We start from the raw sequence: 461373 nt of genomic DNA, 5'->3' as shown, positions 1-461373 counted from the left end.
CTGGTTTTGTAGCACCAGATTAGAAATACTCATCATTAACAATGAGGGAATGAAAATTGTACAAAATACAATCACACAGGTTGCAGGATAAAATAATGGGTTAAGCCGTCTAAAACGAGAAAATGCCCAAAATAAAAATAGTGCTGCCGCAACAACAACCAAGCTTAAAATGCTATATACAAAATCTAAAATAAAATGGGTGCTTGTTCGAATGACCAACAAATTCGACGGTAAAATCAAAAGTACAAAAATCGCATATGTAATTACCCCTTGACCAAAGAACTGAATCGCATTGATTCTAGTTCGATCAATATTAAATTGCCAAAACTCATTTTCGAGTTGGGTAGGCAAATTTTTTTGTGTTTTCTTGGTTCTAGAATGTGCAATGACTAACTGTTCTAGATCTTCTTTTTCTTTACATAACTGCTTAATATCATATTGATTTTCCATCCCTCTCACTCTTCTTATAATGCTGTATTCTTGTCCAGCATAAAAATAACACAATTTCTCATATTTTCATGCGCTTTGCGTAACCACTTATCCATAATTGTAGTTACCATTTTCACACTATATGCATTATTATTTATATTATTTTTTAAGCCTGAAGTATACCTTGAATACGATTACACTTTTACAGCCAGATGATTGGCACGCTCACTTGCGTGATGGATTAGCTTTAAAACGTACTGTTCCAGATCTTGCGAAACAATTTGCACGCGCGATCTGTATGCCGAACTTAGTTCCACCAGTCAAAACTGTAGAAGAAGCTTTGGCATATCGAGATCGTATTCTCGCTCATGTTCCAGAAGGACTACATTTTGATCCGCGTATGGTTCTTTATTTTACAGATTTCACTTCCCCTCAAGAAGTTCTTAAAATCAAAGAATCTGAATATGTAAATGCGATCAAACTATACCCCGCTGGCGCAACGACAAATTCGGATAATGGCGTTAGCGATATTCGTAAAGTCTATGCAGTGATTGAACAACTTGAAGAACATCAAGTCCCTTTATTACTTCACGGTGAAGTAACTCATAACCATGTAGATATTTTCGACCGCGAGAAACGTTTCTTGGATGAAATTCTTTCTCCATTATTGAAACAGTTCCCTAAGCTCAAAGTCGTACTTGAACATATCACGACCAGTGATGCAGCAAACTTTGTTCTTGAACAAGATCGTAATGTAGCTGCAACAATTACACCTCAACATTTACTTTTTAATCGAAATGATATGTTGGTTGGTGGTGTGAAGCCTCATTTCTATTGCTTGCCGATTTTAAAACGTCAAACACACCAAACAACTTTATTAGAAGTGGCAACAAGCGGTAGTCCAAAATTCTTCTTAGGTACTGATAGTGCGCCACACGCTCAAAATGCCAAGGAAAATGCTTGTGGTTGTGCAGGCTGCTATAGTGCACCAAATGCGATTGAGCTTTATGCACAAGCATTTGATCAAGTTGGCAAGTTAGAGCGCTTGGAAGGTTTTGCAAGTATGTTCGGTGCTGATTTCTATGGCTTGCCAAGAAATACATCAACCATTACGTTGGTGAAAGAAGAAAATACCGTTGCAGAATCATTTGATTATCTTGATGGTCAAAAAATTATCCCACTTCATGCAGGTAAGACACTGCAATGGAGAAAAGTGTGACACACGAAGAAAACCAAGCTCCTGTCATTGGTCAACGTTTCCGTGGATTCTTACCTGTTGTAGTCGATGTTGAAACAGCAGGTTTTAACTCACAAACGGATGCTTTGCTTGAAATAGCATGTATCCCAATTGTCTATGATCAACAGGGACAATTTATACCTGGTCCTGCTTTTCATGCACACATTAATCCATTTGAAGGTGCTAATCTCGATCGTCGTTCTTTAGACTTTATTGGAATTGATCCTTTCAATCCTATGCGTGTTGCAATGGCTGAAGATGAACGCGGTGCTTTACGCCGTATTTTTAAATCATTGAATGAAGTCCGAAAAGCACAGCATTGCACACATGCTGTACTGGTTGGACACAATGCACACTTTGATTTAGGTTTTTTACAAGCTGCTATCGCACGTTCAGGAACTAAAAACCAAAATCCTTTTCATAGTTTTTCAGTTTTTGACACGGTCACGCTTAGTGCTGTGATGTTTGGACAAACTGTATTGGCAAGAGCATGTATTCAAGCTGGAATTGAGTTTGATGGTAAAGAAGCTCATTCTGCTTTATACGATACGCAAAAGACAGCAGAACTGTTTTGCTATATTTTGAACAAACTGTCTCCTCATCTTCTTGACAGTTTAGTGACAGAGCCCTAATATACACCCACCTCAAGAAGTCCCTATCGTCTAGAGGCCTAGGACATCGCCCTTTCACGGCGGTAACCGGGGTTCGAATCCCCGTAGGGACGCCAAATTCAAAAAAGCCACTGCATCTTTAAGACAGTGGCTTTTTTATTGGTTCTTTATAAATAGAGCTGCTACAAAATAATTATTTTGAAAAATCTATTTTATTATTCTTAGCATATTTTCTACCCTATACTAAAAATAGATCAAAACCATAAATTTAAACCTAATATGCAAATCCGTTTATTCCACTTACAAAATTCACGTTCTCAGCGCATCGTTTGGTTTTTAGAAGAATTAGGACTTCCCTACGAGTTAGTCATCAACCACCATTCAAACACAGATCAAAAGAAAAATTCACCGCATCCATTATCCAAATTTCCTGCTGTTGAAATAATAAATCGAGAGCAAATTTTTATCTTAGCCGAAACTTCAGCGATTATTGATTACTTGTCTTATCTATATCCCCAATTAGGGCAAACTAAATTATTAGGATCACAACTTCAAAGTTTTTATTATTGGAAGAATTATTCTGAGGCGACCTTTATCCCCGATCTGCTACTCAAACAAATTTTTCACCAAATTGTACAACGTACACCATTTCCTGTTCGCTTCGTTTCAAAATTTTTAAAATATGGATTTGATCAAGGCTATTTAAATCCATCGTTACAGCAACAAATAACCATGATTGATAAGTATTTAAAAGATCATTTATGGTTTGCTGGGGATCAATTTACGGTTGCAGATATTTTGATGTGGTTTCCATTATTCGCTTGCGCACAAAACAACCATCAATGTAAACATATACAGCGTTATTTAGCTCAAATAGAAAACAGACCAGCCTTTAAAAAATCTTTAATCAAAGGACAATGGTCTGCTTCTACGTTTCAATCTTATTGGACGATGGCGTGGTAATTCAGTTATGCCGATTTACGCGAATTCACCCGACCTTTAACAACAGCCTTGATATTGCCTTTTGCATAATTCAAAAACACAATTAAAGGTGACAATTTAGGATTTGGTTTTTTACCCTGCCCAATCGCTTTAAATTGTGCCGCATACCAAATAATTTCCATGATTGCCATTTTATCAACAAAAGGAATCCCTGTTTTAATTTTATTCACGGCATAACGTACATCATTGCCTGCAATTAAACGATCAGTAAGATCCGTTTCCACTGCAAGTGGTCGAGCAATACCAATAAAATCACATGCACCACTTTGAAGTGCTGCATTCATTCCTGCTACTGTACGGAAACCACCCGTTACCATCAATTTGCACGCCACATGCTGACGAATTTTTTCAGCAAATTCTAAGAAATACGCTTCTCGTGCAATGGTACTGGCTTTACGTGATTCAGCTTTAGCACCTGCCATTGCAGGTGCTTCATAGGTACCACCTGAGATTTCGATAATATCAATACCAGCTTCATCAATGGTTTTGAATACAGTAATGACATCTTCTTCTGTGATTCCACCACGTTGGAAATCAGCTGAATTAAGTTTCACAGAAATAATAAAGTTTTCTGATGTTGCAGCACGGACAGCCTTATAAATTTCAACCAAGAAACGCATACGATTCTCAATCGAACCACCCCATTGATCGGTACGTTTATTGGTTAATGGAGATAGGAACTGGCTAATCAGATAACCATGAGCCCCATGAAGCTGCACACCTTCAAATCCTGCTTTTTCACACACTGCTGCGGCTGTTGCAAAACGTTGAATAATATCTAAGATTTCTTCATGTTTAAGTTCTCGGGGAGTTCCAAACATTGCTGCAAGCATTGGACTAAAAGGAACTGCCGATGGCGCAACAGTTTCTTTATTCAAACCTTTTGGACATTGGCGACCAGGGTGAGACAATTGAATCAACTGCACCATGCCATATTTTTTACCAACATCAGCCCATTGCTTTAATTTTGCTAAGTCACGTTCAGTTTCAATCGCAACCACGCCAGGCTCATTTTTGGCAGCAATATTGACCATCACATTGCCTGTAATCGCACAACCTAAACCACCTTTTGCCCATGCCTCATACAAGCCTATGTGCAATTCATTTGGCTGCCCTTCGTGATTAGCAAGTGCTTCACTCATGGCACCTTTGATAATGCGGTTTTTAAATGTGGTATTACGAATTTGAATACTGTCTGCAATCTGACTCATGGTCATCCTCTGTCCCAATTAGAGTATTTGCCCTAATTTAATCTGATTATTGTAACTGTCAAGCGTTCTTTCGATAAACTGACAATATCATATGTCAATTTAATTTCAATGCTAATATTCGCTCGCGGCAATCAATTGACGGGTATACGCTGTTTGAGGCTGACTAAATAAAAGTGCTGTTGCTTGATATTCCAATACTTTCGCATGATGCATCACCATGACTTTTTGGCACAAGGCTTTAATGACTTGCAAGTCATGACTGATAAATAAATAACTAATCTGCTCCTGTTGCTGTAAACGACGCAACAACGCAATGATTGAACGTTGTGTTACTCGATCCAAGGCAGAAGTTGGTTCATCTAGAATAATCAGCTTCGGTTTTAAAACTAAAGCGCGTGCCAGTGCGACCCTTTGTCGTTGACCACCTGAAAGTTGATGCGGATATTTGTTTTTATCCTCCAAAGAGAGTTCAACTTTCGTTAAAACGTCATCAATTTCCTCATCAGATCGTTGCTTAGTAATATTTTGAAGGTGAAGCCCTTCCGCAATAATTTGTTCAACAGACATCCGAGGATTTAGGCTACTAAATGGATCTTGAAATACAATTTGAAAATCACGGCGTAGGGGGCGAAGTTGTTTTTGATTGAGTTGATTTAAGTTTTGAAACTGCAAGCAAATTTCGCCTTCACTTGAAATCAAACGTGCAATCGCTAAAGCCAATGATGATTTTCCCGAACCACTCTCACCAACAATACCCAAAGACTCGCCTTTGGACAAATTGAAATGTATTGAGTCCGCTGCGACCTTATACGCTTTAATTTGGTTCAATAAACCACGTTTGATAGGATATTTGACCGTGACATTTTTTAGTTCAAGTAATGTCTCGCTCGGCGTTAGCGATAGAGCTTGTCCAAAATCGTGATTGAGTAAATTTCGTGTATATGCAGTTTTGGGGTGTGTAAAAATTTCAGTCGTACTACCCTGCTCTTCTACCTGACCTTGATTCAGCACGACCACATGATCTGTATATTGCTTAACCAGATTTAAGTCATGGCTAATCAAAATCATCGCCATGTTTCGTTGCTGTTGTAGTTTTTTTAATAAAGCTAAAATTTGCGTCTGTAAAACCACATCCAATGCTGTTGTTGGTTCATCCGCAATCAAAATCTCTGGCTCTAAAGCCAAAGCCATCGCCAACATCACACGCTGTCGTTGCCCACCCGACAACTCATGTGGATAGCACTTAAGAATTTGCGCTGCTTCAGCAATCCCAACATCCTGCAATAAAGAAAGCGTCTGTTGTCGAATATCCGCTGTAGAAATACCACGCAAAATCAAGCTTTCAGCCATCATTTTTTCGACATGATGCAAAGGATTTAATGCAGTCATTGGTTCTTGGAAAATAATGGCAATCCGCTTGCCTCGAACCTGCTGTAAATGAATTGGACTTAAAGACAACAGCGCTTGACTTGCAAACTCAACTTGTCCTTGTACTGTTAGATTATTAGGTAACAATCCCAATAAAGCCAAAGCACTGATTGATTTACCAGACCCACTTTCTCCCACAATCGCAACAGTCTTTGCAGGGTAAACATCAAAACTCAAATCTTTCACAAGACGATGTCCTGTTTCATTGTGAATGCTGAGTTGCTTAACCCTTAATAAAGCTGGATTTGAAACCGTATTATCGTCTTGGGTCGAATGCATCACGCGCCGCCTCCCCAATATAAATCAGTAAAGAAAGTACAATTGCTAAAGTAAAGAATCCTGAAAGTACCAACCAAGGTGAATCTAGGTTATTTTTACCCTGTAATAATAGCTCCCCAAGTGAAGCAGCATCTGGTGGTAAACCATAACCCAAAAAATCTAATGCAGTTAAAGCGATAATATTGGCGGTCAACATAAAAGGGATTTGCGACAAGCTAGAACTCATGGCATTGGGTAAAATATGCTTAAAAATAATTTGATGATCACGAACACCCAAGGCTTGAGCCGCACGAACATAATCAAAATTTCGGGCACGCAAAAACTCTGCTCTGACTAAACCCACTAATTCTGTCCAACCAAACAACAACATGATCAAAAACAACCAATAGACACTAGGGCTAAACATACTGACCAAAATCATGACGATAAAAAGCATAGGTAAACCACCCCATACTTCTAAGACACGTTGCCCAATTAAATCGATCCAACCACCGTAATAGCCCTGAATTGCACCGACAATAACACCAATCACGGCGGAACAAAGTGTCAGAGCAAAGCCAAATAGGAGAGAAACACGTAAACCGTAGAGAATACGAGCGAATACATCTCGTCCCTGATCATCCGTTCCAAGCCAGTTTTGTGAACTCGGTTTGGAGGGAACTGGTACAGTAAGCGAAAGATTTGGTGACTGATAAGAAAATGCAACGGGTGGAGAAATCATCCAGCCTTGATTTTGAATTAGTTGTTTTACCGCAGGGTCTTGATAATCTGTCGCCGTTTCAAAGACACCACCGAACGTGGTTTCTGGATAGTCTTTAAAAATAGGAAAATAAAAAGACTGCTGATAACGAACCAACAAAGGTTTATCGTTAGCAATAATCTCAGCAAATAATGACAAAATAAAAATGATTGAAAATAGAATGAGACAACGAACGCCCAATTTATTTTGTCTAAAACGGTGAAATCGTGCGCGCATCAGAGGTGACATCATTTTCCACCCCTCGCTTCAAAATCAATCCGAGGATCAATCATTTGGTAAAGCAAATCACCAATTAAACGTAAAATCATTCCAAATAAGGTAAATAAGAACAAAGTTCCAAAAATTACAGGATAATCACGTTGGGTGATTGCTTCAAAACCCAACAAGCCAATCCCATCGAGATTAAAAATGATCTCGATAAATAAGTTACCGACGAAGAAAATACCCACCAATGCTTCGGGCAAAGCTGCAACCACCACTAAAATGGCATTACGAAAAACATGCCCATAAAGTACCTGATTGTCATTTAAACCTTTTGATCGTGCCGTCAGAACATACGGTTTCTTTAATTCTTCTACAAAGGAATATTTGGTCAGATAGGTTCGTGCAGCAAAACTCCCTAATACCATACTTAAAATGGGTAAACTCATGTGCCATAGATAGTCTTTTATTTTGGCGAAAAAACTTAACTGATTAAAGTTTTCAGAAACTAGTCCTTGTAATGGAAACCACTGTAGATAACTCCCACCTGCAAAAAAAACGATGAGCAGAATCGCAAAAACAAAAGATGGAATGGCATAACTCACCGCCAGCAACAACGAAGTCGATTGATCAAACAGCAAACCATTATTTTTGGCTTTCTTGATGCCCAATGGAATCGCAATCAGATAAATCAGAAAGGTACTCCACAAGCCTAGAGACAAAGTGACAGGCAGTTTTTCATAAAGCAATTGCGTAACAGGTTTATCTTTAAAAAAGCTTATACCAAAATCAAATGTTAAATAGCCTTTGATCATCAACCAGAAACGCTCATGTGCAGGACGATCAAAACCATATTGTGCTTTAATTTTATCAATCATTTCAGGACTGAGCCCACGTGCGCCCTGATATTGCGCCAAGTTACTTAGGCTAGATGAAGCGCTTGCTCCTGTACCTAAACCCTGTGCATTTTGTATCTGTTGGATGGCTTGTTCGACAGGTCCACCTGGCGCAATTTGGACAATAATAAAGTTAATCAACACAATGAAATATAATGTCGGGATCATCAATAACATTCTTTTCAGAATATAGTGAACCATCTCATAAGATCCTTCATTATTTTAAGTCAGATTTTCGTATTGGTTGATCGAGTTTATTAGCTTTTACACGATCCACCCACCAATATTCCCATCCTACAGAAAGTTTCGGTTTTATTTTCGGTTGCTGATACATATCCCAATAAGCAAACCATCGCTCAGGTTTACCATAGGTCAGAATTTGATAATACCCTGCACGCAATAAACGATCGAGGACATGAGTATACAAGACGACTTCTTCTCGGGTTTTTGCGGCGACAATTTTGTTAATCATCTGATCAATTGCAGGGTTCTTTATCCCTGAATAGTTATAATTTCCTGCTTCATCCGCAGCAGCACTCCCCCACAACTGGGCTTGCTCTTTACCGGGTGTCAAGGTCTGTGGCAATTTCAACATCATCATATCGAAATCCTGATGACGGATTCGCTCCACATATTGCGGAACATCCACCTGTCTGAGGTTAACTTGGATTCCCAAACGATTCAAATTACGCACAAAAGGCATCAACTCACGTTGTGGGTTTTCTTGCTGCATTAATAATTCAATACGAACCGCTTTACCCTGCCGATCATATAATTGATTACGACGAATCACATAGCCAGCATCTTTTAAAATCTTTTGTGCAACCAATAAATTCTGCCGATTGAAACCACTACCATCAGAAACAGGATAATGCCAATCTGCTAACACACCTTGTCGTATGACTGGATTTAGTTGAGCGAAGAAAGGTTTCAAGACTTTTAATTCTGCGGCGCTGGGTCGACCTGTTGCAGCCAGATCAGTATTATCGAAATAGCTTTGTAAACGCTGATTTTGATTAAAGAATAAAGCTTTATTTTGCCATTCAAAATCATAAGCATACGTAAGTGCTTTACGAAGATGAATATCATTCAGTGGTGAACGACGAATATTAAATACCAAGCTTTGAATATCGAGCGGTGTCCCCAAACGTGCTTTGTATTTTTTGATCTGACCTGCTTGCACGGCGGGAAAATGATAAGCTGTCATCCAATTACGAATATTTTTTTCTTCATATAAATTAAATTGGCGAGATTTAAAACCCTCAAAACTAACATCTAAATTTCGATAATACACATATTTGAGTCGATCAAAATTATAACGCCCTTTATTGACTGGCAAATCCTTAGCCCAATAGTTTGGACTGCGTTTATAAGTGATACTCCGCCCTGCATCAATTCGCTCAACAATATAAGGCCCTGAGCCGACAATCGGTTGCAATGTCACACGCGTAAAATCTTTATTTTTCCAATCCAATTTTGAGTAGATCGGTAGACTCGCCAAAATCAGTGGCATTTCCACATTGTTCTTAGACTTAAAAATAAATTTGACCTGATACTTAGAAATCACTTCTGTTTTTGCTAAATCAGACAAATACATTTGAAAGCCTAAATTGGCTTTGGTTTGGTAAGTGTCAAAGGTGAATTTAACATCTTCTGCGGTCAAGGGCTGACCATTGTTAAAACGGGCTTGAGGGTTTAAATGAAAGATCACATCTTTAAGATGATCAGGATCGTAACTCACTTTTTCAGCTAATAATGGGTACATGACCCGAGGCTCATCTAAAGCGCGATCCATCAAACTATCAAAAAGATAATTTACACCTTCCGTAGAACTCCCTTTGCCATTCATGCTATTTAAATTATCGAATGTGCCTAAACTAGATTGACTGAGCATTCCCCCTTTAGGTGCATTCTGGTTGGCATAAGGCATCGCATTTAACTTTGCATATTTGGGCTGAACATGCATTGCTAAATAAGGTGTCGTCTGCATAGTAGCGCATGCGAAATGAGCAAAAAGGCTTAGCCCACAGAATAGACTAAGCCTTTTAACTAAAACAAATTGATTCATTCCTAATTACAGATTTGGAACTTTAATCACATCACCAATACGTAGTTGTGTACTTGGAGTGAAATCATTCATTTCAGCAAGTGCACTGGTGTCCATACCATATTTACTTGCTAGACCAATCAAAGTATCACCACGTTTTACTTTGTATTCAGTCACTGTTTTAGGGACTAAAATACTTTGACCGCGTTGCAAACTTGCATTCGCTTTCAAATCATTTAACTCAGCCAATTCACGACCAGACAGTCCAAAACGGTTTGCAATACTGTTTAGAGACTCACCTGCCTTCACCGTATATTTTTCAGTATTCTTGCTTGGCGTAGACTTAGCACTGTTTTTACTATTTTCAGATTTTGCTGATTCAGCTTTTGGTACATCACCCGTAAGTTTTAGCTTTTGCCCAACACGAACACTACTACCACGAGATAGACCATTTAAAGCAGTTACATAATCTAGTTGTAAATAATAACGACTTGCGATGTTGCTTAAAGTATCGCCTGATTTTACGGTATAAACATCTGGTGCAGTTTCTTCACGCTCTTTCTCTTTTAACTTGCTATTTGCACTGAGACCATTTTTGCTCGGCACATCACCTGTTAACTTGAGCTTTTGACCAACGCGGACACCTGCGGTACGTTCTAAACCATTTAAATCAGCAATATAATTTACTGTCAGCTCATATTTATTTGCGATTGCATTAAGACTATCACCAGATTGCACGACATATTGCTCAGGAATCGTTGAACCTGCTGGCACTTTTAAAACTTGCCCTAAACGAACACTTTTGTTGGCTTTGAAGTTATTCAGTTCAGCCAATTCACTCAATGTAATTTTAGATTTTGTTGCGATACTCGATAAAGTATCACCACGCTGTACAATATAGGACTCTGTCTTATAGTGACTTGATGCTGTTACATTTTCATATTTAACCGCACTTTTAGGTTCGACAGTTTCTTCTGTTTTTGAAACCTCATGCAGCGGTACGTTAATTTTTTGCCCAACAAATAAATTGCTGCTTGCAGTCAAACCAGAAGTTAAATCAGCCAATTCTTGATTAGATAAAGCATAACGATCAGCAATCAGTTTTAAATATTCCCCACGCTTCACAGTATAAGATTTCGTGGCTACCTTTTGCATCGTCGTTGCTTTATTTTCGACAGTGCGAGCTGACTGTTGTGGCGCGTTTAATTGAGTGTTCCGTGGATTGTTTTTTGGTTCTTTGAGCGTTAGTTTTTGGCCAACAAATAAATTATCTGTCACTGATAAGTTATTATAGTCTGCTAACTGTTTTAAAGTTAAATCAAAACGGGTTGCTAAATTGGTAAGATTATCCCCTGATTGTACGACATAACTCTCAGGTTTACGCTCAACGACTTTTGCAGCCTCAACAACCTGTGGTTTTGCGTCGTATAAATACAGGCTTGCACCTACAAATAAAGTTCCAGTCGGATCAATCTGGTTCCACGTTGCGATATCACGCCAATTGACGCCATTTTTTTGTGCAATCAAAGCCAAGGTATCACCCGGTAACACGACATAAGTGCTACGTTTTCCTTTCGGAGCAACCACAACAACATCAGTATCCGTTTTAATATACGGCTTTCCTTGATTGCGTTTAGCATCTTCACTATTTGCTGTCGCTGCATCTTCAACTAAGTTTTTTGGATAAGCAAAGCCCTTGCTGACCTCAACGCCTTTCTGATCAGCAACAGATTGGCTAGTTTGAATTGCTGTTAATTTAATCTTGCCATCAAATGGATCGACAATTTCTGTACCTTGAGGTGCAATTGCTTTAATTTCAGCAACGACTTGGTCTTTTTCTGCTTGTGTCGCTTGTGGTTCTAATACTTGAGTAACTGTTTTCTTCTCGCCGGTTTCTTTTACAGCGGCAATAATTTGTTCACGCTCTTTAACCGAAATCGGTGGCTCAATCTTAACTGGCTTTACATTTTCCGCTGGTGTAATCGCAACGGGAATACGCGGGGCACTAGGTACATCGGCAGCAGCAGCAAATGAAGCTAATGCATCAGAACCTCGTGGTGTATTGGTTTTAGTCAGCGTTGATGTTGTTGGGCGCGTTACTACTGTATGACTTGCCGTTAAAGGCGGTGGTGTCTTAGTTGACGGTGTAATCGTCTGACCTGAGTTGATATTGGTTCGAACTGTGGTAGTAGCGACATTAGATGTATTGTTATTCATTGCAGGTGGTTGGCTATTGCTTGCCCAGAAACCACCTGAACTTACTTTTCCAGAACGTAATTTCGCATCGACTGACGGACTTAAATCTGCAGGAATTAAAATACGCATTGGGCTCATTGGATCAACGGTTTCACCGCGATGAGCAGGGTTCAAAGCATACAATTCCGCACGGCTTAAGCCTGTAATTGAAGCAATTTGATTCATATCCAAAGGTGCAGCTAAACCAACTTCACGGAAGTGTGGACGGTTTGCGATAGGCGGCAAACTTACGCCATAGGCACTTGGATTTTTAATAATTTGAGCAACCGCCAAGAAGCGTGGAACATAGTTCATGGTTTCTTGCGGAAGTTTTAATGACCAGTAATCTGTTGGTAATCCTGCTGCACGGTTACGGTTAATCGCCTGTTGAATACGACCCGGTCCTGCGTTATAAGCAGCCAAAGCCAATTCCCATGAACCGAATTGATTATATAAACTACCTAAAAACTCATAAGCAGCGCGTGTCGACTCAACCACATCACGGCGACCATCATATAGACTGGTTTGCTGCAAACCATAAATACGCCCCGTGCTTGGGATAAATTGCCATAAACCCGCTGCTGCTGCACTACTGGTTGCAGCTGGATCGTAAGAACTTTCAATAACAGGAAGTAAGGCCAATTCGGTTGGCATACCACGGCGTTCAGCTTCTTTAACCGTATGATACAAATAACGACTGGCACGCGCGCTTAAGCGATCTAAATATGGTTGACGAGAAATAAACCAACTACGTTGTGCTTCAATACGAGAATCCCAATGGTTTAAATCCATTTTGAATCCAACCGTCATTCGCTTCCACACATCACCGTGTTTCAGTACCAATAAACGATCACCTTCAACAGCGCGCATATCGGTAGCTGATAATAAATCTTCTAAAGAATCTAAACTACTTGCATCTAAATAACCTGAACCAACTTGCTTAGATGATGATACTTTGTTTGATTGTGGTGTTGAGGAACAACCTGTCGTGATTCCCAACGCAGTTAGAGCAGAAGTGAGTACAGTGATTTTGAATAATGATGTTGCAGATGTTTGCAGCACCAATGTGTTCGATTTATACATAAAAACTTCCAGTCAACTCACGCTAGTTTATTTCTTTGATTTGCCATTGTAGTAAAGCATGTCACTTAGACAAGGCAATAATTTAACGTGATTTGCATGGAAATGTTACAAGAAATTAAAAAATATGAGTTTTGTAACCGCTCAACACCAGAATTAAGCTTTAAAATATAACTTATCTAGCTAGAGTGCTAAACTCTAGCCATATACATTCAAATAAAACATCATTTTTTATGAATGTAATCTCGTAATACAACACAAACTTTTAACTTTAGGTTTAACTATGTCTCAAACAATCACACTTTATGTTGATGGCGCATGTAAAGGCAATCCAGGTTTAGGTGGTTGGGGTGCATATATAATTACCGAACAAGGTGAACATAAACTTTGTGGCGGAGAACCTGAAACAACCAATAATAGAATGGAACTGCAAGCTGCGATTGAAGGTGTAAGTTTTTGCCCTACAGACGCACATCTGATTATTTGGACTGATTCCAATTACGTTAAACAAGGTATTACTGAATGGATTCATGGTTGGAAAAAGAAAAATTGGAAAGATGTTAAAAATCCTGATTTATGGAAAAAGTTGGATGCTGTTTGCGCTAACCGAAAAATTGAATGGAATTGGATCAAAGGGCATGCTGGACATGCTGGTAATGAAATGGCTGATCAATTGGCCAATCTCGGTGCCGAACAAACGGCTCAACAAATGAAATCTCTCGTGCAGGCTAACGCTGATACAAAAAAGCCTGAATCTGACTGGTTATTAGATGACCCATTTGGTCTCGACCTTGATGAAGATATTGATAACTTGGTTGAAGAAGTCGAAGAGATCAGTATCGAGGAAATTAAGCCTGATGTAGCTGTAATGAGTCACTCAATAAGCCCAAATACATCAACAACGACAGTTCACCCTCAGATTGTTATTACTGAGGCAAAAGTACACTTACAAGGCCCTCGCCAACTTATTCTGGATACCGAAACTACAGGTTTCTATTTCCAAGATGGTGACCGTATTATTGAGGTTGGTGCGATTGAAATGATCAATCGTAAACTTACGGGAAGCTCAATTCATATTTATATCAATCCAGAAAAACCTGTAGGTGACTCTGAGGATATTCACGGTATCAGCGACGAGTTTTTGCAAGATAAACCTAAATACGCAGAAATTGCCGACACACTGTTTAATTTTTTACAAGGCGCTGAAATTATTGCGCATAACGCGACATTCGATATGAACTTCCTAAATATGGAGTTCAAACGTGTTGGTCTGCCACTATTATCAGATGTTTGCGAAGTTACAGATACACTGGCTTTAGCTAAAAATAAACATCCTGGGCAAAAGAACTCTTTAGACGCTTTAGTTCGCCGTTATGAAATTCCTGCACGTGATCGTACCTTCCATGGTGCGTTACTCGATGCTGAAATTTTGGCTGATGTTTATCTCGCAATGACGGGTGGACAAGTTTCTTTTGATATGGATGCCCTTTCACAAAATGAACAAAACCAAAATAAAACCACACGTTCTCGTATCGAAGTAGATTTACCAATTATCTATCCATCAGAACATGAACTAAATGAACATGAGACTTGGGTCAAACAATTTGAGCAAAAACATGGAAGCGCTTGCCTTTTTGCAAAATAAATTTGCTGTTGAGCGTAATTTTTTGTATTTCAAGTTTTCAAACTTAAGTTATATTAACTGTTAATGATTTTGCCTCCTATTCTAGGAGGTTCATGGATATAACAACTTAGGAAAGGTGTAGGTCATATGTCTTACCAAACCTCGATTCATTTCGACCCAACTGCATTATTAATAATAAAAAATGAGATCGACAATTCGATTAAATTGGTGGAGACAGCGGTCAATACGCTTGCCGAAGAACAAGCATTGCCTTTTGGTATTGATGATGCACTTAATCAGTTCGAACAGTGCACACAAGTACTTGCATTAATTGATATGCCTCATTTAGCACAAATCACTCAATATTCAGCTGAGCTTATGCGTCAAATCATGGCTCAACCGCAACAAATTAAAACTAGCGATATCGTTGCTCTCAGTGAAGGTACAACGATGTTAAAACGCTATATTGAGTTTATTTGTTTACGTGAAGTCAAAGTACCTCAGTTCTTAATTGATACGCTTAATCGCTTGGAGAAAGCTTTAGGCAAGCCAATTACCAAAGAAGGTCAAACGCTTCAACCGTTACTGGATTTCATGACACCAAACTTTAATTTGCCACAAGCACCAAGTTTGGAACAATCGAAGTATATCCACCAACTTTATAAATTATGCTTAAACAAGCTGATTAAACAAAGTGAATCTCCTCTCGATTTACAAGGAATTAAACTCGTTGGTGTTTACCTTGCAGGTTTAGCCAACAATCTACCGAGCCAACAATATTGGCAATTGGTCAATGTAGGCTTAGGACATATTGATGAGCTTTTGATTACAGAAGCACGTTTACGTACCCTTATTCAAATCGAAACGAATATTGCAAAATTCTTGGCTCAACCAACAACTTATCAAAACAGTATTGCTGATTTGGCAGATATTTTGACGATCTGCATCAGTCAAGAAGATGATTTATCACAACATATTCGTCAACAATTGAACATTGGTGATGAATTACTCAGTGATACTCAACTTCAAGTTTTGAGTCGTCATTTATACGGTCCTGACTATGAAACGGTACATACAATCAGTCAATTAATAACAAATGAAATGGCTCAAATTCGTAATGAAATTGAGTATAACCATCAAAATATGTCGGCTGAAAAAACCCAAGAACTACAGCAAAAGTTAACTCAACTTTCTAATGTATTTAAGGTGCTTAACTTAAATGAAGCAGCTAAAGAATTAACTCAGCAAGCTGAAAAATTGAGTCAACCGAATACGTTAACTGATGCAACTTCTATTCAACAGTTAATGAATAGCATTTTGGCATCGATGAATTCAATCGGTATCTTAGAGCGTAATTACACTTCCAGTCGTTTACAATTACGCGTCAACAATATGCAAATTTCTTTAGATCGCTTAGATGAAGCTCATCGAGCATTGTTGACTGAAACTAAGACTTTGATTGAAACATTGACTCAAACCTTAAGTTCGTATGTACAAGATCCAACATCTAATACATTAGAAGCCCTTCCTGTATATCTGAATGAGTTATCAGGCGCTGCGTTATTCTTAGGTAGCTCTGCTCAACAAACTGCACTGTTAGGTGCAGCACATTTTGCACAGCATCGTTTGAATCAGAACGAAGCGATTGATGCTGAGCAAATCAACTGCATTCTAAATGTTGTTGCTGGTTTAGATTTACTCGTTGATAACCTAAACAATAAGCAACCTGTATTGCAATCTATGTTTGATGTGGCATTATCAAGCAGTCAGCAATTACAAAACATAGCCGCATAATGACTCAACTATCACTTGCTTATATTTTTCAACACCAAAAACTGCTAGTCGACCAAAACCTGCAACTGCCAGAAGTTGAAAAATTAGCAAGTGATTTACCCTTGAATCATAATGATCACGTTATTGCGCGTGATCTACTTGAAAATGAAGCCATTCCCGATGGCTATCAGCTCGTTCCAATCCGTGAACTGATTCAGTCATGGTCAACTACAGAATTTCTTCAAGCCAGTCGAGCAGTGCAACTATTAGAATGGCGACGTAATCATAAATTCTGTAGCCATTGCGGTCATATGACTGAAATTCATGCCAAAGAATACGCAATGGTTTGCCCTGCTTGTGGCTATCATCAATATCCTCGCGTTCAGCCTTGTATTATTACAATCATTACCAAAGGTGATGATGAAATCTTACTTGCGAAATCGGCGCATAATAAAAGTAATATGTACGGGCTAATTGCCGGATTTGTTGAAGTCGGAGAAACATTAGAAGAAGCTGTGCAACGAGAGGCTTTTGAAGAAGTCGGTTTAAAACTAAAAAATATTCGTTATATGTCGAGCCAACCGTGGCCATTTCCAAGTAATTTAATGATTGCTTTTCATGCTGAATATGATTCAGGTGATATTCAATTACAAGTGGAAGAAATTAGCGAGGCTCAATTCTTTAAGTTTGATCAACTACCTGAAATTCCATTTAAAGGTAGTATTGCACATGCAATGATTATGCAAATCGTTGAGAATAAAAAAGCATCTTAATCAAGATGCTTTTTTTATTTAATTTTCTAAAGCTTCATCTAAGAAATGCAAAATCGTTCGCTTGGTTTTGAAGTAATGACTTACAAAACTGGCCAAAGTCGCCACAATGGTAATGTGTCCAGTCTTAGGAATAATCATCACATGGCTATGATTACCCTTTTCTCTCAATGCCTTATCAAGATCGAAACTATTATGATTACCAACCAACTGATCATTCTCAGCCATCAATAGATAATGTTTAATCTTATTCGGATGAATAAAATAATACGGCATCACTTGTTGGTACGATGTTTTTGGATCAAATGCATGTTCAGATAAAGGATCATCTTTATAGTCAAAATGATACGGGCCAGCCAAACCAACAATTGCCTTAATATTATCTGTATATTTAAATTGCTGAGGCTGAGCAGAATACACCACAGACATCACATTAAAGGCACCCGCAGAATGTCCCATCAAAATGATGTTATCGGTTGAAATATTCAATTTAACTTTATTTTGATTCAAATAATGAATCGCTTGCGCTAGATCATCGACAAATGCTGGAAAGATATTCTCTGGAGCGAGTTGATAATTAATAACAGCAACATCAAAACCTTCTCGAGCAAAGGTTTCGCCAATGAATAAATAATCTCTCTTATTACCATGTTGCCATGATCCACCATGTACAAAAACAATCAAAGGTTTTTGTTTCTTTGGATTCTTGGTTCGATAAAGATCCAGTCGATTTCTAGCTTTTAATCCATAAGCAAGATGTTCTTCTTTTTCAAAAGTATCCTTTGGCGTCAGATAATTCATCGAATAGCTTGCTAAATCATACAGGCGAAATTCCTGATAAAAGTTTTTCGCCCGTATAACATTTTCTTGTACTTGTTGAATAAGTTGCTTCATAGATTAGGGTTTAGTCAGAGTAATAGTCGCTGGTTCAGTCTGATCAGGATCAATTGCAACTGGAGTTTCAACTAAAGGTTGTGTTGAAGCACCACCAATCATCGGTGTTGCTGCTGTAGCACTTGCTACCGTTCCAGATGGTTGATCAATATTATCAATCAGTGTCACGATTTTACTCACATTACCAACTTTTTGTAAGACATCATCTAAGTCTCTTATCTCAGCAGTATTTAAACGCCCCATCACATAAAGGATGCCATTTTCAGTATGAACTAATACTTTACTGTCAGATACAACAGGCGCTCTCATTAGCAAACCACGAGTATTTGCAGTCACAGTAGAGTCCTGCATAATCGTGTTGTAATTTACTTTATTACCAACAGTAATGTAATTATGCACAGCTTTTACATCACTCATCGCTCTTAAATTGTCTTCTGCTAATTGTTTCAAATAAGGATCAGGAACTTGCCCTGTTAATAAAACATTACTATGAAAACTTTCAATATTGATGCGTGACTGCTTAAAGCGATGGTCTAATTTGTATAGGTTGATATTTGCAGTACGCTTGATTGAAGAATCAATAAAAACCTGCCCTAGACTACGTTCACCACTACTTGTACCAACAGGCGCCGATCCTGTTCCACCAGAAATAAAACTCGCACATCCCGATAAACTTGCAACGCAAACCAACGTCATCGTTAAACGTTTCAACACTTGGCAAGACTCCCTATCCACTAACTTGTTCAATCTACTGCACTTGTCTTGAAATGACTCAACCGTATCTCAATCCAAAGTAAACGCATGTTTAATCCATTGCTGATCATACTTCAATTTTGAAAAATCTGGTTGTACTGTTTTTGCAAGTTTCTGTGGAAAATCAAAACAGATCACATCAAAACGACAGTCAAAATTGTAATAATTGGGATATCTTTGTAAAAAGAACTGCGCCGTCTTAATAATCTTACGTTGCTGTGAATACGAAATCACTTCACAGGCCCCTGCATAACTGCCTGCGGAACGGGCTTTCACCTCCACAAAAACCAGCTCATTTCCACGTTTGACAATCAGGTCAATTTCTCCAAAACGTGAATGGTAGTTTTTATTGACATATTGATACTGCTGGGACTGTAAAAATAGCAATGCCGTCTGTTCTGCCCATTGTCCCAAAAGATGTTTGTGTTGTTCCATTGTGCCCATATCTTATTTTAAAATTTCAATGCTATTTTTCTGCTGCCTGTAACAATACGGCTGCCTGTAGATTTTACGGTCTTTTAATTCAATTACACCTGTGCGCCCAACAAAAGAGAACTGCACCTGTCCAGTTTGCTCCAAGCACTGTTGACTTATCGTCCAAGCATCTCCTCCAGAAGCTAATAAACGTTGAAATGCCATTGTTTCTGGTTGTTTCTTATAGGCTTCGATTAAATCTGCCCATTGCCCATTATATAGCGCGGGTGTATCACAAAACTTAAACCAATTGGAATAGATTGTCCCTGCTCAATACTCATCGGTGTGACGTAAATATTCTTTTCGGGTAATGTACCTAATTGTTCCAACCAATGGTGACTCCCTAACAATAATACCCCTTCTTTATTTGATCGTTTTTGTGGTACTTCATCAACAAATTCTATTTCTGATGAAAATTGATCCTTTAGTGCAGAAAGCAAAAGTTCTGTTGCTGACTCAGTTCCTGTTTCTCGAACGATAAAAAGCTTTTTGATGCGATCTTTCTGAAAATGATGATTTAATGCTTTGACTCGCTCGCGCCATCGTACCCGATTCAGGTAGAATCACGAGTATGTCCGCATATACAGGACTTACAAGCGCTGCCAAACCTAGCAGCAAACAATATTTTTTGTAATACATGAGGGAGTTACCTTTTATGAGTGCTCAATTATTTGTTGTAGCAACCCCGATTGGGCACTTAGATGACATGACCTTTCGTGCGATTGATATTTTAAAGTCTGTATCGGTGGTTGCGGCAGAAGACACTCGTCAATCTGCTCAATTATTTAAACACTATAATATCTCAACACCGTTAACAGCATGCCATGATCACAATGAAAGTAACAAAATTGATCAACTTATACAAAGAATGTTAAATGGTGAAAGTATTGCTCTGATTAGTGATGCAGGAACACCGTTAATTAGTGACCCTGGATTTAAGTTAGTACGCGCAGCACAAGAACATAAGATCCGCGTCATTCCAGTACCAGGTGCCTGTGCTGCAATTGCAGCATTGAGTGCTGTAGGTTTACCAAGTGATCGCTTTAGTTTTGAAGGTTTCTTACCGTCAAAAGCATCTCAACGAATTAGCCAACTTGAAAAGCTTAAAGATGAAACACAAACATTAATTTTCTATGAAGCGCCACATCGTATTTTAGACAGTGTAAAAAATATGGCTGAGGTATTTGGTGAAGATCGACCCGTAGGTTTTGCTCGTGAAATCACAAAGACCTTTGAAACCATCAAGAAAATGACTTTAAAAGAGTTGGTCACTTTTATTGAAAATGATCACAACCAAGAGAAAGGTGAAATTGTAGTTGTGGTGGGTGGTGCCACTGCTGAAAAAGACATGGCGCAGGATAAACTGGATGAGTTGCTAAAACGCTTATTACAAGATTTATCAGTCAAGGCAGCATCTCAATTGGCTGCTGATTTGACAGGTATCAAAAAGAAAGTGGCTTATCAACGCGCTTTGGAATTGACTCAAAAAGATTAAAAAAAACAAAGGTGTAGATTTCTGTGAAATCTACACCTTTGTTAAGATAAAGTATCAAAACAATCTCTTTTAAGCTTTTGTACCGAAAGTATCTGGGTCTATTTTTCTTTCTGCTCTAGCTTGGTGAATGACACTAAGACCAGATGAAACTCCTAAATATGCAATGATAAAAGCAACAATTAAATCTGGAAACATGGTCCCTGTCCCAAATACCCCCACCGCAGCGATAATCACTGCAATATTACCAATCGCATCATTACGGCTACAAAGCCATACTGACCGCATATTTGCATCACCATCACGGAATGCATAAAGCATTAATGCAACAACCACATTCACAACTAATGCCAGTACACCAATCGTTCCCATCAGCATTGGTTCAGGCGTGATCCCAAGCCACCATGTCCACATCACTTTCATCATAACAAAAATGCCAAACACAGCCATGGTAATACCTTTTAACAAAGCCGCTGTTGCCCGCCAATACAAGGTCATCGACAACACTGCCAATGAGATGGCATAGTTGGCGGCATCACCTGCAAAATCTAATGCATCTGCCCATAACGACACAGAACGTGCATGTGAACCACCAATAATCTCAACAAAAAACATCAGTGCATTTAAAACTAAAGCAATCCAAAGTGCTTTTCTGAATTTTGGACTAATTTTTTTTGCTGGGGCACATGCTGTATTGCATCCACATCCTGCCATGACTTTTCTCACATAATCTTTTATAGTGATTTAAAACCCTAGAGTAACTCCAGAGTCAAGCATGATTAATCTTACGATTGGACAGTTAGCAAAAGAGACTGGTGTGTCAGTCGATACCATTCGTTATTATGAAAAAATTGGATTGCTTGAAAAAGCAAAAAGAAGTGCGGGAAATTATCGCTATTACTCTGAACAGATGCTTTCAGAGCTTTTATTTCTAAAGCATTGCAGAGAGCTTGGAATTACGCTGCACGATATTCAAAAACTCAAAGAACTATCCGCAAAACCAGATCAAACATGTATGGAAGTGGACCATCTAATAGATCAATATCTTAATGAGGTTTCTCAGAAAATAAAAAATCTAGAACATCTCAAGCAAGATCTTTATCACTTAAAACAGCAATGCTCTCAACATCGTACAATTCAGCAATGTGGTATTTTAAAGGAGTTACATCAACCACTTGAATGTGAGCATGAATCTCACCAACATAAAAAAGCACCACAGTCGTGATGCTTTTAAATCTTTTCAGCTTATTCGTGAGACTCACCCGGTGGCACTTCGGTAATACGCCCACCACGTGCCAAAAACGCGGCAACCTCATCTTCCAAAGCCTGACGTTGTTTCTGTTTAGCAGTCACTGTTAAGGTTTCTGCTTCAGCCAAATCTGCGTCATTGGCACTTGACTCTTCGCTATCCGCACCACTTTCTGCTGCTTTCGCTTCTTCATCGTCTACCGCAGAATCTTCAGTGTTTTCGTCGTAATCATTCATTTCCGTCATATTACTCTCCCCACAATGACTAAACTCTCATCATCGTTATTTGGTCATCAGAACTTGATGAAATTTAACAAGCTCTTCTCATTTATCAAAGCAAAATATTCATTAAATTGTGCTTTTTATAACCAAATTCACTCTGATTTATAAATGATTGTTTAAAAAATATCTACTGTTTTTTAGCAAGCATAACGAGTGTGCTGTAAAGCCCCTAATCCATTCGCTTGTCGCATAAAGCGATCTTTAAACCAATCGAATTGTTCAACTTGTTTTAGACCAAAGTTCCGTGCCCAAACAAACGGAAATAATTCTGAACTTTCCAACCAACCAATCGCGGACATACTGTGCATCATGGCATCATTCTGACCTTTACGTTGGTGTTCATAACGCAATAAAGTTTGCTCATTGGCCCACACCCCACGTTTTAAATCGTGTAGTAGAACATCACACAATACAGCAGCATCCAGACAGCCAATATTTACACCTTGACCAGCCAAAGGATGAATCACGTGCGCGGCGTCACCAATCAAGGCTAAACCAGATTTAATATAACGCTGCGCTGCGCGAGCTTTTAGTGGAAACTGTGCTCTAGAACGAACCGCAACTACTTCTCCCAACATTTGCAGACTTTCTTGAGTCAATAGTTGCATAAATGCTTGATCGCTGAGTGCTGAATATTCATCGGCATAATCATCGGGTAAAGTCCAGACAATCGACTGCCAATAGCCGTTCTCTTGTGCATCCAAACTCGCCATTGGTAAATATGCCAGTGGACCTGTCGGTAGGAAAATTTGACGAGCCACATATTGATTCGGTTGTGTGGTTTTAATCGCGCAACTGATGGCAGCCTGTTTGTAATCCATTACATCTAAATCGATATAGGCTTGCTCACGAACAAAAGAGTTCGCACCATCTGCACCAATCAGCAACTTGGTTTTTAGTACCGTGCCATCCGCCAATTGAATCGACCAACCTTTTGCAATTTGCTCAATGCGAATAACTTTTACTTGGGTACGGTAATCTTTGAGCTGCTGTAACATTTTTTGCTGTATCGCAATATTCAAAACACTTGGCTCAACCATTGAACCTAAAGCTTGATCTGCACGAGGTTGCTCTTCGGAAGCATGTCCAAAATTTATTTCACCATAACCATTTTTATTCCAGACTTGCATACCTGAATATGGCATTTGACGTGCTAAACCATTCCAAACATCAACTGTTTTAAGTAAGTGAATCGTCGCCTGACTCAGTGCCAATACTCGAGGATTCATCACAGTCAAAGTTTTGTCCTGATCAAGTACAGGTGCAGCATCTAGCACCGTCGCCTGTACCCCACCTTGGGCTAGCAATAAAGCGGTTAGACCACCGACTAACCCACCCCCAACAATCACAACATCTAACAGCTCACTCATGCTTTTAATCCCATCGCATAGTTAGCAACCAAAGGTTTAACACCCGGAATCACATCAAATGCAATCAGTCCAGTATTACGTAATAACTTGAGAATTGGATTTTGATTACTAAAACCACGTACCACTGAATCACAGAACTTAATCACCCTTTGCTGATCAGTTAAGCGTGCTTGTTCATAAGCCAATAAATTATCAGGATTGCCAATATCATCTGACTTCGCCAATTGCTCCATCAAGAAACGAACCAACACATCTGCATCACGTAGACATAGGTTAAAACCTTGCCCTGCAACTGGATGAATGGTATGTGCGGCATTACCCATCAACACCACACGCCCAACGGCTTGCTTATTTGCCAAAACCTGAGCCAATGGATAGCTAAAACGTTTACCTGTTTTTTCAAACTTACCTGCACGATCACCATAGGTTTCCTGTAAAGCATCCAAGAAATGCTGATCATTTTCCTCACCCAACCATTCTGCTTCAGTACCTTTTTTAACTGGCCAAACGACAGAACGACGATATTCACCAGGTAAAGGTAATAACGCCAATGGTCCTAATGCGCTAAAACGCTCAAAACCAACCTGTTGATGAGGTTTAGAGGTTTGAACCGTTGTGACAATCGCAACTTGGTCATAATCATGTTCATCGACACCTACCCCAATGGCTTGGCGACAAAATGAATCACGACCATCAGCAGCAATCACCAACTTGGATTTTAAGGAATGGATATATTCACCATTGCGCATGGCTTCAATGTGAACCTCTTCTGCATCTTGTGTCAGTGACGTCACTTGCACCCCATCAATTAATTCAATCAGAGGCTGCTGACGAACTTGGGTGAGTAATACTCGACCTAACCACGCATTTTCAATTACTTGCCCAAAGCTTTCTACTTTCTCTTGTTCTGCTACTAGTCGTGCTTTACCAAAGCTACCCTGCTCTGTGATATGCACTTGTAAAATTGGGGTCGCATGTTGTTGTAATGCATCCCACAATCCTAACTTTTGATAAATTTGCACGCTACGGCGTGACAAAGCGGTGTTACGAGCATCAAAACTTGAGTGATATAGAGCTAGATTTTCGTCATCGTAATTTGGATATTTAACAGCTTCTAATAACTTTACTGCGATATTAGCTTTTGCCAACATTAAAGCAAGGCTGAGTCCAACCATACCCCCACCGACAATGATGACTTGTTGCTGCATAATATTATTCCTTATCAGTTTTTCATGACTTGATGTTTGGAGACTATCTTACTCTAACTCAAATTGAGATTGGAATTTGTACTTTGTTTGGTCTGTATTTTATTTTAATTCGACAAATAAAAAAGGCTTATCCTAGAATAAACCTTTAGATCAATATTTCTGACTTAACTGGCCATTAATTGCTCAATTTCTTCAACAGTTTTCACTACATTTTTGGTCAAAACCAATGGACCACTTTCAGTCACAACAATATCATCCTCGATACGAATGCCGATACCCCGCCATTTTGCATCAACTGTTTCATCATCGGGTGCAACATATAAACCAGGTTCAACAGTGACCACCATACCTGCTTCATAAGCACGCCAATCTTCGCCAGTCTTGTACGCACCGACATCATGCACGTCCATACCGAGCCAATGACCTGTACCATGCATAAAGAATTGACGGAATGCTTCACTCTCAACCAACTCATCCACATTGCCACTCAGCAACCCAAGATCAACCAAACCTTGAGTTAAAATCTTGACAGCCACTTCATGTGGATATTTATAGTGATTGCCAATACGAGTTGCATCAATGGCAGCCAATTGAGCATCTAAAACAATATTATAAAGTGCTTTCTGTTCAGGACTAAATTTGCCATTTACAGGGAAAGTCCGCGTAATATCCGATGCATAAAACTCATATTCACATGCAGCATCAATCAAAACTAAATCACCGTCTTTTAAAGGCTTGTTATTTTCAACATAATGCAAGATACAAGCATTTTCACCACCACCGACAATGCTGTTATAAGCAGGTACACAACCATTTTTACCAAAGATATAATTGAGTTCTGCTTCAAGTGCATACTCCATCACATTCGGTTTAACGGTTTGCATGGCACGGGTATGCGCCTCTGCACTGATATTAGATGCGATCTGCATCAACTCAATTTCTTTTGCTGATTTTTTCAAGCGCATTTCATCAACAATACGGTCTAACTGAACCACTTCAGCGGGTGCAGCGCCACCACGACGCTGTTGTGCATCTGCCTTTTGAATCCATTGGCTGACACGTGCATCAAATTCCGCATTTTGGCCAATACGATAGTAAAGACGCTGTTTATTTAATAATTTGTCAATAATTTCTTCATCGAGCAGATCAATTGCATACGCTTCATCTGCATCATAGATTTCAATCGCACCATCAATCCCAGCACGATAGCCATTCCAGATTTCCATTTCACGATTACGTTCACGGCAGAACAAGCTATAGCTATATTCCTCACCTTCTTCAAAAGTTTCAATGATTGCAACCGCTTCTGGTTCTGCGAATCCAGTCAGATAATAAAAACTACTGTCTGCACGATATTTATAATCCGCATCGCGATTACGATACATTTCTGCTCGAGTCGCAATAATTGCAATGCTATTGCTGCCTATTTGTTTAGCAAGAAGATCACGACGTTGTTTAAAATCAGCTTGAGTTAATTTCATATTATCCTACAGCTAGAAAGTCCCTCTTTTATAAAGAGGGATTTAGGGAGATTTAAAACCGCCTTAACTCGGACGATGTGGGGTGAACATTTCGACAACCGTTTGCGGATCAGTCGCCTGATTATCTTGATTTCTGCTTTTGGCATGAAAGTTTTGCAATAATGAACTTTCGGCTACAGCAATCTTTTTACGGCCAATCGATAAGCTCACAGGAATCAAACGTACAAACTCATACAGTTCCTGATAGCTTTCTTCACCCTCTTCATCATTATCGGAGTCTTCAAACTCAACAGCTGCAACATCTTGTAAATGTTCAATCAGCTCTTGTTCTTCACCACGAATATGACCTGAAGCCAAACCAAAACCGAGGACTACGCCTGCGCACCAATCAGCTAAAGCTTGCACACGATCTACAAGCAAATGGCTATCATCTGGAAGCATAGGCAAATAATCTAATTCATCATCTGACAAAGCATGAGCAACATCTTCTGCTTCATCCGTTAAAATTTCGAGTGCTTCTGGCTGTAAAGCTGGCACGTTGAGGGTGTTTAAAATTTGTGACCATTCATCGGTGGTTGGCGCTTGTGTGACACAAACTATACCTGTGAGTAAACCGTGTAACTCACTTGGGCTTGAAATTTCTTCAATCCCATCAAAATGGGCATTCCATTCCGTCCAACCTGAAATATCGTCTTGCATTCGTTTATCCAATCTCTATACTGCTGTATATATTACCTTTGATTGCAACTCTGTGCGACCTTCGTTATGTTAGAACAATTACAGCGTCTACAAGCGCATATTGGTGTTTTAAAAACACGCTTACATCATTTAGAGCGAGAGAATACTTCGCTTACTGAGGCTAAACAACTCGCTGAAACTGACCACCATGCACAAGTTGTGCAGAAAAATAGCATCATCACGCAAAAGCAGGAAGAAGTTGATAACTTAACTGAACAATTGTCTCAGTTACAAGATCAATTTAAGCAACTGAATCAAGATGCAACAACTTTAGCGGAACGTTATGGCCGTTTAGAGAAAAGCACCACTGATTTAAAAAACCGCTTCCAAGAGATTTTAGCTGAGCGTAATGACTTACGTGTAAATAAAGAGAAGTTACAAGCACAGCAACGTCATAGTCAGCAGGAAATTCAGGACTTGCAGCAGGACCGTGATCGTTTGCTACAAAAAAATGAGTTGGCAAAATCTAAAGTTGAGGCGATTATCCAGCGTCTGGCTGTTCTTGGTACAGCACAGGATCAACATGCACAAGAAATTCAGCAACTTGCTCACCCGAATGCTGAACTACAAGAGGAAAACTGATCATGAGTGAACAAGTGACAGTAGAACTTCGTTTAATTGAACAGACTTTTCGCTTAAATACCACTGAAGATAAACGTGAAGAATTAGAGCGTGCAGCTGAACTACTGAATCAAAAGTTTCAGGATATGCGACGTAATGCTCCTCGTGTAGAACACAATAAATTAGTCATTATGGTTGCCTTACAGATGGCACAAGATGTCTTTAGTTTGAATAAATCTTTGCAGGAATATGCTCACTGTGAGCGCCTACTTCAAACCATCTTGGAAGATGTCGAACAAACTGTTGAGTAAAATTGCACAAAGCCTCATCAATTAATAATTATCTTTACAAGTAGCGATTGTCATCGTTTAAAGATCGGTTATACTAAAACTGTCTCTAGGGTGTTCGCCAGTACGTCTAGTCCCCTGCCGATACTTAAATTTATGGATGTGTCCTGTATATTTTGAGTGTATGCCTACCCCGAGTAGGAAACCCAGTAAGTATGCGTCACCTCCACCTTGAACTCATCGGGTTCAGGGTAATGACCATGCAGCGGCATCTCTGGAGCAACTTTTTTAATTATAAAAATAATGATTTCACCTCAAGTATTTTTTAATAAACTATTTATTTTGAATAGAATTTGTACTGTTAAATTAATCCCCATTAAATTTTCTAAATCTTTTTTATAATAGTTCATAAGGATGCAGCGTTGGATGGCTGCATCGGAGTAGGTTTGATTTCGCCCTTGTTTGCCTTTTGATGGAGCATACCATTGCGTAGCAGGATCAAACCAAATGGCAATATTTCCACGATGAATGAGTACTCGGTTATATGTTGATGATGTCAGTTGGGTCAAAATAAAACCCCTACTCTCAATTTATGAGAATAGGGGCTTTATTTTTCTTAAAATGAATTATGATTTATTCAAACGTAAAGCATTCACCACAACAGAGAGCGAGCTTAATGACATTGCTACAGCAGCAAACATTGGCGTAAGCAATAATCCTGTTAGTGGATAAAATAAACCTGCTGCAACAGGAACACCTAATCCATTATAAACAAAAGAGAATGCAAGATTTTGCTTCATATTTTTTACCCCTAATTTTGCCATATGAACTGCTTGTGCAACCCCTTGAATGTCCCCTTTAACTAAAGTCACTTGCGCTGTTTGCTTGGCAATATCTGTTCCTGTTCCCATCGCAATACCAACATTCGCCTGCGCCAGTGCTGGTGCATCGTTGATACCGTCCCCAGCCATTGCCACAATTTTTCCCTGAGCTTGTGCTTGTTTCACAATTTCAAGTTTTTGCTTAGGATCAAGATTGGCATAGACTGTTTTTATACCTAAAACATCTGCAACCATATTTGCATTTTTCTGATGATCACCAGTTGCCATAATTACTTCAATTCCATCAGCATGTAGTTGATCAATCAAAGTTTTGGCATTTTGTTTGATTGCATCATGAATCGAAATATAGGCAATCACTTCTTGTTCTGACATCAAAAAACTAAACACATCGCCTTGTGCACGTTTTTGATCCAACTCATGGATTAAATCAGCATCTAAGGTCAACGCCAACTGTTCAATAAGCTTCTGACTACCAATATACAGGGTCTGGTGATCAATGTTTCCTTTCACACCAAAGCCTGCGACATCTTCAAAATCAGAAACATTGAGCAATTGATTTGGATCAACCAGTTTAGTTAATGTCTGTGCAATTGGATGTGTCGAATATTGTTCAATTGATGCAATCCATAACTCAATTTGTGTCTGGCTATACGCTTCAGATAAAGACCGAATCTCTTTTAAACTTGGCTTACCCTCGGTCAATGTTCCTGTTTTATCAATAATCAGGGTATTGACCTTGCTTAAGGCTTCAATTGCTTCTGCATCTTTAAACAGCACACCTTTTTGAGCTGCTCGACCCGTGGTTGCCATCACTGACATTGGCGTTGCCAAGCCAAGAGCACATGGACAAGCAATAATCAAAACAGCGACTGCACACATTAAAGCCAAATCAAACTGTGCTTTCCCAAATACCATCCACGCAATAAAAGTCAGCACACTGATACTGAGTACGGCGATCACAAAATATTTTGCAACCACATCTGCAATTCGTTGCAATGGTGCTTTGGAGCGTTGCGCATCAGCGACAGTTTGGATCATTTTGGCTAATGTCGTGTTCCTACCTACAGCAGTTGTTTGGATTCGAATAGCGCCTTGTTGATTAATTGTCCCGCCAATCACTCGGTCATCTTTTTCCTTTTTCACAGGAACAGGCTCACCTGTCATCATGGATTCATCAACATAGGTCTTTCCATCAACTACTAGACCATCTAATGGAATTTGCTCACCCGATGATATTTGCAAAATATCACCTTGTTTGACCATCGCTATATCTACTTCAACAACTTGATCATGCTGCACAAGCTTCGCTTTAGCAGGTTGTAAACGGAGTAAAGCTTTCAATGAATTTGCTGTTTGTGAACGTGCTTTTAGTTCTAAAATTTGACCCAACAAGCTCAATGAAACAATCATACAGGCTGCTTCAAAATACACAGCAACACCATGCCCTGTTTTCGCCTCAACTGGAATGAGTGATGGGAAAATGGTTGCAATCACACTATAAATAAATGCTGCAAGTACCCCAACACCAATCAAACTCCACATATTCAGATGTCCTGTTTTATAAGACACCCAGCAACGTTGTAAAATGGGATAACCCGCCCATAACACAACAGGCAAACTTAAAAGAAGTTCGATCCACGGCTGAATATGTGGCGAAATAAAGGCATGAATATGTGAACCCATGGCCAAGATCATCACCAACAAACTCAAAGGTAATGTAGTCCAAAAACGTCGACTAAAATCTACTAGCTCAGGATTTGGTCCATCATCCAAAGTGGGTTGCATTGGTTCCAGTGCCATCCCACAAATTGGGCAAGTTCCTGGCCCTTTTTGTACAATCTCAGGGTCCATCGGACAGGTATAATCCATATCCATTGCTCCCTCAGGTACAGGACGCTGATCGACTGGAATTAGATAAAATTCAGGATCATTTTTAAATTTATCTAAGCAAGATGCGTTACAAAAATAATAGATTTTACCTTGATAATCTGTTTTTAAATCTGTCGTGATTTTGACTGACATACCACAGACAGGATCAATCTCTGTATCAACCAAATTGCTTTCACTTGAATGATCATGCTTTCCACCACAACAAGAAGAAGATTTTTCAGCTTCATCTTGAATAGATGCTACTTCTGGTTTAGGGCCACAACATGCACTTAGTTTTTGCTTCGTTGGCTTAGGCTTACAACAAGAAGATGTTTGAGCTAATTCAATAGCTTGCTCTGATTCACTTTCACAACATGAACCTACTTTTTGTTGAGACTGCTTAGCACAGCAAGATGATGTTAATTTTAGATCTTGATCTGATTTTAAATAATTTTCAGGCTTTGAGCTGAATTTCTGTTGGCAACCTGCTGAACAGAATAAATAGCGGATACCTAGATAATCAAAATAGTGCTGCGAATTTTCAGCGACTGTCATACCACAAACTGGATCAATATATTCGTACACAAGCGGTACTTCATTTTTAGAACAGCATGAAGATGGTTGTTGAGTCATGACGACACCTATCTTTTCTTTCTCGATAGGACTAGGATAAAGTCTGTACCTAGGTACAGAGTCAAGTGCTTTTTCACTATCCCAACAAAGGTATGAGAAAATGAACCTTACAATCGGAAAATTAGCAAAATCCTGTCACATTAATGTCGAAACCATTCGTTATTATCAACGTATAGGCTTAATGCGAATACCTGAAAGTACTCAAAGTTACCGACATTATAGTCAGCAAGACTTAGAGACCTTGAGCTTTATTCAGAAAGCGAAGGATGCTGGATTACAACTGAATGAAATTAAAGAATTGCTCACATTGAATTTAGAAGATCGCATCCAAGTGAGACATGTTATTGAACAACGATTGAGCAAGATCGATGAAAGAATTCAGGAACTTATGGGTCTTAAGCAAAGACTTTCCACATGGTTAGACGAGTGTAAAACGACAGAAAATGAATGTTGCCCAATATTGATGGAACTCAAACAATAAATTCCATCAATCAATCTAGACAGTTGAATCAATACTCATCAAAAAAGTACATAACATTAGATAAATGACCAAATCACATTTTCATCCTTCTGTTTCAATAAGAAACTGGTTTGGTAATCATCGGCGACGATGAGATGCTGATTAGAGATCATCATTACTTTCAACAGCGTATCATTGTGATAAACCAAATCATTTTTACCTTCTTTAGTTAAGATAAGCATTTGATCTAAGACAATTACATTTTTTGAATCAAACATACTTTTTCCCTCTCAACATTACCCTATGGTCTTTTCAATATTTTTATAAAGTGACACAGTGAATATCGTAACGAATGAAATAAAACACCCCATTCATTCATAGCGCTAAAATATTCCTTTTAATTGTTTAAATATGTGAAATAACCAAGTATTTGCAATTTTCACAGCAAGATTATAGAGCACTTTTTACGCAATTTGTGATATTTTTGCCACATAAAACCAAAATTTGTTATTTTATTCTTATTTTTGACAGCACACTGATTAAGTCTAGTGCTACAGCTGTGTGATTACTTTGAATTGTCAGAATCCAGAACTGACCAACAAGATTAGAACTTCAATTTATTTAGATACTTAAGCACACTTAAATCAAGTATGATTCTCGAGGCTTTATTATATTTTGAATACGATGAATAGTGATTTACATGTACTCAGAAAAGATATTCGTTTAAAAAGAAAACGAGTGAATCGCTTTGAACATAAAAAAAGTGAGCAAGACGCTTTAAATCGCCTCAGATCAATACCTCAATTCAAGTGTGCAAAAAGCGTTGGATTATATCTTCATGCTTTTGGCGAAGTGCACACTCACAAACTCATTCAACTTTGTTTTAAACACAAAAAACTCGTTTACCTACCCATGATCTGCACGATGAATCAAGAACTTGTATGGGTAAAAATCAGCTCCAGTCAATACTTAAATAAACGCTTTTCACACCATCCTCTGGGTATGAAAGAACCAATCGCATCGCGTGGTCAGCATGTAGCTACTTTAGATTTACTGATTATGCCTTTATTGGCCTGTGATCACTTAGGAACAAGAATCGGCATGGGAGGTGGTTTCTATGATCGTACTTTGGCAAGTGCGCCGCATCGACCTTTTCGTTTGGGTCTCGCTCATACATTTCAATATATTGATCAAACTTTACCCAGACAAAAATGGGATCAACCGATTCATGGCTTACTAACACCTAAAAAGTTCTATATTTTCAAGCCTTAACCTTATTGTTCTAATATTTTTTAGAAAAAAACCGACCAATTTAGTCTTTTTTTAATATTTTCTAAGTAAAAACCCTTGTAATTTTTGAAATGCACATCACTATAAAAAACATGGCAACACCGTTGTCACTCATTAGGAGTGCCCATGTCTGAATATATTTTAAATAATGAATCAAGCTTAGAGCCACAGGTTCCAAGTGTATTACCACTCTTAGCATTGCGTGATGTTGTGGTCTATCCACACATGCAAATTGCGCTATTTGTGGGTCGTGAAAAATCGATCAATGCAGTGGATGTGGCTCGTAACGGTGACAATTTAGTATTTGTAGTTGCGCAAAAAGATTCGCTTACAGAAGAAATTGATCACGATAACCTCTATCAATATGGAACTGTGGCTAAAATCGTACAAGTCGTAAATCATGAAAATGATGAAAACTGCATTAAAGTACTGATTGAAGGTCTGCATCGTTCTAAATTAGAGCGTATCATTGATGGTGAAGAATACTTGACTGCCGAGCACACTCTCAGTCCAATTACATTACCATTGGATAAGGAAGCTCAAGCAACTCGCTTAAACGAATTGCGTACCCTATTCGCTCAATATGCTGAAGCGAAATTACGTAATGCACGTGAACTTGTTGCAGCAGCAAATAAAATCGAAGACTTATTACAATTAATGTTCTTTGTTGCAACTCGTGTACCTTTAAATATCGAAGTGAAACAAAAGTTTTTAGAGCACGACGAGTTTGAAGCGCATTTGCAAGAGTTGATGAGCTACTTGATGAATCAATCTGCTGAACAGCAAATTGAACAAACGTTGCATGACAGTGTTAAACGTCAGATGGAAAAGAATCAACGAGAATACTTTCTAAATGAAAAAATGAAAGTTATTCAACGTGAACTTTCTGATATGAACGGCGGTGCTGAGGATGATGTTGCTGAGATTGAGAAGCGTCTTGCTGAAGCTGACTTACCTGAACATGTACGTAAAAAAGCTGAAGCTGAGTTTCGTAAACTCAAAGCAATGCAACCTGCTTCAAGTGAAGCGGCAGTTGTTCGCAACTATTTAGAAGTGATTCTAGATACACCTTGGAACAAGGCAAGCAAAGTCAGCATTAACTTAGCAAAAGCACAAGAAATTCTGGATGCAGATCATTATGGCTTAGATGACGTCAAAGATCGTATTGTTGAATATCTTGCAGTTCAGTCGCGTGTGAAAAAACTCCGTGGTCCTATTCTTTGTCTAGTTGGTCCTCCAGGTGTGGGTAAAACATCACTTGGTGAGTCTGTTGCTAAAGCAACAGGTCGTGAGTTTGTTCGCATGGCGCTTGGTGGTGTACGTGATGAAGCTGAGATCCGTGGTCACCGTCGTACTTACATAGGTGCGATGCCGGGTAAAATTGTACAATCTTTAACAAAAGTTGGCGTGAAGAACCCACTGTTCTTACTCGACGAAATTGACAAGATGGCACAAGACTACCGTGGCGATCCTGCATCAGCATTATTGGAAGTACTTGATCCATCACAAAATAGCAAGTTCAACGATCATTATTTAGACCTTGATCTTGATCTTTCAGAAGTCATGTTCATCTGTACAGCTAACAGCATGAATATTCCTGAAGCTTTGCTGGATCGTATGGAAGTCATTCGTTTACCGGGTTATACCGAAGATGAAAAAGTAAATATTGCTGAACGCTACCTTGTTCCGAAAGCAATCAAGAACAATGGTTTACGTGCAAAAGAATTAACAATTCATGAAGAAGCGATTCGTGACATCGTGCAACGTTATACACGTGAAGCTGGTGTACGTAGTTTAGAGCGTGAAGTGTCTAAAATTGCACGTAAAGTTGTTAAAGAAGCAGTCAGCAAAAAATCTAAAAACTTACAGCTTGATGTGACATCGGCAAATCTTCCTGAATATCTGGGTCCACACAAGTTTGACTTTGGTGTTGCGGAGGATGAAGCGCAAGTCGGTCGTGTCAATGGCCTGGCATGGACTTCGGTGGGTGGTGAGTTGCTGACCATTGAAGTTGCGGCTGTAAAAGGTAAAGGTAAATTCATTACCACGGGTTCACTTGGTGATGTAATGAAAGAATCTATTACTACAGCAATGACTTTAGTACGCACGCGTGCCGATGAACTAGGTATTGAAGCTTCTCGTTTTGAAGAAACTGATGTACACGTTCACTTACCAGAAGGTGCAACACCAAAAGATGGCCCATCGGCTGGTTTGGCGCTGACCACTGCCCTTGTATCGGCATTTACTAGTATTGCGATTCGTCCAGACATTGCGATGACAGGTGAAACGAGTCTAGGTGGTCGTGCGATGCGTATTGGTGGTCTAAAAGAAAAACTTCTTGCAGCTCACCGTGGTGGAATTAAATTAGTTTTTATTCCACAAGATAACGTTCGTGACTTGGCTGAGATTCCTGACAATGTAAAAGAAGGCTTAGAAATCAAAGCTGTAAAAAGCATTGATGAGATCTTACCTTTAGCATTAACGGATACGCCGAAGCCTTTACCTAAAACGCCTATTGTTAAACCAGTAGAAGAAGCAAAAGCTGCGCGCCATTAAACAAGTAAGTAGATGAAAATTAAAGAGAGCTTCGGCTCTCTTTTTTTGTTACATAATTTGGTTGAAAAACAACCAATATATTGCATAATAAAATAGAGTCGATAAAAATAAAGATGAAGCTTGACTCAGTGAACTCATTTTTTAGTGTCATCCGAACTCCAGACTGATGACACTTTGATCGCAGCTCAAACGCAATTTTGAGCTGCGTTTTTTATACAACGTAATCAATAAATACACTTTCAGCGACTATTCCCTTTCATGCTGATCACTATCGATAAAGAACACTGTTTATAATAGGCGTAATTTCTCGATCTATTTATTCTATGAAAATTCGTATTCTGACTATCGGGCAAAAAATGCCTGCTTGGGTGTTAACTGGATTTGAAGACTATTTCAAACGCATTCAACCTTTTGTACAAACTCAAGTGATTGAACTCCCGATGGCAAAACGAGGCAAAAATGATTCCGAAGCAGATATTTTAAAATATTGTCAAATTGAAGGTGATAGTATTTTAAATGCACTTAAACCCAATGAAACGTTAATTGCCTTAGAAGTAGGTGGTCGAGAACTCAGTACAGAAAAACTGGCAGATACCATGAAACAATGGATGCTTGAAGGCAATGATATTGCTCTTGCGATTGGTGGTCCTGATGGACATTCAGACGCAGTTCGTAAAGCAGCAGCTTGGCATTGGTCTCTTTCTAAATTGACCATGCCACATCCAATGGTTCGTATTCTACTGATTGAACAACTTTATAGAGCGATGAGTATCAATCATAATCATCCTTATCATCGTGCTTAAAATTGTTCTGATTATAGAACAATCTGTTGATGTTTAAGGGCTGTCATTGTTCTCATGAATTTGTCACGATAATGATGTATTTCCAATCAGGTGCTTATCTATGAATTTCCAGACTTTACCCGGGTTATTTATTTCTCATGGTTCTCCCATGCTTGCACTTGATCCTGAACAAGTGGGTCCCGCATTGCATCGTTTAAGCAATAATTTACCAAAACCCCAAGCAATTATTGTGATGTCTGCTCATTGGGAAAGCCAAGCGCTAGAAGTAAGTACATCAACTCGAGCTCAAACGTGGCATGATTTTCGTGGTTTCCCTCCTGAACTTTATGAGATCCGTTATCCTGCTGCGGGCGCTCCAAAACTTGCTGAGGAAATACTGACTCTATTTGCAGAAGCAGATATTCCTGCACATGCAAATAGCACACGACCACGAGATCACGGTGTATGGATGCCTTTATTGCATATGTATCCAGAAGCCGATATTCCTGTGATTGAAATTTCCTTACCCATCGAAATGAATGCTGACCAGATTTACAAAATCGGGCAAGTTTTAGCACCTTTACGTGAACAACAAATTTTATTAATTGGCTCTGGTAGCATTACCCATAATCTCTCTGAACTTTCATGGCATGCAGATGCTGAAGTTCCAATATGGGCAAGCACATTTCGGAATAGTGTAGTTAGTAAACTGAATCATCAAGATTATGACGCTGTACTTGACTGGCCATCTTTACCCTACGTGCAACGAAATCATCCTACCCTTGAACATTTTGCACCATTATTCTTTGCAATGGGAACAGGTCATCGTTTTAGTATCGTGCATAGTAGTTTTTCAATGGGATCATTAGGTATGGATATTTATCGTTTTGATTAAAAACCAAACATCAGACTTTTCAAATGGCTTACTTATATTTGGGTGAGCCATTTCCCTAATCAATTTTCTTAAAATTTACAAATAGATATATTTAACGAACTTAATCCATAAACTGATTACATTTTATTTTTTTAAGAATACTTTAAGCTAATGACTGTTATTTATTTACTGTTGTTTGACTATGAAAATTAAATATTTAGTTCTTGCCTTATTACAGCTTTCTTTGATGGCGTGCCAAACTGTACAAAATGTAACTGATAATGTTATTTCTCAAATTAATACAACAGCAGCAAAAAATTTAACTGAATATAATTGGACTTATCAAGGTTCAAAAGCATCAAAACCTTTAGTTTTATCTTTCGATGATAATCAACGATTATCTATTCAAACTGGTTGTAATAATCAAGGCGGGACTTGGAAAGTTGAAGGTAATACCATTGTAACCTCACCACTGGCATCAACAATGATGGCGTGTGCGGATGATTTAATGCAACAAGAACGCTTATCTGCTGATATTTTTAGTGAGAAAAAAGCTCCTTTCACACTCAGTACCCAAAATGATCAAGCGATCTTGACGATAACTGATAGTAAAGGTCAAAAATATACGTTCCTTGGTAAAATGACAGCTGAAGCAAAATACCAGTCTGAAGGTAAAATCGTTTTCCTCGAAATTTCACCACAAACTAAATCATGTACGGGTGTAGCACCACAAACTTGTATGCAAGTTCGTGAAATTAAATATGACGATAAAGGCATCAAAACATACGCTGATAAAAATTGGTCACTTTACTATGGTCAAATCGAAGGTTTTGAACATAATCCAAACCAACGTGTGATCGTTCGAGTTAAACGTTTCGACATTAAAAACCCTGCTGCCGATCAATCAAGTATTGCAGATGTGTTAGATATGGTCGTTGAACAAGAAATCGTGAAAAAACCATAATTTTAGCCAGTTAAAAAAATCCGATGTTTTTCAACATCGGATTTTTTATGGAAATCCCCTCTTTATTAAAGCGGGAGTTTAGGAGACCCTTAATAAATACCCTGCGCAAGAATGGCATCTGCTACTTTGACGAAACCAGCAATATTTGCACCATCAACATAATTGACAGTACCATCTTCTTTGGTCCCATATTTTAAGCAATTAGCATGAATATCTTTCATGATGGCATGTAAGCGTTCATCAACTTCACCATGTGTCCAACCAAAACGTAACGCATTTTGAGACATCTCAAGACCAGAAGTTGCAACTCCGCCCGCATTTGATGCTTTACCTGGTGCATACAAAATCTTAGCTGCGATAAATTGTTCAACTGCGTCCAAGGTAGATGGCATGTTGGCTCCTTCTGCAACACACATCACACCATTTTCTAGTAATAATTTTGCATCTTCTGCACCTAGCTCATTTTGAGTGGCACAAGGTAATGCGATATCAACAGGAATATGCCAAGGGGTTTTACCCTCAAAATATTCAAAACCATGCTTCGATGCAAACTCTGAAATACGTCCACGCTTGATATTTTTCAGCTCCATCACTTCGGCAAGTAATGCATCAGTAAAACCATTTTTTACAAAAACAGTGCCATTCGAATCTGACAGAGTCACCACTTTTGCACCCAAAAACATAGCTTTTTCAGCGGCAAATTGCGCTACATTTCCCGAACCCGAAATCGAAACCGTTTTTCCTGCAAAGCTATCACCACGAGTTTTCAGCATTTCTTCAGCAAAATAAACAGTGCCATAACCAGTCGCTTCTGGACGCATTAAACTTCCGCCAAAAGAAATACCTTTGCCCGTAAAAACACAAGCCGTATCATTACTCAGCTTTTTCATCATCCCCGCCATGAAGCCTACTTCACGACCACCAACCCCGATATCACCTGCTGGAATATCGGTATCTGAACCTAAATGACGATATAACTCCAACATTAACGCTTGGCAAAAACGCATAATTTCAGCTTCTGACTTTCCTTTTGGATCAAAGTCTGAACCACCTTTACCACCCCCCATAGGGAGAGTCGTTAATGCATTTTTAAAAGTTTGCTCAAAACCCAAAAATTTTAAAATCGATAAATTTACTGAAGGATGAAAACGCATGCCACCTTTAAATGGCCCAATCGCTGAATTAAATTGAATCCGAAAAGCTCGATTTACATGAGTTTGACCTTGGTCATCCATCCACGATACACGAAACTGAATAACACGTTCAGGCTCAACCAAACGCTCTAACAAACCGTATTGAGCGTATTTAGGATTTTTCTGTATAAAAGGCCATAAACTCGTCATGACCTCTTCTACTGCTTGTAAAAACTCAGGTTGATATGGATCTCTAGCTTTAACATACTCCAAGAAATCATTTAAGCTATCGTATTTCAACTCTCACCCCCAGATAGTGATTTAATTTAGTGCAAAAAATGCACCAAAATAGAATATTAAACACATTTAATACCCTTTATGATCAACTCTCAACCCAATCTTCATAAATAATATTTTTTATTATTTTAAATCAATATCTTAATTTAAAAAATATTCATTATTTTTATAATAAATATTCAAAAAAATAGCTTAAATAAGCATTTAACCTAGTAATAAGGCATTAGAAATCATTCGAAATACAAGATTTAGCACTAAAATAAAACAATATTAGCACTATAAAATTGCAAAAATAAAAATCTATAAAAAGTAGATTTAAGCAACGATTGCCGCCGATTAAACTATTCTTTGCTATAATAACGACATTGTTTTTATCTTATCTTCTTTCATGTCAGTTTCAGCACAACAACTCTCTCTTATCGTTCAAGTAGACCAACTTTTACCACAAACGCAATGTGGTTTATGTGGACATCGTGATGGTTGTTTACCTTATGCAAAGTCGATCGTGGAAGGTGAAGATGCAAACAAATGCGTTCCTGGTGGGCAACCCGTTGCAGATGCACTTGCAGCATTATTAAAAAGACCAACAATGATTGCGGAACCGAGTGTTTGGGATATTCAAGCAGATGGTCGACCGCAACAAATGAAAGCGATAATTCGTGAAGATGAATGTATCGGGTGTACTAAATGTATTAGTGCCTGCCCTGTTGATGCCATTATCGGTAGCGGAAAATTAATGCATAGTATCTTGACTGATCTATGTACAGGTTGTGAGTTATGTATTCCACCCTGTCCTGTAGATTGTATTGATCTTGTCGCAGATTCCAATCCATTACCTACAGTTCAACAACGTACTATTGAACAAGATGATCTAAGACATCGTTACTATGCGCATATTCAAAGAGAAGAAAAACGTCGTTTGAGCCGTAAAGGACCGATTGTTCGTGCTGAAATTGATACCGAATTTTTTGCTCAATTTTCTCAAGCACTTAACAATGTACCCGTGATCACTCTCATGGATAAACCGAAAGAAAATCCTGTATTAGATGCAAAAACGACAATTGAACTTGCGAAAATTAGAACGCAAATCAAAAAGTTAGAAAAGCAGTTAAGTGTACGTGCAGATGAATCCAAGCAAACACAATTGCTTGATTTGCAAAAATGCTTAAATGAATTACAGGGAATCTAAATGCCTGTCAAAAATATGACCAAAAAACAAGTTCAGACTTTTTTTGAACGTTTACGTACGCAAAGACCACATCCCCAAACTGAGCTGAACTACAGCTCTCCTTTTGAGTTACTGATTGCTGTTTTGCTTTCTGCGCAAGCAACCGATGTCAGTGTCAACAAAGCCACTGATAAACTCTATGCCGTTGCCAATACTGCACAAGCTATTTTAAATCTTGGGGTTGATGGCTTAAAAGAATATATTAAGACGATTGGCTTATATAACGCTAAAGCTGAAAATGTGATCAAAACTTGTCAGATTTTAGTTGACCAATATCAAGGACAAATTCCAGAAACGCGAAAAGAACTAGAAGCTTTACCAGGTGTAGGGCGTAAAACGGCAAACGTCGTGCTCAATACCGCCTTTGGCCACCCTACTATGGCAGTCGATACCCATATTTTCCGTGTTGGCAATCGTACTGGTTTGGCAGTAGGTAAAAATGTTTTAGAAGTCGAAGATCGATTAATTAAGGTTATTCCTAAAGAATTTATTATCGATGCTCATCATTGGCTGATCTTGCATGGACGTTATTGTTGTATAGCACGTAAACCTAAATGTGCTGAATGTATCGTATCCGATGTCTGCAACTGGCCTGATCGTTTTGAATTTGGAGTCGTAAAAACAATTCCAACAAAAAACCTCAGTTAATCCTGAGGTTTTTTACGCTGCTGTAATTTGGGGTGTAGCTGACGTTCTCGACCATTTTTCTTATTTTCCAAAGCCTGTTGTTTCTGCACATGGCGCAGCATTTTTTGACTTTGATATAATAAAAACAACAGTAAAGCTAAACTTAAAATTACCACCACAATCAAAATAATTTTCAGCAACGAAGTATCCTCAATCAGCTCACATGTTTCGACTTGCATACCGAAACGTCATCTTCATGTTCTATTATGTCAGATTTTGCTGGGTTGCATACCATGCATGAATATCTCGTTTTTCAATAGCCGTCGCCATCAGCTCTGGGAACTGATCAGGTGTGCAAGCAAACGTTGGAATCCCCATATCCGCAAAGATCTGTGCATGTTGAGTATCGTACCAAGGTGCACCGTCATCAGACAATGCCAGTAGCGTAATGACTTGCACCCCACTATCTAGCATTTCAGCCACTTGCTTGAGCATTTGCTTAGCATCTCCACCTTCACACAAATCACTGATAAGAATAAAAATGGTATCTTCTGGGCGAGTGATTTTACTACGACAGTATTTAATTGCTTTCGCAATATCGGTTCCCCCACCCAACTGTGTGCCGAATAACACATCCACAGGATCTTCGAGCAAAGGGGTTAAATCGGCTAGCTCCGTATCAAACACGATCATTTGTGTACTGACTGCACGAATACTTGCCATCACTGCCGCAAAAACACTGGAATAAATCACGGAAGGTGCCATCGAACCACTCTGATCAACACAGAGTACAATGTCTTTTAAAGCCGTTTGTTGACGTGGATGACCATGTAACTCATGTGGAATAATCGTTTTAAAATCTTCCTGCCAATGTTTCAAATTAGACTGAATGGTGCGCTGCCAATTAATGTCTTGCATGCGTTTAGGACGGCGTGTATGTGCTGAGCGATTAATACTGCCTCGAATCGCTTGCTGTAATGGTTGCTTTAGACGATTTTCAAGTTGCTCTACCAACTGACGCACCACGATACGCGCGGTTTCTTTAGTTTTTTCAGGCATCAAATGATTGAGTGAAATTAAGGTAGAAACCAAATGAATATCGACTTCTACACTTGCCAACAATTCAGGCTCTAACAACATTTGTTGTAAATTTAAACGCTCTAAAGCATCTTTTTGAATAACTTTTACCACAGAAGATGGGAAATACTGGCGAATATCCCCCAACCATTGCGCCACCCTAGGACTAGAATGCCCCAAACCACCACGGCGATTAGGCTGTTGCGCCTGATAAAGCTCATTCAGACATTCTTGCATTTTGGTATCTTGCACCGACCAATTCGGTAAATGCGAAGTCGAATTTGGGACTTGTCCTAAAATTAATCGCCAACGTCGTTCTTGTTCCGCAAGATCAGGTTGCTCTAAAGTGATCAGTTCTTCATTCATATTCATCACTTAAACCTCGACAGCAACAGGCTGTAAATACGCGTAAATTTCATCTAATACCGTTTGAGCACGTGCAATATCTAAAGTACCGACCTCTTGTTTGACTGCGGTCGCTTTCTGCGTCACTTTCTGAATTAATTGCTGTGCTTCAGCAGGGCTAAAACTTGAAGCTGTTCTGGCCAAAATTGGCAATAACTCAATGAATTGCTGTTCTTGTAATTGATTGACCCATTGGCTCACGGTGTCCCAAAGACTTTGCTCATGAATCAATAACAAAGCTTGATGGGTCAAGAAACCTTCAAACCAAGCCGCACTATAATCCGCCGTCTGCCCAATCGACAAAGCTCGAGACAGAAATCCCTGTGTTTGCTCCACATCAATCAAGTGCTGTTCTCGAGCTAAACGTACACAACAACCATGCAAATAACCTTGCATATGTTCCAACTGCAATAACTGATGTAAGGTCTCTTGCCAGAGCTGTAACAATTCATCTTGTTGTAATTGTTCTAAAAGCTCATATAAAGTTTGTAGTTGTTGGGCAAATTGCTGAGCCATTTCGGCATTCAGTTGTACACAATAACTTGGCAAACTCAACATCAAACGAATCGCTAAATGTTCTACCACTTGATGTAAATGTTGCATTGAAAATTGGCGCACACTGCCATAACGAATTGCCGTAATAAGCGGCTTTAAAGTTGCCAAAATAATACTTGGGTCTTGATGCTGAGTAGTAAGCTCATTCAATTTATCCAAAGCCAAATTTAGGCTTTGATCCAAACCAGACAATAAAATGCTCTCGATCAGTTGCGCAATTTGCGCCACATCTTCACATTGTCTAATCTGATGTTCGACATAACTTTGTGTGGCAAGCTGAATGCTATTTCCCCACAACGACATTTCATTCAGATATAAACTAGTTTCAGGCTGCCAAGACAACTGCCAAACTTCTTTAAAGTTACCTTGCTTTGAGCCTGCACCAGCTAACTCTGCCCAAGCGAGACCCAGTAATTTCACGCAATGTAAAAATTGACTTTTTGCCAAGTCGAAGGCTTCACGTAAATCCAGACTAATGTCACGATGGGGTGCTTCGAGTTTCAGGCGAAAATGCTTCACTTGCTGTAAAAAGTCTTTTTGAATGGGCAACTCAATCAACTCATCAGGCACTTGCCCCAATTGCTCGTCTTCAAGCAATTTAGCTAAAATCGGTTGCGGAATATCTAAGCCGTGATTTAAGACCGAACGAATTGCCTCAAATAAATCTTCCAAATCAGGAATACGTCGTCCACGTAATTGCAATAAAGATTGAATCAGTTGTACCGCATCAATAATCTGAGCACTAGAGGCATCATGACCCGCTTGGCGTAAGGCTTGAGCAAATTTACTTAACCAATCAATCGTAATTTTTTCGCCATCAACCTCTGCATCTAAGGCTTGTTGGTAATGCTTCCAAAGATGGGTATACCATCCAACCGCTTGTACACCTGCACCATAGCCATTGTCCCTGCTCAAACGCCCATGTGTCCATGCAATCCATGCAGCATCAACTTTGACTTTAGGTAAGCCTTTGAGCAAGGTGGTATCTGCTTTATTTTGCGCTTTTAAATCCGCCAATACAGGTGCATGCCATGCACCACAAATCACCACAATATTTTGGTAGCCTTGCTTTTGTGCCTGCTTGATCACTTTGCGCATGTAGGCTTCGCGATACTGCTCTAGCAGTTGGTCTTCACTACTATAATTTTCAGGTTGCTGGCTTAGCAAATAATCACGTAAAGCTGACATGGCATCGCTAATTGCGGCAAACATTTGTCCAGCGTGTGGCTGCTGCTCGACCAAATGCTCCCAAAAACGTTCGCTGTCTTGATAGCCTGCCTGCTCTGCCAGCAATTGAATTGGATCTCGGCGAATCGAAAGATAATGCTGTTCCAAATTCTGTTCTGGCTCAACATCACCTTGCTGATTAGACTCAATCTCTTGCTCGTCTGCTGAAGCCTGCTGTAAACGTTGCTCTGCCCATTGTTTTTCCAACGCAAAACGATGTTGCAAAGGCAGATCCATAAACTCTACTGCAATTTGCTGACGCAACGCATATTGCAAAGCTTGCCACTCAGGCGAAAATTCAGCAAAAGGATAGAATACTGCCTGTGATCGCACTTCTTTTTGTACAGGGGTATTCAACAACAACGCCACAGGCGGCTTAAAATCTGCATGTTGCAATTGAGCAATGATTGCATTGGCATCAGGTGGCCCTTCAATCAAAATACAATCAGGTTGAATCGAAGCCAAAGCATTACAGACACTACGCGCCGAACCAGGCCCATGATGACGAATACCGAGAATATGCAGCATTTTTCTATCCTTTATTCCGATCACATCTTCTCCTTGTCAAGGAGAAGATTGGGATGAGGTTTTTATTATTTGGTTTTATTCTAAATCACGACAAGCACGATATAGGTCTTGCCAACCCTCACGTTTTTTAATCACCGTTTCAACATATTCTTTCCAAGGTACGATATCTTGCACAGGATCTTTTAATACTGCACCTTGCAGACCTGCCGCCAACTCATGATCAGTGACATTGCCCGAACCAAAATGCCCTGCCATCACCCAACCATGACTCATCACTGAAATGGCTTCAGCCGTTGATAAAGTTCCCGTGGTGGTTTTGAGTTTTTGCTTGCCATCTAAGGTTTGCCCATGACGCAGCTCTCTAAAAATCGTCACCAGTTTTTGAATTTGAGCATCCAAAGGCTGAATCTCAGGTAGTTGTAAACTCTTGCCCAAAGATTGAACGCGTTTTTGTACGATTTCCACTTCCTCAGCAATGGTAGCAGGCGGCGGTAAAATTACCGTATTAAAACGACGCTTTAATGCAGAGGAGAGTTCATTCACCCCTTTATCACGATTATTGGCGGTGGCAATCACACTAAAACCTTGTACCGCTTGATACTCAATTCCTAACTCAGGAACAGGTAAATTTTTCTCTGAAAGTAAAGTAATCAACGTATCTTGGACATCGGCAGGAATACGAGTCAGTTCCTCCACACGTGCAATCTTGCCTTCTTGCATCGCACGTAACATCGGACTTTTCACCAAAGCATCTTCACTCGGACCTTTGGATAAAAGTTGGGCATAATTCCAACTATAACGTAGAGTATCTTCGCTCGTACCTGCCGTACCTTGAATCAATAAAGCACTATTACCTGAAATCGCCGCTGCTAAATGTTCTGATACCCATGATTTTGCTGTGCCTGGTACGCCTAATAACAACAAGGCACGATCAGTCGCCAATGTCGCAACAGCAATTTCCATCAAACGGCGATTACCAATATATTTTGGTGAAATTTCTGTTCCATCTGGCAGTGTTGTACCCAATAAGTAATCTACGACTGCTTTAGGCGAAAGTTGCCATTGTGGAGGTTTTACTAAACTGTCATGTGCTTTTAATGCATCTAATTCATGAGAAAACTGTTGTTCTGCACGCGCACGTAAAACTTGTTGAGACATGTTGATTATCCTAATTTATGATTTCTTGATCATTAAGCAATAAGTTTTTGTTTGTACTGATTCAATTGAATGAGCTGTTTCCATTCAGAAATAGAAAAAAGAGCTTGTAAACTACTGATGTCGATTGGATAAGCTTGCAAAATCAACCATTGAGCCTGCTCTTTTAATAGTGCAAATTTCTTCTGATCCTGCTGCAAATCTAAGTTCGCATATGCATGTTGTAATAATACGACTGCCATTTCTGAGATATTTTGAACATCATGCAGCGCTTTAGCACGCTGAAACAACAACCAAAAATGTTCTAAATCTTGGTTTTGGTAATGGGATTCAAGTTGCTTTAATAACAATCCAGTTGCTGGTTCTCGGTCTAGCAAAGTAAAGAGTAACTCACGTTCAAACATGTTCCCACTTGATGCCGTTACAGCTTCACACCATTTGACTTGATGTTGGTAAAACCATAAAGCTAAATCATGTCGTTGCTCTCGATAACAACACACAATAAACGCACTCCAAAGTGAATCTTTTTGCTGTGAATGCAATGAAAGTAAATGATCCCAAGTACCAAATAATTCTAACCAATACGCAAGTGGCAATTGGATTAAAATTCTTTTGAGATAAAGTACGCCCTGTGAACTTGCACAAAATGCCTGATAAGCTTGCTCGACTTGAGCACTTTGGTAAGCTGTTTTTAAACTTTTACGACTTTCAACCAAATTAGCTTCTCGATCAAAAAAACCATAATCATTGAGTGCATCATCTTGATCTAAGTTAATGTTGAATTTAACTTTTTCAGCTTGGGCATCGTAGCTCAAACATACACGCATTAACGCCATAACTTCGTTGTACAGTGCATTATCTTGATAATATAAATAGAAAGCTAATGCAGCATTACTACTTACTGTCGCTGCATTCTGTGGTTCTAATGTTTTTACATGCTGGTATAAAGCTTCAAATTGAGTCACTGGCATGTTATACATGACAAGACTTTCAGCATGACTTTGCAAATGATTTCTCTGAATCGATTGTGACCAAAACTCTGCTATATGTTGATGAATAAAGTTCGGCAATTGACCGCATAACTGGCTCATCAACAAAGACCATTCGCTACTTTTTGATTTCTGTAATTGACGAATCAATGGTGCTGCGTCTTGTTGTTTCACATATTTCCACACCCTTTTTGCATCATCCAAACGTGTTGTCACATCGCCCTGAAATGCAAACTCAGGTAAGACTGATGCCAATAACACTGGGTTTCGACACAGTGGTAGAACTTTCAACACCAAATAACGAGGAATCACTCGCTGCTGTAGTTGAGCAAGTTTGAAAATTTGAATAACCCAATCTTGATATAAAAATGGCGACTCTTGTGCAACAACCCATTTCAAAATTTGCACAAGTTGATTATCCAATTGCTTTTCATTTTCTATCTGATCATTCTCAGCAATATTCTTTTGTAAGGTTTCAGGTACATCTTGTGCTTGATAACCTGCTTGTTGCATGAGCACCCAATATTGATTCAAGACCAATAAATCTTGAGCTGAATCAATCTGTTTAGGTGCATAGACTTGCAATTCATTCGGTACTTTTACAGTCTGTTTAAACTGCTGCCCTAGTGTCAGTTTGAGTAATAACTGCTGATTAAATTCACTGTATGATGTGCTTAAAGACATTCAAAGTGCCCTCCTTGCCAAATACTCACCAGTTTAAGTTGCAATCCATTCCATTCAACGCCTGCACTAAATGGCTCATTCCCCACTAAAAACCATAACTCAACAAATTGTTTAATCTCAATTTCACACATTTTTTGATCCTGATCGACCAAATAAATTACTTTATCCTGCTTGACCAAACGCAATTGCTCTAGCCAGAAAAAGCGTACTAGCTGCAAAGGATATTCTTTTAATCCATTTGCATACTGAGTAAATGCTTGATCAAAATTTTCAAAGCCTTTTGGCGCAACCAGCGTTAGGCTCAAATCATTGAATGACATTAAATTATCTTCTAAACGAAGACGTTGTTGGCTTACCACTGGATAAAGTTTGGCATTTAGAGCCAGTTGTTTTTGGAAAGGCAACGTTAAGCCAAAGTTCGAATAAGGTGGAATTTCAAAATCTAATAGCAAATAGTCGCGTAAATTTTGACTATCCCACAGCCATTGACGACGATAACGTCCACGGGTATTGACCAACTCCTGAGTTACTTGTCCTAAGGCATAAATATGAAGTATCTGAGCGGATATGTTATCCCACGCATCAGTTGGTAAATTCACACCAAAAAGCTGTTTTAATTCTTCATATAGTTCTGGTTTGAGCTGTTGACGGTTTTGCCATAAATGAACGGCTGTTTGTAATTTAGCTATCCAAAATGAACTCTGCATTTGCCAATTACTTTGATATAGCGCACTCGAAAACTCATCTAAATAACTAACTAAACCTGCAACTTGAGCATCGACCAAACGACTTTGAATATCGCGGAACTTTTCATGTTGTTGCTGACGTAATCTCCCAAGCCCCATCGTGACAATATCATTCAACCATGTTTGTAATGCCTCAATGCCTGCATCCATTTTTTTCTCACGTGCCAATTGGCGTTTCGCACGTGCTTCTTCATCAATCGGTTTATCAATCTTGTTTTCTTTCTTTTCAAGTGTTTTAGTTTTTTTATCTCGCCATTTTTGTACTCGATCAGGTATGCTTTGTTCATCTGATTGCACAGTAAATTTATCTTGATACTCGGTATAGACAAACAATAATGCTAAAGCATGTTTACAAGGTCGTTTAAAACTTGGACAACTACATTCGCATTTAAGTTCAGGTAAAAAAACTGCGCTTTGATAAATCGCACTGCCCTGAATTTCTCCCCAAATCCACTGATCAGTCGAACCCGAGATATTGTTCCATGCTTCAAATTTTGCGAGTTTCTTGGCTGATTTTGCCGAACTCGCATCTGGAATAATTTGCTCGACTTGATCAGATTGAATCGTCAGCAACATAGTTAACCCTTTAAAATAATTCTAAGTTTCAGTATTTTTAAATTGTACGCTTGAATGGAATATAACGTTTTTTGTTTAGTTTTTATATCATTTAATCTGACATAGCGACATTTTATGTCGTAGATAATTATAGGTATAAAAAAACTGTCTTATGGCTACATAAGACAGTTCTATCAAAACTAAATTATTTATCTAAAATAGCAAATAATTCTTTTTGAACTTCTTCGATTGCACGTAAGCCATTCAATTTATTATAAGTTGGTGCATCTTCACCTGAAGCAGCACGACCTTGATAAAAACCTACTAATTGTTCAGTTTCACTATGATATGAACCTAAACGCTTACGAATCGTTTCTTCTTGATCATCTGGACGTTGTACCAAGTCTTCACCAGTTTCATCATCCTTACCTTCTACTTTAGGTGGATTATAGACAAGGTGATAAACACGACCAGAAGCTGGGTGCTGACGACGACCTGAAAGACGTTGAACAATCTCTTCATCAGGAACATCAATTTCGATCACATGATCAATTGAAATACCCGCCGTTTCCAAAGCTTCGGCTTGTGGAATCGTACGTGGGAAACCGTCAAAAATACAACCGTTCACACAATCTGGTTGAGCAATACGCTCTTGAACCAAACCAATAATGAGTTCGTCTGATACTAAACCACCAGACTCCATAACACTTTTCGCTTTAAGACCTAGTTCAGTTCCTTCACGAATTGCAGCACGGAGCATATCACCGGTTGAAATTTGTGGGATATTGTAGCGCTTACAGATCAACTGAGCTTGAGTACCTTTACCTGCCCCAGGTGGTCCGAGTAAAATAATGCGCATAAAAGAACATCCTCATTTAAAAACAATAAATCTTAAATTGAGCAATATGATACAGATTTATTGCTCAACCAACATCAAATTAATTATAAGAAAGCAACAAATAAGTGGATTAAACCTGCAAAAAAACCAGTCACACCACCCAATACAATTAGGATCCACTCATCTTCTTGGAACGCAGGTCGCAATAAATTCTGGAACTCTTTCGGTGTTAGTTCACGGATGCGGTCTCTAAACATTTGAAAGATCTTCTGCGCACGACTTGCATTCAGAGCTGGGTCACATACTGGACCCATAGTAATTTCAATTGAGCGATCAATCAAGTCGGTCTTGAGTCTAGCATATTCTCTTGGCCCTAATGAAAGCTGCAGTGAAGTTCTGACCAATGGAGTTTCCATAATTTCATTAATATGGCGCTTGACAATCCGACGAGTTTTATCTTTTTTACTACCATACATCATTTCAGTCATGATGGATTTCAGAGTAATTAAATCTTCAGTTACCACGCTTGCAAATACATCTGAAACTTCCTCTTGGCGTTTCATAAATGCACCTTGAACGTTATATGTACCAATCCTTAGCACAGGAACGATCCATGGAAACTTACGGTCTTTGGTCAAACGGAAAATCTGTGGGTAACGGATATAATGCGGTTCAATTGGGTTAAATACCATCCAAATCGCAATCCAGTTGGTTAAAAAGCCCCAGATTGATGCCCAAAAAGGAACGGTCCAATGCCACGGTACCACAAACCAAACGATCATTTGGAAAATCCCAAAGAACATTCCAATTAACGCACTGATATGCCAAATAAAATTAATTTCTTTCTGACCAACTTTAAGGAACATACGTACCATTAAACGGCGATCACCTTCCATTTGGCTGACCATCATTTCCCGCATGTCCACAAGTGACTCGACGTTCATGGTCAGCTCAGTCACAAGTTCTTTTAATGTATTTGGCAACTGTTTATGGGCTTGCGCATAAATTCGACGTTTAATCGAGTATGGTAAGTTCTCCCACAACACAGCATTACGATCAACCATGACTTCATCAATTAAGTGTTCAAGCTCAAAACCAACTTGCTCACCAATGATCATTGCCATATCTTCTGGATCCATTGCCTCTAAAAACTCACGCAATGAACCCAACTTAGATAATGTATTATCGGTGATGATGCCCGAAATACGCCCTGCTTTACGCGGCACAATCCCCTGCCAACCTACAGGTAATGGTCCTAAATGGAATCCCCAAAAATTAATCGGGTAAAACACCATTTTTAAAGCCATCCATACATGAGCCCATGTTACTAGGGCTGTCACTGGAATAATACTTAGGACCGCCAGATGGTCAGGCCGATTTAAAAAAATCTGCCACAATTCATTGACGTAATCAAACATGCATGACTCTCAGAATTATTGATACATTAAGACTTATAAAAGAATGAACAATCAGTCACGCCCCTATAAGCCAAAACTTAACGTGTAAGAAATCTGAAAAACGGGCTCTACTTTTTTAACAGTATTCCCATTTCCATCTTCTATCTTGTCACGCAGTCCCGCTCCCACACTAAACGTACCAATTCGATCACTATTTAACCAAACAAATGCTAAATCAGTACCAACACCTAAATTCCCTTTTTGTTTACCGCCATAGTTTTTACTATCTATATGACCAGCATAAAGACCAAGGTAATAACCATTTTTATCTGTACCTGTTAAATGATATGGATAACGAAAGCCAATTTGCGCACCAGATTCATTATCATCATTTAAAAAAGCGCCTACTTTTGCATAAGCAATACCGTATGGATTTACCCATTCAAGATTGGCATGTAATAATTTTTTAGTAAAACCAGCACCAATGTTCCAAGTTGCTACGTCTTTTGCCCCTTTTAATTTTGCTTCAGGCATATATGGATTTTCTTCAGCATGGACAACGCCGTTGAATGCTAAAACCGCTAGTAAAAGGTAAGATTTTTTCATTATTTTCTCCATTTTCCCTAAGAGTGTATCTTGGACAATCCTATTTCAAACAGCTTCAGACTTTAACAGAATTATTTTGCATCTAATATACAAGTCCCTACAATTTTAATGTCTGCAAAGTCAAAAACTGTCGCATCATCATTCAGATGATGTATTGAAAATACTACAGTATGATCATGCAACTTACGTTAAAATAGCGCGCCTTTTATATTTTCTCCCTTGTAATTTAAGTCGACACCCTATGAAACAGCACTTTCCTTTAAAAAACATGCAACAAGAAAAGCGCATTTATAAGGGTCGAATCTTCTTTGCTATATTTGTCGTCGCTACTTTTCTACTTTTATTAATTTGCCGTTATGCATATTTACAGATTATTCATTACGACGACTTTACAACAGCCTCTGATAAAAACCGAATTCGTTTACAGCCTCTTCCACCCGCACGTGGTTATATTTATGATCGCAATGGCGTACTCTTAGCGGATAATTATCCTGTTTTTACAGCAACACTCAGTCGTACAGATGTCGCAGATATTGATGCAACCATTGCACGTTTAATTCCAGTACTGAGCTTAACCCAAGAAGATGTCGATCGTTTTAAAAGTCGCGTAAAAACTGCACGTAAAACGGAAAGAATTGCCATCAAGTTAAATCTGACTGAAGCAGATATTGCGAAATTCAGCGAAGTTAAATACGACTTCCCGGGTGTGAAAATTGAAACACAAATGACACGTTACTATCCTCATGGCGAATTGTTTGCCCATGTGATCGGTTATGTGGGGCGAATTAATGACAAAGAATTAAGATCTATTGATAAAGATTTATATGCAGGTACCAACCTGATTGGAAAAATTGGTGCAGAAAAAAGCTATGAAGAGTTATTACATGGAACACCAGGTTATGAATCCGTTGAAGCCGATGCACATGGTAATGTACTCCGTCATCTAGGTCGTCAAAACCCAACGCGCGGAAATGATCTTTATTTATCGATAGATTATGGTCTTCAAACCATTGCAGCTCAACAGTTGGCAGATCGTCGTGGTGCAATTGTAGCCATGGATCCTCGAACTGGAGAAATTTTAGCACTGGTCTCTAGCCCAAGTTTTAATCCAAATTTATTTGTTACAGGCATCAGTTCAAAAGATTATAGTGGTTTACGTGACAACTTAGACCAACCACTTTATAACCGTGCCGTACAAGGCGTTTATCCACCGGGTTCGACAATTAAGCCGATGTTCGGACTTGGCGGAATTCATTACGGACTCGTCGATTGGGGCACAGCAATTTCTGATCCTGGTTATTTTAATTTACCAGGAGATAAACACCGCTTCCGTGATCATAAAAAGACAGGTCATGGTGCTGTAAATTTACATAAAGCCGAAGTTGTATCTTGTGATACCTATTTTTATATCTTGTCTTATCGTATGGGTATCGAAAAAATGAATGACTGGATGCGACAATTTGGCTTTGGCGCAAAAACAGGTGTAGATTTACCAAGTGAAAGCACAGGTTTATATCCAAGTCCAGACTGGAAAATGCGTACACGCAAATCGAAATGGTTAAAAGGTGAAACGATTTCGGTCAGTATTGGACAAGGCGCATTTACTGCTACCCCATTACAACTTGCGATGGCTGTAGCAATTACTGCGAACAAAGGCTCTCACGTTACACCTCACGTTTTACGTGATAATAAAGGCGCAAAAAAATATTCTGTGCACAATGCTCCTGACGGTAAAATTCAATTTAATGGTACAGAGCAAGATTGGCTTAACATGCATGCAGCCATGATAGACGTGATTCAATCTGGAACGGGGCGTGGCATTAAGGGCGGATTACAATATTCTATTGCGGGTAAAACAGGTACAGCTCAGGTCAAAAGTATTGCTCAGGGCAAACGTTATAATGAAGCCGCTCTTTCCTCCCGACAATGGGACCACGGTTTATTTGTTGGCTTTGCACCAGCGGATAACCCTGAGATCGCGATTGCTGTGGTGTGGGAAAATGGCAAGCATGGTGGTTCCGCGGCGCAACTAGCACGTCCAGTTTTCGATTACTGGCTGGTGACACGCAACAAGAATCCACTGCGTCCTGCAAACCATCAGGTCAGTGGTGGCCTAATGACCGCAGGTATCAAGCCAGGCGAGTTGCCAAGTGGCAATACCACAGCACCAACAACGGCGCAAACCTCTCTGCCAACACCACCTCCAGTAAGACCTGCCCCAGCAGTTACCCCACCACCACAGCCAGTTGATGGAATTACTGAATAATGAAGAATCAGTTACGCATTATCGGGGGAGAATGGAAACGGCGCTCCCTGCCCTTTGCCAGTATTGAGGGTTTAAGGCCAACGCCTGACCGTGTCCGTGAAACCCTGTTCAACTGGCTGATGTGGGATATCCAGAATGCACAGGTGCTAGACCTGTGTAGTGGTTCGGGCGCCCTCGGTTTTGAGGCACTTTCACGTGGCGCTGCAAAAGTGGTCATGATTGAACCCAACCCAACTCAGGCACGCTTTTTAAAGGATAATATCCAGTTATTGAAAGCAGAAAATTGCCAGTTGGTGGTCTCAACTGCACAGCAGGCATTAAACAAATTAAACGGCGGCTTTGATGTCGTATTTCTTGACCCACCCTACAGCCTTGATTTATGGCAAGAGCTTGCTGAATTGGCAGAGCCACTGATTAGCCCAAACGCCTATATCTATGTTGAGGCAGACCGTGATTTGTCACAGCTAAAACTTCCAGCCAGTTGGCAAAAAATCAAGGAAACCAAAGCGGGTCTGGTACGCGCAGGTTTATATCAAAAGGTGGTCTAAAATATTCGCAACCAAAAAAAGCGGACCAGTTGCCCCCGATCAAATGGAAAACTGGAAAGATATTCATAACCAATCCGATTATTTTTATTCAATTGATACACCATACCGTATCCAAGTGAAATCGAAAAATCACCTAAAGATAGATTGCTCGTATCTCCTGTTAACATCTTTTGATTAAATTGATTGGTTTGGTAAGCGGTATAGTTATAAACACGCCAACGATCATCTTGGAAAAACGGATTATGCAAGATTGAATAATCTGTTTTCTCTTGCTGTGGATAGGCAGAGTCAAACATTTCTTCAGTATCATCATTGACCTCTGTAAAAAAATTATAATCCCCTGCATGACAGGCACAGGAGAAAAATAAGATAAAACAGGATAAATTTTTCATTTTTGTTTTCCCAATTATATTACATGATTAAAATCAAATATATAGAAAAAAATATGCGCTTCATCTCAAAACTGGATTTTATGCCACACTATTTAAGTCATTTAATTGCTTATATTAGACATGATTAATTTATTTACAGAATAAATTCTATATACAATAACAATCTTTAAAAATTTTTATTCTAAATATCATGAAGATCTTATGCGTGCTGATTGTGATTACCCAATTAACAGGATGTGTATTTGGACAATCAAGTGAAGTCAAACGTGCTGAAAAAATTTTACAGCGTTTCCAGTGTAGCAACGTGGAGACCAGCCAGCTTGCCACTTCTTCCATTACCAATTTTTATCAACAGACCCTTGCCGCAAACAAGGACAAAGCCAGCACCTATATTGAACAGTATAAAAATGGTGAGGACCTGTTTGACATTCCACTCGATGAAGTTGTACAACAAAAGTACCAGCTCTATCTACAGGCTTGTCAGGCGCTTGGTGGGGTTGCAGCGTCACCTTTAATACCAGTTTCAACCGAACAATGATAAATCAACCTGCCTGATGACTTTTTCTTCTCGGATGCAGCATGATTGAAAAACAACTTGGTTTAAAACATTATATTGCGCTTGGGGTCATCGCCCTTGCCGTGGCAATTGCCAGCATACAGCCGCTTGAGCTTGAGTCCTATCTCCTGCATCAGGTGGGCACCGTGTTTATGCTGGTTGTGCTGATCATCAGCATGAAAAAAATAGGCATCAATTTTTCCAGTTTTTGCTTGTACCTGCTTTTTCTTTTCATCCATATTGTTGCGGCACATTATTTGTACTCCTATGTGCCTTACAATGAATGGTTAAAGTCCCTATTTCATTTTGACCTGAATCAGGTGATGGGCTGGTCTCGCAACATGTATGATCGACTGGTGCATTTTGCTTATGGATTATTGCTTTACCCATTTTTTCTCCGTTGTTTTCAGGTCTGGTTTCCTACCGCAAAACCATTGACCTTGTTCCTGCTGGTGATCCAGTTTGTGATGGCTTCCAGTATGCTCTATGAGTTGCTCGAATGGGGACTATCCATTGGTTTATCGCCTGAAGATGCAGAAAACTATAATGGACAGCAGGGAGATATGTGGGATGCACACAAGGATATGTTTCTGGCCACAATCGGATCAATCTTTACAGGGCTGCTCTATTTAGGCAAAAGCAAAAGAAAAGCACCTTAAACAGGTGCTTTTCTTTGATCAGGACAAATTGATTAAAACTTAGGGTCACGCATCTGAACCAACGTGTTGTTTGCCTTGGCGAGGCTATCAGCGATTTTACCCATCACCGTTGGAATCAGAGTCTCAGCCATTTGTGCCGCCTGCAAACCTAGCTTTTCACCAAAAGTTGGGCGCTTACGAGTATTAATCACATACACATCATGTTTTGGTAATAGGCTTAACAAATATTCATCCGAGGTTTGCAATTTATCAACCAAGTTCAGCTCACGTGCGTCTTCACCGTACCAGTGCTCACCAGTGGCAACCTTTTCAACGTTGAGTTGTGGGCGGTATTTTTCAATAAAGTGCTTAAACAGCACATGTGTCTGCTGCAATTCCTCTTCAAACTTGGCCTTACCCTCAGCAGTATTTTCACCAAACATGGTTACGGTGCGTTTATATTGACCAGCGGTATACAGCTCAAAGTCCACATTATGCTGTTTCAATAAACGGTTAAAGTTCGGCACCTGTGCAACCACACCAATTGAACCCACCACGGCAAACGGTGCTGAAACAATTTCATTGGCAATACATGCCATCATGTAGCCGCCACTGGCAGCAACCTTATCAACACAAATCGTCACATGAAAACCCGCATCACGTAAACGAACCAACTGAGCCGCAGCCAAACCATAGCCATGCACCATTCCACCTGGGCTTTCCAGACGTACAATCACACGGTCATGCCCTGCTTTTGCAGTTGCTAAAATTAAAGTAATTTCTTCACGAATAGTATCTACCGCAGATGCTTGCACATCACCTTTAAAGTCAAGCACATAAATTTTTTGATCATTCTTTTTTCGAATTTTTGCTTCTTTAGCAAGTTGTTGAACGAGTTGTAGTAATTCCAAACGAGATGCTGTTGTTTGTGCAATTCTTTTTCTTTGTTCATTCACACGCGCATTTAAATGACTAATACGAATTTCAGCAGGAAATTTAGGTAAATGGAATAACATAAAGTAAGTGCTCTATAAGTTCGGCTTTATTCGACTAAGATGTGGCCTGTTGAATAAAAATTCAATAGTGATTTTGCAAAATAGATTCATTTTCATCTATCTGATAAAAAAAAGAGCCCGAAGGCTCTTTAATTTATTCAGCAAGAATCAACCAAAACGACCCGTAATATAAGCTTCAGTCAATTGATGATCTGGTTGTGTAAATACTTTTTCAGTTGAATTGACTTCGATCAAATCACCTAAGTGGAAGTATGCAGTACGATCAGACACACGCGCAGCCTGTTGCATTGAGTGGGTCACGATTGCAATGGTGTATTGTTCAGACAGTTCAGAAATCAGTTCTTCAATTTTCGCCGTCGCAATCGGATCCAGTGCTGAACAAGGCTCATCCATCAGGATCACTTCTGGGCTGACCGCAATGGTACGCGCAATACATAAACGCTGTTGCTGACCGCCAGACAAACCTGTTCCTGGCTGGCTTAATCGATCTTTCACCTCATCCCACAGGCCTGCTTTACGCAAGCTATTTTCCACAATTTCTTCCAGATCATATTTGTCACGTGCCAAGCCATGCAATTTCGGGCCATAGGCAACATTGTCAAAAATTGATTTTGGAAATGGGTTTGGCTTCTGGAACACCATGCCCACTTGCGCGCGTAACAATACCACGTCAAGATTAGGATCATAGATATCCTGATTATCCAGTGTCACCTTACCTGTCACACGACAGCTATCAATGGTGTCGTTCATACGGTTTAAGGTACGCAGGAATGTTGATTTACCACAACCCGATGGACCAATAAACGCAATCACTTCATTCTGGTAAATATCCAGATCAATGCCTTTGATTGCTTCAGTTTCACCATAATAAACATGAACATCTTTGGTACTGATTTTCACTTCACTGGTTTTTGGCTTTTTACCTGAAGAAGCTGTTTCAAACTGAGAAACAAACGCAGTATTCGATTGCTGAACTGGCGCTTCAGATGAAGTAAATTCTGTTTGCTGTGGATTCACTGACTTATCCTTTTCTACGGCGTTCATAATATCAATCGTATTCATTGTACTCTCCTCAACTACCAACGCACTTCAAATTTCTTACGAAGCCAAATTGCAAGGCTATTTAAACCAATCATTAATGCAAGTAACACAATAATCGCTGCCGCAGTACGCCCTTCAAAAAAGTTACGTAACTCATTTCCCTGCCATAAATAAACTTGTACAGGTAAGGCTGTTGCCTGATCCAGTGGTGTAGCTGGAACACTCGCAACGAAAGCACTCATACCAATCAACAATAATGGTGCGGTTTCACCCAAAGCATGTGCAACCCCAATAATTGATCCTGTCATGATACCCGGTAATGCCAATGGTAATACGTGATGGAACACTGTTTGGACTTTTGATGCACCTAAGCCAAGCGCTGCCTGACGAATTGAAGGTGGCACAGCTTTTAATGAAGCACGTGTGGTAATAATCACGGTCGGCAAAGTCATGAGACTGAGTACCAGACCACCAACCAACGGTGCAGACAATGGTAAATGCATCCAACCAATAAAAATCGCCGCGCCGAGTAGACCAAATACAATCGAAGGTACAGCAGCCAAATTGTTGATATTGACTTCAATGATGTCAGTCATGATGTTTTTAGGTGCAAATTCTTCAAGATAAATCGCACTTGCAACCCCGATTGGAATTGAAATCAAGATTACAATCAACATCATGAATAACGAACCCATAAACGCGCCCGCTAAACCACTTGTTGCTGGTGAGCTACGAGAATCTGGACTAATAAATAAATTCGTATTAAAGGTATTTTCAATAATACCATTTGCTTTTAGTTTATCTGCAAGTTGACGAACTTCTGGATCAAGCTGCTGTTGGTCATCTGGTAAAGAACGATCAATATTACCTGCTAGCCACACATCCACATTGGCGTCCGCTAAGAATTTAATCTCTTCTTTAGTACCAATTAATGCTGGATTCTCAAGCACCATGTCACGTAAACGATAGACTTCTGAACTCGTGTACAAACTATTCAAATAATCACGTTGTGACTCAAGTGCTGGATCTTTAGCCACAATACCATTAACAATAAGTGCATCCCAATCCACCATGCCCATTTCAGTTTGCCAAGCCACAAAGCGCTCTTCAAAATGAGCAGGTGTCTCACCAGCAGTCTGCTTTGGCTTTGCTCCTACATTAATAATTGCAGGATCAAAATACACAGGAACGGTCATACTACTTTGCCAAAATGAAGGCAAACCTTTTGCTAAAATGCTAACGAACAGTAAAGCAACAAATGCAAGACCAATCATCACCGCAGAGAAACCTGCAAAGCGAAATGCCTTTTCTTTACGATGACGCTTTGCTAGAGAGCTTTGAATGATTGCTTTACGCTGCTCACGTTGTTCAGCAGCTACTTGTGGATCAAATACGTTCTGATCCAGAGGAGATGTATTTGAACTCATTCGTATTGCTCACGATATTTGCGCACGATATATAGTGCAATAATGTTTAAACCCAAAGTAATCACAAACAAAGTTAAACCAAGTGCAAATGCCACTAATGCTTGTGGACTCGCAAAATCTGTATCACCAGTTAACTGTTTAACAATGGTTACAGTCACTGTTGAAACCGCTTCAAATGGATTTGCATGCAATAATGGACTGTTCCCTGCTGCAAGTACCACAATCATGGTTTCACCTACGGCACGAGACACTGCAAGTAGAAATGCCCCTGTAATACCCGGTAATGCTGCTGGTAATACAACTTGGCGAATCGTTTCTGATTTGGTTGCACCTAAACCCAATGAACCATCACGTAACGCGCGAGGAACTTGAGTAATAATGTCATCTGAAAGCGATGAAACAAATGGGATGATCATAATCCCCATGACAAAACCCGCAGTCAGTGCACTTGTTGCATTAATATCAATACCAACACTTTCACCAATCATTTTGAAGAATGGACCAATGACCATTAAAGCAAATACACCATAAACGATGGTTGGAATACCCGCTAATACTTCAATTGTTGGTTTTGCCCAAGAGCGTAAGTTTGGAGATGCATATTCAGCTAGATAAATCGCAATCATCAATCCCACTGGTACTGCAACTAATAACGCAATACCACTGACCATTAAAGTACCCCAAATTAATGGCAAGATACCGTAACTTCCCTCTGCATTACCTGACGTGCTAAAACCTGGATTCCATTCTGTGCCAAAGAAAAAATCTGCTGGACTAACAAAACGGAAAAAATGTAATGCTTCACTCAACATTGACAGTACAATACCAATCGTTGTGAGAATCGCTACACCAGAACATAGGATCAAACCAACATTAATGGCTTTTTCAACCTGATTACGAGCACGAAATTGCTGACTCACATGACGTTTTGCCCAAACTAAACCTGCTAAACCAGCACTAATTACGATTGCCAATTTTGCAAAAGAACCTATGGTTTCAAATTTAGCAAGTTGTTGTGCAGCTGCTAGCTCATAAGCTGCTGGATGATCTGTAACCCCAAAACCAGACGCAATCGCTTGAACACGATCGATTAAAACCTCACGGCTTGCTTCATCTAAAGTTGCACTGACCGATGCTGGAATATTGTTAAAAATAATATGTTGAAGGACACTTGGTTCGACCAAGTTCCAAATGATCAAAATTAAAAAAGCAGGAACACCACACCACAAAGCGACCAACGCACCATAATAACCTGGACGTGAATGCAAAGTTGCTGAGTTGTTTCCCTTACCTGCTAGGTTACGGCTTTTGCTCAGCCCGATTTGATATGCAATTGCCACAAGGGCTAATAACACACCGATAAGTAGCAGATTCATGTAATCTCCACTGTTTTCTCAATTTTCATCATTTGAAAAAACTTAGTTAGACAAAAAGGCTGATGAACCTAAGTCGCACCAGCCTCCCTTTTAACAATATTACTTAACTGTTTTACCCGCTTTGAAATCAGCTAGAACTTTTGCACGTTCTTTATCGCTCATACTGATCAAGCCAGCTTTTTCTAATTTAGAACCTTTACCAGAAGCTTTCTTATTTAAGAAATATTCTACGTATTGCGGTAAACCTTTAATTGATTTTAAATGCTCGCCTTTCACATAGAAGTAAAGTGCACGAGATACTGGGTATTGACCACTTAAAACTGTTTTCTCAGAAGGTAATACACCATTTACTGTCGCAACACGTAATTTATCGCGGTTTTGGTCATAGAAACCTAAACCAAATACGCCCACTGCATTAGGAGAAGTTTTTAAACGAGCAAGAGTTTCTGTATAGTCACCAGCGATTTCGATTACGCGACCATCTTTACGGAATGTAGAGCACGCTTTTTTCTGAGCTTCTTTATCTAAGTTTTTGAAATAAGCAAATGATTCACAACCCGCTTCAACCATTTTTTCTTGGAACACTTCACGCGTACCATGGTTTGTTGCTGGAATAACTAAAGTAATCGGTTCATTTGGTAAGTCATCATCAATTTGGTTCCATCGTGTATATGGGTTTGGAACCAATTTACCACCTGAAGGAAGCTGTGCAGCTAATGCAGTAAATACATGTACTGGATCTAAGTTATAAGCACCCTTTCTTGAGTTAGACGCAAATACAATACCGTCATAACCAATTTTGATTTCTTGAACTTGATTTACGCCTGCTTTTTTACATGCAGCAAGCTCAGAATCTTTAATTTTACGTGAAGCGTTTGCAATATCGATGGTATTATCGCCAACACCTTGACAGAATTGCTTTAAACCACCTGAAGTACCACCTGAACCAACAACGGGTGCTTTAAATTGCGGGAAGGTATTCCCAAAGTCTTCAGCAACAATACTTGCATATGGTAATACAGTTGAAGAACCAGCGATTTGAATCGTATCACGAGCTGCATTCGCAGTTGTTGCTACGGCTACTCCAGATACAGCTAATGCAATTGCGATATGACGTGGATTTAAGCGCATTCTGTTTTCTCTCATTTATACAATTTGATTTACAACTCTTTTTAATTCAAGTGTTGTACTTTAGTTAACTGCATTTTGAGGAGATAATATGACAATTAAGTGACAACTTTATGACGCTTTTATGATGATCATTTTTTATTTGAAAATTTTCAGTCATAAAGAAATGAATTTTTTGATAAAAATAGCAAAAGAAAATTATCTTAATGATTGTAATTTATAATTTTTTACTTAAAACACGACATATAAGAAATCAAACTAGAAATACAAATTTGACAGCCTTAGTAATGAAAACTATATGACAAATGTCTATGTAATATTAGTTTTAATCCGTCGACTTGGTTCTAAATGAAATAAAATCAGGTTTCCAATAGCCATTTACACGTCTATCTAAAGCTATTCCGAAAATTACTTGAGATTAAATGAAAGGTATATTCATATGAACTAAATCTTTCTAAGCTCAATCTCACAGACTAAAAAATAAAAAAGGCACATGAATGTGCCTTTCTCTTAGAAAGCAAATCGATTAGTCAATCGCTGGAACATAAGTTCTTGCAGCAATTGCATCTTTAATACGATCAGCCTTTGCCAACACAAGTGCAAGCAAGTTTTGAACGTTTTCAAGCGTTGCAACTGGGCTTAAAGTGGTCATCTTCAATGATTGAACATTACCCACTTTGGTTACACCAATATTCGCTTCGCCACGAGCAAACAATTCATCTGCCACGTTTTGGTTTAAGCTATCGATAAATTCAGCAGGATAAGCTTCTGGTACTACACGGAACAGAACTGAAGCGAATTGTGGTTCAACCAACAATTCAAGACCCGCTGTTGCTTTAATATAGTCAGCAACTTCACGTGTAAGTTTCACACCATGATCAATCATTGAACCATAAAGCTCTTCACCTAATGCTTCAACTGTCATCCATAATTTCAATGCATCGAAACGACGTGTCGTTTGTAATGATTTAGATACAAGGTTAGGTACACCATGTTCTTCATCATAAGCAGAGTTTAAATATTCTGCTTCATAATGCATAAAGCGATAGTTTGCTTCGTCTTTCAACAAGAAAGCGCCACAGCTAATGCTTTGGAAATAATGCTTATGGAAATCAAGTGTGATTGAGTCGGATAATTCAATACCATCTAACATTGCACGATGGTCATTGGAAAGAATCAGTGCACCACCCCAAGCCGCATCAATATGCATCCATGAACCATACTTAGTGGTAATTTCACGGATTTTCTTGAGCGGATCAATCGCACCCGCATCGGTTGTACCTGCTGTCGCTACCACACATGCTACGATTTTGCCTTCAGCCTGAAGATGCGCCATAGTTTTTTCTAGCGCATCCACATCCATCTGTGCATTTTCGTTCACAGGAACAGTGACAACAGACTGGAAACCCATCCCCATCATTGCCATGTTCTTTTGCACAGAGAAATGTGCATTTTCAGAACAGATGACTTTGACGTTCTTCATTGCTTCTGCTGGAATACCATCACGCTGAACCGACCACGGCTTGCCGTTTTCGTCTTGCCAGTTTTTCGAGATGCACCAGTCACGCGCCAGTAACACACCCATCAAGTTAGACTGTGTTCCACCTGAAGTGAATACACCTGCTTGACCTGCGCCATAGCCCACTTTTTGGCGTAACCAATCAATAAGCTGAACTTCCATCAATGAACCCGCAGGGCTTTGATCCCATGAATCCATAGATTGGTTCGTTGCATTGATTAACACTTCCGCAATTTGGCTCATCACCATCGTTGGGCAATGCAAATGTGCAAGTGAGTGTGGATGATGTACTTTTAAACTTTTGTTGAGGAAAAGCTCAACCATACGTTGTAATGATTGTTGTACACCTAAACCTTCTTTCGATGGATTAAAAGAAATTGCTGCACGCAAATCTTTAATACTTCCACCTGTGTACATTTTATCATTTTGCAACCATGCTGAAACGGCTTTAACCGCTTCGCCCATTGCTGACTGATAGTCAGCAATGGATTGTGCATCATTGCAGAGTAACGCTTTACGATGTTCTGCAAAATCAACCATGGATTAGCCTCGTACTGCTTTTAATGCTTCAGCAACAGCTTTTTTGAAGCGTGCAACCACTTCAACACATTCGTCTTGATTGATGATAAGTGGGCAAAGTAAACGAATTACAGTACCGTTACGACCACCTTTCTCAAGTAAAAGCTTATTGTTGAAACAAGCGGTTTGAATTGCCGCAGCTAATTGTGCATCAGCAGGAAGTGAACCCATATGATCAGCTGGTTTACGCTCATCAACGATTTCAACGCCGATCATCAAACCACGACCACGGACATTACCAATACATGGGAATTCTTGAGCTAACTTTTTGAATTCAGCTTGTAAGAAGTCACCACGCTCTTGCGCATTTTGAGCAAGGTTTTGTTCAGAAATAGTTTTTAGAACCATTAAACCTGTACCCATTGCCAACTGGTTGCCACGGAAAGTACCCGTGTGACCTGCTGGCTGCCAAGCATCAAACTTACGCTTAATACCAAGCACGGCTAATGGTAAACCACCGCCTACAGCTTTTGACATCACCACAACATCAGGCTCGATACCTGCATGTTCAAAGGCAAACATTTTACCTGAACGTGCAAAACCAGCTTGAACTTCGTCCAAAATTAAAACGATGTTGTGCTTTTCAGTCACTTCACGAATTTTTTGTAACCACTTAACAGGTGCAGTTACGACACCGCCTTCTCCTTGAATTGCTTCAAGAATCACAGCAGCAGGTTTCGTTACACCACTTTCAACATCTTCGATGAAATTTTCAAAGAAGTAAGTCAAAGCATCAACACCCGCTTCACCACCTAAACCAAGTGGGCAACGATATTCATGTGGATATGGCATAAACTGAACGCCAGGCATAAGACCATTCACGGCATTTTTAGCACTCAAGTTACCTGTCATAGACAGTGAACCATGAGTCATACCGTGGTATCCACCTGAAAAACTGATCACAGAACTACGACCAGTATATGTTTTAGCAAGTTTAATCGCCGCTTCTGTAGCATCTGCACCAGATGGTCCACAGAATTGTAGGCAATATTCTTCTTGACCGCCTGGCAAATGAGCCAAAAGCGCTTCAGTAAACGCATCTTTTAAAGGAGTCGTTAAGTCTAAAGTATGCAATGGCAAACCGCTTGCCAATGTGTCTTGAATACTTTGAATCACCGCAGGATGATTATGGCCCAAAGCCAATGTCCCTGCCCCAGCTAAACAATCAAGGTACTCTGTACCTTCAACATCAGTAACCCAACAGCCTTGTGCTTTTGCTATCGCTAACGGTAATTTACGTGGATAACTACGAACATTCGATTCCATCTGACTTTGGCGAGTCAGATAATATTCGTTAGTTGCATTAGCGGCAGGATTTACGGAAGTAACGCTCATATCGAATTACCATCTCTGATATGGGTAAAAGAAATAAGTCTGGTGACTTGCGGTCGTTTGACTCGGTGCTTTTTAGAATCTAGTCAGACACAAATTTTATATCTTTCAACTAGGAGCGAGATGATACCTAATTTTGAAATAAAATAAACTCTTTTTATGCCTGACATTCATCTAATATTATTGAAAAAATGTTTCTTTCAATTAACTATGATGAATTATCATCATACTATGTGACAAGCGAAAGAAAGTAAGCTTTTTTTAACAGCCTTAATTTTTTTAGATAAATGGTCAAATATATAAAGCTAATTATTTAATTTTAAATATTTTTTAATTAATTTTTCTGTTGCAAAACACTGTTAATATATTACAAAGACACCACAAAATATCCAAAAGTTCCCCATCAGTTGTTTCTAATATCAGACTTGTAAAAATAAATGTTTAATACCAAATTTTAAGGAATTTTTTATGCGTACTTTAGCACTTGCAACATTAATGATCGGAGCTGCACTTAGCCCAAGCCTTTTTGCTCATGAGACTGAAAACTTGAACTATAATATTGTGAATATCCAAGCCGATGCAGCACGCCAAGTTGCCAATGATGAAATGCGTGCTGTGCTTTATATTGAAAGAAGCAATAAGCAACCCGCAGAGCTTTCGAATCAAATCAATCAATTAATGAATCAAGCGCAAGCAATTTCTCGTAAATACGCACAAGTAAAAGTCGAAACAGGTGCTCAAAGCACTTACCCTATTTACGACAATGACAGCAGTAAGTTAAAGGAATGGCGCGCACGCGCAGAAATCCAAATTGAAAGTAAAGACTTTAAAGCAGCAAGCCAGTTGATTAGTGAACTTCAACAGAGCTTTCAGACTCAATCGATTAGTTTTAGCGTATCTGACGAACAACGTAAAAAAGTTGAAAATGAACTGATGATTGAAGCTTCTAAAAACTTTCAGCAACGCGCACAAGCGATTACCCAAGCTTGGAATAAAACCCAATATAATCTGGTCATTTTAAATTTGAATACAAGTAATTATTTCCCTCAACCAATGATGCGTGGTGCTATGGCAAAATTTGCGATGGCTGAGGCAGCTCCAGCACAAGACATGGCGGCGGGTGAATCCAAAATCACGGTTAGCGCCAATGGGTCGATTCAGTTTAAATAAAATCGTAGGAGCGTATCGCATACGCTCTCCTAACATTTATTTTTTTAACGGCAAGGCATATTTAAAAATACGTCCGACAACTTCACCAAATTGCTTTACAAAGCTGGCATTGTTGTAATTCAAACCATATTTTTTACAAACCGCTTCAACTTTCGGTGCAATTTGGCGATAACGGCGTGCAGGAATATCTGGGAACAAATGATGTTCAATTTGATGGCTCAAATGTCCTGTCAAAATATGAAATGCTTCCGAGCCAGTCAAATTGGATGAACCACGAATCTGGCGCATATACCAATGCCCACGGCTTTCATCTTGCAGCACTGTTTTAGGAAACACTTCTGCATCTTTAGTAAAGTGACCACAGAAAATAATACTGAATGTCCAGATATTACGAATCCCATTAGCAACTAAATTTCCAGTAAAAACTGGGATCGCTGAAGGTCCTGCAATCAATGGGAAAAATACATAATCCTTAAACAGTTGCTTCGCTATTTTTTTCTGTGCTGGTTGCCATTCTCGTTTAAATTGTGTCATTGATTTACGCTTATAAATCACTTTGCCGAGTTCAAGATTTTGAATCGCAACTCCCCACTGGAATAATAAGCTGAATGGCACAATATAAATCGGTTGAATTAAAGTAAACTTTGTCCAACGTTGTTCTGGAAATAGACGAAATACACCATAACCCACATCATCATCCATACCTTTCACATTGGTATAAGTGTGGTGTTTGTAGTTATGGGTTTGACGCCAGTTATCCGAGGTTCCAACGGTATCCCATTCGTAAGTCTGACCATTAAATTTTGGATCACTCATCCAGTCATATTGTCCATGCATCACATTATGACCTAACTCCATGTTTTCCATAATTTTGGCAAAACCCAATAGCCCCGTTCCTAATAACCATGCTGGTGGAAACCATCCTGCAAACAACAAAGCTCGTCCGAGTAAGCTGCTATAACGGATTGAGGAATAAACACGGCGAATATACTTCGCATCTTTTTCGCCTAAGTCATCTAATACTTCTTGCTTGATCTGATCTAATTCTCGAGCAAAAGCTTCTAATTCTGAAGCAGTTAAATCACGATTTTTAGGATTTTTAAAATATTCAATTTTAACAGGCATATTCATAATTAATTTCTCATTTACAGATCAATCACTAGATCAGACTGAGCGGAATTTACACAAATTTTTAATAGTTGAGCTGGTTCATGATTCGCTGAACCATTCAACAAATTCTTCGTTGAGCCTTGCCCTTTAGTGCAGGCGCATTTATTGCAAATGCCCATACGACAACCATGATTAGGTTTAATCCCTTGATGTTCCAAACTAAAAAGAATGGATTGCCCTTTAGGTATCGCAACCGTTTTGTTGGATTGAGTCAATCTCACATTTATAAAACCAGTTTCCGAAGCATCCACATCAAATTGGCTTAAACTAAAAGCCTCGGTTTGAAGCAAAGCAGCACAAGAAAATAATTTTTCTGCTGTACTCACAAAACCCGATGGACCACAGGCATATACAGAGGTTTCATTTAAAGCTGAAATTTGATCAACATAACTCTGGTTCAAACGTTGATCTTGTTCTTGGGTATAAAAAATTTGATAACTGAAATGAGGAAAGTTTTCCGCTGTTTCTTTGAAATATTCAGCATAGGCTGCATCGGCCTGAGTTTTCACCCAATACATCAACTGTACAGATGTCGTCGAAAACTGTTTGGTTTGACTCAAACTTTCGATCAGGCTCAGCATCGGCGTAATGCCGCTACCTGCTGCAAGTAATAACAGGTTAGGAGTTTGAATATGCTGCTGCATATCGCCATAAGGTTGCCCTAAATAGACAATATCCCCTACTTTAGCTTGCTCAACCAACCATGAACTCACCAAACCTTGATCAACTTTTTTGACGGTTAAACAGAGATGATCTGCATCTAATTGCATCAAGCTATACGTGCGTTCGTAATGACGCCCTGCTATTTCAACGGTGACAGGATGATGTTGTCCTGCTGCGCCGCGTTGTACATGACGATTGCATTGCAAAATAAGACTTACCGTATCTTTAGCTACCGTTTGTTTTTTTACAACTTTAGCGAGTGATTGATTCAAAGACCACAGTGGATTGATTTTTTGTAGCCAAAAATTGGCATCATGGTTCGTAATTACGCTTTGGGCTATTGAATTGAATAGAGAAATTCTCTTTTCGACTGCTTGCATGAGCGGGAACTCTGATCATTTTTTAATTATTATACATGTGTATATATATTTGTATATATATTCGTATAATAATTTACATTTCCCAAGTAGTCAGACAATCGCTATAATCCCGAGTAGCTTACTTATATTTTGAAAATAATGGTTCAGTCTTCTACTTTTTTACCGCTCGGTCATGACTCACTAAATGAACAAGATGTCATTGCTATGAAATCTCCTGTACGTTCGGTTGGTAGAAAAGCAACCATTACCAAAGAAGAACTTTTTCAGGCGACACTGAATTTAATTGGCCCACAAAAAAGTATTGCATCTTTGAGCTTACGTGAAGTAGCGCGTGAAGCAGGCATTGCACCAAATAGTTTTTATCGACATTTTAAAGATATTGATGAACTGGCTATCGCTCTGATCGATCGTGCAGGTTTGGTATTACGTAAAATCATTCGCGAAGCGCGTTTGCAGGCATCTATGCAGCAAAGCATTATTCGAAGTTCAGTTGAAGTTTTTATTCAACAACTTGATGCGGATGAAGGAAATTTAAGTTTATTGCTTCGTGAAGGCTACACAGGTTCGACCTCGTACAAAGCTGCGGTTGATCGTCAGCTTAATTTCTTTCAACAAGAACTCCAAGAAGACCTGATTCGTCTGGAACAGATCAACAATAACAGTCACATGCCCCATGCGGATATTGCCGCTAAAGCCATCACCCAACTGGTGTTTAATATGGGTGCAAAAGTTATTGAGATACCTGCTGAACAGCGCACCGAAGTTGCTGAACAAACCATGATTATGATTCGTATGATCTTGGAAGGTGCACGTCATTTAGATGAATCAAGTATTCGATAATACTTGTTCATCACTGCACGACAAGCCGCTTCGCCTCATCGGGTGAAATCTCAGTATTAAAGCGAATTTGCTCTTCAATAATTTCTACAGGAATAAATCGAACCTGCACGACTGTCGGATTACTTCGATCATCTGCTGGCATCATCTGATTCAGTTGCTTGATTTGACTGAGCGTAGGTACCGTATCCCCTCGCACGACAACTCGGATTAAGGTGTATTGCTTTTGCTGCTCGAACTGAATAGTGTCAATAATATTATTTTTTTGATTTAGTAATTGCTCAATCGCAGTTTTAGATTTAGTTTCATACATTTGTTTTTGCAACATATGTATGAAATTAGCAGATAAATAAATTGCGAGTATCAAAAGGAAAATTAAGCTGATTGCATTTCTTTTGATAAATTCCAAAACATTACTTTGTACTTGTTCATTTGAACCACGTCTGAAACCTGCAATCCACAACACGAGTGAAGAACTAATCTGAATAGCAACCATATTGGTTAAAGCCAATAAAAATGCATTTGCTGAATGACGTAATTCCGCATGGGCTAACAATATGCCACTTGCCACTAATGGTGGAACCAATGCAGTCGCTACAGCAACACCAACCACTGCTACAGATAATCTTGGTGAAATTGAAGCAAACGCTCCTGCTGCACCGCCTGCTAAGGCAATCATCAAATCAATTACTGTCGGCTGAGTTCGAGATAAAATTTCACTAGTTAAAGGCATATTGAAGTTAATCAAACCCAATACGACACCAATACCAAAAATCATCACCACGCCCAGTGCTAGGGTTTTCAGAGCGGTTTGTAATAGAATCCACCGATTATCAATAAATGCTAGTGCAATGCCTGAAATGGGCCCCAGCATCATTGCAACTAGCATTGCTCCTATTACAACTGCGGCTGAGTCTGCCAACAATCCATAACCAGCAATCACTGCAGCTAAAGCATTCATAATAAAATACGTTTTGGTTGGCAAAGCATCTGCCTGAATATTTAGTCGTACATGCTTATGATCAATTTTCCTAGAATTTTCTCTTAAGGCTTGTTTATATCTAAGCTTTTCCTTTAAACGTTCTATATGAGCCTGTTCAGGATGATCATTAATGACGATTGTGGGTTTATCTTTTTCATTTTCCATTGTTTTTATACTCATTTCATAAACAGAAGTTTCATGCAAAGTCCTAATTTACTTTTTGGTTGATTATTTAAATCATGCTTAGTTCAACCTTACTCTAACACCATGTAATTACAATAGAAAAAATATTTAAACTCACCATAATTTACAAAAGGGTTAAGAATTAAAACACTCCTTCTGCATAGCGCGGGTTAAGCTGAAACTTGAAATAGATCATTCGTTTAATTCATCAAATTTCACATACAATAATTGAATGAGGTAACTATGAATTCTTCAGCAGCTCTAAAAGTATATACACGTAATAATTTAGATGATTCGATTAAAGAAGCAACGGTCAAAATTCTAAATCAAATTCTTGCGAATCTGATTGATTTATCACTACTTACTAAACAAGCACATTGGAATATGCGTGGTAGTAATTTTATTGCAGTCCATGAAATGTTAGATATGTTCCGCACCTCAATCATTACCCATCTAGACAATGTCGCTGAGCGTGCTGTGCAAATTGGTGGAACAGCATTGGGTACAACCCAAACAGTCGCTGAAAGTTCACATCTTAAACCGTATCCTGTCGCGATTCATGCTGTACAAGACCACTTGAAAGAATTGGCAGATCGTTATGGTGTAGTCGCAAATCACCTACGTGATACGATCGAAGATATTAAAGACCCAATTTCTGAAGATATTATTCATGCAGCTTTAGAAGACTTAGATCAGTATTTATGGTTCTTAGAAGCCAATATTGACCAAAACTAAGTTTAGTTTATTCAAGACGAAAAAAAGAGGACAATTCAGTCCTCTTTTTTTTCAGCGCTAATTATGGTTTAACCACAACCAGTACCTGAATCGCTTCTGGGGTAACAGAAAGTCCATCAAGTAGTCCTAACCCTTCTTTTTGGAATTTCTGTAAACGCTCAATTTCATCTTGGCGAATACTTGGATTGAATTGCTTCAGATAAGTTAAACGGTCAATTTCATATTGCCATTTACTACTGTAGTGCTCTTTCGCTTGCTGCATCAATTCAGGTAACGAGGTTTTAGCAATATCCAAAGCTTGAGCATAACGTGTCTCAATAACATCACGGCGCGCTTTCACCACCTGACGGCAGCTATTACCATCTAAATGGTGCAAGTATGGACGTAAAATACTTGGATCAATCTTGGCAGATAAATCTTGACCATTTTCGCTCAATAAAACACGGATCAACTGCTTTGGAAGGCTTGATGGTAAGTTCAGGGCTTTTGGTGCAACCACATCCACCTTAAACCAAACTTCCAACAGAACTGAACCTTGTTTTAATGCATTTGATTTCAACAACGCAACATTGGTACTACCAAATGATTGCGTGCGGATCATTTCCATCACACTTTCAATAAATGGATGCTCAAGTGTCAAATACTGCGCATCTTCACGAATCTGTGCCTGATCACGGTAGAAAGTCGCTGTCATACCTTCTTCGTCTAAGGTCAAACCTTGAACCTGCATTTGATCAGTAGGCTTGATGATTACTGTACCGTTGCTTTGCTCATCAAAATCGATATTGGTAGATGACATAAAGCGTTTAACAAACATCGGCAAAGTCGTGTTGTCATCATAGTCTTCAAGTGCTTGTACAATGCCCTGCGCAACGACTGGGCGACAAGAGTTGTACTCAAGCAAACGATCACGACCCGCTTGTAACTCAGCTTCCAAAGCTTGACGTTGTACATTCACTTCTTCAAGTAAATCCTCAAACGTCTGACCTTGATCAGCCAATAAACAGTCTTTCAATTCAACAATAAAGTTCTCTTGCAGCGTTTGCGCCGTCGGAGAAATACTGCTGAAAATATTCAATGCTTCATTATACCAACGGAACATACGCTCTTGCGCTGTACCGATCAAATATGGCACGTGAATTTGAATGCGATTTTCCTGACCAATACGATCTAAACGACCAATACGTTGTTCAAGTACGTCAGGGTTTGCAGGTAAATCAAATAGGATCAAGTCACTGGCAAACTGGAAGTTACGTCCTTCTGAACCAATTTCCGAACATAGAAGAATCTGAGCACCGTAACTGTCTTCGGCAAAGTATGCCGCAGCTTGGTCACGTTCCAATAAACTCATGCCCTCATGGAACATGGCAGTACGAATACCTGCATGTAAACGCAATACATTTTCAAGTGCTTCAACTACTGGTCCACTACGTGCAATCAACAATACTTTTTTATGTTTTAAATCTTTGCGTAGAACTTCCATCAACCATGGCACACGAGGATCATTTTCCATCCAAGCACCATCGAGTTGACCTTCTTCTGGCCACATTTGCTCACGCATTTTGCCGTCAAATGACCAATCTTCTGGTGCTGGTAAAGGCGCTGGCTGGCAATCACGACCCGGGAAACCTTGAATCGCTTCACGTGTGTTACGGAATAAAATACGACCTGTACCGTGACGGTCTAACAACTCGTGAATCGCACGCATACGCTGTTCAGGCTGATCATCAATACGATGACCCAATAAGCCATCCAGAGCAGCAAGATGTTCTTCAGTCAATGCTTCATCTGACATTAAGACTTCGGCAACTTTAGCTGTTTGCTGATATTGTTCTTCTTCGTCAAGGAAACGATCTAAGCGACTAAAACGTTGCGGATCAAGTAAGCGTAAACGCGCAAAATGACTTTCGACACCCAACTGTTCAGGCGTTGCAGTGAGAAGTAAGACACCCGCTGTTTGTTCAGCCAACTCTTCGACAAGATCATAACGATCATTACCGCCGTCTTCTTCACTCCACATTAAATGGTGTGCTTCATCGACAACCAGTAAATCAAAACCTGCTTCAACTGCTTGCTCACGCAAATCATCATGGTCAACCATCAAATCCACACTCGCAATAATGCATTGCTCAGTCAGGAATGGGTTGAGATCAGGATCATGTTCTTTGATCGAAGCAGTACGGGTTAAATCGAATAGAGAAAATTGTAAATTGAAACGACGACGCATTTCAATCATCCACTGATATTGCAGCGAATCAGGCACTAAAATCAGGATACGCTCTGAACGTCCTGTTTTCAGTTGTTGATGGATAATCAAACCCGCTTCAATGGTTTTACCCAAACCAACTTCATCGGCTAACAATACGCGTGGTGCAAAACGTTTACCCACTTCATGTGCGATATACAGTTGATGTGGAATCAAACCCACACGCGCACCTAAAAAACCACGTAAAGGACTGGTATGCATTTTCGCTTGCAATAACATCGCTTCAATACGAAGGTCATACCATTCTTTATAATCAATTTGGCTCGCTAACAAACGCTCTAAAGGTTTTGATAGCTGAATTTGTGCACCGATACGGGTTTCGTTCAATGACTTACGTTCTTGTTCGCCATTTTCTAGGCTACGAACGACATCATAACGCAGCACGCCATGACGATCTTCAACCGATTCAACAATCCACTTAACACCTTCTTGATCTTGCACTTCATCTTTGACATTGAAGATGATACGAGACAAAGGCGCATTGTTTCGTGCATAGACACGAGTTTCATCACTTTTCGGGAATAAAATACTGATAGAACGTTCATCTACATCAATAAGAACACCTAGACCGAGTTCAGTTTCTGTATCTGATAACCAACGTTGACCAATAGCAAACGGCTGCAATTTATTCCACCTTTTTTCATGTTAGCCCACATATTGCATGCCTTAAACTGATGAAAGTTTAAGCTACTTTATGTAGTTTTAAATTTGGTATTATGGTGAAAATGAATCACCAAATAACCTTAATATTTTGACATAAAGCTGACTGAAATAGCGCACTTTACATCTAGTTTGATAAAAAAAATACGATTAAAACGGCACTGGGTAGTCAAAACTGAGTTGAGTACCTGTTTTAGGATGAGTGAAGCTAAGTTGTGTTGCATGAAGACACAAACGTGCATAAAGCTGTTGCTGTTCAGGAGTTGCATATAAGGTATCTCCTAGTATTGGATGACCTAGATATTGCATATGCACACGAAGTTGGTGTGAACGGCCTGTAATCGGAATCAATTTAACTCGGGTTACTGCTTGTCCTTCAATTTCGAAATGCTCAATGGCTTGCCATTCGGTTAATGCAGGTTTGTGATGTGCTGCATCAGCGATATGTAATGGCGGACGACTTGGATCATAAATCACAGGAATATCAACTGTGCCCTGACCCTCTAAATGACCAGCAACCAAAGCTTGATAAATTTTTGAGGTTTGACGGTCTTGGAATTGACGTGAAATATTGCTCTGTCCAAATTTGGATAAACCAAACACCAAAATGCCTGAGGTATCTCGATCTAAACGATGAATGAGTAAAGTTTTCGGTTCTAATTTTAATAAACGATTGATCAGACAGTCTTGTAAATCGGGTGTTTTCCCTGGCACTGTCAGAAGCCCAGCAGGTTTATGGATCACCATAAAATCTTCATCACGATGAATCAAATGTTCACTTAGAAAATCACTCAAGGTAGCCTTCCAACGACTGGATGAAAACAAGCGGGCAATCATAAAAAGCTTGAAGAGAAATTACAATCAAATTTTAGCGAACTCAGTTATTTTTTAGCATGACTCACATTTAAGTCCCAAATAATACTGATCGTTTTCTTTAAATGGTGTATGCCACCACGAACTCAATAGTTTTAAATAAAGTTTTTTAAATTTGATTTGATATCAATATCGAAATTACAAAAAATAAAGTAACTTAACCCAGCCCAAAACTTTGGCAGAACTCTATGTTTTGACTCATGCAACAACTGAGCAATTTAATGAGTTGCAAGAAGAGTTTTGGAAAAAAGAAAGTGAAATCGAAACGGCAGCACGAGAAGCAATTACGCATAATTTTGATGTGATTGCTGGCGCTTATGGGTTTACTGATGCAGATATAGAAGAGCTTATAACAACACGAGATTGGTAATTTTTGTAAAGCAAGCACACTCAGTAGTGTGCTTGCTTTTTATATTTTAGCCTTTCATCTCTGCAAAAGTTTCTTTTGCTGCTTGAATGGTCTCTGCAATATCTTGATCTGAATGCATAGACGAAATAAATCCTGCTTCAAATGCAGATGGTGCAAGATAGACACCACGCTTTAACATGCCGTGGAAGAACTTCTTAAATGCTTCAACATCACAAGCTAACATCGAATCAAAGCTGGTAATGTCCTCTTGATCGGTGAAATACAAACCGAACATACCACCGACTTGCTGAGTTTTAAATGGAATACCTGCTTCATCTGCCGCAGCTTGTAACCCTGCAAGTAATTTTGCGAGCTGTGCAGCGAGCTTGTCATAAAATTCAGGTTCACGGAGATGCTTGAACATCGCGATACCAGCACGCATTGCTAATGGATTCCCTGACAATGTACCTGCTTGATAAACACCACCTAAAGGTGCGATGCATTCCATGATTTCACGTTTGCCGCCAAAAGCACCGACTGGTAAGCCTGCACCAATAATTTTTCCTAAAGTGGTTAAATCTGGTTTTACGTTATAAACCGATTGTGCACCACCTAAAGCAACACGGAAACCTGTCATCACTTCATCAATAATAAATACCGATTTGTACTCATCGCAAACATCACGAATCGCTTGTAAGAAGCCGTCGATTGGCGTCACCAAGTTCATATTGCCTGCCACAGGCTCAATGATGACCCCTGCAATTTCATGACCAAATTTGCTAAAGCATTCTTTTAAAGCTTCAATATTGTTATATGGCAAGGTTAAGGTATGTTTTGCAAAATCAGCAGGTACGCCTTTTGAAGTTGGTTCACCTTCACCTAAAGTGAGTAAACCCGAACCTGCTTTCACTAATAACGAATCTGAATGTCCGTGATAACAGCCTTCAAATTTTACGATTTTGTCACGACCGGTATAACCGCGCGCCAGACGAATCGCAGTCATGGTCGCCTCAGTTCCTGAACTGGTCATTCGTACCAATTCAATTGAAGGCATAATCTCGCAAATGGTGTCTGCCAAAGTGGTTTCATATACTGTTGGTGCACCAAAACTTAGACCATCTTCTGCTGCGGTTTGTACCGCTTTGATAATATCGGGGTGCGCATGACCTAAAATCATTGGTCCCCATGAACCAACATAATCCACATAACGCTTACCATCAACATCCCACAAGTACGCACCTTTTGCCTTTTCAATAAAGACAGGCGTACCACCCACACCGTTAAATGCACGTACAGGTGAATTGACACCACCTGGAATATGTTTATTTGCTTGTTTAAATAACTGTTCTTGCTTTGGAGATAAACTCATAAAAGACTCAACCTAGAATCGAAGAATAAAATGTCGAAACGATGCAAAAAATTATGCAAATAACTTTGCCCATGCATTTACACGAGCAGGAATTTCGGCTGTTGATCGCCCTAATATATCACTAATTACCGCACAAAGGCTTGCTCCTGCCTCGATGACCACTTGGGAATTTTCAAAGGTCAAACCACCAATGGCACATATTGGTACTTCAAACTTCTGCTTTGCTTGTTGGATGACTGCAATTCCAACATTACCTGCTTCAGGTTTAGTTGAAGTGGCATAGACTGCGCCAAAGGCCACATAAGTTGCACCTTCAGCAATTGCCTTTTCAGCCAGTTCTAAGGAGTTTAAGCAAGTGCGCCCAATAATCACACCCTCTGGTAGACGTGCAGTCGCATCGATAATTTCACCATCAGATTGTCCAAGATGTACGCCTAAACCAAATTGTTCTGCCAAAGCTAAATCATCATTAATTACAAATGGAACTTGGTATTTTTCACAAAGTGCTTTGATTTGTTGCACTTCGGATGGTTGAGCTACTCTTGCCACTTTTTTACGGCGATATTGTAAAATGGCAATATGTCCTGTTGCCAATGCAACTTGTAGCTTTTCTAGTAATAATTGGATTGGATCATCATTGGTAATCAGATAAAGACCGCGCATAGTTCAAACTCATCAATTTCATGTATTAAAGTATAAAGCAAAAATATTACGCACTTTTAATAAAGCGCCCACGTGTAATTGCTAATATTACGAATAATAAAATCATGAAAATACCGACACTTCCACCACCTGAGTGATTTGTTTGGCTAGTTTTTTGTTCTGGAATAGTACTTGGATGCAGATAGTTGTTTATCCAATCAGAGTAATTTGTAACTCGCGTATAAACACTAGGATAACCCACCTTGGCACAACCGACACCCCAACTTGCAATCCCAAGCAGATATGGCTTTTCTAAATTGTTTATCGTTAAACCTGCACCGCTATCACCATAACAAGCATCTGTAAGAGTGTCTTGCATCGGTGATTCTGCACAAAGCATATTCTGAGTGATTTGTTGCGCGCTATATAATGATGATGAAGATAGACAATTGGCTAATTTTAGCGTGGTATATCTTAAAGTGGTTGGATACAGCGCAGGATTTCTCATCATTTGCCCTGCGTAATGTTGACAAACTAGAGATTGACTATTGTCACAATCCTCTAATACGCCCCACCCTGCAATTTGCGTCATACTCGCAATCAATGCATTTTGTTTTTCTAAAGTTGGATTAATAATATCGATTGTTTGGCAATTTTTACCACATTTTATAAAATCGACAGCACTTTCCAATTCTAATAGTGCAAGATCGTTATCATAAATACGGTTATTATATTTCTCATGTATATGCCCCTTTTTAACTTTAATAATTTGTCCTAATTGAATACTTTGTAAATTTTGTGCGCCAATCAAAATATAATAATCACTGTTTTGTTTTTCGAGTGGTTCAATACAATGTGCTGCTGTCACCACCCAACGATCTGCAACTAAGCTTCCTGAGCAAATGTAGGATTGATAAGGGTCTAAAGGACTAGTTATGAGTGCAACTTGCCAAGGAATTTGTGCTTCAGATGCTATATTTCCGTTAATAATACGAGGTTGGGGGCTTATCTGTGCAAAGCTTATTTGAGCAATACTCCATAAGATACCCATCAAAGCCATATGATATTTATACAAAGTATTCAGCCTCTTTCATTAGATTACTGTCATTAATAAAAATGGGATTAATGGCGCAAGATCTGCAAAATTACTTTATACTTTGTACAGTAATAAATGATGCACATTGATCAAAATGATAAACTTTATTTCTAAAATCATGCTCCACTTTAAAGATAGAGAGTTTCTAAAAAACTCCCTATCTTTAAGATATCAAATTAACTATTACTAGTTGGACACGTTAGTTCAAAATCCCAAACTGTTCCACTTCTTGGTGCTGTCATACTAATAAAAACAGTCGTATATGGTGCAACCTGAAAAGTTCCTGAACCATTACCCGATACTAAGCCATCGGTAGTAAATACTTGAACTTTTTTATCACTATTTAGTGTAAAGACATCCATGCGGTCTGGAATACTATACATAGAATACGAAACTGAAACATCACCCTTGCCAGCCCCCATATTATAAGCATAAGAGAAAGACCCCTGACCACCAGATTGTTGTTGGGTCGCACATTGACCTAATGTGTCATTCTGACCACTTATAGTCCCTGTATCTCCGCCATTATTCTTGTATGTACCTGTGACTGTATTATTCGTTAAATTTCCCTGTAAAGTTACAAGCTGGCTGCCATTATTTTGCTGTCCTGTTACATTTATTTGCCCCGTAACCCCAACTGTTCCATCCAAAGAATAAGTCTGACCACTATTATTTGCTAAAATCCCTGATACTGGCGTATTCACGATAGGAACAGATTGTGCAGTAGGCAATGTTGCTTTATCTATCTCATTTTGTAATGCAACATCGCTAGTGGAAGATGTACTCAATACATCTGTATAGGTAGGCAATTTATCTAAGCCTTTATCAATAATTATTTGTATTGCCCCCTTAGTTGCCTCAACCAGATTAGTACCCTGTTGCCAAGCATTAATTAATGAATCACGGAAACGATTCAGTTTGGAATTTAAGCCTTCAGCAACAGGCGGCAAACCAACATCTGTATTTACATCATTAATGACTCTTAGACCACCTTGCTGTGCAGTAAAACCACCTATTAACATTGCAGCACTTGTTCCTGCAATAGCCACACCAACAGCCTGACAACCAGGCACAAAACCAGCACAGGCAGAACCTAAAACTAATCCTGTCAATAGACCTCTACGATTTTGTTGAGTCTGTTCAGCAAAACTATTTTTCCACGATTCATTAATCCACGAAAATGCATTGTCAGTATCTAAACTATTTACTGCTTTCGCTTTTGCAGAAGGAACTAAAGCATCAGCCTTGATAATTTCCTGCATCTCATCAGGTAATGCCTGAAAATCACCTGTAATTAATTTTAAGTCATCAATTTGATTTTTAGGTACTAAAGTATACGCACCTGGGTCCGAACTTTGGACTTGTCCAACAATTTGTCCTGTAAAACTTGGCGTTCCAACAATAGGAGCTATCCCTAATTTACCATTTTGATCATAACTCACCACACTGCCGCTTTGATATACACCTTTATTATCATGATTCGTAACAATTAAACGATTTGATTGCCAATAAAATTGAATAAAGTTGCCTGTCTTTTCATCAACAATCCGATCAATATTTCCAGAAGGATCAAATAAAGTTCGGGTTGTCGTTCCATTTTTTTCTGTTGTAACCGCTTGGGTAATCATCTTCCCATTCGCTGTCTGATCTATCAAATAATCTAATTTTGAACCATTTTTACTTTCTAATTGTACAGATGCAGATTGCTTATCTGTACTAATAAAGCTTTTTGCTGTTAACCCAGCAATTGGTTTTGTCGGTTCTTGTATTACTGATGACTTGCTCTCTTCTTCCCCGCCACCGCAACCACTCAATAATAAACTTCCAACTAAAACACTTAATAATGAATATTTCATAGCAATCTCCTTGCTTATATTGCCATTCTTTAGCATTAAAGAAAATTTAAGAGCTGTCTATTCCCCAAATGAGGTATAAATCGGCTTTGTTGGACAAATAGACGAAAGGTAGAGTTGTTCTAATCTTCAGATATTTATGCAACAGCCACCGTTTTAGCTGTACCAAGTTGAGTAAATTTATTCAAAATATCGACTCTTATTTGCAAGTCAACCACCTGACGATTAAAGCATCGACTAGATACACCTTGTCCAAGTCGTTTCAAGGCAAACATTTTAGTCTCTATTCGGGATCGTCGATGATAACCAATATCTCGTTTCCACTGCTTTTGACCCTTGTCCCAACAGCCTTGTACTGCATGATTCCTTGCTTTACCAATTTCATTTTCTGCCCATAAAGCAGCATTGGAACGAGGAGGGATAATTACATTTGCTTGCCGTTTCAAAATCGCATCATAACAATTCACTGTGTCATAAGCACCATCAGCCCTGACAGATGCAATGGGTTCATCAATTTGATCTAAAAGAGGTTGGAGCATTTCAGCATCACCATATTGGCAGGTCGTGACTTCAACCGCTTGTATTTCTCCACTGTTTGCATCTGTCGCAAGATGTAATTTCAGCCATTGACGATGTTGGTTTACGCCATGTTTTTTACGCACCCATTCCCCATCACCTGTAACTTTGATCCCTGTGCTATCAACTAAAATATGCAAGTCTTCCTGTGGATTTTTTGCTGATTTATGTAGAAGTGGCTGGAGCTTATCTGCTCGCCGACTCAATGTTGAGAAGTCTGGAACATTCCAGTCGAGGTGAGCCATTTGAAAAAGGCTTTGAATGAAACCTTGTGTTTGGCGTAAAGCCAGTTGGAACAGGTTTCGTATCGTCAGGGCAAATTGAATTGCTATATCAGTGTAGGTAGGTTGACGTCCTTTTTTTCCAGTAGGTGTTGCAGACCATTGCATTTGGGGATCAAACCAAATGGTGAAAGCACCCCGTTGACGTAAAGCCTGATTGTACTCAGACCAGTTCGTTGTTTTGTATCGGCTTTTTGATTCTGTATTCATCTAACATGTATGGGGATAAAATTTATTTATGCAACAAAGCCCATCTAAAGTAATGTGTGCTGAATTAGCAGGAGACTTCCACTTCGGAGATTCTAGGCAGCTAACCGATAAAAGTCTTCTGCCATTTAATTTGGTGTCTTAAAATCCAAGCCTTTTTGAATTCTTCGCTGGTTATAAAATAACTCTATATATTTTGTAATATCCGCTTTGGCTTCTTTCCTTGTTTTGTAGTTGCGATGATGGACTAGTTCATTTTTGAGTATGCCCTAGAAACTCTCTATCGGTGCATTATCAAAGCAGTCGCCTTTTTTGCTCATTGAACCCTGAAAATCAAATTTCTCAAGTAAGTTTCGATATTCATTACTGCAATATTGGCTGCCTCTGTCTGAATGTACAATGAGATCTTTAGTAGGTTTCTGATTGCGAATAGCCATATTCAATGCATCACAAACAAGCTTGGCTGTCATGCGCTCATTTAAGCTATAGCCAACAACCTGTTTCGTGTAAAGATTTTTGACAGCTGCCAAGTACAACCAGCCCTCAGCCGTCCAAATGTAGGTAATGTCACTCGACCACGCAAGATTAGGCTTCGTCATTGAAAACTGTTGCTTGAGTAAATTGTCATAAATAGAACGGTTGTGATCACTGTTCGTGGTTCTTTTGAAACGCTTATGGCGCTTACAATACAACTGATTTGATTTTTTTATTTGGCGCACAGCATACGTACTTATTTTGATCCCTTGCGCTTGTAAATGCTTGGTTAATCGAACATAGCCATAGCTTTGTTTGGTTTCTTCATGGGCTATTTTGACCAAAATTGTCTGCTGATTTCGCTGAATTGATCTTTTACTCATGCCTCGCTTTAGCCAATCATAAAAGCGAAAAACGGATACACGAAGTAATCGAGCCATTAAAATAATCGGAAATAAGTGGCTTTGCGATTTCATATAGGCGTACCTCACTGACTTTCTTTGGCAAAGTACGCTGCTGCCTTTTTTAAAAACTCATGTTCCATTTCAGCTGTTTTGTACCTGCTAAAGTTCCAGCCTTTGCTTTGTTATTCCAGTTCGAAAGGGTTTGCATTGAAATGCCAAGTTGTCTAGCGGATTCCGATACATTACCTTGGTTCTCTTCAATGGCTTTTATGGCTTCAGCTTTAAATTCTGCGGTGTAAGTCTTCTGTTTCTTGCTCATGGTAAACTCCTAATGAGTATGTATAGTTTACCAAGTTAAACCCTCATGTTTTTTAAGCACACATCAATCATTCTTGAGGTCAACCCGTTATACTCATTTTATATTTATCATTCTTTGCGCTCAGGAGTCATAACATCATGGAAATAGAGCTTAAATTTCAACTTCCTGAATCTAAGAAAAAAAGTGTTTTACAAATATTGAATAAGCAAAAAGCGCAAAAAATTCAGCTCCAAGCCAAATATTATGATACCGCTGACCGCTTACTTGCCAAAAACCATGTCGCTATCCGTTTACGCCAAGAAGGTGAGCATTGGGTACAAACCTTTAAAGCCGCCAGTAAAAATCATCTACAGCGCATTGAAGAAGATATTTATCTGGGTAAATCTGAACAAGAACCAGAACTTGATTTATCACTTTATCAGCACAATCGAACCGTTCAAACGGTGCTACGTGAGATTTTAGGTGATGCTCCTGCTAAGCTAGAATTACAGTTTCAAACAAATGTACAACGAAGTTTCCATGTGTTTGAGTTTCAAGATTCACAGATTGAAGTTTGCTTAGATGATGGTGAAATTCGTACTCCAACCGATCAAGCCAAAATTTGTGAAGTCGAATTTGAACTCAAACAAGGTACAGCACAGGACTTAATTGATTTTACCAAGACATGGGTAGATAAATATCAATTATGGCTTGATGTGCGTAGCAAAGCGGAACGAGGTAATTTACTCGCAGTTGGCAAACGTGTTTCTCCTGCAACCAAAGCCAAAATGCTAAATTTAGCATCTGAACTTAGCGCGGAACAGTCGCTTAAACTGATCGTCGAAAATACCTTAAACCAAATATTGCCGAATGCTGCCGCAATTGCCGATGGTGTCGCTGAAGCCGATCATATTCATCAAGCACGTGTCGGCTTGCGTCGCTTACGTTCTGCTTTAAAACATTTTTCAAATTGGTCAGCACAGATTGATCCAACTTGGGAAAATGAATTAGCAGAACTTTTTAGGGCTTTGGGGCAATCACGTGATCACGATGCAATTCAGGACTCTGTGATTCCGCTTATAAAACAAAGCTGTGATTTTGAATTTCCTCTTGGTGCTGAAATAGATTCCAATATCGCCAAGCTTTTCAGCGGAGCTAAAACAACACAGCTATTCTTATCATTATTTAGTTTTATATATTGTGGTGATAAATCGAAATCAAAATTATCTAAACAAGTGGCTAAAAGTTTGAGCAAGCTTTTTCATAAAATTTTAATTGACGCGACTCAGTTTTCTACACTTACAGTTGAAAAACAACATCGTACTCGTAAGCGTATTAAGCAATTGCGTTATTGCATCGATTTTATTTCTAGGCTTTATCCTGAAAAAGAGGTTCAGCAATTTCTAAATAAACTTGAGCCAATTCAGGAATATTTAGGTTTTTATAATGATCTCTTTGTGGCAGAACAGGTCTTTAAACAACAGGCAGCAGAACAACCACAATTTTTATTTGCACTCGGTTGGGTAAAAGCACAACAACCTCATGTCGCAAAGAAAGCAGATAAAAAGTTACAGGATTTATCGGCTCAAGATATTTTCTGGAAATAGCAATCTCTACACAAACCCACATACTGATCAGTATAAATTTCAACTCACCCCTCTTTGAAAAAGAGGGGGATGAAAAGCTTGACTTGATGAGAAATTATCAAATTCTATCGATATTTCCCAAAAATCTTCCATGTCCCATTATCAGCAATCGGATCACTATAGCTATCATTACGCGGCTTACGCGGCTTATCTCGCGCATCTACCAATTTAAAATGCGGCTCAACACTTAAAATCACGCCATTCATATAAAAACGGGTACGCGTATATTCACTTTGTCCATGTTGAAAGACATAAGTTCGTAAATCAATAAACTCACGATGTGCCACCAAAGCCGCAGTATCATCACTCCCCAGCCACTCCTGCATCGCAAAAATCTGATCGGTCTCAAATTTTCCACATTTTTCGAGCAAAGCCGCTACGCCACGAAAAGTCTTAGATTCTTTAGCCCGTGTTTTATTAATTCGAATACGATCTACATGAAAGAAAAACAGTGGCAAATTTAGATGGCTCGGTAAATGAATTGCATCCACCACTTCATCCTGCATAAAGGGCTGGCAAAGCTGTTGTGCCCTTTCGATCAAAGGCTGCCATTGTTGATAATATTCATCCACTTCATGTTTCAGGCCATAATAAATCGGCAAGCCCTCTACATGCTCTAAATATTGGGGTGGATGAATATGTTGACGTAGTAAAGCGATATCCGTTTTAAGGCTTTGAATTGCAATCGCATCTTGCATAGTGATTATTCTAATTACTTAGGCTATTTTAGATTAAGCCAAAGGTTTAGTTTCCGCAAGGCTTTGTCTATAATATCGTGTCTTATTTGTTGTTGGGAAAAATCATGTCTCAAAAAATTAATGCCACTGATGTGACAGAAGAAGAAGCTTTAAATGCGATATTTTTTGAGCGAGCAGATGAATTTATCAAACAAGCCAATGAGTTTTGTCGCCCACCAAAAGGACAGCAACCCAAACCAGAAGAGTTACGTGGACAAGTCAGCGCTGCCATGTTATTTGCAACAGCTCGCTTTAATACGTGGGTTGCAGCAAATAATTTTAAAGATGGCAATGAAATGCGTGGTGCCAAAGAACAGGTGATGTCTTATTTATTGCAACAGTTTCAAATGATGCTTGAAGACAACTTTGACGAATATTGTGAGCAGTTTGAAAATTACTTACGCTTCCGTAAAAATGAAGATTTTCATACGCATAAACACGATCACGAATAATCTAAACGTAAAAAGAAAGCCACCTAATGGTGGCTTTCTTTTGGTCTGTTATTTTAAGTCTTGGGCTTTACCATATTGGTCAGCCATCACTTCCACAAACTGATCCAATTTGATGTATTTTTTAATTACAGCATCTACATCTGCCTTACTCAACTTTGCAAGTGCTTGATCTCGTTCAGCACGATCCATCAAGGTCTTATTTCGCTCTAATTGACCCGTAAGCATACTATGAATATTTCGTTCATCTTCTAATGAAGTCACACGCTTCTTCATAATATCGGCTTTAGCTGCTTCAACCTCTTGTTCAGTCACACCTTTGCTTAGCAAATCAGTTAATACTTTATGAACAGATTGAGAGACCTGATCAGAACGACCAGCTGTATAATTCGCAGTAATACTAATTGATCCACTATCTGTATCAGAATCTAGATCAAGATTACTTCCAAATCCATAAACAAGCGCATTTTTCTCACGTAATTCCTGCGCCAAGCGAGAAGACAATTGCGAGTTACCCATAATATGACTCAGGATAATGAGTGCGGGAGCATCTTGATGATAAGCACCTACTGGAATCGTCAGGATACTTTGATAGCTGCCAAACTCACGTTGCTCGGAGAGTGCATGGACTTTTTCAGCTTTGAAAGCAACATAAGGAGAAGTAATTTTTTGGTACGGCTGTTTCGTTTTCCACTGTCCAAATGCTTTCTGTAGCATGCTTTGCATTTTTTTCGGATCGAAATCACCTGTCACAGCAATTTGACCATGATCTGTCACAAAGAATTGATCATAGAATTGCTTCACCTGTGCTTGCGTAGCCGCATTTAACTGCTGCTTCGCAAACTCTGGTTCAAAGTGATAACGCAAATCACCTGGTTGATAGGTTTCGAGTAATCTTGCCAAAGTCATAGATGCGACTACAGCAGGTTCAGTATAAGGTCGATCTAATGCAGATAAACTCTGATTTTTTGCTAAATCAAATTCCGATTGTGCAAATTTAGGTTGCTTCATCACATCGACAATAAAGTTTAAAAAATCTTCAAACTTATCTTTTTTTGCCTGAATCCCAATTGTTAAACCATTACCATTTGAAGTGATAGATGCTCCACCACTTGCTGCAATCGCTTTATCTGTAATTTCTTGCAGTGTATGCTTTTCAGAACCACGTAACATCAAATAACTGGTTAAATCTAAGGTCACTCCTTTACCAAACAGTGATTTTTCTGTACCAAAATCTAAGCTAATCGTGGCATAGGTTTTGTCATCACGTGTCGTGGTTGGGAATAAAGCATAGCGAATACCATTCTTTAATTCACCACGTTGAATTTTTTGCTCATTTTTTTGCAATTGCTGCGCAGACTGTGCGACAAATTGAGTGACTTCTTGTTGATAAATAGCAACATCTTTCAAAGGTTCAGGTTTTTCGGCACTTTGATCTAAGGTTTTAGGTTTATCTTGTGTCTTGAGTGTCATCGCTTTCTTTTGATCTTCAGGCGTAGGTAGAATATCTCCCGAAATACGATGCGATGATACTAAAAACTGTTTTAATGTTTGATTGGCATCATTTAATTTTAAATCTTGAATGGCTTGTAAATCTTTGAAGTACTGATCCCATTGTCCGTGTGAAGACACTGCATAATCACTAAGGCGAGAACCCAAAGCAACGGCATCATTTGCAATCGTATCAGCGGTATTTTGAGTAATAGTTTTGATACGTTGTAATTCTGCGTCGGTAAATGATTGACTATTCTCAACACCATCAATCAACGCATCATCAACTTTCTTTGCATCATGATTCGGCGCATACACCGCACCCATAAAGACCATATTAAAATCTTGGTCTAACCATGTCGTTGATTGAACAGCTGTACTCACTCCTGTTTCTACCATGCTCTTATACAAAGTACCACTAGGCTGCATGGTATAAAGTGCTGGTGCAAGTGCTAATGCTGGTTGTAGTTGCGTATTTTTTCCATTCATATAAATGTGGAATTTAGCAAGATCACTACCCTTTTGCACCGTGAATTTTCGCTGCTCAATCTTACTAGAATCTAAGACTGGAACTTGAACAGGTGCAGGCACAGTACGTGCAGGAATCGGACTAAAATATTGATCAATTTTACTTAATACTTCTGATTTATCAAATTTTCCAGAAATGACCATCACAGCATTATTTGGTGCATACCATGTTCTATAAAACTGATTTAGTTCATTCATTTTTATAGACTTTAATTCAGGCAAATCACCAATCGGCAATCGACCTAAATATTGATTGCCATAAGCCGCTTTCCACATCTGATCCATCAATACTGCAAACGGTTGATCCATACGAATTTCACGTTCACGTTTTACGATTTCGATTTCAGATGGAACAAATTTTTCTTGTAGCACTAATTTATCCATACGCTCAGACTCAAGGTATAGAATTTCATTCAGTGCATTTTTTTCAGGACGAACAATATTTAAATATTTAGTTGAATAATAATCGGTACTGGCATTGGTCATTAAAGTGAATTGATCCAAACGACGCTGAAACTCCTCACCTTTGACATTTTGTGTGCCTTTAAATGCCAAATGTTCAAGCAAATGAGCAAGACCACTTTTCCCTTTAGGATCGTTAAGAGAGCCTGTTAAATACACGGTATTTACATAGACTTTATTTTCTTTATCATTTGGTGCAAGGATAACTCTGAAACCATTATCTAATTTGTATTCTTCAATATTTTTTTCACTTTTTACGAGTACTGTCTGAGACCAAGACGTTGCACTCAACCCGATCAAACAAAGTGAGAGAGTAAGCTGCTTAAACCGCATTAACATAGATTATCCGAGTTTTTTTGGTGATTTAAATAAAAACAACAAGCTATACTAGATAATGGTTTAAATTTTTAATAGTTATGTTTTGAAAAAAGCTGTGTATTTAAACAGCTTTTTTCTATGTTTTTATAGCGGTTTAGTTAAAATTTAGATCGTCAGTTCAGCCTGCATATACAGTTTTGCATAACCTGAAATTTCAATACGATCCTCAGACTCAATCACACACTCTAAAATCCCACCTCGAACTGATGCCTGATATGCGATAAGCTGAGTTTGATCAAGTTTTTCAGACCATAAGGGCGCAATTGCAGTATGAATCGAACCCGTAACAGGATCTTCATTAATCCCAATCGCAGGGGCGAAATAGCGAGATACACAATCAAACTGACCTTCGCCTCTCGCTGTAATAGCAACATCAGGTTGAGATGCAGTAATTGCGGTACGTAATGCGCCTAATTGTTTTAATTTTTCAAAATCAGGCTGCTCGTTTAATACATCAGCGACTGTTTCATATTCAACAATATACGCCTGACCATTCAGATAAACCGCTTTAAATGGCTTGGTTAAACCATCTCGAAGTTCCTGAGGATATTCAGATACAAGTTCAGCTTTTCGAATAGGGAAATTCATTTTAATCTTGCCGTCTGCTGCTTGACTAACGATAAAAATTCCCAACTCACGCACATGAAATTGAATGGTTTTTAATCTTGTAAAATCTTTAAATAATACGAATGCACTTGCCAGTGTCGCATGTCCACAAAAAGCGACCTCATCCGTTGGCGAAAACCAACGAATTTCATAATTTGTCTCATCAATCTTTTTAACAAAAGCCGTTTCAGAAAGATTATTCTCTAATGCGATATTTTGCATGAGATACTCATCCAACCATTCATCTAAGACAATGACTGCTGCTGGATTGCCTTTAAATAATACTTGGGTAAAAGCATCAACTTGATACATTTTCATAGCAACAGACTCTAAATATTTTTCAACTATTTTGAACTTTTAGCCAATAAAACATAGATACAGATTTATCTAAATTTACGATACAGTGCATATTTATACGTTTAAAAATCATGTGAAATGCACAATGAAAAGACGATATTAACAAACAATACAATAGAACTAAAAAATGCCGACAAAAAAGGGCGTTAGTTAAACACCCTTCTCTTTAGCTCAGCTTTGTTTAATCTTCCATATGATGAATAATGGCTTGACCAAATTCAGAACAGCGCAATAGGGTTGCATTCGGCATTAATCGTTCAAAGTCATACGTTACTGTTTTCGCTTCAATTGCACCAGAAACACCTTTGATAATCAAATCAGCAGCTTCGCCCCACCCCATATCACGTAACATCATTTCAGCAGAAAGAATAATTGAACCAGGATTAACCTTATCCTGCCCCGCATACTTTGGTGCTGTTCCGTGTGTTGCCTCGTAAACTGCTATCGCACCACCAATATTAGCGCCCGGTGCAATGCCAATTCCCCCTACTTCTGCTGCCAACGCATCAGAAATATAGTCACCATTTAAATTAAGTGTCGCAATAACAGAATAGTCCGCTGGACGCATTAAAATTTGCTGTAAAAAGGCATCAGCAATCACATCTTTAATAATAATGTCTTTACCATTTTTAGGGTTCTTGATTTTAACCCACGGCCCACCATCAAGTAGTTCACCACCAAAGCGCTCTATTGCAAGTTCATAGCCCCACTCTTTGAATGCACCTTCGGTGTATTTCATAATGTTACCTTTGTGGACCAACGTCACGGAAGGTTTATCATTATCTATCGCAAACTGAATGGCTTTACGTACTAAACGTTGTGTCCCTTCTTTAGAAACAGGTTTGATCCCAATTCCACAGCCTTCGTCAAAACGGATTTTTGTTACACCCATTTCTTCTTTTAGAAATTTAATAACTTTTTTAGCTTCCTCTGAATCTGCTTTCCACTCAATCCCTGCATAAATATCTTCTGAGTTTTCGCGGAAAATCACCATATCCGTGAGTTCAGGATGTTGAACAGGTGAAGGAACACCCTCAAACCAACGTACTGGTCGCACACAAACATATAAATCAAGTTCTTGACGCAACGCAACGTTCAGTGAACGAATACCACCACCCACAGGTGTGGTTAAAGGCCCTTTGATTGAAACAATAAATTCTCGTAGAGCTTCGAAGGTTTCTTCAGGCATATAAGTGCCATAAATTTTATCTGCTTTTTCACCGCAATAGACTTCCATCCATTCGATCGAACGTTTGCCACCGTAAGCTTTTAACACCGCAGCATCTACTACTGCTTTCATAGCTGGTGTAATATCCACACCAATACCATCACCTTCAATAAAAGGGATGATTGGATGATTTGGAACATTCAGTGACAGGTCTGCGTTTACTGTGATTTTGTCACCATCAGCAGGAACCACGATCTTCTGATAACCCATTTTGCAGGTTCTCCCTCATGTATTTAGCGATTATCACTATGCCTTCTATGGCATACTTTCGTTTTTATTGCATGAAACAGTTTAGTCCAAAACAGGTTTTTTTGAGATTTATACGGGAAATAACAACATTTTCCCATTAAATAGAAACCTTTATTGTTATGATGCCGCCCATAGCCAAAGCAGTATACTCATATGAAAATAGTTGTATTCAACAAACCTTTCGACGTTTTGTCACAGTTCCGTGAGGATGAAGCTCACCTTACACTTTCTCACTTTATTCATGATCCAGATTTACGTCTGGCAGGCAGACTTGATCTTGATTCAGAAGGACTTATGTTCCTTACCGATCATGGTGGTCTGAATCAATACATTACGAATCCTGCAAATAAAAAATTTAAAACCTACCTTGCTCAAGTCGATGGTGATGTAACTGAGGAGGCTTTAGAACAATTGCGTAAAGGCGTTGAACTCGCTGATGGCATGACGTTACCTGCTAACGCAATTAAAGTACATGCACCAGAATGGTTATGGGATCGAGATCCACCTGTACGTTATCGCGCTAACATCCCAACAAGTTGGATTGAGCTACAAATTTGTGAAGGTCGTAATCGCCAAGTGCGTCGTATGACAGCGGCGGTTGGCTTTCCAACTTTACGCTTAATTCGTACTAAAATTGGTGCAATTGATTTGGTTCGTTTAGGTTTACAACCAGGTGAGCAAACTGAAATCGAGCCTTTGCTTTATCCTGATTTTAAAGATTTACCTGAAGATCAACCGTATCGTTCTCGCTCATATGTGAAAAAACCAGGCGGCACGGGCGGTAAACCCATGCACCAGAAGAAGAAAGAAGGTGATAAAAAAGATCCGAACAAGAAAAAGTCAGGTACAAAGCGTATTTGGCAAATGGATGAAAGTGAGAAACCACGTCGTAAGACCAATGGTACAACTCGTCCAAATACTAAAGCACCTCGTGGGCGCAACCGTAATGGTCGTTGATATCTTTTAAAGTATTAAGGAGCTATAAAATAGCTCCTTAATAACATATTTATTTTTCCAAATCTTATGTTTAAATCTCAAATAGAATGAAACTCATTAAAAAATAAGATAAAAGCCACAACCATACTTAATGGCAATCCAATTTTAACTATCCAATATTCCAATTGATTCACTTCACTAAAATCCTTTTTCCTCGTTAAAAACCATTTCCTTAAAATCCAAATATGTGCAGCCAAACATAATAGAAGAGCAATGATTATAAAAAAAATATTATTTCCCTTTTTAGGATTAGTGTCTACCAAAGAATAATCAATTTTTTTATTTTCCCCATTATTTATTATCTCAAAAGACTGAACATAATAAATAACATCTTGATTAGATCTCCCTATACCTTCCTTATATTTTAAGTTTTGAATCGGTAGGCCTCCACTTTCAAGTATAGATTTACAATAGTTCTCTAAAGATAAGGCACATTCATCTGTATAAAAAAGTTGATCTCCTTTATATATTTTTAGGTAATAAGTCTTAAAAAAGTTTTTCCTTTTTACTTTATAAGAACTATATATTTTAAATGAAGAATCTTCATGAATAAATTTCTCAGTCCATTTGTAATTAAATTTTTCATTATAAGTACCAATTTGCATTGCCAAAATACCATAAGTAATGACAAGCAAAGTACAACTTATTAAAATTTCGTTCCAGCTCTTACTTTTAACCATTATTTTCATCAAAAACAATCTTCTATAATTTTAATTAGTGTTTGAATTTTTCATCTTTACAACATCATATCCTATTAAATTAATTTCCTTGGTATTTGGGTCTACTTTAATTCAACCATTTAATATTATAAATAAAAAAACCGATGCTTTCGCATCGGTATTTTTACATTACCAACAGGTTTGTTAGTTCTGCATTAAAACTTAAATCATTTCAAGCGTAGCATTAAGCGTTGAACTTGGACGCATTACTGCATTTACTTTTACTGGATCCACAGCGTAGTAACCACCAATATCAGCTGCTTTACCCTGTACTTCACTTAATTCAGCAAGAATTTTTTGTTCATTTTCAACCAAGGCTTTTGCAAGAGGAGCAAACTTCGCTTTCAATTCAGCATCTTCGTTTTGAGCAGCAAGCGCTTCAGCCCAATACATTGCTAAATAGAAGTGGCTACCGCGGTTATCTAGCTCACCCGTACGACGAGATGGAGACTTATCGTTATCGAGCAATTTACCCGTTGCTTGATCAAGAGTTTCTGCAAGTAACTTCGCACGTGCATTATCTTCTTTAAGACCAAGCTCTTCTAAAGATACTGCAAGCGCAAGGAACTCACCAAGCGAATCCCAACGTAAGTGGTTTTCTTCAACTAACTGCTGAACATGCTTCGGCGCTGAACCACCTGCACCTGTTTCATACATGCCACCGCCCGCCATTAACGGAACGATAGATAACATTTTCGCTGAAGTACCCAACTCCATGATTGGGAACAAGTCAGTTAAATAGTCACGTAAAATGTTACCAGTTACAGAAATAGTATCTAAACCACGAGCTACACGTTCAAGCGTATAACGCATTGCACGTACTTGTGACATGATCTGAATGTCTAAACCTTCAGTGTCATGCTCTTTTAAGTACTTCTCAACTTTCTTGATCAACTCATTTTCGTGTGGACGATATGGGTCAAGCCAGAAAATTGCAGGCATACCAGAGTTACGCGCACGACTTACTGCAAGTTTTACCCAATCGCGAATCGGTGCATCTTTCACCTGACACATACGCCAGATATCGCCTTCTTCTACATTTTGAGACATCAGTACTTCACCCGTGTCTAAATCTGTAATGTTCGCAATACCAGCTTCAGGAATTTCAAATGTTTTATCGTGTGAACCGTATTCTTCTGCTTTTTGAGCCATCAAACCAACGTTAGGTACAGTACCCATCGTTTTCGGATCAAAATTACCATTCCACTTACAGAAATTGATCATTTCTTGGTAGATACGTGCGAAGGTCGATTCTGGCATTACCGCTTTACAATCGTAAGGTTTACCATCTGCACCCCACATTTTACCGCCACCACGAATCATTGCAGGCATTGAAGCATCTACAATTACATCGTTTGGTGAATGGAAGTTGTCGATGCCTTTTGCTGAGTCAACCATTGCTAATGCAGGGCGATGTTCTTGGCAAGCATGTAAATCTTCAATGATTTCTTCACGAAGTGAGGTTGGTAAAGTAGCGATCTTTTCATAAAGACCAGCCATACCGTTATTGACGTTAATACCTAACTGATCAAATAACTTACCGTGTTTCTCAAATGCTTCTTTGTAGTAAATTTTCACACAGTGACCAAAAACGATCGGGTGTGAAACTTTCATCATTGTGGCTTTTACGTGTAACGAGAATAAAATACCTGCTTCACGGCAATCATCGAGTTGCTTCTCATAGAAGTCACACAATGCTTTTTTGCTCATGAACATTGAATCAATTACTTCGCCATCTTGAAGTGCTACTTTCGGTTTCAGAACAATCGTTTCACCACGCTTAGTAATCAATTCCATCTTCACGTTACGTGCACGATCAAGCGTCATTGATTTTTCACCATGATAGAAGTCACCTTCTTCCATGTGTGATACGTGGGTTTGAGACCACTGTTTCCATTCAGTCATCGAATGTGGATGCTTCTTCGCATAGTTTTTAACAGCAGCAGGCGCACGACGATCTGAGTTACCTTCACGCAATACAGGGTTTACAGCAGAACCAAGACATTTACCGTAACGAGTCTTGATTTCTTTCTCTTCATCCGTAGTAGGGTTTTCTGGATAATCAGGAATTGCATATCCTTTGGACTGTAACTCTTTGATACATGCTGTCAATTGAGCAACAGACGCACTGATATTCGGCAGTTTGATGATATTCGTATCTGGATCTTGAGTAAGGCGACCAAGCTCTGCAAGGTTGTTAGCCACCTTCTGCTCATCACTTAAGTAGTCCGAAAATTCTGCAAGCACACGCGCTGCAACAGAAATGTCACTCTTGACAATTTCTATGCCAGCTGGCTTAGTAAAGGTCTCAATGATCGGCAGTAGCGAGTAGGTCGCCAATAACGGCGCCTCATCAGTCAGTGTATAAATGATTTTTGACTTTCCACCAGCCATATATAGCCCCTTGTGTTAAATTGAGTTTTTAGAAGCGAGCTTTTGGCCCAGCCTCTGCGAACCGGTTTGCTTGATTTAGGCCTGAGAGTATCAGTCTTGATCGCATCTCAGTCAACGCAATATCCTGTGATAACGACATTTCGCTACGAAATAGTAGTTGTGAGCTTAGGCATTTAGCCCTGCGAACCGGTTAGCTTAAATAAAACATGAGATTATCAGGATTCACACTAAGCCAGTCAATGTCATATCCTGTGATAACGACATTTCTTTAAGAAATACTACAAAACATATACTCTTCGTTATTTTAGAATTTGAAATGAATTTACAAATTATTATTTATTTCAATAATTTAATAGAAACAAAAACAAACACCGCTCAAGACTGTCATCTTGAGCGGTGTTTCTTTGAAAGCTTGGATAAGACTAAAGTTTTAGCCATGCATCCAGTTTGTTTTGATCTTCAATATTGAGTTCAACAGTCGCTAAGGTGTTTTCCCCTGCTATGAGTTCAAATTGCAATAACTCATCTCTACGAAATGCGTATGCATTATATGTCCCTGGCTGTTTAGCATACTTAGATAGTAGTTTTTCGGAAGCTTTTAAGCCATCGATTGCAATGATCACATCATTTGCAGATAAGCCTGCTTTTGCTGCAGAACTTTCTCGACGAACATTTTGAATAACAACACCTTCAGCTTTGTCAGTAACTTTTAAGCCGAATGGTAATGCTTTGTCATTTTTAAGCGTATAGCTCAAACCAAACTCAGGTAAAAGTTGATCTAGTGGTAATTCATCAGTGGTATTGATCAAATGATTAATCTGTTCAATCCAATTATCGCCAGTCAATTCATTACATAACTCAAAAATCGTGCGATCATTAACTTGTATGCCATTTTGAGTGTTTTCATACAAACGACGCATAAGTGCATCAAGATTTGAACCACGTAAACGTAAACCCAAATCTAAACACAATGCGACTAGACTACCTTTGTTGTAGTAACTCGTTCCTGCATTATTTGAGTTTTCATCCTGACGATAGAATTTAATCCATGCATCAAAACTTGACTCAGAAACAGATTGAATAAAACGTCCAGGATTCTGTAGATAACGGTCAATTTGAGCTTTTAATAAATCAAGATAAGACTTTTGTGAAATGACGCCACTACGCAACAAAATTAAATCATCGTAATACGAAGTAAATCCTTCAAAGATCCACAACAAACTGGTGTATGACTCTTTGTGTAGATCGTAATTTGCGAAATTCTCTGGACGAATAAATTTAACTAACCATGAATGGAAATACTCATGGCTACACAAACCCAAAAAGCGCTGATAGTCTTTTGATGGTTCTTCTGGTTCATTTGCTTTAGGCAAATCATCACGAGGTGTAATTAAGCTTGTGCTATTACAGTGCTCTAAACCACCATAACTATTGCCCGTTGCCATAGTCATAAAGGTATAGTTTTGAAACGGTGCAGAACCGAACATCTTAATTTCAGTCTGACAGATTTGCTGAATATCAGTTTTTAACCGCTCTAGATTTGTATTGTGTTTACCTGAAATCACAAACTCATGCGGAATACCATTTGCTTCAAAGCTAAAACGGCTTTGCTCTGCCAACTCAAATGGACTATCAATCAACTGATCGTAGTTATCTGCCTTTAAAGTATAGCGTCCTTTCACCAAACTCTTAGCAGTTAAACCTGTTGCAATTTGAAAATGTTTTAATTCATGCGGTAAGAAAATTTCAACTTCACATGGTGATTGTTCTTGATCGATTAAACCTAAACAAACACAAGCAGGGTTTACATATAGGCGAGTTTGATCAACATATGCGCCTCGTACCGACAAATCATAAGCGTAGACATCATATTCAACCGTAATCAATTCATGATCTGTATTGAATAATTGCCAACGGTTCTTTTCCGTTTTCTTAATACTAAGTAACCGCCCTGCTTCATCAGATGCTTTTACTGATTCAATATGTTTTGAAAACTCTCGAATCAAATAACTGCCAGGAATCCATGTCGGTAACCAAAGTTCTTGGTTCGGATTAGCAAGGAAACGAAGTGTGACATGAATAAGATGTTGGCGATAATCGTCAAACTCAATTTGATAGTGCAACATAGTTTTAGATCATAAAAATAGGAACAGTTTCACACAGCTTAGCATTTTTTTACAAAGTCATGCGTAGATGTCTTAATTGTTGGCAAAAGTTGCTGGATTCTGCAACAAAAAAGTCATAGCATGCTTTTTTTCGCTTTCCATGCCATTGGATCGGCTGCACTAGGTGTTCTCTTGAAATTTCTCCTCTCGCTCTTTACGTTGTTTAGTCTGTTATGTGCCAATTTAGTACATGCCAATTTACTCAATATCGCTCCTGAAACGGTTGAAGCGCAAGCTTGGTCGATCGTAGATGCTCAATCAGGTCAAATCATTGCTGAACATAATAGTCATGTTCAACGTTCGCCTGCATCGCTCACCAAAATGATGGTGGCTTATATTGCTTTGAAAGAAATCGAAGCTGGTAAATTACGTAAGGAAGAGGTATTAACCGCAACACCTGTGGTGAGCACTGTCATGTGGGATGAATCCCAAATGTATTTAAAAGCTGGTGAACAAATTTCTGTTGATCAACTTTTAGCAGGACTGATTGTCATGTCTGCCAATGATGCAGCAGTTACGCTTGCTGAAAAAATTTCAGGTGGTGTTCCACAGTTCGTTGCGCGAATGAATAAAGAAGCCCAAGCCTTAGGGATGAAAGATACCCATTTTAGTAATCCTGCGGGTATCACCATGACAGATCATTACTCAACTTCAGCAGATTTAAGTCTATTAGCAAAAGCGATCGTAAAAGAGACACCTGAATATTTACATTATTCAAAAATGCCAAGTTTTAGCTATAACCAACGTTTCCACCGTGCAACAAATCTTGCATTAAAAATGGATCCAACAGCAGATGGTTTAAAAACAGGTTATACCAAGGCGGCAGGTTACAACTTGGCTTTAACCGCTGAGCGCCCTACTCTAAATCCACATGTCGATAAGCGTCGTTTGATTGTAGTGGTACTTGGAACACCAAGTGCGGTAAAACGGGCTGAAGTCGCGCATAAATTAATGAATTTAGCGTATACATACACACGCGATGAAGAAGTGATTCCAAAACAAAAGCTAATTGCTGAACTTCCTGTCATCAAATCAACTTTAAAAATTTTCAAAGTTGAAACTCAACAACCCACTATCGTAACAACATCTTTATACGATCAAGCGACACCAATTGATTTAAATAGTTTTGATTTACTCACACAACGTATACATTTGCTTGATACAAACCAGCAAATCAAAACCATTGAACCACTTGAAACGACAAAAACACACGTCAATATCAAACTCAATGAACAGCATTTAACAGCACCATTGACGCAAGTCATGAATTTGGCCACAGTGACGGTTTATCAAAATAATCAGTTAATTCGTAGCCTACAAATTGAAAATAACGTGGAAATTGAGGAAGCGAATATTTTTCAAAAAATTATGATTTGGTTTGCAAACTTATTCTCGTTTTTTTCAACAAATGATGTCAAAGCTGCCAAAATTTATCCTTTAAATCAAGGATAAAAAACCTACTATTTTTATCAAGATTAACCATACAATGTTGAAAAAAGGATGGCATAATCCAACCATCCTTTCACAAAAATAATTAGGTTAATCATGAGCAAAACCTTACATCATATCGTGATTGTGGGTGGTGGCGCAGGTGGTTTAGAGCTTGCGACACAATTAGGTGAACGTTTTGGCAGGAAAAAGAAAGCCAAAATTACCCTAATCGACCAAAATCTCACGCATATATGGAAGCCTCTCCTACACGAAATTGCCGCTGGCTCGCTAAATCCTCACGAAGAACAAACCAATTATTTTGCTCACGCAGAAAAACATGATTTTGAGTTCACCCTCGGAACCTTAATCAACGCAAATAAAGATCAAAAGCAAATTACGATTTCGCCTCCTCAACTTTCTAAAGAACATACTCCTGTTATTCAGAGTGTCAGCTACGATACATTGATATTAGCTGTTGGTTCAGTTTCAAATGACTTCGGAACTGAAGGTGTACGTGAAAATTGTCATTTCTTAGATAGTCGTAAACAAGCCGATATTTTCCAACAGGACTTATTCCATCTTTATATTGAAGCGCAAAACCAAGCAACTGAACGTGCCTTGAATATTGGTATCGTGGGTGCGGGTGCAACAGGTGTAGAATTAGCAGCTGAACTGATTGAAACCACGAAGAATTTTTATCGTTATGGGTTAAAGAGAATTAATCCGAAACAAGTTAAAATTACTTTGATCGAAGCCTCAGATCGTATCTTGCCTGCGCTCAATGAAAAAACAGCTGCACATAGCGCGAAACAATTACAAAAAATGGGCATCGACATTCTGACGCAACATCAAGTGCAAAAAGTCGATAAATCAAATGTCTATTTTAGCAACGGTCATGTTTTGCATTCAGACATTACCGTATGGGCGGCAGGTGTCAAAGCGCCCAAAGTTTTAGAATCATTTACAGATTTTAAACGTGATAAAATTAATCGTTTAATGGTCTATGCGACATTACAAACGTATTCAGATCCAAATGTATTTGCCTTTGGAGATTGTGCAAATTGTCAGCTTGATGCACGTCAACCTCCATTAGGACCACGTGCACAGGTCGCAAGCCAACAAGCGACATTCTTGGTAGATGCCATGGCCGCTCGTTTATCTGGTTCACCTCAACCTATGTTTAATTTCAGTGATAAAGGCTCTTTGGTTTCATTAAGCCGTAATCAGGCTGTTGGAGAATTACTCGGTGATGTAAGCGTACAAGGTTTTATTGCCAAAACAATGTATGTGTCTTTGTATCGATTACATCAAGCCAATATTCATGGTTATACCCAAGCAGGAATGCTGACCATGAAAGATTTTCTGACACGTCGTGTACGTCCAAAAATTAAACTTTATTGAGTTGAAATTTTCTATTTCGTTCCCATTTATAACGAAATAGTTTCAAAAAGTGGAAAATAGTCAACAAAATCTATTTTTCACTTTATGATGTACACCTAAATTGATTGAATGGATCAAACAACATGACTGCTATTGCAAATAACCACGTGGTTTCATTCCACTACACTTTAACAAACGCTGAGGGTGAAACACTTGATCAATCTCAAGGTGAACCACTTGCATATTTGCACGGCGCGGGCAACATCATTCCTGGTTTAGAAAATGCACTTCTTGGTAAAACAGTAGGCGAAAAATTTACTGTAACTGTTCCAGCTGCTGAAGGTTACGGCGAATATAACCCAGACCTCGTACAAGAAGTTCCAGCTCAAATGTTCCAAGGTGTAGACAATATCCAAGCGGGTATGCAATTCCAAGCTCAAACTGATGATGGCGTTCAAATCGTAACTGTTAAAGCAGTTGAAGGCGAAAACGTTATTGTTGATGCAAACTTCCCTCTTGCTGGTCAAGACTTAACTTTCGAAGTTGAAATCGTAGAAATCCGTGATGCTAGTCAAGAAGAATTAGATCACGGTCATGTTCACGGTGCAGGTGGTCACCACCACTAATTCATTTTTTGAATTAGATAAAAAAGCAAAGCTTCGGCTTTGCTTTTTCTTCACATAGACATAGATAAAATCATAATTATATTTAATTTCTTTCTAATAAATGTAATGGTTGTTAGCTTATGTCTCATGTCTATCAATTGATTTGGTTTCGTCAAGATTTAAGAATCCATGATCATGCTGCTTTATGGCGTGCGACTCAAACAGGTGCATGTATCGCAATCGTTCTATTATCGCCTGAACAATGGCAACGCCATGACGATGCGCCGATTAAAATTGAATTTTATCTGCGTCAATTACAAGAACTAAAAAAACAACTGGATAGCCTGAATATCCCATTAATCGTTCAAACCATTCCTTTATGGAACGATATTCCCCAATTCTTTATTCGCTTATTAAAACATATTAGTTTTCAAACTATTTATGCGAATATTGAAGTCGGTGTTCATGAACTTCAACGTGATGCAAATGTTCAAAAGCTTTTAAATCAGCATCAAAAAGAACTCGTGCTGTTACATGATCGAACTCTGTTTCCTTTTGCATCTATCCGTAATCAATCGAACCTGCCCTACCAAGTTTTTGGCGCATTTAAAAAAGCATGCTACCAACGTTTACAACATGCTTTACCTCAATGCTATCCGATGCCCAATATTCAACAACCGATTGAATTAGATTTATCTGCTTTAGCTCAAACAGATATTCATCAATTACAAGTCGAATATGCAGAGAAAATAAAACCACCAATGACTGCTCTTTGGAATGTCGGTGAGTCACACGCACATAATTTATTGGATCATTTCATCGATCAAAATCTAACGGACTACAAAATATCTCGTGATCTGCCTTCAATATCAGGCACAAGCCAGCTTTCTACCTATTTAAATATTGGCATACTTTCCATTCGCCAATGTATCCAAGCATTGTTTCGACAACAGCACGGGGATTTTGTTATTCAATCTGAAGGTCAACAAACGTGGCTAGATGAACTGTTATGGCGTGAATTTTATCAACATATTTTGTTTGATTTTCCACAAGTCTCCAAACATTTACCCTTCAAAGCAGCAACCCAAAATATCAATTGGCGCGATGATAGCGATGGTTTTGAAAAATGGAAACGAGGACAAACAGGTATTCCAATTGTTGATGCGGGTATGCGTCAACTTCTTTCCACGGGTTGGATGCACAACCGAGTTCGCATGATTTGCGCCATGTTCCTAACTAAAAATCTATTAATTGATTGGCGCAAAGGTGAACAATGGTTCATGCAAAACCTGATTGATGGCGATCTAGCTGCAAATAATGGTGGTTGGCAATGGTGTGCATCCACAGGAACTGATGCAGCTCCCTATTTCCGAATTTTTAATCCAATTAGCCAATCACAAAAGTTCGATGAAAATGGCGTTTATATTCGACGTTGGGTACCAGAACTCGCGCATTTGGATGCACAAATCATACATGAACCTTATGCAAAAGATGTATCAAAAAATCTCAATTATCCGAAACCAATTGTTGATCTTAAAACTAGCCGAGCACGCGCGATCGAAGCTTTCAAATCATATTTATAGCCTTCACCAAGGCTATAAATTTGCTGAGTAATCATTTTTTAATCGCACAAATAAACAGTTCATCAAACCAACAACATAAAACAATCAAAAACCAGATTAATATGGTGTTAAGTTAATCAGAAAAGAATTCGTTAAAATAAAAATGATTCATCTATTTGCCCCTATAATTACGTTTACATATATAAAAAGAGAGCCATTATGTCTTTGTCATACCATCAAGAACTTCATGTCATACAACCCTCAGGATGGCTGCGTGCTGCCGTGCTTGGCGCAAATGATGGCATTATTTCTGTCACAAGTTTAATTATGGGGATGGCAGCCAGTGGTGCGAGTTCGCAAACACTCTTGGTCACCTGTATTGCTGGACTGATCTCAGGTGCAACCTCGATGGCGGCTGGAGAGTATATTTCGGTAAAATCTCAAGAAGATATTGAAAAATCAGACTTAAAATTTGAAGCAACTGAACTTGAAAACAATCCGCATGCAGAATTGAAAGAACTGACTGAAATTTATATTTCGAGAGGTCTAAAACCTGAATTGGCACATGAAGTTGCCACACAACTCACAGAACATGATGCACTTGGGGCACATGCCCGTGATGAAATTGGCATACATGAAAATACTGCTGCGAATCCGATTCAAGCAGCGCTCTCTTCTGCTGCTTCCTTTTCATGTGGTGCTGTACTTCCTATGCTTGCCATTTTACTCAGCCCAAGTTCATGGGTCGCTCGCTCAGTTTTAATTACAGGTATCGTCTCACTCGCATTATTGGGAGCGTTATCCAGTTATTTTGCTCGAACATCAATGCTAAAAGGTAGTCTACGTATTACCTTATGGGGCATTTTAGCCATGGCATTTTCGAGTTGGGTCGGCTCATTGTTCCATGTGACTGGCATTTAATTTCTGTGTGACTCGGTATTTTAAAAGATTAGTATTCAATAATTAAATACTGATTATTATTTGCAGGGCTTTTTGTTTTTACGTTATGGTGATAGAAAAGCTAAAGAGTATATAAATCATGTCAATTTTAGAATTACTAGAAATAAAGCATCCGATTTTTCTTTCCCCAATGGCTGGTGTGTCAACACCAGAGCTTGCTGCTGAAGTTTCTAATCAAGGTGCTTTAGGTTCTTTGGGACTTGGGGCAAATTCAGCAGAGACAGCAAAACAACAAATTATTAAAACTCAAGAACTGACTGACCACCCTTTTCAAGTTAATTTTTTCTGCCATCAATCAGAACAACTCGATCCAGAAGTTGCTCAACAGTGGATTAATTATATTCGTCCTGAATTTGAAAAATTCGGAGCAGAACCTCCGACTGAATTGGATTGTATCTACCCAAGCTTTTTAGATAATGATGATTTCCTGAACGTTGTACTTGAAACTCGCCCCAAAGCTGTGAGTTTTCATTTTGGAATTCCACACCCTCATCAAATTGAAGCCTTAAAACAAGCTGGAATTATCAGCATGGTTTCTGCAACCAATCTCACTGAGGCTCAGGCAATCGAAGCGGCGGGTATTGATATTATTATTGCTCAAGGCATTGAAGCTGGAGGACACCGAGGTATTTTTAATCAAACTTTTGATGCAGCCATTAAAACCAGTGATCTTGTGCAACTGATCTCAACACATTGTAAATTACCTGTCGTAGCTGCTGGCGGTATTATGAATGGTGATCAAGCAAAATCGATGTTGAAATTAGGTGCTGCTGCTGTTCAATTGGGTACGGCATTTGTGCAATGTAAAAGTTCCAATGCGAATGCAGCCTATCGAAAAGCTTTATTCAGTCAATCTATTACACAAATCAGTTCAAGCTTATCAGGTCGTCCAGCACGTGGTTTAGTGGGGACTTGGCACACACTGATTGACTCACCAAATCGACCTCAAACGCCAGCATATCCTTATACTTATGATCTAGCTAAACAACTCATGAGTATTGCAAATACCCACCGAGATTTTAGTTATAGTGCATTTTGGGCAGGGAGCAATGTGACACAAATTAGAGAGTTGGAAGCTGCCGATTTAGTCAATCAGTTGGTCTTAGAAATTAAAACCAACTAATCCATATCTACAAAAAACCGACCCTAAGGTCGGTTTTTTAGATTTATTTAATCGCATCAAGTAATTTGTGTTGCGCGTTGTGCGGTTCCTCACCCTGAGCGGGTTTAGCGCGATCCCAGACACCATTACCTTGTAATAACCAAGCTTGCTGATTGTCTTTTAAATAATTCATTAAACCTAATTGATAAATACGCTTTTTCAATGCAGGATCTTCAATCGGGAAACATGCTTCTACGCGATTAAATAAATTACGATCCATCCAATCTGCACTTGAACAATAAATACGAGGATTACCATTATTACTAAAATAATAAACTCGTGTATGTTCTAAGAATCTTCCCACAATTGAGCGAACACGAATATTCTCTGACAAGTTCGGGAGACCCGGACGTAAGCAACAAATTGAACGAATAATTAAATCAATTTGTACGCCTGCTTGCGATGCTTCATATAACTTATTGATCAGTTGGACTTCGGTTAACGCATTCACTTTTACAATAATCTGCGCCGATTTACCCTCTTTGGCATTCGCAATTTCTTCATCAATATAGTTGATTAGTTGAGCATGTAATGTAAATGGTGCATGCAATAACTTTTTCGGCTTTGCCATTTTCCCCATGCCCGTAAGCTCTTGGAAAATCCGATGTACATCTTCACACAAATCTTTATCTGTAGTCATTAGACCATAATCGGTGTAAATACGTGCATTCGTGGCATGGTAGTTCCCTGTACCCAAATGTACATAACGTACTAATTTATTATTCTCACGGCGTACCACTAAAATCATTTTGGCATGTGTTTTATAACCAACGATCCCATAAACAACTACGGCACCCGCTTCTTGCAATACATTTGCAACTTCAATATTTGATTCTTCATCAAAACGAGCACGTAACTCAATCACAGCAGTGACTTCTTTACCATTGCGCGCCGCTTCGGCAAGAACTTGAACAATTTCTGAGTCTGCACCACTACGATAAAGTGTTTGTTTAATTGCCAAAACTTGCGGATCACGTGCTGCTTCACGCAATAATTGAATTACAGGCGCAAATGATTCAAATGGATGATGCAATAAAATGTCTTGCTTTTGCATCGCGGCAAAAATACTTTCAGTCTTCTTGAATACTTTTGGAACCACTGGCGTATGCGAGTCATAGCGTAAATGTGGACGTTTAAAATTAGAAAGTAATCGAGCCAAATTTACAGGACCGTCTACGCGATAAAGCTGTTCTTCTTCTAAATCAAATTCATCCAATAAATATTCATAAATATGCTTTGGACAATTATGCGTAACTTCTAAACGAACGGCACGTCCAAAACGACGTGAACTTAACTCACCTTTTAAAGCTTTTGCTAAATCTTCAACATCTTCATTTAAGGCTAAATCTGCATTACGCGTCACACGGAATTGATAACAACCTGTTGCCGTCATACCTGGGAATAGATCTGAAACATGTTCATGGATAATCGCAGATAACATGACATGATGTTCTTTACCATCCGTAAGCTCATCGGGTAAACGAACCACACGAGGTAAAGAGCGAGGCGCGGGCACTACAGCAAGATCAATCTGACGACCAAAAGCATCTTTACCTTCCAGCGTGACAATAAAGTTCAAACTTTTATTGACTAAACGTGGAAATGGATGTGCTGGATCAAGACTAATTGGCGTTAACACAGGAGCGACTTGCTCTTGAAAATACTTTTTAATCCATGCTGACTGTGCAGGTGTCAACTCACCACGGCGTAGGAAACAAATGTCTTCTTCACGCAACTTAGGTAAAATTTGTTCATTTAAAATACGATATTGTCGTTCAATCGCAGCATGTGCTGTTTTAGAAATTTGATCGAGCACTTGCTTAGGGGTCAAACCATCTGGTGTACGACTTTCATTGCCTAACGTTAATTGCTCCATCATTCCTGCAACACGAATTTCAAAAAATTCATCTAAATTTCTTGAAAAAATAAGCAGGAAATTCATTCTTTCTAATAATGGGTGGAGAGGATCAACTGCTTGCTCAAGTACGCGTAAATGAAAATCGAGAATAGAAAGTTCACGATTTATATATCGATCATTATAAGTATATTCTGTTGGCGTTGTTGTCGTCACTGCAGTATTCATACTGAACCTTGTCGCTTTATCATTCATCAAAACACGGTTTAAGTATGCTGCAAAATTATGTCAATTTGGTAAAAAAGCCCAAAAATATTGAGCTTTTTTTAATTTATCTGAATTATTGTGGAATTTGTGTACTATTCATATACCTTAAAATCACACGCTTACGAAACTGTAACTTATGATCATTGCGATGATCTTGATAATACTTAGGATTTGGTAGTAAAGCAGCTAAAAAAGCAGCTTGCTCACGCGTTAAACTTTTCGAGCTCTTACCATAATAAAATTGTGCGGCAGCTTCAACACCATAGATGTTTTGACCAAACTCGACCGAATTCATATAAACCTCTAAAATTCGACGTTTTGACCACATACGTTCCATCATCCATGTAGCAACAGCTTCCTGCCCCTTACGAATAAATGAACGCTGATTATAAAGGAATAAGTTTTTTGCTAGCTGTTGAGAAATCGTGGAACCGCCTGCAACGACTTCCCCTTTTTCATTATTACGCTCTAATGCAAACTGAATCCCAGCCCAATCGAAACCATGATGATGAAAAAATTTAGCATCTTCAGCAGCTAGAATTGCATGCTTAAAGTTATCACTAATATCATCATAATCACGCCAGTCTTGTTGAATTGGCTTAAAGTCAGTCAGGTAATCCCAACGCATAAACATCGTTGTTTCAACGGGCTGCGTTCTCCACCATACCAAGCTACTAAAAATCCAAAGCTGAATGAGAAGAATGATACCGATAATCAACATCACTGCACGTGCTAAAAAGGCTTTCATTAAAGCGCATCACTCCTTGGGCAACAAATTCATGCTAAGCTATTTTTATATCGTAATAACTTGCATAAACATATGACTGAAACCACTCCACCACAAATTACTCAAAAGTTGCAAATACAAATATGGTGGTTTACAGCATTATTAATTACCATCAATGTTGGTTTATTTGGCTGGCAAATTCTTTCAGGTGTGAATATTACCGACCCTTCCCCTATGGATGCAATTACTTGGGGAGCAGATTTTACACCACTCACCTTCTTTGGACAGCCCGAACGTCTGTTTAGCAGTATGTTTTTCCATTTCGGTCTGATCCATTTAATGCTGAATATGTGGGCACTGTATATTTTCGGGAGTGTTGCTGAACCGCTTTTTGGTCGTCGTTATTATATTTTGCTGTATTTTCTCGCGGGTTTAATGGGCAGCGTTCTTTCCAGTTATCTCAGTATTCGTGACGGCTATGAATTATTACAACATTTTGATCCCAAATTACTGCCACATATCAGTGCTGGTGCATCTGGCGCAGTGATGGGTTTAGGTGCTGCGCTCACAACTGTTTCTTTATTTCCACCTTTACCCCAACAACGTTTTTGGTTAGATAAAAAGTCATTATTATTAATTATGGGCATCAACCTTGCCTTTGGCTTTACTGTTTCAGGCATTAATAATGCAGCACATATCGGTGGAATGATCATGGGTGCTTTACTTGCAGGCTCATGGTATTTCAGTCATAAAACTCAACATCCAGTTTTCTTACAAATCATTGCACTGGTTTTAGCTAGTTTATTAACGCTCGGATTTTATGTTTACTGTAATGAGTTAAGCACAGGACTTAATTCTCTATGGAATGAAATCCTGCGCCAAAACCAGTTAAGCTTTTAAGATTGATTCATCTCTCTCAGACTTTGTAACGGTGGAATATCACATAAATAACTGAGTCGATATCGACCAATCAACATACATACCAGCATCATACTGAGCGGTAAAATTAACCAAATTTCAGGATGAAATTGGATTGCCATTTGCATCTTGTAACTGGCAATCGCACTAATCACTTCAGCAAAAAGACATGCTACAATTCCTGCCACCAAGCCAATAAAACCAATTTCTAAACTGAGCATCTGTTTTAATTTATTTTTTGCGACACCAAAAGATCGTAATAACGCCACTTCTTTACGGCGCTCATCCATTAAAACATTCAAACATGCAATTAAAACCAAGATACCTGACAAACCAACCAATATTGCCAGTACTTTCACTACCTGAACCAATATATTCATTAAACGTTTCACTTCATCTAAAACACGCCCAACATCAATAAATACAGTATTGGTAAATTGTTCAATCAATCGCACCATTTTTGGCTGATCCGCAGTAGGGACATAAAAACTGCCTAAATAACTTCCTGCATTTTCATCCATGGTTTTGGGCGAAAAAATAAAGAAAAAATTAGGGCTAAAACTCTCCCACTCAACTGAACGTAGGTTAATCACTTTGGCATCCAATGATCCTTCAGGCAAACTAAAACTCAGTTGATCCCCCACTTTAATCCCTAATTCAGTAGCCAATTTTTCTTCTACCGACACTTGCCCAACTTGGGTGAACTTTGGGTTCCCTTGAGTAATCAGATTATCTTTTGGATAAAGCTCCGCTTGAGTCAGATTCAGTTCACGGCGTAAGGAATTATTTTGTTGAATCAGTTCAGTACTGAAAGCCTGACCGTTTTTAGCAATCAAGCGTCCCCGAATATTGGGATATAGAGGTGTTGATTGCCACTTATTCTGCTCAAGCTGTTGTTTGAACTGTGGCATATCAAATGGTGGCAGACCGTAGACAAACTGATTCGGTGTACCTTCAGGCAATTGCTGCTGCCAACGCTCTAATAAATCCGTTCTTAAAACACTTAGAACTGTTATTAAGCTGAGACCTAATGCAAGCGCTGTGATTTGCAAGGCTGTCTGATGTGGGATTCGAACATAAGCAGATAAGGGATGTTTCAACTGCTTAATTACTCTCAGTAATGACCAAATCATAGCAAATAGAGTCACACAAAGTACTAATATGGCAGATAAGACCAATAAACTTAATTTTAAATTATCACTCAGCACCAAACTAAAGATGACCAAACTCACAATACCGACACTAAACATCATCATGTAGGACTTACGTGAACGCTCTTGCTGACGAATGACACGAATCGGTGGCGTATTCAATAATTCCCAAATACTTGGCAAAATGAAACCAATCAGCACCATGACACTAGTAAAAATTGCAATGGGTAATGCCATAAGCAAATCAGCAATGGCAAAGCTGAGTTGCAATTGTGGAATCAGTTGCAACATCAATTGCAACAAACCATATCCCAACGCGATTCCGATTAAGCTTCCAATCACAATTGATAGGGCACTGACAATCGCAAGCAATATCATATAAGCGACTAATATCTGTCGTTTACTCGCACAGAGACAACGCATCAAAGCAATATGATCCTGATTTTGTTGCACATAACGTTGGCTAGTTAAAGCAATTGCAATCCCACACAGTAGAATGGTTAAGAGGTTGGCAAGCTGTAGAAAGGTATCCAGATTTTCAATAGGTTTCATCAAACGGGTATTGGACTGACTCGCATCACGTAGTTTCAGTGTGCTTTGTTCACTATTCTCTGCTTGTTGATTATGTGGATCAGCTTCAAGCTTGGTTTCTTGTTTAAAGATGGTCTTAAATGTTTCAACTTGTTTTGGTTCACCTGCCATTAATAATCGATAATCAATCCGACTCCCAACCTGAATAGCATTTGTTTTCGCAATATCTGCTTGATGAATAATCACGGTTGGTGAAAAACCTGAAAAGCCCAACTCCTGATTAGAGTCATGCTCAATAATGCCTGTTACTTTAAATTTTCCATCAGCAATTGCAACCTGATCCCCCACTTTTACTTTTAACAGATCAATTGCTCTTGGACTTAACCAAACTTCACCTTGTTGAATAGATTTCGCTCTCGGTTGAATCTCTAATTTACCACGCAGTGGAAAATGCTCATCGACAGCTTTGACATTGACCATCACAAATTGGTCTTGGGTATGTGCCATTGATCCAAACAAAGTGACAGGTGTCTGTTTTAGATGAAGTTGTTGGGCATTTTGTACCCACTTTGATTGGATAGGGTCATTATCAGACAAAACTAAATCTGCACCCAGCATTTCGGCAGCTTGCAATGAAACGGCATTTTGAACTTGAGTATTACTAAATTTTAATGCGGTGGTGGCACTTATAGCTAGAGACAGGGCAATAATCAGTAAATATAACCCTCCTGTGCGGAAACTTTGCAAAAGTAGTGGTTTGAGAACTGAACTCATACACCCTCCTGCACTTTTACAATTTCTTGGATTTGACCATCAAGCAATTTGACATGCCGTTGACACAAGGCTGCCAAATTTTGATCATGCGTTACAAGGATTAAAGTTGTTCCGAGTTCTTTGTTTAAATCAAATAACAGTTGCTCAATTTCTGCTGCGGTTTGCCCGTCCAGATTACCTGTCGGTTCATCTGCAAAAATAATCTTAGGCTCAGCAATTAAGGCTCGAGCAATCGCAACACGTTGTTGCTCACCACCCGATAAAACTTTAGGCGTTTGCTGTGCTTGGCGAACTAATCCAACACGCTCTAGCCATTGCAATGCCTTATTTTCAGCTTGCCTAAAATTGAAATCAGGCTGAAGACGTAAGGGTAACATCACATTTTCGAGTGCACTGAGTTGTGGTAAAAGCTGAAAAGATTGAAACACGAAACCAATATTTTCTAAACGGACCTGAGCACGCTGCTCTTCAGTTAAAGTATGCACCGCTTGTCCACAGACCCACAATTCACCCATACTTGGTCGATCAAGTGTTGCTAGAATACCTAATAGAGTGGATTTTCCAGAACCTGAACGACCTGTAATCGCAATCTGTTCCCCCTGATAAATATCTAAATCGATATTTTTTAAGATGGTTAATGTTTGCTGATTAATGTGGATATTTTGTGTAACTTTTTGGGCAGAAATAATCGGCTGTGGCATCATGTCACGTATCCTTTAGGACAAATTTAAAGTGCAATGCAAATATCTAAAGTTTTATTTTCGCTATCCAAAACATTTGGAATCATCACGATTTGCTCATTACCCGCTTTCGCATCAGCAAAGACTATTTTAATTTTGGGTGACAGTCTCAGTGCAGGTTATGGCATAGATGCCAAACAAGGCTGGGTAAACCTATTACAACAGCGTTTAGATCAACAGTATCCGAAACAGCATAAAGTGGTCAATGCAAGCGTCAGTGGTGAAACTACAAGTGGTGCTTTAGCAAGACTGCCTAAATTATTACAAACTTATCAGCCTGAAATTGTTGTAATTGAGTTAGGTGGAAATGATGGCTTACGAGGTCAACCCCCTCAAATGATTCAAAAAAATTTAGCACAATTGGTACAACTCAGCCAAAAGCAGAAAGCTTCTGTTTTACTATTTGGCATGAAAATACCACCCAATTATGGGACGGCGTATAGCAGCGCTTTTGAAAAAAATTATAAAGTTGTAAGCCAGCAATATAAGGTCAAGTTATTGCCTTTCTTTTTAGAAGGGATCGCTGGACATAAAAATTTAATTCAAAACGATCAAATTCACCCAAATGCTAAAGCCCAACCTATTCTATTAAATTTAGCTTATCCATACATAAAAGGTGCCCTATAGGCACCCTTTATGATTCAGATTCTAATTATTAGAAATCAAAAAAAGTGACTTCACCTGTCTCAAGCGAGTATTCTGCGCCAACAACAATCATTTTGCCTTTTTCAATCAAACCCTCTAATACAGCTGAGCCATGACGTAGCTGATTCACTGAAGCAAATACATTTGAACGTACTGCATGCGCAGACAATTTTTTCAAATCATCCTTTAACTCAGTTTGCATTAAGATTTCAACAGATGGGCGTACACGATTTACGATTGACATCAAGTTTGATGACGGCGGTTGATCAGGATGTTTGAGTGTATCAATCGTTGCTTGAATCGCACCGCAATGACTATGTCCTAATACAACTACCACAGCACAATCATAACGTTCAGCAGCAAATTCAACGCTACCAACCTGAGAGGGTGCAACAATATTTCCAGCAACTCGGATAACAAACAAGTCACCTAACCCCTGATCAAATACCATTTCCGCAGGCACTCGAGAATCAGAACATCCTAAGACGATAGCAAAAGGATTTTGTTCACTTGCCATTTCAGCACGCTCTTGGTGAGTGAGCAATTTTTGCTGGGTCGTTTCCCCTTTAACAAAACGAGCATTACCAGATTTTAAACGTTCTAAGGCTTCTTGAGCGGTGAGCATGCTTACATCCATCTATGATTGACATGAAAAACTAGTTTAATGTGGGGATGCTAGATTGTCACTGACAAAAATAAAAACTCTCAGACAATTAAGTGTCCTGATATCAAGAAAAATAATGGAAAATTAATCATTTTATTGGCAAGAATTTCCATACATCTGTAGATTATGCAAATGACTGCATTCCAAACTTCTACAATAATCAATTGGTTTAAAAATAAATCAAGGATAGAACAATCATGACCAAAACACTGTTTTCAACACCATTCCGAAAAACGATCACTGCCACTTTGCTCTCATTCAGCTTAGCAACAATTACTGTAAGTTCTACTCAAGCTGCTGAAATAGAAATGAGTTTCCAAAATGTATTACAACAAGAACGTGCTTGGGCTGGCTTACAGACCAAGACATTAAAAGTAGGAGATATTAGCTGGTCATATAGTGAAGGTGGTCAAGCAGGAAAACCTATTGTTATTTTAATTCATGGTTTAGCAGGTAGTCGTGATAACTGGAATCGTGTCGCGCATGCATTAACCGCAAATTACCATGTTATTATCCCTGACTTACCAGCGAGTGGCGAAACGCAAGTTCCTAAAGACTTTGATTATTCAGTTCCGAATGTGACTGAAAAATTACGTCGTTTTATCGAAGCCGCAAATTTGACAGGGCCAGCACATATTGCAGGTCACTCACTTGGTGGATCAATCGCAATGCTATACGCAGGTCAATATCCATTTGAAACGAAAAGCCTGTTCTTGGTCGATGCTGCTGGTGTCTACAAAGCGGCAACAACACCTTACCTAAAAGATCCGAACCATGTGAAAAATATGATCGTCAGTAAAAAAGGCGACTTCAATTTCTTGATGCAACAGGCGATGTATGCTCCGCCATTTATTCCAAAAGAAATTGCTCAAGCACAGGAAAAAATGATGATTGGTCAAGTTGAGCAAACTCAAAAAATGGTGGATCAAGTGATCGCTCTCAATAAACTGTTTACTCCTGATTCTTTTGCTCTGCTTGCAAAATCAATTGATGCACCCACCCTGATTTTATGGGGCAAGCAAGATAAAATTATTAATGTCGAAGTGGCACCTGAGTTAAAATCATTATTGAAAAATGCGCAAGCACCTGTGATTTTAGATAATGTGGGACATATGCCAATCTTGGAAGCAGATCAATTGGTGGTTCAACAATATCTACCTTTCTTGAGCAAAATCCAGACACAAAAGCCTGCAACTGCACCATCTCCATAAGTTTAGTAAGAATTTGAGGTTTTATGTCTAAACATCCAATGATAGAACAGCTAATTGATGCACAACTTGATTTTTTAGATCAAGAGTTTTCACAATCAGAAACCATTCAATATGAGTTTAAGCAATTCTATCATTGGTTACGGTTGCAACAGCTACAACATATTTGGTCATTTGAACAGATTTTTAAACTGATCGAAAAGCAAATTCTAGCAACGCCCGCAAGTCCATTTCTAATTGAGCAAATTGCTGAGCATATTCGTTTTGCATTGATTCATCCGCTGAACGATAGCACCACAATTGAAGAGGTTATGCCTGTATTAACCATCGACTCAATTGCACAATACGTCGCAGGAAAAGCGGGACATCGGCAACGTTTAATTCAAACTATCGTCAATAATCCAGCCTTTTCAGCGTTGATTACGCAGCTTATACAACACTCCATCCAAGATTACTTAGATAATTCGGTCATGTCTAAACGCGTTCCTGGCGTAGGGCATTTCATGAAAATGGGCAAATCCGTTTTAGAAACCGTTACGGATTCCAACTTGAATGAAACCATTGGTCATTATCTGCAAAAGAATATTTTAAAAATTAGCCAAATGAGTGAAAAAGTTTTGAATCAACATTTTAATGATGACAAGCTCTATCACTTCCAAGCAAATCTTTGGCATAAAATCAAACTGATGCCAGTTTCAGTATTACGAAATTACTTTGAAGTCCAAGACCTACCTAAAACCGTGGGATTAGGTCATGAAATTTGGGATCATATTCGCCAAACGCCTTACTTAAAACAGCAGGTTCATGATGGAGTTTATGCGTGGTACGCAAGAAACCAAGAGAGAACTTTCGATTTGTTACTGCGTGATCTAAATATTGATGAAGATTTAATTCAGAATGAATTGAATAATTTACTTACACCCGTGCTACAGCAAGTGATTCAAACTGGGTATTTAAGAGAACGAGCACGCGCACATCTAGAAAAATTTTATTACTCAGAACAAGTCAATGAAATACTAAAAAAACAAGGCACTTAAAGTACCTTGTTTTATCGTCGTTTGCTTAGAATGAATATTTTAAACTTGCATAATAAGCACGACCCGGTTCGTTATATGTTTGACTGATTGAATTACTATCTCTTAAAATTTGTTTATCAAATAAATTACTTACACCAAGACGAGTGCTGAATTGACTGTTAAATTTATAGCCCATATTTAAACCGACTAAGCTATAACTTTTTACATCACTTGGCTTAATCGCACTACTTGTACCACCTGAACCCACGCCTGCTTCAATCCTATTTTCTGCGAATTGACGTGATTTTTGACGACCATATTGAGTGTAAACAAAATTCACATCCAATTGATCCGTGATGTCATAATCGAAAATTGAGTTAATCGTATAGTTTGGAACAAGTGACAAAGGATTTCCTGTTTTCTTATCCTTAGAGTCCATCATATAAGTGAAATTGTTGGTCCAGCGGATATTGCCATAATCTAGTCCTAAACTCCCTTCAAACCCTTGAATCAATGCCTCTGGTGTATTATCCCAACGAAGAATATTCCAAGTCGTTTGCGCAACCCCTCCGTTTGCATTTGTACTTGAATCATTCACAGTCCCAACAATGTCTGTTCCAGCAACAATCTTATTTTTATAATCATTACGGAACCAAGCTAAGCTGGCATTCACAACATCTTTTTGGAATTGAATCCCAATTTCTTTGTTGATTGAAGTTTCTGGTTTTAAATCGCCATTACCTTGTAATAAACAGCGCGAAGCAATATTTGCAGGACAACCATTACCATTGGTACTTAATAAATAACCTTCAGCATTTTGGTACATATTCGGGGCTTTATAGGCTTTGGCAATCCCCCCTTTCAAAGTAAAATGATCATTTAATTTTTGCGTTATGTTTAAACTTGGACTCCAGTTTGAGCCTGATTTACTATGATCATCAAAACGTAAACCGACCACAACATCGGTCATATCTGTAACTTTGAAGTTATCTTCAATATATGCCGATGCAATTCGTGATTCCATTTTACTACGATCACCTTTAGCAAGCTGATCGCCATAGCCAGCACCACTTTGATCCTTACCTTGTGTTGTAGAGGTCTGATCAGTGAATTTGTCTTCCACCCACTCGACACCCAAGGTCAATGCTTGTGGCAGATAATATTCAAGTGGAATATTTAGCTCGCCGTTTAATCTTAACGTGTCTAGTTTAGATGTAACACGATCATTTAAATTATTAATTTTTCCTTCAACACTTCCTGCTAAACCCTCTGGAAGTCTTTTATTACGCGTTTTATCGTACTGCGCAACCAATTTGCTTTTACCCCAATCCCAATCTCCTTCATGAGTTAGCGCCAAGCTATCTCGATACATGGTATTGGTTTCTTTCCCAATAAGTTGAGAAAGAATTGGGTCGGTTTCTGCATTTGAATTTAATTGAGAGTCTCCAGAATAAATATTGCCTTGGCGACCAGAAGAAATATCAAGCAATACTGTTTGTTCATCAGTTGCTTGCCAAGCTAAGCGCCCAGCAATATCTTTATTTTTAACCCCTTCTCGACCAGCAGCCTGACTGCCAATTGATTTATTAATATCTACTGCATCTGCATCAGTTTTATTGTAATTACCATATAAACGATAAGATAAAATATCTTTAATGATTGGACCACTAAGATTGAAACTTACTCGAGTAGAATCGCCTTCTTTGGAATCTTCAGGTTGATTGGTATATAGCTCAACGGAACCATGTGTCTCATTCGTTACTTTCTTAGTAATAATATTGACTACACCACCCGCCGCTCCAGAACCATAACGAGCTGCTGCTGGACCTCGTAAAACCTCAATAGACTCGATTGCTTCTACTGGCACCCAATTTGAATCTCCTCGCGTATCACGCTCTCCTTTCCAACCATAGCGTACAGAGTTACGTGAGGAAACAGGCTTTCCATCAATCAAAATGAGTGTATTCTCAGGCCCCATACCACGAATATCAATTTGACGATTATTTCCACGCTGACCTGTTGCACTATTCCCTGTTAAGTTAACGCCTGGCATACGACGAACGTATTCAGAAATATCATTACGTACTGGAATTTTTTCTAAATCTTCGACAGTGATCTTAGAAACTCCGAGAGATTGTTTAATTTGTTCCTCTGCTGTTAGAACAATTGTCTCCAGTTTAACAACATCGTTTTCATTTGATTTTTCAACCAATCCACTTTGATTAACTGTAGTTTCTGCTGCATATGCAAACGTCATCATGCCACTCAGAATCGAAGTCGCGAGTAATGTATGGCGTGCTATTTTATTAGACATATTCCCACCTCATTAAGATAAATCATAAGATTTGCTAAAAAACTAGGCTAGATTCTAACAAAGAAACAATAAAACTCAATATAAATGATAATAATTATTATTTATATTTTCATTATTTAATTCAGGACACACATTCATGGAACATAATGATGAAATAAAATTTGATTAAATTAATAATAAAAAAGCCCTATTCAGGGCTTTTATAATGCAATAAATTTCAAGTTTTATTACTTAAAGTACGCACCTTCTGACTGAGAGTGATCAGTTTGGTCAACCACACGCTTTAATTCTGGGACATGCTGTTGTAAAGTCGTTTCAACACCTTGTTTAAGGGTAACATCAATTGCTGAGCAACCTTGGCAACCACCACCAAATTTCAATACAGCAGTAAGACCATGCTCTGGATCATCTTTCACTTCGACTAAACTACAATTACCGCCATGACCCTCTAAACCTGGATTGATCTCAGATTGTAAAATGTAGGTAATTCGTTCTTCAATTGACGCATCTGGGCCAACACGCGGCACTTTCGAATTTGGTGCACGGAAAGTTAATTGACCACCAAAACGGTCTTTGTTGTAGTCAATGACAGCATCTAATAAATATGGAATGGATGGTGCATCAACATAAGCAGGAAAATCAGGATATTCCTGTTTGTAGTCTGTTGGTACTACTTCATCAGGTGCGCTATATGCCATACAACATTCTGCACGCGGTGTACCTGGATGTTCTACAAAAACACGAACGCCAATCCCTGGAGTATTTTGCTTTGATAATAAATCACTTAAATACTCTTGCGCAGATGGAGTAATCAAAAGGTTTGGGATTTCTTCTGCAATTGCAGTGTTGGTGTTCTCAGTCGACATAACAATATTCCTCAAGCTGATGTCGTTATCTTAACCGAAGATGGAGTGTAATAAAAAAAAATCAACCATTTTTGTAGGAATTCTATGCAAGATCATTGTTTATTAAGTTTTTAATGGCATTATTGCTGAGACACTGATCAATTTTAAAACATTTATGTTACATCTACCCTTTAGTCATACTGCGACACTGATCATCATTACAGTTGCCATTTCCTTGTTAGCCTTCTCAAATCAAACGGTGATGAATCGTTTAATTTTTTGGCCACCTGCACTGCAACGTGGGCAGTATGACCGCTTTATTACACATGGTTTTGTTCATGCTGATGGTACTCATTTACTCTTTAACATGATCACGCTGTTCTTCTTCGGCAATATTATTGAAAGCTTTTATCGTCAGTTTTTTTATGACACAGGCTTTGTCTTATTTTATTTAGGTGGATTAATTGCAGCAATTTTACCAAGCTATTTAAAACATCGACATGATATTCGTTGGGCAAGTTTAGGTGCGTCTGGTGCTGTTTCTGCTGTGTTATTTGCTTATATTCTGTTTCAACCATGGAAGCTCATTTTCGTTTTCTTTATTCCCGTTCCAGCCATTATTTTTGCCATTTTATATGTCGCTTACAGTATTTGGTCTGGCAAAAGAGGCAACACAAATATCAACCATAGTGCTCACTTATGGGGAGCAGCGTATGGTGTGGTCATGACAATTTTATTAGAACCTAAAGTGCTGCCGCACTTTTTAAATCAACTCACTCAAATACCATTTTAATTTTTATCATACACGCCCCTTTTTTGGGGCTTTTCTTTTTTTAAGATTAACAATCAAATTTTAATTATTTTTATCATAAAAATCATCGCTCTAAACTCGTCATAATTCTTCTATAAAATTAAGTCGATCCTAATGTCTCATAATAGTCTCTTTAGCACACTTTCTATTGCATTATTTAGCTTGTCAATTTCAGCTTGCAGCAATGATTCTGATCATTCAAATACTGTGGTTGAAACCAAGAAGCAACCCAACATTTTATTCATTATGGCTGATGACTTAGGCTATTCAGACTTAGGCGCTTTTGGTGGGGAAATTCATACACCCAATATTGATGAGCTGACCCGAGCAGGTCGTATTTTAACGGACTATCATACTGCCCCGACCTGCTCACCGACACGCTCACAATTGATTTCGGGAACTGACCATCATCTAGCGGGGATTGGTGCAATGGCTGAACTCACACCTGAGCATCTAAAAGGTCAACCTGGTTATGAGGGCTATTTAAATGAACGTTCACTCTCTATTGCAGAAGTATTGAAAGACAATGGCTATCGAACTTATATCAGCGGTAAATGGCACTTAGGCTTGACCGATGCAAACAACGCACATGCTAAAGGATTCGATCACTCATTTACGTTATTGCAAGGCTTAGACCTACATTTTAAACAAGCACCGAGTGCCTATAAGCGTAATGCGACGTATACGGAAGACGGCAAACAAGTTCCGATTTCATCCTTACCCGATGATTTCTTCTCTACCAATTACTTCACAGACAAATTGATCAGTTATATTGAGTCAGGTAAAAACTCAGGCAAGCCATTCTTTGCCTATGCTGCTTACACCGCGCCGCATTGGCCTTTACAAGCACCCGCTGAATATCGCGATCGTTATCGCGGTGTTTATGACGCAGGCTATGATGTGATTCGCGATGCGCGTATAGCTCGCCAAAAACAACTCGGATTAATTCCAGCCAACTTTAAGGCGGCTGAACCAATCGCCACGCAAAATGCACCGCAAAAATATGGCAAGTGGAATGAACTTTCAACCGAGCAAAAAGTGCTAGAAGCACGCAGAATGGAAATCTATGCAGGCATGGTCGAAAATCTGGATGCCAATATTGGTCGGGTGATTCAATATTTAAAACGCAATAATCTATATGACAATACATTAATCTTCTTTGTCTCAGACAATGGTGCAGAAGGCTTTATCCGTGGCAATTACGGTGCTGAATCAGGTTTTGATAACGGCGTGAATAATGTGGGGACATCAAGCTCTTATCACTATGTTGGACCACGTTGGGCGGAAGTCAGTGCTGCGCCATTCCATCTATGGAAAGATACTGCAGGTGAAGGTGCAACCACCGCACCTGCAATTGTGAAGCTCCCTTATCAAAGCAAAGCCCAAGCCACGCATCATGGTTTTGCCTCAGTCTTGGATGTGTTCCCAACCGTGCTCGACTACGCAAATATTGCCGTCCCACAAGGTCAATACAAAGGCCGTCAAATCAATACGCCAAGCGGCTATTCATGGAAACCTGTACTCGACAATAAAGCGCAAGCGATCCGCCCCGTTAACTTTAGCTTTGCCGATGAATTACATGGCAGTAAATATGCCCGTCAAGGGGACTGGAAAATTGCATTACAAGGTAAATCAGAACTCGGAACAGGTGCATGGGAATTGTATAACCTCAAAAATGATCGAGGCGAAACGCAAAACCTTGCTCAAGATAATCCAGCCAAATTACAAGAGCTGATAAATGTATATAATCAATATACCCAGCAAAATGGGGTTAAGGAATATTTCCTTAAATGAAATGGGTATGCATTTTAGTTTCACTCAGCGGCCTGTCCCTTGTGACAGGCTGTAGCAAAGTTAAACCTGCTACCACTCAATCACATACACAAAACAGCACCTTGGCTCCATTGGGCTCATTACAGCAATGCCAACAATATTCGGGCTTACCTGAGGCATGGCAAAACAGTAAAACTGCAGGTATGGTCTGGATTCCTGAAGGTTCATTTCAACTGGGTTCAAACTTAGCCTACCCTGATGAATTGAATTTTGGCCAAACACAACGCCAAGTAACAGGTTTTTGGATTGACCAAACCGAGGTGACAGTTGCTCAATTCTCCAGTTTTGTCAAAGCCACAGGCTATATCACTGATGCAGAAAATCAGAAACAGGCTGCAGTATTTTCACCGAATGTGGACAACCCAAAACGATGGTGGCAGCTGAAATCAGATTACACATGGAAAACGCCGAATGGTGCTCAGGGTCAGCCTCCTTTACCGTCTGAACCTGTTCGCTATGTCACTAAAAATGATGCTGAACACTATGCCGTTTGGTTAGGTCGGGACTTACCTACAGAGCAAGAATGGGAATATACCGCCAAAGCAGGTTCGAAAAGTGATACTCCTTTACACCAAGCGCCACAAGATACGCATCAACATCCACAAGCCAATTATTGGCAAGGTAAATTTCCTTTCGATAATACGGTTGAAGATCATTTCCAAAGTGTGGCGCCTGTCGGCTGTTATGCTTCCAATGCTTTTAAGTTATTCGATATGATTGGCAATGTCTGGGAATGGACCTCTTCTGCTTATCACGGCGCACATGATCAGCACATGGGCAATTATGCGGAACTTCGTCAACAAAACAGCACCGCAACGCAATATGTACTCAAAGGCGGTTCTTTTCTATGTGCCTCCAACTTTTGCGCACGCTATCGAAACAGTAGTCGTTATCCACAAGAATTTGATTTGGCAGCAACCCATGTGGGATTTAGAACTATTTTACGTACAGTCGAATGATACAAATCTCTATTAAAAACATGCGTCATTACGCTAGTCGAAAAGTGAGGATCAATTTAAAGTAAATGAGAAAGCAATAAAAAGAGGATGCAATGATGAAAATAATACTGCTTTGCTTCAGTACTTTAATCACATTTAGCTTATCGGCCTGTGCAGTGCATACTCCTCATGGCAGTGTGATTGTTGATCCAGACAACCACCATGATGGTCATAGTGATTTTTGTCCTCCAGGACAGGCTAAAAAAGGACGTTGTTAAATTCAATCTCGCCTAGGCTTTGATAGGGCTTAGGCATTTTCATCAAATGATAAAGTTTATTCAATTTTTTCTTTCAAATAATTCATCTCATCAAATTGTATAAATAAAACTAGAATATATTTCAGTTACTGATTTCATTTCATCAAAACCCATATAAACTACATGGAAATGTATTCTATTTATTCTAATGGGATTTTTGAATGGATCTAAGCCAACAAAGCACTGTCATGGAAATCTTGAATAAGGTGCAGCATGCTGATGATTGGATTATTTTATTAGAACAACTGAATCAATATTTTAATCTACAAGCCTCTCAACTACTCGCCGTTGATCTTGAAGTACAAGCGCTATCTTTTAGTGTTCATCATGGCGTTGATTTTGATGAACATCAACTTGAACAAGCCGCACTAAAACAAATTCGTTTAAATATAGATGATGATCCTCGCTTAAACAAAATGTTAGTGGCTCCAATGCAAGGTTGGATGCATTGTTTTCAACATTTCACAGAAGATGAAATTCTTCAAACTCAAGTCTATCAACAAGTATTAAAACCTCTAAATTTACGTTTTTGTTCAGCAATACAAATTCTTTATGATCATAAAGTTTGTATCATACTTTCATTTTTGACTAGCCCCGAACGAGGTGCTTTGAGTTGTTCTGAATTACAACCGATTTATGAATTATTACCGATACTACAGCAGAAAATTCAACAATATCGACATCATTTTGAATACTCGACAATGACCTTACTCGGCTCACAATTAATTCAAAAAATGAATCAGCCCATTGCGATTATTAATTTGAATGGCGATATTCTTGAATTGAATACAGAAGCAAAACAGCTATTGGAAAATAGTAAACTGATCCAAATCAAACAACGTCGTTTTGCATTCAATGAAAGTAGCCAACAACAATTTGAGTTAAACCTGATTGAGCTAGAACGCCTACATAAACGCCATCATGACTTAAGCTACGCTGAACGCAGTAAAATTATGATGATTGATGATCATTTATTCTTAACACTGGATTTATTAAGTCCAGAAAAAACACACAAGATTTTTGGTCTACGTCCAGTTTTACTCGCCACATTTTCTGGTTTAAAACATAAACCTAAATATCAACGAGAAATATGTACTCAGCTTTTTATGTTCACACCTGTAGAACACAAAATATGTGAGCAATTACTTGAGGGTAAAACCACCAAAGAAATTGCTCTCTCACACGATATTCAGGCTGATACTGTCAAAAAACATCTACAAGCGATTTTCAAGAAAACCAAAACACATCGACAAAGTGAGTTAATTCAATTATTGATGCAGTTTTTATAAGCATGTAAAGATGAAAGTTTCTAAGCAATCTCCGCTGGGAAAGTAATCACTTGATCAATTTTCATCTTATTCATCGCAACCATCAGTAAACGATCAATTCCAAGTGCAATCCCTGAGCATTCTGGCATGTGTGGTAAAGCTGCTAACAAGTGTTGATCCGTTGGAATGACGGGTAATCCTTGTTGAGCACGTTCGATATTATCGGCGTCAAAACGTTCAGCTAAAACTTTGGCATCTAAAAGCTCATCATAGGCATTGGCAATCTCTAAACCCTCAATGTATACCTCGAAGCGTGCTGCGACTAATTCACCATCCTCATCTGTTTTCACCTTAGCCAACGATGCCATTTCAGGCGGAAAATCAGTTAAAAATACAGGTGCATCAAAGCCTAAACTTGGTTCAACGAAATGCGAAAACAATAAATCGATATAACCCAAGCGATCATTTCCTAAATCAAGATTGAGTCCTACACGATTCGCAGTTTCTTTAAGTTGTTTTAAACTCGCTTGTAAAGGATTAATCTCTAAACGATCTTGAAAAGCATGCTTATAACTCAAAATATACGGACGGACTTCACCAAAACGATGTGCCAAACACACTTCTAGTAAATCTGCTGTTTCATGCATTAAACCTTTTAAATCTAAACCAGGTCGATACCATTCCAGCATGGTAAATTCACTATTATGCTTACGCCCATGCTCATCATCACGGAATACTTTACAGATTTGATAAATTGCTCCACTACCACTGGCCAATAAACGTTTCATTGGAAATTCAGGTGAAGTCTGTAAGTATTGAGTATTTAATTTGCCGTGAATATGACGTTGTACTTGTACAGATGCCAAATGAACATCGGTTACAGCAGCTTGAGACAAAACAGGTGTTTCAACCTCTAATACCTTACGCTCAGCAAAAAACTGACGAATCTTTTGATACATCTCTGCACGTGCTTTTAATGCCTCAATAGAACAAGTCGGTTGATAGGATTTCATATCTTGGCTCATGCTTTTGGTCCACCGTGTGCCGCCCATTCACGGCGTAAAGGATAGTTTTTACGAAGTAAATCAAATGCTTTTTGTTCAACTTTAGCATTTTGAACACAAGCTCTTAATTGTTTATCATCTTCAGCAATATCGTAAATCCGAGTAAGATATTGTTTAAGCACAGCTTTTAAATCCTGCTGCCCGAAATATTGTTCCACCTGAGGCAATTGACTCTCAAAACGCTTTGAGGCTTTATAAGAAAATTTATCGCAAAATGCCTCATAAATCATCTGTGTTCCTCTCGCTTTACCTTCAAGGCTATACCCTGCAATATGTGGGGTGGCTAAAGCCAATAAATCCAGCAATTGCGCTGGAATCTCTGGTTCAAACTCAAAGACATCCAAGACAACTTTACGATTATTTTTTTTAATATCGTTCATCAATGCAGATTGTTGAATCACTGGACCACGCGCACTATTAATCAAAATTGCGGATGCTTTCATTGCAGCAAACGTAGCATCATTAAACAAGTGTTGCGTTGGATAATCACCAGCTAAGGTTAAAGGGACATGAATTGAAATCGCATCAGCCTGTTTTAACAACTCCTGAAAGGATACATTTTCAATGCCAGCGAGTTGCACATAAGGGTCATAGCCAATCACATTCCAGTCCAACAATTGAGCCATCACTGCGAGTCGACTCCCTACATTGCCTAAGCCAACAATTGCTAATGTAAAAGCTCTCTCTTGTTCTAATAAGTCGATATTCAAATGCAATAAAGCAGTAATCACATATTCAGCAACGGCTTGCGCATTGCAGCCCGCAGCATTACTCCATGCAATATGCTGCTGTTCCAAAGCTTGAATATCAAGATGATCTGTACCAATTGTCGCACTGCCTACAAATTGAAGCTTGGTCTGATCAATTAAGGCATGATTCACTTTAGTCACCGAGCGAACCAAAAGTGCATCGGCATCTTGGACATCATTATGAGTCAGGGTGCGCCCTGCTTTATGCTGTATTTCAGCAAAATCTGCAAAAAAATAATCGGTAAATGCCAAATTTTCATCTGCGATAATTTTCATGCAATTCTTTCCATCGATTTGTATGTGCTTATTATCCTTAGCGAGACCTAAATTGGCAATTTATAAAATGATTTTTGGATTTAATAAACACAAAAAAGGCTATTCTTCATGCTGAAAAGAATAACCTAAAAGGTGAAAACCTAATAGCAAAGAGCTGGGATGCTAGACTTCCCAGCTCTTCACTTTATTATTTTTATTTGACTAATCGTTCAAGATTACTTACCGCCAAAAACGTAAGCAACACCTACACGACCACCAAACTCATTACCACCAGCGAAACCAAAAGCACCACTTGCTGAAAGACGGTCTGTAAACGCAGTTACTACACCAATAGATCCAGCAGTTTCACCTTCATAATGACCTACACCACCAAATATAGCTACTTGACCAGGACCAATGCTTGGTACTGCTTGTTGTGCAGCTAATGAAATTGCAATACCACGGTAAGCAGTACGTTGCACATCATCAATACGGCTGTTTAACTGGTTTGCACGAACGTTCGTGTAATTATTTGCAGCAGTTAAAGTAGCTGCATCACCAGCACTTCGAGCAGTAGCTTCAGTAGTTAGAGCAGTATTCACACGCACTGTTTCTGCTGCAGCCGCTGTGTCAACACGAGTAAATTCACCGTTTACACGGGTTTTTTCAGTAGCAGCTTCACTACGAATTGCGGTATCAGCGGCAGCAAACTCGGTACGAATCGCAGCACGGTCAGTCGTAGCAGCAGCCAACTCACCGTTTACACGGGTTTTTTCAGTAGCAGCTTCACTACGAATTGCGGTATCAGCGGCAGCAAACTCGGTACGAATCGCAGCACGGTCAGTCGTAGCAGCAGCAAACTCACCGTTTACACGGGTTTTTTCAATAGCAGCTTCACTACGAATTGCGGTATCAGCGGCAGCAAACTCGGTACGAATCGCAGCACGGTCAGTCGTAGCAGCAGCCAACTCACCGTTTACACGGGTTTTTTCAGCTGCTGCAGCTGCGTCTACACGAGTAAATTCGTCTGCAACATTTTTACCATCTACAATAACAGCTTTAGCTGTTACTGAGCCCGTGGTGCTAATTCCAGCAGCAGTAAGGGAAGATGTATTAGTTACACCAGCAGCTGTTTTAGTAATAGATAGACCAAGATCATCTTGAATATCTTTACGACCTAAAGCAATTTCTTGAATTGAGCTAGTAGATTTTTCTTTAAATTCTTGAGTAGGTTGTCCTAAGGCAGGACCTTGTAGACTACCAGGAACAATCACGCCATTTGCATCATAAGTTGCAGTTGCAGTTTGTGAGGTAGTGGTTTCTAAAGTCCCTTCTACAATTGCTGAACTGAATTGCAATAAGTCTTTATTATAGACTTGCTTCGTTTCATTGCGAGTTTGCTCTTGAGAATCTACTCGATCACTAGTAATCGTTTGAGTAGTATTAGCCCAATTTTGATTTACTGTAGGTACAACTATATCTTTACCGGCTACAGTAGGCTGAGCATTCACAACACTTGATTGAACATTATTAACAGTTACAGGACCATTAAAGTTACTAGGACCATTCACTTCTAAGCTATTAGTAGTTACTTTTGTAGCGATATCATTACGAATTGCGGTATCTGCAGTTTCGCGAGCTGTTTTTTCTGCTGCAACTTTACCATCAGTATACGTGTTAGCTGCCGCTAATGTATCAGCATCACCCTGAACACGAGCTGCTGCTTCAGCTGCAACCTGATTATCAGTATAAGTATTAGCTGCCACCAATGTATCAGCATCACCCTGAACACGCGCCGCTGCTTCAACTGCAATCTGGTTATCAGTATAAGTATTGGCTGCCGCTAATGTATCAGCATCACCCTGAACACGAGCTGCTGCTTCAGCTGCAACCTGATTATCAGTATAAGTATTTGCTGAAGCTAATGTAGCTGCATCACCATTAGCAATTGTTGTTGCTAAATCTTGACCATTAAGCGTAATTTGATTTGTTGATATACCTGCCGCACTTACTGTAGTTGTGTTTGTAACACCACTATCAGTTTTAGTAATACTTAAGCGATAATCTTCAGATGTATTTTCACGTCCAAGCGTCAATTCTTGTTGATTATTTGTAGAAGTAGCAGTGAACGGGTTTGCAGGTAAAGCTTGAGGTGTTGAAGTAGCTGAAACACTACTAGCATCAAGTACACCATTAGCATCATACTGTCCTGTAATTTCAATATTAGTGATACTAGTAGTCTCATCACCTATAACATCAGAAGAAGTAAACTGTACTTTATTTGGATCATAAACCTGTGTAGTTTCTGTCCGCTGTTGACCTTCAAGCTTTTGCGTAACAGTTCCAGTTTTTGTAACAGGGGTGTTCGGAGTTCCTGTCAAATCTAATTGAATTGAGTTTGAGCTAGTTGGTGTGCCTGGGTTACCTGGATTTATTGTTGAAATTTTATTATCAACAGTTAAACCGGTATCATCCATCGTAGTTTGTACTTGATTACCTGTGCCTAAATTATTAATTGAAACTGTTGTGGTATTAATTGTGCCGAATGAAGGGCTACCATTAACTGAAACACCAGCTATAGCTGAACTTGATGCAGCAATTGCAATCGCTACTGCTGATAATTGAAAAGATTTTTTCATTAAAAAGACATCCTATTTTTGAAGTATAAACTTGTAATAACACTAAAAAGTACCTAACCATTGATCTGGAGTTTAGGCTAAGAAATCTTTTAGTGTTAATTTTGCTTAACTTTTTAAGTTAATGGTCTAAAGACAGAGCCTTTCACGTTGATGAAAAAGTAACTGCTCATACTCTAAACACCCCTTATCTCGGATTCTAATTTCACTTTAAATTTTTATCAATCAATATTTGATTTAAAATTCCATTTTTCTTCATACTTTTTACTAATAATTAAATCAAAGTAATAAAAAATTACGATTAGAACAAAATATCCATATAAAATTTATCATTGGGTTAATTTTATAAATCAAAATTTGACTCATAAAATGATATGATTATTTATCAATACGTTATGGTGAGAAACGCTCTTAAGATGCAGGAAATCAACGAAAAAAAGGCTTTTAGTCAACGACTGAAACAACAGCTTTTAGAGCAGAACTGGCCTGTTAACAGACCAACTTGGTTGGCTCGAGAGTTCAACATACGCTATAACGGTCATTCTATTAGTGTGCAAACTGCGAGTAACTGGTTATCAGGTACGGCAATACCTAACCAAGATAAATTACAAATTTTGGCTGCGTGGCTAGACATTTCCACGCAATGGTTACGTTTCGGAGAAGTAAGTCCTACCCCAAAAAACCGCACAAAAAATGACCATGAAAAAATTCAGTTTTACTTAGACGATCTACCTAAAAAAATTGGATTATTAAGTCCAAAGCAAAAACAAATAATTTATGAAATCGTAAATGAATTTTTATCACAGAACGAGTAAAAATTTATTTACTCGTTCTTAATAGTAATTGTTTCAAATGCCAATTTTCCTTTTGCAATTGCTCCAATTCTTTTAGTAAAGATTCATATCTAATTTTACAAGAATAAAGGTTTTGCACCTCTTTTACTGGATAAAGTGCGTAACCTATATTTTCATTTTTTAATTTAGTTTTTAACAAGATACTCCTCCTCGTTTAATAATTTTACCACTCTATTTATTAAGAGTTTAATTTTTAAGTATATTTACAAATTACACTATTTATATTTAATAAAAACATTCTCCCCACTTGAATACAAATAGAAGTTTTACCTTTATTTCGAAATAGTTAAAATTTCTCGTAAATAAAATAATGTGTAGATTATTATACTTTTTTGTAAAAATTTCTATACCCCAAATGAGGTATGTCAAAAAATGTCATTTTATTATTAAGAAATAAAAATCCCTGCATTAGCAGGGATTTTTTTAATCTAGGAAGATGATGTAATTACATCATTCCGCCCATACCACCCATTCCGCCCATATCTGGAGCAGCTGGTTTATCTTCTGGGATATCAGTGATCATACATTCTGTAGTCAACATTAAACCAGCAACTGAAGCAGCATGTTCTAATGCAGAACGAGTTACTTTAGCTGGGTCAAGAATACCCATTTCCAACATATCGCCATATTCACCAGTTGCAGCGTTATAGCCAAAGTTACCTTCACCCGCTTTAACTGCATTGATGACAACTGATGGCTCATCACCAGCATTCGAAACGATTTGACGAAGTGGCGCTTCAATCGCACGGCGTAAAATGTTGATACCCGCAGTTTGATCTTCGTTTGCACCTTTTAAGCCATCTAGTACGTTTACAGCACGTACCAGTGCAACACCACCACCTGCTACAACACCTTCTTCAACTGCTGCACGAGTTGCATGAAGTGCATCGTCAACACGATCTTTCTTCTCTTTCATTTCAACTTCAGTTGCAGCACCGATTTTAATCACAGCAACACCGCCTGCTAATTTAGCAACACGTTCTTGAAGTTTTTCTTTGTCATATTCAGACGTAGATTCTTCGATCTGCGCACGGATTTGTTGAACACGTTCAGCGATTTGTTCAGCATTACCCGCACCATCAACAATCACTGTATTTTCTTTAGATACAGTAATTTTGTGTGCAGTACCCAAATCTTGAAGAGAAGCTTGCTCTAAAGACATGCCGACTTCTTCAGAAATCACAGTTGCGCCAGTCAAGATCGCGATGTCTTGAAGCATTGCTTTACGACGGTCACCAAAACCAGGTGCTTTAACCGCACATACTTTGATAATACCGCGCATGTTGTTTACAACAAGTGTAGCAAGCGCTTCGCCTTCAACATCTTCAGCGATGATAAGAAGTGGTTTACCTGTTTTAGCAACAGCTTCTAATACCGTGATTAATTCACGGATATTGCTGATTTTTTTATCTACAAGAAGAATGAACGGATTTTCAAGTTCAGCAGTTAAAGTATCTTGCTTGTTCGCGAAGTATGGAGAGATATAACCACGGTCGAACTGCATACCTTCTACAACGTCTAAAGCATCTTCGAAGCCAGAACCTTCTTCTACAGTGATAACACCTTCTTTACCTACTTTTTCCATTGCTTGCGCAATCAACTTACCAACAGTTGTGTCAGAGTTTGCAGAGATTGAACCCACTTGTTCAATTGCTTTGAAATCATCAGCAGGTTTTGCATTGGTACGGATATTTTCAACAACCGTTTTTACTGCGATATCGATACCACGTTTTAAATCCATTGGGTTCATACCTGCAGTTACAGATTTGATCCCTTCATTTAAAATTGCTTGAGCAAGTACAGTTGCCGTTGTTGTACCGTCACCCGCGATGTCGTTGGTTTTAGAAGAAACTTCACGAACAAGTTGAGCACCCATGTTTTCAAACTTGTCTTTTAAAGAAATTTCTTTCGCAACTGTTACACCATCTTTAGTAATGTGTGGTGCACCGAAAGAACGGTCGATGACAACATTACGGCCTTTAGGACCTAAAGTTACTTTTACTGCATCTGCAAGCACGTTAACGCCTGCGATCATTTTTGAGCGAGCTGAATCACCAAATTTTACGTCTTTAGCTGACATGTTAAACTCCGAATCTTTTTAAATACTGAATCTGAAAATAAATTTGAGTTATGTGTCGAGTTAGCCTTCAAGCACAGCTAAGATGTCCGACTCTTTCATAATTAAGAGTTCTTCACCACTTACTTTTACTGTTGTACCTGCATAAGTACCGAACAATACTTTGTCACCAACTTTAACGTCTAAAGCACGAACGCCATTGTCAGTGATCTGACCATTACCCACTGCAATGATTTCACCTTGAGAAGGTTTCTCAGCAGCAGAACCTGGAAGTAAAATACCACCAGCCGTTTTAGTTTCTTCTTCTACGCGACGAATCACAACACGATCATGTAATGGACGAATGTTGCTCATATTTAACTCCATCAGACTTAGTCTTTTTTGATAAATTGTTATGACAAGACAAAAGCGCCATAACAAAATTTGATATGCCACTTTTGTGGGGTTAAAAAAAATGGCTTCAAGGGGGAAATTAAAAAAAAATCTATTTAAAGATGTTTTTTTCAACACAATCACATGATCTTGCCGAATTAAGCAGCATTTCATGATCGAAGAAAGATTTTCTGTTTTTCATCAAACCAATAATGCTCAATTGTTCCGTCATCTAAAATCACGTTAAAACTATTTGAAAACCCAAAACGCAAACGATTTGAAGTTGCTGTTCCAGCATGAATATCTAAAATAGGATGGTTGAATCCCAATTGAAAAATTTGATTTAAATCATGAACAGCAACTTTGTGTAGATGCCCATGTAATAAACCAAACAACCCTGTCTCACCCCAACGTTCTAATGCAATTTTAGCAAGCACAGGACAATCCTTATCTCCATGCTCATTTGGGAAGGTATAAAAAGGCTGATGGAAAGTGACCAATTTTATTTTATTTGTGGGTGCATTTTTCAGCTTGGTATCCGTTTCATGAATTTGCTCAAGAGAAATATGCCCTCGGGTATGGTATCTCCGACGAATACTATTCATGCCAACAATATAAAAATGCTCCGTTTCTAAAGTAGACTCTAAACGGCCAAAAAACGCTTGGTAACGTACAAATGGAGAGAAGAAGCGTTTCCAGACATGATAAAGCGGAATATCATGATTACCCGGCACAACAAGATATGGGATATGTAAAGAATCTAAAAACTGACGGCAATCATAAAATTGCTTAAAACGCGCACGCTGGGTTAAATCACCACTGATTATAATTGCCTCTGGGCGTTTTTGTTGGCAAAACAGTTGTATCGCTTGAATACATTCTTCACGCTCAGTACCAAAATGTAGATCAGATAGGTGCAACAACATTTGGAACCATCACTTTCAAGGCTGATTTTTTTACTGAGAACGTTAAAGGTGGTTGCATATCCACTAATTCCCCATCGACTGCGACAGTAAGTTTGGCCTTTTTACAGTCAACCTGTATTTGTTCGGCACAAAAAGAATAGACGTCTGATGCTTGATCGATTTCCCCTTGAACAAGTTTCCATAACATTTTTAATAAACTGATTCGGTCACTTTTAGCAACAACAACTCCAGCTAACTTGCCTTTTGCAGCACATTCTGCAACTCTTAATTTCATATCCTCTAATTGCAACTGATTATTACCAAAGAATATTAACGGAGTAACTACAGGATATTTTTTCCCATCAACCGTGAGTGCGAGTTTTAATGATTTATGTTCGCGCAGTAACACATCTAACGCCGAAGTATAAGCATGTAATGGAAAGCGCCCTAAATACTGGTTATAAAGTTCACGCTTCTTAATGAATAAAGGATACAAACCTAAACTGGCATTGTTCAAATAAATTTGATCATTAATCGTTGCAACATGAACTTCGCGCGGTTGACCCACTGCGATTACTTCTGCTGCTAGAGCCACATCAATCGGAATATCTAAAGCACGTGCAACATAATTAAACGTACCTAAGGGCATTATTCCCATTGGAATATTGGTATGCATTAACTTTTTTGCTACGGCATTTAATGTACCATCACCACCTGCAGCAACAACTACCCCACGCGCATGTTCCTGTTGATGTCGAGATAAAATATTATTCATCATTTCATCAAAATTCATGTGCGAATTTAATTCAAACACCTGAATTTCAAATCCTTTCTGACTCCAAAAAGCCATAAGAGCTTCATACTGGTCTTCTTGCTGTGCTGCATGAAAGCCAGATTTTTGATTGTAAATTATGGACAAGGGCCGTAAATTCTGAATCATACCTAACAGCCTTAAAGATAAATCACCAGTATTTTTGTTTATAAAATCAACAATTAAAAGTTTGTTTATGTAAATTTTGGATGAGCATTATTCAATTTATCAATAATAATTCTCAAAAAAAATAAACAAATTTATCTAATTGTTTTTAATAATAATTTAAAATAAAAATAATACACATAAAAAAATTACATATAGAACTAAAAAATACTCAATTTACGCAAAAACAATACGTTACCCATAAATATACACTCTTAGATTAAGACTCTATTAAGCACGGTAGTCTTATTTTTTTTACGATTTTATGCTTTAATACAGCCACTTTTTTTACTTCATCTATTTTCATTGTCATCCAATGAATAGAATTGTACGTCGTACACACTTTAAAAAGGCATCACCATGACCCAAGTGAACGCACCAGAATTCGTTCGTCACCCTAAGCTTATTGCATGGGTGGAAGAAATTGCAAAATTAACCAAACCAGCAAAAATCGAATGGTGTGACGGAAGCGCGGAAGAATATCAACGTCTGATCGACTTGATGATCGCTAACGGCACCATGCAACAACTTAACCAAGAAAAACATCCTGGTTCTTATCTTGCAAATTCTGACCCTTCTGATGTTGCTCGTGTTGAAGATCGCACATATATCTGCTCTGAAAATCAAGAAGATGCTGGTGCAACAAACAACTGGGTTGCGCCTGCTGAAATGCGTGCGAAATTAAACGGCTTATTTGATGGCGCAATGGAAGGTCGTACCATGTACGTCGTTCCTTTCTCTATGGGTCCTTTAGGAAGCCATATTGCACACATCGGTATCGAATTAACAGATTCACCTTACGTTGCTGTCAGCATGACAAAAATGGCGCGTATGGGTAAAGCAGTTTATGACGTATTAGGTACAGATGGTGAGTTTATCCCATGTGTTCATACGGTTGCTGCTCCATTGAAAGATGGTCAAAAAGATGTCGCTTGGCCATGTAACAATGAAAAATACATTGTTCATTACCCAGAAACTCGTGAAATCTGGTCTTACGGTTCTGGTTATGGTGGTAATGCTTTACTTGGTAAAAAATGCCTAGCTTTACGTATTGCTTCTGCAATGGGTCGTGAGCAAGGTTGGTTAGCTGAGCACATGCTTATTTTAGGCGTAACCAATCCACAAGGTGAAAAACACTACATCGCTGCGGCATTCCCTTCTGCGTGTGGTAAAACCAATTTTGCTATGTTGATTCCACCAGCAGGTTATGAAGGTTGGAAGATTGAAACTGTAGGTGACGATATTGCTTGGATCAAACCAGGTGAAGATGGTCGTTTATACGCAATCAATCCAGAAGCGGGTTTCTTCGGTGTTGCACCTGGTACAAATACCAAAACCAACCCGAACTGTATGGCGACATTAACTAAAGATGTTATCTATACGAACGTTGCTGTAACAGATAACGGTGAAATTTGGTGGGAAGGTCTTTCTAAAGAAGTTCCAGCAAACTTAACCAACTGGAAAGGTCAGCCTCACGTTGAAGGTGAAAAAGCGGCTCATCCAAATGCTCGCTTTACAGTTTCAGCTGGTCAATGCCCTTCTATTGATGCTGACTGGGAAAATCCAGCAGGTGTACCAATCTCTGCATTCATCTTCGGTGGTCGTCGTGCAGATACAGTACCTTTAGTAACTGAAGCTTTTGACTGGGTTGATGGCGTTTATAAAGCTGCAACAATGGGTTCAGAAACAACTGCTGCTGCTGTTGGTCAACAAGGTATTGTTCGCCGTGACCCATTTGCAATGCTTCCTTTCGCTGGTTATAACATGGCTGATTACTTCGGTCACTGGTTACAACTTGGTCAAGAAGTTGGCGCTAAAGCAGAAGCTGCTGGTAACAAATTACCAAAAATCTTCAATGTAAACTGGTTCCGTCGTGATGCTGAAGGCAACTTCGTATGGCCTGGTTTCGGTCAAAACATGCGTGTTCTTGAGTGGATTATTGATCGTTGTGAAGGTCGTGCTGAAGCGACTGAAACACCAATCGGTTATGTTCCAACTTACGAACAGTTGAACTGGACAGGTATCGACTTCTCTAAAGAACAATTCGAAACTGTTACAGCACAAGACAAAGACCAATGGATCAAAGAGCTTGAAAGCCACACTGAGTTATTTACTAAACTAGGTGATCGTTTACCACAAGCACTTAAAGATCGTCAAAATGAATTATTAGCAGCTGTTAAATCTGCTTAATCACTCTAGTTTCCCTCTTGATTAAAGAGGGGTTCAGGGAGATTTAAAAGGTCACTTCGGTGGCCTTTTTATTTGGCTGATCAAGTAACGATGCGCAACACATTTATAAGTAGTTACTAAAACAATTGTGGTGCAAAATTAAACAACCCAACCAAAGAAATACCATAAACCATCAAAATGGTGACACGTCGAAAATCGAAGATTTTGGTTTCATCACGACTAGAGATATCTTAAATAACAGACCCACCCAACCCTATAACTAATATGCTTATAACGGATATGCTGCCTAACTAAATCAAGTAATTTAGGCTAATGAACTGGTATTTTATTATCCTTGTTATTTTTATTATTTGTTGATAATTTTAAGTTCAAATAAATCAATTATTTTTATTTCATTTTAATCAATCAGGTATCTTATGCATCAGAATTTGGAATCTTACACGTCACTTCTACCATATAAGAGTAGTTAGGGCTTGTGCCACATACCGCGAGGAGTTCCACCATGCAGAAGACCACAAAGCTTCGCCTTATCGGAGGCGCAGTGCTGTTGTTCAATCTTTGGCTTATCGGTCGATACAATCTCCAAGGGATGTCCGTCCTTTTGCTTACCTTTGGGTTTGCATTGGGCTATGAGTTTCTTATTGTGAGGCCGTCAAAGCCAAAAGAAGACAACTCTGAATCAGAAAAACCCAAAGATAAGGAATAGTTGAAGATGAAAAAGAATCTCCTGTTCTGGGCGGCCTGCATCGTTGCATTCATTTTTTGGAAAATCGTATTTTCAACTAATACCGCAAAGGATGTACTAAGCGTTGCCGTGGCATCTGACCAAGAGCCGAGTGCTGCACAAATAAGGCAAATTGAAGAAATTGCGGCGGAGATTGCCAAACAAAGCAATACAAACAAGCATTTGTACTTGGATGACATGACGACATCTTTTAACGCGAGTTCTTCTGGAAGGAACGTGCATTTTGAGAACATATTGCGGGTAAAAAACGGCTTGTCACAAAGCGAAATTGTACAGTGGCTAGCTGCAACGCAACAAGAAATCATCCCCCAAGCCTGTGCACAAAACGCGAATAACCCAGCTTTTGACAGAGGACTTTCCTACACATATGCCTACAGCAGTATATACGGACAAAAAATGGGAGATGTCTTCGTTGATAAAGCAACTTGCAAAAGGCTCGGGTACTAGCTTGCCTATAGCCTATGCAACTGCGCCCTAACAATTCATTCAAGCCGAAGCCGCTTCGCGGCTTAACTCAGGCGTTAGATAAAAAGCTTTTTAAAAACAGTCCGGCTATACGATTTTTTAAGCGGCATGCGGCTCTTGCTGTTTGGATACTAAATAAGTATCCAATTGATTCATTTCAATTTGTGTAAAACTCAAGCCCAATTTGGAACGGCGCCATAAAATATCTTGACTGGTCGTCGCCCATTCAGCAGTACATAAATAATCCACTTCACGTGCATACAAACCTTGTCCAAAATGCTGCCCAAGTTGTTCAACCGAACTTTTCTCGCCTAGAATATTCCAAATACGTGAGCCATAAGCTGATGCCCAACGCTTAACTAAATCTTCTGATGCATCAGTGACTTGTGCACGAATTTCTCGCACCAACTGTTCAACAGACTCCATATTTTCGCCACCAGGTAAAGCTTCTGTTGCAGTCCAACTCCCCTTCATTTCAGGGAAGAATACTTTTAACTGCTGCATAGCCGACTCAGCCAATTTACGATATGTTGTTAATTTTCCACCGAATACGGAAAGTAATGGGGCCTGCCCCACCTCACCTTTGGACAAAGCCAAAGTATAGTCACGGGTAATGGCTGATGGATTATCTGATTCATCATCACAGAGTGGACGTACCCCAGCAAATGTCCAAATAACATCCGATTGAGTAAGCTGTTTTTTGAAATGTGCATTGCTCACTTCAAGCAAATAGTCTGTTTCTGCTTGAGTAATTTGTACTTGCGCAGGATCACCTTGGTATTCACGATCTGTAGTTCCAATCATGGTGTATTGATCTAAATACGGAATTGCGAACACAATACGGCGGTCATCATTTTGCATAATAAAGGCTTTATCACCTTCATATAATTTCGGCACAATGATATGACTACCTTGAATCAAGCGAATACCGTAAGGTGATTTGAACTCTAAATCTTGTTTGATGAATTTTGCGACCCAAGGGCCAGCAGCATTGACCAGTGCCTTTGCTTTAATTTGGAATTGACAATTTTCATTTTCTAAATCAACAATCCAATACTGCCCATCTCTTCGTGCAGACAAACAACGAGTACGAGTTACGATATCAGCACCCTTTTCACGGGCATGCATCGCATTAAGTACAACCAAACGAGCATCATCAACAGCACAGTCAGAATATTCAAAACCACGTGTTATCGCAGAATTTAAAGGGCTATCTTCTTTAAAATAGACATTATTTGAACCCAATAATTTCTCACGCTTACCTAAATGGTCATAGAAGAACAAACCCGTGCGAATCAACCATGCAGGGCGAAGATGTGGGCGATGCGGCATAATAAAACGCATTGGGCGAATAATATGTGGAGCTTTAGCCAATAGCACTTCACGCTCAGCTAACGCTTCACGTACTAAACGAAATTCTTTGTGTTCTAAATAACGTAAACCACCATGAATCAGCTTACTGCTTGCTGAAGAAGTATGACTGGCTAAATCATCTTTTTCACACAAGAATACCGATAAACCGCGTCCTGAAGCATCAGCCGCAATACCAACACCATTGATACCACCACCAATGACCGCAAGGTCATAGATCTTTTCATTTGTCTGAGGAGAAGTTTGCATAGATCACCACAAATTTTTCATTATTTTTCGATAATGAAAATTTAAACATATAAATCGAAAATAAACAATAAAAAATAGATCAAAAAATGCCAATCTATCGACACTTTTAGATAAATGGTAAAATTCGATGGAGAAACTAACAGTTCAGAAACACGGTAACCGTATTTATTTATAAGAAAAATATAGTTTTTATTGAATATATCTTGAGTTAAATTGATTAACTCAAGAAAAGTAACAATTTTTCGAAAATGAATATTTATTTTGCAACAATCAAACCAACATCTAACTCTCGGATGGTTTTTATAAATTGCTCATTTGGCTGTTGATCAGTAAAAATACAATCCACTTGCTTAAGTGAACCTAATCGAATCATCGCATTACGCCCAAATTTACTGCTATCCGCGGCTAAAAAAACTTGGCGTGCACTTGAAAGAATTTCTTGAGAGACACACACTTCCTGAAAATCAAAATCAAGCAATGTGCCATCTTCTTCAATTCCACTAATCCCGATAAGCGCATAGTCTGCTTTAAACTGTTTGAAAAAATCAGCGGTTGCTTGACCAATGACACCACCATCTGGACGAACACGACCACTGGCAATCAGAACTTCAAAATCCTCTTTTGTGCTCAGGGTCTTTGCAACATTCAGGTTATTAGTAATGACTTTTAAGCCCGTGTGATTCAGTAGTGCATGAGCAATCGCTTCGGTTGTGGTGCCAATATTAATAAATAAAGAAGCGTGATTTGGAACGGCAGCAGCAACAGCTTCAGCAATTGTTCTTTTTTGCTCAAGCATATGCCCGACACGCATCGTATATTCTGTATTTTCAACACTTGAATCATGCGCAGCGCCGCCATGATAACGGCGCAAAAGGCCTTCATCCGCTAATTGATTAATATCACGACGAATCGTTTGTGGTGTAACATCGAAATGTTGAGCAAGTTCTTCAATACTAATATAACCACGCTCTCGTACTAATTCGAGGGTTTTTTGTTGGCGTAGTATCAAGCTCATGCTCATCAATCCTGTGTTATTTACGGCATATTAAATCCGGCTATTTTAGCTTAATCTTCTGCCCAATCTCGAGTACGTCCGACAGCTTTTAACCAACCTTTATACAATTTCTCAGTTTGATCCTGACTGCATTCAGGTATAAAGGTTCGTTCGATCGACATTCTACTCTTCAATTCATTTAAATCCGACCAGAAACCGACAGCTAAACCAGCCAAAAATGCGGCTCCCATCCCTGTTGTTTCTTTCATTGCTGGACGTTCAACTGAAGTCGAAAGAATATCCGCTTGGAATTGCATCAAGAAGTTATTCGCTGTTACACCACCATCTACGCGGAGTGTCCGCAACTTTTCGCCAGAGTCTTGTTGCATTGCATCTAATACATCGCGTGTTTGATAAGCAATTGACTCTAAGGTCGCACGAATAATATGCTCAATACTCACACCACGTGTAATACCCAAGATCGCACCACGTGCGGTTGGGTCCCAATACGGCGCACCCAAACCTGTAAATGCAGGAACAACATATACGCCATTACTATCTTTCACTTTGGTGGCGTAATATTCAGAATCATACGAATCATTAATCGCTTTGAGTTCGTCACGCAACCATTGCACACATGATCCACCATTAAACACAGCACCTTCTAGAGCGTAATTCACTTCACCTTTTGCACCACATGCAATGGTAGTCAACAAACCATGTTCAGATTGAACTATACGCTTCCCTGTGTTCATCAATAAGAAACAACCCGTCCCATAGGTATTCTTGGCCTGCCCGACTTCTACACACATTTGTCCAAATAATGCAGCTTGTTGATCCCCCGCAATACCTGCAATTGGAATTCCAACTTCCTGACCACTAATGGTGTGTGTATATCCATAGACCTCAGATGAGCTACGCACAGTTGGTAACATTACTTTTGGAATGTTTAAAGCTTGAAGTAACTTATCATCCCATTCTAAGGTTTCTATATTAAACAGCATGGTACGTGAAGCATTGGTATAATCTGTCACATGAACTTGACCATTGGTCAATTTCCAAATCAACCACGTATCCACCGTACCAAACAAAAGCTCACCGCGCTCTGCACGCTCACGACTTCCTTCAACACGATCAAGAATCCATTTTATTTTTGTTGCTGAAAAATATGGATCGATGACTAGGCCCGTTACTTTTCGAACATAATCATCCCAACCATCTTGATGTAACTGATTACAAATTTCATTGCTTTGACGGCTTTGCCAAACGATAGCATTATAAATCGGCTTACCAGTTTTCTTATCCCAAATGATCGTGGTTTCACGTTGGTTAGTAATCCCGATTGCAGCAATCTGGTCACTTGAAATACCCGCTTGTGCTAGCGCCTCAACCCAAACTGCACTTTGAGTTGCCCATATTTCCATAGGATCATGCTCAACCCAGCCTGGTTGTGGGTAGATTTGCGTGAACTCGCGCTGAGCAATACTAATAACATTTGCATCATGATCCAACACGATTGCTCGTGAACTTGTTGTACCTTGGTCAAACGCAACCACATATTTTTTTTGACTATCTGTAGAGATCATGACACACCTATCCAGACTTGCCTTATAGCAGACCAATAAACTAAATGCCCGTTAAAACGGGCAAAAATACTGCAATAAAGCAACGACTTCTGTATTAAATAAAAAACTTGGCAGATTATATGCAAAATTGTTCGAAAACGAAAATTCTTTCTTTAACTTTGAACCTCAATACGATGAATAGCGCCAATTTCAAAGATTACTCACAATAACAACCTTATTTTATGCCATACTAATTATGGAAATAATAGGATCATAGATATGAAAAAAACCAATTTATTCATTATCGTTACAAGTGCACTTGTGATCACTGCATGTCAAAGTACACCACACAAATTTAACGGCGTGACGGGTTACCAAATAGAAAATAAAACAACAACTTCAGCCACGATTACTTACACCCTTGCAGCACATACCAATCAAGATTTAGATCAAAAGAAATTACAACATGCATGCAACCAAGTTTTAGGCGTAGGAAAAACTTATAAAATTTCAATACTCAGTGTGAATGAAATTATGAATCCTACACAACAAGAACAATACGGCGTAAAACTTGGAAATAGTCGTGCAACTTTTGGACTTTCTAATTCACCTGATTTCAATAACAGTGAAGGATATGCAACACGACAAGCACTTGAGGCACGCCCGACCACACTTAAAGTCATTCGCTATACCTGTTCATAATAGTTAAAAATAAGGTGGTTGATTTAAACCACCTTAGCTTTATCTGCTTACTTATTATAAGGTCTTATAAAAACTCACATTTCTAAACTCTTTGGATTCATCCAAATCAGGCCAAGTCGTTGCACTGCGTTCATCAATCTTCATATATTGAGGATGGCTAAAGTTTTTAACTCGGCTATCGGCAACCCAAACTTCAGGTGCGAACTTAAGAAATTCATCCAAGAAGAAACGATTGCATTGGTCATACAGCACGTCCGCAGCGAGCAATACATCCACTTGTTCGGCTTTATATAAATCATCCAAATATTCAAGTTCAACATCATTCAACAAAGCATTTTCACGACATGACGCGAGACTTACTGGATCAATATCACAACAGATCACACGTTTCGCACCTGCCATTTTTGCAGCAATTGCAACTACGCCCGAACCTGCACCAAAATCCAAGACCACTTTATCTTTAACATGATGTGGCTCAGCGAGTAACCACTGTGCCATTGCTAAACCAGATGCCCAACAGAAAATCCAATACGGCGTTTCATTCCAAATACGACAAATCACTTCGTCATCCAAACGATCCGTTGGAAAAACTGGTGGAATCAACCATAACGATATAGGTGTTTCAGGAAGCTGCTGTGCTAGTAGATCCGTATTAGGGATGACTTCATGTAATGCTTGAAGTAAATGTTCAGGGGCTTTCGCAAATTGAAATGTACAACTCATATATCTTTAATTCTAAAAAACCCCTCTTATCGAGGGGCTATTAATCTTTAAACTAATGCTTTTTCAGCAGCTTCAACAGTTTGACGAATCAAAGTCGTAATCGTCATTGGCCCCACACCACCTGGAACTGGTGTATAAGCAGAAGCAATCTCTTCGATTCCCACTAATTGAATATCACCGACACCACCGCCATCACGCGGGTGGAAACCTGCATCTACAACAACTGCACCTTGCTTGATCCAGTCTTTTTGAATCAACTCCGCTTTACCCACCGCACCGACAATGATATCTGCTTGTTTTACCAATTCAGCTAAGTTTTGAGTACGTGAGTGGCAAATGGTCACTGTCGCATTCGCCTGTAATAACATCATTGCCATTGGTTTGCCTAAAATCGCTGAGCGACCGACCACAACTGCATGTTTACCCGCGATCTCAATCTTGTTTTCTTGCAAAATGGTCATGATGCCAGCTGGAGTTGCTGAACCATATGCAGCCTCGCCCATAGCCATACGACCAAAACCTAAACACGTCACGCCATCCACATCTTTAGCTAATGAAATGGCATCAAAACATGCTCTTTCATCAATTTGTTCAGGCACTGGGTGCTGCAACAAAATACCGTGTACATCAGGATTCGCATTTAATTTTTGAATTTCAGCAAGCAATTGTTCTGTAGTTGTTTCTTTAGAAAGCTCAACTTTCAATGAATCCATACCGACACGGCGGCAAGCGTTGCCTTTCATACGCACATACGTTGCCGATGCACCATCATCACCAACCAAAATTGTTGCCAAAATTGGGGTACGTCCCGTTTTTGCTTTTAATGCTTCTACACGAACCAACAAATCAGCTTCGATTTGTGTTGCCAACGCACGACCGTCTAAAACCAATGCCACAGCGCATCTCCAAAGTGGGTATGAATCAATTGCGTAAATAATACATGATAATTTGACCAATATTCTTTTAGATGTTGTTTTTATGTGCATATTCACGGCAAACACTATTGTTTTTTTTCTAAAGGTTGCTAATATGTGCATCACCAAATGATGGCGGGGTGGCAGAATGGTCATGCAGCGGACTGCAACTCCGTGTACGCCGGTTCGATTCCGACCCCCGCCTCCAAATTTGGTTTTAAAGCCCGAGTGGTGAAATCGGTAGACACAGGGGATTTAAAATCCCCCGCCCACAAAGCGTGCCAGTTCGAGTCTGGCCTCGGGCACCATTTTTCAGCAAATGAAATTTGGTGCTAAAAATTCCAGCTTAATGCTGGTTTTTTTATGTCTGAAATTTAAGAATAAAAAAGCCAAACATTAACGTTTGGCTCGATGTATCAATCGTTTACGCAACTTGCTGCCCTGCTTTCACTGGCAACAAATTCTTATCAAAACTAAGCTGATATTGTCTGGCTGTATCAATGCTATATTCAGATTTTTTGATTGAATCCACATAAACCCACTGTGACTGTACCTGAGTTTCATCAAACTGAACCATGAGATAACCTCGTTGGTTTAAGTTGCAATAGTTCAGCTCATCAATCAAGGTGGTAAATGCAAATTCAAACTGCTGTAGCTGAGCCAATGGAATATTTAAATATTTTTCCAGACCTGGTGAGGAAACTGAACTGGTTGCCAATTCCACACCTACAAATGCACCATCTTTACTATATAAATTAGAAGACCATGCATTATGGGTATCCCCTGCCAACACCACAACTTTTTTATTTAATTGTGCCAAAGTGCCGTATAAAATTTCACGCTCAACAAAATAACCATCCCATGCATCTAAGTTATAAGGTGCAACGGTGAGGATACGAGCTTTTTCCTGACTGGTTAAGCTCGGATCACCTTGCTTTAAACGCATCTTTAAGGTGACTAGCTCAGTAATTTGCGTATTCATTTTATTTAAGGTGTCGGCAGTTGGATTGCCTGAAGTTATTTCAGCCAAAGAAAGTAACAACTCAGCAGGAATCAACATTTTCGCCATTAATATTTGTTGACCTAAAACATTCCATGTTGCATTAGATTGTTGAAGTTTTCCGAGTAGCCAATCCCGTTGGGTATACCCCATTAAAGTACGTGCAGGGTTGGTTAAGTCCGCTTGGAATTTTGCAGCATTCAAACCATTTGCGGTCATATAATCTACATAATCTAATTGCTGATCACGCGCGATAATACGTGTATCCAACATAGTAAGCTGAACGAGATTACCAAAATCAAAATGTCGATAAATCTTGATATGCTGATCATCAATTGGACGAATCGGCATCCATTCAAAATAAGCTTGCAATGCTGCTAATTTTCTTTCAGAGAATTTACCTTCATTCTTTGCATTTGCTGTTTCTTCAGTATGATTTTCCGCCCCTTCTCGCCATGCATCATTTGCTAATTCATGATCATCCCAAATCACAATAAAAGGATGGCGATGATGTAAAGCTTGTAAGTCTTGATCTTTACGATATAAAGCATAGCGTTTGCGATAGTCATCCAGTTTAATAATTTCTTTATCATTATTCGCAGGAAGCGTACGCCCTAATTTCGCTGCATCTTCTGTCGCATAACCATCAGCGCCATATTCATAAATATAATCGCCTAGATGAATCACGACATCTACATTTTGTTTTGCCATTTCACGGTAAACATAAAAATAGCCTGCTGGATAATTAGAACACGAGCACACAGCAAAACTAACCTTTGATGTACTGGTCGGCAAGGTTTTAGTCTGACCTACTGGCGAAATTTTATCCCCGAAAACAAAACGATAAAAATAGCTTTGATTTGGTTTTAATCCAATTGCATCTACCTTTACAGTAAAGTCCTGTGCAGCGGCGGTAGTGACTTTATCGGTTTTAATAATTTGCTTGAATTGCTGATCTAACGCAATTTCCCAAGTGACTTGCAACCGTGCACTGCTATCACTTGGTGTTAAGCGTGTCCACAAAATCACGCGATCCTGTAGTGGATCACCGCTGGCAACGCCATGTTCAAAATTAACTTGTAATGTCGCTGTTTCTTGATCTGAACTATCATTACATCCTGTAAATCCCGCAGATAAAGACAATGCCCCAAATCCGAATAAACTTTTTTGAATGAGTTCCCGTCGTGAAATTTTTGCTGTCATTTGGATAGCTACCTTAATTTTATTACTTTAAGTAATTAAAACTAAGTTGCTTAAATGAAAGTTTGATCTCAGTTTGATGAAATAATCATGAAAATTATATGACAATGCTTAATTTTTATCTGATAAACACATGAATTGATTGAAAAGAAAGCAATTAATACGTTTTACTCTTGCCAAGTTTTAAAGTCTCCTCTATTATTGCGCACATGCCCGAGTGGTGAAATCGGTAGACACAGGGGATTTAAAATCCCCCGCCCACAAAGCGTGCCAGTTCGAGTCTGGCCTCGGGCACCATTTTTCAAATAATGAAATATGGTGCAAATAAAAATCCAGCGTAAGCTGGTTTTTTTATGTCTAAAATTTAAGACAAGCATAAAAAAATGCCTTAATTAAAATTAAGGCATTTATACTTCTCAATCGAATAAATTTTACTCAACTCTAATAATCTTACCATTTTCATCATGATGCAGCGTGGTTACTTTTTGTTGGCGACCCGCTTGAATCTCGTGTTCAGGCAACTGAAAATAACGTGCATAATCAGGTAGTGCTTTTTCAATTGCATGTTTTTTATGTACGCGTTTTGAAGGTAAAAGCCCCCATAGTAATAATGCTACCGCACACATGAAAAGTGCTGTAATTCCGTGCTCAAGACCTTGACTGAATGCAGCCATTAAACGTTGTGCAAGATGCGTTTTTTGCAGTTCAATTAACACCCAAACCAAAATAAATGGTCGCCATAATAGCAGCCAACCTGCCCACATCATTGCTGTTGTGGTCGTAGAAAAATAACGCTTATGCCATGGGAGTTGGCGACGAACATCGATAATCAAACTATTTGCTTTCATTTCTAGTCTCAGCAAAATGAATCTTGCGACTCAGCGAATTCCACGATCTGGGCTAATCCAACGGGCGCGTTTTTCATCACCACGCAACAGTACCTTTGGAAAGGCGACGATTGTAGCAGTAATCGTAATTAACCAAAACACAAATGGGTACCAAATCATCCAATAATAATTTTTCCCTAGGCTTGGCTCATAACGACTATCCATCCATTTGCTTAAAGCAAACTGAATTAAACAGGTCGCACCTAATAAAATTCCACTACCGTATGGTAAAAATGGTGAACTAACGATAGCAAGGGCTGGGATTGTAAATACAAAATGTAACAACCACATGACAGCCATAATCAACATCAAATATGACCATACTAATGTTAAGCAAAGCTCCAACATTAAAGGCCAGAGAAAATTAAGTTTTGGTTTAAAGAACACATCAATATTCTTAATCAGAACTTGCGCCCCACCCATCGCCCAACGCAAACGTTGCTTCCATAAACCATTAAAAGTCTCTGGCATCAAAATCCAAACCAAAGCATTTGGTTCAAAACGAACATCCCAACCTGCGCGTTGTAATTTCCAAGTGATATCAATATCTTCAGTCAACATATTTGGAGACCAATAATCAACTTGATGTACGGCACTTTTACGGAACGCTGTAATCACACCTGAGACTGTGAATAAACGACCAAAAGTACGTTGTGCACGTTTAATCATGCCAACAATTGAAGAAAACTCACCGACCTGTATACGTCCCAATAAAGTTGAACGTGTACGAATACGTGGATTACCTGTGACTGCTGCAACTGTTGAGTCTTCTAGAAAATGACGCATCATCCATTTAGCAGCATGAGGATCTAGTAACGCATCACCATCAATACCAATCAAGAACTCAGCATCAGTCATTAAACTGCCTGCTTGTAGTCCCATCGCTTTACCTTGGTTTTGAGCAAGATGTACCACACGTAATTTTTCATGCTGCATCGCGAGACGATCCAGCACTTCGCCCGTGTTATCAGAACTACCATCATTAATCGCAATCACTTCAAAGTTTGGATAATCTAATTGCAAAGCATGACTAATGGTTTCTTCTGCGTTATCCCCCTCGTTAAAACAAGGAACGAGTACAGCAACTTTAGGATATTCAGGCAAAGTTGCTGGCTGCTGATATGGAGGATCTTGGCGTTCTTTCCAATAAAAAATAATTGCCCCAACCATCCATAAATACGACATAAATAATGGATAATAGAAAACAAATTTAATGGCATAGGCCCATAATAAAGCAATTATACTCATCGACACATTACTCCGTTATGGTACTAATTGTGATGATTTTAAAGCAAAAGCCTTACGCATCGTTTCCACATCTGGGTGTTCTTTAATCGGATCGTCAGGATAATATGCAATGTGCATCGCACCTTGTTGGTAAAGTGACTTAATTGTTGCTGCCATTTCTTCAGAAGGAATCTTCTGATCATTACGCCAGTTAATGGCTTGTAACTCCATCACTGTCTTTTTAATCCCGTTTGGATATTGTTTCACCCGATTCATAATATCCGTATAAAATTTTTCGGGATGATCAGATTGCTCCATATACGGCATTGCCATTATTGCAGTGAAATCATAACGTCTTAATGACTCTTCTAAAGACTGTGCATACCAATTTTCGGCGTACGGGTTAAGGGCAACTTGCGCATACAAATTACGTGCAGTCATCAAATAAGGCTGATATTGACGTACCTCACCTGCGAGCTCCATTGCAAAATCATCTAGGGTACGCGTTTTATAAGCAGTCCATTTCTGTAACTTGTCGTCATTATTTCGTATTTTGGCCAAATCCGTTGGCAAACCTTGTTTCGCATAGGCTGCTAGTGCTTGAGGGCTTGCATCTTCATAATCAGATAATGTCACATCATCATGAAATAACAGGCCATCAAATGGCGTTGATTTTGCAAGATCTTGATAAATCTCTTTAATGGTTTGTCTTGCTTTTGGTGAATATGGGCTTAAGCGGATATACCCCATATTCAAATGCTCGCCTGCTTTTGCTTGTTGCGTGACAACTAAATCCTTTGACACTGGGTCTGATTTAGGTAATTCCCATGCAAGTAAAGGCATCCAAGCATACAAACGCTGTACTGGCGTACGTGTTTGAATTTGCCAAGCTACTCGGTTAAATAAATCCGCACGCATTGGAATATGACGATTTGGGAAATACACCATATCAGCAGAACCATTTGCATCAGGATCAGAAAATGCTTGTAAATAAACAGTCTTGACTCCCATTGCATTGATACGATCTAACAGATTACCTAAATTGCGTTCCTGTTGTTGTGGGTCTGGATCATAGATATAATCTAAATCCACATGCATGATCTTTTGCGGACGATTATTATCATTCAAATTCAGTTCGCGGTTCTTAATTTCTTGTGCCAAGGCATTGGTTGACATATTTCCTTGAATTAAAATACGCCCCATATTTTGGATCGATTGTTTGGCATGATCAGCGCCATCATCCAAAGTAATGGTAATCGGCATACCCAATTGTTTAGAAATTTGAACTAATTGCATATTGTAGCGACCATAAGGCCAGACCATGACACGTGGTGAACGTAAACCATGTGCCTGCAATAATTCATTATTTTTCTTTAAATCTTGATAAACACGTGCTTGATAATTTGCATCACTTTCATAGGTTTTCGTATTTGAATCATAGATCCGAGTAATCGCTGCTGGTTCTGAATTACCTTGAGGGTTTGCGTTTACTCCTCGATGCAAATGATAGCTATGGCTCGCAATTTCAACTAAGCCACTATTTTGCATTTCTTTGAGTTCATTCCAACTCAAAATTTTATTGCGCGTAATCTCTTCCCCACCAAAGTCTACTTTCTGATTAGCTTTTGGCTCTAACCAAGAACCGACAACTGCTAATACCACTGGAATTTTTTTCGCACGTACAATTGGATAGGCATTTTGATAAAAAGACTGATAACCATCATCTACTGTCAATAACACAGGTTTAGTGGGTAAAGTATATTTGCCCTGATGCGCTTTAATCAGTTGATCGACATTGATAAAGTGATAGCCATTATTTTGTAACCAATCGATGTGCTCGCTGAATTGTTGTGCTGTTACTGCATAACTTGGGATGAGTGCATCTTTATGCTCGGTAATTTCATGATAACCAATGACGGTTAACGTTGTCGCATCAATTTTGGAATTTTCTGCAAAAGTTGCTGTATTCGCAACTAAACCAATCATTAGACCTAAAAATGTTTTTAAGGTCGGAGACACTAAACGTGTTGTCATAGAGATATCTTCTCAATATTCGAAAATGGCTGAGGGCGAATCATGCATGAATCATCTTACAATTTGTGGACAAATAAGATTTTTAGCGAGTCAGCTGGGAGCAAGGACTGTATTTATAATTTTAAAAACTGAAAATAATCTTAAAAAAATATTTTATAAATTTTATCGCAATATACATCAATACTTTAACAATATGTAATTAGGTTCCTAACACGATACGTATTAAGAACCTAGTGAGCTAAATATAAAAGCTTAATATTGAATGAGCTGAAAATTTGGATGCTCAGAAAGTTGTTGTAAATAATAACGTTCTTTTTGATAAAAATATTTATATAAGCGATTTACCCATTCACCACGACGGAATGTCTGAATCTTTTTATTCACGCCATCATATTGTAGCAAGAGGACATTCCCTTCTAATGGAGATAATAAGGTAATCTGATAGTCAGGATGTGAATGCTGATGTGAAGGAATCAGCTCTCGTATAATCTCGACCTTGTTCTCTCCATCCATCCAATAATGTTTATCAGTCAATGCTTTTTCATTGACCCAAAAACCATTTTCAGCGCCATTATAAGTATTAATCAAGAAAAAATTATGTAATTCTTTTAATAGCTCAGAAGCGGTAATATCCAAATAATCATTCATAGCTGCCTCACTCACTCAATTTTTTGGTGCTCGTTAACACAAGCATAGATTTTTTATAATTTACCTCGCCATGTTTATGAATCTGCTGATCATGGATGGCAACATTAAAAGCAATTTTTCCAAAAGGTAAATTAACATCACATTTTTTGTAAAAACTTTGATTCAAAATGGATTGCTCTTTGTTTAAAAGATATACAGAACCTTCTATAGAATCAATAATTTTAAGCAGATTGTTAAAAACAGAAGATTTAAATAAAAATTTTTAAAATCAATATATTGAGATTAATTCATTTTTTTGATTTGTATTGTTTTTGTACTTTTTTTTTGCAAAGCGGCTTTGTTGCATAAATAAATTTTATCCCCATACATGTTAGATGAATACAGAATCAAAAAGCCGATACAAAACAACGAACTGGTCTGAGTACAATCAGGCTTTACGTCAACGGGGTGCTTTCACCATTTGGTTTGATCCCCAAATGCAATGGTCTGCAACACCTACTGGAAAAAAAGGACGTCAACCTACCTACACTGATATAGCAATTCAATTTGCCCTGACGATACGAAACCTGTTCCAACTGGCTTTACGCCAAACACAAGGTTTCATTCAAAGCCTTTTTCAAATGGCTCACCTCGACTGGAATGTTCCAGACTTCTCAACATTGAGTCGGCGAGCAGATAAGCTCCAGCCACTTCTACATAAATCAGCAAAAAATCCACAGGAAGACTTGCATATTTTAGTTGATAGCACAGGGATCAAAGTTACAGGTGATGGGGAATGGGTGCGTAAAAAACATGGCGTAAACCAACATCGTCAATGGCTGAAATTACATCTTGCGACAGATGCAAACAGTGGAGAAATACAAGCGGTTGAAGTCACGACCTGCCAATATGGTGATGCTGAAATGCTCCAACCTCTTTTAGATCAAATTGATGAACCCATTGCATCTGTCAGGGCTGATGGTGCTTATGACACAGTGAATTGTTATGATGCGATTTTAAAACGGCAAGCAAATGTAATTATCCCTCCTCGTTCCAATGCTGCTTTATGGGCAGAAAATGAAATTGGTAAAGCAAGGAATCATGCAGTACAAGGCTGTTGGGACAGGGGTCAAAAGCAGTGGAAACGAGATATTGGTTATCATCGACGATCCAGAATAGAGGCTAAAATGTTTGCCTTGAAACGACTTGGACAAGGTGTATCTAGTCGATGCTTTAATCGTCAGGTGGTTGACTTGCAAATAAGAGTCGATATTTTGAATAAATTTACTCAACTTGGTACAGCTAAAACGGTGGCTGTTGCATAAATATCTGAAGATTAGAACAACTCTACCTTTCGTCTATTTGTGCAACAAAGCCTTGCAAAGCATGAATGAAGCAATCAAATCAATGCCATCATGCTTTGCATCATTGAGACTAAATCACTCGTCGCGAGTTTTAACATCAAATAATTCAATTTCAAAAATCAGATTTGAATTTGCTGGAATAATTTTTCCCATTTTGCGTTCGCCATAAGCTAAATGTGCAGGTACGATTAATTTACGCTTCCCACCAACGCGCATTCCCATGATGCCTTGATCCCAACCTTTGATTACTCGCCCTGTACCAATCACCGTCTCAAAATAATTCCCGCGATCAATTGAAGAATCGAACTGAGTACCATCTTCCAACCACCCTGTATAGTGTGTTGTGATTAAAGCACCTTTAACAGCTTCTTTACCTTCACCTACTTTTAAATCAATAATTTGTAATTCAGCGCTCATTTTTTTCTCCAAACCTGATTTATTGCAATTGTAACCATTGAATATCGACTTGACCGTTATCGCTTAACAAAGTCCATTCTCCATCCATAATATTAAGCTGTAATTGCATCGTGCGTTCACATAAGCCTTCAAGTGCCTGTGTAGTCTGAGATGCTAATTGCCAAACTTCCACATTACTCAAAGTCTTAATCTTGGTATTTTTTTGCCACCAATCAGCAGCTTGTGAGCCATAGGTAATCACAGCCACTTTTTTACAACGAGCACTGGCTTTTTTCACTTTATCTTCAGATGGACAACCGACTTCAATCCAGTTTTCTAAAAGCCCTGTTAAATCTTTTTGCCATAACGCAGGCTCATCCGTTTCAAACAAATCTTTGGTGAATTCTAATCGCTCATCGGCATAATGGGCGTAAGCAAGAATACGAACCATCAAACGTTCAATAGTCTCTGACGGATGTAAGGCAAGTGTTAGCTGATAATCTGCATAGATATGCTGATCCATATTGGCAATATTCAGATCTGCCTTATATATTGTTGCTTTTAGCGCCATAAAAAATACTCTTAAATACGGTGTACTCAAATTTGGCGCTAAGCATACTCTATTTTATTACAGAAAATATCGGCTTTCATCATTTTGGGCATCAGTTAGATCAAGGCGACAATTTAATAATTGTGTTTCAAACCCCAACCAATCTTGTTCGGATTGGCAAATAATTTCAATTCGATTATCAATACTCTCTTCAGCAGACTTATAGTTAAATTGTTGAGGATTAAAGTTAAAACTTTTCCAACCTTGATCCGTATTAAATATGCCTTTGATACGGGCCCAATTTTGTTGCGTACACAACAAATCCAACAGTTCAAAAAATTTAAATTGCCAGCGTTTAGGCAATTTCCAACCTGCAACGGTATAACCTTGGGCCGTTTCTACATAATGATATGGAAGTTGTTTTATTTCTAACGGAGGCTCAATAGCCTGTGTTTGTTGTAACTTGAGTAAAGGTTGGATCTTACGTTGTACAGGTTGTTGCATAATATCAATCTGAGACAATTCAATTTTGCCACACTCAACTTCAATCCAATGCTGGACATAAGTGTCATATTCTTGTTTTAAAGCAGCATAGGCTTGATGATCTGCTACTGACATACAATCAATATGCGAGAGGACTACGATTTGGGCAGATTTCAGTTGATCGGTATATAAGTTCTGTTTAACCCAATCTTCATCATGTAGACGACTCCCATCTACAACAATCACCAAAGCACGCATTGCTAAACTACTTTGCCAATGTGGCTCGGTCAGTTGTTCCAATAATTGTGCAGGATGACCTAAACCCGTTGGTTCGATAAATAAACGATCAGGTTTACTTTCACTGAGTAAGCGAGCTAGTGCAATTTGCATAGGAAGTTGACTGCTACAACACAAGCATCCACCAAGTAGTTCTTTGACAGCATAGCCTTGTTGTTGGGTAATCAGTTGTTGATCAACACCTATTTGCCCAAACTCATTCATTAGAACAGCCCAAACTTCGTTTTCAGGCTTTTGAGTTAATAAATGCTGCAATAGCGTTGTTTTACCTGCACCTAAAAAACCAGAAATAATGTGAGTAGCAACAATTTTGGGAGCAATAAACTTCACGATTTACTCGCATTAAAAATTTATTTCATTCTAAAGAGAAAAATATGCGAAATAAAATAAAGAATGAAATTTATGAAACAATTCAATTAAAAACATAAATAGAGAGAATTAAATCACAAAATTAATCCCAAAATACTATTTAAAAATAAGATATAAATGTTTTATCCAATGATTAAACTATTTGCAAAAGAAAGCTCTTGTTTAAAACACGTAAAATCATAGATTATTTTCTAATCAAAAATACATATTTATATACATTTTATTGATAGGTTCAGGCATATAACTTTACAAGCGCATCACAAAACCACGTTTTATGATGCTCTATTGTTAAGTTTTCCGTAAAAGATTGTTAAGAATATTGCTGTAAAAAACTTAGGCACTTAGCATAAAACTCATGCAGAAATTCAAGATTTGTTCTCACTCATCTCTGGAATTGAAGCTGTAATTTTTTAATTAAGTTTAAATATGGATGCCAAACATGAAACTCATTAAGACTTTAATTGCGACAACATTTGCTTTAACAGCGGCAACAACATTTGCAGCTTCGGCTCATGACAAATCACATAGCACCAAAACCACCGAAGAGAAAGTCGTGGTATCAAATCAAGAGCAACCTGAAACTCTAAATCCAGCTACGACAGACACCACAGCAAGTGATGCAGCAACATCGGCTGCTCCGACGGCTAGTAAATAATTTGATCTTCAGGTTCCTCCAGACCCTTTAGAACAACATTTGTAATGATTTGACTCATCTTTACAAATAAAAAAAGATCGAACCATGCTGCGGTTCGATCTTTTTTTTAGATCACTAGAAATGTGATGAATAAATCAACACTGACTAGTTTTTTTGAAAATACTGCAAGAAGGTTGCTGTACTTCTTGTAAACGTAGGTCCTTACGCTGTTCTGCAGCTTCGAAACGACAACGCTTCCAATCCGTATCTAATTTTAATGTCGGAACAACTTTAGGTTTACGCTCCTCATCCACAGCAACCATGGTGAAATAGCAGGTATTGGTATGTCTGATTGTACGCTTTTGAATATTCTGTGCTTCTACACGAATACCGACTTCCATAGAAGTACGTCCTACATGATTAACACTCGCTAAAAATGTGACTAATTCACCAACGTAAATTGGCTCTTTAAAATTAACTTTATCAACAGACAATGTCACAACATAACTGCCTGAATAACGGCTTGCACAAGCATAAGCAACTTGGTCAAGCAGTTTTAAAATTGCTCCACCATGAACATTACCTGAAAAGTTTGCCATATCAGGTGTCATTAAAACTGACATTGTAAGCTCTGACTGATCATCAGGTGCTTGGTTCAATTGATCTAATGGATACATAGGAGAACTCATAGGAGAATACAACATGTGTATTATCGTTCATTCCTCAACGTAAAAACACGTATAAATGTATAAAACATCATCAACTATTTTTATGATAGATCGAAACATTATTTCAATAGGATTACATATAGACCCTTTTTATTAGATTTTATCTAAAATTAACAATGTGTTATTAACCAGATAAATACTCATCATACAAAATTTTATATCTAATAATTTAATTTAAATTTGTAGCTTGAATGAGTCCCATCACGCCATTAACGATCATATCGACAGCAATTGTACCGATCAGTAAAGCAGATAAACGCCCCATAATGTCAAAGTAACGATCAATATACTTCGCATGCTTGTAGCGTAAATGATCGTGTCCGTATTTCATCGCGATAAGAATACTGCAAGTTAACGCCAATGTGAGGGCAATCACAGCAATTGCTCCTCCAAATGGAACACTCACGCCTGTGACAACCGCAGCACTAATTGTTCCTGGTCCGATCATAAAAGGCATAGCAATCGTACCTGCTAAATGCTCAGGAGCACCACGCATTTCACCGATTGTTTCTGCACCCTGAAACACATAACGATAACCAATTACAAGAAAAATTAGTCCACCAAATATTTGGAAAGATTCAAATCTTACATTTAGGTAGCGACTAAAAATATTCTCGCCCCCCCATGCAAATAATGCAAAAATAGCAAAAGCAATTAAGCTCCCTTGAATCAATGCTTTATTAAATACTTTTACATCGGTATTCCGAGTCATCCCGACCATGTAGACACTCATCAGGAACGGATTCAGTAATGAAAAAACAATGCAAATGCATGGATATAGGGTGAAAACATAAAACTCCCGTTATTACGATTAATACCTAAACTTCGTTCTAGTTAAAGTAAATGAGAATAGAATTTCAAAACGATTCCAACTGATTAATCAAACAAAGAATGCATATGCTGCGATTCAACACTTAAAAAACAGTATCATCGCTTGAACCCACGTATCTTAAATTAGTTAATTTAAAAAAAACTCATAAGTGATACAGGCAAAAAGTGCGATCAAATAAACAGCGAAAAACTGATAAATAGTTTTTATGAACCGTAAAATCATAAAAATTAACCAGTTTGAATATGTTCGCATATTCATATTTCTTTAAATTTGTAGCGCTGTATATAACTAGTATTGAAAATGTAAAATAAGGATTTAATCAGTATATGAACTGTCTGATCAGCGTATTCTGGATCAGCAAATACAGGCACACGTACAAGCACTTGCGTCATCCCTACATGCCAATCAGCTTTCACATTTGCGTTATCGTGAAGGCAGTATCAGCTATCTGGATGTGATTGATTCGGACTGGAATCTTGCAGCAAGAGCAACTCGCTGCACAGCTTCATGGCAGTCGAATGATTGCTAGCGTAGATCTTATTCGGGCTTTAGGTGTTGGTTGGCATGAACCTAAGCTGCCGAGTCATATGCTATTGTTTTAATGAAGAGATTTAAATATATATTGCTTCTTTGAAGTTCCAATTTAACTAAACGTTAAAAAGCCAATTCTTAAAGACATGCAATTAATTTATAATTTCAATTAGATCGGTTTTTAACCACAAACCTCAAAGCCTATAAATTTAGATTTAAATTTTCAATATTTATGCTATGATGCTCTTTCATATATGGGGATGTTATTGGCTTCGACGCTGGTGATGAAGCTCATAGATGCATGCCGAGAGCGCATTTTCTCTCGTAAATAAAATTTGCATTTTAATAGTCGCAAACGACGAAACTTACGCTCTAGCTGCCTAAGGGCAGCTTGTCCGCTTCACTGAATACTTGTGGTCAGTGAACCCGACCGAAGCGCACGCACACAAGTCCGTATAAAGTCAAGCCTCGGGGCTTTATACCAAACTTAGAGGATCGCACCTTGTACCCTGTTCGTCGGGTCGCTTGGCGTTAAAACAATAGACGATATCTAAGCATGTAGTATTCTCGAGTGTAGTGCTGGCGGACGCGGGTTCAACTCCCGCCATCTCCACCAAATACTTAGCTTTATATAACTGAATATGACGCAATATAAAGCGGAAAGGCTTGATTCTAAAGGGATCAAGCCTTTTTTTATGCCTAAACATAATTGAGCTTAACCGAGTATATGAGTTTGTATCATGTATCACATCGTGTATCATTGATGAATAATTGAAACCACTGTGATACACAATGAAGCGTTCGGATATTAAAAAGCGCCCTTTATCAGATACCGTATTGGAAAATCTAAAACCTGAAGATAAGGATTATCGGGAGTTAGATGGCAATGGGCTGTATTTCTTTGTACAGAAGAATGGAAACAAGTCTTGGCAATTAAGATATAAAAAGCCTGATGGGAAGTGGTCTTGGGTTGGGTTAGGTGGTTATCCTGCGATTAAAGGCAAGCTTGCTCGAAAGAAAGCTCAAGAATTATTGAATGACATTAGCAACGGCGAAAATCCTATTATCAGCAAGCAAGAGCGAAAGATAAAAGAGCTTGAAACCAATAATGCTACCTTTGAAGCTTTAGCTCGTGAATGGCTTGATACCAAGCAAACGCAATGGGTAGCCGATACCATGACACGTAACAAAGGTGCATTGGAGAAACATATTTTTCCAATGTTCGGAAAACGGTTATTTGTTTCTATCCGACCGATTGAATGGATGGAGTACTTAAAGCGCGTTCAGCTTGAACAAAAGATTTATGAGCAAGTTAAGCGTATGTGTGCAATGTGTCGTGATATTTATGACTATGCAAAAATCACTGGGCGCATTGACTACAATCCATTAGAAGGAATGCAGAAATACCTTATTCAAGGTAAAAAAGAAAATATGGCTCATGTGTCGGAAAATGAATTGCCTGCACTTCTTCGAGCTATCAACAATTATCCTACTTTGGATAGCCGTATTGGTTTGCAACTTTTAGCTATGTTGTTCTGTAGACCAAGTGAATTACGTGAAGCCAAGTGGGAGGAGTTTGATTTAGAAAATGCACTTTGGACTATCCCAGACTTCCGAATGAAAAAGCGCCGTGAGCATACGATACCTTTACCGAAACAAGCGATTCAATTGATTAAGGAGCTTAAGAGTATTCATTCTGAGTCAGATTTTCTTTTCCCTAGTCGATCAGATAAGAATAAGCCAAAGTCGGATACTGTTTTCATTATGGCATTACGCCGTCTTGGATATGAAGGACGTCAGACCCCACATGGATTCCGTCACATTGCTAGTACCCTTTTAAACAATCGTGGCTTTGATGAAAGACACATTGAGTCTGCTTTAGCGCACGTCAAAGATGGTGTGGCAGGTGTATATAACAAAGCCCAATATTTGGAAGATCGTGCACGTTTGATGCAATGGTATGCCGATTATCTTGAAGAGTTGGCAGATATGAAAGTTATTCAGTTTAAAAAGGCAAAGGCTTAACTATGTTCGTAAATAGTGACTCAGCAATTGAAAAAATTGAGGATTTAACAAAGCAGAAATGCAATTTCTATACGTTATTGCACTATGTATCAAATGGTTATATGAATGTATATTTCAATTATTGTGGAGAGCTCTATGAAAAAAGTTATCGAGCTATTCTAGAAGTAAATCATAGTGAAGAAGATTTTACGATTGTTAGAACAGAATCTTTCATAGGGAAACTTAAACTTAGTCTTTATGATGGAGTTAGAGCTTTAAATACTATTTTTTTAAAGGATGAAAAATATTTAGTTGGCAATATATATAAAGAAAATAGCACACGTATTTTTCGCCCATTAAACGATGGTTATCATAAGCCTAATGTCTCAAAGAGTAACGAAGACGTAATAGCACTTTTAGAACTCTTGATTGAGCAAGGAGAAATAGATCCTACTGAACTTGTTTTTAAACATTGTTCTGAAGTAAACATGAGTAAGATTAATAGAAATGTTTACTTAATAGCTTCGGATATATTATTTAAACTAGACGAAATTGACAGTATTCCATTATCCCACCATGCTTTAAATTCTAATGGAAAATTTTATGCTCCTGAGCTTGGTCTTGCTTTAGAGCTATGGGAAGAAATTTATTTAAAAATGAATGGTGTATTTCCAAAAGGTAAAAATTTGGAAAATGTGATTAATGAATTGCTGGAAAATTATGAAATTACTTCTACCAAATTAAAAAGCTTGAAAGCTGATACTGATGAGACAGGACGACTCAAAGCTAGGCTCAAAGTTTTCTTAAATTTAAGTGGTAAAAATAAAATTAAAAAAATAGTTTAAATGTTTAATAATTAATCTTATGTCACTTTCATGACACTAAAAACTATTTAGTTTAATAGCTGCATACAAACAAGTATGGAGCTATTAAATGCTTTCTCAAGAAATCCCCCCACTTCAAGTTCCCTATAAAAAAGTCTGTGAAATGCTTGGTGTATCTAGAGATACATTACGAGTCCTAATGCGAAGAGATCCTGATTTCCCTTCGGCTATCAAGTATGGAGAATCTAGGCAAGCCCCTGTCTTCTTTAGCTATGCCGAATTAGTGGAATGGCATAGCAAAAGAAAGGCGCAATCATGATTAGTCAGACGGCATGGTTTACTCGACCACAAGCCTCGGAGTATTTAGCTGAAAAGTTGCCTTTTAAAACTGAGAAACAGTGGTATTCATTTTTGGCAAATAATCGGACTTCTAAAGAAGTGTACAAGCTTAGATTCGAGCTAAGAAATAGCAAGGTTGCTTATACCCAATTAACGCTTGATGCATTCATTCGAGCATCAACTACTCACACAAAACATTAAGTCCTAAAGGAGATAATCATGGACATGCAAAAACACGTAGCAACAAAGATTGCTTTGACTGTACTTGATAAAGTTAGAGCAACAGATCATTGGCAAGATCTTAATTTGGAAATTAATTGGGAGGAGTTAGAGCACTTAATTTCTGAGCCGAACTTTGATGAATTAATGACGGGATCTCTTAAAGATAGTGAATCATTTAATCGTCTGTTAGATAAGTTAAACGAGGATGTGGATGCGGAAATTAAAAGGCTTGAGAGTTCTTTAATTGATTAATTAAGGGATATTGATGGCGAAACGGTTCAATGGATTGAACCGTTTTTTTATCCCAAAAATAGGTTGTGCATTATGTTGAATTTGAAAGTTGGTGATGAATATCAGGCTTTGATGAATCGGTTGTCTCAAATTGATGAAGAGAAACTTACCGCTACGGATTATTATGCCAAGTTAAATGAAATTCGGTTTGAGCTGAATTTATTAAAAGCAAGGTCTGACCGATGTGAAGAATTGAGTCGTGAGAGTGGATTTAGTTTCCATGTCGGTGAGGCGGTGTCATGCGATACATGGAAAAGCTTAGAGCAACGCTATATGGAAAATGCTAGACATGCAGAAGAGCTAGAAACAAAGATTTATTCCAATATCAACAGCTATGATTTTAAAGCGATGAACATTAAAGTTAGAGCTAGAGTTGATTTTTTAGATCTTTATTTTGAAATTAAAAAGCCTTCTAGCCGACACGATATTAAAAAGTTTTTAACTGAGAAAACAGGGGTTAGACATTACATTAAAGAAAGCTCGAATGGATTTGTAATTCGTTTGCATGATATGAATTCTCTAAGGATTTTAGATGAGCGATGTGGTTATTTAGATCATTTTGGTTTGATTAAAGAGAGCATGAAGATTGTGGAATTGGAAGTAGCTTTAGACTTCTATGGATATAAGCATTTAGGGCTTGCTACGGCTCTTCTAAAGGCACTAAGGCTTCCAAGTGCTGTAAATAACTTTAGGGTCTTTAAAGCGCAAACAGGCGTATTTACAGCTATTCCTGTTAATCCAATTGTACTCCACAGAAAGTTAACAGATGGTTTCAATATCGGCATCAATCATAGGTTAGCTGATGAGTATTGGCATATATACCAAAAGCAGACGGATCAAAATGGTACGCCGTTGAAAGAGAGTGAATGGCGAATTCGTGCGGAGAAGAATATTAAAGAGTCCGTACTGAAACGCTTGAATAACTCATTTTCAAACATCAGACAATTGTTGTTGGAGAGCTTTAAAGGGCTTCGATTTACACATCTAAAAGCAGAAGCATCGAGTCACCAAGTGTGTGTCTATATAAACAAAATTGATGTCTATGGGATGGAGAAAGAACCATATTTGGATTCACATCGGAACTTGAGAAAGTTTATTCCCGATATAGAAATGAATGCCGAATTGAACAGATTGGTAGTGAATGCCGTTTGTAACTTGGCTAAAAACTTTAGGCATTACTCGTAAAATTGCTGTAGTTAATTTATAGCTACAAGAGCGCCGTAGCCTTGTAATAGTAAGGTTCACGGCGTTTTATATGAAATGAGTCTGCCTAATAACTTATATATGCTTTATTAGGTTATTAGACAGAGATTACTTAACAAGTACTTAACTTAAACTTACCCTAAATTGGAATCAAAAAGAGCGAAGTCTTAGAAAAACATTAAAGTATCGTGTATATACCATTTAAAAAAATTGGTGCAAAAATAGTTCTCTTATACTTCATGTTCAGTTTCTTGATCTTTAGTCTCATCTTTATAGATGTCAACTCCTAGTAGTTGAAAATAAAAATGATATGGAATTGGTAGTCGATAATGTCTACAAGCAGTCAAAATAATAGGAAAGTGATCACATTTCACCGCTGATAGTTCAAGGATGTATTTATCTAGTGAGCAATTCTCTTTGATTTGATTAAATGGAGTTTCTCTTGTCTCATTCGATATACCTGTGATTCCTAGACCGTGAGTATCGCTGTTGGAATATAAATGAGTTTCGGTGTCCGCATCAGGATGCCAAATTTGTAGGGTACATTTAGGGATAAATTCAGTCGTGATTTTTTTAATATCCAAATGCATTTCGGAATTTTTAAATACTTCGGCAAAGAAACCTAATAGTGGATAAAGGATGGAACCTTTTGTGACACTTTCTCTATACTCTTGAGAATCATCGATAGGATGCAAAACTAATTCTAAATAGTCATGTATGTTGGAAGGGTATCTTTTGTTATGTGTGAATGCTCCAGGTATGGTTCGTGTAATTCCTGATAGCCATCCTTCTAGATCTCCATCATTTTCGTTGTTCTTTAACCAGTAAAAGGCTGTTAATCCTATATCAATAGCTTGATCATCTTTATACGGATGGAAAAGCAATGGATTATTCATGATCAACTTTTTAAGAGCTTCGCTGATTTCTCCATGAGTTCTAGATGCATCTTCAATAATATTTTGATCGGCTGAGTTGCGATACATTCTATCAAAAGCCCAATCGACCCATATACCAAAGAGAGAAATCCTTCCGATGACATCAAATAATCGTAGATTGATATCAACATCACAGTTTCCATGTACCGCATTGGAAATAGCATGTAGAGATGAAAAATGAGGTAAAAATCTCTGATAATAAGAATCTGAAATAGATAGATAGAGTAGAGTTAAGGATTTAAAAATATTCTTTATTTTTCTAGCATCAGCAGTATTTTTAGATGCGAATGATTTTACAACTTGCCAACTATGTAAAATTAATCTTTCTGCTGACAGGTAAGAACTTTCAATATTATTTTCAGATAAACACCATGAATTGAGTATGCCTAGTGCTAGATAACTTTGACGTAGAGTAGTTAATTGATTTTTAATGGATTGACTTTGTAAGTCTTGGAATAACTTTTGGATTAATCTCGAAAAATGTTGAAAACTTATTTCAGGTTGATCAACCATAGCTAATGATTTTCGCAATAAAGACTTTAAATCATCTTGTAAAAATAATTGCTCATTAATAAGGTATTTTTCTAGATACCCAGAAATACGGTCACCATTCCAAACAGCAAACTTAATCTGATCTGTTTCTTTGGCTTGGGTATATTGACTTAAATTTATTTCAATTTCTTGCTTTAAGTCTCCTCCAAAAGTAAGACAGATGATAATTGGAAGATCTTTATACTCACTTGGTAAATGAGTAGGGATATAAACATCTAAAATTTCATCTAGAGATGGTCTTAAATCTTGGGCATTTCCACTATTCCAATCTTGTCGTCCTAAATTTCCCGCTTTGATAGAAAATAAGTAGATGGCTTCAGGCTCATTATTAATTGAACCTACAGCCGAAATATCAACTCCAAATTGACGGTTGCCAATACTAGGCTCGGATAGAATAGTAAGCCCCATTTGAGATAGAAGAGTTGGTAACAGAGCATCAAGCTCATTTCGTTCTTTAAGGCTAGCTAGATATTCTTTAATAATTAATTTCACTTGCTAGCCCCTTCTAATTTGAATTTGATTAATGCGTAATGTAATGAGGTAGAATCTAAAATTTCCATTGAAGGAAAATCTATACTATGGCTAAAAGAATGTAATGGCATAGTCTGTCGTTGGCTTCCTTCTCCAGTTTGGATAATGAAAGCAGTATTCTTTCCATATAAAAGAGTATTCTCGGTAAACAAAGATCCAAATAAAGAATTTTTTCTAGATTCTGCATATGCTTTATTCATCATTTGTTGTTGGTGTCTTCGGTATGTAAAGTCCTCTGTTTGCCCAACTCTTAACTCTTTAATGTTGTTACTAGCTCTAAGAGCATCATGATAATCTTCTAATTTTTTTAATAAATTTTCGATAATTTCAAGTTTATCTTGCTCTAATCCGTCCTTATGTTTATTCAGGAATTCAGTAACTTTTCGAGGGTAGCTAATCATTAAAGGATTGAAAATAATTTCTTGTATATCTTCGGCTTGCTCTATAGGACAAGATTTGTATACAGAATGAATCAAAGAGATGGCTACAGTTGGATTCATAAAATACCAGCCACATGCTTTTTTGGCTAAAAATAGATGAGCTGTAGAGGATCCTTCAGTAAGTTGTGCCATATCAAAAGCTAATTCAACTTCATTGCTATCTATAAGATCAGATGCATACCTATTTAATGGAATCGATTTAGAAAGGAACCAGCGTGTTATTAAAGAGGATAATTTATCTAAATTGTCATAAAGATAGCTTCTCAATGAAGGGAATTGTGAAATATCTATTTTAAAATCAGATCGAATAAAAAGACTTTCTAGCAATTGGATAATTTTTGTTTCTGATTCTTCGTAGAGATAAGGGGTTGCTAAGTCGAGATAATGAATAGTTCCATTTGCAGAAGAATCAATATATGGAATCATCTCCAAAAGTAGAGTTTTTATCTCAGTTGGCAAAGCTTTATGATCACAAAAGAGTTGAGTCATACAAGTATGGATTGAACTCACTTCATAAGAGTTACCCTTGATTATTGAGGTAATTTTTTGTTCAATTTCTTGATAAGAATTAAGTTGATTTTTTGAGATTTCCAAAAGCGATTTAATTATTAAAGCTTGTGTATGATGATCTTCATCTTGATGTGGGTACGAACAAATAAGTTTAATCACTTTAGTGCATAAGTGATCATTATCTTTATAATTCATTTGTCCTAGAGCTAAAATGGCATAACCAACTTTGGTAGGTAATTTCTCTTGGATGATTTCTTCTGATTGATCAATTGCAAACTCTAAATCTGCAAAGGATATAGATATAAGCGTTTTTGTTAAAAAGTTGGTCGAGTAATCATGTGACTTTAAATGATTTAAAACGTTCTTGGCAAATTCAAAGTTGGTTTTTAGAAGCTTTCCAAATGAAGATACTGGTGTACCTGCCGCCATATCATTTCCAGCTTCTTGTATCAGCTTATCTAATGTAACTAACATTTGACCAATGTTTTGTACTTCTAAATTTGGCAATGCTTCCTCCAAAAGATGACGACTACTAAAAAATCTAAAACCTTTATTATTTTTGAGATTAAAAAACTCTTTAAAAAGATCAATCTTAGAAGAGTTATGTAGATTTACAAAAGCATTAGTTACTTCAACATCCCCATAATTTTTACTAGCAAACTCATCTACGGCTTCTAAAACAGTATGATCTTTAAGGTAAAGTGTAATTTCTTGTTCTAAGCTCATATATTTATAAAATTTTTAAAACCAAAGATTCTTTATTTTTAGCATAAAATTATTTGCTTATCGAAGAGAAATTATTCAGTCTTATAAAATTTGATTTGTATCACAATATGTATCACAGGATTTTCACTAAATTAAATTTTTTATATTAATCAATAATTTAATATATAAGTTCAATTGACGCCATCCCTAGCTTAATATGACTGAATATGATGTTATATAAAGCGGAAAGGCTTAAACTGTAATGGTTTAAGCCTTTTTTATTGCAAACGAATAAGCATTTACTGCATTTGAATTAAGTTCTGTGAATAGCTCATTAGATTAACTAGTTACTACGACAAAAGATGACGTATATTTAAAATTCATATTCTGATGTATAACTCAGTATAATTTATAATCATTTTGTTAAGTTTAGATTAGCTCCCGAAAGTCTCACACCCAATCGGATTGGCTTAACTACTTTATTGGGATGCTGCGGGAGGCATGAATTGAAGCGTATTAGCGATAAGGGGAAAATACCTGAGTTTTTCAATAATAAAAGATATGACGAATATTATAAAATTTGTGTTGTGGTGGAACTAGCTCACGAAATCCAAGAATAACAAAATATATCAATTAAAATCAACGACATATTTAAGGATAATTGCATTACTCCTATTACAGACGATGACATTAAGAATAAAAAATCGTCAGTAGAAAACGCTTAAGGATTGTTAATGGCAAACGCATTGAATATACCCCACCCCCAAGGACTATTGAGCAAATCATTGAAGATGACAAAAAGTTTTATTTGAGATTGATTGAGGGCTTTGCAGAGCAGACTTATGTTGAGCATCCAAAACTAGGGAAAATACTCAACAGCAAAAAACCTATGGAGATATTTCCGCGATTTTTATTTGATTGTAGACCATATATACAGCCACTAAAGGAAGCCACAGACGATATAGAAATTCGTGTTAAATATGGGCAGAGTAAAACTGTGATGCGTATAAAAAACCCAAAGACCAAATAAACATTCATATCAGATTGAAATAAAAAAACTCGGATGAATCAATCCGAGTTTTTTAAAGAAAATTTAATGATCTATCAAAATTAATGTGGCGCAGGTCCACCCGTAATTGCTTTAGGTTTTGGACTCATCCAAATTAATGCACTGGCAAAGATAAATACAATAGCCAAAATCATAAACACATGATTAGCCGAAATCGTAATCGCTTCTTTATCGACTAAATTTGCAATCGTTGCGAGTGTTGCATCAGGTGAAAAACCATTTTGCAGCAAGGTATTTTGGACTTCTTGTGGGTGCAAATTATTCACCATTTCACTACGAGCTACCTTCGTGTGATCATCCCAAATTGTCACTGCAATTGAAGCACCAATCGCCCCTGCCATTGTTCTCAAGAAATTCATTAAACCTGCGGCAGAAGCCATTTCTTGAGGTAAAACAGAACCCATTGCAATATTTGACAGTGGAATAAAGAAAAATGGTACTGCAAAACCTTGCAAAATTTGTGGCCATGCTAATGACATAAAGTCTGCATCTGTAACCCAAAAAGCTCGCATGACCGTAACCACACCCAACAATGCTAGCCCAAAACTAGCCAATGCTCTTGGGTCATATTTAGTTGATAACTTGGCAACAATTGGCGACATCGTCAAACTACCAAAACCCATAGTTGCAGTCAGATACCCTGCCCACGTGGCGGTATAACCCAAGTTAATTTGTAGCCATTGAGGAATCAGGACAATACTGCCAAAGAACGAACCAAAACCAAAAGCGAGCGCAAGCACAGAAACTGCAAAACCACGGTGTCGGAACACATACAGGTTAACCACAGGATGCTTTTCTGTGAGTTCCCAAATCATGAAAACAATAAAACCCACAACTGCCGTTAATGCCAAAATAATAATACTGGTACTGTTAAACCAATCTCGTTCATGCCCAAGGTCTAGCATCAATTGTAAAGCACCAATCCACAGCACTAACAAACCTAAACCAACTGCATCAATTCGTAATTTCTCAGTTTTAGTTTCTGCTACAGACAGCAAGCGGATGGCTGCCAATACACAGAAAATTCCAACAGGGATATTAATAAAGAAAATCCAATGCCAAGACAAATTATCACTAATCAGTCCGCCCAAAATCGGCCCCAGAATTGGTCCAACCACGGTAGTCATGGCCCACATTCCCATGGCTTGTGAGTGTTTTTCAGGTGGGAAAATTCGCATCAACAAGGTTTGGCTCAGTGGCATTAACGGACCACCACAAAGCCCTTGTCCAATACGGAAAAAAACCAGCATTTCCAGTGATGTCGCCAAACCACATAGGAATGAAAAGATGGTGAAACCAATTAACCCAAAGACAAAAACTCTGACTGTGCCAAAACGTCCAGCTAGCCAACCTGTAAGTGGAACACAGATGGCTTCAGCAACGGCGTAAGAGGTAATCACCCACGTCCCTTGTGAACTAGAAACAGCTAAGTTCCCTGTAATATGGGGGACTGAAACGTTGGCAATGGTGGTATCAAGCACCACCATAAAGTTGGAAAGTGCAATGACAAATGCGGCGAGCATTAACCGCCCACCGCTAAGTTCTGCAAAAGGATTCTGCGTTTTCATGGCTGATTACTTCGATGCGAGATCAATGTCCGCTTGCATCGACAACCCTACACGCAATGGATGTTCTGCAAGTTCTTTGGGATCAAGCGTAATACGTACAGGTAAACGCTGTACTACTTTAATCCAGTTTCCTGTCGCATTCTGTGCTGGAATCAAGGCAAATGCGGCACCTGTCCCACCAGAGAAGCCCTGAACTGTCCCGTGATAAACCACATCATCACCATATAGGTCTGAACGAAGCGTTACTTTCTGCCCTGCTTTCACTTTAGCAAGCTGACTTTCTTTATAGTTTGCGTCGACATAGAGCGCAGATACAGGCACCACTGACATCATCACAGTACCTGGTGCAACACGTTGCCCAATTTGAATATTCTTGCGTGTCACCACACCATCAACAGGCGCACGAATAACGGTACGCTCTAGATCAAGCTGGGCCTGCTCAACATGCGCTTTCGCAACCAATACATCAGGCGTGGATGCCTCGTTGAAGCCTTGAATCAATGCTTCATTTGCAGCAAGTGTACTTTCTGCGGCTTTACGGCTTGAGGTTGCTTGCGCTAAACCCGCTTGAGCTAAATCTAAGCTTGCTTGTGCCGTCGATACTGCACTTTGCGCTTTGCTCAATTCCTCTTTAGAAATCGCTCCTGAAGCGGCAAGTTCATTACGACGCTTTAATTCTAAGTTAGCTTTATCAAAATCTGCTTGTGCTTTACTTACTTGTGCTTGTGCACTATTAATTTCATCATTGCGAACCACAACTTGAGAATTCAATGAGCTACTATTCGCTTGGCTTTGCTTGTATTGACGTTGCGCTTTTGCCAATTCGGCTTGTGCTTGTGCCAACTGGATTTTGGCGTCACGCTCATCTACACGAACGAGAACATCACCCTTTTTAACTTGTTGGGTATCTTTCACCAAAACTTCAGCAACTTGTCCACTCACCATTGAGGTGATTTGTGCCGTTTCCGCGCCAACATAAGCATTATCAGTACTGACAGCATGATTAAAGAACAACGCCCAAATAGCATACAAAATTGCTGCAAGGATAAGAATAAGTGCGAAAAATCCTAAAAATTTTTTACGTTTTGCTTTCATTGCATCATCTGATGCCGAATCAGCAGCAATATCTTGTTGATTAGCTTGGGCGTCAGTCATATGTTATTCCTGAAAATTAAAGGGATTTTTAACTTTTGGTTTAATCAGCAGATCAGTCTAGTTTTTTTAACTTAACCAATTGTTAAAAGCTAAGATCAAAATACAAACAAAAATTTAAATCGCATTTTAACGATAAAAAATCATATGACGAGAATAAAAAAAATAACTGATGCGTTCAATTCTTATATTTTGATAATTATTTTTACTTCACTTTCATTTAAACAATAAAAAAGCGTCAAAAGACGCTTTCATATCGAACACTATACTTAGAATGCATAAGAAGCGATTGCAGTTGCGATTGGCTTAGCTTCATCATTGAGCATGGTCATACGCATAGTACAGCCTTTGCGTCCTAAGCGTAATGTTTCCGCACGCGCAGTAAAAAACTGACCACGACCCGGAGCAAGATAATCAACACGCATATCTACAGTTGCTAAACGCGATACTTTCTTAATCGTGTCAGGTAAATCTTCAGGGGTTGCACGGCGATAAAGTTGTTCCATTGCAACCACGCCACCAATACTATCCAGCAATGTCGCAGCAACACCACCATGCAAAATTTGGAAGGCTACATTACCGACCAACTCAGGCTGCATCTCGATATAACCTTCAATTTGATCATCAACAACGCGCATGCTCATGCCACAATGCTTAAAAAATGGTGAAGAATTAAATGCTTTACAAAGCTGCTTTAATACCACGTCATGATCGGCTTTAGCACCTAACTGAATATTGCCTGTCCAGTTTTTCTTTACATCATTCATACTCTGTCTAAATCCAAAGGAACGATAAACATCCCATTATTTTGTACAAATCTAAAATTATGGGGCTACAATAGCGAGGATATTTAATTGAACTTAGCCGCTAAGCTCTCTCTAGCATGACTTAAATATTTCAATTATTCCTATAGTGTAATACTGAACATCGAGATTGTTATGACTTATACGTTCAATCGTCCCGCTTTTCCCGCGACTCGCATGCGCCGTATCCGTAAAAATGACCAACTTCGTGCCATGGTCAGTGAAACACAACTCACAGCTAATCATTTGATTTATCCAGTATTTGTATTACCGGGACAACAACAAACTCAAGATATTCCAAGCATGCCAAATGTGCAGCGTCTATCTGCTGATTTATTACTCAAAAAAGCAGAAACTTTGCTCGAGCTCGGTGTTTCAAAGCTTGCTTTATTTCCAGTAACCCCACAAGAAGACAAAAGTTTAACGGCGGAAGCTGCATGGCATGAAGATGGTTTGGTTCAAACCACTTGCCGCTTACTGAAAAAAGAATTACCAGAAATGGTATTGATTACCGATGGCGCACTTGATCCTTATACCACTCATGGTCAAGACGGTATTATTGATGAAACTGGCTATGTTTTAAATGACGAAACGGTAGAATGCCTAGTCAAACAAGCCCTCAGCCATGCACAAGCGGGTGCTGATGTTGTTGCCCCAAGTGACATGATGGATGGACGCATTGGTGCGATTCGTCAAGCACTTGAACAAAATGGTTTTATCTATACCAATATCATGGCGTATTCAGCAAAATATGCCTCAAGCTTCTATGGCCCTTTCCGTGATGCAGTGGGTTCAGCAAGTAATTTAAAAGGTGCAAATAAATATAATTATCAAATGGATGTCGGCAATCGTGCAGAGGCATTGCATGAAATTGCACTTGATATTCAGGAAGGTGCAGATATGGTGATTGTAAAACCGGGTATGCCTTATCTGGATGTCGTTCGTGAAGTGAAAGATACCTTTGGTGTACCTACTTTTGTCTACCAAGTTAGTGGTGAATACGCCATGCTTGCAGGTGCGATTCAAAATGGCTGGTTATCTGAAAGCGTCATTTTAGAGTCATTGATGTGCTGTCGTCGTGCGGGTGCAGACGGTATTTGGACATATTTTGCCGAAGATGCTGCACGTAAACTCAAAGAGATGAGATAGCAATCTCCCTTACTGAGCTAAAACACTCCTCACCTCTTTAATATCAAAGAGGTGAATTTTGAAATTGGTTTAATTTTTTATGCATATTGCCATTATTGGTGCGGGTATTAGCGGCTTGATGTCAGCGTTAGAACTTGCTGAACAAGGTTGCTCTGTTGATATTTTTGATCAACAACAAGCAGGTCAGGCTGCCTCATGGGCAGGCGGTGGAATTCTTTCCCCGATGTACCCGTGGCGTTATGCACCAGAAGTTAATCATCTTGCTCAATACGGTAAATCGCTGTATCAAATGTGGAATGAAAAACTTCTGCCTATCACGGGGATTGATTTTCAAATCCACAATACAGGCATGCTGATTTTCGATCAGGAAGACTTTGATGTAGGACTGAATTATGCCAGTCAATATCAAGAACCCATGCAACAGTGCAATTTGTTAGAACGCAAACAACTTGAACAAATTAATCCCCATATTTCAGAAAAATTTCAACAAGCCATCCATTTTCCGCAACTGTCGAATGTACGTAATCCTCGTTTATTACAATCTCTCATCAGCTATCTTAAACAGCATCCTTTCGTTCGTTTTTTTGAGCACTGCTCAATTGATCAACTGATTGTTAAAAATAAAACGGTACACGGAATACAAACTTCAAATGGTCAAGTTTTTCATGCTGATCATGTTGTTCTGACCTCGGGCGCATGGAGTCAATATTGGGAAGAACACATACATCGACAAATTCCTGTACAGCCCATACAGGGGCAAATGCTGCTGTTCAAAACACCTGAAAACTGGTTACCTACCATGTGTATGAATCGGGTGATGTACCTGATTCCACGTCAAGATGGTCATATTGTCTGTGGTTCGAGTATGGCTGACTGTGGTTTTAGTACGGCTGTGGATGAGCAAACACAGCAGGATATTTTAACGGCGTGTCTGGAAATGGTGCCTGAGCTGGAACAGTTCCCGATTGTGCAACGCTGGGCTGGGTTACGTCCAAGTTCGCCACACGGTATTCCCTACATCGGTGCCATGCCTGAAATTGAAAACCTGTGGGCCAATTTTGGGCATTTCCGTAATGGGCTGTGTATGGGTGCTGGTTCGGCACGTTTACTACGTCAGTTAATGCTGGGACAAGAAACCCTTGTTGATCCAGTGGCCTATTCTCCAGAACGCTTAAAAAAACACGATTTAATCTCTTCCTAGAATTTCAGTTAAGGCTGATTTCAGGTCGGAATACTGAAACTGGAAACCCTGATCCAGCAATGCTTTGGGTTTGACATACTGACCATTTAGAATCAACTGGGATTGTTCCCCCAAAGCCAGTTCAAAGACACATTTCGGCATTGGAATAAAAGGCTTACGTTTTAAAATCTGCCCTGCGACCTGTACAAATTCTTGCTGACTCAATTGTTCAGGCGCAACCAGATTATAAACCTTTTGCTTACTATTCGATTGCAGCAGAAAAACAATTGCATTAAGTACATCCTGAATATGAATCCAGACAATTGGCTGCCGTCCTGAACCGATCTTTCCTACCGCATTTAAGCGAATGGGGAACAGCATTTGCGGCAAGATTCCGCCATCACCAAACACCACCCCTAAGCGAATAATTTTAGTATTTTGTTGAGTAAATTTAAGTGCTGTTTGTTCCCAAGCCTGACAAAGCTCTGACATAAAGATGACTTGTGGTGGTGTATTTTCGTCACAGATCGCCGTCCACATTTCTTGAGGATCAATCCCGTAATAGCCAATAGCTGAGCCAGAAATAATACATTGGGGGAAGATGCTTTTTTGCTGTAACCACTGATAAAGTTTCTCCGTCATGGCCACTCGGCTTTGTATCAGTTGTTTTTTTCTTTGATCAGTCCAGCGTTTTTGACCAATATTTTCACCAGCCAAATTGATGAGATAGTCAATTTCAATGACTTTAATTTCATCTAAATCATTTACCCATGTTAAATCTGAATCATATGAAGCTTTATTTTTTTGTCGTGTCAGTGCAATCACTTGAAAATTATTTTTCAATAGAAAAGGTAAAAGATGAGAACCAATAAACCCACTTGCACCTGTCACCAATACCGTCATTTTTTTCATGGACTGATCTATCAAAAATGAATCGTATTAAAACTTTTAGCAGAATACAGGTGAATTACAAGTGAACTTTTTTATCCTAGTTAAACATCTTGTTTGCCATTCGTTGTGCTTGTGCGCCATAAAACCAATACGTAATTAAAAATAACGGTGCTGCGATCATCAACCAAATTGCAACAACAGTAATTAAAAACATGGGTTGCTTGAAATATAAAATAAAATTTTGCCAAATTTCTGGATCTTTACGTGCAAAAATAAACAATCCTAAAAGTAATCCACATGCATTGTAACCCCAAAAAATTAGGCTAAATCCAAGGCTTAATCGTTTCTTTTCCGAGAGGGTTGGTGCACGATGTTGTTTTTTTAGAAATTTGAATAAAACAAAAATGATTGCAATTAGATAAGGAATGGCTGTAAGCACTCCTCCAATGCTATTAGGTAAAATTGCAGCGATGACTCCAGCGATTAGGCTAGAAATCAAGCACACAATAAAAAACCAAAGGTAGTACAAACGCAATGAAATCATGTAAATAAACCAAATCTAATCTACTTCAAAAATAATTATAAATTTTTTTCACTTTTTTTTCATTTTTATGTCAACCAATCCACACCTAGCAGCGTTATATAGGGTACAAGGTCGCAGCAACCGAATGTTCATTGCACGGCATCCGCAATATTTTTCGGTGACCTTTCATTATGACTCTCCATCTTTGACAATGGCTTTGTTAGTAGCCAAAGCCGTTGAAAAAGATTTTGACCGACGATTTATCATCACTCGAATCGTCGGTTTTTATTTTTTATAATGCTCAAAAATAAAAAATCAGAATATAAACCATGTCATATCTATTGAAATTCAATTTTCAAGTTCACAATGCGATGTACATCTGTGTTCAGTTAAGACGATTAGCAAAATAGAAAATCTTTCTATTGAATATTATCCTATTAAAACAAAAGTGTTCACGACAGCATATTGCAATGCCCGATGCCATACCATCCATTGGGTGCTGTAACTGTTATTGGCAAAGCTATTTCCTGAATTTAGATCATCACGTCTTTGTTCGATATGAAATTGATGAGAATGCAAAATGACAATGCTATACTAAAATTTCATAAAATTAAGCAATTTAAGCACTATAAAAATGAAATGTCCAAACTGTCAGATTGACGTTGTAAATGAAAATATCAATATCCAAACGGATATGGGGAAATGCCAAGTTTGCAATCATATTTTTCGTATTTCTGAAAATTTTGATACGCCATCATATGCATTTGATATCAATCAACCCCCAAGCGGTACTTGGTATAAAAATAATATGCAAGAAATTAAACTAGGCGCAACACTGAGAAGCCCGATTGCTTTCTTTCTAGTGCCTTTTATGTTGATTTGGTCTGGTGGTTCGCTAGGCGGAATCTATGGAACTCAAATCGCAAAACAGCAATTTAGCCTCTTACAAAGTCTATTTGGTATCCCATTTCTGATTGGAACCATGATTTTTGGTTCGCTTACACTGATGATGCTATTTGGTAAAATTGAGCTCACCATTAATCAACAAGGTGGACGTGTATTTACGGGAATTGGCAGAATAGGAAAATCAAAATATTTTAATTGGAATGACGTTAGTCGAATTAGAGAAAACCGTTCAACTAACTCATCCAATAAACAACAAGCCCAAATTGTCATTGAGGCAAATCAGCCTATCACATTTGGTCTTGGACTCGCTTCAGAAAGACACCACTACTTATTTCATGCATTGAAAAGAATACAATCACAATATAAACCTGAAAGAAGGAAAATCTAAAGGACTCCGTCGATAAGCAAAATAAACTTCAGATGAACTCAAACCAACGCTTACTCACCTTTAAATTGAGGAAGACGTCTCTCAAGCATCGCACGTACACCTTCTTGAGCATCTTGCGATGCAAACAATGGCTTGAGATAACTGTCCATATTCTGAAATGCGAAAACCTCTCCCTGAGTAACCGCATCAGTTGCTGAAGCCAACAATGCTTGTAATGCAAGTGGTGCAGCAATACAGATTTCTTGGGCAATCTCGATAGCCCGATGAAGCTGTGTGCCCTTAGCAACAATCTCAGAAAGCAAATTTAGTTCATTGGCTTTTTGGGCATCAAAAGTTTTCCCTGTCAATAAATACGGCATGGCTTTTTGCCAACCTGCGACCTGCACGAAACGCACTGTTGCTCCACCAAAAGGCATTATTCCACGTAATACTTCAAGCTGACCAAAAATCGTGTCTTCGCTCGCGACGACAACATCTGCATTCAACATCAACTCTACCCCAGCGGTGTAACAAATCCCTTGTACAGCTACAACAACAGGCTTGGTTCGATGCCGCCCTCCAACACCCCAAGGGTTAATTTTCCCTTCTTCAAAACTAAAAATCCCTTGAGGAATTTTGGGTTGTAATTCCACCAAGTCTAGACCTGCCGTGAAATGGTCGCCATGTGCAAAAATCACGGCACAACGTAGTTTAGGATTATTTTCATATTCGGTTAAAGCCAGAGATAAATCCTCAATCATATGGCTATCAAAGGCATTTCGTTTTGCGACCCGATCCAAACCAATCAACATAATATGATCCATGATTTCACGGCTTACTTTTCCTAAACTCATTCTTTTATTTCCTATTTTTTAGTAATAATGTTGGTAACAAACTAGTTGATCATTTCCGAATGATCAAGACATATCTTGTCTATGTTATTCAACGCTACAAGGCTCTACTTTTTGGCTGAATCCGTGCTACCTTATTCTGGTTTATTTTATGTTTAGATTCATTTATGACCGTGCGTTTTTTTCATACATCTGACTGGCATTTGGGGCAGTTTTTTTATAATCATTCCCGCCACTATGAACATGAACAATTTCTGGCATGGTTACTTGAGCAGATCAAAGCCAAACAGCCGCATGCCTTGCTGATTGTGGGCGATATTTTTGATGTGATCAACCCGAGCTCACAGGCACAAAAACAACTCTATCAATTCCTTGCCGATGCACATGAACTTGCCCCACAGATGCAAACTTTGATGATTGCAGGCAATCACGACTCAGGTTATCGCATTGAACAAGTCGAGCCCTTATTAGCAAAATACAATGCTAAAACGGTTGGTGTGATTCGTTGGAATCAAGATAAAAGCCTCGATTTAGAACGTTTAATTTTGCCAATTTATGATGAACAAAAGCAGATTGTGGCGTGGTGTATTGCCCTACCATTCCTACGTTCAGCTGAAATCACAGGCTTTAATGAACACACCACCAACAGTCAAAATGCGATTGCTTATCTACACCGACAATTAATTGAAGAAGCTAAACGCCGTAAAACCGATGATCAGGCCCTGATTCTGATGTCACATGCCCATATGCAAGGTGGTGAAACTTCCGATTCAGAGCGGCCGATTATCATTGGCAATGAAGAAGCACTATCTACAGCCCTGTTCGACGATAGCATTGATTATGTAGCACTAGGGCATTTGCATAAACCACAAAAAGTTCAGCATCCACATATTCGTTATAGCGGCTCACCGATTCCACTGTCATTTAGTGAAATCAACTATAAGCACCAAGTGGTTGAAGTCAGCATTGATCCTACAAAAAGTGAAGATTCGTTTAACTTTGAAGCTTTGCCGATCCCCAGAAGTATTCAACTGCATAAAATTAAAGATGAACTCAGTGTAGTCATGCAACATCTGCGCAATCTGCCAAATGAACCGATCGAAAATCTTGAGCAGCGTGAATATGTCGATATCGAATATCATACCTCGACACCACCACAGCCGAATCTACGACAACAATTTGAAGATGCATTGCCCAAAGATCGTTATCGACTGGTGCGGATTTCCAGACAATATCTCTCCAATGAAAGCAATGCCGAGAACAAGCAAACTATTAGCTTAGAACCACCGACACCCGAAAAACTATTTCAGCAAATTTGGGAGAAAAAGGGCTATCACGCCGATGACGAAGTTACCAAAGACTTTATGAGTTTGGTCGCAGAAGCGCAAAAGCAACTTGAAGATGATCAGACTGTTTAAGGACCTGCCATGAAAATTTTATCAATACGACTAAAAAATTTGGCATCTCTGGCAGATGAGCACTTTATTGATTTTGAAACTGAGCCTTTGGCCAGTGCTGGACTGATCGCCATTGTTGGAAAAACAGGTGCTGGTAAATCTACGATTTTAGATGCCATGTGTCTGGCGTTATTTAATAAAATTCCCCGCCTTAAAGAAAGTGACGGCAAACTATTAGATGTCGATGGTTCGGAACTACTCACAAACTCCCCTTTAACGGTTCTACGTCGCGGCACAGGACATGGTTTTGCCGAACTGTGTTTTGTGGCACAAGACCAGAAACATTACCTCGCACGTTGGGAAATTAAACGTGCTCGTGAAAATGCCAGTGGCAAACTACAAAGCGTGCAACGCTCATTGAAATGCCTGACTGATGGGGTGGTGATTGCGGATAAGACCAAAGCGGTTGAAGCACATATTCAACAGATTACTCAACTGAGTTTTGAGCAATTCACCCGTGCGGTATTGTTGGCTCAGTCCGAAGTGACCGCATTTTTAAAGGCGCGTGATACAGAACGCGGTGAATTACTGGAATATCTGACCAACTCCAGTATTTTTGCCAAAATTGGACAACTGTCGTTTGAAAAGACCCGTGAAATCAGTAACCAACGCAAGCAATTGGAAAATGTGCTCGGTCATATTGAGATCCGTTCAGATGAAGAAGTTGCTGAATTACAGACTCAATTCCAGCAGATACAACAACAGGTTCAACAGTTGGAAGCCGACAAAGTTCAGCTTAATCAACAGCAACAATGGTTTGAACAGCGACAGAAACTCGAAACTGAAATCACACTAAAACAACAACAGCATGACATTCAAATTCAAGCACATCAGGCTTTAGCCGCAGATCGTAATCGACTCAACCAACTTGAAACCTTTTCAGGCATTCGTCCGATTGTATTCCAACAGCAACAACTGGAAAAAGCACTGCAACAGCTTGAACCGCAGATTCAACACAAGCAACAGCAATTTACCGCTGTAAGCAGCCAATTTGAGCAAGAAAAAACGGCTTATACGCAGGCTGAAACAGCCTTACAGCAATTTCAGAGTTTTGAACAAAACCATCAACATGAACTCACTCAAGTGCGTAAATATGTACAGGAACGTGAATACATTGCCGATGAATATAAGAAAACCAAACTCCGCTTAAACCAAAACGAAGCGCAACAACAACCATTACTTGAGCAGCAACAGCAGTTTGAACAAAGTCACCATAGCTTATCGACACAACAACAAAGCTGCTCTGATCAACTGCAACAAAGTGCACAATTCTCCACTTTAGATAAGGGCTTGAATGCACATCTTCAGCAGCTGCAGCAATTTATTCTGCAATACCAAAAAGTCGAACAAAATTTAGGTTCGATTCAACAGGCACAATCCAAACTTGAACAAGATCAGATCGTATTGAATGAGCTCATTCAAAAATTTGGTACACCACAACAGATTGAAAGCCAGCTTGAACAAAAACAAAAACTTAGAGAACAGCAACAAGCCCAACTGAATCAACTGGATCTAATTCAGCAAAAGTTACAGCATTATTTTGAACTTAACAAAGACCGTGATGAACTAAGCCATAAGCTCAGTAGCACACAGCAACAACATCAGCAACTTGACCAACAACTGCAAACTAGCCAAGGCGCATTCCAATCTGCCAAAAATGAACGGGAAAAATTGCAGCAGATATTGCAACAACAACGTTTATTACATGCTGAAAATATTGAACATCTCCGTGCAGAACTCAAACACGGAGAAGCCTGTCTGGTCTGTGGTAGCACCGAACATCCCTATCGTGATGATGCAAGTCAGCTCTCCAAAGCCTTGTATGAGCTGCAAGAACAGCAAGAACAACAGGCCATTCAACAAGAGCAACAATGCTTTCAACTTTGGCAAAACACACAGCAGCAATTTACCCAGATTCGTACCGAACTGACTCAATTGCAATCCGCAGTGCAACAAGCAGATGACAAATTCAAACTGCAACATCAGGAGTTAGTCAAACATGCCGCACAGTTCGACATTCAGTTAGATTTAACCCAACCACATGCTGAAATCACGGTCGCTCAACAACAATGGACGAGTGAAGCAACTCAACTCAAACAGCAGATTGAAATTGAGTTACAGCAACTGCATCAGGCCAATAAAGACCACTATCACCTGACTCAAACGATTCAAAATATCCGCTATCAACTCGAAAGCGTACAGCAGTTACAGCAACAGATTCAGCATGTTGTAGATTGCCTGACTAGCGATGAACAAAACTTATGGCAACAGCAAACGCTAAGCTCTGCTCAACAGCTAGCACAACGTTTACAGCAACGTGTTCAACAGATTGAACAAGCTGAAACACTCAGCAAGCAACAGCAACAGCTTGAACAGCAACTGAATCTATTAAAGACCAATTTAACAAGCTTGAACACTCAACATGCGGAGTTTAGCCAGCAACTCAAAGATGTCGAGCTTAAAGGCAAACAAAATACAGAGTCAGCGCATCAACTCATTGTAGTGATGACAGGTTTAACCGAAGTGAAAGCCAATGAATGGTTAAACCAACACGATCAACAACGTCAGCAACTCCAAAATCAATATCAGCAAATCAAGCAGCGTTTTGAACAGACTCGTCAAATCTATGAACAGCAGAAAAATGAACTGGAACAGCTCAAGGCTCAACAACAACAGCAACACTCTACTCTTACTCAATCTAAAACTGAAATTCGAGCATGGTTAAGCCAGCATCCTGAGTTTGAAGAGCATCAATTAGCTGACTTACTTGCTATTCGTGCTGAGCAAGAACAGCACATTCGAACATCGCTACAACATGCAGAACGCTTACTCAATGAAGCCGCCTCTGCATTGAAAACGCTGCAACAGCAATTACAGATACATCAGCAACAACAGCCACCCATCGAACACACCCAGTTGATTGAGTACATCCATCTCAATCATGAGAAGCTACAACAGCAAGCCGAACAACGTGATCAGTTCAAACTGAAATTAGAAGTACATCAACAAAACCTTGCCAAGCAAAAACAATTTGCAGATCAAATCCAGCAGATTCAGCAGCAGGAACACCGTTGGAATAAGATTTCTAGTTTAATTGGCGATTCCAAAGGTAAAGATTTCCGTGACTTAGCTCAGCAATATAATCTGGATATTTTGCTGGAATATGCCAATCAACAATTAGCAATGCTATCGCAGCGTTATACCTTAAAACGTTTGGATAACTCGCTCAGTCTGGCAATTATCGACCATGATATGGATGGAGAAACCCGTTCAGTGGCTTCACTGTCTGGTGGTGAGTCTTTCCTGACTGCCCTTGCGATTTCCTTGGCAATTGCCAATATGGCTTCAGGTTCCATGAAAATCGAATCACTGTTTATTGATGAAGGTTTTGGCACACTGGATGCTTCATCCTTGCATATGGTGATGAATGCGCTAGATCAACTGCAAAGCCAAGGCCGTAAAGTGGTATTGATCTCGCATATTCAGGAAATGCATGAGCGTATTCCTGTACAGATTCAGGTACAGCCAATAGGTTCGGGTTCAAGTCGGATTGAGCTGGTGGGCTGATACAGGGCTTAACCAGTTACCCGAAACATAGTTTCTCGTCTCGCGCTTCGGGCAAATGAGAAACATAGCTTCGCAAGACATCGTGAAACGAGGTAGCTTTGCTTTTCCTCGCTCATCCTCTTGCACCAAACAATGCTGTGCCTACTCTAACCATGGTTGAACCTGCTGCAATCGCAGCTTCGAGATCGGCAGACATGCCCATACTTAATGTATCCCAGTCTTGCGGCTGTGCATGTTGAGCTTTCACTTGCTCAAATAGCACTTTAGCATCAGCAAATGCGGCATGATTTTCAGGTGCTGGAATCACCATCAATCCACGCAAACGGATATTTGGAAGCTGACTGATTTGGTGAACCAATTCTAAAACCTCATTTGGTTGGCAACCATCTTTAGAATTTTGCCCATCAATATTTACCTGAATACAGATATTTAACGGTTTTTGATTTTCTAAACGTTGCTTGGATAAACGTTCTGCAATAATGAAGCGATCGACTCCATGCACCCAATCAAATGTTTCTGCTAAATGCTTGGTTTTATTGCGTTGTACATGACCAATAAAATGCCATTCAATATCTAAATCTTGTAATTCATCAATTTTAGTCAAGGCTTCTTGCAAATAATTTTCACCAAAACAACGCTGACCAACAGTATACATTTCTCGTAAGGTTTGGCTCGGATGAGTCTTTGAAACAGCCAACAATTGTACAGTCGAAGGATCACGTTTCACCTGCTGGCAAGCTTGCTCTATTTGATTTAAAACAGATTGACGGAATTGCTCAGATTTATTCATTGACACAGTTCTCACTTACAAAATCTTTTTTCTCTCACATTCTATAATATGTTGGTAACACAGAGTGAAAGCCGTATATTATTCTATAAAAGAGTGAGGCATTTTGATTGTTTCGGGGAAATCATGGATATTACAGAATTACTAGCATTTGCAGTTAAAAACGGTGCTTCAGACTTACATCTTTCATCAGGTATGCCACCAATGATTCGTGTAGATGGTGAAGTCCGTCGTATTAATTTACCAGCACTAGAACATAAAGATGTACACCGCTTAGTGTATGACATCATGAATGATAAACAACGTCGTGATTATGAAGAAGATCTAGAAACTGACTTTTCATTTGAAGTGCCTAATATTGCACGTTTCCGTGTGAACGCATTTAACCAAAACCGTGGCGCTGGCGCGGTATTCCGTACCATTCCATCTAAAGTTTTAACCATGGAAGACCTTGGTTTAGGTTCAATTTTTAAAGAAATTTGTGATTATCCACGGGGTATCGTTTTGGTCACAGGACCTACGGGTTCTGGTAAATCAACGACGCTCGCTGCGATGATCGACTATATCAACGAAAACCGCTATGACCACATTTTAACGGTTGAAGACCCAATCGAATTTGTACACCAATCTAAAAAATGCCTGATCAACCAGCGTGAAGTGCACCGTGATACACATGGCTTCAATGAAGCACTGCGTTCAGCACTGCGTGAAGACCCTGACATTATCCTTGTGGGTGAGATGCGTGATTTGGAAACCATTCGTCTGGCATTGACTGCTGCGGAAACGGGTCACTTGGTTTTTGGTACACTGCATACGACCTCTGCAGCGAAAACAATTGACCGTGTCATCGACGTATTCCCTGCCGAAGAAAAAGATATGGTTCGTGCCATGCTTTCTGAATCACTACAAGCCGTTATTTCACAAACATTATTGAAGAAAAATGGTGGTGGTCGTGTTGCAGCACATGAAATCATGATTGGAATTCCAGCTATTCGTAACCTTGTACGTGAAAATAAAGTAGCTCAGATGTATTCTGCCATCCAAACGGGTGCAAACTACGGTATGACTACACTTGACCAAAGTCTTAAGACCCTAGTTTCAAAAGGCGTTATTAGCCCTCAAGTTGCCCGTACTGCAGCAAAACAACCTGAGTCATTCCTATAATAATAAACGGATTAGAGAAATATCATGGACTTTAATGATTTACTCAATTTAATGATTCAACAAAGTGCATCTGATTTATTTGTGACTGCAGATGTTGAACCTTCAATGAAGATCAACGGTCAAATTGTGCCTGTTTCAAAGTCTAAACTCTCAGGTGAAGTCGTTGGTCAGTTACTTCATTCAATTATGTCAGATAAGCAGCGTAAAGAATTTGCTGAAACAAGAGAGTGTAATTTTGCGATCGTCAATCGTGAGAAAACAGCCCGTTTCCGTGTAAGTGCCTTTCAACAACGTGATATGCCTGGAATGGTTTTACGTCGTATTGAAACTGTCATTCCAACCATGGATGAACTCAAGCTCCCTAGCGTGCTGAAAGAACTCGCCATGACAAAACGCGGTATCATTATCTTTGTAGGCGCAACAGGTACAGGTAAATCAACCTCATTAGCTTCGATGATTGGTTATCGTAACCAAAATTCAAAGGGTCATATTATTACCATTGAAGACCCAATTGAATTTGTACATCAACATGCGGGTTGTATTGTCACTCAACGTGAAGTCGGGATTGATACAGATTCATTTGAAGTCGCATTAAAAAATACGCTTCGCCAAGCACCTGATGTGATCTTAATTGGCGAGATTCGTTCTCGTGAAACCATGGACTATGCAATTGCTTTTGCGGAAACAGGTCACTTAGTACTCGCAACACTACACGCAAACAATGCGAACCAAGCACTTGATCGTATTATTCACTTCTTTGAAGCAGATCGCCATCCTCAATTGCATATGGATTTATCACTTAATCTGAAAGCGATGGTTGCTCAACAGTTGATCCCAACGCCAGATGGTAATTCACGTCGCGCAGCAATTGAGATTCTGATTAATACACCACTTTTAGCAGACTATATCCGTAAAGGTGAAGTCCACGAAATCAAAGATCTCATGAAGCGTTCTCGTGAGTTGGGTATGCAGACTTTTGACCAAGCATTATTTGATTTATACAAAGCAGGTGAAATTACGTATAAAGATGCACTGAAGCATGCTGACTCGCCAAATGACTTACGTCTCACAATTAAACTTTCAGAAGAAGGCACAGATCAGTTATTGAGTGCGAGCCGTAATATTACCTTTGATGGTCAATAATTTAAATTAAGCCATTAAAAAAGGAAGGTTTTTTACAACCTTCCTTTTTATTTGTTTAATTTTAGTAAACTACTAAGCTTTAACTAAATCAAACTCATTTTTTACGATAAGCATCTTGGCATTCAGAATCACTACAATAACCGTATAAGTTTAATGAATGGCCAGTTAAGGCAAAATTATGCTGATCTGCAACAGCATGTTGCTCTTTCTCAATAATATCATTCGTAAATTCAACAACTTTGTTGCAATTTAAGCAAACAAGGTGATCATGATGATCTTCTTGCATGATTTCAAAAACTGAATGATTATTTTCAAAATGATGACGTTGGATAATACCAGCCGCTTCAAATTGTGTTAACACTCGGTAAACAGTTGCTAAACCAACATCTTCACCTTGTTCAAGCAAAGTTTTATAAATATCTTCAGCACTTAAATGATGTTGTTTTGAATTTTCTAACAATTCCAAAATCTTAATACGAGGAAGGGTGACTTTAAGTCCAGCTTTGCGTAAGTCTTGATTGGAAATAGGCATTTAAAAAGGTCTCTCAACAAATCTTAAGTTGGAATAGGCAATAGAGTTTAGATGCAGTATGATCTATCCTTGAACCAAATGCATCATCATTTATCAGGATAGTGTAGCAAAATGCAAAAAATCATGCTGGCGTTATTCGTCACTTCAGTACTTAGCGGTTGTTCAGTCTTTGGTGTTTATAAAGTCGATATTCCACAGGGAACACCATTAACTAAAGCACAAGCATCACAAGTACAAGTCGGCATGAGCTTTCAGCAAGTCCGTTTCTTACTGGGTAGTCCAACTGTTACAGATCCATTAAATCCATTACGTTGGGACTATATCTACAACTACACACCAGGTACTTATGCTAAAAAAGCAAAAATACCGGCAGTGCGTGGTCAACACTTAAAAGTTTATTTCGATGCGGATGGCAATGTAGAACGTCTAGAAGGTTTAGATACGATTCCCGAATCACAACCTGGTTTACCAGCATCAAAAGAAGCGATTCTGACTGCGCCACCACTATAAATAGTTTCCCAAAAAAAGAAACCCCTCACCGAATCATTCGTGAGGGGTTTTATTTATGAACTTGATGGTCTGAAACGATTACCCTTAATAAAACGTCCAACGGGGTTCTTTGCGGCACGCTTGCGTCGAATATCTTTAGGATTAATCGTCAATGGACGATAAATCTCTACTCGATCACCCACTTGTAAAACAGTATCTACCTCAATCTTGCTACCAAATACACCAAGATTTAAAAGCTCTGGAAGTTTTACCTGTTCTGCTAAACCACTTGCATCAATCGCTTGTTGTGCAGTCATTCCTTCATTGAATGGAACACCAATCATAAATTGCTGTTCAGGTGTCGCAAATGCAACCCAAACTTGTTTCTGTTCCATTATAAAACTTGCCCAATAACTGCGACAATCGCAATCAAAATTGAAAGCGGTAAAACTAAACGTACCGCAATACGCCATACGTTATAAAATAATTCATTACTAAAACCCATAGCTTTACGAAGATGGCTAATCTTCATAATCCAGCCTGCAAAAACTGCATAAATCAAACAAATCACTAGTCCCCAAATCATCAATAGAGTATTAAAAATTTGTTCAACTTGTGGCACAGCCCAAACTGCAATTGCCGCGAGAATAATGCCCCATTGAATAATGATTGCAAGTTGGCGTTGTGCTAACTGCTCTTTAGCAAATTGGATCAATAATGCAGCAGACATTATCGCAGCAAAAACCCACGCTAATGCTGGAAGTTGCGCTTGGGTAGAGAAGAAACCAAATGCAATGACAGCAATAAGCTGCGCGACCCAGATCGGAAAGACTGAACTTGTGACCGCTTGTTGTTTTTTCACTGTCGCTAAGCTACTTTGCCAATACAATCCTAGACCTAGACCACTTGCGACTAAAGCAAGCACTGTAGCATTGCCCCACTCTTTAAACTCAACACCTGTCCAGTGCCAAGTAGTTAACTGAGTTCCCATCACATTTGCACCAATGAAAGCAGCAATGACTCCAATTGTTGTAAGTCCAATTAAAAATTGGCGCGGTATAAAAAATAAACCAAGCGCTATAACGGCAAAAACAGCGAAAAGGATTTGAACAGGAAGATTTAATGCAAGCTGCTCAGTCACAATGTGAGCAGAGGTATTTATCATACTTCCTGCAAAGAAAGGAACAAAAACAACAGCGAACCAACCTACTAAACGCCATTTCGGGGAAGCATCAGCATCACGCGTTAAAGTAGAAAGTGCTTGTAACGCGGTCATCTGTGAACGTTTCGCTAAGGCAATTTCAAGAAAACCAATCGGTAGTGCTAATAAAAGCATGGTTCCTAGCCACAATAACCAAAAATCAAATTGACGATCAAGTTGAATACCCACAGTTGGTGCTAATGTGCTAATCATGACAAAAGATAAGCAAAACGCCATCACTGGTGTAAGCCAGCGTGACAGAGTTGTGTCCTGCATACTGCATTCCTTAAAAAGCTTTGAACTCATTGTGCTTCTTTATGGAGCTTACAATGAAATATTCAATCTATTTTGCCTTTGTCACGTCTGAAAATCAAAACAAAAGATATCGAAAGAAAAAGGCAAATCACCATAAAGATGACTTGCCGCGCCTAGTTATTATTATATTAAGTTGACCTCTTATTTTTCACTCATACTCACCTTATTATTTTTTATAATAAGAGGTCTTATTATTTTTATTATTTCATTAAGCAAAGAATCTTGAGAACCAATTCTTTCCTTTTTTCTTTTCATTTTCTTTAATAATTCCAATCATATTTTCTCTTACTGCACCAACATAATCTGCATCATCATGGCGAATATGATTAATTAACCATTTAGAGAGAGCTTCATGCAATTCTTTATCAATTTCATGACCAAGTTCAAAGCGCTCACGATAAGCTTCTATTTTTTTAATAAATAAGTCATGCACACGCTTGTGAGGTACACGATACTTATAGTTTGCTTCTTCTTGTAAACTTTCTTCAAAGGTAAAATGTGATTGTGTATAGTCAATAATATTATCTAATACACTTTTCATTTTTACACGATCATGGGAATATTTTAAATCAGCGATTTCATTAATATAATCCAGAATACGTCGATGTTGATCATCGATTACCTCTATTCCTGTATTATATTCGGTAGACCATTTCATGCCCATATCGATTCCTAAAACCAATGTGATTTATTGAATAAGGACATAATATCGACTAAGCAATTAAATAAAAACACAGCATTTTTGTCAGATTTTAAATATTTTCAATAAAATAAATTAACCTATTGTTTTATATTTATTTAAATATTTTACCCAATCAAAACACTCAAGTATTTTTTAACCAATTTTGCAACCAAGTTCATAATGGGGTTTAAATATAAAAGTTAAGGAATTTATATTATAAAAAAGGTATATATCATGTATTAATTTTGATTATACCTAATTAATATTGATCTGCTTTGGTCATTCGTTTTAACAGCGGATTGTCTGCTTCTCGAATTAAACGTTCAACACGTGTTAGTGCATATTTAATTGGTTTTCCATGCTGAAATAAAATCATTTCGCCTGGCTGATATGCAGTCCATGATTCATTATGTGTGAGCGGTTCCGTCGTGATAACAGCAACACGATCTTCAGGTGTCGTTACCTCGCTAAAATCTACTTTGACGTCTAAATCAATTAAATGCGCAGGTTGAAATGGATATTCTCTTACTAACCAATGCAGTTTAGTTGTCGCATAACTAAATAATGCTTGCCCATTGGATAGGCAAAAATTAAACGTGCCATGTTCAGCAATTTCAGGTGAAATCCGTTCTAACAGAGAAAAAACTTTCTCTATACACGGTTCTGTATATCCAAACGCTTCAACCATTTGATCTAATAAATAACAAAAAGCACGTTCGCTGTCTGTATTACCGACAGGTTCAAAGCGACCACTAAGCTGAGGATTAAAATCGTGTAGATCACCGTTATGCGCAAAAATCCAATGCCGCCCCCATAACTCACGTAGAAATGGATGTGAATTTTCTAGCGTAATTTTGCCTTGTGTTGCTTTTCGGATATGTGCAATCACATTACGAGATTTAATAGGATAATTACGAATTAAATCTGCAATTGGTGATTCAACTGCAGATTGATTATCAACAAATAACCGACATGCTTTGTCTTCAAAAAATGCGATACCAAAGCCATCACAATGATCAGACGTAATGCCAGCTCGTTGAGAAAATCCACGAAAGGAAAAAGTAATATCTGTTGGTGTAGCGCAATTCATTCCTAATAGCTGGCACATATCTTCTAACTGTCTAACATCTAAGCCTATTGTGCATGAGGTTTAGATATCTTGTAAATCTCAATATGTGCTCAGTATTAGACTAACAATGATATAACTATCGCTGCACCATTTTATTCATGACAAAAAAAGTGGCAATTTTGTTAATTTCTAAGAAAACAAAATAATCTAAACATTTGAAATCTTCATCATAAAATGCTTGTTTAGAGAGCTTAGATTGCATACCTAGATATGTATCAAATAATTTTGGCATCCGTTCATCTTGTGGGAAGCTATATTCTGGTCTCTCAGGTTCGAATGCACGTTTTGAACGAATATCAATAATTTGGTGATCACCCAATTGCTGAATCTGACGATGAGTGTAATAGGCACGCGCTAAATTATCTTCAAGATGAATACTGACACATCCCATAAGGTACTTAGCACGCATTGACCACAACACCTTTGGCACCAAATTTAACCAGAGCATTGATAAGGCTTTTCCAGAACGGAATTGTGGATGTACGCAGGTACGACCTATTTCTAGAATACTTGGCAAATGCGAAAGGTTAGGAACAACATCAAACTCTTTAGCGCTATAGCTTTGCCCAATCTCATGCCCCTGAAATAATTTAAGGCGTGTATAGGCAACAATTTCACCAGTCCATTTCTCACGTAATACAGCATGCTCACAACCAAAGTCATAGATATCTTGATCGAGACCATCTTCAAAAGAGATACCAAATTGATGAGAGAATTGATTTGCTCTAAAACGTTGTACTTCTTGTAATTCTTTTAGATTGTCCACCCACCCAAACCGAAATTGATTTTGTGATGGTTTTTGGCGTAAAGGTGAAGTTAATGTCTGACGATAATGATTTAATTTTTCTAGCATAATGAAAGCTCCTTATGTCTAGAGTTACCTTAAATCGATTAAATGACATTGAAATGACTATAACATGAACAGATCATGACGAAAAAAAAGACCTCAATGAGGTCTTTTTAATCTTTAGTGCTTCGCACGATTGGTAATCAGCGTTCCGACCCCATGGTCAGTAAAGATCTCTAATAATGTTGCATGAGGTACCCGACCATCTACAATATGTGCACTCACGACACCACCTTTGACCGCATCTAATGCACAACCGACTTTAGGAATCATGCCACCGTAGATCACACCCGTTTCAATTAAACGATCTACTTCTTGTGTACTCAATCCAGTTAATAAGTTTTTATTTTCGTCTAATACACCTGTAATATTAGTCAAAAGAATCAATTTCTCAGCGCCTAATGCTTCTGCAACTTTTCCAGCGACGAGATCAGCATTGATATTATAAGTATTCCCTTCTTCATCCACACCTAATGGTGCGATCACAGGAATAAAATCCCCTTGGGTAAACATTTCCAGTACATCGGTTTTAACACCAGTCACTTCACCGACCATCCCCAAATCAATTTGAGAAATTGAACCATCAGCTTCTTGTTTTTCCATAAGCAGTTTACGGGCACGAAGTAAATTACCATCTTTACCTGTTAAACCAATTGCACGACCACCATGTTGGTTAATCAGATTAACAATCGATTTATTGACACTACCACCCAACACCATTTCTACCACTTCCATCGTGGCTTGATCAGTAACGCGCATCCCATCAATACGATCAGACTCTTGTCCTAAACGTTTTAATAAAGAGTCAACTTGCGGGCCACCACCATGTACAACAATTGGATTTAAGCCCACTGTTTTTAATAACACAATATCACGCGCAAAAGAGCTTTCAAGCTCTGGATCAGTCATTGCATTGCCACCATATTTTACAACCAACGTTTTACCTGCAAAACGTTGAATATACGGCAAAGCTTCAATCAAAATTTTTGCTTTATCAATGCCGATATGCTCATGTGGCATGCGTGTCTCCTTATTAAGCTTGTGCGAGTTCTTGTGCAATTTGCGGATATTGCTCTTGCATCATAGAAACAAATTCTTGGCGGATTTCACTTAATCGGCTTGGATTATCTGCATCAAAACGAACTGTGAAATACTCACCCGTATTAGATGCTCGAATAATGCCAAAACCATCATCAAAATCAAGTCTTACACCATCTATTTTACTTAAACGAGCACCTAAACGATGACTTTGAATTTCAATATCATTTAAAACTTGTTTAGGGTTTATATCATGGGTACTGATATAGGTATCTTCAGTACAATAACGTTCAGGGTAAATTGCTAATAAAGCAGAAAGGTTTGCTTCGTCTGATTGAGTCAGGTATTCCATGACTCTTAGCGCTGCATATAGACCATCGTCATAACCAAAACCACGACCATCATTAAATACATAATGACCCGCATACTCTCCCCCAAATACGGCATTACCTTTTGATTGAGATAAATATGCGCGCAAGAAACTACTTCCTGTACGAATCATTTTGGCTTGACCATGGAGCTTTTGTACCGTCTCGGCCACCATTTGTGAACATTTCACATCAAATACGATTTCTTTTTGAGGATGGTGATTTAAACAAATTTGTGCGAATAAAGACAATAAACGGTCTGGACTAATAATATGGGCAAGCTCATCCAGAATAACGACTCGATCACCATCACCATCCAAGGCAATACCAATATCTGCTTTTTCCAAAAGGATAGCCGCTTGCAACTGTTTTAAATGTTCCGCATGTGATGGATCAGGTGCATGGTCTGGGAAAGTGCCATTTGCCTCACATCGAATCGCAATAACTTCGCAGCCTAATTTCTCTAAGACGAGTTTTGCACAACGACCTGCTGCACCATGTAAACCATCTAATGCAACTTTTAAAGGGCGTTTTAACTGAATATCACTCAATAAGGATTGTTGATATTTTAAACAAAATTCAGGAATAATATGATGCGATAATTCTTGTAGATCACTATTTTTTCCAATTTTTTCTGAGGCAAATTGAGCTGCTAAACCGACCTGTTGAATAATCTCAGGGCTAGGTGGTTCTCCTTGTAAAATCCATTTAATTCCATTATCAGATTTAGGATTATGGCTTGCAGTTACCATAATTCCGTTCCCACCAAAATCACGCGCAATATAGTACATCATGGGCGATGAGCAACATCCAATGTTGGTGACTGTTAAACCCTGTGTTTGAAAAATTTGTTGAATAATATTGGCATAAGTCGGACTGGTTAGACGTGCGTCATACCCAATAACGACTTGATATTGTCCTGCATTTTTATATTGTTGCGCTAAAGCATAGCCAATTGAATGAATTACATGAGGTGTTAAATGATTTAATTTTCCGCGAATATCATAAGCACGAAAAATACTCAGAGGAAATGTATATTTTGTATTCACAGTGAACCCCTATTTTTATAATCATTAGCTGATTCAAAAAAAACAGAACTATTAAGAAATTAGTTAACCCTTGTTCAAAAAAATTAAAATAATTTATCAGCTGCTTTTTAATACAAATCCAAAGAACAATCAATATCAAAAATGCAATGCTTTTAAGCAAAGCATTGCATTTAAATTGATAATGAAAGCAGTATTAGTGTTGACCTGTATGTCCAAAACCACCTGTACCACGTTCAGTCGCAACAAATTCTTGCACTTGTTCAAATTCAGCTTGTACCACAGGAACTAAAACGTATTGAGCCAAACGTTCACCCGGTTCTAATCGGAATGTACTTTGCCCACGATTCCACACAGAAATCATCAATTCACCTTGATAATCGGAATCAATCAAACCGACCAAGTTTCCTAATACAATACCATGTTTATGACCAAGACCTGAGCGCGGTAAAATTAAACCTGCAAAGTTGGGATCTTCGATATAGATTGCTAAACCTGTTTTGACTAAGACCGTTTCACCAGCCGCAATATCAATTGCAGTATCTAAACAGGCACGTAAATCTAAACCTGCTGAACCCGTTGTGGCATAAGAAGGCAACGCCCATTCTTGACCTAAACGAGCATCTAATACTTTAACTTGAACTTTCATTACAACTTCCTACTTACTATTTCTTAACGTTTCAATAATGCTTTTAAATTCGCGAGATATTGCTGAGCTTGCTCTTTCGGATCAACATTCGGTGCGAGTTTCTTTTTACGACCATGCCACTCTAGATCATCTTGTGGCAATTCGTCTAAGAAACGGCTTGGTGTCATTTGACGCATTTGACCACCGTTTTTACGCTGCTCAGCAAGTGTCAAGGTAAGCCCTTGTCGAGCACGGGTAATACCCACATACATTAAACGGCGTTCTTCTTCGATGGTTTCTGAAGCAATCGAGTTTTTATGTGGTAATAGCTCTTCTTCCAAGCCAATCATATACACATAAGGAAATTCCAATCCTTTTGCAGCATGTAACGTCAATAAGTTCACTTTATCCGTGTCCTCTTCTTCTTGCTGCTGCTCTAACATATCGAGCAATACCAGTTTGCGAATCACACTTTCAATATTCTTTTCATCGACATCATCAGTACGATTAATCAGATTTTGGATACTGGTATAGAGGCTCTCAATATTATCGATTTTGGTTTTTTCTTGAGCAGGTGTTGCTGCTTGCTCACGTATATAATCAATGTAACCCGCTTCGTTGATCATTTGACGAACTTTAGGTACAGGCTCATCATCATCTAACAATTCACGGGTAAATGTTGCGATAAAATCAGCAAACTCATGTAATTGAGTCGCAGCTTTCTTAGGCAATACCATCGACAATCGTTGATCTGAAGAAGCTGTTAATAACGATAAGGTATTTTCTTGTGCAAATAGTCCCAGTTTCTCTAAGGTGACAGGCCCAATTGCACGCTTCGGTGTATTAATAATTCGTAAGAAAGCACTATCATCTTCAGGATTAATAATGAGACGTAAATAGCTCATCACATCTTTAATCTCAGCACGAGCAAAGAATGATTGCCCACCTGATAATTTATAAGGGATTTGCATTTGACGGAGCTGCGTTTCTAATACGCGTGCTTGGAAATTACCACGATATAAAATCGCATAGTCTTTCCAATTTTTACCATTCATCAATTTATGCGTGATGAGATCTTTAACAACACGTTCCGCTTCATCATCGTCATTTAAACACGTGATCACACGGATATTTTCACCATGTCCTTTATCACTCCACAATTTTTTATCAAAAATATGTGGATTGTTTTCAATTACGGCATTAGCCGCTTTTAAAATACGACTGGTTGATCGGTAATTTTGCTCAAGTTTAATGACTTTTAAATTATGAAAATCTTCTTTTAATAAAGCCATATTCTCAGGCTTTGCACCACGCCATGCATAAATAGATTGATCATCATCACCTACAGCGGTGAATTGCCCCATCACACCAACGAGAAGTTTTACAAGGGTATATTGTGCAGTATTGGTATCTTGATATTCATCTACCAGTAAATAGCGAACCCGATTTTGCCATTTGTCTCTGACTTCAGCATTCTCTTGCAGCAAACGTGTTGGCATCACAATCAAATCATCAAAATCAACGGCATTATAAGCGCGCAGATTACGTTCATAGAGTTGATATAAATGTGCTAACTGTACATCGTCAACTGTTTCACACGTTGAATGGGCTTGCTCTGGTAAAACTAAGTCATTTTTCCAATCAGAAATTTTCTTCATTGCTTTGGCGATGAGTTCTTTACTTTCTGCGCCCGACATATTATCGCGCTGCATTAAGTCCATCAGAATTCGTTTGCAGTCGTCTGCATCTAAAATCGAAAAATTGGCTTTAAGAGGTAAGTTTTTTAATTCTAAACGCAATAAATTTAAGCCAAAAGTATGGAAAGTCGAAACTGAGAGTCCTTTTGCTTCTTCACGTGACAATAACTTAGCGACACGCTCCTTCATCTCACGTGCGGCTTTATTGGTAAAGGTCATGGCAGTAATACGATGTGCTGGAATACCACATTGCTGTACTAAGAAAGCAACTTTTCGTGTAATAACTGAGGTTTTACCTGAACCCGCACCTGCGAGCACCAACAATGGCCCTTGAACATATTTCATCGCTTCAAGTTGCTTGTCATTGAGTTGACTGGCAGATGACATCTCGTAATACCTCTCAAGTTTTCGAGCATGATTATAGACATCTCTGTTTTAGAATCCCAATAGTAAATCTTGGGATGTGTATAAATTATGATGCCTTATACAAATAACACGCCATAGTTTGTCGCAAGCTGTTCGACATAATAAAAAACCACCCGAAGGTGGTTTTTTTAAATCAGTAATAATTACTGTTTTGCATAAATGCTAATTTCTACACGGCGGTTTTGTTCTTTACCAGCAGCAGTTGCATTTGAAGCGATTGGATTAGAAGAACCTAAACCTTGCGCATCAATACGGCTGCTTGAAACACCTTGGCTTGCTAAATAGTTTTTAACTGATTGAGCACGTGCTTGAGACAATGGGATATTGATTGAATCATTACCAGTATTGTCTGTGTAGCCAGTAACTAAGATTGCGCTCTTGTTATCTTCAGCTAAAGTTTGCGCCACTTTGTTTAAAGTACCGTAGAAGTTTGGTTTGATGTTTGATTTATTGGTATCAAACGTGATGCTACCCGGCATGATCAATTGAACAGAACCATCTGGATTACGACCTACATCAACACCTGTACCTGCCATTTGCTCACGTAATTTTTTCTCTTTGTTATCGAGATATAAACCACTTGCACCACCAAGAATCGCACCGATTGCAATTGCACGGTTGTTTTGGCTGCTGCTACCGTTATTAATACCTTTAGAAACACCGTAACCAGCCGCTGCACCAATTAATGTACCTAAAGCAGCTTTGTCGTATGAAACACCGCCGATATCATTACCTTGTCCGCTCATTGTTTGGCAACCAGAAAGTACCAATCCAGCCCCTACTAATGTTGAAATTGCTAATGCACGCATTGCGTAGCTCCTGTCTATGTATTTTGTTGTCTGAACAAATAATGAATGAGAAAATCAAGCCAGACCATTGATATTTTGTTAATAACAAACAGTTTATTTATATTTTTGTAATATTTTGATGCACTTTTCTTGATCTTATACTCACATTCTCTCCACTGTTTATCATTTTGCATAAAAATATACTTATGAGAAATAAGTCACATTATTAAAAATTAAGTAATCATCTAAGTCTTCTATGGTAAAAATTTTAATTTCCCAGATTTTGTATCTATAAGTACTGGAATATATGAAAATTGTGAACATTTAAAAATATACAGTTGTATTTAAATATCTGTTGTTTATAGTTAAAAGGATTGTTTTATCGAAAATTAGCACCCAAGGTTTGATTTATGTCTACCACAAATAAAAAAGTATCGTTATTAGAAAGGGTAACTAAAGGACTTACTGTTGGTTCTGTAATCACAGGAAGTACTTTTTTACATGGTCCTCCTGTTCTTGCTCTTGGTTTTACAAAATTATTTAAAAAATCAAAAAAGGTAGATGAAACCAATATTCAGTTGGCGAATAGTTGGATTGGCGTAAATAATCAACTGATTGAAAAAATCTTACCAAATCTTAAGTGGGAAATCAGTATTGATGAGAAGCTCGATCTGAATTTACAAGGTCGTTATATGATGATTTGTAATCATCAAAGTTGGGTTGACACCACGGTAAATCAATATTTTGGTCTCACACGTATGCCACTCACCCGCTTCTTTACCAAGTGGGAACTCATCTTTATTCCTTTTGTTGGGCAAGCCTTTAAGATTTTGGGTTTCCCAATGATGAAACGTCACTCAAAGGAACAAGTGGCTAAAAACCCAGAACTGAAACATCGCGATATGTTAGAAGCACGTAAGGCCTGCGAACAACTTTTAAGTCAGCCTTTTACACTACTCAATTATCTTGAAGGCACTCGCTTTACTGCCGAAAAACAAGCAAAACAGCAATCACCCTATCAAAACTTACTTAAGCCAAAAGCAGGTGGCTTGGCATTGGCTTTAAACATCTTAGGCGATAAAATTGATGCTTTGGTTGATATGACAATTGTCTATCCTGATGGTGCACCAGATTATGGTGATTTCTGGCTAGGCGATGTTTCACGTATTGCTGTGGATTTGCGTAAAATAGAAATTCCAGATTGGGTGCTTGGTGGAAATTATGAAGATGATCCAATCTACCGCGAACGCTTCCAGCAATGGGTCGACCAAATTTGGACAGAGAAAGACCAACTGATTTCACAAATGAAATCTAAATATTATCAATAGTCTGATTAGGAATTGACTCACCACATGACTCAGCAGGACTCAAAACAAAACTCTAAATATAACCTTGTAAATCCAAACAGTAAGTTTTTTAAACTGTTTCTGGTTTATGACATTTTCATGGTGTTTATTATTGTTTTTAATTTGTTCTGCTTAGGCATGAACTTTTTTTTAATGAGTAATATTGGCGAATGGTTTTTTAATACGATCCATTTAGCCGGTGTACTTGAATTCTATCGTAGCTATCTGCACCCTTGGGTGATTATCACCGAAGCATGGTTTATTATTTTTTTAATCACTGAACTTGCCGTGCGATGGGCAATTGCGATTGTGAATAAACACCATGCTCGTTGGTGGTTTTTTCCATTTATTCATTGGTATGAAATCTTAGCGATTATTCCCCATTTACGTTTTCTACGTTTATTCCGCGCAGGTATCATTGCCTATCGTTTACATGAACTAGGTTATAAAGTCGTTCCAGATAATATTCGAATTAAGGCACTTTTTTATTACAGTGTCGTTATGGAAGAATTGTCAGATCGTGTGGTGATTACAGTTATAGATGGCGTCCGACAGGAGCTAGAAACCAGTTCAAGTCATAAAGATATTATTCATCAGTTAGTGGATCATCATCGTCAATTATTTACCGTTGCCCTTTCTTCTGTCTTGCAAGAATCTTTAGCAAAAACGTTACAAGCACAACAACCGATCATTACGCAAAAAGTAGGGATTATTGTTAATCAAGCCATTGAAGATACGCCTGAGCTAACTCAATTATTACGTCTAATCCCAATCGTAGGTGGGCGAATTGAACAGCAAATTCAAAGTATAGGGCAACGTTTGGGTGAAAATATCAGTGCAGGTTTAATTGAGCCGTTTACTAACGGATCTGTAAATCAACCCAATCAGAATTATTTATTTATTGCAGAAAAAGTCAGTGAATTGAATATTGATAATAAATACTTAGAAGAATTGGTCGAATCAGTGGTATTTGAAAGTCTTGCAGCCATACGAAAACAAGTCAAAGTCAAACAATGGCAGCAAACTTTACGTGAATATGATCAATTGGATAAAAAAGCAGAATGATTACAAGAAAATTTACCAATCTAGCTAGAGAATTCCTGTAATTTGTTCTAGCATTTGCTTTTATTTACAACATGCTTTAACACAATAGAGTGCTTAAAAAAGCCCTTAAGGATAAATTATGGCTGATATACGGATTACGGGCAGAATGGTGAATTTTAGTCGATTAACATTCGACACAAATGACCATAATGCGATCCGCCAGCAACTTACAAGCACCCTCAATGAAGGTTCTTATCTTGGAACATTAGTCATTATTGACAGTACCGTTGAACAAGAACTGATTGCCTTAATTCAATTGCTGATTGATCTTGGGTTACAGCCAATGGCGGTAATTGATGGAATTTTAGGTGATGAAGCTCGGGCGATTCAATTTCCTGTACTGCCTGCTGATCAACCTTTACAGCGTATCAAAGCATCAAAAGAGCAAGTCGTTGTTCAAGCACCTGAAAAAAATACTGAAACTCAAGAAATACAATCACCACAAAAACAAACACCGACTACGCATATCACCTCGTATCATGATGAGATTTTGCGTACTGGACAATGTTTGGTACAGGAGCAAGGTGATATTATCTTGAATGCGGGTATGAATAGTGGATCTGAAGTCATTGCGTCTGGAAATATTCACATTTATGGCAATGCTCGTGGTAGAGTCATTGCAGGCGCAGGTGGGCACACATCAGCTCGAATTTTTTGTCATTCACTAGAAGCAGAGTTAATCTCGATCGCAGGGACATATTGTGTCGCAGATGATATTCCTAAAGATATGATCAAAAAACCCGTACATATTTATTTAAATAACAAGCAAGAGCTTGAATTTGAAGCCTTACAGTTTTAATTTAACTTGTTAAACACCCAAAAAGCCCTTTTAGGGCCGTATGACCATAAATAGGAGTGGATTCGGTGGCCAAAATTGTTGTCGTAACGTCAGGCAAAGGTGGTGTAGGTAAAACTACAACAAGCGCATCTTTTGCAACAGGTTTAGCCCTACGTGGTCATAAAACTGTTGTGATTGATTTCGATGTAGGTTTACGTAATCTCGATTTGATCATGGGCTGTGAACGCCGTGTCGTTTATGACTTTGTCAATGTCATCAATAATGAAGCTCGCTTACAACAAGCCCTGATTCGTGATAAAGAAATCGAAAACCTATACATTCTTCCAGCATCTCAAACACGTGATAAAGACGCTTTGAGCGATGAAGGTGTTGCACGTGTCATTGATGAGCTATCTCAAGAGTTTGATTACATCATCTGTGACTCACCTGCGGGTATTGAGCGTGGCGCGATCTTGGCAATGTATCATGCTGATGAAGCAATCATTGTGACAAACCCAGAAATTTCATCAGTACGTGACTCTGATCGTATTATTGGTATGCTTGATAGTAAAACTAAAAAAGTTGAACACAACGAAGGCCGTATCCGTAAACATCTCTGTATCACACGTTTCAACCCTGAACGTGCTGACAAACAAGAAATGTTAACGATTGATGATATTTCAAAAGATATTTTACGTGTTCCGACTTTGGGTGTTATTCCTGAGTGTCCAAGCGTACTTCAAGCATCGAACGAAGGTAAGCCCGTAATTCTTTATGATGGAACTAAAGCTGGGCAAGCCTATGATGATTTAGTCGCTCGTTTCCTAGGCGAAGATCGTCCTTATCGACACATTGCAGTACAGCCAAAAGGTTGGTTAGCTAGACTATTTGGAGCGTAATTATGGCTGGATTCTGGAGTAAACTTTTTAGCAGTGATGAAAAACCATCAAGTGCGCAAACTGCCAAAGATCGCTTAAAAGTTATTGTTGCATCTGAACAAGGTTTAGGTCGTCGCTTAAGCCAAGACAAAATTGACCAAATGAAAAAAGAAATCATGCAAGTGGTCAGTCGTTACGTTCGTGGTGTAGATGAACAGCACATTCAAATGCAAGTTCGTTCAGAAGCAAATATCGAAATGTTAGAAATGAATATCAATTTACCTGAAGATCGATAGAAGTTTTTTCATTAGCGATTTTTCGCAAATAAAGGCAAAATACATTGCGACTGAACAAGGCCATGCTTTGTTAATTATTCAGTCCCGTATTTTGCCTTTATTATTTTAAGACTGAGGAGATTGTCATGGCATTATCACAGCCAGCAACTTTCAATGAAGAATGGTCAGATGAGCGTGTTTTTGCCTACCTCAACCAACTTCCACCAGCAGATGTCAATGCTGACTTCCATGTGCTCTATCATGCTTTCAAACATATGCGTCCCTTCGACTATGAGCGCTTGATCACCAAATTTTTAGCTGATGGTCGTGATTTAAATGCGACTAATCCTGAAGGACAGCGTATTCATGACGTGATCGCTCAATTTCCACGTCAAAAAGACGGCTTCTTAGAAGTATTAGCAAAATTTGCTTAAGATAAAAAAGCCTGCTTAAAGCAGGCTTTTTTATCTCTTTATTTTATCGACTACCAATCAAATAAACGCCCAGTAAGGTAAAAATCCCACCAGAAATACCATCAATCCATTTTGCAAAATTTTGATATGCTGTTCTGAATGTAGGCAATGAGAATACAAACGCTACCACTAAGAACCACAGCAAGGTCTCTATCGCAATAATAATAAAAAGCAAAGAGTGATGCTGATCAAATAAAGGATTGGCTAAGAATAATGAAAATACACTGCCAAAATAAATCACTGCTTTAGGATTCGATAAGTTAGTGAGTAAACCTTTCATAAAAAATAAATAAGGCGACTGAGGTAATACTATCTGTTTGATACTTTGCTCACCTTTTGAAAAAGCTGAACGAAGCATTTGGTATCCCAACCAACATAAATATAAACCACCAGCGACTAAAAGGCCTTGTTTTAGCCAAGCCATCTTTTCAAAAATAATATTCAGTCCCATCAATGCTAAAAGTGACCAGACCATTGCCCCCAAGCAAATACCAAATGCAACCAATACCGCATCCTTACGAGAACGGCTGACAGCAGTTTGAGAGACTAGGAAGAAATCAGGCCCTGGAGTGATAAGCGCACAAAAATGAATAAAAATGAGTGTACATAATGCAACAAACATGGCTCACCCTTTAGCTTGTATTTTTAAACAATAAGCTTAAATAAAAAACGTGATTATTACTATATAAAATTGATAAACCTATAACAATAAAGCCCCTAAAGAGGGGCTTTATTAGTGGAATATTCTTATTAAACGAGAATATCACGTTTGCCGTTAGCTCCCATTGAACTTACGATCCCGTTCTCTTCCATTTGATCAATAATTCGTGCAGCTCGGTTATACCCCAAACTAAATTTACGTTGTAACGATGATGTTGAAGCCTTGCGCGTTTCAAGTACAAAAGAAACACACTGATCATAAAGTGCATCACGATTAGGATCACCATCACCATCTTCAAAACCACGTGAGGTTGGTTCTTCATCAAATGGGGTTAAGATTTCATCAACATAATCAGGCTCACCACGTTCACGCCAAGCGTCACAGATGCGGTTCACCTCATCATCACTAATAAACGCACCATGCACACGCTCAGGTTCGATTTTACCTGGCCCTAAGAATAGCATGTCACCGTGCCCTAATAGATCTTCTGCCCCACCTGCATCAAGGATTGTTCGAGAGTCAATTTTACTATTTACACGTAATGCAACACGTGTTGGGATATTCGCTTTAATCAGACCTGTGATGACGTCAACTGAGGGACGTTGTGTTGCAAGTAGTAAATGAATACCTGCTGCACGAGATTTCTGTGCCAGACGGGTAATCATCTCCTCAGCTTTTTTACCAACCTGCATAATCATGTCAGCGAATTCATCTGCAACAATCACAATCGATGGTAAAGGAGCTAATCGTGGTGCACGCTCCCCTACAACTGAATCACTAGCTTTCCAAGTTGGATCAATCAAATCTTCACCATTGGCAATCGCTTCTTCCACTTTGCGGTTATAGTCAGCCAATTTACGAATTTTTAGAAAAGACATTAGCTTATAACGACGTTCCATTTCATTTACACACCAATTCAATGCGCTTACAGCATCTTTCATATCAGTAACAACAGGTGTTAATAAATGTGGAATATCATTATAGTTAGCTAATTCAAGCTGTTTTGGGTCGATTAGAATTAAACGCAATTGATCAGGCGTGTATTTTAACAACATTGATAAAATCATTGAGTTAACAGCTACTGACTTACCTGAACCAGTTGTTCCCGCAACTAACATATGTGGCGCTTTGCCCAAATCAGTAATCACAGGATTACCTGAAATGTCTTTACCCATCGCCATCGAAAGTAAACCCGCTGGGTCTTCAAATGCAGGTGTCTTTAACAACTCAATCAGTCGAACCATTTCGCGGCTGCTATTTGGGACTTCAATGCCGATATAAGGTTTTCCAGCAATCACCTCAACCACACGAACAGATGCCATTGACATTGAACGTGCTAAGTCACGCGAAATATTGGTCACTTTAGATGCTTTTACACCCGGTGCAAGATCTAGTTCAAAACGTGTCACGACAGGCCCAGGTTGAGCCTCCACTACTTGAGCTTTAACATTAAACTCTTGTAATTTAATTTCTAGCAGTTCAGACAAACGAGCTAATTGTTCAGCTGTAAAGTTCACCTTTTTATTCGGATCTACTTCGTCCAATAATTCTAAACCTGGCAAAGTTGGTAAATCACGACGTTTTTGAGCCACTTGCATCGCACGAGACATTGGGCGACCAAATGAGTCTGTTAACGGCGCGTCTAAATCAAAATCATCTTCGATATCAAAATTTTCTTCAACTTTACCCGCAGTTTCTTGCCATGCTTCAATAAATGCTTCTTTTGATAAACTCTCTTTAGGTGTTTCAATCTCAATAGGTGCTTTTACAAAAGCCGAAGACTGCGCATAGCTCGGAGTTTGCAATACAGATTGCTGTTGTTTGTCTTCAATGAACAAATCTTCAAATTCATCAAAGCCTTCATCCAAAATACTTTGCTTATCGTCAGCGATCATATTTTTGATCGTATGATGCGACTGAACTACCGTTGCTTGCGGTACAGATTGAACGTCTATTGAATCTAACTCAATATCAAAGTCAATTTCATCACTTTCATTTTTTGCCGTTGATCGCGTTTCTTGAATAAATGGCTTATGTACATCCGTAGCCGTTTTACTATTAGGAACAGCAGCCAATAATTCATCGAATATTTGGTCATCATTCCAATCGACTGGACTCTGATGAGGACGTTGCTCTACAGAAGAAACTTCCGTTGCTGCGTGTACATATTGAGATGAAGGATTTATAGCATCATCTGCCGCTCGCAAAAGTGCATCAATTTCTTGTTTATGGCTCGCATCATCATGTTGTAATGCACGCCATACTTCACCTGTTTGAATTAAACGCTGACTATCGGCTGCAAGTTGATGTGCTTGTTTTAAAGTTTGCTCAAAGTCTTCTGTTGATAATACTTCTTGTGATTGAACACTTTGCTGCTCTTTGGCAACAACATCAGCAAATAGTTTTTCGGCTAATAATTGATGATGTGCATTGTCTGTCGATGCTGTTTTAGCTGCAATGCTGTGCTGTGTACTTTGGGCTGTATCATTCGCCTCTACAATATTTGAATCCGCCGCTTGGAGTGGAGCTTTTTGCTTTATAGTTGGTGTTTCTGTTGAGGCTAATTGTTCAGTCAAATCATAAGCAGATTCGTGTTGAGGTATATTTTTATAGAACAAATCTTGTAAATATGCTGGCGTATTTTTTAATGTTGCCCAAGTTTTATTCCATTGAATACCAAAAGCTAAAGTGAATAATAAAATACTGAAAGCAAATAAAAAAAATGTTGCACCATAAATGGTTAAAAGCTGAGAAAGGCTCTGACCCAACTCATAACCAATAATACCACCTGCTGCATTTTCTAAAGTATCTGCTGGAACATTCCAATGTAGATACAACAAACTAGAAATGGACAGAATCAAGAAGAACTGTGCTGCATAACGGAATGGGCGATTTAAAAAACTTCTAGGCCACCATACTTGAATTGCTTCGATAAATAGAAATAAAGGAATGAACAAACTTGCCCATCCTAAAAAACCGAATAACAAATCTGCAATCCAAGCACCTGCAACACCACTTGCATTTGAGACCTGTTGCGTATCACTGGAAATATGCATCCAACCTGGATCAAAAGGTGTGTAGGTTACTGTGGCAAGAAATAGATAAATGCCAAAAGAAATCAAAAATAATGTCATTAAAAAGCGTTGTGCATAAACACTTGACACCGCAGCCATATACAGTCCTGTAACCCAATTTGTTATTTGTAGGTATCGATTAAGGTCTAACTGACCTTGATCAATAAGTTTTATATTATGCACTCGTTCTTACAAAAAAGATGCACGATTGTTTACTGTTGTTGTTAACATCCATTGTTGTTGCAAACATTGATGAAATATCAGTAAATGCTCTCCATGATATAGCTCAATTCGATTAAGTATATCAATATTATCCAACCCACTCCCCTGTGGATTCACGTATAATTTTAAAAGTTTCAATATAAAAAGGATGTTCTTTAATGAGCGCTCGTCACTCACGGTTGATTATTCTGGGTTCTGGCCCTGCAGGTTATAGTGCGGCGGTATATGCGGCACGCGCCAACCTCAAACCAACGCTGATTGCTGGTTTGCAGCTTGGCGGTCAGTTAACAACGACCACTGAGGTGGATAACTGGCCAGGGGACCCAGAGGGATTAACTGGTCCTGTATTGATGGAACGCATGCAAGCTCACGCTGAACGTTTCGGTACAGAAATTGTCTATGACCACATCAATGAAGTCGATTTAAAAACCCGTCCATTTGTGCTGAAAGGCGATATGGAAGAATACACCTGTGACGCGCTGATTATTGCAACAGGTGCAACTGCACAATATCTGGGTCTGGAATCTGAGGCTGCGTTTATGGGTCAAGGGGTGAGCGCCTGTGCAACCTGTGATGGTTTCTTCTATAAAAACCAGAATGTCATGGTTGTGGGTGGTGGTAACACTGCGGTTGAGGAAGCACTTTATCTTTCAAACATTGCGGCACATGTAACACTAGTACACCGCCGTGACAGCCTGCGTTCCGAGAAGATTTTACAGGATCATTTATTTGCCAAAGAAAAAGAAGGCAAGATCAGTATCATCTGGAATCATCAAGTAGATGAAGTACTCGGTGACAACACTGGAGTAACGGCTGTACGCATCAAATCCACACAAGACGCCAATACTCAAGATATCGCTGTCCAAGGTTTATTTGTTGCTATTGGTCATAAACCCAATACCAGCATGTTTGATGGTCAGCTTAACCTGCGTGATGGTTATATTCAGGTTCAAAGTGGTACTTCGGGTAATGCAACGGCAGCTTCTATTGAGGGTGTATTTGCCGCAGGTGACGTGGCGGATAGCGTTTATCGCCAAGCCATTACTTCGGCAGGTTCAGGCTGTATGGCTGCACTGGATGCAGAAAAATATCTCGACAACCTGAATTAATTACACCTCCTCATCTAACGTTGACAGTCCAATGGATTGTCAACGCTCTCCAGTTCAGTTAGTTTAAAATTATCCTGACTAAACTCATTTGTTATGCAACCACTACCCCTATCCCAATATATTTTTCCAAATCCTGTGGAAGCCGATCCAGAAGGACATGGCTTTATTTGTATTGGCGCAGACTTATCACCTGCTACATTATTTGAGGCCTATACACATGGTCTCTTCCCTTGGTTTAACGAAGATGAACCGATTTGTTGGTGGAGTCCTGAACCACGCTGCATTATTGAGCCTCATGCATATAAACCCAGTAAATCACTAATTCGAAATATGAAAAAATATGATTATCGGATTACAGTGAATCATGCTTTTGAAGATGTAATACGCTCATGTTCACTCCCCCGCAGCTATGCAAATGAAACATGGATTAGTGAAGATATTATCGAAGGCTATTGTTCTCTATTTAAGGCGGGTTATGCCTATAGCATTGAGGTCTGGCAACAAGAAAAATTAGTTGGTGGACTATATGGCGTAACAATAGGTAAAGGCTGTTTTGGTGAATCGATGTTTAGTACAGAAACAGATGTGTCCAAGATGGCTTTCTATACACTCATGTTGATCGGTCAAGAAAATCAGCTTCCTTGGATTGATTGCCAACTGGTTAACGATCATCTCCTGAGTCTGGGAGCCAGTACAATTTCTCGCCAGACATATCTAAAATCGTTACAAGATGTAATTATTGCCCCCTCTATCAATTGGAAAAGTTATCAAGAACGTGTATTTTCAAGTAAAACAATAGCAGTTTATGCAAAATTAGACGGTTAATGGATTAACACCTTGGAGGGAGATTAATGAAATCATACCAACCCAAGTCCCTTTTAAATGACTTACAGTACTATATAACACCGCCACACGACTGCAGTTATCTCGATAACAAATCAGCTCGAATGGTATTTTTAGATCCAATTCACCGTATTGATGTGGTGACATTGTCTGAACTTTCGCGTGTCGGTTTTCGACGTAGTGGCGATTTTGTCTATCGACCAGAATGCCATTTATGTCGCCAATGTTTATCTTGTCGCGTTCCAATTCAAGAATTTAAAATGAATAGTAGCCAGAAGAAGGCATGGAAACGTAATCAAGATTTAAAAATGAGTATTTTGCCAACTTCGCAAGCCACTCAACAGCATTATGATTTGTATGAGCGTTATATTAACGAGCGTCATGCAGATGGCGATATGTATCCAGCAACATTAGATCAGTTTGAAAAATTCCTCGTTCACAGTTGTACAGAAAGTTTTTTCATCGAACTTTGGGATGATCAGAAACTGATTGCTGTCTCTACCTGCGACTTAATGGATGACGGTCTCTCTGCTGTATATACTTTTTTTGATCCTCAAGAACAACGTCGTTCACTTGGTGTTTTTGCGATTCTTAAACAAATTGAATATGTCAGCACTTTAAATTTAGATTACTTATATTTAGGTTATTGGGTGCCTCACTCAGCTAAAATGAACTATAAATCACAATATACGCCACTGGAATTATTATTAGATGGACAATGGCGTCGCCTTAACCGCCCACTCTCGGAAAAAGAGATTCATCAACTTGGAAATTCATTAATGACAACTCTACCATCGGAGTGGGATAACTTAATTATTAAATAAAGCAGCAAAATCATCAGTGCATGTTTTGACCATAATCACAGCATGCTCTTTTGTACCATCTAAATTTGGATAATAATTTTTTCGTAAGTCTATTTGATGAAAATCCGTTTTTTCATACAAACGGATTGCAGCAAGATTGCTTTCACGTACTTCTAAAAAAATTTGGATTGGATTATTTTTTAAAAGTTGAATGGAATAATCTAACAACTCGTATCCAAGACCTTTGCCCTGTTGGCTTGGATGAATCGCCATCAGTAATAAATTGGCCTCGTCTAGAACAGGCTGCAAAATACAGAACCCAACAACCTGATTCGACTGCTCATAGACCGTGCACTGATAGGAAGCTAAAGACTCTTGAAATTGTTGCTTCGACCAAGGATGTGTTTGTACTAAACGTTCAATTGCAACAACACTGTCTAAATCGCTCTCTTGCATCAATCGGATCACAGACTTTTACCCTATAAAATACTGATGCAGATTATCAGCAATTTAATACAAAATTTGAATAAGAAAATGGGCAATTTTAATTGCCCATTTTAGTTAACTCATATTAAAGCCTAATTCAGCACGCCATTTATTCAATAATGCTGTTGTATCATCATCATTCGGATGAAATTTTGGTCTTAAAAATGCCAGTAACTTTGGAATTTGACGTGTCATAAAACCTTTATAGCCATACATGAACTTGAGCATATATTTGGTATCTCGCCATGTAAGTCTGCCATCAGTTTTTAAAAGAGTCGCAGTGAAATATGACTGGGTAATAAAAATTAAACCCATTGCAATCACTAAAGCTAATGAACGCATAAAATACGCTTTAAATCCTTGCCCATACATCGCTTCATAAACGTCAAATGCCACCGCTTTATGCTCATTTTCTTCAACTGCATGCCACATCCATAAATGGTACATGGTCTCATCCATAAACATGGATTGAATATCTGGGTTAGACAATAGTTCTTCAGCAATCGTTGATGTAAAATGCTCCAAGGCACAAGTACCCGTTAAACCAATCATCTCTTTTGTAAAACCAAATGGTTTTAATAATTTAGTACTTATAGCAACGCCATACTGAATCACTTTACCTGTTTGTGCCTCCAATTTGCGCACATCATAACCATAAGCTTGCGCAGCTGCATTAAAGGCCAAGTGTTCCTTTGAATGCATTGCCTCTTGTCCAATAAAAGCACTAATTTCTTTTTGTAATCGAGGATCAGCAACTTTTGGATCATTTCTAACTGCACGGGTACTATTCACAAAAAATTGTTCACCCTCTGGAAACAGTGCTGAAAGTGCAGTCATAAAATGAGTTAAAGCAGCATCTCCATTTGCCCAATACCGTGGAACTTCGCCAAACTCAAAATCCATTCGGCGTACAGGAAAACTAGCGCCAGCGCGGTTTGAAATATTGACTTTAGCATTCATACTATACTCTCCTATCATGAAGATTTCTTTATTAATCATTTATTATTCTTTAGTTATACGCCCTTTCCCATGCGTTAAATAAGTGCAGATAAGGTCAGAAAAGCATCATCTTGGGACATGTCAGTATGATTTTAAAAAGTCTATTTAATGTAATATTCAAAATAAAAAAAGAGCAATTTTATTGCTCTTTTTACATAGGTTTAGCTAATAGATCTTTTAATTTAAAAACCTAATTTCGCCTTCCAGACTTTAAGCAACTGCACGGTATCTAAGTCATTTGGATGGAAACGTGGTTTGAAGTAAGCCAACATTTCACCCGTCATACCTGCAATAATACCTTTTGATGGACTATAGGCATATTTATAAATCATACCTAATTCTTTTAGATTCAGTTTATTGTCCCGATTTAATAGGCGTAGAACAAAATAAGACTGTAAGGTGAAGATCAACACCATCGCAACCACTAATGCTGTATTGCGTAGTGCATAGGCTTTCACGCCACGGCCAAAAATTTCCTCATAGACATCATAGGCAACAGCTTTATGCTCATTTTCCTCAATTGCATGCCAGAACCACATATAAGACATGGTGTCATCGGTCATGAGTTCCTGAATATGTAGATTACGCAGTAATTCAGACGCAATTGTTGCTGTGAAATGCTCCAGCGCAGTTGTTGCAGTTAAGTCAACCATTTCCTGAGTCATGCCAAATGGTTTAACTGCTTTAGCAAAGTTCTTACGTGCGAACTGGATATAGCGACCTGTGATACGTTCTAAAGAGGATACATCATGTCCATATTTTTGTGCAGAAGCATTAAAACCAACATGTTCCTGAGTATGCATTGCCTCTTGACCAATAAAGGCACTGATTTCTTTTTGTAGTGCTTCATTGTCCTTAATGGCAGGGTGATAACGTACAGCACGAACTGAATCAATAAATAATTTCTCACCATCTGGAAACAATGCTGAAAGTGCTGTCATGAAATGGGTCAAGCCAGCCGAGCCATTCATCCAGTATTCTGGAACCTGATCAAAATCAAAATTCATACGGCGTACTGGGAAACTTGCACCTGCACGATTTGAAATATTTACCTTAGCATTCATGCTGTTGACTCCTTTTAAATGGAAAATTTCCATTTAGTACTTTTGTTCATTTTCTTGTGTTTTATATTACGGTTTTATTGCGATGAATTAAGTGCAGTTTAGGACAGCAAGGTATCAGTTTAGGACACAATTAAGGATAGATTGTCGAACAATAGACATAAAAAAACACCCCAAAGGGGTGTTTTTTTATCACTCTAGGCGATTATGCAGTTACTTTCGCAACAACACCAGCACCTACAGTACGACCACCTTCACGGATCGCAAAACGTAGACCTGGGTCCATTGCGATCGGGTGGATTAACTCTACTGACATCTCAACGTTGTCACCAGGCATAACCATTTCAACGCCATCTTGTAATTTGATCGCGCCAGTTACGTCAGTTGTACGGAAGTAGAACTGTGGACGGTAACCATTAAGGAATGGAGTGTGACGACCACCTTCTTCTTTAGAAAGTACGTATACTTCCGCATCGAATTTAGTGTGTGGCTTGATTGTACCTGGTTTAGCAAGTACCTGACCACGTTGTACATCTTCACGCTTGGTACCACGAAGAAGGATACCACAGTTCTCGCCCGCACGGCCTTCGTCAAGAAGTTTACGGAACATTTCAACGCCAGTTACAGTCGTTGCAACTGTATCACGAATACCAACAATCTCAACAGTTTCACCTACTTTGATGATACCCGCTTCAACACGGCCAGTTACTACTGTACCACGACCAGAAATCGAGAATACGTCTTCGATCGGCATCAAGAATGCTTTATCGATTGCACGCTCTGGCTCTGGGATGTAAGAGTCAAGCGCTTCTACAAGTGCAAGAACAGAAGCTTCGCCGTAAGGACCGTCGTTACCGTTTAATGCTTGAAGAGCTGAACCACGGATGATTGGAGTATCATCACCTGGGAAGTCATAAGTAGAAAGAAGTTCACGAACTTCCATTTCTACTAATTCAAGTAATTCTTCATCATCAACAAGATCACACTTGTTTAAGAATACGATGATGTAAGGTACACCAACCTGACGTGAAAGAAGGATGTGTTCACGAGTTTGTGGCATTGGACCATCAGTCGCAGCACACACAAGGATCGCGCCGTCCATCTGAGCAGCACCAGTAATCATGTTTTTAACATAATCGGCGTGGCCCGGGCAGTCTACGTGAGCGTAGTGACGGATTGGAGAATCGTATTCTACGTGTGAAGTATTAATTGTAATACCACGTGCTTTTTCTTCAGGAGCTGAGTCGATTTGTGAGTAATCTTTCGCTTCACCGCCGTAAGTTTTTGCACAGATAGTTGCAATCGCAGCAGTTAAAGTTGTTTTACCATGGTCAACGTGACCAATTGTACCCACGTTTACGTGTGGTTTATTACGTTCAAACTTGGCTTTAGCCATGATGATCTTCCTTTATAAACTGCTCATGAGGGTCGCCCATGAGCACTTGGTTTTTTAACTAAATTTTAGTTGGGTAATATAGTAATCGAAAGATTACTCGTCGTCACCTTTTTTACCGCCAGCTTGGAACTTAGCGATGATGCCTTCAGCCACGTTACGTGGAGTTTCAGCATATTTAGCAAATTCCATAGAGTATGTCGCACGACCTTGAGACATAGAACGCATTTGAGTCGCGTAACCAAACATCTCAGCCAATGGAACTTCTGCTTTAATTGCTTTAGTTCCACCAGGAAGATCGTCCATACCTTGAACCATACCACGACGACGGTTTAAGTCACCCATGATATCGCCCATGTAGTCTTCTGGAGTTTCTACTTCAACTTTCATGATAGGTTCAAGAAGAATTGGATCTGCTTTCATGAAACCATCACGGAACGCATAAGAACCAGCCATTTTGAACGACAATTCATCAGAGTCGACATCGTGGTAAGAACCGTCAAAAAGAACAGCTTTAACGCCTACAACTGGGTAACCAGCCAAGACACCATTCTTCATACGCTCTTGAATACCTTTATCAACTGCACCGAAGAATTCTTTTGGTACTACACCACCAACAACTTCTTCAGCGAATTCGTATTCTTTACCAGCAGCTTCAACATCAAGTGGCTCTAAACGAACATATACATGACCGAATTTACCTTTACCACCTGTTTGACGTACGAATTTACCTTCTTGCTCAACAGTTTTCTTAATCGTTTCACGATAAGCAACCATTGGTTTACCGATATTCGCTTCAACACCGAACTCACGTTTCATACGGTCAACGATGATGTCAAGGTGAAGCTCACCCATACCAGCAATAATTGTTTGACCAGATTCTTCGTCAGTACGTACACGGAACGATGGATCTTCTTTCGCCAAACGACCTAAAGCAATTGACATTTTTTCTTGGTCAGCTTTAGTTTTTGGTTCAACAGCCAATGAAATTACTGGCTCAGGGAATTCCATACGCTCAAGTGTAATGATGTTTTTCTCATCACATAATGTATCACCAGTTGTAACGTCTTTAAGACCTACACACGCTGCGATATCACCTGCACGGATTTCATCAAGATCTTGACGCTCATTCGCATGCATTTGCACGATACGACCGATACGTTCACGCTTAGACTTAACTGGGTTATATACTGGGTCACCTTGTTTAAGAACACCAGAATAAACACGTACGAAAGTTAAGTTACCAACGAATTTGTCGTTCATGATTTTGAACGCAAGCGCAGAGAACGGAGCTTCGTCAGATGCTTCACGAGATGCTTTAGTTTCAGCTTTATCGTCAAGGATACCTTCGATCGCTTTAACTTCTGTTGGCGATGGTAAGAATTCAATCACAGCATCCAACATACGTTGAACACCTTTGTTTTTGAACGCTGAACCACAAAGCATCACTTGGATTTCAGATGCTAATGTACGAGCACGTAAACCTGCAACGATGTCTTCTTTAGAAAGATCACCCTCTTCAAGGTACTTGTCCATTAACTCTTCAGAAGCTTCAGCAGCCGCTTCAACCATGTTAGTACGCCATTCGTTAGCAGTATCAACTAGGTCAGCAGGAATCTCACCATATTCAAACTTCATACCTTGAGATGGTTCATCCCAGATAATCGCTTTCATTTCGATAAGATCTACAACACCTGCAAATGTATCTTCTGCACCGATTGGTACAACGATAGGTACAGGGTTACCGCCTAAACGAGTTTTAACTTGCTCTACAGCACGGAAGAAGTTTGCACCAGTACGGTCCATCTTGTTCACGAATGCTAAACGAGGCACTTTATATTTGTTAGCTTGACGCCATACAGTTTCAGACTGAGGTTGAACACCACCAACAGCACAGTAAACCATGCACGCACCGTCAAGAACACGCATAGAACGCTCAACTTCAATTGTGAAGTCAACGTGTCCCGGTGTATCAATTACGTTGATACGGTGTTGTTCGAATTGGTTGCCCATACCAGACCAGAAACAAGTCGTAGCAGCAGAAGTAATGGTAATACCACGCTCTTGCTCTTGTTCCATCCAGTCCATTGTTGCTGCACCGTCGTGTACTTCACCAATTTTGTGAGATACACCTGTGTAGAACAAGATACGTTCAGTTGTAGTTGTTTTACCTGCGTCAATGTGCGCAGAAATACCAATGTTACGGTAACGAGTAATCGGGGTTTGGCGAGCCATGATGTCTTACATTCCTAAATGTTATCTTTAAAACAGGACGCATCAATTAAATTGATGCGCACGAATATCCAAGCAGGCAACTTAAATACCCGCAAAGCTCCCACTTTGATAAAGAGCGATGTTGAATCGAGCTGCTGTACGCATGAATATTCTCCTGATTAGGGACTGTTTTATCCGTTTAGAAACGGTAGTGAGAGAAGGCTTTGTTGGCTTCAGCCATACGATGCACGTCTTCACGTTTTTTGATCGCTGCACCTTTACCTTCAGCTGCATCAAGCAACTCACCAGCAAGACGTAAAGCCATCGTTTTTTCAGAACGCTTAGCAGCAGCATCTACTAACCAACGCATTGCTAAGGCAGTACGACGGGATGGGCGTACTTCCATAGGTACTTGATAAGTAGCACCACCAACACGGCGTGCTTTTACTTCGACCATAGGACGAACTTTCTCAAGAGTAGTCTCGAAAAATTCAACTGGGTCTACTTTGTTTTTTTCTTGAACACGTTCTAAAGCACCGTAAACGATACCTTCAGCTACAGATTTTTTACCATCTTGCATTACGTGGTTCATGAATTTAGCGATTGTTTGGCTGCTAAATTTTGGATCTGGAAGGATCTCACGAGCAGCGACTACGCGACGTCTTGGCATTTTAATACACCTAATATTATGACACTTCAGGATGATCCAGCAGTTTGTACAAGTGCCATGTACGCTACGCTGGCCTTACTATACGTCGCTTGAATTACAAATCTATGAAGAATTCAAACAAGCGAAACGCTAAAGGGTTGTTTGGGCTGGTTGCCTAGAATTACTTCTTAGGACGTTTAGCACCGTATTTAGAACGTGACTGGTTACGATCTTTCACGCCAGCACAGTCTAAAGAACCACGAACGGTATGGTAACGTACACCTGGTAAGTCTTTAACACGACCACCACGGATTAGAACAACACTGTGCTCTTGTAAGTTATGACCTTCACCACCGATATAGCTTGATACTTCAAAACCAGAAGTTAAGCGAACACGGCAAACCTTACGCATTGCTGAGTTAGGTTTTTTAGGAGTAGTCGTATATACACGTGTACATACACCACGACGTTGTGGACAAGCCTTCAACGCAGGAACTTTTGATTTTTCAATCAAAGTTGTACGACCCTTACGGATCAACTGATTTGTTGTTGCCATTTGGCAATTCTCCCGTGATTAAACAACCTTAAAAAGAAAAACACCTCTTTTTAAGGGCACACAATTGTAAGCCAAGAAGTAAAAATGGTCAACAATGCAAGATAAAGCAACTGCTGACCATTTCTATAATTTTGTTGTTTTATTGATGTCTAAATCATACCAACAAATAATTAACTATGTTTCGTTGATGTAGGTTCAATATCAATTGTTTTGGGTTCAGTAGATAGTTCAGCTTCATCAGAACTGAGTAATTCATTTGATTGCTCTTTCAAAGCAGGTTGCTGTTCAGTATGTTCGTGCTTGACCACATGCTCCGATGCAAGCTGTTCAATACCCTGCTCAACGTTTTCATTCGTCTGAATTTCTTTAGCAGCATGATCTTTAGATTGCACTGAAACATTGGTAATCACATCATTTTTGCTTTCATCAACACTACTTATTGCATTTGTCGTAGTCTCTGTTGCATTTAACAATCGTGAATTTGACTTTCTCAATAATGCTTCCGCTTTGTAATAGGCTTCTAAGGGTGAAAGATTTTCATTCGGATATTCATTCAAATAAAAACGCGCTGCCCCGAAAACAGATTGTGCCTTGTGTCCAACATCTTCGAGTAAACGCCAACTATAAAAGCCACCTAAAGCAGCACCAGCAACTGGCGTTAATTTACCAATCACAGATGCTTGAGGGATATGATTTAACCACCCCCATTTAAACTGTCCTTCCTCATCAACTAACCATTTCTTTACAAGTTCAACATCGTTGCTCGATCCAAGCAACTGCTGAAACTGTTGTAAGTCATGGGTTTCTAACATCGACTTCAACGCTTTTAATGCAATCAATACTGTTTGTTTTTCAGCAATAATACCCAAATCAATTTCTTTAAAAATAAAGGCAACCACTTCTTGATCTGCCTCATCGGCCAAATCAAAGCCATGAGAGCGACCCGTTTGATAAATTGTTCTTAGTGCTAGAACAATCGAGGCAGGAATATCAACAGCTGCACCCCAAACTCCTGTAGCACCCGTGATAACGCCTTGCGCAGCGGCTAATAATTTATTTTGTTCGATTAATGCCTGACTTAAACGTTGAGAACGCCCCGTATCTTGAGTGAGTTCGGTAATATCTTTTACCCCTGCTTCTTCCAGAATCTTTTCCGTAAGTGAAGTATTCGAGCTAAATTCATTCAACCACTGAAATAAATAATCAGAAACTTTTTCGCCCATGTCAGGTGAAATGAAAGAGGCAACATTATTTACTTTTGTATAATGGCGACCCAAAAGTTGATGGGACAATTTAGGCAGCTGTTGACGTAACATATGTTGCGGGCTTTCGTATTGCTCAATCTCAAATGGGCTTTTAAAATGCGCCTTCCCTTCGATCACATTCGATGAATCTGTAGATCCAGTTGCTAATGTTTTAGGAGCAGTTTGAAGTTTTTGTATTTCTGAACTGAGCTTTTTAGCCACTCCAAAGGCTTGGGTAAATAAACCTGAAGATTGCTTGTTTTTAGATTTTGTCATCAAGTACCTCTGTTCTATAATCTTTGCATCTCTAGGTAGATACTAGGTTGAATGCAAATTTATCTCAACTTTTATCTGTGTTCTTTCATTACCTTTTGTCTCAACTACATTTATATTTACGAATATTTACACAACTAGAAATAGGCATAAAATTTGCCATAAGAAATAAAAAACCTTTCTGCTATGATGGTGTCATTCACTCATAAGCCATTTAAATCGTTATTTTCTCCTGATTTGTACTTATAGCGATATGCACAAGGCTTCGTATTACCATAAAAGGGATCTGTAAATGAAACGTGTTGTAATCACTGGTATGGGCATTAACTCATGTATCGGTAACTCTTTAGAAGATGTCACTCATTCTTTAAAAAATGGAATCTCAGGAACACGTTTTAATCCAACTTATGCCGAATTAAATTTTAAAAGTCATGTCAGCGCTGCTGCTGAACAGGATTTTGATGGTATTGATCGTAAAATCAAGCGTTTTATGGGTGTATGTGCAATGTATGCTTATAACGCAGCGATTGCAGCGGTAGAACATGCGGGTCTAAAACAAGAAGATCTAGCAAATAACCCTCGTTATGGTATTGCAGGTGGTAGCGGCGGTAACTCAACTGCATCAGTTGCAGAGATGGTTAAGCTATTAGAAGAAAAAGGCGCACGTAAAATTGGCCCTTTCTTTGTTCCCCGTAATATGAGTAATACCATTACTGCCAATGTGGGTGTTGCACTAAAACTACAAGGTATTGCACACTCGATTACCAGTGCCTGTGCAACTTCTGCTGATGCAATTGGTTATGCTTACAACTTAATTCAATTGGGTAAGCAAGATCTGATGCTTGCTGGTGGCGGTGAAGAAGATCACTGGTCGCAAAGCTTACTTTTTGATGCTATGGGTGCATTGTGTTCTAAATATAATGATACTCCTGAAACTGCATCTCGTCCTTACTCAGCGGATCGTGATGGTTTTGTCATCGCTGGCGGCGGTGGTTTCGTTATTCTTGAATCACTTGAACATGCACAAGCACGTGGTGCGAACATCTTAGCTGAAGTTGTTGCTTATGCAGCGAACAGCGACGGTGCAGATATGGTTGCACCGAGTGGTGAAGGTGCTACACGTTGTATCACCATGGCATTAGATGAAGCAAAACAGCACGGTGTAGAACAGATCGATTATGTCAACACACATGGTACATCAACACCAGCAGGTGACGTAACTGAGCTTAAAGCAATGGAGCGTGCATTTGGGGAAGGACAAGTTCCACCACTTAGTTCAACTAAATCAATGACGGGTCACAGCTTAGGTGCTGCAGGTGTTCAAGAAGCGATTTATTCTGTATTGATGATGCAAAATGACTTTATTGCTCCAAACATCAACGTGACTGAGCTTGATGAAGGCGCACAAGGTTTCGATATTGTACTTGAAAAACGTGATGCAAAATTGAATACTGTGATGAGTAACAGTTTTGGTTTTGGCGGCGTAAACGCTTGCCTTATTTTCAAGAAGTGGGATGCATAATCCTGCGTAGGATTATCAATGGATGCACCTTCTGATGCTTTCTTGTGGGTAAAAGCATTACATATTATTGCTGTGGTTTGCTGGTTCGCTGCATTGTTCTACTTACCACGTCTTTATGTTTATCATGCCATGAGCGAAGATACCGTTAGTCATCAACGCTTTGAAGTGATGGAACGCAAGTTGTATCGTGGAATTATGTGGCCATCGATGATTGCCACATTAATTACCGCCCACTTTCTCGTTGACTGGGGGGATGCGACCCGACATTATCATGAAGCCTTATGGTTTTATCTCAAAGTCGGTCTGGTTGGATTATTGGTGATTTACCACTTTGTCTGTGGTTATTACCGCAAAAAGCTAATTGGTAATGCGCACTATAAATCGCACAAGTTCTGGCGTTTTTTTAATGAAATGCCAACCTTGATCTTATTTGCCGTGGTCATCTTAGTGGTCGTAAAACCTCAGTTCTAACTGAGGTTTTTTTATTCTAAAATATTCTGATCACCCTCACTTTTCCTATCTATAGTTCAAATGATCAAATCATTTCAAACATATATACAAAGATTAAAGGCAGGCTTCATTGCAAACCTAATCTTTTATCTTAAAATGAATGAGTTCCAATATCGTGGAATGACGTCGGGCGAAATCGCCATGGCACGCCCCGTATTTGGTGACTTGATTAACTATGCAGAAGTTAAGATTTTCAATATCCCCTATCTCCCTTGGCAGCCTGTTAATATTTTTATGGCGCCAAACGGTAATCTATTTGTACATAAACAACATTTTTATAAGGATTATTCAAAATGCTCATTAGATCTTCAGGCAATTTTTATTCATGAACTCGCCCACATCTTGCAATTTCAGCAAAAAACCAATGTCATCTTAAAAGGAATGTTGTTACAAATAGGCTACTATCTTAGTTTTAAAAAGTATAATCCCTATCATTATCAATTTATTCAAACCAAGACTTTCACCAGTTACAACATTGAACAACAAGGTGATATTGCACGAGATATTTTTTTAAAGAAGATTCCAAATATTATTTTGAATCAATAAAAAACCCTGTCGTTTATTTACAGGGCTTTTCAGCTTGAAACATCATTAGCAATTCTATGCTGCTGTGTTTTTAGTGCTCTCTGAGCTAAGTTCATGACTATCATCCATTTCAGTCGTAAAATCTACACGCATCGCATCTTTCACAATTGTACCGATACGTCCCACACCAATTGCCAATCCAAAAGCAATTACTGGATATAAGATTGTTGGAATCATCATAACTTATTACCTCTCATCAAAAGTTTAATTAATCAAACTTACTCTGACTCTTGTACTTGCTCTTGGAACATTAAAGTACCAATACGACCAACTACAACAGCTAAACCAAACGCAATTACTGGAAAAAATACAACTGACATTTCTACTTCCTCTTTTTATATGCGAAATGCATATTTTTACTGTTACATCTAGTGTACAGATGTTCACATTAATTAGGATAATAGCAGTGGACATCTGTACACTCAAGTGTAGCAAAAGGATTCCCGACGAACGGTCAAAAAAGATTCAATTCAATAAAATTATGTTTTTGATAGATTTAAATTTTACGAAAACTCTAATTTTTTGTATTTTTTTATCCCATTACCGAAATAAGCTAAAAGAGTGTTTCTATTCATGTCATTGAACTGTCATTTCGGTATGCGAAAGTGACACGAAAAAAAAGAATAAATGACAATGCTAAGTTTATTCATAGTCATGCACCATCACTACGCAACCATTTAAAAATGTTGCTCTTTAAGACAGAAAAACTTGTTATTTTTACGCAGAAAAATGTGCAATTAGTATATATTAGACATCTTGTCATTTTTCTTTAAGATATAGAATACTTGGCGCTATGATATACAACGTTCTTTAAAATTATATTTACACAAATCAAGAACTTGTATATCAGCACTTGTTAAGACTTAGGATTAGGTTTGAATGAAAAATTTTAAAATTGCCCTTGCTCAATTTTCTCCGCATATTGGCAATATTGACGCAAATACTCAAAAGATGGTTGAGCAAGCAAATTTAGCGAAACAACAACAGGCTGATCTGATCATCTTCCCTGAACTTTCTACGCTAGGTTACCCAGCTGAAGACTTATTACTTCGCCCAAATTTACAAAAACGCACTCAAAAAGCGTTCGCTCAATTAAGTGAAGTAAAAGATATCGTCATGGTATTCGGTTTCGTACATCAAACTGAAGATGGTCACCGTTACAACTCAGCCGCAGTGATTAAAGATGGGCAAGTTTTAGGAATATACAACAAACAGAACTTACCAAATTATGGCGTCTTTGACGAAAAACGTTATTTCCAAGATGGCCATCAACATCTCGTTTTTGAGTATTTAGGTCATAAGTTTGGTGTACTGATTTGTGAAGATGTTTGGTCACTGAATACCGTCAAACAACTTAGCCAACTGAATGTTGAAACTGTGCTTGTCTTAAATGCTTCTCCGTATGAAGTCGGCAAACCACAGCATCGCATCCAAACATTAAATGAACTCGCAAAACAACTGAATCTGAATATTGTTTATGTCAATCAAGTTGGTGGACAGGACGATCTTATTTTTGATGGGTCAAGTTTTGTTAGTAACAAAAATGGTGAACTCGCATTACAAGCACCGAGTTTTCAAGAATCTGTTTATGTGACTGAATATGATGCAGAGCAAAAACAGTATAAAATTGCTAATCCAATTCCAACTTTAGATACTTTTGCTGAAATCTATCAAGCATTGGTCATGGCAACACGTGACTACGTACAACGCTCAGGATTCCCAGGTGTGATCTTGGGCTTATCGGGTGGAATCGATTCAGCCTTGACACTTGCTATTGCTGTTGATGCAATTGGTGCTGATAAAGTACAAGCCGTGATGATGCCTTATACTTACACCTCTCAAATGAGTGTAGAAGATGCAACAGAACAAGCACGTCGTATGGGTGTAACTTTCGGTATTGCAGAGATTCACCCAATAGTAAATAGCTTCATGCAGACCCTATTCCCGTTCTTTGGCAACACACCAGCGGATGCAACGGAAGAAAACTTACAAGCACGTACCCGTGGTACCCTGCTCATGGGTTTATCAAATAAGTTTGGCAACCTTGTACTTTCAACAGGTAACAAGTCTGAAATTTCAGTCGGTTATTGCACACTGTATGGTGATATGGTCGGTGGCTTCTCTGTATTAAAAGATGTCTATAAAACCATCGTCTTCGAATTAGCAAAATACCGTAACACATTAAGTGAAACACCTGTGATCCCTGAGCGTGTCATTACTCGCCCACCTTCAGCAGAGCTGCGTCCTGATCAAACAGACCAAGACTCTTTACCTGCTTATGATGTACTTGATGCAATTCTGTACGCTTATATCGAAGAAGATCTTAGCCAAGCAGACATAATTGCAAAAGGCTACGAAGCTGAAGTGGTTGAAAAAGTAATACGCTTAGTTGATCGTAATGAATACAAGCGTCGTCAGGGTGCAATTGGCCCACGGATTAGTTCACGTGCTTTCAGTCGCGAACGACGCTACCCTATCGTCAATGGATGGACCGCGAATGACTGAAAAAATTGTTTCTGAAAAGTCACAATTACTTGCTCAAGCACTTATGCTTGAGCAAGTGGCATTTTATAAAAATCAGCTTACTACACAGCTTTCTCCTGAGTTCTTTCAGCAGTTTATTCAGTTGTTTCTACAACATGCGCCAAATATCAAACTGAAAGAAGTGATAGAGCTTGAACAAATCCAGGCAGTTGTTAAGCGTTATGCCTTTGAAATGCAGCTTGGTGCTGGACTATTAGAGTTTATTGGTGAAATTGCTCAACGCTTGCATGTTTTTTCTTTACAGTCTTCAGCACATTTAGAAGATGTTTTTTCGGATCACCAATTTGAAATGTGGTTATCTAAATTTCTCGAATTAGAAAATATTCGACATTATTTAAACCACTTCTTGAAAGAAAGCCCTTCAATTCAGCAATTATGCCAATATATCGCAACCACAACTTTACAAAATAAATTACCAAAATTATTTTCACAATCTGATGAAGAACAAATTTCTGAAAGCAAATATCAGTGGCAGCAGAAACTAAAGACTTTTTCACATCGTCAACAACAACGCATTGAACAGAAAATCGAAGAAAGTATTGCCCGCTTTATCCAAGAACAACTTGCCGATTTAAGCTTACTTTCAAACGATGACTTAGAGAGCTTGGCACGTAATATTTGGGAAGATAATAAAGCTAAACCTTTATCTGAATACACCAAACAAGTCACACCTCTGGATGTTGAAGAATTCTTTGTAATGATTTATGAATACTGGAAAGAGCTACGCCAGTCTTCCTATATTCAAGATCTTATTCTATACGGCGTAAAAGTCTTTTACGATTTTTATGAAGACGAAAGCTTAGAGGATGTATTTGCTGCGATTGGTATTGAAGAGTCAGATCTTCAAAATGAAGCTGTACGTTTTTATCCTAAAGTCGTTGTAGCCTTAGATGAACATGGTGTATTAGAACCTATTATCACCATGATCGTAAAACCTTTTTATGAAAGTCATCAAACTCTAGCGACGATTGAAAAGCATTTATAAATATTATTTTTCTGCTGAGATATATTGAGACTAAATCAATATATCTCTTTAATTTTCTAATTCAATCACATTAAAACCAATCAACTGAAGCCATCAGAAAACCTGATGGCTATTCTTTTTTACCTTAAATCCATAAATAATATTCAGTTGATACCTGATAAGTTGGGTAGCTAATAAAAGCGCATAAAAAAACCACGCAAGAGCGTGATCTATAAAATGGTGGCTATGACGAGACTTGAACTTGTGACCCCCGCATTATGAGTGCGGTGCTCTAACCAACTGAGCTACATAGCCGTAAACTGTGTGCGCATTATCTAGTGTTCCGCTTAAACGGTCAAGCCTATGACGTTGAAAATACGGAACATATGAACAGTTTTTATTCTTTTAAATCACATTTGATCATTTTTCAGCAATTTCATAAAAATTTAAACACTTAACTAAACTGTAAAATTAGTTTGTTAAAAAGGTATTTAAAAAATTATAAAAACAATAGACAAAAAGAGACCACGCAGGAGCGTGGTCTATAAAATGGTGGCTATGACGAGACTTGAACTTGTGACCCCCGCATTATGAGTGCGGTGCTCTAACCAACTGAGCTACATAGCCGAAAACTGTGGGCGCATTATCTTAACTTTCGCTACACACGTCAAGCACAATTTTCAAAAAAACTTAGAAGTGGGCCTATAAGCCGGGTTCTGTCGAGGACGATCATTCCTCTAGGCGTACAATCACTCATACGCTCAAGCGACCTACCCGAATCCAGTACGGGCCGTACCTCAGGATTCCTATTTGGTCTTGCTTCTGGTGGGGTTTACCTTGCCGTGAACTGTTACCAGACACGCGGTGCGCTCTTACCGCACCCTTTCACCCTTACCTCACGAATGAGGCGGTCTACTCTCTGCTGCACTTGCCGTCGGCTTTCGCCGCCCAGGCGTTACCTGGCACCCTGCCCTATGAAGCCCGGACTTTCCTCCCCTGCTTCAGTCACGGAGACCTCCACAGCAGCGACCGTCCAGCCCACTTCGAGGCGCATATTATCAAAGTTCAAAGTTAATTGCTTGTATTTTTTTGCGCTGTCAATTTTTTATATTTTTCCATCAGTTGGTCTTGTGACTCAACATGATTGGGATCAAGAGGAATACAATCAACTGGACAAAATAGTTGGCACTGCGGTTTGTCATGATGGCCCACACACTCTGTACAAAGCGCAGGATCAATCTCATAGATTGATTCCCCCATATAAATTGCTTCATTGGGACATACAGGCTCACAGACATCACAATTGATGCATTCATCTGTTATATATAAAGACACGCTACCAACCTTGTTGATGTTTACGCTCAAATGCCTGAACGACGACAGCAGGCACGAACTTGGTTACATCACCCTTTAAACGAGCGATTTCACGAACTAATGTCGATGAAATAAATGAGTATTGCTCTGAAGGCGTTAGAAATACAGACTCAAAATGAGGATCAAGCTGACGATTCATATTGGCTAATTGGAATTCATATTCAAAGTCAGAAATCGCTCTTAGACCACGAAGTACAGCTGTAGCACGTTGTTCACGGAAAAAATTAACCAACAAGCCATCAAATCCTACAAACTCAACATTGGTTAAATGACTTAATGATGCTTTGGCTAACTCAACACGCTCTTCTAAACTAAACACAGGATTTTTATGATGACCAATTGCAATTGCAACAACAACTTCATCAAACATTTTTGATGCTCTTGCAACTAAATCAACATGTCCATTGGTAATTGGATCAAAGGTCCCTGGATAAATCACACGTGTTTTAGACATGCGTTGTACTCTAAGTGAATGAGATAAGGCATGTATTTTAACAAAAGTTCGCAATAAACGCGAAATTCCTAAACAATGGAAAAAGGTTACGTTTTACGGCACAATAGATGCAATTGTGGAAGTTTGAATTATGGCGCAAGCAACAGTTGTAAAAAATAATAATGGTTGATGTTTTTTATAGTTCCTTACAGTTCTCTTAAATAACATAAGCAATTGAAATAAAATAAATACTATTTTCATTAGTTCTTTTTAGTCTCTTTTAATTCCTTATAAAAACGGGTAATAATACGGGTAACATTTCATTCAAAGTACTTGCAATGGCTACTACAAAACTTTCAGATGCCAAAATCAAAAGTTTAAAACCAAAAGATAAATTATATCGATTACTAGACTCTGATCGGCTATATATAGAAATTAGACCGACTGGAGCTAAGGTATGGCGATTCAAGTTTATTTTTCAGGGCAAAGAATCATCAATGAGCTTGGGTGAATACCCTTCTATTAGTTTAGCTGAGGCTCGTTCTTTAAAAGAACAAATGAGAGCAAAGCTAGCAAAAGGGATACACCCTGTTGAAGATCGTAAAAATATTAAAGCCCAAGCATTAGCTGAAACAACCAATACCTTTGATACAATTGCTGCTGAATTTAAGCTGAAACGAATGTGTTCAAAGTCTGAAACCTATCAAGGGAAGTTTGATATTGCTTTAGAAAAAGATATTTCACCTGTGATTGGGAAGAAGAATGTAAACGAGGTAACAGCAGCCGATGTGCTTAAAATACTTGATAACACTGTAGATCGTGTTGTAAAAGAATCAAATGGAAGATTTACTGGTGCTTCTGCGGCACTTGAGAACAGAAGATTTGTTGGTGGTGTTATTCGATATGCTATAGCAACGCTTCGTGCTGAGAATGATCCTACTTATGCAGTACGTGATGTAATTAAACGTCCTCGTGTCAATCATGCAAGAGCATTAACGAAAGAAGAGCGATATAAAGCAAGAACAAGTCTACCTAAATACAATGGCACACAAACTGTGAAGAATGCAGGCTTTATTCTCCTATACACAATGCTGCGCGCTGTAGAAATCAGGAAGATGCAATGGTCATGGGTAGACTTTGAATCAAAATTAATTACATTTCCAATTGAAGTGATGAAGAAAGCTAGAATCCATGTACTACCAATTTCAGATCAAGCATATAAAGTTTTACGACAGCAGCATGAAATATCAGGTGATAGCATTCTGGTGTTCCCTGCTATTTTTAGCAAAAAGAGTAGCGGGATGCTTTCACCATCAACTTTAAATAGCATGCTGGAGTATATCGGTCTTAAAGATGTAACTACTCATGATTTTAGAGCCACAGCATCAACCTTACTATATGAAAAGGATTATGAGGAAGCGTGGATAGAGAAACAATTAGCACATGCTGAATCCAATAAAACTAAAGCATCTTATGATCATTCTAAACATCTAAAACAAAGACGGAAAATGATGCAAGACTGGGCTGACATTGTTGACAGTTGGAAAGACTGAGCCTGTAAATAAAACTGGTACAAGATAGTATTCAAGAAATGAGGGCATTTTCTGATGAAATTCTGTGCATTGCTATTCGACAGGCGTTAGAGAACTGAACAATGCCTGTCACCAACAAACAGGGGGACAGACAATCGTCTATAACTGTCTTTAAATCCGTAAATAGGTGCCCACTTATTGGTGAGTGGACACTATCGGGGAATTGTATCTTGAGCGAAAATGGTGGTTCACTGGAGGCTTACCCTTGATGATAACTAACCAAGTCATCACCGTAGGTATAGATCGCTGTCGGTTACTGATTTTGTAGTTCCACCAACCCATACAACCCATTGTAATAGTTTAAAGACCAAGAAATTTTTTATTAAATCGGTTGAGTTCTTTATAGGAAAAATAAAATCCTGTAGGGAATCCTGAACGAAATAAAAGAACAAAAGCTCCCATTAAACTAATTTTTTGAAATTCTTGTCCTGCTTTCATTTTGGACAGAAAACCTCGTTGAGTTTGATATTCTGCATCTTTAGAAAAATAATCTGATACGATTTCCAGAAATTTATCTATCGAAGTTGGCAAGTTATCTAACACATCATTACCTATTTTATTAAGAATACTTAAATAGACAAGTGTAGGCGTTAAGTTTGCAGGAATTCTATAAAGGTCTCGATGCAAATGTTCAAATGTCATAGGCATATCACAACTTTCAATAAAAATTTCTTTCCCAATCAATGGTTTTAAGTAAAACTCATAACATACTTTCTTATATTTATCATTTAAGTAAATCAAGCAAGAGATATTGTTTTCAGTATGCTTAAGAAACATGACATAAGTGTTATCTAAAAATGAATATCCAATTACAGAAAAGCCAGTATTTACTAATTCTTCTTCCAACTTTTGGGCTTCTTTATTTATTGGAAATGGCGTCTGATCTCTTCCAATAGAGTTCAATGCTATTTTGCTAGGATAATTTCCCTTATAAAACTTAAAAAGTAATATAAGGTTAAAACCAATTATACATATAGTAATAAAATCTAAAAAAAAACCAAGCACAAACCACCCTTAACATTGATTAATTTTAATACACTAGATTTACCAGCTCGGCATGTCTACGAACATTTTTGATAAACTTCCATGATATAAATTTTTCATTCCTTGCTGACTTAAAACTCTATCACAACCACCTAACAAATCAATAACATACATTTCTGCAAATGATTTACAGCGATAAAAGTTTCCATCCTCAAAAAACCAGGCTTCATACTCCCCATCTTGCGTTTTTTCAAATGGTAATAAAATTCGACTTAAATAATCCGTTAAATTAATCACACTCTTCTTAAAATGCTCATGTTCTGGTAAAGTTCCTCGACTAAAATAACCTATATCATCGGTATTTCGTAGATGAAAAGCATCTAAAATACCTGTTTCAGCATCTGTATATTTAAATAAATTAAAATAGTTTGGATATTTGTAATAATTTTCATAAGCCTTTTCCAATTCTTTTGGATTTTCTCTATATTCTTCATTATTTATTTCAATTATATCCTGATAAGAACTATATCCATCTCTATCTTTATACAAAAAATCTATGTTGTTTAAGGAGAAAAAATCACTATAAGTCAAAAACTTATAAATAAATTTTTTGGATATCTCAATACCACCTGCCAATATAAAATCTTTATATGACTTTGGTAGCACTAAACCTAATTTTTTCTCAGTCTTATCTACAAATTTACTAATTTCTGAACTATTAGAACTCTTAATGAAATCTAAATACTCTGACTTCAACTGACTGAAATCACTCTTTTCAAAAAGAATACACTCATCTTTATAATGCTCATAATTTTCAATAAATTCTATAAAAAATTCTTTCCATACGTCAGGTGTACCAGAATACCCTGAGTGAATATCATTTAATGGTGTTCTTGGAAATTCCATTTCTTTTTTCCATATTTTGGGTAGTTTCATCTTTTACTCCATATCTGGGTCAATACCCTTAGTCATTCTAATTTTTCCTTTACGAGTCCAATAAAAACTTAAGGGAACCATTGAGTGCGCCAATACAATATAAGAATCTCTACCAGCAACAGTCCTATCAGCTTTTAACATACCACCTAATAATCGCCCACCACTTCGATTATCAACCTAAACTTACACTCAAAATTGTAATAATTACTTTATATAAAAATTAATATTGAATTATTTTCAGCAATTCTTTAGAAAAATCATTTCTATTATTTTTAAAAAAATAAGTATAAACGATTTCTTGCATTACCATTTCTGCTATATTAGGGTATCTTTTTACTGTACTTTCCGATATGCTCCATAAAGCAACTTCATATTCCTTATTTCTAACATAACTATCAGTATTTATAAAAATTAAGGAACCATTAACTTCAACTTCCCCCTCAGCAATTAAATACATTCTTTTTAGAGAATCTAAGCTTGGTGCTACTAGCCCATATTCGTCATTAGGATATAAATAATATTCTTGTGATGATTTATCTTCAAATATTTCTTCCATATAAGATCTTGCATTAGTAAGCTTTTCATATATACCACAAGACTTTTTATAATCAAACACTTTACATGGAAGATAGAATACCTCTCCATAGTGACTACTATCTTTTGGTTGAAAACCATTTTTATGCCTATATTTTAATCTAATAAAAACTTCAATAAAATCAACCATCCCTGATAACCATAAATCAGAAAATGCTTTAGTTAATTTAAATGGATATTTAGATATTAAACTTTCATACCGCCCTCTATTAGCATTAAAATTATCTATTATTTTTAAAATATCCATTTTTAATTCAGATAATTCATCCTCATCAAAAAAATCTAACAAACTCCTATACCTCTCAACCTGAGATAGTTCCATCATAAGAGAAAGCCAAGTATCAATATTCCCAATATATATAGATTCAGCCATATTTATCTCCCAAATTTACCTTTCCGTGTAATATAAAAACTTATCGGATATAGATTACTTGCTAGAACCAAATAATTATCTCCATGTGATGTTCCATCTTTTCTGTACATTCGACCTAATAATCGACCTCCTGACTCATTAGTAGAGCCATCTATCAATTTTAAAGATACCTCTCCTAATAAGTAATTGCTTTCCCCTCCTTGTTGAGCTGATGCAAAAGGATATTCATCACATTGCTTACTTTCAGGGCGAGGAGATGGGCAAATATCTTTAACTAACTTTGTTGATAACCATCCTCTTTCATGGGGTTTATACTGTCTCTTCAATAAAGCACTAATAGGAGAACTATTACTACCATCTCCAAATTGAGCATCACTAATATGACTAGTTAATGCATAATGCTCCAAACCATAAAATATAATAGGGATTTGTGGTTTGCAGTCTTCATTCTTCTGACAATAATTTATTGCAGTGTTATAAACCAGACCTGCTAATGCGGCACCACTAACATGTGACATTGCCGAACTACCCAATAATGGCTTAGTCAAACCTCCTAACATTGTTCTACCAATGGAGACTGCACCATAACGCATAGTTGCCAAACCTGCTTGCATACTAATACCACTCATTACTCCTGACAGACTAAACATATACCCACTCGGATCGGTATACATCACAGGGTTGGCATTAGCATACAGATACTTATGCAAGGTAATCGGATTGTTGCTTTGCCCCATATAGCTGTCCATTTGGGTAAAGCGTCCAATGTTCGGATTGTAGTATCTCGCTCTTAAGTAGTAGTTGCCTGTACTGTCTTTCTGTTCTCCTGCATACTGGTATTTGTTATTACTACTACCCTGATGTTCGGTGTTTGCACCAAACGCATCGTAGTTATAGCTATCCGTCATCTGTCCATTTTCATTGGTCAGTCCTCTAGTACTGCCCAGCGCATCGTATAGATAGTATTGACTGCCTGTGCCTTGATGGTAACTGATCAAGTCATCACCATAGGTATAAGTCGCTGTCGGTTGCTGGTTTTGCAGTTCCATCAATACTGACGCATACGGCATGTTGTGGTCATTCAGATAATGGGTTTTGAATCCATTATTGTCCTGCTCTGTGCGTATACCGTTAAAGTCATAGTTGTACTGGATCTGCTGTCCTGCCTGCTGGGTTTGCGTTAGTTCATTTTCCGCATTGTACTGGTAAGAGGTCGTTTGTCCCTGTTTGGTTTCACTCAGTAGATTGCCTTGTGGGTCATAACTGTATTCAGTCAGACTGCCTGCCTTGTCTTCGGTTATAAGTCGGTCATTGCCATCGTATTGGTACGTGGTTTTGATGTTGTTCACGGTTTGTTCAATACGGTTGCCTACAGCATCGTACTGGTACTGGGTACTCTGTGGGTTTTGTCCGTTCTGGATGTTTTCCTCAAGTAAACGCCCTGCCGCATCATAGCTCCATATCGTGCTGCGTCCTGTATGTTCAATCATGCTGAGGCGTTGTCCTGCCGCATCCAGAACATAGGCATAGCTGGCAATTACTTGTCCTGCCTTGGCATGGGCAATCGCAGTCAGGCGGTTACGTTCATCATAGGCATAGCCTGTGATGATACCGTTCGGCTTAACTTCGTTCAGGCGGTTACCCACGGCATTGTAGTTGTAACTGGTTGTGCCTAAATGGTCTGTGGTACTGATTAAACGACTCAACACATCATATTGATAAGTCGTGATCTTTTCATGCTGTCCATTTTTAGCTTTCACATAGAGCTTGTTACCTGCCAAGTCATAGCCATAGTAGAAAGAACTAAATAAATTTATTGACTCAGATTGTTTTCTTTTTACGCTCCATATTTGCTAAACGTATTTGCATACGCCACCAATCTTTATAACTTTGACAATTTTCTAATTCTGGATGTTTAATTATTTTTTTACCATAGATAAGCTCAATTTCATTTATTAACTGTTGATAATCTGTAGAAATAACCTTAATTGGAGTCCATGATAAAACCCCAATATCTCCTACATCATTTACATAGCCTTTAGAAAGATAATCATTTAAAGCATTTAAATTGATAAACCATCCATATAATAAAAAGGCTGAGATTGATAAATTAGTGTATTTTATGAAATCTAGTAAATCAATCTCTATGTTTTCTTCACCATCTACGGTTGAAATTTTACACTCAAGCTTCATCTATTTTGGTCTCATCAAATTAGGTCCAATTGTAATAATATCTAAAGGTACAAAGCCAGAAGATGCTCCAGGGACATAACACTCATATGGTGTTAAAGGCACAGGAATACAAGTTGTCCCATCAAAGGCAAGAAACCAACTTACATCTCTATTAGGGGTTGCATAAAAAAGTGTTGATAATTGCTGTTGCGTGAAGTTTTTATCCCATGGTTGAATAGGCGTACCATAAAAGCCTGTTGGTTTTGTGACACCATTACCCAATCGCCCTGAGTATTTCTCAGCAGACTCTCTCCCTCCAAATGCTGCAATTTCAATAATTTGTAAACGACTACTATAATAGTACCTGATAGGTCGCCCCTTTGACCTAGCGAACACTCTCTCACGTTCTCTAATCCTAACTTGTTCAATTTCTTTATCAAATGCTTTTGCATTTTTATGAATATAATCAATAAGAGCATCGCTACCACCAACAACTCCAGCAGTTAATAAGCCTACAGTTAGCGTTTTCATAGCGGTAGAACCAATTGCCGCAGAAGATAGCCCCCAGCTCATACTCGGCATTACAAAACCAAAACCTAATGCCATGTACCCACTCGAATCGGTATACATCACAGGGTTGGCATTAGCATACAGATACTTATGCAAGGTAATCGGATTGTTGCTTTGCCCCATATAGCTATCCATCTGGGTAAAGCGTCCAATGTTAGGATTGTAGTATCTCGCTCTTAAGTAGTAGTTGCCTGTACTGTCTTTCTGTTCACCTGCATATTGGTATTTGTTATTGCTACTACCCTGATGTTCGGTGTTTGCCCCAAACGCATCGTAGTTATAGCTATCTGTGATTTGTCCATTTTCATTGGTCAGTGCTCTGGTACTGCCCAACGCATCGTATAGATAGTATTGGCTGCCTGTGCCTTGATGGTAACTGATCAAGTCATCACCATAGGTATAAGTCGCTGTCGGTTGCTGGTTTTGTAGTTCCATCAATACTGACGCATACGGCACGTTGTGGTCATTCAGATAATGGGTTTTGAGTCCATTATTGTCTTGCTCTGTGCGTATACCATTCAGGTCATAGCTATACTGAATTTGCTGTCCTGCCTGCTGCGTTTGCGTCAGTTCATTTTCTGCATTGTATTGGTAAGTCGTTGCTTGTCCCTGTTTGGTTTCACTGAGCAGATTCCCTTGTGGGTCGTAGCTGTATTCAGTAAGGCTACCTGCCTTGTTTTCGCTGCTTAGTCGGTCATTTGCATCGTATTGGTACGTGGTTTTGATGTTGTTCACGGTTTGTTCAATACGGTTGCCTACCGCATCGTATTGGTACTGGGTACTCTGTGGGTTTTGTCCGTTCTGGATGTTTTCCTCAAGTAAACGCCCTGCCGCATCATAGCTCCATATCGTGCTGCGTCCTGTATGTTCAATCATGCTGAGGCGTTGTCCTGCCGCATCCAGAACATAGGCATAGCTGGCAATTACTTGTCCTGCCTTGGCATGGGCAATCGCAGTCAGGCGGTTACGTTCATCATAGGCATAGCCTGTGATGATACCGTTCGGCTTAACTTCGTTCAGGCGGTTACCCACGGCATTGTAGTTGTAACTGGTTGTGCCTAAATGGTCTGTGGTGCTGATCAGTCGGTTCAACGCATCGTATTGATAGGTCGTGATCTTTTCATGTTGTCCATTTTTGGCTTTCACAAATAGCTTGTTACCTGCCAGATCGTAGCCATAGCTGAGGATATCGCCTGTGCTACGGTTTTCCTGTAATAGATTACCCATTGCATCGTATTGGTAGCTGGTGCTGGTGGTACCATCTGCTTTACGTTGTTGGCTTTGTAGTAATTGTCCTTCGACATCATAGCTATAGCTTTCGGTTTCTCCATCAGCAAAGCTTTTTTGTTTAAGGCGTTGGTTGCTGTCATAGCTGTAACGGGTCACCTGTCCATTAAAGTCGGTACTTTGACTCAGTAAGCCATTGCTGTCATAGCTTTGGCTGCTACTTTGCCCAAGTGGTAGTATGCGTTTAATTTCTCGTCCTAAAGCATCGTATTCCCAACGGGTTACTCGTCCCAGTGCATCGGTCTGACTGAGTTTATGTCCTGCATTGTCATAGCTGTATCGGGTGCTTTGTCCCATTGGATCAGTCACCTGAATTAAGCGCCCACCGAGGTCATATTGGTACTGGGTTCTGCGACTGAGTTCATCAGTGACCGCAATTTTTTGTCCCAAGGTATTGTATTCAGTTTGAATGCTGTTGCCATTGGCATAGGTGGTTTTGGTGCGTTGGTTTAAAGCATTGTATTGATGTTGGGTGATTTGTCCCAAAGCATCAGTTTCCTTGCTGACTCGTCCTAGTTCGTCATAGCTTGTTGTATAGACATTACCCAAACTATCCGTGGTTTTAACTTTACGGTTTAAGCCATCGTATTCATAGCGTGTGCTTTGTCCCAGTGCATTAGTTTCACTCAGGATATTGCCCACTGCATCGTATTGGGTGGTCAAAACTGCACCATTGGCAAACGTTGTTTTGGTTTTTCGTCCCGCAAGGTCGTATTGGTATTGTGTTACTCGTCCTAAACGGTCTGTTTCCTGTAACACCTGTTCTTCGGCATCGTAAACTGTTTTACTGCTTGTGCCATCTGCATAGGTCGTCTGGATTAGCTTTTTATTGACATCATACTGGTAAGTCGTAGTTTGTCCAAAGCGATTGGTTTCACTGAGAAGTTCATCAGCTATCCCGTAGGTTTTGGTGCTAATACCCCCATCAGCATCAATTTGTTTGACCAGTCTGCCTTTGCTGTCATATTCAAATCGAGTTTGCAGTTGGCGTTCCGCCCCTGAACCATCGATATAAATTACGGTCTCACTGAGTTTGCGTTTGTTGGCATCATAGCTGTAACGGGTTTTTCTGCCTGTTGGGTCAGTGGTTTCCGTCAGGTTATCACCTGTATACACATAGCTTGTAGTATGACCTGCCACATCAGTCAGTCCTGTCAAACCACTGCTGCCATAACTCATACTGGTGGTCTGTCCTGCCGCATTTTTCAGTTCAGTCAGTTGTCCTGAACTGTCGTAACGGTTGTCGCTAACAATTCGTCCTGTATGGTCGGTTTCGGTGAGCATTTTGCCATTGCTGTCATAGCTGTAACTGGTCATTTGCCCTAAATGGTTGGTCTCTGTCAGTTTATTGTGTTTGTCATCATAGGTCCATGTGATGGTATGTCCTAACGCATCGGTTTCGCTCAACTGATCATAGCGGTCATTAAAGGTACGTGTTGTGATATGACCAAGTGCATCGACTTCCTTGGTAATATTGCCGTAGTCATCGTAGGTATAAGTGGTCACTCGCCCTAATCGATCTTTGACCTGTTCGGTGCTTTGTTCAAGCTGATGAGTTAATTCAATGCGTTGTCCTTTACTATCTAACATCGCAATCAAGCGTCCATCGGCATCATACTCATAACCAGCAAGTAAGTTACTATCCTTGTCAGTAATCTTGAGTAAACGATGTTGTCCGTTATAGACATAAAGATTCTCTACACCATTTGGTGCAATCGCCTTGACTAAGTCACCTGCTGAATCGTACTCATATTTCCACGTTGTGTTATCTGGCAGGGTTGTAGTTGTAATTCGCCCTGAACTATCTCGTACAAATTGAATTGCAGTACCTGTACTGTGGAAAATGCCATTACGGTTAATGGTCAGGGTATTTCCTGTTGGTTCAACAATTTTAGTAATGCCCTGAGTTTTACTAAAGTAATAGCTCACCTGATCTTGGGTGGTAATACTAAATTCACTCGGGATATACCAGAGGTAGTCAACATTGCCATTGTCATCAATTTCTTGGACTGATGATGATGACCAACGTCCATTAATCACTGAAACTGTGGTTTCTCCTGTGATGTTAAAACGACTTTGGGTATCACCCACTGGCTTAAATGTCACAGGGAATGAATTGCCCTGAATGATCTCGCCTGTGTTGCGGTCTCGAAGTCCTGATGCACAACCCAATTCGACTTGGAATGTTTCAACATCACCGTTAGGTAAAGTCACAGTGACTGTTGGCAATGGTTTGCTATTACGTTGACGTAAGCAAATCGTACCCAACTGTGTACCCGAAGTTTGTAGCAATATACTTTTCATATAGGTTTCCCAACCTGTATGAATCGGACGGCTTTGGCGCATCTGCATTTGCTGGATGCCCAAACTCCATGCGTGACCAAAATCACCCACTCGATGTCCTAAACGGCTGTCATAACTTCGTTGTAAACTAATATCTAGACCTGGCATCGGGATCACAGCATCTTCCAAGGTAAATGCCAGTTCACCTACTTTCATCTTGCCATCGATAATAATGTCACGAACTACTTCTGTGACATTACCCCCAATATCAACCACACGAACCACAACTGTGTATACCCCATTGACCAATAAGGTTGGATCAATTACAGCAAGTTCGCCATTGATATTCCCCTGTCCCTCTTTGGTCCAAACGCTTCGCCCCTCACCATCAACATCATATAAGCTCACTGTCCAATGGCTTAGGTTCTGGTCAGAAATCTGTCCCATAATTGAGGTTGGTTTCGTAATCGTAGCTAGATTATCCAAACCATTTAATGTGACTTGTGGTGCTGTTGTATCAGAGGTATCCGTCACCCAAATATTGATGGTTTTGGTTTGAGTTTCAGTTCCATCTTTAGCAATCACGGTAACAGTATGCTGTCCCGATTGAGACAGGGTTAATGTCGTTTGATAATTATTATCTAAGGCAACCTCCACGCCATCAACCCAGAGTTGAACTGTGGTATTACTACTCGAACCACCGACTTGTGCCTTGATACTAAAGGCTTCATTGAGCTTGATTTGATCAGGTACAACGATTTCAACTGAAAGTGGTTGTGGTGGCGTTACAGTCAATGTATAGCTCTGAGATACAATCCAGCGACCATCACTGACTTTGACCACAATATTGTATTGCCCCTCAACCGCCTGTTCCCATGTCAACAATCCTGTTTCAGCATTGATCTTCATTCCTACAGGTGCGTGGTCAAGGCTATAAGTTAATTTATCCTGATTCGCGTCATCAGCCACCAACTGGTATTTGTACGGCTTAGCGGCAGTAGTGCTATAGCTCGGTTTTGAATGAATCACAGGTGCAACATTTCGTGCTTGTACTGTTAATTTCACAGTTTGAACTGTTGAACCATTTTCAGTATCTGTTGCAACAACTTGGAACTCAACATTGCCCTCTTGCCCTTCCTGTGGTGTCCATGACACTACATTGCCATTAAGGCTCATTCCTTGAGGGGCATTCGCTGCTAAATGATAGGCAATTGGGTCTTGATCTGGGTCTGTCGCCTGTAAGCTATATTGATACAATGTCCCCACTTCTGCCTGCGTAGGCGGTACAGATTGCCATTCAGGCAAGCGGTTTGGTGTATCCACCACCTGAATCTGAACTCGTCCAGTACCCACTGAGGTTCCATCACTCACTGTAAACTGGAACTCATCTGCTCCCACATAACCAGTCGCTGGGGTATAAACGAAATTCGGCGCTGTTCCTGTAATCGTACCATGACTTGGTGCTGAACTTAGCTGATAAGTTAGGTTGGCACTATCAACATCTGTAGCAGTCAGTACAATTGAACCCGTTTTATTTTTACGAACTTCAATCTCTTGATTATTGGCTACAGGTGCATCATTCACTGGACGAACAACAATTGTCACGATGGCTTTATGTACTAATTTGCCATCACTGACCGCATACTCAAAAGTGTCTGTACCACTAAAATTGGCATTCGGTGTGTAAACATAATCCTGTCCCTGACCTGTCACAACACCAGAAGCAGGAGGTCTGATAATACTGTAACTGAGCGTATCACCATCCACATCTGTGCCTTGCAGTTTTATTGCAACGAATTGATCTTCATCTACAGATATATTCAAAGCCTGAGCAACTGGGCTATCATTCACTGCCGCAACATTAAAGCTAATGGTTCCAACACTGGTTTCCTGACCATCACTGACTGTATATTGAATGGAGTCTGTGCCATTAAAATCTGGATTTGGTTTATATGTCCAACGTCTGCCCGATCCCTCTAACGTACCAGATGTTGGTTGTTGCGTGATCTTAAATACAAGTTGGTCAGTACTTGTTTCCTTATCCGTTCCAAGCAAATCGAAACCTACACTCGCATCTTCATTTAAACTATAGCTGCTGTCCTCTACGATTGGAGCATCATTTACAGGTGTTACACGAATAATGATTTTGCCCGAAACATATTGACCTGTTGCATGGTCATAAGCTTTATAGTAAATCGTTTCTGTACCATTGAAATCTAAAGCAGGTTTATAGACAAAATTCGGCAAAGTCCCTTCGATACCACCAATCAACTTAGAGGTATAGCTTTTTAGGAAATAACCTGTCATATCACTATAGTTATAGGGATTTACACCTACAGGGAAACTTTGAATTTGAGTTGAGCCTGCTGCATTAAACTGAATACGTGACACACTATTGCCATAATAATTAGACGCCCAAACTGCACCATTTTTATCAATAGCCACACCTGTCGGACCCGCTCCAACAACATAATTTGCAATAAATTTAAGGTCAAAGCTGCCATCCGCTTTGATTTGTTTTTTATAATGCCCAACAACATTTGAATTCAAACAACCTGCAATATAAATATCTCCACTGGTATTCAATACCATGCCCTGTGCATAACATGAACCAGATCGATTTTGCTGATAAAAAATCTTGGTTTGTGATGGATTTTTAGGATCATACGCAACAATTGCAGGTGAACTTAAAGAATCCGCCCAAACAATTCCTTCTTTATCCAGTGCAATCCCATAAAGATCTTGCCCTAAGTCAACCAGTTCTGATTGTTCAAAAGCAGCATCCACTCGAATAATGACACCACGACCTGAGTAACGTGAAATTGCCCATGTACGACCATACTGATCAACAAACCCACCATAAAAAGAACCAGCCGTATTCAACCCTTTAATGACTTCGCCTGTCTGACCATTGATCTTAAATACAGACCGAATATTTGTACCACCCACAATGACATTATTGTCTTTGTCAACTGCAACCATACGGATATCTGTTGGGGTTGCAATATTTTGTTTTTGTACCTGCACATGCAATAAAATACATTCATCTGAGGCATTGTTCACACCTTGACCATCACCAAAATAGCCGCCCCATGCCTTAATATCTTGAGATCCAGTAGATGTATCAATCACACCATTATGATTGCGATCAATACACTGTCCCTTTTCCTTTAAACCAATTTTAGTAATGGTATTATTGGCACGATTACCTACCCAAGCATGACCATCTAAGTCAACTGCAATTCTAGATGGATTTCCAGCAGTTGTTGGACCAGTACGGTAACGGGCAAGCTCTACACCACTATCTACATTGATTTTTGATATTGTTCCTTCACCTGAATTTGAAATCCAAATAAAATCATCAATTTGATTACGTGGATCGTCAAATTCATATTTAACAGGCTCTCCATCAACATCAAGCTCAGGCAATGGGAGTTTCACTTCTCCATCTTCATTGACGGTCAATTCGATATCTGGTGCAACAGGCATATCATTGACTGGTAATACATTGATTTTGACAATCGCCGTACTAGTGAGCTGCCCATCATTGACTGTATAGGTAAATTCATCTTTACCAAAATAGTTTGGGTGTGGAATATATTGAAGATTTTGTCCAAAACCCACCAAAATACCGTGTTGTGGTCTATTTGTTATTGTATAAGTCAAAATATCATTGTCAGGATCGGTGCCTTTAAGCTGAATTTCAACTGTTGTATCTTCTGCTGTCTCAATATCAAATGCCTGTGCTACAGGCGCATCATTGACAGGTGTCACCGTGATCTGAATCAAACCACTCGCTGATAATTCACCATCAGACACTGAAAATCTAAAACTATCCTCTCCAACATAATCAGGGTCGGGAATATATTGATATTGACCACCTACTTGAACCACCTTTCCATGTAAAGGCTGACTCTCAATGGCATAACTCAAATTAGGGCTATCAATATCTGTACCTGTTAAAACCAGATTAAGTGGATGATCTTCTGCCACTGTTAATTGTTGATTTTGGGCAATAGGCGCATCGTTCACTGGTTTGACTGTAATGGTTACTTTTGCTGTCGTACTTTCAGAACCATCATTTACCGTATAAAAAAATTCATCCTGACCTACAAAATTTGGGTCAGGAATATAGCTTAGGTTTGGCACACTGCCTTCTAATTTTCCATGTTTTGGTGGTGTACTCACGGTATAGGACAATGGATTATTGTCAGCATCACTTCCTTTAAGCTGAACTGCGACAGCTTGATCTTCATTCGTTACAACATCAATATCTGTTGCATCTGGTGGGGTATTAAAACAGTGTTTAAAACCTTTAAAGACGACTTTAATCCAAGGTATTTTTTTATTATTTTGATAAGTAAATCCAACATCTATTATATCAATAACGGCATAACCACCGATTTGATAGACTAATCGGTCTTCACAATGTCCTAAACCAATTTTGCAAGTTACATTACTTACCCATCCTACAATTTTATTCCACCCCCATTCTTCTTGTTCCTGCAAAGTAGATTGAGCTTTCCATAGTGGAACCCAAACTTCTTTCTTTTGATGGAAGAGTTTAAATTTTAGTGCAACGTCAATATTTTCAATATCACTTAATGATGCTGAATACATCCAATCATTTACATTCGGTGTTTTATCTTTTTGGTCAAAGGGATTATGGTAACTTTGAGATGGATTATTTTGCGCTAACTCGCTTAATACAGGTAATAGACCTTTTTCACCTTGCCAGTTGATCCATGAAAAACCTGTCTGGTTAATACTTGGAACATGCTGTGTTAAGGTAAATACTTGATTAATTGAAGCATCATTAAATTGATCAATTGGCAGTGCAATTGATTTAAATATGCACTCTTTTTTATGTTGATTTACGTGACATGAATGATGATTATGATGGTGATCATGTTTAGGAGTTAAAAATAAGCTGGCATTTGCGAGTGATTGTAACGTTAAGCTAATAACCAATAAAAAAAAGGCAACACAAAACTGCAATACACTTTTAGATCGCATTGAAACCACCCCTAAATACCCAAGTAAACTAAAATTTAAAAATAAAAACACATTGTTAACATTTACTTAACTATATGTTTTAAAAGATATATATTGCATTACAAATGTTAACAAAGTCAATAAAATAATTAAAATCATTTCTATTACTTAGAATAAAAATTGGCTTTGTTGCATAAATAAAAATAAAGATGAGTCAGTCTATCTTCCCGATATTTATGCAACAAAGCCATTTTAAATATATTGTAGCTTCTAAGTTAAAACTGACATATAAGAGTAAAATATGTATTTTTCTAAAAAAAATAAGGAGGCATAAGCCTCCTAGCTATTGATTGACTTCCCTAGCTGACCAAGTGACGCGATTAACAAATAATCCCATTAGTTTTGCTGTTACCAAATCAATTCAAAGCCTGCACCGACTGCTGTAAACCTTTCTGAATATCCTGTACATGAGTCAAATCATAGGCTTGCTGATGCTGTTCTGGTCTTGATTCATCCGTATAAAACTCCTCAACAATATCTAGACCCTCGTCACCGCCCACCTCAAAACTGGCATTGCCGTAACCCTGCCGTGCCACATGATCCAACGCCTCCTGATAAAAGCCTGCTGCCTTGCTCTGTCCATCAATTTGCTTGGCCGAGCTAATTGCCTCCTGCAAATTCACACCATCCCTTAAAGTTAAATCCACGTAATAGATCGGGGTACGGTAACTTTGTGTGGTGCTTTTACCTCTTAAAGTCAGTTGTAATGGCAAACACGAAAGCAAGTCACCCGATGCTGCATGATAGTAACGAAGCCGTGCCGCCAAAGTCCGTATGCTGTTAAAACCTGTGGTTCTAAAGATGAATGTGCCAAATTCATCTGATTCATCTAAATTGACGTAGAGTCTGCCATAAGGCTTACACAGCCCGCCCTGTGCCAATGGACATAAATCAGGGGATGGGCATAGATGCTGTTCAATGCCATTTTGCCCAAGTCGCTGACAGGTTTCCCCATTGCCTGAACAGATCAAGCGTCCAGTCTGGCGGTCAAATAGGCTGTACTCTGCCCGCAAGTTTAGTTCAGGATCATTAAAGATCATACGCACAGGAATGCTTCTTAACTTTTGGTGTTGGTTCGGTGCTTTAGCTCTAAGTTGTTCATCTAGTGGATGTTTGACCCAGCCATCCTTATTCTGGATTTGGCTGGTAATGGTAAATTGGTCATCCTTTTCAGGGATACGTTTGCCGTTCCTTTCGACAATCTTGCCGATGCTAATACGACCTAAAACAGGTGGGGTAATGGCTAAACCTTTAATCATAGGTATGTCCTCTGGTATTTTCTTACTGATTCACTGCTTTATGTGAAACGTTGGAAATATTGAATAAATAGATGTGATCGATCAGCAAAAGCCCGTCCATATTGTTCTTCCCTCGGGAAGAACAGGGGCGGCTTTTGTCGTTTTTGAATTTGGAGGAATTTTTAGGTCACTTTATCCACCATTGGGATAAATCTGAAAGCGTCTTGTTCCTGCTTTGGTCTGAGGAAACTGCTGTAGGTATTCAGGGTGTTGTTTAAGCAGAGATTTGCTGTCTAGGCTGATGGAGTCCTGTGATTTCTTCCACGTCACTGATCCTCCTGTAAACACCGCTCGCTCCGCATCTTTCATCATCATTTGTAGTTGATGTTTCAGTTCATCGAAATACTGTTGGTGTTGTTCAACCTTGTGCTTCTCCTCTAGCAATTGATTAAATAGATAGTTAGCTTGTTCATTTTGGGTCAGGTCTTCCACCATTAATGGAATTTGTTCTGGATAAAGTTGTTGCAGGGCTTTGGCTGCTGAATCAGATGCATCTACGCTCGGTGGAATCCCTGTTTCGACACATTGCCAGAAGTGACGTTCGGCATTAATAAGGTGTTGAATCACCGTTTCATTACGCGTCACTTTAAAGATTTTAGTTTCATGCCCACAGATCAAGGCACAGATATGTGCTGCCTGTTTGCCTGTCACGGCTAACTGGTGTTGCACTTGGCACAGCACATACAGTGGTACGCCATCTCGCCACAGTTTTGAGCCATATTCTCCTACGGTTTTACATTCTAAGATTTGAACTTCATCATTGCCCACCACGGCATAGTCCAAATTGGCAAGCATAAAGTGTTTATCTTCATCAGGATGTTGCAGCACTGCATTAACTCGACGGACTTTATTGTTAGTGTGCATGCTGTAGTATTCCGCCACCAAGGGTTCAAGTTGTTTACCCCAGTACAAGGGTGCATAGCCTGCACTTTCATCTTCGATATTTTGTTGCATTCGGCCTGTCTTGATCATCCATAGTTCCAGCATTGACATATACGGATTCAGTCCACAGGCGGTGGCTGCATCACTACTACCGATGCCCTGTTTTCTAACTTCCAGCCACTGTTGGTAATTCATCTGTTTGGTATTGGCAAGACGTTTGGCTACGGGTGTTTTTGCTTTTCGAGGTAGACGTTTGCTTCGTGTCCCAACTTCAATCTGCTGACTCTGTTGGTTTAGGTTCGGTAAATACGGTTGTAGTGGTGGATGGTTTAGGGTGTTTTGAATCTGGGTATTGATATTCATTGGACTGTCCTAGTGGGTAAAATGGAAATTTGCGGCATAAAAAAGCTGCATCCGAAGATGCAGCTTTAGAAAATAAATTTGAGTTAAGTTTGCTTAGGCTAATTTAGGCAATCATTCTTAAGACCTGTTCCAGTCCACGCTGTTTGATAGCTGCTCCTGCTCCAAACCAAGCCGAATCAAGACGGTAGTCCTGACTCATGGCACGACGCTCGTGGTCAACGAATTCCGTGATACTGCACAACAAACCGTAGGCGGTATCCTTGGCTGAGCTAAGTTCAGCCCCTCGCCCATGTCCATTAAACATGGTCATCACCTTGGACATGGCACGCCCATTGGGTTCAGTTTTATTGTCAGCTTTGTTCGTTGTGGATATTACTGGTACTTGATTTGGCATTGCTGCATTACGGTAGAACTGGACAATACTTTCATCCTGCTCGGCAATACTCAGGCTGGTATTGTTAAACACTGCATCAAAATAGGCTGCGGCTTCCTGCTGTGTCACTTTACGCTGGCTGAGTTGTTTCATTTCATACATGTGCTCATCCCATGCACGAACCGAGATGCCGAGTTGCTGTTTCACTTTCTCTGCATCAAATCGGGTACTGTGGGGAACCTTGACCACACCAGCATTGTTCGCTGTGCTGTTGTGTGCTTTGAGTGCAATCGCTAAAGTGTTGTTACACACCACACGAATCGAAGTAAATTGTGCTGTGGTGGCAAGGGTTCCATCACAGGCAGTTGCCAATAAAATGTAGCCATTACTGATATCCTTGCCTTTTAAAGCTGAGCTTTGTCCTGTTTTAGCTAGTGCCCAGAATTTCTTGCCACCTTTCAGTACCCCTGCGGTTTCCAGTTCAAAACCTGATTGTTCAGTCAGGTCTTTGTAGAAATGCAGGATTTCCATGGGCTGTACTTCCTGAAAGCGTTGGCTAACGACGGATAAAGGTGCATGGGTATCAGAGCGGTACAGCACCCGTTGTTCCTCAAACGGCATGATGATGCTCTGCCCTTTTTCATTTTGTGCCATGTAGCTAACATCCGAAGACTCAATGCGCCAGTCCATGCCTGCCTGTTGTGCCCAGACCTCAATGGGTTGGTTTGGTGTGAGTTCATTGCCTAGGCCATGCCAAGGGGTTTGTCCTACAAATGCCATAGTTTCAACTAAATGTGCCATATGGTTTTCCTTTTAAAAGATTGAAATTGCATGATGCAAATTCAGATTTTGTGCATAAAAAAAGGCCTGCTGGGGGAGCAGGCCAAAGTGAGAAGTTGTTAAATGCTTTTGAATACATTGATTCACCTAGATGGTATATATCTGAAATTTGTTTAAATTCATTTTGTTCATCATTTAATTTTTCTGAATCAATAAATTGACGTGTTCTTTTTCAGCGATTATGATTCCCATGCTGGCCTACATTGCCAGTCGGTTTTGACAGACCGCTTATTGGGTTGCATCAGAGTTATTCTTTTCTGAGGGATAATTTTGAGGGTATATCTCGTCTCCTCCCGTTGCGGTAGGACGGGAGTGGGACACTTTCGAGTGTGCTGGTGTCAATCCAATCCAGTCTGTCAACCCTCTCTCGTTCTGCCACCATAATAATGTTTTGGTAGAACTTCTTTTCCCTAAGAGAATTCTATTAACATGGAAAAATATAAGTTATCAATCCTTTGCGGGGCTATGGTATTAACTGCTTGTGGCGGTGGTAATGGCGGCAATAACAACTCTACAGAAGTAAAACCTGAACCAATCCCTACTCCAACCTGTACAAGTACCCAGTATCTTGAGGGAAATATTTGTAAGGACAAAGTCTCTCAAACCATCACAGGTCTAACCTTACCCAACTCAATCAATGTAGACCAAACAGTGTCTTTATCTGCTCAATCCAGTGCAGGCTTAGCACTTACATATACCAGTAAAACGGTTGATCATTGCCGTATTACTGGTGATCTTGGTCAGCAAAAGGTTGAAATGCTTGGTGTTGGTGTATGTACGATTGAAGCCAATCAGGCTGGTAATGGTAAAACACTTGCAGCACTCCCTGTTTCCGCTTCATCTACCATCTTGCCAGTGCTGACGACAACAGGTATTACCTTGTGTGGTACAAATGATAAAAATAACCTTGTTTGTAACGCATCTAATCTGGGTGAACTGCTCGGCTTAGGACAGGATGGTGAAGTTGAGGCTGGGAAAAAAATGACCTATAGCCTGATAAAACATAACAATGATGAGTGTATCAAGGATCAGATCACTGGTTTAGTCTGGGAACAAAAAACCGCAGATGCAAAATTACGTGACAGCAACTGGCGTTACTCTTGGTTCAATGCGAATACTCAAACCAATGGTGGCAATGCAGGTTCGCAGGCTAGCTCGACTACGTGTGGTTCTACGCTAACAAGTTGTAATACAACTGCTTATATCGAAGCCCTGAATAAAGCTAACTATTGTGGTTATAGTGACTGGCGATTACCAACCCGTAGTGAATTGATCAATCTGACAGATTACTCATCAAATCAACCCTCTTTAAATCCTATCTTTACCAATACGACTGTTGTAGATCGTTATTGGTCATCAACCACGAGTGCGAAACAAAGTACTCAGGCATGGATGTCTGACTTTAAGGATGGTGCAGCCAGTCCTGCTTTCAAGGACTATATGGGACATATCCGTGCGGTACGTGCCAGCCAATAACAACACCACTTAAAGATAAAAAAGGATTCTAAAATGAAAGCATCTTATAACGCTTTGTTGATTACTGTTATGAGTACCTTATTGGCTCACACTACTTATGCACAAACCTGTAACAGCCAAATCAAAAAAGTTGTACCTGACACACGTTACCAAATTGTTGAAGGTAGCAATGGCAGCGAAGTGAAAGACATTAAAACAGGTCTGATCTGGCAACGTTGTAGCGTAGGGCAAATGTGGGCAAATAATCAATGTTACGGTACACCACAGAGCTATACATGGTCAGAAGCATTACAAAAAACCAAAGCTTTGGGTAACGGTTATCGCTTGCCCAATGTAAAGGAATTACAAACTTTGGTTGAAGAAGCCTGTGTAAGCCCTGCCATCAATGAAACAATTTTTCCGACAACTGCCATCAATGACTATTGGTCATCATCTCCAAAGGCCAGTGATAACCGTTATGCGTGGTCAGTCAATTTTGAGGAAGGTACAGTCAATAGTGATTCCATTTACTACAAGACTGCCAAAAAATTTAATGTTCGTGCTGTTAGAAATTCCAATTAAAACATTTTTGTCGATTGCCTGAGTGCTGCTTATTCAGGTGATCGTCATGCCTTATGGAGGAAAGGTCTATGAATAAGCCAAATAAGGCATGGATGATCTCAGCATCTTTCCTGCTACTGACCGCTTGCAGTAAACAGGAACCTGATATTAAACAGCCTCAAACAACTGAAGCTAAACCAGCCGAACATTCCAGACTTGACCAATTGAAGTTATATGCGATTAAACAAATGTACGCTGAAACTCAAAAAGTAGAATCTGGCAACGACACACTTCCTCGTTATTCCACAGATAGATTTAAGTCAATCCTAGAGATGACCAAACAGTTTCCTGGGGAAATCTGTGGATACAATAGCGACGTTATCATGATGTCACAGGCTCCTGACTATACCAAAATGAATTTCAGCTATAGCTTAAATCAACAGGGTCAGGTTATTGCCAATCTTGGTCGGGAATCGATTGTTTACGAATTAGTGTGTTCTGCCAATTCTTGTTTGGTAGATGATGTGATTTTTCCTGAATATGGAAACAGGCTAAGTTCAGATATTCAAAAAGAGTGTGGTGAACTGGCTCAATATCATCAAGAGCAACAAGCGGCGCAAGAACAACCCCATTACCAATTTTCTTATCATATTGAAAGCCAAAACATGAGTTTTGGAAATCAATCTACCACTATATACACCCTCGTTATTTCATCAGAGTCAGATAATCCCGTAGAACTCAACAAAATTAGTGTCAATCGAGGTAATTGTCCTGTTCACATCATTGGAGACCAAAACAATATTCTTCAATTTGGGCAGAATTTCAAGTTAAGACTACATTGTGATGGAGTCGATGTTAAAGAGGTACGTCTGCTCGTTGACAAGGACAAAGAATTCGTAATGAAGTCTCGGTACTAAATAACGAACGTATTGCCATGAGTAAACGGCATGGTCAACAGCCAAAAAGGAATTAAATATGAAAAATATAAATGTATTCAAAACCACTTTACTCGGTGCATTGTTAGCAACCTCATGTGGCCTATATGCAAATCCACTACCAAGCTATAAAGGTATCCCCAAATCAGACCCTAAATTCGCACAGTTTATGCAAAAAAATAATAATAAACTGGTTCAACTCGACCTTACCATTAAAGACCCTAGTGAATATGATGACATCAGCTATGGATATAAAGGCGTAAGTCCAACATTCTATATCCCGCCTAAAGGCAAGCTCTATTATGATATCTATATCGATTGTGACAAAATTGATAATCCAAATGCGGAGAATAGCATTCAGAGATGTTCGCCATATGTAAAATGGAATACACAGACGGGGCGATTAACAGGCAAGTTTAAGGTTCTGGACAAAGGTAAAAACGGAATGGGTAATAGGCTCTTCATGCTTGTTGCAGTTAAATAAAGAATTTATGACCCTCAAAAAACAGGGAGGCATAAATTGCTTCCCTGTCTTTCTTCAGTAAAAGGATTGCCCACAATGCTGGCATTGAAAGCAAGACTGCACAGTTTGAGTTGAAGCAGAACCAAACACTGTACCCAATAAACCACCGACTACGGCTCCAGCAATCCCTCCAACCAGAGGGGACACAGGCAAAGTTTTTGATAATGCAGCACCCATCGTGGCAAATGATGCTGACGATGCCAGACTCTGGTTGCCAGCTTGTGAACCACTATTTTGCACAACACGGATCACATGTTCTGAATGGCAATATGGACAATTGATTTGCATAAGATGTACCTCTTAAATAAGAAAGGCTTACCGTTGTGGTAAGCCAATAAAGAGAAGATGTTTCTCATCTAGATGGTACATATCTGTTTAGAGTTTCAATTAACGCTGTGACATGCCAAAGGTACGCATCTTACTGGAGGTTTTCACACGGAGATATTGAAGCTTTTCAGGCTGAGCCAGATACGAGAGCGTTGAGCGCATATTCTTTGCTTGATGATGAAGATTACTAAAAACAACTCCAATGCCAATATTGCCCTGCTTTTCGTATTGCTTTAAGTATCTAGGATCATGACAGTTAAAATAGCTTCCATCACCATCTGTAATACTTTCCCAAAATTTACCTATAGCCTTGGCAATACTCCATGCACCAATGCGCTTACGCTCATCAAAAACTAATGCCACATGGCAATGGTAACCTTTCCGTTCCCCCTGCTCTAATGCCCATACCAAAAGTAATAAGTCATCTCCATAGCTAGAACGACTAATCTTTCTTCGTAATTTTTCTAAATCGGCATCAACCTGTTCAATATCTGGATTCACTACATACGATAAATCCACACGAACAACAAGCAAGGCTGAATAACTGCTCAGCAATTCACGTAGCCGATTATCAAGTTTGTCAGTATTTAAACTTTCATTATAACGATGCTGACTCAATTCATTAAAGTGGTCAGCTCTGACCTGATTGAAATAGTTTTGCCATTCTCTAAATGATCTCTGATTTAAACGATGGTAGAGGGATGTAGATGATTCTCGTTCCAGATCATAGTCATACAGTAAACTACAAAACAGCGTGATTAAACATGAATAGCTAAAATCAGGATTATAGACCTGATGAAAATCTAAAAGGTAATTGCTAAAGTCTTCATAGAAAGACCGTGGCTGTCGTGTTGCATCCAAGCTTGAAAGAACAAAGCGTTCAATTTTGATTAATAATGCTGATTCATTAATTTCATGGTGACTAACATTTAGTCGCATGCTCATTTACCTGTAGTTGTTTAGGACTACATGAAATGGCTACAGGGTAATTAATTACATTTAGACTTTGACATGATTGTTGATTAGATGAAATTTAATTGTGTTCTTAATTTGATGGGTTAATACGTTTGTTTATTAGTTCTGAATTAGATCATAAATATATTTATACAAGTACTAGGTTAGTAGTATAAACAAATATTAGATTAGTATTATGAACTATGTCATTACACCTACACTACAATCTATTTTAACAATGTAAAATATACTCCTCAAGTTGGTTTTAATGTCAACAACTGTGATATACAGGTAGTTTACATCCATGATAAGCTATCTGTTTAATGTCAAGTTATCCGAGGCATAATACCCTTACTGGTTGTATTCGATTCCATTAAAATTGAACAGAGCAACAACTAAGCTAGAGCCTGTCCCATTTGTTGCAGATATTTTGCATAGCATAGCCGCTACAATTTGAGAGCATGCCCCTTATATACGTTATGCCAAGCTTATAAGAAAATCATGGGAAATCAACTGAAATATCCCTAGAAACTCCCCGAAAACTCCCTCTACATTTGGCTAAACTGCACGTAAAGCTTACTGTAAGAAGGAAATTATCATGTACCAAAGTACTGCACATAAAGAACTTAATCAGCTTATTAAAGCATCTACGGATGATGATATGATCTGGTTTCTACATTTAATGAATAAAGATAATGAGGAGCATCGTTGCAATATTAATATTAGTGATACAGATGACCTGTTAATACAATCCACTATTAATATATTAAACACATTAAAAAACACTGATGAGATTAGAAGAAAAATTCTAGATAATTATACAAATATTAATGAGAATAGCATTTTTAATTTTATGGATAGTTTAAAAATATTTAGAGATAATCTTAATATACGAGGAAAAGACATTTCAGACTATAAAACGAATAAGCGTTTATTATATTTTACCTTTCATTCGATGTCATCTGATAGAGAGATTTCGTGGCGTACTATGTTAACCATCCAAAATGATTATTTTAGGTTTCTTTATATGCTGTTTATCTCACCTTCATTTTCACGATCCAACCGATTTCTTAACAATATAGAAGAACGCTTCAGTACAATACTAGCCAAGAATGAATTACATTTTAAGAGTTTCGACAGCAATGACTTTTACTTATGGGCTAAAAATTATATGGATCAAGACTCTGAAAATGCCAGATTCTATAATAGTCGAGACTATACGCCTGTTATTCCTCAAGACTATAAAATTGTCGTTAATGCCATTTTTGATGTTTTGCTAGATACAAATCCTCACATCTATAAAGCTCTAAGAGATAAACTATCAAATGCTTGGTATCAGAAAAGTTACCGAAAGAAACACAAAGGGCGTAAACATTATTACTTTTTTACTGATGTAACCTTTGAGTGCTTGCAGATACTTGCAAAAAAATACAATTTAACTGAAGAAAAAGTGATTGATCGACTTATCAATGAACACTACGTAAAAGAGTGTAGAAGTAATGACACGGGCAATCATTATTATACACTATAGTTTTTACACCTATAGACATTCATGGATAAGGTATCTCATCCATGAATCTTAAAACAGCATCAGTATATCTATCTTTTAACTTTTTCAAGTAGCTCAAGTAAATTTGTAGACATGTCTCCATGATAATAGAAATGACTAGGCAAGTCAGGGACAAGAAAACCATGCTTTGGTTGTTCTACAATATCAAGCATCGTGGATCGAATAAGATCATAGATCTCATAAAGTTTCACATAGTTTAAATATAAGCTTTTTGCTGTAACGCTGAAATCGAATTGCTCAAACAAGATTCTTTGGGCTATATCACTACAGCTACTATTATTACTCTCCTCTGAATAAATCGACCTGTCAAGATCGATCTCCTGTTCATAGATCAAAAGTAAAGCCCCCAACAAACTAATCCAATTGGCATTAGAGTTTGAGAAAATACAATTATGAAATAGATGTTTGGAAATCAATGAAAGGTAGTCTACTACTTGTCCCTTATCAGCCAAATCAATGTCAACATGAAGTACTGTAACATCCTTATGGTCACTAAAGATTAATTCCAGATACTTATGGTAATAGGCTTTCTTCTTCAAATTAATTTCACTTGAGGTAAAGCGCGATGTGTCCACAACCAAATCGCCAGCAACATGTCGGTAGTAAAGCCCTTTTCGGAAAATTTCAAACTCAATCAGTAACAATGCTCTTAAAAAAACATATTCATGATGAACCTCATCATAACGACCCTTTGCCGTATCCTTAGAGCTGTTTAATATCCCTAGAGTAACTATTTTTCGATATACATGACAGGTAATACCATGTTCAGTACCAAACCAAAGTATCTGAGCCACTAACTTATGGCAAACTGAGTGAGAAGCCTTATCTATCTGTGACAATTTGATAAGATCATAAACTTCCTTGATGAAATCTCCCTCAATTCGGCAGCTTTCCTTTAACCGTTCTTTCAAATGCCTCAAAGGAATTATCACATTCTTTTTATACATCTGATCTTGGACTTCACCTTGCTGTCGCTCATTTAAAGTCAGTTCTGGTATTTGCCACTCCCTGTTCTCATCAAAGCTTGAAACAATCTCCATACCGCACAAAAGATAGTGTTTATATATTTCTGCCTTCCGACCAGTGAGGTGCTTCTCTTCGAGCACCCCATCTATCAATTTATCTAATTGATCATAAAAATATTTTTTTTCTTCAGTGAAGGTTTGAAGGGCAACAATATCATAGAAGTACAAGTAGTCTACAATCTCAATAGCTGTGTTCTGAACATCATTAAGCTTAGGCATAATTAGTCTAGTGTCAAAAAAAGGAGTTCCGATTTCGTAATTTTCGCCACGATTTCCATTTTTTACAATGCTCCATAAGCAATCTTGAGAAATATTCACGTAGTGACGAGATATTTCAAAGCCATGCTTTAAGTCATTGTACAAATATAGGAGTCTCACAATGTACGAGCTAAAGACAATTGATTACCTATTTTTAAAGTATCGAACTCCTCACATCAAGTTAGAAGATATTACCAAAGAGTTTTATCCACATCTATGCAAGGAAAGGGTCTTAGAAAAGGCTCGCCAGCAGAAATTCCCATTTGCCTGTTTTCGCCTTGATGATAGCCAAAAAGCTCCTTTTTTTGTCCGCCTCGAAGAGCTTGCAAATGCCTTTGATGAGATTTATCGTCAGAGCCACTCCAGCTTCCAAAACACGATGCAAAAAGCAATCAAAGCTTCATAAGTGGGGATAATTACATGAATACAATTTCTGAGGGCAAAATTACAAGCATCATCGGAGAAGTTACTTCTACTGGTAAAAAAATTCACCAATGGGCAGAAGTATCGGTACTAGTGAGGTAAGGTAGAATGGGAGTTGCACATAACTTTAATATTGATCGTAGAGTTCGAGCAAAAGAGTTTATGACACTGCTTTCTATTGGCAGAACCAAATTTTATCGAATGATTAAAAAAGGTGAAATTCCACAGCCAATCAGAGTTAGCGAGAAAGAAGTCTTTTGGTACGAATCAAGTGTTAAAAAAGTTGTAGAAAAACACAAGTAAAATTCTGATATGATAGCCTGCTAAATGCAGGCTATCTTTTTAAATTAAGAGCCTTTTAAAACGGGTAACCAAACGGGTAACTCAGAAAAACTATAGAATTTAATTATTCTTTTTCAAAAGGTTAAAATGAACAAGATTGTTGTAAAAAAACATAATGGTGGCACGATTGCTCAGAATAAAAGAGCGCGTCACGATTACTTTATCGAAGAAAAATTTGAAGCAGGCATGTCACTTCAGGGTTGGGAAGTAAAATCCTTACGTGCTGGACGTATGACATTGTCTGAAAGTTATGTCATTTTTAAAAATGGTGAAGCCTTTTTATTTGGTTCACAGATTCAGCCTTTATTGTCTGCATCAACCCATGTCGTACCTGAATCGACACGTACACGAAAGTTATTATTATCTCGTCGTGAACTAGAAAAGTTACTAGGCGCAGTGAACCAAAAAGGTTATTCATGTGTTCCTTTAGCCTGCTATTGGAAAGGTCACTTGGTTAAGCTCGAAATTGCGTTGGTCAAAGGTAAGCAATTACATGACAAACGTGCTACGGAAAAAGACCGTGATTGGCAGCGTGATAAAGCACGTATGTTGCATAAATAATAAAAAAACCTCCAAGGATATTGGAGGTTTTTTTATAGGTATCAAATGTTGATCTGTTTTAATCGTAATTCTGCTAAATATTTGCCAAATTTACGTGCGGTTTCTAAATCACCCTCAGGTGGTGTTACTTCGACACTTGCATTATCTGATTGAGTCATTAAACCTAGAAAGCTGGACATACGGTTAATATCTGATGGACTTCGTCCTGTTGGCATAAACGGTAATCCCGCCCATAACATGCCATGCTGCATTGCAAACAGATTGATCTGTTGCAACACCGCCAATTTATCACCGCTTAATCCACCACCATTGGTAAAGCCCGCAGCTATTTTTCCTTGCCAAGTTCGCGCAAGCCATCGCTTAGACGAGTCTTCCATGAATTGCTTGAGCGCAGAAGTCAGACTACCCATATAAGTTGGGCAACCCATTACGATCACATCTGCTTGATCGATTAAATCCCACTGTGGAGCAGCAACAGAAATGAGATGCACTTCTGCCCCTCCCTGTTCCGCACCTTGAGCAATATGTTGCGCAACTTTTGCAGTATGTCCATAAGGACTATGAAAAATTACACAAACTTGAACTTTAGGAGTTTCTTGATCAATGAAAGACATGGAAAATTTAAAAACCAATGAATTGAATCAAGTTTAACATTTTTCATCACAACTAAGCGAATCAACTGCTTATTGAATTAAAATTATTGCATAAACACAAATGTTGCCATACGTCCTGTTTTAGAATCTCGACGATAAGAAAAATAATCTGTAGTTTGTCGGAATGAACATTGATTACCACCCAAAACATTCTGCACACCTAAGCGATTTAAAATAAATCGAGCGATTGCATATAAATCAGCTAAATATTTACCCTCAGTCTGTCCTGAGATAAATGCAAATTCCAGTTCAGTATATTTTTCACAGAATGCAGCTTTCACCTCTGCCCCGACCTCAAAGCAAGGTTGACTAATCGCAGCACCCAGCCATGCCCAAGTTGGCTGAGATTTCATTTCCGTCACGGTATTTTCGACAATTCGATTAGCCAAACCACGCCAACCTGCGTGTAGATTGGCGACTTCTGTACCTTCGTTATTACCCAAAACAATAGGCAAACAATCAGCTGTCATCATCATCAAGGCATGCCCTGCCCGTTGCGTGACCAAACCATCGCCTTCAAGTGCAACAAATGGAATCTGTTCATTGATGGTATAGCAAATGGTGCTGTGAGTTTGCGTCATCCATGTGATTCTATCAACACCATATACAGATAATTCATTTAGCAAGATCATACGGTGCTGCTGAACCCGTTGAGCATCATCATTGACATGCAAAGCCAGATTAAATCCTGATAGATTTTCATTTTGAGTTGCAATGGTTTGAGGATGTTCAATACGCGTTTGCCCTAGATACACACCTTTAGGCAAACCTTGTACAAATTCCATAAAATCCGTCCTCTTACCAGAATATATGCCTTAGCTTTTGAACGGGAGAAGCTAAACACATCCCCCTTTATTTAAAGAGAATTTTTTTTAATACGCTTCATTCTCTTGGCGAAGTACTTCCACCAGTTGAGTGAAATCCTCTGGCCATGGTGCTTCAAACATCATTTCTTCGCCAGTACGTGGATGCACTAAACCTAATTTTGCTGCATGTAACGCTTGACGTTTAAAACTACGTAGCATGTCAATTAAGACTTCTGATGCGCCAGCAGGGAAACGTACACGATTGACATAAACAGGATCACCTACCAAACCATGTCCAAGATAACTAAAATGCACACGAATTTGATGGGTACGTCCTGTTTCAAGTTGCGCCTGAATACGCGTGAAGTCGCGGAAACGCTCTTTCACATTGTAATGTGTTACTGCATCACGCCCACCCGGTAAGATCGCCATTTTGACACGATCGACTGGGTGACGTTTAATTGGCTCATCAATCGTGCCACCCGCAATAATATTTCCATATGCAACTAAATCATAAACACGATAAACGGTTTTTTTCGCAAGTTGTTTACTGAGAGAAAACTGGGCTTCCAATGTTTTTGCAACAACCAATAGACCGCTGGTATCTTTATCAATACGATGTACTAAACCTGCACGTGAAAGCTCAGCCAGTTTCGGTGCATGATAAAGCAAGGCATTAACCAAAGTACCTGTAGGATTGCCAGCACCAGGATGAACCACCATCCCAACTTCTTTATTAATCACAATAATATCGTCGTCTTCATAGACAATATTGAGGGGAATATTTTCAGGTTGACTAGAGGTTTGGGTTTCTAACTCAACATTCAGCGTAAGCAATTCATTGCCTTCGCAACGATATTTAGGTTTTACAATGTTACCATTTACCAACAGATGCCCGTCTTTCATCCATTGCTTGAGCTTTTCACGAGAGAACTCGCTCCAAACCAATGCAGCAACCTGATCAATACGCTGACCTAAATACTCTTCATCGAGTTGAATTTGCAACGATAAACGTGTTGCAGTTGCATCAGAATTATGATTATCTGCATCGACAGAATCTTCAAGTAAGAAATCTGTCTCAGAAAGGTTTGAATTGGAAGATTGTGTTGAAGTCATTTTGATGATCGATACAAAAATGGTTTAATAGCACCATTGTAGCTTATTGTCCCAAAAGCAGAGGAATTTTTATGTCGCTACCCCATTATAAAATTACCATATTGGCTTTATCTTTAGGCGTAGCGTCTGTATTTGTTGGTTGTAGCAGTAATCCAAGCAAAAAAGAAGTGGTTGATAAAGGCCCACAGTCAAGTGAACAAGTCTATTTTGAAAAAGCACAAAAATCACTTGAACGTAATCAATATACTGATGCTGTTAAATCACTTGAAGCGATAGATACGTATTATCCAACTGGACAATACACTCAACAAGCACAACTTGAACTCCTCTACGCCAAATTTAAACAAAAAGATTATGAAGGTACGATTGCACTGGCAGATCGTTTCATTCGTTTAAATCCACAACATCCAAATGTTGATTACGCTTACTATGTTCGGGGTGTAGCCAACATGGAAATGAATTACGACAGTTTGATTCGTTATACGTCATTACAACAATCACATCGTGATGTGAGCTACGTTAAAGTCGCTTATCAAAACTTTGTAGATTTGATTCGTCGTTTCCCAAGTAGCCAATACTCAGTAGATGCTGCACAACGTATGAAATTTATCGGTCAAGAATTGGCTGAAAGTGAAATGAATGCGGCACGTTTCAATGTTCAACGTAAAGCATGGTTGGCTGCTGCTGAACGCGCCCAATGGGTCATTGAACACTACCCTCAAACACCACAAACACCTGAAGCGCTTGCAATATTAGCTTATAGCTACCAAAAATTAGGCGATCAAGCGACGTCTCAACAATATATTGATCTCTTAAAACTAAACTATCCAAATTTAGTTAAGGCAAATGGTGAAGTAAATCTTCGTGCTGCTCGTAAAGAAGGTAGTTGGGTCAATCGTGCCACATTAGGCTTGCTTGGTCGTGAATCTAAAACGGTACAAGTAAAAGAACAAACCAATGGTGAAACTGAGCAACGCAGCTTAACAAATCGTTTGAGCCTTGGTTTATTAGATAAACCGACAACCGAAGAAATCGATTCTGCTCCTATTGAAGAACCAACTGATAAACCAAGTTGGATGAACCGTTTAAGCTTCGGGCTATTAGATAAGCCTGAGACCAAAGAAACTTCGGGGGCTGATGCTGCAAATTAATTTGCACTCATCAAAACCATAAAACAGGCAAGTCTACCCTTGCCTGTTTTTCATTTTATGCAACAATAAATTCTGACACACTGACTTCAACGAAGATGTTATCTCTCAGTCCAAAATGGTTAAATGTACATGGCAATTCCACAACATACGATTGATCAAATCTTAGATCGAACTGATATCGTCGATTTAATCGGTCAACGTGTGAAATTAAAAAAGACTGGGCGTACTTACTCAGGCTGTTGTCCATTCCATCAGGAAAAATCTCCATCATTCCATGTATATAGAGATAAGCAGTATTATCATTGCTTTGGGTGTCAAGCGAATGGAAATGCGATTCGCTTCCTCATGGACATTGATAGTCGGAACTTTGTCGATGTGATGAAAGACTTGTCTAATCAGACAGGCATCGAATTACCGCAAGATAATCACGACAATAAAAAACTTTCTTATAAACGTAGTCCTCAACAAATTGCAGCGGCTCAACCAACAAATACGTCAGTCGCTGAAAATCCAGCACCTATATCTGTAGCAGACGAATTTATCGATGGGCATTTTGTCGATATAGATCGCGTTATGGATGATCCTTTTGCTCAATTTGATCCATCCTTTTATATGGATGAACAGGTTCAAGAAGGTAATCTCTATGACTTATTGGAAAACGTTGCTCAGTTTTATGAACGTCAACTCCCAATGAGTCAAAAAGCACAAAATTATTTCAAACAGCGTGGCTTATCGGCACAAACGATTCAATTTTGGCGTTTGGGTTATGCACCAGAAGATTGGCAGCATTTAGAAAAAACCTTCCCACAAGATATTGAAGGTTTGAAACAGTTGGGTTTGATTCGTTCTAGTGATAGTGGTCGAGATTTTGATTTATTACGTGAGCGGGTAATTTTTCCGATCCGCGATCATAAAGGCCGCGTGGTTGGTTTTGGTGGTCGTGCGCTCAATGATGAAATTAAACCTAAATATATTAACTCACCAGATTCAGAGGTCTTCCACAAGAATCAATTGCTTTATGGTTTATATGAGGGTCGTAAACTCAAAGCCAACGATTGGTTAATGGTCGAAGGCTATATGGACGTGATTGCCTTACAGCAATATGGGATCAATGGTGCTGTCGCAACACTAGGAACAGCCAGTAATGCAGATCATTTAACCACCCTATTTAAACAAAATTCTCGTATTACCATTGCCTTTGATGGGGATGCTGCTGGACAAAAAGCAGCACGACGCACCTTAGAAATTGCGCTCCCCTTACTCAATGATGGGCGTGAATTAAAATTCTTTGTGCTTCCGAATGAACATGATCCAGACTCATTGATTCGTCGTGAAGGCTTAGAAAACTTCCAAAAATTATTACAACAGGCGCCACTTTTATCTGACTTTGTGTTTGCCCATTTAACAGGACAGCATGACGTTAGTACGCCTGAAGGTAAAAGTTTAGTCATGGGAGAACTACGTGAATTAACAGAGTTATTACCTAAACATGGCTCATTCCGTTATCTGTTGAGTCAGTCTTTCCGTGAGAAACTCGGTCTAGGCAAACGTTTTACCCCTCAAATCAGCCACGATGCCTCTTTATCTTTTAATATTCAAACCAAAGATGAAGATTTTGCAATCGCAATTTTAATGCATCACCCATTTCTCTATATTCATTTTGAAGAATTACTTGCAGTGATTGACCAAACTGAGCTGCTGGCTAAAGTTTTAGCAGTGCTCAACATTATCTTTGATGATTTACCCGATGATCAGGAATTAGCAACCTATTACGTACTCGGTGCATGTAGTCGTTATAGTCATGAGATTGCCGATGTTATGCAGAGAACCAATATTGAGTCATTAACTCAAGCACCTGAGATTGCTGATAAATTGGCTAAGGACTTTTCATTAAATCTACAAGAAAAATATTTAAAATTAAAACTGAGATCACCTATCTCACTCATCGAATCACGCAATTTACGTCAACAATTAAATGAGTTAACAAAACAGATTAGCTTGAAGTTATTATCCTAAGCTAATTTACTGCCTCGGTTTACGCTCATGCTCAAACACATCCTTTAGATGTTGCTGTAACCATTCAAAATAATCTGGATTTTCAGCTTTAGCAGCTTCTCTTAATAAAATAGAAGTTGGGTGCATAAGTTTCTGTGATAGGCGATGAGCAAACTCCCGCATCACCTGTTCTGCGGCATGACCATGTTGCAATAACTCTAATGCATGTGCCAACTCTTTTTGGCTGACTTCTTCACTGTGCTGACGATAAGCTTGAATGGTGCTACTCGCTTCTTTCACTTTTTGTTGGGTCATCAATTGAGTAGCCAATTGATTCACCATAATTTCAGCCTCAACAGCTGCCTGACGACGTTGCGCTAAATTTTCATCAATCACACTTTGTAGATCATCCACACCATATAAATATACGTTATCTAATGATTCAACTTTCGGATCAATATCACGTGGAACAGCCAAATCGACCATCAACATTTGCTGATAGCGACGCTTTTTAAGTGCGGCTTTAACATCTGAATATTGAATAACTTGATGTAAACTTCCTGTACAGCTCGAGACAACATCTGCTCTATATAAATTCTGGGCAAGTTCAGCAAAAGGAATAATTTCAACCTCAACTTGGTGAGCAATTTCTTGTGCCAGTAAATCAGCACGCTCACGGCTACGGTTACAAATTAGAATTTTTGCCACACCCATTTCCGCTAAATGCTTAGCAACCAAACTATTCATTTCACCTGCGGCAACTACCATAACCGTTAACTTTTCAGGGCGACTAAAGACTTGCAATGCTAACTGAGCAACTGCATAACCCATTGAAACAGCATGGCTACCTACAGAGGTTTCTGAACGAACACGTTTCGCTGCATAAAAAGCATATTCAAAAACACTATTCAGTTCTGGCGACACAGTTTGTGCATCTTTAGATAAAGCCAAAGCACTTTTAACTTGCCCTAAAATTTGCGGCTCACCCAACATCAAAGAGTCTAAACCACTTGCAACACGCATTAAATGTGTAACAGCTTGGGCATTTTCGTAACGATAAACATGATGAATTAAATGTTTTACATCAATATTATTCACTTGGGCTAACCAAGTCAGAACACTATCAGCATCTTCTGTCATGGCATAAACTTCAGTGCGGTTACAGGTTGATACAACAACTAAATCATTCAAAGGTGAATGTTTATTTTGTTCAAGCAATAGCGCAGCTAATCGCTCTGCATTGAAAGCGATTTGTTCACGAAGTTCAACAGAAGCTGTTTGATGGTTGACACCCAATGCAAAGAAAGACATATCAGATCATCATTTCGCTAAATTTATGTTATTGTGCAACATCGGTGTCATAAAAAGCATTACTTTGGATCAATAAAAATTGCGTCAGCTATATCGCCGTACCCTTTTTAGCGGCAAGACGATTCGACGGTATTCTACCACAATCTTGTTGTTAGGTAGCATGAGCTCGTATGTCTCTGCACAAGCAATACACGACATGTATGCAGATAAAAGCTTTGACAACGCATTACAACAAAGTATGGTTGCTGAATTTTCTCTTGCTTATGATGATATTGCAACTGCATTACACAATTATACAGTGCTGGCAATTCGAAGTAATTCAACCACAATCAAACAGCGTGCTTTAGATGTCGCCTTAGAATATAACGATTTTCAATCTGCATTAGATATTGCAACACATTGGGTAGAACAAGAACCCAAAGATGTTCCTGCTTTATTTTACTTATCACATATTGCCCTGAAAACCCATGAATATGAATTGGCAGCTAAAACATTAGATAAGATCTTAAATATTGACCCAACTGCTGATCTCGAACAAATTTTGGCAGGGATTGCCCCCGAACAAGCACAAGATCGTGAAATTTTATTAAATGCCTTACGTACCAGTAAAGAACGTGAAAACCCATCTATCTTGGCTTTAATCTCTGGATTAGAAGCGCAAGATGGCTTATATGAGCAAGCATTAAATAATATCAATAAAGCCTTACGTAAACGTTCAAAATCGACCAGTTTCATTCTGATGAAAGCCAATCTATTAATGGCTTTACGCGACGATGCTGAAACACAAAAGTGGTTTGCACAAGCCAGTCGAAAAAATAAAACCAATATTGATATACGATTAGCTGAAGCTCGCTATTACATTCAAATCAATCAACAACAGCAAGCATTAGATAAGCTTGAAAGTATTATCAAAGATTATCCAAAAACTGAAGAAGCTTTATTTATTGCCGGCTTAACCAGTATTGATTTAAAACAATACGAAAAAGCTGAACAATATTTAGTTGAATTGCGTTCTTCAGCAAAATATCAGAATGAAGCTTATTACTATCTTGCAATCAATGCACAGCGCAAACAACATTATGAAACCGCAAAAGCATACTATCGACTCGTGGATGGCAGCTTATATATTGTGTCTCGACGCAATATGATCGCGATTTTTGAGAAGCAGGGTCAACTGAATGATGCTTTACGCTTTCTTACACAAGAACGGGTGAATTATCCACAACATGCAAGTTTCCTCTATCAAGCTCAAGCTGATATTTTAAAAAAGATGGATAATAAAAAAGCAGCTTTAGTATTGCTAGATGAAGCGATTAAGAGCTTACCCGATGATCCTGAACTGCTTTATGCAGAAGTATTATTGCTGGATCCTTATACCGATCGGGATAAATTAGATAAAACTTTGAAGCAGCTTTTAATTATTGAACCCAATAGCCCGACCTATTTAAACGCTTATGCCTATACCTTAGCATTGCAAAATCGTCGCCTAAAAGAAGCGCGCAAATATGCAGAACTAGCGCTCAACTTTGCACCTGAACAAGCCTCTATTCTTGATACATTGGGCTATATCGCTTTTCTACAAAATGATTTTGATACCGCAACCAAAGTCTTGGGACAAGCCTATTCAATTAGCCAAAATATCAATATTGGAGTTCGCTATGCTAAAGCGCTGTATATGCAAGGCGCACTCACACAATTTAGTGAGGTGTTACAGCAATTGAAACAAAAACATGCAAATGCCCCACAATTACAACAACTTGATAGCTTAATCTTACCTATCACTGTAAAAAAGAGTTAAATACATGCGCTCATTGTCAAAACTATGCATTGCGATTTGTAGTTCAAGTGTTTTAATACTTAGTGGTTGTCAAAGCTTAACTCAACCCCAAAAACCAATCGTGACACCGCAAGTTCAAGATGAAAATAATTTTAACTTACAAGGCAAAATTGGGGTTCGCACACCGCAGCAATCTGGCAGTGCATTCTTTACATGGGCACAGCAACAAGATGAATTTGATATTGAATTAACTGGAATCCTAGGTGTTGGAAAAACACAAATTCAAGGTAAACCTGGTGAAGTCACACTAAATAGTGCAAAAACTGGACTTATTTCAGCGACCACACCTGAAGAATTACTTGAAAAAGCTACAGGATGGCAAGCACCAATTATGCACTTGACGTATTGGGTACAAGCCAAACCTGCGACTCAAAATGCGCAAATCATAAAAGATGAAAATAATAGATTAAAGCAACTCATTGAAGATGGTTGGACAGTTGATTTTAGTTATAACGACGCACAAATGCTGCCAAATAAATTATTACTTAAACAACCACTTGCGGAAGATAAAGAAAACCGTATTACAATGGTGATTCAAAATCGATAATTGATTAAATTAATCTATGATTAGAGTACCTTCACCTGCAAAATTAAATTTATTTCTGCATATTACTGGTCGTCGAGCGAACGGTTACCATGAATTACAGACGATTTTTCAATTAATTGACCTATATGATTGGATGACTTTTGAAAATTTGTCTGAAGAAATAATCCAGATTGAAGGTATTGCTGAAGTTCAACTTGAACAAAATCTCATCTATCGTGCAGCACAATTATTACGCCCACATGCAAAAGAACCATGTGGGTTAAATATTCAAATCGAGAAAAATATTCCGATGGGTGCTGGTCTTGGCGGCGGTTCATCTAATGCAGCCACTACACTCATTGTACTCAATCAACTGTGGCAATGCGGTTTAAATGAACAGCAATTAGCTGATTATGGTGTGCAACTGGGTGCAGATGTGCCTATCTTTATTTTTGGTCGAAATGCATGGGCAGAAGGCATAGGTGAACATTTATCATTCATAGACTTAGCTCAAAAACAATTCATAATTTTAAAACCTGATTGTTTTATCAGCACTCAAGCACTTTTTTCACAAAAAACATTGACAAGAGATTCCAAGATCACTACATTTTGCGCCTATCAGTTAGAACCTTCTAGCTTTGGAAATAACTTCGAACCTCTGGCTCGACAGTTATACCCTGAAGTTGAAGAAGCGATGCAATATTTAGATCAATTTGGTCTAGCAAAGCTTACAGGTACAGGTGCTTGTGTTTTTACTGAAGTAACCAGTGAAATGGATACGAAGAAGATTTTGCAAAACGCACCTTGTAAAGCTTACTTGGTCAACAGTTTAGCAGAATCACCTTTAAGACATTTCAAAGTTACACGTTAGGGGCGTCGCCAAGTGGTAAGGCAGCGGGTTTTGATCTCGCCATCCGTTGGTTCGAATCCAGCCGCCCCTGCCAATTTTCACCTGTAGATGTATGTAATAGGGGCGTCGCCAAGTGGTAAGGCAGCGGGTTTTGATCTCGCCATCCGTTGGTTCGAATCCAGCCGCCCCTGCCATTACATATCATCAAATTTAGGGGCGTCGCCAAGTGGTAAGGCAGCGGGTTTTGATCTCGCCATCCGTTGGTTCGAATCCAGCCGCCCCTGCCATATCTTTAGACAGACTTGTTTTATATTGATACCTGTTCAATCATATTGACATTATCATGCAAAACGATTAAAGTTCTGCCGCATTAGGGGCGTCGCCAAGTGGTAAGGCAGCGGGTTTTGATCTCGCCATCCGTTGGTTCGAATCCAGCCGCCCCTGCCATCCAAATTCATTATAAGCCAACCGCCAAGGGTGCTTCATGCCCAATCTTGTCGTTTTTAGTGGAAGTGCTCATCCACATTTCGCCCAAAAAGTCGTAAGCCATTTACATATCCCTCTCGGTGCTGCTTCTGTAAGTAAGTTTTCTGATGGTGAAATTTCAGTTGAAATTACTGAAAATGTTCGTGGTAAAGACGTTTTTATCGTTCAATCTACTTGTGCGCCTACCAACGATAACCTGATGGAAATCTTGGTCATGGCTGATGCTTTGCGTCGTGCAAGTGCTGGTCGTATCACTGCAGTCATTCCGTATTTCGGTTATGCACGTCAAGATCGTCGTCCACGTTCTGCTCGTGTTCCAATTACTGCAAAAGTTGTTGCAGACATGCTGACAACTGTAGGTATTGACCGTGTGGTAATGATCGACTTACACGCAGACCAAATTCAAGGTTTCTTTGATATTCCTGTTGACAACATCTACGGAACGCCTGCGTTATTGGCAGACCTACGTCAACAACAACATGACAACCTTATGGTGGTTTCACCTGACGTTGGTGGTGTTGTTCGTGCACGTGCTGTTGCAAAACAGTTAGGTGATATCGATTTAGCTATCATTGATAAACGTCGCCAAAAAGCAAATGAGTCACAAGTGATGCATTTGATTGGTGATGTAAAAGATCGTGACTGTGTCATTGTTGATGACATGGTCGACACAGCAGGTACGCTTTGCAAAGCTGCGGATGCACTGAAACAATTTGGTGCTCGTCGAGTGATTGCTTATGCGACTCACCCTGTTTTATCAGGCAAAGCGATTGATAACCTTCGTAACTCTGTTATTGATGAACTCGTTGTTACTGACACGATTCCTCTTTCAGATGAAGCAGCAAACTTAGGTAAAATTCGCCAAGTTTCTGTTGCAAGCATGGTTGCTGAAACAATTCGTCGTATCAATAACGAAGAATCTATTAGCGCTATGTTCGATAGTTATCTATAATAGCCCAGCTTTTTTTCTTAAACCCTAGCTCGCTAGGGTTTTTCTATCACTAAACTGGTCGCAAGTTTAGTTACTCAAACTCAATGAGGATATGCCCATGGCAAACTTCGTATTAAACGCTCAAGCACGTGAAGTAGCACAACAAGGGAAAGGTTCGAGCCGCCGCCTTCGCCACGCTGCTCAAATCCCAGCAATCATCTATGGTGGTAGCGCTGAGCCTGTAGCTGTTACTTTAGAGCTTCGTGAAATCGTTAAAGCTTTAGAAAACAATGCTTTCTTCGAAGAAGTTATCGAAATCAAAATCGGTGATAAAGTTGAAAACGTTAAAATCCAAGCGTTACAACGTCACCCAGCTAAAAACACACCTATGCACGCTGACTTCAAACGCGCATAAGTGTTAAAGGCGTAAATTAGTGTCAAATATTTCGCTAATTGTTGGTTTGGGTAATCCTGGTAAGGAATATGCCCAAACCCGCCATAATGCAGGTTTCTGGTTTGTAGAACAGCTTGCAGATCGTTATGGTATTTCTTTAAAGGCTGATCCAAAATTTCATGGATACAGCGGTCGTGGTCAAATTGATGGTCATGACGTACGTTTACTCTTACCTACCACTTTCATGAACCGTTCTGGTCAAAGTGTCGTACCATTTGCCAAATTTTATCAAGTTGCACCTGAAGCAATTCTTGTTGCTCATGATGAACTCGATATGGATCCTGGTATTATTCGTTTAAAATCAGGTGGTGGACATGGCGGACATAATGGTCTTCGCGACATCGTTCCACATATTGGTGCTAATTTCCATCGCTTACGTATAGGAATTGGACATCCTGGTTCTAAAGAACGTGTTTCTGGTCATGTGCTTGGCAAAGCTCCTAGCAGTGAACAAGCTTTAATGGATGCTGCGATTGATCATGCTTTATCCAAAGTGAAAATGCTTGTCGATGGACAAGTTTCACAGGCAATGAATCAAATTAATGCATACAAACCCGCTTAAATTTAAACTGAATTGTTGATCAATCACGCTTGCCATATTGCATTTTTAAGCGCAAAATGCGCATCAAACCGCCTATCGCCAGCGGGAAACGTGACAAGTCAACCAATAAGATATTCATCTTAGGTCTTACTCAGGAGACGCTAGCCATGCTATCTCGTTTATTAAAATGTAAAATTCACCGTGCAGTTGTCACTCATGCAGAACTTCATTATGAAGGTTCTTGTGCAATTGATGGTGTATTAATGGACTTAGCAGGGATTCGTGAATACGAAGAAATCCACGTATGGAACGTAACCAACGGCAAACGCTTCACAACTTATGCAATTCGTGGTGAAGATGACTCAGGTATTATTTCAGTGAATGGTGGCGCAGCACACCAAGCTGATGTCGGTGATTTAGTCATTATTGCAACTTTTGGTGATTTCACTGAAGTAGAAGCAAACCTCCACAAACCACGTTTGGTTTATGCAAATCCGGACAATACAGTCAATCACACGGCAAACTGTATTCCTGTACAAATTGCATAAATATTTAAAAAATTTCAAAAAAGCCAGTCAAGATGAACTGGCTTTTTTATAGCTAGGTCGATACTAAGTGCTGAATAGAACTCATCAAAACAATTCAAAAACAATGACTTCTCCACGACAAAACCGAAACTTCATTTGCTTAAATTCATATTTCAATAGAACGATCCATTTCATAAATAGTTCCCTTTCCTCTCAAAAAACTAGCTATAATCAAAGCACATCGCTTCAGGGCGGGGTGTAATTCCCCACCGGTGGTAAGTTGGGCCTTGCAATCAAGTGACCTAATCAGCCCACGAGCCTGTATATATTTATATACTCGCAGATTTGGTGAGAGACCAAAGCCGACGGTATAGTCCGGATGAAAGAAGACGAAACCACTGAAATACGCTTTTCGCGTTGTTTTGGTGTACGCTTATTTTTTACATCAGTCCTGAAATGTTCAACCGTATCCTATTTACGAGAGCGTTTCATTATGTCGAGTTTAATTCAACCCGAACTTTTCTTTTCAGCCCTTTCCCCTGCTGAACAACGTATTCAACAAGCTTTAGAAGACATCCGCCAAGGCAAACCAGTATTGGTAATGGATGATTTCGATCGTGAAAATGAAGCTGATCTTATTATTGCTGCTGAAACACTCACTGTCGAAACCATGGCACGAATGATTCGTGATGGTTCTGGTATTGTGTGCTTATGTCTGACAGAAGAGTTGGCCGATCATCTAGCACTCCCACCAATGGTGGTCGACAATTCTAGCCAATTTAAAACAGCATTCACGGTAACGATCGAAGCGGCACAAGGTGTGACCACCGGTGTTTCTGCTAAAGATCGCGTAACAACAATTTTAGCTGCCACTAAAGATGGTGCTATTGCAAGTGACCTCAGTCGACCAGGTCATGTGTTCCCATTACGTGCACGTAATGGTGGCGTATTAACTCGCAGAGGACATACTGAAGGAACAATAGATTTAGCCCGTTTGGCTGGTTTAAAACCTTCTGGCGTATTATGTGAATTGACTAATCCTGATGGCTCTATGGCATCAGGTATTCAAGTTCTAGCTTATGCTCAGACACATGGCCTTACCGTGATTAGTATCGAAGAATTGGTTCAATATCGCTTAAAACATAATATTTAATGAAACAAAAAAGCCTCGATCATTCGAGGCTTTTTATTGCGTTCCTGGTTATGATACTTTTCGTTCTAAATTCAGTTGATTCACCGTATTAAGCAATTGGCTAAATTGTGAAATTTGAGCAATCGGTTGTACTTGAGCAAGTTCTTCTGCTGTGCCATAACCATAATTTACAGCAATGGTTTCAATACCATGGGCACGTGCACCAATCACATCATATTGTCGGTCTCCCACCATAATGCATTGCTGCGCATCCAATTGCTCTTTTTCAAGAATATAAGCTATTAGATCTACTTTATTGGTACGTTCACCTGTTAATTCACTGCCATACATTTCAGTAAAAAATTGATCCAAACCAAAATGGGCAAGGATACGTTTCGCATAAACTGTTGGCTTCGCCGTCGCTAAAAATAATCGATAACCTTGTAGTTGTAACTGTTGCAACGTTTCTACCACTGTTGCATAAACTTCATTTTCAAATAAACCAGTCACTGAAAAACGCTCACGATAAGCAAGTAACGCTTGTTCAGCAAAATCATCATCCTGAGTATTTAATAACTTCGCCAAAGAAGCTTTCAACGGAGGTCCAATCGTCCAATCTAAATCAACTCCATCCGCTAAAGGGTGGCCCAGTTTTTCTAAAGCATAACGAATTGAGCGATGAATACCCGCTTTAGGGTCAGTTAAAGTCCCATCTAAATCAATCAGAATATTTTTGATCGTCATTCGTTCAATCTCTTAAAGCCTTACATAACATAGTCGAGAGTTTCTCGAAACTCCCATATACTAGCTTAAATGAGAGAATAAAAGGAAATGGCTGTGCGTCCTACCGTACTATGTTTTTCAGGTTTAGATCCATCAGGTGGTGCTGGCTTACAAGCAGATATTGAGGCTATTGGGCAAAGTGGCGCACATGCAGCCATTGCCTGCACAGCATTGACCATTCAAAACTCGCAACAAGTCTTTGGTTTTGAAGCCACGTCAAAAGAGTTACTACTTGCTCAAGCAAATGCAGTAGTGGGTGATTTACCGATTAAATGTGTAAAATCAGGCATGCTGGGTACAACCGATAATATTGCTGCATTGGCTGAGTTTTTACGTCAACACCCAGATTATCAATATGTACTCGATCCAGTATTAGTCGCAAATAGTGGGGGTTCACTCGGTGATCAAGCAACATTAGTTAAAGCATTTGTTGAGTTAATCCCTTTAGCTACAGTCATTACCCCCAATACAGTTGAATTAAGAGCATTAACAGGTATTCATGATATTGAGCAAGCCACTCAAAAATTATTTGAGATGGGCGCAAAAGCTGTACTAGTGAAAGGTGGACATGAAGATACACCTGATCATATTCGCAATGTACTTTATGCTGACGGCAAAATGATTGCTGAAAGCCATTGCCCTCGTTTAGACGGACAATATCATGGTTCTGGCTGTTCTTTGGCAAGCTTTATTGCAGGTCGTTTAGCTTTGGGAGATTCCCTTAAAATTGCAGTGCAACATGCTGAAACATGGTTGTTTGGTGTTTTGAAAAATGCGGAATCGCCTGTGGTGAATGGGCAGAAGATTCCGAAGCGGTTTTAAGTTGTTTTCAAATTGATAAATCTTCCAGAATTTATTAATAAAAAAGGCGCAATACGCGCCTCTTCTGTCACATTACAATTTATTCAGGGATACGCAAAACTTGTCCAGGAAAAATATCATCCGCATTTTTGAGTAATGGTCTATTCGCTTCAAAAATTTTATTGTATTGGTTTGGATCGCCATAATACTCTTTAGAAATCTTAGATAAATTATCACCTGATTTTACAGTATAGAATTTACTTTCTGGTTCAGGCACTTCAACCGTCATCTGATCATCGACCTGAGCAACATGATCAATATTCCCAACGGCAAGAACTATCTTTTCTTTATCTGCTTGGCTTTTGACTCGCCCTTTAATAATGGCTGTATCGGTATTTCCATTATAGGTTACTGATAAACCATCAACACCAAGACCTAAACTTTTAATCAAACCTAATAATTTATTGGCAATTTCTTGAGCTGAAGGCTCAACAGGTGTGGCTGGAGCAGGCTGAGGTTCTGCTGGTGCTGTATTTTTTTTACCAATGCCTTTAACAAAATCAAAAATACCCATTTTTTATTTCCTCTGTAATTATTGATTAAGCATAGTCAAAACAGACTTACAATTAGTTATACCGAAAAAATAAAGCATGCGAGTTTCAATTTAACGAGGTCTTGTAAATATATGTATATGCAGTAAAACTGATTTTAAGCTTTCACATTTATATATTTTAAATATAAAAAGCCACCTTACGGCGGCTTTCAATTCGTTCAAAACTTGAAGCAATTTAAGCATTTTCTCCCACAATATTGGTCATATAATCAATTGCAGATTGAACGGTAATAATTTTCTCAGCCTCTTCATAAGGAATTTGAGTACCAAATTCCCCCTCAAAAGCCATAATAAGCTCAACTACAGCCAATGAATCAGCGCCTAAATCATCTGTAAAGGATGCATTTGGTAAAACATCTTCTTCATTTACACGAAGTTGCTCAATAATGATCTCTTTAATACGGTTTGCTATATTCATAAAATTCCCTTTTGTTGTTATGGTTTAATACATTATTTTAAATAGCATAAAATTTATACACTCAAATAAATTATTTTCATATTTATAGTTTATTTTTTTTGTAAGATATTTTTACATCTATTCATATGAAAAGTTGAACATATAAAAAAGCCACCGAAAAAGGTGGCTTTTAATCATGTGATATGATTAACCAAGTTTTTTGGTTACATAATCAATTGCAGATTGAACAGTCGTGATTTCATTAGAATCTTCGTCTGGAATCGTGATATCAAAATCATTTTCGAAAGACATTACAAGTTCAACCAGATCCAAAGAGTCAGCACCTAAATCATCCATGAAAGATGCTTCATTCTTGATCTCTTCAGCACGCATACCTAATTGTTCAGCTACAGCTTGTTTGATGCGTTGTTCGATATCGCTCACAGGAATTCTCCTCATTGCTTGTGGCGTTTTGATTTGCCACTAGTTTAATTGAATATAAAAACTTTTAAAAGTTTATACATCGCCAGTTAGGCCATGTATAGACCACCATTTACGTGTAAAACTGTACCAGTAATGTAACTAGCCTTATCGCTAGCCAGGAAACTCACTGCATCAGCAATATCTTGAGGTTCACCTAGACGACTTAAAGCTACTTGATCAGTCATTTTTTTACGAATATCTTCGCTTAACTGATCAGTCATTTCAGTGGCAATGAAACCAGGTGCAACACTGTTCACTGTAATCTGACGACTCCCCATCTCTTTGGCTAAGCTACGACTGAATGCTTCAATCCCTGCTTTTGCTGCTGAGTAGTTCGCCTGTCCAGGGTTCGCAAAATGTGCAACCACTGAACTAATGTTAATAATGCGGCCAAAACGTGCTTTGGTCATACCTTTCAATACGCGTTTAGACAAGCGATATACGGCTTTCAGATGAATATTGAGAATGTCGTCCCAATCATCTTCCGACATACGAAGCAACAAGTTATCTTTGGTAATGCCTGCGTTGTTCACCAAGATCAGTACTGAACCATATTTTTGTTCAATATCTGATACAAGTGCATCAATCGCTGCACCATCACGAACATCGAGTACAGCACCTGCCCCATGTTCAGCAAAGCTTTCTGTCAGTTTTTGTGCGCCTGATTCAGAAGTTGCTGTGCCTACCACAAAATAACCGTCTTGAATGAGTTGCTGTGCAATTGCTGCGCCAATACCACGGCTTGCTCCTGTCACTAACGCAACTTTTCGTTGTTGTGTCATGCAATTTTTCCTTCTGCCACTAACACTGCGTTTAGGGCATCTTCCATACGTGCTTTGCTATCAATCGCAAATGCTTTTTCTATGTTGGGTAATCGCTTGGCAAGATTGCTGAGTACTGTACCTGGTCCACATTCAACCACATACTGCACACCTTCATCTTGAAGATATTGCATGGTACGTGTCCATTGAACTGACTGATATAACTGAGCCGTCAATGCCTGACGTAACTGGGCAACATCCGTTGCGATTTCCGCGTTGACATTTTGTATTACAGGAATGCTAGGTAGCTCAATGGCAGTTTGTTCCAAAGCTTCAGCAAACTTTTCTGCTGCTGGTTTCATCAAGGTACAATGTGACGGAACAGAAACAGGCAATGCAATCGCTTTACCAGATTGCTCTTTTGCTTCAGCCATGACTTGCTGAACCAAAGCTGTACTGCCTGCAATCACCACCTGACCTTGCGCATTATAATTCGCCGCTTCAACCGAACCTTGGCCTGCCGCATATGCATTCACTTTTTGGCAAAGCTCGATCACTTTCTCATCGGCTAAACCAAGAATTGCAGCCATTGCGCCTGCACCTTGAGGAACAGCACTCTGCATCAATTTTCCGCGTAAATGGACTAATTTAACAGCGTCAGCTAGACTCATTGCCTCTGCTGCAACAAGCGCACTGTATTCTCCCAAAGAATGTCCAGCCAAGTATTTCGGTGCTATACCCCCTAACTCTAACCATACACGCCATAAGGCAATACTTGCTGTTAGCAAAACTGGTTGAGTATTTTCAGTTTGATCTAAACCCTCACCACTTTGGGCAATCTGCCAAAGATCAAAACCAAGTGCTGCTGATGCTTCTGCAAAGGTATCTCGAACGACACTAAACTGCTCTGCAAGCTCAGCCAGCATCCCTACTTTTTGTGAACCCTGACCAGGAAAAACAAATGCTGTTTTTGTTGCTTGAGCAGCCTGCTCAAGTCGCTTAGTCGACATATAAAAATCCTTAAAATGGTCTATCGCCAGTTTTATCAACACTCATAATTCTACATGAGAATGACAACAGACTCTTTTCCGATGCGGCAATTTACCATTGATTAAATCGTTTTTTAATTGCGAAAAACAACAAAAAAGGGAGCTTTCGCTCCCATTTTTTATACTTTAAGCTAACGCTTAATGCATATAACTCAATTATTCAGCATCAGCTGCTTTAGCGAATAATTGACGACCACGGTAAATACCGTCTTTAGTCACGTGGTGACGACGATGAGTTTCACCAGTAGTTTGGTCTACAGATAATGCATTCTCGGTTAAAGCGTCATGTGAACGGCGCATGTCACGGCGAGAGCGACTTTTACGGTTTTGCTGAACGGCCATGATGGCTCCTTACAAAGATCGAAAAATGGATCAGAACAAATTCAGTTGTCTTAACTCAACATGATAACACAAATTGTGTTATGAGTTAAGTTTGCCTTTCAAACTTGCCAAAACATCAAACGGGTTATCCCGCTTTTCTTCGACAACGTCCTGAACGACAGGTTGATGTTTATGCTCACAAACATCATGTTTGGGAGACAAAGGCATCAACAATAACAATTCATCTTCTAGTAATGCGAGTAAATCAATCGAAGCAGGTGTATCAATACTCCCTTTTTTCGACGATTCACTTTCACCTAAAACGATGAAATCAGCATCCTCATCCAATCGCTCTATCAGTGACTCATCATCAATTAAAGCTAAATGAAATTCTGAGACTAATTCAATTTCAACAGATCCCAAGCAACGTTGGCATTCCATTGGAACTTTAGTATCAATATGTCCATCTAACCATACAATGCGATGATAGGCATCCATTGATAGCTTACAGTCTATGTTGATCAATTGATCATCAATTGAACCAACAGCTTCTCGAGCAATACGAGCAAAGCGAGACAATGGCAGTGTTCCTGACCATGTATAGCCCTGTTCAGCCCATTTAAATGGCTCGATTTGGCTTGGAAAAGTATTTGCTGACATAATTAAGGCGGCAATTCTACAAATTCATCGGTACTCTGTCAAAGATTAAGATACAATTTTGCACTTCTTTAGACAGAACTCGTGGTAACACAGCAATGCATCTGTTGCAGCCGCAACTTGAAGTAACAACTTCATCACTTGTTAGCCCCCATTCAATCACTGCTCCTATGTTAACACCAGATCAAGTGCAACGCTCATCTTGGAAAACGTTAACAACAGAACCAGAACAGGTTGATTGGCTTATTTTACACTTTAATCACTGGTTTTCCCACCATAATGTCACGCTTGTTAAAGGTGATTTTGAACCAGAATATTTCCCAGCCATAAATCAACAGCCTGCAAAAATCCAATTTGCACATGGTTTCTTTAACAGTGCCTTGCATGAAATTAGTCATTGGAGTATTTCAGGTGAAAAACGTCGCCTTTTACCTGATTTAGGTTATTGGTATGCACCCGATGGTCGTACTGCAGAACAGCAAGCTTTATTTGAACAAGTTGAAATTAAGCCTCAAGCCATTGAATGGTTATTTGCAACAGCCTTTGGTCGAAAGTTTCGTGTCTCTTTAGATAATCTAACGGGTGATAGCGGCAATGGGACACAATTTAAAGATAATGTTTTTGCTCAAGTACAACGTTATTTTTCGGGTGAAGCCACTTTACCACGAGATGCTGCACATTTTATTCACTATATCTGTGTTTGTACCCGTAATGGCTTACCATTACAACTAAATGAATTTAAACGTGAATTACTTGATTGAATGACAAAATTAACACATCTAAGACTTGCATCTTTACTAGAACAAGTTTCATACTTAATTCAGCCATAAAGATCAGGGAGTTACAATAATAATGTTACATTTACATATTCATCCTGAAAATCCACAGGCTCGCTTAATCACTCAGGCGGTTGAACGTATTCGTGCGGGTGATGTGGTGGTTTATCCAACTGATGCAGCCTATGCGATTGGTTGTCAGATTGGGAATAAAAGTGCGATGGAGCGAATAGCTCAGATTCGTGGCTTAGGTCCTAAACATCAATATGCAATTATGTGTTGTGATTTATCTGATATTGCAACTTATGCAAAAGTCGATAATGCGATGTACAGACTGTTAAAAGCCAATACCCCTGCTATTACCACATTTATTTTACCTGCTACCAGTGAAGTGCCAAAACGCTTAATGCACCCAAAGAAAAAAACAATTGGTCTGCGTATTCCAAGTAATCCTGTTGCACAAGCTTTATTACAAGAACTTGGCGAACCGTTACTCACCAGTACATTGATCTTGCCTGATCAAAAAGATCCGCTTGATGATCCTTATGATATTGAAAATCAGCTCGGTAAACGCATTGATGTGTTTATTGACAGCGGCTTCGGTACCTTATCCACCACCAGTATCGTGGATTTATCTGGAGAAAATCCTGAAATTATCCGTCGTGGTGTTGGTGATGTCAGTGCTTTTGAATAAGCACTGATCCTTATTCAATCAAAAAAATCAGACAACTTCTGTTTCTGAATACCCTGCCAATCAAAATTGTCTGGGTTTAACCATTACTGATAAGCATTTTTTAATTCCGACCACTCATCATCTACAATCGAAAACCATGCAGTATTTCGATTTCGTCCTTTTATGATCCGATCTTGGCGAAATACGCCTTCATACTGAAAACAGAAGCGTAAAGCGGCAGCTTTAGACGGCGCATTACAATCATCACATTTCCATTCAATACGTCTAAAACCATGTGCAAAACATTGTTCTAGGAGTAAGAAAATTGTTTCAGTTGACGCCTTTGATTTTTTCATTTTATGTGAAAAATAAACATTACCAATCTCAATCACGCCATGCCCAAGCCTCGGATTTAACAATGCAACCCAACCTTGTATCTCTTCAGCAACTTGAATTAGAAAATGAGTGGAATCTTTAAAGCCGAATAAGTTGTCTAATGAATCTTTTAAACTATGTTGGCTCTGTGGAGCTGAATAAGGCAGATAAGTCCAGCATCTTTCATCGGGTTCTGTCGATACCGCTTCCCATAACTGCCCTGCCGCCTGATCTGTTATGCCATCAGCTACATCAACCAACTGAACGTATTGTCCAAATATATTTCCCTGCACGGGTGAAGCTGTCACATTTTCTTCAAGCGAAAAACCTATCGTTTGTCCGAACTGATTCCGTTGTGTTTTTAAATAATTTTTCATGGTGACTTATAGTTTAGAAATGCGAAGTTTAATGGCCGATTTAAGTATAAGATTTTTATATCATCCATATTCGCTTGTATAAGTATAGAAAATACCCTGAGAACTTTAAGGTTTTTGTAAGTGAGTAATTTATTAAATGAAGGATTTCGATTAGAATAGGCTTGCTTGTAGCATGTGTCACTTTCTTGAACACAAAAAAATCATCCTTTCATGCTTTTGAAAATTCGCGTGGCTTATAAACGGTAATGAATCAAATTCTTCCTTCGACCTTGGAATTAATTCCTTCCATTCGTGTGCTTGACGAGTGGCAAGAAGTCATACCTGAAGATTTGTACATTCCACCTGCCGCATTTGAAATTTTACTGGAGCAGTTTGAAGGGCCATTAGACTTTCTGATTTATTTGATTCAGAAAAATGGCTTTGATCTTTTACAGTTAGATATTTCACCAATTGCAACCCAGTATTTATCCTATATGGATAGTATGAAGTCTTTGAATATCGAATTAACTGCTGATTATATGGTGATGGCAGCATTACTCGCTGATTTGAAATCACGATTATTGCTTCCAAAACCAACTCTAGTTGATCAATTTGAAAAAGATCCTAAACAAGAGTTAATTGATCGTTTAGAAACATACCTCCGTATTAAGCAAGCAGCTGAACGATTAGGGCAAATGCCAATCTTTGAAAGAGATACTTTTAGTGCCAATGTAAGTCTTGGACATATTGCTCCAATTTATGAAGGTTATGATGTCGATGCCTTACGTGACGCACTATTTTGTGTGTTTAATCGTCCAGAACCGATCACACATATTGTTGCGCAGGAACCAGTACTGCTCGAAGAACGTATAGCATTTATTGAAAGCCAACTTGCATCAGGTCAAGCATTAAGTTTTATGGAATTATTAAATCCTATGCAAGGTCGTATGGGCATGGTGGTGACTTTTATGGCAGTGCTTGAACTCACGCGCCAGCAAAAAATTCAAATCATCCATACAGGTATTGAAGCTCCTTTAACAGTTCAAGGCATTGCAGCATGAGTTTAGATCCATTTGACACCAATGAAGGAATGTCACTTGAAGATATTCATCACGATGTCTTATTACAGATTGAAGCAATTTTGTTCGCTAGTGACTCACCAGTTTCACTTGCACGACTAAAAGAAGCATTTCAAAACCAATATAATAAACAACAATTACGTCATTTTTTACAGCAACTTGCAATGTTGCAACATGGTCGTTCAATTGAGTTAATTGAGACGGCTCAAGGGTTTCGCTTTCAGGTGCGAGCAAAGTATCGCAATATTATTACGCAGGTTTGGCCTGAACGCCCGACCAAGTTGTCACCCTCGTTGCTCGAAACAGTCGCCGTGATTGCGTATCATCAGCCTGTCACGCGTGCTGATATTGAACAGATTCGTGGTGTATCGAATAATAGTCAGATCTTGAGAAACTTATTTGACTGGAACTGGATTAAAGAAGCTGGTTTCAGGGATTTACCTGGAAGACCTGCGTTGTTGATTACAACGCCCCAATTTTTAAATGCTTTTGGTTTAGTGTCATTGAATCAATTGCCTCCCCTACAGAACGCCAAGGAAGCATTCATGGCTCTCGATGCACATGCACCGAAGTCTTGAGAGGTGAACTGTTGATCATTATGTCTAAGGTTGTGCTGTCATGAGTGAAAAATTACAAAAGGTGTTGGCGAGAGTCGGGTTAGGCTCACGTCGTTATATGGAGGAAGTCATTGCTGCTGGTCGCGTCAGTATCAATGGGAAAATTGCTCAAGTGGGTGAACGTATTGAACCTACAGATGAACTCCGTATCGATGGTCGTAAAGTTCAGTTTCAGGTTGAAGATGAAATTCGCCGCCGTGTTCTCATTTACTATAAACCAGAGGGTGAAATTTGCTCACGCAATGATCCTGAGAAACGTCCAACTGTATTTGATCATTTGCCACAAATCGCCAATGATCGTTGGGTAATGGTAGGGCGTCTGGATATTAACAGTACTGGTTTATTATTATTCACGAATGATGGTGAACTTGCTAACCGTTTAATGCACCCTTCAAACGAAGTTGAGCGTGAATATGCGGTTCGTGTGATGGGTGAAGTCACACCGCAAATTCGCAATAACATGCTGAAAGGTGTTGAACTTGAAGATGGTCCAGCCAAATTCGAATCATTCTCTGAAATTGGCGGTGAAGGTATCAACCGTTGGTATCAAGTTGTGGTTAAAGAAGGCCGTAACCGCGAAGTACGTCGTATCTTTGAATCACAAAGTCTCAAAGTAAGCCGCTTATTACGTACCCGTTATGGCACGGTAATTCTACCACGTGAGTTACGTACAGGCCGTTGGATGGAACTGGATAAGACTGACATTGACAACCTGGCAAAATCAGTTGAATTAAAACCACGTCAAGGTACTGGCTTGTTTGGTATGGCAAAACGTCGTACTGAAAAAATGGCAGAAAAACCATTGGCTGCACGTCGTGGTGGTTATTTACGTCAACAGCGCCGTGATGATGAGCAACAAGAGCAGCGTTCAGGCAATGGCAATAATAACAATGGCCGCAAAACCATTGGTTTTAATAAAGGCTTTAAGAAGTTCTAATTCTTGGCTTTAAAATGAAAAAACGCTCTGATTAGAGCGTTTTTTATGCTTGAATTTTAATGATGATGGTTTACCCCCTGCGGAATCGCATTGAGCAGCTTCTTGGTATATTCATGTTGTGGATGTAAATACAACTCATCCGAATTGGCAATTTCAACCAACTCACCATGATTCATCACCATTACCTGATCAGAAATATATTTCACTACAGATAAATCATGCGAAATAAAGATATAACTCAAACCAAATTCATCCTGTAGATCCTGCAATAAATTCAATACTTGCGCCTGCACTGAAACATCTAAGGCAGAAACGGATTCATCACAGATCAAAATCTCAGGTTTTAAAGTCAGACAGCGTGCGATGGCAATCCGTTGCCGCTGCCCACCTGAAAACTCATGCGGATAACGATCATAGGCTTGCGTAGGCAAACTGACTCGCTCTAACAGTTCCAATGCCATCTTTTTACGTTCGGCATCATTCTGACCTATGCCATGAATCCGCATCGGTTCTAATAAAATCTGCCCGATGGTAAAGCGTGGATTGAGTGAAGCATAAGGGTTCTGGAAAATAATTTGAATCTTACGTTGATACTGTGAAAATTCTTTCTCAGTCATGGCAAGAATATCTTTGCCACCAATCAAAACCTGCCCACCTGTCGCCTCATGCAAACGCATTAGCAATAGACCAATCGTGGTTTTCCCAGAACCAGACTCTCCAACCAAACCTAAAGTCTTGCCTTTAGCCAGTTGGAAGGACACGCCTTTTACGGCCTGAAATTCCTCTCGCCCCCATAAACCTTTACGGCTATAAAACGACTTTTTCAGATCTTTAACATCAAGCACAATCGGCTCATCACCAGACAAACCACGGACACGCTGTTTCAGATTTAATTCGGACAAATTGGTTGCTTCAATCAATTGTCCATTTTCGTCCTGCTTCATAAAATCACTGGTCACAGGTAAACGGTATGGACGTGAGGACAACTGTGGACGGCAATGTAACAAGGCTCGGGTATACACATCTTTGGGTTGCTGCAATACCTGCTCAACCTTGCCTGCCTCCCGAATCTCACCATGCCGCATCACAATCACTTCATCGGCTATTTCACCCACTAAAGCCAAATCATGGGTAATGAACAGCATCGACATTTGGTGACGTTGCCGCAATGATTCCAATAGGTCAATGATTTGTTTTTGAATGGTGACATCCAAAGCTGTGGTCGGTTCATCCGCAATCAATAGCTTTGGTTCACAGGCGATTGCCATCGCAATCATCACCCGTTGCTGCTGACCACCAGAAAGCTGACTTGGATACGCATCTATTTTTGTTTCAGGTGCAGGGATACCGACTTCTCGAAGTAACTCAAGCACTCGTACTCTGGCCTGCTTGCGTCCCATGCCTAAATGAATGCATAGCACTTCGGCAATCTGATCTCCGACCGTGAATACAGGATTCAATGAAGACATCGGCTCTTGGAAAATCATGGCAATTTCCTTACCACAGATTTTCCGAATTTCTTTTGCAGATAAATTCAGTAAATCCTTACCCTCAAAAGTAATACGACTTTGCGCTGCAATTTGACTTTGTCCTTTCGGTAATAAACCCATCACCGCTAGGGAAGTAACCGATTTACCACTGCCCGACTCACCAACCAAAGCCACGGTTTTATTTTTAGGAATTGAAAATGAAATTCCTTTAACCGTTTCGATCCATTGTTTATTTTCACCTTTAAAGCTGATCTGAAGATCGTCTACCTGTAATAGCGGTGTTTCATTTTGAAGTTGCATATTTTTTCTCCGCTATTTCAACTTAGGATCTAAAGCATCACGCAATGCATCAGTAAACATGGAGAATGCCGTGACTAAAACCGCCATCGCAATCGAAGCCGCTGCCAATTGCCACCATTTGCCCAAAATCAATTCACTTTGCGCTTCATTCAACATACTGCCCCATGACACCACCCCCACAGGCACACCAAAACCAAGGAAGCTCAGAATCACTTCAGATTTAATGAATGACACCACCAGAATCGAAATTTGAACCAACGCGATATGACTGACATTCGGGAAAATATGCACAAACATACGGCGTAAATGACTCACTCCAATGGCTTTGGCGGCAAGTACATATTCACGCGATTTGTGTTTCATATATTCAGCACGAACCAAACGAAATACCCCAGTCCAACCCGTTAGACCTAAAATCAAAACAATTGACAAAATTCCTTTTTGTTGGAGTACCGCAGCGATCGCGAGCACTAATAGCAGATAAGGAATCGAAGTGAAAATGTTATAGAACCAGTTCAGTACATCATCAATCCAACCGCCAAAATAACCTGCAATCGCGCCAAGAAAAGTACCAATCACCACCGCCAATAAAGCAGATAACAAACCGACCAGAATTGAGGTTTCAGCACCTTTAATAGTTTTGAGCAGTACATCTTGCCCCCACTTATCTGCCCCAAAAGGCAACGTGGTTTTTAACTCTTGTTTTTGATCGAGTAAATGCCCACCCAATTGCTGATTAATTGCCTGCATATCCGCAGCCAACGGATCAACCACACCATAATTGTCGATTGTAGCTCCAGCTTGTTGTTCAGCCTGAATTTCCGCATTGAGCTGTTGAATCACGTCTTTTAGTGGATCAACTGGATTTTCAGGTAGTGCCTCTATCTTCTGGCTACTGTCTTTCATTTGATCTGACTCAGTATCCGCCCCTAAAAATGTCGGTGCCGCGTAGCTGACGGCGACTTCTTTATTCCAATTGGAAGCAATCACGCCTGTCATGGATAAGCCTAACAAGATGAAATAAAACAGCACCACCAAGAAAGAAACCACGGCGATTCGATCTGATTTCAATCGATTCAATGCCAACTGCCAGAGTCCTGTTAATGCAGGAGATTCACTTGAGGAGGATTTGCCTTTAAAAATTGTACTGAGCATTGTCATCCTCCTATTTCAACTGTACGCGAGGATCGAGGAGCTTATAAATCAGATCGGCGATCAAGTTAAAAATCATGGTCACAACAGCGATATATACGGTAATCGCTTTAATTACAGGGAAATCACTACGCTCAACCGCAATAATAATTTCACGCCCGATACCCGGAATACCAAAGAATCGCTCAATCAGGAAAGCACCAATCAGTAAGGCAGGCAGACTAGCCATCACTTCAGTGACAATTGGAATCGATGCATTACGCAAAACATGCACACTCAGTACCCGAGACTCCCCCACACCTTTGGCACGCGCAGTCCGCACATAATCTTGGTTAATTTCATCTAGGACGAAGCTTCGATATAAACGTAGTGTTGGGGCAATGCTCACCACCAACATGATTAAGATAGGTAGCAAAGAATATTGGAATAAGTTTTGACTAAACTGATCACTCCAGCCTTGTACGGGGAACCAACTGAGTTGGTATGCCAACACATACTGGAACAGGATGATATACACCAAAATACTGATCGACATGCCAATGGTACACAGCATCATCACCATACGATCTGTCAGTGATCCACGAACTGAAGCAACCGCTAAAGCAAGGATAATTGAAATCACGGTTTGTAAAATCGTCAGTGGAATCAATAAAGTCAGTGAAGGCCCTAAACGGGTCAGGATAATCTGTGATACAGGCTCTCCCGTACTCCAACTCGCACCATAATCGAAAGTCAGAATCTGTTTAATAAAAATCCACAGCTGCACATAATAGGGCTGATCAACGCCCAATTGTTTACGGATGTTTTCGATTTGCTCTGGGCTAGACATTTTCCCTGCCAAAATATATGCAGGATCGCCCCCCACCCAGTTAAACAAGAAGAAAATCAGCAGAATGACCCCCAACATGGTCGGGATCATTTGCCATAGTCTACGCACGACATAAGCAAGCATAATGGCAAATCCTTATTTGACACGTTGACCTGTAATTTCACTAAAGAAAGCTTTGTTATCTGGTTCTCTGCCTAAGAAATCTTTGACCAGTTGAGCTGCATTCTTTTGGCTGCCTTGAGATAAAATCGTTTGGCGGTAACGCTGACCCACTTCTGGATTATTCAAGTTATCACCGAAAGCAGACAACATATCCAGAGCCAATACTTCAGACCACATATAACCATAGTAGCCCGCTTGATAGCCCATCAGATGTCCAAACTGCCCAGGAAATTCAGTATTCGGCACATAGCCTAAAGCGGTTGCGGATTCCATTTTTTTCCACACATCCATCGGCTGTACTTTGAGTGCATCAGCGCCATGCAATGCCATATCATATTGTGCATAAAGCGTTTGGCGTGCATACCCTAATCCACGTCCATAATTATGCACAGCTTTTAATCGTGCAATCAGTGCATCATCCACTCTCGGACAAGCAGGATCACAATAGTCAGCGACTTTAGATAAAGTTTCTTTACGGCGTGCCCATTCTTCATACATTTGCGATGGTGCTTCAACAAAATCACGCTCTACTGATGTTCCTGACTGACCTGAATAGTGGGTTTTTGACAAAATTCCATGTAAAGCATGCCCAAACTCATGCACAAAAGTTTCAAGCTCATTGCTGTTTAAACCTTTACGATTAAAATTAGTCACTAATACTGAAATTGGTTTACGTTTACTCAGCGTACTGCCCCCATATACGCCCCATACTGCTGCATGACCATATTTACCTTCACGTGGGAACTTATCCATATATAAGCTACCCAAGATCTCACCTGTTTTTTGGTCTACAACATCGTAATATTCGACTTCTTGTTGCCACGTACCCACTTTGGCAGCTTTAAACTGAATACCATACAAATTTTCGGAAATTGCAAATAACCATTTCTGTGCGGCGAGTGTTGGGAAATAATCACGCAGTTTTTCTTGGTCAATCTGGTATTTGTCCTTGCGTAGTTTTTCGCTCCAATACCCCACATTCCAACGGTTAATTTCAGCTTTTTCCAAAGAAATATTTAGGGTTTTAGCTTTAAATGCACGTAACTCCTGCACCTCTTTTTGCTCTAAAGGTGCCACGACTTTATGAACATCTGCTAAGAAGTTATTCACTGTTTTTGGTGTTTTCGCCATGCGTTTCTTTAATGCCCAGTCTGCATAACTTGGCTGACCAAATAGCTGTGCTAATTCATAACGTAAGTCGACAATCTGTTTAAGCAGGACTAAATTCTTTTCTGTACCACGACGTGTAAATGCCGTTTGATAACGTTTTCTTGCATCATCACTGTCTGAAAGTTCCATAAATGGTTGATATTCAGGATATTCAAAACCCAATAAATAATTGCCTTTATCATTTTTCTTTAAGCCTGAAATATAACTTTCAGGTAGTCCCTTTAATTCGGCTGGCGTGAATTCTAATTTCTCTGGATTATCCCGGACATTACGAGAGAACTCTTGCGAAAGTTTGGTGAGTTCATCCAATATATGTTTTAAACGTGCTCGTTTTTCAGGTGCAAGCTGCACCCCTGTATCTTCAAATTGATCAAGAATATCTTGACGATATTTACGATCAATTGGATCTGTTGTTTTGGTATTTTTAATTCGTTGATACAACTTTGGGTTCTGATAAATTTCAGTCTGCAACTGATTGATTTTTACTTCACAATCATCAGCAGCCTTACGAAATTTCGCATCGGGATGCACATTGCTATATAAGCTAATTGGCCCAGAAAAATCCTCAAAGCTTGCCATCAATTGGTCCCATTCAGCTAGAACAGATACAGCTGTCGATTGCGGTTGAATGGATTGTTGTTCTAATTGAGAAATACGCTGTTGTAACTTGTGTAAATTCGCATCGCACCATTCTGCACTGTCATTCAGTTTAAAAATAGGTAAAACAGCAGATGTGCTTTCTGCCCACACGCCTTGACTCATCCCTGTGATCACCATAGATAACAGACATAGTGTCGATCGTTTCAACATTTTTTTCGCCATTATTCTCTCCAATTTAATTCATCAATCATTTGGGTTTCTTGCGAACCCTTTTATAGGACTAAGGTTGCTTATCTTGCATATCAATGTACATCCATTCTGCGGGCAGAATCGGATGCTTTTTATAGCCAATCACTCGAGGTTGAGCCACGACAGTTCGGTAACGCGTCGACATGAATTGTACAGGCGCATAAAACTCTAAAAGACGTGACATTTTGCGATATAACAAATTCCGTTCAGGACCATCAGCAAGTTTCAATGACTGTTCATATAAACGATCATATTCTGGCAATTTAAAACAAGTATGGTTGGTGGCATGAATATTATTGCCATAAAACAACTGCACAAAGTTGTCTGCATCAGGATAGTCTGCAATCCAAGCGGAAGCTTTAAACATGGTTTTACATTGTTTTTCAGCCTTTAAACCTTCTGCAAAAGGCACAGGTTTAGAGACCATATTGACTTTGATATTGGCTAATTCTTTCTTTAACAGTTCTGCCATCTGCATACTGCGTGCACTGCTACTGGATGGCATAAACTCAATCACCAGTGGCTTGCCATTCGGCAACATCCGCCAACCATCTTTGCCCACTTTGTAGTTATAACGATCTAGTAATAAATTTGCTGCTTTGACGGAATACGGAATGCTGCTTCTATAACTGGGATCATGCCCCGCGATACCATAAGGAATCGGCGATTCTAAATTTTTGGCGTTCCCTTTGGCTAAAATGTTGATAAATTTCTCTTTAGAGGTTGCCATCGCCATTGCACGGCGTAAAGCAATTTTCTCTTTACTCACGCCACCGACCACAGGGTTTTGTATATTCCAATACAAATAATCAATCGAAGGGTCAGCAATACGTGAAAGTTGAATCCCTTTTTTTGCCAACTCTGGCTTTAACTGACCATCTTTTAAAGCTTGTGCAGGTAATTCACCATCTAAAGTAAATATATCTAGCCCATCTTTTTGGAAAGATAACCATCCTGACTGTGATTCTTCAATCACTTGAATATCAACCACACCAATCTGCGGCATTTTTTTGCCTTGCATTTGCTTTACGATTTTCTGATCTTCAGGATGGGTCGCTTTAAAATTCCATGTATAACCGCGATAATCAGGATTTGCTTTCAAAATAATACGCGAGCCTGGTGTCCATTGTGCGAGCACATAAGGACCTGTCCCCACAGGATGTCCCATCGCATAGCCTGCTTTATCACGATAATGTTCAATCACTTCACGGGCGACTGCACCCGTTGGCTGATGTGCAAGTAGCATTGGAAAATTATAATTTGGTTCTTTTAATCGAATCACCAAAGTATAACGATCTGGTGTTTGTAGCCCTGCAATCGGCTGATCGTAATTAAATTTTCCATTTTTCGCTGCTTGCTGGATAGCACTATCTATTCCTGAGATACGTCCATCAAACAACCAACTGTTGGGTGAATGTAGATTTGGATCAAGCAAACGTTTAAAAGAATAGGCATAGTCTGCTGCAGTTAATTCTCTCGCTTTGCCTTTAAATACAGGATCAGGGGTGAAATAAATTCCTTTTTTTATTCGAATGGTATAGGTCAAACCATCGGTACTCACTTCTGGCAAAGCCACCGCCGTATTTGGAACGAGTTTTGCGGGTGAAGCTAAATAATCATAGGTATATAATGTTTCAAACACTGAATACAAAATATGTGCTGAATATAAATCTTGTACAGCAACAGGATCAAATCCAGTCTCAGCCACGGGAAAAGCATAACGTAACACTTTTTTTGGATCGGCAGGGCTTTTCGCTTCTGTAATCGTTACCCCTAGACTTAATGTTGTCCCCAATAACAGCACAAGACTAGTCCGTTGCATCGAAAGTTTAAAATTTTGCTTCATCATAAACACATCACTTATTTTTGATTTGGTGAAACAATATCTAAGTATTGCCAGTTGGTATTCATAATTGGATGAGCTTTAAATCCCTGCACATCAGGTTGAATCAACCAGTTCCGAATCCGTGTATCTTGTAAAATCCACGTTCCATCTGCTTCAATTTGGCGACTCATTTTTTCATAGAATTGCATACGTTTTTCAGGGGCTTGCTGCATCGCCTGTTTATATAAATTGTCATAAGCAGCTGACTGATAACAGGATTGATTACCACGACCAACATTCGGACCATAAAGCAATTGCGTGAAATTTTCACCCTCTGGATAATCCGCATGCCATGCTCCACTCCACATCATGTATTGACACTGGGTTGCGGCTTTTAAGTTATCGGCAAAATTACTGACTTTAAAGTCTGCCCGAATCCCGATTGCATCTAAATTTTTCTTCCACAATTCAGAATACATCACGGAAGCTGTACCACTCTCGGTATTTATTTTTAAGGTTAAAGGCTTGCCATTGGGTAAATTACGATAGCCATCTTGGCCTTTTTTATAGCCAAAATGATCAAGTAATTTATTGGTTAAAACAGGGTTATAACCAATACTACTGCGATAATTCGGGTTATGACCATTAATGCCTGCAGGTACCAGCATTTCAGCCTTAACCGCCTGACCTTTTCTTAAGATACGAATATATTCATTGACATTAAAAGACATGGCGATGGCACGTCTTAACGCAATTTTATCTAGGCTATTCCCTCCAACAACAGGATCACGCATATTCAACATTGAATAGGTGATCTCTGCCTCTTTATTGGCATACAAACGTATACCCTGCTTTTGCATTTCTGCTTTTAACTGATTATTTTGATCAAGCACTTTAGGAATTGCACTTGAAGTGACCTTATCAAAATCCAGTTGTTTGGACTGAAAAGCCAGCCAACGTGATTGTTCTTCTTCGATAATGCTGATATTGACTTTGCCAATTTGTGGCATACGCTTGCCACTCATTTGCTTGACGAGTTGATTATCCCACGCTGTTCCAGTGGACTTAAAATTCCAAACAAAGCCGCGATAATCTGGATTGGCAATCAGTTCAATCTTGCTACGTGGGACATATCGACTCAACATATAAGGTCCTGTTCCCACGGGATGCATGCCTAATTGATCTTTATAATATTCAACCACTTCTCTAGCCGTCGCTCCAAATGTGCTATAGGCAAGAATATAAGGAAAATTATAATCAGGTTGCGTCAAGGTAAATTGAATCGTATATTTATCCAGTGCTTTAACGCCGTCAATCTTGGCATCATAGTTAAATGTGCCCGTTTTTTTGGCTTGGTCCACCAGTGCATTTGCACCAACAATTTTATTATCAATAAAAGAAAAAGAAGGCGCATGATTTTTAGGGTCTAATATCCGCTTAATGGAATAGATATAATCCTCTGCAACCAACTCTCTGCGTTTACTTTTAAATGCAGGATCATCGGTAAAATAAATCCCTGGCTTTATTTTAAATATATAAACCTGACCATTTTTTTCAATCACAGGTAGGCTTTCTGCTGTAGATGGAACCAATTTTACTGGGTTAGCGAGATAATCGTATTGAAGCAATCTTTCAAAAATTACATCGGCGACATTTCCGCTGTAAAAATTAAAAGTTTTAACCATATCAAAACCATCATCTGGGGCTTCAAAAGCAACACGGAGTACTTTATCTGCCTGAGCAGGTGTTTTTGCATACCCCATCGGCATAAATGCAATAACGGTTGATAATACAGTGACCGTAAAAAAAGTTGACTTCAAATCAGTGCTCACATCATCGTTTTTTAATAAATACTAGACTTTTAGATTGTATTCAACTTTATAAACAAACTTACTTTAACTATTTAATAATTCAGTATTTTTATCAAATCATTATTTCTTCTAGAAAATTTAACAAGCAATCAAAACATACTCTTGTTTATCTATTTTATTTCATTAATCACAATTGGAATCAGTTTACTGCTCACCTTATAGCCTTGTGGTTTGTTATTACATGCATCTCCGGTTACTGTCGTTCGAATCACATAAGGCGAATACGGCATCACGTTTAAATAACCCGTATTATCTGATCCAGTACGACAATCCTCTGCATCAAGTTTTTCGTCATAGCGACCAGCATTAGAAGACTCTTGAACTTCAGTAATCAACTTGGCATTCCATTGGCTCAAATAAACTAAACTTTTAGTAGCTTCAACAGTTCCTTGTCCCGAACCAGCACTTTCGATTTCAACCAGTTCGATCGATTTACCTTTATACATCGTTGGATGAACTTTAAATGTATTCGATTGACCACCAAACTCTTTTAAAATTTTTGCTTGTTTGAGCTTTGGTCGAGTCAATACATAACCCGCCCAAAAGTTACGCCCAGCATTTTCAAAACTAACACCAGACAAATAAGCTTCTTCGCCAGAAATTAATTTTACTTTTTCCGTGTGATCAATCTGAATGGCTTGCTGAGGATTCGCATTTGAATCTTGTAAATTAGTGATCCAACTAATGATAGTCTTATCTGACGGTATAGCAGCATGTACTACTGAAAGCGATGAACTCAATAAAAATACTGAACTGACTAGATAGTATTTGTTATCCACGAATAATCCCTCTCTCTTATTCCCAAAATTTTTGACCTAATTTACTTACATACTCTGTAATAAAACTATAGAAATTTATTTCAAGATTATTCCAATTATTTCTGCTATCTAATGGCCTTACAATCATCATAGAACCATAATCATTTTTTGATGGATCAGTTCTTAATAATAAAAGATCACTATCACCCAAAAACTCACCAATAATTAAATCCCCTTTTAAATAACCACTATTTCCTTCTATGAAATCTCGTGTTTTCTGTTGAATTAAAAAAGCATCCAACAATTGCAATCCCCATTGACCATACACAATATCTTCAAATAGATAAGCTCCATTTGCTAATTTGTAAAACTCAGCAAACTCTTTTGGTAAATCAATAAGAAGCTCTTCTATCCCGATAAAACCATGAAAAAATTGGCACCTAAAAAGTAGGTCGCGAGAGACAGCCTCTATATATTTTGGAATTGTCCAATCTTTTTTTATTTCACTAATCAGTTCTTTAAATAATTTTTCCATTTAAAAACTTTTCCAAATCAATCCATTGAGCATCAGGAAAATGCTTTGCCAAATAAGCTTTTAAATAATCCGCTGTATCTTTAGAAATAAGTGGATCTTTCGATTCATCTTTTAAGTTATATACCAAAGCATGCAAACTCAAACCACGATGTTTTAAAGCTTCTAAACTCAACAATGTGTGGTTAATGCTTCCCAAACGTCCAGAAGTCACCAAAATCACAGGAAATTGATGTTGAGCAATATAATCAATGGTCAATAACTCTGTGGTTAAAGGCACCATTAAACCGCCCGCACCCTCTAATAGCACCACATCAAAACGCTGAGCTAGCTCTTTAGTTGAAGCTTCGATCTTGGCAAAATCTAACTCACGCCCATCCAAACGTGTAGCTAAATGTGGCGAGGCAGGATAGCTAAAAATTTCAGGCATGGTCAATTTTTCATGATCTTCCTGAAACCAGCCACTGCCCATAATTTCACGGTGTTTTTCGATATCTTCGGAAATATCTACATTCCCCGTTTGTACTAATTTTTGGGTAATGACACGCTGTCCCTGTTCGGTCCAAAGCTTAGCGAGATAACCAGTGGCATAAGTTTTACCAATTTCTGTATCAATACCGCTGACAAAATAAATTGCTGCACTCATGCTATTCTCCGTGCAATCACATAAATCGGATGATAAGTCAGACGAAAACCTTGCTCATCATGAAACTGTTGATAATCTGAATAAAAATGCTGTAAGGATTGTTTGGTCCAACGATGTGACTTTGCTGTTGCAGTCACCCCCGTCGCTTTTAAATGCTGCAATACAGATTTTGGATGATCAAAATACACCTGCTTATGGTCTTGCTGTATCAATAGAATTTCAAAGTTTTGCTGTTCAAGCTGTCGTTTTAAAAACTCTAGGCTAATATAATTTAAGCCTTGCCCTGTCAACTGCTTAATTTCAGTGAGATTATCTGACCCAAAAGTGGAAAAACCGAAATATGCATTGGGTTTTAAAGCATCATGAATTCGGTGCAATAACTTAGGTAGATCAGTCATCCACTGTAATGCTGAACTAGAAATCACTGCATCTAAGGACTGTGGTAAAGTCAGCTGTTCAATATCTCCGATCAACCAAGCTATATTTTTAATCGTTGAAAAATGCTGATCAACATCCTTATAAAGATCATTTAAAAACAATTGATCAAACTGAAAATGAGTCTGAAATAAATGCGTTAAATTACCCGACCCACAACCGATCTCAAGTACAGAATCAAAAGTCTTTGGACAATACGCTTTCAGATATTCAAATAACTGTGCACTGATCTGTTTCTGTACCACAGCCTGCTCGATATAACTTTGCCCTGCTTTGGCAAAACGCTGTGCAACCAGTACTTTATCGATGCTCACAAACACTCCACTAGTTGTTGCAGTTCATTTTTTTGCACCAAAGCGGTGAGCGAGATACGAAGACGTGAGCTATTTTGTGGCACCGTTGGTGGGCGTACTGGCATAGCATAAAAACCTTGTTGTTGTACATAGCGTGCTTTTTCAATGGCCGCTTGGCTTTCACCTACGATAACTGGAATGATATGACTGCTGGATGGGCTTGAAAAACCTTTTGCAATTACCGCTTGCTGTAAATACTGACTGATCTCGGCCAAATGCTGACGCTGTTGCTGCATGCTCAATACTTTATTAAAAATAAAATTTGACCATGCCATTGAGATCGGTGGCAATGCGGTACTAAAAATCAATGGACGCATTTTATTGATCAGATAATCACGCATGATTGAATCACAAATGATATAGCCGCCCACAGAAGCAATTGCCTTACCAAAGGTTCCAACCAAGAAATCAATCTGATCCAATACGCCATATTGTTCAGCACAGCCCAGACCTTGCCCCCCCCTGACACCGATCGCATGTGCTTCATCAACATACAACATGGTTTTAGCAAATCGCTGTTTTAACTGTGCCAATGCTGCTAGATCAGTCTCATCACCATCCATACTAAAGATACTTTCAGTCACCACAATAATGCTTTCAATTTGCTCATCTTGATGATACTTTTGCAATAATTGTTCCAGATGCTGCAAATCATTATGACGATAACGCACATATTGAGCATTCGATAATCGAATGCCATCAATCATACTGGCATGAACCAGTTTATCCGCCAGAATCACGGTTTTGCTATCACACAAGGCTGGCAAAATACCGATATTCATGTGGTAACCGCTATTGAAAAGTAAAGCTGCACGACCAAAAACTTTGCTTAGGCTATTTTCAAATTGCTCGTACTCTGCAAAATTACCCGTGAGCAAGCGTGACGAAGATGAACTAAAGAGCGCCCGTTCAATTTTCAGCGTATCAAGAAATTCTTCTCTTAAATGCAAATCAGTTGCCAAACCTAAATAATCATTGGATGCCAGATTCAACATGCTTCGATCTTGAATGGTAATCCATTTTCCCTGCTGTTGATTTGCAGTAAATTGACGAAAATTACCTTGCTGTTTAAGCTGGTCAAGCTGCTCGGCATAATGATCAAGCAAGGACATTGCTATGCGCTCCTTGCGTATTTTTTACCACTTCACTCATCTGTGCTAATAAATAATGGAGTTCCTCATCTGTGATCACATACGGCGGCATCACATAGACCAATTTTCCAAATGGTCGCACCCAAATACCCCGTTCAACGAACTGTTGCTGCAAGGTTTTCATATCAACATTAGAGATTAATTCAACTACGCCAATCGCCCCTAAAACCCGTACATCCGCAACATGATCGAGCTGAGCTAAATCCGTTAATTGTTCAGCAAGAATCTTTTCAATCCGTTGAATATTGGCTTGCCAATCCTGTTCCACCAATAATTGGGTGCTTCTTAATGCTACTGCACAAGCCAGCGGATTCGCCATAAAGGTTGGGCCGTGCATAAACACACCCGCTTCACCACGACTAATGCTTTCAGCCACTTGCTTGGTGGTCAAGGTCGCAGACAGCGTCATATAACCGCCCGTTAAACCTTTGCCAATACACATAATATCGGGTTCCACTTGGGCATATTCCCAAGCAAACATTTTGCCTGTGCGCCCAAAACCCGTCGCAATCTCATCGAAAATTAACAATAAATTATATTGCTCACATAAAGCCTTGGCTTGGCGTAAATACTCAGGATGATAAAAACGCATGCCACCTGCACCTTGTACAATCGGCTCAATAATCAGAGCAGCAATACTATGATGATGCTGTTCGATCTGTTGTTTGAGTTGCTGAATATCGTGTGGATTCCATTCACCATCAAAACGACTTTGTGGTGCGGGTACAAAAATTCGATTCGGTAAACTTGTACCAAAAATTTGATGCATCCCCGTGACTGGGTCACAGACAGACATCGCATTCCATGTATCGCCATGATAGCCAGAACGGGTGGTAATAAAATTGGTTTTCGCGGGTTGATTCAACGCAGCCCAATATTGCACGGCCATTTTTAAGGCCACTTCTACAGCAACTGAACCTGAATCTGCATAGAAAATTTTATCTAAACTCGGCGGCGTAATTTTTAATAGTAATTTACCTAATTCAATTGCAGGGTCATGGGTCAGACCGCCAAACATGATATGCGCCATGTTTTGCAATTGGTCAGCAACTGCCTTGTTTAGTTCTGGATGGTTATAGCCATGAATCGCACACCACCATGACGACATGCCATCAACCAAAGTTCGCCCATCTTCTAATTCAATGGTTGCGCCATAGGCACGTTTCACTTTAAAAGTTGGCAATGGATTTAACATCGAAGTATAGGGATGCCATATATGTTCTAAATCAAATAAATCGGTCATCCTCTACCTCATTTGCTGCTATTTCAAAATTTTCCATCAGCCTAATCACACTTTTCGATACTCGGAAATGTCATCTGCAACCTGCGTGATATAAACAAGATACAAGGCTTAGTACACTAGATCAAAAGAAAAAGTGAAAGAAGTGAACAGGTTTTGCAGATGACAAATGGTTTTGCCTACTTTTCCCGAAAGAAAAGTAGGTCGCCGAAGGCATATCCTGAAAATGGATGAGTACTCGGCACGATTCCGTTAGATCTATAAAATAGGTTTTATCTTAAACTTGTCAGAACCTAAAATATATTGCGAGAACTCTCAATTCAAGCAAGATTAAACCGTCTATTGAATAAAATCTTCAATTATTTGCACAGTCTGCTCCACCATAAAGCATGGAAAACCATGTGAAGCTCCTTCAACAGAAACGATAGATGAATTATTTGCAGCTAAATCTTTAGTTTTTTGCATAACTTGGTAAGGAACTAAAGCATCATACTCAGCAAAGACATGCAACTGCTTACCCTGATAATTTTCATACAACTCAACCAAGTTTAATTGCTTTAGCAACTGTAACCCGTCCCTAAGCAATGCAATCGGTTGTGGACGAATCAATTTCTGCATAGCTATGAAATCTTTCTTTGCAGAACTTGCACCCTGACACACCAATAAACCAAACCGTTTTAGCGTGGTAATGGCATCCTGTTCAAATGATTGTTTAAATTGCATAAAGGTTTCAACAGGCATAGCAGTCATCCAATCTGCTTGAGCAACAAAACATGGATTCGATGCTAAAGTGATTAAAACTTTCTGTTCAGCATATTGTTGTTGTATTTGATTGACCAAGATTGTTGCCAGTTGTCCGCCAAGCGACCATCCAATAATTACATCATATTCAACCGCAAGTTCGACATGCTGTTGTAAAATGTCATCATTCAAGACATTAAAAATATTAATCCGCTCAACACTATATCCCTTTTGTTCTAAAGCCTCATGTAATGGCTTTAATAATTCTGCTCCACCGCCCCATCCTGTGATGAGTAGAATCCTATAAGTCACGCGCTTGCTCAATTCCAAAAAGTTGAATGCAGTATACTCTCCGATTTATACGAGTCATTATTTTCCTAATCAATTCCTTTCATAATGCTTTGCTCAAAAGACACCATAAAACGGATCAAAATTCTTTAAAGAATTTTCTAACCCATATGATTTCGAAATTTGCTAAAGTAGAGTCTATTACACTTTGAGATCAACATGATGAATACGATAAAGTCCAAAGTTATTATTTTATGCAGTTTGTTTTTTTTACTTGGTATCTCTAGCCTTAGTACAGCGCAAACTTCTATTTTTTCTAAGCAAAATACAGCTCAAAAAGAATGGGTTGGACAGTCTGCACCAGATTTTAAACTGCAAGATCAAAGTGGTAAATGGCACACTTTAAACCAATATAAAGGCAAGTGGATTGTACTTTATTTCTACCCTAAAGATGACACTGCGGGATGTACTCAAGAAGCGAATCAATTTAAATCACTTTATCCCCAATTCTTAAAGTCGAATGCAGTAGTTTTGGGTGTTAGCTTAGACGATGTTGCATCACATCAAAAGTTTTCACAAAAGCTCGGTTTACCTTTCCCAATTTTGGCAGATGAAAAAGGCGAACTTGCTGGAAAATTTGGTATTGTTAGAAACCTCGGGATTACAAAAATTGCCAAACGTGAGAGTTTCTTGATTAATCCTCAAAGTGCAATTATGTATCACTACACGAGTGTGAATACGCAAACGCATGCTGATCAAGTATTAAAAGATTTAAAAGAAGCCCAAACTAAAAAATAATTCATAAATAAAAAACTCAGCAGGTGCTGAGTTTTTTATTTATTCGAAAATCTTAAATTTGCGATTGAATATAATTTTGCAAACCAATTAATTCAATTAAACGCAATTGTTTTTCTAACCAATACGTATGATCTTCTTCTGTGTCCGAAAGCTGCTGACGCAACATATCACGACTAATGTAATCACCTTTATCTTCACAAAGCTTAATGCCTGTCGCTAGTTTTTCACGCACATGATATTCAAGTGCTAAATCAGCTTTTAAACAACTTACGACATCTGTACCCACATTGATGTCTTCACGATTCATATTTGGTTGAGCACCCAAAAATAAAACACGGCGAATGATTGAATCAGCATGTGAAGCTTCTTCTTGCATTTCATGATCAATACGCTCGTAAATTTTACTTAAGCCCCAATCTTCATACATTCTTGAATGAATCAAATATTGATCACGAGCAGCCAATTCACCGCCAATGAGCATATTTAAATAGTCGATGACTTCTGGATTGCCACGCATAATATTTACTCCTATCGAATGACAACATTATGGTCAATTTACACAATAATTGCAAAACCAAAAGTGTGTAAGTTTATGATTTTTATAAAATTAAAATGAGAAACATAAGCATTTACAGTTTTAATTCGCCCAATTTATCTAATTAAAATAAGCCTTTGCACATTGGGCAGACCTTTACAACTCAATGAATTTAATCAAAATCCTTTATTTAATTTTTTGTAACGATTCGCAATGCTTCTTATTCCACTGCAATTTTGATCAAAAAAGATTAAAAAATGACTGCTCGGCTGTTGTTTGTTTACACAAAATTCGGTAAATAACATCAATCACAAAAACACAATGCGGAAATAAAATGGATAAAAGTAAGCCCATTCTGGTCACGGGTGCAACGGGTTATATTGCGAGCTGGATTATCGAACGCCTGTTGAATCAGGGTTATAGCGTTCATGCCACGGTTCGAGATCCATCTAAGAAAAATAAAATTCAGCACCTGTATGATCTAGCAGATAAATCATCAGGACAAATCCAGTTTTTTAAAGCCGATTTACTTGTACCACGTTCTTTCGATGAAGCAATGCAAGGCTGTGAAGTCGTCATCCATACTGCCTCCCCTTTTGTTGTGACCAACTATAAAGATGCGGTCAAAGACATTATTGAGCCTGCGGTAAAAGGAACAGAAAATGTACTGGACAGTGTCAATCGTACAGAATCAGTCAAACGTGTGGTTCTCACTTCAAGTATTGCCTCAACCTATGGCGATGCGATTGAGATTCAAAATACAGCAAATAATGAGTTTGATGAAAGCCACTGGAATAATACGAGTAGTGAAACGCACCAACCCTATCCATATTCAAAAGTCGCGGCTGAACGTAAAGCTTGGGAAATGGCCGATCAACAAAATCGCTGGAGTCTAGTCTGTATTAACCCTGCACTGGTGATGGGGCCATCACTCACTGATGCTAGTCAATCAGGCAGTATCGAAGTATTACAACAATTCGGGAATGGTACGACCTTATTTGGTGTGCCGCCAATGTGGAATGGCATTGTTGATGTTCGTGACGTTGCCGATGCGCATGTGGCTGCGGCAATCAATCCAGCAGCAAAAGGCCGCTATATCGTGTGTGGTGGCACTTTAAGCTTACTCGAAATGGGTAAGGCATTAACACAAAAATTTGGCTACAGATACCCTTTCCCACATTTTACCGTGCCTAAAGCAGCTTTTTCCTTGATCGCACCAGTATTTGGACATTCCCGTCAATTTGTAAAACTGAATATGGGTTATCCTATCTACTTTAATTCACAACGTAGTGTGACAGATTTAGGGATTCAATATCGCAATATTCGTGAAAGTGTTTGTGAACATTTCCAGCAATTGCTTGATGATGGGATTGTTAAAAAATATATTTAACACATTAAAAGGCGGCATCAACATGCCGCCTTTTTCTTCTCAAGGATCAACTTTAAATTAACTCGAGAAGAAAGAAATTAATTTTCATACTGCGCTAAAAATGCCAAAAATTCTTGTTCATTCATCACGCGAATCTCAAGCTTTTGCGCTTTATCCAATTTGCTTCCCGCTTTTTCACCAGCAACAACACATTTGGTTTTACTAGAAACACTGCCACTGACACGTGCACCCAAAGCTTGTAACTTTTGTGTCGCCTCATCACGTCCCATGGTTTCCAGTGTACCCGTCACCACCCAACTCTCACCATTCAATGGTTGACGTGTTGGTGCAGTTGGTGCATCCCAATGAATACCTGCTGCCAATAAACGATCGAGTACTTCAATGTTATGTGGTGCTTGGAAAAAGTCTGCAATCCACTCTGCTGTAATATCACCGACATCTGGCGTTTTCTTAAGTGCTTCAACATCGGCTACTTTCAAAGCATCCAAAGTTTGGAAAGTATTGGCTAACATGCGTGCTGTAGTTTCACCGACACCACGAATACCTAAGCCATAAATAAAACGTGCCAAGGTAGTTTTCTTACTTGCTTCGATTGCATCAATCAGATTTTGAACGGATTTTTCACCCATTTTCTCGATGGTCAATAAGGTGTCACGATGTTCATGCAAATGATAAATATCAGCGACATCTTTGAGTAAATCGAGATGTAATAACGACTCTACCCAACGATCCCCCAAGCCCTCGATATCCAGCGCTTTACGGGATACAAAGTGACGAATGGCTTCAATCCGTTGTGCTGCACAATACAGGCCACCTGAACAACGTGCCAATGCCTCACCTTCTGGCATCACTACAGGTGAATCACAGACTGGACAATTGGTCGGAAGATGAACCATCTCTGCATCGGCAGGTCGAAACTCAGCCCAAACTTTTTCAACTTTTGGAATCACATCACCAGTACGGTAGACACTCACAGTATCGCCTACACGGACATCTAAACGGTGGATTTCACCAATATTATGTAGAGTCACATTCGATACAGTCACACCACCTACGAAGACAGGTGCTAAACGCGCAACAGGCGTTAAAGTTCCTGTTCTGCCCACTTGCCAGTCAATATTCTCAACTTTGGTTAAAGCGGCTTGTGCTGGGAATTTATAAGCTGTTGCCCAACGCGGTTCACGACTTAAAAAGCCCAATTGTTGTTGCTGTTTAAGGCTGTCCACCTTAATCACCATACCATCAATTTCAACTTTAAGATCTGGGCGCTCTTGTTGGATTTGTTCATAGCGTTGCTGTACCTCATCAATCGAAGCACACAAGAATTGACGTTCAGCAATTTCAAAACCAAATTTGGTCAGCCAATGCAAACTATCGTGCATCGTAGCCAAACCATGATTTGGGACACACTGCGCGATACCATACGCATAGAACGCCAATGGACGCGAAGCAGCAACATTTGGATCAAGCTGTCTTAAGCTCCCTGCCGCAGCATTACGCGGATTGGCAAAGGTTTTCTCTCCTTTCGCCTCTTGGTCAGCATTCAGCTTTTCAAAACCTGATTTAGGCATTAAGACTTCACCACGAACTTCTAAGAACTCTGGAATGGCTTGATGCTGACTTGATAATACTTTAGGTAGATTCCGAATGGTTTTTACATTCTGAGTAATGTCTTCACCTGTTTCACCGTCGCCACGAGTTACACCACGAACCAACACACCATTTTCATACCACAGTGAAATCGCTAAACCATCGAGTTTAAGTTCAACATCGTATTGCACTTTTTGATTCGGTAGACGCTCATCAATACGGCGTGCAAAGGCAAACAGGTCTTCCTGATTAAACACATTACCTAAAGACAGCATCGGCACTGCATGAGTCACACTTTCAAATTTTGATAATGCTTGTCCACCAACTTTATTCGTGGGTGTATCAGCTTGCATAAACTCAGGATACTGTTGTTCTAATGCTTTAAGTTGATGAAATAAATGGTCATACTCACTGTCGGTGATCGTAGGTTGATCCATCACGTAGTAAGCATGATTATGTTTAGCGATCAATTGAATCAATTGACGCATTTGCTCAATAACTGAGTTTTGTTCCATTTAAATTTCACCATATAAAAGGGCGGAAAACCGCCCTATGTCTTTCATTAAATTTATTATAAAAGATTCATTAGACGGTTGCTTGATTTGGACGATAATCAATCACATGATGACGCCAATGTTCCTTCAACTGCGGCGTGAATTCAAGATTGTTTTCATCATAGACCTTACCATCAATCTCACGCGCAATTAAGCCTGCGATACTGGTCATCATGTCATAACCTGTTACAGCTTTACTATTTGGTAAGGCAAGAAAGAACGCTAATCCCTGTACTTGTTCTCCCGACAAACTTTCCAAATCAAAACCAGCAGGTCCATTATCTGTGACACGTAATACAGAGAACATTAATGGGCTTGGCTCATCGGTATTTTCATAACGATGGAAGCAAGACATCTCTCCAAAACGCAGACCGTATTTCAACAATACTTTGAGAGCTTTATCACCAGACAAAGCACGGCGTGGGTTTGGATAAACATTAAGGGCAATGATCTGTTCAGCAGTCGCCAATGCACTTTCATCATCACAGCGTTGCTGCTCATGCAGATGCACATCCAGAATATTGCTTTCACCATCAAATTCTTCAATTTCAACAGTTGCAATATTTGGGTTTAAGCTAAGCTCTGTTTCAGCTTTCTCATCCTCAGCTTTTTCTGGCGTTGCTAAAAGCGCTTCAACTTCGTCTTGAGACTGCGATTCAAGAATTGTCTCTAGTTTATTTGCACTCGTAGTGGACTCAACGACTGGCTCAGGTTCAATCACAACATCAGTTTCACTCGCTTTTACAATATTTTCTGCAGCAGTTGTTTCAACTGACGCTTTTGCTTCAATCGGTGCTGTGTTAAAACTTGGTTCAACGCGTTCAACTGTAGCGGCGACATTGCTTTGTAGAAGTTGATCTCTCACATGACGTGGAATCACAGGCTGATTACTTTCAGGATTAATGTGCAAATCTGCTTCTAGTGAAGGCTCAACTGGTTTTGGTTTTCTTAAAATCATTATCAAACCAACGAGCATAATCACAACGGCAATAACAATGCCTATTATTGTATTCATTTCCATATTAGGACTCCGCAACTAACCCGTATTCTTTTGCCTGTTCTAAATCGACAGTCACTAATTTTGATGTACCTGGCTCTGGCATGGTCACTCCCAATAAATCAGTTGCCATTGTCATCGCCAATTTATTATGTGTAATGTAAATGAATTGTACCTGTTCAGAAAGCTCTTTTACCAAATTACAATACCGCTGTACGTTGGCATCATCAAGTGGTGCATCAACTTCATCTAATACACAGAAAGGTGCTGGATTTAACCTAAAGATCGCAAATACTAAAGCCAGAGCAGTTAAGGTCTTTTCACCACCAGATAATAGTGCCAAAGAACTATTACGTTTGCCAGGTGGACGTGCCATCAACTTCACCCCAGACTGCCAATCATCTTCAAGGCTTAAAGTCGCTTCACCACCACCAAATACCTTTGGAAATAGCAGTTGTAACTCTTGATTGACCTGATCAAAAGTGGTCATAAACAACTTACGCGTTTCCTGATCAATACTTTTCATCGCGTCTTTAAGCTGATCAACCGTATTTTGTAGATCCTGCATCTGATGACTCAGCTCATCAAAACGCTGTGAAACTTCTTCGTATTCTTGTGAAGCAGCCAAATTCACTGCACCAATTTTTTCGAATTGCTGCTGCGCTTTTTCCAGTTTTTGCTGATGATCTTTCATTTCTATCGACAGATCAGATAAAGCTTCCGCATTTAATTCTTTCAGCTGTTCCAGATAATGTTCACGATCTGATTTTGCTGCCTGCCATGCTAAACGCTTTTGTTCCAACTGCTCACGCACCTGCTCGTCTTTCTGTTGAGCTTGATGACGTTGTTCTGTGAGTTGTTGCTGTTTCTCTTGTACTTGATTGAGTTCAAGCTGCCATTCATTCCATGTTTTCTGTAGCTTTTCTGTTTGCTGGAATTGCTCGTGAAATTCAGACTCCAAGTTCGGCAGCTCAAGCTGAATCGGATCAACAAACTTCTTGGCCTGCTCAATTTGTTCGATGATTTGACGGTATTGTGTTTTCAGGAACGAGATATCTTTTTCCAATAACTCAATTTGCTGATTGGCTTGCGAGGTCTGGCGGCGTAAAGCCTCACGTTGCTGTTGTTGTTGAGTCAACTGCTGTTGTTGCTCATCCAACTGCTCATTCAAGTTTTCCACCTGAAACTGCAAGGTTTTATAATTTGGCAATACTGCTTCGAGTTTGAGTGCCAATGCATGTAAATCAATTTCCAGATCATCACGCTGCATGGCATCTTCTTCAAGTTGCACATCCAGTTGTTTCAGTTGCTCTGCCAGTTGCTGCTGTTGCAGCACAAAAGCCTGTCCGGTACTTTGCAGTTTGGCAATTTGTACATCCAGTTGTTGCAGTTCTTTTTGCTTTTGCTTCAGGTTTTGTTGTTGTTGCTGCAAGCGCTGTTGCTGCTGTTGTAAAGCCTGTTGCTGTTGCGAAAACTGATGTTCCAGATCAAGCAGTTGCGGTTGCTTCTGTACCAGTTGCTGTTCAATTTCCTCTAAACGCACCTGATGACTGAGCATACCCTGCGCAGTTTGACTGTCTTCATCGTAATGCAGCGCAATCACCCAGTCTGCGCCGACATGATAACCATCCAGCGTTAAAATCGACTGTGTCTGTTGGAGTTCTGCTTGATGCGCTAAGGCGATTGACAGATTCTCAGCCACAGCAACATTTGCCCATAATGAAGACTGCGGGGCTTCAATCCATTCACTTAAACAAGTCAGCTCTGCAATTTGAACAGGCTGCTGTTGTGATGATTTTAACTGTCGTGCGATACCTTCTTGAAAGGCTTGCTCATTCTCAATCAACTGCGCTTGTAACCATTTGGCTAAGAACTTCTCAATAATGCTTGCATGCGTTTTAGCTTGAGTGCTTAAACGTAGGCTTTGCATCAATCGAACTGCATGTTGATCCTGCTTCGGGCTTTGCTTTGCGACAAGCTGATTCAGGTTTTTTTGTTCAGCCAATAAAACCTGAATTTCAGTTTTCAGGCTTTGCAGATCTATTTTGTTCGACTGTTGTTGATCTTGCTTAGTCTGAACATCCTGCTGTAATTGTTCAATCGCAGTTTCTAACGCAATAATTTCCTGTTGCAGTTGCTGCTGCAATTGTTCTAACTGCGCCTGTTCATCATCCTGAACCTGAGCACGAATCTGAGTGGTTTGTGTTTGCAAGGTCTGCTTTTGCTGCTCAATCCGTAGCACATTCTTACCCAACTGCTCAATTTGCGCTGCCATCTGCAATTTTTTTTGTTGTTGCTGATCGACTTGGATTTTCAGTTGTTCAAATTGCTGTTGTGCTTGCTTATGTTGTGCTTGAACATCGCTAAAATTTTGCTCAGCCGTTTGTGTCTGCTGTTCTAAAGCAAGTAAGCTTTCGTTTTGCTCATCAAATTGAGTTGTTAAAGTTTCGACCTGTAACTCTGATAATTGTAAACGCTCTTTGGTTTGTAATTTTTGCTGTTCAAGTTGAACCAAACTACTGCTGTTTTGCTGGAATAAACTCTGTTTTTGTTCCAAGGTCATTTTTAATTCAGATAGCTTTTTCTCAGCCTGTTGCCATTCATGCTGCAGAGGCGAAGACTGCTGAATTAAACGCTGAAATAAAGCACTGGTGGCTTCAAGATCATGTTCAATGGTTTGAGATTCAGAACGAACCAGTTTAAAATTTTCGCCCAGTGCCGTCATTTCAACAGTATATTCTTGCTGTAATTTCTGACTCTGATTCGCTTGGAACGAAAGGATTTCAATTTTTAAAGTTCGAATCTGCCCTTCTAGGGTCTTATATTGAATTGCGGCTTCAGACTGGCGCTTTAAACTTCTAAGTTGGGATTTTAATTCAGCCGCTATATCTTCTAAACGCGCTAAGTTTTGCTCAGTATGTTCTAAATGCTGCAAAGTCTCACGACGACGTGCTTGATAGCGAGATACGCCAGCAGCTTCTTCAATAAACACTCGCATTTCTTCTGGTTTAGCATCGACAAGACGGTTAATCATGCCCTGCTCAATTACTGCATAAGAACGTGGACCTAAACCTGTTCCCAAGAAAATATCGGTAATATCACGACGACGACAACGCGTACCATTTAAGAAATATTCAGACTTACCTTCACGTGTAACTTGGCGACGGACGGCCAGCTCGCTATAAGCATTATAAGCACCGCCTAATTTGCCATAAGTATTATCAAAACGGAGTTCGACACTGGCAACCCCGACAGGTTTACGTTTGGCTGTCCCGGTAAAAATGACATCCTGCATACTACCGCCGCGCAACTGACGTGCATTGGATTCACCCATCACCCAACGAATAGCATCGATGACATTTGATTTACCGCAACCGTTCGGTCCAACCACCGCAGTACGGTTTGCTTTGAAATGTAATGTAGTACTATCGGCAAAAGATTTAAAGCCTGAAAGTTTTAAACTGCTTAAACGCATACTGCCCTAACTAGCGGCGTGAGCGTCTCGCCCAAGCCAATTCAATCTGTTTCATACGTGTCAGAGATTCCAACACAAGGTTACGTAAGTGTCGACAAAAATCTTCCATAAATAAAGCGGCTTGTTGTGATTTTCGGATCAAAATAGCATCAATCACTAACTTAAACAGGGTAAAAGATTCCTGTAATTCACGACGTGAAGTATTTAAAGTTAAAAAGTAGCTACGACGTAACGAAGGCAACAGTTCTTTATAAAATTGCATTAAATAGGGATTGGCCACCATATCATGCTGATCTGCTAAATATTTAAAAATCGAATCGTAGAATTTTTCAATATCCCCAGCACGTACAAATTCAACCAGTTGATCTAATAAGGTCTGTAGCTGTTCAGCCTCGTTAACTCTCCAAGTCTCACTAATTCGTTGCACAATATGCCCAAGTACCATGACATTGGTATCAAACAAAGCTTTGACTTGTTGAGCTGACATTTCAGAAACAATTGCACCACGTCTTGGGAAAATTTCAATTAAATAAGTACGTTCTAGTAGTAGCAAGGCTTCACGAACAGAACCTCGACTCACATCTAATTCTTTCGCAATACGTAGCTCTTGAATACGCTCTCCCTCAACCAGCTCACCACTAATAATTTGTTCACTAATATATTTTGCAATCTGTTCAGAAAGACTATCAGCCTCTTCGAGATTCATGATCCCCTCGCTATCTTTGTGATACGCATATTCCAATGCTATTTGCGCTTTTTTGTTTTAACTGATCTCACTGCATAAATTCTATATCATTGTCTAACAATTTTATTGCTTTTTAAGTCAATCGAAAGATAAAAACAATATTTTAAGGAAATATTTGATTAAAAATTTAAATTCTTTATGTTTAAGATCAATGAGTTAAGCTTACGAAATTGTGCTAACCGAATATCTGAAAATTAGTTTATTTACCAAAAATTTATTGATATAAATCACATAAAATAATACTTTTACCAATGTAAGCCCATTTTTATTAATTTTACTGAATTGCTCAGTAATTATGAGTAGCATTATGAGTGTTCATCAAGCTGTTAATATCGCAATTTTTGGGCTCAGTCTCAGAACATTGAATGAATTAAAAGAACATATACAAACTGCTATTCCTAGTCATATCCAAGTCAACTGGAGCAATATTGCTGAACCACATCTCGATATTTTGATGATCAATCATATCTTTTTTGACTCACCGAATATCAAAAGTTTAATCAACAATAACCATATTAATGTTCTACAAATTGCCAATAATGCTGATAAAAATAGTTCAATCGAAGATGACATTCTATATCTACCATTGAATCATCTTCACTCACTACATCAATGGCTAAATGAGCGCTTAGCTAAAAATGCTGCGATAGAGAAAGTATCCCCAACTCAAGCAACGAATACTACAATTCATCGGAAACAAATCGGGGAAGTTCTACAAGAAATCCTCAATCCTAAAAATGGCAAAATTCAGTTGTTTGATCACAATGGTTTAATTGCAATTGCAGACCCTCGTAACGAATGGGTTTGGCAAAATCCGATGCTACAAACATTACATACAGATCCAAGCTTAAATTACACCTACGCCACACAAAATGACCAACTTTGGATCACAGAGACTCCACAACAAGATTTAAAACAATGGTTATGGAATCTACTTTGGGCATCAAAAGATTTTAATGAACTTTGCCCCCCCTCTGCATCAAGTTTCTATTTAGAGATTTGGCCACAACCAATAAATAAAATTGAGCGCCAAGATATTTTACGTATGGCTGCTTGTTTTGCTAAAGGGGCTGAAATTTCAGTTGTAGCCAGCCAATTAAAATTACCTGAACAGCGTGTCAAACAATTTGTTGCAGCAAGTTTAGGTGCAAATTACGGCAAAATTATCAAAGATCATCAAGCCAACTATCATCCGCAAAATAATCAAAATATGACTGAACAAAATTTTATGAAAAAATTGTTTGGTCGATTACGTAACCGTTTAGGCTTCTAACCTAGGATAACTCTATGATTATACAACAATATAAAATTGTCTTTGGTGGAACTATGGGGTCAGGTAAATCCAGTGCGATAAAGGCCCTCTCGGAAATTGATGTACTCAGCACCGAGGCTTTAAATACTGATCTTGAATCGCATGAAAAAATGCTCACCACTGTCGGTATCGATTATGGTGAGATTACTTTAGATGATGGCGTCAAAGTCGGGTTATACGGGACGCCTGGACAAGAACGTTTTGAGTTTATTTGGGCTGTAATTTGCAAAGGTGCAATTGGTACGATTGTCATGATTGACCACGCCACAGAAAATCCACTACTCGATCTAGCTCAGTATGTAGAAGCGTTCAAACCATTTGGCAATAATATTGTGATTGCGATTACTCATATTGATCAAAAACCAGAAAGAACGCTTTCGATGTACCGAGATTGGCTTGCAACACAAGGCGTTAATTACCCTCTGTTTTTCATCGATGCACGGCAACAGGATGATGTTTTGCTATTGGTAGAGACGCTGATCGCAAATATTGAAGTACATTATGGGCTGATAACTTAAATTAAACCTTTATAAATAAAGTAGCAGCCAACAACAACTAATAAGCCTGCAAAAGATTTTTTTAACATCGCAGATGATAAGCGATGTGCTACTTTTGCTCCCAGTTTAGCGGTAATAAAGCTCATTGCGCTAATACCAAGAAAAGCATAAATATGAACATAACCAATCGTATTTGGCACATTAATTTGTTCTTTTGCACCAAACCACATAAATCCGATTGCACCAGCAATCGCAATCGGCAATCCACACGCCGCTGAAGTTGCCACCGCCTTTTGCATCACCACACCATGACGGTTCAAATAAGGTACCGTTAGGCTACCACCACCGATCCCAAATATCGCAGATGCCACCCCAATTCCACCACCAGCAATAAACTGTAATGGTGCAGATGGTAAGTGGCGATTTGGATCAATAACAGCATGCGCTCCGCTAAACATTTTATAAGACATCCACACTGCAAATACACCAATAATTAACTGTAAATGCTGCCCAGAGAGTAAATCCGCCACACCTGCACCGAAGAAAGACCCCAAAACCAAACCTGGTGCTAAATTACGAAATACATTCCATAAGACAGCACCTTTTTTATGGTGAGCAGTCACAGAACTAATTGATGTTACAATAATTGTAGCTAGAGATGTCCCCACAGCTATATGCATGATCACATTCGGGTCATAATGCATTTGAGTAAAGACAATATATAAAATTGGTACAATAATTAATCCACCGCCAACACCAAACAAACCTGCAGTAAATCCAGCAATTGCGCCAATCAGCAAATATATGATTAACTCCATCAACACATGACCACTCTACTTATAAAACAATGGAAGATTTAGCAACTCGCCAGCTTCAGCAATTACTTAATGCAAAAAATCAATTTCCTGAAATCGTGTTGCTCAAAACGACGACAACATCGACAAATGATGATATGCGTGAAATTGCACAAAAAGGCATTAGCTCAGGATTAGTTTGCAGTGCACAGCAAACACAAGGTCGAGGTCAGCACCAACGGCAATGGTCTTCTCCTGAAGGTAATATTTATTTAAGCACACTGATTCAAACCAAAACAGCTTTAGGTGGTCGTCTTGCACTGGAAGTTGCTTTAAATATCCTACAAATGCCAAGCTTAAAAGGTCTAAGTTTACAAATTAAATGGCCAAATGATTTATATAGTGCTCAAGGCAAATGGGGTGGAATTTTGGTTGAACCACTCTCCCCTCATCAAGCGATTGTTGGCGTAGGCATTAACTTAAACACGCCCCCTGTAGAAAATGCGGATCAGCCAATTACCTCTCTGACGATGCTCAGTTTAGCTCATACTGATCGTTTAACACTGATTGCTGAGCTTTACACTGCGATTCAACAGGCTTCTCAATGGTTTGAACATGGCAGTTATAATTTAGCTGAACGCTTTAACCATCATGCAATATGGCTCAATCAACAAGTTGAGTTTGAACATGCGCAAGGTAAGCTTCAAGGGCGTTTTCAAGGCATCTCCAATGATGGTGCTGTACTCATTAAAACCGATCATGTTCAAGCCTTCTATCAAGGCCGTTTACGCCTCGCACCCATTTAAGGAGTGATCATTTTATGAAAAGTCTATGGTTGGATATTGGTAATACCCGTTTAAAGTATTGGATTACCGAAAATGATCAAGTGCTTGAACATGCTGCCGAATTACACTTACAGTCACCTGCCGATTTACTCTTAGGTTTAATTCAACATTTTAGACATCAAAATTTAAGTCAGGTTGGAATTTCATCTGTTTTAGATACAGAAAATAATCAACGTATTCAAATGATCCTCGATATTTTGGAAATTCCAATTATCTTCGCTCAGGTACATGCTAATTATGCAGGACTTCGTTGTGGTTATGATGTTCCAAGTCAACTCGGGATTGATCGTTGGTTACAGGTCTTAGCTATTTCAAAACCTGATCAAAACTTTTGTGTGATTGGCTGTGGTACAGCGCTGACCATTGATTTAGTAGAAGGGTTACAACATTTAGGCGGTTATATTCTGCCAAATTTATATTTGCAACGAGATTCACTGATTCAAAATACCAAAGGTATTAAAATTCCTGATTCTGCATTCGATAATCTGAAACCAGGACACAACACCGTTGATGCTGTGCATCACGGTATCTTGCTAGGTCTAATTAGTACCATTGATCAAATTATGCAACAGTCACCTAAACACCTGATTTTAACAGGCGGAGATGCTGAGATATTTGCCAAATTTCTGCAACACCATCGACCTTTGATTGAATCTGATCTCTTACTTAAAGGACTAAAAAATTACGTTCAACTTAAGTCAGCATTAACCAATGTTTGAAGTATCTGGAACAACTGAGGAAACATCGTATATCCATCTTCAGTGCGAAAATGCCCTGCATGAACAGCTTCAATCAGTTGGGCATTCACTAAAAAGGCGCAATTTGCGCCTTTTCTAGAGAGCTTTAGGTTATTTTTTTGGTTCATTACTACCAAATAAAGGTCCCATGTTACCGCCACCAAATTGTTTTTGCATATTACCTAATGACTTCAACATTTTGCTCATTCCTGACGGATTCGCAAATTTCTTCATCATTTTCGCCATTTGAGCTTGTTGCTTAATTAATTTATTCACTTCAGCAACGTCCATACCACAACCCGCAGCAATACGCTTTTTACGGCTTGGATTCATCAAATCTGGGTTACGGCGTTCTTTAATGGTCATCGATTGAATAATCGCTTCCATTTTTTTCACTTGCTTTTCAGGATTTGCTTGTGCAATCGCATCTTGAATACCAGAGTTACTCATTCCAGGCAACTTATCCAAGAAGCCCATCATGCCGCCCATTTTACTCATTTGCTCAAATTGCATCAGCATATCTTCAAAGTTGAAGGTACCGCCTTTTTGCAATTTTTTCGCCATTTTTTCGGCTTTTTCTTTGTCGATCTTACGTTCAACTTCTTCGACTAAAGAAAGGACATCACCCATGCCCAAGATACGTTGTGCAACACGATCTGGATGGAATGGCTCAAGTGCATCTAGTTTTTCACCGATACCCAAGAACTTGATCGGTTTACCTGTAATCGCACGAACAGAAAGCGCAGCACCACCACGTGCATCACCATCAGTTTTAGTGAGAATAACACCAGTCAAAGCCAAAGCATCGTTAAATGCTTTTGCTGTATTAGCAGCATCCTGACCTGTCATCGCATCGACAACAAACAGAGTCTCTGTTGGCTTAACTGCAGCGTGTAATTCTTTAATCTCATCCATCATGTCTTCATCGACATGTAGACGACCTGCCGTATCGACAATCAAAACGTCAGCAAATTGAATTTTTGCTTGCTCAATCGCACGATTGACAATATCAATTGGTTTTTCTGACGCTTGTGATGGAATAAAACCAACACCAACTTCATTTGATACTGTTTCTAACTGCTTAATTGCTGCTGGACGATACACGTCGGCAGAAACAGTCATTACTTTTTTCTTTTGGCGCTCTTTGAGGAAACGCGCTAATTTTGCAGCTGTCGTGGTTTTACCAGCACCTTGCAAACCAGCAAGAAGGACCACAACCGGTGGTTTTGCGCTTAAATCTAGAGTCTCATTTGCCTCACCCATCATTTTGGTGAGTTCATCATAGACAATTTTTACAAATGCCTGACCTGGAGAAAGCTGAGTCATGACTTCTTGACCGAGAGCTTCTTCCTTAACCTTCGCGATGAATTCACGAGTTACAGGTAATGCCACATCGGCTTCAAGAAGTGCCATACGTACTTCACGTAAGGTATCTTTAATATTGTCTTCGGTCAGCTGCCCTGAGCCAGTAACATTTCTTAAACTCTGTGTGAGTCGTTCTGTTAAGGTATCAAACATTGCGAAATCCGCTTAAAATGGCTAGTTGCAAAAAAATCTTTCTTAAAATAGAAAATTTATGCGTAAGATGCTATAGGATACTGTAGTTCGAAGCGAATTTACATCTTATATAGTGAATATTATTCAACCCCCTGAAAAAGGTTTGACATGATCAGTCTCCCCTTGGTTTACACAATTTTGGCACTTGTAGCCTATACCAGTTCTTTTTGGTATTTGTTTATACGTTTGATGTCAAAACGTACTCCAAATCTTTGGTGTTATTCGATTATGATTGGTCTAGGGCTACTACTGCATAGTACGGTGCTCTATCAAGACATGATGACACCAATTGGCGTGAATTATGATGTATTTAACCTAATGTCATTTACTTCGGGGCTGATGTTAGCACTCAGTATAATTTTAAGTTTCATTCGACCAATCTTGCCATTAAATTTAATCGGCACTCCTGTTGCCGTAATTGGTTTAATTTTAGGATATGCTTTTAGTCAACCAAACCAAGTCATTGAACAACATAGCTTAGGTTTAGATCTTCATATCATCCTCTCTTTGTCAGCTTATGCTGTTTTACTAATGGCAACTATTCATTCCGTATTGCTTTGGTTTCAAGATAGAGAACTTAAGAAGAAACAAAAAAGACGAATTTGGGTTAACTTACTTCCACCATTCCAAGTGATGGAATCGGTACTCTTTGATTTAATTATTACAGGTTTTGGCTTACTCACTGCTGCACTTCTCTTTGGCTTTTTTACAATTGATAACTTCTTTGCTCAACATCTTGCTCATAAAACCGCTTTTAGTATTATTTCATGGTTTTTATATGGTGCGCTTTTAATTGGCCATTACAAATTCGGTTGGCGCGGACGCAAAGCAATTCGCTTTACCATTACAGGTTTTATCTTACTTGCAATTGGTTTTATCGGTAGTAAGTTTGTTTTAGAAATGATTTTGGGACGCTGAACAACACCACTTAGCCATTTGAGGAATAACTTTGTATTCATATTACAAATATATAGATACAGATGGGGAGATAACTTTATATGAATTTGATCAGGAATATTATTGTTTAAAGTCGATATTTGTTAACTCATCAGAATGTATAAATACAAATTTAAGCATAGAGCAAACTAATTTCTTCTTACCCGAAGGTAATTTCTCCGAAAGCTTAGATATGTTGACTCCAATAAAAAAAGAAGAATTTTTAAATTTCTGGGATCAGTCGATATCTAAATATTTAAAGCGGTGGAACGAATTAAAAAACAAATTCAAAATCGGGGAAATGATCGAAACCGAAATTGTTTGTTTTTATCCTCAAGGAGTAATCGTTCAATATAATGAAGAATTTTTTGGTTTCGTTGACTACAACGATTGTAAATCTGTTCTAGGTGCATCAAATATGTACCCTCAACAAAAAATTAAACTTTTTGTTGAAAATTTTGATGATGACAACTTATGGGTTAATTTTTCAATTAAATCTGTTTAAACACTTTTCAAACATTAGTAGACAGCCTATCTGAAAATGCGTATAACGCAGTATTCGCTTCATTAGGTAATAATCATCGTGAAACTTGTGCTCGCTCCAATGGAAGGCTTAACTGATCCAATTATGCGTGATGTGCTCACTCATGTTGGCAGTTTTGATTGGTGCGTAACCGAGTTTATTCGTATTACCGATAGTATTCTTCCAGATCATATTTATTATAGTTTTTGTCCCGAACTCAAAAACTCAGGTAAAACTGCGGCTGGTACACCAGTTCATGTTCAATTTCTTGGCAATAATCCAGAAATGTTAGCAGCAAATGCAGCGAAAGTTGTGGAACTCGGCGCACCTGCAATTGATCTTAACTTTGGTTGTCCCGCTAAAACTGTTAATCGTCATCGTGGTGGTTCTGTTCTATTGGATGAACCTGAAACCGTACACCTCTTAGTTAAAGCAGTTCGTGATGCTGTACCTGCACATATACCCGTTTCAGCTAAAATGCGTCTGGGCTATCTAGATGAAAACCACACTTTAGATAATGCACATGCGATAGAAGATGCTGGTGCAAATTGGCTTACCATACATGCGCGTACCAAAGCAGATGGCTATACCCCACCCGCTTACTGGGAAAAAATTCAGCCAATTACTGAGGCACTAAAAATCAATGTCATTGCCAACGGTGAAATCTGGAATAATACAGATGCCAAAGCTTGTATAGCGCAATCAGATTGCAAAGATATTATGATTGGACGTGGTGCGGTTACAACACCAGATTTAACCTTATGTATTCGTGAAAATAATGATAATTCAATCCTTTCTTGGCAAGATTTAGTTGAACTCCAACAACGATTTCTAAGCGGTCAATTTAAAACTGAAATTGGAATGATTGGTCGTTATAAGCAATGGTTAGGTATGATGACCAAAGCCTATCCTGAAGCTCAAGAGCTTTGGACAAAAGTAAAGAAAGAGAAACAACTAGATGAGATTATTAATTACTTGAAGCAGAGCTGACCTTTTTTAATAAGAGTATATTGATAAAAAAAGCGACTGAGGTCGCTTTAATAAAATGACTAACTTATTACATCCCACTAACTTTCATCTTTAAGTTAGTAACTGATGCACCTACAGCACCTATACTTCCAATTGAAGCATTTGGCAATCCATTAAAAGTACTTGATGGATATGTCGTAGACGGACTTCCAGACTGCCCTAAAATTACGTTATTTAAACTCAAGTTAAATTTGTCTGAAACTCCCGAATTCCCAAAAACTAACCCACCAGAATCTGTGCCATTTTTACCCTCAATACCAGCATAAAAACCAGTCAGCCCAAAAGGTGAATTATTATAACCCGTAAATTGAAAATCAAAACCGATACCATATGGATTATTGCTTCCATCATAGTCAGAAACAGCAACTATATTACAACCACTACCTGAACCACAAATTGAATTTATTGCACCACCAAACATAACCATATGCCCTTGTGGTGCTGCACCTAATTGAATATTTACTGTTGGTTTATTAGCGGCAAAAACGATATCTATCCCACTTGCACCACCAACTCTTACTATTTCTTTCACTAAACCTGCTTTAGGTTTTAATGTAGAACTATCATAGATAGTACTTTTACTGTATGAATTACTAATGATATCAGAGAGAGTACCTTCACTAGCAGCATATACAGAAAAAGGAGAAATACGAATTCCTGTAATATTATTATTAAAAGATAAAGCAATATTTGTGAAAGCACCTTTATTGGCGACTGTTCCAGCATCTGAATCAATTACAGCGTTGAATCCAAGAATAGTTTCACTAGAACCATTTAGCCCTACAACTCGAACAGGGCTAGAAGACGTTTGCCCTCCAATCACTAAACCTGCTCGTTTCGTATAGTCTGGAGATGTATATAAAGTAGAGCCACTTCCATAAGATAAACCATCATTATCTATCATAGAAAGTTGTTTGAATTCAACATTTGCCTGCGCTTGAATAGTCAAACCATCCTGCCCAGTCATTGTAGCAAGACTTTGGTCATCCATAGGTTGCATCGCCATAGTACATGGACTTAATAGCAATAAAGATAGACATCCTAGCTTTTTATTTTTTTTCATTGCCCTAATCCGTAGACAAATGTTTAAAATATATTCAGTAGATTAACATAGCTAATCATCTATTCAACTCTTTTTAGACCAAACAGATGAAGCACATATTAATTACGCGGCATAATACCAAATTGACTCGTTAAGCGACCACCAGTGATTGCTAACTCTCCCAAACGAGCACCTGCACCAGTATTCGGTGGGTACAGATTTATATCTCTTGCACGAAATACACCATCGGTTGTTCGATCTGGGTTCAATGTAAAAGACGAATTAAAACTAACCATCCCTTCAGCACCATTCTGGTTCGCTTTTGGGGCAATTACAATTGCATTATTAAATGCCATTTTACCCGTTAAATTATCTAAACCGAGTGTAGAGCCATCAAGAGGATCACTAATTTGAATTGTATTACCTTGTTTTGGGTCTAAAGTAAAATCACCAACAATATTTAAACTACTCCCAGTTCCATCAGACTTATACTCACTATTTGGTATAAGTGAAAAATCCATGCTACCGCCAGCGCGTAACTTAATACCAAATAGCACATCATTTGATGTAGCAAAATTATTTAACGCTACTTTATTATTAGCTGGAACAGAGCTATTACATCCTGCATTTGATGTAGACAATACACAAGTTTGGTAAGTTGTCCCTGGTAGATATCCAGCAGCAACTTGCGCTGCAGCCACAATAAGTAAATCTTTTAAACTAACGTTTAAACTACCCTTTTCTACACCAATATTACCAGTGCCTTTGAGTAATAAATCAATATTACGCAACCCCATATAATAATCAACAGGTTGATTATTAGCACCTATTTTTTTACCATCAATTACTAAAATTGATGTTGTTTTACTTCCATCAGAACTTACACCCTCAGTACTCATGGCCAGTGAAAAACCTAGACGCGGCGTTAACCCTGTACCAACAACAACTTTATTTGTAGATGATTTATTATAGCCTTTATAATCAGACGTATAAGCATAAGCAGTAGATGCATCAACATTGGTACCAAAAATCGCCATGTTGGCATTTAAATTATAAAAAGGTAATGCTAGTCCCCATTGATTAGTACCATTATGCTCTGCAATATTTGGAACTGCTGCACCAGTTGCATCATTTGTTCGAGCACTATTTGTAAAACGACCTAGACGAGATATTGCTTGGAATTCAGCACCTCGAACCGCTACTAGTAAACTATAAGGATTTTGATTTGCAGCGATACCATTTGGAGTGTCTGTATAGATATATTGAATATAATCATTATTACTAGTTAAAAAATTACCATTACCAAATCGACTGGTTTGGAAAAGTTTATTTGCAGGTAATAAAACTGTTCGAGTATCAGCTAGATTCACATATACATTGCCACTATCAAATGAACCACGATCAGTCGCTACTAATCCAGTTAAATTTCCAAATTCAAAACCATAAGTATTTAGACCTGCATTACCAATTTCTAGCGTAGTTGCCTTACCATCACTCCCCAACATTGGATCATTATCTTTAGTAAATTCAGCAGCCATACGGAAAGCAATACCTGTACTCCCCATAATATTATTTCCAGTTGTTGTAGTAATAGGATTATTTGCTGCTAATGATAAATCAGTGCTTAAGTTGTTAGTTTTACCAACAATATTACTTTGATCAGATTTACCATAATTTACTCCAGTATAATCTGGATTATTCTTATTTGTTGTATTCAAGCCTCTCAACTGTAAATAACCATTTACCATTCGACCACTTGCGCCAACACGTATTAATCCCTTGGCATTACTTGGACTATTGGTCCCATCAAGAACATAAGGTGACGTTTTGCTTACATCTTTATTCAGTAAAAATTCTAAATTTAAACCTGAGTTTGTTGTATCACCACCAGCACCGACTACACCATTACCATAACTGCCAGTATTTCTTAAATTACTAGATGCAGAATCTGTAGTTCTTCTAAAATCAACATATCCATGTGTTGCATCTGGTTGAGTACTAGATGCTAAATTTATTGTGCCATTAGAATTATATGCAATTGTTGCTTTACCAACACCGTCGGAATTAGTTTGTAATCTAAAGCCACCAATGGCATCTACAAACATAACGCCTTTACCTAAAAAGTTAAAATTAAAGTTCTTAAGTATGAGTTGATTAAGCTCATTACTAACATCTTTTTGTCCTAAATAGATATTCGCATTTTTCAATCCTAAATCTAAAGTTGCTTGCTTATCTTTACTAAAAAGTCCATCACGAGTCTTAAAATTAAGATCAATAACTGAACTTGTTTGAATTGCCATATTCCCAATTGGGGCGCTGCAACGCTGAGTAGACTCAGTGTCACATACTTTAAATTGATCAATTGTAATTAAAGAAGGATTTGCCGAAATGGCTAAATCTAGTCCAGTTCTACCAGCATCACTACCGCTACCACTCCCTATATTTATTTTATAATCTGTCCCTGGAGTCCGATTTGAAATAGGTAAGTTTGAAACATTAGCATTGGTTGACTGAATCTTAAAATTTTCAGCTGTCGCTTGTAAATTACTATTTATTCTACTCGAAGTTCCTATTCCAGCATTATCTTGCCAATAAAGCTTATCAACATTAATTTCATCATAAGAGGTTGAAATATGAACTCCATCTTGACCATTAACATTACGCAATGCACTATCATCTAAGCTTTGTAATGCATGCGCAGAATTTATGAGTAGCATACTTGTTGCTAAAGTATTTAATGCAAACCATGCTGTATTGTGATTTTGGTTATTTTTTTTCATCACTTCAATCCTTGATAATCTCTAGCTCTAGCAACGTGGATGACTGCTATCACAACCAAACATCATGATCTTACCTTGTATAGCAAGATTACCGTTCATTCTCATACCAACAAACCCAGTTTCCTTACCCTGATCATATAACGATGTTGCAGCATTCGTTGCGTTATAAGTCGTTGCTTTTAAATATCCATACCCACTAGTTGGTGAGGTACTAGCAGAACCTTCAACCACTTTGCCATTTGAATCGATATAACTTGTAAAATCATCTTGTTCAATCGCAAGTGCATTAAAACCAAAATTTCTAATTAAAATAGGCATACTAGCATCAAGGCTAAGTTGCATAGAAGGTTTAATCTGATCAATTCCACCATCATTCTGATATACTAAATCAACACCATCTAAACCTAGTTTTTGAATATCAACAGTTCCTTGGATTCCCTTGAACACTAGCCATAATTTTCTTGCTGGATTTGCTAAAGTTGGATCACTTTCTGGTACATCCCACAAAGTGTTAGCTCCTTGCACACGACTACTAACAAATCGTTTATTTACCGAAAGTCCTAAATGACAATAACCTAAACCAGTATTATTATTCGCTGTCTTATCGCAAACACCACCAACACCATCATCAAATTGATAAGTACTGGTATGATTTAATGAAAATTTCAATGACAAATCTGCTCCAGCTTGCCCCTCAACCTCTCTCAAAGCTTGGCTATCCAAAGTTTTTAATTCAGCATGTACTATACTTGTGCTGAATAGGAGCAAAATCATCATTTTCTTCATTAGAATATCCTTTACTTATAGCATCAAAACCAGCTATTGATTACTAAACCACCACTTTCTTCCCGAAAATAGCTATTAACAAAACTTCAAACCACCCCAACAGTTAGGTGCAAAATTTTGATTTGTTAATTTAAGGTTACTAATATTTAAGTTTAACGCACTATTTCTTAAATCGATATTTCCGATATTCACTGTTAAATCGCCACTTCCTAACAAGCCCCCAAGATCATTTGTATTTGCTTCATTACCACCACCACGGCGTAAATAGTAGGAAACAGCACTTGCAATCTGAGGGAAAAGTGGAGAAATATCAATAGGATCTTGCGGAACTACATATCCAATATTTACTGGATCGGCAAATGACATCCACCAACCTTTTTGTGCAACATCATCCGATTTCGCTCCTGGCCACTGCAATGCTTGTTGCTGTAAAGATAAAGAAAATGGCGAGTTAATCGGTAAATTATGAATTAAACCTAAAGACTGATTTAGATTTAAATTTGCAGTAATGTTTGAAATCTGCCCATTCATATAAACATTTTTGAATACGTCTCCTTCTTGCGCGACAGCGCAAGAAATTCCATAGCATCTTGTTACTGTTGCTTCAACACGACCGCCTTGTGAATAAATAGCTGAAGGCTCTGGGTATGCTGGATCATGTGGACCACTTGAGTTATATTGCACGGACCCATTCACAGGGTAGTTTGCATCACCAGGTCCACCTATATAGATATTAGGGACATTTACAGGAGCTGATAAAATTTTAGACTTTGCTCTAGTTTCATTAACTAAAATTGCTGGAATTTCAAAATAGTTATTATTAATCTGAGGAATATTAAAACCACCAGCAGAAGTCTTAAAATCGGCTCCATTTAAACCTAATGCTGTTAGGGCACCTGTAATCACTAAATCATTTGGATTTAAATAGGTACCATAAAGATTGTCTCTCGTTGCTGCTGTCGTTGCATACCCTTTTATGATACCTGAACTGTCAGACTGTACTTTCATATAGCCAGAAATAGTATTAATACCATTTGCAACTCCAGTATTTTCCGTTCCAGCTGATAATAATCCTAGCGCTTTTTCTGCACTTAAACGAAATCCAACAACTTGACGCATAGAAGCAGACTCAGGATTTTTAACTGCAAATTCAATAAATGGATTGGTTATTTTTGCCGAAGAAGCAGCCCTTTCCTCATTAGTCATTGCAAGAGGTTTACCATTACTATCAACCTTTAAACCACTTAAACTTAAATTATCAATATCAATATCACAGTCACCAATACCATTTACACCACCACAGCCTAACTGTAGTTTTTTAATATTTGCGTTTAATTCAATTTCTGCTTCCATACCTAATTTATAGAAACCAATATCTTTAGTACTTCCTGTGCGAGTTGATTCTAAATTTTTTGTATCAACAGGAGAGATATAAGACAGACTCATCAATGCTTGACCCTGTACTTTTGATAACTCATCATCAGTTAAATCAACCATTGAAGATGCATATAACCCCTGACTAACTAAAACAGTAACAATACTAAAGCCCAAAACATTAAAATTAAACATGATGACTCCTGTCTTATAATCCCTTCGTTGTAATTTTTAGATGCTGTATTAATAAACCGTCAATCACAGCTGAACCAAAGTTATTTAATGCGGATGGATTCACACCACCTGTCACAGCAGTTGGCACAATATCAGAAGTGATTGCAGTAGAAGATCCTAAACCTGAGCCATATGCAACAGCTGCCTGTCCACCAGCAACTCTAAACCAAGGTGCATTTGCACGTGTTCCATACGTCCAGTTTGTATTATTTACATGCGTTGGAGTAGGCGTATTAGAGGTCGCGCCATCATTTACTGCGCTTAAACGTGACAATCCATACAACCCATCTGTTGTGGTACTACCAGAACTACCATTACATGCACCACCAGTTTGACCAGGCCAACAATCATCAGCACCACGCTGACCACTTCCTGGGTTCGCCATACTATCGCCAATGATTTGATTTACATTGGTTACAGTTGGAGGATAACCATTTCCATTCCCACCTACACCCAATCCAGAGCCGTTGTACCAAGTTAAACAGTCTGTCGTTGTATTTGTACAATAGCGAGCATAAGTGCCGTCATCATTTCCAAAAATTTTATTGCCATTTGCATCTACATTTGTAAGATAAACCCAATCAACATGATTACCAGTAGTATTGTACCAACGATCTACAGAGTTAGAGCAGCCACTATACCAAGTATAATTACAGGAAATTGAAGCTTGACCATACGGATCTGCTCTAGTTGCTGTTCCACCACCACTAAATCCGCCCGCACCACTAGAAACTGTGAGTCTATAACGATCTGTCACAATATAAGTGGTATCGACACGTTGCTGACGTTGTTGATATTGAGCTTCTTTAAAAATCTGGGTTCCTGAAATATTCGTTCTATTTTGCGGAGTCCCAAAAAATATCCCTAATGCTTCAACACTACTATCCGCAACTAAAGTTTGCCCACCATCATTACTTTTCACAGTACCAAAACTGATACTACTGTGCGTTGCAAGTTTTTTACCTGCTAATGCTGTAGATGAATAATCATTTAAGGCAGATCCACCTTGGTAGCCAGCGACAGTTGAACTACCACATTGGTAAACATTACAAGTAGAACCATAATAGGTCACACCTGTATCACTTGTATCACCTGCATAACGAGTATAAATTTTTGTATAAACATCTTGTTTATTTGGAATCCGAGCTATTTCCAAACTAAAATTCTTCCCATCGGAACCAAAAACAACAGGTTGATAAAGCGAACCTAAGACCAAGTTTATATTTGGGTTATAAATAAAAATACCATCATCAGCAGCGAAAGTTGGTGCATTTCCACCGTCCAAAGCAGGTGTTGACAATAAACCAGTATTTGTAGTTTCTCTTGTACTCAATCGTAAAACATTACTTCCATTTGGATCTGGCGCAGTCCAAGATGCTCCAGAAACAGTATCTTTTACAGCACGATCTCTATAACGGAATTGACAAGCAACAGAACTAAATTGGACACCACCAGCATTACATCCTCCAGCAGAGCCATTATCCCCACCTAAAATACTGGTATTAGCATAGGTATTCCAAACCTCTGTATTTGACCATCCCGTTGATGCTGCTGTAGCATTTCTGTCTGTGTTATAAGTTCTTGTTGATACGCCAGCATTGTAAGTTGCTTTAACATTTGCAGCATCCCCACTGTTAAAACGCAAAATACCAGAAGCTCCAAGAGTATTATTATAAAATTTACTCATACCATTATTGATACCAGTATCACCAGAAAGACCAACTCCCCCTAAAGTTTGGAACAATTGTAAATTACTTCCATTTACACTGAAATTATTCCAAATCGCCTGCAATCGTAATCGATTTTCACGTGGTATTTGCGCCGTGTTTACAGCATTTGTATTACGAGTACAACCATTTAAGCAAAATTGATTTGCGTCACCTTCTATTTTACTTGGGTCTCTCACGAAGGCATCAGCCCATAAACCCAATTTAAGTTTATAAGCATCTAGCCCTGTATCTGATGTAAGTCCAGCAAGACTTTGATTATAAAGTGGAGCTTCCATAGAAAGATAAGTAACTGAACTTTTAGATGTACCACCATTTGTACCATTGACATAGAAATCAGGTACATTGTAAGCAGTACTTGCCTTTAATAACCAAGGATTACTTGCTGTTCCCCAGCTCTTAATACTTGCATTAGCAGCAGTACTTGCTATACGGGTATTGGTATTGTTATCAGATTTGGAAACTGCTAAACCATATAAAAACAAATCTGCTTTACCAGCACCAGCTGCACTAGCTTCTGGTGTTAAAGGACCAACAGGAATGTAACGGATATAACCACTATCATTTAATCGATCATCCGTATTACCAGCAATCCCATCCGCTCCAGCCAATGGAGTAGCCTCATTAGGACCTGCGCCACGGAAAATCATATAAGTATCTTGGGGTAGTAAAGCGATGCCTTCACCAGTGGTTTCACTTAAACCATCGTCTGATAATTCTTGCAATGCAAAAACTGACTGATTTAGACATAAACCAATCAAAGTCGCCAAAACAGTTTTTTGAAATGATACCGTATGAAGTGTAGTCATCTTGACCTTCCCATTACGCGATGCTCCGCACCATCGTTATTTTTCTAACTTCCTTTTGAGTGATTCCCTAAAAGAGAAATTGTATCCAAACATCACTCAAACACAGGTAATTTTACCCATATATATTCATTCTTCATTATGCCGATAATTTACACAAATGCAAAATATATTAGGTAAACGTTCTATTTTCCGATGAATGAATTATTGTTTTTAAATAATTTCTTTTAAATATATGTCTGAATATTATATTTTTATTCTTTAAATATAAGGTTTATATTGCAACAACCAAAAAACTTTATGATTGTTGCAAAATGTAATTTACAAATCATGTTTTCGGCAAAGTCACACCTGTTTGTCCCTGATACTTGCCGCCACGGTCTTTATAAGATGTTTCACAAACTTCATCACTTTCAAAAAACAGCATTTGTGCAACACCTTCACCCGCATAAATACGTGCTGGGAGATTCGTTGTATTTGAAAACTCAAGCGTAACGTGACCTTCCCACTCAGGCTCTAGTGGCGTTACATTCACGATAATACCGCAACGGGCATAAGTCGATTTACCTAAACATACTGTTAGGACATTTCGTGGAATACGGAAATATTCAATCGTACGTGCGAGAGCAAATGAGTTCGGTGGAATAATACAAACATCTGATTCGATATCGATAAAACTTCTATCATCAAAATTTTTCGGATCAACAATTGCAGAGTGAACATTGGTAAAAACTTTAAATTCACGTGCGCAACGGACGTCATAGCCATAGCTAGACACCCCATAAGAAATCAACTTTTCTCCGTTTTCATCGAAACGGACTTGATTCTCTGCATAAGGTTCAATCATGCCGTGTTTTTCGCTCATTTCACGAATCCAACGATCAGATTTTATTGCCATGACTTTTATCCAAAATCTAAGTTAATGATTGGCGAGTACTTTAACGTAAAACGACATTAATGAAAACAACAGAACCCTGCTACCTAGATTGTTCAAGGCAGCAGAACATTAGAATTAGAGATTGATTAGAGCTGAATAGATGGCAAAGCTGATCAGTACAACTGATGCTGTGCGCTGTAATTTAGCTTGAGACAACCATTTTACTTTATTGGTTGCCAACACAGCGCCAACCGAAATCCAAAATAGTGCAATTGGAAGAATGAGTGCAACAAAGCTACTCATATGCGCAACATAGATTTCTTGCGCTTGCCATGCCGTTGTTGGGAAAATTGCTGAAGCAAATAATAAAGCTTTAGGATTTAATAGTGTTGCAAACAATAATTCTCTTGGTCTTATTGTAGGTTGATTTAAGATCACTTCTTGATTTGCTGTACGCCATAATTTAATCGCAAGGAAAATAATATACCCTGCACTTAATAGTTTTAAAAATGTTGGTAATAAAGGTAATGTCGCTGAGACTTTACCAATCAACATTCCCCACGCACTGATCGCAAGAATATAACCAATTGCTTCTGCAGGAATCAGCAATAGAGATTTACGCAATCCCACCTGAATACCAGAGGATGCAAGTAAAGTATTGGTTGGACCAGGAGTGAGCAAAATGGTTATCACTAAACCAATAAAAAACCATGAAATCATTGAATGACCTCACTACAAGATAAATTCAGATTAATATAATTGCTAAATGATAGCAAAATTTTAACTGTAAGCACTTATGACGAGTGCCTATTTAAATAAATGTTTTATCTATATTTTATTAATTACAAGTACACTCTACTCATGAGTCACAGGAGTAAAAACATACGCTAAAATACAACACATATAACGTATTCTAAGTATTCTTATTTTTTAACAAGATAAACTTTGGTGCTATTTTAAGTTTTCAATAAGTAAATAATGTTATTTTATATACATTCGTTCACTTTTTCCTTTCAATGTGCTTCCTCGTTTATGCCTAAGAAATTTTTTAATAAGTGGCTGCCTTCATCAGAGAAAGTTGCTAGTCTAAAATTTATGAGAATTTTTGGTGAACGTACCTTAAATCCTCTACTTTGGTATGTGAACCGTCGTTCTATCGCGAAAGCCATGTTTATTGGAACATTTTGGGGAATATTACCTGTCCCTTTTCATAGCCTATTCATTATTTTGACTGTGTTATGGTTTGAAGTGAACTTGCCTATTGGCCTATGTATGGCTTGGTTAACTAATCCGCTCACTGTCGTTCCAATTCTGTATTTAGGTTTTTGGTTTGGAACTAAAATTTATCATGTGAACATGATCAATAGCGATATGCTATTAGGGGTTTTACACCAAATTATCAATTGGCTTAAAAATTTTGGTCATGGTCATATTGATTTCAGTCTTGCGAAGATTCTCGTATCAGGACTTGTCATTGAAGCAATTTTATTTGCGATTAGTTTTTATTTAATTACACATTTACTTTGGCGTTGGAGCGTAGTGAATGCTTGGAAAAAAAGAAAACAAGTACTGCAATCAAATAATGACATTAAAAAAAGCCTCTAAATTAGAGGCTTTTCAAATTTAGAAAATACGATTTTCATCACGCTGACGTTTTGGCAATTTATCCATTTGTTTTAATACAGCTTGTGCGATATTGAGGTAGCTCTCTGCGGCTGCATCCTGAGCAATCACACTTGGTTTACCATTATCTGCATGTTCACGAATTTTTGCGTCTAAAGGTAAACGTCCTAATAAAGGAATATCATATTGCTCAGACAATTGATCTCCTCCGCCTATCCCAAAGATCTGTTCTTCATGCCCACAGTTAGAACAAATATGTGTCGACATATTTTCAATAACACCGAGTACAGGAATATTTACTCTGTTAAAGAGTTCGATTCCTTTTACCGCATCCATAAGTGCAACATTTTGCGGCGTCGTGACAATCACCGCGCCTGTTACTGGAATGCGTTGTGCCAAAGTCAGTTGGATATCGCCTGTACCAGGTGGCATATCAATCACTAACACATCTAAATCTGGCCAAAGTGTTTGGTTAAAAAGTTGCATCAATGCACCAGTCGCTTTAGGACCACGCCAAGCCACAGGTGTATTGTGTGCACCAATCAAATGTCCGATTGAAAGCACAGCCATGCCATATGCATCTAAGGGCACAAAATTTTCATTTTCAATTTGTGGAGTACGTCCCGCATTCCCTAACATGGTTGGAATACTTGGACCATAAATATCTGCATCCAAAACACCGACTTTTAGACCGAGTTGTTGCAATGCAAGCGCCAGATTCACTGTGGTGGTCGATTTACCGACCCCACCTTTTCCTGACGATACCAAGATTACATTTTGAATACGTGGATGTGCAGCCACATCGCGTTGTTGCGGTGCAGCTTTTTGAATCGGTGGATTATTGGGATCGACTTCCGCTTTAGGAGAAGCATCCATTACAGGTGGTAAATTGCTATTTTCTGCTTTTGGCTTCGATGAGCAGCTATGACCTGCTTCACCATGCGCTGCATGTTTTTGTTGGATAATATGTAAATTTAACTCTTGGATACCGCATTTTTCCAGAGCTTCAGCGAGTTCGTCGTGAATCTGTTGTAAGTGATCTTTTTCTTGAGGAAAAGTATTAATCGTGAGTTGTAAAATCCGACCTTGTACATTCACTTGGCTGATACGATCTTTTAATGCATTTTCAGAATGTGGCAGCACATAATTTTGTAAAACAGTTTGAATTTCATCTTCCTTCACTTCTTGTGCTGGTGAAAAAACAGATTTTAAGGAAGAAAGCCACGACATTTTGTTTACTCCAAAAACAGATGATCAATATATCACTGAGTTTGGCTAGTTTAGCAGTATTGAAGATTGGACGCTCATATCAGAGAAGATAATTGCTCATTTTTTATGAACGTGTTTTCTTCTCTGAGTATAAGCGTGATGTTAAATAGTCATCAAAAGATTAACCTTTGAATTTATTTAATGTATCTGTTGCAGCTTTCTTTAAATCATCCAGTTTATGACTCGCTTGAGCTTTTAGATCTTCAAGCTTAGCAGCAGCTTCATCTTTTAGTTCAGCAGCTTTTGCTTTGGCATCTTCTAACTTATGGCTTGCTTCTTGTTTTAAATGATCTAATTTCTCTTTAGCTGCATGCTGAGTATCTGCCAATTTTTCTTTCAACTCATCTGCTTTAGCAGATAAAGCAGCTTTGCCCTCACCATACTGATCCGTTGCATTTGTTTTTAAATCATCTAAAGTTTGCTCACCCTTTTGCTTCAACTCATTCGCTTTATCTTTTGCTTGTTGCAGATCAGTTTTCGTTTGGTCAAGATCTTTAGCTGCAAAGTTTTTAACGTCTTCGACAGTTTCCTGACCTTTTTGCTTGATGTCATTTCCAAGTTCGCTGACTTTATCTTTGACTTGCTGTAAATCTGTTTTAGTTTGCTCCAAGTCTTTTGATGCGAACTCTTTTAACTGATCAATTTTGTCATTACTCATGTCTTGTTCCTCTTGTTATATCGTAATAAATTACTGTTGCTTTCAGTTATAGTTATACAAGATTCTGCGGATATTTAGAGGAATTGCTGCAAATTGAAACAAATGAGATACAGGAAGATTCAAATCATTTCTGTTCGGTAACCTTTTGAATTTTTAGATATAAAAATCATATAAAAGAATAACAGCAGTTTTGCCCTTTAAACTCCTATTTAGATATTTCATACAGTACGTGCCAGCTTAATGGATGATCGATATCTAAAACAGGATGTTGAAATTCAGTGATCTTTCTCATTTTTATCTTCTCCATCACCTTTTGAGATTTTTTATTATCTAGGGTGGTAAAAGATACAACTTTTTCTAGTTTCAACTGATCAAAAGCAAAATCTAAGGCAGCATTTGCCGCTTCTGGCGCATAACCCTTCCCCCAAAAAGCTTGACCTAAGCGCCAACCAATTTCAACGCAAGGAGAAAATGAAAATTGTGTGGGTTGATCATGTAAACCCACAAAACCAATAAATTGTTGGGTTTCTTTGAATTCCACTGCCCAAAAACCCCAACCTTGTTTTTGAATGATTGCTTTTAATTTATCAATATAAGCATTGCTTTCAGCGCGAGTTAGAACTTTTAGAAAATACCGCATAAGCTCTGGATTAGCGCTCATCTCTGCAAAAGGTAAATAATCCGTGTCTCGCCATTGACGTAAAATCAGTCTTGGTGTTTCGATCATTTTTACAACCATCAGATTTCAATTAAAAACTATTCACAATACAGGGAATTAGATCAGATATACTTTTGCGCTATCGTGAAATTATCCTGACTTATAAAGCTTTATCTATGAATGAAAATGAACTCTTAGACATCCAAAATGAACTTCAAGCCCAAGAAAAGCGGCTGAACTATATCCTGTCGAGTAAAAAAAGAATTCAAAACATGATTGATTCTTTTGAAGGTGATTTAGCAGAACAATTACTTCCTGTGATTCATAATGAAAGCAACGATTATGCTGGAATTGCAACAAGCTTAGCACTTTCAATTTGTTGGAAATTTTCAAAAGTTGAATTTCCAAAGACCGTTCATTGGTGCAGCGAAATGAGCATTAGCGACTTACAAGTTAAAGATGAATTTACCGCTGTAATTAAAGCTCAAGCTTGGTTGGGAACTTTAGGAAGTGATGAACTTTGGCAAACGCCACTCTTTGCCGAAATTACAGTTGATCCAAAAACCAATAGTTTAAAAAGCTATCATATTCATTTCTTGTCTAAAGGGAAAATCATCTCTTTAAGAAAGAACTCTAAGCAAAGCGTAACGGTTAAACAAATGCAGAATATGTGATCCTATAGGATTAAAAAGATTTCACCGATTCCCTTGTGCAAGTCGCTCTTAAGTCATGTAAAATCATCCACCTTGTAAATACGAATGAGAGAACAATATCCGTGCGTAAAATTTTAGTCACCAATGCCCTTCCTTATGCCAATGGTCCTATCCATATGGGTCACTTACTCGGTTATATCCAAGCAGATATTTGGGTTCGTGCGATGCGTGCAATGGGTCATGACGTGACTTACGTATGTGCGGATGATGCTCATGGCACAGCGATCATGTTACGTGCTGAAGCGAATGGCATTAGCCCTGAAGCGCAAATTGCCAATGTTCAGAAAGAACACATTCGTGATTTTGATGGTTTTGGTGTGCATTTCGATCATTATGATTCAACTCATAGCGATGCAAACAAAGCACGTGCATCTGAGATTTATATTAAAAACCGTGAAGCAGGCAATATCGCTGTTCGCCCTCTCACACAGTTGTTTGATCCTGAAAAAGGCATGTTCTTGTCTGATCGTTTCATTAAAGGCACGTGCCCGAAATGTAAAGCTGAAGATCAATACGGCGACTCATGTGAAGTCTGCGGTACAACCTATAACGCGACCGAGTTATTAAACCCACGCTCAACATTGAGTGGTGCAACGCCAGTTGAGAAATCATCAGATCACTATTTCTTTAAACTACCGAATTTCTCAGAATACTTACAGAAATGGACGCGTGACCAAGGTCGTTTACCCTTGTCTATTGCCAACAAGCTAGATGAATGGTTTGAATCGGGTTTATCAGATTGGGATATTTCGCGTGATGCGCCTTATTTCGGTTTTGAAATTCCAGATGCTCCAAACAAATATTTCTATGTTTGGGTAGACGCTCCGATTGGTTATATGTCGAGTTTTGAAAACTACATCAAAACTAAACGCCCTGATCTAAGCTTTGATGATTTCTGGAAAAAAGACAGCGACAAAGAAGTTTATCACTTCATTGGTAAAGACATTGTTTACTTCCATGCACTGTTCTGGCCTGCAATGCTTGAAGGTGCGAACTACCGCACGCCATCTGGTTTATTTGTAAATGGTTTCTTGACAGTGAATGGTCAGAAGATGTCAAAATCTCGCGGCACATTCATCAAAGCTGAAACTTATTTACAGCACTTGAACCCAGAATATTTACGTTATTACTTTGCTTCTAAGCTTTCTGACAAAGTTGAAGATTCGGATTTGAATTTGGATGACTTCGTACAGAAAGTGAATTCTGACCTTGTAGGTAAAGTGGTAAATATTGCCAGCCGTTGTGCAAAATTCATTAACAGCAATTTCAATAATACGCTTTCAAACACATGCGCTGAACCTGAATTGGTTCAAAGCTTTATTGATGCGGGCGATTCAATTGCTCAAGCCTATGAAGCACGTGAATTCTCTGCTGCTATTCGTGAAATCATGGCTCTTGCTGACAAAGCGAATCAATATATTGATGAGAAAAAACCGTGGGCGCTTGCGAAGCAAGAAGGTCAAGAACAACAAGTTCATGATGTTTGCTCAGTTGGTATCAACTTATTCCGTCAACTTGCAATTTACTTGGCTCCTGTTCTTCCAACACTTGCGGCTCAAGTACAGTCTTTCTTACAACTTGAAAGCTTTGACTTTGCATCACGTCAGCAAATCCTCGTTGCACACGAAATTGCTCAATTCCAACCGCTTATGCGGCGTGTTGATCCTAAAGCAGTTGCAGCCATGGTTGATGCATCTAAAGACTCTTTAGCTGCTGCGGCAGAAGCACCAAAAGTGGAAAAGAAAAAAGAAAAGAAAGCTGAGAAGAAGCCTGAGCCTAAAGTGGGTGAAGCTGAAATTATTGGTATTGAAGACTTTATGAAAGTTGACCTACGTGTAGCTGAAGTTTTAGAAGCTTCAACTGTCGAGGGTTCTGATAAATTACTTCAACTCACTTTAAATGTTGGTGAAGCTGAACCACGCAATGTGTTTAGTGGCATTCGTGAGTTCTACCAACCTGAAGACTTAAAAGGCAAATTGGTGGTGATAGTGGCAAACCTTGCACCACGTAAAATGCGTTTTGGTATTTCAAACGGTATGGTACTCGCTGCGGGTAATGGCGATGGTGTTTGGGTGATTTCACCTGAAACTGGTGCTAAACCGGGTGATAAAGTGTCTTAAGGTTTAAGACGAAAGATAAAAAAGCCTCTACTGATGTAGGGGCTTTTTTATACCATTTATATAATTTATTTTCTTGTTTTAAAAAAATATATCGATAAAATAAAAGCGCTTTTTATTTTTTATAACTATCCGGGGTATGCATGAAAAAATTACTAGTTTCAGTTCTAGCGATGTCAACAATTGCATTTACAGGCTGTTCAGTTCGTATGGCAGACATGACTGTAGCTTCTACGAAGAACTATAACTTGAACTCAAACCAATTTGTGAAGGGTGAGCGTGTCACAGGTGAAGATAAGGTTCCGGTAGTTTTATTCCCATTAGGTATTCCTAACTTCAAAACAGCGGTAGATCGTGCAATTGAAAAAGATCGTTGTGCTGTGGCTTTATCTGATGTTGTTATTACTCAATTGAATCAAGCATTTATTGTGGGGCAGATTGGTTACCGTGTTGAAGGTACTCAAGTAATTGACCGTTCACAGCCAGAATGTAAAAAATAATTTTTAGTTGTAAAAAAGCCTCTACGTTGTAGGGGCTTTTTTGTTTTTGGGATTTCCCTCACCACGACCCTTCCCCATGGGGAGAATCCATTATTAAATCAATATTGGAATGTTACCTTACGAAGTTGAATTTCTTATACGTCAAAAGTAAGGTAAATATAGCTAAATTCTAAAAACACTAGCACATGAAAACATCTGTCAAACCTAATTTCCTATGGTTTTAGGTGTGATAATAAATTAAGTATTCAGCTATAGTATATAACCTTCATCCCAACCTTTTCCCTGAGCCATATGTGGCGCAAGAAAAAGAGCTTTCAAAAAATTTTAAAATTTATATTTAAGTATGATAAAAAATACCCATCCCTTTAAAACTTATAAGAACCCCATGAAAACATTTACCCCCCTATTCCTCGTATTCGCTCTAAGCACCACAGCCCATACCATCCAAGCTGCTGAATCCACCATCTCCCTACAAAAACAAGTTGCTGGTTACTACCAATATCAAGCTGGTGACGTACAGATCACTGCCCTGCTCGATGGCACTAACTTTATGTCACCGAACTTATTTAAAGATATTTCTCAACAACAAGTGCAACAAATTTTGAAGAAATACTATGCAGATCAAGAGAAAGGCGTACAAACCTCAGTGAATGCGTTCCTCGTCAATACAGGAAAATCTCTGGTATTAATCGATAGCGGTGCAGCGAGTTGTTTCGGCTCACATCTAGGTTCAGTATTGACCAACCTAAAAGCATCAGGCTATCAACCAGAGCAAGTTGATACCATTCTACTCACACATTTACACCCCGATCATGTCTGTGGCATCAGTAAAGATGGGAAAGCCAACTTTCCAAATGCAACCGTATATGTTTCTAGTGACGAAGCCAATTATTGGTTAGATTCGAAACAAGCAGCAAAACTACCGAAAGAAAAACAAGCCAGTTACTCAGGTACGGTTGAGAAAATTAAACAAGCGATTGCGCCTTACCAAGCCAAACAACGCTTTAAAACTTATAAACTCGGTGATGACATTCAAGGTTTTAAAGTTGTTAATACGGCAGGACATACACCAGGGCATTTTAGCTATGAGCTAAAAACCAAAGATGAAAACGTGGTGTTTATTGGAGATATCGTACATTCACATACTGTGCAATTTGATAAGCCTGAAACGGCAATTGAATACGATATAGACTCGAAAAAAGCGGTTCAAACACGTTTAAAGCAATTTGCTAATTTCGCTAAAAATGGACAAACGATTGCTGCACCACATTTACCATTTCCGGGGATTGGACACATTTATTCAGCAGATGGTAAAAGCTATCAATGGATTCCGATCCATTTTAAAGATTAAGCTGAACAAGCTGATTCTAGGCAATAAAAAGCGACCTTCTCGGTCGCTTTTTTCTGCTGCATCATTTCATCCCAAAGATCAACTTCAACCCAAGCAAGGTCATTACCCCACCTGCAACACGATCAAAAACAGCCTTAGATTTTAAATAAACTTTGCGAGGACCTTCTGCTGACAATGCAACAGCCACTAGCGAGTACCAACCTGCATCAATAAAAAAGCATAACATCGGCAATACCACATAGAAATACGTTGGGATTTCTTTCGGTAATAACGCGGTAAAAATACTGGCAAGGATAATCGCAATTTTGGGGTTACTTAATTGGGTAATCAGCCCTAAACGAAATGCTTGCGTATAACTCATGGTCTTCACTGCACCATTAACAGCTTCCATGGGTTCTTTGGCATGTTTAATAATTTTAAACGCCAGCCAAAGTAAATAGAGACCACCAAAAACTTTCAAAGCTATATAGGCAGAAGGCACAGCCAGCAAAATTGCTTGTAACCCCATCACTGCAAGCAAACCAAATAATGCTGCACCCGTGCCTGTACCAAGCGCCGTAAATAAGCCATGTTTACGTGAAATCGCCATTGAATTTTTGGCAACATAAATAAATGTAGGACCAGGACTAATTGCCCCCAACATTAATGCCAAAGTAATAGAGCCTAAAATCAATAATGATTCCAAGATAGACCTCAAGATTAGAATAATTTTCAACTATTTATTTTACTTAAAAAACCATAATAGAAGATATAATTTTTTGATTTCTGTTTATAAATTTAAGGATTTTTCAAGCAATTTGATATTTAGTAAAAAACCAAAAATAGAGTAAAAACTCAATTTAATTTCAATATCAAACAGTTAAAATATAGCATATGAACAGTAAAATTTTATTGTGCATCCATTTTTTCTATTAAAGTTTTTTTCTGATAATAATTTATCATCGATTTTTAGCAGAACTTTCATATATTTTTAAAACACATAATCCCATAATAAAATTATGGCTTTGATTTTCTTTAGAACTACAAACGAGGCGCATCAGATGCAAAATAAAAGACTGAAAACATTAGACCGCTCTAAATCACATCTTTGGATTGTAGGTGGAGGCATAGCTGGTATGGCTGCTGCTGCTTTTGCGATTCGTGATGCTAAAGTGCCAGCCGAACATATCCATATTTTAGAAGAATTGAATGTTTCTGGTGGTTCGATGGACGGTGGACATAATCCGCTTAATCCGAACCAAGCATGGGTCACACGTGGTGGACGTATGCTAACTGATGAGACTTATTTGTGTACTTGGGATTTATTTTCAAGCATCCCATCTTTAGAAAATCCAGACATTTCTGTTCGTGAAGAATGTCGTGAATTTAACGAACAAGTTAAAACCAATGCTCAAGCACGTTTGATCGACTCAAATCATATTATTGCAGAAGCTCAAAAATTGGGATTATCAACGCTCAACCGTGCTCAAATGTTACGTCTACTGGCATTAAAAGAAGATCGTATCGGTAGTCGCCGTATTGATGAATTTTTTGATGATGCATTTTTCCAAAGTAATTTTTGGCGGATGTGGCGAACCACGTTTGCCTTTCAAAAATGGCATAGCGCAGCGGAATTACGCCGTTATTTTCTACGTTTCATTCAAGAATTACCACGCATCCATACCTTAGCAGGTGTGAAACGAACTAAATACAATCAATATGATTCAATGATTCATCCTCTACAACGCTGGTTGGTGGAACAAGGCGTTGATGTTCGTTTCGGTAGTTATGTCACAGATGCAGACTTTGTCGAAGATGCCCAAACGAAGGAACGTAAGGCAACCCAACTTTATGTCAACATTCCAGAAGGCACTGAACAAATTCAACTGGGTGAGCATGATCTTGCGCTCTTTACTTTAGGTTCGATTACGGCTGACTCACGTTATGGCGATAAATTCGATGTTCCTGAGCTGATTCGTGACCGACAAGATCATGGCTGGCGTTTGTGGGAAACATTGGCTCAAAAAGCCCCTGATTTTGGTCGCCCAATGACCTTTTATGGCAACATTGATGAGCATAAATGGAAATCCTTTACGCTCACCATGCATGATGATGTGCTACTAAAACGGATTATTGATTACACAGGAAATGAACCCGGTACAGGTGCATTGATGACTTGGTTTGAATCTGGTTGGCATCTATCTGTGGTCGTTCCAGCTCAACCGCATTTTGCTGACTTACCAGAAGGCAAATTTACCTTATGGGGTTATGGTTTTGAAATTGACTATATCGGCGATTACATTAAAAAACCAATGAGTGAAGCCACAGGTCAAGAGATTTTAATTGAGTTGATTCATCAACTTGGTTTCGATGACATCTTGGATCATGTGTTGGCACATACCGACATTACCACGGTGATGATGCCTTATGCCTCTGCCCTATTTGCATGTCGTAAAGCAGGTGATCGCCCATTGGTCATTCCAGAAAATGCGGTCAACTTTGCTTTCTTAGGTCAATTCGTAGAGCTTGAAGATGATGTGGTTTTCACTGTGGAATATTCCGTACGTTGTGCCATGATTGCCATTTATCAACTCTTAGGTGTCGAACGTGAAATTCCAGAGATTTATAATGGTTTACTCGATCCTAAAGTTGGCTTAAATGCTTTGGAAGCAGTTTTTCATTAAACTTTAAAAAGCCATAGGGTAAATTGCTGCCCTATGGTTATTCAACTTATTTTGATAAAATAGAGAAATGCGAATAACTCTAGAAATCAAATGTCCAACCTGCCTCGGTGACAGTATAAAGAAAAATGGCATCAAAGTAGATGGGAAACAAAACTATCAGTGCAAAGACTGTAAACGTCAGTTTATTGGTGACCATGCTCTGAGCTATCTAGGATGTAATTCAGGCATTACTCGAAAAATATTACAGTTGATGGTCAGAGGTAGTGGTATACGAGATATCGCTGAAGTTGAGCGAATCAGTATCGGTAAAGTTTTACGTACTTTAACCGAATCGACCTACCAAATTCAGCCTAAACAAAGTCATTATGAGTCTCTTGAAGTTGATGAGTTTTGGACTTTTGTGGGAAATAAAAATAATAAACAATGGCTTATTTACGCCTTCCATCGAGAAACAGGTGAGATTGTTGCTTATGTTTGGGGTAAAAGAGACTTAGCTACAGTTCAACGATTGAAGACAAAGCTTAAACAATTAGGTATTCACTACACCCGAATTGCAAGTGATCATTGGGACAGTTTCATAACTGCTTTTAAAAACTGCAAGCAAAGTATTGGTAAATTTTTTACTGTAGGTATTGAAGGTAATAATTGCAAAATAAGGCATCGAATTAGGCGTCGTTTTAGAAGGAGTTGTAATTTTTCAAAAAAAATTGAAAACCATTTTAAAGCTTTCGACTTAACCTTTTTTTACATCAATAATGGCTCCCTTTAATGTCAGCATACTTTTTGAAATACCACCCCTAATTTATTTAATGCTTTCTGCATATCGTCAAAGGATGCCATAAGGTCACCCTTATCCATGATTTTTAAAACTTCTTCTTCAGTTACTTTTTGGTTGTAATAACCATTAAGAATGGGTTGCAATCGATGCAACACCGCAAGAAAAATCAAGATCTTGTTTTACGATATTATGATCACGGATTTGTTTCCATGATTTTACTTTAATCTAATTGTGGTAGTGATTGAAGTAAATGGGATTTGCATGAGTGAATTGTGTCATTAATATTAGGCTAATGAAAAGCTTATTCATAAATAATTCTTAGTAAGTATGTTGTATTTCATATATATTCCTATTTTTTATGATCAAAAACATATAGAATTAGTATCATAAATGAAAAAAATATACATATTATTAAAGAAAGAGCCATACTATCTATGAATACAAATGAAATTTTTTTAATAAAAGCATCTAACTCAAGTGGAATCCTATTATTCTTATAGTCTATGAACGTGAGAGCTAAAAAGCTTATAATAGTAAATAATATAAAAGAATATATGGCAGCAAAAGTTTTATTCTTATTTTTAATTTTCTCCAGTATTTTACCAATAATAAAAAATCCAATAATTGTACAGATAACAGCATTCAGTGTTAATGATAGTAAACCATTTACTTCCATAGAATTCCTTAGTTTTCATATCCAGAATTAATTAAAATTTAACTTTGTACACGACAAAAAATATAACTCATTGAAATAATGGCATAATACTTGTTTTCTAACGACGAATATGATGACACATTTCAATGAGTTACATCTCATCTTAAACAAATATCTAAAGTAGAACAAGTCACATGCAAAATGTTTTACACTGATTATGCTTGCATTAATTGTAAAACAGACATGTAATCTTTCTTCTGCATCCAAAGCCTTACCCATCACGTGCTTACCACAATCATTTTATCGACGTATACAACGCTTCTTTGCAGATCAGTATTTCGATTATCGTCAAATTTCTCAGTTAATTTTCAATATATTTTCATTCGATAAAGTCCAATTAACTTTGGATAGCACCAACTGGAAATGGGGAAAACGAGATATCAATATCTTGATGTTAGCCATCGTCTATCGTGGAATAGCGATACCTATTGTTTGGACATTGCTCAATGAACCAGGCCATGTGGAACAGATTTCCCCCCGCTGCGGGTTCAGAGTTCAGTGTACTTAAACCTGACAATCCCACAGGAAATTTTACCAAAGTCGTTCAACGTATAGCGGTACGTATCACCATTGATCCGAATCAAAAAGGGATCGAAAATCTACGCCCTGGTATGTCGGTGATCACGTCGGTGGATACCGACTCATAAACCAACACTGACATTCTCAATCAAATACATTTACAATGTGGTCAAATTCATTTCTCGTTCGCAAAAAATGTTTGATCACATTGCTTTTCCTACCACTTATCAAACATTAGAACTTCCCCAGCATGTTCAACTGACCATCAAACGCCTTGATCAGATTCATCCCCAGATTTCGGGCAACAAGTTTTTTAAACTCAAATACAATTTTTCCGCAGCCCAACAACAAGGTTTACGTCAAGTTCTCACCTTTGGTGGTGCATTCTCCAATCATATTGCAACAACGGCTTATGCAGCTCAACGCTTTGGCTTTCAAAGCATTGGTGTGATTCGTGGTGAAGAACTTGCGACCCAAGACTTAAACCCTACCCTACAGACAGCACAAGATTTTGGCATGCAACTGCATTTTGTCAGCCGAGCCGAATATCGGCTACGCCATGATGTTGAATATTTACAACAATTACAACGGCAATATCCTCAAGCCTTTATTATTCCAGAAGGTGGAACGAATGCATTTGCTCTGCAAGGAACACAGGAAATTCTGAGCGAAGATGACCGAAAGAATTATGATGTCATTTGCTGTGCCGTTGGAACTGGTGGAACAATTGCAGGACTGATTGAAAGTAGTTCAAATCAACAACAAATAGTGGGTTTTTCTGCATTAAAAGGGAATTTTTTACAACGCGATGTTCAACAGTGGACCACTAAAACCAATTGGAGATTAACCGATGCCTATTGTTGTGGGGGTTATGCAAAAACTACTGATGAACTACTACAATTTATGCAGCAATTTGAACAGCAATATGCAATTCCTTTAGAACAAGTCTATACCGCTAAGATGATGATGGGGGTGTTCGATTTAATTCAACATAACCACTTTCCAGCAAATACAAGGATTTTGGCGATTCATACAGGTGGGCTACAAGGCCGTTTAAAAACATAAATCACCAAAATCATTTTTATCATTCAACCTAGATTGATGTTATTGATTTACACAAAACCTCACCGTTCCTGTCGCTGCGGGATTTAATACACCAGTCAAGTTCCACTCCAATGTATCTCCGACATGATTGATATTACAACTATTACCATTCGGTGTTGAATTACAACTCATACTTCCGAAACTGGTGGCTATAGGTAAACTATCCTTAATTTTCACATTATTCAGCAGCTTGGTACTATTATTTTTATAGGTGATTTCATACTCTAAATGGTCGACATTATTTGCTTGATTCGTTACAGCAAATTGGTTTTGATCAGCCGACGTTGAAGGACAACTGGCAACTGCGCGTACCTTTTTAGTTAAGCTAAGACCCGCTTTACCAATTAATGTGACATCTTGTCGTTGAGTTGATTGACCCGTAATTGTCTGTGTTGGATTTGCCAAGATCACACTATAACTTGTCTCTAAGGTCGAAACATGCTGTGCACCTGTCATGACATTTGTAGGTGAATGAACACGTTGAACCAAACAAAGATCTACATTGGGTTGTAATGTATATGGATTCGCTACGGTTGGATTAAATACGGTTTCACCAGTATCCACATTCCCATTACAGTTCGTATCTTTATAAACCAAAGCTTGCCAAACTTGGTCATTGGCACTGTTGGGTTGTTGGGTAGACAACTGATTGAACTGAGTGATTTGTACTGGAGCTTGTGAATTGAGACGATGCGGATAATCTGTGACGTCTCCAGAAGCTATAGTGTGTTGCCCATCTTCAGTCAGTACGATATTCAGATTTGCATCACCAAAATTATTATTTGGATAACTGGTTGCTGTTGTTTTAGGGAGTGAAATCGTATCCGTACTTCGGTTATAGCTTCCGGTTGGACTCGCTCCGCTGACAGAACTATATTCGGACAAATTTGTTTGTACGATACAAAATGGATTGGTTAGAACGCTGTCCTCAACTTTAAAACTATATTCTCCATTACTATTACTGATCGTCACAAAATTAAGCTCAAGACCAGCACAATTGGCAAGTTTGAGACGACTCCCTGCAATGCCGATTTCATTTGCATCTTGTACGGCATTATAAGCATTATTCAAGATATTATTGGTCGTTCCGCCATTATCGTTAAAAATACGCCCTGTAATCAGGACTAGTTTTTTTCGACTATTGGTTAAAGTACAAATAATCGCAGCATCATCATTGTGAATCGTTAGCTTAAAGCCATTCAGTGCGATGTTGTTGCCTGTGCAAAGTAAACTACTATTATAATCTGCAGCATCACCTTTACTAAATGACTCAAGAATCGTTGCAGTTTTACCAATCATATTCGGCATAAGCACAACAGGCGTTCCAGTAGTGCTATTTGCCCCTGTCTGATCAGCAACCGAAACTGCGGTGGTTGCATTGGTATCCAAGCCAATACTATTCACGATTACACTATCACCAGCGACTGCGTTATCCCATTTTTTTATCAATGTTAAAGTCGTGAGCGTATTGGTTAAGGTACATACGATTTCAGCGCCAGAAACAATACCACTTTTATTTAATGTAACTGTTGCATTGGTATAATTCGCAGTAACTGAACTGGCTGGCAATCCTGTGCAAACTGCATTGGTTAGACGGAAACCTGTTGGAATATTTGTTTCAGTAATCACAGCATCTGTTGATGGATTTGGGGTAGTAAAATACTGTGTTTCCCCCACAGTTTCAGTATCTTGAGCTGTAGTCGTAATTGAATGATTTGCGATACCATTATTGCCAGTAAAATCAAACTTACCCAATCCACCACGGCTAATTTTTTTAATAATTAAACTAGGCTTACTATTAATAAAAGTACACGTAATGTCAGCACCACCAGTAATTAAATAGGTGTAAGGAATCGTGATTCTATCGGTAATGAAATTACCAAATGTACCAATATTCCCTGTAATCAAACTATTTGAATCAACACAACTCGCAGATTTTAGTGCATAACCCGTCGCAATTGATGACTCTCTAATAACAACATCTGTTGCATTATTCAATACCGTTAAAACAGGCGATGTCCCCGTTCCAATATTAGGTGATCCTTGTAAACTTGTCGCAACATTACTGGAATTACTGGATAAATTACTATTCGCAAAATCGAATGTTCCCGTTCCTCCCTGAGAAATTTTCTGAATCTTTACCGTTGGGAGTTTGGTATTCACAAAGTTACAGTTTAAATTTGGATTATTGCTAATATCGGCTGCTGTTAGAGTATAAACCGATCCTGATCGGCTACCGACAGAGTTGCCCGCTGTGTTACGACAACTGGCACCTGTTAAACTCCATCCCCCGCCAGTAGGTAGACTACTTTCATTAATCGTTATGCTACCTGTTCCTGTGACGACAAAAGGTTGCACACCAGTCAGCGTCGTATCACCATCAACCTGATATTCTTCACCCTGAGTCAATGTTGTAATCGAACCTGAAGTTTGGCTTGTACCAGTTAGTGTAAAACCGAAAGTACCTAAGCCACCTATTGTTGATTTTGTGAGTGTAATTAAAGCTTTTGCAATAGCAACTTGCACACTACTACTATTATCAGATGGGAAAATTTCAGTGTTGGCAGATGGTACACTCACTGTCGCAGTATTGGTGATGATCCCTGCGCTATTTGCTCTAGCTTGAATAATAAGCGTACAAGTTGCACCTTTGGGACCACTAAACTGCCCACTTAAATTATTGCCTGTAAAGCTTGCACTACAAGTGACCGCACCATTTGCTTTCGTTGTGCTGAGTATAGAAAGTGTATTGAAATTACTTGGTATTGCATCACTGAAGTTTGCCCGACTCGTATCACTGACTGCATTTTCACCTTTATTACTAATGACCAATTGATACTGAATGGTATCTCCTACATTCATCGTCAATGAATCAGCTACAAAGCTTCCAGAAGTACCTATTCTTTGTTTCTTCTCTACTTTCAAATCCATATCTGTCGGCTGATCATCATCTTTAATTACATAGTTTGCGACACCGTTACCAGATGCTCCGCAATCATTTGATGACATAATATGAAAATCGTTACTTTGATTGATGGTTACATTAAATGTATCGTCAACTTCATTCACTAAATCATTAATAATTTCGACGGGAACCTCAAGAACATAAGGGGTCCCCGCACCGTAATTACCTTGTGGTATCGTCTTGGTAAAAGTGTTTGCAACTCCACCATTAATTTTATAATCGACACCTAATTGGGCTGTGCCATCATTCACATTAAAGACTAATGAAATACCCTCACTCGGTACATCACCGACCACAATAACCTTAAGCGGCTGCACTATACCGCCATTTTCAGGTACAACATAATTGGCTGAGCTAAACTCAATAATAGGTTTTACAATAATTTGTATCGCATCTAAAAAATTTCCGCTGGTGCTTGTTCCTGAAGTCGAATGGAATCCCATTGGCACTTGCCCTGTTGCGCCTGTATAGGTGAATGTTCCACTATAGTCTGCCCAACGTGTAATTGTAGAACCCGTTGTCGCTCCTACACCTGATCCAGAACCACTGGATACAGAACACGTGCCTGACATGCAACTCGTGACTAGCCCATCCCCAGTTTTATTTGTCGATACCGTTGTGATCGTTTGAGCTCCAGCACGCAACAACATCGTATCGTTAGCAGTATTACGCCCATTATGACTAAATTTCCAAGATACAGACTCACCATTCACTAAACAGATATTTTGAGAAATAGTAGAAACAGCATCTGCATTTAACTCGACAAATTGATTGCCTTCCCGTGCTTTGATCGTGTTGGTAGGGGTTGTATTGGTACCATCAATATTTCTTGAGCCAGCCCACATTTCCATCAGTTGCCCTGAACCATTGGTTGAGATTGAACATGTGCCACTGAAGCCCTCATTTCCATATGGGTGTGTGGTTAACCAACCAGGTACACGTGTGCTACTAATATAGACACGGCAAACATTACTTCCTGTCGCAATGGTCGGCGTTTCAAAACCTAAATTCAGGTATCCACGCTGATAAGCAGCATTTGCAACAGAAATATTGAATATGCACAATAAAATTGCGATCGTGATTTTTGTAGAATAAGTACACTGTAATTTCAACAAATCAAATATTTGTAAAACCTTCATACCCACCATAACGCACCCCAAATTAAATTTGTAGCTTTGAATGGCTATAGAGTGCTATTAAAAAAAACAAAAAGAATGCCTCTACATATTCATCCCCACAACATCAGACCGCCTCAAGAAACAACAAAATTATCTGAAAAATATCAAAATTTAATATCAAATAGAGACTGAAATCTTAATTTTATTTTACATCAGTACATGCTCATTTTTTATTAGGCTAAAGATTATTTTTAAAAAACTGTACATTTTTTGTATCCAATAATCTAAACCACAGAGATCTTCATATCGATTACAAATAATTTGGGCATTATGAATTGTGCGTACTAAACTTCGCTTAAATCTTTTATAATCGCTCGCTTTTCGTCTACCGAGTAATCCTCATGGTTCATCAAGTTGATGTTGTTGTTTTAGGTGCAGGTGCATCAGGCTTGATGTTGGCTGCAGAGGCTGGTAAACGTGGACGTTCCGTTGTCGTATTAGAAAAAGCCAATAAAGTAGGTAAAAAGATTCTAATGTCTGGTGGTGGCAAATGTAACTTTACCAACCTAGATGTTGAACCTTCAAATTATATTTCTGAAAATCCACACTTTGTTATTTCAGCGCTCACTCGTTACACCAACTGGGATTTTATTGGTTTGGTCTGCGAATATGGTATTGAATATGAAGAACGTAAACACGGTCAGCTATTTACAATCAAAGGCGCAAAAGAAATCCTCGAACTATTACTTGCAGAGTGCAATAAAGCGAAACGAGTTCAGATTCAGACCCATTGCGAAGTACAAAGCATAACAGCACAAACAGATTCAGGTTTTATCATTGAAACCAATCAAGGCACTTATCACTGTGAGTCGTTAGTAGTTGCCACTGGTGGTTTATCGATTCCAACATTAGGCGGTTCAGGTTTTGGCTATGAACTGGCAAAGCAGTTCGGACATCATGTATTTCCAACCCGTGCTGGTCTTGTTCCCTTTACTTTTTCTGATCAGTTTAAAGAGGTAACCACTCGCTTAAGTGGTAATGCATTAGATGCAACCTTGATCAACGATCGCCATCAATTTACTGAAGCTTTGTTGTTTACTCATCGAGGCTTAAGTGGACCAAGTTCATTACAGCTCTCAAATTATTGGCATGTGGGTGAAAGTTTTAAAATTGATTTTTTCCCGAGCCAAGATTTAGTTCAATTCTTCAAGGAAAAGAAAAAGTCGCAACCCAAAGTTCTGCTCAGAACTTTGCTCAGTGAATTCACGGCGAAAAGTATCGTGCTTGAGCTACAACAACTAATTTGGGCGGAACAAAGTGAAAATGCGATTGGCAATTTTAGCGATTTACAACTAGAGCAAATTGCTGATCAATTGCACGCCTTTTCTGTTAAACCATCTGGAACTGAAGGATATCGTACTGCTGAAGTCACATTAGGTGGCGTAGACACCAGCGAAGTTTCTTCAAAAACCATGGAAAGTAAAAAGCAGAAAGGCTTATATTTTATCGGTGAAGTACTCGATGTAACAGGTCATTTGGGAGGATATAACTTCCAATGGGCATGGTCTTCGGCGCAAGCAGCGGCTCAATTTGTTTAGTTCACTTAACACATTAAGCCGATTGCTAAATAACACTAAGCATGATGATCTGAAGAGTTAGCAGCTTCTGTAGAAGATACTTTTTGAGTATTTTTAATTGGTTTTTCTTTAGCCGTATTTGATTTCGCAACAACAAATTTGTACGCACTCGCCAAAAAACCTACAGTAATACCTGCAATAATAATCGGTGCAAATACGCGATTTGGCCTCTTCATTTCACTCTCCTCTATAGAATTTTTATTTAGAGACTATTGATACTTTATCTATAAATGAATTGCTTTTCAGGTCAAATTTTTGATTAATCCTATTAAACTACAGTCATATGTACCCTAAAATTCAGTTTTAGGTCTCGTTTTTCTAAAATATGCCCTAATCACGATATAGATAAAAACTCAATAATGCTTATACAAACAAAACGACCACCCTGCTTAGAGTGGTCGAATTGGTTCAAAAAATCAAAGATTATTTTTACTATTCATCTGAATAAGGTGGGGTCGGTGGTGTTATTGGTGGTACCGAATGACTTGGTGTGATTTCTTTATCTAACGGATTTGGCTGTTTCGCTTCATTCTCTGCCTTATCTAATAAACCTGTCAATAAGCGTTCTGCAGGTTGACGACCACCTAAACCAAATGCCAAGGCAAAAGCAACTGCAACTGAACCAAGCGTCAAACCAAAAGCCAAATTCACAATGGAATCCGCAATACCCATAGCTTTTAGACCCATCGCAATCACTAAGCCCATAATTAAAATACGAACTAGGTTTGCTAACCAACGTGAACTATTGTATTCACCGCGTTGTACCACATTAGCCACGACATTGGCGAGCCAGAATCCAATCACCAAAATGACTGCACCCAATAAAATATTTGCACCAAACTGAATAAACATCGCAATCAGCACACTTACTTGCTCTAAGCCAAGACGGTTCGCAGCTTCAGAGATTGCAAACAACATGGTAAAAAATACAATCAAATAACCGATCAGATCAGAAATACGTGTTTGTCCAAGAAATCTTTGCAAATCAAGCTTCATTGGAATTTCATCAATTCCTGCCCCTGAAATAAGTTCAGCGACTAAACGTCCAACAAAACGAGAAACAATATAGGCAACGATTAGAATTAAACCAGCTGCAATAATTTGTGGAATTGCATACATAATTTCATTCAACATCGCTGTTGCGGGTTGAGAAATCGCTTGGATTCCTAAAGCTTCAAATGCCACAATCAACGCTGTGATGACAATAATTGCAAACACAAATGAGCCTAAAAATTTCGATATATTTGAGTTTTTAAATAATCCTACTTTTTCAGCTTGCGTTTGTAATCCCAAGCTATTACCTAATCCCTCGACAATACCGCGCACAATCTTGGCGAGAATATAACCTACAAAAAGGATCACACCCGCAATAAACAAATTAGGCAGATAAGCAATCGCTTCGTTTACCATGTTTTGTACAGGAATCAGCAGTCCTGTTAAACCTAAAATAGACAGCACAATTGGTAGAAATAGTAATAAAACCAACCAGTAAAAAATTTCTGCGATATTACTACTTAAAGCGTTAACACCAACTTCACTGCTTAGCTTCTCATCTAATTCTGTTCTAGATAATACATTGGTCAATCCAGCACGTACCAAACGCGCCACAATCCAACCAATAAATCCTACTGCAACGGCTGCAAATAAGTTTGGTATATAAGCAAGTACTCGTCCTATCATATTGCTAAACGGGTCACTTACACCACTAATATTTAAAACATTGAGTGAGCCAACCACAGCGAGAATCATAACAAACCAAAACACCAATTTAGAAACCAAGTTTTCAATATTGGGCGTACGACCAGTTACCGAAGATAACTTGTGATTGGTACCAACCTTTTGCAATAGCCGCTTTACACCTGCGGCAATGATTAAGGCAATAATCCAACCCACCAGTAAGATCAAAATTGCTGCAAAAATTGGATGAAATTGATCCCAGTAATACATGGCATCAAATCCCCCTCGATGCGAGGGATCATTAAAAAATTCATTCATGCGAGTTATCCTTATCTTGTATTTTTAAATCTTGATATAAATCACCCATCACTGTTTTATGTTGAAACACACAAACTATGAATGTTTATCACCTTAGTTTTTGTCGATTTTTGAATCAATCGACAGCATCACTAATACAACAAAAAGTCCGCATAATTTTGCAAAAAAGCTCATTGATTCACATCAATGAGCTTTTAGATAAATTGTTTTGGTCAAAGCCACTAAGCATTCAGAAGTACAGACTGCAGATTTGATATCATCACTTGAGCAGTTGGATTCGCTGAATGATCCGCGACCATATAAACAAGAAGTGCAATTAGGAACCCCCCCACAATGATCAACATATAAACGGGTAGTTTCTTTTTCTTTGCAATTTCCTCTCGACTCGCCACATGAGGTTGTGGCTTACTAAAATCATGCATCATAGCAGCCCTCATCCTTTTATTTGTTAGGCTTTTATCTTAGCAATACTCAATGTTGCATTGTGTGAAAAAGCTTCGGACTATCGTTGCAGTGTTTGCAGAACTCTACTTTTTTTATTTATTTTTTTGTTTAAAATATAGTCGGTTTTAGAATACGCTAAAAATAAGCTATACTAGTCGGCTTCGTTTCTCATATGTTTTGCTTTATGTCCTATAGTCAACAAAGTGTTTCTCTTGATTTAGACACGGATGTTACTCATCAATGTTTTTTACATCACACACGTGATGAACATTTAATAGGAATTATTGAGTTTAATAAGCCAAGCTATATCTTAAAGTGGGGAGATTTAGAATACTTCCGTCGTCGTACTGAAGAATTCTCCGTCATGCCTTTACCTGATTGTGTAAATGCAATGATTATCGATATTCGAAATGTACAACCTTTTTTAGACAATGAAGTGCCTATTTTACCTTGGCGCCTACTCGAAGAAGATTGCCCTGTTCGCCTTGTTGTTCCTCAAGACCGTTTAGAACATTATATCGGTATTTTTGAACCGACATGGCTAAACACTGATGTCGATACTGCAATTCAAGAAATCCGTGAATTTATGGATATGTTTGTACATTAAGACATATCCATACCATACGACTACCAATAATTCTCTACTGCAATATTACCTTCACCACGACGATTCATCGTTAAACCTCGTTGTTTAAGTGCCTCTTTTGTATCCTCAACCATCTGAGGATTACCACACAACATCACATGACTACTGGCAGGGTTCAAAGCTAATCCTGCTGCTTTTTCTAATTCGCCATTACCAATTAAAATTGGGAGTCGATCATGTAATGCGGCTTTAGGATCACGGGTAACAATTGGAATGAATTTAAATCCAGAATGCCCTTCACCAAATGATGCTGCGATTTCTTCAATACGTTCCACATAAGCCAACTCAGACTCTGTGCGAACGCTATAAACTAGATGAATATGTTTATATTTATTCCAAGTTTCAAAGTCTTGTAACATGCATAGAAATGGTGCAAGTCCAGTACCAGTCCCCAATAGCCAAAGATCTTGCGGTAAAGGTTGTTGATACCGAGCCAAAGTCAAATAACCATAAGATATTTTATCTAAATAAAGTTCATCACCAACTTTAAGGTGTTGCAAATTTGACGTAAATGTACCATCGGGAACAACAATCGAAAAGAATTCTAAAGTTTCATCAAAGGGCGAAGAAACAACAGAATAAGCTCTTACAACTAGCTCACCGCCAACCATTAAACCAATTCGCGCAAACTGCCCTGCTGTAAATTTAAAATGAGCAGGTCGGGTCATGGTGAAACTAAAAAGATTGTGGGTCCAGCGATGTACAGATAAAACCTTTTCTACGCTAAATTTTTCAATTGACATGATTTGAACGTGGCACGAAACAGTAGGCTCATGTTAGCATGATCGAATAATTGATGGATACTCAAAACATTAAGGCTATTTAACATGCGCATGACCTTACGCCAATTGGCTGTTTTCGTGGCGGTTGCACAAGAAGGAACAGTAACCAAAGCGAGTGATGCTGTCAGACTGACACAAAGTGCAGCAAGTATGGCTTTAGCTGATTTAGAAGATGGCTTAGGTGCGCCTTTATTTGACCGTTTAGGCAAGCGTTTACAACTGAATGATTTGGGGCGTTTTTTATTACCTCAAGCTTTAGAAATTTTGGGTCGCTGCGAATCCTTTGAACAAGCTGCTAAAGGTGAACTGCAAAGCATTGATTTACGTTTAGGCGCAACCTTAACGATCAGTGATTATTTAATGCCTGATCTGATGGCTGAATTTTTACAGCATCATCCTCAAGCCCATCTTCAATTACAAGTCGGCAATACTCGCCAAATGATTGAAGCAGTGAATCAATTTCAGCTTGATTTAGCCTTGATCGAAGGTTCGTGTCATTTGCCTCAATTGCAATGTATCCATTGGCGAGATGATGAGCTTGCAGTTTGCTGTGCGCCTGATCATCCTCTAGCAAAGTTAGATCGCCCAATTACACCAGCAGATTTCCATGAGGTTGAATGGATTTTACGTGAAGAAGGCTCAGGCACACGTGAAGTTTTTGACAATGCGATTTTACAAGATCTACCAGATGCCAATATCCGTTTAACCCTCGGTCACAATGAAGCCATCCTGAAAATTGTTGCCAATGGTCTGGGGATGACTTGTGTATCACGGCTTGCGATTGAACCGCTTCAGGAAAAAGGGCAATTGGTCATTCTGGATACACCTTTCTGGGAACTCACCCGTCCCCTGTTTATGCTGGTACATCGTCAAAAATACCAAGGTCCTGGACTCAAAGCCTTTTTACATTTTTGTGAAGATCAGGTTTAAGCCTGATCTTTTATTTTAATGTCTAAATTGGCGCTCACATGGTTCACCATCATTATTTCCATCCATTTTCACATTTGGACAATTCCTTAAAAAGAAGACGGCCTCTTCATACGAACGCATTTGAGAACAGTGAGTTCGCCCATCACAACTAAATTGGGTTTGCGCGGTGGCAGCTTGCTGTTCTAATCGTTTTTGATCATGGTGTACCGGTGGTGTTGGTATTGCTTTTAAAGCTTGCTCCGTTTTTTCAGATAACTTTACTTCAGGTAAATCACCCAAAGCCTGACGCTGAGCCTCCACAATCCTCTTTTGCTCTTCAATCAACTGCGCTGCTTTTAACCTTTGTGACTGTTGATAAGACTGATATTTTTTAAAGACCAGAACTGCTAAAACCGCAATAATCATTAAACCAATGACCGTAACGATCATTCTCTTTTTAGAACGAGATTGAGGATTATTTGGTAAAATTGCATTAGAAGAGATCTCAGAATTAGAGGAAAAATGACTAGAAGGATGAGAGCTCTTTAAATCTAACCGAACAATATTTGCTGCTTTAAATTTATCTTTATCTTGCACAATAAGAAATTTAAGTAATTCGCCGACTTTTGGCTCACCGCCTGCTGTGGGAAAATCTGTAATATGAAAGAAGATATCTGCCTGCCCTTCAAGCGCTATAAAGCCAAACCCTTTTTCTGAATTATATTTTTTAATTTTACCTTCAACAAACATATTTTCTTTTCTCATTTGCAAAGCCTAATGGATCAATATGGAGATCAAGAAAATTCTCTCCATATTTTATCTAGATGATTAACGTCGAAAGTTTGATAACAATTCTGATGTAATCGATTGATTATGAGCCAATATTTTATTTTTTTTAGTTTTTGCAGGATTCGGATCTACTCGTTCAATTTGTACTGCTTTAAATTTTCCATTATTTTCTAGGGCTACAAATTTTACTTTTTCATTTCGTTTCGGCTCACCTTCCGATGCAGGAAAATCTGAAATATGAAAAAAGATCTCGCCTTCAGCAGTTGCAATAAAACCAAACCCTTTGTCTGGATTATATTGTTTAACTTTTCCCTGATAAAATTCTTTCTTCATGACATTCACCTAATTTTGCAAGTACTGTATTTCAGTATATAAAAAAAGAGACTTTAAATCCTCCCCTGAAAACAGTACGGTTGGATTAAGTCTCTGTTTTAAGCATATTTTCAAAAATTAATCTTTTTGAACACTACCAAAAATCTTATCACCCGCATCACCAAGACCTGGAACGATATAGCCATCCTCATTCAAACCTTGGTCAATTGATGCCGTATAGATACGTACGTCAGGGTGCGCAGCCTCTACTTTTGCAACACCTTCAGGTGCAGCAACCAAAACCATAACACGAATATCTTTACAACCACTTGCCTTGAGCACATCAATTGCCGCAATAAGTGAATTACCCGTTGCGAGCATTGGATCAATAATCATTGCTAAGCGATTCGCAACATCAGGTACTAATTTTTTATAGTAAGTACGAACCTCTAAAGTCGCCTCATCACGCTCTAAACCCAATACACTCACTTTGGCACTTGGGATCAAGCTCAGTACGCCTTCAAGCATACCAATTCCAGCACGCAAGATAGGAACAATGGTAATTTTCTTGCCTGCGATACGTTGAGTCGAAACTTTACCTGCCCAACCATCAATTTCATGATCCACAACAGGTAGATCCTTAGTCGCTTCATAAGTCAGTAGCATCGTGACTTCTTGCGCCAATTCACGGAAGTTCTTTGTGCTAATGTCTGAACGGCGTAATAAACCAAGTTTATGACGAATAAGCGGATGGCGAATTTCTTGAATCGACACGAGTAAGTACCTAACTAATATTAATCTTTGAGTATTATAGAGTGTTTTTTTACTCTTCATTAAAAAAAGCCCCCAAATTTTGGAGGCTTTTTTGTACAAATCAGATTATCGGATGATTACTGTTGCTGAGATAACATGAAATGTAATGGAGAAAGAATCTCTGATTTCAATGCTAAATTGATCATTGGATCTGGGTAGATACCAAGTAATAATACAAGCAATGCTGCACCAAGTACCATGATACCACCAACTTTAGTTCCCCAATGTGCATCAGCATCAATACGAGGTGTTTCTGGTGGAGTCATATACATCACCACCATGACACGTAAGTAGTAATATAAGCCTATACCACTTCCGACAACAACCATTGCAGCCAAGAACCAATGTTGAGTTGTTACAGCCGCCATTATCACAAGGAATTTACCAATAAAACCTGCAGTTAATGGAATCCCTGCTAATGACAACATCATCACGGTTAATGTTGCAGTCAAGATCGGACGACGCCAGAACAAACCACGGTAGTCTGCAAGACTTTGTGCTTCATCAACGTTGTTATATGGACTAGACATTAACGCAACTGCACCAAATGCACCGATTGTGGTGAGTACATAAGTAATCACATAAACCGTTACACTGCCTAAACTTGCATACGTCATACTAATCAAAGCAATCAACAAGTAACCAAAGTGTGCAATTGATGAATAACCAAGGATGCGTTTTAAGTTAACTTGACGTACTGCAAGTAAGTTACCGACCAAAATTGATAACACAGCAATGACTGTCAAAACAGTCACTATTGATTCAACTAAGATTGCACCAGAACTTAATAAGTAACGTACAAATAAACCAATCGTTGCAACTTTGGCAGCTGTAGCTAAGAATGTCGCCATAGGTGCTGGTGCACCTGCATACACATCAGGCGTCCATTTATGGAATGGTGCAAGTGAAAGCTTAAATGCAACAGCAAAGATAATGAGACCTAAACCTAATAGCACCATTGGTTGCTTGATCGCAGTCATCAAAGCTTGAACAGAATCATAGAATGACAATGAACCTGTATACGCATAGATATATGCCATACCCATCAACAACATCGCAGATGCAGTTGCTGAAAGTACAAGATACTTAATTCCCGCTTCTAAAGATTGGCTACGTTGATGCGTGTAAGCCAACATACCGTACACAGGAATTGACATTAATTCTAAGCTGATAAAGAACGAAGCATAATGAGAGCTAGCAACCATCAACATCGCACCTGCTACAGAACAAAGTAACAAGATATAAAGTTCTTCACGATTATCTTTGTACGTTTCAATGTAGGCATGTGAAAGCGTGCTACAAGCCAAAGCAGCAATCAAAATCAGGAATTGGTAGAGCATGGTAAATGGATCAACCATAAACATGCCCATCACGTTCGCAGGAACAAAGTGTCCACTAAACATGGTGTATGCAATAAAAATTGCAGAAAGGTTTAAACCGACCACCGTCGTTGTTGCAATCAGATTATGATTACGTTTAATCGCAATCAATAACATCACAACAACAGAGGTCAATGCCACAATCATCACTGGGACAAGCGGCATAAGCTCAGAAAAAGAAAGAGTGAAGTTCATGGTTTATCGCATCTCCACTTGTTCAAGTTGAGTTGCAGTCTGTTGAACAGTTTCAACAACTTCTTGTACTGGCATATAACTATTGACTAACCACTGCATGCTTGAATGTGACATATCCAAGAATGTCTGTGGGTAAAGTCCTAACCAAAGTAAACCAATCACACAGATCATCAAAATGCTCACTTCACGTACTGATAAATCTTTCAGTGGACTCGGATAGTGTTGCTTTTGTTCAGCATTTGGTTCGCCAAAAAGTGCTTTGTGAATCAGAATCAGACCGTAAAGACCTGCAAATACTAAACTTACTGCAGCAATGATTGTGAATGCAGGATAAGCTTTGAATGAACCCATAAGAATTAAGAATTCACCAATAAAGTTACCTAGACCAGGTACACCGACAAGTGCTGCAACAAAGAACATCAAGAAGAATGGTAAATATTGCAGTTGACCACGAAGACCACCCATTAAGCGTAGATCACGTGTGTGTAAACGCTCATACACTTGACCCGACATAATGAACAATGCAGCAGATGACAAACCATGTGCCAACATCATGATCATCAGACCTTGGAAAGTCAGAATATTACCTGCATAAATCGCAAGTAAAATGAAACCCATGTGTGAAATAGACGTATACGCAAGCAGACGTTTCATGTCTGTTTGTTGGTAGGCCAAGAATGCACCGTAGAAAATACCAATTAAACCCAAAATGATTGCAATATCAGCAAACTGAGCTGACGCTGCTGGGAAGAATGGAATTACGAAACGAAGTAGACCGTACGCTGCTGTCTTAATCAAAATACCAGCCAAGTCCACAGAACCCGCTGTTGGTGCTTGTGCATGCGCATCAGGTAACCAACCGTGTAATGGGAATACAGGTAATTTAACTGCAAAACCAACAAAGAAACACAACATAAATGCATATGCAACTTCTGGTGGTAAGTGGTTTGCAACAGCCAATAAGTAGCTGTAATCAAAACCAATCATACCTGTCATCATATATCCATAGACCACTAAGCCTAAGATACCGATTAACATGATCAAACCAGCAATTTGTGTATATAAGAAGAATTTAGTTGCAGCATAAACACGTGAACGACCATTCGAGCCTTTATGACCCCATAACGCAATCAAGAAATAGATTGGTACAAGCATCATCTCCCAGAAGAAGAAGAACAAGAATAAGTCAATTGCAAGGAATACACCGATAACCCCACCTAAACTCCAAAGGAGGTTTAAGTGGAAGAAACCAACATTCTTTTGAATTTCACCCCATGAACAACCAACAGCAAGTACACCAAGTAATGCTGTAAGTAAAACCATGAGTAGAGATAAACCATCCACAGCCAAGTGAATGCTAATACCCAAAGACTGAATCCACGGGAGATGGAATTCAGCAGCCCAAGTTGGGACTTTACCGCCCAACTCGTAGCTATATGTACCAGTTTGCCATAGTGCAATACCCAAACCAAAGGTAATGAGCATACCAATCAAGGCAATCCAGCGTGGCAAATGTTGGTCAAATTTATCAACCAACCAACAAATAAAACCAGCAATGAAAGGAACTAAAATCAGTGCGGGTAAAATTAAATTGTTTTCCATTTTATTTCCCCACAACCTGAATCACGATCAAGATCATCAATAACACCACTACACCGAGTGACATGCTTGATGCGTATTCACGCAATGAACCTGTTTGACGCGAACTTGTAAAGCTATTACCACCTTTCACAAGTGCAGGTAGCACTAACCATAAACCATCAATTGGATCACGACCTAAGATTTTCGCAATCAATAAATATGGTTTTACAAAAACGATGTCATACAAAGCATCAAAACCAAATGCGGTACGGCAAATGTGCGCTAAACCAGAACCCAAAGACGTTTGAGCAAATGATTTAACCGCACCATACGCAAAGGCAAATAAGAAAATACCAACAACCAAACCAACAAGGGCAACACCACTTGCTAAATGTTCTGCATGTGCAACGGCTTCTTCTAAAGCTTCAGGAACAACAAAGCTTGGAATACTTGCAGCAGTCAATAATTTTGCAACAGGTGCTTGTAAGAAATAACCAATACCTGTTGATAAGGTCGCAAGAATTGCAAGCGGTGCCCAGTAAGTCACGCCATGAATGGCATGTGCATGGGTTTTTTCTTCGCCAAAGAATACCACCCAGATTAAACGGAAGGTATAGATAGACGTTAAGAATGCGCCAGCAACACCGACCCAATACAACGTGTTATAAAGTGGAAGGTTTGCAATCGTAGACTGTGCATATACTGCACCTAAAATCGCATCTTTAGAGAAGAAGCCAACTGTTACGATTGGAAGTGCAGCTAATGCGCCACCACCGATGATAAAACACCAGAATACGAATGGAATCTTTTTACGTAATCCACCCATTTTGAAAATGTTTTGTTCGTGATGACATGCAAGAATTACGGCACCCGAAGAAAGGAACAATAACGCTTTGAAGAATGCGTGAGCAAGCATATGGAATAAACCAGCTTGATACGCCTCAGCACCCACCGCCATAAACATATAACCGAGCTGACTCATAGTTGAGTAAGCCAAGATACGTTTGATATCGGTTTGAACCAATGCAGCAAAACCAGCTACAAGTAAGGTTACTGCACCTGTAATCGAGATGAACTGCATCACTTCTGGTGCCATTTCCATCACAGAGAACATACGGCAGCATAAGTACACACCCGCTGTCACCATTGTTGCAGCATGGATCAATGCAGATACTGGTGTAGGACCAGCCATCGCATCAGCTAACCAAGTTTGTAATGGAATTTGCGCTGATTTACCTGCCGCACCTAAGAACAACATCAATGCTGTCCAAATCGACAATGATGAGCTTTGCGTCATCACAGTCGCTGCATGTTCAACAATGTACTGTGTATTCAACGTACCAAACTGTTGATAGAGCAAGAACAATGCGATGAGTAAGAAAACATCACCCACACGTGTTACGGTGAATGCCTTGATTGCTGCCCAACCATTTGCAGGGTTTGAGTAGTAGAAACCAATCAAGAGGTATGAACACAGACCTACGCCTTCCCAACCTAAGAACAATAACGCCAAGTTATCGCCGAGTACCAACAACAACATGCTGGCAACGAACAGGTTGAAATAAGAGAAGAAACGTGCGTAATCTTCTTCACCACGCATATACCATGATGCAAAGATGTGAATCAGGAAACCAACACCTGTGATCATGCCCGTCATTAATAATGACAAACCATCGAGGTGCAAGCTGATGCCTGGCTCAAAACCGCCAACACTGAACCACGTCCATAAGTGTTGAACAAAAACAGTTTGGCCACTGCTGGTAAATGCAAGGCCAGCGATTAAAGCAAATAAGGCAGATAAACCAACTGAACCGACACCAATAATGGCAGCGACATTTTCAGACAGTTTGTTACGCCCTGCCGCTAACAGGATAAAACCAATGAGCGGGAATAAAACGGTTAAATATAATGTACTCATCCGCGCATCTCACTAGCAGCATCCACATCCAAGTGATGGAAGCGATGATAAAACTGAAGGACGATCGCAAGACCAATACACGCCTCTGCCGCAGCAAGCGTTAGGATCAAAATGAACATCACTTGTCCATCTGGTTGAGCCCAAACACTACCTGCCAAAACAAATGCCAATGCAGCAGCATTCATCATCACTTCAAGGCTCATTAGCATAAATAATAGGTTGCGTCGCACCATTACACCGTAAAAACCGAGTGCAAAAAGGATGGTTGCAACAATCAAACCATGTTCTAAAGGGATGTGTCCCATTATTCTTTATCCTCTTCTGCACTTGGTTCACGTTTGCCAAGGTGATATGCAGCAACTAAGGCTGCAAGCAATAACATCGCGGCAACTTCTACCAATAATAGATAGTGAGTAAATAATGCTTGACCGACTGCTTTAGGACCTACAATTTCTGTCCCCATTGGTGCAGAAATCGTGGTGTATTCTCCACCCAACATCCAAACCAAAACCAAGCCCAATAAGAAACTCATTAATGCAGGATATGCCCATGCATCAGAAGTTAACCATTTACGTTCTTGTTCAACCGTATCTTGTCCAAGGTTCAACATCATGACCACGAAGACGAACAAGACCATGATTGCACCAGCATAAACAATAATCTCAAGCGCACCAGCAAAAGGCGCACCTACGATCATGAAAATACCAGCAACAGCAAGTAAAGAAACGATTAAACTTAAAAGAGCATGTACGGGATTCGCATTTGTCACAACACGAATTGTCGATACGATGGCCACAAGTGCCATCAAATAAAATGGCCACATCATGGTAATAAGCTCCGTACATCAACTGGTGCACTTTCTTTTTGTGCTTGACCTTTTTCCTTACCATTTACTGCCATACCAGTGACACGGTAGAAGTTATAGTCAGGATATTTGCCTGGGCCAGAAATCAATAAGTTTTCTTTTTCATAAACCAAGTCTTGGCGTACATATTCAGCAAGTTCAAAATCTGGAGTCATTTGAATTGCAGTTGTAGGACAAGCTTCTTCACACATACCGCAGAAAATGCAGCGTGAAAAGTTAATACGGAAAAATTCTGGATACCAACGTCCATCTTCTTTTTCCGCTTTTTGTAATGAAATACAGCCAACAGGACATGCAACCGCACAAAGGTTACATGCCACACAACGCTCTTCACCATCTGGATCACGCGTCAAGATGATACGACCACGAAAGCGTGGAGGCACAATTTGTTCAGCTGGTACTTCTGGATATAAAATCGTGTCACGTTTACGTGTTACATGGCTAAACACCATCCACAACGAACGGACAATCGATCCAAATCCAGCTAGAATTTTATACATTTTGTACTCCCTGCTGTCCTAGGCCTGATTCATCAGAATCACAGCACCAGTCACTAACAAGTTGACCAACGCCAATGGCAAACAAACTTTCCAACCAAAATTCATCACTTGGTCATAACGTGGACGCATTAAAGAACCACGCGCCAATACAAACATCATTACAAAGAATGCTGTTTTGATGATGAACCAAAAAACTGGTGGAACAAATGGAATTTCTAAGTTAAATGGTGCAAGCCATCCGCCGAAGAATAACGTTACGATCAGTGCAGAGATTAAAACAACGTTGACGTATTCCGCAACGAAGAACATCCCCCACTTCATCCCACCATATTCAACGTGATAACCTTCCGCCAATTCTTGCTCAGCTTCTGGTTGGTCAAATGGATGACGATGCGTCACTGCAACACCAGCAATAACAAAGATAATGAAACCAATGAATTGTGGAATAACAAACCAAACATCACGTTGAGCTTCAACGATTTCACGTAGGTTGAATGAGCCTGCAATGGCAACCACACCCATCAATGAAATACCCAAGAACACTTCATAAGAAATAGTTTGAGCAGCAGAACGAAGACCACCGAGTAACGAGTATTTGTTGTTAGACGCCCAACCACCAAATAGCACTGCATAAACTGCAATACCCGCCATTGCCATAAAGAACAATAGACCGATACTCATATCCGCAACGCCCAGTGTAGGACTTACTGGGATGACCATAAACGAAAGTACCGCAGTTGCCATCGCAACTGCTGGTGCTAAACGAAAAGTCAGCTTGTCGGCAAACTTTGGTGTCCAGTCTTCTTTGAACATGATCTTGAGCATGTCGGCAACGATCTGGAACATACCACCCGGACCAACACGGTTTGGACCATAACGGTCTTGCCATAACGCCAAGAGACGACGCTCAATAAATGACATTAACGCAGCAACCAAAACCACCACCAACAGGATCACAACTGCTTGAATCACTGAATAAGCGATTGGCCAGTTCTCAGCCCAAAGTGGCGTTTGACGTATAATTTCTTGATTCATGAATTACACTCCTACTGCCACAGACACAGGCTCTGCCAATGAAACGGTTGGTGCTAGACCAATTGGATAACCAATATAGCCTGTTGGTAAATATTCGATGACTTGTACAGGTAAGCTGATGCTCGTTTCGCCTGCTTTCACTGTAATACGTTGACCATCTTGAACATTTAAGCGCGTTGCATCTTGTTCACCCACGGCAAACATCGCTTCAGGAATACGTGATTCCATTGCTGGTGTTTTAATCGTGAATTCACCAGAACCAAAAATATGGTGCATTGGCACAAGACGGAAGCTTTCAGGATTCACAACCACGGCAGTCGGTGCAACATAGCTACGTGCAGGACGTTTTGCTAAGCGATCGAATAAACGTACACCCGAATCACCGCCTTTTAAGTGACCACCCACTTCATCTTGGTATTTATTCCAAGCTTGTGGTGAGTTCCAACCTGCAGACCATGCGAAAGGTACTAGCGAAGAAGCTGTCTGATTACCGACATAACCTTCCATCGAGAACGTTAATGCTGAATCTAGATCAGTTGGCTGTTTAGGTTCATGAACAGATAATGGCGCACGCATTGCTGTACGACCAGAATAACGACGTGGTTCACGCGCAATCTTCAGGCCATGGATACGATATCCAGCATCAGGTGCAACATCTTGAATGGCTTCAAGCACAGGAACATTCTTCACGATGTCATCAATTACATCATCAAGCAATGTCCAATCGACTGCTTTACCTTTAAGACCTGTCTCAACAGCATGTAACCAACGCCATGATTCTTTGATCGCATATTCAGGCTTGTAGTAGCTTGGGTCATACACTTGATAGAAACGTTGTGCACGGCCTTCTTGACTCACTACAGTGCCATCACCTTCAGCAAAACTTGCTGCTGAAAGAACGATGTCTGCAAGCTTCACGGTCTCAGTTTCGCTGTGATCCAATACAATCACAGTCTCAGCCTTGTCAAATGCAGCTTTGATTTGAGCAGCAGGTAAACGACGGAACAAGTCATTTTCAACAATAACCAGTGTGTCGTAGTCTTGCGCAAAGGCTTGCTCTAAACTTAAACCACCGAATAATGCTAAGCCCATTGAGTTCACTTCAGGAACAGTCAACGACAGCCCTGCATTTTCGCCGAGATTTAAAGCGACTTGAGCCGCAGCTTCCATGATCGCAGGATCTTGTAAACTCGTACCAGAAATGATCAAAGGCTTTTTCGCTGCTTTCAAGGTATCTGCAATAGTCTGTGCAAATGCTTTTGCATCATCAGCCAAACCAGAAAGCGCTTCGCCTTTAACAGCAGCCGCAACCGCGAAACCTAAACGTGCAATGTCATTTGGCGATGCAACGACTTCACCCGTTGCCACATCCGCTAAACGTGTTTGCGTTGCAGCAAGAATATAGATTGGAGATTTAGCATCTTGACCAATACGTTGTACAGGCTCTGCCAACCAATCGGGTGTACGTGTTTTAGCTGCCATTTCTTTGGCTTTATTTTTCGCTGCTTGGCGAACTGATAAAGCCATACGTGGCGCAGTTTGAGTTAAGTCTTCACCCAAGATCAACACCGCATCGTAACTTTCAATTTCACGCATGTTCGGGTTGTAAATACCCTGTGTTTGCATGATTGATGCAGCTAATTCAACCAGATTTTGCTCTTTTTGAGACATACCTGTTGAATAATTGGCTTGACCAACAAGTTGGCGAAGTGCGTAGTTTGATTCCAAGCTTGCACGAGGAGAACCGATACCCAAGACTTTTTGGCCTTTCAACTCAACAATTACTTGATCTAATGCAGCATCGACACTCAAAGTTGTAATGTTATCTTTAAGCTGTAGTCGTGGTTGACGTGGACGATCTTCACGATTCACATAACCTGTACCGAAACGACCTTTATCACACAGGAAGTATTGGTTTACTGAACCATTAAAACGGTTTTCAACACGACGGATTTCGCCATAACGCTCACCCGGTGAGATGTTACAGCCCGAAGAACAGCCATGACATACGCTTGGAGCATACTGCATGTCCCATTTACGGTTATAACGTGCAGAATGTGTCTTATCAGTAAACACACCAGTCGGACAGACTTCAGTCAAGTTACCAGAAAATTCAGATTCCAAAGTACCTGATTCTGGACGACCGAAATAAACACGTGATGCATTGGCATAGACACCAAAGTCTGTACCACCCGCATAATCTTTGTAGTAACGTACACAACGATAGCACGCGATACAGCGGTTCATTTCATGTGCAATAAACGAACCCAGCTCTTGGTTATGATGGGTACGCTTCGTGAAGCGATAACGACGACGATCGTGTTGCGTCATCACCGTCATATCTTGTAAATGACAGTGACCACCTTCTTCACAGACTGGACAGTCATGTGGGTGGTTGGTCATTAAGAATTCGACGATTGATGCACGAAAATCAGTTGCTTCTTTGTCTTCAATCGAAATGTAAGTATTGTCAGCGGCTGGTGTCATACAAGACATGACTAAGCGCCCACGTGTATCTTCCGCATTATTATATTGCGTAACAGCACATTGACGACAAGAACCAACAGAACCTAAGGATGGGTGCCAACAAAAATACGGGATGTCGATACCAAGGCTGAGACATGCTTGTAGCAAGTTTTCAGAGCCATTGACTTCATACGATTTTCCATCGACATGAATTGTAGCCATAGTCGAATTCCTTAAGCTTGTTCTACATCAAGAGCAGCAGCATGGGTTTTAACCTTTGCTTCAAACTCATGGCGGAAATATTTTAATGCGCCCATAAGCGGCTCCATCGCACCTGGTGCATGAGCACAGAAAGTTTTACCGATCCATAATTTACGCGTCAGTTCTTGTAAATGATCGATATCTTCTTTCTTACCTGTACCTGTTTCGAGTGCTTTCAGCGCTTTGACTGCCCAAGGTAAACCATCACGGCACGGTGTACAGAAACCACATGATTCACGTGCAAAGAACTCTTCTAAGTTACGCGTTGCAGAGACCATACATTGGGTTTCATCAACCACCATCAACAAACATGTTCCTAAACGTGAACCTGCTTTCATGATGCTTTCAGCGTCCATTGGCAGGTCAATATGTTCAGCCGCCAAGAAATCTGTTGATGCGCCACCCGGTAACCATGCTTTCAGTGTTAGACCGTCACGCATACCGCCCGCATGATCTTCAATCACTTCACGCGCAGTGGTACCAAAAGGAAGTTCCCAAAGTCCTGGGAACTTGACCTTGCCTGATGCACCATAAATCTTAGTACCTGGATCTTTGGATTTATGTGCAGAAAGGTTGATATACCACTCTGGCCCACGCAACATGATTGCTGGCAAGTTATTGTAGGTTTCGACGTTGTTGACAATCGTTGGACGACCCCATGCACCAGCAACTTGTGGGAATGGTGGTTTAGTACGCGGATTGGCACGACGACCTTCAAGCGAGTTAATCAATGCAGTTTCTTCACCACAGATATAACGCCCTGCACCCGTGTGAACATACATCTCAAAGTTCCAACCAGTACCGAGGATGTTTTCACCCAAGTAACCTTTGGCACGAACTTGCTCTAATGCTTCATTTAAGTATTGAGCTGCTTCGATGTATTCACCACGAATGAAGATATAACCATGCGTTGCTTCAAGGGTATAACCTGCAATCAACATACCTTCGATCAATTGATGTGGAAGTTTTTCCATCAACAAACGGTCTTTAAAGGTACCTGGTTCCATTTCATCAGCATTACAGATTAAATAACGTGGACCACCATCATTCGGTGCCATCAACGACCATTTAATTCCTGCTGGGAAACCTGCACCACCACGACCTTTAACTGTCGCAGCTTTAATCACGTCAAGTACATCTTTTGGTGGCATGCTGAGCGCTTTTTTGAAGCCTGCATAACCTTCTAAAGCTTCGTATTCATCAGCATTGCGTACCGCATCTTGCTTACTCAAACGCCAAGTGAGTGGATGAGTTTCTGGATTACCGTCGCCATAAATTGGTTTTGGTTCAGTATTCATACATACTTCTCCAATAACTGTTTAACTGATGACACATCCACTAAACCGTGAGTATCTTCATCAATCATTAACGTTGGACCTTTATCACAGTTGCCTAAACAGCAAATTGGGAGCAAGGTGAAACGACCATCTGCTGTGGTTTGTCCATACTGAATGCCTAACTCTCGCTGAAATGCTTCTGCTAAAGTTTCTGCACCCATCAAGAAGCATGCAATTGAGTCACATAACAAAATCACATGACGACCTACAGGTTGGCGATAAATACGGTTATAGAACGTTGCTACACCCTCTAAATCCGCCACACTGATTGTCAACAATTGCGCAATCGCATTCATTTGAGCGTCATCTACCCAACCATTACGGCGTTGTACACACTTTAAAGCATCCAAAGAAGCTGCGCGTGGATACGGATAGTGATCAATATGGTGTTCAATGTCATGGATTTCTTCAGCAGTCAAAATCCCTTCAACATTCACACGAGGTTTTTTATCAGTCAAAATCATCATAATCGTTTACCCCTAGCGATCCACGTCAGCCATAACCACGTCAATGGTCGCCAAATAAATGATCAAGTCAGAAACCAAACTGCCATTAATCACAGAAGGCATTTGCTGTAAATGCGTGAAAGTCGGTGTACGAATACGAGTACGGTAACTCATGGTTGACTTGTCTGAAGTCAAATAATAAGTGCTCGCACCTTTCACCACTTCAGTCATAAATGATGACTCACCTGCAGGCATGACAGGACCCCAAGATACGCTCAAGAAGTGCGTAATCAAGGTTTCAATATCTTGTAATGTCTTATCTTTTGGTGGTGGAACAGCCAGTGGATGATCCGCTTTATAAGGACCAGATGGCATGTTATCCAAGCACTGTTGAATAATTTTCAACGACTCAGTAATTTCACGGAAGTGAACCAAGACACGTGCATATGCATCGCCTTCATATTCCACTGGAATATCAAAGTCGAAGTTTTCATAACCACTGTATGGACGATATTTACGAACGTCAAAGTCAATACCCGTTGCACGTAAACCAGTACCCGTTACACCCCAAGCCAACGCAGATTTAGCGTCGTATTGCGCAACATTGCGGGTACGACCAATAAATACTGAGTTTTTAAGTGCCGCAGTGTAGTACTCGTTCAAACGTTTTGGCATCCACTCTAGCAATTCTTTAACAAGTTTTTGCCAGTTGTTTGGAAGGTCATGCGCCGTACCACCAATACGGAACCATGCTGGATGCATACGGTAACCCGTGATCGCTTCAACGATGTCATAGACTTTTTGACGGTCTGCGAACATATAGAATACAGGGGTCATACCACCCGCATCCTGAATCGCTGTACCGCAGAATAATAAGTGGTTATTGATACGGAATAATTCGTTTAACATCACACGAATGACTTGCGCACGCTCGGGTACTTTAATACCAGCAAGCTGCTCAACTGCCATCACATAAGGCATGTTTTGCGCACAACCGCCCAAGTAGTCAACACGATCAGTATAAGGAATAAATGAATGCCATGTCTGACGTTCAGCCATCTTTTCCACACCACGGTGGTGATAACCAATATCAGGTACGCAGTCTTTCACTTCTTCACCGTCCAACTGCAATACGACACGGAACGCACCGTGTGCAGATGGATGGTTAGGACCTAAGTTCAAGAACATGAAGTCTTCATCAGCATTGCCGCGTTTTAGACCCCAGTCTTCAGGCACAAAGCGTAGGTGTTCTTGTTCAAAATCCTGTTTCGCTTGGTCTTGCATATACGGCGTATATTCTGTCGCACGCGCAGAATATTCTTTACGTAATGGATGACCTTCCCAATAAGTCGGCAACAAGATACGACGGAGCATTGGATGCCCTTCGAAATTGATCCCGAACATATCGTAAGCTTCACGTTCGTACCAGTTGGCATTTGGCCAAATATTGGTTGCCGTTGGAATGTTTAAATCATTTTCATTCAACGCAACTTTGATACGGATATCACTATTACGCTCAAGCGATAATAGATGATAGAACACTGTGAAGTCAGATGGAGGCAACCCATCACGGTGAACACGTAAACGCTCATCAACCGCAGACAAGTCAAACAGCATCACATAAGGACGTTCCACTTTACGGAGGAACATGAGGACTTCTTGCACGCGTGCGCGCTCAACCCAGACAGTTGGAAACTCTTCACAAGTCGCCTGCACGTAGAAGTTCTCACCAAATTTGGTTTTGAGCTCTTCTACAATTGCAAATGCTGGGCGTGAATCAACCTGAGTCGATTCTGGCATAGCAATGTCAGTTTCAGCCATTGGCTTGGCTTCCTATTTAATACAAATTCTGTCAATTTCCACGATGACCATATCTCTTCAGACATGTCACAATTCATCGTTTAAATTATTTAATTTCATCCATAGAGCGTAAGTTTTTTACCGCAATACGATCAGCATTTTTACGATCGCGTTCTGGCATCATCTTTGGCTTATAAACAGGCTGAAGATCATCACCAATCACCGCTGAAAGTGGACGGCGCTCTAGTTGAATTTGGTCTTGAAGTAACATCAATGCTTGGATTAATGCTTCTGGACGCGGTGGACAGCCTGGGATGTACACATCAACAGGAATAATCTTGTCTACACCTTGCACCACAGAATAGATGTCGTACATACCACCAGAGTTTGCACAAGCACCCATTGAAATCACCCATTTTGGCTCCAACATTTGTTCATACAAACGTTGAATTACAGGTGCCATTTTGACAAAGCAAGTTCCTGCAACAATCATCAAATCCGCTTGACGAGGTGAAGCACGAATAACCTCTGCACCAAAACGTGATAAATCATGAACGCCAGTTAATGTAGTTGCATATTCAACGTAGCAGCATGATGTACCGAAGTTAAAAGGCCATAAAGAGTTTTTACGCCCCCAGTTCACTGCGGTATGCAACACATCTTCAAGACGTGTCATCATCACACTTTTATTCACTTCTTCCTCAAGAGGATCAGTTACGATTTGACGATCTTGTAATGGATATTGATCGGCATCTGGATTCGCACGGGTTAAAGTATATTTCATCCCGACTTACTCCTGTTTAAATGATGATGTAGTCGGTGTTTTAGATTTAACACGACCAGAAGACTGTGCTGGAATATGACCTGTAGGATCGACAACCAATTCTTCAATGTTATTGAATCGAGTGATCTCAGCAATATTCATATTTGGCGAACCAATTTTCATTGCTACACCTGCAGATTTACGACGATCTACTGGCGCCCAGTTCAACGCACCAACAGAAATGGCATAAATCAAGGCAATCAAGAGATCAACCACAAAAATCACAACCGTGGTAAATCCAAACCACCCTACTTCACGCACAGATGTAGACCACGCGTAGAGATAGAGAGCCTCAAGATCAAAAACAACAAAGAAAATGGCAACGAGATAGAATTTGGCTGACAAGCGAATACGAGCACCGCCCGCACCTACTACGCCTGATTCAAACTGCTCTTGCTTGGCACGCCCCCATGCTTTACCCCCAAGGAGTAAAGGGACTGTCAGCATAAAAACGCAAAGAAATGTAACGCCGATCACGAAAGCGATAATCGCCCAATCGTATGGAGTAATGGCACTCATGCGGGGATAACTCCTGGCAGGCCTATTTTTAACAAAGAATGTATGTATTGGCCTTCAAATACACCAAACACAAAATTAATCCCGCCAATTGTACCTGATTTCTAATTTCGCATGCTAGTTGATGCGCTTTAGTCTTTCGGATGATTTTGTCCATAAATTTACGGTTCTCTACCAGATCACTGCCAATTCACCCTTAAAAATCGAATTATCAAATCAAGTATTACATATCAATCATTTTTTTCTTTATCTGTACTCTAAAAACATTTGAATTCCATTCCGTATGCCAAAAAACATGGCGGCATGAACTAAATCATTGCATTGATACGAATTTATGGTGAAAATTTAAACAAATTTTATATAATAGTGCCACACCACACTTAACTTTTCTGGCTTCATTTAAACCTGCCAACTCGGTTTTGCTAGAGTTACTGAAGCGTCCTCCACAAACATGACGCCCCACCAGCTTTATCGGTGCGATTGTTGGCTAAGCGTACTCGCCTTTGCGGCGTTCAGGCAACGACTTAAAGCGTTTAAACCCCAAACCATTCAGGTACAGCTTAGACCGAATAACCTGCTCGGACGTTTGGGTGGCGAGGAGTTCACCATTTTTATGGCAGACACCAGCCTTAAGGCTGCCTACGCCTGTGCTGAACAGATTCGCCAACACAAGAGCCAAACCGCTATTTCAATTGATCAACAACGGCATTTTTCATCCAGCTCAGCATTGGCCTGTGTATTTGCATGCCTAAGAACCATCAAGCGATGAAGCATTTATTCAATCAAGCGGATGATGCACTTTATCAGGCAAAAAGACAGGGCCGAAATTGGGTGGTCATTTCGACATAATATGTTGCAATTCAGCAAAATACTTTAATTATCTTTATACACAGCCGACGCAATAGATGAGTATTCTAAAAGAAGCAAACAAGGAGAAAAATATGCATTTAGAATATACACATGACTCAGATTATTTCTTTTTTTCACAGCTGCTGATGCGGCACATTGAAAGTTATATTCGAAAACACCCTGATGCTGATAATGCAATTTTCGACCTAAGAGATATCTATGAAGTCTTTAGAGAAGACTTTGCGGCAACAACAACCAATCTTGAAAGTATTCTAAACATTGCTGATAGCTATAAAGTTGAAACATTAAATGGCGATCAACCATTGATTAAAAGTTATAAAATAGACGTAAAAAATAATTCATTACTTCTGGATTTTAATATAGATGCACTGAATGGCTTAAGGTCTGGTCATCCATTAATCGAGCCTGATTCATCTATTCATGAATAAGCAATATTTATGCTTCATAAAAAATTAAAGCCAAAGCTTGATGCTTTGGCTTTCTTATATTCTTCATACAAGCTTAAATGAATTAAAACTATTTTTTTATGTTCTGTTTATAACGCTTCGCTGGCCATGTCATGGTAAAACGTGCGCCACCTAAGTTAGGGCTTTGGTCTACCATAATATCTCCACCGAACCAATACGCGATACGACTCACGATTGATAAACCCAAACCATACCCACCTGATGCGCGTGTACGACTATCATCCAAACGAGAAAAGGCTTCAAAAATACGTGCGCGCTCTTGCTCTGGAATGCCTGGTCCATCGTCCTCTACACAGACATATGCCTTACCATCAGCACGAACACCACCACTAATTCGAACTTTATGATCGCAATAACGAACGGCATTTCCAACCAAGTTTTGTACCACACGATGCAAATAGCGACGTTCAGCATCTACAGATAATGACAACGGCGGTGCAATTAACTCAATTTCTTTTTGAGTCTTCAGTGCTTCAGTTTCCATTGCAACCTGATCGAGTACTTCGACCAGCACAAGGTCCTCAAAGTCCAAAGATGGTGTACCCTGCTCCAGTTTCGCATAGGTCATGATCTCATCAATCAGGGTATTGAGTGCCTCAATATCCTTATCAATCATCTCCACCTGCTGAATACGGTAACTATAGTCATCCTCTTCTGCCAGCATCTCCATACCAAAGCGGATACGCGCCACAGGCGTTCTGAGTTCATGCGACACTGCGCGCATTAATTCCCGTTGCGCCTCAATCAGGCGCTGGATATGGTCTGACATATTGTTATAACTTGATGCCAAATTTGCCATTTCATCTGTGCCTTCAATCGGAACACGTAATGACAGGTCACCCGATTTCATTTTATTCAGGGCATGACGAACCTGACGAATTTTCCGCTCAAGCGGTAGAATTAAACCGTAAACACCTAGACTTAATAAGAATAAGCTAAATAAGGTAATACCTGCTGAAAGCTGAAAAGGCATCCAATTAAACATTGGAACTGGACCTAAGATAAGAACTTGTGCAGGATGATTTGGCATTGGAGAAACAATTGAAATCGTTGTACCACGTACAGTTGCACTATCCTTATATAACAGAATACTTTGGTCTTGACGTAAACGACCGATTTGCTCTGAATCTAGATTAATATCTTTAATATTGGCAATCGTAATCGGATAGTAAAAATGTTTTTTAATTCTTTCTAAATATTCACGCTCTTGCCCCGGATAAAAAATCAAATAATCCAGTACAAAAATTGGCAATGCCTTCATTTGGCGCTCGCCGAGCTTATCCACTTTGATATAAAGATAATGTTTCGCATCATCTTTCAGACCAATAATGATATAACCCACACCATTATTGGCATCATAACGAACCACCGATTTCTGCTCAGCAATCCGCTTTTTCTCAGTACGAGAAAGCTCTACACGTGCTGCATCAACATAGTAGATTGGAAGTTCTAATAAATCGGAAGCATCAGAAATCCAATCTAGCTTTTGTTGTTTTTGAGGCTGTCGAGATACCCCCTCACTGATGACATATGAAATACCATCCGTCAGATATTCACGATATTCTTGCGCGCGTTGATAGTTGATGACTTGTACCAGCAAATAACAAAATGCGGCAACAACAACAACTAAAACCACTAATCCAGCATAAATTCGCAAGAAAATGCTGTTTTTTAGTACTCGACTTACCATAAGGGAAATAAATCCAAGCTAATTTAAAGCAAGATGCAAATTATATCCCGTTAGTTTCTTTAACGAATAAATAACCTTTGCTACGCACAGTTTTGATACGTTTTGGATTTTCTGGATCATCACCAATTTTTGGACGAATACGTGAAATACGCACATCGATCGAACGGTCTTGACCATCGTATTCAATACCACGGAGACGCTCAAAAATATCTTCACGAGATAAGATGCGTCCTGCGTTTGAAGCTAGCAACCACAATAAGTCATATTCAGCGCTCGTAAAATCAACCAGCTCACCGTTTAAAGTCACTGAACGGCCACCGTTATCAATCACGAGATCATCGAACTCGATACGTTGAGCAACTTCGTCTTCAACTGTTTTATCAGTACGACGTAATAAAGCACGAATACGAGCTAATAAAACACGTGGTTGAACGGGTTTAGCAACATAGTCATCTGCACCCATTTCTAAACCAAGTACCTGATCCATATCTTCTGTACGTGCGGTTAACATCAAGATCGGTTGATGGTAATGTGGACGAACTTCTCGACAAACGGTTAAACCATCTGCACCTGGTAACATCACATCCAAGACAACTAAATCTGGTTGCTCACTGATAATACGGCGAATCGCACGATTACCATCTGTTTCGACCCCAACTTCTAGACCGTTACGAATCAAATACTCTTGTGTTAAGCGAGCTAAACGTTCGTCATCTTCAACGATCAAAATTTTTGGTAACTTTTCTTCTTGGCTCATTTGTATACCCCTACAATTAGAGTGAATCTATCTATAAAAATCTGACAGATACATTGGTTTATGTTTTGCAATATACACACGTTTACATTGTAAACAAGTAGGCGTTCACCAAACTGATACACGGTTAAGCACTTTTGTTATATTTTTATTAAAATTATGAATTTTAATATATTTTTTAATTCCATCTGCTTTTTCCGACAGAATGAATTTTTAGTATAGATTTTGTGCCAATGTTAAACAATCTGTTTCTTTCTTCACCCAAAATAATTTAAGTGTTTGTTTTTTGACTTATCCACAGAATTATCTATAAGCCTTTTTTAATGGCTTTGTTATGCTATGTGCCTGTGAATTCAGCAGTTAAGACATGAAAAAAAAATTACCAAAATGTCAAGGATTGATCTGCTGTAAAAAATCCCGTATCTTGTGTTGAAAATAAACTTTAACCACTAAGTATTGTGTTTATCCCTCAAACATCGTGGCATACATTTTGCTCGATTCAAACGGTCTATGAACATAAAAATAGATGATAATGGAGCTATGCTGACATGAGCATCATCACTTCTACTCCTGGTCAAATTCAGGTAATTAAGCGCACTGGTGAAATCGCGTCTTTTAATGCCGAGAAGATTTCTGTTGCGATCGGGAAAGCCTTTTTAGCTGTTGAAGGTCAACAAGGTGCTGACTCTAGTCGCATCCATGACCGTATCACTCAATTAACAGAGATGGTACTCAATACGTTTAATCGTCGTTTACCTTCTGGCGGTACGATTCATATCGAAGAAATTCAAGACCAAGTTGAATTAGCACTGATGCGTACAGGCGAGCAAAAAGTTGCACGTGCCTACGTTATTTATCGTGAACAACGTGCCACTGCTCGTCAGCAAGCAGGTGCGAACCATCATCCTACCCTTCAAATCACTGATGCTCATGGACAGCTCCAACCATTAGACCTCGGTGCACTTACAGCGACAATCGAAACAGCAAGTGAAGGTTTGGAAGGGATTGATGTTCAAGCGATCGTCGATGAGACCGTTAAAAACTTATACAACGGTGTAAAAGAAAGCGACATCGCAACGACTATGATGATGGCAACACGTACTCGTATCGAGCAAGAGCCAAACTATACGTATGTAACTGCACGCTTATTACGTAATGAGCTAGTGAGCACAGGTTTAGAGTTCTTAGGTCTATCTACAGACACATTGGAAAATGATGCTTTAGAAACTTTCTTGAAGAAAGGGATCGAGCTTGATCTTCTTTCTGCTGATCTTCTTAACTTCGATCTTGCAAAATTGGCAGCAGCGATCCAACCAGAACGCTCAAATCAATTTACCTATCTAGGCCTACAAACTTTATTTGATCGTTACTTCATTCATTCAAATGGCGTACGTTTTGAATTACCGCAATTATTCTTTATGCGTGTTTCAATGGGTCTCGCACTCAATGAAGAAAATAAAGAAGAGCGTGCAATCGAGTTCTATAACTTATTATCTAGCTTCGATTACATGGCATCTACGCCAACGCTATTTAACTCAGGTACATTACGCCCACAACTATCAAGCTGTTATTTAACAACAATTGGTGATGACCTATATGACATTTATGGTGCAATGCGTGACAACGCAATGCTTTCTAAATGGGCGGGTGGTTTAGGTAATGACTGGACACCTGTGCGTGCTTTGAACTCGTATATCAAAGGCACAAACGGTAAGTCTCAAGGTGTTGTTCCATTCCTGAAAGTTGCCAACGATACGGCTGTTGCGGTAAACCAAGGTGGTAAGCGTAAAGGTGCAGTTTGTGCATACCTCGAAACTTGGCACTTGGATGTTGAAGAATTCCTAGAGCTACGTAAAAACACAGGTGATGATCGTCGCCGTACACATGACATGAACACAGCAAACTGGGTTCCTGATTTATTTATGCAACGTGTATTTGAAGATGCTGAATGGACACTATTCACACCTTCTGAAACACCAGACTTGCATGACTTAACAGGCGCTGAATTTGCTGAGCGTTATGCACACTACGAAGCTGTAGCAAAACAAGAAAACATGCTGCATAAGAAAGTCCGTGCAAAAGACTTATGGCGCAAAATGCTTTCGATGTTATTCGAAACAGGTCATCCGTGGATCACATTCAAAGACGTATGTAACTTACGTTCACCACAACAACACGTTGGCGTAGTGCACTCATCTAACTTATGTACTGAAATTACCCTCAATACTAACCAAGATGAAATTGCGGTGTGTAACTTGGGTTCAATCAACCTTGTGCAACACGTTCAAGGTGGTGTGTTAGACCGTGAGAAACTTGCTCGTACCATTAAAACTGCAGTACGTATGCTCGATAACGTCATCGACATCAACTATTACGCAGTACCACAAGCGAAGAACTCGAACCTGAAACACCGCCCTGTGGGTATGGGTATCATGGGCTTCCAAGATGCACTTTATGAAATGGGCATTGCTTATGGTTCAGATGCAGCAGTCGATTTTGCTGATGAATCAATGGAAGTAATCAGCTATTACGCAATCGAAACGTCGAGTAACTTGGCGGTTGAGCGTGGTACTTACGAAACATTTAAAGGTTCATTGTGGGATCAAGGTATCTTGCCAATCGACTCTTTAGAAATTGTTGCGAAATCTCGTCCAGAGCGTATGTTCGAAGTTGATCGTACACAACGTTTAGATTGGGATAGCTTACGTGCCAAAGTTCAAAAAGACGGTATGCGTAACTCGAATGTGATGGCGATTGCACCGACTGCAACGATCTCTAACATTTGTGGCGTGTCTCAATCAATTGAGCCAACATTCCAGAACTTGTATGTGAAATCTAACCTCTCTGGTGAATTCACTGTAATCAACCCTTACCTTGTTCGTGCATTAAAAGAACGTGGTCTGTGGGACACTGTGATGGTGAATGACCTGAAACACTTCGAAGGTTCAGTACAAAAGATTGCACGTATTCCTGAAGAATTAAAAGCAATCTTCGCAACTGCGTTTGAAGTGGATACACGTTGGATCGTAGATGCTGCATCTCGTCGTCAAAAGTGGATCGATCAAGCACAGTCATTGAACCTTTACATCGCTGGCGCGAATGGTAAGAAACTGGACATCACGTATAAGATGGCATGGTTACGTGGTCTTAAGACGACTTATTACCTCCGTGCTTTGGGTGCGACTTCTGCTGAGAAATCAACAATCAATACGGGTGCATTGAACGCAGTTAAACCAGCATCAGTTGAGGCTCCTGTCGTTGCAGCTCAAGCGGTTGAAGAGAAGAAACCAGAAGCTCAAGTTGAAGAAGATGGTTTCACTACAGCAGCACCTGTACCAATGGCTTGTTCAATCGACAATCCAGATTGTGAAGCTTGTCAGTAATTAGATCTTGGAGAAACCCTTCTTAAATAAAGTAGGGTTTATTTAAGATTTAAAGGAAAGAGGCAAAGATTATGTTCAATATTAGCCATAACTATATGTTAGGACTAGCTGTTTTAATCTTTGCCTTTATTTTCTTTTATGTACCAATGGTCTATGCATTTTTAGCCATTCGGAAACAACAGCGTAAGCAAGATCAATAAAGTGCTTTATTGGGAAGTAGAACTATGCTTCAAACTGATTTAGAACGATATGCTAATGCTCCTGCTGTTTTAGTACAGATTTATGTCGATCGGATAGTACTTCATTATCCATCTTCTACAGAATATCTAACTGAATGTGCACAGTTTTCACATCCACGTTCGTTATTAGCTGATTTTAGTATCGCTGAAACTACATTAACGCAGTTACTCAAACGTGGTGGTGGCGGTTTTAAGTATTTAGCTCCTTATATGTTTATTCAAGCAATGGAGCGAATGGAGTTTGGTTTAACACAGATCGAAATACGGGCATTGCAGGAATTAGGGTTAGCGAGTGGCGCAAGGGCTGTGGCTGTTTATGATGAAACAGGCAAATTATTAACCCCCAACTCACTTCCCTCTCCAGTCAATCTTAAACATTTAAAAAACATGTTGGGATTAGCAGTTGGAGTGATGGTATTGCTGTGCCTGATCTATGTTTTAGTGTTTAAAACTGTCACATAAATAAATTAAGATTAGAGTGAGATTAAATATGTCTATCCTTAGCTGGGACGATTTTGAAGATGATACGCAAAAACCGACTGCACCTGAACACAAGTCTGCGTCCCTCGACTCGCAAAAAACGCTTAATACGCAAGTGGTATCTGATTCAGAGCAACCATCGCCGCGCGTGGCAGTTGCACAACCCACTGGAACCAGTACCATCCGATCAACAAATCCAACCGATTCGTTGGCTCGAGCATCTCAAGCCCTAGAAAACCTTGATGTTGCACCAGGCTTAGAAGAGCTTGAAATGGGTGCACAGCGCGTACAAGTTGATGATAAAGCGATGATCAACTGTCGTGCAGACTTAAACCAACTTGTTCCATTTAAATACGAGTGGGCTTGGCAAAAATATCTTGACGGGTGTGCAAACCACTGGATGCCGCAAGAAGTGAACATGAACCATGACATCGCGCTTTGGAAGTCTGAAAATGGCTTAACAGAAGATGAGCGTACCATTGTCATGCGTTCTTTAGGTTTCTTCTCAACTGCAGATTCGTTGGTTGCAAACAACTTGGTATTAGCAATCTATCGCCATATTACAAACCCTGAATGCCGCCAATACATTTTGCGTCAAGCATTTGAAGAAGCGATTCATACACATGCGTATCAATACTGTATTGAATCTTTAGGTATGGATGAAGGCGAAGTCTTTAACATGTACCGAGAGATTCCAAGTGTTGCACGTAAAGCATCATGGGGCTTGAAATATACACAGTCATTAACTGATCCTAATTTCCATACAGGAACACCGGAAAACGACCAACGCTTACTTCGTAACTTGATCGCATTCTACTGTGTACTTGAAGGAATCTTCTTCTACTGTGGCTTCACTCAAATCTTGAGTATGGGCCGTCGTAATAAGATGAACGGTGTTGCTGAACAGTTCCAATACATCCTACGTGATGAATCTATGCACTTGAACTTTGGTATTGATATGATCAACCAAATCAAGATTGAGAACCCTCACCTTTGGACTGCCGAATTCCAACAAGAAGTCATTCAAATGATTCTTGAAGGTACCATGCTTGAGATCGAATACGCACGTGATACGATGCCACGTGGTGTATTGGGTATGAATGCAAGCATGATGGAAGAATACTTGAAATTCATCTGTAACCGTCGTTTATCGCAACTTGGTTTACCAGAGCAATTCGCTGGTGTAACAAACCCATTTGCATGGATGTCTGAGATGATGGACTTGCGTAAAGAGAAGAATTTCTTTGAAACGCGTGTTACGGATTACCAAACTGGTGGTGCGTTAAGCTGGTAAGGTCATTTACCGAGTGGAAAAAGGCTGTCATTAGACAGCCTTTTTTAATGGTAATAAATATCAAATGTCCCTTTAAGCTACAAAACTTAGATTGACTAGAACAAGAAACAATAAGACCTATAATCTACCATTCAAAATGACTTGAATAATACATATTGCAACATTTGGTATACCAAAATCCTTTCTATTTTAAAGTAGAATTCACAAACTTTTTCTCCAAACATCAGTCAAGACAACCCTTTTACTGATGTGCCTTGATTGCGCCAATTCTTATTGAAATCCTTTCTCTCTATATTACCGATATAGGGAGTCATTTAATTTTTAAGGTAAATTGAATGAAAAAATTCTGGAAGTATTTATTAGTACTATTACTGGTACTAATAGTGATTGCTATTGCCTTTCTTTTTAGACCAATTACGTCTAAGGCAATTAAAACGAAAAATGATGAAACTGTTGTTGATGCTGTATTGGTCGGCGGTGGAATCATGAGTGCCACACTTGGTACTTACCTCAACGAGTTACAACCTGACTGGAACATCCGCATGTATGAACGTCTTGATGCAGTCGCACAAGAAAGTTCAAATGGCTTTAACAATGCGGGTACAGGACACTCTGGCTTTATGGAAATGAACTATACCGAAGAAAAAGACGGTAAAATGGACATTTCTAAAGCGGTTAAAGTGGCAAGCCAATTCGAAATTGCTAAGCAATTCTGGGCTTATCAAGTGAAACAAGGTGTATTAGAAACACCAAGTACATTCATTAACCCAGTACCACACATTGCATTCGTATGGGGCGATAACGTGAACTTCATGGAAAAGCGTTATGCTGCCATGATTCAAAATCCATTATTCGCTGGCATGAAATTGAGTGAGGACAAAGCCGAAATTCAGCAGTGGGCACCATTGGTGATGGACGGTCGTGATCCTCAGCAAAAAGTGGCTGCAACTCGTATGGACGTTGGTTCTGACGTGAACTACGGTGCAATCACCAAGCAATTGATTAACAATCTCGAGAAAAGTCCAAACTTTAAACTCAGAACTTCGACTGAAGTCACTGGGATTAGTAAGAATGACGATAATACTTGGTCTGTTGCATTCAAAGATGTCAAATCTGGTGAAGTCAGTCATGTAAAAACACGTTTTGTGTTTATTGGTGCTGGCGGTGCTGCAATTAAATTATTGCAAATGACTGGTTTACCAGAAGCGCAACAATATGCAGGTTTCCCTGTGGGTGGTGAGTTCCTTGTGACTGACAATCCTGCGGTAACAGCAAAACACACAGCCAAGGTCTATGGTCGTGCTGATCTGGGTGCGCCTCCAATGTCTGTTCCACATATCGATACCCGTTATATCGACGGTAAAAAATATGTGTTGTTTGGCCCATTTGCAACCTATTCAAACAAGTTCCTAAAACATGGTTCACAGCTTGATTTGCTTGCATCGACCAACAAAAACAACGTCTTGCCTATGGCTGCAATTGGTCTACAAAATGCTGATCTTGTTCAGTATCTGGTAAGCCAAGTGTTAATGTCTGATGCAGATCGTTTCAACGAGTTGAAAAAATACTACCCTGAAGCTGATCCTAAAGACTGGCATTTACAACAAGGTGGTCAACGCGTTCAGATCATCAAAAAAGAGCCAGGCAAACCTGCTAAATTGCAATTCGGTACAGAAATCTTTGCATCTAAAGACAAGTCTGTAACTGCATTGTTAGGTGCTTCTCCGGGTGCATCTACATCACCTTACATCATGCTTAACTTGCTTGAAAAAGCATTCCCTGAGCAGACTAAAGGTGTATGGAATGACAAATTGCATGAGATCGTACGTTCTTATGGTAAAGACCTTTCAACAGATCCAGCGTTGTTAGATCAAATCCGTCAATACTCAAGTGCAACTTTGGGCTTGAATTATACGACTCCAGCAAACTTAGTTCCTGCTAAGAAAGTAGAAAAAGCTGAAGCTGTTGCTCAATAAGTAACGCTAAGTACATCAAAAAGGGAGGAGTTTTGGCTCTTCCCTTTTTCTCATTTTGTCTTTTATTTTTATACTATGCCTTCTGCTGTACCCCACTCTGCTTTTGCTGCATTTGCCAGTCGTGACTTTAAGTTATTGACTCTCAATCAATGCTGCCTGACTTTTGCGGTGCTGATTCAAGAGGTGCTAATTGCCTTTCATCTGTATCAAATCACCAAAAATCCACTTTTCCTAGGTTTACTCGGGATCATGGATTTTTTACCTTTTCTGGTGCTGTCTTTATGGGGTGGTTATATTGCTGATCGTTTTAATCGGCAGCGTATTTTACAAATCAGTTTTAGCTTTGCCATCCCCTTATCGATTGCTTTGTGGATCAGTTTTGATCTTTTCCACACCCAAACCATCAGTGTAAATTTATTATTAATCTCATCCTTGAGTATTTTATTTTTATTTGGCTGTATTCGCGGCATATACAGTCCCTGCTTTAATTCTTTACGTCCTTTTGTCGTACCCGAACATTTGTATACTAATGCAGCAACATGGACCAGCATGTGCTGGCAAGCTTGCGGCATACTTGCACCCGTGGTTGGCGGTTTTCTACTGGCGCATCTGGATTTGGATATTACTTTTAGCGTCATCGTGGCACTTTTTTTAAGTGGCAGTATTGACCTCTGGTGTTTGCAAAAACGAGATTTTCCTCAAATCCAAACAGAATCGGTAACTCAAAGTCTAAAAGACGCACTACAATTTATTTTTAAAACCAAAATTATTTTTTGGGCGATGTTTCTCGATCTCGGCTCTGTTTTCTTTGGCGGCATCATCGCGCTACTGCCCATTTTTGCCCAAGATATTTTGCATGTCGGTGCCGATGGTTTTGGTCTATTACGCGCTGCGCCTGCATTTGGTGGCTTGGTCATGATGCTGATCTTGGTGCGTTACCCGCCCAAATCCAGACCGTGGCAGATCATGCTGATTGCCGTCACTGGCTTTGCACTATGCACCTTGTTATTTGCTGTTACCAGACACCTCTATTTTTAGATCGCAGTTCTCATTATTATGGGGGCATGTGACAGCATTAACATAATTATCCGTCAAACGATTCTACAACTGATTCCACCCAAGGACATGCTTGGACGTGTCGCTGCCATTAATGGCATCTTTGTCACCTCGAGTAATGAACTGGGTGCATTGCAGTCCAGTGTGATGACACGCTTTTTTAGCGTGGTGCCCGCTATGTTGATTGGCGGTTCACTGTCTTTGTTCTGTGTACTACTGACCAAGATCAAAACCAAAGATTTATTGAAGTTTCATTTTTAATCCCCCAAACAAACAGCTATTTAAAAAACCAATATCATATGAAACACACTTTGCCCGAATCTTCAGACCCCTCCAAATTTATTATTTTTTCCGTTTTTGTATGGCTAGTGCTGTTGTGGCTACAGTCGACCTATATTGTCATTATCGGGGATCAAGCCTATCTGTTTTGGACTTCTTTGGGTCTGTTGATTCTGAACGTACTCAGCTTGCGCCCCAACATCTTAAAAAATCGAATTGCTCTGGCGATTACAGCACTACTGTTGCTCTATCTGGGCTTTCACTCTTTATTTTGCACCTATTTGATCATCGCTTTTTACTGTATTTTCTATTTATATGAGGGTGAATATAAACATAAACGCGCCATTAAGTTGATCAGCCTGTTTTTGATCATGATCGTTTTCGCAATCTACCAAAGCCAATCACTGCATGAACTGAAAAGCCATTATGCAAACTATGAAACGGATGAAACATGGCAAAAATATGGTGCGCTATAAACCCTAACATTTATGTTTTTTGTGTTCTTGATCAAATCATTTTTTCTATATGTAACCATAAACTGAAGTGTATCCTGCAAAGTCAGTTGAGCAGGTTTAGTGCCCAATAGAAATTGATATTCGTGTCCTGTAAGATTAGTTTTGTGATCAAAATATCTTGATTGCGTTACTACACCGACTTTCTGTAATTGTTTTTCTAATTCAAGTGCTTGTTATTCTGTACTAGCTCAAACCTGATCTGACAGTTACCCATTTTTTATTGTGCCTGTCAGGTTAAATTTGAGCTAAATTCTTCTCAGCCCAAATCCGTTTTCCATCAAGTAAAGTTTCAAGTGGTGTACGACCACAGCACATTTTTCCTTGATGAGTCCGTTCAGTATTATAGAATTTCAGCCAATCGTCTAGATCAACTTGTAATTCTTCCAATGAGCTATAAAGCTTCGTCCTAAACGTAATTTGATAGAACTCCTGCAAAATCGTCTTATGGAAACGCTCACATATACCATTTGTTTGCGGGGAAGCCGCTTTTGTCTTCGTGTGATCAATATCACTGACTGCCAGATACAACTAACTCATAGTCATGCTGTTCTATACTCATCGCCTAATGCTTTATCGACATGTACGGCAACCATGAGTTCACCTATCTTTCCTTTAAAATGGGGCGATTTCAAATAAGTAAGAACAGCTAAAATAATAATGATAAAAATAAAATAGAAAAGCATCTCTTCCCAATCACTTATAGTTTTTGAAGTTTAAAATAATAAATCTAATACGTTATAAATATTATATTAATAACATAATCAATTAATTCAGACGTAAAAAAACCGCTAACTTAGCGGTTTTTATCTCATCTTAAAGATGATGGTCGGAGCAGTAGGATTCGAACCTACGACCCCCTGGTCCCAAACCAGGTGCACTACCAGGCTGTGCTATGCTCCGAAATTGGGGTGAATGACGGGATTCGAACCCGCGACAACCGGAATCACAATCCGGGGCTCTACCAACTGAGCTACATCCACCATCAAAACTTTGATTCTACATACCAAGCTGCCAAATGGCGCGCCTGACAGGATTCGAACCTGTGACCATCCGCTTAGAAGGCGGATGCTCTATCCAACTGAGCTACAGGCGCATAACGATGATAATACTATCACGATACTTCGCCGATATTTAAAACTATGTTTTTCAACATATTTTAAATGGTCGGAGCAGTAGGATTCGAACCTACGACCCCCTGGTCCCAAACCAGGTGCACTACCAGGCTGTGCTATGCTCCGATTTCTTTTCAGCTTTTAGCGTATCGCACATCGTGCGGTACGGTGTGCATTCTAGGCGCGACGCCCTAGAACGTCAACACCTATTTTTCAAAAAAAGAATAAATCCTTATCAAATGTATATTTAACAAGCATTTTTAGACGTTTTAGCGTTTCAAAGAAGCACTAAAGTTCAACATTCGATCTAAGGGTAATTTCGCGCGTTCAGCAAGAGCAGGATCAACGTGTATTTCTTGATCGGCATGTTGTAATACATGCAAGATTCCATCCAGTTCATTCATCGCCATCCACGGACAATGTGCGCATGAACGACAAGTTGCCCCCTCACCTGCGGTTGGTGCTTCAAATAATTCTTTATCAGGCGCTGCTTGTTGCATTTTATAGAAAATACCGCGATCCGTTGCCACGATCATTTGTTTATGTGGCAAGGTCTGAGCTGCTTTAATCAGTTGCGAGGTGCTCCCCACCGCATCAGCAATATCCACTACTGATTCAGGTGATTCAGGATGTACCAAAACCGCCGCATCGGGATAAAGTGCTTTCATTTGCGCGATACCACGGGCACGAAATTCTTCATGCACGATACAGGCACCATCCCAAAGCAGCATATCTGCACCAGTTTTCTTCTGGATATAGCGACCTAAATGTTGGTCAGGTGCCCAAATAATTTTTTCGCCCAAACTATCTAAATGTTCAATGATCTCAACCGCACAACTTGAAGTCACCACCCAATCGGCACGTGCTTTTACAGCCGCCGAGGTATTGGCATACACCACCACGGTATGATCAGGATGCTGATCACAGAACGCTGAAAACTCATCTACAGGACAACCCAAATCCAGTGAACAAGTGGCTTCCAAAGTTGGCATCAACACTGTTTTTTCTGGTGATAAGATTTTAGAGGTTTCACCCATAAACTTTACGCCTGCCACCACAAGGGTTGTTGCAGGATGATCACGACCAAAACGTGCCATTTCCAATGAATCAGAAACACAGCCCCCTGTCAGTTCAGCAAGCTCTTGTACTTCAGGATCACAGTAATAGTGAGCCACAAGCACTGCATTTCGCTTTTTCAACTCAGCTGCAATTTGGGCAAACTTTTCTTGTTTCACTTCTGGGCTAAGACTATTGTCCTTTGGCTCGCCCAAACGATCTAAATGCGCCTGCACAATATTTTTGGCTTCGTTCGCAATTAAATTCGCATCATTCATAAAGCGTCTTCTCTATCCTGCGTGCTTGCATCGCTGCAAACTTATAACGTGGGTATCTTGGTGAGCATTTAGTTAATAGCACACTATCCACATACCAGCTTATAAAAAAAGCCTCCCTGTGGAGGCTTTATTATAACGCAAATTTATGAACGATAATCGGCATTAATTTTGACATAGTCATAAGAAAAGTCACAGGTATACACCGTGTCTTTAGCTGTACCACGACCGAGGTCAATACGAATGCTAATTTCCTTTTCAGCCATGACGGCTGCACCTGCTTCTTCAGTATAATCTGGGTTTGCACCACCATCTAAGCAAATCTGTACATCACCTAACCAAACTTGTACTTTACTACTATCTAGGTTGGGTACACCTGCCTTACCAATCGCCATCACAATTCGCCCCCAGTTTGGATCTGAAGCGAATAAAGCTGTTTTAATTAACGGCGACTCAGCAACGCTATAGGCAACATCACAACATTCTTGAGTATTTTCTCCACCATCAACCTGAACAGTAATGAATTTGGTCGCACCTTCACCATCACGCACAATCAATTGCGCTAAACGGTTCATAATACGCGCCAGCACATCAAGAACCTGTTGATAACGTGCATCCTCTTGGCTCTGAATCTCAACACCACCTGCTAATCCAGTTGCCACAAAAATACAAGAATCATTGGTTGAGGTATCACCATCAATGGTAATACGGTTAAACGAATGCTCAACCGTGGTTTGCAGTAACCGCTGTACCATTTCACGGCTAATCGGCGCATCGGTTGCCACAAAGCTAAGCATGGTCGCCATATTTGGACGAATCATGCCTGCACCTTTACTAATCCCCGTCATCGTATAAGTTACGCCGTCCAGTTCAAACTGCTCAGATGCACCTTTTGGTGTGGTATCTGTGGTCATAATACCTGATGCAGCATCCGCCCAACGATCGGCATTTAAATCATTTAATGCAGGTTGAATACCTTGCACTAAACGTTCAATTGGTAATTGCTCACCAATCACACCCGTTGAAAACGGTAAAATCTGATTGGTTTGCACGCCTGCTAACTCAGCCAACTTGGCACAAGTAGCTTCTGCATTTTTATAACCGACTGTGCCTGTTGCAGCATTGGCATTGCCTGTGTTGATAATCAAGTAACGTGGTGTATTTTCTGCTAAATGCTTTTTACTCAATTGAACAGGCGCAGCAGCAAAAGCGCTTTGGGTAAACACCCCTGCAACGTTTGAGCCTTCAGCAAATTCAAAAATGACCAGATCGCGTCGGTTTGGATAACGGACATACGCCTCAGTTGAGCCAATTTTTACACCCTGCACCACATGCATAAGTGGCATAGTTACGTCACCAACAGCCATTTTTAAACTTCCATTCAATTTGTTATGAAAAAGAAAATGAATACATACCCTATATATGAGACTCGGAAAGGTCATCTACAACCTGAGTGGTATTTGTAATATCCCGTTTCTGCGATAGATAAAACAAATGCAACAAGTGAACAGGTTTTGTAGATGACAATGCCTTTGGTTACTTTGGGCGAAACCAAAGTAACTCGAACCGAAGGGTATTCCTAATATTGAATTACACTAAGCAAGACACCGCCTCGCGAATAACTGAGTTACGGTTCAAGTCCTAAAATATGTCGATTCATATCTGTTAAGTAGCTTATTCCAAAAAGAAATGAAAATCGAGTATTAACACTACAGATTATGGAATTTGGCTTTGCTCTAAACTCAGTAAAATCTGCTTCTTATCCAAACCACCTGCAAAACCAACTAATGCCCCACTCGAACCAATCACCCGATGACATGGCGCAATAATTGAAATTGGGTTTCTACCATTGGCTGCCCCAACAGCACGCACTGCTTTTTCATTACCAATCTGAACGGCTATTTCCTTATAACTACGTGTTTCGCCATATGGAATAGTTAATAAAGTCTGCCAAACCTGTTGTTGAAAATCTGTCCCTTGAAAGTCCAAAGGTAAATCAAATTGCTGACGTTGCCCTGCAAAATACTGTTCTAATTGTTTTTTAACTCGAAGTAACATCGGATGTTGATGATCTTCTATCAGTTCAGCCAGTCGAACTCGTTTATGATCTTCATTGTCCCACATCACGGCGACCAGTGCATGATCATGAGCAACCAGTTTTAATGCACCCACAGGAGAATCCATGTACATATACACCAGTTGCATTACACTCTCCTTAAACCATTAATTTGATGACAATTTCATCAGCATTAAGCCAGATACAATTAATATTGCAGCAATCATTCGCATCGCAGTCATCGGTTCATTTAAAACCATGATGCCAACAATAAATGATCCTATCGCACCAATTCCCGTCCAAACCGTATAAGCTGTACCCAAAGGCAACGATCGCATTGCAATTGACAACAATACGACACTTAAAATCATAAAAATGATCGTAACCACACTTGGAGTGAGGCGTGTGAAGCCCTCAGACATTTTCATTGAGTATGCCCAAATGACTTCAAAAATACCCGCCAAAATTAAAATTGCCCATGCCATTTTTCACACTCAACCTTAACAAGAGTTGGGTCGTCCCAACGTGATGCTTTTGAAGTGAGGTCGTCCTCTTAGGAAAAGCAGTGTACTGTAAAATTTCGAGATTATGTGAAAGGTTATGTATGGATTCCAGTGCAGTATTTTAAAAATTAAAAGCTTATCTAAGGTTAAGATTTACTGCCATGAAATCTGATCGACCTGCATTAGCTCACATGCCCCGTTTCCTGTATCTTCACGGGATAAAGAACTTTTCCAATGCCAGCCATCTTTTGTCTGGATTTCGATTAAAGAACCCTTTAAATAGACTAAATCATCTTTTTTAATTTTTTTCATTTGAGATGCGACATAAGCGTTGGCAGGAACCAGATGCATATTGGCACTATGCGTTGCGATTTCTCGCAAAGAAATAGGCAGTTGATGATCTATACGCCAGTGATACCAACGATTACTTTGTGATACATCAATTTGTTTATAGATCTGCGGATTTGCCATATCTCCCCAACCAACAGCAATATCCATTGGTGAAAATTCAGCTTCACGCCCTAAATTGTAGTCTTCTCTAGAAAGCACACGAAATGCGCCTTCATAATGCTCCAATGCATTAATTTGTACGCCTTGTTGAGTGGTCATTTGACTAATATTTGGCGCTGGTTTTAATACCTGTGTCCAAACCAACCATGCAATAGCCAATCCTAGTACGCCATACATCCATCTTGGCATGCTTAATTATCCTTCTTTCTCTGTAAGCATTTTATCCATTGCTTCAAATGATTGAAGCATGAAATTAAAAAATGACCTAAAACACTTAAATAATTATCCTGCGGCTCAACTTTATGGTCATGTAAAGTTGCAGTATCTGTATTCAAAGTATTCATTTCTAAAGGTTCATAATGTGACAAAGTTTGTTGTAACTCAGCTCCCAAGCTCAAGCGAATTAGAGCAATTGTCACTTCATCAATTCCATAATGATGATATAAGGTTAGATGACGTGTATCTAAATCAATACTATGTTCAACTAAAATTTCAGCAAATGGCAATAATGCTTTTCGAATCCGTTGTACTTCCACCAAACTACTCATGTGTGGAATATAATAAAAACTGACTTTCATACTGCCATCACGTGGAACACCGTCAAATTGAGTTATCAAATTTTGTGTTTTCTCTCTCCGACTTAGAGATTCATTTGCTTTATCAGTTATTAAATTGTCTTGTTGTTCTAAAGCCATTTATGCACCATGAATGACTCAAAAAAGATACTGTCAGTATAAACCAACAGTATCTCAGGGAAGTGACATTTTAGACAAAGGATCAGAACTTTAACGTAAGTCCCAAACCATATAGCCAACCTTTTTTACTGTCTGTAGCCGACTGTAATTCGGTTTGTTTCAAACCTTTGTTGTATGCATAAGCGACATCAATAAATGGCATGATTTTTTTACTGATTTCATAACGCGTTTGCAGACCTATCTGAAGTTTAGATAATCCAGATTTATTTGCATAACTTGACTCATCATTGAATATTACATCTGCATTCAAATAGGGTTGAGCAATCAACTTTTGCGTAAATAATACATCGCGTGTTGTTTCCAAACTCAGTTGCCAGCGTTGGTTTTGACCTGCATAAATATAGGCTTCGGTTTCAAAAAAATACGGCGCTAGACCATGTAATCCCAATACCGCGTCCCATTGATTTTTATTATGCTTTTGCTCAGGCTGATATTGATAACGAACACCTGTTTGTACATCCCAAAAGTCAGCAACATTGCGGCTGTATAACAGCTTTGTTTCGGTTTGAGTTTTTTCCGATTCTGCTTTTTCAACATGTGCTTGAATGAATATTTTATTTTTATCACTTCCCACCCATGTTTTTAGCTCAGTACTGGCACTGCCTCGACCATTGTCATCAACGATCCATGCATTTTTAATCGCTGTGGCTTGATAAATTTGTCCACCATGTTCACGATGATGATCATGTGTATCATGTTGAATATCAGATGGTACTTGCTTTAATTCAGGTTGATGTTCTGAATGATCAACAGGAGATGATGTCTCCATCAATATATTCTGTTGTACCGACTGATCCATTTGCATCATTTGATCATGCCCCTCATGTGCAGATGCAAATACACTCAAACAAGAAACCATGCCACCAATTGCCAATAATTGTGTATAGCGTTTCATCGTAGAAGCTTGCTTAGTGATGTGCATGGCTCGCTCCTTGAGTAGGTTGAACGGACATAGTTTGTGAAACGTTACTGCCATCGACATTTGCGACAATCAATTTACTCATCATGCCCGCACTCATGTGGTATAACAGGTGACAATGAATCGCCCATTCACCGAGCTCATCCGCAGTCAGTAGAGCTGTAACAGTTTTGCCCGGCGGCACGATCACCGTATGTTTATTTGGCATATCCTGCGGTGCCTGACCATTCTCCAACTGCATAAACATGCCATGTAAATGCATTGGATGCGCCATCATACTTTCATTCACAAATTTGAGACGGATACGTTCGCCATAACGCACGGTTAAAGGTTTGAAGTCAGGATCACTAAACTTTTTACCATCAATCGTCCAGATGTAACGCTCCATCGTGCCCCCAAGACGAATCACCAATTCTCGCTCTGCTGGACGACTATAACGCTCAGGTTGTGATTGCAACGACTTCAAATCTGCATAAGTTAAGGCTTTCTGACCGATTGGTGTTGCTGCATTCGCCCAGCCCTGAACGGTATCTGAAGTTGTTTTTTCAGAAGATACCACCATCTGGTGTTGGCTATGATCTGAGGGCGTTGCTGAAGCTGACATATCCATCTGACCGTGTGCACTATGATCCATACCCGACATGTTCATCTGACCATGTGAACTATGATCCATTTTCGACATGTCCATTTTTTCATGTGAGCGATGATCCATCGCTATTTTTTGCATCGGTGTAACTGGTGCTTTACCTTGAGGCATCTGATGCTGACTATGATTCATATTGGCCATATTCACTGGCTGATCTGAACCATGGTCCATTTTGCTCATATCCATCTGACCATGCGAACCATGATCCATGCCCATATCTTCCATCGTCAATAATGCACGTGGGCGCGCTTTAGGAATCTGAACCTTTTGCGTATTCGGTGTCATGCTATTGTGCAATGAAGCAATTGCAAAACCAGAACGGTCGATTGATTCAGCTTCAATTTGATAATGTGCCTGCTTAGGTTCCACTAACACATCATAAGTTTCTGCTGTGCCAATACGAAACTCATCCACAGGAACGGGTTTCACTGGCTGACCATCGGCACTAACGACTGTCATTTTTAGGTTGGGAATACGCACATCAAAAAAAGACATGGCTGACGCATTGATAAAGCGCAAACGAATCTTTTCACCCATTTTAAAAGCGCCTGTCCAATTTTGTTGAGGTGTTTTCCCATTCACCAAGAAAGTATAACCAGTGACATCAGATAAATCTGTTTTGAGCATCCGCATCTGGTTCCACATCGAACGATCTTGCCACGTTGCTTTTAAACCGTCTTGTTTCACCTGCTTCCAGACATCACCCACCGTTTCACGTTGGTTTTGGTAATACTCAGCCGACTTCTTCAAATTTGCCATGATCTTGTCGCTTTCCGTTTCATGAAAATCAGACAACATCACCACATAATCACGCTCAGCTTTTTCATATGCGGCAACAGGCTGTTTTCCTTTTGGATAAATCACCAGAGGACCATATAAACCATCCTGTTCCTGTCCTTTACTATGCGCGTGATACCAGTAAGTTCCGTTTTGGCGCACCTTGAAACGATAGGTAAAATCACTCTTTGGCTTAATGCCCTGAAAGCCATTAAAACCGGGTACACCGTCCATCAATCCTGGCAAAAGCAATCCATGCCAATGTAATGACGTATCTTGATCTTTGAGTTGATTATGCACATGAATGACCGCTTCATCCCCTTCTTCAAACTCTAATAACGGCGCAATAAATTTGCCATTTACCGTAATACGTTTGACAGGTTTTCCGGTAACATTGACCATTCCTTGATTAATGTTCAGATGATATTCTTTTATTGCAGCCAAACTATAAGGCGCAAAAATTAGACTTAAGCCAGCAATGACACCAGCATATATTTTTGAGGACATAATATTTTCCTAATCTGTGAACTATTTTTAACTCGCTCGTTGAAGCGAAAAAGAGCTTCTAAGACAGATTAGGTTCTAGGAGGACGTAAAATTTCTTGCCAATGCCCTGCAAGATGACGAGCTTGATACTCAGTATTTTTATAAGTGTTTAGCTCAAAAAAAGGTGAAACAGACAGGCTTGGAATTTGTTGATCGAGTGCAAAATTAATCGTTTGGCAATGTGAAATATTATTACAATCGGGGCAATGTTGCTGATCTTGCATTTGCCCATCAGGGCATTTAACCACATTGGTTACATCATGCGACATATCCATTTGATGATGCGGACGTGTCATCTGTTGATCATGACATGGTATCACTTGCGCTGTAGACATCTTTTGATCAAGTTGAATCTTTTGGACTGCTGCAATAGACGCAGCGCTTCCCCCGATGAAAAATATCATCAGGAATACAAACCATAGATGCTTGTATTTTTTATGAAGTTGCACTAAATATCCTTGGATCAATCATCAAATGCATGCGATTTACTTAGCATAATTTCTTTCTATCTTATGCACAATCTACTTTATGTTCAATTATGCTAATTCCTTGCATTTAAGCAACAGAATTGCCGATTTATCAAGCGAAAAATAATAAAATACGTTATGAACAAAAATAAAGCAAAATAAAGGACTTGACGCACAAAAAAAGGACAAAAATTTGTCCTTTTTTGATATTTTTGTTGAGAATATAAACAACTGAAATCATTTTGTTTATTTTAACAACATCTTATCCACTTGCTTATCAACACGGTTATCCACCCAGTTATAAACAAAGTTATCCACAACCTTATGTGAAAAATAGTATGAAAACACTAAATTTCTTTTGCACCAACTTGAGCTAATTCTGCACGCATTTGATCAATTACAGTCTTATAGTCAGGTTTACCAAAAATTGCAGAACCAGCTACAAACATATCCGCACCCGCTTCAGCAATTTCACGAATATTTGCTGGACCGACGCCACCATCAACCTCTAAGCGAATATCAAGACCGCTGGCATCAATGATTCTTCGTGCTTGGCGAAGCTTCTCCAATGTCATTGGAATAAATTTTTGCCCACCAAAACCAGGGTTCACACTCATCAATAAAATTTGATCTACTTTATCGAGAACATAATCAAGATAATGTAAAGGGGTTGCTGGATTGAAAACTAAACCTGCTTTAGCACCACCCGCCTTGATCAGTTGTAAAGAACGATCAATATGATCCGTTGCTTCTGGATGGAAAGTAATAATATCTGCTCCTGCCTCCAAAAAATCACCGATCATACGATCAACAGGTGAAACCATCAGATGCACATCAATTGGCGCCTTAATTCCATAATTTTTCAATGCCTTACAAATACCTGCACCAAAAGTTAAGTTTGGTACATAATGGTTATCCATGACATCAAAATGCACAACGTCTGCACCCGCAGCTAAAACTTTTTCTACATCTTCACCTAAACGTGCAAAATCAGCAGATAAAATCGAAGGCGCAATTAAATAAGGCTTGGACATGGACGACCTGGCAAACTTTGAAAAATGATAATTGAATTATAACAAATTCATCGGCTTTAGGCTGTTACAAAGATACGATTACGACATTGCAAACTTGCAACAACACGTTGCATGAATACTGTTTTTAAATGCATATGATTTTGCTATTTTTAATGGTGAAATCATATGCAGTTAAAAAATGAATAGTACGACACAAATTACAACTCACGATGGTAAACGTATCAGTAAACGTTTATTGAATCACTGGAAGCACAAATTTGAAGTATCAGAGACTGAGCTGTATTCAAAAATTTTTATGCCGACAGCAACAGTGACGCTTACACCACAAGAACAGCATTTAGATGTATTGATTGAAAATCAGCAAGAAGACGTTGCTCGTCTAGAACAGGTGGTTATTGATCATTTAAATCGTATGGCACAACAAGAGTTTATTGTTGATTGGCAGCATCATTAAAAAGAAGCTCAATCGAGCTTCTTTTTTTTAAGCCATTCCCTTTTCTAACTGAATCGCATGAAATTGCAGATGATCATCAATAAAACTTTGAATAAAGTAATAACCATGATCGTAGCCTTTGTGCTGGCGTAAAGTTAAATGTTGCCCTGCTTCTAGACAAGCTTGCTTAAACTTTTCAGGATTTAATTGAGCATAAAACTGATCTTCTAGACCTTGATCAATTAAAATTTCCTCAAAGATTCCACCCTTTTGCTGAACTAAGGCGGTTGCATCATGCGCTAACCATTGCTGTTGATCCGCACCTAAATATTGGCTAAATGCCTTTTCACCCCATGGGCAAATACTCGGCGCACAAATCGGAGCAAAAGCTGAAACTGATTTAAATTGTTCTGGGTATTTAAATGCCAAGGTTAACGCACCATGCCCACCCATTGAATGTCCAAAAATTCCAATCTGACTTTCAATAATCGGAAATGCTTGTAAAATATGTGCATAAAGTTCATCAACCAAATAAGACTCCATTTGGTAATGTTCAGCCCAAGGTTGTTGAATTGCATTGATATAAAAGCCTGCACCCTGACCAATATCCCAATGATCACCCTGCGCAACTCCCTCTCCACGCGGAGAGGTATCAGGGCTAATTAGAATCAAACTCAGCCGAGCTGCCATACGTTGTGCATGTGCTTTAACCGCAAAGGTGTCTTCAGTGCAAGTTAAACCCGCAAGATAAAATAATGCTGAGCAAGGCTTTCCTTCTAAAGCAGCAGGAGGTAAATACACTCCAACTTTGGTTAAACCTTTAAGATGCTGTGATTCCAGTTGATAAATACGCTGTTCACCTTCAAAACAACGATTTTTTTGCAGTAGCTGCATGTTGATTATCCTGTGTTTTTGTAATGTCTGTTGTTGTGATATTTTGCGTTGGGAATAAATACGGCTCAAGTTGTGGCAACATCAATTCCATGTTACGACCGATAGCCCATTGCGGCTCGGATGGTTCAAATCCTTGAGCTGTTTCCCACTGTGTCACAGTTTGTTTAGACTGATCAAATGCTTTTTTCATTGAGGATTGTTCACGCATCGCCAAATCGAAGAAAGCACGACCAAAATAAGTGTAATCCGCTTCATTATTACAACCAAAAGAGGTTTTATCTGCGGCTGAAGCAGTAATAATTAAGGTTTCAGGTGACTGTAATGCTGGAATAAAACTTCCTGAATAACACGCTGAAATTACAATCACTCGCCAACGAATACCTGATTTATCGAGCGTTTCACGTAGCCATTTCGGGTCGACTTGCCCTAACTCTAATGGTGCATTTTCGAGTTCAAAATGATTACGCTCACCGTGGGATGTCATATAAAGAAATAATACATCGCTATCACGGTTCATCTGCTGACCAATCCGACGCAACGCTAACTCAATACTGGTTTTAGACGCAATTGGAACATCTAAACGTGTCGCAGGATTATTAATCAACATAATGGAACGTCCAAACGTTCCAAAACGAGTATCAAATTGCTCTCTAATGCGCTCAATTTCAGATTTGAAAACATCAGCGTAGCTATCCCCAGCTACGCCCATAAAATACCAATGGCTTTTCGCAATATCACCATATTGGATTTGATCTAAAGCTTTGTCCAACACATGACTTTGCGCATAAAAAGCATCTTCAGCAAAACTTGGTGGTGTTTCTTCAACTTTCCAAATCGGTTGATCTTTTACCGAAAGCTGCCAAACCACCATGGTTGCAATAGTCGCAATAAAAACTAAAGCACGCTCCCACCACGGCCAATTTAATGCCCGTGAAAATACCCAAATCACAGCCAGACTTTGCCAAACAAATAGTCCAACAAATAATGGTGGTAAGAAACCATTATAGATTGAATCGGGAATGAAATTTAGATAGCCATTTGAACCTAAATATTGGATCAAACACTGTAATAATAAGATATTGGTATCAAGCACTAACCATAATAATGCAGGTACAAGCATTAAACGGGCTTGGTTCATGCGTTGCGAAAGGAAAATCCCCACAATTAAGGCAATAAAAGGCCACAGTGCGTAACCAATCAAACCTTGAGGGTTGAACTCACCAATTTGCCCTGCCACCAACCAGCTATAAAGTGAGTTGGTACAACCACCTAAAATACCCCAAATAATGAGCTGGGTAATTGATGGATGAACAATCTGTAAGGAACGTCGAGACCCAAGGAACAACCACATTCCAGCAATTTGGTTACTTTTAAAATCATGCCAGATATTAATGGAAGGTTTGAGGTCGATCATAAAGTTCTTCGGGTATTTCTCTTTTCAAGCTTAGATTGAAAATATGTCTATCTTTTATCAAATGAATATGACTTTTCCTAAAAGGAACAATGTCTTTCCTTCATTTAAGCTCGACAAGAATTTTTTATCAATCATGCTTTTGCACTATATCACAAATCTTTACCGAGCATTCACCTAAGCTAAACAATCACTTGGATGAAAGTTAAGTTGAACTTTTGGGAAAATATGCATCAAAACGACAAGCATCACCTAGCCATTGATGATCTGGAGTTTGATCAGCCAAATAAACAGCATGTCGTGGTCGTTTTACAATAACGCGCTTAGCGATTTTACTGGCAAGATGCAGTAATTCATCACCTAAATCCATTTCACCATCTTCAGGTAATAACATATGCAATAATTGCATTTGCTTTTTGACCTGTGCCTGTTTCTTTTGTGCTTGGTGGTTTTGATCTCGCTGTGGGAACATCGGGTCTAAATAAACGACATCGATCTGTTCATCTCGCTGCTTTAATCCATGTAAATAATCAGTTGAATCAGCATAAATGAGTTGAATCCGTGGCATAACAGATTGCAGAAAAGGATCTCGTTCTGCTTGGGCTTTGGTATATTCTAATAATACAAATAGGATGGGATGACGTTCAATTAAACGCACATCAGCACCCAAATAAGCCATCAATAAACTATCATGGCCTAAGCCAGCTGTTGCATCAATTAAATTAGGTTTTTCACCCAACTGACATGCTCTTGCGATCATTTCGGATTTCAGACTGGCTCGTTTTAAACGAGGAATTTCAGCACGCCAATCCGGTTGCATTTTCATCCCATTCGCAGCCAGACTGAGTCCATCCTCATCTAAAACCAAAGCCATTTCTGGATTCAGACGAAGGAAACGCGCATTCACTTTTTCAACGATTTGACCTTTTAATTCAACATTCAAACCTGCTAAACGGGTTTGAAGTTTTTGAAATTGCTCCGCGTACTCCGCCTGATACCAACAGATCATCTGCATTACCAATGCACCCAACCTGTCCACCATGTCGCCAAAATAAATAAACCGAAGACTATACGGTAGTAAGCAAAAGCGGTGAAATCATGCTTAGAGACATAACGGATTAATGCACGAATTACAATCAAAGCTGAAACAAAGGCAACAATAATTCCAACTGCTAAAATAGCCATATCATTACTATGTAACTCATGACGCATTTTATACATATCCAGTAAACCAGCTCCCATCAATACAGGAATACCGAGGAAGAATGAAAATTCAGCCGCTGCTTTACGTGAAATACCTAAGAATAATGAACCAATAATGGTTGAACCAGAACGTGAAGTCCCTGGAATTAACGCAAAACATTGAATCAAACCAATCAGCGTTGCCTGCTTGAATGTCAAATCCTCAACTTCAGGACTTATAATTTTATGCTGGCGGCGTTCAGCCCATAAAATAATGAAACCACCGACAATGAGCGCAATTGCGACCGTAACTGCATTAAACAAATAAGCCTTTACCACATCACCAAAGGTCAACCCAATAATCACAATTGGAATAGAAGCAATAATTAAATTCAGGCTTAAACGGCGACCTTGTTCTTGACCTGTGAGTGCTCCGATTAATGCGCCCCACAGCTTGCCCCAGTATTCATAGATAACCGCTGCAATTGCACCAATTTGTACTGCAACAGCAAACATTTCTCGCTTTTCAAGCGTCCAGAAATCTAGCAACTGCCCTGCTAGAATCAAGTGCCCTGTACTTGAGATCGGTAGAAATTCGGTAATCCCTTCCACCAAACCCATAATTGCTGCTTTAAATAGCAATAAAAGATCCATAATTAACCTTAATTCGCTTTACTTTGTTCTGGAATTTTTTTCCATGCATCATCACGTAAATACACAGGGAGTGCATGCTCAGCATCAACCCATTTTTTTTGTACAGCATAAATTCGAGCAATTGTTGCAATGTCTTGTGCAGTTGCTCGAATTTCTGTTGCAGACGTTTTTAGAATGGAAGCCTCTTGCGAGTCTATTTGACTTGGCTTAATCAATTCTGAACCTGAGCCAATCGCCGTAAATTTACGATATGCGGTCGCTTGTTCATAATTTAATAATTTTTCTTCATCGACAGCATGCATAATGCCATTTTCATCTACACTAAAATTAGCAATATAAACTTCTTGCATACGTGCATCTAAAACAGCTGTCACCTGCTGTAATCCTGTCAAACGATATGCAGCTTGCGCTAACGCTTGCAAGCTTGATACAGGAATAACAGGCAAATCTTGTGACCATGCCAAAGCTTGAGCAACCGCAGCATTAATACGTACACCACTAAATGAACCTGGCCCACGACTAAACGCAATTGCAGCCAAATCAGCCAATTGAGTTTGAGTTTGTAATAGCGCCTGTTCAGTTAATGGCAGAATGGTTTGCGTTTGTGCTTTTGGTCGCTCATCTAATTGAAAATAGAGTTCTTGAACATCATCAATTAATGAAACTGAACAGTGCTCATTTGCAGTTTCCAATGCAAGCAACTTCATGCAAAAACCTTAGCTTAAAAGAGATAAAAAACGTCAAGTATCATACCCCACTCAAGCGCCCTAAGCGAGTTATTGACTTTTTATAGATACAAAAAAGCCAAGGATATACTTGGCTCAAGAAACGCACTATATCAATTCGTAATTATTAGAAATTAAACTCTTCCAATACTAAAAAATTCTTATAATGTTCAGCATAATGTAAAGCACTCAAGCGTAATCGTGCAGCGCCTTGCTCATCTAAAGTTTTGATCACTTTTCCAGGCGATCCCATCACTACAGAATTATCAGGAATAACTTTACCTTCAGGAATCAATGCATTTGCACCAATAATACAATTTTTACCAATCACCGCATTATTTAAAACTACAGCATTGATACCAATTAAAGAATTATCTCCAATCGTACAGCCATGCAACATGGCCTGATGACCGACTGTCACATAATCCCCAATATTCAGTTCAATACCTGCATCAGTATGTAAAACTGCATTCTCTTGAATATTCGAGAAATTTCCAATCCGAATTTTACCATTATCAGCTCTTACAACCGCACCAAACCAAATACTAACTTGGCGACCTAACTCAGCTTGACCAATCACCGTTGCATTCGGTGCAATCCAGCCATCCCAAGGTTCATGTAATGCTTTAGGGCTCAATCCTTGATATGTGTACATCATGACAAAATACTACTCTATTTTAATAAGACGTGATTAGAATTTAGATAATCCAAAATGAGGAGGATTAACTAAAAAAGGCCATTTTTTTTGATGTCCTAGCCCATACTGAAATAATGATACTAACATTCGAGCGGTTAAACCCCATACGATCTCATTTTCAACCTGCATACTCGGAAAATAAATTGATTGTCGAGCTAAACGCACTTCATAGGGTAAAGGTGGTGCATCAATTAACTGCTGCAATGGTGCAAAAAAAATACGATCTATCTCTGTAGGTTGGGCGATTAAATCTACTTGTGCGGGAATTAATCCTACAATCGGTTTCACAGATAAACCACTACGCGCACGTTGTATCGGTAAATCTCCTAACAGCTTGACATCGAAGGGATTAAGCGCTGTTTCTTCTTGTGCTTCACGCAAAGCAACTACAATATTACTGGTATCACTCGGATCACGCTTTCCTCCTGGAAAAGACACCTCACCTGCATGTTGAGATAAATGGATTGAACGACGTGTGAGTAAGACCTTAGGTTGCTGTTCTTGTGTAATTGCAATTAAAACCGCTGCATCAGCTTGTTGGATTCGTTTGGAAAAACGCAACCGTTGTTGTAAAAGCTGTATTAACGATGGTTCTTCCATATGACTCATCTCTTTTTCTCATTTTCCTTACAAATCATCATAACTGAAATTTCAATCACAATCATAGATCATGATGCGAAGTGATCAAAATTCAGTTATGCTGAGTTATCTCTGTAGCTGATGATAATTATGAGCTTTTGCGTTGCGTGTGGACATCAAACTGAAGCAAAAATCCCGCTAGGTGATCATAAAACACGGCTCGTCTGTACACACTGTGGCAATATCCACTATGAAAATCCGAAAGTTATTTGCGGTGCATTAGCCATTTGGGATAATAAAGTTTTATTGTGTCGACGTGCCATCGAACCACGTTATGGGCTATGGACACTTCCTGCTGGGTACATGGAATTATTTGAAACCATGGAACAAGGTGCTGCTCGTGAAACACGTGAGGAAGCTGAAGCCGAAGTTGATATTGAACAACTATACTGTATGTATAATATTCCACGTATCGGGCAAATTTATGTTCTATTTAAAGCACAATTAAAAGATGGTGTTTTTGGAGCTGGAGAAGAAAGTCTCGAATGCCGTTTATTTGAAGAACATGATATCCCATGGGCAGAACTTGCATTTCCGAGTGTAGAACAAACGTTAAAACATTATTTTGCAGATCGTAAACTAGGGTTATTTCCTTCTCATTTAGAAACATTAGGTACACGTTTAGATCATACAGGTTAAATAAAAAGACCGCTTATCGCGGTCTTTTTATTTAACTTTTATTTTGTCTTAACAGCTTTACAAGCATTTAAATTTTGATCTGCAAGTTGAATAGTCACTGGACCAGTCCAGCGTTTAGCCATTTTACGATCTTCATCTGTTGGTTTAACATACTTATTTCGCTCTGTGTCGTCTTTCAAACTATCGTATAAATTTACATACACATCCTGATAATAAGCGTAAGTGTTTGACCAATATACTGTACTACTTGTCTCAGTAAAGTCAGTTAATGTTATTTCCTTTTGTGGGGCATCACTTAATAAATTATGAATATTAATTTTAGCGCCACCAATAGCTCTAATCGTCTCGTTATAAATAACGCCAACATTTAATCCAAACATCGCACCATTTAATATACCAAATTTTGGATTAGACAAAATTGCTCGGACAGATACTGATTTACTTGTAGGTGTAAAAGAGGTTGCTCCTGTAGAGCCTATACGATATTGAGTTTCTCCAAATTCATCAGTGATCGTCCCATCTGAATTAATAGATTGGATTTTTCCACACTCTCCAGACATATCACTAGATGTAGAATTTTTACGAATATCAGTTCGGATATCACCATTCTCGTCAATTACAATCCCTAATTTAATTTTTTCTGAGTCAGGAATACTATTATCAGAGAAACCAAAAATTAGAGTCGCATATAAAGGGAAAATATATTTTTGATTTGTTTTTACATTTGTACTAGTTTTAAAAACATCTTTACCTAAGTAACTTGGCGGGTTTGCTTTATAAATTTCTAAACTTCCATTATAAGCTCGACCATCTATAGCTTGCTCCCATTGCCCCAAATGTGCTGTATTTACAGGGTCAGTATCTTTAGCATTTAATAGCAGTCTATAAACATATTCTGTCCCAGGGATTGTATGACCGTTAATCAACTTACCTTGCTTAAATTTTAAGTCTTCTGATGGGTTGGTTGTCAAAGCAAAACGCAGCGGTTGGTTAGAGTTTATTTCACGATTAATCGGATTCAACCACGTATTTTGAGGATTAATTTGTACTTTTTGAGCTTTGACTTTAGTAATTAATACAGATGGTGGATAAAGTTTACCCTCTATAAAACTTGCAGGACCTCTCCATTGTTGACCTGTTCCTATTGTATATCCTTGTCGATCTGTAAGTAAAAAGACCTCCCCCATCGAATGTATAAGGTCATTACCTTTATCAGGATTTACACAATCATTATAATTTGATTGATTACAACCAAAAAAGCCATCTGGAGTCTTAACTGAAGGTGTAATTGTACCCGCTTTTAAGAAAGGTATTGTTGTTTGCCATACACCTGCATTAGATAAATTTAAGAGACGCTGAAGCAGCACCATCGCCTGTTCATCTGTTACATTACTAACACTTAACCATGGCTTTAATATATCAACGTAAGAACCATTACTCAGTTCAGCGACACCAATATCTTTAGTTAATTGAGATAATAGATCTTTCTTTTCGTCAGTAATCTGAGTAGGTTGAATATCCCCCAAAGCATTATCTTCTTGCTCAAGACCAATGCTATGAAAAATTTTTATTAATGCTATCGCTACGCGAATAGTCTCATCATTTGGATCAAGTGCTGTTGGCATTTTTCCTGTTAATGCGCTTGCTAAATCAATGACTCGAAGCCGTGGTACTGGATACCTTAAATCATTAATCTTGGAAATATCATCCAATTTCACAACACCAAGGTTAATTTTCCTAGCATCTTTACCTTGTATATAAAAAGTTGCCGTGTCGCCTAATTTACAAGCTCCCCCAACAGCATTTGAATCAAGTTTAGTTGCAAAGTGATTTGCCTTATCGCTACTACAATCAAAATTTAAACCAGAAATAGGATAATCCATGGCAAAGGGTAGACAGTCACTACTTGTAGGCGTACAACTCGTACTAGTTGTTACGCCACTAACCCCTTTATTTGGATCTTCATTAATTTTTGTACTCTCGCCTCCACAGCCTTGTAATAATGCTACTAATGTCGTTAAAGCAAAGGGTAAGAAAATTTTGTTATTTGTCATGGGTTCATCCTATTAATGCTTACTGTAAAGCAGCAATCTTAATCTGTCCTTGATTTGAAAGTTCCTGCTCTGGAACATCCACGGCTGATGCTAATGGAGTCATCATCATATAATAACTTTTAGGCGGTATCTTAATTACACCTTGAAGGGCTGCATGTTGTAATAATGTTGCTGGAATCTTCTGATTCTTAAATCCACTCACGCCTTCTAATATACAACCAGACTTATCTAAAAAAATCACTAAAGGCCAATAATATGTCGGTTTATCAGTATTAGATGCATAAGAATCAAATTGCATATATTGAATATTTTGATCAAGCTTGACCAATTCATATTCAAATTTTTCTTTTATAGGTTTCCGAGGCCATAAGCCAATTTCTTTTTCGGGAACTAAACTCTTGATTGTTTTATTTTTGCTATAACTTTCTAAGAAACAACGATCATTCTCAAATGCCAGAGATAAATCTTGTGCAGATAAACGAACATAATTATTAGATAAAGTAATTGAATTTAGACTCTGGTTTGATTTGTTTAATATTTTATCCAAAATTGATCGACTTACGCCTTTTTTACGCTCTATCGTCTCTAAACGTCCTGTACCATCAGGCATAGTATAAAAGCGCTTTTTACCCTCTAAATTAAATTCCTGATCTTCTAAATATTCATTATTCACATATTCAATACCATCTACTTGTATGAATGCAGATGAAGCAGATGAAGCAGATGAAGCAGATGAAGCAGATGAAGCAGATGAAGCAGATGAAGCAGATGAAGCAGATGAAGCAGATGAAGCAGATGAAGCAGATGAAGCAGATGAAGCAGATGAAGCAGATGAAGCAGATGAAGCAGATGATTCTGCCTCAATAGTAGTTAGACTTTTACTAGCAACATTTAATTTTGGTGTTATCTTTTTATTCGTATTTGCATCAATTATTTCTTTTGAAGTATTTATAAAATTTTGAGATTTTGGTTGATTAACTACGTCAGAAGCTAATTTTGATTCTGAAGATGATTGCATTTTAACTGTATTCTTAACAACATCTTGATTAGACATTGATATTGTTGGTAAATTTAAATTGACATTATTTCTAACAGGTAGATTTTTATCTGATGCTGCCGAAGAATCAACATGAGTAGAACGTTCTGTTCTATTCTCATTTTCTGTTGGTTTTTTAGGAATAATCATTGGTCTTCCATCAGGGCCAATAATTGTATAAAAACCTTGTGCATATACAACCGAAGTACTTGCAATAACAGTAAAAATTACAGATATTGCAAGCTTAGATTGTTTTATTATCATAGTCGTTAACATTACCATTTTGTTCTATAGCTGATACCAAGCAAAGTTACCTTAGTATTGGTTTTAATATCTAGGCCTGCATACGGATTTAATAAAATATTATCAACCCCTGTTTTATTTGCAAGACTACTAGTATTTGCAGGAATATCATCACGACTGCGTAAGAAGCCAATTGAAAGATCTAAATCTGTATCTTGATCAAATCGATAACCAGCACCTAAACCGAACAGTTGAGCATTATTAATTGGTACCATCGTATTGCGCTTGTCATCCGGAATTGAACTTGTACGAGGCTCATAACCCATGCGTAACTTCAGCCGATCAGTTGCTGAATATTCAAAACCGATTCCCCAACGCCAAGATGATTGAAACTTTAAAGGTAAAGCTAAAGAACGATCCGTTACATCAGCAGTCAAAAGTTTAGCAACCTTTAATAATGATATTTGTCGATCAAATTCAAACTTAAACTTATCCCATGCAGCGAAGTCGGTCCAACCGAGATCAAAGTTCATTTGCAAGTCGGGAAATATTTTATATTTTATACCCGCTTTAAAATGTTGTGGATATTTAAAATCCATGGCAACTAAACCAGATTCCACATTAGGAATATACCCAGGCAAGCCAAGAATTGCCGCAAGAATTTGACCAGTCGCTGACGAATTTAAACCAGCTACGAGTTGTTGCGGAGCTGTCGCATTATTAATTAAATATTTACCTCGCAATCGCATTTTAGCTTCACTTTGATAAACCATACCAAAACTAAAATCATCGGTTGGCTCCCATAATACGCCCAAATTATAACTTGGACTTAATGATTGCTCTAAAGATACATCCATTGCCCCCACTTTACTAAACGGGTTCATACCTTCTTTGGCGTTACAAATACCAAATAATAGTAAATCGGTGATAATATCCCCATTATTCTTAAATGGAGTACATACCACTTCATCTACCATTCGCAATACACCAATCATTTCATTTGGAAAGCGTAGATCCGTTTTAAGTGCGATCGCTTGGTAAGACATACCAAATGATGCACCAACTGATAAATGATCATTCACTTGATAACCAAAAGAGGGCGATAAATAGGTAATACGCTCTAATGCAACTTGTTGGCCCATATAATTACTTGGATTACCATCTTCTGCGCCAAAACCTGCAACTAATGGTGCGTACATAGCTGTCGCATAGGTTACTTTGGAACCAGGTGGCTTATAAGCAATCGCTGCAGTTGGTGCAGCTAATGGAGCATTAGGTCCTAAATCTACGATTTTTTTAAGAATCGGTACATAAATACTTGCGTATTCAACGTCCCCGTGAACTGTTCCTTTAAAATCTGTACAAATTCCAGTTCTAACTTCTGGCCCATCATTACAAACCAATGGATCATCTGAATAACCAAAAACATTATAACCAGCAGGAGCTGAATAATCCCGTTTAATCGCAAAATTAGCTAAAATCCCTTGTACATCAGTTTGTAAACCATCAATTTTCGCCAGTGCTGCTGGATTAAAATGTACTGCACTAATGCCTGGTGGATCAGCGGTGACAGCATTCCCCAAAGAAAGAGAACGTAAGTCTACAGATAAGTCTTGTCCCAATTGCGCATTGGCAATATTTGATAAGCTAGCTAAAAGAATAGCTGCCGTTAAGGGACATAATTTTAGGTATTTCACCATTACATCTCCTTAACGAACTTTCTTGCCAAAACCTATAATATCGAGTGGGAATGACAAGCCCAAGGACACATCTGGCGCATCTTCCGTTAATCCAATAGCAACGGTGCCATTTACAATTGTTTCAGGTGATACCCTTACGCCCAATGCAAATGACAACATGGCACTACTTTGATCAGCTGATTGATAGCTTTCATCATTTTTAAAGTAGAATTTTGCTCCAGTATTAAAGCTTTGTTGATAAGACATGGTTAGTGATACGTCATAGTTAAATGAGTACGCAAATCCAAAGGAGAAACCACCACTTAAACCTGGGTCAAAACTTTCAAGAATACGAGGTCCTGTTGCACCACCACCACGTAACTGATTTAAACCTGATTCTTTTAAACCATAGTTTGCTGACACTGAGCTGAACAAAACAACAGGGTCAATATATTTACGCGTACTTGCTCCAAAACCGACCGAGTAATATCCTTTACCTGTAGATAATTCATCAATACCAATTTCATAAGGACTATCACCCGTTTTAGTTGATAAGTTACCAAATAAAACCAACGGAAGACGCCCTTGTTTTAAAGGAAACGGTTCCCAACGAGCTCCAAAAGAAATATCACCTAAACCTGCGGCTGTCTTATCCTGTAAAAGATCTTTTTTAGCCATTAATGGAATAGATGCTGATAAGGTCAAGTTATCAAGTAAACCATATTGCGTGGTAAATGTATTGGTCAGTGTATGGTTTGCATCTTCTTCAACACGTAAGCGTTGTAAAGCACTTGTACTATCGCCCGTAGCAAGATCTAGTCTACTATCTCGATAGTATGTGTAATCAATGTCATAATAAGAAGAAATAACACCTTTTTTTATCAATGAATATTGACGTTCGTTAGATGTAAATACTTCTTGTAAATTTGTTTCTTTAGTCGCATCACCTTCTTGCTTTTGTAATGCATTTGCTGCTTGTGTTGCTTGACTATCACCAGCTTTTACATTGGACTCATCTTTCACTGCATTTGTAGCTTGATCTACTTGCGCTGTTTGTTCGGTCTGAACTTCCGTTGATTTCTGTTCTTCAGCATAAAGTGTTGTTGTTACTGCACTCATACTTAATGCCAACACACTGATGTTCATCCATGGACTTTTCATTTTGCGTTACATCCTATTAATACATTAATTTTAATGATTTCTAAATTACTTCCGCTTGTAATATAAGCGCATAAAAGTCGTAATTGGTTGATTGTAAGTAGCAGAGGTCGGATCTGCATCTAATACTTTACGCATCGTTGATGCCTTATCAGCCATACGTTCAAACTTTTGTGTCGGAAACTGAATTTCCGCAAGCGCGTATTTATTAACAGTTGCATCTTCTACATGGCGCATATCTGAGTCTTGCAACGCTAATAAATTTTTACGATACTCTTCCGGAATATCTACAATGAAAAGTGTATTATTATCCCAAATCTGTTTAAAGCGAATTTCATCAAAACTAATATTGCCTAATGATGGATCAGCCACATAAACTCGACCGTTTTTATATGCTTTATATACAACAAAATGTTTAAAACCAGCATAAGTAATAGGAACAATTGCAGGCTGTTTTAAACTGGTTAAATCTGAAAATTCCCCTCGATAACCACCACTATTCAACCCAAGTGCAGTAACAAATCGCTTCATGTCTAACAGAGAAAAACTACGGCGCTCAATAATACGTTGATACTCACCATACTGAAGCAAACCTGTCATCGTTTGTTGTTCAGTCAAACGTAAACCACCATAGCCATTTAACAGCGTAGTTAATGCGGCTGATCCACAACTGTAGTCATATGCCTGACGAACAATACCCCGAAATTGATCTTCTATAGCAGGTTTAATTGTGACCGCCTCACGATGATTACGTGTAAAAGAAGGGTTACGAGAATCTAAGGTCTCTGTATAATATACAGTCCCCTCTGGTTTTTTTTCTATTTCGAAGGCTTGCGTTGTAAAGTAATACATCAATGCTGAGCCTAAAGCGATCTCTAACATAAGTCTCTTTTTCTAACAGTGGCACAACTTGCCTTATTCATTTTATTTTAGTGTCCGTAAACACCTCATCCCTGCATGTTGAAGATACCTTTTTTTATAAAAAAAAACAGCATTTTTTTAGTTTTTTTTGACGAAATGTATTTTTTAATACTAATTAGTTATCATTAAGTAATTTATTGTGCTTTAGCAAAACTATTTTCCGTTTTTTAGCACATAAAAATACTTATTTCAAATAAAAAAAAGCGCAACTAGTGCGCTTTTTTTTGTTATAAGATTAGTGACCAGAAATAGTGATCATAGAACCTTTAACATTTGCAGTACCATCGAAATAGTAAGTTTGTAAACCTTGAACTTCTACATCACCAATTGAAGCTGCTGCTTGACTGCCTAAACGAACACCTTTGATGTACATATCAGTTTTAGGTGTAGTAGCACCAGAACCAGTGATAATACGTAAGTAACCGTTGTTAGAACCTTCTTTACCAACTACGCTTACTGCAGCATTAACAGTTAAGTTACCTGTTGCCGCAGCTGCACCTATAGGAGCATCAGCAACTTTGATACTGTCAAGGTAAATTTGACCAGCAGCACGGTTAGAAGCTGTACCATCACCGGTACCTTGTTTAGTTGAACTATCAATAATACCTAGGTTTTTAATTTCCAAACCACCTTGCATGGTTGTATTCAATACAATCATTGCACCTTGTGGAGCAGCACCTAACTGGATGTTTGCACTTGTAACGCCTGTTTTGATTGTTAAACCAGATAAAATTGCGTTGTAGTTAGATGCATCGTTACCACGACGAACTGTAGTGCTTGCTGCATTAGAGCCAGACACACCAATTTCACCGATATAAATATCTAAACCAGATACAGCAGCTGCGACATTAAGGAACGCACCATTTGTACCAGTACCTTTATCTGTATCAATTGTAAGATCAGCAAGGTTATGTGATGTTAAAGCACGAGTGTTATCTACAGCAGTACCTGTAGCATCCATTGGAGCAGTAATTACGATACCGTTAGCAGCAGTTGCACCAGTACCATTTGATTTAATTACGATAGCACCAGCATTAGTAGCTGTACCACCTAAACCATCATTATCGTGAATTAAAACTTTTTCAATTTCAATTTTAGAAATACCGATACCAATATTGATACCGTCTTGACCTGTTGCAGCGCTTAGTGCAGCATCATCCATAGACTGCATAGCCATTGCATTTGCGCTAATCGCCATTGAAGAAACTAAAGCTAGTTTAGTAAACATTTTCATTGAGCACTCTCCCAAGAGCATTTATTTTTTGACTTTCACTACTCTAAACTGTCCACGGTCGTTTTTTTCTTAATGACAACTTGAACTTCCAATCCTTGAGTAGTTCGTTTTAGCAAGTACTAAATTACAGGTTTGTTATTTTATGTTCAACTACTGTTAATCGTTTTTTATAAATAACCCGACAAACGGCATAATACTTTTTTCGTGCACCACTTTAATTTATATGCTCTAACATATGGAAAGCACTATAGTTTTTTAATCAGCATTTTTAGAAAATCATAGTCAAATATCCTATTTAAACCTTTTATCATCCGCCCAAATCACTGCTAAATGTAAACAATTGCGCTTTCTTAAACCAATTCATGAAAATTGCAACTTGTTTTACAATTTAAGTAGACAGAATCACAATAGATTTCAGAAATATTTTTCAACTTTTATCTATAGGATAAATATCAGTAGATTTTAGATGATTGTAGTACAATTATATTTTCCAAATGTATATGAATGTATTTTTGTTATATGTCTCATTTTCAGCAAAAACTTGACACGCAACTCACCTCTGCATTTGACCTTCTTATACAACTGAATGAACTCACTGGTTTAGTTTATTTATATGACAATCACACTCCGACAATTGGTTTTTTGCCTCAAGAATTTTTAGTATTAGAACAGTCAGAACTCAAAAAATTTTGTAAAACTCAATTTAATAAATATAAGAATGTACAAGCAACCTTGCCTATTAGCGATTTTTTAAATTTTCAATCCCATTCACAAAGTTCAATGAAAACTACTTTTGGTGGTGGATATATTGGCTTTTTTAGCTATGACTATAGTGCAAATCAATTTATAAACATGGTTTCACGAAATCAACCCAGTTTTTTCTTAGGTCTATATTCGACTTTTTTAAAGTTTCAGGATGATGCTTGGTATTTTTATAGTGATGAAAATGAGGCGGAAAGTATTTATCAAAATGTCATAAATCTAATCAATCAATCAATCAATATTCAAAAAACACCTTTCTCATTATTAGAAAAATGCTATCCGCGCTGGTCTAAGCAACAATACCTACATGCATTTAATCAAGTGCAGGAATATATCAAAGCTGGTGACTGCTATCAGATTAATTTAACTCAAGAGTTTATTGCAAAAACAGAAGGCTCATTATTAGATCGAGCACAGGATTTATGGGCGCTCACCCATGCACCTTATGCTGCCTATCTCAAGATACATGATTTTGAGCTACTCAGCTGTTCTCCAGAATTGTTTGTCGAGTTTCAAACAAATCGAAAAATTAAAACACGACCAATTAAAGGTACAATGCCTCGTTTTGATGATGCCGAGCAAGACCAACAATCTAAAGATCAGCTCAGCCGCTCTGAAAAAGATCAGGCTGAAAATGTGATGATTGTTGATTTACTTCGGAATGATTTAAGTGTTTATGCAGAAACAGGATCTGTAGAAACGACAAAACTTTTCGAAATTGAAAGCTTCAACCAAGTCCATCATATGGTCAGTGAAATCACTGCAACCTTAAAAAAAGAAGTAAACCCCATGCAGATGTTATTGTCCGCCCTTCCGGGTGGTTCAATTACAGGGGCACCCAAAATTCGCGCTATGCAAATTATTAATGAATTAGAAGGTGCTCCACGTGGCGCATATTGTGGAAGTTTGGGTTATTTTAATTTTGATGGAACAGGTTGCTGGAATATCTTAATCCGTAGTATTCAAAAATATCAGGATCAATTATCGATGTGGGCAGGTGGCGGCATTACGGTTGCTTCTGATGCCGAAGCCGAGTACCAAGAATGCTTTGATAAAATTTCTGCCATGCTTGATTTGCTCAATACATGGCAAAAATCTGAGAACTAAATTTTATAGAATTATAAAATTTGATTTTTAAGTGTATCGACTAGACGCTGGTTTTGTTCATCGGTACCAATTGTGATACGTAAAAATTGATTAATTCTTGGTTTATTGAAATAACGCACAATAATACCATGCTCACGTAATTGTTGAGCCAGTTGAGCAGCATCGTATTGAGGATGCGTGACAAAGATAAAATTGGCTTTCGATGGCAATACATCAAAACCTAAAGCCACGAGATCACCAACTAATTTTTCTCGACTCTCAATCACTTTGGCACATTGCGCTTCAAAATAAGCTTGATCTTCAAATGAGGCCACCGCTGCGGCAATTGCAAAACGATCGATTGGGTATGAATTAAAGCTATTCTTTACAGCTTCAAGTGCTGCAATCAAATGCGCTTGTGCAATCGCAAAGCCGACACGTAATCCCGCCAATGAACGAGACTTAGATGTCGTTTGGCAAACGACTAAATTTTCGTAACGATTGACCAATTGTACCGCTGACTCTGCACCAAAATCGACATAGGCTTCATCAATCACCACGACTCGATCAGGATTGGCTTTTAACACCTGTTCAATTTGATCTAAGCCTAATGCAATGCTGGTTGGCGCATTTGGATTAGTAATGATAATACCGCCATTTTCCTGTTCATAATCCGACACATCAATTTCGAATTTTTCATTCAATGGAATCTGTTTGGTCTGAGTTCCAAAAAACTGGCTATAAACAGGATAAAAACTATAGGTAATATCTGGGTAGAGAATTGGCTCTTTCTGAATAAAAAAAGCCTTAAAAATATGCGCTAAAACTTCATCCGAACCATTACCGACAAAGACTTGAGCAACATCAACATGCTGCTGTTTAGCAATTGCCTGCTTTAAAGCGGTCGCATCTGGATCTGGATACAAGCGCAAAGCATCGGCTTGGTGAGTTAAAACTGCTTGAACAGCTTCCACAACTTTAGGTGATGGTGGATATGGGTTTTCATTGGTATTAAGTTTTAGTAAGTTCTGAATCTTAGGCTGCTCACCTGGTACATATGGCTCAAGTTCACGAACTTCTGGACTCCAAAAACGCATTTGTTCAGTTGTAAACGTCATTGTTCTACTCTCATATATCTCAAAAAAGGGGCTTCTATCAGCCCCTATCTATTCTTCGAATCGGTTATTGATAACGATAGCGTGCCGAGCGTGCATGGGCATCAAGATTTTCTTCAACTGCCAACACATCTGCTGTTTTAGCCAAAGTTTTAACGCCCTCTTGCGAACACATAATTAAACTTGAACGCTTTTGGAAATCATAAACGCCGAGCGGTGAAGAAAAACGCGCTGTACCCGAAGTCGGTAAAACATGATTTGGACCTGCACAATAATCACCGATCGCTTCAGGCGTATAACGCCCCATAAAGATCGCACCTGCATGACAAATCTCTTGGCTCATTAATTCAGCATCATCAAGACATAATTCTAAATGCTCTGGAGCAACCTGATTAATCAGTTTAATCGCTTCCGCACGATCCTTTACCAGTACTAACGCACCACGATTTTGAATCGAAGTTCGAGCAATTTCTGCTTTTGGCAATTCACTTAAATGCTTTTCAATGGCTGTTTCGACAGCATTTAAAAGTGCTTCATCTGGCGTAATAAAAATGGCTTGTGCAACCGTATCATGCTCAGCTTGAGACAATACATCCATAGCCAACCATTCAGCATTATTTTCCCCTTCGGCATACACCAAAATTTCCGAAGGCCCCGCGATCATATCAATACCTACCTGACCAAAGACTGCACGTTTGGCTGCTGCTACAAAACGGTTCCCCGGTCCTGTAATTTTATCGACAGCTGGAATGGTTTGCGTTCCATAAGCTAACGCTGCAACGGCTTGAGCACCGCCAATAGTAAATACACGACTTATCCCTGCTAAATATGCAGCTGCTAAAACCAATGGATTCAATTCACCATTCGGCGCTGGAACCACCATGATAATTTCAGGAACCCCTGCTACATGTGCTGGTAAAGCATTCATAAGTACAGATGATGGATAAGATGCTAATCCACCAGGAACATAAATCCCGACGCGATCAAGTGGCGTGACTTTCTGACCTAAGGTATTACCCAGATCATCAACATAAGTCCAACCTTCCTGCTTTTGTGCCTGATGGAAAGAACGAATACGTTTTGCAGCCAATTCTAAGGCTTCACGAATTTCTGTGCTTAAGCCTTCAAATGCAGTTTTAAGTTGAGCTTGGGTCAGTTCCAAATCCGAGAATTGATGCGCTGGATGTCGATCGAACTGTTGTGTTAATTTAAGTACATGATCATCACCATACTGACGAACATCAGCAATGATTTGGTCTACAGTTTGTACTAATTGAGGATCATTCACAGTTTCAAATGCTAAAAGTTCAGCAAATGCCTGTTTAAAATTTTGATCCTGAGTCGATAAACGTCGCATCAATTTACCCACAAGGCGAATAAGAGAAGGCTAAGTTTACTCTTTTTCAACACGCTTGTGGGCAAGATAACATCAGCATTTCCACCTGCTTTAATAGAAAAAATCATTTTTAGGTTTAAATATTTTAAATTTTATGTATTTAAGTCTGGATTATCCCAATCTCCATCATGCTGTATTAGCCAATTCAAAGCACCATGACGTTCCACAACAACTGAAGCATTTAAATTTTCAGGCGCATCTTGTTGTTTTAAACGAGCATCTACGCATGCCCAATCATAACGATAGGTCAAATCTGCCTGATCTAAAATTTCATCCAGATTTCTTAACTCAACTTGCTGCATAAATTCATCAAATAAGCGACAAGCAGAAACTACCTGAACTGCAAAATCACAATCTACTATTTCATTTGGAGCATTGAGTTCTTTTACAATTCCGAGTGCCCAAAGTAAAACCTAGTAAGCCTCATATTTCCAAATCATATTCACGACATCTTGTTGAGAAACCTCTTGATTTAAAATATTTTGTTCTTTAAGGGTTAGCTCATCAAATACTTCAAATTTATTTAGCAAATCAACGATAAAGTCTTTAGTTTCTCGATCAAATTGCTGATTTTTTTAAATCACATGCCACTTGGATAATCATCAAACACGCAATTGCTCGTTTGGCAATACTTTCAACTGAGCGGGCTATAACTTCATCAGCCGATTCAATATGCGGCAATCACTCGATGTAAGGAATAGATTGTGTTTGTAATTTTTAAATAGACTCTTGTTTACGTTACAAGGGCGTTTTCATTCTTATCTCTAATCAAAAAACGATAAATCCTTTTAGCTCACAGCCAAATCTGAAAGTAAGACATTCTTTCCCTTAATTAGAAAATTAAGCGATAAAAAAACCGTTCAAAAGAACGGTTTTTTTGAATCATCATACAAAATCATACTGAACGTAATTTCACAGCTTCTTCAAGTTGCGTCAAAATTGGATTTAACACGGCTTGTTTACGTTTAAAGCTCGCTTTATTGACAATTAAACGAGAAGAAACTTTGCAAATTTCTTCTAATGGCTCTAAACCATTGGCACGTAAAGTATTACCTGTATCGACCACATCGACGATGTAATCACCCAACCCAACCAAAGGTGCAAGCTCCATCGATCCATAAAGTTTGATCACATCAACTTGTTCACCTAAACTTGCATAGTATTGACGAGTAAGATTCACGTATTTAGTTGCAATTTTTAAACGGCCTTTCGGACGTTCCATGCCAACTTTACCAGCAGTCATCAATTTACAATTTGCAATTTTTAGATCAAGTAACTCATAAACATGTTGGGCGCCATGTTCCATCAGCACATCTTTACCCGCTACACCAAAATCTGCTGCACCGTTCTCAACATACGTCGGTACATCAGAAGCACGAAGAATCAAAATACGTACTTTTTTATGTGTGGTTGGGAAAATTAATTTACGTGATTTATCAGGATCTTCTAATAAATTAATACCCGCATTCTCAAGTAAAGGTAATGTCTCTTTTAGGATACGTCCTTTACTGAGTGCTAAGGTTAAACCATGATCAAAATTACCCATTACATCAAAATTTGGATCATCGTTTCTTAAGTCATTCATCCTTTTACTCGCTTAATCTGAGCACCTAAACTTTGTAACTTTTCTTCAACTTGTTCATAGCCACGATCGATATGATAGATACGATCAACTAAAGTCTCACCTTCTGCGACTAATGCAGCGAGAACAAGAGAAAATGATGCACGTAAATCAGTCGCCATTACAGGAGCAGCTTGCAATTTATCTACGCCAGTTACGACTGCATCATGCCCTTCCACTTGAATATTTGCGCCCATACGTGACAATTCAGGAACATGCATAAAACGATTTTCAAAAATTGTTTCTGAAATCGTTGCAAAACCACGACCAATCACATTGACCGCCATAAGCTGCGCTTGCATATCAGTTGGAAATTCGGGATGAGGTAAAGTTCTAAAACTCACAGCTTTAGGACGTTTACCTTGCATATCTAGTTCAATCCAATTATCACCACGGGTCACTTCTGCACCCATTTCTTCAAACTTATCCAATACTGCTTCTAACAATGCTGGGTCCGTATGCGTGGTTTTAACTCGACCACCTGTAATTGCAGCAGCAGCTAAATATGAACCAGTTTCAATTCGATCAGCAACAACCGCATATTCACAGCCATGTAAACTTTCAACGCCAGTTACAACTAATGTATCTGTGTCGAGACCTTCAATCTTGGCACCCATTTTAATGAGCATTTGTGCAAGGTCAGTAATTTCAGGTTCACGAGCAGCATTACGAATTGTCGTCACACCATCAGCCAATACAGCAGCCATCAAGATATTTTCAGTGCCACCAACAGTGACCATATCAAAAATAACTTCGCCACCTTTTAAGCGACCATCAACAGAAGCATGAACATAACCATTTTCAACTTCAATCTGCGCACCTAAAGCTTCCAATGCTTTTAAATGCTGATCAACAGGACGTGAACCAATCGCACAACCACCAGGTAATGAAACTTTAGCATTTCCATAGCGAGCCAATAGTGGACCGAGTACCAAAATTGATGCACGCATAGTTTTCACAAGTTCATAAGGTGCAAACTGATTATCTAATGTTGACGCATCCGCACGAACCGTATCCCCTTCATAACTCATTGTAACGCCTAAGCCAGCAATCAGCTTCACTAAGGTGTTCACATCTTTTAAATGAGGTACATTCGTTAAAGTAATCGGAGAATCTGCAAGAATCATTGCAGCAAGTAAAGGCAGAGCCGCATTTTTAGCACCAGAAATACGTACTTCGCCCTCGAGCTTAACACCGCCCGTAATTAAAAATTTATCCATTAATATTTAAGCTCCGAAAAGGCTTGCTTTGCGCCATTCGTCTTTTGTCATTGCGCGAATCGTAACTGCGTGCACTTCACCACTTGCGATATAAGAGTTTAATGGTGCATATACGGCTTGTTGACGAGTAATCGTACGTTTGCCATCAAACTGATCATCAACAATTCGAAGGTCGAATTTCCCAGCTTGGCCACTCACTGCTACTTCTGCTTCAGGGAAAGCTTCTTTTAAAATTTGCGTGAGCTGCTCACTATTCATTACTAGACCTCTTATACAACCATGGCGTCAAACCATACATTTTACTATAACTTTTTCAGATAATTCAGTAAGCCATTTCTTTTTTTATCGATAAAAAAAAAGAGGCTATTTGCAAAGCCTCTTTTGATAAAAAAACTTAAGTTAAAATTGCTAGCTCATGTTGATAAGAACACTGTATTTTTCTATGTTTTGTAAGTTGTCTTTTCAGTTTTTCTGTTAATTTATTAATCGAAGTATACATATCATCTGCTGTCGCCTGCGCAAACAGTTCAATCCCCGGTAAGCGAATAATCGCCTCAGCAATATGATTTGAGCTCCCTTTATGAGAACGTCTATCAATTTGATGATCTTTAGCCAATTTGATTTGCATACTATTCACTTGATCTAGATGCTTAGTCATTTGACTAAATTTCATTTTTATATTTTCTTCAATAGCAGGCGTAATAGTTAAATGGTGTCCACGAATCGTTATTTGCATAATTCTATCCCTCACCTTTTCTAAGGATACAAAGAATCGCCTAAGCAAATTTAATGCATATTAAGATTCAATATTCATTAAATCATTTTAGCGATTCCTTTAGTGATTATTAAAAAGATTCATTATTCCGTAATAATGAATCCCTAGAATAGTCACACCTTGAAATTTAGATCAAGACTTTTCTCTCTGAAGATGATGGAATATGTAACGATTCACGATATTTTGCGACTGTACGTCGAGCTACTTCAATCCCCTCATCTTTCAACATTTCCGCAATTGCATTATCAGACAAAGGCTTACGCGGATTCTCATTCGAAACCAATTTTTTAATCATTGCCCGAATCGCAGTTGAAGATGCCTCACCACCTGTCGTCGTTCCAACATGACTTGAAAAAAAGTATTTCAATTCAAATAAACCACGTGGTGTAAGCATATATTTATTAGTTGTTACACGTGAAACAGTAGACTCATGCAATTCAACTTCCTCTGCAACATCACGGAGAACTAAAGGCTTCATCGCCTCAGGTCCTTGTTCAAGAAAAGCTCGCTGATGTTCCACAATACAAGTTGAAACTTTGAGTAATGTTTTATGTCGTTCATCTATACTTTTAATAAAATTTTTAGCCTCAAGCATTTGATTACGTAAATAAACATTATCATCACTCTGATCAGCACGACGAATCATATTTGAATAAAAAGAATTAATCCTTAATTTAGGCATAACATCGGGATTAAGCTGCACTTGCCAATGTTGATCTTTCTTAGAAACCACAACATCAGGAACTTGATATTCAGATTCTTGTTGGCTAAATTCTAAACCTGGGTAAGGTTTTAATGTTTTTAATAAATCAACAGCACCTTTCAACTGCTCTTTAGACAAACCTGTTTGTTTTAATAGTTTATTTAAATCATTTGCTATTAATAATTCATAATACTTCAGTAAACACTTTGCTTCAGCTAAGTATGATTTTTTTTGATCTATGCCTTCTAATTGGATCTTTAAACATTCTGCTAAATTTCGAGAACCCACTCCAATTGGATCTAAACGTTGAATATGTTTTAAAACAACAATAATTTCATCTTCTTCAACCTCATCAGCACTCTCCATTTCCTGTAATAAACGAGTAACTGCAAGCAAAATATCATCTAATTCAGCATCTAAAAACCCTTTATCATCTAAAGAATCAACGATGCAATAGGCAATTAATTTATCTACTGTAGAAAAATGCAATAAATTCACTTGCTCTAAGATATGTTCTTTTAGACTCAATTGAACTTGACGATTATCCTCTCGTTCCTCATATTCTGGCGACGCCAATGCAGTTGATTGATGTGTATAAATATCATCCCATTCGGTATCAACAGGCAAGTCATTTGGTAAATGATCTGCATTAAGTTCAGTGGTTAAATCTCCTGACTCACTGATCTCTGAAGTAGATAAACTTTCTGTTGTATTATTTTCTTCAGTTTTTTCCAGTAACGGATTACTATCTAATTGAATTTGTATTTCTTGCTCCAATTCCAAACTAGAAAGTTGTAGTAAACGAATTGCCTGCTGTAATTGAGGGGTCAACGATAAACTATTCGCAACTTTCAACCCTACAGATAATTTCATACTAAGACTTCCCTTTTTAAATAAGCAAGAAACATGCCCATAAAAATATTTATAACATAAAGCAATGTTTACGCCTATAAGCAAAGCTCTTTTCTACTGATTAATCTGCTCAAAAATAACAAAGGTGCAAATATTTATTGTAATTGGGGATTGTATCCCTCTCATTTAACAAACATTCAAATAGCGTATATTATTTTATGTTTTGCTGCTTAAGACACTCAAGCATTTCTTCAAGCACGTTCTGTCCCATCGTTCTTCGCACAAGCTTAATTAAATCCCCTGCTAGAAAACTAGACCAAGTCGTAAGCAGATAAAAGTGTATAAAAAATCATGCTAACCCATCTTTATTAATTATTCGACATACTACTAAGAGAATAACACAACTCTAATTTCTACATATGACACAATTTTCATCAGACTAAAATTTATTCTTAGATCAACTCCCAATTTCTTTGCCACAGCATAAAAAACACCCCCTCATCTCTCGATCAGGGGGTGTTTTAGAATTAAAAGCTGGCGATGACTTACTCTCACATGGCAAACGCCACACTACCATCAGCGCTAAGAGGTTTCACTTCTGAGTTCGGGAAGGGATCAGGTGGTTCACTCTTGCTATTGTCGCCAGCAAACTGTTGTGGTGTTTTCGGGTCTTATTCACATTAATTAATAATGTATGCCTTACTTACGATCCAAAGAGTTATTAACGGATTAGATAATTGGTCTGTATTGTAACTAGTTTGTACACTAAATCAAGTTGTGTATTGAATTTATCTTGAATACAACAACTGTTTGGGTGTTGTATAGTCAAGCCTCACGAGCAATTAGTATTGGTCAGCTTCACACGTCACCGTGCTTCCACACCCAACCTATCAACGTCCTAGTCTCGAACGGCTCTTTAGAGGAATAAATTCCTAGGGAAATCTTATCTTGAGGTAGGCTTCCCGCTTAGATGCTTTCAGCGGTTATCCCTTCCGAACATAGCTACCCGGCGATGCGACTGGCGTCACAACCGGTACACCAGAGGTTCGTCCACTCTGGTCCTCTCGTACTAGGAGCAGATCCTCTCAAATTTCCAGCGCCCACGGTAGATAGGGACCGAACTGTCTCACGACGTTCTAAACCCAGCTCGCGTACCTCTTTAAATGGCGAACAGCCATACCCTTGGGACCTGCTTCAGCCCCAGGATGAGATGAGCCGACATCGAGGTGCCAAACACCGCCGTCGATATGAACTCTTGGGCGGTATCAGCCTGTTATCCCCAGAGTACCTTTTATCCGTTGAGCGATGGCCTTTCCATACAGAACCACCGGATCACTAAGACCTACTTTCGTACCTGCTCGACTTGTGGGTCTCGCAGTTAAGCGCGCTTTTGCCTTTATACTCTACGCGTGATTTCCGACCACGCTGAGCGCACCTTCGTACTCCTCCGTTACTCTTTAGGAGGAGACCGCCCCAGTCAAACTACCCACCAGACATGGTCCTCGCCCCGGATTACGGGGCAGAGTTAGAACCTCAACATTACCAGGGTGGTATTTCAAGGACGGCTCCATTGGAACTAGCGTTCCAACTTCAAAGCCTCCCACCTATCCTACACAAGTAAGGTCAAAGTTCAATGTCAAGCTGCAGTAAAGGTTCACGGGGTCTTTCCGTCTAGCCGCGGGTACACTGCATCTTCACAGCGATTTCGATTTCACTGAGCCTCTGCTGGAGACAGCGCCGCCATCATTATGCCATTCGTGCAGGTCGGAACTTACCCGACAAGGAATTTCGCTACCTTAGGACCGTTATAGTTACGGCCGCCGTTTACTGGGGCTTCGATCAAGAGCTTCGCTTACGCTAACCCCATCAATTAACCTTCCAGCACCGGGCAGGCATCACACCCTATACGTCCACTTTCGTGTTTGCAGAGTGCTATGTTTTTAATAAACAGTTGCAGCGGCCTGGTTTCTGTGGCTGCCAATAGCTCAGGGAGCAAGTCCCATCACCGTCAGCAGCGTACCTTCTCCCGAAGTTACGGTACCATTTTGCCTAGTTCCTTCAGCAGAGTTCTCTCAAGCGCTTTGGTCTACTCGACCTGACCACCTGTGTCGGTTTCGGGTACGATTCCTGTGTAACTGAAGCTTAGAGACTTTTCCTGGAAGCATGGTATCAGCCACTTCACTGTACAAGTACAGCTTGCTATCAGTTCTCAGCATAGAGTACCCCGGATTTGCCTAAGATACATGCCTACAACCTTCCACCTGGACAACCAACGCCAGGCTGACTTAACCTTCTCCGTCCTCTCATCGCATTACACAGAAGTATTGGAATATTAACCAATTTCCCATCGACTACGCCTTTCGGCCTCGCCTTAGGGGTCGACTCACCCAGCCCCGATTAACGTTGGACTGGAACCCTTGGTCTTTCAGCGAACGGGTTTTTCACCCGTTTTGTCGTTACTCACGTCAGCATTCGCACTTCTGATACCTCCAGCATACTTCTCAATACACCTTCATCGGCTTACAGAACGCTCCCCTACCACTTGACTAATGTCAAATCCGCAGCTTCGGCACATAGTTTTAGCCCCGTTACATCTTCCGCGCAGGCCGACTCGACTAGTGAGCTATTACGCTTTCTTTAAAGGGTGGCTGCTTCTAAGCCAACCTCCTAGCTGTCTATGCCTTCCCACATCGTTTCCCACTTAACTATGATTTTGGGGCCTTAGCTGGCGGTCTGGATTGTTTTCCTCTTGACTACGGACGTTAGCACCCGCAGTCTGTCTCCCGGATAGTACTCATTGGTATTCGGAGTTTGCATCGGTTTGGTAAGTCGGGATGACCCCCTAGCCGAAACAGTGCTCTACCCCCAATGGTATTCGTCCGAGGCGCTACCTAAATAGCTTTCGGGGAGAACCAGCTATCACCAGGCTTGATTAGCCTTTCACCCCTATCCACAAGTCATCCCCTGGCTTTTCAACGACAGTGGGTTCGGTCCTCCAGTTAGTGTTACCCAACCTTCAACCTGCTCATGGATAGATCGCCTGGTTTCGGGTCTACACCCAGCAACTAAACGCCCTATTAAGACTCGATTTCTCTACGGCTCCCCTATACGGTTAACCTTGCTACTGAATGTAAGTCGCTGACCCATTATACAAAAGGTACGCAGTCACCGAACAAGTCGGCTCCCACTGCTTGTATGCATGCGGTTTCAGGATCTATTTCACTCCCCTCACAGGGGTTCTTTTCGCCTTTCCCTCACGGTACTGGTTCACTATCGGTCAGTCAGGAGTATTTAGCCTTGGAGGATGGTCCCCCCATATTCAGACAAGGTTTCACGTGCCTCGCCCTACTCGTCATCATTGTGTGTGCCCTTTCGTGTACGGGAATATCACCCTCTACGTTCGCACTTCCCAGAGCGTTCCACTAGAACACACACAACTTAATGGGCTGATCCCCGTTCGCTCGCCGCTACTAAGGGAATCTCAATTGATTTCTTTTCCTAAGGGTACTGAGATGTTTCACTTCCCCTCGTTCGCTTCATAAGCCTATGTATTCAGCTTATGATACCCGCCTTATAGCGGGTGGGTTCCCCCATTCAGAAATCTCCGGATCAAAGGATATTTGCCGCCTCCCCGGAGCTTTTCGCAGGCTATCACGTCTTTCTTCGCCTCTGACTGCCAAGGCATCCACCACATGCACTTAATTACTTGACTATACAACCCCAAACAGTCGTTAACACATACAAGTGAGTGTTAGCGTTGCAAACTTAATTGCTACTGGTTTGTTGTCTGTGAATTTAATCACCATACAGCTTCAATCTAAATTCATATACCAAAACGCTTGATTCAGTGTTTTTGCTAGTTCTCAATATGTTTAAATCAATCAAATTACTTCGATCAACTTAAATTCTTGAGTGAACAATTTATTTCAGACTCAATTTTCTAATCTGTTAATGATTAACTACCACCTCGTCAGCGAGTAGTAAACTGTGATAAATCACAGAAGTTAAGAAGCTATTTGCTTACTAAGTTCTGTAATCTTTAGCTCTAAGCTTCGTTCTATGTGTGCCTGCGCACAGCATAGCTGTTTGCTTAAATTTCAAGGAAAAACGTTGTTTTTCTAATCTTGAAATTTGGTGGAGACTAGGAGAGTCGAACTCCTGACCTCCTGCGTGCAAAGCAGGCGCTCTACCAACTAAGCTAAGTCCCCAGCTTTAATCATAATGAACGACATATCTTTTTATCTAGCAGCTTGTGATTATTCATCACTTCGTCAGTAGTGGTGGGTCTGACAAGACTTGAACTTGTGACCCCACGCTTATCAAGCGTGTGCTCTAACCAACTGAGCTACAGACCCTCAGATACATCTTCGAAGAACAACTTGTTGTGGATTCTTACCGATCGTCAATCTTTCGTTAAGGAGGTGATCCAGCCGCAGGTTCCCCTACGGCTACCTTGTTACGACTTCACCCCAGTCATCGGCCACACCGTGGTAAGCGTCCTCCTTGCGGTTAGACTACCTACTTCTGGTGCAACAAACTCCCATGGTGTGACGGGCGGTGTGTACAAGGCCCGGGAACGTATTCACCGCGGCATTCTGATCCGCGATTACTAGCGATTCCGACTTCATGGAGTCGAGTTGCAGACTCCAATCCGGACTACGATCGGCTTTTTGAGATTAGCATCCTATCGCTAGGTAGCAACCCTTTGTACCGACCATTGTAGCACGTGTGTAGCCCTGGCCGTAAGGGCCATGATGACTTGACGTCGTCCCCGCCTTCCTCCAGTTTGTCACTGGCAGTATCCTTAAAGTTCCCATCCGAAATGCTGGCAAGTAAGGAAAAGGGTTGCGCTCGTTGCGGGACTTAACCCAACATCTCACGACACGAGCTGACGACAGCCATGCAGCACCTGTATCTAGATTCCCGAAGGCACCAATCCATCTCTGGAAAGTTTCTAGTATGTCAAGGCCAGGTAAGGTTCTTCGCGTTGCATCGAATTAAACCACATGCTCCACCGCTTGTGCGGGCCCCCGTCAATTCATTTGAGTTTTAGTCTTGCGACCGTACTCCCCAGGCGGTCTACTTATCGCGTTAGCTGCGCCACTAAAGCCTCAAAGGCCCCAACGGCTAGTAGACATCGTTTACGGCATGGACTACCAGGGTATCTAATCCTGTTTGCTCCCCATGCTTTCGTACCTCAGCGTCAGTATTAGGCCAGATGGCTGCCTTCGCCATCGGTATTCCTCCAGATCTCTACGCATTTCACCGCTACACCTGGAATTCTACCATCCTCTCCCATACTCTAGCTGACCAGTATCGAATGCAATTCCTAAGTTAAGCTCAGGGATTTCACATCCGACTTAATCAGCCGCCTACGCACGCTTTACGCCCAGTAAATCCGATTAACGCTCGCACCCTCTGTATTACCGCGGCTGCTGGCACAGAGTTAGCCGGTGCTTATTCTGCGAGTAACGTCCACTATCCCAGAGTATTAATCCAGGTAGCCTCCTCCTCGCTTAAAGTGCTTTACAACCAAAAGGCCTTCTTCACACACGCGGCATGGCTGGATCAGGCTTCCGCCCATTGTCCAATATTCCCCACTGCTGCCTCCCGTAGGAGTCTGGGCCGTGTCTCAGTCCCAGTGTGGCGGATCATCCTCTCAGACCCGCTACAGATCGTCGCCTTGGTAGGCCTTTACCCCACCAACTAGCTAATCCGACTTAGGCTCATCATTTAGCGCAAGGTCCGAAGATCCCCTGCTTTCTCCCGTAGGACGTATGCGGTATTAGCATTCCTTTCGGAATGTTGTCCCCCACTAAATGGCAGATTCCTAAGCATTACTCACCCGTCCGCCGCTAGGATCAGTACCGAAGCACATCACCCCGCTCGACTTGCATGTGTTAAGCCTGCCGCCAGCGTTCAATCTGAGCCATGATCAAACTCTTCAGTTTAAAATCATTTGTACTTTACTAAAAGTACTAAATCTGGCTCATCAATTTTCTGACTAAAAATTCGCTCAAATAAACTTCGAGAAATTTCTACCATTCAATCAATGAAATATTTTCGATCGATCAACCAGTAAAAATCCACACAAGTTGTTCTTCTATTCTCTTAATGATCTTCTCGATGATTCGTCATCACCAAGCTAGGTCGGCTATGTTACTCTAATCTAAATTAAAGTCAACAGGTAATTTCGATATTTTTAAAACTCACTAATCAACCCAAGAACCTAACTACTTTAGCCAAATCCTTGTTTCTCAACAAGTTTTTATCTGCATCACCGCCGATGGATGTGCATTCTACACCATTCCTCTCCCAACACAACCCCATTTCCTAATCTTTTTTATTTAAGTGGACGTTTTTAAACCAAAATCACAATTTTTCTTATATTTTTCGACCGAATTTGTTTTAATAAGAAGAGAACAACTAAACTGTATACCTTATATCTATGTTTTGCGTCATGCAGCGCAATCATTCTAATGACTGTATTTCGCTCTAATGGCGACGAAGGACTTATATGCATTACTCAAATTACATCTTGCTTGGGCTGTTAACTGCTGGGGCATACTCACCTGTATTAGCACAAGAAGTTCAAAACGAGCCATCTATTCAAACAAGCTCTGTGGCAAATACCAACAATCAACAATCAACATCGACGATTCAAGCCATAAAAGATTTAAAACATATCACTAGAAATGATTTAAAGGTCAATGCAAACGCTGCCCAACCTGATGCTGTAAAAGATCCTTTACAACCATTGAATAGACAGATCTTTGCTTTAAATGATGCTTTGGATCGTAATTTATTAAAACCTGTTGCAATACAGTATGTAGCAAAAGTTCCAGAAGAAGTCCGTACTCCTTATCGCCAATTTAGGAAAAATCTAGGTGAGCCTTGGAATGCAGTCAACCAATTAATCCAAGGACGACCAACTCGCGCTGCCAAGACATTAGGTCGTTTCACGATTAATACGCTTACAACACTAGGTTTTGCTGATCCTGCCCGTCGTTTAGGCCTAACCACTGAAGAGGAAAGTTTTGGCGTCACTTTAGGTTACTACGGTGTACCATCAGGTCCTTACGTGATGCTGCCATTTTTTGGTCCAAGCACATTCCGTGACGGTTTTGGTTTAGCAACAGATAGTTTTGGTCGCCCACAAAAATATTTATTAGATGATCAAGAAGGTATTTATTGGTCTACTAATTTATTACAAGCAATTGATGCTCGCTCACAAATTTTGGATATTGAAGAAAGCTTAAAAGGCGATAAATATTCAATGATCCGTGATTTTTACTTACAACGTAAAGCCTTCCAAATCGCTGAAAAGCATGGAGATTCGGCAGATGTTTCATTTGTAAGTGACGAAGATGATAATAACGATCAATCAGGTGATGACAAGTAATCTCTTAGGAACTTTAAATGATAGACTTATGTATTAATTTAAAGTTTTAGCAATACTATGTTTTTCATCATATTTCATCTATGATGAATTAAAAAATGATCATACAAATACAAAAGGTCGGCTGCTTATCTATGTATTTTATTCAACCCACACGCTCAATATCTTATTTAGAACAAGCACTAAATGAGTTACCGAGTTTACAAATCATTCATATCGATGATTTAGATTTGTATGATCCAACAATAATTGCTATTGCCGATGTACAAGATTTTTTAAAATACCAATGGAAATTACCTACAATTGTTCTTGCTTTTGAACATGAAGGAACTGCATTAGCTCAAGCATGGGAAATGGGTGCGTTGGCAGGATGGATTTGGAGTGAATTACCCAAAAATCCTGTTCACTCATTATTTAAAATCGATGCTCAATATAAACGTAATCAAGATAGTAGAGATTTACCTTCCGCCGCAGAACTACAAAAAAGATTATTACCAAACCCGATCGAATTACCAAACTATCAATTTGAATCATTTTTTCAGCCTTCAGCTTACCTGTCAGGAGATTGGTATGATTACTGGAGATTAAATGATGATGAAGTCTTGTTTTATTTAGCAGATGTTTCAGGTCATGGGGTAACAAGTAGTTTACTGACATCTTGGATGGCGGCATTTCATGGCCGATCAAAAACACCTAGTCAATTGATTCAAAAACTAAATGCAATGTTAGTACAAGAAAATATTGAAAAGCATATTACTATGGTGGCGGGAATATTAAACTTAGCAACTCATGAAGTATGTTGGTCAAGTGCTGGGCACTACCCTCCTCCAATTATCTTTGAGCCCAACCAACCACCACAAATCCTTACAACAAGTAGCTTTCCATTAGGTCTTACTGAAGAACTAGAAGTTGAAGAACATTGTTGTACGCTGAGCCGTAATGCTCGTTTTATATTATGTTCTGATGGCGCACTTGAACCATTTGACGGCGGTTTGAATGATCAATTTAATCAATTGGTCGAACATCTTCAGCATGACGCTTTCAAAGCACCAGATCATGTTGCTGACGATATTGCAATATTAAGCATATGTCGAATGAATTAACTCTAAAATCAATATTTTAATTAGATCACAGCATCCAACCACTTGTGTCTAGAATATCACTATGGGATAATTTTATATCCTTTCTCTGAAAATGGCATTTATATGTCAACAGGTCATGTTGAATATGCAAGTTTGAACGGAACGCATATTTTCAAGCTTATTGGCGAAGTGCGCGCTCACTCTTGTATAAGTTTAGACAAGTTACTCAACAAAATTGAACAGCAACAGAATGTTGTCGGTGCAATTGTTGATTTAACTGAAACTACATTTATTGACAGCACAGTCTTGGGTGTACTTGCAAAACTAGGTCTTAAGCTTAAACAAGTTCATCATATTCAAGCTGTTATGCTCTCGACAAATCCAGATATTACAACTTTAGCCAACAGTATGGGGCTAGGTCAGGTATTTGTGATTTTAAATTATTGCGGCGATCCAAACGTATGCACTTTAGAATTAACTGAAGAGCACGTTACACATAGTGCAATGCTCAACACTGTGTTAGATGCGCATAAAACACTAATGCGTTTAAATGAAAACAACCAAAATATGTTTGAGCCACTTGTAAAGCAATTGCAAAAAGAACAAGAGTTTTTATCTCTTGATTCACAAAAACAAAATGCATAATTGCTGAAAACTAAATTGTGATGCTTGTATGACCTTACTTTCTGTTGCACAAATGAACTCTCAAAATGACATTGAAGCAAATTTCATCGTCATTGAATCATTGATCCAACAAAGTAAGGCTCAAGCTGCTGAGCTTATTGTTTTCCCAGAAAATTTTGTTTGTTTTGCAGCAGGGAAACAACGCGAGACAGCAGCACAATTCGAGAGCATCCAACAACGATTGGAACAATTGGCTCATCGTTATCAAATCTGGATTATCGCAGGTACCCTCCCTTGCCCGTTTCGTCCTGATGGTTCAATCATTAATGATGGTCGAGTTAGAACCGTCAGTTTATGCATTAGTCCTGAAAAAACTGAAGCGCGTTATGACAAAATCCATTTATTTGACGTTCAGGTCAGTGATGCTGTCGGTGGTTATCAGGAATCAAGATTCTTTGAACCTGGTGATGAAGTTGTAGTTGCCAAAACACCTTTTGGCAATATCGGACTGATGGTGTGTTATGACCTGCGTTTTCCAGAACTCTCGTTGATGTTACGCACCAAAGGAGCAAACATTCTAACCGCGCCTGCTGCATTTACTTACACTACAGGGCAACTTCATTGGCAATTACTATTACAAGCACGTGCAATGGATAGCCAATGTTATGTGCTTGGTGCAGCCCAGCAAGGCTGGCATGGTGAACAGCGTCAAACTTGGGGTCATGCAGGGATTACAAATAGCCGAGGGCAACTATTAGAAATGATTACAGTTGAAGGACATGGTTTAATTACATCTTCATTTGACCTAGCTGAACAAAATGATATTCGACTAGCAATGCCATTAATGCAGCATCGCAAACTTATCAATTATTAAAAACAATCGTTTTATCTAAGCATACTTTTGTTCAATTTATCCTCATATGGCATCACTTTGACTGTTATAGTCAATTTTCATAAATGTATGTTTTGTAGGATCATGATTTAATAGGCTTTATTTATCATGGTAGAACAAGATCAAATCGTCGTATTCTATACATGATGTAATACCCTCAATTCATTCGTATTAAGTTTGATTTATGTTTAAAGTAATTTTCATTTTTTTATTTTTTATAGGGGCAATTGCACAACTTCATGCAGCAATCGTTGAAACCAATGCCAGTCCACAAAGTATCTTATCTACACCGCAAAATTTATCATTAAACTCTTTTGGGCAATGGGTGATTGGTTGGGGAACAGGTTCTGAAGGTGCGAGACAAAGATTAGATAATATCCAGCGAGAAGACGTGCTTATTATCAAACAAAAAGGTGCAACTTTAGACATGATTGTTGCTTGGCAACAATATTATGCACAAGAAGCGCTTAATAACCCTAATAATCCAACAGCACGTTATAGGGCGCGTTTGATGAAAAAAATCACTGAGCTTTGGTAATGATTGATATGAAATCTGCGTAACTAATCATAAGCAGATCACGATATAATGATCACATGAATATACTGTTTGAGAAGCGCATGGGTGATGAACATAAGCAATTACTATTAGATAATCAGCTTTGTTTTCTGATTTACTCAACCAACCTTGCCTTAAATCAAGTCTACCGTCAATTGCTCTCTCCTCTCGGATTAACTTACCCTCAATATCTGGTAATGTTAGTGCTTTGGGAAAGGGATCAACTCAGTGTGTCTGAGATCGGAGAAAGATTATTCTTAGAATCTTCCACACTCACTCCATTATTAAAAAAGCTTGAAGCCTCACAACTAATTTCACGCAAACGCTCACTCGAAGATGAAAGACAGGTTATTATTTCTCTTAAGCCACAAGGTCATACTTTAAAATTACAAGCAGTCGATATTCCATCCAAAATTTCAGAAGCAGCGGCCTGTTCAACCACATCACTTACAGAGCTTAAAGATCAGCTTGCGACATTACGTCACCATCTCACGCAATAGAAGCTAAGTTTACAAATCGATAACTTGCATTCCTAGATATATCGTGTACGATTTAATTGTACACAATATTTATTCAGGAATAAAAATCATGTCTTTAGAACAAGTCGTTTATCGTGCAAAAGCAAAAGCTACAGGTGGTCGTGATGGTCGTGCAACTTCATCAGACGGTGTCTTAGATGTTCAGTTAGGTGTGCCAAAAGAAATGGGCGGTGCTGGTGGTGAGGTGACCAATCCTGAACAGCTTTTTGCGGCGGGTTATTCAGCATGTTTCTTAGGTGCAATGAAATTTGTTGCAAATCGAGATAAATTCAAAATTACGAAAGATGCTTATGTTGAAGGTGAAGTGGGAATTGGTCCAATTCCAAATGGCTTTGGTATCGAAGTCACTTTAAATGTCTATCTGATGGGTATGGAACAAGCTGAAGCTGAACAATTGGTTGCTGCTGCACACATTGTTTGTCCATATTCAAATGCAACTCGTGGCAATATTGATGTGAATTTTAATATCGTAACCACTGAATAATGATTTCAGATTTTACAAAGAAAAACAGCATGGTGATCCATGCTGTTTTTTTACTTATATCGTATTTACACTTCTGCAGCTTCATTCGTCACACGCAATACTTCTTCTAACGTGGTTTTTCCAGCTAACACTTTCAATAAACCATCATCACGAATCGAAGCAGCATGGCGACGCGCATGATTTTCTAATTCAAACTCAGCTGCATTACCATGAATCAAACGGCGCATCGAATCATCTACTGGCACAATTTCATAAATTGCAGTTCGTCCGCTAAAGCCAACATGTGAACATTTTTCACAACCATGCGGTTCAGGTAACTGCATATATTCATCAACTTTGAGATGTTGGAACACTTGTCGCTCAAAATCATCTGCTTTTCGCCAAGTCACACAATGTGGACACAAGGTTCGAACAAGACGTTGTGCAATAACACCTATCAAAGAACTTGCCAACAAGAATGGTTCAATCCCCATATCTTTTAAACGTGTTACCGCACCAATTGCTGTATTGGTATGCAGCGTAGATAACACCAAGTGCCCTGTTAAAGATGCTTGTACCGCAATTTCAGCAGTTTCAAGATCACGAATCTCACCGACCATTACCACATCTGGATCTTGGCGTAGCATCGCTTTTAATGCACGTGCAAAGGTCATATCAACTTTAGTATTGACCTGCGTTTGACCGATCCCTTCCAATTGATATTCAATCGGATCTTCGGCAGTCAAAATATTACGTGTATTATCATTAAGATCAGACAATGCAGCATATAAGGTTGTCGTTTTACCCGAACCTGTTGGGCCTGTCACCAAGATAATGCCATGTGGGCGATGTACCAATTGCGTTAAACGTTCATAGTCATTTTTCATTAAACCAAGATGAGTCATATTTAAACGCCCAGCTTGCTTGTCTAGTAAACGCATGACCACTCGTTCACCATGCGAAGAAGGTAAAGTCGATACACGCACATCCACTTCACGTCCCGCTAAACGTAATGAAATACGACCATCCTGAGGAATACGCTTTTCTGCAATATCCAGTTTCGCCATGACTTTAATACGTGATACCAATAATGGCGCAAGTTCACGGCGTGGCTGTACAATTTCTCGCAGTTGACCATCGACACGTAAACGTACCGAAAGTTTTTTCTCAAAGGCTTCAATATGAATATCAGATGCGCTGACACGAATCGCTTCAGACAATAAGGCATTAATTAAGCGAACAATTGGTGCATCATCTTCTTGATCCATCAAGTCTTCAGCTTCAGGCACTTGGTCTGCCAAACTTAATAAATCTGGATGATCTTCTAGACCTGCCGCAACCTGTTGTGACTCACCTGTATCCCCTGCATAACTCGAACTCAATAGAGCATGGAACTCTTGATCAGTACACAACTGATCGTGAGCCGATTTCCCCAAAATTCGACGTGCTTCCTGCAAAGCAATACGCGCGGTGTCCTTACGTCGCACAATAAAAATTTGATCACCTTCATAACGTAATAAAACGCCATGTCGTTTAGCAAAACTATAAGGAATTTGTATTTGTTTAAGTATTTGCATCACACAAATAATGATAAAAGAAAACAGTGAGTGTACTCTAAGCAGATTACAGCGTGAAGTCTGTTTAGCATACTCACACAGGAATTTTGCATCTTGTCTCAAAATAATCAATATCAAGCTCCACATGCCAACGAATTGAAATGGTGGGGCGAACAACAATTTGAAATTCAACAAGCCAAAGCTTGGCAATTTGGTTCATTATTATTTCGTCTGACACGTGGCATTAAAGAATGGCGCTTGGAATATCATCGTCCTCAATCTCAACATGATTACGAACAGCAATGGCATGTCTTGAATGACACGATTTTTGCAATGCCACAACCTGCAAAAATTGAACGTTATATGTTCCATAACACCCATAGTACGTTTCACTTAATGCCCCGTTTGGCAGATCGCTCTGTGGTGATTAAACCCGTTGATCCGATTTATATTCCAGCAGGCCAACGTGGAACCTTATATATCAGTACCCCACTATGGATTGCAGGTCTGGTTGAGGGGTTGACTGAGCCTTTATTTGATATTCCTGTGATTCAACCGAAAGATACCTGGTTTGGAAAAGACCCTCAGCATGGTGAAATTTGTTATGCCACCTCAGTGGATGGTCGTACCGACTTAAATCTGCTCAAACCGCGTGCATTCCGTGCTGTCACCCCGATTGAGTTTCATAATACCAGTCAGCATCAACTGCGTTTTGACCGTATGAATGTGCCTGTCCCTGCGCTTCCTCTGTTCTATAGCGAAAGTACAGGTCGTTTATGGACTTCACAAATCAAAGTCTATTATGAAGGTATGGATCATCCAGCACGTATTCGGATTGAGAATAGAACCCCAACTCAAGCGGGTGAAGTGATTTATGTACATCCTCCTCGTGCGCCTGGAAGTACATTATTCAATATGTTTGATTCATTCTTTTAAGAGGTTGCTATGCCTGATTCGAATATTCCAAAGGATGTTGCTAGCAGTCTCGCCAGTATTTTCACCAATATTAACTTCGAACGTTTAAGCGAAATCGTTGTTGCGATTATTTTAGCGTTTATTGGTTTTGTAATCGCAAGACTGGTATCTAATGCCTTCATTCGTACAATTGGAAATCGTTTTAATGCCCACCAACGCTTGCTATGGCGTAGAGGGATTTTTTATTTTATTTTCCTGTTATTTATTATGACTAGCTTAAGAGAGGCTGGATTTAAACTCAGCGTGTTCTTGGGTGCAGCAGGAATTCTGACCGTTGCTTTGGGTTTTGCATCACAGACATCGGCAACCAACTTGATCAGTGGTTTATTTTTAATCGGTGAAGGTTCATTTGAAGTTGGTGATACGATTCAAATTACCTTAATTCGCGGACAAACGATTGAAGGACAAGTCATTTCAATTGACCTGTTGTCGGTGAAACTGCTCACGCTGGATAATGTGTATATTCGCCTACCAAACGAACAATTGATTCGAACACCCGTCATGAATTTATCAAAATATCCAATACGGCGTATTCCAATTACATTGGCGATCAATTTCCATGAAGACATTATCAAAGTACGACAAGTACTTTTAGATGTTGCTGCTAAATATCCTTTGGTCATGGATGATCCGAAAGCAACCGTTACCGTAACAGCATTTAGGGAGTCATCGATTGAACTTCTGTTTGCGGTATGGTGTAGACAGGAAAATGCATTAAAAGTTCGCGATGAAATGCAAGAACGTGTACGCAATGGTTTCTTAGAAAATCAAATTGAGATTCCTGTACCTAAAATGGGTTTAATTGATCGTCCTTTACCATTAGAGGATGATGAAGTCGATCAATATGCACATCAGAAAGAACTTAAAAAAGAGCAGAAAGAGAGTTGATTAACCCTCTTTCTTATTTTCCTCAAGCGCAGGTGGTAACGGTGCAAGATAGGCAATCACCAGCATCACCGCACCCGAACCAATAAATGAGATCACGCGTGTCAATGTACCGCTTTGCGATAAGTCCAGCAGTAATAATTTAGCCACCACAATACCCAACAACGCAGCACCCACAAACCAGATTTGGCGAATATGACGGCGACTGGAAAAAGTCATCAGGATAAATGCCAGAATCACCCATAATAAAGTCAGACTGAGTTGTACATCACCATTTGACCAAATGTCCAACCCCCACAATGGTGTACCCAGATAATGATGCATGGCACGAACCACCACGCTGCTCAACACCAATAAACCGACTAAAATAGTGATGACTTTAAAGCCCCATTCTATTGAATGCTCATCACTTAGCTTGTATCGATACACTATCCAGATCAGTCCGATAAAGATCAATAAAGAGAAAAGATCAGTAAGATTTAATAAAGGTAAGAAATAATATTGTTCAGCAGAATGTATATCTAAACTAATCAGGATTAACCAAACTAGGCTTAAACTAAGCACAGATATTTGTTGTAGAAGTTGGGTATTTTTAGTGACTATTAAAAATATTCCATATAACACTGGAATGATCACTAATCCGATCAATGGCATTATTGGGAAAATCGACAAACCAATGCTCGCCAAACTTAACCACAATAAGCTTGACCCTATAATAAGACTTTCCTTTGAAGTATTACTCTTCAAAGTGATTAACATTAGAGCCAATACAACCGAAGCAACCGCAAAGCTGACTTGATTTAACTTACTCGACCAATGCAACAGAACATAAACATTCTCTGCAAAACTTTCACCATAAAGCAGAAATAATAAACTCCCCAATAAGATCAGCTGTACATTGCCCCACTGTAATCTTGATGTAAAGCGAACGACTAGATTGAACGAAGCCAATAATAAAACTGCTATTGCTAAATATGGGCTCAGTCCATGTTGTTGCCACTGTATCAATTCAACGCCTGCAATCGCTCCTGCATACATGCCCAATGCTAAAAAAATTCCACTGAGCATTCGAGCACTAAAATATTTTTCAACTTGTTGATAATTTAATAAATAGTAAGCTGAAATAAACTGAGCGATTGCATAGATGACTGTACTGAGTATCGGAAAGTGGTCATTTGACCAAATTTGGAAAATGAGTGCTACTGAACTTAACAGCACCAATACAACACCCACATAACGACTTAAACGATAACGTTCAGTTACTCCCCAGACAATTAATGCTGTACCTTGAATCACCCAACCCGTTGAAGTCCAATGTGCCCCTTTAGCCAATGGAAAAATCAGGGCAACAAAAACTACGGCAAGAATAAAGAAACTTTTTGCCAAGATGGAAAGTTGCGGATGCTGCCGTTTAATCCAGAGATTTAATGCAATATAGACAATTGCCAAGGCAACTGCCCCCCAGGTCAGCGCTTGGGTGGAGTTATGCATCAGGTAGGCATGTAGTGAGAAGCCCAGTACAGGCACGCTAAAAATCAGCCCAACATCTAAGATAGGCTGTAAACGTTGACGACTTTGAGGAACTGTCTGATCGATGCTTATATCTTGAGTTTGTGTCAGTAACATTAGTTGGCTATAGCGAATGCTTAACCAAATAAATAAAGCAATATGCAGCCATAAGATCATATCCAAGGTGTCAAACTGATATGTTTTTGCATAGATTCCAATCGTTGCACCACCGATAAACATCGTGGCAAAAAATGCGATTTGATGCAAAATTTTCCACGGCTGAATAAAATTAACCGCAGCAACAGCTAAATTAATTACAAAGTAATAGCCAAATAAGAAAATCACGTCAGGATGATTTTGTGGAATCACCAGTGGTGCAAGATATGCCATGCTCAAAGCTAACATCGCTAAATACAAGGCTTGCTGTTTTAAACTGAGATAGACCGTCGCTAATAATAGAATTACAAATAAAATACTCGCTGTGCTTAAGCTAGCAATCACGGCGAAGTGATGAGAGAAAATCAAGGTCAAAAAAACGACTGCTAAACCCACGCCTTGTAAAGCTACAGCAAATAATTGGTTTTTCTTTTGCAGTAAATAACCAGCAATGGTCGTGATAACACCAGCAACAGCAATAAAACTCAGTTTTACCCCCAAGCTCAATTGCCAATGCTCGCTAGCAAAGCGTAACAGTAACACCACGCCAACCATTAATATTGCAACTGCAACGCGTAAAATTGGATTGCCATGCATCATCCAATCAAGTGCAGGTTGCCACCATGATACTGTTTGAGTTGTTGCTTGATGCTCAAAATCAACAGGTGACTGACTATTTTGATTTGGTATCGCCTGATCATCAGCTTTCATCCACGCAGGATGTTGTTCAAAAACTGGTGTCTGAGTTTCTGTCTTCTTGGCTTCATCAAGATACTGTTCAATATTTTGGGCGTTGATCTTTTGCTGAGCTAAAGCCTCTATGTCAGTCTCTACATTTGCATATTGTTCCAAATGAGTCAGTCGCGTTTGAAATGCACTGATCGTTTGGATTAAACATAGCATGAATACCAATAATGCACCGCCAGCTAACCACATCCACGTATTGGCGTAAGCAAAAAGTGCCACGAGTGCCGCAGCATAAATAATAATTTTTTGCCCATTTATATTCACTGATTGTGCAAAAAAACTTGGCGCGGCCTGCTCTAGCTGGCGTAAGCGCTGATGAATTTCTGAAATAACGTGCACAATAACAACAGTTAATCCAATTGTTGCAGCAACAATCGCTCCATGCCATTGAAATGCAATTGCGCAAGCAAGCAGCACAGTCAAAGCAACTAAAACGATAATAATTCCCTGTTTATTTTTTTTATACATAGACTTAGATCAATTATGACAGCTTCATTTAAGTTATCTTACTTGATCACTTGATAAGCAGCCATTTTTACATACAAAATACTGCAATTATTTAATGCGACACAGTTTGCCACTGCTCTACAAGACAACAAGGACAGCTACTACTTTTTCACGTAAAATGGCATTTAGTTCATAATAAGGATTTGCATAATGCCACCTTTTGTCTTGGTTGACGGGTCTTATTTTTTATTTCGTGCTTTTCACGCTTTACCGCCATTAACAACCTCTACAGGTTTACACACCAACGCAATCCGTGGCGCAATTTCAGCAATTCAAAAGTTAATGCGTCGTATTCAGCCTACTCATATGGCTGTGATTTTTGATACACCAGAACCAACTTTTCGCCATAAATTATCACCTATTTATAAAGGTGACCGTCCAAGCATGCCAGAGGAACTGTCGCAACAGATTCCGTATTTGCATGCATTAATCAAAGCTCAAGGAATTCCTCTGTATAGTCTTCCAGGTGCAGAAGCCGATGATATTATTGGCACACTCACTAAACGTGCGTTGGCTGAAGGTCACCATGTCTTGATCTCAACAGGTGACAAAGACATGGCACAATTGGTTAATGAACACGTTAAACTCGAAGATAGTTTTAAAGAACGTGTGTTAGATGAAGCTGGAGTATTAGAAAAATTTGGCGTACATCCTCATCAAATTATTGATTATCTCACCCTGATGGGAGATGCTTCTGACGGTATCATGGGAGTGCCAGGTGTCGGTGCAAAAACTGCCGCAAAACTACTGACTGAATATGGTTCATTAAATAATATTATTGCCAATGTTGATCAACTGAAAGGCAAAATCAGCCAAAATATTAAAGACAATTTAGAGAATATTAAGATTGACCATCAACTGGCCAGTATTGTCTGTGATCTAGATTTAGCTTTAGATTGGCATGATTTAAAACTAAGCAATCCAAATGTAGATCAATTACGTGACCTCTATACAGAACTAGAATTCCGTAACCAATTACAATCTTTAGACCATCCCAACAATCCAAATAATGCAGCTTACCAACAAACATCTCAAAGTATTGTCAAAGCCGAACAAAAAGTTGAGCAAGTGGTCACTGAGGATCATGCTAACCTTTCTAGTCAAGATGATCAACTCGGAACTGCAACCTATCACACTGTATTAACCCAAGATGCTTGGGATGCTTTATTTCAACGTATGCAGCATGCTGATCATTTTGCAATTGATACTGAAACTACTAATCTAGATTATCGTGTTGCTGAGTTAGTCGGCTTCTCAATCGCATTCGATGCTCATGATGCTTACTATATACCTGTTGCACATGACTATGAAGGTGCGCCTGTTCAACTCAACCGTGAAACATTATTAGCTCAGATCAAACCAATTTTAGAAAATGAGCAAATCAAGAAAATTGGTCATCACTTAAAATATGATGCGCATATTTTTGCTAATCACGGTATCACGATTCAAGGCTGGTATTTCGATACCATGCTTGCCTCGTATGTACTCAATGCAGCGGCAACCCGTCATGGGATGGATGATGTAGCTCGTGTTTATCTCAGCCATTTGACCACCACTTTTGAACAAATCGCAGGTAAAGGCGTAAAGCAAAAAACCTTTAATCAGATTGAATTAGAAATAGCGGCACATTATGCTGCTGAAGATGCACATGTCACTTACCGTCTTTATGAAGTATTAAAAGCAAAACTTCAAAGCCACCCTGAACTTGTTCATATTCTACATAATATTGAAATGCCTGTAGCACGTGTGCTTACAGGTATGGAAGAAGATGGAATTAAACTGGATCATCAATTTTTGGATCAACTCAGTGTTGAGTTCTCTGAAACGATACAAACTTTAGAAAACCAAGCAACTGAATTAGCAGGTGAAGCCTTTAATATCGCATCACCTAAACAAGTGGGTGAAGTCCTATTTGATAAGCTTGGACTTAAAGGTGGTAAGAAAACTGCCACGGGTCAATACAGCACCAGTGAAAGTATTTTAGAGAAAATCGAACATCCTTTAGCTGAAGTCATTTTAGAACATCGTGGATTAGCAAAACTCAAAAATACTTATACTGATCGCTTGATCGAGCAATCACATGACGCAACGCATCGTGTACATACCAGTTATCACCAAGCACTCACGGCAACTGGGCGTTTATCTTCCACTGATCCAAATTTGCAAAATATTCCAATTCGTACACCAATTGGCCGTCAGATTCGTAAAGCCTTTATTGCGCCTGAAGGTCGTGTATTACTCGCAGCCGATTATTCACAAATTGAGCTACGCTTAATGGCACATTTTTCGCAAGATGATGCGTTAGTGCATGCTTTCCAACAAGGCCAAGATGTACACCGTCGTACTGCCGCTGAAGTTTTGGGAATTGCGATTGAAGATGTCACTCATGATCAACGTCGACAAGCTAAAGCCGTTAACTTTGGTCTACTCTATGGCATGTCTGAGTTTGGGCTTACTCGTCAACTGGGCTTTACACGCGAAGAATCTCGTAGCTATATTGCACGCTATTTCCAACGCTATCCGGGCGTACTCGACTATATGGAACGTACCCGTCAGATTGCACGTGAACAAGGCTTTGTTGAAACCATTTTAGGTCGTCGTCTATATACACCCGACATTATGGCAACCAATAAAATGATCAAACAGGCAGCCGAACGCGCAGCAATCAATGCACCATTGCAAGGAAGTGCTGCTGATATCATTAAACTCGCCATGATTGCAGTTGATAAAGTCCTACCAAAAGATCAGGCTAAGCTGTTATTACAAGTCCACGATGAATTGGTATTTGAAGCAGATGTCGCTATTGCAGATGAACTTTCAAAACAAATTGCTGAAGTGATGCAATCGGTATTAGAAATTTCAGTGCCATTTGTGGTTGAAGTTGGGCAAGGTCTTAACTGGGATGCTGCTCACTAAAATAATATAAATAAAAAAGGGACTGTATCAACTACAGTCCTTTTTTATTTTGAAGCAGATTAAAGACCTGTTAAAAGAACTTTAGCTGCTTCATTCATTAAGATCTCAGCAATATATAAAGCTAAGAAAGCCAAAATTGGAGATAGGTCAATCATCCCCATATTCGGTAACAGACGACGAAATGGTGCAAGTAAAGGTTCTGCAAGCTCTTGAATCACTTCAATATAAGGTGATCGTGACTGCGTAAACATCACCACCCAACTCAAAATGATGGTTGCAAAAATCAAATAACGACAGAAACGAATTAAATCTTGGATCATTGTTACAAATGTCGTGATCACAAGATACACCGCACTATGTGGCATTTGTCCTGACAAATACATCAACCCAAAAATTTTCAGTAAGTACAATACCACCAACAAAGCAACTGCGGCTAAATTGACACGACCTTTGCCTAGAGTAGGAAAAATACGGCTAAAAACATCCACAATCTTGGTCGCTTTCACGGTTGAAAGAACCACAGGATTGTATGGACTGACTGCCGCTAATTGCATTAAAAAACGGAAAAAGATCAATAAAATTGCAACATTGATCAAAACACCAAAAATTAGCGCAGAACTTGCACCCATAATTGTCTTATCCTACTTAAACCGATTTAGTCTTGTCACTCAACTCTTGTGCAAGCTCTTGGCTACGCTTCTGAGCTGCTGCAAGCGCTGCTTGAATATTTTGTGAAATCTGCGCACGATCAAACACTTCCAAAGCTGCCTGTGTTGTACCATTTGGAGACGTCACATTTTTACGTAATTCTGTTGGAGAATTTGAGCTAGTAATCGCCATTTGTGCAGCACCCAACGCTGTTTGCAGGGTCAATGCCGTCGCGACTTTCTCATCTAAGCCCAAGTTTTTACCTGCACGAATCATACTTTCCATCAAGTAAAAGAAATAGGCTGGACCAGAACCAGAAACTGCTGTTACTGCATCAATTTGCGCTTCATTGTCTACCCAAATGGTTAAACCTGTCGCAGCCAAAATTTGACTGGTTAATTCACGATCTTGAGCATTTACTGCTTCAGATGCATAAATACCATGTGCACCCGTTTGTACCAATGCTGGCGTGTTCGGCATGACACGAACAATACGCTGACTACCGCCAATTAAATCTGAAATCGTTTGAATTTCAGCACCCGCAATAATTGAGATCACGAGTTTATCTGACAATAAACCTTTTAATGGTTGTAATACCGTTGCCAAAACTTGGGGTTTAACCGCTAATACCACAACGTCCGCATTTTTAATTGCGTCCACATTTTCTGTTGTAGTTTGAATATTTTTTTCTTCTAAGATGTGACGAATTTGTTCAACTGGATCAGAAACGGTAATGCGGGTCGTCGGTAAACCACGCGAAAGTAGCCCACCAATCAAGGCTTGCGCCATGTTACCACCGCCAATAAAACAAATATTTTGATTCAATGTTGTCGCCATGTCCTACTCATCATATGAAAAAGATTGCTGAAAAAAGTCATTGCAGTCAGAAATTAAACTTGGTTGCCAACCGCCCTGCTCTAAATAATCAGATTGCGCCAACCAAAAACCCTTTGGGCTAAAAACCCCAAGCATAACATTATCTACGACCAATATTTGAATTGTATGACGTAACCAAGGCAAAATCTGTGCATCTTGAATGGCTTTTTTCAGTGGCCAATGTCCAACTCGACCATAGAGATGAATTTTTTCCCCTCCTAGGCGTTTCAGCAGCTTTAACTCTCGCCCTAAAAGCTGGGATGAAAAACCAATCGCTTGAGATTCGATCTTAAACGTTCCAGCCGCAACTTTGATCGTTTCACCCATTTCATATCGCTCTAATAATGCAGGCAGAATGGTAGATTGTTTTTCTGCATATAATTGGTTGTGAGTTAAACGATATAATTTTTTCTGATAGCGAACAAAATAGTGTTGATTGATATGTAAAATTGCCTGAGCATCTGGTTTTGCCAGAATAACCTCTTGTTGTAAGCGTTGTACCATATCGTAGCTTGGGCGATATTGATCCTTACCTTTTATCCAAGCAGACAGCAATTGACGTTTTCGTGCATCAGATAGCTCCAACAGACAAGTTAAATCCAGCTCATTCTCAGTTGCACATAATTTCCAATCACTTTGCAGCACATCATCTAAAATTTCTGCAGCATCTTGCATCAGATAACTCGTTCGTGACACAGCTGACTGCATTTTAGGGAAGCGATTTTCTAATACAGGCCATAACTCTTCTCGACACCATGCCCGATCATAATGCGTATCGTGATTGGTGAGATCAGTCACATAATCAAAACCCAGTTGCTGTGACCATTTCTCAATTTGCTCACGACTCAGAGCTAAAAATGGTCGCCAAATGGTCATATCTTGCCGAACATCAATTTGCTGCATCGCGGCCAAACCATTGACACCTGCACCAGAAAATAATCGTAATAACAGCGTTTCCGCTTGATCTTGCTGATGATGCCCAAGTACTAAAATGTCATTCTCAGTTAAATGTCTATGATAAGCTTGATAGCGCGCATCTCGTGCTTGTTGCTCTAGATTACCTGACTCGACGGAGACTTTTTGCAAAACACAAGGAATCTTTAGCGCATCAGCGTGTTTTTGTACTAAATTACCCCATTCTTCACTCATCGATTGAAGTTGATGATCAATATATATCGCGCGGGTTCGGGTGGGGAAAAGTTCAGACATCAGATACAGCAACAGCATGGAATCCATGCCGCCGCTGCACCCAATTAAGAATTGAGTATCTTTAGAAAAATGCTGTGTTTGTGCTAAGACGCGATGCCTAAATTGCTGCTGCCAAACTTCATTAAACGTTGATAACGTGCTTCGCATCGTGCTTGAGCATCCATCGGTTGCAATTCTTCTAAGGCTTGTTTGAGTACATCTTTCAAATCATGCATGACTTTTTCAGGTTGTAAGTGAGCACCCTCACCCTCATCCACCACATACTCAACAATACCTAAAGCTTTCAGCTTGTCGGCAGTTAATGCGAGCGCTTCACTGGCTTGTGCAGCTTTGTCCGCTGTTTTCCATAAAATCGAAGCACAGCCTTCAGGTGAAATGACTGAGTAAATACTATGCGATAGCATAATCACGCGGTCAGCGACACCAATACCAAGTGCCCCGCCAGAACCGCCTTCACCAAGTACAGTCGCAATCACAGGTACTTTTAAACTAGAAAGTTGCGCTAAACTTGTTGCAATTGCTTCTGCTTGACCACGCTCTTCAGCACCAACACCAGGATAAGCTCCCATGGTATCGACAAAAGTAAATACTGGAAGATTAAAACGTTCAGCCATATCAAGTAAACGCTGTGATTTACGATAACCTTCTGGATTACACATACCGAAGTTATGTTGTAATTTTTCACGCGTACTGCGACCACGATGTTGACCAACCACCATCACTGGCTGTCCATCGAAACGAGCTAAACCGCCAATCATAGCACCATCGTCACCATATAAACGGTCACCATGAAGAGCATCAAATTCAGTAAAGATTTCACTGACATAATCTAGAAATTGCGGACGTTCAGGATGTCGTGCAATTTGAACCGTAGCCCAAGACTTGGACTGAGTTGCTTTATTTTTCATAAGTCGTAGATAATCCCTAACAAGGATATATTGTTAATCAACAAAATTGTCTGACTGAATATTTAACTCAATGTCCCAATGTTTAAATTGCACTTGCTCATCATGCAAGTCTGCAACCAATAAAGGCCATTGTTTAGCATCACCAGAAACGCTGAGTTGCCATTGTTGATCATTTCCAACGCTCAGTTCAATGGCAGGAAGCATCTGATCACTACGACTATGGTTCAGCAAAACAGCGAGACGAAGCAACAAGCAGAGATACAATAAATGACTACCACCAACTTTTAGAACGTCATTTTTTGCATCAGCCCGTAACTTACGACGATGATGTGAAACTAAATGAGATAGATGATTTTGATCAATTTGTGAAAAACCGGGAATATCGGAGTGCTGTAATAAATATGCACCATGACGATGGTAGCCACCATGGCTAATTGCTAAACCGATTTCATGCAAATAAGCTGCACGACGCAGTAAGTCACTGTCTTCAGTCGTTAAATTTAAAGCATTCGCCACACCATCAAATAGCTGTTGTGCTGTATTTACGACACGTTCCGCTTGCTTTGGGTCTGCATTATAACGTCCCATTAAGGCTTGCACACTTCGGTCACGAATATCTTCATGTTTGAAGCGACCAAGTAAGTCATACATCACGCCTTCACGCAAAGCACCATCAGAATATGCCAATTTATCAAGCTCTAACACTTCAAAAATGGCATATAAAATCGCAAGACCTGCTGGCAAAACTGCTCGTCGATCTTCACGTAGACCTTCAAAATCAATTTCAGAAATATGTTTAAATTTGAGCAAACGATCTTTTAACTTATATAAACCTTCACGAGTTAAATTTTCTTGTTCATCGCTCAAACCAAGATTTACAGTAATTTGACGACAAGCTTTGATTGTTCCACTTGAGCCAACAACAGTATCCCAACCTTCTGCTTTATAGGTGTTGGCTATCGCAGAGAGTTCTTTACGCGCTGCGACAACAGCTTTATCAAAAGCCTTGCTTGAAATCTCACCATCAGCAAAATAAGCTTTACTGTAAGCGACACAACCCATTTGCAACGATTCAGTGTGTAGCGGTTCAAACTCTTCGCCAATGATGAACTCTGTTGAACCACCACCAATATCAATCACTAAACGTCGACCACCATTAGCCATCGTGTGTGAAACGCCTAAATAAATCAGACGTGCTTCTTCACGTCCAGCAATAATCTCAATGGGTTTTGGTAAAATTTCAGCTGCTTTTTGAATAAATTCATGACCATTTTTTGCTTGTCTTAAAGCATTTGTCGCCACAATTCTTAGACGATTTGCTTGAACAGAGCTTAAACGACCTACGAAACGAGCCAAACACGCAAGTCCACGCTGTTGCGCAGCTTCTGTTAAATTTTTATTTTCATCCAGCCCAGCTGCTAATTGTACTTTTTCTGACATTGAAGCAACTTTTTTCACTTCACCGTGATCAACACGAGCAATCGCCAAGTGGAAACTATTCGACCCCATATCAATTGCAGCAAGTAATTCTTCATCAATCAGAAAATCAGACATTATTCATATAAACCTATGCTCAATTCACGCATTAGAGTAATTCACACGCCAATAATTTTAAAGTCATTTTAAGCAATAATAGGTGCGTATTTTCGCTTTTGAGCTATAAATGATTGTAGAAGCCGATAATCAACATCGTGAGCATCCATTAGACTTTTCATTTTGAAACTTGAATAATCAGAACAAACCCTTACATTGAGTAAAGTAGCAATGTAAGATTCATGCTGATGATGAACGAATTTGCACTTTATTTATTAAATTTGGAGTAACCTTATGTCTGCGACTATTGTTAATACAACTGATGAAAACTTCCAAGCAGATGTTTTAAATGCTGAAACTCCTGTACTTGTTGACTTCTGGGCTGGCTGGTGTGCGCCATGTAAAGCGATTGCACCAGTGCTTGAAGACCTTTCAAATGAATATGCAGGAAAAGTCAAAATCGTTAAAGTTGACGTGACTGCATGTGAAGACACTGCTGTGAAGTACAACATTCGTAACATTCCAGCATTATTAATGTTTAAAAATGGCGAAGTTGTTGCGCAACAAGTCGGTGCAGCACCTCGTTCTAAACTTGCAGCATTTATTGATCAAAATATCTAATCAAATTTTGACCGCATAAATAAGAGAAATACGTCTAAATTAAGCGACGTATTTCTCAGTAAAAATTGACAAATTTCTTAGTTTCGCTTATATTCTTGGATCAAGAAGCTTTGAATGGAATCTACTTCATCGCGTTTCTTACAAGACACAAACATAAGATCGCCGCTCGGCAATAATAATTGTTTTCACATTTCTCTCTGAAACAATGAACCAGACTACTGAATTGTGGTTGTGTAACTATACAATTACATCAGCATGTATGTATGCGGTCGATTTTTTTATTCTTTCCAAACACTCCTCCACTTATTCCATTCTGTCTGACCACTTATGAACTTAACTGAACTCAAGAAAAAACCCATTGGCGAACTCATTAAAATTGCGGAGTTTATGGGCCTTGAAGGCATGGCACGTAACCGTAAACAAGATATTATTTTTGCCATTTTAAAACGCCATGCCATGAATGGCGAAGAAATTTTTGGTGATGGTGTTCTCGAAATTCTTTCAGATGGTTTTGGCTTTTTACGCTCTGCTGCTGGTTCATATTTAGCAGGACCAGATGATATCTATGTCAGCCCATCACAAATTCGCCGTTTTAACTTACGCACAGGCGATACCATTACAGGTACTATTCGTCCACCAAAAGAAGGCGAACGTTACTTTGCATTACTGAAAGTTAATCAAATTAACTATGACACACCTGAGAACTCGCGTAATAAAATTTTATTCGAGAACTTAACCCCTCTCTTCCCAACAGAACAACTGATTATGGAATTGGGCAACGGTACAACTGAAGATCTCACAGCTCGTGTGGTCGACTTGGTTGCTCCGATTGGTAAAGGTCAACGTTCTATTATTGTTGCACCGCCTAAAGCGGGTAAAACAATGCTATTACAAAACATTGCTCAATCAATTGTGCGTAATAATCCCGAAGTGTTCTTAATCGTACTTTTGATTGACGAACGTCCTGAGGAAGTTACAGAAATGGAACGTACTGTTCGCGGTGAAGTTGTGGCATCAACATTTGATGAAGCACCTGCTCGCCATGTTCAGGTTGCAGAAATGGTGATTGAGAAAGCAAAACGTTTAGTTGAGCATAAAAAAGACGTTGTGATTTTACTTGACTCAATTACTCGTCTTGCGCGTGCCTACAACACTGTGATCCCGTCATCAGGTAAGGTATTAACCGGTGGTGTGGATGCTCATGCATTAGAACGTCCTAAACGTTTCTTCGGTGCTGCGCGTAACATCGAAGAAGGTGGTTCTCTAACCATCATTTCAACTGCTTTGATCGAAACAGGCAGTAAAATGGATGATGTAATTTACGAAGAATTTAAAGGTACAGGTAACCAAGAAATTACGCTGGATCGCCGTATCGCAGAGAAACGAGTATTCCCTGCAATGAATATCAAAAAATCTGGAACTCGTCGTGAAGAGCGCCTAATGAGCGAAGAAAATCTACGTAAAGTTTGGATTTTACGCAAATTGCTTCACCCTATGGATGAACTTGCTGCAATGGAATTCTTATTAGATCGTATGAAGGAAACCAAAACTAATGATGACTTCTTTGATCAAATGAAACGTAAAGCATCGACATAAGATAAGTGCATTAAAAAAGGCTACCTTTATGGTAGCCTTTTTTATTTGGTTGACAAACTTACATAATATTTACAGATTATTTTAAAATTCCAATAAAACAATAAATCTTTGTTTTTAATAAATTTAAAATTAATTTCAATGATAAAAACAACAAAATACCGATTTTAATTTTAATTTCCATAGTTTTTTTCTATCAAAAAATAGCCAAATTCTGCCCATTTTTGTCGTTTTGTTGGACAGAACAGTAGTAATTCATGATCTGCTTTGATAGGATAGCAGCAGACCAGTTAGGCTGCTCCCTGCGTTGTTACCTAAAGCGTTTAGGAATAATAAAAGCACAAACAGACTAACTCTAGGTTTTTTTTAATCTCACAATTTTATGAGAGTGATGCCATGTTATTCAAAAAATTCGCTGTTGCTGCTGCTATTGCTACTACTTTAGCTTTCGTTGGTTGCTCTAAGAAAGAAGAAGCTCCTGCTGCTGATGCTAACGCTGCTGCGTCTGAAGCTGTAGCTGCTGCTTCTGAAGCTACTACTGCTGTTGAAGCTGCTGCTTCTGACGTTGCTGCTGCTGCTTCTGACGTTGCTGCTGCTGCTTCTGACGTTGCTGCTTCTGAAGCTGCTCCAGCTTCTGCTGCTCAATAATCTAATATTTTTAGATTATCAAAAAGAGAACCATTATAGGTTCTCTTTTTTTACGCCTAGATTTTTAATCAAATAAAAATATCACTATAAAAAAAGCAGATCAATCGATCTGCTCATTTCCAACGCGCTGTCTAAATTTTTGACCCGCTCTAAACGTAACCACTCGGCGGGCAGAAATCGGGATTTCTTCACCCGTTTTTGGATTGCGTCCTGGACGCTCACGTTTATCACGTAATTCAAAATTACCGAAACCAGAAAGTTTGACTTGTTCACCCGCAATTAATGCTTGGCTGATCTCATCAAAAAACAACTCAACCATCTGTTTTGCTTCACGGCGATTTAAGCTAGTAAGCTCACTTAAATGGTCCGCCATCTCTGCTTTTGTTAATGCTGTCATGAGGCCCTCAATGTCGCTTGGTAAGTGTCTTCCAACACTTGAATAATGTTATCCATACCAGATTTAATTTCAGCATCTTCAAGCGTACGTGCTGGATGTTGCCACAACACTGCAAAAGCTAAAGAGCGCTTGCCTTGTTCAACCCCTTGACCCGTATACACATCGAACAACCATGTTGAGTCGAGTAACTCACCACCAGTCTGCTCAATTAAGCGCTGAATATCTCTAACCTCAATATTATCAGAGATTAAAAGCGCAATATCACGTCTAACCGATGGAAAACGTGATAATTCTGTAAAATTAGATACATAAGATTGCAAAACAGCCTGCTGATCCAGTTCTGCCACCCATGTTGTGCCCAAATCGAGTTCATTTTCCAGTGACGGGTGTAAACGCCCCAAGTAACCAATCGACTGTCCATCCACCACAATTTCCGCAGATTGACCTGGATGCAGCCATGCACGCTCAGTACGGACAAATTCAGCCTTTACACGCCCCGCAGCCAGAATTTCTTCCACCTCACCCTTGAAATCAAAGAAATCCATTATCTGTGGTTTTGCATGCCAAGATTCTGGTACACGTGAACCAACCGCAATCAAGGCCAGAGTCGGAATCTGTTTCAGGTCATGAATACTTTGTGCATTTTGATAATCAAAACGTAAGCCCAGTTCAAAGAAACGGACACGCTGCTGCTGACGGTTTAAATTGTACTGGACACAAGGAATCAGGCTGGATAACAAAGTACTACGCATTGCAGCCAAGTCACTTGAAATTGGGTTGGCAAGCATTAATGGCTGTACGTTTGGATTCAATTGCTTCTCAAGTTTTGCATCGGCAAAGCTAAAACTAATCGCTTCTTGGTAACCCAAAGCTGCTATCGTTTGGCGTAATTGAGCGATTTCAAAACGATCTTGATATTTCTCCAATGTCACATCAATTTTTGGCAAACTGATCTGAATGTTGTCATAGCCGTGAATACGTGCAACTTCTTCAATCAAGTCTTGATAAATTGCCATATCATAGCGATGTGATGGTGGAACTACGCTCCACTCACCTTCAGCTTTGCTTTCAACCACACAGCCCAACCGTGTTAACGCATCCGCAATAAAATCGCCAGCAACTTGATAACCCAACAACTGGTCTACTTGCGCTTGTTGTAATGTAATCGCTTCACGTTTCGGCAATAAAGGCTCTTGCTCAGCAACCGTAATTGGACCAAATTCTCCACCAGCAAAGGCTTGAATCAGCTCAGAAGCACGGTACATAGCAATCATCGGCAATTCAAAGTCAACGCCACGTTCGTAGCGCTGTGATGAGTCAGTATGCAAACCGAAACGACGAGCACGCCCTGCAATAGCTAAAGGCGCAAAGAACGCACTTTCGAGGAAGATATCTTGAGTCTCATCAGTTACCGATGAATCCAGCCCGCCCATAATGCCTGCCATTGCCAATACTTTCTGATCATCTGCAATGACCATGATGTCATCTTGCAATTCAACTTCTTGATCATTGAGCAAAGTCAGTTTTTCTTGTGGCTGCGCTTGGCGCACTTGAATCGAACCTTCGATTTTTGCCAAGTCAAAGGCATGCATCGGTTGACCAAGCTCGAGTAATACATAGTTAGTAATATCCACCAAAATACTATGCGTACGAATGCCTGAGCGTGCCAATGCCTGTTCCATCCATTCCGGTGTCGGCGCTTTGACATTGACATTTTTGATAATACGACCCAAATAACGTGGTGTACCTTCCGTGCTAATCGTTACTGCTTTCTCATCTGTGATTGTTGCAGGTACAGACTGGATCTCAGGCTCATTCACCTTTAACTGATTGATCACTGCGATTTCACGGGCAATCCCGCGGATACTAAAGCAGTCACCACGGTTTGGTGTGATACTGATATCAATGACATTGTCATCAAGCTTTAAATATTCACGAATATTCATCCCCACTGGTGCATCAGCAGGCAACTCTAACAAACCGTCAATTTTGTCTTCTAAATCAATTTCAGAAGCACCACAGAGCATACCTTGTGATTCAACACCACGGAGCTTGCCTTTTTTAATTTTGAAATCACCTGGCAATACTGCACCAATCATTGCAACAGGAGCTTTCATGCCCACACGAACATTTGGCGCACCACAGACAATCTGTAAGGCTTCACCCGAACCAATATTAATCGTGGTCACACGTAAACGATCTGCATCTGGATGTTGTTCAACCGTAAGGACTTCACCAACAACCACACCAGTAAACGGTTTTGCAACAGGCGCTAACTCATCAACTTCCAAACCCAACATGGTCAATTGATCAGACAATGTATCGCTATCAATCGCTGGATTTACCCAGCTGCGTAACCAATTTTCACTAATTTTCATTTGTATAAACCTTCTTTAATCCTGAAAAACTGTTTAGGCAAATTGGCGTAAGAAACGCACGTCATTTTGGTAGAACATACGCAAATCATTGATGCCATAACGCAACATTGCAAAACGCTCTACCCCTAGACCAAAGGCAAAGCCTTTGTATTTATCAGGATCAATTCCTGCAGCACGCAGTACATTTGGATGTACCATGCCACAGCCTAAAACTTCTAACCAACGACCACGTTCATCCATGATATCCACTTCAGCGCTTGGCTCAGTGAATGGGAAGTAAGATGGACGGAAACGTACTTTTAAATCTTTTTCAAAGAACTCATTGAGTAGGTTAATCAATAAACCTTTTAACTCAGCAAAGCTGGTATTTTCAGCAACATACAAACCTTCGATCTGATGGAACATTGGCGAATGGGTTTGATCTGAGTCACAACGATAAACACGGCCAGGACACACGATACGAATTGGCGGCTGACTAGTTTCCATGGTTCGAATTTGCACGCCCGAAGTATGGGTACGAAGCAAATGCGTTGCATCAAAATAGAAAGTGTCATGCATCGCACGGGCTGGGTGATGTCCCGGAATATTTAAGGCTTCAAAGTTGTGATAATCATCTTCAACTTCTGGACCATGAGCAACTTGGAAACCTGCTTTAGTAAAGAATTGGCAAATACGCTCTTGTACTTGAGTAACAGGATGAATACTTCCCATGCGCTGACCGCGGCCCGGCAAGGTAATATCAATGGTTTCACTTGCTAATTTTTTTGCAAGTTCAGCTTGTTGTAATGTCTGTTGACGCTCAGTCAAAGCTGCATTGATTGCTTCACGCACAGCATGAATCGCAGCACCTTGTACTTTTCGCTCTTCAGGATCCATTTTTCCAAGTGCTTTCGACTGTTCTGCGAGCTGGCTTTTCTTCCCTGTAAATTGCACACGAACTTGATCGAGTGCAGCAAGGTCTTGAGCCGCTGCAATGGCAGCAAGCGCTTCAGTGGTCAGGGCTTCCAGTGACATAGTAACTCTCAAAGCAACAAAATATAGAAATATAATAAAACGCTATAGTTTATCAGCTTTTTACCAGTTTGATGAAAATAAACAGCGGTTTAAATAGCGTACTTTTGAAAATATAGATGCAAAAATAAAACAACAAGATACCTAAGCAGATCAACTAAAATTTCTGAAAAATTACTCAACAATTGAATAAAATGTATAAGATACCGATATCGTCAATGAGAAAGAATAACGATGGCGCTTGATCAAATCTGGAAACAACAGCTTACGCTAGTGACTTATGGCAATGAATATTTAGCAGGAAATCTCAATTTTAGTCGCTGGATTGAACATCCGATTTTCAATCAAAATCGACTCATTTTTAGAGACTTACTGTCTCAACACCTATTGGCACAACATTTCCAGATTTGGCTTGAAGGCTTAAAAAAACAAGGTGTTAAAAAACTCAGCCTACATTTATCTAGCGTACTTAATGATGAGCAAAATCCAAATGCTAACGTAGAGCTGCTTCCCTTTGCGCATTTTATTGTGAGCCATCAAGGCAATAAAAAAACCGCATGGATCTGTGGACATGAACTGGCTGAATGGGATAACAGTGATCAAGCCTTTAATGTGCCGGCACCTCAACAAACAACACTCCGCCAAGAAATATTTTGGCGTTATGAGTTGAATGATAAATTCGCTAAAAAAATTGATACTGACTTACAGAAGGTAAATTGGAATCAGGTTTCCATTTTCTTGGAGAAAGAACTGTTCGATAGTAAATATGCTGAACATTTTCCAGAGCCAGAACAACAAGATTTGCCTTTTTATGGTTATGAAGCTGATCTTATACATCTTTCTAGCAAACAATTAGCATTGATTCCAACAGATTATGCAGCGGATTGTGCACATCGATTATTACATCGCACACAAGCATTAACTGATTATTTAGAACAACAAAGAAAGCATCCTTATACGGCTACAGGTGAGTTAATTAGCCCTGAAGAACAGATTAATCTCCGTAATTTTTCACAAAAAACTGATGACTTATTTGCAAAGCTGATTGTAAAAACCGCAAATCACTACCAAACGGCTCAACTTACGGCAGAAGAACCTGAAATCATTGACCGAACCATGGAAATTCCACATCAGATTGATAAGTCCAACCATCATAAAGTAGGTGCGTCTGGCGTAATTAAATTGATTATATTAACCGTGATTATTTGTCTGGTTGCTTATTATTTTGGGCTATAATTCCCATCAAACGCTCAGTCATATTCATAGATGTTGATAGAACCAGATTTATATGTTGAATCAAATCGTATCGTTATAACATCAACATCTTTGAGCAGACTATAAGGGCTATATAGTACAGAGTATAGCTTCTTCTCCAAGGCTCAATATTACTGGGCCAGAAATTGAGACCGCACCTGCATCAGCGCAAATCCAAGTAAGTTTAACCCCTGCCATTGGTTCGGGTCTTGGATATGCTCGTGATCTTGTGCCATACCAATCCCCCAAATCTGATCGACAGGCGATGCTTCAACCAAAATACGTTCATGCGTAGTAAGTAGAAAATCTCTTAGTTCAGGATGCTGTGAAAATTTAGCCAAATTTGCCTGTACTACGATCTCAAAACGCTTTTCCTGCCACAATTTCTCGTCATAATGCTGTACTTTCCGACCGAGCTGTTTTGCTTCATTCGGGTGTGTGACCTTCAAAATCTGTTGAAATATCTCATCATCGTTAAAGAGTTTTGCTTTTTGCGCCATCATATAATGTTCCGCCGTGAGATATTCAATACCCTCCTGTTTGAATGGCGATGGAAACCACTGGCTAAAACAACTTTTGTCTACATGATTGGTTTGCTTTGGGGTATGTCCCCAAAAATATAAATATTTAAATGGTTGACCTTGTTGGACTTGTTGAATTAAATCATTTAAAAATTTTTCGTCTTGCATCATCTATCTCTGATTATTATCTATTATTGAAAATCCAATTCACTAAAAATAAAAAAGACCGCTAAAAAGCGGCCTTCTTTGAATCTCTAAGCTTATGCAGCTAATGCACCTTTAGCTTTTTCAGCTAAAGCAGCAAATGCAACCGCATCATGCATAGCGATGTCAGCTAATACGCGACGGTCGATGATTACTTGCGCTTTTTTCAAGCCATCGATCATACGACTGTAAGACAAACCGTTAAGACGAGCACCAGCATTGATACGCGCAATCCATAAAGCACGGAATTGACGTTTCTTTTGACGGCGGTCACGGTAAGCGTATTGACCAGCTTTGATTACCGCTTGGAACGCTACGCGGTAAACGCGTGAACGAGCACCATAGTAACCTTTAGCGCGAGCAAGAATTTTTTTGTGACGGCGATGAGCCACTACACCACGTTTTACACGAGCCATTTATAATCTCCTTAGATGTATGGGCACATAGCACGAACTGATGCAACGTCACTTACGTGAACCATTACACAACCGCGCAATTGACGGATACGCTTAGCAGATTTTTTGGTCAAAATGTGGCGCTTGAATGCTTGTTTGCGCTTGAAACCGTTTGCAGTCGCTTTAAAGCGTTTAGCTGCACCACGGCGAGTTTTTAACTTAGCCATAGTAACCTCTTTTGGGCACCTGTTCGGCTCGTTTGCACTATTGCAAATCGACCTGCAGGTAAGGAAGGCAGTATCATATAGCATCTGCCTTTAAAACAAAAGTAAAATGCTCATTTTTTAACAGCAACTACTTTATTTTTCTCAAACGTTATTTTCCATAATTAATTCTCAAATTATGAGAAACATCCACAAAATCAGCGCCTATAATAGAATCAAATTATTAAATCTTTATTCTTATGAATATTCAGAATGACGCATTCGCCGCGTTACGGTATCGAGATTTCTCTATCGTGACCTTGAATCAATTTTGCTTAACACTGGCAATTTTAATTCAGGAAATTATTGTTGCTTATTCACTCTATCAAATCACTCGTGATCCCCTAACCTTGGGTTTTATTGGTCTAGCTGAAGCAATCCCATTTATCACGCTTTCTTTATGGGGTGGTTATGTTGCAGATAAACTGAATAAACAAAGCATTATGAAGGTCTGTTTATTCTTTTCCATTCCTTTACCTTTGGTTCTTTGGGGCTTATTTCATTTACATGGCTTAGAAAAAATTGGTATTAGCACACTTTCTTGGGGCATCTATGCTGTCATATTTGCCTTGGGTACTATTCGGGGTTTTTACAATCCATCAGCCACTTCACTCAAACCCTTTTTAATTCCACGCGAACTGTATGCAAATGGTGCAACTTGGACCACCATCGGTTGGCAAAGTGGTGTCATTATTGGGCCAATGTTGGGTGGTTTTATGTTGGCATTTCTGGGACGTGAAACGAGCCTTTTTGCAGTATCAGCATTATTGGCAATCTGCTTTATTTTGATTAATTGCTTACAGAAACGAACATTCCCAAAAATGGAAACTGAGAATGTCTTACAAAGCCTGACCGATGGTTTCCGCTTTATTTTGAAAACCAAAATTGTTTTATGGGCAATCTCACTAGACTTGGTATCGGTACTCTTTGGTGGTGTGATTGCTCTGTTGCCCATTTTTGCAGAAGAAATCTTAAAGGTCGGCCCTGAAGGTTTAGGTTATCTACGCGCCGCCCCTTCGATCGGCGCACTGATTACTATGATTGTCCTGACCAAGTTTCCGCCAATGCATAACGCTTGGCGGAATATGTTATTGGCTGTCGCTGGCTTTGGTATTTTTACCATTCTGTTCGCCTTTTCAAACAATATATGGCTATCACTATTTACCTTAGCCATGACTGGTGCGTGTGACAGTGTTTCTGTTGTGGTTCGTCAAACTGTGCTACAAATTTTCCCACCTGAAAATATGCGAGGTCGAGTGGCTGCGGTAAATGGAATGTTCGTTTCATCGAGTAATGAACTCGGGGCTTTTGAATCAGGTCTAGCAGCCAAATATCTCGGAACAATCACTGCGACCATATTTGGTGGTTGTATGACGCTTGCAGTTGTAACTTACTGTTGGTTTAAAACCAGCGATTTATTTAAAGTCGATATTACTAAAGGTACTGATCATTAAAGGTTTAGGGAAAGGTTAAACTTTCCCTATTTTTCAAAAAACTCCAAGATATAACACATACAATGTTAAATAACGCCCACCTTTGGCGATGGTGACAATCAATAAAAATCGCCAAAAATTTTCTTTCATCAATCCTGCAATCAAGGTAATCGGATCACCAATCACAGGTGTCCAACTCAGTAGCAGCGAATAAAAACCATATTTATGATAGATCTGTTGTGCCTGCTCTAGACGCTGCCCAGAAACAGGAAACCATTTTTTATCTTTAAAATGTTCAATTTTCAGTCCTAACCACCAATTCACACATGAACCCAAGACATTTCCAATGGTTGCAACCAAGATCAGATAAAGAGGGTTGGAAAGCCCTTGTATCAATAAGGTTATTAATACTGCTTCCGACTGTAAAGGTAATAAGGTTGCCGCCCCAAAAGCAGATATAAACAACAACCAATAACTCATGAGGCAAACTTAAACACGGTAAAATATTAGACTTGGATCGATAAAGCTTTTTGTATCGCAGAGCGCGCCGTTAAGCGTTCAATATAGTCTTGCACATATGGATAATCTTCAAGTTGAATGCCTTGCCATTCATAACGCAATGCCCAAGGCAAGATTGCCATATCAGCAATTGAATACTCACCTGCCACGAACTTCTGACCAATCAATTGCTTATTTAAAACAGTGTAAAGGCGTTTAGTCTCATTGATATAACGATCAATTGCATAAGGAATACGTTCAGGTGCAAATTTATTAAAATGATGATTTTGCCCTAGCATTGGACCAAACCCACCCATTTGCCACATTAACCATTGCTCTACTTCAACTCGCTCTTGTTCATCCGTAGGATAGAATAATCCAGTCTTCCGACCTAAATATTGTAGGATCGCACCTGATTCAAATACAGAAATCGATTCACCTCGTGGTCCATTTTGATCAACAATCGCTGGAATTTTATTATTAGGAGAGATTCTTAAGAAGTCTGGTTGGAACTGATCATTTTCCAAAATATTAATTGGAAAAATTTGATAATCCAAGCCCATTTCCTCAAGTGCAATGGTTATTTTATGTCCATTGGGTGTTCCCCAATAATAAAGATCAATCATTTTAAAATTATTCTCCATACACCGTAGATGGTGGCTCTTTACACACCTTAATAGATTTAAAAAGAAACAACAAGTTCTGCAAATTAAAAATAATTTTTTATAATTATCAATTATATATAAAATTTATTTAAAAAAATAGATCTTTAACTTGAATTTTTTAAACCCAAACATATATTAATTATTGTGTTAGAAATGACGATTTTTAACATTCTGTCGATGTTTATACATGGCAGGTTTCAGTTTTATCTTCTTATTTTTAAAACTTTGCTGACCTCAGGAGGTTCTAATCATGAGTAATCTAAATCTTCATCCTTTATTTCGTCGTAGCATTGGATTTGACCGTTTAAATGATTTTATTGACTACGCCATGCAAAGTGATACACCCAATTACCCTCCATATAATATAGAGAAATCTGGTGAAAACCGTTATCGCATTGTGGTGGCTACCGCAGGTTTTAGCCTAGAGGAATTAGGACTGAGTCTAGAAAATCAGCTTCTTACCATTTCAGGTAAACCTGAGGCTGTTCAGAAAGAAACAACTGAATATCTGCATAAAGGAATCGCGCGTCGTGCCTTTAAATTATCTTTACGCTTAGATGAACATATTGAAGTTCAACAAGCTGATTATGAGAATGGTTTATTGGTCATTGAGTTGGAACGAATCATACCAGAAGAGAAACTTCCACGCGAAATCCCAATTGGTAAGAAAAAACTTTTACTTGATCAGCCTGATTCTACAGAAAAAACTGTAAGCACTCAGTAATTATGCTTTAAATCAAAAAAGCCCTGCTATTCGAGCAGGGCTTTTTTGATGATTGGATGATTACTTTTTCTTTTTCGGACCAAGTAACATGCCCATCTGACGACCTTCCATCTTCGGCGCTTGTTCAACTACGCCAAACTCAGCAACGTCAGCTTCAATTTTTTGCAATTGAGCCAAACCAAGCTGTTGATGTGCCATCTCACGACCACGGAAACGCAAGGTAATTTTTACCTTATTTCCTTCTTCAAGGAAACGTAAAATTGCACGCAATTTTACTTGGTAATCACCTACGTCCGTTGCAGGACGTAACTTGATTTCTTTCACTTGCACTTGATGCTGTTTTTTCTTCGCATCTTTTTGCTTTTGCTTTAAGTCAAATAAGTGCTTGTTGTAGTCCATGATTTTACAAACAGGCGGTTCTGCATTAGCAACAATCTCAACAAGGTCAAGATTAGCTTCTTCAGCAGCACGTAATGCTTCAGTTAATGAAACAACACCTTTTTGTTCTCCATCTGCAGCGACGAGGCGTACTTCTTTCGCACGGATCTCTTCGTTAATTGCAGGACGGTTACTTTTAGCACCTTGTTGCTGGTTACGGTCAGGCTGTTTAATCTTTATTACTCCACAATGTACCGGCCGCGTTCGGCAACGGCAGATTTCACTAGGTCAATAAATGCATCTACTGACATAGTACCTAAATTTTTTCCTGAGCGAGTACGCACATTAACAGTACCTTCTTCAACTTCTCGATCACCAAGAACTAGAAGGTAAGGAATACGCTCTAGGGTACGCTCACGAATCTTAAATCCGATCTTTTCATTTCTCAAGTCAGAAATAGCACGAATACCATTTTCTTTGAGTTTTGCAACCACTTGTTCACATGCTTCTGCTTGTGAATCAGTAATATTCATAACACACGCTTGAATTGGTGTTAACCAAGGCGGCATAAAGCCCGCATAGTGTTCAATTAGTATACCAATAAAACGCTCAAAACTACCAAGAATTGCACGATGAAGCATGACTGGTTGATCACGATCATTGTCTTCAGTGACATAAGACGCATCTAAGCGAATTGGTAAGTTGAAGTCACATTGAATCGTACCGCACTGCCATACACGGCCTAAGCAATCTTTCAATGAAAATTCAATTTTCGGACCATAGAATGCACCTTCACCGGGTTGTAAATCCCAAGCCAAGCCTGCGTTATCTAAAGCATCCGCCAAAGATTTTTCAGCCAAATCCCAAAGTGCATCATCACCGACACGTTTTTCAGGACGTGTAGACAATTTCATTTGTACTTCTTCAAAGCCAAAGTCTTTATAAACATCTAAAGTCAGCTTAATAAAGTCAGCAACTTCTTTACCAATTTGTTCTTTAGTACAGAAAATATGCGCATCATCTTGGGTAAATCCACGAACACGCATAATCCCGTGTAAAGAACCTGATGGCTCATTACGGTGACAAGAACCAAATTCAGCCAAACGAATTGGTAAATCACGGTAAGATTTCAGGCCTTGGTTAAACACTTGTACGTGACAAGGACAGTTCATTGGCTTAACAGCATAGTTACGACTCTCTGAATGAGTTGTAAACATGTTGTCTGCGTAGTTGGCTGCATGACCAGATTTTTCCCAAAGCGTAAAATCGACGATTTGCGGCGTTTTAATCTCTAAATAGCCATTGTCTTGCTGAACTTTACGCATGTATTGCTCAAGCACTTGATAGATTGTCCAACCATTTGGATGCCAGAACACCATACCCGGTGCTTCTTCTTGCATATGGAATAAATCTAAAGCTTTACCAATTTTACGATGGTCACGCTTTTCTGCTTCTTCAATACGTTTGATATATGCAGCTAACTGTTTTTTATCAGCCCAAGCTGTACCATAAATACGTTGAAGCTGTTCATTCTTCGCATCACCACGCCAGTAAGCACCAGAGATTTTTGTGAGCTTGAATGATTTTAAGAATTTAGTATTTGGTACGTGCGGACCACGACACATATCCAAATAATCTTGATGGTAGTACAAGCCCATTTGTGTTTCATTCGGCATGTCTGCGATCAAGCGCAATTTGTATTCTTCGCCACGTGCTGTGAATTCTGCAATCACCTCATCACGTGGTGTCATTTTTTTGATGACATGATAATCCTGATCAATGAGCTTTTTCATACGCTCTTCAATCGCTGCCATATCATCTAAAGTAAAAGGACGTGGCATCCAGATGTCATAGTAGAAACCTTCTTCAATGACTGGACCAATTACCATTTTTGCTTCTGGAAACAGCTGCTTAACAGCGTGACCAACGAGATGTGCGCAAGAGTGACGAATAATTTCTACGCCTTCTTCATCTTTAGGCGTGATAATTTGTACAGTTGCATCTTCGGTAATCAAGTCTGAAGCATCGACTAAACGATCATTGACACGACCTGCTACGGTATTTTTCGCAAGACCAGGACCAATGCTTAATGCAACGTCCATCACAGATACGGCTTGATCAAACTGTTTTTGATCGCCATTTGGCAAAGTGATAATTGGCATAATAAAATCCTTAAGGAGTGATGCCCTATACGAAGGAGCATATCACCGCGAGATTATGTATTGAGGCGAACCTCAAAAGATAAAAAACGGCGGATAAAAAAGTATTCAAGATTTTACACAGGTTTAGTTGAGGATGAAACCTTTGAATCATAAAAACCTAGATTGATTAGGCTTCATCTCCGACTAAAGCCTAAATGATTTAGACTGAATGACACACTATGTTGATATAGATATAAATGAAAAAAACACAAATGGAGCAAACACATGGTTAGTGCATATGATGAATTACCGAGAACCCCTGCAAATTTCGTTGCTTTATCGCCTTTACGTTATTTAGAACGTGCTGCTTATATTTATCCACACCAAGCCGCAATTATTCATGGGGAACGTCAAATCACATGGCAACAAAGCTATCAACGTTGCCGCCAGTTTGCACATCAGCTCACTCAGTTAGGAATTCAAAAGAATGATACCGTTTCGGTACTCTTGCCGAATATACCTGCAATGATTGAGGCACATTTTGCTGTACCAATGGCAGGTGCAGTACTCAATACGCTGAATACTCGCCTCGATGCCAAAACCATTGCTTTTATGCTGGCTCATGCAGAATCAAAAGTTCTTTTGGTCGATCCAGAGTTCAAATCACTTGCTGAAGAAGCATTAAAGCTGATCACTCAAGATATTATTGTGATTGATGTATTTGATCAGGAGTATGAAGGTGAGCAAATTGCACTTGGGCAATATGAATATGAATCGTGGTTAGCTAAAGGCAATCCTGAATTTGAATGGCTACTTCCACAAGATGAATGGGATGCGATTAGTCTGAATTACACTTCAGGCACCACAGGCAATCCAAAAGGTGTGGTTTATCACCATCGTGGTGCTTACCTTAATGCGGCCAGTAATATTTTGGCATGCGGCATGAAACCTCGTGCGGTTTATCTATGGACGCTACCACTATTTCACTGTAATGGTTGGTGTTTTGCATGGTCAATTGCAGCTAGTGGCGGCACCAATATTTGCTTACGTCGAGTTGATCCAGTTTTAATTTTTAAATATATCGCTGAACACAAAGTCGATTATTTCTGCGGTGCGCCGATTGTCTTATCGATGCTCATCAATACTCCAGCAGAACAAAAAACAGCTTTCAACCACCATGTTGAAGTCATGGTTGCTGGAGCTGCCCCGCCCGTTGCGATTATTGAAGGTATGCGCCATATTGGAATTAATGTTAATCATGTCTATGGTTTGACAGAAACATATGGTCCATCGGCATTATGTGCTTCGCAAGCAGGATGGAGTGACTTATCTATTCAAGAACAAGCACAGCTCCACTCTCGTCAAGGTGTTCCTTATCCACTCCAAGACAGTATGCGAGTACTTGATCCTGAAACGATGCAACCCGTACCGAATGATGGGCAAACCATGGGCGAAATTATGTTCCGTGGTAATATCGTGATGAAAGGTTATCTCAAAAATCCACAAGCAACTGAAGAAGCTTTTAAAGGTGGTTGGTTTCATACAGGAGATCTAGCCGTTTGCCATCCTGATGGTTATGCCAAAATTACTGATCGCTCTAAAGATATTATCATTTCAGGTGGCGAAAATATTTCATCGCTCGAAGTCGAAGATGTACTTTACCGCCACCCTGCTGTACTCACAGCCGCAGTGGTCGCAAAACCTGATGAACGTTGGCAAGAAGTGCCTTGTGCATTTATTGAGTTGAAGCAAGGTGCATCTGCTTCCGCAGAAGAGATTATTGCACATTGCCAAAAAGAACTGGCTCGCTTTAAAGTTCCTAAAGATGTGGTGATTACTGAGATTCCAAAAACATCGACAGGGAAATTACAGAAATTTATTTTAAGAGAATGGGCAAAAGAACGAGCAAGCGTTTCGTTTGAGAATTAACCCCTAAAAACAAAAAAAGAAGTTTCAACTGAAACTTCTTTTGGCTTTAACCTTGATCAGATAACAAGGCGACTTGCTGTACATAGTTCACAAATTTGAGCTTGGATGCGGCAAGTTCTTCTTCACTCACCTGCTGTTTGATATCTCGATGAATGCGTAAAACATGCTGGCGCAAAGTATGGCGTTCAGAAGCATTAAACACTTTACTAAACTCATTAATGATTGGATCACCTTGATCAATCATTCGATCTACCCAACGCATCAATTGCATTTGTTTTTTAGCACCTTGTTGCGGTGTCAAATAAGATAAAATCGTGGTTTCATTTTCATTACGCAATAACTTACCAACACGTTGAAACTGACGACGACGTGCTTCAAATGAACTGATCTTCTGCACTTCAAGTAATGCATCAATCAAACGCTCATCGACAGGAAGCTTTTGAATTTGTTTTGGATTGAGTTGAGCCAATTGCTCACCTAAAGCAGCCATACGTTGCACAGCTTTTTTTTGCTCGGTTCTACTCGCACGCCCTTCTAATGACTCAAAATCTTCATCTGTATAACGTTGTTGGGTACCACGTGCCACTATTACTCTGCCTCATAAAATTTTGCTGCGAACAGCGTTTGAATTTCTTCCAGTGCTTTTTCTTCATCAGCACCATCAATCACCAATCTTAATGTTGTGCCTTTACCAGCACCCAACATCAACAATGACATAATATTTTTTGCATCAATCAATTTTTCACCCTTACCAATTTGTATCGAAGAGCTAAACTTGGTTGTGACTTCAATAAGTTTACCAGATGCACGTGCATGTAAACCGAGTTTATTAATTACATCAATTGTTGTGTCTATCATGACCAGTGCTTCATTTCTCTATGTAAGATTTGGACAGTCCATTTTGCCTTAAGAGCCTGTTTGAGTCTATCCACGATATAAACTGAACGATGTTGCCCACCTGTACATCCCACTGAAATAGTCATGTAATGTCGATGTCCTTCCGCAAAAGCTGGCAACCATTTTTCCAAGAAGTTATAAATATCGGTAAACATTTCATTGGTTTGTTGATTGCTTTCTAAAAAACGGCAGACGGGATCATCCAACCCAGAAAGACGACGCAACTCCAAATCCCAGTGCGGATTAGGTAAATGACGAACATCAAATACATAATCGGCATCAAGCGGAATGCCATGTTTATAGCCAAACGATTGTAGAATCACAATCAACTTATCAGACTGCCCCAATCGAGACAGCAAGATATGTTTGAGATCATGGACACTTTTACCCGTCGTATCAATATGCACCGTAGAGCGGAATTGTATCGGGATGAGCAACTGTTTTTCTTCCTGTATACATTGCAACAGGCTATTAAAACGATTTGCTAAGGGGTGTGGTCTACGCGAAGAACTAAACCGTGCAACTAAGTCTTGATCTTGCGTGGTTAAATAAATGATATCCACCGTACCATGTTTTTTTAATTGCTCAAAAACATGATCGAACTCTTGCATATCCGCACGAGTACTTCGAATATCCACACCTAAAGCTAACTGCTCTAAATTATTTTCATGATCCAGTTTAGCTACAATTTCAGGCAATAATGCCAAAGGTAAATTATCTATACAATAATAGCCCAAATCTTCAAGCACCTGTAATGCAGATGATTTTCCTGAACCTGACTGTCCTGTAACGATAAGAATACGCTTCATCGCATATCGCCCTTTAATTTATTTTATGTTTTGAAATTAATTTGTAAATTATCAATCAAACGTGTTGAACCTAATTTAGCCGCAATAAATAAAACTAAATCACGATCAAACTCTTCAATTGGTTGCAAATTAGGTTGACGAGCCTCTACATAATCCACAACAAATCCAGCTTGTGTCAATTCCGTTGAGATATTTGCTAACACTTGCGAAAGTGTTTGCCCCTCTCCCAATCCAACCTCAGCTTGTTTTAACAACTGATAAATTGTTGGCGCAATACTTCGTTGCTCTTCTGACAAATAACCATTGCGTGAACTTAAAGCCAAACCATCTGCTGCTCGTACAATTGGTACACCGATGACTTCTAATGGAATATTTAAATCCTGCACCAACTGACGAATTACAGCCAATTGTTGATAATCTTTTTGCCCAAAAAAAGCATAATCGGGTTGTACAATATTGAATAGTTTAGTGACAACAACCGCCACGCCATCAAAATGACCTGGACGCGATTGACCACATAAATCATTGGTAATTTGACTAACACTAATATTAGTTAAACGAGGCTGCTTGCCATACATTTGATCGACAGAAGGGGCAAAAATAATGTCACACCCTACATCTGCCAACAAACGACTATCTTGTTCTAACGTACGTGGATAACTATCAAAATCTTCACCCGCACCAAACTGGATTGGATTAACAAAAATACTCACCACCACGACATCACAGATTTTTTTTGCAGCGCGCACTAAAGTCAAATGACCTTCATGCAAGTTCCCCATAGTTGGAACAAAACCAATAAGTTTTTTTGCTGTTCTTGCGGGAGCTAATGATGCAGTTAAGCCTTGTATTGTTGTTTCTGTTTTCATGAGTTAGAGCTCAACTTGAAAAGTGTGTTCTTTAGCAGGAAATGATTGGTTTTGAACAGCTGCATGATACGATTTAAATGCATCTACAATTGCTGTTTCGCCCGCTTGTTCTTTCATGAAATTACGCACAAAACGCGCAACTCGACCAAAAGTCAAACCAAGCATGTCTTGTACAACCAAAACTTGTCCATCAGTTTCATTGCCTGCACCAATACCAATCACTGGAGTATTAGGAAATAGTTCAGCAATTTCCTTGCCTAACTGAGCTGGAACACACTCTAATAATAATACCGCAGCACCTGCATCAACCACAGCTTGGCAATCCGCAATTAATTGATCTGCTGCTTCACGCGTTCGTGCTTGAAGTTTATAGCCACCGAATACGTGTACTGATTGTGGCGTTAAACCCAAATGCACGCAGACAGGAATACCATTACGTGTCAAAACTTGGACTAATTCACTTAACCAAGCACCACCTTCGATCTTGACCATTTGCGCGCCAACTTGCATCACTGCTTTCGCATTTTTCAAACCATCTTCAAGCGTTGCATAACTCATAAATGGTAGATCAGTCATAATTAAGGCGTGCGAATTACCACGACGTACAGCTGCTGTATGATAAGCCATATCTTCAACTGTCACAGGAAGTGTGGAATCTCTTCCTTGAATCGCCATTCCTAGAGAATCACCAATTAAAATTGTATCAATTTCAGCCAATTCCATCGCTTTAGCCATACTTGCATCGTAACAAGTAAGACATGAGAACTTACGTCCATCAGCTTTAAATTTTCTTAAGTCACTTAGACTAATCATGATGATATCCTCTGCAGGCATTTCCAGAACGAAACAATCTTACGCAGTTGCCCAAGATTGATCTGCGATTACAGTCAAGTTTGCTTGCTGCACTAGTTCTAAATCTTTTAATGAGTGCCCATTTAACTGTAAATGAGCATCTAAATCTAATAAGGGAAGGATCACAAAATCACGTTCTAAAATACCAATATGTGGTACGGTCAAACGTTCATTTTGAATCTGCTCTTGACCATAAATCAATAGATCTAAATCAAGCGTGCGCTCTCCCCATCGCCTTAAACGAATACGACCAGCTTCTTGCTCAAATTGTTGTAATTGGTCTAATAAGGCAAGTGCTTCAAGTGTCGTGTCCAATTGAACAACGGCATTTAGATAATTTGGCTGGTCCTGAGGACCCATCGGTGGACTTTGATAAAGCCTTGAAACTTTTACCGAACCTAAACTAGCCAACTTCACAACAGCTTCGCTAAGAATCTGTTGTGAATCACCTAAGTTACTGCCTAAACCGATATAGGTACGAATAGTCATTGCGTCGGTCCAAAAACCACTTGGCTCAGATCACGTTGTACACGCTTACGCTTAAGGATCGGATGATCTGCATTGATTTGTCCTGAAACGGCAGTCGCTTTTTCAATAAAACGGCTAGTTGATTCATCTGCTCTAACACGTTCTTTCTTGGCACGGCGGCTTCTCGGCTCAGGGACATTGACCAAAGGCTCAATCTCAGTGGTCTTTGGCTCATCAACTTCAACTGTCTTACGACGTGTTTTACTACGTTGACGGTTGTATTGACGAATTGCGACTTCTTTCTGATCGATTGACATTTCTTGGTAAGCTTCCCACCAAATACCCATACCTTCAGTGCTGCTATCACCTGATTTCTCACGTAACAACAAGAAGTCAAAGCCTGCACGGAAACGTGCATGTCCAGCTAAAGCTTCAATTTGCTGTGGTTTTGGATTGAGCAAACGGGTTTGCATTTCCCATACTTCACGAATGAAAGTTTCAGCAAAACGAGGAATAATGGTACGTGTGGCTTGACGTTTCAATACATCTAAACCAGCTTGGGCACGTGCTTCAGCAGGAACAACACCTTTATTTAAATAAAAATCACAACGCTCTAAGAACGGCTTCCACAACAATACTGCATAAAAAAATGCGGGATTAATGGTCTTACCAATTTGAATTCGTTGATCAGTATTTTTAGCTGCACGTTCGATAAAAGCTGTTAGATTTGGAGGAATTTCAGCAAATAATTGCTTCCAAACCCCAAACTCAATCAACATCGGCAAAACGCGTGCAAGATGTCCCATAGTAAATAATTTTTGAGACTCATCGTATAATCGATGAGGTGAAACGTCACGCAACAGTTGCGTCATTTCAACATCAAAAACATCAATAATCGATTGATCAATTTGGAAGTTGAGTTTCGCAGCAAAACGTAAAGCACGTAACATCCGAACAGGATCTTCTTCAAATCGCTGTGCAGGCTCACCTAGAAAACGTAAAGTGCGCGTTTTAATATCATCAACCGCATGACAAAAATCTAGCACGATCGCTTGGCGCGGTTGATAATACAAAGTATTAATTGAGAAATCTCGACGTGCAAAATCTTGCTCAATTGTTCCCCAATTATTATCTCGCAGGATCATACCAGAAGCACTGGTGACTGCTTTTTTGGGAGGAGCGCGGAAAGTTGCGACTTCAATCAGTTCGCGACCAGAATAAACATGTGCTAATTCGAAACGTCGACCAATAATTCGGCAACGTCGACCAAAAACTTCTTTCACTTGTGCTGGTGTTGCATTGGTGACAGCATCAAAATCCTTAGGATTAAGACCTAACATCATATCGCGAACACCGCCGCCCACAATATATGCCTCATAGCCCGCTTTCGTTAGGCTATCGATTACATCTAATATTGAAGAAGGGAGTTGGGCTGTGGACAAACCACATTTTGACGCACGCAAAGTTTGCAAAAGACACTGTCTCCTACGTCAGGACGTAAATAACAATTTGTCGCTAATCATAGCTCTAACACACTCAAAGGGCAATTTATTCTGTTGAAGTTTCAACAGATCAGTATCTTTTAATTGCAATATCATCTTTATTTTTATCCTATAATGCTAAGCGTGCTTTATTTTTCTCAAGCAATTTTGGACCAATTCCTTTTACATTGACCAACTCATCCACCGTTTTAAAACCACCATTCTTTTGGCGATATTCAACAATTGCCTGAGCCTTTTTCTCACCAACACCATTTAAAGTCTGTAACTGCTGTAAATTTGCTTGGTTCAAACTAATCTTATCGCCCTGAATATTGGTAGAAGATGAAACTTGCTGAGAACTCTTCTGTGGCGTAGGTCTTGATAAATAATAATTATTGTTAGGCTGCTTCGCTAATTGCTGATCACGTGCTTGTTGTTGAGCTTTCCATTTTTCATAGGATTGATCGAATGGCTGTGCACTTACATAAACAAAGCAGCTTAAAAATATAAAAATAAACAGAATAAAGTTATGTTTGCTGCGTGGTTGCGGCAAATTCATTGGATTTCCCCTGAAGTTTTAAATGTCGTTTTGCTTGCTCCCATAGTTCATCCATTTCTGCCAAACTCATTTCTTGCAAGTCTTTATTTTGTCTTTGTGCTTGTTGTTCAATATATGCAAATCGGCTTCTAAATTTATGAATCGTTGCCAATAATGCAGTCTCACTCGACACGCCAAGTTTACGTCCTACGTTAATT

General features: G+C 39.1%; 398 protein-coding genes, 16 tRNA genes, 3 rRNA genes, 3 other RNA genes, 13 pseudogenes and 1 riboswitch (2 of these 434 running past the window's edge). Of the genes and pseudogenes, 165 read left to right on the top strand and 268 right to left on the bottom strand.

All coding sequences use genetic code 11. From position 1 onward, the window contains the following. Positions 1–450, bottom strand: partial view of a GGDEF domain-containing protein gene (locus tag CDG55_RS05990; protein ID WP_087536268.1) — the 5' end (the start) only. 813 nt of this gene lie to the left of the window's left edge; only the first 450 of its 1263 coding nucleotides appear in the window; its start codon is at positions 448–450; the stop codon falls past the left edge of the window. Between the two features lie 163 nt (positions 451–613). Between CDG55_RS05990 and pyrC the strand changes: the two genes are divergently transcribed. The 4 genes from pyrC (at position 614) to CDG55_RS05970 (ending at position 3240) form a co-directional block, all read left to right on the top strand. Then, positions 614–1648, top strand: coding sequence for a dihydroorotase (pyrC, locus tag CDG55_RS05985; RefSeq protein ID WP_087536292.1), 1035 nt, complete (start codon positions 614–616; stop codon positions 1646–1648). Further along, positions 1633–2298, top strand: coding sequence for a ribonuclease T (gene rnt, locus CDG55_RS05980; RefSeq protein WP_004912370.1), 666 nt, complete (start codon positions 1633–1635; stop codon positions 2296–2298). Before pyrC ends, rnt begins: the two co-directional genes overlap by 16 nt. A 19-nt stretch (positions 2299–2317) precedes the next feature. Beyond that, positions 2318–2393: transfer RNA gene (locus tag CDG55_RS05975), tRNA-Glu, on the top strand. Between the two features lie 163 nt (positions 2394–2556). Next, positions 2557–3240, top strand: coding sequence for a glutathione S-transferase (locus CDG55_RS05970; protein ID WP_087536267.1), 684 nt, complete (start codon positions 2557–2559; stop codon positions 3238–3240). Positions 3241–3245: 5 nt separating this feature from the next. Here CDG55_RS05970 and CDG55_RS05965 read toward each other — a convergent pair whose 3' ends face one another. The 6 genes from CDG55_RS05965 to CDG55_RS05940 form a co-directional block, all read right to left on the bottom strand. Then, positions 3246–4490: an NADH:flavin oxidoreductase/NADH oxidase family protein gene (locus CDG55_RS05965; protein ID WP_005157766.1), complete on the bottom strand. Its 1245-nt coding sequence runs from the start codon at positions 4488–4490 to the stop codon at positions 3246–3248. A gap of 111 nt (positions 4491–4601) precedes the next feature. Beyond that, positions 4602–6197 (bottom strand): ABC transporter ATP-binding protein, encoded by a 1596-nt coding sequence (locus CDG55_RS05960; protein WP_087536266.1) that lies wholly within the window; start codon positions 6195–6197, stop codon positions 4602–4604. Then, positions 6175–7185 carry an ABC transporter permease gene (locus CDG55_RS05955; protein WP_087536291.1) on the bottom strand — a complete coding sequence of 337 codons (1011 nt, stop codon included), beginning with the start codon at positions 7183–7185 and terminating at the stop codon, positions 6175–6177. The genes CDG55_RS05960 and CDG55_RS05955 overlap by 23 nt, the downstream gene beginning before the upstream one ends. Beyond that, complete coding sequence (gene yejB, locus CDG55_RS05950; RefSeq protein WP_087536265.1) at positions 7185–8255, bottom strand: microcin C ABC transporter permease YejB; 1071 nt, start codon at positions 8253–8255, stop codon at positions 7185–7187. The genes CDG55_RS05955 and yejB overlap by 1 nt, the downstream gene beginning before the upstream one ends. Positions 8256–8271: 16 nt before the next feature. Beyond that, positions 8272–10122: an extracellular solute-binding protein gene (locus CDG55_RS05945; protein ID WP_087536264.1), complete on the bottom strand. Its 1851-nt coding sequence runs from the start codon at positions 10120–10122 to the stop codon at positions 8272–8274. Between the two features lie 6 nt (positions 10123–10128). Continuing rightward, positions 10129–13419, bottom strand: a complete 3291-nt coding sequence (locus CDG55_RS05940) for a lytic transglycosylase (protein ID WP_087536263.1) — start codon at positions 13417–13419, stop codon at positions 10129–10131. 280 nt (positions 13420–13699) lie between these two features. Here CDG55_RS05940 and dnaQ point away from each other — a divergent pair, with 280 nt between their 5' ends. The 3 genes from dnaQ to nudC all read left to right on the top strand — a co-directional run bounded on the left by dnaQ (position 13700) and on the right by nudC (position 17586). After that, positions 13700–15061, top strand: coding sequence for a DNA polymerase III subunit epsilon (gene dnaQ / locus CDG55_RS05935; RefSeq protein ID WP_005157782.1), 1362 nt, complete (start codon positions 13700–13702; stop codon positions 15059–15061). A 126-nt stretch (positions 15062–15187) separates the two neighbouring features. Next, the gene (locus tag CDG55_RS05930; protein WP_087536262.1) at positions 15188–16834 is read left to right on the top strand and encodes a chemotaxis protein; all 1647 of its coding nucleotides are present in this window, start codon (positions 15188–15190) and stop codon (positions 16832–16834) included. Then, on the top strand, positions 16834–17586 hold the full coding sequence (nudC, locus tag CDG55_RS05925; protein WP_005157794.1) for an NAD(+) diphosphatase: 753 nt from the start codon (positions 16834–16836) through the stop codon (positions 17584–17586). Before CDG55_RS05930 ends, nudC begins: the two co-directional genes overlap by 1 nt. 18 nt (positions 17587–17604) lie before the next feature. On the opposite strand, the gene CDG55_RS05920 is transcribed toward nudC, so the two are convergent. The 4 genes and pseudogenes from CDG55_RS05920 to CDG55_RS05905 form a co-directional block, all read right to left on the bottom strand. Beyond that, the gene (locus CDG55_RS05920) at positions 17605–18477 is read right to left on the bottom strand and encodes an alpha/beta hydrolase (protein WP_087536261.1); all 873 of its coding nucleotides are present in this window, start codon (positions 18475–18477) and stop codon (positions 17605–17607) included. A gap of 3 nt (positions 18478–18480) precedes the next feature. Then, on the bottom strand, positions 18481–19173 hold the full coding sequence (locus tag CDG55_RS05915; RefSeq protein ID WP_416333006.1) for a BON domain-containing protein: 693 nt from the start codon (positions 19171–19173) through the stop codon (positions 18481–18483). Between the two features lie 87 nt (positions 19174–19260). Continuing rightward, positions 19261–19665 (bottom strand): YraN family protein, encoded by a 405-nt coding sequence (locus CDG55_RS05910; RefSeq protein WP_087536259.1) that lies wholly within the window; start codon positions 19663–19665, stop codon positions 19261–19263. Positions 19666–19677: 12 nt separating this feature from the next. After that, a pseudogene (locus CDG55_RS05905) lies at positions 19678–20343 on the bottom strand (hypothetical protein). 16 nt (positions 20344–20359) lie between these two features. On the opposite strand from CDG55_RS05905, the gene rsmI reads away from it, so the two are divergent. Beyond that, positions 20360–21199 carry a 16S rRNA (cytidine(1402)-2'-O)-methyltransferase gene (gene rsmI / locus CDG55_RS05900; protein ID WP_087536258.1) on the top strand — a complete coding sequence of 280 codons (840 nt, stop codon included), beginning with the start codon at positions 20360–20362 and terminating at the stop codon, positions 21197–21199. A gap of 69 nt (positions 21200–21268) precedes the next feature. On the opposite strand, the gene CDG55_RS05895 is transcribed toward rsmI, so the two are convergent. Next, complete coding sequence (locus tag CDG55_RS05895) at positions 21269–21910, bottom strand: cation transporter (RefSeq protein WP_087536257.1); 642 nt, start codon at positions 21908–21910, stop codon at positions 21269–21271. Positions 21911–21971: 61 nt separating this feature from the next. Between CDG55_RS05895 and CDG55_RS05890 the strand changes: the two genes are divergently transcribed. Next, a complete protein-coding gene (locus CDG55_RS05890; protein ID WP_087536256.1) occupies positions 21972–22421 on the top strand; it encodes a MerR family transcriptional regulator in 450 nt (149 codons plus the stop codon). Between the two features lie 20 nt (positions 22422–22441). Here the strand turns inward: CDG55_RS05890 and CDG55_RS05885 are convergent, their stop codons facing one another. The 5 genes from CDG55_RS05885 to CDG55_RS05865 form a co-directional block, all read right to left on the bottom strand. Then, positions 22442–22690, bottom strand: a complete 249-nt coding sequence (locus tag CDG55_RS05885) for a hypothetical protein (protein ID WP_087536255.1) — start codon at positions 22688–22690, stop codon at positions 22442–22444. Positions 22691–22863: 173 nt separating this feature from the next. Further along, entirely contained in the window at positions 22864–24096 is a 1233-nt protein-coding gene (locus CDG55_RS05880; RefSeq protein ID WP_087536254.1) for an FAD-dependent monooxygenase, read from the bottom strand. After that, positions 24093–25304, bottom strand: coding sequence for a 2-octaprenyl-6-methoxyphenyl hydroxylase (gene ubiH, locus CDG55_RS05875; protein WP_087536253.1), 1212 nt, complete (start codon positions 25302–25304; stop codon positions 24093–24095). The genes CDG55_RS05880 and ubiH overlap by 4 nt, the downstream gene beginning before the upstream one ends. A gap of 164 nt (positions 25305–25468) precedes the next feature. Continuing rightward, positions 25469–26785, bottom strand: a complete 1317-nt coding sequence (pepP, locus tag CDG55_RS05870; RefSeq protein WP_087536252.1) for a Xaa-Pro aminopeptidase — start codon at positions 26783–26785, stop codon at positions 25469–25471. 63 nt (positions 26786–26848) lie between these two features. Next, complete coding sequence (locus CDG55_RS05865) at positions 26849–27484, bottom strand: UPF0149 family protein (protein ID WP_087536251.1); 636 nt, start codon at positions 27482–27484, stop codon at positions 26849–26851. 66 nt (positions 27485–27550) lie between these two features. Here CDG55_RS05865 and CDG55_RS05860 point away from each other — a divergent pair, with 66 nt between their 5' ends. From CDG55_RS05860 to ssrS, 3 genes are all read left to right on the top strand, one after another. Beyond that, the gene (locus CDG55_RS05860; RefSeq protein WP_087536250.1) at positions 27551–28105 is read left to right on the top strand and encodes a hypothetical protein; all 555 of its coding nucleotides are present in this window, start codon (positions 27551–27553) and stop codon (positions 28103–28105) included. 2 nt (positions 28106–28107) lie between these two features. After that, positions 28108–28395 (top strand): cell division protein ZapA, encoded by a 288-nt coding sequence (locus CDG55_RS05855; RefSeq protein ID WP_004912439.1) that lies wholly within the window; start codon positions 28108–28110, stop codon positions 28393–28395. Between the two features lie 79 nt (positions 28396–28474). Beyond that, positions 28475–28656, top strand: a non-coding RNA gene (ssrS, locus tag CDG55_RS05850) — 6S RNA. A 122-nt stretch (positions 28657–28778) separates the two neighbouring features. Here ssrS and CDG55_RS05845 read toward each other — a convergent pair. Both CDG55_RS05845 and CDG55_RS05840 read right to left on the bottom strand, forming a co-directional pair. Further along, a pseudogene (locus CDG55_RS05845) lies at positions 28779–28961 on the bottom strand (transposase); the annotation flags it as partial. 36 nt (positions 28962–28997) lie between these two features. Next, positions 28998–31715, bottom strand: coding sequence for a heavy metal translocating P-type ATPase (locus tag CDG55_RS05840; protein ID WP_087536249.1), 2718 nt, complete (start codon positions 31713–31715; stop codon positions 28998–29000). A gap of 100 nt (positions 31716–31815) precedes the next feature. Here CDG55_RS05840 and CDG55_RS05835 point away from each other — a divergent pair, with 100 nt between their 5' ends. Then, positions 31816–32196: a MerR family transcriptional regulator gene (locus CDG55_RS05835; RefSeq protein ID WP_087536248.1), complete on the top strand. Its 381-nt coding sequence runs from the start codon at positions 31816–31818 to the stop codon at positions 32194–32196. 56 nt (positions 32197–32252) lie between these two features. Here CDG55_RS05835 and CDG55_RS05830 read toward each other — a convergent pair whose 3' ends face one another. Continuing rightward, positions 32253–32453, bottom strand: a complete 201-nt coding sequence (locus CDG55_RS05830) for a hypothetical protein (protein WP_004663186.1) — start codon at positions 32451–32453, stop codon at positions 32253–32255. 406 nt (positions 32454–32859) lie between these two features. On the opposite strand from CDG55_RS05830, the gene CDG55_RS05825 reads away from it, so the two are divergent. From CDG55_RS05825 to CDG55_RS05805, 5 genes are all read left to right on the top strand, one after another. Further along, positions 32860–33447, top strand: a complete 588-nt coding sequence (locus tag CDG55_RS05825) for a 5-formyltetrahydrofolate cyclo-ligase (RefSeq protein ID WP_087536247.1) — start codon at positions 32860–32862, stop codon at positions 33445–33447. Between the two features lie 144 nt (positions 33448–33591). Then, the gene (gene lon, locus CDG55_RS05820) at positions 33592–36021 is read left to right on the top strand and encodes an endopeptidase La (protein WP_087536246.1); all 2430 of its coding nucleotides are present in this window, start codon (positions 33592–33594) and stop codon (positions 36019–36021) included. 323 nt (positions 36022–36344) lie between these two features. After that, positions 36345–36824 (top strand): 23S rRNA (pseudouridine(1915)-N(3))-methyltransferase RlmH, encoded by a 480-nt coding sequence (gene rlmH, locus CDG55_RS05815; protein WP_004663191.1) that lies wholly within the window; start codon positions 36345–36347, stop codon positions 36822–36824. A gap of 100 nt (positions 36825–36924) precedes the next feature. Further along, complete coding sequence (locus CDG55_RS05810) at positions 36925–37698, top strand: DODA-type extradiol aromatic ring-opening family dioxygenase (RefSeq protein WP_004663192.1); 774 nt, start codon at positions 36925–36927, stop codon at positions 37696–37698. A gap of 181 nt (positions 37699–37879) precedes the next feature. Next, on the top strand, positions 37880–38641 hold the full coding sequence (locus CDG55_RS05805) for an META and DUF4377 domain-containing protein (protein WP_087536245.1): 762 nt from the start codon (positions 37880–37882) through the stop codon (positions 38639–38641). An 89-nt stretch (positions 38642–38730) separates the two neighbouring features. On the opposite strand, the pseudogene gdhA reads toward CDG55_RS05805, so the two are convergent. Then, positions 38731–40114: pseudogene (gdhA, locus tag CDG55_RS05800) on the bottom strand (NADP-specific glutamate dehydrogenase). Between the two features lie 345 nt (positions 40115–40459). Here gdhA and CDG55_RS05795 point away from each other — a divergent pair. Both CDG55_RS05795 and nth read left to right on the top strand, forming a co-directional pair. Further along, the gene (locus tag CDG55_RS05795) at positions 40460–41260 is read left to right on the top strand and encodes an RnfABCDGE type electron transport complex subunit B (RefSeq protein ID WP_087536243.1); all 801 of its coding nucleotides are present in this window, start codon (positions 40460–40462) and stop codon (positions 41258–41260) included. Continuing rightward, positions 41261–41947, top strand: coding sequence for an endonuclease III (nth, locus tag CDG55_RS05790; protein WP_087536242.1), 687 nt, complete (start codon positions 41261–41263; stop codon positions 41945–41947). It begins immediately after the preceding gene. Here nth and CDG55_RS05785 read toward each other — a convergent pair. The 9 genes from CDG55_RS05785 to CDG55_RS05745 form a co-directional block, all read right to left on the bottom strand. After that, positions 41944–42126 carry a hypothetical protein gene (locus CDG55_RS05785; RefSeq protein ID WP_034602651.1) on the bottom strand — a complete coding sequence of 61 codons (183 nt, stop codon included), beginning with the start codon at positions 42124–42126 and terminating at the stop codon, positions 41944–41946. The two genes, nth and CDG55_RS05785, sit on opposite strands and share 4 nt — an antisense overlap. Positions 42127–42190: 64 nt before the next feature. Next, on the bottom strand, positions 42191–43375 hold the full coding sequence (locus tag CDG55_RS05780) for a VWA domain-containing protein (RefSeq protein ID WP_004663198.1): 1185 nt from the start codon (positions 43373–43375) through the stop codon (positions 42191–42193). A 3-nt stretch (positions 43376–43378) separates the two neighbouring features. After that, positions 43379–45718 carry a DUF5682 family protein gene (locus CDG55_RS05775; RefSeq protein WP_087536241.1) on the bottom strand — a complete coding sequence of 780 codons (2340 nt, stop codon included), beginning with the start codon at positions 45716–45718 and terminating at the stop codon, positions 43379–43381. Between the two features lie 75 nt (positions 45719–45793). Then, positions 45794–46876, bottom strand: a complete 1083-nt coding sequence (locus CDG55_RS05770; protein ID WP_087536240.1) for an ATP-binding protein — start codon at positions 46874–46876, stop codon at positions 45794–45796. A 32-nt stretch (positions 46877–46908) separates the two neighbouring features. Then, complete coding sequence (locus CDG55_RS05765; RefSeq protein ID WP_087536239.1) at positions 46909–48546, bottom strand: hypothetical protein; 1638 nt, start codon at positions 48544–48546, stop codon at positions 46909–46911. Then, entirely contained in the window at positions 48537–49868 is a 1332-nt protein-coding gene (locus CDG55_RS05760; protein ID WP_087536238.1) for an SWIM zinc finger family protein, read from the bottom strand. The genes CDG55_RS05765 and CDG55_RS05760 overlap by 10 nt, the downstream gene beginning before the upstream one ends. Positions 49869–50052: 184 nt before the next feature. Further along, positions 50053–50706 (bottom strand): adenylate kinase, encoded by a 654-nt coding sequence (gene adk / locus CDG55_RS05755; RefSeq protein ID WP_087536237.1) that lies wholly within the window; start codon positions 50704–50706, stop codon positions 50053–50055. Positions 50707–50789: 83 nt separating this feature from the next. Continuing rightward, positions 50790–52103 (bottom strand): hypothetical protein, encoded by a 1314-nt coding sequence (locus CDG55_RS05750; RefSeq protein ID WP_087536236.1) that lies wholly within the window; start codon positions 52101–52103, stop codon positions 50790–50792. Between the two features lie 63 nt (positions 52104–52166). After that, the gene (locus tag CDG55_RS05745; protein ID WP_087536235.1) at positions 52167–52688 is read right to left on the bottom strand and encodes a hypothetical protein; all 522 of its coding nucleotides are present in this window, start codon (positions 52686–52688) and stop codon (positions 52167–52169) included. A 241-nt stretch (positions 52689–52929) separates the two neighbouring features. Here CDG55_RS05745 and mrdA point away from each other — a divergent pair, with 241 nt between their 5' ends. Continuing rightward, positions 52930–54954: a penicillin-binding protein 2 gene (gene mrdA, locus CDG55_RS05740; RefSeq protein WP_087536234.1), complete on the top strand. Its 2025-nt coding sequence runs from the start codon at positions 52930–52932 to the stop codon at positions 54952–54954. Further along, positions 54954–55502 carry a 16S rRNA (guanine(966)-N(2))-methyltransferase RsmD gene (rsmD, locus tag CDG55_RS05735; RefSeq protein WP_087536233.1) on the top strand — a complete coding sequence of 183 codons (549 nt, stop codon included), beginning with the start codon at positions 54954–54956 and terminating at the stop codon, positions 55500–55502. The genes mrdA and rsmD overlap by 1 nt, the downstream gene beginning before the upstream one ends. Here the strand turns inward: rsmD and CDG55_RS05730 are convergent. Next, entirely contained in the window at positions 55499–55894 is a 396-nt protein-coding gene (locus tag CDG55_RS05730) for a hypothetical protein (protein ID WP_087536232.1), read from the bottom strand. The genes rsmD and CDG55_RS05730 overlap by 4 nt on opposite strands. Positions 55895–56084: 190 nt before the next feature. On the opposite strand from CDG55_RS05730, the gene CDG55_RS05725 reads away from it, so the two are divergent. Next, the gene (locus CDG55_RS05725; RefSeq protein ID WP_087536231.1) at positions 56085–56432 is read left to right on the top strand and encodes a hypothetical protein; all 348 of its coding nucleotides are present in this window, start codon (positions 56085–56087) and stop codon (positions 56430–56432) included. Between the two features lie 41 nt (positions 56433–56473). Continuing rightward, positions 56474–57109, top strand: coding sequence for a DUF2238 domain-containing protein (locus tag CDG55_RS05720; protein WP_005157906.1), 636 nt, complete (start codon positions 56474–56476; stop codon positions 57107–57109). A gap of 32 nt (positions 57110–57141) precedes the next feature. On the opposite strand, the gene sohB is transcribed toward CDG55_RS05720, so the two are convergent. The 7 genes from sohB to CDG55_RS05685 form a co-directional block, all read right to left on the bottom strand. Beyond that, positions 57142–58104, bottom strand: a complete 963-nt coding sequence (gene sohB, locus CDG55_RS05715) for a protease SohB (RefSeq protein ID WP_087536230.1) — start codon at positions 58102–58104, stop codon at positions 57142–57144. Between the two features lie 147 nt (positions 58105–58251). After that, positions 58252–59166, bottom strand: coding sequence for a phosphate ABC transporter ATP-binding protein PstB (gene pstB / locus CDG55_RS05710; RefSeq protein WP_087536229.1), 915 nt, complete (start codon positions 59164–59166; stop codon positions 58252–58254). A gap of 14 nt (positions 59167–59180) precedes the next feature. Beyond that, entirely contained in the window at positions 59181–60572 is a 1392-nt protein-coding gene (pstA, locus tag CDG55_RS05705) for a phosphate ABC transporter permease PstA (protein WP_087536228.1), read from the bottom strand. Next, on the bottom strand, positions 60569–61948 hold the full coding sequence (pstC, locus tag CDG55_RS05700) for a phosphate ABC transporter permease subunit PstC (protein WP_087536227.1): 1380 nt from the start codon (positions 61946–61948) through the stop codon (positions 60569–60571). The genes pstA and pstC overlap by 4 nt, the downstream gene beginning before the upstream one ends. A gap of 99 nt (positions 61949–62047) precedes the next feature. After that, positions 62048–63079 (bottom strand): substrate-binding domain-containing protein, encoded by a 1032-nt coding sequence (locus CDG55_RS05695; RefSeq protein ID WP_005157915.1) that lies wholly within the window; start codon positions 63077–63079, stop codon positions 62048–62050. 523 nt (positions 63080–63602) lie between these two features. After that, positions 63603–65135: a pyridoxal phosphate-dependent decarboxylase family protein gene (locus CDG55_RS05690; RefSeq protein WP_087536226.1), complete on the bottom strand. Its 1533-nt coding sequence runs from the start codon at positions 65133–65135 to the stop codon at positions 63603–63605. A gap of 3 nt (positions 65136–65138) precedes the next feature. Continuing rightward, complete coding sequence (locus CDG55_RS05685; protein WP_005157920.1) at positions 65139–66509, bottom strand: diaminobutyrate--2-oxoglutarate transaminase; 1371 nt, start codon at positions 66507–66509, stop codon at positions 65139–65141. A gap of 465 nt (positions 66510–66974) precedes the next feature. On the opposite strand from CDG55_RS05685, the gene CDG55_RS05680 reads away from it, so the two are divergent. Next, positions 66975–67676, top strand: a complete 702-nt coding sequence (locus tag CDG55_RS05680) for an SIMPL domain-containing protein (RefSeq protein WP_087536225.1) — start codon at positions 66975–66977, stop codon at positions 67674–67676. A 36-nt stretch (positions 67677–67712) separates the two neighbouring features. Here CDG55_RS05680 and CDG55_RS05675 read toward each other — a convergent pair whose 3' ends face one another. Beyond that, positions 67713–68807, bottom strand: coding sequence for a fatty acid desaturase family protein (locus tag CDG55_RS05675; RefSeq protein ID WP_087536224.1), 1095 nt, complete (start codon positions 68805–68807; stop codon positions 67713–67715). A gap of 14 nt (positions 68808–68821) precedes the next feature. Beyond that, on the bottom strand, positions 68822–69889 hold the full coding sequence (locus CDG55_RS05670) for a ferredoxin reductase (RefSeq protein ID WP_087536223.1): 1068 nt from the start codon (positions 69887–69889) through the stop codon (positions 68822–68824). Between the two features lie 138 nt (positions 69890–70027). Here CDG55_RS05670 and fabR point away from each other — a divergent pair, with 138 nt between their 5' ends. Next, positions 70028–70729 carry an HTH-type transcriptional repressor FabR gene (fabR, locus tag CDG55_RS05665; RefSeq protein ID WP_087536222.1) on the top strand — a complete coding sequence of 234 codons (702 nt, stop codon included), beginning with the start codon at positions 70028–70030 and terminating at the stop codon, positions 70727–70729. A gap of 10 nt (positions 70730–70739) precedes the next feature. On the opposite strand, the gene CDG55_RS05660 is transcribed toward fabR, so the two are convergent. Then, entirely contained in the window at positions 70740–71873 is a 1134-nt protein-coding gene (locus tag CDG55_RS05660) for a TIGR00341 family protein (protein ID WP_087536221.1), read from the bottom strand. A 261-nt stretch (positions 71874–72134) separates the two neighbouring features. On the opposite strand from CDG55_RS05660, the gene dps reads away from it, so the two are divergent. Continuing rightward, on the top strand, positions 72135–72626 hold the full coding sequence (gene dps / locus CDG55_RS05655) for a DNA starvation/stationary phase protection protein Dps (protein ID WP_004912565.1): 492 nt from the start codon (positions 72135–72137) through the stop codon (positions 72624–72626). A 61-nt stretch (positions 72627–72687) separates the two neighbouring features. Here the strand turns inward: dps and rapA are convergent, their stop codons facing one another. Both rapA and CDG55_RS05645 read right to left on the bottom strand, forming a co-directional pair. After that, positions 72688–75516, bottom strand: a complete 2829-nt coding sequence (gene rapA / locus CDG55_RS05650) for an RNA polymerase-associated protein RapA (protein ID WP_087536220.1) — start codon at positions 75514–75516, stop codon at positions 72688–72690. 186 nt (positions 75517–75702) lie between these two features. Beyond that, a complete protein-coding gene (locus CDG55_RS05645) occupies positions 75703–76347 on the bottom strand; it encodes an RluA family pseudouridine synthase (protein WP_171287511.1) in 645 nt (214 codons plus the stop codon). A 271-nt stretch (positions 76348–76618) separates the two neighbouring features. Here CDG55_RS05645 and CDG55_RS05640 point away from each other — a divergent pair, with 271 nt between their 5' ends. Next, the gene (locus CDG55_RS05640) at positions 76619–76795 is read left to right on the top strand and encodes a DUF5713 family protein (protein ID WP_265736129.1); all 177 of its coding nucleotides are present in this window, start codon (positions 76619–76621) and stop codon (positions 76793–76795) included. Between the two features lie 46 nt (positions 76796–76841). On the opposite strand, the gene hemL is transcribed toward CDG55_RS05640, so the two are convergent. From hemL to CDG55_RS05610, 6 genes and pseudogenes are all read right to left on the bottom strand, one after another. Then, complete coding sequence (gene hemL / locus CDG55_RS05635; RefSeq protein ID WP_087536218.1) at positions 76842–78143, bottom strand: glutamate-1-semialdehyde 2,1-aminomutase; 1302 nt, start codon at positions 78141–78143, stop codon at positions 76842–76844. Between the two features lie 51 nt (positions 78144–78194). Then, positions 78195–78806, bottom strand: coding sequence for a thiamine phosphate synthase (gene thiE, locus CDG55_RS05630; RefSeq protein ID WP_087536217.1), 612 nt, complete (start codon positions 78804–78806; stop codon positions 78195–78197). Positions 78807–78852: 46 nt separating this feature from the next. Next, on the bottom strand, positions 78853–79860 hold the full coding sequence (locus tag CDG55_RS05625) for a S1 family serine peptidase (protein ID WP_228252567.1): 1008 nt from the start codon (positions 79858–79860) through the stop codon (positions 78853–78855). A 197-nt stretch (positions 79861–80057) separates the two neighbouring features. Next, positions 80058–81737 carry a hypothetical protein gene (locus CDG55_RS05620; RefSeq protein WP_087536216.1) on the bottom strand — a complete coding sequence of 560 codons (1680 nt, stop codon included), beginning with the start codon at positions 81735–81737 and terminating at the stop codon, positions 80058–80060. Between the two features lie 134 nt (positions 81738–81871). Further along, positions 81872–82801 (bottom strand): IS5-like element ISAba10 family transposase, encoded by a 930-nt coding sequence (locus tag CDG55_RS05615; RefSeq protein WP_111313897.1) that lies wholly within the window; start codon positions 82799–82801, stop codon positions 81872–81874. A 125-nt stretch (positions 82802–82926) separates the two neighbouring features. Next, positions 82927–83995 (bottom strand): annotated as a pseudogene (locus CDG55_RS05610) (IS3 family transposase). Between the two features lie 137 nt (positions 83996–84132). On the opposite strand from CDG55_RS05610, the gene CDG55_RS05605 reads away from it, so the two are divergent. Then, entirely contained in the window at positions 84133–85581 is a 1449-nt protein-coding gene (locus CDG55_RS05605) for a CYTH and CHAD domain-containing protein (RefSeq protein ID WP_087537013.1), read from the top strand. 104 nt (positions 85582–85685) lie between these two features. Here the strand turns inward: CDG55_RS05605 and CDG55_RS05600 are convergent, their stop codons facing one another. Beyond that, entirely contained in the window at positions 85686–86318 is a 633-nt protein-coding gene (locus tag CDG55_RS05600; RefSeq protein ID WP_087537012.1) for a hypothetical protein, read from the bottom strand. 104 nt (positions 86319–86422) lie between these two features. Here CDG55_RS05600 and CDG55_RS05595 point away from each other — a divergent pair, with 104 nt between their 5' ends. After that, positions 86423–86809, top strand: coding sequence for a DUF3144 domain-containing protein (locus CDG55_RS05595; protein WP_087537011.1), 387 nt, complete (start codon positions 86423–86425; stop codon positions 86807–86809). A 48-nt stretch (positions 86810–86857) separates the two neighbouring features. Here CDG55_RS05595 and CDG55_RS05590 read toward each other — a convergent pair whose 3' ends face one another. The 3 genes from CDG55_RS05590 to icd all read right to left on the bottom strand — a co-directional run bounded on the left by CDG55_RS05590 (position 86858) and on the right by icd (position 92066). Beyond that, positions 86858–89626 (bottom strand): M16 family metallopeptidase, encoded by a 2769-nt coding sequence (locus CDG55_RS05590; protein ID WP_087537010.1) that lies wholly within the window; start codon positions 89624–89626, stop codon positions 86858–86860. A 144-nt stretch (positions 89627–89770) separates the two neighbouring features. After that, a complete protein-coding gene (locus tag CDG55_RS05585) occupies positions 89771–90589 on the bottom strand; it encodes a PhzF family phenazine biosynthesis protein (RefSeq protein ID WP_087537009.1) in 819 nt (272 codons plus the stop codon). 220 nt (positions 90590–90809) lie between these two features. Beyond that, positions 90810–92066 carry an NADP-dependent isocitrate dehydrogenase gene (gene icd / locus CDG55_RS05580; protein ID WP_046739747.1) on the bottom strand — a complete coding sequence of 419 codons (1257 nt, stop codon included), beginning with the start codon at positions 92064–92066 and terminating at the stop codon, positions 90810–90812. A gap of 192 nt (positions 92067–92258) precedes the next feature. On the opposite strand from icd, the gene CDG55_RS05575 reads away from it, so the two are divergent. Further along, positions 92259–93062: a pseudouridine synthase gene (locus CDG55_RS05575; protein WP_087537008.1), complete on the top strand. Its 804-nt coding sequence runs from the start codon at positions 92259–92261 to the stop codon at positions 93060–93062. Positions 93063–93139: 77 nt separating this feature from the next. Here the strand turns inward: CDG55_RS05575 and CDG55_RS05570 are convergent, their stop codons facing one another. The 3 genes from CDG55_RS05570 to CDG55_RS05560 all read right to left on the bottom strand — a co-directional run bounded on the left by CDG55_RS05570 (position 93140) and on the right by CDG55_RS05560 (position 98340). After that, on the bottom strand, positions 93140–93790 hold the full coding sequence (locus CDG55_RS05570) for a hypothetical protein (RefSeq protein WP_087537007.1): 651 nt from the start codon (positions 93788–93790) through the stop codon (positions 93140–93142). Between the two features lie 192 nt (positions 93791–93982). After that, entirely contained in the window at positions 93983–96214 is a 2232-nt protein-coding gene (locus CDG55_RS05565) for an NADP-dependent isocitrate dehydrogenase (RefSeq protein WP_087537006.1), read from the bottom strand. A gap of 422 nt (positions 96215–96636) precedes the next feature. Continuing rightward, positions 96637–98340 carry a M61 family metallopeptidase gene (locus CDG55_RS05560; RefSeq protein WP_087537005.1) on the bottom strand — a complete coding sequence of 568 codons (1704 nt, stop codon included), beginning with the start codon at positions 98338–98340 and terminating at the stop codon, positions 96637–96639. A 171-nt stretch (positions 98341–98511) separates the two neighbouring features. On the opposite strand from CDG55_RS05560, the gene CDG55_RS05555 reads away from it, so the two are divergent. The 6 genes from CDG55_RS05555 (at position 98512) to CDG55_RS05530 (ending at position 105440) form a co-directional block, all read left to right on the top strand. Continuing rightward, positions 98512–99831: a D-alanyl-D-alanine carboxypeptidase PBP6B gene (locus CDG55_RS05555; RefSeq protein WP_087537017.1), complete on the top strand. Its 1320-nt coding sequence runs from the start codon at positions 98512–98514 to the stop codon at positions 99829–99831. A gap of 93 nt (positions 99832–99924) precedes the next feature. Then, entirely contained in the window at positions 99925–101211 is a 1287-nt protein-coding gene (locus tag CDG55_RS05550; protein WP_087537004.1) for an NAD(P)/FAD-dependent oxidoreductase, read from the top strand. A 122-nt stretch (positions 101212–101333) separates the two neighbouring features. After that, entirely contained in the window at positions 101334–101816 is a 483-nt protein-coding gene (locus CDG55_RS05545) for an FKBP-type peptidyl-prolyl cis-trans isomerase (protein WP_004663295.1), read from the top strand. A gap of 119 nt (positions 101817–101935) precedes the next feature. Then, positions 101936–103378, top strand: a complete 1443-nt coding sequence (locus tag CDG55_RS05540; RefSeq protein WP_087537003.1) for a cryptochrome/photolyase family protein — start codon at positions 101936–101938, stop codon at positions 103376–103378. Between the two features lie 198 nt (positions 103379–103576). Continuing rightward, a complete protein-coding gene (locus CDG55_RS05535; protein ID WP_087537002.1) occupies positions 103577–104278 on the top strand; it encodes a VIT1/CCC1 transporter family protein in 702 nt (233 codons plus the stop codon). Positions 104279–104396: 118 nt separating this feature from the next. Next, positions 104397–105440 carry an NAD(P)H-dependent flavin oxidoreductase gene (locus CDG55_RS05530; RefSeq protein ID WP_087537001.1) on the top strand — a complete coding sequence of 348 codons (1044 nt, stop codon included), beginning with the start codon at positions 104397–104399 and terminating at the stop codon, positions 105438–105440. Positions 105441–105483: 43 nt separating this feature from the next. Here the strand turns inward: CDG55_RS05530 and ppk1 are convergent, their stop codons facing one another. Both ppk1 and mtgA read right to left on the bottom strand, forming a co-directional pair. Further along, positions 105484–107562 carry a polyphosphate kinase 1 gene (gene ppk1, locus CDG55_RS05525; RefSeq protein ID WP_087537000.1) on the bottom strand — a complete coding sequence of 693 codons (2079 nt, stop codon included), beginning with the start codon at positions 107560–107562 and terminating at the stop codon, positions 105484–105486. Between the two features lie 112 nt (positions 107563–107674). Then, positions 107675–108349, bottom strand: coding sequence for a monofunctional biosynthetic peptidoglycan transglycosylase (gene mtgA / locus CDG55_RS05520; RefSeq protein WP_087536999.1), 675 nt, complete (start codon positions 108347–108349; stop codon positions 107675–107677). Positions 108350–108421: 72 nt separating this feature from the next. Between mtgA and CDG55_RS05515 the strand changes: the two genes are divergently transcribed. Next, complete coding sequence (locus CDG55_RS05515; RefSeq protein WP_087536998.1) at positions 108422–109228, top strand: rhomboid family intramembrane serine protease; 807 nt, start codon at positions 108422–108424, stop codon at positions 109226–109228. Here the strand turns inward: CDG55_RS05515 and CDG55_RS05510 are convergent. Further along, positions 109225–111702 carry an ABC transporter permease gene (locus CDG55_RS05510; protein ID WP_087536997.1) on the bottom strand — a complete coding sequence of 826 codons (2478 nt, stop codon included), beginning with the start codon at positions 111700–111702 and terminating at the stop codon, positions 109225–109227. The genes CDG55_RS05515 and CDG55_RS05510 overlap by 4 nt on opposite strands. Beyond that, positions 111699–112403, bottom strand: coding sequence for an ABC transporter ATP-binding protein (locus CDG55_RS05505; protein ID WP_087537016.1), 705 nt, complete (start codon positions 112401–112403; stop codon positions 111699–111701). Before CDG55_RS05505 ends, CDG55_RS05510 begins: the two co-directional genes overlap by 4 nt. A 36-nt stretch (positions 112404–112439) precedes the next feature. Between CDG55_RS05505 and CDG55_RS05500 the strand changes: the two genes are divergently transcribed. Next, positions 112440–113069, top strand: a complete 630-nt coding sequence (locus CDG55_RS05500; protein WP_005158050.1) for an arylesterase — start codon at positions 112440–112442, stop codon at positions 113067–113069. 28 nt (positions 113070–113097) lie between these two features. On the opposite strand, the gene CDG55_RS05495 is transcribed toward CDG55_RS05500, so the two are convergent. Further along, the gene (locus tag CDG55_RS05495) at positions 113098–113712 is read right to left on the bottom strand and encodes a carbonic anhydrase (protein WP_087536996.1); all 615 of its coding nucleotides are present in this window, start codon (positions 113710–113712) and stop codon (positions 113098–113100) included. Between the two features lie 236 nt (positions 113713–113948). Here CDG55_RS05495 and CDG55_RS05490 point away from each other — a divergent pair, with 236 nt between their 5' ends. Beyond that, positions 113949–114962: an alpha/beta fold hydrolase gene (locus CDG55_RS05490; RefSeq protein ID WP_087536995.1), complete on the top strand. Its 1014-nt coding sequence runs from the start codon at positions 113949–113951 to the stop codon at positions 114960–114962. Positions 114963–114985: 23 nt separating this feature from the next. Then, positions 114986–115996: a hypothetical protein gene (locus CDG55_RS05485; RefSeq protein ID WP_087536994.1), complete on the top strand. Its 1011-nt coding sequence runs from the start codon at positions 114986–114988 to the stop codon at positions 115994–115996. Positions 115997–116021: 25 nt separating this feature from the next. Here the strand turns inward: CDG55_RS05485 and CDG55_RS05480 are convergent, their stop codons facing one another. Then, positions 116022–118289: a TonB-dependent siderophore receptor gene (locus CDG55_RS05480; protein ID WP_087536993.1), complete on the bottom strand. Its 2268-nt coding sequence runs from the start codon at positions 118287–118289 to the stop codon at positions 116022–116024. Positions 118290–118516: 227 nt separating this feature from the next. Next, positions 118517–119155, bottom strand: coding sequence for a Fe-S biogenesis protein NfuA (nfuA, locus tag CDG55_RS05475; RefSeq protein ID WP_004663326.1), 639 nt, complete (start codon positions 119153–119155; stop codon positions 118517–118519). Between the two features lie 154 nt (positions 119156–119309). Here nfuA and CDG55_RS05470 point away from each other — a divergent pair, with 154 nt between their 5' ends. From CDG55_RS05470 to CDG55_RS05455, 5 genes are all read left to right on the top strand, one after another. Further along, positions 119310–119927: a rhomboid family intramembrane serine protease gene (locus tag CDG55_RS05470; protein WP_087536992.1), complete on the top strand. Its 618-nt coding sequence runs from the start codon at positions 119310–119312 to the stop codon at positions 119925–119927. Positions 119928–120059: 132 nt separating this feature from the next. Next, a complete protein-coding gene (locus CDG55_RS05465; protein WP_087536991.1) occupies positions 120060–121739 on the top strand; it encodes an arylsulfatase in 1680 nt (559 codons plus the stop codon). Continuing rightward, complete coding sequence (locus CDG55_RS05460; protein ID WP_087536990.1) at positions 121736–122737, top strand: SUMF1/EgtB/PvdO family nonheme iron enzyme; 1002 nt, start codon at positions 121736–121738, stop codon at positions 122735–122737. Before CDG55_RS05465 ends, CDG55_RS05460 begins: the two co-directional genes overlap by 4 nt. Before the next feature lie 95 nt (positions 122738–122832). After that, positions 122833–122994 carry a hypothetical protein gene (locus tag CDG55_RS15245; RefSeq protein ID WP_087536989.1) on the top strand — a complete coding sequence of 54 codons (162 nt, stop codon included), beginning with the start codon at positions 122833–122835 and terminating at the stop codon, positions 122992–122994. 200 nt (positions 122995–123194) lie between these two features. Further along, positions 123195–124322, top strand: coding sequence for a helix-turn-helix transcriptional regulator (locus tag CDG55_RS05455; RefSeq protein WP_087536988.1), 1128 nt, complete (start codon positions 123195–123197; stop codon positions 124320–124322). Between the two features lie 20 nt (positions 124323–124342). Here the strand turns inward: CDG55_RS05455 and epmA are convergent, their stop codons facing one another. From epmA to CDG55_RS15620, 3 genes are all read right to left on the bottom strand, one after another. Then, complete coding sequence (gene epmA, locus CDG55_RS05450; protein WP_087536987.1) at positions 124343–125326, bottom strand: EF-P lysine aminoacylase EpmA; 984 nt, start codon at positions 125324–125326, stop codon at positions 124343–124345. Then, positions 125323–126390 carry a 4-phosphoerythronate dehydrogenase gene (locus CDG55_RS05445; RefSeq protein WP_087536986.1) on the bottom strand — a complete coding sequence of 356 codons (1068 nt, stop codon included), beginning with the start codon at positions 126388–126390 and terminating at the stop codon, positions 125323–125325. Before CDG55_RS05445 ends, epmA begins: the two co-directional genes overlap by 4 nt. 215 nt (positions 126391–126605) lie before the next feature. Then, positions 126606–129008, bottom strand: coding sequence for a YadA C-terminal domain-containing protein (locus CDG55_RS15620; RefSeq protein WP_111313911.1), 2403 nt, complete (start codon positions 129006–129008; stop codon positions 126606–126608). A gap of 371 nt (positions 129009–129379) precedes the next feature. Here CDG55_RS15620 and CDG55_RS05435 point away from each other — a divergent pair, with 371 nt between their 5' ends. After that, the gene (locus CDG55_RS05435) at positions 129380–129820 is read left to right on the top strand and encodes a hypothetical protein (protein ID WP_087536985.1); all 441 of its coding nucleotides are present in this window, start codon (positions 129380–129382) and stop codon (positions 129818–129820) included. 4 nt (positions 129821–129824) lie between these two features. On the opposite strand, the gene CDG55_RS15240 is transcribed toward CDG55_RS05435, so the two are convergent. From CDG55_RS15240 to CDG55_RS05415, 5 genes are all read right to left on the bottom strand, one after another. Then, a complete protein-coding gene (locus tag CDG55_RS15240) occupies positions 129825–129998 on the bottom strand; it encodes a hypothetical protein (protein WP_155757122.1) in 174 nt (57 codons plus the stop codon). 306 nt (positions 129999–130304) lie between these two features. Further along, entirely contained in the window at positions 130305–131939 is a 1635-nt protein-coding gene (groL, locus tag CDG55_RS05430) for a chaperonin GroEL (RefSeq protein WP_004878354.1), read from the bottom strand. 60 nt (positions 131940–131999) lie between these two features. Beyond that, the gene (locus CDG55_RS05425; RefSeq protein ID WP_005144860.1) at positions 132000–132290 is read right to left on the bottom strand and encodes a co-chaperone GroES; all 291 of its coding nucleotides are present in this window, start codon (positions 132288–132290) and stop codon (positions 132000–132002) included. Between the two features lie 188 nt (positions 132291–132478). Then, positions 132479–133234 carry a metallophosphoesterase family protein gene (locus CDG55_RS05420; RefSeq protein ID WP_087536984.1) on the bottom strand — a complete coding sequence of 252 codons (756 nt, stop codon included), beginning with the start codon at positions 133232–133234 and terminating at the stop codon, positions 132479–132481. After that, positions 133215–134153, bottom strand: a complete 939-nt coding sequence (locus tag CDG55_RS05415) for a diacylglycerol/lipid kinase family protein (protein ID WP_087536983.1) — start codon at positions 134151–134153, stop codon at positions 133215–133217. Before CDG55_RS05415 ends, CDG55_RS05420 begins: the two co-directional genes overlap by 20 nt. A gap of 396 nt (positions 134154–134549) precedes the next feature. Here CDG55_RS05415 and CDG55_RS05410 point away from each other — a divergent pair, with 396 nt between their 5' ends. The 3 genes from CDG55_RS05410 to CDG55_RS05400 all read left to right on the top strand — a co-directional run bounded on the left by CDG55_RS05410 (position 134550) and on the right by CDG55_RS05400 (position 137571). Then, positions 134550–136379 (top strand): phosphoenolpyruvate carboxykinase (GTP), encoded by a 1830-nt coding sequence (locus tag CDG55_RS05410; RefSeq protein WP_005158109.1) that lies wholly within the window; start codon positions 134550–134552, stop codon positions 136377–136379. 502 nt (positions 136380–136881) lie between these two features. Beyond that, positions 136882–137085, top strand: a complete 204-nt coding sequence (locus CDG55_RS05405) for a hypothetical protein (RefSeq protein ID WP_087536982.1) — start codon at positions 136882–136884, stop codon at positions 137083–137085. A gap of 6 nt (positions 137086–137091) precedes the next feature. Next, positions 137092–137571, top strand: a complete 480-nt coding sequence (locus tag CDG55_RS05400) for a hypothetical protein (protein WP_087536981.1) — start codon at positions 137092–137094, stop codon at positions 137569–137571. A gap of 117 nt (positions 137572–137688) precedes the next feature. On the opposite strand, the gene glpD is transcribed toward CDG55_RS05400, so the two are convergent. From glpD to glpK, 3 genes are all read right to left on the bottom strand, one after another. Next, a complete protein-coding gene (glpD, locus tag CDG55_RS05395) occupies positions 137689–139209 on the bottom strand; it encodes a glycerol-3-phosphate dehydrogenase (RefSeq protein ID WP_087536980.1) in 1521 nt (506 codons plus the stop codon). Between the two features lie 256 nt (positions 139210–139465). After that, on the bottom strand, positions 139466–140224 hold the full coding sequence (locus CDG55_RS05390) for a DeoR/GlpR family DNA-binding transcription regulator (protein WP_005158113.1): 759 nt from the start codon (positions 140222–140224) through the stop codon (positions 139466–139468). Positions 140225–140274: 50 nt separating this feature from the next. Continuing rightward, a complete protein-coding gene (gene glpK, locus CDG55_RS05385) occupies positions 140275–141789 on the bottom strand; it encodes a glycerol kinase GlpK (protein WP_087536979.1) in 1515 nt (504 codons plus the stop codon). 258 nt (positions 141790–142047) lie between these two features. On the opposite strand from glpK, the gene CDG55_RS05380 reads away from it, so the two are divergent. Further along, positions 142048–142470 carry a hypothetical protein gene (locus CDG55_RS05380; RefSeq protein ID WP_087536978.1) on the top strand — a complete coding sequence of 141 codons (423 nt, stop codon included), beginning with the start codon at positions 142048–142050 and terminating at the stop codon, positions 142468–142470. 54 nt (positions 142471–142524) lie between these two features. Here the strand turns inward: CDG55_RS05380 and CDG55_RS05375 are convergent, their stop codons facing one another. Beyond that, positions 142525–143193 (bottom strand): class I SAM-dependent methyltransferase, encoded by a 669-nt coding sequence (locus tag CDG55_RS05375; RefSeq protein WP_087536977.1) that lies wholly within the window; start codon positions 143191–143193, stop codon positions 142525–142527. Between the two features lie 47 nt (positions 143194–143240). Continuing rightward, positions 143241–144089, bottom strand: a complete 849-nt coding sequence (folD, locus tag CDG55_RS05370) for a bifunctional methylenetetrahydrofolate dehydrogenase/methenyltetrahydrofolate cyclohydrolase FolD (RefSeq protein WP_087536976.1) — start codon at positions 144087–144089, stop codon at positions 143241–143243. Positions 144090–144241: 152 nt separating this feature from the next. Between folD and CDG55_RS05365 the strand changes: the two genes are divergently transcribed. Then, positions 144242–144315, top strand: a tRNA-Cys gene (locus tag CDG55_RS05365). A 14-nt stretch (positions 144316–144329) separates the two neighbouring features. Then, positions 144330–144415 (top strand) — tRNA-Leu (locus CDG55_RS05360). Between the two features lie 116 nt (positions 144416–144531). On the opposite strand, the gene CDG55_RS05355 is transcribed toward CDG55_RS05360, so the two are convergent. Beyond that, the gene (locus CDG55_RS05355) at positions 144532–146310 is read right to left on the bottom strand and encodes an alkaline phosphatase D family protein (RefSeq protein WP_087536975.1); all 1779 of its coding nucleotides are present in this window, start codon (positions 146308–146310) and stop codon (positions 144532–144534) included. Positions 146311–146518: 208 nt separating this feature from the next. Between CDG55_RS05355 and CDG55_RS05350 the strand changes: the two genes are divergently transcribed. Beyond that, positions 146519–146604: transfer RNA gene (locus CDG55_RS05350), tRNA-Leu, on the top strand. A 134-nt stretch (positions 146605–146738) separates the two neighbouring features. Here CDG55_RS05350 and pgaD read toward each other — a convergent pair. From pgaD to CDG55_RS05330, 4 genes are all read right to left on the bottom strand, one after another. Continuing rightward, a complete protein-coding gene (gene pgaD / locus CDG55_RS05345; protein ID WP_087536974.1) occupies positions 146739–147155 on the bottom strand; it encodes a poly-beta-1,6-N-acetyl-D-glucosamine biosynthesis protein PgaD in 417 nt (138 codons plus the stop codon). A gap of 30 nt (positions 147156–147185) precedes the next feature. Beyond that, positions 147186–148442 carry a poly-beta-1,6-N-acetyl-D-glucosamine synthase gene (gene pgaC, locus CDG55_RS05340; protein WP_005158135.1) on the bottom strand — a complete coding sequence of 419 codons (1257 nt, stop codon included), beginning with the start codon at positions 148440–148442 and terminating at the stop codon, positions 147186–147188. Positions 148443–148457: 15 nt separating this feature from the next. Then, positions 148458–150455, bottom strand: coding sequence for a poly-beta-1,6-N-acetyl-D-glucosamine N-deacetylase PgaB (gene pgaB / locus CDG55_RS05335; protein WP_005158137.1), 1998 nt, complete (start codon positions 150453–150455; stop codon positions 148458–148460). Positions 150456–150707: 252 nt separating this feature from the next. Continuing rightward, positions 150708–151103 carry a hypothetical protein gene (locus CDG55_RS05330; protein WP_087536973.1) on the bottom strand — a complete coding sequence of 132 codons (396 nt, stop codon included), beginning with the start codon at positions 151101–151103 and terminating at the stop codon, positions 150708–150710. A 374-nt stretch (positions 151104–151477) separates the two neighbouring features. Here CDG55_RS05330 and CDG55_RS05325 point away from each other — a divergent pair, with 374 nt between their 5' ends. Continuing rightward, positions 151478–152407, top strand: coding sequence for an IS5-like element ISAba10 family transposase (locus CDG55_RS05325; protein ID WP_111313910.1), 930 nt, complete (start codon positions 151478–151480; stop codon positions 152405–152407). Between the two features lie 114 nt (positions 152408–152521). Here the strand turns inward: CDG55_RS05325 and CDG55_RS05320 are convergent, their stop codons facing one another. The 3 genes from CDG55_RS05320 to CDG55_RS05310 are packed head-to-tail and all read right to left on the bottom strand — an operon-like array spanning position 152522 to position 154502. Further along, the gene (locus CDG55_RS05320) at positions 152522–152863 is read right to left on the bottom strand and encodes an FKBP-type peptidyl-prolyl cis-trans isomerase (RefSeq protein ID WP_005158141.1); all 342 of its coding nucleotides are present in this window, start codon (positions 152861–152863) and stop codon (positions 152522–152524) included. Positions 152864–152882: 19 nt separating this feature from the next. Continuing rightward, on the bottom strand, positions 152883–153413 hold the full coding sequence (locus CDG55_RS05315) for a YaeQ family protein (RefSeq protein WP_087537192.1): 531 nt from the start codon (positions 153411–153413) through the stop codon (positions 152883–152885). Positions 153414–153470: 57 nt separating this feature from the next. Next, the gene (locus tag CDG55_RS05310; RefSeq protein ID WP_087537191.1) at positions 153471–154502 is read right to left on the bottom strand and encodes a CobW family GTP-binding protein; all 1032 of its coding nucleotides are present in this window, start codon (positions 154500–154502) and stop codon (positions 153471–153473) included. 478 nt (positions 154503–154980) lie between these two features. On the opposite strand from CDG55_RS05310, the gene CDG55_RS05305 reads away from it, so the two are divergent. Beyond that, the gene (locus CDG55_RS05305) at positions 154981–155196 is read left to right on the top strand and encodes a hypothetical protein (RefSeq protein ID WP_087537190.1); all 216 of its coding nucleotides are present in this window, start codon (positions 154981–154983) and stop codon (positions 155194–155196) included. Positions 155197–155330: 134 nt separating this feature from the next. Here CDG55_RS05305 and CDG55_RS05300 read toward each other — a convergent pair whose 3' ends face one another. Then, positions 155331–155852: an acyl-CoA thioesterase gene (locus CDG55_RS05300; protein ID WP_005158145.1), complete on the bottom strand. Its 522-nt coding sequence runs from the start codon at positions 155850–155852 to the stop codon at positions 155331–155333. Between the two features lie 220 nt (positions 155853–156072). Continuing rightward, positions 156073–156695 (bottom strand): annotated as a pseudogene (locus tag CDG55_RS05295) (MarC family protein). Positions 156696–157066: 371 nt separating this feature from the next. Between CDG55_RS05295 and CDG55_RS05290 the strand changes: the two are divergent. The 7 genes and pseudogenes from CDG55_RS05290 to CDG55_RS05255 all read left to right on the top strand — a co-directional run. Beyond that, a pseudogene (locus CDG55_RS05290) lies at positions 157067–157337 on the top strand (hypothetical protein); the annotation flags it as partial. A gap of 185 nt (positions 157338–157522) precedes the next feature. Continuing rightward, positions 157523–157882: a transfer-messenger RNA gene (gene ssrA / locus CDG55_RS05285) on the top strand. A gap of 176 nt (positions 157883–158058) precedes the next feature. After that, complete coding sequence (locus CDG55_RS05280; protein ID WP_087537188.1) at positions 158059–159291, top strand: tyrosine-type recombinase/integrase; 1233 nt, start codon at positions 158059–158061, stop codon at positions 159289–159291. Between the two features lie 2 nt (positions 159292–159293). Then, positions 159294–160115, top strand: coding sequence for a hypothetical protein (locus tag CDG55_RS05275; protein ID WP_087537187.1), 822 nt, complete (start codon positions 159294–159296; stop codon positions 160113–160115). 294 nt (positions 160116–160409) lie between these two features. Continuing rightward, complete coding sequence (locus tag CDG55_RS05265) at positions 160410–160634, top strand: hypothetical protein (protein WP_087537186.1); 225 nt, start codon at positions 160410–160412, stop codon at positions 160632–160634. 18 nt (positions 160635–160652) lie between these two features. Further along, on the top strand, positions 160653–160907 hold the full coding sequence (locus CDG55_RS05260) for a hypothetical protein (RefSeq protein ID WP_087537185.1): 255 nt from the start codon (positions 160653–160655) through the stop codon (positions 160905–160907). A gap of 72 nt (positions 160908–160979) precedes the next feature. After that, a complete protein-coding gene (locus CDG55_RS05255) occupies positions 160980–162131 on the top strand; it encodes a hypothetical protein (protein ID WP_087537184.1) in 1152 nt (383 codons plus the stop codon). Positions 162132–162379: 248 nt separating this feature from the next. On the opposite strand, the gene CDG55_RS05250 is transcribed toward CDG55_RS05255, so the two are convergent. The 5 genes from CDG55_RS05250 to CDG55_RS05225 all read right to left on the bottom strand — a co-directional run bounded on the left by CDG55_RS05250 (position 162380) and on the right by CDG55_RS05225 (position 170378). After that, positions 162380–164128 carry a hypothetical protein gene (locus CDG55_RS05250; protein WP_087537183.1) on the bottom strand — a complete coding sequence of 583 codons (1749 nt, stop codon included), beginning with the start codon at positions 164126–164128 and terminating at the stop codon, positions 162380–162382. Beyond that, positions 164125–165843 (bottom strand): hypothetical protein, encoded by a 1719-nt coding sequence (locus tag CDG55_RS05245; RefSeq protein ID WP_087537182.1) that lies wholly within the window; start codon positions 165841–165843, stop codon positions 164125–164127. The genes CDG55_RS05250 and CDG55_RS05245 overlap by 4 nt, the downstream gene beginning before the upstream one ends. Before the next feature lie 1089 nt (positions 165844–166932). Beyond that, positions 166933–168459: a DHA2 family efflux MFS transporter permease subunit gene (locus CDG55_RS05235; protein WP_087537180.1), complete on the bottom strand. Its 1527-nt coding sequence runs from the start codon at positions 168457–168459 to the stop codon at positions 166933–166935. A 6-nt stretch (positions 168460–168465) separates the two neighbouring features. Further along, a complete protein-coding gene (locus tag CDG55_RS05230) occupies positions 168466–169614 on the bottom strand; it encodes an HlyD family efflux transporter periplasmic adaptor subunit (protein ID WP_087537179.1) in 1149 nt (382 codons plus the stop codon). Between the two features lie 266 nt (positions 169615–169880). After that, a complete protein-coding gene (locus CDG55_RS05225; protein ID WP_004663409.1) occupies positions 169881–170378 on the bottom strand; it encodes a thioesterase family protein in 498 nt (165 codons plus the stop codon). 171 nt (positions 170379–170549) lie between these two features. Here CDG55_RS05225 and hemB point away from each other — a divergent pair, with 171 nt between their 5' ends. Next, the gene (hemB, locus tag CDG55_RS05220) at positions 170550–171563 is read left to right on the top strand and encodes a porphobilinogen synthase (RefSeq protein WP_087537178.1); all 1014 of its coding nucleotides are present in this window, start codon (positions 170550–170552) and stop codon (positions 171561–171563) included. A 79-nt stretch (positions 171564–171642) separates the two neighbouring features. Then, the gene (gene thiO, locus CDG55_RS05215; protein WP_087537177.1) at positions 171643–172764 is read left to right on the top strand and encodes a glycine oxidase ThiO; all 1122 of its coding nucleotides are present in this window, start codon (positions 171643–171645) and stop codon (positions 172762–172764) included. Here thiO and CDG55_RS05210 read toward each other — a convergent pair. Further along, complete coding sequence (locus tag CDG55_RS05210; protein ID WP_087537176.1) at positions 172750–173655, bottom strand: TIGR01777 family oxidoreductase; 906 nt, start codon at positions 173653–173655, stop codon at positions 172750–172752. The genes thiO and CDG55_RS05210 overlap by 15 nt on opposite strands. 76 nt (positions 173656–173731) lie before the next feature. Next, a complete protein-coding gene (locus tag CDG55_RS05205) occupies positions 173732–174178 on the bottom strand; it encodes an ABZJ_00895 family protein (RefSeq protein WP_087537175.1) in 447 nt (148 codons plus the stop codon). Between the two features lie 613 nt (positions 174179–174791). On the opposite strand from CDG55_RS05205, the gene CDG55_RS05200 reads away from it, so the two are divergent. Further along, positions 174792–175451, top strand: a complete 660-nt coding sequence (locus CDG55_RS05200; protein ID WP_087537173.1) for a hypothetical protein — start codon at positions 174792–174794, stop codon at positions 175449–175451. A gap of 50 nt (positions 175452–175501) precedes the next feature. Here CDG55_RS05200 and CDG55_RS05195 read toward each other — a convergent pair whose 3' ends face one another. Beyond that, positions 175502–176284: a crotonase/enoyl-CoA hydratase family protein gene (locus CDG55_RS05195; RefSeq protein ID WP_087537172.1), complete on the bottom strand. Its 783-nt coding sequence runs from the start codon at positions 176282–176284 to the stop codon at positions 175502–175504. A gap of 164 nt (positions 176285–176448) precedes the next feature. Here CDG55_RS05195 and CDG55_RS05190 point away from each other — a divergent pair, with 164 nt between their 5' ends. Both CDG55_RS05190 and CDG55_RS05185 read left to right on the top strand, forming a co-directional pair. Beyond that, positions 176449–177699 (top strand): exonuclease SbcCD subunit D, encoded by a 1251-nt coding sequence (locus CDG55_RS05190; protein ID WP_087537171.1) that lies wholly within the window; start codon positions 176449–176451, stop codon positions 177697–177699. Between the two features lie 9 nt (positions 177700–177708). After that, complete coding sequence (locus tag CDG55_RS05185) at positions 177709–181305, top strand: AAA family ATPase (protein WP_087537170.1); 3597 nt, start codon at positions 177709–177711, stop codon at positions 181303–181305. A 112-nt stretch (positions 181306–181417) separates the two neighbouring features. On the opposite strand, the gene CDG55_RS05180 is transcribed toward CDG55_RS05185, so the two are convergent. Further along, positions 181418–182095, bottom strand: coding sequence for a YggS family pyridoxal phosphate-dependent enzyme (locus CDG55_RS05180; RefSeq protein WP_005158226.1), 678 nt, complete (start codon positions 182093–182095; stop codon positions 181418–181420). A gap of 123 nt (positions 182096–182218) precedes the next feature. On the opposite strand from CDG55_RS05180, the gene CDG55_RS05175 reads away from it, so the two are divergent. Together CDG55_RS05175 and CDG55_RS05170 are read left to right on the top strand one after the other, a co-directional pair. Further along, complete coding sequence (locus CDG55_RS05175) at positions 182219–183256, top strand: type IV pilus twitching motility protein PilT (RefSeq protein ID WP_087537169.1); 1038 nt, start codon at positions 182219–182221, stop codon at positions 183254–183256. A gap of 24 nt (positions 183257–183280) precedes the next feature. Continuing rightward, entirely contained in the window at positions 183281–184399 is a 1119-nt protein-coding gene (locus CDG55_RS05170) for a PilT/PilU family type 4a pilus ATPase (RefSeq protein ID WP_004663427.1), read from the top strand. A gap of 94 nt (positions 184400–184493) precedes the next feature. Here CDG55_RS05170 and fur read toward each other — a convergent pair whose 3' ends face one another. Next, on the bottom strand, positions 184494–184931 hold the full coding sequence (fur, locus tag CDG55_RS05165) for a ferric iron uptake transcriptional regulator (RefSeq protein WP_004663428.1): 438 nt from the start codon (positions 184929–184931) through the stop codon (positions 184494–184496). A 111-nt stretch (positions 184932–185042) separates the two neighbouring features. Between fur and CDG55_RS05160 the strand changes: the two genes are divergently transcribed. Continuing rightward, positions 185043–185441 carry an outer membrane protein assembly factor BamE gene (locus tag CDG55_RS05160; protein WP_087537168.1) on the top strand — a complete coding sequence of 133 codons (399 nt, stop codon included), beginning with the start codon at positions 185043–185045 and terminating at the stop codon, positions 185439–185441. A gap of 53 nt (positions 185442–185494) precedes the next feature. Here CDG55_RS05160 and CDG55_RS05155 read toward each other — a convergent pair whose 3' ends face one another. From CDG55_RS05155 to CDG55_RS05110, 10 genes are all read right to left on the bottom strand, one after another. Then, positions 185495–185815 carry an RnfH family protein gene (locus CDG55_RS05155; RefSeq protein WP_087537167.1) on the bottom strand — a complete coding sequence of 107 codons (321 nt, stop codon included), beginning with the start codon at positions 185813–185815 and terminating at the stop codon, positions 185495–185497. Continuing rightward, positions 185815–186897 (bottom strand): hypothetical protein, encoded by a 1083-nt coding sequence (locus CDG55_RS05150; protein ID WP_087537166.1) that lies wholly within the window; start codon positions 186895–186897, stop codon positions 185815–185817. Before CDG55_RS05150 ends, CDG55_RS05155 begins: the two co-directional genes overlap by 1 nt. 247 nt (positions 186898–187144) lie before the next feature. Further along, a complete protein-coding gene (locus CDG55_RS05145; protein WP_004663432.1) occupies positions 187145–187600 on the bottom strand; it encodes a bacteriohemerythrin in 456 nt (151 codons plus the stop codon). Positions 187601–187877: 277 nt separating this feature from the next. Then, the gene (locus CDG55_RS05140; RefSeq protein WP_087537165.1) at positions 187878–188726 is read right to left on the bottom strand and encodes a class II glutamine amidotransferase; all 849 of its coding nucleotides are present in this window, start codon (positions 188724–188726) and stop codon (positions 187878–187880) included. Between the two features lie 97 nt (positions 188727–188823). Further along, positions 188824–189600: a GNAT family N-acetyltransferase gene (locus tag CDG55_RS05135; RefSeq protein ID WP_087537164.1), complete on the bottom strand. Its 777-nt coding sequence runs from the start codon at positions 189598–189600 to the stop codon at positions 188824–188826. Positions 189601–189714: 114 nt separating this feature from the next. Continuing rightward, complete coding sequence (argB, locus tag CDG55_RS05130; protein WP_004663435.1) at positions 189715–190614, bottom strand: acetylglutamate kinase; 900 nt, start codon at positions 190612–190614, stop codon at positions 189715–189717. Positions 190615–190627: 13 nt separating this feature from the next. Beyond that, positions 190628–192049: a phosphomannomutase/phosphoglucomutase gene (locus CDG55_RS05125; protein WP_087537163.1), complete on the bottom strand. Its 1422-nt coding sequence runs from the start codon at positions 192047–192049 to the stop codon at positions 190628–190630. A 193-nt stretch (positions 192050–192242) separates the two neighbouring features. Beyond that, entirely contained in the window at positions 192243–192695 is a 453-nt protein-coding gene (gene dut / locus CDG55_RS05120; protein ID WP_087537162.1) for a dUTP diphosphatase, read from the bottom strand. A gap of 23 nt (positions 192696–192718) precedes the next feature. Continuing rightward, complete coding sequence (rep, locus tag CDG55_RS05115) at positions 192719–194758, bottom strand: DNA helicase Rep (protein WP_087537161.1); 2040 nt, start codon at positions 194756–194758, stop codon at positions 192719–192721. 182 nt (positions 194759–194940) lie between these two features. Further along, positions 194941–195606, bottom strand: coding sequence for an OmpA family protein (locus CDG55_RS05110; RefSeq protein ID WP_087537160.1), 666 nt, complete (start codon positions 195604–195606; stop codon positions 194941–194943). A gap of 389 nt (positions 195607–195995) precedes the next feature. Between CDG55_RS05110 and CDG55_RS05105 the strand changes: the two genes are divergently transcribed. From CDG55_RS05105 to CDG55_RS05080, 6 genes are all read left to right on the top strand, one after another. Further along, a complete protein-coding gene (locus tag CDG55_RS05105) occupies positions 195996–196913 on the top strand; it encodes an acyltransferase (RefSeq protein WP_087537159.1) in 918 nt (305 codons plus the stop codon). A 24-nt stretch (positions 196914–196937) separates the two neighbouring features. After that, positions 196938–197996 carry a hypothetical protein gene (locus tag CDG55_RS05100; RefSeq protein ID WP_087537158.1) on the top strand — a complete coding sequence of 353 codons (1059 nt, stop codon included), beginning with the start codon at positions 196938–196940 and terminating at the stop codon, positions 197994–197996. A 118-nt stretch (positions 197997–198114) separates the two neighbouring features. Continuing rightward, the gene (gene minC, locus CDG55_RS05095) at positions 198115–198834 is read left to right on the top strand and encodes a septum site-determining protein MinC (RefSeq protein ID WP_087537157.1); all 720 of its coding nucleotides are present in this window, start codon (positions 198115–198117) and stop codon (positions 198832–198834) included. A 65-nt stretch (positions 198835–198899) separates the two neighbouring features. Continuing rightward, on the top strand, positions 198900–199712 hold the full coding sequence (gene minD / locus CDG55_RS05090; protein WP_005158270.1) for a septum site-determining protein MinD: 813 nt from the start codon (positions 198900–198902) through the stop codon (positions 199710–199712). Positions 199713–199714: 2 nt separating this feature from the next. Continuing rightward, positions 199715–199987 (top strand): cell division topological specificity factor MinE, encoded by a 273-nt coding sequence (gene minE / locus CDG55_RS05085; protein ID WP_004663449.1) that lies wholly within the window; start codon positions 199715–199717, stop codon positions 199985–199987. A 125-nt stretch (positions 199988–200112) separates the two neighbouring features. Then, positions 200113–200400, top strand: a complete 288-nt coding sequence (locus CDG55_RS05080) for a PA4642 family protein (protein ID WP_005158274.1) — start codon at positions 200113–200115, stop codon at positions 200398–200400. A 43-nt stretch (positions 200401–200443) separates the two neighbouring features. On the opposite strand, the gene rhtC is transcribed toward CDG55_RS05080, so the two are convergent. Both rhtC and CDG55_RS05070 read right to left on the bottom strand, forming a co-directional pair. Beyond that, positions 200444–201061 (bottom strand): threonine export protein RhtC, encoded by a 618-nt coding sequence (gene rhtC / locus CDG55_RS05075; protein WP_004663452.1) that lies wholly within the window; start codon positions 201059–201061, stop codon positions 200444–200446. Positions 201062–201189: 128 nt separating this feature from the next. Next, complete coding sequence (locus CDG55_RS05070) at positions 201190–204273, bottom strand: DNA translocase FtsK (protein WP_087537156.1); 3084 nt, start codon at positions 204271–204273, stop codon at positions 201190–201192. A gap of 281 nt (positions 204274–204554) precedes the next feature. Between CDG55_RS05070 and trxB the strand changes: the two genes are divergently transcribed. The 3 genes from trxB (at position 204555) to CDG55_RS05055 (ending at position 207172) form a co-directional block, all read left to right on the top strand. After that, positions 204555–205505, top strand: coding sequence for a thioredoxin-disulfide reductase (gene trxB / locus CDG55_RS05065; RefSeq protein WP_087537155.1), 951 nt, complete (start codon positions 204555–204557; stop codon positions 205503–205505). Positions 205506–205598: 93 nt separating this feature from the next. After that, positions 205599–206330, top strand: a complete 732-nt coding sequence (aat, locus tag CDG55_RS05060) for a leucyl/phenylalanyl-tRNA--protein transferase (protein ID WP_087537154.1) — start codon at positions 205599–205601, stop codon at positions 206328–206330. 26 nt (positions 206331–206356) lie between these two features. Further along, complete coding sequence (locus CDG55_RS05055) at positions 206357–207172, top strand: arginyltransferase (RefSeq protein ID WP_087537153.1); 816 nt, start codon at positions 206357–206359, stop codon at positions 207170–207172. Here CDG55_RS05055 and rimI read toward each other — a convergent pair. The 8 genes from rimI to CDG55_RS05015 all read right to left on the bottom strand — a co-directional run bounded on the left by rimI (position 207158) and on the right by CDG55_RS05015 (position 216029). Further along, on the bottom strand, positions 207158–207619 hold the full coding sequence (rimI, locus tag CDG55_RS05050) for a ribosomal protein S18-alanine N-acetyltransferase (RefSeq protein ID WP_171287510.1): 462 nt from the start codon (positions 207617–207619) through the stop codon (positions 207158–207160). The two genes, CDG55_RS05055 and rimI, sit on opposite strands and share 15 nt — an antisense overlap. Before the next feature lie 93 nt (positions 207620–207712). Continuing rightward, positions 207713–208597, bottom strand: coding sequence for a metal-dependent hydrolase (locus tag CDG55_RS05045; RefSeq protein WP_087537151.1), 885 nt, complete (start codon positions 208595–208597; stop codon positions 207713–207715). Between the two features lie 221 nt (positions 208598–208818). Beyond that, positions 208819–209700, bottom strand: coding sequence for a metal-dependent hydrolase (locus CDG55_RS05040; protein WP_087537150.1), 882 nt, complete (start codon positions 209698–209700; stop codon positions 208819–208821). Positions 209701–209902: 202 nt separating this feature from the next. Continuing rightward, positions 209903–211093, bottom strand: a complete 1191-nt coding sequence (gene tuf / locus CDG55_RS05035) for an elongation factor Tu (RefSeq protein WP_111313908.1) — start codon at positions 211091–211093, stop codon at positions 209903–209905. Positions 211094–211186: 93 nt separating this feature from the next. Then, on the bottom strand, positions 211187–213325 hold the full coding sequence (gene fusA, locus CDG55_RS05030) for an elongation factor G (RefSeq protein ID WP_004913954.1): 2139 nt from the start codon (positions 213323–213325) through the stop codon (positions 211187–211189). 178 nt (positions 213326–213503) lie between these two features. Continuing rightward, a complete protein-coding gene (gene rpsG / locus CDG55_RS05025; RefSeq protein ID WP_004638185.1) occupies positions 213504–213974 on the bottom strand; it encodes a 30S ribosomal protein S7 in 471 nt (156 codons plus the stop codon). Between the two features lie 160 nt (positions 213975–214134). Then, the gene (gene rpsL, locus CDG55_RS05020) at positions 214135–214509 is read right to left on the bottom strand and encodes a 30S ribosomal protein S12 (protein WP_004638184.1); all 375 of its coding nucleotides are present in this window, start codon (positions 214507–214509) and stop codon (positions 214135–214137) included. Positions 214510–214679: 170 nt separating this feature from the next. After that, positions 214680–216029 carry an EcsC family protein gene (locus CDG55_RS05015; RefSeq protein WP_087537385.1) on the bottom strand — a complete coding sequence of 450 codons (1350 nt, stop codon included), beginning with the start codon at positions 216027–216029 and terminating at the stop codon, positions 214680–214682. 289 nt (positions 216030–216318) lie between these two features. Between CDG55_RS05015 and CDG55_RS05010 the strand changes: the two genes are divergently transcribed. The 3 genes from CDG55_RS05010 to CDG55_RS05000 are packed head-to-tail and all read left to right on the top strand — an operon-like array spanning position 216319 to position 218604. Further along, complete coding sequence (locus CDG55_RS05010) at positions 216319–217548, top strand: beta-ketoacyl synthase N-terminal-like domain-containing protein (RefSeq protein ID WP_087537386.1); 1230 nt, start codon at positions 216319–216321, stop codon at positions 217546–217548. Positions 217549–217566: 18 nt separating this feature from the next. Beyond that, on the top strand, positions 217567–218019 hold the full coding sequence (hemJ, locus tag CDG55_RS05005; RefSeq protein ID WP_005158314.1) for a protoporphyrinogen oxidase HemJ: 453 nt from the start codon (positions 217567–217569) through the stop codon (positions 218017–218019). Between the two features lie 60 nt (positions 218020–218079). Then, positions 218080–218604, top strand: coding sequence for a hypothetical protein (locus CDG55_RS05000; RefSeq protein ID WP_087537387.1), 525 nt, complete (start codon positions 218080–218082; stop codon positions 218602–218604). A gap of 54 nt (positions 218605–218658) precedes the next feature. Here the strand turns inward: CDG55_RS05000 and CDG55_RS15330 are convergent, their stop codons facing one another. After that, positions 218659–218823: a hypothetical protein gene (locus tag CDG55_RS15330; RefSeq protein ID WP_005158326.1), complete on the bottom strand. Its 165-nt coding sequence runs from the start codon at positions 218821–218823 to the stop codon at positions 218659–218661. Positions 218824–219522: 699 nt separating this feature from the next. On the opposite strand from CDG55_RS15330, the gene CDG55_RS04990 reads away from it, so the two are divergent. Beyond that, entirely contained in the window at positions 219523–221148 is a 1626-nt protein-coding gene (locus tag CDG55_RS04990; protein WP_087537388.1) for an NAD+ synthase, read from the top strand. After that, positions 221141–222172 (top strand): hypothetical protein, encoded by a 1032-nt coding sequence (locus CDG55_RS04985; RefSeq protein WP_005217857.1) that lies wholly within the window; start codon positions 221141–221143, stop codon positions 222170–222172. The genes CDG55_RS04990 and CDG55_RS04985 overlap by 8 nt, the downstream gene beginning before the upstream one ends. Positions 222173–222389: 217 nt before the next feature. Here the strand turns inward: CDG55_RS04985 and CDG55_RS04980 are convergent. From CDG55_RS04980 to coaD, 5 genes are all read right to left on the bottom strand, one after another. Further along, positions 222390–222466 (bottom strand) — tRNA-Met (locus tag CDG55_RS04980). 235 nt (positions 222467–222701) lie between these two features. Then, positions 222702–222778: transfer RNA gene (locus CDG55_RS04975), tRNA-Met, on the bottom strand. Between the two features lie 62 nt (positions 222779–222840). Continuing rightward, positions 222841–223196: RNase P RNA component class A (gene rnpB / locus CDG55_RS04970), an RNA gene on the bottom strand. A 26-nt stretch (positions 223197–223222) separates the two neighbouring features. Beyond that, entirely contained in the window at positions 223223–223486 is a 264-nt protein-coding gene (locus CDG55_RS04965; RefSeq protein WP_004913970.1) for a YfhL family 4Fe-4S dicluster ferredoxin, read from the bottom strand. A 1-nt stretch (position 223487) separates the two neighbouring features. Continuing rightward, positions 223488–223979, bottom strand: a complete 492-nt coding sequence (gene coaD / locus CDG55_RS04960) for a pantetheine-phosphate adenylyltransferase (protein WP_004913971.1) — start codon at positions 223977–223979, stop codon at positions 223488–223490. A gap of 317 nt (positions 223980–224296) precedes the next feature. Between coaD and CDG55_RS04955 the strand changes: the two genes are divergently transcribed. Then, positions 224297–225511, top strand: a complete 1215-nt coding sequence (locus CDG55_RS04955) for a tyrosine-type recombinase/integrase (RefSeq protein ID WP_087537389.1) — start codon at positions 224297–224299, stop codon at positions 225509–225511. A 339-nt stretch (positions 225512–225850) separates the two neighbouring features. Here the strand turns inward: CDG55_RS04955 and CDG55_RS04950 are convergent, their stop codons facing one another. The 9 genes from CDG55_RS04950 to CDG55_RS04910 all read right to left on the bottom strand — a co-directional run bounded on the left by CDG55_RS04950 (position 225851) and on the right by CDG55_RS04910 (position 243521). Continuing rightward, complete coding sequence (locus CDG55_RS04950) at positions 225851–226555, bottom strand: hypothetical protein (protein WP_087537390.1); 705 nt, start codon at positions 226553–226555, stop codon at positions 225851–225853. Between the two features lie 39 nt (positions 226556–226594). Beyond that, complete coding sequence (locus CDG55_RS04945) at positions 226595–227470, bottom strand: hypothetical protein (RefSeq protein ID WP_087537391.1); 876 nt, start codon at positions 227468–227470, stop codon at positions 226595–226597. Between the two features lie 220 nt (positions 227471–227690). After that, positions 227691–228437, bottom strand: a complete 747-nt coding sequence (locus CDG55_RS04940; RefSeq protein WP_087537392.1) for a hypothetical protein — start codon at positions 228435–228437, stop codon at positions 227691–227693. A 2-nt stretch (positions 228438–228439) separates the two neighbouring features. Beyond that, on the bottom strand, positions 228440–230218 hold the full coding sequence (locus CDG55_RS04935; protein ID WP_087537393.1) for an RHS repeat-associated core domain-containing protein: 1779 nt from the start codon (positions 230216–230218) through the stop codon (positions 228440–228442). 40 nt (positions 230219–230258) lie between these two features. Further along, the gene (locus tag CDG55_RS04930; protein ID WP_087537394.1) at positions 230259–230630 is read right to left on the bottom strand and encodes a hypothetical protein; all 372 of its coding nucleotides are present in this window, start codon (positions 230628–230630) and stop codon (positions 230259–230261) included. Next, positions 230631–239765, bottom strand: a complete 9135-nt coding sequence (locus CDG55_RS04925; protein ID WP_087537395.1) for a tandem-95 repeat protein — start codon at positions 239763–239765, stop codon at positions 230631–230633. 395 nt (positions 239766–240160) lie between these two features. After that, complete coding sequence (locus CDG55_RS04920) at positions 240161–241063, bottom strand: hydrolase or metal-binding protein (RefSeq protein WP_087537396.1); 903 nt, start codon at positions 241061–241063, stop codon at positions 240161–240163. A 171-nt stretch (positions 241064–241234) separates the two neighbouring features. Then, positions 241235–242347: a YqaJ viral recombinase family protein gene (locus CDG55_RS04915; protein ID WP_087537397.1), complete on the bottom strand. Its 1113-nt coding sequence runs from the start codon at positions 242345–242347 to the stop codon at positions 241235–241237. Between the two features lie 103 nt (positions 242348–242450). Next, entirely contained in the window at positions 242451–243521 is a 1071-nt protein-coding gene (locus CDG55_RS04910; RefSeq protein ID WP_087537518.1) for a DUF932 domain-containing protein, read from the bottom strand. 468 nt (positions 243522–243989) lie between these two features. Here CDG55_RS04910 and CDG55_RS04905 point away from each other — a divergent pair, with 468 nt between their 5' ends. The 4 genes from CDG55_RS04905 to CDG55_RS04890 all read left to right on the top strand — a co-directional run bounded on the left by CDG55_RS04905 (position 243990) and on the right by CDG55_RS04890 (position 246995). Beyond that, the gene (locus tag CDG55_RS04905; RefSeq protein WP_111313907.1) at positions 243990–245036 is read left to right on the top strand and encodes a DUF1566 domain-containing protein; all 1047 of its coding nucleotides are present in this window, start codon (positions 243990–243992) and stop codon (positions 245034–245036) included. Positions 245037–245069: 33 nt separating this feature from the next. Continuing rightward, complete coding sequence (locus tag CDG55_RS04900) at positions 245070–245597, top strand: DUF1566 domain-containing protein (protein ID WP_087537520.1); 528 nt, start codon at positions 245070–245072, stop codon at positions 245595–245597. Between the two features lie 68 nt (positions 245598–245665). Continuing rightward, positions 245666–246493, top strand: a complete 828-nt coding sequence (locus CDG55_RS04895; protein ID WP_087537521.1) for a hypothetical protein — start codon at positions 245666–245668, stop codon at positions 246491–246493. Between the two features lie 58 nt (positions 246494–246551). Beyond that, positions 246552–246995 (top strand): hypothetical protein, encoded by a 444-nt coding sequence (locus CDG55_RS04890; RefSeq protein ID WP_087537522.1) that lies wholly within the window; start codon positions 246552–246554, stop codon positions 246993–246995. 54 nt (positions 246996–247049) lie between these two features. Here CDG55_RS04890 and CDG55_RS04885 read toward each other — a convergent pair whose 3' ends face one another. After that, positions 247050–247322, bottom strand: a complete 273-nt coding sequence (locus CDG55_RS04885) for a hypothetical protein (RefSeq protein WP_087536784.1) — start codon at positions 247320–247322, stop codon at positions 247050–247052. Between the two features lie 99 nt (positions 247323–247421). Then, positions 247422–248300: a YagK/YfjJ domain-containing protein gene (locus CDG55_RS04880; RefSeq protein WP_087536783.1), complete on the bottom strand. Its 879-nt coding sequence runs from the start codon at positions 248298–248300 to the stop codon at positions 247422–247424. Positions 248301–248913: 613 nt separating this feature from the next. Between CDG55_RS04880 and CDG55_RS04875 the strand changes: the two genes are divergently transcribed. Next, positions 248914–249846, top strand: a complete 933-nt coding sequence (locus tag CDG55_RS04875) for a hypothetical protein (protein WP_087536782.1) — start codon at positions 248914–248916, stop codon at positions 249844–249846. Positions 249847–249914: 68 nt separating this feature from the next. Here the strand turns inward: CDG55_RS04875 and CDG55_RS04870 are convergent, their stop codons facing one another. Next, positions 249915–251228: a hypothetical protein gene (locus tag CDG55_RS04870; RefSeq protein ID WP_162620829.1), complete on the bottom strand. Its 1314-nt coding sequence runs from the start codon at positions 251226–251228 to the stop codon at positions 249915–249917. A gap of 61 nt (positions 251229–251289) precedes the next feature. Here CDG55_RS04870 and CDG55_RS04865 point away from each other — a divergent pair, with 61 nt between their 5' ends. From CDG55_RS04865 to smpB, 3 genes are all read left to right on the top strand, one after another. Continuing rightward, positions 251290–251574, top strand: a complete 285-nt coding sequence (locus CDG55_RS04865; RefSeq protein WP_087536780.1) for a pyocin activator PrtN family protein — start codon at positions 251290–251292, stop codon at positions 251572–251574. 125 nt (positions 251575–251699) lie between these two features. Continuing rightward, a complete protein-coding gene (locus CDG55_RS04860) occupies positions 251700–251894 on the top strand; it encodes a helix-turn-helix transcriptional regulator (protein WP_087536779.1) in 195 nt (64 codons plus the stop codon). A 126-nt stretch (positions 251895–252020) separates the two neighbouring features. After that, entirely contained in the window at positions 252021–252494 is a 474-nt protein-coding gene (gene smpB, locus CDG55_RS04855) for an SsrA-binding protein SmpB (RefSeq protein WP_005217924.1), read from the top strand. A gap of 41 nt (positions 252495–252535) precedes the next feature. Here smpB and CDG55_RS04850 read toward each other — a convergent pair whose 3' ends face one another. The 3 genes from CDG55_RS04850 to rluD all read right to left on the bottom strand — a co-directional run bounded on the left by CDG55_RS04850 (position 252536) and on the right by rluD (position 255069). Next, positions 252536–253108, bottom strand: a complete 573-nt coding sequence (locus CDG55_RS04850; RefSeq protein WP_004913972.1) for a flavodoxin family protein — start codon at positions 253106–253108, stop codon at positions 252536–252538. Positions 253109–253191: 83 nt separating this feature from the next. Then, a complete protein-coding gene (gene pgeF / locus CDG55_RS04845) occupies positions 253192–253932 on the bottom strand; it encodes a peptidoglycan editing factor PgeF (RefSeq protein WP_087536778.1) in 741 nt (246 codons plus the stop codon). 87 nt (positions 253933–254019) lie between these two features. After that, on the bottom strand, positions 254020–255069 hold the full coding sequence (rluD, locus tag CDG55_RS04840; RefSeq protein ID WP_087536777.1) for a 23S rRNA pseudouridine(1911/1915/1917) synthase RluD: 1050 nt from the start codon (positions 255067–255069) through the stop codon (positions 254020–254022). Positions 255070–255140: 71 nt separating this feature from the next. On the opposite strand from rluD, the gene CDG55_RS04835 reads away from it, so the two are divergent. Next, positions 255141–256220 carry an outer membrane protein assembly factor BamD gene (locus CDG55_RS04835; RefSeq protein ID WP_087536776.1) on the top strand — a complete coding sequence of 360 codons (1080 nt, stop codon included), beginning with the start codon at positions 255141–255143 and terminating at the stop codon, positions 256218–256220. Positions 256221–256349: 129 nt separating this feature from the next. Then, positions 256350–258236 carry a DNA primase gene (locus tag CDG55_RS04830; RefSeq protein WP_087536775.1) on the top strand — a complete coding sequence of 629 codons (1887 nt, stop codon included), beginning with the start codon at positions 256350–256352 and terminating at the stop codon, positions 258234–258236. Positions 258237–258242: 6 nt separating this feature from the next. Here the strand turns inward: CDG55_RS04830 and hemA are convergent, their stop codons facing one another. Continuing rightward, the gene (gene hemA, locus CDG55_RS04825) at positions 258243–259526 is read right to left on the bottom strand and encodes a glutamyl-tRNA reductase (RefSeq protein WP_087536774.1); all 1284 of its coding nucleotides are present in this window, start codon (positions 259524–259526) and stop codon (positions 258243–258245) included. A 79-nt stretch (positions 259527–259605) separates the two neighbouring features. Here hemA and CDG55_RS04820 point away from each other — a divergent pair, with 79 nt between their 5' ends. From CDG55_RS04820 to ribB, 12 genes are all read left to right on the top strand, one after another. Beyond that, positions 259606–261324, top strand: a complete 1719-nt coding sequence (locus tag CDG55_RS04820) for a tetratricopeptide repeat protein (protein ID WP_087536773.1) — start codon at positions 259606–259608, stop codon at positions 261322–261324. 4 nt (positions 261325–261328) lie between these two features. Next, positions 261329–261910, top strand: a complete 582-nt coding sequence (gene lolB / locus CDG55_RS04815) for a lipoprotein insertase outer membrane protein LolB (RefSeq protein ID WP_075696189.1) — start codon at positions 261329–261331, stop codon at positions 261908–261910. A 16-nt stretch (positions 261911–261926) separates the two neighbouring features. Further along, positions 261927–262760: a 4-(cytidine 5'-diphospho)-2-C-methyl-D-erythritol kinase gene (gene ispE / locus CDG55_RS04810; protein ID WP_087536772.1), complete on the top strand. Its 834-nt coding sequence runs from the start codon at positions 261927–261929 to the stop codon at positions 262758–262760. Further along, positions 262759–262833, top strand: a tRNA-Gln gene (locus CDG55_RS04805). Before ispE ends, CDG55_RS04805 begins: the two co-directional genes overlap by 2 nt. A 25-nt stretch (positions 262834–262858) precedes the next feature. Beyond that, positions 262859–262933, top strand: a tRNA-Gln gene (locus CDG55_RS04800). An 18-nt stretch (positions 262934–262951) separates the two neighbouring features. Next, positions 262952–263026 (top strand) — tRNA-Gln (locus CDG55_RS04795). Between the two features lie 85 nt (positions 263027–263111). Continuing rightward, positions 263112–263186: transfer RNA gene (locus CDG55_RS04790), tRNA-Gln, on the top strand. A gap of 37 nt (positions 263187–263223) precedes the next feature. After that, positions 263224–264177: a ribose-phosphate pyrophosphokinase gene (locus CDG55_RS04785; protein WP_004663520.1), complete on the top strand. Its 954-nt coding sequence runs from the start codon at positions 263224–263226 to the stop codon at positions 264175–264177. A gap of 97 nt (positions 264178–264274) precedes the next feature. Beyond that, a complete protein-coding gene (rplY, locus tag CDG55_RS04780) occupies positions 264275–264571 on the top strand; it encodes a 50S ribosomal protein L25 (protein ID WP_004663523.1) in 297 nt (98 codons plus the stop codon). A 19-nt stretch (positions 264572–264590) separates the two neighbouring features. After that, positions 264591–265172 (top strand): aminoacyl-tRNA hydrolase, encoded by a 582-nt coding sequence (gene pth, locus CDG55_RS04775; RefSeq protein WP_005158359.1) that lies wholly within the window; start codon positions 264591–264593, stop codon positions 265170–265172. Positions 265173–265318: 146 nt separating this feature from the next. Further along, positions 265319–265699 (top strand): aspartate 1-decarboxylase, encoded by a 381-nt coding sequence (gene panD / locus CDG55_RS04770; protein WP_004655255.1) that lies wholly within the window; start codon positions 265319–265321, stop codon positions 265697–265699. Between the two features lie 218 nt (positions 265700–265917). Then, positions 265918–266073, top strand: a riboswitch (FMN riboswitch). A 98-nt stretch (positions 266074–266171) separates the two neighbouring features. Then, on the top strand, positions 266172–266831 hold the full coding sequence (gene ribB, locus CDG55_RS04765) for a 3,4-dihydroxy-2-butanone-4-phosphate synthase (protein ID WP_087536789.1): 660 nt from the start codon (positions 266172–266174) through the stop codon (positions 266829–266831). 48 nt (positions 266832–266879) lie between these two features. Here ribB and CDG55_RS04760 read toward each other — a convergent pair whose 3' ends face one another. Beyond that, positions 266880–267554: an HAD-IA family hydrolase gene (locus CDG55_RS04760; RefSeq protein ID WP_087536771.1), complete on the bottom strand. Its 675-nt coding sequence runs from the start codon at positions 267552–267554 to the stop codon at positions 266880–266882. A gap of 93 nt (positions 267555–267647) precedes the next feature. Here CDG55_RS04760 and CDG55_RS04755 point away from each other — a divergent pair, with 93 nt between their 5' ends. Continuing rightward, positions 267648–268415, top strand: coding sequence for a hydroxymethylpyrimidine/phosphomethylpyrimidine kinase (locus CDG55_RS04755; RefSeq protein WP_087536788.1), 768 nt, complete (start codon positions 267648–267650; stop codon positions 268413–268415). A gap of 79 nt (positions 268416–268494) precedes the next feature. On the opposite strand, the gene lysM is transcribed toward CDG55_RS04755, so the two are convergent. From lysM to CDG55_RS04720, 7 genes are all read right to left on the bottom strand, one after another. Continuing rightward, the gene (gene lysM, locus CDG55_RS04750; protein WP_087536770.1) at positions 268495–268968 is read right to left on the bottom strand and encodes a peptidoglycan-binding protein LysM; all 474 of its coding nucleotides are present in this window, start codon (positions 268966–268968) and stop codon (positions 268495–268497) included. 214 nt (positions 268969–269182) lie between these two features. Beyond that, the gene (acpP, locus tag CDG55_RS04745; protein ID WP_004682864.1) at positions 269183–269425 is read right to left on the bottom strand and encodes an acyl carrier protein; all 243 of its coding nucleotides are present in this window, start codon (positions 269423–269425) and stop codon (positions 269183–269185) included. A 186-nt stretch (positions 269426–269611) separates the two neighbouring features. Next, a complete protein-coding gene (gene acpP / locus CDG55_RS04740) occupies positions 269612–269848 on the bottom strand; it encodes an acyl carrier protein (protein WP_004655272.1) in 237 nt (78 codons plus the stop codon). A gap of 86 nt (positions 269849–269934) precedes the next feature. Further along, a complete protein-coding gene (gene fabG / locus CDG55_RS04735) occupies positions 269935–270669 on the bottom strand; it encodes a 3-oxoacyl-ACP reductase FabG (RefSeq protein WP_004663557.1) in 735 nt (244 codons plus the stop codon). Beyond that, positions 270666–271658: an ACP S-malonyltransferase gene (gene fabD, locus CDG55_RS04730; RefSeq protein WP_087536769.1), complete on the bottom strand. Its 993-nt coding sequence runs from the start codon at positions 271656–271658 to the stop codon at positions 270666–270668. The genes fabG and fabD overlap by 4 nt, the downstream gene beginning before the upstream one ends. A 195-nt stretch (positions 271659–271853) precedes the next feature. Continuing rightward, positions 271854–272039, bottom strand: coding sequence for a 50S ribosomal protein L32 (rpmF, locus tag CDG55_RS04725; protein ID WP_004638135.1), 186 nt, complete (start codon positions 272037–272039; stop codon positions 271854–271856). 78 nt (positions 272040–272117) lie between these two features. After that, a complete protein-coding gene (locus CDG55_RS04720; RefSeq protein WP_004663562.1) occupies positions 272118–272678 on the bottom strand; it encodes a YceD family protein in 561 nt (186 codons plus the stop codon). Positions 272679–272773: 95 nt separating this feature from the next. Here CDG55_RS04720 and CDG55_RS04715 point away from each other — a divergent pair, with 95 nt between their 5' ends. Together CDG55_RS04715 and CDG55_RS04710 are read left to right on the top strand one after the other, a co-directional pair. Beyond that, a complete protein-coding gene (locus CDG55_RS04715) occupies positions 272774–273436 on the top strand; it encodes an elongation factor P hydroxylase (RefSeq protein ID WP_005217963.1) in 663 nt (220 codons plus the stop codon). A 91-nt stretch (positions 273437–273527) separates the two neighbouring features. After that, on the top strand, positions 273528–274145 hold the full coding sequence (locus CDG55_RS04710; protein ID WP_005217965.1) for an L-threonylcarbamoyladenylate synthase: 618 nt from the start codon (positions 273528–273530) through the stop codon (positions 274143–274145). 14 nt (positions 274146–274159) lie between these two features. Here the strand turns inward: CDG55_RS04710 and CDG55_RS04705 are convergent. Beyond that, a pseudogene (locus tag CDG55_RS04705) lies at positions 274160–274876 on the bottom strand (GNAT family N-acetyltransferase). A gap of 245 nt (positions 274877–275121) precedes the next feature. Between CDG55_RS04705 and CDG55_RS04700 the strand changes: the two are divergent. The 3 genes from CDG55_RS04700 to rluB are packed head-to-tail and all read left to right on the top strand — an operon-like array spanning position 275122 to position 277488. Further along, a complete protein-coding gene (locus CDG55_RS04700; RefSeq protein WP_087536768.1) occupies positions 275122–275916 on the top strand; it encodes a segregation and condensation protein A in 795 nt (264 codons plus the stop codon). Continuing rightward, positions 275913–276512, top strand: a complete 600-nt coding sequence (scpB, locus tag CDG55_RS04695; RefSeq protein WP_087536767.1) for an SMC-Scp complex subunit ScpB — start codon at positions 275913–275915, stop codon at positions 276510–276512. Before CDG55_RS04700 ends, scpB begins: the two co-directional genes overlap by 4 nt. 40 nt (positions 276513–276552) lie before the next feature. Then, on the top strand, positions 276553–277488 hold the full coding sequence (rluB, locus tag CDG55_RS04690) for a 23S rRNA pseudouridine(2605) synthase RluB (protein WP_087536766.1): 936 nt from the start codon (positions 276553–276555) through the stop codon (positions 277486–277488). 56 nt (positions 277489–277544) lie between these two features. On the opposite strand, the gene CDG55_RS04685 is transcribed toward rluB, so the two are convergent. The 13 genes from CDG55_RS04685 to CDG55_RS04625 all read right to left on the bottom strand — a co-directional run bounded on the left by CDG55_RS04685 (position 277545) and on the right by CDG55_RS04625 (position 293304). Then, positions 277545–279278, bottom strand: a complete 1734-nt coding sequence (locus CDG55_RS04685) for an ABC transporter ATP-binding protein (protein WP_087536765.1) — start codon at positions 279276–279278, stop codon at positions 277545–277547. A gap of 12 nt (positions 279279–279290) precedes the next feature. After that, complete coding sequence (locus CDG55_RS04680; protein ID WP_087536764.1) at positions 279291–280433, bottom strand: ABC transporter permease; 1143 nt, start codon at positions 280431–280433, stop codon at positions 279291–279293. Between the two features lie 10 nt (positions 280434–280443). Continuing rightward, a complete protein-coding gene (locus CDG55_RS04675) occupies positions 280444–281382 on the bottom strand; it encodes an ABC transporter permease (protein ID WP_087536763.1) in 939 nt (312 codons plus the stop codon). Positions 281383–281394: 12 nt separating this feature from the next. Further along, the gene (locus CDG55_RS04670; RefSeq protein WP_087536762.1) at positions 281395–283413 is read right to left on the bottom strand and encodes a M3 family metallopeptidase; all 2019 of its coding nucleotides are present in this window, start codon (positions 283411–283413) and stop codon (positions 281395–281397) included. Between the two features lie 58 nt (positions 283414–283471). Continuing rightward, complete coding sequence (locus CDG55_RS04665) at positions 283472–285286, bottom strand: ABC transporter substrate-binding protein (protein WP_087536761.1); 1815 nt, start codon at positions 285284–285286, stop codon at positions 283472–283474. Positions 285287–285300: 14 nt separating this feature from the next. Beyond that, positions 285301–287085, bottom strand: a complete 1785-nt coding sequence (locus CDG55_RS04660) for an ABC transporter substrate-binding protein (RefSeq protein ID WP_087536787.1) — start codon at positions 287083–287085, stop codon at positions 285301–285303. Between the two features lie 161 nt (positions 287086–287246). Then, positions 287247–287915, bottom strand: a complete 669-nt coding sequence (locus CDG55_RS04655) for a hypothetical protein (RefSeq protein WP_111313906.1) — start codon at positions 287913–287915, stop codon at positions 287247–287249. A 16-nt stretch (positions 287916–287931) separates the two neighbouring features. Next, positions 287932–288429 (bottom strand): SMI1/KNR4 family protein, encoded by a 498-nt coding sequence (locus CDG55_RS04650; RefSeq protein WP_016652891.1) that lies wholly within the window; start codon positions 288427–288429, stop codon positions 287932–287934. Then, positions 288413–289072: a dethiobiotin synthase gene (bioD, locus tag CDG55_RS04645; RefSeq protein WP_087536760.1), complete on the bottom strand. Its 660-nt coding sequence runs from the start codon at positions 289070–289072 to the stop codon at positions 288413–288415. Before bioD ends, CDG55_RS04650 begins: the two co-directional genes overlap by 17 nt. Continuing rightward, positions 289069–289821, bottom strand: a complete 753-nt coding sequence (gene bioC / locus CDG55_RS04640; RefSeq protein WP_087536759.1) for a malonyl-ACP O-methyltransferase BioC — start codon at positions 289819–289821, stop codon at positions 289069–289071. Before bioC ends, bioD begins: the two co-directional genes overlap by 4 nt. Next, a complete protein-coding gene (locus CDG55_RS04635; protein WP_087536758.1) occupies positions 289818–290972 on the bottom strand; it encodes an 8-amino-7-oxononanoate synthase in 1155 nt (384 codons plus the stop codon). The genes bioC and CDG55_RS04635 overlap by 4 nt, the downstream gene beginning before the upstream one ends. Next, entirely contained in the window at positions 290959–292254 is a 1296-nt protein-coding gene (gene bioA, locus CDG55_RS04630) for an adenosylmethionine--8-amino-7-oxononanoate transaminase (RefSeq protein ID WP_087536757.1), read from the bottom strand. The genes CDG55_RS04635 and bioA overlap by 14 nt, the downstream gene beginning before the upstream one ends. A gap of 336 nt (positions 292255–292590) precedes the next feature. Next, positions 292591–293304, bottom strand: a complete 714-nt coding sequence (locus CDG55_RS04625) for a hydrolase (RefSeq protein ID WP_087536756.1) — start codon at positions 293302–293304, stop codon at positions 292591–292593. A gap of 195 nt (positions 293305–293499) precedes the next feature. On the opposite strand from CDG55_RS04625, the gene CDG55_RS04620 reads away from it, so the two are divergent. Beyond that, a complete protein-coding gene (locus tag CDG55_RS04620; protein ID WP_087536755.1) occupies positions 293500–294078 on the top strand; it encodes a peroxiredoxin in 579 nt (192 codons plus the stop codon). 52 nt (positions 294079–294130) lie between these two features. Here CDG55_RS04620 and ftn read toward each other — a convergent pair whose 3' ends face one another. Next, the gene (gene ftn, locus CDG55_RS04615; RefSeq protein ID WP_004663600.1) at positions 294131–294595 is read right to left on the bottom strand and encodes a heteropolymeric bacterioferritin subunit Ftn; all 465 of its coding nucleotides are present in this window, start codon (positions 294593–294595) and stop codon (positions 294131–294133) included. A 352-nt stretch (positions 294596–294947) separates the two neighbouring features. On the opposite strand from ftn, the gene CDG55_RS04610 reads away from it, so the two are divergent. Beyond that, entirely contained in the window at positions 294948–296003 is a 1056-nt protein-coding gene (locus tag CDG55_RS04610; RefSeq protein WP_087536754.1) for an SDR family oxidoreductase, read from the top strand. A gap of 77 nt (positions 296004–296080) precedes the next feature. On the opposite strand, the gene ligA is transcribed toward CDG55_RS04610, so the two are convergent. The 4 genes from ligA to CDG55_RS04590 form a co-directional block, all read right to left on the bottom strand. Continuing rightward, positions 296081–298108 carry an NAD-dependent DNA ligase LigA gene (gene ligA, locus CDG55_RS04605; protein WP_087536753.1) on the bottom strand — a complete coding sequence of 676 codons (2028 nt, stop codon included), beginning with the start codon at positions 298106–298108 and terminating at the stop codon, positions 296081–296083. Positions 298109–298178: 70 nt separating this feature from the next. Continuing rightward, on the bottom strand, positions 298179–299168 hold the full coding sequence (locus CDG55_RS04600) for a cell division protein ZipA C-terminal FtsZ-binding domain-containing protein (protein WP_087536752.1): 990 nt from the start codon (positions 299166–299168) through the stop codon (positions 298179–298181). A 1-nt stretch (position 299169) separates the two neighbouring features. Next, entirely contained in the window at positions 299170–302619 is a 3450-nt protein-coding gene (gene smc / locus CDG55_RS04595) for a chromosome segregation protein SMC (protein WP_087536751.1), read from the bottom strand. Positions 302620–302629: 10 nt separating this feature from the next. Beyond that, positions 302630–303325 carry a GntR family transcriptional regulator gene (locus CDG55_RS04590; RefSeq protein ID WP_004663651.1) on the bottom strand — a complete coding sequence of 232 codons (696 nt, stop codon included), beginning with the start codon at positions 303323–303325 and terminating at the stop codon, positions 302630–302632. Positions 303326–303671: 346 nt separating this feature from the next. On the opposite strand from CDG55_RS04590, the gene CDG55_RS04585 reads away from it, so the two are divergent. Beyond that, positions 303672–304637: a hypothetical protein gene (locus CDG55_RS04585; protein ID WP_087536750.1), complete on the top strand. Its 966-nt coding sequence runs from the start codon at positions 303672–303674 to the stop codon at positions 304635–304637. Positions 304638–304651: 14 nt separating this feature from the next. Continuing rightward, positions 304652–305194: a GTP-binding protein gene (locus tag CDG55_RS04580; protein ID WP_005158504.1), complete on the top strand. Its 543-nt coding sequence runs from the start codon at positions 304652–304654 to the stop codon at positions 305192–305194. On the opposite strand, the gene CDG55_RS04575 is transcribed toward CDG55_RS04580, so the two are convergent. Continuing rightward, positions 305191–305991, bottom strand: coding sequence for a sulfite exporter TauE/SafE family protein (locus CDG55_RS04575; protein WP_087536749.1), 801 nt, complete (start codon positions 305989–305991; stop codon positions 305191–305193). The genes CDG55_RS04580 and CDG55_RS04575 overlap by 4 nt on opposite strands. 29 nt (positions 305992–306020) lie before the next feature. Here CDG55_RS04575 and CDG55_RS04570 point away from each other — a divergent pair, with 29 nt between their 5' ends. Together CDG55_RS04570 and CDG55_RS04565 are read left to right on the top strand one after the other, a co-directional pair. Then, complete coding sequence (locus CDG55_RS04570; protein ID WP_087536748.1) at positions 306021–306773, top strand: biotin--[acetyl-CoA-carboxylase] ligase; 753 nt, start codon at positions 306021–306023, stop codon at positions 306771–306773. Between the two features lie 14 nt (positions 306774–306787). Further along, the gene (locus CDG55_RS04565) at positions 306788–307531 is read left to right on the top strand and encodes a pantothenate kinase (RefSeq protein ID WP_005158532.1); all 744 of its coding nucleotides are present in this window, start codon (positions 306788–306790) and stop codon (positions 307529–307531) included. Positions 307532–307660: 129 nt separating this feature from the next. Here CDG55_RS04565 and ffh read toward each other — a convergent pair whose 3' ends face one another. Further along, positions 307661–309067, bottom strand: coding sequence for a signal recognition particle protein (gene ffh / locus CDG55_RS04560; RefSeq protein ID WP_016652919.1), 1407 nt, complete (start codon positions 309065–309067; stop codon positions 307661–307663). Positions 309068–309214: 147 nt separating this feature from the next. Here ffh and CDG55_RS04555 point away from each other — a divergent pair, with 147 nt between their 5' ends. The 3 genes from CDG55_RS04555 (at position 309215) to CDG55_RS04545 (ending at position 311555) form a co-directional block, all read left to right on the top strand. Next, positions 309215–310024, top strand: coding sequence for a cytochrome C assembly family protein (locus tag CDG55_RS04555; RefSeq protein WP_087536747.1), 810 nt, complete (start codon positions 309215–309217; stop codon positions 310022–310024). A 31-nt stretch (positions 310025–310055) separates the two neighbouring features. Beyond that, positions 310056–310547, top strand: a complete 492-nt coding sequence (locus CDG55_RS04550; protein WP_087536746.1) for a hypothetical protein — start codon at positions 310056–310058, stop codon at positions 310545–310547. 78 nt (positions 310548–310625) lie between these two features. Beyond that, a complete protein-coding gene (locus CDG55_RS04545; protein WP_087536745.1) occupies positions 310626–311555 on the top strand; it encodes a tRNA dihydrouridine synthase in 930 nt (309 codons plus the stop codon). A gap of 67 nt (positions 311556–311622) precedes the next feature. Here CDG55_RS04545 and CDG55_RS04540 read toward each other — a convergent pair whose 3' ends face one another. The 7 genes from CDG55_RS04540 to CDG55_RS04510 all read right to left on the bottom strand — a co-directional run bounded on the left by CDG55_RS04540 (position 311623) and on the right by CDG55_RS04510 (position 321940). Then, on the bottom strand, positions 311623–312657 hold the full coding sequence (locus CDG55_RS04540; RefSeq protein ID WP_087536744.1) for a DUF6160 family protein: 1035 nt from the start codon (positions 312655–312657) through the stop codon (positions 311623–311625). Between the two features lie 98 nt (positions 312658–312755). Then, positions 312756–315416: a DUF6160 family protein gene (locus tag CDG55_RS04535; RefSeq protein ID WP_087536743.1), complete on the bottom strand. Its 2661-nt coding sequence runs from the start codon at positions 315414–315416 to the stop codon at positions 312756–312758. Positions 315417–315443: 27 nt separating this feature from the next. After that, positions 315444–316202 carry a hypothetical protein gene (locus tag CDG55_RS04530; RefSeq protein WP_087536742.1) on the bottom strand — a complete coding sequence of 253 codons (759 nt, stop codon included), beginning with the start codon at positions 316200–316202 and terminating at the stop codon, positions 315444–315446. 75 nt (positions 316203–316277) lie between these two features. Next, positions 316278–317771: a hypothetical protein gene (locus CDG55_RS04525; protein WP_087536741.1), complete on the bottom strand. Its 1494-nt coding sequence runs from the start codon at positions 317769–317771 to the stop codon at positions 316278–316280. 13 nt (positions 317772–317784) lie between these two features. Continuing rightward, positions 317785–320346 (bottom strand): hypothetical protein, encoded by a 2562-nt coding sequence (locus tag CDG55_RS15615; protein ID WP_087536740.1) that lies wholly within the window; start codon positions 320344–320346, stop codon positions 317785–317787. 325 nt (positions 320347–320671) lie between these two features. After that, positions 320672–321241: a dCTP deaminase gene (gene dcd / locus CDG55_RS04515; protein ID WP_004663684.1), complete on the bottom strand. Its 570-nt coding sequence runs from the start codon at positions 321239–321241 to the stop codon at positions 320672–320674. Positions 321242–321355: 114 nt separating this feature from the next. Continuing rightward, positions 321356–321940 (bottom strand): LysE family translocator, encoded by a 585-nt coding sequence (locus CDG55_RS04510; RefSeq protein ID WP_087536739.1) that lies wholly within the window; start codon positions 321938–321940, stop codon positions 321356–321358. 312 nt (positions 321941–322252) lie between these two features. On the opposite strand from CDG55_RS04510, the gene CDG55_RS04505 reads away from it, so the two are divergent. Beyond that, the gene (locus tag CDG55_RS04505) at positions 322253–322825 is read left to right on the top strand and encodes a DUF2062 domain-containing protein (protein WP_087536738.1); all 573 of its coding nucleotides are present in this window, start codon (positions 322253–322255) and stop codon (positions 322823–322825) included. A gap of 18 nt (positions 322826–322843) precedes the next feature. On the opposite strand, the gene apbC is transcribed toward CDG55_RS04505, so the two are convergent. The 3 genes from apbC to CDG55_RS04490 all read right to left on the bottom strand — a co-directional run bounded on the left by apbC (position 322844) and on the right by CDG55_RS04490 (position 325497). After that, complete coding sequence (apbC, locus tag CDG55_RS04500) at positions 322844–324073, bottom strand: iron-sulfur cluster carrier protein ApbC (protein WP_016652929.1); 1230 nt, start codon at positions 324071–324073, stop codon at positions 322844–322846. 160 nt (positions 324074–324233) lie between these two features. After that, positions 324234–324770: a hypothetical protein gene (locus tag CDG55_RS04495; RefSeq protein ID WP_087536737.1), complete on the bottom strand. Its 537-nt coding sequence runs from the start codon at positions 324768–324770 to the stop codon at positions 324234–324236. Between the two features lie 205 nt (positions 324771–324975). Further along, entirely contained in the window at positions 324976–325497 is a 522-nt protein-coding gene (locus tag CDG55_RS04490) for a GNAT family N-acetyltransferase (RefSeq protein ID WP_171287508.1), read from the bottom strand. 107 nt (positions 325498–325604) lie between these two features. On the opposite strand from CDG55_RS04490, the gene CDG55_RS04485 reads away from it, so the two are divergent. The 4 genes from CDG55_RS04485 (at position 325605) to CDG55_RS04470 (ending at position 330109) form a co-directional block, all read left to right on the top strand. Further along, entirely contained in the window at positions 325605–326102 is a 498-nt protein-coding gene (locus tag CDG55_RS04485; RefSeq protein ID WP_087536785.1) for a hypothetical protein, read from the top strand. A 101-nt stretch (positions 326103–326203) separates the two neighbouring features. Further along, positions 326204–328261, top strand: coding sequence for a methionine--tRNA ligase (gene metG / locus CDG55_RS04480; RefSeq protein ID WP_087536735.1), 2058 nt, complete (start codon positions 326204–326206; stop codon positions 328259–328261). A gap of 140 nt (positions 328262–328401) precedes the next feature. Further along, positions 328402–328758: a hypothetical protein gene (locus CDG55_RS04475; protein ID WP_004960269.1), complete on the top strand. Its 357-nt coding sequence runs from the start codon at positions 328402–328404 to the stop codon at positions 328756–328758. A gap of 385 nt (positions 328759–329143) precedes the next feature. After that, a complete protein-coding gene (locus CDG55_RS04470) occupies positions 329144–330109 on the top strand; it encodes an MBL fold metallo-hydrolase (RefSeq protein ID WP_087536734.1) in 966 nt (321 codons plus the stop codon). Positions 330110–330170: 61 nt separating this feature from the next. Here CDG55_RS04470 and CDG55_RS04465 read toward each other — a convergent pair whose 3' ends face one another. Next, positions 330171–330794 carry a LysE family translocator gene (locus CDG55_RS04465; protein ID WP_087536733.1) on the bottom strand — a complete coding sequence of 208 codons (624 nt, stop codon included), beginning with the start codon at positions 330792–330794 and terminating at the stop codon, positions 330171–330173. 355 nt (positions 330795–331149) lie between these two features. On the opposite strand from CDG55_RS04465, the gene CDG55_RS04460 reads away from it, so the two are divergent. The 5 genes and pseudogenes from CDG55_RS04460 to CDG55_RS04440 all read left to right on the top strand — a co-directional run bounded on the left by CDG55_RS04460 (position 331150) and on the right by CDG55_RS04440 (position 335849). After that, positions 331150–332772, top strand: coding sequence for an oleate hydratase (locus CDG55_RS04460; protein ID WP_087536732.1), 1623 nt, complete (start codon positions 331150–331152; stop codon positions 332770–332772). 67 nt (positions 332773–332839) lie between these two features. Continuing rightward, on the top strand, positions 332840–333541 hold the full coding sequence (locus CDG55_RS04455) for an IS1 family transposase (protein ID WP_111313905.1): 702 nt from the start codon (positions 332840–332842) through the stop codon (positions 333539–333541). 797 nt (positions 333542–334338) lie between these two features. Then, positions 334339–334725: pseudogene (locus CDG55_RS04445) on the top strand (IS4 family transposase); the annotation flags it as partial. Further along, a pseudogene (locus CDG55_RS15235) lies at positions 334720–334912 on the top strand (HlyD family secretion protein); the annotation flags it as partial. The pseudogenes CDG55_RS04445 and CDG55_RS15235, both read left to right, overlap by 6 nt. Positions 334913–334979: 67 nt before the next feature. Continuing rightward, complete coding sequence (locus CDG55_RS04440) at positions 334980–335849, top strand: 1-aminocyclopropane-1-carboxylate deaminase/D-cysteine desulfhydrase (RefSeq protein ID WP_087536835.1); 870 nt, start codon at positions 334980–334982, stop codon at positions 335847–335849. Positions 335850–335888: 39 nt separating this feature from the next. Here CDG55_RS04440 and CDG55_RS04435 read toward each other — a convergent pair whose 3' ends face one another. Further along, positions 335889–340001 carry a DUF11 domain-containing protein gene (locus CDG55_RS04435; RefSeq protein ID WP_087536834.1) on the bottom strand — a complete coding sequence of 1371 codons (4113 nt, stop codon included), beginning with the start codon at positions 339999–340001 and terminating at the stop codon, positions 335889–335891. A gap of 371 nt (positions 340002–340372) precedes the next feature. On the opposite strand from CDG55_RS04435, the gene CDG55_RS04430 reads away from it, so the two are divergent. After that, entirely contained in the window at positions 340373–341569 is a 1197-nt protein-coding gene (locus CDG55_RS04430; protein ID WP_087536833.1) for an NAD(P)/FAD-dependent oxidoreductase, read from the top strand. Positions 341570–341604: 35 nt separating this feature from the next. Here the strand turns inward: CDG55_RS04430 and CDG55_RS04425 are convergent, their stop codons facing one another. The 3 genes from CDG55_RS04425 to CDG55_RS04415 all read right to left on the bottom strand — a co-directional run bounded on the left by CDG55_RS04425 (position 341605) and on the right by CDG55_RS04415 (position 344025). Next, positions 341605–341784, bottom strand: a complete 180-nt coding sequence (locus tag CDG55_RS04425; RefSeq protein WP_005158592.1) for a hypothetical protein — start codon at positions 341782–341784, stop codon at positions 341605–341607. Positions 341785–342040: 256 nt separating this feature from the next. After that, the gene (locus tag CDG55_RS04420; protein ID WP_087536832.1) at positions 342041–343603 is read right to left on the bottom strand and encodes a mechanosensitive ion channel; all 1563 of its coding nucleotides are present in this window, start codon (positions 343601–343603) and stop codon (positions 342041–342043) included. Positions 343604–343824: 221 nt separating this feature from the next. Beyond that, positions 343825–344025 carry a hypothetical protein gene (locus CDG55_RS04415; protein WP_087536836.1) on the bottom strand — a complete coding sequence of 67 codons (201 nt, stop codon included), beginning with the start codon at positions 344023–344025 and terminating at the stop codon, positions 343825–343827. A 206-nt stretch (positions 344026–344231) separates the two neighbouring features. Between CDG55_RS04415 and CDG55_RS04410 the strand changes: the two genes are divergently transcribed. Next, the gene (locus CDG55_RS04410; RefSeq protein WP_016652946.1) at positions 344232–344654 is read left to right on the top strand and encodes a hypothetical protein; all 423 of its coding nucleotides are present in this window, start codon (positions 344232–344234) and stop codon (positions 344652–344654) included. Between the two features lie 20 nt (positions 344655–344674). Here the strand turns inward: CDG55_RS04410 and CDG55_RS04405 are convergent, their stop codons facing one another. Next, entirely contained in the window at positions 344675–345436 is a 762-nt protein-coding gene (locus CDG55_RS04405; RefSeq protein WP_087536831.1) for a ferredoxin--NADP reductase, read from the bottom strand. Between the two features lie 84 nt (positions 345437–345520). Between CDG55_RS04405 and gigC the strand changes: the two genes are divergently transcribed. Then, positions 345521–346405, top strand: a complete 885-nt coding sequence (gene gigC / locus CDG55_RS04400; protein ID WP_087536830.1) for a LysR family transcriptional regulator GigC — start codon at positions 345521–345523, stop codon at positions 346403–346405. Positions 346406–346420: 15 nt separating this feature from the next. Here the strand turns inward: gigC and CDG55_RS04395 are convergent, their stop codons facing one another. The 16 genes from CDG55_RS04395 to ndhC form a co-directional block, all read right to left on the bottom strand. Then, positions 346421–347134, bottom strand: coding sequence for a cold shock domain-containing protein (locus CDG55_RS04395; RefSeq protein WP_087536829.1), 714 nt, complete (start codon positions 347132–347134; stop codon positions 346421–346423). Positions 347135–347212: 78 nt separating this feature from the next. Next, positions 347213–347506 carry a cold shock domain-containing protein gene (locus tag CDG55_RS04390; protein ID WP_005158613.1) on the bottom strand — a complete coding sequence of 98 codons (294 nt, stop codon included), beginning with the start codon at positions 347504–347506 and terminating at the stop codon, positions 347213–347215. Between the two features lie 117 nt (positions 347507–347623). After that, positions 347624–348259: a uracil phosphoribosyltransferase gene (upp, locus tag CDG55_RS04385; RefSeq protein ID WP_004663741.1), complete on the bottom strand. Its 636-nt coding sequence runs from the start codon at positions 348257–348259 to the stop codon at positions 347624–347626. Positions 348260–348375: 116 nt separating this feature from the next. Beyond that, positions 348376–349872, bottom strand: coding sequence for an NADH-quinone oxidoreductase subunit NuoN (gene nuoN / locus CDG55_RS04380; protein WP_087536828.1), 1497 nt, complete (start codon positions 349870–349872; stop codon positions 348376–348378). A gap of 3 nt (positions 349873–349875) precedes the next feature. Continuing rightward, positions 349876–351474 (bottom strand): NADH-quinone oxidoreductase subunit M, encoded by a 1599-nt coding sequence (gene nuoM / locus CDG55_RS04375; RefSeq protein ID WP_087536827.1) that lies wholly within the window; start codon positions 351472–351474, stop codon positions 349876–349878. A gap of 1 nt (position 351475) precedes the next feature. Next, positions 351476–353371 (bottom strand): NADH-quinone oxidoreductase subunit L, encoded by a 1896-nt coding sequence (gene nuoL, locus CDG55_RS04370; protein ID WP_087536826.1) that lies wholly within the window; start codon positions 353369–353371, stop codon positions 351476–351478. After that, positions 353368–353676 (bottom strand): NADH-quinone oxidoreductase subunit NuoK, encoded by a 309-nt coding sequence (gene nuoK, locus CDG55_RS04365; RefSeq protein ID WP_004638057.1) that lies wholly within the window; start codon positions 353674–353676, stop codon positions 353368–353370. The genes nuoL and nuoK overlap by 4 nt, the downstream gene beginning before the upstream one ends. Further along, positions 353676–354194: an NADH-quinone oxidoreductase subunit J gene (gene nuoJ, locus CDG55_RS04360; RefSeq protein ID WP_171287534.1), complete on the bottom strand. Its 519-nt coding sequence runs from the start codon at positions 354192–354194 to the stop codon at positions 353676–353678. The genes nuoK and nuoJ overlap by 1 nt, the downstream gene beginning before the upstream one ends. Then, on the bottom strand, positions 354194–354736 hold the full coding sequence (gene nuoI / locus CDG55_RS04355) for an NADH-quinone oxidoreductase subunit NuoI (protein WP_004663751.1): 543 nt from the start codon (positions 354734–354736) through the stop codon (positions 354194–354196). The genes nuoJ and nuoI overlap by 1 nt, the downstream gene beginning before the upstream one ends. 18 nt (positions 354737–354754) lie before the next feature. Next, positions 354755–355771 carry an NADH-quinone oxidoreductase subunit NuoH gene (gene nuoH, locus CDG55_RS04350; protein ID WP_087536824.1) on the bottom strand — a complete coding sequence of 339 codons (1017 nt, stop codon included), beginning with the start codon at positions 355769–355771 and terminating at the stop codon, positions 354755–354757. A gap of 3 nt (positions 355772–355774) precedes the next feature. Continuing rightward, positions 355775–358459, bottom strand: a complete 2685-nt coding sequence (gene nuoG / locus CDG55_RS04345) for an NADH-quinone oxidoreductase subunit NuoG (protein WP_087536823.1) — start codon at positions 358457–358459, stop codon at positions 355775–355777. 11 nt (positions 358460–358470) lie between these two features. After that, positions 358471–359796: an NADH-quinone oxidoreductase subunit NuoF gene (gene nuoF, locus CDG55_RS04340; protein WP_004682953.1), complete on the bottom strand. Its 1326-nt coding sequence runs from the start codon at positions 359794–359796 to the stop codon at positions 358471–358473. Beyond that, the gene (gene nuoE, locus CDG55_RS04335) at positions 359793–360302 is read right to left on the bottom strand and encodes an NADH-quinone oxidoreductase subunit NuoE (protein ID WP_004675093.1); all 510 of its coding nucleotides are present in this window, start codon (positions 360300–360302) and stop codon (positions 359793–359795) included. The genes nuoF and nuoE overlap by 4 nt, the downstream gene beginning before the upstream one ends. A 12-nt stretch (positions 360303–360314) precedes the next feature. After that, positions 360315–362102 (bottom strand): NADH-quinone oxidoreductase subunit C/D, encoded by a 1788-nt coding sequence (gene nuoC, locus CDG55_RS04330; protein WP_087536822.1) that lies wholly within the window; start codon positions 362100–362102, stop codon positions 360315–360317. Between the two features lie 85 nt (positions 362103–362187). Further along, positions 362188–362865 carry a NuoB/complex I 20 kDa subunit family protein gene (locus CDG55_RS04325; protein WP_004881335.1) on the bottom strand — a complete coding sequence of 226 codons (678 nt, stop codon included), beginning with the start codon at positions 362863–362865 and terminating at the stop codon, positions 362188–362190. Between the two features lie 6 nt (positions 362866–362871). Further along, a complete protein-coding gene (ndhC, locus tag CDG55_RS04320) occupies positions 362872–363423 on the bottom strand; it encodes an NADH-quinone oxidoreductase subunit A (protein WP_004914305.1) in 552 nt (183 codons plus the stop codon). Between the two features lie 538 nt (positions 363424–363961). On the opposite strand from ndhC, the pseudogene CDG55_RS15455 reads away from it, so the two are divergent. Both CDG55_RS15455 and CDG55_RS04310 read left to right on the top strand, forming a co-directional pair. Beyond that, positions 363962–364269 (top strand): annotated as a pseudogene (locus CDG55_RS15455) (GGDEF domain-containing protein); the annotation flags it as partial. 92 nt (positions 364270–364361) lie between these two features. Further along, positions 364362–364718 carry a hypothetical protein gene (locus CDG55_RS04310; RefSeq protein WP_087536821.1) on the top strand — a complete coding sequence of 119 codons (357 nt, stop codon included), beginning with the start codon at positions 364362–364364 and terminating at the stop codon, positions 364716–364718. An 88-nt stretch (positions 364719–364806) separates the two neighbouring features. On the opposite strand, the gene bfmS is transcribed toward CDG55_RS04310, so the two are convergent. Together bfmS and bfmR are read right to left on the bottom strand one after the other, a co-directional pair. Next, positions 364807–366447 carry a sensor histidine kinase BfmS gene (gene bfmS, locus CDG55_RS04305; RefSeq protein WP_087536820.1) on the bottom strand — a complete coding sequence of 547 codons (1641 nt, stop codon included), beginning with the start codon at positions 366445–366447 and terminating at the stop codon, positions 364807–364809. Positions 366448–366487: 40 nt separating this feature from the next. Further along, on the bottom strand, positions 366488–367204 hold the full coding sequence (gene bfmR, locus CDG55_RS04300; RefSeq protein ID WP_004655457.1) for a response regulator transcription factor BfmR: 717 nt from the start codon (positions 367202–367204) through the stop codon (positions 366488–366490). Between the two features lie 545 nt (positions 367205–367749). Between bfmR and CDG55_RS04290 the strand changes: the two genes are divergently transcribed. From CDG55_RS04290 to CDG55_RS04260, 7 genes and pseudogenes are all read left to right on the top strand, one after another. Further along, positions 367750–370584 (top strand): ribonucleoside-diphosphate reductase subunit alpha, encoded by a 2835-nt coding sequence (locus CDG55_RS04290; RefSeq protein WP_087536819.1) that lies wholly within the window; start codon positions 367750–367752, stop codon positions 370582–370584. A gap of 71 nt (positions 370585–370655) precedes the next feature. Then, positions 370656–370784, top strand: coding sequence for a hypothetical protein (locus CDG55_RS04285; RefSeq protein ID WP_005158656.1), 129 nt, complete (start codon positions 370656–370658; stop codon positions 370782–370784). 24 nt (positions 370785–370808) lie between these two features. Beyond that, the gene (locus tag CDG55_RS04280; RefSeq protein WP_087536818.1) at positions 370809–371285 is read left to right on the top strand and encodes a hypothetical protein; all 477 of its coding nucleotides are present in this window, start codon (positions 370809–370811) and stop codon (positions 371283–371285) included. A 28-nt stretch (positions 371286–371313) separates the two neighbouring features. Continuing rightward, entirely contained in the window at positions 371314–372597 is a 1284-nt protein-coding gene (locus tag CDG55_RS04275; RefSeq protein ID WP_087536817.1) for a ribonucleotide-diphosphate reductase subunit beta, read from the top strand. A gap of 335 nt (positions 372598–372932) precedes the next feature. Continuing rightward, on the top strand, positions 372933–374573 hold the full coding sequence (gene mqo, locus CDG55_RS04270) for a malate dehydrogenase (quinone) (RefSeq protein WP_087536816.1): 1641 nt from the start codon (positions 372933–372935) through the stop codon (positions 374571–374573). Positions 374574–374648: 75 nt separating this feature from the next. Continuing rightward, positions 374649–375890: pseudogene (locus CDG55_RS04265) on the top strand (MFS transporter). A 38-nt stretch (positions 375891–375928) separates the two neighbouring features. Next, positions 375929–376384 (top strand): hypothetical protein, encoded by a 456-nt coding sequence (locus CDG55_RS04260; RefSeq protein ID WP_087536815.1) that lies wholly within the window; start codon positions 375929–375931, stop codon positions 376382–376384. A 273-nt stretch (positions 376385–376657) separates the two neighbouring features. Here CDG55_RS04260 and CDG55_RS04250 read toward each other — a convergent pair. The 15 genes and pseudogenes from CDG55_RS04250 to rpe all read right to left on the bottom strand — a co-directional run. Further along, a pseudogene (locus CDG55_RS04250) lies at positions 376658–376951 on the bottom strand (integrase core domain-containing protein); the annotation flags it as partial. Between the two features lie 295 nt (positions 376952–377246). Further along, positions 377247–377323: transfer RNA gene (locus CDG55_RS04245), tRNA-Pro, on the bottom strand. Between the two features lie 4 nt (positions 377324–377327). Then, positions 377328–377403 (bottom strand) — tRNA-His (locus tag CDG55_RS04240). A gap of 36 nt (positions 377404–377439) precedes the next feature. After that, positions 377440–377516, bottom strand: a tRNA-Arg gene (locus CDG55_RS04235). Positions 377517–377584: 68 nt separating this feature from the next. Continuing rightward, positions 377585–377661: transfer RNA gene (locus CDG55_RS04230), tRNA-Pro, on the bottom strand. 143 nt (positions 377662–377804) lie between these two features. Beyond that, positions 377805–378869: a quinolinate synthase NadA gene (gene nadA / locus CDG55_RS04225; RefSeq protein ID WP_087536814.1), complete on the bottom strand. Its 1065-nt coding sequence runs from the start codon at positions 378867–378869 to the stop codon at positions 377805–377807. 143 nt (positions 378870–379012) lie between these two features. After that, positions 379013–380233, bottom strand: a complete 1221-nt coding sequence (gene argJ / locus CDG55_RS04220) for a bifunctional glutamate N-acetyltransferase/amino-acid acetyltransferase ArgJ (protein WP_005158682.1) — start codon at positions 380231–380233, stop codon at positions 379013–379015. Positions 380234–380582: 349 nt separating this feature from the next. Next, positions 380583–381071, bottom strand: coding sequence for a methylated-DNA--[protein]-cysteine S-methyltransferase (locus CDG55_RS04215; protein WP_087536813.1), 489 nt, complete (start codon positions 381069–381071; stop codon positions 380583–380585). An 18-nt stretch (positions 381072–381089) separates the two neighbouring features. Continuing rightward, positions 381090–381407, bottom strand: a complete 318-nt coding sequence (locus CDG55_RS04210) for a DMT family transporter (protein ID WP_005158692.1) — start codon at positions 381405–381407, stop codon at positions 381090–381092. 171 nt (positions 381408–381578) lie between these two features. Beyond that, on the bottom strand, positions 381579–382124 hold the full coding sequence (locus CDG55_RS04205; RefSeq protein ID WP_005158695.1) for a hypothetical protein: 546 nt from the start codon (positions 382122–382124) through the stop codon (positions 381579–381581). A gap of 2 nt (positions 382125–382126) precedes the next feature. Beyond that, on the bottom strand, positions 382127–382630 hold the full coding sequence (locus tag CDG55_RS04200; protein WP_005158697.1) for a hypothetical protein: 504 nt from the start codon (positions 382628–382630) through the stop codon (positions 382127–382129). Positions 382631–382712: 82 nt separating this feature from the next. Further along, positions 382713–383612 carry a copper resistance protein B gene (locus CDG55_RS04195; protein ID WP_087536812.1) on the bottom strand — a complete coding sequence of 300 codons (900 nt, stop codon included), beginning with the start codon at positions 383610–383612 and terminating at the stop codon, positions 382713–382715. Beyond that, positions 383599–385539 carry a copper resistance system multicopper oxidase gene (locus CDG55_RS04190; protein ID WP_087536811.1) on the bottom strand — a complete coding sequence of 647 codons (1941 nt, stop codon included), beginning with the start codon at positions 385537–385539 and terminating at the stop codon, positions 383599–383601. Before CDG55_RS04190 ends, CDG55_RS04195 begins: the two co-directional genes overlap by 14 nt. A 68-nt stretch (positions 385540–385607) precedes the next feature. Further along, on the bottom strand, positions 385608–386027 hold the full coding sequence (locus CDG55_RS04185) for a hypothetical protein (protein ID WP_087536810.1): 420 nt from the start codon (positions 386025–386027) through the stop codon (positions 385608–385610). A 365-nt stretch (positions 386028–386392) separates the two neighbouring features. Continuing rightward, on the bottom strand, positions 386393–387079 hold the full coding sequence (gene rpe / locus CDG55_RS04180; RefSeq protein ID WP_087536809.1) for a ribulose-phosphate 3-epimerase: 687 nt from the start codon (positions 387077–387079) through the stop codon (positions 386393–386395). Positions 387080–387257: 178 nt separating this feature from the next. Between rpe and CDG55_RS04175 the strand changes: the two genes are divergently transcribed. Continuing rightward, the gene (locus tag CDG55_RS04175; RefSeq protein ID WP_087536808.1) at positions 387258–387533 is read left to right on the top strand and encodes a DUF2218 domain-containing protein; all 276 of its coding nucleotides are present in this window, start codon (positions 387258–387260) and stop codon (positions 387531–387533) included. 27 nt (positions 387534–387560) lie between these two features. Here the strand turns inward: CDG55_RS04175 and fghA are convergent, their stop codons facing one another. The 7 genes from fghA to CDG55_RS04140 all read right to left on the bottom strand — a co-directional run bounded on the left by fghA (position 387561) and on the right by CDG55_RS04140 (position 393684). Then, positions 387561–388406: an S-formylglutathione hydrolase gene (fghA, locus tag CDG55_RS04170; protein ID WP_087536807.1), complete on the bottom strand. Its 846-nt coding sequence runs from the start codon at positions 388404–388406 to the stop codon at positions 387561–387563. Continuing rightward, positions 388375–389820, bottom strand: a complete 1446-nt coding sequence (locus tag CDG55_RS04165; protein WP_087536806.1) for a C13 family peptidase — start codon at positions 389818–389820, stop codon at positions 388375–388377. Before CDG55_RS04165 ends, fghA begins: the two co-directional genes overlap by 32 nt. Before the next feature lie 202 nt (positions 389821–390022). Beyond that, positions 390023–390832 carry a class I SAM-dependent methyltransferase gene (locus tag CDG55_RS04160; protein ID WP_087536805.1) on the bottom strand — a complete coding sequence of 270 codons (810 nt, stop codon included), beginning with the start codon at positions 390830–390832 and terminating at the stop codon, positions 390023–390025. After that, positions 390832–391653: an undecaprenyl-diphosphate phosphatase gene (locus tag CDG55_RS04155; protein ID WP_087536804.1), complete on the bottom strand. Its 822-nt coding sequence runs from the start codon at positions 391651–391653 to the stop codon at positions 390832–390834. Before CDG55_RS04155 ends, CDG55_RS04160 begins: the two co-directional genes overlap by 1 nt. A gap of 8 nt (positions 391654–391661) precedes the next feature. Beyond that, the gene (tsaB, locus tag CDG55_RS04150) at positions 391662–392360 is read right to left on the bottom strand and encodes a tRNA (adenosine(37)-N6)-threonylcarbamoyltransferase complex dimerization subunit type 1 TsaB (protein ID WP_087536803.1); all 699 of its coding nucleotides are present in this window, start codon (positions 392358–392360) and stop codon (positions 391662–391664) included. Positions 392361–392505: 145 nt separating this feature from the next. Next, on the bottom strand, positions 392506–393033 hold the full coding sequence (locus CDG55_RS04145) for a gamma carbonic anhydrase family protein (protein ID WP_162620855.1): 528 nt from the start codon (positions 393031–393033) through the stop codon (positions 392506–392508). 36 nt (positions 393034–393069) lie between these two features. Then, complete coding sequence (locus tag CDG55_RS04140) at positions 393070–393684, bottom strand: CoA pyrophosphatase (RefSeq protein ID WP_005158738.1); 615 nt, start codon at positions 393682–393684, stop codon at positions 393070–393072. Positions 393685–393804: 120 nt separating this feature from the next. On the opposite strand from CDG55_RS04140, the gene CDG55_RS04135 reads away from it, so the two are divergent. Next, entirely contained in the window at positions 393805–394353 is a 549-nt protein-coding gene (locus CDG55_RS04135) for an NUDIX hydrolase (protein ID WP_005158740.1), read from the top strand. Between the two features lie 38 nt (positions 394354–394391). Here the strand turns inward: CDG55_RS04135 and CDG55_RS04130 are convergent, their stop codons facing one another. From CDG55_RS04130 to CDG55_RS04100, 6 genes are all read right to left on the bottom strand, one after another. Beyond that, a complete protein-coding gene (locus tag CDG55_RS04130; RefSeq protein ID WP_087536801.1) occupies positions 394392–396407 on the bottom strand; it encodes a hypothetical protein in 2016 nt (671 codons plus the stop codon). 19 nt (positions 396408–396426) lie between these two features. Beyond that, positions 396427–397707, bottom strand: a complete 1281-nt coding sequence (filE, locus tag CDG55_RS15230) for a putative pilus assembly protein FilE (RefSeq protein WP_228252566.1) — start codon at positions 397705–397707, stop codon at positions 396427–396429. 11 nt (positions 397708–397718) lie between these two features. Beyond that, positions 397719–399383, bottom strand: coding sequence for an OmpP1/FadL family transporter (locus tag CDG55_RS04115; RefSeq protein WP_171287532.1), 1665 nt, complete (start codon positions 399381–399383; stop codon positions 397719–397721). A 12-nt stretch (positions 399384–399395) separates the two neighbouring features. Then, the gene (locus CDG55_RS04110; RefSeq protein ID WP_087536798.1) at positions 399396–400526 is read right to left on the bottom strand and encodes a hypothetical protein; all 1131 of its coding nucleotides are present in this window, start codon (positions 400524–400526) and stop codon (positions 399396–399398) included. 45 nt (positions 400527–400571) lie between these two features. Further along, a complete protein-coding gene (locus CDG55_RS04105; RefSeq protein ID WP_087536797.1) occupies positions 400572–401405 on the bottom strand; it encodes a C39 family peptidase in 834 nt (277 codons plus the stop codon). Positions 401406–401679: 274 nt separating this feature from the next. Then, complete coding sequence (locus CDG55_RS04100) at positions 401680–402678, bottom strand: DUF6160 family protein (protein ID WP_087536796.1); 999 nt, start codon at positions 402676–402678, stop codon at positions 401680–401682. A gap of 519 nt (positions 402679–403197) precedes the next feature. Here CDG55_RS04100 and CDG55_RS04095 point away from each other — a divergent pair. Further along, entirely contained in the window at positions 403198–404547 is a 1350-nt protein-coding gene (locus CDG55_RS04095; protein ID WP_087536795.1) for an anthranilate synthase component I family protein, read from the top strand. 11 nt (positions 404548–404558) lie between these two features. Here the strand turns inward: CDG55_RS04095 and hisC are convergent, their stop codons facing one another. The 13 genes and pseudogenes from hisC to CDG55_RS04030 all read right to left on the bottom strand — a co-directional run bounded on the left by hisC (position 404559) and on the right by CDG55_RS04030 (position 418159). Next, positions 404559–405644 (bottom strand): histidinol-phosphate transaminase, encoded by a 1086-nt coding sequence (gene hisC, locus CDG55_RS04090; RefSeq protein WP_087536794.1) that lies wholly within the window; start codon positions 405642–405644, stop codon positions 404559–404561. Positions 405645–405708: 64 nt separating this feature from the next. Beyond that, complete coding sequence (hisD, locus tag CDG55_RS04085) at positions 405709–406998, bottom strand: histidinol dehydrogenase (protein ID WP_087536793.1); 1290 nt, start codon at positions 406996–406998, stop codon at positions 405709–405711. A gap of 131 nt (positions 406999–407129) precedes the next feature. After that, positions 407130–407760, bottom strand: a pseudogene (locus CDG55_RS04080) (DUF4272 domain-containing protein). A gap of 172 nt (positions 407761–407932) precedes the next feature. After that, positions 407933–408622 (bottom strand): ATP phosphoribosyltransferase, encoded by a 690-nt coding sequence (gene hisG / locus CDG55_RS04075; protein ID WP_087536792.1) that lies wholly within the window; start codon positions 408620–408622, stop codon positions 407933–407935. Further along, positions 408619–409878, bottom strand: coding sequence for a UDP-N-acetylglucosamine 1-carboxyvinyltransferase (gene murA / locus CDG55_RS04070; protein ID WP_005158797.1), 1260 nt, complete (start codon positions 409876–409878; stop codon positions 408619–408621). Before murA ends, hisG begins: the two co-directional genes overlap by 4 nt. A gap of 6 nt (positions 409879–409884) precedes the next feature. Next, a complete protein-coding gene (gene ibaG, locus CDG55_RS04065; protein WP_004663844.1) occupies positions 409885–410136 on the bottom strand; it encodes a BolA family iron metabolism protein IbaG in 252 nt (83 codons plus the stop codon). A 136-nt stretch (positions 410137–410272) separates the two neighbouring features. Then, complete coding sequence (hpf, locus tag CDG55_RS04060; RefSeq protein ID WP_087536791.1) at positions 410273–410614, bottom strand: ribosome hibernation-promoting factor, HPF/YfiA family; 342 nt, start codon at positions 410612–410614, stop codon at positions 410273–410275. 166 nt (positions 410615–410780) lie between these two features. After that, positions 410781–412229, bottom strand: a complete 1449-nt coding sequence (locus CDG55_RS04055) for an RNA polymerase factor sigma-54 (protein ID WP_087536790.1) — start codon at positions 412227–412229, stop codon at positions 410781–410783. Positions 412230–412740: 511 nt separating this feature from the next. Beyond that, positions 412741–412855: ribosomal RNA gene (rrf, locus tag CDG55_RS04050) — 5S ribosomal RNA — on the bottom strand. A gap of 174 nt (positions 412856–413029) precedes the next feature. Continuing rightward, a 23S ribosomal RNA gene (locus tag CDG55_RS04045) occupies positions 413030–415920 on the bottom strand. 420 nt (positions 415921–416340) lie between these two features. Then, positions 416341–416416, bottom strand: a tRNA-Ala gene (locus tag CDG55_RS04040). Positions 416417–416486: 70 nt separating this feature from the next. Continuing rightward, a tRNA-Ile gene (locus CDG55_RS04035) sits at positions 416487–416563 on the bottom strand. 59 nt (positions 416564–416622) lie between these two features. Further along, positions 416623–418159 (bottom strand): 16S ribosomal RNA (locus CDG55_RS04030). Together the 16S, 23S and 5S rRNA genes with 2 tRNA genes alongside form the textbook arrangement of a ribosomal RNA operon. Before the next feature lie 566 nt (positions 418160–418725). Between CDG55_RS04030 and CDG55_RS04025 the strand changes: the two genes are divergently transcribed. From CDG55_RS04025 to CDG55_RS03995, 7 genes are all read left to right on the top strand, one after another. After that, on the top strand, positions 418726–419610 hold the full coding sequence (locus CDG55_RS04025; RefSeq protein ID WP_005164451.1) for a VacJ family lipoprotein: 885 nt from the start codon (positions 418726–418728) through the stop codon (positions 419608–419610). Between the two features lie 131 nt (positions 419611–419741). After that, the gene (gene gigA, locus CDG55_RS04020; protein WP_087536623.1) at positions 419742–420710 is read left to right on the top strand and encodes an RsbU family protein phosphatase GigA; all 969 of its coding nucleotides are present in this window, start codon (positions 419742–419744) and stop codon (positions 420708–420710) included. 102 nt (positions 420711–420812) lie between these two features. Beyond that, complete coding sequence (gigB, locus tag CDG55_RS04015; RefSeq protein WP_087536622.1) at positions 420813–421334, top strand: anti-anti-sigma factor GigB; 522 nt, start codon at positions 420813–420815, stop codon at positions 421332–421334. 28 nt (positions 421335–421362) lie between these two features. Beyond that, positions 421363–422187 carry a carbon-nitrogen hydrolase family protein gene (locus tag CDG55_RS04010; protein WP_087536621.1) on the top strand — a complete coding sequence of 275 codons (825 nt, stop codon included), beginning with the start codon at positions 421363–421365 and terminating at the stop codon, positions 422185–422187. A gap of 202 nt (positions 422188–422389) precedes the next feature. Next, a complete protein-coding gene (locus CDG55_RS04005) occupies positions 422390–422743 on the top strand; it encodes a DUF4951 domain-containing protein (RefSeq protein WP_087536620.1) in 354 nt (117 codons plus the stop codon). Positions 422744–422823: 80 nt separating this feature from the next. Next, a complete protein-coding gene (locus tag CDG55_RS04000; protein ID WP_087536619.1) occupies positions 422824–423261 on the top strand; it encodes a MarR family winged helix-turn-helix transcriptional regulator in 438 nt (145 codons plus the stop codon). A gap of 88 nt (positions 423262–423349) precedes the next feature. Continuing rightward, a complete protein-coding gene (locus tag CDG55_RS03995) occupies positions 423350–423784 on the top strand; it encodes an organic hydroperoxide resistance protein (RefSeq protein WP_087536618.1) in 435 nt (144 codons plus the stop codon). A gap of 65 nt (positions 423785–423849) precedes the next feature. On the opposite strand, the gene gspE is transcribed toward CDG55_RS03995, so the two are convergent. After that, the gene (gspE, locus tag CDG55_RS03990; RefSeq protein ID WP_005164434.1) at positions 423850–425340 is read right to left on the bottom strand and encodes a type II secretion system ATPase GspE; all 1491 of its coding nucleotides are present in this window, start codon (positions 425338–425340) and stop codon (positions 423850–423852) included. Between the two features lie 93 nt (positions 425341–425433). Here gspE and CDG55_RS03985 point away from each other — a divergent pair, with 93 nt between their 5' ends. Together CDG55_RS03985 and CDG55_RS03980 are read left to right on the top strand one after the other, a co-directional pair. Next, entirely contained in the window at positions 425434–426255 is an 822-nt protein-coding gene (locus CDG55_RS03985; RefSeq protein ID WP_087536617.1) for a hypothetical protein, read from the top strand. 9 nt (positions 426256–426264) lie between these two features. Further along, complete coding sequence (locus CDG55_RS03980; protein WP_087536616.1) at positions 426265–427182, top strand: mechanosensitive ion channel family protein; 918 nt, start codon at positions 426265–426267, stop codon at positions 427180–427182. Here CDG55_RS03980 and CDG55_RS03975 read toward each other — a convergent pair whose 3' ends face one another. Then, positions 427183–430059: a DUF2339 domain-containing protein gene (locus CDG55_RS03975; protein ID WP_087536615.1), complete on the bottom strand. Its 2877-nt coding sequence runs from the start codon at positions 430057–430059 to the stop codon at positions 427183–427185. Positions 430060–430248: 189 nt separating this feature from the next. On the opposite strand from CDG55_RS03975, the gene polA reads away from it, so the two are divergent. Beyond that, positions 430249–433014: a DNA polymerase I gene (polA, locus tag CDG55_RS03970; RefSeq protein ID WP_087536614.1), complete on the top strand. Its 2766-nt coding sequence runs from the start codon at positions 430249–430251 to the stop codon at positions 433012–433014. Between the two features lie 59 nt (positions 433015–433073). Here polA and CDG55_RS03965 read toward each other — a convergent pair whose 3' ends face one another. From CDG55_RS03965 to ppx, 5 genes are read right to left on the bottom strand one after another with little or no spacing between them, the layout of a single operon-like run. Beyond that, positions 433074–433643 (bottom strand): YggT family protein, encoded by a 570-nt coding sequence (locus CDG55_RS03965; protein ID WP_005164419.1) that lies wholly within the window; start codon positions 433641–433643, stop codon positions 433074–433076. 16 nt (positions 433644–433659) lie between these two features. Then, positions 433660–434499 carry a pyrroline-5-carboxylate reductase gene (gene proC, locus CDG55_RS03960; protein ID WP_087536613.1) on the bottom strand — a complete coding sequence of 280 codons (840 nt, stop codon included), beginning with the start codon at positions 434497–434499 and terminating at the stop codon, positions 433660–433662. A 3-nt stretch (positions 434500–434502) separates the two neighbouring features. Then, entirely contained in the window at positions 434503–435774 is a 1272-nt protein-coding gene (tilS, locus tag CDG55_RS03955) for a tRNA lysidine(34) synthetase TilS (RefSeq protein ID WP_265736133.1), read from the bottom strand. Positions 435775–435830: 56 nt separating this feature from the next. Beyond that, a complete protein-coding gene (locus CDG55_RS03950) occupies positions 435831–436655 on the bottom strand; it encodes an acetyl-CoA carboxylase carboxyltransferase subunit alpha (protein ID WP_087536611.1) in 825 nt (274 codons plus the stop codon). 33 nt (positions 436656–436688) lie between these two features. Then, entirely contained in the window at positions 436689–438209 is a 1521-nt protein-coding gene (ppx, locus tag CDG55_RS03945; protein ID WP_087536610.1) for an exopolyphosphatase, read from the bottom strand. A 273-nt stretch (positions 438210–438482) separates the two neighbouring features. Between ppx and trxA the strand changes: the two genes are divergently transcribed. The 3 genes from trxA (at position 438483) to CDG55_RS03930 (ending at position 441050) form a co-directional block, all read left to right on the top strand. Continuing rightward, positions 438483–438809: a thioredoxin gene (gene trxA / locus CDG55_RS03940; RefSeq protein ID WP_087536609.1), complete on the top strand. Its 327-nt coding sequence runs from the start codon at positions 438483–438485 to the stop codon at positions 438807–438809. Between the two features lie 327 nt (positions 438810–439136). After that, positions 439137–440405: a transcription termination factor Rho gene (rho, locus tag CDG55_RS03935; protein WP_004664227.1), complete on the top strand. Its 1269-nt coding sequence runs from the start codon at positions 439137–439139 to the stop codon at positions 440403–440405. A 393-nt stretch (positions 440406–440798) separates the two neighbouring features. After that, on the top strand, positions 440799–441050 hold the full coding sequence (locus CDG55_RS03930; RefSeq protein ID WP_004664225.1) for a hypothetical protein: 252 nt from the start codon (positions 440799–440801) through the stop codon (positions 441048–441050). A 100-nt stretch (positions 441051–441150) separates the two neighbouring features. On the opposite strand, the gene CDG55_RS03925 is transcribed toward CDG55_RS03930, so the two are convergent. The 3 genes from CDG55_RS03925 to pheS are packed head-to-tail and all read right to left on the bottom strand — an operon-like array spanning position 441151 to position 444839. Then, positions 441151–441447, bottom strand: coding sequence for an integration host factor subunit alpha (locus CDG55_RS03925; protein WP_004664224.1), 297 nt, complete (start codon positions 441445–441447; stop codon positions 441151–441153). Further along, positions 441444–443825, bottom strand: a complete 2382-nt coding sequence (gene pheT / locus CDG55_RS03920) for a phenylalanine--tRNA ligase subunit beta (protein ID WP_087536608.1) — start codon at positions 443823–443825, stop codon at positions 441444–441446. Before pheT ends, CDG55_RS03925 begins: the two co-directional genes overlap by 4 nt. Before the next feature lie 33 nt (positions 443826–443858). Next, a complete protein-coding gene (pheS, locus tag CDG55_RS03915; RefSeq protein ID WP_004664219.1) occupies positions 443859–444839 on the bottom strand; it encodes a phenylalanine--tRNA ligase subunit alpha in 981 nt (326 codons plus the stop codon). Positions 444840–445070: 231 nt separating this feature from the next. On the opposite strand from pheS, the gene CDG55_RS03910 reads away from it, so the two are divergent. Beyond that, positions 445071–446072 (top strand): hypothetical protein, encoded by a 1002-nt coding sequence (locus CDG55_RS03910; RefSeq protein ID WP_087536607.1) that lies wholly within the window; start codon positions 445071–445073, stop codon positions 446070–446072. 149 nt (positions 446073–446221) lie between these two features. Here CDG55_RS03910 and CDG55_RS03905 read toward each other — a convergent pair whose 3' ends face one another. The 3 genes from CDG55_RS03905 to rpmI form a co-directional block, all read right to left on the bottom strand. Further along, entirely contained in the window at positions 446222–446779 is a 558-nt protein-coding gene (locus tag CDG55_RS03905; RefSeq protein WP_087536624.1) for an NADAR family protein, read from the bottom strand. Positions 446780–446871: 92 nt separating this feature from the next. Beyond that, positions 446872–447231 (bottom strand): 50S ribosomal protein L20, encoded by a 360-nt coding sequence (rplT, locus tag CDG55_RS03900; protein ID WP_004664213.1) that lies wholly within the window; start codon positions 447229–447231, stop codon positions 446872–446874. 11 nt (positions 447232–447242) lie between these two features. Beyond that, entirely contained in the window at positions 447243–447437 is a 195-nt protein-coding gene (rpmI, locus tag CDG55_RS03895) for a 50S ribosomal protein L35 (RefSeq protein WP_004637967.1), read from the bottom strand. Between the two features lie 236 nt (positions 447438–447673). Here rpmI and CDG55_RS03890 point away from each other — a divergent pair, with 236 nt between their 5' ends. Beyond that, complete coding sequence (locus CDG55_RS03890; protein WP_087536606.1) at positions 447674–448927, top strand: MFS transporter; 1254 nt, start codon at positions 447674–447676, stop codon at positions 448925–448927. A 33-nt stretch (positions 448928–448960) separates the two neighbouring features. Here the strand turns inward: CDG55_RS03890 and CDG55_RS03885 are convergent, their stop codons facing one another. Together CDG55_RS03885 and CDG55_RS03880 are read right to left on the bottom strand one after the other, a co-directional pair. Beyond that, the gene (locus tag CDG55_RS03885; protein WP_087536605.1) at positions 448961–449386 is read right to left on the bottom strand and encodes a YqaA family protein; all 426 of its coding nucleotides are present in this window, start codon (positions 449384–449386) and stop codon (positions 448961–448963) included. 26 nt (positions 449387–449412) lie between these two features. Continuing rightward, positions 449413–450030 carry a glutathione S-transferase N-terminal domain-containing protein gene (locus CDG55_RS03880; protein ID WP_087536604.1) on the bottom strand — a complete coding sequence of 206 codons (618 nt, stop codon included), beginning with the start codon at positions 450028–450030 and terminating at the stop codon, positions 449413–449415. Positions 450031–450319: 289 nt separating this feature from the next. Between CDG55_RS03880 and CDG55_RS03875 the strand changes: the two genes are divergently transcribed. Beyond that, on the top strand, positions 450320–450793 hold the full coding sequence (locus tag CDG55_RS03875; RefSeq protein ID WP_087536603.1) for an Hsp20 family protein: 474 nt from the start codon (positions 450320–450322) through the stop codon (positions 450791–450793). Between the two features lie 60 nt (positions 450794–450853). Here CDG55_RS03875 and infC read toward each other — a convergent pair whose 3' ends face one another. After that, positions 450854–451405 carry a translation initiation factor IF-3 gene (gene infC, locus CDG55_RS03870; protein ID WP_081399795.1) on the bottom strand — a complete coding sequence of 184 codons (552 nt, stop codon included), beginning with the start codon at positions 451403–451405 and terminating at the stop codon, positions 450854–450856. A gap of 5 nt (positions 451406–451410) precedes the next feature. Further along, positions 451411–453333, bottom strand: a complete 1923-nt coding sequence (gene thrS / locus CDG55_RS03865) for a threonine--tRNA ligase (RefSeq protein ID WP_087536602.1) — start codon at positions 453331–453333, stop codon at positions 451411–451413. Positions 453334–453597: 264 nt separating this feature from the next. Between thrS and CDG55_RS03860 the strand changes: the two genes are divergently transcribed. Further along, on the top strand, positions 453598–455241 hold the full coding sequence (locus CDG55_RS03860; protein ID WP_087536601.1) for an acyl-CoA synthetase: 1644 nt from the start codon (positions 453598–453600) through the stop codon (positions 455239–455241). 46 nt (positions 455242–455287) lie between these two features. Here CDG55_RS03860 and yjgA read toward each other — a convergent pair whose 3' ends face one another. From yjgA to mazG, 9 genes are all read right to left on the bottom strand, one after another. After that, positions 455288–455827, bottom strand: a complete 540-nt coding sequence (gene yjgA / locus CDG55_RS03855; RefSeq protein ID WP_005164369.1) for a ribosome biogenesis factor YjgA — start codon at positions 455825–455827, stop codon at positions 455288–455290. A 2-nt stretch (positions 455828–455829) separates the two neighbouring features. Continuing rightward, complete coding sequence (locus CDG55_RS03850) at positions 455830–456099, bottom strand: HPr family phosphocarrier protein (RefSeq protein ID WP_004664196.1); 270 nt, start codon at positions 456097–456099, stop codon at positions 455830–455832. Further along, positions 456096–456947, bottom strand: a complete 852-nt coding sequence (gene rapZ / locus CDG55_RS03845) for an RNase adapter RapZ (protein WP_004664195.1) — start codon at positions 456945–456947, stop codon at positions 456096–456098. Before rapZ ends, CDG55_RS03850 begins: the two co-directional genes overlap by 4 nt. Before the next feature lie 23 nt (positions 456948–456970). Further along, positions 456971–457816, bottom strand: a complete 846-nt coding sequence (panC, locus tag CDG55_RS03840) for a pantoate--beta-alanine ligase (protein ID WP_087536600.1) — start codon at positions 457814–457816, stop codon at positions 456971–456973. 3 nt (positions 457817–457819) lie between these two features. Further along, positions 457820–458629: a 3-methyl-2-oxobutanoate hydroxymethyltransferase gene (panB, locus tag CDG55_RS03835; protein WP_004664191.1), complete on the bottom strand. Its 810-nt coding sequence runs from the start codon at positions 458627–458629 to the stop codon at positions 457820–457822. Positions 458630–458668: 39 nt separating this feature from the next. Beyond that, the gene (gene folK, locus CDG55_RS03830) at positions 458669–459157 is read right to left on the bottom strand and encodes a 2-amino-4-hydroxy-6-hydroxymethyldihydropteridine diphosphokinase (RefSeq protein WP_005164362.1); all 489 of its coding nucleotides are present in this window, start codon (positions 459155–459157) and stop codon (positions 458669–458671) included. Further along, a complete protein-coding gene (pcnB, locus tag CDG55_RS03825) occupies positions 459154–460608 on the bottom strand; it encodes a polynucleotide adenylyltransferase PcnB (RefSeq protein ID WP_005214590.1) in 1455 nt (484 codons plus the stop codon). Before pcnB ends, folK begins: the two co-directional genes overlap by 4 nt. 139 nt (positions 460609–460747) lie before the next feature. Further along, a complete protein-coding gene (locus CDG55_RS03820) occupies positions 460748–461176 on the bottom strand; it encodes a ComEA family DNA-binding protein (protein ID WP_087536599.1) in 429 nt (142 codons plus the stop codon). Beyond that, on the bottom strand, positions 461145–461373 hold the 3' end of the coding sequence (gene mazG / locus CDG55_RS03815) for a nucleoside triphosphate pyrophosphohydrolase (protein ID WP_087536598.1). 578 nt of this gene lie beyond the right edge of the window; only the last 229 of its 807 coding nucleotides appear in the window; the start codon falls outside the window, past its right edge; its stop codon occupies positions 461145–461147. The genes CDG55_RS03820 and mazG overlap by 32 nt, the downstream gene beginning before the upstream one ends.

Source organism: Acinetobacter sp. WCHA45, from assembly GCF_002165255.2.
Taxonomy (GTDB): Bacteria; Pseudomonadota; Gammaproteobacteria; order Pseudomonadales; family Moraxellaceae; genus Acinetobacter.
The sequence above is the reverse complement of the archived record's forward strand: the minus strand, read 5'-3'. Positions and strand labels throughout refer to the sequence as shown.

Coding starts and splice junctions, on each gene's coding strand:
- CDG55_RS05530 (WP_087537001.1), top strand. CDS start 104,397: ATGTCAATTTTAGAATTACTAGAAATAAAGCATCCGATTTTTCTTTCC.
- CDG55_RS05840 (WP_087536249.1), bottom strand. CDS start 31,715: ATGACTCAACAACCATCTTCATGCTGTTCTAAAAATGAAGTACCGCTT.
- CDG55_RS05425 (WP_005144860.1), bottom strand. CDS start 132,290: ATGAGCAACATTCGTCCATTACATGATCGTGTTGTGATTCGTCGCGTA.
- hemA (WP_087536774.1), bottom strand. CDS start 259,526: ATGTCTTTCTTTGCATTGGGTGTCAACCATCAAACAGCTTCTGTTGAA.
- CDG55_RS05230 (WP_087537179.1), bottom strand. CDS start 169,614: ATGACTGACGCCCAAGCTAATCAACAAGATATTGCTGCTGATTCGGCA.
- CDG55_RS05445 (WP_087536986.1), bottom strand. CDS start 126,390: ATGAAAATTATCGCAGATGAAAATTTGGCATTTACCGATTATTTTTTT.
- epmA (WP_087536987.1), bottom strand. CDS start 125,326: ATGAGCCAAGATATGAAATCCTATCAACCGACTTGTTCTATTGAGGCA.
- CDG55_RS04580 (WP_005158504.1), top strand. CDS start 304,652: ATGATTATACAACAATATAAAATTGTCTTTGGTGGAACTATGGGGTCA.
- argJ (WP_005158682.1), bottom strand. CDS start 380,233: ATGGCTGTTGGTGACGTAACTATGCCACTTATGCATGTGGTGCAGGGT.
- pgaB (WP_005158137.1), bottom strand. CDS start 150,455: ATGACAACACGTTTAGTGTCTCCGACCTTAAAAACATTTTTAGGTCTA.
- CDG55_RS04610 (WP_087536754.1), top strand. CDS start 294,948: ATGGATAAAAGTAAGCCCATTCTGGTCACGGGTGCAACGGGTTATATT.
- gigB (WP_087536622.1), top strand. CDS start 420,813: ATGTCAACAGGTCATGTTGAATATGCAAGTTTGAACGGAACGCATATT.
- aat (WP_087537154.1), top strand. CDS start 205,599: ATGCAACCACTACCCCTATCCCAATATATTTTTCCAAATCCTGTGGAA.
- CDG55_RS05415 (WP_087536983.1), bottom strand. CDS start 134,153: ATGATTCAGAATTTACGGCCCTTGTCCATAATTTACAATCAAAAATCT.
- CDG55_RS05110 (WP_087537160.1), bottom strand. CDS start 195,606: ATGCGTGCATTAGCAATTTCAACATTAGTAGGGGCTGGATTGGTACTT.
- CDG55_RS04095 (WP_087536795.1), top strand. CDS start 403,198: ATGTCTCATTTTCAGCAAAAACTTGACACGCAACTCACCTCTGCATTT.
- CDG55_RS04880 (WP_087536783.1), bottom strand. CDS start 248,300: ATGCGACTAAATGTTAGTCACCATGAAATTAATGAATCAGCATTATTA.
- CDG55_RS03880 (WP_087536604.1), bottom strand. CDS start 450,030: ATGATTGATCTTTATTATTGGGGAACACCCAATGGACATAAAATAACC.
- CDG55_RS05615 (WP_111313897.1), bottom strand. CDS start 82,801: ATGAATACAGAATCAAAAAGCCGATACAAAACAACGAACTGGTCTGAG.
- CDG55_RS04280 (WP_087536818.1), top strand. CDS start 370,809: ATGCTTCAAACTGATTTAGAACGATATGCTAATGCTCCTGCTGTTTTA.
- CDG55_RS04665 (WP_087536761.1), bottom strand. CDS start 285,286: ATGAAGCAAAATTTTAAACTTTCGATGCAACGGACTAGTCTTGTGCTG.
- CDG55_RS05750 (WP_087536236.1), bottom strand. CDS start 52,103: ATGTTTGATTACGTCAATGAATTGTGGCAGATTTTTTTAAATCGGCCT.
- bfmS (WP_087536820.1), bottom strand. CDS start 366,447: ATGGTAAGTCGAGTACTAAAAAACAGCATTTTCTTGCGAATTTATGCT.
- CDG55_RS05510 (WP_087536997.1), bottom strand. CDS start 111,702: ATGAGTTCAGTTCTCAAACCACTACTTTTGCAAAGTTTCCGCACAGGA.
- fabG (WP_004663557.1), bottom strand. CDS start 270,669: ATGACACAACAACGAAAAGTTGCGTTAGTGACAGGAGCAAGCCGTGGT.
- minE (WP_004663449.1), top strand. CDS start 199,715: ATGGCTGGATTCTGGAGTAAACTTTTTAGCAGTGATGAAAAACCATCA.
- panB (WP_004664191.1), bottom strand. CDS start 458,629: ATGATTAGTCTAAGTGACTTAAGAAAATTTAAAGCTGATGGACGTAAG.
- CDG55_RS03820 (WP_087536599.1), bottom strand. CDS start 461,176: ATGAATTTGCCGCAACCACGCAGCAAACATAACTTTATTCTGTTTATT.
- CDG55_RS04460 (WP_087536732.1), top strand. CDS start 331,150: ATGCAAAATAAAAGACTGAAAACATTAGACCGCTCTAAATCACATCTT.
- ffh (WP_016652919.1), bottom strand. CDS start 309,067: ATGTTTGATACCTTAACAGAACGACTCACACAGAGTTTAAGAAATGTT.
- CDG55_RS05155 (WP_087537167.1), bottom strand. CDS start 185,815: ATGGAACAGAAACAAGTTTGGGTTGCATTTGCGACACCTGAACAGCAA.
- ppx (WP_087536610.1), bottom strand. CDS start 438,209: ATGTCTGATTTTCTGATTGATGAAGAATTACTTGCTGCAATTGATATG.
- CDG55_RS04905 (WP_111313907.1), top strand. CDS start 243,990: ATGGAAAAATATAAGTTATCAATCCTTTGCGGGGCTATGGTATTAACT.
- CDG55_RS05660 (WP_087536221.1), bottom strand. CDS start 71,873: ATGGAAAATGAAAAAGATAAACCCACAATCGTCATTAATGATCATCCT.
- CDG55_RS04440 (WP_087536835.1), top strand. CDS start 334,980: ATGTTTGATCACATTGCTTTTCCTACCACTTATCAAACATTAGAACTT.
- CDG55_RS04785 (WP_004663520.1), top strand. CDS start 263,224: ATGCCCAATCTTGTCGTTTTTAGTGGAAGTGCTCATCCACATTTCGCC.
- smpB (WP_005217924.1), top strand. CDS start 252,021: ATGAACAAGATTGTTGTAAAAAAACATAATGGTGGCACGATTGCTCAG.
- CDG55_RS04215 (WP_087536813.1), bottom strand. CDS start 381,071: ATGCAACTGGTGTATATGTACATGGATTCTCCTGTGGGTGCATTAAAA.
- ftn (WP_004663600.1), bottom strand. CDS start 294,595: ATGCGTGGCAATCCAGAAGTCATCGACTATTTAAATATGCTCATTGGC.
- fabD (WP_087536769.1), bottom strand. CDS start 271,658: ATGTCGACTAAGCGACTTGAGCAGGCTGCTCAAGCAACAAAAACAGCA.
- CDG55_RS04010 (WP_087536621.1), top strand. CDS start 421,363: ATGACCTTACTTTCTGTTGCACAAATGAACTCTCAAAATGACATTGAA.
- CDG55_RS05680 (WP_087536225.1), top strand. CDS start 66,975: ATGCGTACTTTAGCACTTGCAACATTAATGATCGGAGCTGCACTTAGC.
- CDG55_RS05940 (WP_087536263.1), bottom strand. CDS start 13,419: ATGTATAAATCGAACACATTGGTGCTGCAAACATCTGCAACATCATTA.
- filE (WP_228252566.1), bottom strand. CDS start 397,707: ATGATAATAAAACAATCTAAGCTTGCAATATCTGTAATTTTTACTGTT.
- CDG55_RS04310 (WP_087536821.1), top strand. CDS start 364,362: ATGCATTTAGAATATACACATGACTCAGATTATTTCTTTTTTTCACAG.
- CDG55_RS05260 (WP_087537185.1), top strand. CDS start 160,653: ATGGACATGCAAAAACACGTAGCAACAAAGATTGCTTTGACTGTACTT.
- nuoK (WP_004638057.1), bottom strand. CDS start 353,676: ATGGGACACATCCCTTTAGAACATGGTTTGATTGTTGCAACCATCCTT.
- CDG55_RS04155 (WP_087536804.1), bottom strand. CDS start 391,653: ATGGATCTTTTATTGCTATTTAAAGCAGCAATTATGGGTTTGGTGGAA.
- CDG55_RS05565 (WP_087537006.1), bottom strand. CDS start 96,214: ATGGCTGGTGGAAAGTCAAAAATCATTTATACACTGACTGATGAGGCG.
- CDG55_RS04555 (WP_087536747.1), top strand. CDS start 309,215: ATGATCAGTCTCCCCTTGGTTTACACAATTTTGGCACTTGTAGCCTAT.
- CDG55_RS05255 (WP_087537184.1), top strand. CDS start 160,980: ATGTTGAATTTGAAAGTTGGTGATGAATATCAGGCTTTGATGAATCGG.
- CDG55_RS05040 (WP_087537150.1), bottom strand. CDS start 209,700: ATGAATGCTAAGGTAAATATTTCAAATCGTGCAGGTGCAAGTTTCCCA.
- CDG55_RS05185 (WP_087537170.1), top strand. CDS start 177,709: ATGAAAATTTTATCAATACGACTAAAAAATTTGGCATCTCTGGCAGAT.
- rapZ (WP_004664195.1), bottom strand. CDS start 456,947: ATGAAGCGTATTCTTATCGTTACAGGACAGTCAGGTTCAGGAAAATCA.
- CDG55_RS05485 (WP_087536994.1), top strand. CDS start 114,986: ATGTCTAAACATCCAATGATAGAACAGCTAATTGATGCACAACTTGAT.
- CDG55_RS05545 (WP_004663295.1), top strand. CDS start 101,334: ATGACTGCTATTGCAAATAACCACGTGGTTTCATTCCACTACACTTTA.
- yejB (WP_087536265.1), bottom strand. CDS start 8,255: ATGGTTCACTATATTCTGAAAAGAATGTTATTGATGATCCCGACATTA.
- CDG55_RS03950 (WP_087536611.1), bottom strand. CDS start 436,655: ATGAAAAATAAAGCAACTCAGTCCAAGTCTTGGGCTACGGTTCAAATT.
- CDG55_RS05585 (WP_087537009.1), bottom strand. CDS start 90,589: ATGAAAATGTATCAAGTTGATGCTTTTACCCAAGTATTATTTAAAGGC.
- CDG55_RS04955 (WP_087537389.1), top strand. CDS start 224,297: ATGGCTACTACAAAACTTTCAGATGCCAAAATCAAAAGTTTAAAACCA.
- pgaC (WP_005158135.1), bottom strand. CDS start 148,442: ATGAGTATAATTGCTTTATTATGGGCCTATGCCATTAAATTTGTTTTC.
- acpP (WP_004682864.1), bottom strand. CDS start 269,425: ATGAATATAGCAAACCGTATTAAAGAGATCATTATTGAGCAACTTCGT.
- CDG55_RS05375 (WP_087536977.1), bottom strand. CDS start 143,193: ATGAGTTGTACATTTCAATTTGCGAAAGCCCCTGAACATTTACTTCAA.
- CDG55_RS04590 (WP_004663651.1), bottom strand. CDS start 303,325: ATGAATCTCGAAGAGGCTGATAGTCTTTCTGAACAGATTGCAAAATAT.
- CDG55_RS04135 (WP_005158740.1), top strand. CDS start 393,805: ATGAGCTTTTGCGTTGCGTGTGGACATCAAACTGAAGCAAAAATCCCG.
- rpsG (WP_004638185.1), bottom strand. CDS start 213,974: ATGCCAAGACGTCGCGTAGTCGCTGCTCGTGAGATCCTTCCAGATCCA.
- nuoF (WP_004682953.1), bottom strand. CDS start 359,796: ATGAATACTGAACCAAAACCAATTTATGGCGACGGTAATCCAGAAACT.
- hisG (WP_087536792.1), bottom strand. CDS start 408,622: ATGAATGACTTAAGAAACGATGATCCAAATTTTGATGTAATGGGTAAT.
- CDG55_RS04470 (WP_087536734.1), top strand. CDS start 329,144: ATGAAAACATTTACCCCCCTATTCCTCGTATTCGCTCTAAGCACCACA.
- CDG55_RS05865 (WP_087536251.1), bottom strand. CDS start 27,484: ATGCAAGACGATATTTCAGGTTGGACGGAATGGAATGCCCATTTTGAT.
- CDG55_RS03980 (WP_087536616.1), top strand. CDS start 426,265: ATGCCTGATTCGAATATTCCAAAGGATGTTGCTAGCAGTCTCGCCAGT.
- CDG55_RS05720 (WP_005157906.1), top strand. CDS start 56,474: ATGATTGAAAAACAACTTGGTTTAAAACATTATATTGCGCTTGGGGTC.
- CDG55_RS05145 (WP_004663432.1), bottom strand. CDS start 187,600: ATGGGCATGAAATGGTCTACCGAATATAATACAGGAATAGAGGTAATC.
- CDG55_RS05730 (WP_087536232.1), bottom strand. CDS start 55,894: ATGAAAAATTTATCCTGTTTTATCTTATTTTTCTCCTGTGCCTGTCAT.
- CDG55_RS04635 (WP_087536758.1), bottom strand. CDS start 290,972: ATGTCCTTGCTTGATCATTATGCCGAGCAGCTTGACCAGCTTAAACAG.
- rpsL (WP_004638184.1), bottom strand. CDS start 214,509: ATGGCAACAACAAATCAGTTGATCCGTAAGGGTCGTACAACTTTGATT.
- CDG55_RS04100 (WP_087536796.1), bottom strand. CDS start 402,678: ATGAAAATGTTTACTAAACTAGCTTTAGTTTCTTCAATGGCGATTAGC.
- lolB (WP_075696189.1), top strand. CDS start 261,329: ATGCGCTCATTGTCAAAACTATGCATTGCGATTTGTAGTTCAAGTGTT.
- CDG55_RS05480 (WP_087536993.1), bottom strand. CDS start 118,289: ATGTCTAATAAAATAGCACGCCATACATTACTCGCGACTTCGATTCTG.
- nth (WP_087536242.1), top strand. CDS start 41,261: ATGCCTGTCAAAAATATGACCAAAAAACAAGTTCAGACTTTTTTTGAA.
- folK (WP_005164362.1), bottom strand. CDS start 459,157: ATGACTATTCGTACCTATATCGGTTTAGGCAGTAACTTAGGTGATTCA.
- CDG55_RS05210 (WP_087537176.1), bottom strand. CDS start 173,655: ATGAAAAAAATGACGGTATTGGTGACAGGTGCAAGTGGGTTTATTGGT.
- CDG55_RS04165 (WP_087536806.1), bottom strand. CDS start 389,820: ATGATCGACCTCAAACCTTCCATTAATATCTGGCATGATTTTAAAAGT.
- CDG55_RS03850 (WP_004664196.1), bottom strand. CDS start 456,099: ATGATAGACACAACAATTGATGTAATTAATAAACTCGGTTTACATGCA.
- CDG55_RS05490 (WP_087536995.1), top strand. CDS start 113,949: ATGACCAAAACACTGTTTTCAACACCATTCCGAAAAACGATCACTGCC.
- icd (WP_046739747.1), bottom strand. CDS start 92,066: ATGGGTTATCAGAAGATCGTGGTTCCTGCTGATGGTGACAAAATCACA.
- glpD (WP_087536980.1), bottom strand. CDS start 139,209: ATGCAAACTTCTCCTCAGACAAATGAAAAGATCTATGACCTTGCGGTC.
- CDG55_RS04140 (WP_005158738.1), bottom strand. CDS start 393,684: ATGAGTCATATGGAAGAACCATCGTTAATACAGCTTTTACAACAACGG.
- trxB (WP_087537155.1), top strand. CDS start 204,555: ATGAGCGCTCGTCACTCACGGTTGATTATTCTGGGTTCTGGCCCTGCA.
- CDG55_RS05460 (WP_087536990.1), top strand. CDS start 121,736: ATGAAATGGGTATGCATTTTAGTTTCACTCAGCGGCCTGTCCCTTGTG.
- CDG55_RS04760 (WP_087536771.1), bottom strand. CDS start 267,554: ATGACGATCAAAAATATTCTGATTGATTTAGATGGGACTTTAACTGAC.
- CDG55_RS05745 (WP_087536235.1), bottom strand. CDS start 52,688: ATGAAAAAATCTTACCTTTTACTAGCGGTTTTAGCATTCAACGGCGTT.
- CDG55_RS03930 (WP_004664225.1), top strand. CDS start 440,799: ATGTTATTCAAAAAATTCGCTGTTGCTGCTGCTATTGCTACTACTTTA.
- CDG55_RS05105 (WP_087537159.1), top strand. CDS start 195,996: ATGTCTACCACAAATAAAAAAGTATCGTTATTAGAAAGGGTAACTAAA.
- CDG55_RS03885 (WP_087536605.1), bottom strand. CDS start 449,386: ATGAGTTATTGGTTGTTGTTTATATCTGCTTTTGGGGCGGCAACCTTA.
- tilS (WP_265736133.1), bottom strand. CDS start 435,774: ATGGATTCCATGCTGTTGCTGTATCTGATGTCTGAACTTTTCCCCACC.
- ndhC (WP_004914305.1), bottom strand. CDS start 363,423: ATGAGTGCCATTACTCCATACGATTGGGCGATTATCGCTTTCGTGATC.
- CDG55_RS04485 (WP_087536785.1), top strand. CDS start 325,605: ATGAATGAAAATGAACTCTTAGACATCCAAAATGAACTTCAAGCCCAA.
- CDG55_RS05540 (WP_087537003.1), top strand. CDS start 101,936: ATGTCTCATGTCTATCAATTGATTTGGTTTCGTCAAGATTTAAGAATC.
- thiO (WP_087537177.1), top strand. CDS start 171,643: ATGCATATTGCCATTATTGGTGCGGGTATTAGCGGCTTGATGTCAGCG.
- CDG55_RS04865 (WP_087536780.1), top strand. CDS start 251,290: ATGTACGAGCTAAAGACAATTGATTACCTATTTTTAAAGTATCGAACT.
- dcd (WP_004663684.1), bottom strand. CDS start 321,241: ATGGCAATAAAATCTGATCGTTGGATTCGTGAAATGAGCGAAAAACAC.
- nuoC (WP_087536822.1), bottom strand. CDS start 362,102: ATGGCTGAAACTGACATTGCTATGCCAGAATCGACTCAGGTTGATTCA.
- CDG55_RS04650 (WP_016652891.1), bottom strand. CDS start 288,429: ATGGAAAAATTATTTAAAGAACTGATTAGTGAAATAAAAAAAGATTGG.
- CDG55_RS05045 (WP_087537151.1), bottom strand. CDS start 208,597: ATGAATGCTAAAGTCAATATTTCAAACCGCGCTGGCGCTAGTTTTCCT.
- tsaB (WP_087536803.1), bottom strand. CDS start 392,360: ATGAAGTTGCTTGCATTGGAAACTGCAAATGAGCACTGTTCAGTTTCA.
- CDG55_RS05600 (WP_087537012.1), bottom strand. CDS start 86,318: ATGCAAGATGCGATTGCAATTCAAAGCCTTAAAACGGATATCGCTTTA.
- lysM (WP_087536770.1), bottom strand. CDS start 268,968: ATGGGTATTTTTGATTTTGTTAAAGGCATTGGTAAAAAAAATACAGCA.
- CDG55_RS05315 (WP_087537192.1), bottom strand. CDS start 153,413: ATGGCGCTAAAAGCAACAATATATAAGGCAGATCTGAATATTGCCAAT.
- gigC (WP_087536830.1), top strand. CDS start 345,521: ATGCGCATGACCTTACGCCAATTGGCTGTTTTCGTGGCGGTTGCACAA.
- hemB (WP_087537178.1), top strand. CDS start 170,550: ATGACTTATACGTTCAATCGTCCCGCTTTTCCCGCGACTCGCATGCGC.
- CDG55_RS05205 (WP_087537175.1), bottom strand. CDS start 174,178: ATGATTTCATTGCGTTTGTACTACCTTTGGTTTTTTATTGTGTGCTTG.
- CDG55_RS05570 (WP_087537007.1), bottom strand. CDS start 93,790: ATGAAAATAATGGTTAAAAGTAAGAGCTGGAACGAAATTTTAATAAGT.
- CDG55_RS05855 (WP_004912439.1), top strand. CDS start 28,108: ATGAGTGAACAAGTGACAGTAGAACTTCGTTTAATTGAACAGACTTTT.
- CDG55_RS04145 (WP_162620855.1), bottom strand. CDS start 393,033: ATGTACACATATCAAGGATTGAGCCCTAAAGCATTACATGAACCTTGG.
- CDG55_RS04435 (WP_087536834.1), bottom strand. CDS start 340,001: ATGGTGGGTATGAAGGTTTTACAAATATTTGATTTGTTGAAATTACAG.
- CDG55_RS05670 (WP_087536223.1), bottom strand. CDS start 69,889: ATGCAAGCAGTCGAAAAGAGAATTTCTCTATTCAATTCAATAGCCCAA.
- CDG55_RS05170 (WP_004663427.1), top strand. CDS start 183,281: ATGGACTTTAATGATTTACTCAATTTAATGATTCAACAAAGTGCATCT.
- CDG55_RS04680 (WP_087536764.1), bottom strand. CDS start 280,433: ATGCTCAGTACAATTTTTAAAGGCAAATCCTCCTCAAGTGAATCTCCT.
- apbC (WP_016652929.1), bottom strand. CDS start 324,073: ATGTCGTGGCTTTCTTCCTTAAAATCTGTTTTTTCACCAGCACAAGAA.
- CDG55_RS04495 (WP_087536737.1), bottom strand. CDS start 324,770: ATGAGTAATGACAAAATTGATCAGTTAAAAGAGTTCGCATCAAAAGAC.
- CDG55_RS04260 (WP_087536815.1), top strand. CDS start 375,929: ATGAAACACACTTTGCCCGAATCTTCAGACCCCTCCAAATTTATTATT.
- CDG55_RS03925 (WP_004664224.1), bottom strand. CDS start 441,447: ATGACAGCATTAACAAAAGCAGAGATGGCGGACCATTTAAGTGAGCTT.
- mtgA (WP_087536999.1), bottom strand. CDS start 108,349: ATGAAAGCCTTTTTAGCACGTGCAGTGATGTTGATTATCGGTATCATT.
- trxA (WP_087536609.1), top strand. CDS start 438,483: ATGTCTGCGACTATTGTTAATACAACTGATGAAAACTTCCAAGCAGAT.
- CDG55_RS04390 (WP_005158613.1), bottom strand. CDS start 347,506: ATGAAGAAAGAATTTTATCAGGGAAAAGTTAAACAATATAATCCAGAC.
- CDG55_RS05235 (WP_087537180.1), bottom strand. CDS start 168,459: ATGAAAACGCAGAATCCTTTTGCAGAACTTAGCGGTGGGCGGTTAATG.
- CDG55_RS05470 (WP_087536992.1), top strand. CDS start 119,310: ATGTTACATCTACCCTTTAGTCATACTGCGACACTGATCATCATTACA.
- minC (WP_087537157.1), top strand. CDS start 198,115: ATGGCTGATATACGGATTACGGGCAGAATGGTGAATTTTAGTCGATTA.
- CDG55_RS04940 (WP_087537392.1), bottom strand. CDS start 228,437: ATGGCTGAATCTATATATATTGGGAATATTGATACTTGGCTTTCTCTT.
- CDG55_RS05805 (WP_087536245.1), top strand. CDS start 37,880: ATGAAAATTAAATATTTAGTTCTTGCCTTATTACAGCTTTCTTTGATG.
- CDG55_RS04565 (WP_005158532.1), top strand. CDS start 306,788: ATGAAAAGTCTATGGTTGGATATTGGTAATACCCGTTTAAAGTATTGG.
- CDG55_RS04670 (WP_087536762.1), bottom strand. CDS start 283,413: ATGGCGAAAAAAATGTTGAAACGATCGACACTATGTCTGTTATCTATG.
- CDG55_RS04000 (WP_087536619.1), top strand. CDS start 422,824: ATGGGTGATGAACATAAGCAATTACTATTAGATAATCAGCTTTGTTTT.
- bfmR (WP_004655457.1), bottom strand. CDS start 367,204: ATGAGCCAAGAAGAAAAGTTACCAAAAATTTTGATCGTTGAAGATGAC.
- CDG55_RS04710 (WP_005217965.1), top strand. CDS start 273,528: ATGTTACATTTACATATTCATCCTGAAAATCCACAGGCTCGCTTAATC.
- pheT (WP_087536608.1), bottom strand. CDS start 443,825: ATGAAAATTAGTGAAAATTGGTTACGCAGCTGGGTAAATCCAGCGATT.
- CDG55_RS04860 (WP_087536779.1), top strand. CDS start 251,700: ATGGGAGTTGCACATAACTTTAATATTGATCGTAGAGTTCGAGCAAAA.
- CDG55_RS05890 (WP_087536256.1), top strand. CDS start 21,972: ATGATTAATCTTACGATTGGACAGTTAGCAAAAGAGACTGGTGTGTCA.
- CDG55_RS05380 (WP_087536978.1), top strand. CDS start 142,048: ATGAAAAAAACCAATTTATTCATTATCGTTACAAGTGCACTTGTGATC.
- CDG55_RS04895 (WP_087537521.1), top strand. CDS start 245,666: ATGAATAAGCCAAATAAGGCATGGATGATCTCAGCATCTTTCCTGCTA.
- smc (WP_087536751.1), bottom strand. CDS start 302,619: ATGCGTTTAAGCAGTTTAAAACTTTCAGGCTTTAAATCTTTTGCCGAT.
- argB (WP_004663435.1), bottom strand. CDS start 190,614: ATGCCACATGAGCATATCGGCATTGATAAAGCAAAAATTTTGATTGAA.
- nfuA (WP_004663326.1), bottom strand. CDS start 119,155: ATGTCGACTGAGAACACCAACACTGCAATTGCAGAAGAAATCCCAAAC.
- CDG55_RS04420 (WP_087536832.1), bottom strand. CDS start 343,603: ATGAATGAATTTTTTAATGATCCCTCGCATCGAGGGGGATTTGATGCC.
- CDG55_RS05560 (WP_087537005.1), bottom strand. CDS start 98,340: ATGTTGCACTATCAAATTGAGTTTGACGATTATCGCCAACATCTTATT.
- CDG55_RS04835 (WP_087536776.1), top strand. CDS start 255,141: ATGTCGCTACCCCATTATAAAATTACCATATTGGCTTTATCTTTAGGC.
- CDG55_RS05300 (WP_005158145.1), bottom strand. CDS start 155,852: ATGTATCCATTAGATCAATTGAACCAAGCACCTGATGATCAGTCAGAG.
- CDG55_RS05190 (WP_087537171.1), top strand. CDS start 176,449: ATGACCGTGCGTTTTTTTCATACATCTGACTGGCATTTGGGGCAGTTT.
- rsmI (WP_087536258.1), top strand. CDS start 20,360: ATGAGTGCTCAATTATTTGTTGTAGCAACCCCGATTGGGCACTTAGAT.
- panC (WP_087536600.1), bottom strand. CDS start 457,816: ATGAAAACAGAAACAACAATACAAGGCTTAACTGCATCATTAGCTCCC.
- CDG55_RS05960 (WP_087536266.1), bottom strand. CDS start 6,197: ATGCATTCGACCCAAGACGATAATACGGTTTCAAATCCAGCTTTATTA.
- pgeF (WP_087536778.1), bottom strand. CDS start 253,932: ATGGAATTTGTACAAGGTTTGCCTAAAGGTGTGTATCTAGGGCAAACG.
- CDG55_RS04530 (WP_087536742.1), bottom strand. CDS start 316,202: ATGAAGAAAATGATGATTTTGCTCCTATTCAGCACAAGTATAGTACAT.
- rlmH (WP_004663191.1), top strand. CDS start 36,345: ATGAAAATTCGTATTCTGACTATCGGGCAAAAAATGCCTGCTTGGGTG.
- CDG55_RS05015 (WP_087537385.1), bottom strand. CDS start 216,029: ATGACAAAATCTAAAAACAAGCAATCTTCAGGTTTATTTACCCAAGCC.
- glpK (WP_087536979.1), bottom strand. CDS start 141,789: ATGATCTCTACAGATAGTCAAAAAAAATATGTGGTTGCGTTTGACCAA.
- CDG55_RS05390 (WP_005158113.1), bottom strand. CDS start 140,224: ATGAGCTTGATACTACGCCAACAAAAAACCCTCGAATTAGTACGAGAG.
- CDG55_RS05055 (WP_087537153.1), top strand. CDS start 206,357: ATGAAATCATACCAACCCAAGTCCCTTTTAAATGACTTACAGTACTAT.
- CDG55_RS03995 (WP_087536618.1), top strand. CDS start 423,350: ATGTCTTTAGAACAAGTCGTTTATCGTGCAAAAGCAAAAGCTACAGGT.
- murA (WP_005158797.1), bottom strand. CDS start 409,878: ATGGATAAATTTTTAATTACGGGCGGTGTTAAGCTCGAGGGCGAAGTA.
- pstB (WP_087536229.1), bottom strand. CDS start 59,166: ATGAATACGATTGATATTATGAACGCCGTAGAAAAGGATAAGTCAGTG.
- CDG55_RS04915 (WP_087537397.1), bottom strand. CDS start 242,347: ATGAATATCAATACCCAGATTCAAAACACCCTAAACCATCCACCACTA.
- CDG55_RS05410 (WP_005158109.1), top strand. CDS start 134,550: ATGACCCAAGTGAACGCACCAGAATTCGTTCGTCACCCTAAGCTTATT.
- fabR (WP_087536222.1), top strand. CDS start 70,028: ATGGTTCAGTCTTCTACTTTTTTACCGCTCGGTCATGACTCACTAAAT.
- CDG55_RS15245 (WP_087536989.1), top strand. CDS start 122,833: ATGAAAATAATACTGCTTTGCTTCAGTACTTTAATCACATTTAGCTTA.
- CDG55_RS05080 (WP_005158274.1), top strand. CDS start 200,113: ATGGCATTATCACAGCCAGCAACTTTCAATGAAGAATGGTCAGATGAG.
- hemJ (WP_005158314.1), top strand. CDS start 217,567: ATGGATGCACCTTCTGATGCTTTCTTGTGGGTAAAAGCATTACATATT.
- thiE (WP_087536217.1), bottom strand. CDS start 78,806: ATGCGCGGTCTTTATCTGATTACCAATGATGATCCAATCCAATTATTA.
- CDG55_RS04205 (WP_005158695.1), bottom strand. CDS start 382,124: ATGCCAAGATGGATGTATGGCGTACTAGGATTGGCTATTGCATGGTTG.
- CDG55_RS04570 (WP_087536748.1), top strand. CDS start 306,021: ATGGAAGATTTAGCAACTCGCCAGCTTCAGCAATTACTTAATGCAAAA.
- rpe (WP_087536809.1), bottom strand. CDS start 387,079: ATGTCCAAGCCTTATTTAATTGCGCCTTCGATTTTATCTGCTGATTTT.
- CDG55_RS05325 (WP_111313910.1), top strand. CDS start 151,478: ATGAATACAGAATCAAAAAGCCGATACAAAACAACGAACTGGTCTGAG.
- CDG55_RS05620 (WP_087536216.1), bottom strand. CDS start 81,737: ATGAAATATTCATTATTAAGTGTTTTAGTTGGAAGTTTATTATTGAGT.
- CDG55_RS05770 (WP_087536240.1), bottom strand. CDS start 46,876: ATGTCTCAACAAGTTTTACGTGCGCGTGCAGAACAACAGTTTTCTCAT.
- CDG55_RS05945 (WP_087536264.1), bottom strand. CDS start 10,122: ATGAATCAATTTGTTTTAGTTAAAAGGCTTAGTCTATTCTGTGGGCTA.
- rep (WP_087537161.1), bottom strand. CDS start 194,758: ATGTCATCTGCCAGTCAACTCAATGACAAGCAACTTGAAGCGATGAAA.
- CDG55_RS04985 (WP_005217857.1), top strand. CDS start 221,141: ATGACTGAAAAAATTGTTTCTGAAAAGTCACAATTACTTGCTCAAGCA.
- ligA (WP_087536753.1), bottom strand. CDS start 298,108: ATGGAACAAAACTCAGTTATTGAGCAAATGCGTCAATTGATTCAATTG.
- CDG55_RS05515 (WP_087536998.1), top strand. CDS start 108,422: ATGACTGAAACCACTCCACCACAAATTACTCAAAAGTTGCAAATACAA.
- CDG55_RS05575 (WP_087537008.1), top strand. CDS start 92,259: ATGAAAATAGTTGTATTCAACAAACCTTTCGACGTTTTGTCACAGTTC.
- CDG55_RS04105 (WP_087536797.1), bottom strand. CDS start 401,405: ATGTTAGAGATCGCTTTAGGCTCAGCATTGATGTATTACTTTACAACG.
- CDG55_RS04910 (WP_087537518.1), bottom strand. CDS start 243,521: ATGGCACATTTAGTTGAAACTATGGCATTTGTAGGACAAACCCCTTGG.
- groL (WP_004878354.1), bottom strand. CDS start 131,939: ATGTCAGCTAAAGACGTAAAATTTGGTGATTCAGCTCGCTCAAAAATG.
- nuoI (WP_004663751.1), bottom strand. CDS start 354,736: ATGTATAAAATTCTAGCTGGATTTGGATCGATTGTCCGTTCGTTGTGG.
- gspE (WP_005164434.1), bottom strand. CDS start 425,340: ATGCAAATACTTAAACAAATACAAATTCCTTATAGTTTTGCTAAACGA.
- CDG55_RS05405 (WP_087536982.1), top strand. CDS start 136,882: ATGCAGAAGACCACAAAGCTTCGCCTTATCGGAGGCGCAGTGCTGTTG.
- CDG55_RS04510 (WP_087536739.1), bottom strand. CDS start 321,940: ATGATTTCATGGTTTTTTATTGGTTTAGTGATAACCATTTTGCTCACT.
- CDG55_RS05465 (WP_087536991.1), top strand. CDS start 120,060: ATGTCTCATAATAGTCTCTTTAGCACACTTTCTATTGCATTATTTAGC.
- CDG55_RS04850 (WP_004913972.1), bottom strand. CDS start 253,108: ATGTCTTTCATTGATCAAGAAACTCCTAAAGTTCAAGTTTGTGTAATT.
- CDG55_RS05810 (WP_004663192.1), top strand. CDS start 36,925: ATGAATTTCCAGACTTTACCCGGGTTATTTATTTCTCATGGTTCTCCC.
- nuoL (WP_087536826.1), bottom strand. CDS start 353,371: ATGAGTACATTATATTTAACCGTTTTATTCCCGCTCATTGGTTTTATC.
- CDG55_RS05695 (WP_005157915.1), bottom strand. CDS start 63,079: ATGCGCTTAAATCCACGTCATATCGCAATTGCATTAGCTGTATCTGGA.
- CDG55_RS05100 (WP_087537158.1), top strand. CDS start 196,938: ATGACTCAGCAGGACTCAAAACAAAACTCTAAATATAACCTTGTAAAT.
- CDG55_RS04920 (WP_087537396.1), bottom strand. CDS start 241,063: ATGATTAAAGGTTTAGCCATTACCCCACCTGTTTTAGGTCGTATTAGC.
- ribB (WP_087536789.1), top strand. CDS start 266,172: ATGTCGAGTTTAATTCAACCCGAACTTTTCTTTTCAGCCCTTTCCCCT.
- nudC (WP_005157794.1), top strand. CDS start 16,834: ATGACTCAACTATCACTTGCTTATATTTTTCAACACCAAAAACTGCTA.
- CDG55_RS03875 (WP_087536603.1), top strand. CDS start 450,320: ATGAGTAATCTAAATCTTCATCCTTTATTTCGTCGTAGCATTGGATTT.
- hisD (WP_087536793.1), bottom strand. CDS start 406,998: ATGCGACGTTTATCGACTCAGGATCAAAATTTTAAACAGGCATTTGCT.
- CDG55_RS05150 (WP_087537166.1), bottom strand. CDS start 186,897: ATGCAGGACACAACTCTGTCACGCTGGCTTACACCAGTGATGGCGTTT.
- CDG55_RS05135 (WP_087537164.1), bottom strand. CDS start 189,600: ATGCTAGAAAAATTAAATCATTATCGTCAGACATTAACTTCACCTTTA.
- CDG55_RS05690 (WP_087536226.1), bottom strand. CDS start 65,135: ATGGTTGATTTTGCAGAACATCGTAAAGCGTTACTCTGCAATGATGCA.
- CDG55_RS04945 (WP_087537391.1), bottom strand. CDS start 227,470: ATGAAACTACCCAAAATATGGAAAAAAGAAATGGAATTTCCAAGAACA.
- CDG55_RS04430 (WP_087536833.1), top strand. CDS start 340,373: ATGGTTCATCAAGTTGATGTTGTTGTTTTAGGTGCAGGTGCATCAGGC.
- CDG55_RS04490 (WP_171287508.1), bottom strand. CDS start 325,497: ATGATCGAAACACCAAGACTGATTTTACGTCAATGGCGAGACACGGAT.
- CDG55_RS05275 (WP_087537187.1), top strand. CDS start 159,294: ATGTTCGTAAATAGTGACTCAGCAATTGAAAAAATTGAGGATTTAACA.
- CDG55_RS05265 (WP_087537186.1), top strand. CDS start 160,410: ATGATTAGTCAGACGGCATGGTTTACTCGACCACAAGCCTCGGAGTAT.
- CDG55_RS05675 (WP_087536224.1), bottom strand. CDS start 68,807: ATGAATATGCCTGTTAAAATTGAATATTTTAAAAATCCTAAAAATCGT.
- rpmF (WP_004638135.1), bottom strand. CDS start 272,039: ATGGCCGTTCAGCAAAACCGTAAAAGTCGCTCTCGCCGTGACATGCGC.
- CDG55_RS15330 (WP_005158326.1), bottom strand. CDS start 218,823: ATGATGATTCCAACAATCTTATATCCAGTAATTGCTTTTGGATTGGCA.
- CDG55_RS04535 (WP_087536743.1), bottom strand. CDS start 315,416: ATGAAAAAAAATAACCAAAATCACAATACAGCATGGTTTGCATTAAAT.
- CDG55_RS05595 (WP_087537011.1), top strand. CDS start 86,423: ATGTCTCAAAAAATTAATGCCACTGATGTGACAGAAGAAGAAGCTTTA.
- nuoG (WP_087536823.1), bottom strand. CDS start 358,459: ATGGCTACAATTCATGTCGATGGAAAATCGTATGAAGTCAATGGCTCT.
- CDG55_RS05435 (WP_087536985.1), top strand. CDS start 129,380: ATGATTATTTATCAATACGTTATGGTGAGAAACGCTCTTAAGATGCAG.
- pgaD (WP_087536974.1), bottom strand. CDS start 147,155: ATGAAAGCAAATAGTTTGATTATCGATGTTCGTCGCCAACTCCCATGG.
- rplY (WP_004663523.1), top strand. CDS start 264,275: ATGGCAAACTTCGTATTAAACGCTCAAGCACGTGAAGTAGCACAACAA.
- mqo (WP_087536816.1), top strand. CDS start 372,933: ATGAAAAAATTCTGGAAGTATTTATTAGTACTATTACTGGTACTAATA.
- CDG55_RS05225 (WP_004663409.1), bottom strand. CDS start 170,378: ATGAATGATGTAAAGAAAAACTGGACAGGCAATATTCAGTTAGGTGCT.
- CDG55_RS04575 (WP_087536749.1), bottom strand. CDS start 305,991: ATGGAGTTAATCATATATTTGCTGATTGGCGCAATTGCTGGATTTACT.
- CDG55_RS04720 (WP_004663562.1), bottom strand. CDS start 272,678: ATGTCAGCAAATACTTTTCCAAGCCAAATCGAGCCATTTAAATGGGCT.
- CDG55_RS05835 (WP_087536248.1), top strand. CDS start 31,816: ATGAACCTTACAATCGGAAAATTAGCAAAATCCTGTCACATTAATGTC.
- CDG55_RS05245 (WP_087537182.1), bottom strand. CDS start 165,843: ATGAGCTTAGAACAAGAAATTACACTTTACCTTAAAGATCATACTGTT.
- polA (WP_087536614.1), top strand. CDS start 430,249: ATGCCACCTTTTGTCTTGGTTGACGGGTCTTATTTTTTATTTCGTGCT.
- CDG55_RS05070 (WP_087537156.1), bottom strand. CDS start 204,273: ATGGCTGCGGTGTCAAGTGTTTATGCACAACGCTTTTTAATGACATTA.
- CDG55_RS05330 (WP_087536973.1), bottom strand. CDS start 151,103: ATGAATGATTATTTGGATATTACCGCTTCTGAGCTATTAAAAGAATTA.
- CDG55_RS05780 (WP_004663198.1), bottom strand. CDS start 43,375: ATGAATATGAATGAAGAACTGATCACTTTAGAGCAACCTGATCTTGCG.
- CDG55_RS05000 (WP_087537387.1), top strand. CDS start 218,080: ATGATCAAATCATTTCAAACATATATACAAAGATTAAAGGCAGGCTTC.
- rplT (WP_004664213.1), bottom strand. CDS start 447,231: ATGGCTCGTGTAAAACGTGGTGTAGTGGCTCATCGCCGTCACAAAAAA.
- nuoJ (WP_171287534.1), bottom strand. CDS start 354,194: ATGTGGCCATTTTATTTGATGGCACTTGTGGCCATCGTATCGACAATT.
- CDG55_RS05955 (WP_087536291.1), bottom strand. CDS start 7,185: ATGTCACCTCTGATGCGCGCACGATTTCACCGTTTTAGACAAAATAAA.
- CDG55_RS05885 (WP_087536255.1), bottom strand. CDS start 22,690: ATGACGGAAATGAATGATTACGACGAAAACACTGAAGATTCTGCGGTA.
- CDG55_RS04455 (WP_111313905.1), top strand. CDS start 332,840: ATGCGAATAACTCTAGAAATCAAATGTCCAACCTGCCTCGGTGACAGT.
- CDG55_RS04505 (WP_087536738.1), top strand. CDS start 322,253: ATGCCTAAGAAATTTTTTAATAAGTGGCTGCCTTCATCAGAGAAAGTT.
- CDG55_RS04885 (WP_087536784.1), bottom strand. CDS start 247,322: ATGCAAATCAATTGTCCATATTGCCATTCAGAACATGTGATCCGTGTT.
- CDG55_RS04405 (WP_087536831.1), bottom strand. CDS start 345,436: ATGTCAATTGAAAAATTTAGCGTAGAAAAGGTTTTATCTGTACATCGC.
- fusA (WP_004913954.1), bottom strand. CDS start 213,325: ATGGCTCGCCAAACCCCGATTACTCGTTACCGTAACATTGGTATTTCT.
- bioD (WP_087536760.1), bottom strand. CDS start 289,072: ATGAGTGCAGCAATTTATTTTGTCAGCGGTATTGATACAGAAATTGGT.
- CDG55_RS05910 (WP_087536259.1), bottom strand. CDS start 19,665: ATGGAACAACACAAACATCTTTTGGGACAATGGGCAGAACAGACGGCA.
- pstA (WP_087536228.1), bottom strand. CDS start 60,572: ATGAGTTCAAATACATCTCCTCTGGATCAGAACGTATTTGATCCACAA.
- CDG55_RS05305 (WP_087537190.1), top strand. CDS start 154,981: ATGAAACTCATTAAGACTTTAATTGCGACAACATTTGCTTTAACAGCG.
- CDG55_RS05685 (WP_005157920.1), bottom strand. CDS start 66,509: ATGAGCGTTACTTCCGTAAATCCTGCCGCTAATGCAACTAACGAATAT.
- CDG55_RS03860 (WP_087536601.1), top strand. CDS start 453,598: ATGGTTAGTGCATATGATGAATTACCGAGAACCCCTGCAAATTTCGTT.
- CDG55_RS04130 (WP_087536801.1), bottom strand. CDS start 396,407: ATGACAAATAACAAAATTTTCTTACCCTTTGCTTTAACGACATTAGTA.
- CDG55_RS04395 (WP_087536829.1), bottom strand. CDS start 347,134: ATGTTTGTTGAAGGTAAAATTAAAAAATATAATTCAGAAAAAGGGTTT.
- CDG55_RS04425 (WP_005158592.1), bottom strand. CDS start 341,784: ATGAAGAGGCCAAATCGCGTATTTGCACCGATTATTATTGCAGGTATT.
- panD (WP_004655255.1), top strand. CDS start 265,319: ATGCTATCTCGTTTATTAAAATGTAAAATTCACCGTGCAGTTGTCACT.
- CDG55_RS04195 (WP_087536812.1), bottom strand. CDS start 383,612: ATGCACATCACTAAGCAAGCTTCTACGATGAAACGCTATACACAATTA.
- CDG55_RS05895 (WP_087536257.1), bottom strand. CDS start 21,910: ATGGCAGGATGTGGATGCAATACAGCATGTGCCCCAGCAAAAAAAATT.
- rsmD (WP_087536233.1), top strand. CDS start 54,954: ATGAAGAATCAGTTACGCATTATCGGGGGAGAATGGAAACGGCGCTCC.
- CDG55_RS05760 (WP_087536238.1), bottom strand. CDS start 49,868: ATGTTGCTGACGATTCAATCTGATCAAGTCGAGCAAATTATTCCAGAT.
- dnaQ (WP_005157782.1), top strand. CDS start 13,700: ATGTCTCAAACAATCACACTTTATGTTGATGGCGCATGTAAAGGCAAT.
- CDG55_RS15615 (WP_087536740.1), bottom strand. CDS start 320,346: ATGACTACACTTCATACGGTATCATTTCAAAAAACTGTTTTGGCGACT.
- CDG55_RS04275 (WP_087536817.1), top strand. CDS start 371,314: ATGTCTATCCTTAGCTGGGACGATTTTGAAGATGATACGCAAAAACCG.
- CDG55_RS05860 (WP_087536250.1), top strand. CDS start 27,551: ATGTTAGAACAATTACAGCGTCTACAAGCGCATATTGGTGTTTTAAAA.
- CDG55_RS05930 (WP_087536262.1), top strand. CDS start 15,188: ATGTCTTACCAAACCTCGATTCATTTCGACCCAACTGCATTATTAATA.
- sohB (WP_087536230.1), bottom strand. CDS start 58,104: ATGTTATTCCATTTACCTAAATTTCCTGCTGAAATTCGTATTAGTCAT.
- CDG55_RS05400 (WP_087536981.1), top strand. CDS start 137,092: ATGAAAAAGAATCTCCTGTTCTGGGCGGCCTGCATCGTTGCATTCATT.
- rhtC (WP_004663452.1), bottom strand. CDS start 201,061: ATGTTTGTTGCATTATGTACACTCATTTTTATTCATTTTTGTGCGCTT.
- hisC (WP_087536794.1), bottom strand. CDS start 405,644: ATGACGTTTACAACTGAACAAATGCGTTTTTGGAGTCCAGAAGTTCGT.
- CDG55_RS04900 (WP_087537520.1), top strand. CDS start 245,070: ATGAAAGCATCTTATAACGCTTTGTTGATTACTGTTATGAGTACCTTA.
- CDG55_RS04685 (WP_087536765.1), bottom strand. CDS start 279,278: ATGCAACTTCAAAATGAAACACCGCTATTACAGGTAGACGATCTTCAG.
- CDG55_RS05200 (WP_087537173.1), top strand. CDS start 174,792: ATGAAATGTCCAAACTGTCAGATTGACGTTGTAAATGAAAATATCAAT.
- proC (WP_087536613.1), bottom strand. CDS start 434,499: ATGGCGACAACATTGAATCAAAATATTTGTTTTATTGGCGGTGGTAAC.
- CDG55_RS04410 (WP_016652946.1), top strand. CDS start 344,232: ATGTCCTATAGTCAACAAAGTGTTTCTCTTGATTTAGACACGGATGTT.
- CDG55_RS04930 (WP_087537394.1), bottom strand. CDS start 230,630: ATGAAGCTTGAGTGTAAAATTTCAACCGTAGATGGTGAAGAAAACATA.
- CDG55_RS05765 (WP_087536239.1), bottom strand. CDS start 48,546: ATGTCTTTAAGCACATCATACAGTGAATTTAATCAGCAGTTATTACTC.
- CDG55_RS04700 (WP_087536768.1), top strand. CDS start 275,122: ATGAATCAAATTCTTCCTTCGACCTTGGAATTAATTCCTTCCATTCGT.
- rnt (WP_004912370.1), top strand. CDS start 1,633: ATGGAGAAAAGTGTGACACACGAAGAAAACCAAGCTCCTGTCATTGGT.
- CDG55_RS05505 (WP_087537016.1), bottom strand. CDS start 112,403: ATGCCACAGCCGATTATTTCTGCCCAAAAAGTTACACAAAATATCCAC.
- scpB (WP_087536767.1), top strand. CDS start 275,913: ATGAGTTTAGATCCATTTGACACCAATGAAGGAATGTCACTTGAAGAT.
- ibaG (WP_004663844.1), bottom strand. CDS start 410,136: ATGAATAGTGAGCAGCTCACGCAAATTTTAAAAGAAGCTTTCCCTGAA.
- nuoN (WP_087536828.1), bottom strand. CDS start 349,872: ATGAACTTCACTCTTTCTTTTTCTGAGCTTATGCCGCTTGTCCCAGTG.
- CDG55_RS05970 (WP_087536267.1), top strand. CDS start 2,557: ATGCAAATCCGTTTATTCCACTTACAAAATTCACGTTCTCAGCGCATC.
- CDG55_RS15620 (WP_111313911.1), bottom strand. CDS start 129,008: ATGAAAAAATCTTTTCAATTATCAGCAGTAGCGATTGCAATTGCTGCA.
- CDG55_RS05140 (WP_087537165.1), bottom strand. CDS start 188,726: ATGTGCCAGCTATTAGGAATGAATTGCGCTACACCAACAGATATTACT.
- CDG55_RS03975 (WP_087536615.1), bottom strand. CDS start 430,059: ATGTATAAAAAAAATAAACAGGGAATTATTATCGTTTTAGTTGCTTTG.
- CDG55_RS04525 (WP_087536741.1), bottom strand. CDS start 317,771: ATGTTTAATTTTAATGTTTTGGGCTTTAGTATTGTTACTGTTTTAGTT.
- fur (WP_004663428.1), bottom strand. CDS start 184,931: ATGCCTATTTCCAATCAAGACTTACGCAAAGCTGGACTTAAAGTCACC.
- CDG55_RS03905 (WP_087536624.1), bottom strand. CDS start 446,779: ATGCAAGACGAAAAATTTTTAAATGATTTAATTCAACAAGTCCAACAA.
- CDG55_RS05965 (WP_005157766.1), bottom strand. CDS start 4,490: ATGAGTCAGATTGCAGACAGTATTCAAATTCGTAATACCACATTTAAA.
- CDG55_RS04990 (WP_087537388.1), top strand. CDS start 219,523: ATGAAAAATTTTAAAATTGCCCTTGCTCAATTTTCTCCGCATATTGGC.
- CDG55_RS04925 (WP_087537395.1), bottom strand. CDS start 239,765: ATGCGATCTAAAAGTGTATTGCAGTTTTGTGTTGCCTTTTTTTTATTG.
- CDG55_RS04285 (WP_005158656.1), top strand. CDS start 370,656: ATGTTCAATATTAGCCATAACTATATGTTAGGACTAGCTGTTTTAATC.
- CDG55_RS04675 (WP_087536763.1), bottom strand. CDS start 281,382: ATGCTTGCTTATGTCGTGCGTAGACTATGGCAAATGATCCCGACCATG.
- adk (WP_087536237.1), bottom strand. CDS start 50,706: ATGCGCATTATTTTACTCGGACCACCTGGGGCAGGTAAAGGTACTCAA.
- lon (WP_087536246.1), top strand. CDS start 33,592: ATGTCTGAATATATTTTAAATAATGAATCAAGCTTAGAGCCACAGGTT.
- CDG55_RS05830 (WP_004663186.1), bottom strand. CDS start 32,453: ATGTTTGATTCAAAAAATGTAATTGTCTTAGATCAAATGCTTATCTTA.
- CDG55_RS05915 (WP_416333006.1), bottom strand. CDS start 19,173: ATGACGTTGGTTTGCGTTGCAAGTTTATCGGGATGTGCGAGTTTTATT.
- CDG55_RS05775 (WP_087536241.1), bottom strand. CDS start 45,718: ATGCTGCATATTCTCGGTATTCGTCATCATGGGCCTGGTTCGGCGCGT.
- nadA (WP_087536814.1), bottom strand. CDS start 378,869: ATGAATGATGCGAATTTAATTGCGAACGAAGCCAAAAATATTGTGCAG.
- hemL (WP_087536218.1), bottom strand. CDS start 78,143: ATGAGTTTATCTCCAAAGCAAGAACAGTTATTTAAACAAGCAAATAAA.
- CDG55_RS04290 (WP_087536819.1), top strand. CDS start 367,750: ATGAGCATCATCACTTCTACTCCTGGTCAAATTCAGGTAATTAAGCGC.
- pepP (WP_087536252.1), bottom strand. CDS start 26,785: ATGAAATTAACTCAAGCTGATTTTAAACAACGTCGTGATCTTCTTGCT.
- rluD (WP_087536777.1), bottom strand. CDS start 255,069: ATGACTTCAACACAATCTTCCAATTCAAACCTTTCTGAGACAGATTTC.
- tuf (WP_111313908.1), bottom strand. CDS start 211,093: ATGGCTAAAGCCAAGTTTGAACGTAATAAACCACACGTAAACGTGGGT.
- nuoE (WP_004675093.1), bottom strand. CDS start 360,302: ATGATGATTTTGACTGATAAAAAACCTCGTGTGAATGTTGAAGGGATT.
- fghA (WP_087536807.1), bottom strand. CDS start 388,406: ATGCAGCTACTGCAAAAAAATCGTTGTTTTGAAGGTGAACAGCGTATT.
- CDG55_RS05825 (WP_087536247.1), top strand. CDS start 32,860: ATGAATAGTGATTTACATGTACTCAGAAAAGATATTCGTTTAAAAAGA.
- CDG55_RS03890 (WP_087536606.1), top strand. CDS start 447,674: ATGAATATTCAGAATGACGCATTCGCCGCGTTACGGTATCGAGATTTC.
- CDG55_RS05320 (WP_005158141.1), bottom strand. CDS start 152,863: ATGAGCGCTGAATTACAAATTATTGATTTAAAAGTAGGTGAAGGTAAA.
- CDG55_RS05795 (WP_087536243.1), top strand. CDS start 40,460: ATGTCAGTTTCAGCACAACAACTCTCTCTTATCGTTCAAGTAGACCAA.
- CDG55_RS05175 (WP_087537169.1), top strand. CDS start 182,219: ATGGATATTACAGAATTACTAGCATTTGCAGTTAAAAACGGTGCTTCA.
- CDG55_RS05455 (WP_087536988.1), top strand. CDS start 123,195: ATGGATCTAAGCCAACAAAGCACTGTCATGGAAATCTTGAATAAGGTG.
- CDG55_RS05535 (WP_087537002.1), top strand. CDS start 103,577: ATGTCTTTGTCATACCATCAAGAACTTCATGTCATACAACCCTCAGGA.
- CDG55_RS04475 (WP_004960269.1), top strand. CDS start 328,402: ATGAAAAAATTACTAGTTTCAGTTCTAGCGATGTCAACAATTGCATTT.
- CDG55_RS03965 (WP_005164419.1), bottom strand. CDS start 433,643: ATGGGTGCAAGTTCTGCGCTAATTTTTGGTGTTTTGATCAATGTTGCA.
- rpmI (WP_004637967.1), bottom strand. CDS start 447,437: ATGGCTAAGTTAAAAACTCGCCGTGGTGCAGCTAAACGCTTTAAAGCG.
- CDG55_RS05880 (WP_087536254.1), bottom strand. CDS start 24,096: ATGAGTGAGCTGTTAGATGTTGTGATTGTTGGGGGTGGGTTAGTCGGT.
- hpf (WP_087536791.1), bottom strand. CDS start 410,614: ATGCAAATAACGATTCGTGGACACCATTTAACTATTACGCCTGCTATT.
- CDG55_RS05605 (WP_087537013.1), top strand. CDS start 84,133: ATGGAAATAGAGCTTAAATTTCAACTTCCTGAATCTAAGAAAAAAAGT.
- CDG55_RS05725 (WP_087536231.1), top strand. CDS start 56,085: ATGAAGATCTTATGCGTGCTGATTGTGATTACCCAATTAACAGGATGT.
- CDG55_RS04025 (WP_005164451.1), top strand. CDS start 418,726: ATGCATTACTCAAATTACATCTTGCTTGGGCTGTTAACTGCTGGGGCA.
- CDG55_RS05590 (WP_087537010.1), bottom strand. CDS start 89,626: ATGTTAATGCGGTTTAAGCAGCTTACTCTCTCACTTTGTTTGATCGGG.
- CDG55_RS05420 (WP_087536984.1), bottom strand. CDS start 133,234: ATGTTGTTGCACCTATCTGATCTACATTTTGGTACTGAGCGTGAAGAA.
- rluB (WP_087536766.1), top strand. CDS start 276,553: ATGAGTGAAAAATTACAAAAGGTGTTGGCGAGAGTCGGGTTAGGCTCA.
- CDG55_RS04200 (WP_005158697.1), bottom strand. CDS start 382,630: ATGGCTTTAGAACAACAAGACAATTTAATAACTGATAAAGCAAATGAA.
- pheS (WP_004664219.1), bottom strand. CDS start 444,839: ATGTCACTGGAAGCCCTGACCACTGAAGCGCTTGCTGCCATTGCAGCG.
- CDG55_RS05500 (WP_005158050.1), top strand. CDS start 112,440: ATGCAAATATCTAAAGTTTTATTTTCGCTATCCAAAACATTTGGAATC.
- CDG55_RS03910 (WP_087536607.1), top strand. CDS start 445,071: ATGGCGCTTGATCAAATCTGGAAACAACAGCTTACGCTAGTGACTTAT.
- dps (WP_004912565.1), top strand. CDS start 72,135: ATGAATTCTTCAGCAGCTCTAAAAGTATATACACGTAATAATTTAGAT.
- CDG55_RS05160 (WP_087537168.1), top strand. CDS start 185,043: ATGCAAAAAATCATGCTGGCGTTATTCGTCACTTCAGTACTTAGCGGT.
- dut (WP_087537162.1), bottom strand. CDS start 192,695: ATGAAAGTTCAAGTTAAAGTATTAGATGCTCGTTTAGGTCAAGAATGG.
- CDG55_RS04540 (WP_087536744.1), bottom strand. CDS start 312,657: ATGAAAAAAAATAAAAAGCTAGGATGTCTATCTTTATTGCTATTAAGT.
- CDG55_RS04830 (WP_087536775.1), top strand. CDS start 256,350: ATGGCAATTCCACAACATACGATTGATCAAATCTTAGATCGAACTGAT.
- CDG55_RS04190 (WP_087536811.1), bottom strand. CDS start 385,539: ATGTCCTCAAAAATATATGCTGGTGTCATTGCTGGCTTAAGTCTAATT.
- thrS (WP_087536602.1), bottom strand. CDS start 453,333: ATGCCAATTATCACTTTGCCAAATGGCGATCAAAAACAGTTTGATCAA.
- CDG55_RS04055 (WP_087536790.1), bottom strand. CDS start 412,229: ATGAAATTATCTGTAGGGTTGAAAGTTGCGAATAGTTTATCGTTGACC.
- ubiH (WP_087536253.1), bottom strand. CDS start 25,304: ATGCAGCAACAAGTCATCATTGTCGGTGGGGGTATGGTTGGACTCAGC.
- CDG55_RS04620 (WP_087536755.1), top strand. CDS start 293,500: ATGATGAATACGATAAAGTCCAAAGTTATTATTTTATGCAGTTTGTTT.
- CDG55_RS04210 (WP_005158692.1), bottom strand. CDS start 381,407: ATGGCATGGGCAATTTTAATTTTGGCGGGTATTTTTGAAGTCATTTGG.
- CDG55_RS05010 (WP_087537386.1), top strand. CDS start 216,319: ATGAAACGTGTTGTAATCACTGGTATGGGCATTAACTCATGTATCGGT.
- CDG55_RS04325 (WP_004881335.1), bottom strand. CDS start 362,865: ATGAAATATACTTTAACCCGTGCGAATCCAGATGCCGATCAATATCCA.
- CDG55_RS05195 (WP_087537172.1), bottom strand. CDS start 176,284: ATGAGTTTAGGAAAAGTAAGCCGTGAAATCATGGATCATATTATGTTG.
- CDG55_RS04110 (WP_087536798.1), bottom strand. CDS start 400,526: ATGAAAAGTCCATGGATGAACATCAGTGTGTTGGCATTAAGTATGAGT.
- CDG55_RS04005 (WP_087536620.1), top strand. CDS start 422,390: ATGTTTAAAGTAATTTTCATTTTTTTATTTTTTATAGGGGCAATTGCA.
- CDG55_RS05355 (WP_087536975.1), bottom strand. CDS start 146,310: ATGACAGCAAAAATTTCACGACGGGAACTCATTCAAAAAAGTTTATTC.
- gigA (WP_087536623.1), top strand. CDS start 419,742: ATGTATTTTATTCAACCCACACGCTCAATATCTTATTTAGAACAAGCA.
- mrdA (WP_087536234.1), top strand. CDS start 52,930: ATGAAACAGCACTTTCCTTTAAAAAACATGCAACAAGAAAAGCGCATT.
- CDG55_RS04600 (WP_087536752.1), bottom strand. CDS start 299,168: ATGGAAATGAATACAATAATAGGCATTGTTATTGCCGTTGTGATTATG.
- CDG55_RS04175 (WP_087536808.1), top strand. CDS start 387,258: ATGAATAGTACGACACAAATTACAACTCACGATGGTAAACGTATCAGT.
- ispE (WP_087536772.1), top strand. CDS start 261,927: ATGATTAGAGTACCTTCACCTGCAAAATTAAATTTATTTCTGCATATT.
- CDG55_RS04585 (WP_087536750.1), top strand. CDS start 303,672: ATGAGTGTTCATCAAGCTGTTAATATCGCAATTTTTGGGCTCAGTCTC.
- nuoH (WP_087536824.1), bottom strand. CDS start 355,771: ATGAATCAAGAAATTATACGTCAAACGCCACTTTGGGCTGAGAACTGG.
- CDG55_RS04875 (WP_087536782.1), top strand. CDS start 248,914: ATGTACCAAAGTACTGCACATAAAGAACTTAATCAGCTTATTAAAGCA.
- bioA (WP_087536757.1), bottom strand. CDS start 292,254: ATGACCGATTTATTTGATTTAGAACATATATGGCATCCCTATACTTCG.
- ppk1 (WP_087537000.1), bottom strand. CDS start 107,562: ATGAATACTGCAGTGACGACAACAACGCCAACAGAATATACTTATAAT.
- nuoM (WP_087536827.1), bottom strand. CDS start 351,474: ATGGAAAACAATTTAATTTTACCCGCACTGATTTTAGTTCCTTTCATT.
- CDG55_RS04890 (WP_087537522.1), top strand. CDS start 246,552: ATGAAAAATATAAATGTATTCAAAACCACTTTACTCGGTGCATTGTTA.
- pstC (WP_087536227.1), bottom strand. CDS start 61,948: ATGAATCTGCTACTTATCGGTGTGTTATTAGCCCTTGTGGCAATTGCA.
- rho (WP_004664227.1), top strand. CDS start 439,137: ATGAACTTAACTGAACTCAAGAAAAAACCCATTGGCGAACTCATTAAA.
- CDG55_RS04415 (WP_087536836.1), bottom strand. CDS start 344,025: ATGCATGATTTTAGTAAGCCACAACCTCATGTGGCGAGTCGAGAGGAA.
- CDG55_RS04160 (WP_087536805.1), bottom strand. CDS start 390,832: ATGCAGATGATCTGTTGGTATCAGGCGGAGTACGCGGAGCAATTTCAA.
- CDG55_RS05280 (WP_087537188.1), top strand. CDS start 158,059: ATGAAGCGTTCGGATATTAAAAAGCGCCCTTTATCAGATACCGTATTG.
- CDG55_RS05495 (WP_087536996.1), bottom strand. CDS start 113,712: ATGCTCACCGCTCAAGAAGCCTTAGAACGTTTAAAATCTGGTAATGCT.
- CDG55_RS05180 (WP_005158226.1), bottom strand. CDS start 182,095: ATGAATAAATCTGAGCAATTCCGTCAATCTGTTTTAAATCAAATAGAG.
- CDG55_RS04715 (WP_005217963.1), top strand. CDS start 272,774: ATGCATCTGTTGCAGCCGCAACTTGAAGTAACAACTTCATCACTTGTT.
- CDG55_RS05550 (WP_087537004.1), top strand. CDS start 99,925: ATGAGCAAAACCTTACATCATATCGTGATTGTGGGTGGTGGCGCAGGT.
- coaD (WP_004913971.1), bottom strand. CDS start 223,979: ATGTCTAAAACACGTGTGATTTATCCAGGGACCTTTGATCCAATTACC.
- CDG55_RS05920 (WP_087536261.1), bottom strand. CDS start 18,477: ATGAAGCAACTTATTCAACAAGTACAAGAAAATGTTATACGGGCGAAA.